Source organism: Hoeflea ulvae (assembly GCF_026619435.1).
GTDB classification, from domain to species: Bacteria; Pseudomonadota; Alphaproteobacteria; order Rhizobiales; family Rhizobiaceae; genus Hoeflea; species Hoeflea ulvae.
Window position 1 is genome coordinate 2,455,454 of sequence record NZ_JAOVZQ010000001.1, and the last position, 460,074, is coordinate 2,915,527.

The 460,074-nt window shown below is 62.0% G+C and carries 418 protein-coding genes, 7 tRNA genes and 11 pseudogenes (2 of these 436 only partly in view); 241 read left to right on the forward strand and 195 right to left on the reverse strand.

Annotated elements, in window-relative coordinates:
* The 8 genes from gatB to OEG82_RS11680 all read left to right on the forward strand — a co-directional run.
* Positions 1-821 carry the 3' portion of an Asp-tRNA(Asn)/Glu-tRNA(Gln) amidotransferase subunit GatB gene (gene gatB / locus OEG82_RS11645; RefSeq protein WP_267612611.1) on the forward strand. The gene continues 682 nt to the left of window position 1, outside the view, so 821 of the gene's 1,503 nt are visible here — the last part of the coding sequence; its start codon lies beyond the left edge, outside the window; its stop codon occupies positions 819-821.
* A gap of 32 nt (positions 822-853) precedes the next feature.
* Complete coding sequence (locus tag OEG82_RS11650) at positions 854-1,492, forward strand: YdcF family protein (RefSeq protein WP_267612612.1); 639 nt, start codon at positions 854-856, stop codon at positions 1,490-1,492.
* Between the two features lie 95 nt (positions 1,493-1,587).
* Entirely contained in the window at positions 1,588-2,085 is a 498-nt protein-coding gene (locus tag OEG82_RS11655) for a GNAT family N-acetyltransferase (RefSeq protein WP_267612613.1), read from the forward strand.
* 176 nt (positions 2,086-2,261) lie between these two features.
* Positions 2,262-2,750: a DM13 domain-containing protein gene (locus OEG82_RS11660; protein ID WP_267612614.1), complete on the forward strand. Its 489-nt coding sequence runs from the start codon at positions 2,262-2,264 to the stop codon at positions 2,748-2,750.
* Positions 2,751-2,754: 4 nt separating this feature from the next.
* A complete protein-coding gene (locus tag OEG82_RS11665) occupies positions 2,755-3,216 on the forward strand; it encodes a GNAT family N-acetyltransferase (protein WP_267612615.1) in 462 nt (153 codons plus the stop codon).
* Positions 3,217-3,320: 104 nt separating this feature from the next.
* Positions 3,321-3,719: an NADH:ubiquinone oxidoreductase subunit NDUFA12 gene (locus tag OEG82_RS11670; protein WP_267612616.1), complete on the forward strand. Its 399-nt coding sequence runs from the start codon at positions 3,321-3,323 to the stop codon at positions 3,717-3,719.
* A gap of 132 nt (positions 3,720-3,851) precedes the next feature.
* Entirely contained in the window at positions 3,852-4,274 is a 423-nt protein-coding gene (locus OEG82_RS11675) for a DUF2155 domain-containing protein (protein ID WP_267612617.1), read from the forward strand.
* Positions 4,275-4,756: 482 nt separating this feature from the next.
* Positions 4,757-7,273, forward strand: coding sequence for an autotransporter outer membrane beta-barrel domain-containing protein (locus OEG82_RS11680; RefSeq protein WP_267612618.1), 2,517 nt, complete (start codon positions 4,757-4,759; stop codon positions 7,271-7,273).
* Positions 7,274-7,474: 201 nt separating this feature from the next.
* On the opposite strand, the gene OEG82_RS11685 is transcribed toward OEG82_RS11680, so the two are convergent.
* The 6 genes from OEG82_RS11685 to OEG82_RS11710 form a co-directional block, all read right to left on the reverse strand.
* Positions 7,475-9,520 carry an OmpA family protein gene (locus OEG82_RS11685; RefSeq protein WP_267612619.1) on the reverse strand — a complete coding sequence of 682 codons (2,046 nt, stop codon included), beginning with the start codon at positions 9,518-9,520 and terminating at the stop codon, positions 7,475-7,477.
* Between the two features lie 95 nt (positions 9,521-9,615).
* Positions 9,616-10,236 (reverse strand): leucyl/phenylalanyl-tRNA--protein transferase, encoded by a 621-nt coding sequence (aat, locus tag OEG82_RS11690; RefSeq protein ID WP_267612620.1) that lies wholly within the window; start codon positions 10,234-10,236, stop codon positions 9,616-9,618.
* Between the two features lie 34 nt (positions 10,237-10,270).
* Complete coding sequence (accC, locus tag OEG82_RS11695) at positions 10,271-11,620, reverse strand: acetyl-CoA carboxylase biotin carboxylase subunit (protein ID WP_267614934.1); 1,350 nt, start codon at positions 11,618-11,620, stop codon at positions 10,271-10,273.
* Positions 11,621-11,632: 12 nt separating this feature from the next.
* Positions 11,633-12,109 carry an acetyl-CoA carboxylase biotin carboxyl carrier protein gene (gene accB, locus OEG82_RS11700; protein WP_267612621.1) on the reverse strand — a complete coding sequence of 159 codons (477 nt, stop codon included), beginning with the start codon at positions 12,107-12,109 and terminating at the stop codon, positions 11,633-11,635.
* A 263-nt stretch (positions 12,110-12,372) separates the two neighbouring features.
* A complete protein-coding gene (locus OEG82_RS11705; protein ID WP_267612622.1) occupies positions 12,373-13,137 on the reverse strand; it encodes a DsbA family protein in 765 nt (254 codons plus the stop codon).
* A gap of 55 nt (positions 13,138-13,192) precedes the next feature.
* Entirely contained in the window at positions 13,193-14,596 is a 1,404-nt protein-coding gene (locus tag OEG82_RS11710) for a M48 family metalloprotease (protein WP_425497584.1), read from the reverse strand.
* A 254-nt stretch (positions 14,597-14,850) separates the two neighbouring features.
* Between OEG82_RS11710 and OEG82_RS11715 the strand changes: the two genes are divergently transcribed.
* Complete coding sequence (locus OEG82_RS11715) at positions 14,851-15,969, forward strand: pyridoxal phosphate-dependent aminotransferase (protein WP_267614935.1); 1,119 nt, start codon at positions 14,851-14,853, stop codon at positions 15,967-15,969.
* Between the two features lie 149 nt (positions 15,970-16,118).
* On the opposite strand, the gene OEG82_RS11720 is transcribed toward OEG82_RS11715, so the two are convergent.
* Complete coding sequence (locus OEG82_RS11720) at positions 16,119-19,082, reverse strand: Rne/Rng family ribonuclease (RefSeq protein WP_267612624.1); 2,964 nt, start codon at positions 19,080-19,082, stop codon at positions 16,119-16,121.
* A gap of 806 nt (positions 19,083-19,888) precedes the next feature.
* Between OEG82_RS11720 and OEG82_RS11725 the strand changes: the two genes are divergently transcribed.
* From OEG82_RS11725 to prfB, 3 genes are all read left to right on the forward strand, one after another.
* The gene (locus OEG82_RS11725; RefSeq protein ID WP_267612625.1) at positions 19,889-21,151 is read left to right on the forward strand and encodes an N-acetylmuramoyl-L-alanine amidase; all 1,263 of its coding nucleotides are present in this window, start codon (positions 19,889-19,891) and stop codon (positions 21,149-21,151) included.
* 207 nt (positions 21,152-21,358) lie between these two features.
* Positions 21,359-23,821 (forward strand): penicillin-binding protein 1A, encoded by a 2,463-nt coding sequence (locus tag OEG82_RS11730; RefSeq protein WP_267612626.1) that lies wholly within the window; start codon positions 21,359-21,361, stop codon positions 23,819-23,821.
* A gap of 113 nt (positions 23,822-23,934) precedes the next feature.
* Positions 23,935-25,063, forward strand: a protein-coding gene (prfB, locus tag OEG82_RS11735; RefSeq protein ID WP_267612627.1) for a peptide chain release factor 2 whose coding sequence is annotated in 2 segments (ribosomal slippage) — positions 23,935-24,003 and positions 24,005-25,063 — 1,128 coding nt in all. Because the reading frame shifts where the segments join, the coding sequence is not laid out codon by codon here.
* Between the two features lie 3 nt (positions 25,064-25,066).
* Here the strand turns inward: prfB and OEG82_RS11740 are convergent.
* From OEG82_RS11740 to OEG82_RS11750, 3 genes are all read right to left on the reverse strand, one after another.
* Positions 25,067-25,747, reverse strand: coding sequence for a hypothetical protein (locus OEG82_RS11740; RefSeq protein ID WP_267612628.1), 681 nt, complete (start codon positions 25,745-25,747; stop codon positions 25,067-25,069).
* Positions 25,713-26,477 carry an NAD kinase gene (locus tag OEG82_RS11745; RefSeq protein WP_267612629.1) on the reverse strand — a complete coding sequence of 255 codons (765 nt, stop codon included), beginning with the start codon at positions 26,475-26,477 and terminating at the stop codon, positions 25,713-25,715. The genes OEG82_RS11740 and OEG82_RS11745 overlap by 35 nt, the downstream gene beginning before the upstream one ends.
* A 113-nt stretch (positions 26,478-26,590) precedes the next feature.
* Entirely contained in the window at positions 26,591-28,426 is a 1,836-nt protein-coding gene (locus tag OEG82_RS11750) for a heavy metal translocating P-type ATPase (protein ID WP_267612630.1), read from the reverse strand.
* Between the two features lie 199 nt (positions 28,427-28,625).
* Here OEG82_RS11750 and OEG82_RS11755 point away from each other — a divergent pair, with 199 nt between their 5' ends.
* The 16 genes from OEG82_RS11755 to OEG82_RS11830 all read left to right on the forward strand — a co-directional run bounded on the left by OEG82_RS11755 (position 28,626) and on the right by OEG82_RS11830 (position 46,431).
* Complete coding sequence (locus OEG82_RS11755) at positions 28,626-30,035, forward strand: 1-acyl-sn-glycerol-3-phosphate acyltransferase (protein ID WP_267612631.1); 1,410 nt, start codon at positions 28,626-28,628, stop codon at positions 30,033-30,035.
* 142 nt (positions 30,036-30,177) lie between these two features.
* Positions 30,178-30,927, forward strand: a complete 750-nt coding sequence (locus OEG82_RS11760; protein WP_267612632.1) for a hypothetical protein — start codon at positions 30,178-30,180, stop codon at positions 30,925-30,927.
* A gap of 478 nt (positions 30,928-31,405) precedes the next feature.
* Positions 31,406-32,728 carry an ABC transporter substrate-binding protein gene (locus OEG82_RS11765; RefSeq protein ID WP_267612633.1) on the forward strand — a complete coding sequence of 441 codons (1,323 nt, stop codon included), beginning with the start codon at positions 31,406-31,408 and terminating at the stop codon, positions 32,726-32,728.
* Between the two features lie 76 nt (positions 32,729-32,804).
* Positions 32,805-33,707, forward strand: coding sequence for a branched-chain amino acid ABC transporter permease (locus tag OEG82_RS11770; protein ID WP_267612634.1), 903 nt, complete (start codon positions 32,805-32,807; stop codon positions 33,705-33,707).
* Positions 33,707-34,645: a branched-chain amino acid ABC transporter permease gene (locus tag OEG82_RS11775; protein WP_267612635.1), complete on the forward strand. Its 939-nt coding sequence runs from the start codon at positions 33,707-33,709 to the stop codon at positions 34,643-34,645. The genes OEG82_RS11770 and OEG82_RS11775 overlap by 1 nt, the downstream gene beginning before the upstream one ends.
* On the forward strand, positions 34,642-35,394 hold the full coding sequence (locus OEG82_RS11780) for an ABC transporter ATP-binding protein (protein ID WP_267612636.1): 753 nt from the start codon (positions 34,642-34,644) through the stop codon (positions 35,392-35,394). The genes OEG82_RS11775 and OEG82_RS11780 overlap by 4 nt, the downstream gene beginning before the upstream one ends.
* On the forward strand, positions 35,391-36,071 hold the full coding sequence (locus OEG82_RS11785) for an ABC transporter ATP-binding protein (protein ID WP_267612637.1): 681 nt from the start codon (positions 35,391-35,393) through the stop codon (positions 36,069-36,071). The genes OEG82_RS11780 and OEG82_RS11785 overlap by 4 nt, the downstream gene beginning before the upstream one ends.
* 71 nt (positions 36,072-36,142) lie before the next feature.
* A complete protein-coding gene (locus OEG82_RS11790) occupies positions 36,143-36,907 on the forward strand; it encodes a FadR/GntR family transcriptional regulator (RefSeq protein WP_267612638.1) in 765 nt (254 codons plus the stop codon).
* 37 nt (positions 36,908-36,944) lie between these two features.
* On the forward strand, positions 36,945-38,537 hold the full coding sequence (locus tag OEG82_RS11795) for a class I adenylate-forming enzyme family protein (RefSeq protein ID WP_267612639.1): 1,593 nt from the start codon (positions 36,945-36,947) through the stop codon (positions 38,535-38,537).
* A gap of 100 nt (positions 38,538-38,637) precedes the next feature.
* Positions 38,638-39,828: an acyl-CoA dehydrogenase family protein gene (locus OEG82_RS11800; protein ID WP_267612640.1), complete on the forward strand. Its 1,191-nt coding sequence runs from the start codon at positions 38,638-38,640 to the stop codon at positions 39,826-39,828.
* The gene (locus OEG82_RS11805; RefSeq protein WP_267612641.1) at positions 39,825-40,898 is read left to right on the forward strand and encodes a phosphotransferase; all 1,074 of its coding nucleotides are present in this window, start codon (positions 39,825-39,827) and stop codon (positions 40,896-40,898) included. Before OEG82_RS11800 ends, OEG82_RS11805 begins: the two co-directional genes overlap by 4 nt.
* Positions 40,895-41,686, forward strand: a complete 792-nt coding sequence (locus OEG82_RS11810) for an enoyl-CoA hydratase/isomerase family protein (protein WP_267612642.1) — start codon at positions 40,895-40,897, stop codon at positions 41,684-41,686. Before OEG82_RS11805 ends, OEG82_RS11810 begins: the two co-directional genes overlap by 4 nt.
* A 112-nt stretch (positions 41,687-41,798) precedes the next feature.
* A complete protein-coding gene (locus tag OEG82_RS11815) occupies positions 41,799-42,914 on the forward strand; it encodes an NADH:flavin oxidoreductase/NADH oxidase (RefSeq protein ID WP_267612643.1) in 1,116 nt (371 codons plus the stop codon).
* Between the two features lie 118 nt (positions 42,915-43,032).
* The gene (locus OEG82_RS11820) at positions 43,033-44,313 is read left to right on the forward strand and encodes a flavin-dependent oxidoreductase (RefSeq protein WP_267612644.1); all 1,281 of its coding nucleotides are present in this window, start codon (positions 43,033-43,035) and stop codon (positions 44,311-44,313) included.
* A gap of 265 nt (positions 44,314-44,578) precedes the next feature.
* On the forward strand, positions 44,579-46,180 hold the full coding sequence (locus tag OEG82_RS11825; RefSeq protein ID WP_267612645.1) for an acyltransferase family protein: 1,602 nt from the start codon (positions 44,579-44,581) through the stop codon (positions 46,178-46,180).
* Entirely contained in the window at positions 46,177-46,431 is a 255-nt protein-coding gene (locus tag OEG82_RS11830; RefSeq protein ID WP_267612646.1) for an SGNH hydrolase domain-containing protein, read from the forward strand. The genes OEG82_RS11825 and OEG82_RS11830 overlap by 4 nt, the downstream gene beginning before the upstream one ends.
* 194 nt (positions 46,432-46,625) lie before the next feature.
* Here the strand turns inward: OEG82_RS11830 and OEG82_RS11835 are convergent.
* A tRNA-Thr gene (locus OEG82_RS11835) sits at positions 46,626-46,701 on the reverse strand.
* 137 nt (positions 46,702-46,838) lie between these two features.
* Complete coding sequence (rlmB, locus tag OEG82_RS11840) at positions 46,839-47,741, reverse strand: 23S rRNA (guanosine(2251)-2'-O)-methyltransferase RlmB (protein WP_267612648.1); 903 nt, start codon at positions 47,739-47,741, stop codon at positions 46,839-46,841.
* Positions 47,742-48,026: 285 nt separating this feature from the next.
* On the opposite strand from rlmB, the gene OEG82_RS11845 reads away from it, so the two are divergent.
* From OEG82_RS11845 to OEG82_RS11855, 3 genes are all read left to right on the forward strand, one after another.
* A tRNA-Tyr gene (locus tag OEG82_RS11845) sits at positions 48,027-48,111 on the forward strand.
* Positions 48,112-48,130: 19 nt separating this feature from the next.
* Positions 48,131-48,204: transfer RNA gene (locus tag OEG82_RS11850), tRNA-Gly, on the forward strand.
* A 413-nt stretch (positions 48,205-48,617) separates the two neighbouring features.
* Positions 48,618-49,118 carry a DUF1643 domain-containing protein gene (locus OEG82_RS11855; RefSeq protein ID WP_267612649.1) on the forward strand — a complete coding sequence of 167 codons (501 nt, stop codon included), beginning with the start codon at positions 48,618-48,620 and terminating at the stop codon, positions 49,116-49,118.
* Here OEG82_RS11855 and OEG82_RS11860 read toward each other — a convergent pair.
* Positions 49,084-49,581 (reverse strand): hypothetical protein, encoded by a 498-nt coding sequence (locus OEG82_RS11860; RefSeq protein WP_267612650.1) that lies wholly within the window; start codon positions 49,579-49,581, stop codon positions 49,084-49,086. The two genes, OEG82_RS11855 and OEG82_RS11860, sit on opposite strands and share 35 nt — an antisense overlap.
* 774 nt (positions 49,582-50,355) lie before the next feature.
* The gene (locus OEG82_RS11865; RefSeq protein WP_267612651.1) at positions 50,356-50,733 is read right to left on the reverse strand and encodes a GNAT family N-acetyltransferase; all 378 of its coding nucleotides are present in this window, start codon (positions 50,731-50,733) and stop codon (positions 50,356-50,358) included.
* Between the two features lie 408 nt (positions 50,734-51,141).
* Here OEG82_RS11865 and tuf (OEG82_RS11870) point away from each other — a divergent pair, with 408 nt between their 5' ends.
* The 10 genes from tuf (OEG82_RS11870) to rpoC all read left to right on the forward strand — a co-directional run bounded on the left by tuf (OEG82_RS11870) (position 51,142) and on the right by rpoC (position 65,793).
* Positions 51,142-52,317, forward strand: a complete 1,176-nt coding sequence (gene tuf, locus OEG82_RS11870; protein ID WP_267612652.1) for an elongation factor Tu — start codon at positions 51,142-51,144, stop codon at positions 52,315-52,317.
* Between the two features lie 1,012 nt (positions 52,318-53,329).
* Positions 53,330-53,405 (forward strand) — tRNA-Trp (locus OEG82_RS11875).
* A gap of 199 nt (positions 53,406-53,604) precedes the next feature.
* Positions 53,605-53,805: a preprotein translocase subunit SecE gene (gene secE, locus OEG82_RS11880; protein ID WP_267612653.1), complete on the forward strand. Its 201-nt coding sequence runs from the start codon at positions 53,605-53,607 to the stop codon at positions 53,803-53,805.
* Positions 53,806-53,818: 13 nt separating this feature from the next.
* Complete coding sequence (nusG, locus tag OEG82_RS11885) at positions 53,819-54,349, forward strand: transcription termination/antitermination protein NusG (protein ID WP_267612654.1); 531 nt, start codon at positions 53,819-53,821, stop codon at positions 54,347-54,349.
* Positions 54,350-54,548: 199 nt separating this feature from the next.
* Complete coding sequence (gene rplK, locus OEG82_RS11890) at positions 54,549-54,977, forward strand: 50S ribosomal protein L11 (protein ID WP_267612655.1); 429 nt, start codon at positions 54,549-54,551, stop codon at positions 54,975-54,977.
* 4 nt (positions 54,978-54,981) lie between these two features.
* Positions 54,982-55,680 (forward strand): 50S ribosomal protein L1, encoded by a 699-nt coding sequence (gene rplA, locus OEG82_RS11895; protein WP_267612656.1) that lies wholly within the window; start codon positions 54,982-54,984, stop codon positions 55,678-55,680.
* A gap of 350 nt (positions 55,681-56,030) precedes the next feature.
* The gene (gene rplJ, locus OEG82_RS11900; protein WP_267612657.1) at positions 56,031-56,549 is read left to right on the forward strand and encodes a 50S ribosomal protein L10; all 519 of its coding nucleotides are present in this window, start codon (positions 56,031-56,033) and stop codon (positions 56,547-56,549) included.
* 57 nt (positions 56,550-56,606) lie between these two features.
* A complete protein-coding gene (gene rplL, locus OEG82_RS11905; RefSeq protein WP_267612658.1) occupies positions 56,607-56,978 on the forward strand; it encodes a 50S ribosomal protein L7/L12 in 372 nt (123 codons plus the stop codon).
* A gap of 258 nt (positions 56,979-57,236) precedes the next feature.
* Positions 57,237-61,409, forward strand: a complete 4,173-nt coding sequence (rpoB, locus tag OEG82_RS11910) for a DNA-directed RNA polymerase subunit beta (RefSeq protein WP_267612659.1) — start codon at positions 57,237-57,239, stop codon at positions 61,407-61,409.
* 178 nt (positions 61,410-61,587) lie between these two features.
* A complete protein-coding gene (gene rpoC, locus OEG82_RS11915; RefSeq protein ID WP_267612660.1) occupies positions 61,588-65,793 on the forward strand; it encodes a DNA-directed RNA polymerase subunit beta' in 4,206 nt (1,401 codons plus the stop codon).
* A gap of 84 nt (positions 65,794-65,877) precedes the next feature.
* Here the strand turns inward: rpoC and OEG82_RS11920 are convergent, their stop codons facing one another.
* Both OEG82_RS11920 and OEG82_RS11925 read right to left on the reverse strand, forming a co-directional pair.
* Entirely contained in the window at positions 65,878-66,345 is a 468-nt protein-coding gene (locus tag OEG82_RS11920) for a DUF302 domain-containing protein (protein WP_267612661.1), read from the reverse strand.
* A 235-nt stretch (positions 66,346-66,580) separates the two neighbouring features.
* On the reverse strand, positions 66,581-66,877 hold the full coding sequence (locus OEG82_RS11925) for a transcriptional regulator (protein ID WP_267612662.1): 297 nt from the start codon (positions 66,875-66,877) through the stop codon (positions 66,581-66,583).
* A 245-nt stretch (positions 66,878-67,122) separates the two neighbouring features.
* Between OEG82_RS11925 and OEG82_RS11930 the strand changes: the two genes are divergently transcribed.
* The 32 genes from OEG82_RS11930 to rplQ all read left to right on the forward strand — a co-directional run bounded on the left by OEG82_RS11930 (position 67,123) and on the right by rplQ (position 86,904).
* On the forward strand, positions 67,123-67,377 hold the full coding sequence (locus OEG82_RS11930; protein ID WP_267612663.1) for a GlsB/YeaQ/YmgE family stress response membrane protein: 255 nt from the start codon (positions 67,123-67,125) through the stop codon (positions 67,375-67,377).
* A gap of 475 nt (positions 67,378-67,852) precedes the next feature.
* Positions 67,853-68,224 (forward strand): 30S ribosomal protein S12, encoded by a 372-nt coding sequence (gene rpsL / locus OEG82_RS11935; RefSeq protein ID WP_047030256.1) that lies wholly within the window; start codon positions 67,853-67,855, stop codon positions 68,222-68,224.
* 71 nt (positions 68,225-68,295) lie between these two features.
* A complete protein-coding gene (rpsG, locus tag OEG82_RS11940) occupies positions 68,296-68,766 on the forward strand; it encodes a 30S ribosomal protein S7 (RefSeq protein ID WP_267612664.1) in 471 nt (156 codons plus the stop codon).
* A 29-nt stretch (positions 68,767-68,795) separates the two neighbouring features.
* Complete coding sequence (gene fusA / locus OEG82_RS11945) at positions 68,796-70,886, forward strand: elongation factor G (RefSeq protein ID WP_267612665.1); 2,091 nt, start codon at positions 68,796-68,798, stop codon at positions 70,884-70,886.
* Positions 70,887-70,987: 101 nt separating this feature from the next.
* Positions 70,988-72,163, forward strand: a complete 1,176-nt coding sequence (gene tuf, locus OEG82_RS11950) for an elongation factor Tu (RefSeq protein ID WP_267612652.1) — start codon at positions 70,988-70,990, stop codon at positions 72,161-72,163.
* A gap of 71 nt (positions 72,164-72,234) precedes the next feature.
* Positions 72,235-72,543: a 30S ribosomal protein S10 gene (rpsJ, locus tag OEG82_RS11955; RefSeq protein ID WP_003547547.1), complete on the forward strand. Its 309-nt coding sequence runs from the start codon at positions 72,235-72,237 to the stop codon at positions 72,541-72,543.
* A 78-nt stretch (positions 72,544-72,621) separates the two neighbouring features.
* Positions 72,622-73,326 carry a 50S ribosomal protein L3 gene (rplC, locus tag OEG82_RS11960; RefSeq protein ID WP_267612666.1) on the forward strand — a complete coding sequence of 235 codons (705 nt, stop codon included), beginning with the start codon at positions 72,622-72,624 and terminating at the stop codon, positions 73,324-73,326.
* Positions 73,326-73,946, forward strand: coding sequence for a 50S ribosomal protein L4 (gene rplD / locus OEG82_RS11965; RefSeq protein ID WP_267612667.1), 621 nt, complete (start codon positions 73,326-73,328; stop codon positions 73,944-73,946). Before rplC ends, rplD begins: the two co-directional genes overlap by 1 nt.
* A complete protein-coding gene (locus OEG82_RS11970) occupies positions 73,943-74,236 on the forward strand; it encodes a 50S ribosomal protein L23 (protein WP_047030250.1) in 294 nt (97 codons plus the stop codon). Before rplD ends, OEG82_RS11970 begins: the two co-directional genes overlap by 4 nt.
* Positions 74,237-74,275: 39 nt before the next feature.
* The gene (gene rplB, locus OEG82_RS11975) at positions 74,276-75,112 is read left to right on the forward strand and encodes a 50S ribosomal protein L2 (RefSeq protein ID WP_267612668.1); all 837 of its coding nucleotides are present in this window, start codon (positions 74,276-74,278) and stop codon (positions 75,110-75,112) included.
* Positions 75,113-75,127: 15 nt separating this feature from the next.
* Positions 75,128-75,406, forward strand: a complete 279-nt coding sequence (gene rpsS / locus OEG82_RS11980; RefSeq protein ID WP_267612669.1) for a 30S ribosomal protein S19 — start codon at positions 75,128-75,130, stop codon at positions 75,404-75,406.
* A gap of 2 nt (positions 75,407-75,408) precedes the next feature.
* The gene (gene rplV, locus OEG82_RS11985; RefSeq protein ID WP_267612670.1) at positions 75,409-75,798 is read left to right on the forward strand and encodes a 50S ribosomal protein L22; all 390 of its coding nucleotides are present in this window, start codon (positions 75,409-75,411) and stop codon (positions 75,796-75,798) included.
* Positions 75,798-76,502 carry a 30S ribosomal protein S3 gene (rpsC, locus tag OEG82_RS11990; RefSeq protein ID WP_267612671.1) on the forward strand — a complete coding sequence of 235 codons (705 nt, stop codon included), beginning with the start codon at positions 75,798-75,800 and terminating at the stop codon, positions 76,500-76,502. Before rplV ends, rpsC begins: the two co-directional genes overlap by 1 nt.
* 36 nt (positions 76,503-76,538) lie before the next feature.
* Positions 76,539-76,952: a 50S ribosomal protein L16 gene (gene rplP / locus OEG82_RS11995; RefSeq protein WP_045648399.1), complete on the forward strand. Its 414-nt coding sequence runs from the start codon at positions 76,539-76,541 to the stop codon at positions 76,950-76,952.
* Positions 76,953-76,963: 11 nt separating this feature from the next.
* Positions 76,964-77,164: a 50S ribosomal protein L29 gene (rpmC, locus tag OEG82_RS12000; RefSeq protein WP_267612672.1), complete on the forward strand. Its 201-nt coding sequence runs from the start codon at positions 76,964-76,966 to the stop codon at positions 77,162-77,164.
* An 11-nt stretch (positions 77,165-77,175) separates the two neighbouring features.
* Positions 77,176-77,415, forward strand: a complete 240-nt coding sequence (gene rpsQ, locus OEG82_RS12005) for a 30S ribosomal protein S17 (RefSeq protein ID WP_047030244.1) — start codon at positions 77,176-77,178, stop codon at positions 77,413-77,415.
* A gap of 236 nt (positions 77,416-77,651) precedes the next feature.
* Positions 77,652-78,020 (forward strand): 50S ribosomal protein L14, encoded by a 369-nt coding sequence (rplN, locus tag OEG82_RS12010; RefSeq protein ID WP_035528307.1) that lies wholly within the window; start codon positions 77,652-77,654, stop codon positions 78,018-78,020.
* 11 nt (positions 78,021-78,031) lie between these two features.
* Positions 78,032-78,343, forward strand: a complete 312-nt coding sequence (gene rplX / locus OEG82_RS12015) for a 50S ribosomal protein L24 (protein ID WP_267612673.1) — start codon at positions 78,032-78,034, stop codon at positions 78,341-78,343.
* Complete coding sequence (gene rplE / locus OEG82_RS12020) at positions 78,336-78,893, forward strand: 50S ribosomal protein L5 (protein ID WP_267612674.1); 558 nt, start codon at positions 78,336-78,338, stop codon at positions 78,891-78,893. The genes rplX and rplE overlap by 8 nt, the downstream gene beginning before the upstream one ends.
* Positions 78,894-78,926: 33 nt before the next feature.
* The gene (gene rpsN / locus OEG82_RS12025; protein WP_267612675.1) at positions 78,927-79,232 is read left to right on the forward strand and encodes a 30S ribosomal protein S14; all 306 of its coding nucleotides are present in this window, start codon (positions 78,927-78,929) and stop codon (positions 79,230-79,232) included.
* Positions 79,233-79,244: 12 nt separating this feature from the next.
* The gene (gene rpsH / locus OEG82_RS12030) at positions 79,245-79,643 is read left to right on the forward strand and encodes a 30S ribosomal protein S8 (RefSeq protein ID WP_045648393.1); all 399 of its coding nucleotides are present in this window, start codon (positions 79,245-79,247) and stop codon (positions 79,641-79,643) included.
* A gap of 38 nt (positions 79,644-79,681) precedes the next feature.
* Complete coding sequence (gene rplF / locus OEG82_RS12035; RefSeq protein ID WP_267612676.1) at positions 79,682-80,215, forward strand: 50S ribosomal protein L6; 534 nt, start codon at positions 79,682-79,684, stop codon at positions 80,213-80,215.
* 12 nt (positions 80,216-80,227) lie between these two features.
* Positions 80,228-80,590, forward strand: coding sequence for a 50S ribosomal protein L18 (gene rplR, locus OEG82_RS12040; protein ID WP_267612677.1), 363 nt, complete (start codon positions 80,228-80,230; stop codon positions 80,588-80,590).
* Between the two features lie 45 nt (positions 80,591-80,635).
* Entirely contained in the window at positions 80,636-81,196 is a 561-nt protein-coding gene (gene rpsE, locus OEG82_RS12045; RefSeq protein ID WP_047030238.1) for a 30S ribosomal protein S5, read from the forward strand.
* Between the two features lie 39 nt (positions 81,197-81,235).
* On the forward strand, positions 81,236-81,436 hold the full coding sequence (gene rpmD, locus OEG82_RS12050) for a 50S ribosomal protein L30 (protein ID WP_267612678.1): 201 nt from the start codon (positions 81,236-81,238) through the stop codon (positions 81,434-81,436).
* Between the two features lie 16 nt (positions 81,437-81,452).
* Positions 81,453-81,944: a 50S ribosomal protein L15 gene (gene rplO / locus OEG82_RS12055; RefSeq protein WP_267612679.1), complete on the forward strand. Its 492-nt coding sequence runs from the start codon at positions 81,453-81,455 to the stop codon at positions 81,942-81,944.
* Positions 81,945-82,145: 201 nt separating this feature from the next.
* Positions 82,146-83,489, forward strand: coding sequence for a preprotein translocase subunit SecY (secY, locus tag OEG82_RS12060; RefSeq protein ID WP_267612680.1), 1,344 nt, complete (start codon positions 82,146-82,148; stop codon positions 83,487-83,489).
* Complete coding sequence (locus OEG82_RS12065; protein ID WP_267612681.1) at positions 83,486-84,070, forward strand: adenylate kinase; 585 nt, start codon at positions 83,486-83,488, stop codon at positions 84,068-84,070. Before secY ends, OEG82_RS12065 begins: the two co-directional genes overlap by 4 nt.
* 338 nt (positions 84,071-84,408) lie before the next feature.
* On the forward strand, positions 84,409-84,777 hold the full coding sequence (gene rpsM, locus OEG82_RS12070; protein ID WP_267612682.1) for a 30S ribosomal protein S13: 369 nt from the start codon (positions 84,409-84,411) through the stop codon (positions 84,775-84,777).
* 145 nt (positions 84,778-84,922) lie between these two features.
* A complete protein-coding gene (gene rpsK / locus OEG82_RS12075) occupies positions 84,923-85,312 on the forward strand; it encodes a 30S ribosomal protein S11 (RefSeq protein WP_047030232.1) in 390 nt (129 codons plus the stop codon).
* A 107-nt stretch (positions 85,313-85,419) separates the two neighbouring features.
* Entirely contained in the window at positions 85,420-86,430 is a 1,011-nt protein-coding gene (locus OEG82_RS12080) for a DNA-directed RNA polymerase subunit alpha (protein ID WP_267612683.1), read from the forward strand.
* Positions 86,431-86,475: 45 nt separating this feature from the next.
* Complete coding sequence (gene rplQ, locus OEG82_RS12085) at positions 86,476-86,904, forward strand: 50S ribosomal protein L17 (protein ID WP_267612684.1); 429 nt, start codon at positions 86,476-86,478, stop codon at positions 86,902-86,904.
* A gap of 127 nt (positions 86,905-87,031) precedes the next feature.
* On the opposite strand, the gene msrQ is transcribed toward rplQ, so the two are convergent.
* Complete coding sequence (gene msrQ / locus OEG82_RS12090; RefSeq protein WP_267612685.1) at positions 87,032-87,691, reverse strand: protein-methionine-sulfoxide reductase heme-binding subunit MsrQ; 660 nt, start codon at positions 87,689-87,691, stop codon at positions 87,032-87,034.
* Positions 87,692-87,693: 2 nt separating this feature from the next.
* Entirely contained in the window at positions 87,694-88,647 is a 954-nt protein-coding gene (gene msrP, locus OEG82_RS12095) for a protein-methionine-sulfoxide reductase catalytic subunit MsrP (protein WP_267612686.1), read from the reverse strand.
* Between the two features lie 258 nt (positions 88,648-88,905).
* On the opposite strand from msrP, the gene OEG82_RS12100 reads away from it, so the two are divergent.
* The 7 genes from OEG82_RS12100 to OEG82_RS12130 all read left to right on the forward strand — a co-directional run bounded on the left by OEG82_RS12100 (position 88,906) and on the right by OEG82_RS12130 (position 95,382).
* Positions 88,906-90,435: a DegQ family serine endoprotease gene (locus OEG82_RS12100; protein ID WP_267612687.1), complete on the forward strand. Its 1,530-nt coding sequence runs from the start codon at positions 88,906-88,908 to the stop codon at positions 90,433-90,435.
* 4 nt (positions 90,436-90,439) lie between these two features.
* Positions 90,440-91,753, forward strand: a complete 1,314-nt coding sequence (locus OEG82_RS12105) for a replication-associated recombination protein A (RefSeq protein ID WP_267612688.1) — start codon at positions 90,440-90,442, stop codon at positions 91,751-91,753.
* A gap of 136 nt (positions 91,754-91,889) precedes the next feature.
* Positions 91,890-92,438: a flavodoxin domain-containing protein gene (locus OEG82_RS12110; RefSeq protein WP_267612689.1), complete on the forward strand. Its 549-nt coding sequence runs from the start codon at positions 91,890-91,892 to the stop codon at positions 92,436-92,438.
* 103 nt (positions 92,439-92,541) lie between these two features.
* A complete protein-coding gene (crcB, locus tag OEG82_RS12115; protein ID WP_267612690.1) occupies positions 92,542-92,916 on the forward strand; it encodes a fluoride efflux transporter CrcB in 375 nt (124 codons plus the stop codon).
* A gap of 26 nt (positions 92,917-92,942) precedes the next feature.
* On the forward strand, positions 92,943-93,932 hold the full coding sequence (locus tag OEG82_RS12120; RefSeq protein ID WP_267612691.1) for an RluA family pseudouridine synthase: 990 nt from the start codon (positions 92,943-92,945) through the stop codon (positions 93,930-93,932).
* On the forward strand, positions 93,929-94,576 hold the full coding sequence (locus tag OEG82_RS12125; protein ID WP_267612692.1) for an HAD-IA family hydrolase: 648 nt from the start codon (positions 93,929-93,931) through the stop codon (positions 94,574-94,576). Before OEG82_RS12120 ends, OEG82_RS12125 begins: the two co-directional genes overlap by 4 nt.
* Positions 94,577-94,593: 17 nt before the next feature.
* On the forward strand, positions 94,594-95,382 hold the full coding sequence (locus tag OEG82_RS12130; protein ID WP_267612693.1) for an ATP12 family chaperone protein: 789 nt from the start codon (positions 94,594-94,596) through the stop codon (positions 95,380-95,382).
* A gap of 57 nt (positions 95,383-95,439) precedes the next feature.
* Here the strand turns inward: OEG82_RS12130 and OEG82_RS12135 are convergent, their stop codons facing one another.
* Positions 95,440-96,036: a TetR/AcrR family transcriptional regulator gene (locus OEG82_RS12135; protein WP_267612694.1), complete on the reverse strand. Its 597-nt coding sequence runs from the start codon at positions 96,034-96,036 to the stop codon at positions 95,440-95,442.
* 113 nt (positions 96,037-96,149) lie between these two features.
* Here OEG82_RS12135 and OEG82_RS12140 point away from each other — a divergent pair, with 113 nt between their 5' ends.
* The 3 genes from OEG82_RS12140 (at position 96,150) to OEG82_RS12150 (ending at position 97,885) form a co-directional block, all read left to right on the forward strand.
* The gene (locus OEG82_RS12140) at positions 96,150-96,467 is read left to right on the forward strand and encodes a hypothetical protein (RefSeq protein ID WP_267612695.1); all 318 of its coding nucleotides are present in this window, start codon (positions 96,150-96,152) and stop codon (positions 96,465-96,467) included.
* A 14-nt stretch (positions 96,468-96,481) separates the two neighbouring features.
* Positions 96,482-96,928 (forward strand): MAPEG family protein, encoded by a 447-nt coding sequence (locus OEG82_RS12145; RefSeq protein ID WP_267612696.1) that lies wholly within the window; start codon positions 96,482-96,484, stop codon positions 96,926-96,928.
* A 102-nt stretch (positions 96,929-97,030) separates the two neighbouring features.
* Entirely contained in the window at positions 97,031-97,885 is an 855-nt protein-coding gene (locus OEG82_RS12150; RefSeq protein ID WP_267612697.1) for a hypothetical protein, read from the forward strand.
* Between the two features lie 48 nt (positions 97,886-97,933).
* On the opposite strand, the gene fghA is transcribed toward OEG82_RS12150, so the two are convergent.
* The 4 genes from fghA to lipB all read right to left on the reverse strand — a co-directional run bounded on the left by fghA (position 97,934) and on the right by lipB (position 101,731).
* Positions 97,934-98,767 carry an S-formylglutathione hydrolase gene (gene fghA / locus OEG82_RS12155; protein WP_267612698.1) on the reverse strand — a complete coding sequence of 278 codons (834 nt, stop codon included), beginning with the start codon at positions 98,765-98,767 and terminating at the stop codon, positions 97,934-97,936.
* Positions 98,768-98,822: 55 nt separating this feature from the next.
* Positions 98,823-99,932: an S-(hydroxymethyl)glutathione dehydrogenase/class III alcohol dehydrogenase gene (locus tag OEG82_RS12160; RefSeq protein WP_267612699.1), complete on the reverse strand. Its 1,110-nt coding sequence runs from the start codon at positions 99,930-99,932 to the stop codon at positions 98,823-98,825.
* Positions 99,933-100,067: 135 nt separating this feature from the next.
* Positions 100,068-100,451: a helix-turn-helix domain-containing protein gene (locus OEG82_RS12165; RefSeq protein WP_267612700.1), complete on the reverse strand. Its 384-nt coding sequence runs from the start codon at positions 100,449-100,451 to the stop codon at positions 100,068-100,070.
* Positions 100,452-100,996: 545 nt separating this feature from the next.
* Entirely contained in the window at positions 100,997-101,731 is a 735-nt protein-coding gene (gene lipB / locus OEG82_RS12170) for a lipoyl(octanoyl) transferase LipB (protein ID WP_267612701.1), read from the reverse strand.
* 268 nt (positions 101,732-101,999) lie between these two features.
* On the opposite strand from lipB, the gene OEG82_RS12175 reads away from it, so the two are divergent.
* Positions 102,000-102,086, forward strand: a tRNA-Leu gene (locus OEG82_RS12175).
* A gap of 140 nt (positions 102,087-102,226) precedes the next feature.
* Here OEG82_RS12175 and OEG82_RS12180 read toward each other — a convergent pair.
* The 12 genes and pseudogenes from OEG82_RS12180 to OEG82_RS12235 all read right to left on the reverse strand — a co-directional run bounded on the left by OEG82_RS12180 (position 102,227) and on the right by OEG82_RS12235 (position 116,077).
* Positions 102,227-103,355 (reverse strand): annotated as a pseudogene (locus OEG82_RS12180) (fumarylacetoacetate hydrolase family protein).
* Positions 103,356-103,372: 17 nt separating this feature from the next.
* A complete protein-coding gene (locus OEG82_RS12185) occupies positions 103,373-105,172 on the reverse strand; it encodes an IlvD/Edd family dehydratase (protein ID WP_267612702.1) in 1,800 nt (599 codons plus the stop codon).
* A 195-nt stretch (positions 105,173-105,367) separates the two neighbouring features.
* Positions 105,368-106,327, reverse strand: coding sequence for an ABC transporter permease (locus OEG82_RS12190; RefSeq protein ID WP_267612703.1), 960 nt, complete (start codon positions 106,325-106,327; stop codon positions 105,368-105,370).
* Positions 106,328-106,338: 11 nt separating this feature from the next.
* Positions 106,339-106,503 (reverse strand): hypothetical protein, encoded by a 165-nt coding sequence (locus tag OEG82_RS12195; RefSeq protein WP_267612704.1) that lies wholly within the window; start codon positions 106,501-106,503, stop codon positions 106,339-106,341.
* On the reverse strand, positions 106,497-107,387 hold the full coding sequence (locus OEG82_RS12200; protein ID WP_267612705.1) for an ABC transporter permease: 891 nt from the start codon (positions 107,385-107,387) through the stop codon (positions 106,497-106,499). Before OEG82_RS12200 ends, OEG82_RS12195 begins: the two co-directional genes overlap by 7 nt.
* Positions 107,380-108,924 (reverse strand): sugar ABC transporter ATP-binding protein, encoded by a 1,545-nt coding sequence (locus tag OEG82_RS12205; protein ID WP_267612706.1) that lies wholly within the window; start codon positions 108,922-108,924, stop codon positions 107,380-107,382. The genes OEG82_RS12200 and OEG82_RS12205 overlap by 8 nt, the downstream gene beginning before the upstream one ends.
* Positions 108,925-109,112: 188 nt before the next feature.
* Complete coding sequence (locus OEG82_RS12210) at positions 109,113-110,249, reverse strand: sugar ABC transporter substrate-binding protein (RefSeq protein ID WP_267612707.1); 1,137 nt, start codon at positions 110,247-110,249, stop codon at positions 109,113-109,115.
* A gap of 440 nt (positions 110,250-110,689) precedes the next feature.
* The gene (locus OEG82_RS12215) at positions 110,690-112,288 is read right to left on the reverse strand and encodes a TRAP transporter large permease (RefSeq protein WP_267612708.1); all 1,599 of its coding nucleotides are present in this window, start codon (positions 112,286-112,288) and stop codon (positions 110,690-110,692) included.
* An 8-nt stretch (positions 112,289-112,296) separates the two neighbouring features.
* Positions 112,297-113,109, reverse strand: coding sequence for a TRAP transporter small permease subunit (locus tag OEG82_RS12220; protein WP_267612709.1), 813 nt, complete (start codon positions 113,107-113,109; stop codon positions 112,297-112,299).
* A gap of 87 nt (positions 113,110-113,196) precedes the next feature.
* The gene (locus tag OEG82_RS12225; protein ID WP_267612710.1) at positions 113,197-114,126 is read right to left on the reverse strand and encodes a TRAP transporter substrate-binding protein; all 930 of its coding nucleotides are present in this window, start codon (positions 114,124-114,126) and stop codon (positions 113,197-113,199) included.
* Positions 114,127-114,311: 185 nt separating this feature from the next.
* Positions 114,312-115,091, reverse strand: a complete 780-nt coding sequence (locus tag OEG82_RS12230) for a FadR/GntR family transcriptional regulator (protein ID WP_267612711.1) — start codon at positions 115,089-115,091, stop codon at positions 114,312-114,314.
* Positions 115,092-115,312: 221 nt separating this feature from the next.
* On the reverse strand, positions 115,313-116,077 hold the full coding sequence (locus OEG82_RS12235; RefSeq protein WP_267612712.1) for a DeoR/GlpR family DNA-binding transcription regulator: 765 nt from the start codon (positions 116,075-116,077) through the stop codon (positions 115,313-115,315).
* A 119-nt stretch (positions 116,078-116,196) separates the two neighbouring features.
* On the opposite strand from OEG82_RS12235, the pseudogene OEG82_RS12240 reads away from it, so the two are divergent.
* Positions 116,197-118,621 (forward strand): annotated as a pseudogene (locus OEG82_RS12240) (GcvT family protein).
* 6 nt (positions 118,622-118,627) lie between these two features.
* Here the strand turns inward: OEG82_RS12240 and OEG82_RS12245 are convergent.
* Positions 118,628-119,497: a LysR substrate-binding domain-containing protein gene (locus tag OEG82_RS12245; protein WP_267612713.1), complete on the reverse strand. Its 870-nt coding sequence runs from the start codon at positions 119,495-119,497 to the stop codon at positions 118,628-118,630.
* 118 nt (positions 119,498-119,615) lie between these two features.
* Between OEG82_RS12245 and OEG82_RS12250 the strand changes: the two genes are divergently transcribed.
* The 9 genes from OEG82_RS12250 (at position 119,616) to OEG82_RS12290 (ending at position 132,373) form a co-directional block, all read left to right on the forward strand.
* Positions 119,616-121,280, forward strand: coding sequence for a Na/Pi cotransporter family protein (locus tag OEG82_RS12250; protein ID WP_267612714.1), 1,665 nt, complete (start codon positions 119,616-119,618; stop codon positions 121,278-121,280).
* 114 nt (positions 121,281-121,394) lie between these two features.
* On the forward strand, positions 121,395-122,585 hold the full coding sequence (locus OEG82_RS12255) for a 2-aminoethylphosphonate--pyruvate transaminase (RefSeq protein WP_267612715.1): 1,191 nt from the start codon (positions 121,395-121,397) through the stop codon (positions 122,583-122,585).
* Between the two features lie 48 nt (positions 122,586-122,633).
* Positions 122,634-123,884, forward strand: coding sequence for a phosphonoacetate hydrolase (phnA, locus tag OEG82_RS12260; RefSeq protein WP_267612716.1), 1,251 nt, complete (start codon positions 122,634-122,636; stop codon positions 123,882-123,884).
* A gap of 12 nt (positions 123,885-123,896) precedes the next feature.
* Positions 123,897-125,378 carry a phosphonoacetaldehyde dehydrogenase gene (gene phnY, locus OEG82_RS12265; protein WP_267612717.1) on the forward strand — a complete coding sequence of 494 codons (1,482 nt, stop codon included), beginning with the start codon at positions 123,897-123,899 and terminating at the stop codon, positions 125,376-125,378.
* Positions 125,379-125,532: 154 nt separating this feature from the next.
* On the forward strand, positions 125,533-126,885 hold the full coding sequence (gene pbfA, locus OEG82_RS12270; protein ID WP_267612718.1) for a (R)-1-hydroxy-2-aminoethylphosphonate ammonia-lyase: 1,353 nt from the start codon (positions 125,533-125,535) through the stop codon (positions 126,883-126,885).
* 3 nt (positions 126,886-126,888) lie between these two features.
* Positions 126,889-127,899 carry a 2-hydroxyacid dehydrogenase gene (locus tag OEG82_RS12275; protein ID WP_267612719.1) on the forward strand — a complete coding sequence of 337 codons (1,011 nt, stop codon included), beginning with the start codon at positions 126,889-126,891 and terminating at the stop codon, positions 127,897-127,899.
* A 246-nt stretch (positions 127,900-128,145) separates the two neighbouring features.
* Positions 128,146-129,159, forward strand: coding sequence for a putative 2-aminoethylphosphonate ABC transporter substrate-binding protein (locus OEG82_RS12280; protein ID WP_425497644.1), 1,014 nt, complete (start codon positions 128,146-128,148; stop codon positions 129,157-129,159).
* An 80-nt stretch (positions 129,160-129,239) separates the two neighbouring features.
* Entirely contained in the window at positions 129,240-130,364 is a 1,125-nt protein-coding gene (locus OEG82_RS12285) for a putative 2-aminoethylphosphonate ABC transporter ATP-binding protein (RefSeq protein WP_267612721.1), read from the forward strand.
* Positions 130,365-130,366: 2 nt separating this feature from the next.
* Positions 130,367-132,373: a putative 2-aminoethylphosphonate ABC transporter permease subunit gene (locus OEG82_RS12290; RefSeq protein WP_267612722.1), complete on the forward strand. Its 2,007-nt coding sequence runs from the start codon at positions 130,367-130,369 to the stop codon at positions 132,371-132,373.
* 169 nt (positions 132,374-132,542) lie between these two features.
* Here the strand turns inward: OEG82_RS12290 and OEG82_RS12295 are convergent, their stop codons facing one another.
* Positions 132,543-134,870 carry a choice-of-anchor F family protein gene (locus tag OEG82_RS12295; RefSeq protein ID WP_324288949.1) on the reverse strand — a complete coding sequence of 776 codons (2,328 nt, stop codon included), beginning with the start codon at positions 134,868-134,870 and terminating at the stop codon, positions 132,543-132,545.
* Positions 134,871-135,446: 576 nt separating this feature from the next.
* On the opposite strand from OEG82_RS12295, the gene mgtE reads away from it, so the two are divergent.
* Together mgtE and OEG82_RS12305 are read left to right on the forward strand one after the other, a co-directional pair.
* Positions 135,447-136,820, forward strand: coding sequence for a magnesium transporter (mgtE, locus tag OEG82_RS12300; RefSeq protein WP_267614937.1), 1,374 nt, complete (start codon positions 135,447-135,449; stop codon positions 136,818-136,820).
* Between the two features lie 87 nt (positions 136,821-136,907).
* Positions 136,908-137,294, forward strand: a complete 387-nt coding sequence (locus OEG82_RS12305) for a MerR family transcriptional regulator (RefSeq protein ID WP_267612723.1) — start codon at positions 136,908-136,910, stop codon at positions 137,292-137,294.
* 142 nt (positions 137,295-137,436) lie between these two features.
* On the opposite strand, the pseudogene OEG82_RS12310 reads toward OEG82_RS12305, so the two are convergent.
* From OEG82_RS12310 to OEG82_RS12330, 4 genes and pseudogenes are all read right to left on the reverse strand, one after another.
* Positions 137,437-138,452: pseudogene (locus tag OEG82_RS12310) on the reverse strand (proline racemase family protein).
* Between the two features lie 31 nt (positions 138,453-138,483).
* The gene (locus tag OEG82_RS12320; protein WP_267612725.1) at positions 138,484-139,764 is read right to left on the reverse strand and encodes a TRAP transporter large permease; all 1,281 of its coding nucleotides are present in this window, start codon (positions 139,762-139,764) and stop codon (positions 138,484-138,486) included.
* Between the two features lie 9 nt (positions 139,765-139,773).
* Positions 139,774-140,277: a TRAP transporter small permease gene (locus OEG82_RS12325; protein ID WP_267612726.1), complete on the reverse strand. Its 504-nt coding sequence runs from the start codon at positions 140,275-140,277 to the stop codon at positions 139,774-139,776.
* 18 nt (positions 140,278-140,295) lie between these two features.
* Complete coding sequence (locus OEG82_RS12330) at positions 140,296-141,282, reverse strand: TRAP transporter substrate-binding protein (protein WP_267612727.1); 987 nt, start codon at positions 141,280-141,282, stop codon at positions 140,296-140,298.
* 121 nt (positions 141,283-141,403) lie between these two features.
* On the opposite strand from OEG82_RS12330, the gene OEG82_RS12335 reads away from it, so the two are divergent.
* The gene (locus tag OEG82_RS12335; RefSeq protein ID WP_267612728.1) at positions 141,404-142,420 is read left to right on the forward strand and encodes a GlxA family transcriptional regulator; all 1,017 of its coding nucleotides are present in this window, start codon (positions 141,404-141,406) and stop codon (positions 142,418-142,420) included.
* Between the two features lie 84 nt (positions 142,421-142,504).
* On the opposite strand, the gene OEG82_RS12340 is transcribed toward OEG82_RS12335, so the two are convergent.
* From OEG82_RS12340 to OEG82_RS12360, 5 genes are all read right to left on the reverse strand, one after another.
* Complete coding sequence (locus OEG82_RS12340) at positions 142,505-142,969, reverse strand: methyltransferase family protein (RefSeq protein ID WP_267612729.1); 465 nt, start codon at positions 142,967-142,969, stop codon at positions 142,505-142,507.
* Positions 142,970-143,015: 46 nt separating this feature from the next.
* Positions 143,016-144,008, reverse strand: coding sequence for a heparan-alpha-glucosaminide N-acetyltransferase (locus tag OEG82_RS12345; protein ID WP_267612730.1), 993 nt, complete (start codon positions 144,006-144,008; stop codon positions 143,016-143,018).
* A gap of 116 nt (positions 144,009-144,124) precedes the next feature.
* Positions 144,125-145,048 carry a DMT family transporter gene (locus tag OEG82_RS12350; RefSeq protein WP_267612732.1) on the reverse strand — a complete coding sequence of 308 codons (924 nt, stop codon included), beginning with the start codon at positions 145,046-145,048 and terminating at the stop codon, positions 144,125-144,127.
* A complete protein-coding gene (locus tag OEG82_RS12355; RefSeq protein WP_267612733.1) occupies positions 145,045-145,353 on the reverse strand; it encodes a DUF3253 domain-containing protein in 309 nt (102 codons plus the stop codon). The genes OEG82_RS12350 and OEG82_RS12355 overlap by 4 nt, the downstream gene beginning before the upstream one ends.
* Positions 145,350-146,045: a DUF599 domain-containing protein gene (locus OEG82_RS12360; protein WP_267614938.1), complete on the reverse strand. Its 696-nt coding sequence runs from the start codon at positions 146,043-146,045 to the stop codon at positions 145,350-145,352. The genes OEG82_RS12355 and OEG82_RS12360 overlap by 4 nt, the downstream gene beginning before the upstream one ends.
* A gap of 601 nt (positions 146,046-146,646) precedes the next feature.
* Between OEG82_RS12360 and OEG82_RS12365 the strand changes: the two are divergent.
* From OEG82_RS12365 to OEG82_RS12375, 3 genes and pseudogenes are all read left to right on the forward strand, one after another.
* Positions 146,647-148,048, forward strand: a pseudogene (locus OEG82_RS12365) (L-serine ammonia-lyase).
* Positions 148,049-148,120: 72 nt separating this feature from the next.
* Positions 148,121-148,552: a DUF1489 family protein gene (locus OEG82_RS12370; protein ID WP_267612734.1), complete on the forward strand. Its 432-nt coding sequence runs from the start codon at positions 148,121-148,123 to the stop codon at positions 148,550-148,552.
* A 132-nt stretch (positions 148,553-148,684) separates the two neighbouring features.
* A complete protein-coding gene (locus OEG82_RS12375) occupies positions 148,685-149,458 on the forward strand; it encodes a VWA domain-containing protein (RefSeq protein WP_267612735.1) in 774 nt (257 codons plus the stop codon).
* A 416-nt stretch (positions 149,459-149,874) separates the two neighbouring features.
* Here OEG82_RS12375 and OEG82_RS12380 read toward each other — a convergent pair whose 3' ends face one another.
* On the reverse strand, positions 149,875-150,078 hold the full coding sequence (locus OEG82_RS12380) for a hypothetical protein (RefSeq protein ID WP_267614939.1): 204 nt from the start codon (positions 150,076-150,078) through the stop codon (positions 149,875-149,877).
* Here OEG82_RS12380 and OEG82_RS12385 point away from each other — a divergent pair.
* On the forward strand, positions 150,034-150,150 hold the full coding sequence (locus OEG82_RS12385) for a J domain-containing protein (RefSeq protein ID WP_245307942.1): 117 nt from the start codon (positions 150,034-150,036) through the stop codon (positions 150,148-150,150). The genes OEG82_RS12380 and OEG82_RS12385 overlap by 45 nt on opposite strands.
* Before the next feature lie 81 nt (positions 150,151-150,231).
* On the opposite strand, the gene OEG82_RS12390 is transcribed toward OEG82_RS12385, so the two are convergent.
* The gene (locus OEG82_RS12390; RefSeq protein WP_267612736.1) at positions 150,232-151,638 is read right to left on the reverse strand and encodes a D-alanyl-D-alanine carboxypeptidase; all 1,407 of its coding nucleotides are present in this window, start codon (positions 151,636-151,638) and stop codon (positions 150,232-150,234) included.
* 301 nt (positions 151,639-151,939) lie between these two features.
* Between OEG82_RS12390 and OEG82_RS12395 the strand changes: the two genes are divergently transcribed.
* From OEG82_RS12395 to OEG82_RS12415, 5 genes are all read left to right on the forward strand, one after another.
* Entirely contained in the window at positions 151,940-152,269 is a 330-nt protein-coding gene (locus OEG82_RS12395; RefSeq protein ID WP_267612737.1) for a phasin family protein, read from the forward strand.
* A gap of 233 nt (positions 152,270-152,502) precedes the next feature.
* Positions 152,503-152,850: an ATP-dependent Clp protease adapter ClpS gene (clpS, locus tag OEG82_RS12400; protein ID WP_425497645.1), complete on the forward strand. Its 348-nt coding sequence runs from the start codon at positions 152,503-152,505 to the stop codon at positions 152,848-152,850.
* A gap of 10 nt (positions 152,851-152,860) precedes the next feature.
* Positions 152,861-155,383: an ATP-dependent Clp protease ATP-binding subunit ClpA gene (gene clpA / locus OEG82_RS12405; RefSeq protein ID WP_267612738.1), complete on the forward strand. Its 2,523-nt coding sequence runs from the start codon at positions 152,861-152,863 to the stop codon at positions 155,381-155,383.
* Positions 155,384-155,531: 148 nt separating this feature from the next.
* A complete protein-coding gene (locus tag OEG82_RS12410) occupies positions 155,532-156,260 on the forward strand; it encodes an AzlC family ABC transporter permease (protein WP_267612739.1) in 729 nt (242 codons plus the stop codon).
* The gene (locus OEG82_RS12415) at positions 156,257-156,610 is read left to right on the forward strand and encodes an AzlD domain-containing protein (RefSeq protein ID WP_267612740.1); all 354 of its coding nucleotides are present in this window, start codon (positions 156,257-156,259) and stop codon (positions 156,608-156,610) included. The genes OEG82_RS12410 and OEG82_RS12415 overlap by 4 nt, the downstream gene beginning before the upstream one ends.
* A 34-nt stretch (positions 156,611-156,644) precedes the next feature.
* Here the strand turns inward: OEG82_RS12415 and OEG82_RS12420 are convergent, their stop codons facing one another.
* Positions 156,645-157,154: a hypothetical protein gene (locus OEG82_RS12420; protein ID WP_267612741.1), complete on the reverse strand. Its 510-nt coding sequence runs from the start codon at positions 157,152-157,154 to the stop codon at positions 156,645-156,647.
* Positions 157,155-157,477: 323 nt separating this feature from the next.
* Here OEG82_RS12420 and OEG82_RS12425 point away from each other — a divergent pair, with 323 nt between their 5' ends.
* Positions 157,478-158,374 carry an SHOCT domain-containing protein gene (locus OEG82_RS12425; protein WP_267612742.1) on the forward strand — a complete coding sequence of 299 codons (897 nt, stop codon included), beginning with the start codon at positions 157,478-157,480 and terminating at the stop codon, positions 158,372-158,374.
* A gap of 35 nt (positions 158,375-158,409) precedes the next feature.
* Here the strand turns inward: OEG82_RS12425 and OEG82_RS12430 are convergent, their stop codons facing one another.
* The 4 genes from OEG82_RS12430 to OEG82_RS12445 form a co-directional block, all read right to left on the reverse strand.
* The gene (locus tag OEG82_RS12430; protein ID WP_267612743.1) at positions 158,410-158,835 is read right to left on the reverse strand and encodes an HIT family protein; all 426 of its coding nucleotides are present in this window, start codon (positions 158,833-158,835) and stop codon (positions 158,410-158,412) included.
* Between the two features lie 85 nt (positions 158,836-158,920).
* Positions 158,921-160,180 (reverse strand): GNAT family N-acetyltransferase, encoded by a 1,260-nt coding sequence (locus OEG82_RS12435; protein WP_267612744.1) that lies wholly within the window; start codon positions 160,178-160,180, stop codon positions 158,921-158,923.
* A 78-nt stretch (positions 160,181-160,258) separates the two neighbouring features.
* Positions 160,259-160,990, reverse strand: a complete 732-nt coding sequence (locus OEG82_RS12440) for a glycerophosphodiester phosphodiesterase (RefSeq protein ID WP_267612745.1) — start codon at positions 160,988-160,990, stop codon at positions 160,259-160,261.
* Positions 160,991-160,995: 5 nt separating this feature from the next.
* Positions 160,996-161,463: a RidA family protein gene (locus OEG82_RS12445; protein ID WP_267612746.1), complete on the reverse strand. Its 468-nt coding sequence runs from the start codon at positions 161,461-161,463 to the stop codon at positions 160,996-160,998.
* A gap of 125 nt (positions 161,464-161,588) precedes the next feature.
* Between OEG82_RS12445 and OEG82_RS12450 the strand changes: the two genes are divergently transcribed.
* On the forward strand, positions 161,589-162,407 hold the full coding sequence (locus tag OEG82_RS12450) for a cell envelope integrity EipB family protein (protein WP_267612747.1): 819 nt from the start codon (positions 161,589-161,591) through the stop codon (positions 162,405-162,407).
* Positions 162,408-162,573: 166 nt separating this feature from the next.
* Here OEG82_RS12450 and OEG82_RS12455 read toward each other — a convergent pair whose 3' ends face one another.
* Positions 162,574-164,001, reverse strand: coding sequence for an NCS1 family nucleobase:cation symporter-1 (locus tag OEG82_RS12455; protein WP_267612748.1), 1,428 nt, complete (start codon positions 163,999-164,001; stop codon positions 162,574-162,576).
* 143 nt (positions 164,002-164,144) lie between these two features.
* Between OEG82_RS12455 and OEG82_RS12460 the strand changes: the two genes are divergently transcribed.
* The 3 genes from OEG82_RS12460 to OEG82_RS12470 all read left to right on the forward strand — a co-directional run bounded on the left by OEG82_RS12460 (position 164,145) and on the right by OEG82_RS12470 (position 168,046).
* Positions 164,145-164,711 carry a recombinase family protein gene (locus OEG82_RS12460; protein WP_267612749.1) on the forward strand — a complete coding sequence of 189 codons (567 nt, stop codon included), beginning with the start codon at positions 164,145-164,147 and terminating at the stop codon, positions 164,709-164,711.
* A gap of 135 nt (positions 164,712-164,846) precedes the next feature.
* Entirely contained in the window at positions 164,847-166,550 is a 1,704-nt protein-coding gene (locus OEG82_RS12465) for a hypothetical protein (protein WP_267612750.1), read from the forward strand.
* 191 nt (positions 166,551-166,741) lie between these two features.
* Positions 166,742-168,046, forward strand: a complete 1,305-nt coding sequence (locus OEG82_RS12470) for an Hsp70 family protein (protein WP_267612751.1) — start codon at positions 166,742-166,744, stop codon at positions 168,044-168,046.
* 177 nt (positions 168,047-168,223) lie between these two features.
* On the opposite strand, the gene OEG82_RS12475 is transcribed toward OEG82_RS12470, so the two are convergent.
* On the reverse strand, positions 168,224-168,901 hold the full coding sequence (locus OEG82_RS12475; protein WP_267612752.1) for a type 1 glutamine amidotransferase domain-containing protein: 678 nt from the start codon (positions 168,899-168,901) through the stop codon (positions 168,224-168,226).
* Positions 168,902-169,282: 381 nt separating this feature from the next.
* Between OEG82_RS12475 and rpsB the strand changes: the two genes are divergently transcribed.
* From rpsB to OEG82_RS12545, 14 genes and pseudogenes are all read left to right on the forward strand, one after another.
* Positions 169,283-170,113 (forward strand): 30S ribosomal protein S2, encoded by an 831-nt coding sequence (gene rpsB / locus OEG82_RS12480; protein WP_267612753.1) that lies wholly within the window; start codon positions 169,283-169,285, stop codon positions 170,111-170,113.
* 153 nt (positions 170,114-170,266) lie between these two features.
* A complete protein-coding gene (gene tsf / locus OEG82_RS12485; RefSeq protein ID WP_267612754.1) occupies positions 170,267-171,190 on the forward strand; it encodes a translation elongation factor Ts in 924 nt (307 codons plus the stop codon).
* A gap of 105 nt (positions 171,191-171,295) precedes the next feature.
* On the forward strand, positions 171,296-172,018 hold the full coding sequence (gene pyrH, locus OEG82_RS12490; RefSeq protein ID WP_267612755.1) for a UMP kinase: 723 nt from the start codon (positions 171,296-171,298) through the stop codon (positions 172,016-172,018).
* Between the two features lie 56 nt (positions 172,019-172,074).
* The gene (frr, locus tag OEG82_RS12495; protein WP_267612756.1) at positions 172,075-172,635 is read left to right on the forward strand and encodes a ribosome recycling factor; all 561 of its coding nucleotides are present in this window, start codon (positions 172,075-172,077) and stop codon (positions 172,633-172,635) included.
* A 26-nt stretch (positions 172,636-172,661) separates the two neighbouring features.
* Complete coding sequence (locus tag OEG82_RS12500) at positions 172,662-173,417, forward strand: isoprenyl transferase (RefSeq protein ID WP_267612757.1); 756 nt, start codon at positions 172,662-172,664, stop codon at positions 173,415-173,417.
* Positions 173,417-174,253, forward strand: coding sequence for a phosphatidate cytidylyltransferase (locus OEG82_RS12505; RefSeq protein ID WP_267612758.1), 837 nt, complete (start codon positions 173,417-173,419; stop codon positions 174,251-174,253). Before OEG82_RS12500 ends, OEG82_RS12505 begins: the two co-directional genes overlap by 1 nt.
* Before the next feature lie 77 nt (positions 174,254-174,330).
* A pseudogene (rseP, locus tag OEG82_RS12510) lies at positions 174,331-175,465 on the forward strand (RIP metalloprotease RseP).
* A gap of 203 nt (positions 175,466-175,668) precedes the next feature.
* Positions 175,669-178,032 carry an outer membrane protein assembly factor BamA gene (bamA, locus tag OEG82_RS12515; protein ID WP_267612759.1) on the forward strand — a complete coding sequence of 788 codons (2,364 nt, stop codon included), beginning with the start codon at positions 175,669-175,671 and terminating at the stop codon, positions 178,030-178,032.
* Between the two features lie 50 nt (positions 178,033-178,082).
* Positions 178,083-179,156, forward strand: coding sequence for a UDP-3-O-(3-hydroxymyristoyl)glucosamine N-acyltransferase (gene lpxD / locus OEG82_RS12520; protein WP_267612760.1), 1,074 nt, complete (start codon positions 178,083-178,085; stop codon positions 179,154-179,156).
* The gene (fabZ, locus tag OEG82_RS12525; RefSeq protein ID WP_267614941.1) at positions 179,156-179,626 is read left to right on the forward strand and encodes a 3-hydroxyacyl-ACP dehydratase FabZ; all 471 of its coding nucleotides are present in this window, start codon (positions 179,156-179,158) and stop codon (positions 179,624-179,626) included. The genes lpxD and fabZ overlap by 1 nt, the downstream gene beginning before the upstream one ends.
* Positions 179,623-180,453, forward strand: coding sequence for an acyl-ACP--UDP-N-acetylglucosamine O-acyltransferase (gene lpxA, locus OEG82_RS12530; RefSeq protein ID WP_267612761.1), 831 nt, complete (start codon positions 179,623-179,625; stop codon positions 180,451-180,453). The genes fabZ and lpxA overlap by 4 nt, the downstream gene beginning before the upstream one ends.
* 5 nt (positions 180,454-180,458) lie before the next feature.
* Positions 180,459-181,340: pseudogene (locus OEG82_RS12535) on the forward strand (LpxI family protein); the annotation flags it as partial.
* Positions 181,339-182,499 (forward strand): lipid-A-disaccharide synthase, encoded by a 1,161-nt coding sequence (gene lpxB / locus OEG82_RS12540; protein ID WP_267612762.1) that lies wholly within the window; start codon positions 181,339-181,341, stop codon positions 182,497-182,499. The pseudogene OEG82_RS12535 and the gene lpxB, both read left to right, overlap by 2 nt.
* Positions 182,500-182,731: 232 nt before the next feature.
* Positions 182,732-183,793 (forward strand): glycoside hydrolase family 18 protein, encoded by a 1,062-nt coding sequence (locus tag OEG82_RS12545; protein ID WP_267612763.1) that lies wholly within the window; start codon positions 182,732-182,734, stop codon positions 183,791-183,793.
* An 88-nt stretch (positions 183,794-183,881) separates the two neighbouring features.
* On the opposite strand, the gene gltA is transcribed toward OEG82_RS12545, so the two are convergent.
* Entirely contained in the window at positions 183,882-185,171 is a 1,290-nt protein-coding gene (gltA, locus tag OEG82_RS12550) for a citrate synthase (protein ID WP_267612764.1), read from the reverse strand.
* A 438-nt stretch (positions 185,172-185,609) separates the two neighbouring features.
* Between gltA and OEG82_RS12555 the strand changes: the two genes are divergently transcribed.
* Both OEG82_RS12555 and OEG82_RS12560 read left to right on the forward strand, forming a co-directional pair.
* Entirely contained in the window at positions 185,610-186,905 is a 1,296-nt protein-coding gene (locus tag OEG82_RS12555; RefSeq protein WP_267612765.1) for a ComEC/Rec2 family competence protein, read from the forward strand.
* On the forward strand, positions 186,893-187,972 hold the full coding sequence (locus tag OEG82_RS12560; protein WP_267612766.1) for a ComEC/Rec2 family competence protein: 1,080 nt from the start codon (positions 186,893-186,895) through the stop codon (positions 187,970-187,972). Before OEG82_RS12555 ends, OEG82_RS12560 begins: the two co-directional genes overlap by 13 nt.
* Before the next feature lie 48 nt (positions 187,973-188,020).
* On the opposite strand, the gene lexA is transcribed toward OEG82_RS12560, so the two are convergent.
* From lexA to OEG82_RS12595, 7 genes are all read right to left on the reverse strand, one after another.
* On the reverse strand, positions 188,021-188,737 hold the full coding sequence (lexA, locus tag OEG82_RS12565; protein WP_267612767.1) for a transcriptional repressor LexA: 717 nt from the start codon (positions 188,735-188,737) through the stop codon (positions 188,021-188,023).
* A gap of 110 nt (positions 188,738-188,847) precedes the next feature.
* Entirely contained in the window at positions 188,848-190,059 is a 1,212-nt protein-coding gene (locus tag OEG82_RS12570) for a molybdopterin molybdotransferase MoeA (RefSeq protein WP_267612768.1), read from the reverse strand.
* A 4-nt stretch (positions 190,060-190,063) separates the two neighbouring features.
* Positions 190,064-190,564 carry a cyclic pyranopterin monophosphate synthase MoaC gene (gene moaC / locus OEG82_RS12575; protein WP_267612769.1) on the reverse strand — a complete coding sequence of 167 codons (501 nt, stop codon included), beginning with the start codon at positions 190,562-190,564 and terminating at the stop codon, positions 190,064-190,066.
* Between the two features lies 1 nt (position 190,565).
* Positions 190,566-191,378: an indole-3-glycerol phosphate synthase TrpC gene (gene trpC, locus OEG82_RS12580; RefSeq protein ID WP_267612770.1), complete on the reverse strand. Its 813-nt coding sequence runs from the start codon at positions 191,376-191,378 to the stop codon at positions 190,566-190,568.
* Positions 191,379-191,382: 4 nt separating this feature from the next.
* Entirely contained in the window at positions 191,383-192,417 is a 1,035-nt protein-coding gene (gene trpD, locus OEG82_RS12585; RefSeq protein ID WP_267612771.1) for an anthranilate phosphoribosyltransferase, read from the reverse strand.
* A 29-nt stretch (positions 192,418-192,446) separates the two neighbouring features.
* Positions 192,447-194,336: a peptidylprolyl isomerase gene (locus OEG82_RS12590; RefSeq protein WP_267612772.1), complete on the reverse strand. Its 1,890-nt coding sequence runs from the start codon at positions 194,334-194,336 to the stop codon at positions 192,447-192,449.
* 261 nt (positions 194,337-194,597) lie between these two features.
* Positions 194,598-195,482 (reverse strand): LysR family transcriptional regulator, encoded by an 885-nt coding sequence (locus OEG82_RS12595; protein ID WP_267612773.1) that lies wholly within the window; start codon positions 195,480-195,482, stop codon positions 194,598-194,600.
* A gap of 90 nt (positions 195,483-195,572) precedes the next feature.
* Between OEG82_RS12595 and OEG82_RS12600 the strand changes: the two genes are divergently transcribed.
* From OEG82_RS12600 to pyrG, 4 genes are all read left to right on the forward strand, one after another.
* A complete protein-coding gene (locus tag OEG82_RS12600) occupies positions 195,573-196,751 on the forward strand; it encodes an MFS transporter (RefSeq protein WP_267612774.1) in 1,179 nt (392 codons plus the stop codon).
* Positions 196,752-196,889: 138 nt separating this feature from the next.
* Positions 196,890-197,660 carry a triose-phosphate isomerase gene (tpiA, locus tag OEG82_RS12605; RefSeq protein WP_267612775.1) on the forward strand — a complete coding sequence of 257 codons (771 nt, stop codon included), beginning with the start codon at positions 196,890-196,892 and terminating at the stop codon, positions 197,658-197,660.
* Positions 197,661-197,790: 130 nt separating this feature from the next.
* A complete protein-coding gene (gene secG / locus OEG82_RS12610) occupies positions 197,791-198,180 on the forward strand; it encodes a preprotein translocase subunit SecG (protein ID WP_267612776.1) in 390 nt (129 codons plus the stop codon).
* Between the two features lie 156 nt (positions 198,181-198,336).
* Positions 198,337-199,974: a CTP synthase gene (gene pyrG / locus OEG82_RS12615; protein ID WP_267612777.1), complete on the forward strand. Its 1,638-nt coding sequence runs from the start codon at positions 198,337-198,339 to the stop codon at positions 199,972-199,974.
* A 180-nt stretch (positions 199,975-200,154) separates the two neighbouring features.
* On the opposite strand, the gene OEG82_RS12620 is transcribed toward pyrG, so the two are convergent.
* Positions 200,155-200,463, reverse strand: coding sequence for a YdeI/OmpD-associated family protein (locus OEG82_RS12620; protein WP_267612778.1), 309 nt, complete (start codon positions 200,461-200,463; stop codon positions 200,155-200,157).
* Between the two features lie 272 nt (positions 200,464-200,735).
* Positions 200,736-201,068: a hypothetical protein gene (locus tag OEG82_RS12625; protein ID WP_267612779.1), complete on the reverse strand. Its 333-nt coding sequence runs from the start codon at positions 201,066-201,068 to the stop codon at positions 200,736-200,738.
* Positions 201,069-201,530: 462 nt separating this feature from the next.
* On the opposite strand from OEG82_RS12625, the gene OEG82_RS12630 reads away from it, so the two are divergent.
* The gene (locus OEG82_RS12630) at positions 201,531-202,340 is read left to right on the forward strand and encodes a hypothetical protein (protein ID WP_267612780.1); all 810 of its coding nucleotides are present in this window, start codon (positions 201,531-201,533) and stop codon (positions 202,338-202,340) included.
* A 49-nt stretch (positions 202,341-202,389) separates the two neighbouring features.
* On the opposite strand, the gene OEG82_RS12635 is transcribed toward OEG82_RS12630, so the two are convergent.
* A complete protein-coding gene (locus tag OEG82_RS12635; protein ID WP_267612781.1) occupies positions 202,390-203,052 on the reverse strand; it encodes a hypothetical protein in 663 nt (220 codons plus the stop codon).
* A 233-nt stretch (positions 203,053-203,285) separates the two neighbouring features.
* On the opposite strand from OEG82_RS12635, the gene OEG82_RS12640 reads away from it, so the two are divergent.
* The gene (locus tag OEG82_RS12640; RefSeq protein ID WP_267612782.1) at positions 203,286-204,797 is read left to right on the forward strand and encodes a mechanosensitive ion channel domain-containing protein; all 1,512 of its coding nucleotides are present in this window, start codon (positions 203,286-203,288) and stop codon (positions 204,795-204,797) included.
* A gap of 1,478 nt (positions 204,798-206,275) precedes the next feature.
* On the opposite strand, the gene OEG82_RS12645 is transcribed toward OEG82_RS12640, so the two are convergent.
* Positions 206,276-207,031 (reverse strand): SDR family oxidoreductase, encoded by a 756-nt coding sequence (locus tag OEG82_RS12645; protein ID WP_267612783.1) that lies wholly within the window; start codon positions 207,029-207,031, stop codon positions 206,276-206,278.
* Between the two features lie 99 nt (positions 207,032-207,130).
* Between OEG82_RS12645 and OEG82_RS12650 the strand changes: the two genes are divergently transcribed.
* Positions 207,131-208,042: an AraC family transcriptional regulator gene (locus OEG82_RS12650; protein ID WP_267612784.1), complete on the forward strand. Its 912-nt coding sequence runs from the start codon at positions 207,131-207,133 to the stop codon at positions 208,040-208,042.
* 22 nt (positions 208,043-208,064) lie between these two features.
* On the opposite strand, the gene greA is transcribed toward OEG82_RS12650, so the two are convergent.
* The 5 genes from greA to OEG82_RS12675 all read right to left on the reverse strand — a co-directional run bounded on the left by greA (position 208,065) and on the right by OEG82_RS12675 (position 212,494).
* Positions 208,065-208,547, reverse strand: coding sequence for a transcription elongation factor GreA (gene greA, locus OEG82_RS12655; protein WP_267612785.1), 483 nt, complete (start codon positions 208,545-208,547; stop codon positions 208,065-208,067).
* A gap of 191 nt (positions 208,548-208,738) precedes the next feature.
* A complete protein-coding gene (locus OEG82_RS12660) occupies positions 208,739-209,173 on the reverse strand; it encodes a DUF4864 domain-containing protein (RefSeq protein ID WP_425497585.1) in 435 nt (144 codons plus the stop codon).
* A gap of 76 nt (positions 209,174-209,249) precedes the next feature.
* Positions 209,250-210,287, reverse strand: a complete 1,038-nt coding sequence (locus OEG82_RS12665) for an alcohol dehydrogenase catalytic domain-containing protein (protein ID WP_267612786.1) — start codon at positions 210,285-210,287, stop codon at positions 209,250-209,252.
* A gap of 10 nt (positions 210,288-210,297) precedes the next feature.
* Entirely contained in the window at positions 210,298-211,263 is a 966-nt protein-coding gene (locus tag OEG82_RS12670) for an NADPH:quinone oxidoreductase family protein (protein WP_267612787.1), read from the reverse strand.
* A gap of 4 nt (positions 211,264-211,267) precedes the next feature.
* On the reverse strand, positions 211,268-212,494 hold the full coding sequence (locus OEG82_RS12675; RefSeq protein ID WP_267614943.1) for an acyl-CoA dehydrogenase family protein: 1,227 nt from the start codon (positions 212,492-212,494) through the stop codon (positions 211,268-211,270).
* A gap of 203 nt (positions 212,495-212,697) precedes the next feature.
* On the opposite strand from OEG82_RS12675, the gene OEG82_RS12680 reads away from it, so the two are divergent.
* The 13 genes from OEG82_RS12680 to maiA all read left to right on the forward strand — a co-directional run bounded on the left by OEG82_RS12680 (position 212,698) and on the right by maiA (position 226,324).
* On the forward strand, positions 212,698-213,516 hold the full coding sequence (locus OEG82_RS12680; protein ID WP_267612788.1) for an SDR family oxidoreductase: 819 nt from the start codon (positions 212,698-212,700) through the stop codon (positions 213,514-213,516).
* Between the two features lies 1 nt (position 213,517).
* Entirely contained in the window at positions 213,518-214,543 is a 1,026-nt protein-coding gene (locus tag OEG82_RS12685) for a phosphotransferase family protein (protein WP_267612789.1), read from the forward strand.
* A 2-nt stretch (positions 214,544-214,545) separates the two neighbouring features.
* The gene (locus tag OEG82_RS12690) at positions 214,546-215,322 is read left to right on the forward strand and encodes an SDR family NAD(P)-dependent oxidoreductase (RefSeq protein ID WP_267612790.1); all 777 of its coding nucleotides are present in this window, start codon (positions 214,546-214,548) and stop codon (positions 215,320-215,322) included.
* A 116-nt stretch (positions 215,323-215,438) separates the two neighbouring features.
* Complete coding sequence (locus tag OEG82_RS12695) at positions 215,439-216,938, forward strand: CoA-acylating methylmalonate-semialdehyde dehydrogenase (RefSeq protein ID WP_267612791.1); 1,500 nt, start codon at positions 215,439-215,441, stop codon at positions 216,936-216,938.
* Between the two features lie 42 nt (positions 216,939-216,980).
* Positions 216,981-218,129 (forward strand): acyl-CoA dehydrogenase family protein, encoded by a 1,149-nt coding sequence (locus OEG82_RS12700; protein ID WP_267612792.1) that lies wholly within the window; start codon positions 216,981-216,983, stop codon positions 218,127-218,129.
* Positions 218,126-219,148, forward strand: a complete 1,023-nt coding sequence (locus tag OEG82_RS12705; protein ID WP_267612793.1) for an enoyl-CoA hydratase/isomerase family protein — start codon at positions 218,126-218,128, stop codon at positions 219,146-219,148. Before OEG82_RS12700 ends, OEG82_RS12705 begins: the two co-directional genes overlap by 4 nt.
* Before the next feature lie 243 nt (positions 219,149-219,391).
* Positions 219,392-220,261 (forward strand): 3-hydroxyisobutyrate dehydrogenase, encoded by an 870-nt coding sequence (gene mmsB, locus OEG82_RS12710; RefSeq protein ID WP_267612794.1) that lies wholly within the window; start codon positions 219,392-219,394, stop codon positions 220,259-220,261.
* A gap of 158 nt (positions 220,262-220,419) precedes the next feature.
* Positions 220,420-221,751, forward strand: a complete 1,332-nt coding sequence (hmgA, locus tag OEG82_RS12715; protein ID WP_267612795.1) for a homogentisate 1,2-dioxygenase — start codon at positions 220,420-220,422, stop codon at positions 221,749-221,751.
* Between the two features lie 100 nt (positions 221,752-221,851).
* Positions 221,852-222,862 carry a fumarylacetoacetate hydrolase family protein gene (locus tag OEG82_RS12720; RefSeq protein WP_267612796.1) on the forward strand — a complete coding sequence of 337 codons (1,011 nt, stop codon included), beginning with the start codon at positions 221,852-221,854 and terminating at the stop codon, positions 222,860-222,862.
* Between the two features lie 9 nt (positions 222,863-222,871).
* The gene (locus OEG82_RS12725) at positions 222,872-223,822 is read left to right on the forward strand and encodes an MBL fold metallo-hydrolase (protein ID WP_267612797.1); all 951 of its coding nucleotides are present in this window, start codon (positions 222,872-222,874) and stop codon (positions 223,820-223,822) included.
* A gap of 50 nt (positions 223,823-223,872) precedes the next feature.
* Positions 223,873-225,480: an FAD-dependent oxidoreductase gene (locus OEG82_RS12730; protein WP_267612798.1), complete on the forward strand. Its 1,608-nt coding sequence runs from the start codon at positions 223,873-223,875 to the stop codon at positions 225,478-225,480.
* A gap of 3 nt (positions 225,481-225,483) precedes the next feature.
* Positions 225,484-225,678 carry a DUF2783 domain-containing protein gene (locus OEG82_RS12735; RefSeq protein ID WP_267612799.1) on the forward strand — a complete coding sequence of 65 codons (195 nt, stop codon included), beginning with the start codon at positions 225,484-225,486 and terminating at the stop codon, positions 225,676-225,678.
* Between the two features lie 10 nt (positions 225,679-225,688).
* Positions 225,689-226,324, forward strand: a complete 636-nt coding sequence (gene maiA / locus OEG82_RS12740) for a maleylacetoacetate isomerase (RefSeq protein ID WP_267612800.1) — start codon at positions 225,689-225,691, stop codon at positions 226,322-226,324.
* A gap of 6 nt (positions 226,325-226,330) precedes the next feature.
* Here maiA and OEG82_RS12745 read toward each other — a convergent pair whose 3' ends face one another.
* From OEG82_RS12745 to OEG82_RS12775, 7 genes are all read right to left on the reverse strand, one after another.
* Positions 226,331-226,918 (reverse strand): NAD(P)H-dependent oxidoreductase, encoded by a 588-nt coding sequence (locus tag OEG82_RS12745; protein ID WP_267612801.1) that lies wholly within the window; start codon positions 226,916-226,918, stop codon positions 226,331-226,333.
* The gene (locus OEG82_RS12750; RefSeq protein WP_267612802.1) at positions 226,918-227,499 is read right to left on the reverse strand and encodes an NAD(P)H-dependent oxidoreductase; all 582 of its coding nucleotides are present in this window, start codon (positions 227,497-227,499) and stop codon (positions 226,918-226,920) included. Before OEG82_RS12750 ends, OEG82_RS12745 begins: the two co-directional genes overlap by 1 nt.
* Positions 227,500-227,509: 10 nt before the next feature.
* On the reverse strand, positions 227,510-228,907 hold the full coding sequence (locus OEG82_RS12755) for an FAD-binding oxidoreductase (protein WP_267612803.1): 1,398 nt from the start codon (positions 228,905-228,907) through the stop codon (positions 227,510-227,512).
* Positions 228,908-228,910: 3 nt separating this feature from the next.
* Positions 228,911-230,233, reverse strand: a complete 1,323-nt coding sequence (locus OEG82_RS12760) for a cytosine deaminase (protein ID WP_267612804.1) — start codon at positions 230,231-230,233, stop codon at positions 228,911-228,913.
* Positions 230,234-231,085: an ABC transporter permease gene (locus tag OEG82_RS12765; protein ID WP_267612805.1), complete on the reverse strand. Its 852-nt coding sequence runs from the start codon at positions 231,083-231,085 to the stop codon at positions 230,234-230,236.
* Positions 231,075-231,857 (reverse strand): ABC transporter ATP-binding protein, encoded by a 783-nt coding sequence (locus OEG82_RS12770; protein WP_267612806.1) that lies wholly within the window; start codon positions 231,855-231,857, stop codon positions 231,075-231,077. Before OEG82_RS12770 ends, OEG82_RS12765 begins: the two co-directional genes overlap by 11 nt.
* A 69-nt stretch (positions 231,858-231,926) precedes the next feature.
* Complete coding sequence (locus OEG82_RS12775) at positions 231,927-232,928, reverse strand: ABC transporter substrate-binding protein (RefSeq protein ID WP_425497586.1); 1,002 nt, start codon at positions 232,926-232,928, stop codon at positions 231,927-231,929.
* On the opposite strand from OEG82_RS12775, the gene OEG82_RS12780 reads away from it, so the two are divergent.
* The 3 genes from OEG82_RS12780 (at position 232,898) to OEG82_RS12790 (ending at position 234,429) form a co-directional block, all read left to right on the forward strand.
* Positions 232,898-233,164, forward strand: a complete 267-nt coding sequence (locus tag OEG82_RS12780; protein ID WP_267612808.1) for a hypothetical protein — start codon at positions 232,898-232,900, stop codon at positions 233,162-233,164. The genes OEG82_RS12775 and OEG82_RS12780 overlap by 31 nt on opposite strands.
* Before the next feature lie 61 nt (positions 233,165-233,225).
* On the forward strand, positions 233,226-233,615 hold the full coding sequence (locus OEG82_RS12785) for a RidA family protein (protein WP_267612809.1): 390 nt from the start codon (positions 233,226-233,228) through the stop codon (positions 233,613-233,615).
* Between the two features lie 19 nt (positions 233,616-233,634).
* The gene (locus OEG82_RS12790; protein ID WP_267612810.1) at positions 233,635-234,429 is read left to right on the forward strand and encodes a creatininase family protein; all 795 of its coding nucleotides are present in this window, start codon (positions 233,635-233,637) and stop codon (positions 234,427-234,429) included.
* Between the two features lie 115 nt (positions 234,430-234,544).
* Here the strand turns inward: OEG82_RS12790 and OEG82_RS12795 are convergent, their stop codons facing one another.
* From OEG82_RS12795 to OEG82_RS12835, 9 genes are all read right to left on the reverse strand, one after another.
* Positions 234,545-234,904, reverse strand: coding sequence for a hypothetical protein (locus OEG82_RS12795; RefSeq protein WP_267612811.1), 360 nt, complete (start codon positions 234,902-234,904; stop codon positions 234,545-234,547).
* Positions 234,905-235,062: 158 nt separating this feature from the next.
* Entirely contained in the window at positions 235,063-236,985 is a 1,923-nt protein-coding gene (locus tag OEG82_RS12800; RefSeq protein ID WP_267612812.1) for a Kelch repeat-containing protein, read from the reverse strand.
* Positions 236,986-236,994: 9 nt separating this feature from the next.
* Complete coding sequence (locus OEG82_RS12805) at positions 236,995-241,794, reverse strand: hypothetical protein (RefSeq protein ID WP_267612813.1); 4,800 nt, start codon at positions 241,792-241,794, stop codon at positions 236,995-236,997.
* A gap of 9 nt (positions 241,795-241,803) precedes the next feature.
* A complete protein-coding gene (locus OEG82_RS12810) occupies positions 241,804-244,422 on the reverse strand; it encodes a hypothetical protein (protein WP_267612814.1) in 2,619 nt (872 codons plus the stop codon).
* A 20-nt stretch (positions 244,423-244,442) separates the two neighbouring features.
* The gene (locus OEG82_RS12815) at positions 244,443-248,243 is read right to left on the reverse strand and encodes a DUF6603 domain-containing protein (protein ID WP_267612815.1); all 3,801 of its coding nucleotides are present in this window, start codon (positions 248,241-248,243) and stop codon (positions 244,443-244,445) included.
* Between the two features lie 27 nt (positions 248,244-248,270).
* A complete protein-coding gene (locus tag OEG82_RS12820) occupies positions 248,271-249,506 on the reverse strand; it encodes a hypothetical protein (RefSeq protein ID WP_267612816.1) in 1,236 nt (411 codons plus the stop codon).
* A 71-nt stretch (positions 249,507-249,577) separates the two neighbouring features.
* The gene (locus tag OEG82_RS12825; RefSeq protein ID WP_267612817.1) at positions 249,578-250,555 is read right to left on the reverse strand and encodes a hypothetical protein; all 978 of its coding nucleotides are present in this window, start codon (positions 250,553-250,555) and stop codon (positions 249,578-249,580) included.
* A gap of 73 nt (positions 250,556-250,628) precedes the next feature.
* Positions 250,629-251,066 carry a hypothetical protein gene (locus OEG82_RS12830; protein WP_267612818.1) on the reverse strand — a complete coding sequence of 146 codons (438 nt, stop codon included), beginning with the start codon at positions 251,064-251,066 and terminating at the stop codon, positions 250,629-250,631.
* A 54-nt stretch (positions 251,067-251,120) separates the two neighbouring features.
* Complete coding sequence (locus tag OEG82_RS12835) at positions 251,121-252,290, reverse strand: hypothetical protein (protein WP_267612819.1); 1,170 nt, start codon at positions 252,288-252,290, stop codon at positions 251,121-251,123.
* A gap of 600 nt (positions 252,291-252,890) precedes the next feature.
* Between OEG82_RS12835 and OEG82_RS12840 the strand changes: the two genes are divergently transcribed.
* From OEG82_RS12840 to OEG82_RS12865, 6 genes are all read left to right on the forward strand, one after another.
* Positions 252,891-253,190 carry a Dabb family protein gene (locus OEG82_RS12840; protein ID WP_267612820.1) on the forward strand — a complete coding sequence of 100 codons (300 nt, stop codon included), beginning with the start codon at positions 252,891-252,893 and terminating at the stop codon, positions 253,188-253,190.
* A gap of 560 nt (positions 253,191-253,750) precedes the next feature.
* The gene (locus OEG82_RS12845) at positions 253,751-254,845 is read left to right on the forward strand and encodes a helix-turn-helix transcriptional regulator (RefSeq protein WP_267612821.1); all 1,095 of its coding nucleotides are present in this window, start codon (positions 253,751-253,753) and stop codon (positions 254,843-254,845) included.
* A gap of 793 nt (positions 254,846-255,638) precedes the next feature.
* On the forward strand, positions 255,639-257,864 hold the full coding sequence (bcsA, locus tag OEG82_RS12850) for a UDP-forming cellulose synthase catalytic subunit (protein ID WP_267612822.1): 2,226 nt from the start codon (positions 255,639-255,641) through the stop codon (positions 257,862-257,864).
* Complete coding sequence (locus OEG82_RS12855) at positions 257,864-260,242, forward strand: cellulose biosynthesis cyclic di-GMP-binding regulatory protein BcsB (RefSeq protein WP_267612823.1); 2,379 nt, start codon at positions 257,864-257,866, stop codon at positions 260,240-260,242. Before bcsA ends, OEG82_RS12855 begins: the two co-directional genes overlap by 1 nt.
* A complete protein-coding gene (locus OEG82_RS12860; RefSeq protein ID WP_267612824.1) occupies positions 260,239-261,339 on the forward strand; it encodes a family 8 glycosyl hydrolase in 1,101 nt (366 codons plus the stop codon). The genes OEG82_RS12855 and OEG82_RS12860 overlap by 4 nt, the downstream gene beginning before the upstream one ends.
* Positions 261,318-263,168 carry a hypothetical protein gene (locus tag OEG82_RS12865; protein WP_267612825.1) on the forward strand — a complete coding sequence of 617 codons (1,851 nt, stop codon included), beginning with the start codon at positions 261,318-261,320 and terminating at the stop codon, positions 263,166-263,168. The genes OEG82_RS12860 and OEG82_RS12865 overlap by 22 nt, the downstream gene beginning before the upstream one ends.
* Positions 263,169-263,621: 453 nt before the next feature.
* Here OEG82_RS12865 and OEG82_RS12870 read toward each other — a convergent pair.
* Positions 263,622-263,697, reverse strand: a tRNA-Lys gene (locus OEG82_RS12870).
* Between the two features lie 319 nt (positions 263,698-264,016).
* Here OEG82_RS12870 and OEG82_RS12875 point away from each other — a divergent pair.
* Positions 264,017-264,760, forward strand: a complete 744-nt coding sequence (locus OEG82_RS12875; protein WP_267612826.1) for a cytochrome c biogenesis CcdA family protein — start codon at positions 264,017-264,019, stop codon at positions 264,758-264,760.
* A 13-nt stretch (positions 264,761-264,773) separates the two neighbouring features.
* Here the strand turns inward: OEG82_RS12875 and OEG82_RS12880 are convergent, their stop codons facing one another.
* A complete protein-coding gene (locus OEG82_RS12880) occupies positions 264,774-265,697 on the reverse strand; it encodes a DMT family transporter (protein WP_267612827.1) in 924 nt (307 codons plus the stop codon).
* A gap of 106 nt (positions 265,698-265,803) precedes the next feature.
* On the opposite strand from OEG82_RS12880, the gene glmU reads away from it, so the two are divergent.
* From glmU to OEG82_RS12895, 3 genes are all read left to right on the forward strand, one after another.
* Positions 265,804-267,174 carry a bifunctional UDP-N-acetylglucosamine diphosphorylase/glucosamine-1-phosphate N-acetyltransferase GlmU gene (gene glmU / locus OEG82_RS12885; protein ID WP_267612828.1) on the forward strand — a complete coding sequence of 457 codons (1,371 nt, stop codon included), beginning with the start codon at positions 265,804-265,806 and terminating at the stop codon, positions 267,172-267,174.
* 120 nt (positions 267,175-267,294) lie between these two features.
* Positions 267,295-269,124: a glutamine--fructose-6-phosphate transaminase (isomerizing) gene (gene glmS, locus OEG82_RS12890; protein WP_267612829.1), complete on the forward strand. Its 1,830-nt coding sequence runs from the start codon at positions 267,295-267,297 to the stop codon at positions 269,122-269,124.
* Positions 269,125-269,242: 118 nt separating this feature from the next.
* Positions 269,243-269,908 (forward strand): DUF502 domain-containing protein, encoded by a 666-nt coding sequence (locus OEG82_RS12895; protein WP_267612830.1) that lies wholly within the window; start codon positions 269,243-269,245, stop codon positions 269,906-269,908.
* Positions 269,909-269,946: 38 nt separating this feature from the next.
* Here OEG82_RS12895 and recG read toward each other — a convergent pair whose 3' ends face one another.
* Positions 269,947-272,064: an ATP-dependent DNA helicase RecG gene (gene recG, locus OEG82_RS12900; protein WP_267612831.1), complete on the reverse strand. Its 2,118-nt coding sequence runs from the start codon at positions 272,062-272,064 to the stop codon at positions 269,947-269,949.
* Between the two features lie 93 nt (positions 272,065-272,157).
* On the opposite strand from recG, the gene OEG82_RS12905 reads away from it, so the two are divergent.
* Both OEG82_RS12905 and mfd read left to right on the forward strand, forming a co-directional pair.
* Positions 272,158-272,481, forward strand: a complete 324-nt coding sequence (locus tag OEG82_RS12905; protein ID WP_267612832.1) for an FAD assembly factor SdhE — start codon at positions 272,158-272,160, stop codon at positions 272,479-272,481.
* A complete protein-coding gene (gene mfd / locus OEG82_RS12910) occupies positions 272,478-275,984 on the forward strand; it encodes a transcription-repair coupling factor (protein ID WP_267612833.1) in 3,507 nt (1,168 codons plus the stop codon). The genes OEG82_RS12905 and mfd overlap by 4 nt, the downstream gene beginning before the upstream one ends.
* A gap of 211 nt (positions 275,985-276,195) precedes the next feature.
* Here the strand turns inward: mfd and OEG82_RS12915 are convergent, their stop codons facing one another.
* The 4 genes from OEG82_RS12915 to OEG82_RS12930 all read right to left on the reverse strand — a co-directional run bounded on the left by OEG82_RS12915 (position 276,196) and on the right by OEG82_RS12930 (position 280,109).
* A complete protein-coding gene (locus OEG82_RS12915; protein WP_267612834.1) occupies positions 276,196-276,495 on the reverse strand; it encodes a hypothetical protein in 300 nt (99 codons plus the stop codon).
* 198 nt (positions 276,496-276,693) lie between these two features.
* Positions 276,694-276,993, reverse strand: coding sequence for a hypothetical protein (locus tag OEG82_RS12920; protein WP_267612835.1), 300 nt, complete (start codon positions 276,991-276,993; stop codon positions 276,694-276,696).
* A gap of 553 nt (positions 276,994-277,546) precedes the next feature.
* Complete coding sequence (locus tag OEG82_RS12925; protein WP_267612836.1) at positions 277,547-278,248, reverse strand: DsbA family oxidoreductase; 702 nt, start codon at positions 278,246-278,248, stop codon at positions 277,547-277,549.
* Between the two features lie 37 nt (positions 278,249-278,285).
* Positions 278,286-280,109 (reverse strand): extracellular solute-binding protein, encoded by a 1,824-nt coding sequence (locus OEG82_RS12930; RefSeq protein WP_267612837.1) that lies wholly within the window; start codon positions 280,107-280,109, stop codon positions 278,286-278,288.
* A 299-nt stretch (positions 280,110-280,408) separates the two neighbouring features.
* Here OEG82_RS12930 and OEG82_RS12935 point away from each other — a divergent pair, with 299 nt between their 5' ends.
* A complete protein-coding gene (locus OEG82_RS12935; RefSeq protein WP_267612838.1) occupies positions 280,409-281,017 on the forward strand; it encodes an invasion associated locus B family protein in 609 nt (202 codons plus the stop codon).
* Positions 281,018-281,098: 81 nt separating this feature from the next.
* Here the strand turns inward: OEG82_RS12935 and hspQ are convergent, their stop codons facing one another.
* The gene (gene hspQ / locus OEG82_RS12940) at positions 281,099-281,428 is read right to left on the reverse strand and encodes a heat shock protein HspQ (protein ID WP_267612839.1); all 330 of its coding nucleotides are present in this window, start codon (positions 281,426-281,428) and stop codon (positions 281,099-281,101) included.
* A 136-nt stretch (positions 281,429-281,564) separates the two neighbouring features.
* Here hspQ and OEG82_RS12945 point away from each other — a divergent pair, with 136 nt between their 5' ends.
* Positions 281,565-282,530 carry an AEC family transporter gene (locus OEG82_RS12945; RefSeq protein WP_267612840.1) on the forward strand — a complete coding sequence of 322 codons (966 nt, stop codon included), beginning with the start codon at positions 281,565-281,567 and terminating at the stop codon, positions 282,528-282,530.
* On the opposite strand, the gene OEG82_RS12950 is transcribed toward OEG82_RS12945, so the two are convergent.
* Positions 282,531-283,718 (reverse strand): UbiH/UbiF family hydroxylase, encoded by a 1,188-nt coding sequence (locus OEG82_RS12950; RefSeq protein WP_267612841.1) that lies wholly within the window; start codon positions 283,716-283,718, stop codon positions 282,531-282,533.
* 92 nt (positions 283,719-283,810) lie between these two features.
* Between OEG82_RS12950 and OEG82_RS12955 the strand changes: the two genes are divergently transcribed.
* The 8 genes from OEG82_RS12955 to OEG82_RS12990 all read left to right on the forward strand — a co-directional run bounded on the left by OEG82_RS12955 (position 283,811) and on the right by OEG82_RS12990 (position 292,180).
* Positions 283,811-284,743, forward strand: a complete 933-nt coding sequence (locus OEG82_RS12955; protein ID WP_267612842.1) for a DUF2182 domain-containing protein — start codon at positions 283,811-283,813, stop codon at positions 284,741-284,743.
* An 18-nt stretch (positions 284,744-284,761) separates the two neighbouring features.
* Complete coding sequence (locus OEG82_RS12960) at positions 284,762-285,379, forward strand: DUF1326 domain-containing protein (RefSeq protein ID WP_267612843.1); 618 nt, start codon at positions 284,762-284,764, stop codon at positions 285,377-285,379.
* 26 nt (positions 285,380-285,405) lie between these two features.
* On the forward strand, positions 285,406-286,143 hold the full coding sequence (gene pcsA / locus OEG82_RS12965; RefSeq protein WP_267612844.1) for a phosphatidylcholine synthase: 738 nt from the start codon (positions 285,406-285,408) through the stop codon (positions 286,141-286,143).
* A 52-nt stretch (positions 286,144-286,195) separates the two neighbouring features.
* Positions 286,196-287,170: a quinone oxidoreductase family protein gene (locus OEG82_RS12970; protein WP_267614944.1), complete on the forward strand. Its 975-nt coding sequence runs from the start codon at positions 286,196-286,198 to the stop codon at positions 287,168-287,170.
* A gap of 295 nt (positions 287,171-287,465) precedes the next feature.
* Positions 287,466-289,055, forward strand: coding sequence for an ABC transporter ATP-binding protein (locus OEG82_RS12975; protein ID WP_267614945.1), 1,590 nt, complete (start codon positions 287,466-287,468; stop codon positions 289,053-289,055).
* Complete coding sequence (locus tag OEG82_RS12980) at positions 289,045-290,130, forward strand: ABC transporter permease (RefSeq protein WP_267612845.1); 1,086 nt, start codon at positions 289,045-289,047, stop codon at positions 290,128-290,130. Before OEG82_RS12975 ends, OEG82_RS12980 begins: the two co-directional genes overlap by 11 nt.
* Entirely contained in the window at positions 290,130-291,050 is a 921-nt protein-coding gene (locus tag OEG82_RS12985; RefSeq protein ID WP_267612846.1) for an ABC transporter permease, read from the forward strand. The genes OEG82_RS12980 and OEG82_RS12985 overlap by 1 nt, the downstream gene beginning before the upstream one ends.
* A gap of 50 nt (positions 291,051-291,100) precedes the next feature.
* Positions 291,101-292,180, forward strand: a complete 1,080-nt coding sequence (locus tag OEG82_RS12990) for a BMP family ABC transporter substrate-binding protein (protein WP_267612847.1) — start codon at positions 291,101-291,103, stop codon at positions 292,178-292,180.
* A gap of 97 nt (positions 292,181-292,277) precedes the next feature.
* On the opposite strand, the gene OEG82_RS12995 is transcribed toward OEG82_RS12990, so the two are convergent.
* A complete protein-coding gene (locus tag OEG82_RS12995; protein WP_267612848.1) occupies positions 292,278-293,408 on the reverse strand; it encodes an acyltransferase family protein in 1,131 nt (376 codons plus the stop codon).
* A gap of 107 nt (positions 293,409-293,515) precedes the next feature.
* Positions 293,516-294,904 carry an aspartate aminotransferase family protein gene (locus tag OEG82_RS13000; protein WP_267612849.1) on the reverse strand — a complete coding sequence of 463 codons (1,389 nt, stop codon included), beginning with the start codon at positions 294,902-294,904 and terminating at the stop codon, positions 293,516-293,518.
* Between the two features lie 243 nt (positions 294,905-295,147).
* Between OEG82_RS13000 and OEG82_RS13005 the strand changes: the two genes are divergently transcribed.
* The gene (locus tag OEG82_RS13005; RefSeq protein WP_267612850.1) at positions 295,148-296,524 is read left to right on the forward strand and encodes a glutamine synthetase family protein; all 1,377 of its coding nucleotides are present in this window, start codon (positions 295,148-295,150) and stop codon (positions 296,522-296,524) included.
* 201 nt (positions 296,525-296,725) lie between these two features.
* Complete coding sequence (hemA, locus tag OEG82_RS13010; RefSeq protein WP_267612851.1) at positions 296,726-297,943, forward strand: 5-aminolevulinate synthase; 1,218 nt, start codon at positions 296,726-296,728, stop codon at positions 297,941-297,943.
* Between the two features lie 112 nt (positions 297,944-298,055).
* Here the strand turns inward: hemA and OEG82_RS13015 are convergent, their stop codons facing one another.
* Complete coding sequence (locus tag OEG82_RS13015; protein ID WP_267612852.1) at positions 298,056-298,427, reverse strand: ArsR/SmtB family transcription factor; 372 nt, start codon at positions 298,425-298,427, stop codon at positions 298,056-298,058.
* A gap of 26 nt (positions 298,428-298,453) precedes the next feature.
* On the reverse strand, positions 298,454-298,675 hold the full coding sequence (locus OEG82_RS13020) for a hypothetical protein (protein WP_267612853.1): 222 nt from the start codon (positions 298,673-298,675) through the stop codon (positions 298,454-298,456).
* Between the two features lie 125 nt (positions 298,676-298,800).
* Here OEG82_RS13020 and OEG82_RS13025 point away from each other — a divergent pair, with 125 nt between their 5' ends.
* Positions 298,801-304,254 carry an alpha-2-macroglobulin family protein gene (locus tag OEG82_RS13025; RefSeq protein WP_267612854.1) on the forward strand — a complete coding sequence of 1,818 codons (5,454 nt, stop codon included), beginning with the start codon at positions 298,801-298,803 and terminating at the stop codon, positions 304,252-304,254.
* A pseudogene (gene pbpC / locus OEG82_RS13030) lies at positions 304,251-306,358 on the forward strand (penicillin-binding protein 1C). The gene OEG82_RS13025 and the pseudogene pbpC overlap by 4 nt, the downstream one beginning before the upstream one ends.
* On the opposite strand, the gene OEG82_RS13035 reads toward pbpC, so the two are convergent.
* A complete protein-coding gene (locus OEG82_RS13035) occupies positions 306,342-307,304 on the reverse strand; it encodes a LysR family transcriptional regulator (protein WP_267612855.1) in 963 nt (320 codons plus the stop codon). The pseudogene pbpC and the gene OEG82_RS13035 overlap by 17 nt on opposite strands.
* A gap of 162 nt (positions 307,305-307,466) precedes the next feature.
* Between OEG82_RS13035 and chvE the strand changes: the two genes are divergently transcribed.
* From chvE to OEG82_RS13070, 7 genes and pseudogenes are all read left to right on the forward strand, one after another.
* Positions 307,467-308,531, forward strand: a complete 1,065-nt coding sequence (chvE, locus tag OEG82_RS13040) for a multiple monosaccharide ABC transporter substrate-binding protein (protein WP_267612856.1) — start codon at positions 307,467-307,469, stop codon at positions 308,529-308,531.
* Between the two features lie 95 nt (positions 308,532-308,626).
* Positions 308,627-310,147, forward strand: a complete 1,521-nt coding sequence (mmsA, locus tag OEG82_RS13045) for a multiple monosaccharide ABC transporter ATP-binding protein (RefSeq protein WP_267612857.1) — start codon at positions 308,627-308,629, stop codon at positions 310,145-310,147.
* A 4-nt stretch (positions 310,148-310,151) separates the two neighbouring features.
* On the forward strand, positions 310,152-311,375 hold the full coding sequence (mmsB, locus tag OEG82_RS13050) for a multiple monosaccharide ABC transporter permease (protein ID WP_267612858.1): 1,224 nt from the start codon (positions 310,152-310,154) through the stop codon (positions 311,373-311,375).
* A gap of 55 nt (positions 311,376-311,430) precedes the next feature.
* A complete protein-coding gene (gene araD, locus OEG82_RS13055; RefSeq protein WP_267612859.1) occupies positions 311,431-313,173 on the forward strand; it encodes an L-arabinonate dehydratase in 1,743 nt (580 codons plus the stop codon).
* Positions 313,170-314,111 (forward strand): Gfo/Idh/MocA family protein, encoded by a 942-nt coding sequence (locus tag OEG82_RS13060; protein ID WP_425497646.1) that lies wholly within the window; start codon positions 313,170-313,172, stop codon positions 314,109-314,111. Before araD ends, OEG82_RS13060 begins: the two co-directional genes overlap by 4 nt.
* A 94-nt stretch (positions 314,112-314,205) precedes the next feature.
* Positions 314,206-315,123 carry a dihydrodipicolinate synthase family protein gene (locus tag OEG82_RS13065; protein ID WP_267612861.1) on the forward strand — a complete coding sequence of 306 codons (918 nt, stop codon included), beginning with the start codon at positions 314,206-314,208 and terminating at the stop codon, positions 315,121-315,123.
* Between the two features lie 51 nt (positions 315,124-315,174).
* Positions 315,175-316,681: pseudogene (locus OEG82_RS13070) on the forward strand (aldehyde dehydrogenase (NADP(+))).
* Between the two features lie 126 nt (positions 316,682-316,807).
* On the opposite strand, the gene hmuQ reads toward OEG82_RS13070, so the two are convergent.
* From hmuQ to OEG82_RS13105, 7 genes are all read right to left on the reverse strand, one after another.
* Positions 316,808-317,122: a heme-degrading protein HmuQ gene (gene hmuQ / locus OEG82_RS13075; protein ID WP_267612862.1), complete on the reverse strand. Its 315-nt coding sequence runs from the start codon at positions 317,120-317,122 to the stop codon at positions 316,808-316,810.
* Between the two features lie 105 nt (positions 317,123-317,227).
* Complete coding sequence (locus tag OEG82_RS13080; RefSeq protein ID WP_267612863.1) at positions 317,228-318,304, reverse strand: energy transducer TonB family protein; 1,077 nt, start codon at positions 318,302-318,304, stop codon at positions 317,228-317,230.
* A complete protein-coding gene (locus tag OEG82_RS13085; RefSeq protein ID WP_267612864.1) occupies positions 318,301-318,708 on the reverse strand; it encodes an ExbD/TolR family protein in 408 nt (135 codons plus the stop codon). The genes OEG82_RS13080 and OEG82_RS13085 overlap by 4 nt, the downstream gene beginning before the upstream one ends.
* Positions 318,709-318,717: 9 nt before the next feature.
* A complete protein-coding gene (locus tag OEG82_RS13090) occupies positions 318,718-319,167 on the reverse strand; it encodes an ExbD/TolR family protein (RefSeq protein ID WP_324288952.1) in 450 nt (149 codons plus the stop codon).
* Positions 319,094-319,810: a MotA/TolQ/ExbB proton channel family protein gene (locus OEG82_RS13095; RefSeq protein ID WP_267612866.1), complete on the reverse strand. Its 717-nt coding sequence runs from the start codon at positions 319,808-319,810 to the stop codon at positions 319,094-319,096. The genes OEG82_RS13090 and OEG82_RS13095 overlap by 74 nt, the downstream gene beginning before the upstream one ends.
* The gene (locus OEG82_RS13100) at positions 319,807-320,247 is read right to left on the reverse strand and encodes a hypothetical protein (RefSeq protein WP_267612867.1); all 441 of its coding nucleotides are present in this window, start codon (positions 320,245-320,247) and stop codon (positions 319,807-319,809) included. The genes OEG82_RS13095 and OEG82_RS13100 overlap by 4 nt, the downstream gene beginning before the upstream one ends.
* Before the next feature lie 15 nt (positions 320,248-320,262).
* The gene (locus tag OEG82_RS13105) at positions 320,263-322,368 is read right to left on the reverse strand and encodes a TonB-dependent receptor domain-containing protein (protein ID WP_267612868.1); all 2,106 of its coding nucleotides are present in this window, start codon (positions 322,366-322,368) and stop codon (positions 320,263-320,265) included.
* A gap of 257 nt (positions 322,369-322,625) precedes the next feature.
* Here OEG82_RS13105 and hemP point away from each other — a divergent pair, with 257 nt between their 5' ends.
* The 5 genes from hemP to OEG82_RS13130 are packed head-to-tail and all read left to right on the forward strand — an operon-like array spanning position 322,626 to position 326,720.
* The gene (gene hemP, locus OEG82_RS13110; protein WP_267612869.1) at positions 322,626-322,805 is read left to right on the forward strand and encodes a hemin uptake protein HemP; all 180 of its coding nucleotides are present in this window, start codon (positions 322,626-322,628) and stop codon (positions 322,803-322,805) included.
* Positions 322,806-322,813: 8 nt separating this feature from the next.
* Positions 322,814-323,896 (forward strand): hemin-degrading factor, encoded by a 1,083-nt coding sequence (locus OEG82_RS13115; protein ID WP_267612870.1) that lies wholly within the window; start codon positions 322,814-322,816, stop codon positions 323,894-323,896.
* Between the two features lie 11 nt (positions 323,897-323,907).
* Positions 323,908-324,813: a heme/hemin ABC transporter substrate-binding protein gene (locus OEG82_RS13120; protein ID WP_267612871.1), complete on the forward strand. Its 906-nt coding sequence runs from the start codon at positions 323,908-323,910 to the stop codon at positions 324,811-324,813.
* Positions 324,803-325,891, forward strand: coding sequence for a FecCD family ABC transporter permease (locus OEG82_RS13125; protein ID WP_267612872.1), 1,089 nt, complete (start codon positions 324,803-324,805; stop codon positions 325,889-325,891). Before OEG82_RS13120 ends, OEG82_RS13125 begins: the two co-directional genes overlap by 11 nt.
* A gap of 1 nt (position 325,892) precedes the next feature.
* Positions 325,893-326,720: a heme ABC transporter ATP-binding protein gene (locus OEG82_RS13130; RefSeq protein WP_267612873.1), complete on the forward strand. Its 828-nt coding sequence runs from the start codon at positions 325,893-325,895 to the stop codon at positions 326,718-326,720.
* A gap of 16 nt (positions 326,721-326,736) precedes the next feature.
* Here the strand turns inward: OEG82_RS13130 and OEG82_RS13135 are convergent, their stop codons facing one another.
* The gene (locus tag OEG82_RS13135; protein WP_267612874.1) at positions 326,737-327,792 is read right to left on the reverse strand and encodes a diaminopropionate ammonia-lyase; all 1,056 of its coding nucleotides are present in this window, start codon (positions 327,790-327,792) and stop codon (positions 326,737-326,739) included.
* 213 nt (positions 327,793-328,005) lie between these two features.
* Here OEG82_RS13135 and OEG82_RS13140 point away from each other — a divergent pair, with 213 nt between their 5' ends.
* Positions 328,006-329,208: a M24 family metallopeptidase gene (locus tag OEG82_RS13140; RefSeq protein WP_267612875.1), complete on the forward strand. Its 1,203-nt coding sequence runs from the start codon at positions 328,006-328,008 to the stop codon at positions 329,206-329,208.
* 22 nt (positions 329,209-329,230) lie between these two features.
* Here the strand turns inward: OEG82_RS13140 and OEG82_RS13145 are convergent, their stop codons facing one another.
* Positions 329,231-329,692: an Lrp/AsnC family transcriptional regulator gene (locus OEG82_RS13145; protein WP_267612876.1), complete on the reverse strand. Its 462-nt coding sequence runs from the start codon at positions 329,690-329,692 to the stop codon at positions 329,231-329,233.
* Between the two features lie 197 nt (positions 329,693-329,889).
* Here OEG82_RS13145 and OEG82_RS13150 point away from each other — a divergent pair, with 197 nt between their 5' ends.
* On the forward strand, positions 329,890-330,678 hold the full coding sequence (locus OEG82_RS13150) for a maleate cis-trans isomerase family protein (protein ID WP_267612877.1): 789 nt from the start codon (positions 329,890-329,892) through the stop codon (positions 330,676-330,678).
* On the opposite strand, the gene OEG82_RS13155 is transcribed toward OEG82_RS13150, so the two are convergent.
* The 9 genes and pseudogenes from OEG82_RS13155 to OEG82_RS13195 all read right to left on the reverse strand — a co-directional run bounded on the left by OEG82_RS13155 (position 330,641) and on the right by OEG82_RS13195 (position 339,954).
* Entirely contained in the window at positions 330,641-331,246 is a 606-nt protein-coding gene (locus OEG82_RS13155; RefSeq protein ID WP_267612878.1) for a nucleotidyltransferase family protein, read from the reverse strand. The genes OEG82_RS13150 and OEG82_RS13155 overlap by 38 nt on opposite strands.
* A gap of 11 nt (positions 331,247-331,257) precedes the next feature.
* Positions 331,258-331,842 carry an SRPBCC family protein gene (locus OEG82_RS13160; RefSeq protein ID WP_267612879.1) on the reverse strand — a complete coding sequence of 195 codons (585 nt, stop codon included), beginning with the start codon at positions 331,840-331,842 and terminating at the stop codon, positions 331,258-331,260.
* 14 nt (positions 331,843-331,856) lie between these two features.
* Positions 331,857-332,675 carry an XdhC family protein gene (locus tag OEG82_RS13165; protein WP_267612880.1) on the reverse strand — a complete coding sequence of 273 codons (819 nt, stop codon included), beginning with the start codon at positions 332,673-332,675 and terminating at the stop codon, positions 331,857-331,859.
* A gap of 2 nt (positions 332,676-332,677) precedes the next feature.
* Positions 332,678-333,865 (reverse strand): vWA domain-containing protein, encoded by a 1,188-nt coding sequence (locus OEG82_RS13170; protein WP_267612881.1) that lies wholly within the window; start codon positions 333,863-333,865, stop codon positions 332,678-332,680.
* Position 333,866: 1 nt separating this feature from the next.
* Positions 333,867-334,736 carry an AAA family ATPase gene (locus tag OEG82_RS13175; protein WP_425497647.1) on the reverse strand — a complete coding sequence of 290 codons (870 nt, stop codon included), beginning with the start codon at positions 334,734-334,736 and terminating at the stop codon, positions 333,867-333,869.
* 22 nt (positions 334,737-334,758) lie between these two features.
* Positions 334,759-337,189, reverse strand: a pseudogene (locus OEG82_RS13180) (aerobic carbon-monoxide dehydrogenase large subunit).
* The gene (locus tag OEG82_RS13185; RefSeq protein ID WP_267612882.1) at positions 337,186-337,686 is read right to left on the reverse strand and encodes a (2Fe-2S)-binding protein; all 501 of its coding nucleotides are present in this window, start codon (positions 337,684-337,686) and stop codon (positions 337,186-337,188) included. The pseudogene OEG82_RS13180 and the gene OEG82_RS13185 overlap by 4 nt, the downstream one beginning before the upstream one ends.
* A gap of 13 nt (positions 337,687-337,699) precedes the next feature.
* On the reverse strand, positions 337,700-338,566 hold the full coding sequence (locus OEG82_RS13190; RefSeq protein WP_267612883.1) for an FAD binding domain-containing protein: 867 nt from the start codon (positions 338,564-338,566) through the stop codon (positions 337,700-337,702).
* A gap of 200 nt (positions 338,567-338,766) precedes the next feature.
* Positions 338,767-339,954, reverse strand: coding sequence for an MHYT domain-containing protein (locus OEG82_RS13195; RefSeq protein ID WP_267612884.1), 1,188 nt, complete (start codon positions 339,952-339,954; stop codon positions 338,767-338,769).
* Between the two features lie 380 nt (positions 339,955-340,334).
* Between OEG82_RS13195 and OEG82_RS13200 the strand changes: the two genes are divergently transcribed.
* The gene (locus OEG82_RS13200; protein WP_267612885.1) at positions 340,335-341,663 is read left to right on the forward strand and encodes a phage tail sheath family protein; all 1,329 of its coding nucleotides are present in this window, start codon (positions 340,335-340,337) and stop codon (positions 341,661-341,663) included.
* A 224-nt stretch (positions 341,664-341,887) separates the two neighbouring features.
* Here the strand turns inward: OEG82_RS13200 and OEG82_RS13205 are convergent.
* Positions 341,888-341,977 (reverse strand) — tRNA-Ser (locus OEG82_RS13205).
* Between the two features lie 397 nt (positions 341,978-342,374).
* Between OEG82_RS13205 and OEG82_RS13210 the strand changes: the two genes are divergently transcribed.
* The 9 genes from OEG82_RS13210 to OEG82_RS13250 all read left to right on the forward strand — a co-directional run bounded on the left by OEG82_RS13210 (position 342,375) and on the right by OEG82_RS13250 (position 352,375).
* The gene (locus OEG82_RS13210; RefSeq protein ID WP_267612886.1) at positions 342,375-342,770 is read left to right on the forward strand and encodes a hypothetical protein; all 396 of its coding nucleotides are present in this window, start codon (positions 342,375-342,377) and stop codon (positions 342,768-342,770) included.
* 197 nt (positions 342,771-342,967) lie between these two features.
* Positions 342,968-343,966, forward strand: a complete 999-nt coding sequence (locus OEG82_RS13215) for a septal ring lytic transglycosylase RlpA family protein (RefSeq protein ID WP_267612887.1) — start codon at positions 342,968-342,970, stop codon at positions 343,964-343,966.
* A 159-nt stretch (positions 343,967-344,125) separates the two neighbouring features.
* Entirely contained in the window at positions 344,126-345,283 is a 1,158-nt protein-coding gene (locus OEG82_RS13220; protein WP_267612888.1) for a D-alanyl-D-alanine carboxypeptidase family protein, read from the forward strand.
* 94 nt (positions 345,284-345,377) lie between these two features.
* The gene (gene tmk, locus OEG82_RS13225; protein WP_267612889.1) at positions 345,378-346,091 is read left to right on the forward strand and encodes a dTMP kinase; all 714 of its coding nucleotides are present in this window, start codon (positions 345,378-345,380) and stop codon (positions 346,089-346,091) included.
* Positions 346,088-347,107, forward strand: a complete 1,020-nt coding sequence (locus OEG82_RS13230; protein ID WP_267612890.1) for a DNA polymerase III subunit delta' — start codon at positions 346,088-346,090, stop codon at positions 347,105-347,107. The genes tmk and OEG82_RS13230 overlap by 4 nt, the downstream gene beginning before the upstream one ends.
* 107 nt (positions 347,108-347,214) lie before the next feature.
* Positions 347,215-348,762 (forward strand): methionine--tRNA ligase, encoded by a 1,548-nt coding sequence (gene metG / locus OEG82_RS13235; protein ID WP_267612891.1) that lies wholly within the window; start codon positions 347,215-347,217, stop codon positions 348,760-348,762.
* Positions 348,763-348,767: 5 nt separating this feature from the next.
* Complete coding sequence (locus OEG82_RS13240) at positions 348,768-349,550, forward strand: TatD family hydrolase (RefSeq protein WP_267614947.1); 783 nt, start codon at positions 348,768-348,770, stop codon at positions 349,548-349,550.
* Positions 349,547-350,371 carry an MBL fold metallo-hydrolase gene (locus OEG82_RS13245; RefSeq protein ID WP_267612892.1) on the forward strand — a complete coding sequence of 275 codons (825 nt, stop codon included), beginning with the start codon at positions 349,547-349,549 and terminating at the stop codon, positions 350,369-350,371. Before OEG82_RS13240 ends, OEG82_RS13245 begins: the two co-directional genes overlap by 4 nt.
* Before the next feature lie 189 nt (positions 350,372-350,560).
* Positions 350,561-352,375, forward strand: coding sequence for a sensor domain-containing phosphodiesterase (locus OEG82_RS13250; RefSeq protein WP_425497587.1), 1,815 nt, complete (start codon positions 350,561-350,563; stop codon positions 352,373-352,375).
* A 119-nt stretch (positions 352,376-352,494) separates the two neighbouring features.
* Here the strand turns inward: OEG82_RS13250 and OEG82_RS13255 are convergent, their stop codons facing one another.
* Positions 352,495-353,583, reverse strand: coding sequence for a CaiB/BaiF CoA transferase family protein (locus tag OEG82_RS13255; protein WP_267612893.1), 1,089 nt, complete (start codon positions 353,581-353,583; stop codon positions 352,495-352,497).
* Positions 353,584-353,956: 373 nt separating this feature from the next.
* Between OEG82_RS13255 and OEG82_RS13260 the strand changes: the two genes are divergently transcribed.
* Positions 353,957-355,441 carry a carboxypeptidase M32 gene (locus tag OEG82_RS13260; RefSeq protein ID WP_267612894.1) on the forward strand — a complete coding sequence of 495 codons (1,485 nt, stop codon included), beginning with the start codon at positions 353,957-353,959 and terminating at the stop codon, positions 355,439-355,441.
* 32 nt (positions 355,442-355,473) lie between these two features.
* Here the strand turns inward: OEG82_RS13260 and OEG82_RS13265 are convergent, their stop codons facing one another.
* Together OEG82_RS13265 and OEG82_RS13270 are read right to left on the reverse strand one after the other, a co-directional pair.
* On the reverse strand, positions 355,474-356,388 hold the full coding sequence (locus tag OEG82_RS13265) for a DMT family transporter (RefSeq protein ID WP_267612895.1): 915 nt from the start codon (positions 356,386-356,388) through the stop codon (positions 355,474-355,476).
* Between the two features lie 111 nt (positions 356,389-356,499).
* Positions 356,500-356,979, reverse strand: a complete 480-nt coding sequence (locus OEG82_RS13270) for a MarR family winged helix-turn-helix transcriptional regulator (RefSeq protein ID WP_267612896.1) — start codon at positions 356,977-356,979, stop codon at positions 356,500-356,502.
* A gap of 239 nt (positions 356,980-357,218) precedes the next feature.
* Between OEG82_RS13270 and OEG82_RS13275 the strand changes: the two genes are divergently transcribed.
* From OEG82_RS13275 to tmpT, 8 genes are all read left to right on the forward strand, one after another.
* The gene (locus OEG82_RS13275) at positions 357,219-357,548 is read left to right on the forward strand and encodes an ArsR/SmtB family transcription factor (protein WP_267614949.1); all 330 of its coding nucleotides are present in this window, start codon (positions 357,219-357,221) and stop codon (positions 357,546-357,548) included.
* A 2-nt stretch (positions 357,549-357,550) separates the two neighbouring features.
* Positions 357,551-358,018, forward strand: coding sequence for an SRPBCC family protein (locus OEG82_RS13280; protein ID WP_267612897.1), 468 nt, complete (start codon positions 357,551-357,553; stop codon positions 358,016-358,018).
* Positions 358,019-358,022: 4 nt separating this feature from the next.
* A complete protein-coding gene (locus OEG82_RS13285; protein WP_267612898.1) occupies positions 358,023-358,784 on the forward strand; it encodes an NADPH-dependent F420 reductase in 762 nt (253 codons plus the stop codon).
* A 92-nt stretch (positions 358,785-358,876) separates the two neighbouring features.
* Entirely contained in the window at positions 358,877-359,290 is a 414-nt protein-coding gene (locus OEG82_RS13290) for a GFA family protein (RefSeq protein ID WP_267612899.1), read from the forward strand.
* 104 nt (positions 359,291-359,394) lie between these two features.
* Positions 359,395-359,832, forward strand: coding sequence for a YqaA family protein (locus OEG82_RS13295; protein WP_267612900.1), 438 nt, complete (start codon positions 359,395-359,397; stop codon positions 359,830-359,832).
* 66 nt (positions 359,833-359,898) lie between these two features.
* Positions 359,899-360,267 carry a CidA/LrgA family protein gene (locus OEG82_RS13300; RefSeq protein WP_267612901.1) on the forward strand — a complete coding sequence of 123 codons (369 nt, stop codon included), beginning with the start codon at positions 359,899-359,901 and terminating at the stop codon, positions 360,265-360,267.
* Positions 360,260-360,976 carry an LrgB family protein gene (locus OEG82_RS13305; RefSeq protein ID WP_267612902.1) on the forward strand — a complete coding sequence of 239 codons (717 nt, stop codon included), beginning with the start codon at positions 360,260-360,262 and terminating at the stop codon, positions 360,974-360,976. The genes OEG82_RS13300 and OEG82_RS13305 overlap by 8 nt, the downstream gene beginning before the upstream one ends.
* 13 nt (positions 360,977-360,989) lie before the next feature.
* Positions 360,990-361,625, forward strand: a complete 636-nt coding sequence (tmpT, locus tag OEG82_RS13310; protein WP_267612903.1) for a thiopurine S-methyltransferase — start codon at positions 360,990-360,992, stop codon at positions 361,623-361,625.
* Positions 361,626-361,777: 152 nt separating this feature from the next.
* Here tmpT and OEG82_RS13315 read toward each other — a convergent pair whose 3' ends face one another.
* Positions 361,778-362,116, reverse strand: coding sequence for an antibiotic biosynthesis monooxygenase family protein (locus OEG82_RS13315; RefSeq protein WP_267612904.1), 339 nt, complete (start codon positions 362,114-362,116; stop codon positions 361,778-361,780).
* Between the two features lie 167 nt (positions 362,117-362,283).
* On the opposite strand from OEG82_RS13315, the gene OEG82_RS13320 reads away from it, so the two are divergent.
* The gene (locus OEG82_RS13320) at positions 362,284-362,739 is read left to right on the forward strand and encodes an Lrp/AsnC family transcriptional regulator (protein ID WP_267612905.1); all 456 of its coding nucleotides are present in this window, start codon (positions 362,284-362,286) and stop codon (positions 362,737-362,739) included.
* 35 nt (positions 362,740-362,774) lie between these two features.
* On the opposite strand, the gene OEG82_RS13325 is transcribed toward OEG82_RS13320, so the two are convergent.
* From OEG82_RS13325 to cysG, 11 genes are all read right to left on the reverse strand, one after another.
* A complete protein-coding gene (locus OEG82_RS13325) occupies positions 362,775-363,008 on the reverse strand; it encodes a formate dehydrogenase subunit delta (RefSeq protein ID WP_267612906.1) in 234 nt (77 codons plus the stop codon).
* Positions 362,998-363,828, reverse strand: a complete 831-nt coding sequence (gene fdhD / locus OEG82_RS13330; RefSeq protein ID WP_267612907.1) for a formate dehydrogenase accessory sulfurtransferase FdhD — start codon at positions 363,826-363,828, stop codon at positions 362,998-363,000. The genes OEG82_RS13325 and fdhD overlap by 11 nt, the downstream gene beginning before the upstream one ends.
* A gap of 29 nt (positions 363,829-363,857) precedes the next feature.
* Positions 363,858-366,743 (reverse strand): formate dehydrogenase subunit alpha, encoded by a 2,886-nt coding sequence (gene fdhF / locus OEG82_RS13335; RefSeq protein WP_267612908.1) that lies wholly within the window; start codon positions 366,741-366,743, stop codon positions 363,858-363,860.
* 5 nt (positions 366,744-366,748) lie between these two features.
* A complete protein-coding gene (locus OEG82_RS13340) occupies positions 366,749-368,320 on the reverse strand; it encodes a formate dehydrogenase beta subunit (RefSeq protein ID WP_267612909.1) in 1,572 nt (523 codons plus the stop codon).
* Positions 368,317-368,796: a formate dehydrogenase subunit gamma gene (locus tag OEG82_RS13345; protein WP_267612910.1), complete on the reverse strand. Its 480-nt coding sequence runs from the start codon at positions 368,794-368,796 to the stop codon at positions 368,317-368,319. Before OEG82_RS13345 ends, OEG82_RS13340 begins: the two co-directional genes overlap by 4 nt.
* 93 nt (positions 368,797-368,889) lie before the next feature.
* Positions 368,890-369,786: a LysR family transcriptional regulator gene (locus tag OEG82_RS13350; protein ID WP_267612911.1), complete on the reverse strand. Its 897-nt coding sequence runs from the start codon at positions 369,784-369,786 to the stop codon at positions 368,890-368,892.
* 88 nt (positions 369,787-369,874) lie between these two features.
* The gene (locus OEG82_RS13355) at positions 369,875-370,210 is read right to left on the reverse strand and encodes a 2Fe-2S iron-sulfur cluster-binding protein (protein WP_267612912.1); all 336 of its coding nucleotides are present in this window, start codon (positions 370,208-370,210) and stop codon (positions 369,875-369,877) included.
* Between the two features lie 14 nt (positions 370,211-370,224).
* The gene (locus OEG82_RS13360) at positions 370,225-370,716 is read right to left on the reverse strand and encodes a DUF934 domain-containing protein (protein ID WP_267612913.1); all 492 of its coding nucleotides are present in this window, start codon (positions 370,714-370,716) and stop codon (positions 370,225-370,227) included.
* Positions 370,717-370,735: 19 nt separating this feature from the next.
* Complete coding sequence (locus OEG82_RS13365) at positions 370,736-372,406, reverse strand: nitrite/sulfite reductase (RefSeq protein WP_267612914.1); 1,671 nt, start codon at positions 372,404-372,406, stop codon at positions 370,736-370,738.
* Between the two features lie 10 nt (positions 372,407-372,416).
* Complete coding sequence (locus tag OEG82_RS13370) at positions 372,417-372,725, reverse strand: DUF2849 domain-containing protein (RefSeq protein ID WP_267612915.1); 309 nt, start codon at positions 372,723-372,725, stop codon at positions 372,417-372,419.
* 11 nt (positions 372,726-372,736) lie between these two features.
* On the reverse strand, positions 372,737-374,197 hold the full coding sequence (gene cysG / locus OEG82_RS13375) for a siroheme synthase CysG (RefSeq protein WP_267612916.1): 1,461 nt from the start codon (positions 374,195-374,197) through the stop codon (positions 372,737-372,739).
* Between the two features lie 178 nt (positions 374,198-374,375).
* On the opposite strand from cysG, the gene OEG82_RS13380 reads away from it, so the two are divergent.
* Both OEG82_RS13380 and mazG read left to right on the forward strand, forming a co-directional pair.
* Positions 374,376-374,978, forward strand: coding sequence for a nucleoside deaminase (locus OEG82_RS13380; protein ID WP_267612917.1), 603 nt, complete (start codon positions 374,376-374,378; stop codon positions 374,976-374,978).
* An 87-nt stretch (positions 374,979-375,065) separates the two neighbouring features.
* A complete protein-coding gene (gene mazG, locus OEG82_RS13385) occupies positions 375,066-375,887 on the forward strand; it encodes a nucleoside triphosphate pyrophosphohydrolase (protein WP_267614950.1) in 822 nt (273 codons plus the stop codon).
* A 27-nt stretch (positions 375,888-375,914) separates the two neighbouring features.
* Here the strand turns inward: mazG and OEG82_RS13390 are convergent, their stop codons facing one another.
* The 11 genes and pseudogenes from OEG82_RS13390 to dusB all read right to left on the reverse strand — a co-directional run bounded on the left by OEG82_RS13390 (position 375,915) and on the right by dusB (position 390,201).
* Positions 375,915-376,583, reverse strand: a complete 669-nt coding sequence (locus OEG82_RS13390) for an NnrU family protein (protein ID WP_267612918.1) — start codon at positions 376,581-376,583, stop codon at positions 375,915-375,917.
* Positions 376,580-377,806, reverse strand: a complete 1,227-nt coding sequence (locus OEG82_RS13395) for an NnrS family protein (RefSeq protein ID WP_267612919.1) — start codon at positions 377,804-377,806, stop codon at positions 376,580-376,582. The genes OEG82_RS13390 and OEG82_RS13395 overlap by 4 nt, the downstream gene beginning before the upstream one ends.
* A gap of 173 nt (positions 377,807-377,979) precedes the next feature.
* Positions 377,980-379,389 (reverse strand): GTPase HflX, encoded by a 1,410-nt coding sequence (hflX, locus tag OEG82_RS13400; protein ID WP_473423434.1) that lies wholly within the window; start codon positions 379,387-379,389, stop codon positions 377,980-377,982.
* Positions 379,364-379,612: an RNA chaperone Hfq gene (hfq, locus tag OEG82_RS13405; RefSeq protein ID WP_047030051.1), complete on the reverse strand. Its 249-nt coding sequence runs from the start codon at positions 379,610-379,612 to the stop codon at positions 379,364-379,366. The genes hflX and hfq overlap by 26 nt, the downstream gene beginning before the upstream one ends.
* Positions 379,613-379,899: 287 nt before the next feature.
* On the reverse strand, positions 379,900-381,318 hold the full coding sequence (locus OEG82_RS13410) for a TrkH family potassium uptake protein (RefSeq protein WP_267612920.1): 1,419 nt from the start codon (positions 381,316-381,318) through the stop codon (positions 379,900-379,902).
* A gap of 55 nt (positions 381,319-381,373) precedes the next feature.
* Positions 381,374-382,750 carry a Trk system potassium transporter TrkA gene (gene trkA / locus OEG82_RS13415; RefSeq protein ID WP_267612921.1) on the reverse strand — a complete coding sequence of 459 codons (1,377 nt, stop codon included), beginning with the start codon at positions 382,748-382,750 and terminating at the stop codon, positions 381,374-381,376.
* A gap of 54 nt (positions 382,751-382,804) precedes the next feature.
* Entirely contained in the window at positions 382,805-384,169 is a 1,365-nt protein-coding gene (gene ntrX / locus OEG82_RS13420; RefSeq protein ID WP_267612922.1) for a nitrogen assimilation response regulator NtrX, read from the reverse strand.
* Positions 384,159-386,456 carry a sensor histidine kinase NtrY-like gene (locus OEG82_RS13425; protein ID WP_267612923.1) on the reverse strand — a complete coding sequence of 766 codons (2,298 nt, stop codon included), beginning with the start codon at positions 386,454-386,456 and terminating at the stop codon, positions 384,159-384,161. The genes ntrX and OEG82_RS13425 overlap by 11 nt, the downstream gene beginning before the upstream one ends.
* Positions 386,457-386,566: 110 nt before the next feature.
* Positions 386,567-388,020: pseudogene (gene ntrC, locus OEG82_RS13430) on the reverse strand (nitrogen regulation protein NR(I)).
* A gap of 4 nt (positions 388,021-388,024) precedes the next feature.
* Positions 388,025-389,134, reverse strand: a complete 1,110-nt coding sequence (locus OEG82_RS13435) for a two-component system sensor histidine kinase NtrB (RefSeq protein WP_267614952.1) — start codon at positions 389,132-389,134, stop codon at positions 388,025-388,027.
* A 50-nt stretch (positions 389,135-389,184) separates the two neighbouring features.
* Positions 389,185-390,201 carry a tRNA dihydrouridine synthase DusB gene (gene dusB, locus OEG82_RS13440; protein WP_267612924.1) on the reverse strand — a complete coding sequence of 339 codons (1,017 nt, stop codon included), beginning with the start codon at positions 390,199-390,201 and terminating at the stop codon, positions 389,185-389,187.
* A 160-nt stretch (positions 390,202-390,361) separates the two neighbouring features.
* On the opposite strand from dusB, the gene OEG82_RS13445 reads away from it, so the two are divergent.
* Positions 390,362-391,564 carry a bifunctional 2-C-methyl-D-erythritol 4-phosphate cytidylyltransferase/2-C-methyl-D-erythritol 2,4-cyclodiphosphate synthase gene (locus OEG82_RS13445; RefSeq protein WP_267612925.1) on the forward strand — a complete coding sequence of 401 codons (1,203 nt, stop codon included), beginning with the start codon at positions 390,362-390,364 and terminating at the stop codon, positions 391,562-391,564.
* The gene (locus tag OEG82_RS13450) at positions 391,561-392,112 is read left to right on the forward strand and encodes a CinA family protein (RefSeq protein ID WP_267612926.1); all 552 of its coding nucleotides are present in this window, start codon (positions 391,561-391,563) and stop codon (positions 392,110-392,112) included. Before OEG82_RS13445 ends, OEG82_RS13450 begins: the two co-directional genes overlap by 4 nt.
* Here OEG82_RS13450 and OEG82_RS13455 read toward each other — a convergent pair.
* Positions 392,088-392,549 carry a type II toxin-antitoxin system RatA family toxin gene (locus OEG82_RS13455; RefSeq protein ID WP_267612927.1) on the reverse strand — a complete coding sequence of 154 codons (462 nt, stop codon included), beginning with the start codon at positions 392,547-392,549 and terminating at the stop codon, positions 392,088-392,090. The genes OEG82_RS13450 and OEG82_RS13455 overlap by 25 nt on opposite strands.
* A 162-nt stretch (positions 392,550-392,711) precedes the next feature.
* On the opposite strand from OEG82_RS13455, the gene OEG82_RS13460 reads away from it, so the two are divergent.
* Entirely contained in the window at positions 392,712-392,948 is a 237-nt protein-coding gene (locus tag OEG82_RS13460; RefSeq protein ID WP_267612928.1) for a type II toxin-antitoxin system ParD family antitoxin, read from the forward strand.
* 5 nt (positions 392,949-392,953) lie between these two features.
* The gene (locus tag OEG82_RS13465) at positions 392,954-393,259 is read left to right on the forward strand and encodes a type II toxin-antitoxin system RelE/ParE family toxin (protein WP_267612929.1); all 306 of its coding nucleotides are present in this window, start codon (positions 392,954-392,956) and stop codon (positions 393,257-393,259) included.
* Between the two features lie 6 nt (positions 393,260-393,265).
* On the opposite strand, the gene lipA is transcribed toward OEG82_RS13465, so the two are convergent.
* From lipA to eno, 14 genes are all read right to left on the reverse strand, one after another.
* Complete coding sequence (gene lipA, locus OEG82_RS13470) at positions 393,266-394,237, reverse strand: lipoyl synthase (RefSeq protein ID WP_267612930.1); 972 nt, start codon at positions 394,235-394,237, stop codon at positions 393,266-393,268.
* A 28-nt stretch (positions 394,238-394,265) separates the two neighbouring features.
* On the reverse strand, positions 394,266-394,544 hold the full coding sequence (locus OEG82_RS13475) for a GlsB/YeaQ/YmgE family stress response membrane protein (protein WP_267612931.1): 279 nt from the start codon (positions 394,542-394,544) through the stop codon (positions 394,266-394,268).
* On the reverse strand, positions 394,541-394,762 hold the full coding sequence (locus tag OEG82_RS13480) for a hypothetical protein (protein WP_267612932.1): 222 nt from the start codon (positions 394,760-394,762) through the stop codon (positions 394,541-394,543). Before OEG82_RS13480 ends, OEG82_RS13475 begins: the two co-directional genes overlap by 4 nt.
* Before the next feature lie 29 nt (positions 394,763-394,791).
* Entirely contained in the window at positions 394,792-396,237 is a 1,446-nt protein-coding gene (lpdA, locus tag OEG82_RS13485; protein ID WP_267612933.1) for a dihydrolipoyl dehydrogenase, read from the reverse strand.
* A 12-nt stretch (positions 396,238-396,249) separates the two neighbouring features.
* Positions 396,250-396,846 carry a GNAT family N-acetyltransferase gene (locus tag OEG82_RS13490; protein WP_267612934.1) on the reverse strand — a complete coding sequence of 199 codons (597 nt, stop codon included), beginning with the start codon at positions 396,844-396,846 and terminating at the stop codon, positions 396,250-396,252.
* A 60-nt stretch (positions 396,847-396,906) separates the two neighbouring features.
* Positions 396,907-397,143, reverse strand: coding sequence for an HP1242/YdcH family protein (locus tag OEG82_RS13495; protein WP_267612935.1), 237 nt, complete (start codon positions 397,141-397,143; stop codon positions 396,907-396,909).
* A gap of 84 nt (positions 397,144-397,227) precedes the next feature.
* Positions 397,228-397,869: an SGNH/GDSL hydrolase family protein gene (locus OEG82_RS13500; protein ID WP_267612936.1), complete on the reverse strand. Its 642-nt coding sequence runs from the start codon at positions 397,867-397,869 to the stop codon at positions 397,228-397,230.
* A 58-nt stretch (positions 397,870-397,927) separates the two neighbouring features.
* Positions 397,928-398,179, reverse strand: a complete 252-nt coding sequence (locus OEG82_RS13505) for a hypothetical protein (protein WP_267612937.1) — start codon at positions 398,177-398,179, stop codon at positions 397,928-397,930.
* A 70-nt stretch (positions 398,180-398,249) separates the two neighbouring features.
* Positions 398,250-398,801, reverse strand: coding sequence for an HdeD family acid-resistance protein (locus tag OEG82_RS13510; protein WP_267612938.1), 552 nt, complete (start codon positions 398,799-398,801; stop codon positions 398,250-398,252).
* A 136-nt stretch (positions 398,802-398,937) separates the two neighbouring features.
* Positions 398,938-400,317, reverse strand: coding sequence for a pyruvate dehydrogenase complex dihydrolipoamide acetyltransferase (locus OEG82_RS13515; protein WP_267612939.1), 1,380 nt, complete (start codon positions 400,315-400,317; stop codon positions 398,938-398,940).
* 14 nt (positions 400,318-400,331) lie between these two features.
* Positions 400,332-401,732: a pyruvate dehydrogenase complex E1 component subunit beta gene (locus OEG82_RS13520; protein ID WP_267612940.1), complete on the reverse strand. Its 1,401-nt coding sequence runs from the start codon at positions 401,730-401,732 to the stop codon at positions 400,332-400,334.
* 14 nt (positions 401,733-401,746) lie between these two features.
* The gene (gene pdhA, locus OEG82_RS13525; protein WP_267612941.1) at positions 401,747-402,784 is read right to left on the reverse strand and encodes a pyruvate dehydrogenase (acetyl-transferring) E1 component subunit alpha; all 1,038 of its coding nucleotides are present in this window, start codon (positions 402,782-402,784) and stop codon (positions 401,747-401,749) included.
* A gap of 139 nt (positions 402,785-402,923) precedes the next feature.
* Complete coding sequence (locus OEG82_RS13530) at positions 402,924-403,241, reverse strand: FtsB family cell division protein (RefSeq protein WP_267612942.1); 318 nt, start codon at positions 403,239-403,241, stop codon at positions 402,924-402,926.
* A 166-nt stretch (positions 403,242-403,407) separates the two neighbouring features.
* Complete coding sequence (gene eno, locus OEG82_RS13535) at positions 403,408-404,682, reverse strand: phosphopyruvate hydratase (protein ID WP_267612943.1); 1,275 nt, start codon at positions 404,680-404,682, stop codon at positions 403,408-403,410.
* Positions 404,683-405,078: 396 nt separating this feature from the next.
* Between eno and OEG82_RS13540 the strand changes: the two genes are divergently transcribed.
* Positions 405,079-407,040 carry a methyl-accepting chemotaxis protein gene (locus tag OEG82_RS13540; protein WP_267612944.1) on the forward strand — a complete coding sequence of 654 codons (1,962 nt, stop codon included), beginning with the start codon at positions 405,079-405,081 and terminating at the stop codon, positions 407,038-407,040.
* A gap of 92 nt (positions 407,041-407,132) precedes the next feature.
* Here the strand turns inward: OEG82_RS13540 and kdsA are convergent, their stop codons facing one another.
* Positions 407,133-407,978 (reverse strand): 3-deoxy-8-phosphooctulonate synthase, encoded by an 846-nt coding sequence (gene kdsA / locus OEG82_RS13545; protein WP_267612945.1) that lies wholly within the window; start codon positions 407,976-407,978, stop codon positions 407,133-407,135.
* Complete coding sequence (locus tag OEG82_RS13550) at positions 407,975-408,868, reverse strand: VOC family protein (protein ID WP_267612946.1); 894 nt, start codon at positions 408,866-408,868, stop codon at positions 407,975-407,977. Before OEG82_RS13550 ends, kdsA begins: the two co-directional genes overlap by 4 nt.
* 149 nt (positions 408,869-409,017) lie before the next feature.
* On the opposite strand from OEG82_RS13550, the gene OEG82_RS13555 reads away from it, so the two are divergent.
* Positions 409,018-409,872, forward strand: coding sequence for a D-alanyl-D-alanine carboxypeptidase family protein (locus tag OEG82_RS13555; RefSeq protein WP_267614953.1), 855 nt, complete (start codon positions 409,018-409,020; stop codon positions 409,870-409,872).
* A 50-nt stretch (positions 409,873-409,922) separates the two neighbouring features.
* Here OEG82_RS13555 and OEG82_RS13560 read toward each other — a convergent pair whose 3' ends face one another.
* Positions 409,923-410,333 carry a hypothetical protein gene (locus OEG82_RS13560; RefSeq protein ID WP_267612947.1) on the reverse strand — a complete coding sequence of 137 codons (411 nt, stop codon included), beginning with the start codon at positions 410,331-410,333 and terminating at the stop codon, positions 409,923-409,925.
* A 2,054-nt stretch (positions 410,334-412,387) separates the two neighbouring features.
* Here OEG82_RS13560 and OEG82_RS13565 point away from each other — a divergent pair.
* Positions 412,388-413,359: an IS110 family RNA-guided transposase gene (locus OEG82_RS13565; protein WP_267610647.1), complete on the forward strand. Its 972-nt coding sequence runs from the start codon at positions 412,388-412,390 to the stop codon at positions 413,357-413,359.
* 175 nt (positions 413,360-413,534) lie between these two features.
* Here the strand turns inward: OEG82_RS13565 and OEG82_RS13570 are convergent, their stop codons facing one another.
* On the reverse strand, positions 413,535-413,726 hold the full coding sequence (locus OEG82_RS13570; RefSeq protein WP_267612948.1) for a hypothetical protein: 192 nt from the start codon (positions 413,724-413,726) through the stop codon (positions 413,535-413,537).
* 243 nt (positions 413,727-413,969) lie between these two features.
* Between OEG82_RS13570 and OEG82_RS13575 the strand changes: the two genes are divergently transcribed.
* On the forward strand, positions 413,970-414,515 hold the full coding sequence (locus OEG82_RS13575) for a GNAT family N-acetyltransferase (RefSeq protein ID WP_267612949.1): 546 nt from the start codon (positions 413,970-413,972) through the stop codon (positions 414,513-414,515).
* Between the two features lie 230 nt (positions 414,516-414,745).
* Complete coding sequence (locus tag OEG82_RS13580; protein WP_267612950.1) at positions 414,746-415,078, forward strand: hypothetical protein; 333 nt, start codon at positions 414,746-414,748, stop codon at positions 415,076-415,078.
* Positions 415,079-415,325: 247 nt separating this feature from the next.
* Here the strand turns inward: OEG82_RS13580 and tgt are convergent, their stop codons facing one another.
* The 10 genes and pseudogenes from tgt to OEG82_RS13630 all read right to left on the reverse strand — a co-directional run bounded on the left by tgt (position 415,326) and on the right by OEG82_RS13630 (position 421,461).
* Positions 415,326-416,480, reverse strand: a complete 1,155-nt coding sequence (gene tgt / locus OEG82_RS13585) for a tRNA guanosine(34) transglycosylase Tgt (protein WP_267612951.1) — start codon at positions 416,478-416,480, stop codon at positions 415,326-415,328.
* Positions 416,477-417,552: pseudogene (gene queA / locus OEG82_RS13590) on the reverse strand (tRNA preQ1(34) S-adenosylmethionine ribosyltransferase-isomerase QueA). The gene tgt and the pseudogene queA overlap by 4 nt, the downstream one beginning before the upstream one ends.
* A 49-nt stretch (positions 417,553-417,601) precedes the next feature.
* A complete protein-coding gene (locus tag OEG82_RS13595; RefSeq protein ID WP_267612952.1) occupies positions 417,602-418,054 on the reverse strand; it encodes a hypothetical protein in 453 nt (150 codons plus the stop codon).
* Positions 418,055-418,414: 360 nt separating this feature from the next.
* A complete protein-coding gene (locus OEG82_RS13600) occupies positions 418,415-418,729 on the reverse strand; it encodes a hypothetical protein (RefSeq protein WP_267612953.1) in 315 nt (104 codons plus the stop codon).
* A 64-nt stretch (positions 418,730-418,793) separates the two neighbouring features.
* Positions 418,794-419,303 carry a peptidylprolyl isomerase gene (locus OEG82_RS13605; protein ID WP_267612954.1) on the reverse strand — a complete coding sequence of 170 codons (510 nt, stop codon included), beginning with the start codon at positions 419,301-419,303 and terminating at the stop codon, positions 418,794-418,796.
* A 40-nt stretch (positions 419,304-419,343) separates the two neighbouring features.
* Positions 419,344-419,910, reverse strand: a complete 567-nt coding sequence (locus OEG82_RS13610; protein WP_267612955.1) for a peptidylprolyl isomerase — start codon at positions 419,908-419,910, stop codon at positions 419,344-419,346.
* A 102-nt stretch (positions 419,911-420,012) separates the two neighbouring features.
* Positions 420,013-420,504, reverse strand: coding sequence for a pantetheine-phosphate adenylyltransferase (coaD, locus tag OEG82_RS13615; protein WP_267612956.1), 492 nt, complete (start codon positions 420,502-420,504; stop codon positions 420,013-420,015).
* A 181-nt stretch (positions 420,505-420,685) separates the two neighbouring features.
* A complete protein-coding gene (locus tag OEG82_RS13620) occupies positions 420,686-420,946 on the reverse strand; it encodes a DUF1488 family protein (RefSeq protein WP_267612957.1) in 261 nt (86 codons plus the stop codon).
* A gap of 34 nt (positions 420,947-420,980) precedes the next feature.
* Entirely contained in the window at positions 420,981-421,121 is a 141-nt protein-coding gene (locus OEG82_RS13625; protein WP_267612958.1) for a hypothetical protein, read from the reverse strand.
* 127 nt (positions 421,122-421,248) lie between these two features.
* A complete protein-coding gene (locus OEG82_RS13630; protein WP_267612959.1) occupies positions 421,249-421,461 on the reverse strand; it encodes a hypothetical protein in 213 nt (70 codons plus the stop codon).
* Between the two features lie 374 nt (positions 421,462-421,835).
* On the opposite strand from OEG82_RS13630, the gene OEG82_RS13635 reads away from it, so the two are divergent.
* Together OEG82_RS13635 and OEG82_RS13640 are read left to right on the forward strand one after the other, a co-directional pair.
* The gene (locus OEG82_RS13635; protein ID WP_267612960.1) at positions 421,836-422,747 is read left to right on the forward strand and encodes a transglutaminase-like domain-containing protein; all 912 of its coding nucleotides are present in this window, start codon (positions 421,836-421,838) and stop codon (positions 422,745-422,747) included.
* 432 nt (positions 422,748-423,179) lie between these two features.
* The gene (locus OEG82_RS13640) at positions 423,180-423,305 is read left to right on the forward strand and encodes a hypothetical protein (protein ID WP_267612961.1); all 126 of its coding nucleotides are present in this window, start codon (positions 423,180-423,182) and stop codon (positions 423,303-423,305) included.
* Positions 423,306-423,396: 91 nt separating this feature from the next.
* Here the strand turns inward: OEG82_RS13640 and OEG82_RS13645 are convergent, their stop codons facing one another.
* Positions 423,397-424,101 carry a helix-turn-helix transcriptional regulator gene (locus OEG82_RS13645; protein WP_267612962.1) on the reverse strand — a complete coding sequence of 235 codons (705 nt, stop codon included), beginning with the start codon at positions 424,099-424,101 and terminating at the stop codon, positions 423,397-423,399.
* Between the two features lie 945 nt (positions 424,102-425,046).
* Here OEG82_RS13645 and OEG82_RS13650 point away from each other — a divergent pair.
* Entirely contained in the window at positions 425,047-425,694 is a 648-nt protein-coding gene (locus OEG82_RS13650) for a hypothetical protein (protein ID WP_267612963.1), read from the forward strand.
* A gap of 278 nt (positions 425,695-425,972) precedes the next feature.
* Here the strand turns inward: OEG82_RS13650 and gyrA are convergent, their stop codons facing one another.
* Positions 425,973-428,813, reverse strand: a complete 2,841-nt coding sequence (gyrA, locus tag OEG82_RS13655) for a DNA gyrase subunit A (RefSeq protein WP_267612964.1) — start codon at positions 428,811-428,813, stop codon at positions 425,973-425,975.
* Positions 428,814-429,007: 194 nt separating this feature from the next.
* Between gyrA and OEG82_RS13660 the strand changes: the two genes are divergently transcribed.
* Both OEG82_RS13660 and OEG82_RS13665 read left to right on the forward strand, forming a co-directional pair.
* Positions 429,008-429,637, forward strand: a complete 630-nt coding sequence (locus OEG82_RS13660; protein ID WP_267612965.1) for a MarC family protein — start codon at positions 429,008-429,010, stop codon at positions 429,635-429,637.
* 12 nt (positions 429,638-429,649) lie between these two features.
* Positions 429,650-429,952, forward strand: coding sequence for a DUF1905 domain-containing protein (locus tag OEG82_RS13665; protein ID WP_267612966.1), 303 nt, complete (start codon positions 429,650-429,652; stop codon positions 429,950-429,952).
* An 80-nt stretch (positions 429,953-430,032) separates the two neighbouring features.
* On the opposite strand, the gene OEG82_RS13670 is transcribed toward OEG82_RS13665, so the two are convergent.
* From OEG82_RS13670 to OEG82_RS13685, 4 genes are all read right to left on the reverse strand, one after another.
* The gene (locus OEG82_RS13670) at positions 430,033-430,419 is read right to left on the reverse strand and encodes a hypothetical protein (RefSeq protein ID WP_267612967.1); all 387 of its coding nucleotides are present in this window, start codon (positions 430,417-430,419) and stop codon (positions 430,033-430,035) included.
* A gap of 128 nt (positions 430,420-430,547) precedes the next feature.
* Complete coding sequence (locus tag OEG82_RS13675; RefSeq protein ID WP_267612968.1) at positions 430,548-430,961, reverse strand: VOC family protein; 414 nt, start codon at positions 430,959-430,961, stop codon at positions 430,548-430,550.
* A 46-nt stretch (positions 430,962-431,007) separates the two neighbouring features.
* Complete coding sequence (locus OEG82_RS13680; protein ID WP_267612969.1) at positions 431,008-431,442, reverse strand: cupin domain-containing protein; 435 nt, start codon at positions 431,440-431,442, stop codon at positions 431,008-431,010.
* A 58-nt stretch (positions 431,443-431,500) separates the two neighbouring features.
* Positions 431,501-432,013 carry a single-stranded DNA-binding protein gene (locus OEG82_RS13685; protein ID WP_324288953.1) on the reverse strand — a complete coding sequence of 171 codons (513 nt, stop codon included), beginning with the start codon at positions 432,011-432,013 and terminating at the stop codon, positions 431,501-431,503.
* 409 nt (positions 432,014-432,422) lie between these two features.
* Here OEG82_RS13685 and uvrA point away from each other — a divergent pair, with 409 nt between their 5' ends.
* From uvrA to OEG82_RS13700, 3 genes are all read left to right on the forward strand, one after another.
* Positions 432,423-435,344: an excinuclease ABC subunit UvrA gene (gene uvrA / locus OEG82_RS13690; RefSeq protein ID WP_267612970.1), complete on the forward strand. Its 2,922-nt coding sequence runs from the start codon at positions 432,423-432,425 to the stop codon at positions 435,342-435,344.
* Between the two features lie 2 nt (positions 435,345-435,346).
* On the forward strand, positions 435,347-435,940 hold the full coding sequence (locus OEG82_RS13695; RefSeq protein ID WP_267612971.1) for a hypothetical protein: 594 nt from the start codon (positions 435,347-435,349) through the stop codon (positions 435,938-435,940).
* A gap of 216 nt (positions 435,941-436,156) precedes the next feature.
* Positions 436,157-436,318, forward strand: coding sequence for a hypothetical protein (locus OEG82_RS13700; RefSeq protein WP_267612972.1), 162 nt, complete (start codon positions 436,157-436,159; stop codon positions 436,316-436,318).
* A 63-nt stretch (positions 436,319-436,381) separates the two neighbouring features.
* Here OEG82_RS13700 and OEG82_RS13705 read toward each other — a convergent pair whose 3' ends face one another.
* Complete coding sequence (locus OEG82_RS13705; RefSeq protein WP_267612973.1) at positions 436,382-436,747, reverse strand: hypothetical protein; 366 nt, start codon at positions 436,745-436,747, stop codon at positions 436,382-436,384.
* 46 nt (positions 436,748-436,793) lie between these two features.
* Positions 436,794-437,300, reverse strand: a complete 507-nt coding sequence (locus OEG82_RS13710; protein ID WP_267612974.1) for a hypothetical protein — start codon at positions 437,298-437,300, stop codon at positions 436,794-436,796.
* 158 nt (positions 437,301-437,458) lie between these two features.
* Between OEG82_RS13710 and OEG82_RS13715 the strand changes: the two genes are divergently transcribed.
* The 3 genes from OEG82_RS13715 to OEG82_RS13725 all read left to right on the forward strand — a co-directional run bounded on the left by OEG82_RS13715 (position 437,459) and on the right by OEG82_RS13725 (position 439,838).
* Entirely contained in the window at positions 437,459-438,259 is an 801-nt protein-coding gene (locus tag OEG82_RS13715) for a DUF72 domain-containing protein (protein ID WP_267612975.1), read from the forward strand.
* Between the two features lie 110 nt (positions 438,260-438,369).
* Positions 438,370-439,140, forward strand: a complete 771-nt coding sequence (locus OEG82_RS13720) for a glucose 1-dehydrogenase (protein WP_267612976.1) — start codon at positions 438,370-438,372, stop codon at positions 439,138-439,140.
* Between the two features lie 212 nt (positions 439,141-439,352).
* A complete protein-coding gene (locus tag OEG82_RS13725) occupies positions 439,353-439,838 on the forward strand; it encodes an Hsp20/alpha crystallin family protein (RefSeq protein ID WP_267612977.1) in 486 nt (161 codons plus the stop codon).
* Between the two features lie 86 nt (positions 439,839-439,924).
* Here OEG82_RS13725 and OEG82_RS13730 read toward each other — a convergent pair whose 3' ends face one another.
* On the reverse strand, positions 439,925-441,166 hold the full coding sequence (locus tag OEG82_RS13730; protein ID WP_425497650.1) for an MFS transporter: 1,242 nt from the start codon (positions 441,164-441,166) through the stop codon (positions 439,925-439,927).
* Between the two features lie 133 nt (positions 441,167-441,299).
* Here OEG82_RS13730 and OEG82_RS13735 point away from each other — a divergent pair, with 133 nt between their 5' ends.
* Positions 441,300-442,133, forward strand: coding sequence for an AraC family transcriptional regulator (locus OEG82_RS13735; RefSeq protein ID WP_267612979.1), 834 nt, complete (start codon positions 441,300-441,302; stop codon positions 442,131-442,133).
* 15 nt (positions 442,134-442,148) lie between these two features.
* Here OEG82_RS13735 and OEG82_RS13740 read toward each other — a convergent pair whose 3' ends face one another.
* Positions 442,149-443,615 carry an NAD(P)H-hydrate dehydratase gene (locus OEG82_RS13740; RefSeq protein ID WP_267612980.1) on the reverse strand — a complete coding sequence of 489 codons (1,467 nt, stop codon included), beginning with the start codon at positions 443,613-443,615 and terminating at the stop codon, positions 442,149-442,151.
* A gap of 24 nt (positions 443,616-443,639) precedes the next feature.
* Here OEG82_RS13740 and OEG82_RS13745 point away from each other — a divergent pair, with 24 nt between their 5' ends.
* The 3 genes from OEG82_RS13745 (at position 443,640) to glnA (ending at position 445,803) form a co-directional block, all read left to right on the forward strand.
* Entirely contained in the window at positions 443,640-443,882 is a 243-nt protein-coding gene (locus OEG82_RS13745) for a hypothetical protein (protein WP_267612981.1), read from the forward strand.
* Positions 443,883-443,994: 112 nt separating this feature from the next.
* Positions 443,995-444,333, forward strand: a complete 339-nt coding sequence (locus OEG82_RS13750) for a P-II family nitrogen regulator (RefSeq protein ID WP_047029994.1) — start codon at positions 443,995-443,997, stop codon at positions 444,331-444,333.
* A 60-nt stretch (positions 444,334-444,393) separates the two neighbouring features.
* Positions 444,394-445,803, forward strand: coding sequence for a type I glutamate--ammonia ligase (gene glnA, locus OEG82_RS13755; RefSeq protein WP_267612982.1), 1,410 nt, complete (start codon positions 444,394-444,396; stop codon positions 445,801-445,803).
* Positions 445,804-446,043: 240 nt separating this feature from the next.
* Here glnA and OEG82_RS13760 read toward each other — a convergent pair whose 3' ends face one another.
* From OEG82_RS13760 to OEG82_RS13775, 4 genes are all read right to left on the reverse strand, one after another.
* Complete coding sequence (locus tag OEG82_RS13760; RefSeq protein WP_267612983.1) at positions 446,044-447,474, reverse strand: aspartate aminotransferase family protein; 1,431 nt, start codon at positions 447,472-447,474, stop codon at positions 446,044-446,046.
* Positions 447,475-447,508: 34 nt separating this feature from the next.
* Entirely contained in the window at positions 447,509-448,552 is a 1,044-nt protein-coding gene (locus OEG82_RS13765) for an NAD-dependent epimerase/dehydratase family protein (RefSeq protein WP_267612984.1), read from the reverse strand.
* Positions 448,549-448,995 carry an EamA family transporter gene (locus tag OEG82_RS13770; RefSeq protein ID WP_267612985.1) on the reverse strand — a complete coding sequence of 149 codons (447 nt, stop codon included), beginning with the start codon at positions 448,993-448,995 and terminating at the stop codon, positions 448,549-448,551. The genes OEG82_RS13765 and OEG82_RS13770 overlap by 4 nt, the downstream gene beginning before the upstream one ends.
* A gap of 135 nt (positions 448,996-449,130) precedes the next feature.
* Positions 449,131-450,003 carry an alpha/beta hydrolase gene (locus OEG82_RS13775; protein ID WP_267612986.1) on the reverse strand — a complete coding sequence of 291 codons (873 nt, stop codon included), beginning with the start codon at positions 450,001-450,003 and terminating at the stop codon, positions 449,131-449,133.
* Between the two features lie 97 nt (positions 450,004-450,100).
* Here OEG82_RS13775 and parE point away from each other — a divergent pair, with 97 nt between their 5' ends.
* Positions 450,101-452,179 carry a DNA topoisomerase IV subunit B gene (parE, locus tag OEG82_RS13780; protein ID WP_267612987.1) on the forward strand — a complete coding sequence of 693 codons (2,079 nt, stop codon included), beginning with the start codon at positions 450,101-450,103 and terminating at the stop codon, positions 452,177-452,179.
* 169 nt (positions 452,180-452,348) lie between these two features.
* Positions 452,349-452,729: a DUF4189 domain-containing protein gene (locus tag OEG82_RS13785; protein ID WP_267612988.1), complete on the forward strand. Its 381-nt coding sequence runs from the start codon at positions 452,349-452,351 to the stop codon at positions 452,727-452,729.
* A 10-nt stretch (positions 452,730-452,739) separates the two neighbouring features.
* On the opposite strand, the gene OEG82_RS13790 is transcribed toward OEG82_RS13785, so the two are convergent.
* Positions 452,740-453,780, reverse strand: a complete 1,041-nt coding sequence (locus OEG82_RS13790; RefSeq protein WP_267612989.1) for a DUF2336 domain-containing protein — start codon at positions 453,778-453,780, stop codon at positions 452,740-452,742.
* 242 nt (positions 453,781-454,022) lie between these two features.
* Here OEG82_RS13790 and OEG82_RS13795 point away from each other — a divergent pair, with 242 nt between their 5' ends.
* Positions 454,023-454,496: a MaoC/PaaZ C-terminal domain-containing protein gene (locus tag OEG82_RS13795; protein WP_473423907.1), complete on the forward strand. Its 474-nt coding sequence runs from the start codon at positions 454,023-454,025 to the stop codon at positions 454,494-454,496.
* Positions 454,496-455,395, forward strand: a complete 900-nt coding sequence (locus OEG82_RS13800; RefSeq protein WP_267614955.1) for an HpcH/HpaI aldolase/citrate lyase family protein — start codon at positions 454,496-454,498, stop codon at positions 455,393-455,395. The genes OEG82_RS13795 and OEG82_RS13800 overlap by 1 nt, the downstream gene beginning before the upstream one ends.
* A 2-nt stretch (positions 455,396-455,397) precedes the next feature.
* On the opposite strand, the gene OEG82_RS13805 is transcribed toward OEG82_RS13800, so the two are convergent.
* Together OEG82_RS13805 and OEG82_RS13810 are read right to left on the reverse strand one after the other, a co-directional pair.
* Positions 455,398-456,009 carry a flavin reductase family protein gene (locus OEG82_RS13805; RefSeq protein WP_267612991.1) on the reverse strand — a complete coding sequence of 204 codons (612 nt, stop codon included), beginning with the start codon at positions 456,007-456,009 and terminating at the stop codon, positions 455,398-455,400.
* Between the two features lie 5 nt (positions 456,010-456,014).
* Positions 456,015-456,593: a nitroreductase family protein gene (locus tag OEG82_RS13810; protein WP_267612992.1), complete on the reverse strand. Its 579-nt coding sequence runs from the start codon at positions 456,591-456,593 to the stop codon at positions 456,015-456,017.
* A 106-nt stretch (positions 456,594-456,699) separates the two neighbouring features.
* Here OEG82_RS13810 and OEG82_RS13815 point away from each other — a divergent pair, with 106 nt between their 5' ends.
* Complete coding sequence (locus tag OEG82_RS13815) at positions 456,700-457,629, forward strand: hypothetical protein (RefSeq protein ID WP_267612993.1); 930 nt, start codon at positions 456,700-456,702, stop codon at positions 457,627-457,629.
* 84 nt (positions 457,630-457,713) lie between these two features.
* Here OEG82_RS13815 and thrS read toward each other — a convergent pair whose 3' ends face one another.
* Both thrS and yidD read right to left on the reverse strand, forming a co-directional pair.
* A complete protein-coding gene (gene thrS, locus OEG82_RS13820) occupies positions 457,714-459,720 on the reverse strand; it encodes a threonine--tRNA ligase (protein ID WP_267612994.1) in 2,007 nt (668 codons plus the stop codon).
* Positions 459,721-459,884: 164 nt separating this feature from the next.
* Positions 459,885-460,074: the 3' portion of a membrane protein insertion efficiency factor YidD gene (gene yidD, locus OEG82_RS13825; RefSeq protein WP_267612995.1), read on the reverse strand. It continues 134 nt past the right edge of the window; the window shows 190 of its 324 coding nt (coding positions 135-324); its start codon lies beyond the right edge, outside the window; it ends in the stop codon at positions 459,885-459,887.

Sequence of the window (460,074 nt, forward strand, 5' to 3'; positions counted from 1 at the left end):
GTGGCGATTTCGGCACCCGCTGCGAGATCAAGAACGTCAATTCGATCCGTTTCATCGGTCAGGCCATCGACTATGAGGCCCGCCGCCAGATCGCCATTATCGAGGATGGCGGCACCATCGACCAGGAGACCCGGCTGTTCGATCCCGGCAAGGGCGAAACCCGCTCGATGCGGTCCAAGGAAGATGCGCATGACTACCGCTATTTCCCCGATCCCGATCTGTTGCCGCTGGAATTCGACGATGCCTATGTCGCCGCGCTGAAGGCGGATCTGCCGGAATTGCCCGACGACAAGAAGGCGCGGCTGGTGCGTGACATGGGACTGTCGGTCTATGACGCCTCAATCCTGGTCTCGGAAAAGGCGATTGCCGATTACTACGAGGAGCTCGCCGCCGGCCGTGACGGCAAGACAGCTGCCAACTGGGTGATCAACGACTTGCTGGGCGCCTTGAACAAAGCCGGCAAAGGTATTGAAGAGACTCCGGTTTCGCCCGCTCAGCTCGGCGGCATCCTTGATCTGATCAAGGACGGCACCATTTCCGGCAAGATCGCCAAGGACCTGTTCGAGATCGTCTTCACCGAAGGCGGCGACCCGGCCGATATCGTCGAAGCCAGGGGCATGAAGCAGGTCACCGACACCGGCGCCATCGAAAAGGCCGTCGATGAAATCATCGCCGCCAATCCCGACCAGGTCGCCAAGGCCGTCGCCAAGCCGGCGCTGGCCGGCTGGTTCGTCGGCCAGGTGATGAAGGCCACCGGCGGCAAGGCCAACCCGAAGGCCGTGCAGGAACTGGTCAAGGCCAAGCTCGGCATCGAAGACTGAGTGCGAGGATGGTCACAGGCGACGCTCAGGTGATGCGAAACGCTCGGATTCTCTGGGACTATCACGACACCGGAACGCCGCTTGCGCCAGCCGACGCGATCATTGGACTGGGTAGCTACGACCTGCGGGTGGCGGACCGCTGCGCCGAACTCTTCCATAGCGGCCTGGCGCCGCGGATCGTGTTTTCCGGCGCTTCGGGCAATTGGACAGGCGGCCTCTATGCCACGTCGGAAGCCCAGGCATTCGCCGACCGCGCCATCGCGCTCGGCGTTGCAGGAAGCGTTATCAGCGTCGAGCCGAACTCCACCAATATCGCCGAGAATATCGGTTTCGTCCGCGCCCTGCTGCCGGAGGCCGGGCGGCTGATCTGGGTGACCAAGCCGCAAACCCGCCGCCGCGTCAGCGCGACGCTGAGGGTGGTCTGGCCCAAGGCCCATTCGATGATCGCAGCCCCCGAGCATGATCTGGCGGCACAGCCGACGGAGCATCATCGGTTCGACGCGCTGGTCTCCGAAATGGTGGGCGATGTCTGGCGCATGGCTGCCTATGCGCGAAAAGGATTTCAGGCCAGCCAGCCGATGCCGCCTGCCGTGCGCACCGCATTCGATGCCCTTGTCGCCGCGGGCTTTACGCACCATCTGCCCGACAACATGCGTTCACTTGACCCCTGATTGCGCTCCATAGGAAACTGGGCTGCTTCGCCGGATCGCTGGCGAAGGTAAGCTCAGCCGCGGCGTCCAGCCGTGACATATTGAGGAAACTGCCGATGTTTTTTGTCCGATCCGCCTCCGCCCGCGACATTGCCACCATCCGTGCTGTGCTGGTCGATACCTGGCGGGCGACCTATGCGCCGTTTTACGGTGCGGCCAAGGTCGAGGAAATCATCGCCGCCTGGCATTCGGAAGCCGCGATCAAGGCCAATCTCGAGCGCCCGGGCGGTGAATTCCTGGTGGCCGATGACGGCAAGCTGATCGGCGGCGTTGCTTTTGCAAGCTACGCACCCGGAACCAAGACCGTGTCGCTGCACCAGCTCTATGTCCGCCCCGAATGCCAGGGGCTGGGCATAGGCCGCGATCTGTTTGCCGAGATCGAGACCTGTTTTCCCGATGCGAAAAGCCTCAGTGTCGAGGTTGATCCCGGCAACGAACCGGCCATCGGCTTTTACAAGGCCCATGGAATGGCCGAAACCGGACGCACCGACAATTGCGGCAAGAACCAGTCCGGCATTCCGGGCCTGATCCTGACCAAGCAACTTACCATGTAGACCCCGCAAGCTTATTGGAGACAGGCTTTCCTGCCACGCGAAAGACCTGCGAGAACCTCAATTATTACATGTTATTTCATGGGGTGGTTATCCACAGGCTTACCTCACGACAGTTGAGGTAAGCCATGTTAGCCTAACCCCTGCAACTAAAAATTGCTGTTGTTCAGGGTGGGTGCATGACACGGTTTTACAGACTTGCAATACCGGTTTTCATCGTCGGATTCATCGCCGGCTGTGTGTTCTGGTACATCTTCTCGCCCTCCTTCATTGACCGCGTCGTCAATGAACAGCTGCCTTCGGGCTTTGCGCTGACCGAAGTGCGCTCGGGCCAGTTCCGCAACGCCGATGGGGCGCACCGCGGATCCGGATCGGCCAAGGTTCTGGTGTCGGAGGGCGGCGGCGCATTGCTGCGGTTCACCGAGTTCGAGGTTACCAACGGGCCCGATCTCGAGGTCTGGCTGGTCAAGGATCCCGATCCGAAGAAATCATCCGATGTGAATGCCAGCGAGTGGCTGTCCCTGGGGCCGCTCAGGGGCAACAAGGGCGATCAGACCTATGTCATTCCCGATGGCACGGATATCAACGCCTGGGGCTCGGCGATCATCTGGTGCGAGCAGTTCAGCGTCCTGTTCTCGGTCGCCACGCTGTCGCAACCGGAAGTCTGATGCCGTGACCGACGTCGAGATCCGGCTGGCAAAGCTGCGTGATGTCTCTGAGATCGCGCTGATCCTGTCGCAGGACACCGTCGGCGGACACAGCGACAGTTCCGACCCTGCCGATCTGCCGCTCTATGTGGCGGCGTTCGAGCGGATTGCGGCAAGTCCTTCGGACGCGCTCTATGTTGCGGTCAGCGAACATCAGGTCGTCGGCACCTTCCAGACCACGCTGACCACGTCAATGAGCGGCAAGGGCGAGGCAAGCCTGACGATCCGGACGGTTCACACCCGCAGCGACATGCGCGGCAAGGGGATCGGCCAGATGATGCTGATCCATGCCATCGGCCAGGCCTGGGCCGACGGCGCGGCCATGGTTCAGCTTATGTCCAACGCCGCACGGCCTGATGCGCACCGCTTCTATGAACGGCTCGGCTTTGTCGCCAGCCATGTAGGTTTCAAGATGAAATTGACCTGAGCGCAGGGCGCCCGGTACTGGACAAGGCGGGCTGCGCGGGTCATAAGGCGAGACAGGACGCGGCGGACCTTTCATCGCCGCTGCGCCACGGACGAGAGGCTTTCATGAAGACGCTACTGCTTCAGATATTCACCTGGTGGAACGGCCAAACCCTGGGAACCCGGTTCCATACCTGGCGGCATGGCAAGCGCGTCGGCGAAGATGCGCTGGGCAATGTCTATTATGAAGGCGGATCGGATTCCGAAGGCCGCACGCGTCGCTGGGTGATCTACAACGGTCCGTCCGAAGCTTCGGCTATTCCTCCCGGCTGGCATGGCTGGATGCATCACCGCACCGATGTGTCGCCTGCGTCTGAAACCTATGCGGCTAAAACATGGGAACAGGCGCATCAGCTCAACCTGACCGGCACCGGCGGCGCCTACCGGCCCAAGGGGTCGATCCTCAATCAGGGCGCGCGTCCGCATGTGACCGGCGATTATGACGCCTGGACCCCGAAATCCTGACAGGTTGCCACGTCTTCGGCGCGTCCTTGCCACAATTGATGGGTAACGCTTCATTGACGGCAGCGGGTTAGTGTTGAGACCTGAGACATGCCGGGAACGGCCCCGGTCGGGGCCTTGTGACAAGTGGTAGTAATGACGTACCAAGCCAATATCCTTGCCAAGGCCGCCGGCGTGCTGCTTGCCGTCATCGGCCTGAATGCTGCGGCTCCGGCCGCAGCGGCCGTGATCGAAAACCCGGTCGCGGTGTTTTCCGGCATCGACAAGATCACCGGACGCATCACCACCTTCGATGTCTATGTCAACGAGACCGTGCAGTTCGGCGCGCTTCAGGTGACGCCGCGCGTCTGCAACAGCCGCGACGAGACCGAAGCGCCCAAGACCACCACATTTGTCGAGGTTGACGAGATTACCCTCGATCGCAAGATCCGGCGCCTGTTCACCGGATGGATGTTTGCCGATTCGCCAGGTCTCAATGCCGTCGATCACGCGGTCTATGATGTCTGGCTGAAGGGCTGCAAGCAGGACTCCGAGGTCCCGGCTCCAACCGGCAACTGACGCGCCCTGCCTATTTTCCAGTCATCGCGGATGCGGTCGCCAGTTCATTGCAGACAGCAAACCACCGCTTGCGTTCAATGATGCGTCAGTCATGGCTCGCAGAGAAATCGTTCCTGCTTGCCACGTCAGGTTGCTTGCGATTGTGCCGCATCACGCGGTGTGCCTGACGGTCGCGCATGTGGATATATTGCCGGTTGACGGACAATCAGCGCTCATACTGGCAGATTTTTTCAATTTCTTTACTGACTATTGCCAAAGGCGTCCCGTTTCTGCGAGATCCCGGATGGCCATGGACTGCTCGGTGTTTTAGTAAGGGTCAAGATTGATTCGGTGACGTTGCGTGGTGCTCCGGGACAGGATCAAAGACCCAGAAACTGATCTCCCAACGCAGGCAGGACCCGATGCTCTCGTCACAGACCGATTTTCCACTGAATTCTTCCGGCTTTTCTCTGACATTGCGGCAACGCCGCGCCGGACTTCTGATGGCAACGGCTCTGACTGGCAGCCTCTTTCTGGTGCAGGCCACCACGTCACCAGCTCTGGCCATACCAGCTCCAGCTCCAGTTGATACCATCGACGGTTCGAGCGAGACGGTCATCGGCAGTGGCACCGGAGCTCCCGGCACGCTGGGCAGCCCATGGGCGAACAGCGGCACGATCACCATTGGCGACGCCGGCGCAGGTACGGTGGCGGTATCGGCCGGCGGCAAGGTCACCAGCGCGGGCGGGTCTCTCGGCAAACAGGCTGGTTCGGAAGGAACGGTCACAATTGACGGAGCCGGATCTGATTGGCTCAACAGCGGCGAGCTCGCCGTTGGCGATTTAGGCACGGGGACGCTGACCATTACCAATGGCGGCACGGCCACGACCGGCCGTGTGGATATTGGTCGCCTCGCCGGATCCAACGGATCGATGACAGTGACCGGAGCGGGGTCGCAACTCGTCATCTCAACGGGCGGTGTCGGCAATGTCGGCTTTTCTGGCACGGGTACATTGTTGATTTCTAACGGAGGCAAGGTCACCGGCCGAGGCATGGACATCGGGTGGGTGGCGGGCAGCGTCGGCACCGTGACCGTCACGGGTCAAGGCTCCGTCTTTGAGTCGGACCAAGCGGACACTTTGGGCGGTTCCGGCTCGGGAACCATGACGCTCTCTGATGGCGGCAAAGCGAGCTTTGGTAGTGGCAGCGGCACGCTGAACATCGCCAGTAGCGCCGGTTCGACAGGCACACTGAACATCGGCGCGGCCTCGGGCAGCACGGCAGCCGCAGCAGGAACGCTCGACGCCGGCAGCGTGGCTTTCGGCAGCGGCACCGGCAAGATCGTGTTCAATCACACGAGCACAGGTTACGCCTTCGATACCGACATCACCGGCAACGGAACCCTTGTCAACGAGGCCGGCACGACAAAGCTCGGCGGGGACATGTCGGGCTTCACCGGGACCACGACGGTCACCGGCGGAACACTTGCGTTCAACAGCACCTTCACCCGGGCAATCACCGTTGCAAGCGGTGGAACCATCGGCGGTACGGGAACTCTGAGCAGCATCACGCTGTCCTCGGGCGCCACCATTGCACCGGGCAATTCCATCGGAACGCTCAATGTTGCAGGAGATGTCAACTTCGTCTCCGGTTCGATCCTCGCGGTCGAGGTCGACAAGGATGGCAATTCCGACAAGCTGGCGGCCACCGGGACTGTGACCATAAACAGCGGCGCCAAGGTCACTGTCGATGCCGAAAACGGAACCGATGATGGCTCGACCTACAATGCCTCGACCAGCTACACGATCCTGACCGCCGGCACGGGCGTGAACGGCACCTTCGGTTCCGTCAGCGAGAATTTCGCCTATCTCGACGCCGAGCTCAGCTATGGCGCCAATGCCGTTACCCTGACGCTCAATCGCAACAGTGTCGATCTGGCCTCCATGGCCAATACGGCAAACCAGCGCGCCACCGCCACAGGTGTGGACAGCCTCGGCGCCGGCAATTCCGTCTATGATGCGGTTGTCGGGCTCAGCGGGGCGGCTGCCCGGGCGGCATTCGACGGATTGTCGGGCGAACTGCATGCCTCCAGCAATACGCTTCTGGTTCAGCAGAGCCGCTTCGGCCGGGATGCCGTCAACAACCGTATCCGCAGCGCGTTCAACGCTGCGGGTGAAGGGTCCGCGGTGTTCGAAGGCGCAGCCGCCTGGGGACAGGGCTATGGCAGCTGGGGCGAGACCGATGGCAACGGCGGCGTGGCCGAGCTGCGCCACGACAGCGGCGGCTTCCTGCTCGGGCTTGACGCGGACGTCTTTGACGGCTGGCGCGCAGGTGTGATGGCTGGTTACGGCATCACCAATTTCGATGCCGCTGCCCGGGCTTCATCGGGAGATGCCGACAGCTATCAGCTGGGCGTCTATGGCGGCCATCGGTCCGGCGCGATCAGTCTCAATCTCGGTGCCGGCTATGCCTGGCATGATGTCTCCACAACCCGGAATGTGAGCGTGGGCGGACTGAGCAACACCTTGAACGCCGATTATGCGGCTTCCACCGCCCAGATCTTCGCCGAGGTCGGCTATATGGTCGACACGTCCTTCGCGCGGGTCGAACCTTTTGCGGGTGTGGCGATTGTTCACCAGCGCAGTGACAGCTTTTCCGAAACCGGCGGAGCCGCCGCGCTGAGTGTGAGTGGTTCCGACAATACCGTGGGAATTACCACCCTGGGACTTCGTGCCGAGTCGGAAGCCTTCTCGGTGGGCAGCATGAGCGCCACACTGCAAGGCTCGCTCGGCTGGCAGCACGTCATCGGCGACGTCGATTCCGGTTCGACCATGCGGTTTACCACCGGCACATCATTCGACATCGCCGGAACGCCGATCGCTCGCGACGCGGCGCTGGTCGGGATCTCCATGGACATGAACCTTGCCGAGGGCACCAGTTTCAACATCGGATACCAGGGTGAACTGGGCTCCGATGCGCAGGAGCACACGGCAACCGCCGGCCTGTCCATCAAGTTCTGATGCATGGCATGCTCCATCGGATGGAATTGAGCGGTACTGACATGCATCGGTTCAAAGCGTTGCAGGGGTGACCAGGTCCGTACATCAGACTTCCGTCTGAAGACATCCGACGACCGACTGCCTTAAAGACAAACGCCGCGCGTTCTTTCAAACGCGCGGTGTATTGGTTTTGTCGTCAGGGCAGGTCGGCCTGCCGACGCATCAGCGTGATGCGACGGGCGTGACCAGCGGCGTGATACGGCGGATGGTCACCCGGCGGTTGAGCCGTTCGGGCGCCTCGGTGCGGACCTTGAGATAGCGTTCGCCATAGCCCTGGGTGACCAGATTTTCCGGCGGAATTCCGAACACGTCGCTCAGCGCCACCGCAATGGTTTCCGCCCGGCGGTCGGACAGAAGCAGGTTGGCCTCATCCTTGCCGACGGCATCGGTATGGCCTTCGATCAGGAAGGTCTCCGCCGGATTGGTCTCGAGGATGCTGCTCATCGCATCGGCCACATCGGAAAGCCGCTGGATCTGGTCTTCGGCAATGGTCGCCTTGCCGAATTCGAAGGTCAGCGAATCGAGGTCGATGCGGCGCACCTTGTCACGCACTCGGGCCGAACGGCGCACCTCTTCCACCGAGTAAAGGCGCTCAACTTGCTCGACCGGCGGCTCCATCAGGAAATCGAGATAGGTTGACGGCTCGGCTTCAGTGGAATCGAGGATATATTCATCGATCGGGATCGAAAGCCGCAAGGGTGGCAGTTCGCGGCCCGGGTCGACAAAGGCTTCGCGGGATCCGTCGCTGTTGGCATTGGCAAAGAACAGCACATATTCGCGTCCGTCCGGCATCACCCGGCTGCGCTGGACCACATCGCCCCAGCGGTTGGTGATGGTGACGAGCTGCACGCCGTTGGGCCGCACGATGACTTCGCGCACCCGTCCGCCGCGAAGCTGCTCGTAATAGACTTCCTCGCTACCGGCACGCAGCCGGTCACGCTCGTCATGCTCGATGATGGTGCGGTTGTCGACTTCGATGATGGTGCGGTTGTCGATCTGGTTGATGATCGTTACATCGGTCTGCGCCTCGCGCGCAGGCTGTTCCCGGAGACGTTCGCCGCGCTCTGACATGGCTTGCGGAGCCGGCGCGCTTCTGGCCTCCGGTGCCTGTGCTTCCTGGTCGCTTGTCGGCGCCGGTGGAGCAGGCTCGCTGGACTGCGGTGCAGCCGAACGCTGCCTGTCGCCTCGTGCAGGCTCTTCCTTGGCACTGTCGAGCACGGGAGCGCCATCCTCGACCGGGAGGTTGAGCACTTCTTCTGCGGCCGGCGCCGGGGCTGCGGCGTCTGGCTGCGATGCTTCGGCCTCGGTCGCTAGGTCGTCAGGGGTGGTCTTCGCAGCCGGAGCTGCCTCGGGTTCAGCCGGTGCAGGTGCGGCTGCTTCGGGCGCAGATTCCGCTTCCGTAGCGGGAGCCTCATCTTGGGTAGCGGGAGCCGCGTCCTGGGTTGTTCCGCCTGCCTCAGGGGTGGGTTCAGTTGCCGGAACCGGTGCGGTCTCGGCAGCAGGCTGCCCTGCATCGGTCGGCGCTGCATCTGCTGCGGGTGCTTCAGCCGGGGCCTCGGGTGCGGCCTCTTCAGCCGGTGCAGGCGCGGGTGGGGCTTCCACGGCTGGCGCGTCGGCGGGCTCTTCCACCGGTGCGGGCTCGGACGGAGTTTCAACGGCTGGTGCCTCGGCTGGCTCTTCCACCGCCGGTGCTTCCTCGACGGCCTCCGGTGCCGGGGCAGCTTCGGCAGCCGGTTCCTGTGCTGGTGCGGGTTCAGGCTCTGGTGCTGGCGCCTCGGTCGCGGCGGGCTCCGCAGGTGCTGCATCTTCTGCAGGAGCAGCTTCTGGCGCCGCCTGCGTTTCGGGTGCAGCGGCTTCAGGCGCAGCCGGTGCTTCGGCTTCCGGGGCCTCGACTTCCGGCTCCGGCGGCGGTGGGGCGGATTCCGCGGCAGCCTGGGCTGCGGCAAGCTCAGCCTGCGCTGCGTCGACTTCGGCCTGCGCCGCGGCGACATCGCCGCCGGCAGCCTCGACCTCGGCCTTTCGGGTCTGCGCAGCCGTCAGGGCAGCGGCTGCGTCACCGACGCTGAGCTGGACCCGGACCAGCGACTGGCTGAGAACCGGTTTCGGGGTGTTGAGAATGCGGGTCTGGCTCAAGGGCGCAGCATGGGAAATGCCGAGACCGCCAAGACTGATGGCGGTGGAGGCAAGCAATAAACGTGTCAATGTCACGGGGGCAACTCCTGTAAGGTCAAATGTCCTTCAACAATTCAACGCGCAGAAGCCGCCAAAGGTTCCACCTGGTGCCGCCTGCGCTGCCCGCGTGATCAGGGCGGCCCGGTAAAGGGCAGATCGGGCCCTTCCAGCGCTTCCGCCAGCATTCCCGCATACTCGTGCCGCGGCACATCGATTGCCCCGAAGCGCTTTAGATGGTCTGTGGTGAACTGGGTGTCGAGCAGCACGAATTTACGCGCCCGCAATCGCTCGACGAGATGCACCAGACATATTTTGGAGGCATCGGTGGCGCGGCTGAACATGCTTTCACCGAAAAAGGCCCGCCGCAGCGAGACACCGTAAAGCCCGCCCACCAGTTTGCCATCGTGCCAGGCTTCAACCGAATGGGCATGGCCGAGCTGATGGAGATTGCTGTAGAGCCCTGAAATCGTTGCATTGATCCAGGTCGACGGCCGGGTTTCGACGCTTTCCGCACAGGCGGCGACAACGGCGTCAAAAGCGGTGTTGAGCCGGATCTCGAAGGGCTGCTGCCGCACCTTCCGCGCCAGCCGCTTGGGAATGTGAAACTGGTCGAGCGGGACCACGCCGCGCAGTTCCGGCTCGACCCAGTAGATCTCCGGGTCATCGGCCGAATCCGCCATCGGAAACAGGCCCGAGGCATAGGCGCGCAGCAACAGGTCAGGCGTGATCTGTGGTTGCGCGCCGCGCCGCATGTCTCAGTCTTCCCGGATGAGGGTCAAAGACAGCCTATTTTCCCGCTTTGGACGCAAGGAACTTTTCCAGCCAATGAATGTCGTAATCGCCATTCGCAATGTCCGGGTTCGCAAGAAGATCGCGAAAGAGCGGGATCGTGGTGTTGATGCCGTCGACCACGAACTCGTCAAGCGCACGCCGCAGCCGCATCATGCATTCCACCCGGGTGCGGCCATGGACGATCAGCTTGCCGATCAGGCTGTCGTAATAGGGCGGAATCTTGTAGCCCTGATAGACGCCGGAATCGACGCGCACGCCAAGCCCGCCGGGCGGGTGGTAGTGGGTGATGGTGCCGGGCGAGGGGACGAAGGTGTTGGGATCTTCCGCATTGATGCGGCATTCAATGGCGTGGCCATGAAAGCGGATATCGTCCTGTGTCATGGAAAGTCCGCCGCCCGAGGCGATGCGGATCTGCTCGTTGACCAGGTCGATGCCGGTGATCGCCTCCGTGATGGTGTGTTCCACCTGCAGGCGGGTGTTCATTTCGATGAAGTAGAACTCGCCATTCTCGTAGAGGAATTCGATGGTGCCGGCGCCGCGATATTTCAGCTTGCGCATCGCCGCCGCGCAGATTTCACCGATTTCCATCCGCTGGTTTTCATTCAGCGACGGGGAGTTGGCCTCTTCCCAGACCTTCTGGTGGCGCCGCTGCAGCGAACAGTCACGCTCGCCCAGATGAACCGCGTTGCCTTCGCCATCGCCCATGACCTGGATCTCGATGTGACGCGGGCGGCCCAGATATTTTTCCATATAGACGGCGTCATTGCCGAAATTGGCCAGTGCTTCCGATCGCGCCGTCGACAGCGCTTCCGACAGCTCCTCGGCATTGTTGGCCACTTTCATGCCCTTGCCGCCGCCGCCGGCTGTCGCCTTGATCAGCACCGGGTAACCGGTTTCCTCGGCCACCTTGATCGCCTGCGGCACGTCGAAGACTTCGCCGTCGGATCCCGGAACGCAAGGAATGCCCAGCGACACCGCGGTTTTCTTGGCGGTGATCTTGTCGCCCATCAGCCGGATATGGTCAGCGGTGGGTCCGATGAAGGTGATGCCGTGAGCATCGAGAATGTCGGCGAACTTGGCGTTCTCGGAGAGAAAGCCATAGCCCGGATGCACGGCATCCGCGCCAGTGATCTCACAGGCGGCGACAATCTGGTGAATGTTGAGATAGCTGTCGCGCGACGGCGGAGGGCCGATGCAGACGCTCTCGTCCGCCAGCCGCACATGCATGGCATCCTGGTCGGCGGTGGAGTGCACCGCGACGGTCTGGATGCCCAGTTCCTTGCATGCCCGCAACACCCGGAGTGCGATCTCGCCACGATTTGCAATGAGGACCTTGGAGAACATAGCCTCGCTCACTTACTCGATCTCAATCATCGGTTCGGCGAATTCCACCGGGTCACCGTCAGCAACCATGATGTTGACGACCTTGCCGGAGCGCGGCGACGGAATCTGGTTCATCGTCTTCATGGCTTCGATGATCAGGATGGTCTGGCCTTCCTTCACGGTCTGGCCGACTTCGACGAAGGGCTTGGAGCCCGGCGCCGGCGACATGTAGACGGTGCCGACCATCGGTGCGGTGATCGTGTTGGCGGTCTTGGTGGCGGCTGCGGCAACGGTTTCCGCAGACGGGGCGGCGGGGGCCTGTTGCGCGACAGGCGCAGGCGCCTGCTGCTGCGCCACCGGCGCATGGATCATCTGAGGCGTGCCGGCACGGCTGACCCTGACCCGCAGGTCATCCTGTTCGATCTCGATCTCGGTGAGGTCGGTTTCATTGAGGATGTTTGCGAGATCCCGGATCAGATCCTGATCAATCGACGGTTTTCGTGATGCCATCGGACTACTGCCTCTGTTATTGTTGGTGCGGGCGACCATTCGTGCCGCCCCATCGGTTGTCCGTCCCTTTACAGCCCCGCACTGCCACCTGACAAGTCTGCGGGGAATACCGGGATGTGAATAGGTCCGCGCCCCGCGATCGGGGAGGGGTGACCTTCAGTCATACACTGCTTGCCAGGCGGCGTGGAAGGCTTTCGCCCGCCCGCACCGATTGTCCACAGCCGATTGGCCCGGTTTGCGGCCATCTGACGCCCGCAGGGCGGTCAGCAAACCGTGCTTTCGCACTGGCGCATATTGGTGATCTTGGAAAGCAGGGTTTCCTCGCCAACAGCGCCGAACACGGCTTCGTCTCCAATGACGAAGGACGGGGTGCCGGAAATGCCCAGTGCATTGGCCAGTTCATAGGTCTGCCGGATCGATTCATCGATTGCCGGATCGTCCATTCCGGCCTTCAACGCCGCGGCGTCGACGCCAAAGCCGGTGGCGACCTCGATCGCATGGGCTTCGGTGGCGCGGACGTCGCCGCTCAGCAGCTTGATGTGGAAGTCCTGGTAATGCTCGGGCGCCAGTGCCCGAAACGACATCGCCACCCGGTGCGCAGCGAGCGAATCAGGTCCGAGGATCGGGAATTCCTTGAGCACGAAACGGACATTCGGGTCCTTTTCGAGAAGGCCCACCATGTCGTTCATGGCCCGCTTGCAGAATCCGCAATTGTAATCATAGAACTCGACCACGGTGACATCGCCATCGGGATTGCCCAGCACGATGTCTTCCGGTGCGCGGAAAATCGCTTCCTGGTTGCTGGCGATCGCAGCCTGGGCCATCAGCCGGCCTTCGGTTTCCTTCTTGATTTCCAGCGCCTGGCTCATCTCCTCGATGATTTCCGGATTGGCCAGCAGATATTCACGGATGAAGGCGCCGAATTCCTCCTTCTGGGTGTCATCCAGGGCTGCGGCAGGAAGCGGCAGGGCGGTCGACATGCCGATAAGAAGGGCGGCCATCAGGCCTTTGCGGGGGTGGAATGTCATATCGATGGATCCTCGTGCCAGTCCTTGCGGGGCGGGTGCAGCTCTGCAGGGTGTTCTATTTTCCGATGGTTAAGATGTCGTTGGCCCGGCGCGCGCCAGGCGAGCCCTTGGGCAGCTTTTGCAGGGCCCGGGCGGCAAACACCTTGGCTTCGCGCGGATTGCCTGCTCTGAAATTGCCCTCGGCCATGATCAGTTCGGCATTGCCGATGTCGCCCGACAGGCCATAGGCCTGGGAGAGATGCCGGTAGGCGTTGAAGTTTTCCGGTTCGCTCTGCAGCGACGCCCGCAATTCATCAATGGCGCGGCCCATATTGGCGGGTTTCCCCGAGGCCACAAGCGCAAAGCCCAGCCTTGCCCGGATCAGCGGAGAGCGGGCGGAATCATATTTGGCGGCCTTGGCAAAGGCGTCGATTGCCGCGTCGCTCTTGCGCAGCTTGATCAGCACTTCGCCGCGGAATTCGTGAAAATAGGGGTTTTTCGGCTGTTCCTTGATCAGCGCATCAAGCTTCTGAAGCGATGCGGCCGAATTGCCCGACAGGTCGGTGGCAATCGCATCGCCATAGCGCGCAGCCAGCGATCCGCGGTCCTTGGAAAACAACCGCGCCACGGCCGCGGCTCCGCCGGAATAGGCGGCGATCTTGGCCCGCATCATCTGGTGCCGGTCATTGAGCTGTTTGGGGTCCTGCGCGTCGAAATACTTGCTCTTGCGGGCCAGTTCCTCCAGCAGCGCGATGCGTTCGCGCGGCAGCGGGTGGCTGACCTGGTACTGGTCCACCTGCACGCCCGACAGAGACAGGCTCTGGGAAAAGCGTTCGAAAGTCGTCAGCATGCCGCGAATGGACTGCTTGGTGGCATTGAGATAGCGCGCGGCCGCCTGGTCGGCATTCATTTCCTCCGAGCGGCGGTAGCTCAGCAGGTTGCGCTGCGCCATGCTCGGCGCGGCGGTGATGATCGCGCCGCCGGCCTGGGAACCGCCGGAACTGCCGGCAATGCTGCCCGCGGCAATCGCGCCGGCGCCGAGCAGGCTGCCGACGATCGTCATGGTGCGGGCGGTGGCGATCTGCTCGCGCAGCCTTTGCTGATGCCCGCCTTCCAGGTGCCCGGCCTCATGTGCGATGACGCCGATGATCTCGTTGGGCACGGTTGCGGCGGTGAGTGCGCCTGTGTTGATGAAGATGCGCTGGCCATCGACAAAGGCATTGAAACTCGGATCATTGACCAGAACGATCTGCACCCGGTTGGCCTTGAACCCGGCCGCCTTGAGCACCGGCGTGGCATAGTCCTTCAGCAGGGTCTCGATTTCCGCGTCGCGAACGACTGCGACGCCTGCGCGGGCACTGGTGGTCATGACCAGCGCGCAACACAGCGTCGCCGCTGTCAGGGTGCCGAGTGTGCGACGGACCACCGCCGCTGTCTGTGCCAGATTTGGGTTCGCCATGGATGCTGTTGTCCTCGTCATCTCGCTGAAAGGTAGAGGCTGGGGCAGGAAAAGCAATTGTCCAGGCCGGACAAGACACTGGAATGCTTGTGAAGGCCACGACAATCGGGCATTTGTGCGGCCAACCGCCGCTGATGCCTGCCGTATCAGTTATGATATCCGGTTTTGAACGGATTTGAAGCCGTGGCCCGCTATCTGGCGCGGCCGCATGGTCTGATTTTTGGAGTTTGGTTTTGACAATTCAGCGCAAGCCGTCAGTGGAGCCGTTCCACGCCATGGATGTACTGGCCGAGGCAACGCGGCTCAAGAGCGAGGGCAAGAACGTCATCTCGATGGCGGTGGGACAGCCGGCCCATCCCGCGCCAGGCGTGGCGAGGGCAGCGGCCGCGCGCGCACTCGAGGCCGGAAAACTGGGATATACCGACGCGCTCGGTCTCAAGAGCCTGCGCCAGGCGATCGCCACGCGCTACCGGCGCCAATACGGCATTGATCTCGATCCGCGCCGCATCGCGGTGACGACCGGATCGTCGGCGGCGTTCAACCTGGCATTCCTGCAGCTCTTCAATCCCGGCGATCTGGTGGTCATCACCCGTCCCGGTTACCCGGCCTACCGCAACATCCTGTCGGCGCTGGGGCTCAGGGTCGTGGAAATCGCGGTGGGGGCGGACACCGGTCACGCGCTGACGCCGGCTGCCATCGAGGCGGCCGAACGCGAAGCCGGCGCCCGCGTCGCCGGTGTGCTGATTGCCAGCCCCGCCAATCCCACCGGTGCGGTTCATTCCAGACAGGCCATCGCCGATCTCGATGCCTGGTGCGCCGAAAGCGGCGTCGCCTTCATTTCCGACGAGATCTATCACGGCCTGACCTGGAGCGGCGAGGAGACAACCGCCCTGTCGGTCTCCGACAACGCCGTGGTGATCAACTCCTTCTCGAAATATTTCTGCATGACCGGCTGGCGCATCGGCTGGATGGTGCTGCCCGAAGATCTGGTGCGGCCGGTCGAATGCCTGGCCCAGAGCCTCTATATCAGCCCGCCGGAACTGTCCCAGATCGCCGCCGAGGCGGCCCTCGATGGCATCGCCGAGATGGACGCGGTGCGCGCCGGATACCAGACCAACCGCGCCTTGCTGGCCCGGCGCCTGCCGGAGCTCGCCTTGCCGTTCGCAGCCCCGATGGACGGCGCCTTTTATGCCTGGGTGGACGTGTCGGGGCACAGCAATGATTCCATGGCCTTCGCCCGCCAGATGCTGGCAGACATTCACGTCGCGGCCACGCCGGGCAGGGATTTCGATCCCGTCGACGGCGCCCGGTTCATGCGGTTTTCCTATGCCGGCAGCCACGCCGACATGACCACGGCGCTTGACCGGATCGAGCATTGGCTCGGCAAGCGTTAAGACACGTCGCGCCCGGGCGGCCATCAATATAATCAGGTGCTTGCAGCCTTTTGCTGCAACATCCGAAAGCCCGCTTAATCAGAATTCGGGACATAAAAAAACCGGCGGTCACCCGCCGGTTTTTCTGTTTCAGCGTGGTTCAGAGGCGATCAGAAGAAGCCGCGCTTCTGCCACCATCCGCCCTTTTTGGGCTTCTTGGCTTCCTCTGGCTCCGACGAAGATGTCACCACCGGCGCCGTGGCGGCAGCCGCGATGTCGACCTTGGCATCCGCCACTTCGGCCTTCTCCGCAGTCTTTGCTTCCTCGGGGGCCGCAGCCTCTTCGGCGACGGCTTTAACCGCTTCGGCTGGCTCTTCAGGGCTTGCGGCCGGTTCGGCAGGTGCCGAAGCAGCTTCGGCCTCCGCAGCCTTGTCAGCAGCGATCTGAGCCTTGGTGCGGCGAGGACGGCGGGCCGGCTTGGCAGGCTTTGCAGCCTCGGGCTCGGCTTCCGGGGCTTCCGCAGCAGGTGCCACCTCTGCCGGAGCGGCAGCGGTTTCGGTTGTCTCGGCCGTTTCAGCCGTCACATCTGCCTGGGGCGCATCGGTTGCAGCTTCTGCGGCGGCAGGCTGGGCAGCGTCGTCACCGGATTCTGACGATTCGGCTGCCGCATCCTCTTCGCGGTTGCGGCGTCCGCCGCGCTTGCCGCGCCGGCGGCGCTTGCCGCGGTGCTGGTCGTCGCTGTCGCCGTCTGCGGCCGGGCTATCCTCGCCGGAAGCGGCGTCCTCGTTGTCGTCGCCGCTGGTGCCGGCGCTGTCATCCGAGGATGCACTCTGCTCGTCGCCATTGGCGTTGTCGCCATCGGACTTGCGTCCGCCGCGTCTGCGGCGCCTGCGGCGCTTCTTGCCCTGGCCATCCTCGCGATCCCCATTGCTCTCGCTCTGGACCGCAGGAGATGTTTCCTCGCCATCGGCGCTGTCTTCAACGGTTTCCTCGACGATTTCCGGATCGTCGTCATCTTCCGGATAGGCCGGGGTGTTGACGGTGATGTGGTCGATATTGACCGGGCTTTCCACTGCCGCGCCGCGATCGATGGCGAAGTGGTTGGCGCCAACGCTCTCGTCGGCCGAGAAACTGATCGAGACACCGAAGCGCTTTTCCAGATCGACGACCGTGTCACGCTTGTGATTGAGCATGTAGAGCGCGGTGTCGGCGGTGGTGCGGACGATGATGTCGTGCGTGGTGTTCTTGAGCAGATGCTCCTCGACGCCGCGCAGCACATGCAGCGCCACGGAAGACTGCGACCGGATATGGCCGTTGCCGCCGCAAGTCGGGCAGATCTGCATGGTGCTTTCCAGCACCGAGGCCCGGATCCGCTGACGCGACATTTCCAGAAGGCCGAAATGCGAGATGCGACCGACCTGGATGCGGGCGCGGTCGTTCTTCAGGCAATCCTTCATCCGCTTTTCAACCGCGCGGTTGTTGCGGTTTTCTTCCATGTCGATGAAGTCGATCACGATCAGACCGGCGAGGTCACGCAGGCGCAGCTGGCGGGCAACTTCCTCGGCTGCTTCCAGATTGGTCTGCAGCGCGGTGTCTTCGATCGAATGCTCGCGGGTCGAACGGCCGGAATTGACGTCGATGGCGACAAGCGCCTCGGTCTGGTTGATGATGATGTAGCCGCCGGATTTCAACGTCACCTGCGGCTGCAGCATCCGGTCGAGCTGGGCTTCGATGCCCGAGCGCGCGAAGATCGGGTGCAGATCGCGGTAAGGCTGAACCACCTTGGCGTGGCTCGGCATCAGCATCTTCATGAAGTCCTTGGCTTCGCGATAGCCTTCCTCGCCCGAGACGACGATTTCCGAGATATCCTTGTTGTAAAGGTCACGGATCGAGCGCTTGATCAGGCTGCCTTCCTCATAGACGAGGCTTGGCGCTGTCGACTTCAGCGTCAGGTTGCGGACGTTTTCCCACAGACGCATCAGATATTCGAAGTCGCGCTTGACCTCGACCTTGGTGCGGTTGGCACCGGCGGTGCGCAGGATGACGCCCATGCCCTTGGGCACTTCCAGTTCGCGGGCGATCTCTTTTAGACGCTTGCGGTCGGGCAGATTGGTGATCTTGCGCGAGATGCCGCCGCCACGGGCGGTGTTCGGCATCAGCACGGAATAGCGTCCGGCAAGCGAAAGGTAGGTCGTCAGCGCAGCACCCTTGTTGCCGCGTTCTTCCTTGACCACCTGAACCAGCAGGATCTGGCGGCGCTTGATGACTTCCTGGATCCGGTACTGCTTGCGCGGCTTGCGCTGCGAGCGGGTCGGAACTTCTTCCATGGCATCTTCGGAGCCGACGGATTCGACCGAATCCTCGTCGCTATCGTCATTGCCGTTGTCGCCGTTACCATTGCTGCTGCTTCTGCGCTTGCGGCGCGGGGCAGGCTCGGAGATTTCATCGGCTTCGACATCGGCCGACATCTGGGTCGGCTTGTCATCGCTGTCGCCGTCGGCGGCGTCGTCGCCGGCTTCCGCGGTTTCACCCTCGCTTGCGACAGGCGCGTCTTCGGTCACGGCCTCTGCAGTGTCGGAACCGGCGTCGGCAGATGCGTGTTCACCGACTGTTTCTTCAACAGCTTCGGCAGCGCTCTCGCTGCTCTCTGCGTCATCGGCCTTGACGTCGTCGGTGGTCTTCTTGCCGCGGCGGCTGCGGCGCGGGCGCGACTTGCTTGCCTTGGCGTCATCGCCGTCACCGGCCTCTGCCTCGGCAGGCTTAGCCTTCTGCTTGGATCTGGACTTGGGTTTGCTTGAACCGTTGTCGGCCTCGTCGGCGCTTTCGAAATCCGGATCATTGGCGGCGTCCTCGGCGTCTGCCTGAAGCAGCGCCTGGCGATCGGCCAGCGGGATCTGGTAGTAGTCCGGGTGGATTTCGGAGAAAGCCAGGAAGCCATGGCGATTGCCGCCATAGTCGACAAAGGCGGCCTGGAGCGACGGCTCCACGCGTGTGACCTTTGCCAGATAGATATTTCCGCGAATCTGTTTCTTGTGTTCTGATTCGAAGTCGAATTCTTCTATGCGGTTTCCGCGAACGACAACGACGCGTGTCTCCTCGGGATGGGAGGCGTCGATAAGCATTTTTTCTGACATTTAGTATGAGCTCCTCGGCGCGCCTTCGACGGTGTGCTCCGCCGCCCCGAAGGGCGGGGCAGGAGCAGGTCGGTTGGAAGTGCGCCGGATGAAAGATATTCCGGGGGTGGGCATGGAGCGGTGCTCAACAGGGACGTCACCGGGGCGTATGACGCCCGGGGCCTGTTCACACTTTGGGAGATCCGCATTTGCACCATGAGAGCCGGCCGGAATTCATTTGCGTATAGTCCTTGCGGACCGATGAAAGCCCCGTATGGGGCGTGCGGCAAATGCGCCGCGGAGGTTGTGGCAGGAATCCTCGCCCGCCGGTTTAATCAATGTCCTGGCCTTGGTCCGGGCGAAGGCTGAGACGCCTTGCCGTATTTTCAGCCATATTGCCTTGCAGGAACAAACAGATTGGGTTCCCGAGATGGAAACTGTGAGCCGTCCGCTCCGGGGAAAGGTGCTTCATAGACGACGGACGATCCGCACTCCTGGCGCCGTAGGCCCGATTCGGGCGGCGGCCGGAAGGGTGACAGTTCTATCCCGTCAATACACTTTCCTAACCAAGCTTCTATGGGGAGAACAGCCATCTGGCAAGCTGAAAACACCTCCGTTACATTTGCCCAACTTGCAAGGCTGGTCAAAAGCGTCGCCGGGCAAGCTTCGGCCCGGATCAACTTGGTAAACGAATGGTTAACCGGATTGGGCGAAGCTGTCACAGGGCATCAAAATCCGAATCAGCTTATGGCGCGAGCTTTCGAGGCGCCTGAATGAGGCACGGTCCGGGTTGGGCCGCCCTGCGCATTTTAGAGATTGGCAGCCGAATGCAGTTTTTGGCAAGGACATGGTCAGGTGAAGCCAGGGCAAGGCGGGTGCATGGCGCGCGCTGCGCGCTGACTGCCGTCTGTGCGCTGGCCGCGATCATCTCAGGCGCCGCGCCGGGGCAGGCCGCTCCAGATGCTGACGACGCCGGCCGCCATATCGCTATTGCCGCGCGTATGGCCGGCGATGAAAACCGGGTCCGTCTGGTTCTCGATTTCGAGCGGCAGCCGGAATTCCGCATACATTACCTGCAGGAGCCCTACCGCGCCGTTCTCGACCTGCCCGAAACCGTCCTGGCCTTTCCCGGCGACGCGCTGAAAAAGCGCGGGCTGGTGTCTGCGGTCCGCTACGGCGTGTCAGGCGAGGACCGGGCGCGGATGGTCTTCGAATTTGCCTCACCGGCGCGGATGTATCTCGTGGAAGCAACCCAGGAGGCGTCCGGCGTCATCCACCGCATGGTGTTTGACATCGTTGCCGTCGACGAGGCCGTGTTTTCCGCCGAGGTCGAAAGCTCGCTCTGGGCTGATGCCGGCGAGGAATCGGGCCCCGATCAGCCTGCCGATACCGGGGATGGCGACCTCAAGATCGTCATTGATGCCGGGCATGGCGGCATCGATGGCGGCGCCGAAGGCCCCGCAGGCTCGTCCGAGAAAAATATCACGCTGGCCTTTGCCGAGGCCTTCAGGGAGGCGCTGGAGGATATCGACGGCGTCCGTGTGGCGATGACGCGCACCGACGACACCTTCCTGTCGCTGTCGGCGCGGGTGCGCAAGGCGCGTGCGGAAGAGGCCGACTTGCTGATTTCGCTGCATGCCGATTCGATTTCCATCCGCTCCTTGCGCGGTGCGACGGTCTATACCTTGTCCGACAAGGCGTCCGATGCGCTGGCGCAATCACTGGCCGACCGGGAAAACCGCGAAGATGTGATCGTCGGCGCCAATCTCGACAATGCCTCCGAGGCGATTGCGGCGATTCTGGTCGATCTGGCGCGAACCGAAACCCGCGTCTTCTCCACTGGTCTCGCCCGGCAGGTGGTCAGTTCCTTCGAAGGCCAGGTCAAGCTGATCAACAATCCGCTGCGCCACGCCGGTTTCCGTGTTCTTCAGGCGCCCGACGTGCCGTCGGTGCTTGTCGAGCTGGGCTATCTCTCCAACAAGGAAGACGAGAAATTGCTGACCGACGAGGAGTGGCGCCGCAACACCGCGCGGCTGCTGGCGCAGTCTGTTGAAAACTACCGCAAGGCAATCCTGGCGAACCGGCAATGACGGCCGGCGCCCCCTTTGCCGGCCCCGATGTGTTGCGGCAGTGTGACAGTCGGACACCTGCTTGTGGATCGAGGGGTTGTGCCGGATCAAATCCGGGACTAGGCCCTATTTTACTCACATTGTCCGGGCTAACCGGGCGCATGGACTGGTTGGCCAAGATTTTGGCGCGCGCCTTCAGCTCAACAAAAAACAAACGGTAACGGACTGATGATACGACTGATTGGATATCTCTTCGGGATTGGAGCCGTGCTGTTTCTGATCGTTGCGGCCGGCGTTGCCTGGTACATTGGAGATGTCTCCAAGGATCTGCCGGACTATGAAGTCCTCAACAGCTACGAACCGCCGGTGACGACGCGCGTGCATGCGGCGTCGGGTGATCTGATGGCCGAATATGCCCGTGAACGCCGTCTGTTCCTGCCGATCCAGGCCATTCCGGACCGGGTCAAGGCCGCGTTCCTGTCGGCCGAGGACAAGAATTTCTATTCGCATCCCGGCGTCGATCCCATCGGCCTGGCCCGCGCCATCGTGACCAATGTTCAGAATCTCGGCTCCGGCCGCCGCCCGGTCGGCGCCTCGACCATCACCCAGCAGGTCGCCAAGAACTTCCTGTTGTCGGCCGACCAGACAATCGACCGCAAGGTCAAGGAAGCAATCCTGTCGTTCCGCATCGAGCAGGCCTATTCCAAGGACCGCATTCTCGAACTCTATCTCAACGAGATCTTCTTCGGCCAGAACGCCTATGGCATCGCCGGCGCCGCGCTGACGTATTTCAACAAGTCGGTCAATGAGATGACAATCGCCGAGACCGCCTATCTGGCGGCTCTTCCCAAGGCGCCGTCGAACTACCATCCGTTCCGCCAGACCGAGCGCGCCATCGAGCGGCGCAACTGGGTGGTCGACCGCATGGTCGAGAATGGATATGTCAGCGCCGCTGACGGTGCCGATGCAAAGCAGCAGCCGCTTGGCGTCACGCCGCGCAAAACCGGGTCCTATCTGTTTGCGTCTGAATATTTTGCCGAGGAGGTTCGCCGCGAGCTGATCGACCGCTATGGCAATGATGCGCTCTACGAGGGCGGACTTTCCGTCCGCACGACGCTGGATCCGAAGCTGCAGGCCCTGGCGCGCAAGGCGTTGCAGAAGGGCCTGACCAGCTATGACGAGCGCCGCGGCTTCCGCGGACCGGTCAAGAATATCGACGTCTCGGGTGACTGGGGCGCGCTTCTTGACGAGATCGACCCCTTGCGCGATGTGCCCGAGTGGCAGCTCGCCGTTGTTTTGTCGGCATCGGACGAGGCGGTCGAGGTCGGCATGCGGCCGGGGCGGGAAGTCTCCGGCAGCGTCGGCTCCGAACGTCTGACCGCCTCGATCCTGGCCGAAGACATGAAGTGGGCGTTCCGTGTCAATCTTCCCGGCGAAAAGGCGAAGAACGTCAAGAAACCGTCGGAAGTGCTCAATCCGGGCGACGTGGTCTATGTCGAGGCTTTCGAGAAGGAAGGCGCCCAGCGCCTGCGCCTGCGCCAGCCGCCAAAGGTTCAGGGCGCCCTGGTGGCGATGGATCCGCATACCGGCCGCGTGCTCGCCATGGTCGGCGGCTTCTCCTATGCACAGTCCGAATTCAACCGCGCCACCCAGGCCGAACGCCAGCCCGGATCGGCCTTCAAGCCCTTCGTCTACGCTGCGGCGCTCGACAATGGCTACACGCCGGCGTCCGTGGTGATGGATGCGCCGATCGAGATCGTCTCGGGCGGCGAAATCTGGAAGCCGAAAAACTATGGCGGCGGCTCGGCCGGCCCGTCGACGCTGCGGCTCGGCATCGAGCGCTCGCGCAACCTGATGACCGTCCGGCTCGCCCGCGACATGGGCATGAACCTGGTGGCCGAATATGCCGAGCGATTTGGTGTCTATGACGACATGCTGCCGGTGCTTGCCATGTCGCTGGGCTCGGGCGAAACCACGGTGATGCGGATGGTTTCGGCCTATTCGGTGCTCGCCAATGGCGGCAAGCAGATCAAGCCGTCGCTGATCGACCGCATCCAGGACCGCTACGGCAAGACCATCTTCAAGCACGAGGAGCGCAGCTGTGACGCCTGCGTGGCCACGGCCTGGCTGTCGCAGCCCGAACCCGAGGTCGTTGACACGCGTGAACAGGTTCTCGACCCGATGACCGCCTACCAGATCACCTCGATGATGGAAGGTGTGGTCACCCGCGGAACGGCCGCCAGCAAGGTCAATCTCGATCGTCCGACGGCGGGCAAGACCGGCACCACCAATGAGGAAAAGGACGCCTGGTTCATGGGCTACACCGCCGATCTGGTGGCAGGCGTGTTCATCGGTTTCGACAACCCGACGCCGATGGGCCGCGGCTCCACCGGCGGTGCGCTGGCAGCCCCCGTGTTCAACGAGTTCATGCTCGGCGCGCTTGAAGGTACAAGGCCGGTGGATTTCCGCGTGCCGCAGGGCATGAAGTTGATTGCCATCAACCGCAAGACCGGGATGCAGGCGTTTCCGGGCGAGGGCGACGTGATCATGGAAGCCTTCAAGCCCGGCACCGGTCCGTCCGACGTCTATTCGGTCATCGGGCTCGAGGACTATGCGACCGGCGAAGCCATCACCACGATCTCGCCCCAGGCCAACCAGGCCGTCGTCAACGGCGCTGGCGGTCTGTACTAGAAACCGTTTGAAAATCACCGCCTCTGACGGCTTTACATCAACCGGGCAGGACCTTATGGTCCGCCCGCTTTGGCAAGAGACTTTGCCCCAAAACCAGCTGGAACCGGACCCTCATGCGCGCAGAAACCCAGGTCGTTGTCGACGAAATCAAGCAGGCCATAAGCCTGCTGAGGAGGCATCTTTGACTGGGAACCTGCCCAGAAACGCCTGCAATGGCTGAACGCCAAGGCTGAAGATCCCTCGATATGGGATGATGCCCAGGAAGCCCAGAAACTGATGCGCGAGCGTCAGCATCTCGATGATGCGATCAACGGTCTCAACCGCCTGGAAACCCAGCTTTCCGACAATCTCGAACTGATCGAGATGGGCGAGGAAGAGGGCGACAGCGGCATTATCAGCGAGGCCGAAGCCGCGCTCAAGGTGCTCCGCACCGAGGTCACACGGCAACAGATCGAATCGCTGCTGTCGGGCGAGGCCGATGGCAATGACACCTATCTGGAAGTGCATTCGGGCGCCGGCGGCACCGAGAGCCAGGACTGGGCCAACATGCTGTTGCGCATGTACACCCGCTGGGCCGAACAGCATGGCATGAAGGTCGAATTGCTGGAAATCCATGATGGCGAGGAAGCCGGCATCAAGTCGGCGACGCTTCTGGTCAAGGGCAACAATGCCTATGGCTGGCTCAAGACCGAATCCGGCGTTCACCGCCTGGTGCGGATTTCGCCCTATGACAGCCAGGCCCGCCGCCACACCTCGTTCTCCAGCATCTGGACCTATCCGGTGATCGACGACACGATTGATGTGGACATCAATGAAAGCGATTGCCGCATCGACACCTACCGCGCTTCCGGCGCCGGCGGTCAGCACGTCAACACCACCGATTCCGCGGTCCGCATCACCCATGTTCCCACCGGGATCGTGGTCCAGTGCCAACAGGAACGCTCGCAGCACAAGAACCGGGCCCAGGCCTGGGACATGCTCAGGGCCCGGATCTACGAGGCGGAACTGAAAAAGCGCGAAGATGCGGCCAATGAGGAAGCAGCTTCGAAGACCGATATCGGCTGGGGTCACCAGATCCGCTCCTATGTCCTGCAGCCCTACCAACTGGTCAAGGACCTGCGCACAGGAACCGAGAGCACCAATCCGCAAGGCGTGCTCGACGGCGATCTCGATCAGTTCATGGAAGCCGCACTGGCCCAGCGCGTTTACGGCGGCGCCAGCGATGTCGAGGACCTGCAATAGTCATTACAGCAACGACACCCTGATCATGCCAGAACCAATCGCGCGAAAACCGCTTCGCGCGATTTTGGTTTGGGCCCGGTCTAGTTGCTTGATTGCTCCACCCGGATATCGCCCAGGTCGTCGACATAGACGACCCACGTGTCGGGCTCGACCACCTTGGGATCGGTCTTGAGATAGACATAGGCTGCAAAGCCCGGCTGACTGGCCGCCCCGGTCGAGATCCTCCGGCCTGATATCGGTGACATAGCCGCCAAGCGTGTTGAGCTCGTCGAGGCCGATGGTCAGGCTGGCTTCCGGCCCCTCCGGCGTAAGCGCGATCTGCTGCAGATAGACCAGTGACCGGTTGTCTTCGCCGCGAATGGCGATCAGGCGGTAATATCCTCGCGCAGGCGGCGCGGCTTGCTCCGCATCAGCCGCTTCGGACGGGGCCTCGCCGGTTTCGGGCGCAGCATCGGCCGCTTCTGGTTCCTCCTGATCCTGCCAGAACCCGCCGCTGGTGACGAACAGGACACGGTCGGGAACCGTTTCCGCCAATGCGGATACATCCTGTGCAAAGCCGGTGGAGACCATCGCCGGAATCAGACCGGCCAGTAGGAACAGCATTTTCGGGGCAGGGTAGGTCATCGGTGCAATTCTCCAGGTTCTATCATCAGGGGAGGAATTGTTCGGCCAGAATGCGTTCATTCCATGAATGGCTTGAATCGGTGAGGATGCGGGTGGTGTCATCGAGGGATTCGGCCACGCGGACCTGGGTCACCGACTTGACCTCATTGTGGTCGGCCACGGCATTGACCGGTCGCTTTTCTGCTTCCAGCACATCGATGGTGACGGTGACCTTGCTCGGCAGCAGGGCGCCGCGCCAGCGCCGCGGCCTGAAGGCGCTGACCGGCGTGAGCGCCAGCAACTGCGCGTCGAGCGGCAGGATCGGGCCGTGCGCCGACAGGTTGTAGGCGGTCGATCCGGCAGGCGTTGCCACCATGACGCCGTCGCAGATCAGTTCCTCGAGCCGCACCTGGCCATCGACGGAGAGCTGCAATTTAGCGGCCTGGTAGCTTTGTCGCAGCAGCGAGACCTCGTTGATCGCCAGCGCCCGGTGGGTCTTGCCATTGGCGTCCGTGGCAATCATTTCGAGCGGGCGAATGATGTTTTCCACCGCCGCATCGACGCGGCCGACCAGGTCCTTGTCGGTATAGACATTCATCAGGAAACCGACAGAGCCGCGGTTCATCCCGTAGACCATGCGGCCGCTGTTCATCTGGTTGTGCAGGGTCTGCAGCATGAAGCCGTCGCCGCCGAGCGCCACGATCACGTCGGAGTCCTCCTCCCGGACATTGCCGTAGAGAGCCGCAAGATGTTTGGCGGCCGCCTGGGCATCCGGCGCGGATGAGGCGATGAAACTGAATTTCCGTGTCATGTGATGAAGTTACTCCCGCTCCACGGCGACAATGGCAATTGAGCAGTCCGGATGCAAGGGGGATGGCGCGGCAGCGGCCCGGCGGGCGACCGCCCATGCCCTCCGGTCCGGTATCAGGCCTTGATCCGCAGCGCCCGCAGCGCGTTGAGTATCACGGCGACGTCGATCACCTCCTGCAGGATGGCGCCCTGCACTGGGGTGATGTAACCGAGTGCGGCCGCGATCATTCCGGCGATCGACAGGCCTATCCCGGCAATGACGCTTTGCAGCGCGATCCGCCGCGATCCGCGCGCCACCTTGAAGCCGGGCAGCAATCGGTCGAGCTGATCGACCAGCAACACCACGTCTGCGGCCTCGGCGGACGCCGCGGCGCCGCGCGCGCCCATGGCCACGCCGATATCGGCTGCGGCAAGGGCAGGGGCATCATTGACGCCGTCACCGACCATCATCACCGGCCCGTTCTTGCGTTCCGTGAGAACCAGCAGGACCTTCTGGTCTGGGGTAAGATCGGCCCGCACTGCATCAAGCCCGAGACCCTCGGTCACGGCTTCGGCCACGGCGCGGCGGTCTCCGGTCGCCAGCAGGATGCGGTCGATGCCTTCGCGGCGGAGACTGGTCAGAAGCCCTGCCATTCCCGACCGCAGTGCATCCGCCATTACCACGCGCCCCGCCGGCTGGCCGTCGACGGCCAGCGCCACGATGACGGCGCCCGGTTCGGCCGGGGCCCCGGAGGCGCCGGACGCGCCGGCCCCGGCGGAGACAAAACCGGTGCCGCCGACAATCACCGCACGGCCGTCAATCGTGCCGCTGACGCCTTCGCCCGCGGTTTCATCGAGATTCTGCGGGACTGGAAGCTGCATGCCGCGCGCCTCTGCCGCGGCAACAAGCGCCTGCGCAATCGGGTGTTTTGACGCCTGATCCAGCGCCGCGGCAAAATACAGGATTTCGTCCTCGCTGTGCGCCCCGTAGGATTGGATTGCGACAATCTGCGGCCGTCCGTCGGTCAGCGTGCCGGTCTTGTCGAGGATCAGGGAGCTGATCTGCGCCATGGCCTCAAGCGGCTTGGCGCCCTTGATCAGAACCCCGAAATGCGCCGCCCGCGACAGCCCCGCCACCAGCGCCACGGGAACCGCGAGAATGAGCGGGCAGGGAGTCGCCACGACCAGGACAGCGACGGCGCGGACCGGGTCTCCGGTAAACCACCAGGCCGCGAAGGCCAGCGCCACGGTGACGGCCAGAAACACCAGAGAATAGCGGTCGGCAAGCCGCGCCATCGGCGCCTTGGATTTCTGCGCGGCCTCCACCAGCCGCACGATCCCCGCATAGGTGCTGTCGCTGGCCGGGTGGGTGGCCATCAGGTCAAAGGCTTCGCCGGCATTGGTGGATCCGCTCATCACCTCGTTGCCGCGCGCAAGCCGCACCGGCATGGATTCGCCGGTCAGTGCCGATTGATCGAGCATCGCCCGGTCGCTGGCGACCGTGCCGTCAACGGGCGCCACATCGCCCTGCCGGATCAGCAGCAGGTCGCCTGGCTCAATGGCGCCGAGGTCGACCTCTTCGAGCGTGCCGTCGCGGTGCAGCGTCGCCGTGCGGGGTACCCGCGACAAAAGATCCCGCATCTCGAACCTGGCCCGGCCCTCGGCAAAGCTTTCCAGCGCGGTGCCGCCCGAATACATCAGCGCAACCACCGATGCTGCCAGGGTTTCGCCGAAGAACAAGGCCGCAGACATCGACAGCGCTGCGACGATATCGAGACCGACTTCGCCGCGTGACAGGCTGCGAACGATCTCGACCACCAGCGCCACCAGAACCGGCACCACGCCGGCCGTCCAGACCAGCTCGGCCGCATCCGGCAACCCGGCAAGGCTGAGGCCGAGTCCGCCGACAAGCCCGGCAAGGGCTATGACCAGCAAACCGGTATTGAGGCGATCTTGAATGAAGAATTGCATTGCCAACCTGTCCCGGGCCGTCGCCGCCAAACCGGGGTTTCAGATAGACGTGGCCCATGCGCGGCAAACAGGACGTCCGTGCACAGTCTATGGCTGATTCCGGTATCGTCCAAGCGGGTTATGGTCGGCTGGCGAGTGAGCACCGTGGCTGGACATGGTTTGGCGAAGCTCTACTGTGATGGCCTGAGGCGGAGGGGGCATGACACAAATCATCGAAGTGCCGCTATGGCTGATCATCATCGCGTCGGTGCTGGCGGTGATTGCCATTGTCGACCGGTTGCTGTCGCCCGCCGTGCGCTGGTTTTTCCGGCGCCGGGTCAACCAGGCGATCGAAGAACTCAACACCCGGCTGCAACTCAAGATCAGGTCCTTCGGCACGACCCGCAGGGACGTGCTGATCGACCGGGTTAGCAATGATCCGCAGGTGGTCGAGGCCGTGGCCGCACTTTCGCGCGAGACCGGAACGCCGATCCAGGTGGTGATTGCCGGGGCGACCCGCTATGCCCGTGAAATCGTGCCGATGTTCAACGCCTATGCCTATTTCCGCATCGGCACCCGGCTGGCCCGATGGCTGGCCACCGCGCTCTACCGGGTGCGGCTGGGCTACACCAACACCGATGCGCTGGCCAAGGTCGCGCCGGACTCCTCGGTGGTGTTTGTCATGAACCACCGGTCCAACATGGATTACGTGCTTGTCACCTATCTCGCTTCGTCCTCGACGGCCCTGTCCTATGCCGTGGGCGAATGGGCGCGGTTGCCGGTGCTGCAAACGCTGATCCGCTTCATGGGCGCCTATTTCATCCGCCGCAATGCCCGCAATCCGCTGTACCGCAAGGTGCTGGCGACCTATGTGCGGATGGCGACCGAGGCCGGCGTCACCCAGGCGGTGTTTCCCGAAGGCGGCCTGTCGCGTGACGGGCTGCTGCGTCCGCCGCGCATTGGCCTCATCTCCTATATCGTGTCGGCACATGACCACGTTGCCCATGACACGGTGTTCATCCCGGTCGGGCTCAATTATGACCGCGTGCTGGAAGACCGTTCGCTGGTGTTTGAAGCGGAGCGCGACGGGGCGCCGTTGTCGACATGGCAAAAAACCGCCAAGACCTCGGCCTTTCTCCTGCGCAATCTGCGGCTGCGGCTGTCGGGCAAATGGCACCGGTTCGGCTATGCCAGCGTGTCCTTTGGCGATCCGGTTTCGGTCGACACCTTCCTGGCCGGTCATGGCGTCGGCAAATGGTCGGCGCTCCCAGAGGCCGAGCGCGATCGTCTGACCGAAACGCTGGCACACCAGTTGATGCAGTCGATCGCGGCACTTATTCCGGTCTTGCCGGTCTCGCTGGTGTCGCTTGCGCTTCTGGAAGCCGGCGACGCGCCGGTGGACCGTCTTGATCTCAAGGCCCGCATCGGCGCCTTGATCGACCGGCTGGTCAGCAACGGCGTGCATGTACATGTGCCCCGGCAGGACCGCGACTATGAGATCACGGTGGGTCTGCGCATGCTGCTGTTGCGCCGGATTGTGCGCGAGACGGCAGAAGGCCGCCTGCTCATCCATGACAAGGACCGTCCGCTGGTGGCCTATTATGCCAATGCAATTCGACACCTGGTCTGAGCGCTTGCCCGGCAGCTTCCTGTGCAGACATCGCCATGCCGTTTGACAGAGGGCTGCCCGGCGGCAACAAGACGTCTGCATGATCGGATGCCGGGATGGGGAGTGACATGATCGACTGCGGCACGCACTGGCAGGGTCTCGCATGAGCTTTGTCGTCCGGCACATCCTCCCGTGGATCAAGGTGGTCCTGTCGCAGGCGCTGGGACTTGGCTGCCTGTTTCTGGCGCGCGACTATCTCGCCGGCAATGCAATTATTTCGCTGCTGCTGGTCGGGGTGACGGCGTCGCTGGCCGGCCGGGTGCTGGGCCTGTCGGTCTACTGGATTCCGATCCAGCTTCTGCTGCCCTTCGCGCTTGTCTATTCGAATGTGATTCCGGCCTGGCTCTATCTGACCGGCTTCGTGCTGTGTGCGCTGGTGTTCTGGAACAGCGCCACGGGGCAGGTGCCGCTCTATCTGACCAACACCAAAACCTGGGCCGCCATTCAGGCTCTGGCCAAAGAGGCCGGTGCCAAAACATTCATCGACCTTGGCAGCGGATCTGGCGGTGGAGTGGTGTTTCTCGCCCGCGCCCTGCCTGATCTGCAGGTCACCGGGGTGGAGACCGCACCGCTGGTCTACCTCATGTCAAAACTCCGGGTGGCAATCTTCGCACCGGCAAATGCCACGATAAGGTATCGCAACATCTGGCAGGAAGATCTCGGCGGTTATGATCTGGTCTACTGCTTCCTCTCGCCCGTGCCGATGCCCGAGATGTACCGCAAGGCGCGCAGCGAAATGCGCCCGGGAACACTGTTTGTCAGCAACAGTTTCACCGTGCCCGGACATCCGCCTGACCGCACCATCGACGTTGCCGACGGCAGAAAGACCAGGCTGCATGTCTGGAAGATGTAGAGCAGCAGCGCTCGCCCGAGCGATCACGGACCGTGCCGCCTCCTGCAATTAGCCGGCGGCCCGCCGCACCGGAAGCTTGCGTCTCGGATCGGGATGACGCGGGTCCTCTCACAACACTATCTCCGTCACCCATCCGCGCAGATGCTCGCATGATCGAACTGCGCATGACGCTGTGCATGGGTCTGATTGACTGAAATCCCCCCGGACAGACAGCCGAAACACCCCCAATCCATCAGCGCCGGACACCGGTGGAGCCGTGCCGGTTCGATCAGGTCCGGTGCCGGAACTCATGCTCGCGTCGGGCGGATTCGGTTGACGGCATCCGAATTTAGCCTTTAGTGTCCAACAATCGGACACTAAAGGCATCAGTCTGGGCTGATGGCAGCATGGGACGCGGCAATCAAGGTGCTTGGAGGAGCACTGTCGCGACACACGGCTTTCATCAAGGGACCCGTCCGGTTCACTCAGGGAGGAGACAATGACAATGATGAAATCCAGGATAGGCGCAGCACTGGCCGCCACGACACTGCTTGCCGGCATGGCCGCACCGGCGGCGGCCGCGGACGATACATTCAAGATCGGCGTGATCACGTTCCTGTCGGGACAGGCGGCGGAAAGCTTCGGCGTTCCGGCCTGGAACGGCGGCAAGCTGCTGGTCGACATGCTCAATGAGGGCGGCAAACTGCCCGCGCCCTACGACAAGATGGGCTTTGGCGGCATGAAGATCGAGGCCGTCATCGTCGACGAGGCCGGTGGCGCCACCAAGCAGGTGCAGGAATTCCGCAACCTTGTGCAGCGTGAGGAAGTCGACGCGGTTGTCGGCTATGTGTCGTCGGGCGACTGCCTGGCTGTGCCGCCTGTCGCCGATGAGCTCAAGGCCTTCACCATCCTGTATGACTGCGGCACGCCGCGGGTCTTCGAGGACGGCAGCTACGACTATGTGTTCCGCACTGCGGCTCATGCGACGATGGATAATCTCAGCCTCGCACGTTACCTGAAATCACGCGATTTCGATGTTCCGAGCTTTGCCGGCCTCAACCAGGATTATGCCTGGGGGCAGGACAGCTGGGCCGACTTTACCGGCGCGATGAAACAGCTTTATCCCGATGCCGAGGTCAAGACTGCGCTGTTTCCGAAATTCGGCGCCGGCCAGTATGGCACCGAGATCTCGGCACTGCTGCGCGAGAAGCCCGCGCTGGTCCACTCTTCCAACTGGGGTGGTGATTTGCAGGGTTTCCTGATTCAGGCCACGGCGCGCGGGTTGCACAAGCGCGCGCAATTGGCCCTGTCTGCGGGCGATCACGTCATTCCGCAGCTTCAGGACAAGATGCCTGACGGCATTTTCCTGGGCGCGCGCGGCGTCAACGGTCTTGCCGCCCAGGCCCGCGGCGGCGAGCTCAAGGAACTGACCGACACGATGTGGAATGCCTATGAGGCGGAATACAACACCTTCCCGGTCCAGGCCCCGTTCCGGATGTGGCAGGCGCTGTTCGGTCTCAAGACCGCGGTTGAAAAGGCCATGGCCGACAATGGCGGCACCAAGCCCAGCAGCGAGGAACTGGCTGCGGCGATGAAGGGTCTGGAATGGGATGCGCCCTCCGGCCGCATCGAAATGGCGCTTGCGGATGGCCATCAGGCGATCCAGCCCAACGCCATCGGCACCACCAAGTGGAACGCCGAAGCCGGCAAGATGGAACTGGTCGACATCGAGTACTATGCCGCCCGTTGCGTCAATCCGCCGGAAGGCGTGAAGTCCCAGGACTGGCTGGCCGACGGCTTCCCCGGCGCTGAGTGCGACTGACAGCTGACATCTGAACAGGCCTGCCGCAGGGATGCGGTGGGCCGACTTCTCCCAAAAGCGTTCGGACCAACGACCCATGGATCTTGCGGCAACCATCCTTGTTGATGGACTTATCTACGCGGGCTGGCTGTTTATCGTCTCCGTCGGCCTGACGCTCGTCTTCGGCGTGCTCAACATTCTCAACATTGCCCATGGCAGTCTTTACGCCATCGGCGCCTATGCCTCCGCTTCGATGGTGGGAGCCTATTTCGCGCTTGGCGGCGAGGCATTTCCCTATGGCAGCTACGTTGCCATGATCCTGGCGGCAGTGTTGGTCGCGCTGGTGCTTGGCCCCTTGCTCGAACGCGGGTTGCTCCGGTTTTTCTATGGCCGCGACGAGGTGCTCAACGTGCTGGTGACCTATGCGGTCTTCCTCATTCTCGAGGACGCGATGAAACTGATCTGGGGGGTCAATCCCTATTTCGTCTACGAACCCTATACGCTGCTCGGCGATGTCGAGATCGGGCCGCTGTTCTATGTCGGCTATGATTTCGCAGTGATCGCGGCGGCCGTCATTGTCGGGCTGGCGGTGTGGCTGACGCTCAACAAGACCCGGGTCGGCAAGGTTGTCCTCGCGGTCATCCACGATTCCGAGATGAGCCAGACCATGGGCGTCAATGTCCAGCGCATCTATCTCGGCGCCTTCATGGCGGGCACGTTCCTGGCAGCGCTCGGCGGCGCGCTGACCGCACCGATGATCTCGGTGACCCCGGGACTGGGCGTCAATGTCATCATCGTGGCCTTCGCCGTCGTCATCATCGGCGGGCTCGGCTCCGTTCCGGGTGCAGCCATCGGGGCGCTGATGGTCGGCATCAGCCGTGCGGCCTCGGTTCACCTTTTTCCCGAGGCCGAGCTGTTCATCATCTATTTCGTCATGGCAATCGTCTTGCTGTTCAGGCCCGAGGGCCTGTTTGCGAAAACCCAGGCGAGGAAAATCTGATGCGGTTCAATCTCATCCTCGCCGCGGTTGCAGCCTTTGTCGTGCTGGCGGCGGGATCGGTGATCCTGCCGGACTGGGCCATGTTCCTCTTTGCCATGGCGCTGGCCAAGGGGCTGGTATGCCTGGGCATTGTCGGCATGATGCGCGGCGGTGTGGTTTCCTTCGGGCAGGGGCTGTTTTATTGCATCGGCGCCTATACCGCGACGCTTGCGGCCAACAATTTCGGCATCTCTGACATCTTCCTGCTGACGCTGTTGAGTGCGTCGGTCTGTCTTCTGGTGGGAATGGCCTTCGGACCGCTGCTGTCAAGCTATCGCGGCATCTTCTTCGCCATGCTGTCGCTGGCCCTGTCGATGGTGCTCTATGGCTCGCTGTCGAAGATGAGCGCCATCGGCGGCACCGACGGCCTGAACATCGCAGCACCGACATTTCTGGGCTGGGCACCGGAGGGAAGGGCGTTGCAGACGGCGCTCTATATCTATGTGGTGGCGGTCGTCGTCATCGCCGGCACGCTGATGCGCTTCTATTTTGACAGCGAGCGCGGGCTGATCACGCTGGCCACACGCGACAATGAACTCAGGGTCGAATATCTCGGCGCCTCGGTGCGCAATGTCATGACCTACAACTACGTCTTCGGGGCGGTGCTGGGCGGAATTGGCGGCACCATCGCCGCACTGGCGCTGGGCCATGTCGATCCGGAATTTGCCTTCTGGACGACCTCCGGCGAATTTGTCTTCGTGGCGATCCTGGCAGGTTTCCTGTCGGTGCCGGCGGTGTTTGTCGCGGCCATCATTCTCGAACTGGTACGGTCGTTCTCCAGTCTCTATTTCCCCAACACCTGGCAATTGGCGCTCGGCATCTTCCTGCTGGTGGTGATCGTGGTGCTGCCCAACGGGCTGGGGTCGCTGGTCAACCGCCGGAAAGGCAAAGCGGCATGAGCAAGAGTGTACTCGAAGTCCGCGACGTGCAGAAAACCTTCGGCGCCGTCACCGCAGCCCAGGATATCTCGGTCACTGTGCCCGAAGGTGCGGTCTATTCGCTGATCGGCTCCAACGGCGCCGGCAAGACTACCTTCGTCAATATGGTGACGGGCTACATCAAGCCCGATTCCGGCACGATCAGATTCGGCGATCGCAACATTGCCGGAATGGCCCCGCGCCAGATCACCCGGCTCGGCATTCACCGCTCGTTCCAGATCGCCCAATTGTGCACCGAACTCACGGTCGAGGAGAACATGCTGGTGGCCGACGCCATCCACAGCCGCTCGGGTCCTTCCTTCCTGCGCCGGGCGCATGATGCGCAGGCACGCGACCGCGCGATGGCGACGCTGGAGCGTTTCCACATCGCCGAGCACCGAGACCGGCTGATTCCGGAACTCTCCGGCGGGGTCAAGAAACTGCTCGACATTGCCATGGCCATGGCCGGCGACACCCAGATAATGCTGCTCGACGAGCCGACATCGGGTGTTGCTTCGGACGAGAAATTTCCGATCATGGATCTGGTGATGGACGCCCTGCGCGCCTCCGGGGTCACCGTCATCTTTGTCGAGCACGACATGGATATCGTCACCCGCTATTCCGAACGGGTTCTGGCATTTTACGATGGACGGATCATTGCCGATGACGCGCCCGACGAGGTTCTTTCCGATCCCGAAGTCCAGCGCTATGTGACGGGGGCGCCGGCATGAGCCTGAAACTCGAAAATGTCGAAGTCAGCATCCAGGCAGCCCCGATCCTGCGCGGCGTCAGCCTCGAGGTCGGAACCGGCGAACGCATGGGACTGGTCGGCCGCAACGGCGCGGGCAAGACCACGGTCATGCGCACCATCACCGGCCTGGCCAGCATGTCGGCGGGCAAGGTGTTCTGGAATGGCGAGGACATCACCGCGATGGCGCCGCGCGACCGGGCGCTGCTTGGTTTTGGCTACATGCCGGAGGATCGCCGCCTGGTGCCCGACCTCACGGTCGAGGAAAACATGCTGCTGCCTGCCTGGGTCAATGATCAGATCGACGGGCCCAAAGGGCTCGAATTCGTCTATGACCTGATGCCGGAACTCACCACCATGGCGCCGCGCAAGGCGCTGCTGCTTTCGGGCGGGCAGCAGAAGATGGTCGCACTTGGCCGGGCCCTGATTGCCGGGCGCAAACTGCTGCTGCTGGATGAGCCGTTCGAGGGCGTGGCGCCCGCGCTTGCCAAGCGGATTTCCGAAGTCATCACCTCGCTCAAGGGCGAGGGGCTGTCGGTGCTGATCGCGCAGTCCGAGCTCAGCCATTCGGTTGATCTCCTGCAGCGCGAAAGCGTCATCGAACGCGGCGAGATCATCAGGGTCAATGTGATTGACGCAAGCCTGGCGGAGGGAGCATGAGCACACACCGCAATGCGGGCCGCCCGCAAGGCCCTGCCGTCAAGACGAGACTGTAACGAGATGCCTCACTGATGCCACTCAAACCCAAACCCCTTCGCGTCCAGCACGCCTATGAGCAGGTCTCGACAGAGATCGAGGCCCAGATCCTCAGCGCAACGCTCAAGCCCGGCGACAGGCTTCCGGGCGAGGTCGAGATGGCCAGCATGTTCAACGTCAACCGCTCCACCGTGCGCGAGGGTATCCGGAGGCTTGAAAGCGAGGGTTTCGTCCGCCGGATTTCGCCGCGCAAGATGGTGGTCTCGATCCCGCGCATGGCGGAGCTGTCCTCGCGCCAGACCCGGGCGCTGAGCATGCTCGACGTTAGCTTCAACGAGCTGTGGAATGTCGCCATCGCCACCGAACCGCTGGCCGCGGAACTGGCGGCGAAAAACGCCGATGCCGAGGACGTGGCCGCACTTGACGAGATTCACCGGGCGCTGGTGGCGGCCGAAGGCCAGGGCCAGGCAACGGTCGAAATCGACACCGCCTTTCATTCCCGCGTCGCCGCCGCCAGCAAGAACCGTGTGCTGCAGCTTGCGCGCGAGCCCATCGGCTTTCTGCTCTACAGCGGCGTCGATCTGCTGATTCCGAAACTGCCGCAGGCCATGCCACGTCAGCTCATTGCCCATCACCACATCATCGAGGCGATCCGTACCAAGGATCCCGAGACCGCGCGGATCTGGATGGCGCGCCATATCGATGATTTCAAACGCGGCTACATTCACGCGGGCCTGTCGCTGGACGAGCCGATCGCCGGCGCCGCCAACCGCCTGGCCGAACTCAGGCAGACCCCATGAGAGCGCTGCGCAGCAAAGCGGGCAGCGGACCCGCGCCATGAATGCGCGGCCGCCCTTGCGCCGGGAGCTGCATTATGGCGACCGGGTCCTTGCCTGCCATGCTGAGCGGCCGCGCAATGTGCATGCGATGCTGGCCAATGCCGTGGCGCGGCATCCGCACAGAGATGTGCTGATCTGCGGCGACATCCGCTGGAGCTATGCCCGGCTCGACGACGAGGTCGCGCGCGTCGCCGCAGGTCTGGCGGCGCTCGGCGTCGGGCAGGGTGACCGGGTGGCGATGCTGCTCGGCAATGGCGTGCCCTTCGTGGTGGTGACCTATGCCGCAGCCCGGCTGGGTGCGGTGACCGTTCCATTGAGCATCCGCGACCAGGTGCCGGGCATTCGCCACGCGCTGGAAAATTCGGAGGCCGTCGCGCTTGTGGCCGAAGCCGAGTTCGTTGGCCGCGTGCCGCATCCGAAAGACACACCGCATCTCAAGGCCCGCATCGTTGTCGGGCAGGCATCGGGATTTGCCGGTTACGACAGCCTGCGCCAGTCGGAGCCGCTGGAACAGCCCGCCGATGTCGGCGAGGACGAGGTCGCGACCATTCTCTACACCTCCGGCACCACCGGACTGCCCAAGGGTGCGATGCTGACCGGTCTTGGAATCGTCCATTCGGCAATCAACTTCGTCACCACGATGGATCTGGACCACAGGGACAAGACCGTCGTCGTGGTGCCGATGAACCACGTCACCGGGCTGGTCGCCGGGATCCATACCCTGGTCTGCGCGGCCGGCAGCATCGCGGTGATGCGGGAATTCAAGGCGGCGCAGTTTCTCGACTGTGCTGCGCGCGAAGCCATGACCTGTTCCCTGATGGTTCCGGCCATGTACAATCTCTGCCTGCACCAGGCCGATTTCGGCGATTATGACCTGTCCGCCTGGCGGGTCGGCGCCTATGGCGGCGCGCCGATGCCCGCAGCAACCATCGAGCGGCTGGCCGAGGCGCTGCCGGGGATGGGGCTGATGAATGCCTATGGAGCGACCGAAACAACTTCTCCTGCGACGATCATGCCTGCGGACCAGACCGCCGCCCGGAGGCTCTCGGTGGGGCAGCCGATGCCCGGGGCCGAGATCTGCATCATGGACGAGGCCGGGCGCGAGGCGGCTGCGGGCGAGGACGGAGAGCTGTGGATCAGGGGCGCGATGGTCGTGCCGGGCTACTGGCGCAATCCCGAGGCCGATGCGCGGGAATTTTCCGCGGGCTTCTGGAAATCCGGCGATGTCGGCGCGATCGATGCGGACGGCTTTGTCCACGTCCATGATCGCAAGAAGGACATGGTCAATCGCGGCGGCCACAAGGTGTTTTCCGCCCAAGTGGAAAGCGCGCTGACCGCCTGTTCCGGCGTCATCGAAGCCGCCGTGATCGCAAAACCCTGTCCGATACTCGGCGAACGCGTCCACGCGGTGCTTTCGGTCAAGCCGGGACAGATCACCGAGGCTGCAGTCATTGCCCATTGCGCCGGCCAGCTTGCCGATTACCAATGCCCCGAAAGCTACACGCTGTGCGAGACACCCTTGCCGCGCAACCCCAATGGCAAGATCCTCAAGCGCCAGCTCAGGCAACAGCTCGGCTTTGCCGATCCATGACGTGTCATGCCGCTCCGCATTGTCGCGGAAGGCATCCCTTGCAAGCCCGGCCCACCGGCAAACCAGGTTGACCGGCCGCCAGAAACAGGACTGATCCGATATGTACAAACTGATGCAGAGAGACGGCGTGTCTGCCCGGGCGCTCGCCATTGCCGACAGGGTTGAAGCATTTGTGCGTGAAACAGTCGCCCCCTATGAGCGGGATCCGCGCTGTGGTGCGCATGGGCCATCCGATGCTCTGGCCGACGAGTTGAAGGACCTGGCGCGCAAGGCCGGGGTCATCACCCCGCACATCCTTGAAGATGGCGGCCATCTGACGCAACGCGAAACCGCGGCGGTGCTGATCCGCTCCGGCCTGTCGCCGCTGGGGCCTCTGGCCTGCCACACCTGCGCTCCCGACGAGGGCAACATGTTCCTTCTCGGCAAGGTCGCCTCGCCGGAGCTCAAGAACCGGTTTCTGACGCGGATGGTGGATGGCAGCATGCGCACCGCCTTCTTCATGACCGAACCGGCCGAGGACGGCGGCGCCGGCTCGGATCCGTCGATGATGCAGACCACCTGCAAGATGGACGGCAATCACTGGGTGGTGAATGGCCGCAAGGCGTTCATCACCGGTGCGGACGGCGCCGGCATGGGCATCATCATGGCCAAATCCGAAGACGGCGCCTGCATGTTCCTCGTCGATCTGCCCGATCCGGCGGTCCGCATCGAACGCGTGCTCGACACCATCGACAGCTCGATGCCCGGCGGCCATGCGGTGATCACCATTGACAATCTGCGCGTTCCGGCAGACCAGATGCTGGGCGAATCCGGCGAGGGTTTCAAATATGCCCAGATCCGTCTTGCGCCGGCGCGGCTGAGCCATTGCATGCGCTGGCTGGGCGCGTGCATCCGCGCCCACGAGATTGCCTCCGACTATGCCAATCGCCGCATGGCCTTCGGCAAGCCGCTGATTGACCATGAGGGCGTCGGCTTCATGCTGGCCGAAAACCTGATGGACCTCAAGCAGGCGGAACTGATGATCTACTGGTGTGCCGATGTGCTCGACAGCGGCGCGCAGGGCGGGGCTGAGAGCTCGATGGCCAAGGTCGCCGTCTCCGAGGCGCTGATGCGCGTGGCAGACCGCTGCGTGCAGTGCATGGGCGGGCAGGGCGTGACGGCCGACACGATTGTCGAGCAGGTGTTCCGCGAAATCCGCGCATTCCGGATCTATGATGGCCCCACCGAGGTCCACAAATGGAGCCTTGCCAAGAAGATCAAGCGCGACTGGAAAGCGGAGAACGCGGCGTGACAACGGCTGCCGCAAGCGCCGCTGCCAATTCCGGCACCACGGCCGTTCGCGAGAGGTTTGGCTTCGACGAGGCGGCATTGGCCCGCTGGATGAGCACGCATGTCGAGGGCTATTCCGGGCCGATGGCGGTGCGCCAGTTCAAAGGCGGGCAGTCCAATCCGACCTATCAGCTTTTAACCCCCGGCAAGACCTATGTGCTGCGGCGAAAACCTCCGGGGCAACTGGCAAGAGGCGCCCATGCGGTCGATCGCGAAGCCCGGGTTCTGACCGCCCTGGCCGGCGCCGACTTCCCGGTGGCCAGGGTCCACGCGGTATGCAGCGATGACAGCGTCATCGGCAGCTGGTTCTATGTCATGGACATGGTCGAGGGCCGGATCTTTTGGAACGCGACTTTTCCCGAGGTACAGCATGAAGAGCGACCGCGCTACTTCGCCGCAATGAACCAGACGCTGGCGCGGCTGCACCGGATCGATCCCGAGGCGGTCGGGCTTGGCGATTATGGCCGCAGCGGCAATTATGTCGAACGCCAGATCAGCCGCTGGAGCCGCTCCTATCTGACTGACGCTGATGCCGGCCGCGATCCCGGCATGGACCGGCTGATCGAATGGCTGCCCACGGCCATTCCCGACACCGACGAGACACGCATCGTTCATGGCGATTTCCGCTGCGACAACCTGATCTTTCACCCGAGGGAACCCCGGGTCATCGCGGTGCTCGACTGGGAACTCTCGACGCTGGGCAGTCCGCTCGGAGATTTCACCTATCACGCCATGATGTATCGCATGCCGCCGGAGATCGTGGCCGGGCTCGGCGATGTCGATCCTGCCAGTCTCAACATCCCGACCGAAGCGGATTATGTCGCGCAATATTGCGCCACAACCGGCCGCGCCTCGATCCCCGATTATGCGTTCTACATGGCCTTCAATTTCTTCCGGATGGCGGCGATCTTTCACGGCATCAAGGGCCGGGTGATCCGCGGATCCGCAGCCTCGCCGCATTCGGTGACGCGTGTGCAGAACTATCCGAAACTGGTCCAGCTGGCGGTGGACGCCGCAAAGGAGTGCCGATGACGCAACTGCCGGTTCTCGTTGATGTGGCAGACGGCGTCGCCCGCATCACCCTCAACCGCCCCGACCGTGGCAACGCGCTCAATCAGGCGATGGCCGATGCGTTGCTGGAGGCGGCGCTGCGCACGGCCAATGACGGCGGGGTCCGCTGCGTGGTTCTGACCGGCGCCGGCAGGATGTTCTGCGTTGGCGGCGACGTGACAGATTTTGCCGGCAACAGCGCCGGCATCGGCGCGTTCTTGCAGCGGCTTGCAGGCACCTTGCATCAGGCAATGACGGTTTTTGCCTCGATGAACAAACCGATGATCTGCCTCGTCAACGGCCCGGCGGCCGGGGCAGGGCTGAGCATGGCGATCAGCGGCGATATCGTTCTCGCAGATCCGTCGGCCCATTTCACCGCGGCCTATCTCGGCATCGGGCTGACGCCGGATGGCGGCATGACCTGGTTGCTGCCGCGTCTGGTCGGCCTGCGCCAGGCCCAGGATATCATCCTGACAAATCGCCGTGTCGAGGCAAACGAGGCCGCGGCGATCGGACTTGTCACAAGAGTGGTGGAGGAGAATGCACTGGCGCGCGAGGGCTCCGAACTGGCCACCAGATTGGCCTCGGGTGCGGTGGCCTCGATGGGGGCCGCGCGCAAACTGCTGCAGGAAAGCTTTGCCTCCGGACTGGCAAGCCAGATGGACCGGGAGCTCACAGCCATTGCCTTTGCCGGCGAAAGCGCCGAAGGCCGTGAAGGCGTCCGTGCCTTTCTGGAGCGCCGGCCCCCGGCATTCCGGAACGATCCGTGAGAATGAGGGTTCAGCCATGGCCGGAAGAAATCGCCGGCCCGGCTGACCGGATGCCGGCACCGCGGTGCCCGGCGCAGAATCTGTATTTGTATGAACATTGGGAACTGACCAGATGAGCCACCTTTTTACCCCCCTGAAACTCGGCACGCTTGAGCTTGAAAACCGCGTCATCATTGCGCCGATGTGCCAGTATTCCGCCATCGATGGCAGCGCCCAGGACTGGCACCTGATCCATTTGGGCAATCTGGCCCTGTCCGGCGCCGGGCTTTTGATCATCGAAGCCACCGCGGTGTCGCCGGTGGGGCGGATATCGCCTGGGGATCTGGGACTCTATTCGGATGCCAACGAAACCGCACTGCGCCGGGTCATGGACGTGCTGGGCGGGCAGTCGACCATGCCGGTGGCGATCCAGCTTGCCCATGCCGGGCGCAAGGGTTCCAGCCAGTCGCCCTGGGACGGCGGCGCGCAGATCCGGCCGGATCAGCCGCATGGATGGAAAGCCGAGGCGCCGTCTGCCGTGCCGCATGGGGAGGGTGAGGACGTCCCCCTAGCCCTCGACGAAGCCGGGCTGGCGCGGGTCTGCAACGATTTTGCCGGCGCGGCGCTGAGAGCGCAGCGCCTTGGCTTCCGCGGCATCGAACTGCACATGGCTCATGGCTACCTCTTGCACCAGTTCCTTTCGCCCTTGGCAAACCGGCGCACCGACGCCTATGGCGGATCGCTTTCAAACCGGATGCGGTTTCCGCTCAGGGTATTTGATGCGGTCGTGGCGGCGGTGTCCGACGACATGCCGGTCTGGGTCCGGGTGTCGGCCACGGACTGGGTGGAAGGCGGATGGGACCTGGACGGCACGCTTGCGCTCTCTGCAGCGCTGAAAGAGCGCGGATGCGCGGCAATCCATGTCTCCACCGGCGGCGTGTCGCCAAAACAGAAGATCCCGGTCGGCCCCGGTTTCCAGGTGCCGTTTGCCAGCAGGGTGAAAGCCGAAACCGGCCTTCCGACCATCGCGGTCGGCCTTATCACCAAACCCGAACAGGCCGAGGCGATCGTGCAGAAAGGGCAGGCCGACGCCGTCGCGCTGGCCCGCGGGATCCTCTACGATCCGCACTGGCCCTGGCATGCCGCAGCCGCCCTCGGCGCCCAGGTCAGCGCGCCCAGGCAATACTGGCGCTCCAAACCGCGCGACTTTCCCGACCTGTTCAAGGCGGCAAGGATCGGGCAGCGCTAACACGGGGCCGGATTGAAGGGCATTGCTGATCGCTCGTCCTGTTCGACATGGCGGCCCGATATGCTAGTGAGACGGCGCACGCGCGTGCAAGAAAAATGAACGAACGGAGCTTTTCGGGATGACGGACAACAGGGTGATCATTGCCGGTGGCGGCATTGGCGGGCTGGCGCTTGCACTGACCTTGCACCAGATCGGCGTCGACTGCGTTGTGCTCGAGGCCGTGAACGATCTCAATCCCCTGGGCGTCGGCATCAATCTTCAGCCCAATGCCGTGCGCGAGCTTTTCGACCTTGGTTTCACGGCGGATGATCTTGACGGTTTCGGGGTGCAGGCCAAGGAATGGGCGCTGGTCGGGATGAACGGCCAGGAGATTTATTCCGAGCCACGCGGCCTGCTGGCCGGCTATGACTGGCCGCAATATGCCGCGCACCGGGGCGAGTTTCACATGGCTCTGTATCGCCGCTTTGTCGAATTGGCCGGTCCAGATGCGGTCCGGCTCGGCTGCCGCGCCACCGGCTACAGGGTCAATCCCGACGGCGGTGTGACGGTGACGATCGAGACGAAATCCGGCGAGGCGCAGGAGACCGGCGCGCTGCTGATCGGGGCGGACGGAATTCACTCCGCCATCAGGGCGCAGATGCACCCGACCCAGCCGCCGATCCACTGGGGCGGTGCCGTGATGTGGCGCGGTACCTCGCGTGTGAAACCGGTGCGCACCGGTTCGTCCTTCATCGGACTGGGCACGCACCGGCACCGGATGGTGATCTACCCGATTTCGCCGCCCGATCCCGACACCGGTCTGGCGCTGGTCAACTGGATCGCCGAAGTCACCTATGATGATCCGTCGGCGCATGAGACCATGGGCTGGTTCCGGCCGGTGGGGATCGACGATTTCATTCACCATTTCGAGGACTGGAGCTTCGACTGGCTGGATGTGCCTGCGCTGATCCGGGGCGCCGATATCGCCTTTGAAAATCCGATGATTGACCGTGATCCGGTCCCGACATGGGTGGACGGGCCGGTCGCGCTGATGGGCGACGCGGCGCATGCGATGTATCCGACCGGTTCCAACGGCGCCAGCCAGGCGGTTGTCGACGCCCGCATCCTGGGGGCGAAATTTCTCGCCCACGGCGTCGGCGCCGAAGCGCTGGCAGCCTATAATGCGGATCTGTGCGCGCCGATTTCGGCGCTCATTCTGCGCAATCGCGGGGCAGGGCCGTTCGGCCTGCTCAACATGGTCAACGACCGCTGCGGCGGCGTCTTCGACGATATCGACGCGGTGATCCCGCAGGCTGAACGCGCCGACTTCATGGCCAGATACAAATCCGCCGCCGGCTTCGCCCGTGACACCCTCAACGCCGCCCCACCCACCATCGCGCCGGGCTCCCGGGTGGTGTGATCTCTGGTGTTGCGACGGCCGTGCCCCAGGGCATGATCCGACAATCGTCTATTCACAAGAGTTGGTCGAGCACCGGGGGCAGAACCAGGTAACGCGTGCGAGTTCGGTGGAGCAAATCTCAATCGTGAGGCCGCGGCGGATCCACCAGGATCAGCGGCGGTTTTGTCCGCGTCTTAGCCCTCAGCGTGTTGGAAAAGCGATGTAAACAGGAACCAATCGAAGAATTGCGGGTTCAAAGCTGTGTCAGTCAACAGTTATGAACCGCATGACCTACAGACCTGATATAGACGGCCTACGTGCAATAGCAGTGGGGCTGGTTGTAGCCTTCCACGCCTCCCCGGCCCTGATGCCCGACGGGTTTATCGGCGTGGACATGTTCTTCGTGATCAGCGGCTATCTGATCACCGGGATCATGTTGAGGGATCTGAAAAAAGGCACCTTCAGCATTGTCGGGTTTTACACCAGGCGCATCCGGCGGATATTCCCCGCCCTGCTGGTTGTCGTCATTGCTACCCTGGGTACCGGCAGCTTCTTGCTGGTGGGCGAAGGTTTTGCGCGCCTGGTCGAAAGTGTTGTCGCAGGCCTCGGCTTTGTGGCAAATTTCCTGTTTTGGTCCCAGGCTGGCTACGGTGACGCTTTGGCTGCGACCAAGCCTCTTCTCCACCTCTGGTCACTGGCGGTTGAAGAACAGTTTTACCTGCTTTGGCCCCTGGTGCTGGCTTTCTCATTCAGGTTTCGCAGCGGTGTCGTTCTTTCAGGAATGCTCATATTTCTCGGCTCATTTGGACTCTGCGTCGTGTGGACGCTTCACGATCCGAACGGAGCCTATTACCTTCCGTTCAACCGGCTATGGGAACCGATGGCCGGAGGATTGCTCGCCATGGTGGGTTACTCTGCTCGTGGCAGCATTGAGAGAAACCTGTGTTCACTTGTTGGCCTCGCACTGGTGGCTGCCAGCTTCCCGATGATTTCGACCCTTGAACATTTTCCGGGCTGGCGTGCCGTATTTCCTGTGGCGGGCACCGTCCTGATCATAGCTGCCGGTCCCGCTTCCCTGATCAATCGTGCTCTGGTGCTGAAGCCTCTGATTGCGCTCGGCTTGATCAGTTACCCGCTTTATCTCTGGCACTGGCCCGCGCTGGTTTACGCCAGGTTCTGGTCATTGGATCGGTTCGGCACCTTTGAGCTTTCAGTTGTGGCTTCGCTGCTTGCCGTCTCGGCAGCTGTGGTGCTGGCATGGCTCACCTATTTGCTGGTCGAACTGCCAATACGGCTGCAGCGGCCTTCGCGCGTAGCCCAAAAGCTCGCCGGAGGCTGGCTGGCACTTCTTGTGGTTTCCGCCGGGCTCTGGTTTTCCTTGCCGCTGCTGGGCTTTGGGGTGGACAAGACCGAAGCACAATACGTCGCTGAATTGGGGCGCCGGGAAGGGACTTGCTTCATGCTCGATGGCAAAAGCAATTTGCCGCCGGAGTGTATCGACAATGACCCCGACCAGACCCGTATTGCATTGGTGGGCGATTCATACGCCGCCGGGTTTAGCAAGGCACTGCGCGAAACTCCGGGACTTTCGGTGATCGAATTCACGTCGAGTTCGTGTCCATTCAACCTGGACTTTGACTTCGCCATTCGTCCGGAACAATGCCGCGCCATAAACGATGAACGTCTGGATCTGATTCTTGCAACACAGCCGGACCTCATTTTCATAGCCTCCTGGTGGCAGATGGGCGCAGAGGATGATGTCAGCCAGTTGCGCAACCTGGCCCAAAGCATTCAGACGCTTCTCGACAGGACAGAGGCGAGGATTGTCCTTTATGGACTTTCCCCCGTTTTGCTTCGGCTGCTCCCGATCTGTTCGCAAGGCAAATGAAGAATTCACAACATTACGCGCCAGTCGAACCTTATCTGACCTATGATGCAGAACGCCGACTTCTGGCCGATATTCTGCCTAAGAATGACCGCCTGCATGTGATAGATCCATTCGCTATCTTCTGCGAAGCGTCAAACTGCCGCTACCGGGATGCGAAAGATCTGTTTTTCTTCGATGCCGGTCACCTCTCCCAGCATGGCGTCGAGGTAGTCCTCGACAGTCTCGATTTAGAACTGGCCACATCGCAATAATGTCTCTTCGGCAGATGCGCGAAGGGGTTTGTGGGCAGTTTCCCCAGGCCAGACTTGTGCGGCACATGCCCAGTCCGACCCGTTCGTGATGGCCTGATACCCACCACTGAAGAATCCAAGGCTGGATCAGCGCGCAGTCAGCCTTGCGGTACTGTCCGAAGGCCCCTCAGGGTATTTGGCGATGGATGAAAAAATGGTGCCCCCGGCAGGATTCGAACCCGCGACCCCCTGATTACAAATCAGGTGCTCTACCAACTGAGCTACAAGGGCAGCGGGGATGCGGATAGCATATTCACCGCGTCTGTAAAGCAAAATCCGCGTGATTGCGGTTCTCATTCCGATTCCGGCCCCGGGATGGGGACGGAGACGGGTGCGCAACCGGCGTTCAAGCCCGGTCTCTGGTCGTTTCAGGCGGCGCCGTCGCGGGCGAGAAACTGCTGTGCGGCATAGAGCGCAATCGCCGTGGCGTTGGAGACATTGAGCGATTTGATCGCGCCGGGCATGTCGAGGCGGACCAGCGTGTCCACCGTCTCGCGGGTTTTCTGCCTCAGCCCCTTGCCCTCGGCGCCCAGCACCAGGGCGATCTTGCCGCCCGACAGGCCGGTTTCGATCGGCGAGGGGCCTTCCGAATCAAGTCCGATGGTGACGAAGCCCTGCGCCCTGATCTCCTCGATCGCGGCCGCAAGGTTGCGCACCTCGATGTGATCGATCATTTCCAGCGCGCCTGATGCGGCCTTGGCCAGTACGCCTGATTCCTGCGGGCTGTGGCGCTGCGTGGTGACAAGCGCGCCGGCGCCGAACGCCACCGCGGAGCGCATGATCGCGCCGACATTGTGCGGATCGGTCACCTGGTCGAGAATCACCAGAAGCCGCGTGTCGCCGAGATCGGCCAATGGCCGCGGCTTGAGCGGGGCTGTTTCGAGCAGCGCGCCCTGGTGCACGGCGTCATCGCCAAGCAACCGGTCGATGTCCTGCGGGGAGACCATTTCCAGCGGAAACGGCAGCACCGCATCCTCGGCAATCTCCAGCCGCATCAGCGCGTTGCGGGTCGCCCTGAACGATGTAATCCGCCGCGCCGGGTTGTCCAGCGCCGCACGCACCGTGTGCAGCCCGTAAAGATAGACCGTGTCGGGCGTCATTTTCTCGCCATACAGCGTGCCCTTGCGGGCCGGCAGGTCGCGCTTGTCGCGGGGCTGGACTGGCGGCAGCCCCTGTTGATCCCGCTTTGCGTCGCGATGGGTGCGGCGCAGCTTGGCGTAATGGGTGTCGCGGTTGGAACCGGTCGTGCCGGCATCATCATCTTTGCTCATGGCGCGCTTTATACCCTTATTGCACCCGGGCGCAACATGGCGCGGCAGGGTGTGAACCGGCTGTGCCCGGGCGGTCGGGCCGCCCCGGCGGCGGCAGCCATGCGGGCCACGCGGGGGAAGCGTGCAGGAAGCGGTTGTTTTTGTGGCAAAGCTTGTTGACACGGGAACCATGCGCCGTCATAACGCCGACCGCGAGCCTGATGTTTCTAACCAATCATCGAGTTTGCAAGGCCCGATGGTTTTCGGGTTTGTCCATCTTGGATGCATGACCCTGACGGTTGGACCGGAGGAATGCCCGAGTGGTTAAAGGGGACGGACTGTAAATCCGTTGGCTTCGCCTACGTTGGTTCAAATCCAACTTCCTCCACCACCGTCGCGGGGTCGTGAATGCGGGTATAGCTCAATGGTAGAGCAGCAGCCTTCCAAGCTGAATACGAGGGTTCGATTCCCTCTACCCGCTCCAGTTGGAATATTATTCCGATTGCAACCAAGAAATCAGGACGAAATTCTCCAAATTTCCTATTTAGTAGGTTTTCATACTAAAATATGACCTATTTTTGGCAAATCTCACCACGCACCATATCCATTAGTCGGCGTTGCTGACGGTATGCGTAGCGCATATCATTCCCGATACCGTCAGACCTGATTTTAACAGCGTCCCCAACTCATTGATTTTGTTGGGCGCTGCTTCGCTGTGCTTGCTAGTTCGATTCCTGAAGGCGACGAGGGTTAGGTTCTGAACACGGGGATCGAACTACTAATCAACATCGTAATGAAAAATAGTTGACGTCGCATATAAAAGAATCGTTGAGTGAGTCTCGCAGTATATATTACAAGTATTCAACATAGTGTTGAGTAGAATTGCAGAAATATTTTATGGCAGATGTATTTACTAAATCGGACGCGACCATTTCTCCATGCGGTTCATACCGTTACTGGCTCGAACGGAGATGGGGGCATGAACCCCCTCAAACCTTCATAATGCTCAACCCGTCAACGGCTGACGCTGCGGTGGACGACCGTACAATTGGCCGCTGCATTGAATTTTCAAAGCGTGAGGGTGCTGGCGGCTTGATTGTAGTCAATCTGTTTGCGCTCCGAGCCACGAACCCCAAGGAACTTGATGGGCACATCGACCCTGTTGGTCCTGACAACGCAAAGAATATAGGGATTGCACTTATCGCTGCGGCAGCACAAAACATCCCTGTCATATGCGGTTGGGGCGGGAATAAGGACGCACCAAAACAAGCGTTGCGACTGAAAGCTCGCGCAAAAGATTTTGGTGTGCGCCTTGTGGCCTTGCATGTGAATCATGACGGCTCCCCCAAACACCCGCTGTACATCAACGGTGAAGCTCCCTTGATCGACTTCTACTAGGTTCAAGCCGAACCAGCATCGCGGGTAGCCGAATATCCTCATAGACCTTGACTGATTTCGCGGAGCGAGGGTGGGGATAGAAGTGGTGCATGTCGCCGTCAGGTAGCGCAATCGTATAGTTGCGCCGATCCAATCCGTGCCAACCGAAGCCTATGAATATCCCCTTGATGGCCAAAGCGAAGACAAACGTGCGCTGATATGCGTCGAGCGACTCGCTATCTGATTTTCTAATTGTGAGTGAGGCGAAGTTTGATTGCGCCCAGAGCACTTTCTGCCCCGGCTCAAATTTCCCGCCGAATACTGTAATGCCTGCTGGTATCACCCGTCCTTGCGACATCCACTGAGGAAAGTCGTCAGGGAGTATGCGTCGATAGTTGGAACTGAGGTGCGCCACGATGCCGGTTTTGATTATCCAAGTTGCTATAGTGGCTCGTTCGGCTTTCGTGAACTGCTTAGGAGTCATGTCGGCCTCCATTCGTGGAAGTAATTCACCGAAACGCGACTCTAGTTGTGACATCCAGCCGTGGTTACATTTTCCGCATACGCTCTTGAGTGTATGGGACGCGCCACTTGCCCGCCGCTCGTCCAACGGTGCCCCGAAGAAGCTTGTCCTTGTTCCTATGAACTGGGACGGCTCGCCGCCTCCCACATAATCTTGCAGCCATGAAGGGATTACGTGCTCGCGGGTTAGCGGAGGCGGTGCTCCGCAGAAGACGCATTTTCGTTTTTGCAATTTAGCCTCCCCCGCCGAAGCAGTAGTTATCAGACCTGCTGAACTCTCGGTAAAGTAGCAATTGATAGCATTCCGTGGATAGCCGTTTACCTCGCGATTTCTGTGACTCCTAAAAAGCGCCAAAACCCACGGCCAGACACGCTCTGCCGTGGCCTAAGTCATTGCAGATAAATAATAATTGTGGATGGCCGTGGAGGGGATTTGCTGTCTCAGCGCGGCTCGTATAGCCTCTCAACAGCGCAAGAATGTGACGGTATCCGAGTACGGTATCGTCTTGAGCGAGCGCACAAATGAACAAAGATTACAAAGACTTAAACTTCTAACTTGATTCCCTCTACCCGCTCCAGATTCTTACCAGAATTTATCTGTCGATGTTCCGCGTGAGCGGGATGGAGACTGCATGTGCCGTTTTCACCATGGCTGCATGGTGCTTGGCCACACACATGGTGAGCGGAAGCCGCCGGCTTGCTGACGATCGGCCGGTCTGCCGAGGCGGTCAGCCGATCAGTTCGACCAGATGCCCGGCCTTTGTCGCCACGGCGATCGAGGCCTGGTTGCCGCGTTTGATCCGGGCTCTTTTTCTCCGAATTCGGCGCGGGCGAGCACCAGCATGGCCGTTGCCACTCCCTTGCCGCGATGGGCCGGCGCCACGGTGTAGCTGATTTCATCGCCATCTATCCGGACCGAGCCCACGGCATCGCCAGTGTCCGCTTCCGCGATATAAAGCCCCGGGGCTGCGCGCTCGAGCCGGGCTGACAGCCAAGCGACATGACCGTCCCAGTCCACGGGGTCCGGCGATACCGACATCTGCCGGGTCACGTCATCGTTGCGCCAGTCAAACAGACGTTGCGCATCATCCGGTGTCGCGGGTCTCAACTGCATGGGTGCGGCTCCATTGCGTATCTATGCGAATGCGGTGACCGGTGGCCCTGTCTGGCATGTCCTGGAACATTGACCGCATCGTGATCAAGTCGCCAGCGCTAATTTGCCTCTGGTTGTCACCCTAGACGGTTCACAGCGCCGTGGCGGTGGTCACAGGCATATCGGTCGATGTATCTCATCGCAACTGCGCTGCGGCCCGAGCGCCCCACTGCATTGTCATTTGCAGCAATTTTCGTGCCGGGGTGGCTGATTCGAGCGGCATTGCTGCAGTTTTCCGGCATTTCGTCCGCTGTGATTTTTACTTGCGAAACCACGGCGAAACCCTTATGTCGCGTTAACTTCTCGCGGGTCCCGGTTCAAACACGTCCGGATCCACAGTCTGCCAACAGAATTACAGGATACAGGACGATGGCAAAGGGTAAGTTCGAGCGCAATAAGCCGCACGTTAACATCGGCACGATTGGTCACGTTGACCACGGCAAGACATCGCTGACAGCTGCGATCACCAAGTATTTTGGTGACTTCAAGGCCTATGACCAGATCGATGCGGCGCCGGAAGAAAAGGCACGCGGCATCACCATCTCGACGGCGCATGTCGAGTATGAGACCGACGCCCGTCACTACGCCCATGTCGACTGCCCCGGCCACGCCGACTACGTCAAGAACATGATCACCGGTGCGGCGCAGATGGACGGCGCGATCCTGGTTGTCTCGGCTGCCGACGGCCCGATGCCCCAGACCCGCGAGCACATCCTGCTTGCCCGTCAGGTTGGCGTGCCTTCGCTGGTCGTCTTCCTCAACAAGGTCGACCAGGTCGACGACGAGGAACTGCTCGAGCTGGTCGAGATGGAAGTCCGCGAACTGCTGTCGTCCTACGATTTCCCGGGCGACGACATTCCGATCGTCAAGGGTTCGGCTCTGGTCGCCCTCAATGATGGCGACAAGGCCCAGGGCGAAGACGCCATCCGCGCGCTGATGGCCGCTGTTGACGAATACATCCCGACGCCGGAACGTCCGATCAACATGCCGTTCCTGATGCCGATCGAAGACGTGTTCTCGATCTCGGGTCGCGGTACGGTTGTCACCGGCCGTGTCGAACGCGGCGTCGTCAAGGTTGGCGAGGAAGTCGAGATCGTCGGCATCCGCGACACCCAGAAGACGGTCTGCACCGGCGTTGAAATGTTCCGCAAGCTGCTCGATCAGGGCCAGGCCGGCGACAACATCGGCGCACTGCTTCGCGGCGTTGGCCGTGAGGACGTCGAGCGTGGCCAGATCCTGTGCAAGCCGGGTTCGGTCAAGCCGCACACCAAGTTCACGGCAGAAGCCTATATTCTGACCAAGGAAGAGGGTGGCCGTCACACGCCGTTCTTCACCAACTACCGTCCGCAGTTCTATTTCCGCACGACCGACGTGACGGGCATTGTGACACTGCCGGAAGGCACCGAAATGGTGATGCCGGGCGACAACATCTCGGCTGAAGTGGCGCTGATCGTGCCGATCGCGATGGAAGAAAAGCTGCGCTTCGCCATCCGCGAAGGCGGCCGCACCGTCGGCGCCGGCATCGTCGCTACGATCATCGAGTGATCGATGATCGGCGGCTGCCGAAAGCTGCCGACGGAACGATATGACAATACAAAACGCGCTTCGGCGCGTTTTGTTTTGGCGGCGCCGGCATCGTCGCCACGATCATCGAGTAATCGATGATCGGATGTTGATGGCGCAAGCTATCGACAGAATGATAGGACAATGCAGAACGCGGGTCTTCGGGCTCGCATTTTTGTTTTGTTGGGACGTCTGACGGCTAAGGGTCAGCGCGCCGTGCCAGCACTACCGCTGACTGTCGCAACCTGGAGAGGGTGTGGCGGGGATGTTCAGGGCACTTGATGCCGGCCGGGGCGAGGGGAGCTGACTGCGGTCAAGGACCGACGGCAGTGTGCACCAAAAAGCCCGCACCTCCCCGTGGCCGCCAGCCATGGCGCGGGATGCGCGGAGCCTTTGCCCTGAAGGAATGCGGCTGCAAGGGCAGTCCCGGCGACAGGATCAACGATAGAGGCAAGTGTACAGGCTTTCATGGCGCCGATGCGACGCCTCGTTAACCCGTGATGCCCGGCCAGCCACCGAATCAATGGTGATGCGGGGCAATGGTGCCGGCAATGGCGTCATCGTCGCGACGTGCAGTGGTGACACGCGAAGTGCCTGACCCCGCGATCATGGCCGGCTATCTCGGCCGAATCATGCGCATGCGGGTTTCGACCGATATCGTCGGGCAGTCGCCGGTGATTGCATGGCGGGCCGGGACATCGACGGATGGCAACGATCTCGCCGCTGTCACCGGTGCCAGCATCGATGTGCTCGAGTGCGCTGTCGGGTGCAATACGGCTTTTTGCCGTGCTCTCGCCACCCCATTGAGAGGACAGAAGAATCGGTTGGCGACCGGAGCCCAGAGGCGACGGGATGCGTCGCGGTGCCGTCCGATCCGGGCGGCCGGGGCGTCAAATCGGGGCCGGATCAAGAAAAACAGGCCATGGGTGCGATTGCCGTCACTTCTTTGTTGCATTCCTCCTGCTTTTGACGCTATCAGAGCCGCCACCGGCCTAGGGGTATAGCTCAGTTGGTAGAGCGACGGTCTCCAAAACCGTAGGTCGCAGGTTCGAGTCCTGCTGCCCCTGCCAGCCGGTGCTGGTTAAGATTGGGATCGGTCAATGCGTGCAGGCCGGGAGCAATCTTCGGGCCAGTTGACCGGTCGATATCGAAAAAAGACCGATTGGCTCTTGTGATTTCAAGAATCGGGCTTTATGTAGGACGTTAACAGACACGCGGTGCGTGGAGCTGGGAGACCGGCTTTACGCGCCGTATAAGCGTGGGCAGACAATGGCATCCAAAACAAATCCGTTTACATTCCTCCAGCAGGTTCGGGCTGAAACTGCGAAAGTGAAGTGGCCGTCGCGCCGCGAGACCTCGATCTCGACGATCATGGTTCTCGTTATGGTGGTTGTGGCCTCCATTTTCTTTTTTACGGCCGACCAGGCCTTGGGGTGGGCGATTTCGCTTATCCTGAACATCGGCGCTTGAGGCGGGGGAAAAGATGACTGCACGTTGGTATATTGTCCACGCCTATTCGAACTTCGAAAAGAAGGTCGCTGAATCGATCGAGGAGCAGGCGCGCCAGAAGGGCCTCTCCCATCTGTTCGAAAAGATTCTGGTGCCTGTCGAGAAGGTTGTCGAAATCCGCCGCGGCCGCAAGGTCGACGCGGAGCGCAAGTTCTTCCCGGGCTATGTGATGGTCCGCGCCGACTTGACCGATGAAGCCTTTCATCTGATCAAGAACACCCCGAAGGTCACCGGCTTTCTGGGCAGCGAAGCCAAGCCGCTGCCGATTCCGGATTCCGAGGCCGAGCGCATCCTCACCCAGGTTCAGGAAGGCGTCGAGCGGCCCAAGCCATCGATCGCCTTCGAGATCGGCGAGCAGGTGCGGGTCTCCGACGGACCGTTTGCCTCGTTCAACGGCACGGTTCAGGAGGTCGACGAAGAGCGGTCACGTCTCAAGGTGGAGGTTTCCATCTTTGGTCGGGCGACACCGGTCGAGCTCGAATACGGTCAGGTCGAGAAGGTCTGATACCAATTGCCCGGCCCGCGTCTTCGCAAGAGGATGCGGACGGGTTTTGCATTGCCGGTCCGCCGGTGATGTAGCCGCGTGGAAGGTGAGGGGGCTGTAGCCGGCCTTTCAATCCGCACCACGCAACCGCAGCCGCCGGACGGTTTGTCCGGCATCAAGGCGACGCCAGTGCGGCGCCATAAAGAGAGGCAGAGAGACTATGGCTAAGAAAGTTGCAGGCCAACTCAAGCTGCAGGTACCGGCCGGTTCGGCGACTCCGTCGCCCCCGATTGGTCCGGCACTTGGTCAGCGTGGCATCAACATCATGGAATTCTGTAAGGGATTCAATGCTGCTACCCAGGAAATGGAAAAGGGGATGCCGATTCCGGTCGTCATCACTTACTACCAGGACAAGTCCTTCAATTTTGCGATGAAGAAGCCTCCTGTGAGCTACTTCCTCAAGAAGGAAGCAAAGCTCAAGTCCGGCGCGAAATTGCCGGGCAAGGAAGTTGCCGGTTCGGTCACACGTGACCAGGTCCGTGCAATCGCCGAAGCCAAGATGAAGGATCTGAACGCTGCCGACATCGAAGGCGCGATGGCTATGGTCGAGGGCTCTGCCCGCTCCATGGGCCTGGAAGTGACGGGATAAGACCATGACCAAGACTGCAAAGCGCATGCAAAAGGTCAATGAAGGTGTTGACCGCAACAAGTACTACCCGCTCGGCGAAGCCGTTTCGATGATCAAGGAACGGGCGATTGCGAAGTTCGACGAGACCATTGAAGTCTCGATGAACCTCGGCGTCGATCCGCGTCACGCTGACCAGATGGTTCGCGGCGTCGTCAACCTGCCGAACGGAACCGGACGGACCGTTCGCGTCGCTGTTTTCGCCCGTGGCGACAAGGCTGACGAAGCCCGTGCAGCCGGTGCCGACATCGTCGGTGCAGAAGAGCTGGTCGACATCGTCCAGTCCGGCACGATCGAATTCGATCGCTGCATTGCCACGCCGGACATGATGCCGCTCGTCGGCCGTCTCGGCAAGGTGCTCGGCCCGCGCGGCATGATGCCCAACCCCAAGGTTGGCACCGTGACCATGGACGTGACCGGTGCTGTCAACGCCTCCAAGGGTGGTGCTGTCGAATTCCGCGTCGAGAAGGCTGGTATCGTCCATGCCGGTATCGGCAAGGCCTCCTTCGGCCCCGAGCAGATCGAAGAAAACATTCGTGCTTTCGCCGATGCCGTGGTCAAGGCCAAGCCGACCGGCGCCAAGGGCAACTACCTCAAGCGCATGGCGATTTCCTCGACCATGGGCCCGGGCGTAAAGATCGATCCGTCGTCGCTCAGCGTCGATTGATCCAGTGAATTAGGGAGACCGGATAAAGATTCGGTTTTCCTCAGTTTTCGGCTTTCGGGCCGAAAAGGTCCGGGGCGCAATCCCCGGGCTCCCTGTCCGAGACTGCAGGTGGTGCGCCCTTATCGGTTCACCTTAATTTCGTCGCCTGCATGAGACGGGTAAGATCCGTTTTCAAGGAGCGCAAGCTCTGACGGTTCGAACCTCGCTTGCCTTGTGCCGCGGCCGCTGGTCGGTTTCGGCGTAAGGGGACAGGATCCTCAAGCGTCGCTTGTGGATTCGATGAGAATCCCTGGCGGCAAAGGCAAACCCGGCAGGTGGTGCATGCATCATCTGCCAACTGGAGAAACGCAGTGGATAGAGCGGAAAAACGCGAATTCGTCGCGGAACTGAACGGCGTTTTCACAAACGCAGGTTCGGTTGTCGTAGCCCACTACGCCGGTCTCACGGTTGCGCAAATGAACGACCTTCGGTCGCGCATGCGCACAGCTGGAGGCACGGTCAAGGTCGCGAAGAACCGCCTTGCCAAAATCGCTCTTCAGGGCACGGAGTCGGAAGGGGTCGCAGATCTCTTCACAGGTCAGACGCTCATCGCATATTGCGATGATCCGGTGACAGCTCCGAAGATTGCCGTCGAGTTCACCAAGGTCAGCGAAAAGCTGGTCATCCTTGGTGGCGCGATGGGGTCGACAGTGCTCGACGCCGACGGAGTCAAGGCTTTGGCCACACTCCCGTCGCTCGACGAGCTGCGCGCAAAGCTGCTTGGCATGATCGCCACGCCGGCAACGCGCATTGCACAGATCGTCAACGCACCGGCGGGTTCCGTCGCGCGTGTCATCGGCGCATATGCCCGCAAGGACGAGGCTGCATAGGCAGACCTTCGCTTAACAACTCAAAACCGGTTCGAACCGAATACAAGGAATATGAAAATGGCTGATCTCGCCAAAATCGTGGAAGAACTTTCCGCCCTGACCGTCATGGAAGCTGCTGAGCTTTCGAAGATGCTCGAAGAAACATGGGGCGTGTCCGCCGCTGCACCGGCTGCTGCCGCTGCCGCTGCTGCTGCTCCTGCCGAAGCTGCTGAAGAACAGACTGAATTTGACGTGATCCTCGCCGAAATCGGCGCCAACAAGATCAACGTCATCAAGGAAGTCCGTTCGATCACCGGTCTCGGCCTCAAGGAAGCCAAGGATCTGGTCGAAGCTGCTCCCAAGGCTGTCAAGGAAGGCATCTCCAAGGGCGAAGCTGAAGACATCAAGAAGAAGCTTGAAGACGCTGGTGCAAAGATCACCGTCAAGTAAGCATTTTTTGCGTCCGGGGGCGGGCCTGGCTTGCCCCCGGATGTTTCTGACGATGAACGGATTACCCAAAAGCCCGCAAAACGGCTTTTGGGTAATGGGTTCTTCAAAAGAATAGTCTTGACCCAGACTGCAAGGCACTCCGGCCGCGCCGCTCTGGGAACTGAGACGAGATTGAACGAATCCATTTATATGACGGAGTCGCTTGGCCAGCGGCGTTCGTCTGTTGCAGGCCCGGATGCAAATTGACAAGGAGCGACGATGGCTCAGACCCTTTCTTTCAACGGTCGTAGGCGCGTACGCAAGATTTTCGGAAAAATTCCGGAAGTGGCGGAGATGCCGAACCTCATCGAGGTTCAAAAAGCTTCTTATGACCAGTTCCTGATGGTGGACGAGCCGCTCGGCGGCCGTTCTGACGAAGGACTGCAGGCGGTTTTCAAATCGGTGTTTCCGATTTCGGACTTTTCCGGCAGTGCGATGCTGGAATTCGTTTCCTACGAATTCGAAAACCCCAAATTTGACGTTGAGGAATGCCGTCAGCGCGATCTGACCTACGCAGCGCCGCTGAAGGTGACGCTGCGCCTGATCGTGTTTGATATCGACGAGGATACGGGCGCCAAGTCGGTCAAGGACATCAAGGAACAGAACGTCTACATGGGCGACATGCCGCTCATGACCAACAACGGCACCTTTGTCGTCAATGGCACCGAGCGCGTCATCGTGTCCCAGATGCACCGGTCGCCCGGCGTGTTCTTCGATCACGACAAGGGCAAGAGCCATTCGTCGGGCAAGCTGCTGTTTGCCGCGCGCGTCATTCCCTATCGCGGTTCCTGGCTCGACATCGAATTCGACGCGAAGGACATTGTCCACGCCCGTATCGACCGTCGCCGCAAGATTCCGGCCTCGTCGCTGCTTCTGGCGCTGGGCATGGATGCCGAGGAAATCCTGTCGACCTTCTACACCCACTCGGTCTATGCCCGTGATGGCGAAGGCTGGAGGATTCCGTTCCAGCCCGAGACCCTCAAGGGTCAAAAGGCCATGGCCGACATGATCGACGCCGACACCGGCGAAGTCGTGGTCGAATCCGGCAAGAAGCTGACACCGCGTCTGCTCAAGCAGCTGACCGAGAAGGGTCTGAAGTCGATCAAGGCGACCGATGAGGACCTGGTCGGAGCCTATCTGGCCGAGGACATCGTCAATCCCGAAACCGGCGAAGTCTATCTCGAAGCCGGTGACGAGCTTGAATTCACCGTCGACGCCAAGTCCGGCGAGCGCAAGGGCAACCTGATCGATCTGATCGAGGCCGGTTACGACGACATCAAGATCCTTGATATCGATCACATCAACATCGGCGCCTATATCCGCAACACGCTGCATGCGGACAAGAACACCAATCGCCAGGAAGCTTTGTTCGACATCTACCGGGTCATGCGTCCGGGTGAGCCGCCGACCATCGATTCCGCCGAAGCCATGTTCAATTCGCTGTTCTTCGATTCCGAGCGCTACGACCTGTCCGCCGTTGGTCGCGTCAAGATGAACATGCGCCTCGACCTCGACGCCGAGGACACCGTCCGCGTTCTGCGCAAGGACGACATTCTCGCCGTGGTCAAGACGCTTGTCTCGCTGCGCGACGGCAAGGGCGAAATCGACGACATCGACAACCTCGGCAACCGCCGGGTGCGTTCGGTCGGCGAGCTGATGGAAAACCAGTACCGTCTCGGTCTGCTGCGCATGGAGCGCGCCATCAAGGAGCGCATGTCGTCCATCGAGATCGACACCGTGATGCCGCAGGATCTGATCAACGCCAAGCCGGCTGCTGCCGCGGTGCGTGAATTCTTCGGTTCCTCGCAGCTGTCGCAGTTCATGGACCAGGTCAATCCGCTGTCCGAGATCACCCACAAGCGCCGTCTGTCGGCGCTTGGACCCGGCGGTCTGACCCGTGAACGCGCAGGCTTCGAAGTCCGCGACGTGCACCCGACCCATTACGGCCGTATCTGCCCGATTGAAACGCCGGAAGGCCCGAACATCGGTCTGATCAACTCGCTCGCCACATTTGCGCGCGTCAACAAGTATGGCTTCATCGAAAGCCCCTATCGCAAGATCAAGGACGGCCTGGTCACCAAGGAAGTGATCTATCTGTCGGCCATGGAAGAAGCGAAGTACTTTGTTGCGCAGGCCAATGCCGACGTCAGCGAAGACGGCCATCTGGTGGATGAATTCGTCGTCTGCCGTCATTCCGGCGACGTGATGATGACACCGCGCGACAATATCGACCTGATGGACGTGTCTCCGCGCCAGCTGGTGTCGGTGGCCGCTGCCTTGATCCCGTTCCTCGAGAACGACGACGCCAACCGTGCGTTGATGGGATCGAACATGCAGCGTCAGGCCGTGCCTCTGGTCCGCGCCGAGGCGCCCTTCGTGGGCACCGGCATGGAGCCGATCGTGGCCCGTGACTCCGGCGCTGCCATCGCGGCCCGTCGTGGCGGCATTGTCGACCAGGTCGATGCGACGCGTATCGTGATCCGCGCTACCGAGGACATCGATGCCGCAAGTTCGGGCGTCGACATCTACCGGCTGCAGAAGTTCCAGCGTTCCAACCAGAACACCTGCATCAACCAGCGTCCGCTGGTCACTGTCGGTGACGTGTTGAACAAGGGCGACATCATCGCCGACGGTCCGTCGACCGATCTCGGTGATCTGGCGCTCGGTCGCAACGTGCTCGTCGCGTTCATGCCCTGGAACGGCTACAACTACGAGGATTCGATCCTTCTTTCCGAGCGCATTGTCTCTGACGACGTGTTCACCTCCATCCACATCGACGAGTTCGAAGTGATGGCGCGCGACACCAAGCTCGGACCGGAAGAGATCACACGCGACATTCCGAACGTTTCGGAAGAAGCGCTGCGCAACCTCGATGAGGCCGGGATTGTCTATATCGGTGCCGAAGTGGCGCCGGGCGACATTCTCGTCGGCAAGATCACGCCAAAGGGCGAAAGCCCGATGACGCCGGAAGAGAAGCTTCTGCGCGCCATCTTTGGTGAAAAGGCGTCCGATGTCCGTGACACTTCCATGCGGATGCCGCCCGGAACCTACGGTACGATCGTCGAAGTTCGCGTTTTCAACCGCCACGGCGTCGAGAAGGACGAACGTGCGATGGCCATCGAACGCGAGGAAATCGAGCGTTTGGCCAAGGACCGCGACGACGAACAGGCAATTCTTGACCGCAACGTCTATGGCCGCCTGTCGGACATGCTTGCGGGCAAGCCTGCCATCGCCGGACCGAAGGGCTTCAAGAAGGGCTCCGAAGTCAACGCCGAATCGATCAGCGAATATCCGCGCTCGCAGTGGTGGACATTCGCCGTCGAGGACGAAAAGGTGCAGGGCGAGATCGAAGCGCTGCGTGGCCAGTACGACGACTCCAAGAAGCTGCTCGAGAGCCGCTTCATGGACAAGGTCGAAAAGGTCCAGCGCGGCGACGAACTTCCGCCAGGCGTCATGAAGATGGTCAAGGTCTTTGTCGCCGTGAAGCGCAAGATCCAGCCAGGCGACAAGATGGCCGGCCGTCATGGCAACAAGGGTGTGGTTTCCCGCATTCTGCCTTGCGAAGACATGCCGTTCCTCGAAGACGGAACCCATGTCGACATCGTGCTCAACCCGTTGGGTGTGCCGTCGCGCATGAACGTCGGACAGATCCTCGAAACCCATCTCGGATGGGCTTGCTCGGGAATGGGCAAGAAGATCGGCGCCATGCTGGATGCCTACAATGCGGGTGGAGAGATCCAACCGTTGCGTGACACCATCGACAGCGTGATCGGAACCGGTCCGAAGGGCGAGCCGATCCAGCAATACGACGATCCGTCGATTGTCCTGCTGGCCGAGCAGACCCGCCGCGGCGTATCGATTGCCACACCGGTGTTTGACGGTGCGGTCGAGGCCGACATCAACGTCATGCTCGAACAGGCAGGTCTCAATGTCTCGGGTCAGTCGACGCTCTATGACGGGCGTACCGGCGACACCTTCGACCGTCCGGTGACCGTGGGCTACATCTACATGCTCAAGCTCAACCACCTGGTCGACGACAAGATCCACGCCAGGTCGATCGGACCTTACTCGCTCGTGACCCAGCAGCCGCTGGGCGGCAAGGCGCAGTTCGGTGGTCAGCGCTTCGGGGAAATGGAGGTCTGGGCTCTGGAAGCCTATGGTGCCGCCTACACCCTGCAGGAAATGCTGACGGTCAAGTCGGACGACGTGGCAGGACGGACCAAGGTCTACGAGGCCATCGTGCGTGGCGACGACACCTTCGAAGCCGGCATTCCGGAGAGCTTCAACGTTCTCATCAAGGAAATGCGGTCCCTCGGACTCAATGTCGAGCTGGAATCGGTCAAGGCCGATGACATCGCGGACCGGGAAGAACTTCCCGACGCGGCCGAATAAAGCCTGGAAGGCGCGAGGGATTTCGTTTCCTCGCGCCATACTCCTTCCCGCCACCGGCGGGTGGGAGATTACGCCCGCGTCTGACGCGGTCTAAACGAATTTCAGGCGATGGCCTGTTGCCGGGTGTCTGCCGGCGCCGTCGCAAGCCAAGGGCGAACAGCCCTAAAAGGAGACAGGCATGAACCATGAGGTCATGAATCTTTTCAACAACGCCGTACCGGCGCAGACGTTCGATTCCATCCGGATTTCGATCGCCAGCCCGGAAAAGATTCTTTCCTGGTCCTTCGGCGAAATCAAAAAGCCGGAGACGATCAACTATCGTACGTTCAAACCCGAACGCGACGGTCTTTTCTGCGCGCGCATCTTTGGTCCGATCAAGGACTATGAATGCCTGTGCGGCAAGTACAAGCGCATGAAGTACAAGGGCGTCATCTGCGAGAAGTGCGGCGTCGAAGTCACGCTGAGCCGCGTGCGCCGCGAGCGCATGGGCCATATCGAGCTGGCAGCACCGGTTGCCCACATCTGGTTCCTGAAGTCGCTTCCGTCGCGCATCGGCACGCTGCTCGACATGACGCTCAAGGATATCGAACGCGTCCTGTATTTCGAGAACTACATCGTCACCGAGCCCGGCCTGACATCGCTCAAGGAGAACTCGCTTCTCTCTGAGGAAGACTACATGGTCGCCGTCGACGAATTCGGCGAAGACAGCTTCACCGCCATGATCGGCGCCGAGGCGATTTTCGAACTGCTTGCCTCGATGGACCTCGAGCGCATTGCCGGCGAACTGCGCACCGAACTGGCCACCACGACGTCGGAACTCAAGTCGAAGAAGCTGATGAAGCGCCTCAAGATCGTTGAGAGCTTCATTGATTCGGGCAACCGTCCGGAATGGATGATCATGAAGATCGTTCCGGTGATCCCGCCCGACCTGCGTCCGCTGGTGCCGCTTGACGGTGGCCGTTTCGCCACTTCCGACCTGAACGATCTCTATCGCCGGGTGATCAACCGCAACAACCGTCTCAAGCGTCTGATCGAACTGCGCGCGCCCGGTATCATCATCCGCAATGAAAAGCGGATGCTGCAGGAAGCCGTCGACGCATTGTTCGACAACGGCCGCCGTGGCCGCACCATCACCGGTGCCAACAAGCGTCCGCTGAAGTCGCTGTCCGACATGCTCAAGGGCAAGCAGGGCCGTTTCCGGCAGAACCTGCTCGGCAAGCGCGTCGACTATTCCGGCCGTTCGGTCATCGTGACCGGCCCGGAACTCAAGCTGCACCAGTGCGGCCTGCCCAAGAAGATGGCGCTCGAGCTGTTCAAGCCGTTCATCTATGCCCGTCTTGACGCCAAGGGCTACTCGTCCACCGTCAAGCAGGCCAAGAAGCTGGTCGAGAAGGAAAAGCCGGAAGTCTGGGATATCCTCGACGAGGTGATCCGCGAGCATCCGGTGCTGCTCAACCGTGCGCCGACGCTTCACCGTCTGGGCATCCAGGCCTTCGAACCCATCCTGGTTGAAGGCAAGGCGATCCAGTTGCACCCGCTCGTCTGCACGGCGTTCAACGCCGACTTCGACGGTGACCAGATGGCGGTTCACGTACCGCTGTCGCTGGAAGCCCAGCTCGAAGCCCGTGTGCTGATGATGTCGACCAACAACATCCTGCACCCTGCCAACGGCGCGCCGATCATCGTGCCGTCGCAGGACATGGTTCTGGGTCTCTACTATCTCTCGATTGTCGCCGAGAACGAGCCGGGCCAGGGCATGGCCTTCTCGGACATGGGTGAGCTGCATCACGCACTCGAAAGCAAGATGGTCACCCTGCACACCAAGATCAGGGGCCGTTTCAAGACCGTGGACGCCGAAGGCAACCCGGTTTCGAAGATCTATGAGACCACACCGGGTCGCATGATCATCAGCGAACTTCTGCCCAAGAACGTCAATGTGCCGTTCGAGATCTGCAACCAGGAAATGACCAAGAAGAACATTTCCCGGATGATCGACACCGTCTACCGCCACTGCGGCCAGAAGGACACGGTCATTTTCTGCGACCGCATCATGCAGCTCGGCTTCGGTCATGCCTGCCGCGCCGGCATTTCGTTCGGCAAGGACGACATGGTCATTCCGGACACCAAGGCCAAGATCGTCGGCGACACCGACACCCTGGTCAAGGAATACGAGCAGCAGTACAATGAAGGCCTCATCACCCAGGGCGAGAAGTACAACAAGGTCGTTGACGCCTGGGGCAAGGCCACCGAGAAGGTGGCTGACGAAATGATGGCGCGCATCAAGTCGGTCGAATTCCATGAAAACGGCCGTCAGAAGCAGATGAACTCGATCTACATGATGAGCCATTCCGGCGCCCGTGGTTCTCCGAGCCAGATGCGTCAGCTGGGCGGCATGCGCGGCCTCATGGCCAAGCCGTCGGGTGAAATCATCGAGACGCCGATCATCTCGAACTTCAAGGAAGGCCTGACCGTGAACGAGTACTTCAACTCGACTCACGGCGCACGTAAGGGCCTTGCCGACACCGCGCTGAAGACGGCGAATTCGGGTTACCTGACCCGTCGTCTGGTTGACGTTGCACAGGATTGCATCGTCACCCATGTCGATTGCGGCACCACCGAAGGCCTGACGATGACAGCCATCGTCGACGCCGGACAGGTTGTGGCCTCGATCGGCCAGCGTATCCTTGGACGCACCACGCTTGATGATATCAATCATCCGCTGACCGGTGAGCTCATGGTCAAGGCCGGTTCGACGATCGATGAAGCGCAAGTGGTCGAGATCGAAGCTGTCGGCATCCAGTCGATCCGCATCCGTTCGCCGCTGACCTGCGAAATCCAGACCGGAATTTGCGGAACCTGCTACGGACGCGACCTTGCACGCGGTACGCCGGTCAACATCGGTGAAGCTGTCGGCGTCATCGCCGCGCAGTCGATCGGTGAGCCGGGCACGCAGCTTACCATGCGCACCTTCCACCTTGGCGGCGCCGCCACCGTGGTCGACCAGTCGTTCCCGGAAGCCTCTTACGAGGGTACGGTTCGCATCAAGAACCGCAACATGCTGCGCAACTCCGATGGCAACCTGATTGCCATGGGCCGCAGCATGGCGGTTCAGATCCTTGACGAAGGCGGCACCGAGCGTTCCTCGCAGCGTGTTGCCTACGGTTCGAAGATCTATGTGGACGACGGCGATGCGGTCAAGCGCGGCCAGCGTCTGGCCGAGTGGGACCCGTACACACGCCCGATGATGACGGAAGTCGAAGGCACCGTGGAATTTGAAGATGTCGTCGACGGCATCTCGGTTCTCGAGGCCACCGACGAGGCAACCGGCATCACCAAGCGTCAGGTCATCGACTGGCGGTCAACCCCGCGCGGTGTCGATCTCAAGCCGTCGATCGTGATCAAGGGCAAGGATGGCGAGATCGCCAAACTGGCTCGCGGTGGCGAAGCCCGCTTCCAGCTGTCGGTTGACGCGATCCTGTCGGTCGAACCCGGCGCCAAGGTCAGCCAGGGCGATGTTCTCGCCCGTGTGCCGCTCGAAAGCGCCAAGACCAAGGACATCACCGGCGGTCTGCCGCGGGTGGCGGAATTGTTCGAAGCTCGCCGTCCGAAGGACCATGCCATCATCGCGGAAGTCGATGGCACGATCCGCTTCGGCCGCGATTACAAGAACAAGCGCCGCATCCTGATCGAGCCGGCTGAAGATGGCATGGAACCGGTCGAGTACCTGATTCCGAAGGGCAAGCCTTTCCACCTTCAGGATGGCGACTACATCGAAAAGGGCGACTACATCCTCGACGGCAATCCTGCGCCGCACGACATCCTTGCGATCAAGGGCGTGGAGGCTCTGGCCTCCTACCTCGTTAACGAGATCCAGGAAGTCTACCGTTTGCAGGGCGTTCTGATCAACGACAAGCACATCGAAGTGATTGTCCGTCAGATGCTGCAGAAGGTTGAAGTCACCGATGCAGGCGATTCCGTCTACATCGTCGGCGACAATGTCGATCAGATCGAGCTCGACAATGCCAATGAGCGTCTCGTCGAAGATGGCAAGAAGCCAGCCTACGGCGTGCCGGTTCTGCTCGGCATCACCAAGGCCTCGCTGCAGACGCCTTCCTTCATCTCGGCGGCGTCCTTCCAGGAAACCACCAAGGTGCTGACCGAAGCGGCTGTTGCAGGCAAGGTCGACACCCTGCAGGGTCTCAAGGAAAACGTCATCGTCGGACGTCTGGTGCCTGCGGGTACCGGTGGCACCATGACCCAGATCCGTCGCATCGCCACGGCGCGCGACGATCTGATCCTGGACGAGCGCCGCAAGACATCCGGTGCGGAATCGGCGGCACCTATGCTGACCAAGATGACATCGGAAGAAGAGCCGGCCGAATAGGCTCGCGCCTTCACTCAATGAAAAAAGGCCGCCCTTCGGGGCGGCCTTTTGCGTTTTGGGGAATATGTGCAGCGCAGCGCAGCGCTATTGCGAAGCGGCGTCGGTCAGTTTGCCGAGCGCGCCGGCCATCACGTCAAAGGCCTGATCGGCTCCCGACACCTTGTGCCGCGCCTTGAGTTTCGCCGGGTCGAGATAGCCGATCCGGGTCTGTCCCGCCTCATCCCAGATCAACACCCGGTTGGGCAGATCAAGCCCGGCCTGCGGTGCGGCCTGCAGGATCGGCGTGCCGATTTTCGGATTGCCGAACATGACCAGGGTCATGTCGGCAAGCTCGGCATCAATGCTCCCGGCGCCGGCCGCATGGTCGACGCGGGCGAATACCTTGGCGCCGGCCTTTTCCACCGCCGCCACCAGCTTGTCGGCGGTTTGCTCCACCGAGGCGCTGCTGGACTTGATGATCCAGCCATCTTCTGCGCGCGTGGACAGGGTTGTCGCCAGCAAAAGGGCTGCTGCTGCGGTTGCCGCGAATTTCAGCTGTCTGTGCAAGGCCATGGTTTCGGTACTCCTCGATTGTCGGATGTGTCCTTGTCAACGTTGCTTGCAATGGCAGGTTCCGTCTCGCGCGTTCGCGCGCAACCGGTCCGTCACGGCATGCTGACATCACAGGCAAACACATCGCTTGCGGGAGGTGAAATCACCTTATCTGCGGTGGGCGCACAAAATCGTGAGAGGCGGCGGCTGCGCCGGGCAGGGGAGACCGCGCTGGTCTCCCGCCCCGCGGGGTTATTCAGTCGAAGGCGATGACGGCGACTTCGCCTTCGAGCGCGCCCTGATAGGCCGAGGCGTGCGGCTCGTCGCCGGGCATGCCGCCCATCACGCCGATCTGGTCAAGGTCGGCCTCGGCATATCCCTTCAGGGACAGCGCATCCAGGCACAGCCGCACGGCAGTGTCCTCGTCGGGCGCTGCCAGCATGACATGGAAGGGCTTCTTCTCCTCGTCCTTCTCTTTGCAGATCTGGCCGATGATGATGAAGATCGCGGGTGCGTCTTCATCGCTGTGGTCGTTGTCATTGTCGGAGATCATCGCGCTGTCCTTTCTGCTCCGGAACCGGAAGGCCTGTCCTCCCATGTTGCATCGCCGAAGGCAACGCATTGACTCGCTGCATCCGCGCAAAAACGGTTCCGGAAGGCAAAGACGTTGCATAACTGCCGCCCGGCAGCGCTGTGAACCGCCCGGAACTTGCCGATGCGACCGCTTCGTGGTTGTCTTGTCTGGCGCGCGGTGTTCTCGCGCCATGTACAATGTGCATGAACCGGGGAGGTGACAAAATGGGCATTCAAGGGCTTCTGATTTTTCTTCTGATTGGCGCCGTGGCCGGCTGGCTTGCCGGCGTGATCATGAAGGGTTTCGGCTTCGGCCTGGTCGGCAATATCATCGTCGGCATTGTCGGGGCATTTGTTGCAGGTCTGGTGCTGCCGATGGTCGGCGTCTCGATCGGCGGCGGCATCGTCGGATCCATCATCCACGCCACCATCGGCGCGGTGATATTGCTGTTCATCATCGGACTTGTCCGAAAACGCTGATTCCTTTCAGACGCTTCGGTGAGTCGCGCGAGGCCGCTGGGTCGGACCGTTTCTGACCGGAAACACAGCTGATTCTCCTGGCGAGGGAGCGAAACGGCAGGTCAGGGCAATTAAACGCCCGAATTGTCCGGCGCGACGCAATATCATGTCGCGCCGGACAGCCGCTTTTGCCGCCAGGCCCGCTGTGGCGCGAATATTTCACCAATGGCCTTGACTGCATGTGGGGAAATCAGTAGTTACCCATCACCGAGACAGATGTGAGGCGCATTTCTTCGGGACGACACGTCCTGAAATTTGCCTCAAACAATGGCTCTGACTGCACAGTGAACTAATAATGCTGCACGCATGACGCGTTTCGTGTCCTCTGCTTTCATGGGCCTTTCCGGCAAAACCGGATCCGGCCCTTGTTTTGCGCATTCGGTTTACGTGCATGGTGCCTGAGAGGGCGAAACATGAGTTCTAAAGGGATGGTTACATGCCAACTGTAAACCAGCTGATCCGCAAGCCGCGCCAGGCGCCGGTCAAGCGCAACAAGGTTCCCGCGCTGGAGCAGAATCCGCAGAAGCGCGGCGTTTGCACCCGTGTGTACACAACGACTCCGAAGAAGCCGAACTCGGCTCTTCGTAAGGTCGCCAAGATCCGTTTGACCAACGGCTTTGAAGTGATCGGTTATATCCCGGGTGAGGGCCATAACCTTCAGGAGCACTCCGTGGTCATGATCCGCGGCGGCCGCGTAAAGGATTTGCCCGGCGTGCGTTATCACGTCATTCGCGGTGTCCTCGACACCCAGGGCGTCAAGAACCGTAAGCAGCGCCGTTCGAAATACGGCGCCAAGCGTCCGAAGTAATAATTGTGTCGGCCGGTCGCATCATCAGGTGCGGCGGGCCGTTTCGACCCATCAGTTGAAAGACGAAAAGCATGTCACGACGTCACAGTGCAGAAAAGCGTGAGATCAACCCGGATCCGAAATTCGGCGATCTGATCATCACCAAATTCATGAACGCCATTATGATGCACGGCAAGAAATCTGTTGCCGAGCAGATCGTCTATGGTGCGCTTGATCAGGTTGAAGCGCGTTCCAAGCAGGAACCCGTTGTTCAGTTTCACACTGCGCTCGACAATGTCGCGCCGCATGTGGAAGTGCGCTCCCGCCGTGTCGGTGGTGCGACCTACCAGGTGCCGGTCGATGTGCGTCCTGAACGCCGTCAGGCTCTCGCCATCCGTTGGTTGATTGCCGCAGCGCGCAAGCGCAACGAGACCACCATGATCGAGCGCCTCTCGGGCGAACTCATGGATGCAGCCAACAATCGTGGCAGCGCGGTCAAGAAGCGGGAAGACACCCACAAGATGGCCGACGCCAACCGTGCATTCTCGCATTACCGCTGGTAATCACGAACTGTTCTCGAAAGGCATTCAAGATGGCCCGCGAATACGCAATTGAAGACTACCGCAACTTCGGAATCATGGCGCATATCGACGCCGGTAAAACCACGACCACCGAACGCGTTCTCTATTACACCGGCAAGTCGCACAAGATCGGCGAAGTGCATGACGGTGCAGCCACCATGGACTGGATGGAGCAGGAGCAGGAGCGTGGTATCACCATCACCTCTGCTGCAACCACCACCTACTGGAAGGGCCGCAGCGGCAAGATGTGCCGTTTCAACATCATCGACACCCCAGGCCACGTCGACTTCACCATTGAAGTCGAGCGTTCGCTGCGTGTGCTCGACGGCGCCATCGCGCTGCTCGACGCAAACGCCGGTGTCGAGCCGCAGACAGAGACTGTCTGGCGTCAGGCCGACAAGTACAATGTCCCGCGCATGATCTTCTGCAACAAGATGGACAAGACCGGAGCCGACTTCTACCGTTCGGTCTCGATGATCAAGTCGCGTCTTGGCGCAACCGCTGTCATCATGCAGCTGCCGATCGGCGCCGAGACCGAATTCAAGGGTGTTGTCGATCTCGTCGAAATGAACGCACTTGTCTGGCGCGACGAGTCGCTCGGCGCCCAGTGGGACATCGTCGAGATCCCGGACGATCTCAAGGAAAAGGCCGCTGAATACCGCGAACTTCTCATCGAGACTGCCGTCGAAGCCGACGAAGCTGCGATGGAACGTTACCTGGAAGGCGAAATGCCTGACAATGACGAGATCCGCGCGCTGGTCCGCAAGGGCACGATCGCCGTTCAGTTCTTTCCGATGTTCTGCGGTTCGGCTTTCAAGAACAAGGGCGTTCAGCCTCTGCTCGACGCGGTTGTCGAATATCTGCCGAGCCCGGCCGACGTTCCTGCCATCGAAGGCATCGACGTCAAGACCGAAGAAGAAACCACACGCGCAGCGTCTGACGATGCGCCGCTGTCGATGCTGGCCTTCAAGGTGATGAACGACCCCTTCGTCGGCTCGCTGACATTCGCCCGCATCTATTCCGGCAAGCTCGAAAAGGGCACCACGGTTCAAAACACCGTCAAGGAAAAGCGCGAGCGCGTCGGCCGCATGCTGCAGATGCACTCGAATTCCCGTGAAGACATCGAAGAAGCCTTTGCCGGCGACATCGTTGCCCTCGCAGGCCTCAAGGAAACCACGACCGGTGACACTCTGTGCGATCCGCTCAAGCCGGTTATCCTCGAGCGCATGGAATTCCCCGAGCCGGTGATCCAGATCGCGATCGAACCGAAGACCAAGGGCGACCAGGAAAAGATGGGCCTCGCGCTCAACCGTCTGGCTGCCGAGGATCCTTCGTTCCGCGTCAAGACCGACGAAGAATCCGGCCAGACGATCATTGCCGGTATGGGCGAGTTGCACCTCGACATTCTGGTCGACCGCATGCGTCGCGAATTCAAGGTCGAAGCCAATGTCGGCGCACCGCAGGTCGCCTACCGGGAATCGATCACGAAGGCTTACGAAGCCGATTACACCCACAAGAAGCAGTCGGGTGGTTCGGGTCAGTTTGCGCGCGTCAAGATCCGGTTCGAGCCGAACGACGAGAATGACGAGTTCATCTTCGACACCAAGGTTGTTGGTGGTTCGGTTCCGAAGGAATACATCCCGGGTGTCCAGAAGGGCATCAACAGCGTGATGAATTCCGGACCGCTCGCCGGCTTCCCGATGCTGGGCATCAAGGCAACGCTGATTGACGGCGCTTACCATGATGTTGACTCCAGCGTCCTCGCCTTCGAAATTGCCGGTCGCGCCTGCTTCCGGGAAAACTCGAAGTTCATGGGTCCTCAGCTGCTCGAGCCGATCATGGCTGTTGAAGTTGTCACCCCTGAGGATTACGTCGGTGACGTGATCGGCGACCTGAACTCCCGTCGCGGGCAGATTCAGGGTCAGGAAATGCGCGGAATTGCCGTGGTGATCGATGCGCACGTTCCGCTGGCCAACATGTTCAAATATGTCGATACGCTGCGTTCGATGTCTCAGGGCCGCGCACAGTACACGATGACTTTTGATCATTACGCACCGGTGCCGTCGAACGTCTCCCAGGAGATCCAGGCGAAATACGCATAATTTGCCGGATTGCCGGGCCCGCGTCCCACGACGCCGGCCCGGACCGGAGACCGAAACTGTAATTTGCCCCTCGCGGGCTGAATGAGAATGGAGAGCCGAAGATGGCAAAGGGTAAGTTCGAGCGCAATAAGCCGCACGTTAACATCGGCACGATTGGTCACGTTGACCACGGCAAGACATCGCTGACAGCTGCGATCACCAAGTATTTTGGTGACTTCAAGGCCTATGACCAGATCGATGCGGCGCCGGAAGAAAAGGCACGCGGCATCACCATCTCGACGGCGCACGTCGAGTATGAGACCGACGCCCGTCACTACGCCCATGTCGACTGCCCCGGCCACGCCGACTACGTCAAGAACATGATCACCGGTGCGGCGCAGATGGACGGCGCGATCCTGGTTGTCTCGGCTGCCGACGGCCCGATGCCCCAGACCCGCGAGCACATCCTGCTTGCCCGTCAGGTTGGCGTGCCTTCGCTGGTCGTCTTCCTCAACAAGGTCGACCAGGTCGACGACGAGGAACTGCTCGAGCTGGTCGAGATGGAAGTCCGCGAACTGCTGTCGTCCTATGATTTCCCGGGCGACGACATTCCGATCGTCAAGGGTTCGGCTCTGGTCGCGCTCAATGACGGCGACAAGGCCCAGGGCGAAGACGCAATCCGCGCGCTGATGGCCGCTGTTGACGAATACATCCCGACGCCGGAGCGTCCGATCAACATGCCGTTCCTGATGCCGATCGAAGACGTGTTCTCGATCTCGGGTCGCGGTACGGTTGTCACCGGCCGTGTCGAACGCGGCGTCGTCAAGGTTGGCGAGGAAGTCGAGATCGTCGGCATCCGCGACACCCAGAAGACGGTCTGCACCGGCGTTGAAATGTTCCGCAAGCTGCTCGATCAGGGCCAGGCCGGCGACAACATCGGCGCACTGCTTCGCGGCGTTGGCCGTGAGGACGTCGAGCGTGGCCAGATCCTGTGCAAGCCGGGTTCGGTCAAGCCGCACACCAAGTTCACGGCAGAAGCCTATATTCTGACCAAGGAAGAGGGTGGCCGTCACACGCCGTTCTTCACCAACTACCGTCCGCAGTTCTATTTCCGCACGACCGACGTGACGGGCATTGTGACACTGCCGGAAGGCACCGAAATGGTGATGCCGGGCGACAACATCTCGGCTGAAGTGGCGCTGATCGTGCCGATCGCGATGGAAGAAAAGCTGCGCTTCGCCATCCGCGAAGGCGGCCGCACCGTCGGCGCCGGCATCGTCGCCACGATCATCGAGTAACAAACTGCGTCAGAGCGCATGGTTCGGTTGAACCGGACCATGCGGTTCTCACACAAGCAAGGACAAGTCGAATGAACGGCCAGAACATCCGCATCCGCCTAAAGGCGTTTGACCACCGGATCCTCGACGCCTCCACGCGTGAAATCGTGTCGACGGCAAAGCGGACCGGAGCAAGCGTACGTGGCCCGGTGCCGCTGCCGACCCGGATCGAAAAATTCACGGTCAACCGGTCGCCACACATCGACAAGAAGAGCCGCGAGCAGTTCGAGATGCGCACACATAAGCGTCTTCTTGATATTGTTGATCCGACACCGCAAACCGTAGATGCGCTGATGAAGCTGGATCTCGCCGCGGGTGTTGATGTGGAAATCAAGCTTTAAGGCCCAAAGCCTTGAAGACAGGGAACGAGGCATGAAGGGGCAGGCCCCCGACAGGCTCATCTCAAGAGGAATGAACCGATGCGTTCAGGTGTGATTGCACAAAAGTTGGGAATGACCCGGGTCTACAATGACGCCGGCGATCATGTGCCCGTAACCGTCTTGCGGTTGGAAAACTGCCAGGTGGTGGCCCAGCGTACGGAAGAGAAGAATGGCTACACTGCCGTTCAGCTCGGTGCCGGCGTTGCCAAGGTCAAGAATACATCCAAGGCTATGCGCGGCAACTTTGCCATCGCTAATGTCGAACCCAAGGCCAAGGTGGTCGAGTTCCGTGTGAGCTCGGACAACTTGATCGATGTCGGGTCTGAGATCACTGCTGGGCATTTCATTGCCGGCCAGCTGGTCGATGTCTCCGGTGTCACCCAGGGTAAGGGCTTTGCCGGCGCCATGAAGCGTCACGGATTTGGCGGTCTTCGCGCCACCCACGGCGTTTCGGTCTCGCACCGTTCGCACGGCTCGACCGGTTCCAACCAGGATCCGGGCAAGGTCTGGAAAGGCAAGAAGATGGCCGGTCACATGGGCAGCACCCGCGTGACGACCCAGAACCTTGAAATCGTCTCGACCGATGTCGATCGTGGACTGATCCTGATCAAGGGCGCGGTTCCGGGCTCCAAGGGCACCTGGATTGTCGTCCGCGACGCAGTCAAGTCCGGCATCCCGGCTGATGCGCCTCTTCCTGCAGCGCTCCGCGCAGCAGCCAACGTATCGAATGAGGGAGCCGAATAATGGATCTCACCGTCACCACACTTGAGGGCAAGGACGCAGGAAAGATTTCGCTTTCCGACGCGATCTTCGGCCTCGACCCGCGCCAGGATCTGATCCAGCGCATGGTGCGCTGGCAGCTTTCCAAGAAGCAGCAGGGCGGTCACAAGACCCTCGGCCGCTCGGAAGTCGCCCGCACAGGCGCCAGGATGTACAAGCAGAAGGGCACCGGTCGCGCCCGTCACCATGCGGCAAGTGCGCCGCAGTTCCGTGGCGGTGGTCGGGCTCATGGCCCGGTTGTTCGCAGCCATGCCCACGATCTGACCAAGAAGGTCCGCGCGCTCGCTCTGCGTCACGCGCTGTCCTCCAAGGCCAAGTCGTCCGACATCATCATCATGGACAGCCTCACGGCTGCCGAGGTCAAGACCAAGGCGCTCACCGGTTCGCTGTCAAAGATGGGCCTGACCAATGTTTTGTTCATCGGCGGTGCCGAGCTTGATCAGAACTTCCGTCTTGCCGCCAAGAACATCCCGAATGTGGATGTGCTTCCGGTGCAGGGCATCAACGTCTACGACATTCTGCGTCGCGGCAAGCTGGTCTTGTCCAAGGATGCTGTCGCTGCTCTGGAGGAGCGCTTCAAATGACGGATATTCGCCATTATGATGTGATCGTCTCTCCGGCGATCACCGAAAAGTCGACCATGGTGTCCGAACAGAACCAGGTTGTCTTCAATGTCGCGCGGCGCGCTTCCAAGCCTGAAATCAAGGCTGCGGTTGAAGCGCTCTTCGGGGTCAAGGTTACTGCGGTCAATACGCTGCTGCGCAAGGGTAAGACCAAGCGCTTCCGCGGAATCGCCGGCCGCCAGTCTGATGTTAAGAAGGCGTATGTGACGCTTGCCGAAGGTCAGTCGATCGACGTCTCCACCGGTCTGTAAGGTCCGCGCGGGAACAAGCCCCCAAAAGGGAACAGGAAAATGGCACTGAAAAGTTACAATCCGACGACCCCGAGCCAGCGTCAGCTGGTCATCGTTGATCGTTCGGGTCTTCATCGCGGGAAGCCGGTCAAGTCCTTGACCCAGGGCCTCCACAGCAAGGGTGGCCGCAACAATGCCGGCCGGGTTACAGCCCAGTCGATCGGTGGTGGTCACAAGCGCACCTACCGCATGGTTGATTTCAAGCGTCGCAAGTTCGACGTTGAAGCCACCGTGGAACGCATGGAATACGATCCGAACCGGACCGCCTTCATCGCGCTCATCACCTATGCGGATGGCGAGAAGTCGTACATCCTGGCGCCGCAGCGTCTGACTGCTGGCGACAAGGTGATCTCGTCCGACAAGGCTGTGGACGTGAAGCCCGGCAACTGCATGCCGCTTCAGTTCATGCCGGTTGGCACGATCATCCACAATATCGAGATGAAGCCGGCCAAGGGCGGTCAGATTGCCCGTTCGGCTGGTGGATATGCCCAGCTGGTCGGTCGCGACCAGGGCATGGCGATCCTCCGTCTCAATTCGGGTGAACAGCGTCTGGTTCAGGGCACTTGCCTTGCCACCGTCGGCGCCGTTTCCAACCCGGACCACGGCAACATCAACGACGGCAAGGCTGGTCGTTCGCGCTGGAAGGGCAAGCGTCCGCATGTCCGCGGCGTTGCGATGAACCCGGTCGACCACCCGCACGGCGGCGGTGAAGGCCGTACCTCGGGCGGCCGTCACCCGGTCAGCCCCTGGGGCAAGCCAACCAAGGGCAAGCGCACACGCTCGAACAAGTCGACCGACAAGTTCATCATGCGCTCGCGCCATCAGCGTAAGAAATAAGAGAGGAAGTCTCCAATGGCTCGTTCAGTATGGAAAGGTCCGTTTGTTGACGGCTATCTTCTCAAGAAGGCTGAGAAGGTTCGCGAAGGCGGCCGCAATGAAGTGATCAAAACCTGGAGCCGCCGCTCCACCATCATGCCGCAGTTCGTCGGCCTGACATTCGGCGTCTACAACGGAAACAAGCACATTCCGGTCAACGTGTCCGAGGACATGGTCGGCCAGAAGCTTGGCGAATATTCTCCGACGCGGACCTATTATGGCCACGGCGCCGACAAGAAAGCTAAGAGGAAGTAACAATGAGCAAGGCAAAAACCGAACGCCGGCTCAAGGACAACGAGGCGCAGGCCGTAGCCCGCACCCTTCGCGTCAGCCCGCAGAAGCTCAATCTGGTTGCGGCCTTGATCCGTGGCAAAAAGGTTGATCGCGCATTGGCGGAACTTGAGTTTTCTCGCAAGCGCATCGCCATGACCGTCAGAAAGACGCTTGAATCCGCGATCGCGAACGCCGAGAACAACCATGATCTCGATGTTGATTCGCTGTTCGTTGCAGAAGCGTTCGTCGGCAAGTCCATCGTCATGAAACGCTTTCATGCTCGCGGTCGTGGTCGTTCGTCGCGGATTGAAAAGCCGTTCGCTCATTTGACCATCGTCGTGCGCGAGATGGAAGCCAAAGGGGAGGCCGCGTAATGGGTCAAAAAATCAATCCAATCGGTTTTCGCCTCGGCATCAACCGCACCTGGGACAGCCGTTGGTTCGCCGACAATGCCGAATATGGCAAGCTGCTGCATGAAGACCTGAAGATCCGCAAATATCTTCTGGCCGAACTCAAGCAGGCCGGCATTTCCAAGGTCGTCATCGAGCGCCCGCACAAGAAGTGCCGCGTCAGCATCCATGCTGCCCGTCCCGGCCTGATCATCGGCAAGAAGGGCGCAGACATCGAAAAGCTGCGTCGCAAGCTGTCGGAAATGACCCAGTCGGAAACGCACCTCAACATCATCGAAGTCCGCAAGCCGGAAGTTGATGCCGTGTTGGTCGCGCAGTCGATCGCCCAGCAGCTCGAACGCCGTATCGCGTTCCGTCGCGCCATGAAGCGTTCGGTCCAGTCCGCCATGCGTCTGGGTGCCGAAGGCATCAAGATCACCTGCGGCGGTCGTCTCGGCGGTGCCGAAATCGCACGTACGGAATGGTACCGCGAGGGCCGGGTTCCGCTTCACACTCTGCGCGCCGATATCGATTACGGCACCGCGGAAGCGAAGACTGCTTATGGAATTTGCGGCGTCAAGGTCTGGATCTTCAAGGGCGAAATTCTTGAGCATGATCCAATGGCGTCTGAACGCCGAGCCACTGAAGGCGACGCTTCTGGCGGCAATCGCCGGCGCGAACACGCCTGATTTTGCCCCAGTGCAGACAATTCGGAGAATTAGACAATGTTGCAGCCAAAGCGTACTAAGTACCGCAAGCAATTCAAGGGCCGCATCAAGGGCGTCGCCAAGGGCGGCTCTGACTTGAATTTCGGGGCCTATGGCTTGAAGGCACAAGAGCCTGATCGCGTCAACGCGCGTCAGATCGAAGCTGCCCGCCGTGCCATCACGCGTCACATGAAGCGTGCAGGCCGTGTGTGGATCCGCATCTTCCCTGACGTGCCGGTCACATCCAAGCCGACGGAAGTCCGCATGGGTAAGGGCAAGGGTTCGGTCGATTACTGGGCTGCAAAGGTCAAGCCCGGCCGTATCATGTTTGAAATTGACGGTGTCAGCGAAGAGCTCGCCCGTGAAGCTCTGCGCCTCGGCGCTGCCAAGCTCTCGGTCAAGACGCGCTTCGTACAGCGCATCGCAGAGTAAGGAGACGCACCATGAAAGCCGCAGATGTTCGCGCCATGAGCGTCGACCAAATCAATGATGAGCTTGCCAAGCTGAAGAAAGAGCAGTTCAACCTGCGTTTCCAGGGCGCCACCGGCCAGCTCGAAAAGACATCGCGCGTTCTTGAAGTCCGCCGCGATATCGCTCGCATCAAGACTATTGCCCGCCAGAAGGCGGCAGTGGCCAAAGCCTAAGGACGAATAAAATGCCAAAACGCATTCTGCAGGGCACTGTTGTCAGTGACAAGAACGAGAAGACCGTGGTTGTCCGGGTGGAACGCCGTTTCGCGCATCCGGTCATGCGGAAGATTGTTCGTCGCACCAAGAATTACAAGGCGCATGACGAGACCAATCAGTACAAGGTAGGGGATGAGGTTGCCATTCAGGAATGCGCGCCGATCTCCAAGGACAAGCGCTGGACGGTTGTTTCAGCGACAGAAGCCTGATTGAACGGCTTTTGCGGCAGGGAGCTCTTGCACCTTGCCGCGAATCCTGTATGACACAGGCATTGGCGCAAGAACGCCCCGGTGACGGGCGTTCTTCTGCTTTCAGCGCACGGAAGGTCCCTTGAGGGAAACCACCCTGACACTATCCTTCTCGCGCAAGATAGAATTGATTCATAAGCTGGTATAGGGGGCCTTTGCGCCCAACCGTGCCGGTAACAACAAGAAGGCGGCCTGATATGATTCAGATGCAAACAAACCTCGACGTCGCGGATAATTCCGGCGCTCGTCGTGTCATGTGCATCAAGGTTCTGGGCGGTTCCAAGCGGAAATATGCTTCCATCGGCGACATCATTGTCGTCTCGATCAAGGAAGCCATTCCGCGCGGCCGCGTCAAGAAGGGTGATGTGATGAAGGCGGTAGTCGTACGCACTGCCAAAGACATTCGCCGCGCCGATGGCAGCGTGATCCGGTTCGACCGGAATGCAGCCGTCCTGATCGACAACAAGAAAGAGCCGATCGGCACCCGTATCTTCGGACCGGTTCCGCGCGAATTGCGCGCCAAGAGCCACATGAAGATTATCTCCCTGGCTCCTGAAGTGCTGTAAGGAACGAACCGATGCAAAAGATCCGCAAAGGCGACAAGGTCGTCGTTCTGACCGGCAAGGACAAGGGCCGTACTGGCGAAGTTCTTGCTGTGATGCCTAAGGAAGACCGGGCAGTAGTCCGTGGTCTGAACGTGGTCAAGCGCCACCAGCGCCAGACCCAGACCCAGGAAGCCGGCATTATCAACAAGGAAGCCTCGCTTCATATCTCCAATCTCGCATTTGCCGATCCCAAGGACGGCAAGCCGACCCGGGTCGGATTTCGCGTAGAAGGCGATAAGAAGGTGCGCGTGGCTAAGCGTTCGGGAGTGGTCATCGATGGCTGAAGCAAAATATGAGCCGCGGCTCAAGACAGACTACAATGATCGCATCCGCCAGGCCATGCAGGAAAAGTTCGCTTACGCGAACGTGATGCAGATCCCGCGTATGGACAAGATCGTGATCAATATGGGCGTTGGCGAAGCCACTGCCGATTCCAAGAAGCCCGCGATTGCGGCTGAGGATCTTGCAGCGATTGCCGGTCAGAAGCCGGTCATCACCCGCGCCCGCAACTCGATCGCCGGCTTCAAGCTGCGTGAACTGATGCCGATTGGCGCCAAGGTCACGCTGCGCGGAGCCCGCATGTATGAGTTCATGGATCGCCTGATCACCATCGCGCTTCCGCGCGTTCGTGACTTTCGCGGCCTGAACCCGAAGAGCTTTGACGGCCGTGGCAATTTCGCCATGGGCATCAAGGAGCACATCGTGTTTCCGGAGGTCAACTACGACAAGGTTGATCAGATCTGGGGCATGGACGTCATCGTTTGCACGACGGCGAAAACGGACGACGAAGCACGGGCTCTCCTGACAGAGTTCAACTTCCCGTTTCCGAAGTAATCGTAACGGCATTCGTGGAAAAGGATATCTGATATGGCGAAAGTCAGCGCAATTGAAAAGAACAAGCGCCGCCGCAAGCTGGTCGAACGCGACGCATCGAAGCGCGCCGCTCTGAAGGCCATCACGCACAACCAGGAGCTTCCGATCGAGGAACGCTTCCGCGCAACCCTGAAGCTGGCCGAAATGCCGCGCAACGGGGCCAAAATTCGCGTTCGCAATCGTTGCGAAGTTACCGGCCGCCCGCGCGCCTATTATCGCAAGCTGGGCATGTCGCGTATCGCATTGCGTGAACTCGGGTCGATGGCCAAGGTGCCCGGCCTGGTCAAGTCGAGCTGGTAAGGAGCGCGCAATATGGCAATGACAGATCCTCTGGGTGATATGCTCACCCGCATTCGTAACGGTATTGCTCGCCGCAAGTCGTCGGTTTCGACTCCTGCCTCGAAGTTGCGCGCTCGCGTGCTCGACGTGCTGGAAGCCGAAGGCTACATCCGCGGATACACCGAAGTGGCATACGACAATGGCAAGGCTGAACTGAGCATCGAGCTCAAGTATCATGAAGGCGCGCCCGTGATCCGTGAGATCGCCCGTGTTTCCAAGCCCGGCCGGCGTGTATACGTCTCCGTTAAGTCCATTCCTCAGGTCGCCAACGGCCTCGGTATCACGATCCTTTCGACTCCGAAGGGCGTTTTGGCCGATCACGTTGCGCGCGAGCACAATGTTGGTGGTGAGGTTCTCTGCTCGATCTTCTGATCGGGCAGGATCTCAAACTCTAACAGACAGGTTGAACAATGTCTCGTATCGGTAAAAAACCCGTCCCGGTTCCGGCCGGTGTCACCGCGACGATTGAAGGCCAGAAAGTGGTCGTCAAGGGTCCCAAAGGTGAATTGTCCTTCGTCGCTAATGACGAAGTCACTGTGAAGCTTGAAGACAACGCTGTTGTCGTCACGCCGGTGGACAATTCCAAGGACGCCCGCTCCAAATGGGGCATGTCGCGCACCATGGTTTCCAACATCCTGACCGGGGTGAAGGACGGCTACGTACGCAAGCTCGAAATCAACGGCGTGGGTTACCGCGCTGCCATGCAGGGCCGTAACCTGCAGCTGGCACTTGGTTTCAGCCATGATGTCGTTTATCACCCGCCGGAAGGCGTCGACATCGCTTGCCCCAAGCCGACGGAAATCGTCATCACCGGCATCAACAAGCAGGTGCTTGGCCAGGTGGCTTCGGAGATCCGCGCGTACCGCAAGCCTGAGCCTTACAAGGGCAAGGGCGTCAAATATGCTGAAGAGCGGATTGTCCGCAAAGAAGGCAAGAAGAAGTAAGGAAGACGCGAAATGGCTAACAGGAAACAATCCCTTACGCGTCGGTCCGATCGTGTCCGTCGCCAGCTCAAAGCGGTGGCCAATGGCCGTCCGCGCCTGTCGGTTCATCGCTCGTCGAAGAACATCTATGCGCAGATCATTGATGACGCCGCAGGCCGCACGCTTGCTGCAGCATCAACGCTTGACACCGGCCTTCGGGGCGATCTCAAGACGGGCGCTGACACATCTGCCGCTGCAGCGGTTGGCAAGCTGATTGCCGAACGTGCAACAGAAGCAGGCGTCAAGGATGTGGTCTTCGACCGCGGTGCCTTCATCTATCACGGCCGTATCAAGGCCCTCGCAGAAGCTGCCCGCGAAGGCGGTCTGAGCTTCTAACTCAACCCAGCCGATTGATTCCGGAAAAGAATAAGGAACAGGACAATGGCCAAGGAAGGTCGCCGCGACAACCGCGGTAGAGACGACGAGCGCGATAGCGAATTCGTCGACAAGCTCGTACACATCAACCGCGTTGCCAAGGTCGTCAAGGGCGGCCGTCGCTTCGGTTTCGCAGCCCTGGTGGTTGTTGGAGATCAGAAGGGCCGAGTTGGCTTCGGACACGGCAAGGCGCGTGAAGTGCCGGAAGCGATCCGCAAGGCGACAGAATCCGCCAAGCGCGATCTGATCTTCGTGCCGTTGCGCTCCGGCCGGACCCTGCACCACGATGTGCATGGCCGTCACGGTGCCGGCAAGGTTCTGCTTCGTGCAGCCAAGCCTGGTACGGGTATCATCGCCGGTGGTCCGATGCGTGCAGTGTTCGAAACGCTCGGCATGCAGGACGTTGTGGCCAAGTCGACGGGTTCATCCAATCCGTACAACATGGTCCGCGCCACTTTTGACGCGCTCAAGAACCAGGTCCACCCAAAGGACATCGCTTCTCAGCGCGGCATGAAGTATTCCACGCTCCAGGAACGCCGTGGTGTAACCACGGGCGCCGAAGAGTAATCGGGCGTCTGCCTTTATTCGTATTAGGGAGCCAACACCATGGCTGACAATAAAAAGGGCAAAACGGTCACCGTCGAACAGACCGGCAGCCCGATTCGCCGCCCGAACGTTCAGCGTCAGACGCTGATCGGCTTGGGCCTCAACAAGATGCACCGCGTCCGGACCCTCGAGGACACACCGTCCGTTCGTGGCATGATCCGCTCGGTCAGCCACCTCGTTCGCGTTGTCGACGAGAAGTGAGTGGGAGTGAACTGTCATGAAACTCAATGAGATCACCGATAATGAAGGTGCCAACAAGAACCGCAAGCGCGTAGGTCGCGGTATCGGTTCGGGTACCGGCAAGACCGGCGGCCGCGGCGTCAAGGGACAGAAGTCCCGTTCCGGCGTTGCCATCAACGGTTTTGAAGGCGGCCAGATGCCAATCTACCGCCGTCTGCCGAAGCGCGGCTTCAACAACATCTTCTCGTCCGACTTCAACACTGTGTCGCTCGGCCGGATCCAGACCGCCATCGATGCGGGCAAGCTCGACGGCAAGAGCCTGATCGACGCCTCCGCCCTGAAGGCTGCCGGCGTGATCCGCCGCATCAAGGATGGCGTCCGCGTCCTCTCTGACGGCGAGCTGAAGGCCAAGGTCAACCTCGAAGTTGCCGGCGTTTCGCGCGCTGCAGCCGAAAAGGTCGAAAAGGCCGGCGGCAAGATCAAGTTGCTCGCACCGGCGCCTGCGCCTGCAGCGGCTGCTGAAGAATAATACGTAAATAATAACCGCCCGGTGCTTCACATCGGGCGGTTTTCGTCCCATATGGGATCGGTCGACGCGCAAGCTTGCGTCGGCAGGGCAGGCGCCAGGCACATTTCAATCCGGCCTGGCCGCATCGTCCGGTGACACCAACACAGACCCTCCGGAGATGATCGGGTTCATCAGCGCCGGATGGGCCGCGCGGAGAACGCAATGGCATCTGCAGCCGAACAACTTGCTTCCAATTTGAATTTTTCGGCTTTTTCCAAGGCGGAAGACCTGAAGAAGCGGATCTGGTTTACCCTTGGCGCACTGCTTGTGTACCGGCTTGGAACCTACATTCCGCTTCCCGGCATCAATCCTGCGGCTTTCGCGCAGGCCTTTGAAGGGCAGGCGGGCGGTATTTTGGGCCTGTTCAACATGTTTGCCGGTGGCGCAGTTGAGCGCATGGCGATCTTTGCACTCGGCATCATGCCCTATATTTCGGCCTCCATTATCATTCAGTTGATGACCTCCGTCGTCCCCACGCTTGAGCAGCTCAAGAAAGAGGGCGAGCAGGGCCGCAAGATCATCAACCAGTACACCCGCTACGGCACGGTGCTGCTCGGCACGGTGCAGGCCTACGGCATCGCCGTCGGCCTCGAATCAGGCAACGGCATCGTCACCGATCCGGGCTGGTTCTTCCGCATCGCCACCGTCATCACGCTGGTCGGCGGCACCATGTTCCTGATGTGGCTCGGCGAGCAGATCACCGCCCGCGGTATCGGCAACGGCATTTCGCTGATCATCTTCTCCGGTATCGTTGCAGCACTGCCCACCGCAGTGGCGGGAACGCTTGAACTTGGCCGCACCGGCGCGCTGTCGACTGGCCTGATCATCGCCGTGATCGTCGTCGCCATCGCAGTGATTGCCTTCATCGTGTTCATCGAACGCGCGCAGCGGCAGTTGCTGATCCAGTATCCGAAGCGCCAGGTCGGCTCGCGCATGTTCCAGGGCGACACCTCGCACCTGCCGCTCAAGCTCAACACTGCCGGCGTGATCCCGCCGATCTTTGCCTCGTCTCTGTTGCTGCTGCCGGCCACGGTCGCCGGATTCGCCAATAGCGGCGGCAATCTGCCAGGCTGGGCCTCGACGCTGCTTGCCTCGCTGGGCCACGGCCAGCCGGCCTATATGGCGCTCTATGCGCTGATGATCGGCTTCTTCGCATTCTTCTACACCGCCATCGTGTTCAATCCGAAGGACACCGCTGACAACCTCAAGCGTCATGGCGGCTTCATCCCGGGTATCCGTCCGGGCGAACGGACGGCGGAATATATCGATTACGTGCTGACGCGAATCACCCTGATTGGCGCCATGTACCTGATTTTTGTTTGTCTCTTACCCGAATTTCTAATCGCGCAGACCGGCGTTCCGTTCTATCTGGGGGGGACATCGCTTTTGATCGTCGTCTCGGTGACGCTCGATACGGTGGCGCAGGTTCAGGGACATCTGATTGCCCAGCAATATGAGGGGTTGATCAAGAAGTCCAAACTTCGGGGAGGCAAGAAGGGCAGATGAGACTTATACTTTTGGGACCACCAGGCGCGGGCAAGGGGACTCAGGCCCAGCGTCTGGTTGAGAAGTATTCCATTCCGCAATTGTCCACGGGCGACATGTTGCGGGCGGCCGTCACAGCGGGCACCGAAGTCGGCAAGCGCGCCAAGGCTGTCATGGATGCCGGAGAGCTGGTGTCCGACGACATCGTCAACGCGATCGTGTCCGACCGCATCGACGAACCGGATTGTGCACGGGGCTTCATCCTTGATGGATATCCGCGCACCCTGGTTCAGGCCGACGCGGTTGAAGCCATGCTTAACAGCAAGGGGCTGAAGCTGGATACGGTGATCGAGCTGGTTGTCGATGACAAGGCGCTTGTCGGGCGTATCATCAAGCGCGCCGAGGAAGCTGCAGCTGCAGGCCAGCCGGTGCGCAAGGACGACAATGCTGAGGTGTTCGAAGAGCGCTTGCGCGAATATTACAAGAAGACCGCGCCATTGACCGGCTATTATTATGCCAAGGGCGCCTTGCGCACGGTTGACGGCATGGCCTCGATCGAAGCGGTGACCGAAGAGATCGATACCGTCCTGGCATCGCTCTGATCGGTTGAAGATTGTCTCTAGGCCGGCTTTCCCTGATGGAAGCCGGCCTTTTGATCGGCAGGCTGCGGAAATAACATCGCGGCAAAGCTTGACGAAAGCCTTGCTGTTCCGCTATGAGCCCTGCAACTCGCCACATGCAAGCGATCGGTGCGATTCCCTTGAAACTGAGGGACTCGGCTCTGGTCGCTTTTAAGTGTGCCGGGACCGAGCTTGAGAATAGGCTCCGATCGGCCGGTTGGCCGGGCGGAGTTGGACTGGACTACCCCGCAAGGGCCGGCCTCCACCGGACGCGGGTCAATGATAACCCGCCGGCGCGACCGGCCCACATGGAGAAGCACATGGCCCGCATAGCAGGCGTAAACATTCCGACAAACAAGCGCGTGATCATCGCGCTGACCTACATTCACGGCATCGGCCAGAAGTTCGCCGCCGAGATCGTTGAAAAGGCCGGCATTCCCCTGGATCGCCGCGTCAACCAGTTGACCGATTCCGAAGTGCTGCAGATCCGCGAAACCATCGACCGCGACTATCAGGTTGAAGGCGATCTGCGCCGCGAGAATTCGATGAACATCAAGCGTCTGATGGACCTGGGCTGCTACCGCGGTCTGCGCCATCGTCGCGGCCTGCCGGTGCGCGGTCAGCGGACCCACACCAATGCACGCACCCGCAAGGGGCCTGCACGGGCGATTGCCGGCAAGAAGAAGTAATTAGTGGAACGAGCCTGACCCGGCGGCGACAGCCTTGCCACGTTCGGTCTGATGACCGGCGTGTCGATGTTTTCGCCTCGGGTCCGGTGAATTCCGGTGGAGCCGCTGGTGCTACGGCGGTGCTGATATCTCGAAAGGATAAACAATGGCCAAGGAAGTCGCACGCGTCAAACGGCGCGAACGCAAGAACATCTCGTCGGGCGTTGCCCATGTCAGCTCGACATTCAACAACACGATGATCACCATCACCGACGCGCAGGGCAACACGATCTCCTGGTCGTCAGCCGGTGCCAAGGGTTTCAAGGGCTCGCGCAAGTCGACCCCGTTCGCAGCCCAGATGGCTGCTGAAGATGCTGCCAAGAAGGCGCAGGATCACGGCATGAAGACGCTGGAAGTTGAAGTTTGCGGTCCCGGTTCGGGTCGTGAATCGGCACTTCGCGCTCTGCAGGCCGCCGGTTTCACCATCACTTCCATCCGTGATGTGACCCCGATCCCGCACAATGGCTGCCGCCCGCGCAAGAAGCGTCGCGTCTAGTACAGGTTCCAAATTTTTCGACGGGTCGGGCTTTGCCTGCGCCCGTCTGATCCTCTTCTCACTTGGCCGTCACGATTGGATGGTGCGGCAACAGGAAGGCAGCAGATATGATTCAGAAAAACTGGCAGGAATTGATCAAGCCGAGCAAGGTCGAGTTCAACATCTCCGGCCGCACCAAGGCGTCCGTCGTTGCTGAACCGCTCGAGCGCGGTTTCGGCCTGACACTGGGCAATGCCCTGCGTCGCGTCCTTCTGTCCTCACTGCGTGGCGCTGCCGTCACCGCAGTGCAGATCGACGGCGTGCTGCATGAATTCTCTTCGATCCCGGGCGTTCGGGAAGATGTCACCGACATCATCCTCAACATCAAGGAAATCGCCATCCGCATGGAAGGCGACGAAGCCAAGCGCATGGTTGTCCGCAAGCAGGGTCCCGGTGTGGTCCGTGCAGGCGACATCCAGACCGTGGGCGACATTGAAATCCTCAACCCGGAGCATGCCTTGTGCACGCTCGATGAGGGCGCTGAAATCCGCATGGAATTCACCGTCAACAACGGCAAGGGCTATGTGCCTGCAGACCGCAATCGTGCAGAAGATGCGCCGATCGGCCTGATTCCGGTCGACAGCCTCTATTCGCCGGTCAAGAAGTGCTCCTACAAGGTGGAAAACACCCGCGAAGGACAGGTTCTCGATTACGACAAGCTGACGCTGAACATCGAAACCGATGGTTCGGTCAGCGGCGAGGATGCTGTTGCCTATGCAGCCCGCATTCTTCAGGACCAGCTCGGTGTGTTCGTCAACTTCGACGAGCCGCAGAAGGAAGTTCACGAGGAAACGGTCGCCGAACTCGCATTCAATCCTTCGCTTCTCAAGAAGGTCGACGAATTGGAGCTTTCGGTCCGCTCGGCAAACTGCCTGAAGAACGACAACATCGTCTATATCGGCGACCTGATTCAGAAGACCGAAGCCGAAATGCTCCGGACTCCGAACTTTGGCCGCAAATCACTCAACGAGATCAAGGAAGTCTTGGCTTCCATGGGCCTGCATCTGGGTATGGAAGTTCCATCCTGGCCGCCGGAAAACATCGAAGATCTCGCCAAGCGTTACGAAGACCAGTATTAAACCGTCAAACGGCAGGCGTGCGCCTGCATGTGAAGGAGACTAGCCATGCGCCACGGAAATTCAGGTCGCAAGCTGAACCGCACTTCTAGCCACCGCAAGGCGATGTTCGCCAACATGGCGGCTTCGCTCATCGAACATGAGCAAATCGTGACAACCTTGCCGAAAGCCAAGGAAATCCGCCCGATCGTTGAAAAGCTTGTCACCCTCGGCAAGCGCGGTGATCTGCATGCCCGCCGCCAGGCGATCTCGCAGATCCGCGACAACGAAGTTGTTCGCAAGCTGTTCGACACGATCGCCACACGTTACGCCACGCGTCACGGCGGCTATATTCGCATCATGAAGGCCGGTTACCGCACCGGCGACAACGCGCCGATGGCTGTTGTTGAATTCGTCGATCGCGATCCGGAAGCAAGGGGTTCCAAGGACCGCGCCCGCGTCGCCCTGGAAGTTGCTGCCGAAGAAGAAGCCGCGTAAGCGCTTCTGATTAGCCAGTTGGCAGAATTTGAAAGGCCGGGTGCTTCATGCGCCCGGCCTTTTGCTGTCGAGACAGCGGGAATGTGCAGGGTCATGGGAGCGCGGCGAATTGCTGCCCTTCAGCCCTTCATTCGGCTTGCGCCTGCGTCCGGGCAAATCCGGTCTTGATCTCTCGCCTTGAGCGCCTCCAGGCCATGTAGCGCGGCCGCACAAGCCGCCAACCGAGCAACAATGTCACCAGCCCGGCATAGATCAGTTGCTCCGGCCCGATCACCTTGACTGCAAGGCAGAAATGCAGCGCGCCGGCAGCCGCAATCGGGTAGATCAGCCGGTGCAGCTTTCCCCATCCGGTTCCCAGTCTGTGGATCGACCAGCGGTTCGATGTCAGCGCCAGCGGAACCAGAGCCACGAATGCCGCCATGCCGATCGTGATGAACCACCGCTTGTAAATGTCCTCGACAATCACACCCAGCGCCAGCCGCTTGTCGAGCACCATATAGGCGAGGAAATGCATCGCCACATAATAGAATGCCAGCAGTCCAAGGGCGCGGCGATAGCGCAGCCAGTTGATGCCCGCGAGATCCCTCAGCGGCGAGATCGCCAGCGTCAGGATCAGGAACCGCAAGGCCCATTCGCCGAGCAGATGCTCGAATATCTTGACCGGATTGCCGATCAGTTGCCCGGTGGCGCCGAGATAGAATGTCCAGACCGCGGGCAGGAGGCCGAGGCCATAGAGCGCCCAGATTGATGCGGCGTGAAACCGTTTTGGCAAGGCGGGCAGGGGCATGGTCAGAAATTGGCTTTCAGATCCATGCCGGCATAGAGGCCGGCGACCTCGTCGCCATAGCCGTTGAACGGCAGCGTCGGTCGGTCATTGGAGCCAAAGAAGCCGCCGCCGCCGATGCGGTTTTCGGTGGCCTGGCTCCAGCGCGGGTGGTCGACGGCCGGATTGACGTTGGCATAAAATCCGTATTCGCCCGGCGCCAGCCGGTTCCAGGTCGAGGCCGGCTGATCTTCGGTCAGCGTGATGCGCACAATCGACTTGATGCCCTTGAAGCCATATTTCCACGGCGTCACCAGCCGCACCGGCGCGCCGTTCTGGTTGGGCAGGGTCTTGCCATACATGCCCATCGACAGGATGGTCAGTGGGTGCCGCGCCTCATCGAGCCGCAGGCCTTCGACATAGGGCCAGTTGAGCGGCTGGAACAGCCCGCGCTGCCCTGGCATCTCGTCAGGCCGGACAATGGTTTCGAAGGCGACATATTTGGCGCTGCCAAGCGGCTCGACCCTGTCGAGCAGGCCGGCGAGGGACACGCCGATCCAGGGGATCACCATCGACCAGGCCTCGACGCAGCGCATCCGGTAGATGCGTTCCTCGAGGCCAAGCGCCATCAGCGCGTCGAGATCGAATTCGGCCGGTTTGTTGACCAGACCGTCGACCATGATGGACCAGGGCCGCGGATTGAAATCTGCGGACTTGGCAGCCGGGTCGGCCTTTCCGGTGCCGAATTCATAAAAATTGTTGTAGCTGGTGGCGTCCGCTTCCGGCGTGATCTCTTCTTCCGGATCGTAACCGCCGGGCGAAAACTGCAGGTCCGCCTGCGTGGCACCCGATGCAAGTGACGGCGCAGCCAGAGTGAGGCCGCCGGCCGCCGCCATGCGCAGCATCTCACGCCTGTTGAAATAGCTGGCTTCCGGCGTGATCTCGGAACCGGCGATGGCAGTTGGACGATAAACCCGCATGGGGTGGCGCTCCCTGGAAGCAATGGACGATGCATGCTTGAATTTTCATCCATGATATACATTTGAACAGCACAGCAAAGCATTTGCCCGACCACGTTTTCGTGTAGACCGGGTGATCGCAGGGTCTCGAGCCCGGCAAACGGACTGCGGTTGCGATTGCCTCCCCCGTGCGCCGGCGCTGCCAGCAAGCGGCCAAACTCATGGTGACTTTACCGGGTCATTAAGGTCATACTGCTCAAATCACTGAGGATTCCCGTCATGATTCCAGATCGTTCGCGCCGACGCGCATTGCCGCTTGTGCTTTTGGCTGTTGTCGCCCTGACCTCGTTCGGTCCGGTCCAGTCCGGGGCCGAGCAGTCCGTGACCGACACGATCGGCAATATCTTCCGCGGCGTCCTTGGAAATGACGGGGACAAGCCGGATGAGGCGACAACCGGCACGGCCGCGCCGGAGCCGGTGATACGCCGCGCGCCGCCACGGTCGCAGGCCGACATGATGCAATCCTTTTCCCCGCTGGTCAAAGCCACCGCACCAGCTGTGGTCAATGTCTATGCCGACCGCCGGGTCCAGCGCAGCGTGTCGCCTTTTGCGGGGGATCCGTTCTTCGAGCGTTTTTTCGGCCAGCAGATGCCCAACCGCACTGAACGGCAGTCCTCGCTCGGTTCGGGCGTCATCATTGAAAGCCGCGGCATTGTCGTTACCAACAACCACGTCATCAAGGATGCCGACGATATCCGGGTGGCACTGACCGACGGCCGCGAATTCAACAGCCGGATCCTGCTCAAGGATGAGCGCTTCGATCTCGCCATCCTGCAGATCGAAGGCGAGGGCCCGTTCCCGGCGATTGAATTCGGCGACACCGACGCCATCGAGGTCGGCGACATCGTGCTCGCCATCGGCAATCCCTTTGGTGTCGGTCAGACGGTAACCAGCGGCATCGTCTCGGCGCTGGCGCGTAACCGGGTCGGCATCTCCGATTTCGGCTTTTTCATTCAGACCGACGCGGCGATCAATCCCGGCAATTCCGGTGGTGCGCTGATCGACATGAATGGAAATCTGATCGGAATCAACACCGCCATCTTCAGCCGGTCCGGCGGCTCCAACGGCATCGGCTTCGCCATTCCCGCAAATCTGGTGCGCGCCGTCGCCCAGACCGCCGAATCCGGCGGCGACGTGTTCGAGCGCCCCTATATCGGCGCCACCTTCGAAAACGTGACGCCCGACATTGCCGAAGCGCTCGGCCTCGAACGCGCCACCGGCGCACTGGTGACTGATGTCGCCGAGGATGGCCCGGCGGGCAAGTCCGGCCTGCGCGCCGGCGATATCATCGTCGGTTTCAACGGCCAACCGATCGAGCATCCCGATGCTCTGGGCTACCGCCTTGCCACCACCGGCGTCGGTGCTGTGGCGGAACTGGACGTGCTCAGCCGCAAGGGGCGCAAGACCGTTGAGATAACGCTGCAGGCCCCGCCGGAAGATGACCCGCGCGACCGCCGCCAGCTGCAGGGCAAGAACCCGTTTTCGGGCGCTATTGTTTCCAACATCACGCCGCGCATTGCCGAACAACTGCGGCTGCCGCCATCGATTGACGGCGTCATTATCACCGAGGTACCGGGCAACTCGCTGGCCGGGCGCTACGGTTTCCGCCCCGGCGATCTGATCGCCGAGATCAATGGCGTAGACATTGCCAATGTCGATATTCTCGAACAGACACTGGATCGCGGCGCCCGGTTCTGGCGGTTTGAAATTGTACGCGGCGGCCAGCGCATCCGTCAGATCATAAGGTGAAGCCATGAGTGATCTGTTCGCCACTCCCGACGCGGCCAATAGCGGGCGCCGTCCGCTTGCCGACCGCCTGCGGCCGGCCACCCTGGCCGAAGTCACCGGCCAGCCGCATCTCACCGGCGAGGATGGCGCGATCACCCGCATGATCGCCTCGGGCAGTCTCGGCTCAATGATCTTCTGGGGGCCTCCGGGCACCGGCAAGACCACCGTGGCGCGCTTGCTGGCCGGCGAGACCGATCTGGCATTCGACCAGATATCGGCAATCTTTTCGGGCGTTGCCGATCTGAAAAAGGTGTTCGAATCCGCCCGCGCGCGGCGCATGGGCGGGCGGCAGACCCTGTTGTTCGTCGACGAGATCCACCGCTTCAACCGGGCCCAGCAGGACAGTTTCCTGCCGGTGATGGAGGACGGCACAATCGTGCTGGTCGGCGCCACCACTGAGAACCCGTCCTTTGAACTCAACGCCGCGCTCTTGTCGCGCGCCCGGGTGCTGACCTTCAAGTCCCATGACGAGGAAAGCCTCGAAAGCTTGCTTGTCCGCGCCGAGGAAGACACCGGCAAACCCTTGCCGCTCGATGAGAATGCCCGGCTGAGCCTGCTCAGGATGGCCGATGGCGATGGCCGTGCGGTGCTGACACTGGCCGAGGAGGTCTGGCGCGGCGCCCGCGACGGCGAGATTTTTGACACCGAGGCGCTGGTCAGGATCGTCCAGCGCCGGGCACCGGTCTATGACAAAGGCCAGGACGGACACTACAACCTGATTTCCGCCCTGCACAAATCGATCCGAGGCTCCGATCCCGACGCGGCACTCTATTACCTCTGCCGCATGCTCGACGCCGGTGAAGATCCGCTGTTCTTGTGCCGCAGACTGGTCCGCATGGCCTCGGAAGAAATCGCCATGGCCGATCCGCAGGCATTGGTGATCGCCAATGCCGCCAAGGAGGCCTATGATTTTCTCGGCTCGCCCGAGGGCGAACTGGCGCTGGCCCAGGCCTGCGTCTATCTCGCCACGGCGCCCAAATCCAATTCGGTCTACACCGCCTACAAGGCGGCCATGCGCGCCGCCAAGGAGGGCGGCTCGCTGCTGCCGCCCAAGCACATCCTCAATGCGCCGACCAAGCTGATGAAGGCCGAGGGCTACAATGAGGGCTACCGCTACGACCACGACCAGCCCGATGCCTTTTCCGGACAGGACTATTTCCCCGAAGCCATGGGCCGCAAGACATTTTACGATCCGGTCGAACGCGGCTTCGAACGCGACATCCGCAAACGGCTGGATTTCTGGTCCCGGCTGAGAAAAGAACGCGGCGGCAAGGGGTAGGGCTCGCACGCCCGCTGTGCCATTGCAGATAGTCCCGACACCCTCAGCTGAAATCCGTCGCGGCTTGACCTTGGTCAATGCGGGCGACACCGTGTGAGAGGCATAGTCGGCTTGAGATGATCAAGGAGGACGTGCGATGACCGTTCTGGTTCTATACGCCACGGTTGAAGGCCAAACCCGCAAGATTGCCGAGCATGCCGCAGCACAGCTCGAGTCGCTGGGGCAGGGCGTGGTGCTGGCCGATATCAGGGAGCCCGGATTTGCAATTCCGGGCCGCTTCGACGGCGTGCTGCTATGTGCACCGATTCACATCGGGCGCTATCCTGACTCGGTTGTGCAGTTCCTGATCGACTGGAAAGCGGCGCTGGCCGATGTCCCGACCGCATTCGTCTCGGTCACGCTCGCCATTTGCAGCAAGGATGCCGACGACAGGGCCGAGGCCGAAGGTTTGCCGGCCAAGCTCGAAAAGAAGACCGGCTTTCACATGAACCGGGTTCATCACGCCGCCGGTGCGCTGAAATTTCTCGAATATGATTTCTTCAAGCGCATGCTGATGCGCCAGATTGCAGCATCTGAGGGCGGCCCGGTCGATACCAGCCGCGATCATGAATTCACCGACTGGGACGCGCTCGACCGCTTCATCGGCGAGTTTGCCGATGATGTGGCGCTTGCGGCAAGAGCCTGAGGCGGCACTGAGCCTGCAAGGCATGAAAGGTGTATCTGCTGAAATCTCCGGTGCGCGGCGCCGAAAGCTTTATTGCGCCTTTGTTTTGAGCTAAGCAGACGCCATGAACGCTCTCGTGCTTGTTTTTCTCGGTGGTGGCCTGGGCGCCGTGTCCCGGCATCTTTCCGGGATGGCGGTGATGCGCCTGTCCGGGCCCGGATTTCCCTGGGGCACGATGGTGGTCAACATCATCGGGTCGCTGGCCATGGGCCTGCTGATTGCCTGGCTCGCTCGCCGATCATCGGGTGACGCGGATTTGCGATTGCTGCTGGCAACCGGTTTTTTGGGTGGTTTTACCACCTTTTCTGCCTTTTCGCTCGATGCAGTGTCGCTTTACGAGCGCGGTGCGTTGACGGCGGCGGCAGCCTATGTGATTGCCAGCGTCACAGTTTCCATCTTGGCGTTGTTTGGCGGGCTTTTGTTGGCGCGCCAGCTGTAATCACGCAAGTTAAAGAGATAATCGATATGGCGGGCGTACAGCTCATACAGGTTGATCCTGAAGAATCGGGCATGCGGCTCGATCGCTGGTTCAAGACACATTTTCCGGGTCTCGGTTTTGCCCAGCTGCAAAAGCTGCTGAGATCCGGACAGATCCGCGTCGACGGTGGCCGGGTCAAGACCGACCGCAGGGTACATGCCGGCGAGACCGTGCGGGTGCCGCCGATGGATGTCGACGAAAAGCCCACCGGTCCGCTGACCGCCAACACCATCAAGAACCGCGCCGACGACGATGTGCTGCGGCAGATGCTGTTGCACGAGGACGACAAGGTGCTGGTGTTCAACAAGCCCGCCGGTCTTGCCGTGCAGGGCGGCTCCGGCGTGACCCGCAATGTGGACGAAATGCTGGAAGCCTGGCGCAACAAGAAGGGCGAGAAGCCGCGGCTGGTGCACCGGCTCGACCGCGATACCGCCGGCGTTCTGGTGGTGGCCCGCAGCCGCAGTGCGGCGCAGTCGCTGACAGCCGCCTTCCGCGAGCGCACCACCAAGAAGACCTACTGGGCGCTGGTCCGCGGCGTGCCGCGCGAGAAGGAAGGCAAGATCTCGACCTGGCTGATCAAGGAAGCCACTGATGATGGCGACCGGATGCGCGTCGCCAAGCATGGTGAGCAGGGCGCTGATCATGCCGTGTCCTACTACAAGATCATCGACAAGGCCGCCCAGAACCTCGCCTGGGTCGAGTTCGAGCCCTATACCGGCCGCACCCACCAGCTGCGCATTCATGCGCTGCATATGGGCCATCCGATCATCGGTGATCCGAAATATTACCAGTTCGATCCCAACTGGGAATTCCCCGGCGGCATCCAGAAGCGCCTGCATCTGCTGGCGCGGCACATTTCGGTGCCGCATCCCGATGGCGGCCGGCTTTCGGTCACCGCGCCATTGCCGCCGCACATGGTGCAGAGCTGGAACCTGCTCGGCTTTGACGAGGCCACCGGCGGGGAGCCTGACGAATGAAGCTCGCCCTGTTTGATTGCGACGGCACCATCGTTGACAGTGCCGCGGTCATCCATGCCTGCATGGAGCGCACATTCGAGGATTTCGGCCAGGTCCGGCCGGGTCTGGATCACACCAAATCGATCATCGGGCTGACGCTCGATATCGCCATTGCGCAGATGCTCAACCGCATCGTCGATCCGGAAATCACCGCGATGACGGCGCGTTACAAGGAGCATTTCATGCTCTACCGGCAAAGCGGCGGTCTGCTCGAGCCTGCCTATGACGGTTTGCTGCCGCTGATTAAGGCGCTGGCCGCGCGCGATGATGTCATTCTCGGCGTGGTCACCGGCAAGTCCCGCCGCGGTCTCGACGCCATCCTGGCCCATCACGATTTGACTCAGTCCTTCTTTGTCACCCGCACCGCCGATGACTGCCCCTCCAAGCCGCATCCGGCGATGGTGCTGGAATGCTGTGCGGCCGCAGGAATTGAACCGGCGCAGACGACGGTGATCGGTGACGCGGTCTATGACATGCAGATGGCGGTCAATGCCGGTGCGCGCGCCATCGGCGTGTCCTGGGGCTATGGTCCCGTGGATGCGCTCACGGCATCGGGCGCCGGACATGTGGTCACCACCGCCGGTGAAATTGCCACCCTTATCTAACGACAGGAGACATGGTCATGTCCGATATTCTGAGTGATCTCGATCTGGGAGACGCCAGCCCCTCCGATCCGGTCCGGGAAATCCAGGCGGGCCTGAAAAAGGTCCTGCCCAAGCGATTTTACAAGCAGGCTTCAGTCATCCCCGCCGCCGACGGCGGTTTTGCCGTGGCGCTCGACGGAAAGCCCGTGCGCACGCCGTCCCGGCAGGAGCTTGCCGTTGCCGATGCCGATCTGGCCGCAGCTCTGGCGGCGGAATGGGAAGCGCAGACCGACAAGATTGACCCGGCAACGATGCCTCTGACCCGGATGATCAATACCGCGATCGATGCGGTTTCGACGGCCCAGGAAGCGGTGTTCGAGGATATCCTGCGCTATGCCGGGTCCGATCTGCTGTGCTACCGCGCCGATGGGCCGGAAGCGCTGGTGGCGCGCGAAGCCGAGCACTGGGACCCGCATCTTGACTGGGCGGCAAGCCAGGGCGCGCGGCTGGTGCTGGCCGAGGGCATCATTCATGTTGAACAGCCGGCCGAAGCCATTCGCGCCATTGCGGTGCTGCTGCGCCGTTATGCGAAGCCGCTGCAGCTCACGGCACTTCACACCATCACCACCATCACCGGCTCGCTGGTGCTGGCTTTGGCGCTTGCCGAGGGCAAGGCCGAGCCGGCCGAGATCTGGGCGGCCGCCCATGTCGACGAGGACTTCAACATCTCCCAATGGGGCGAGGATCACGAAGCCGCCGCGCGTCGCGCCAAGCGGCTGATCGATTTCGAAGCCGCCGCACTCATCCTGTCTGCCTGCAAGACCTGATCCGGCGGGGCGGCAGCCTCGAGCCTGTCCGAATGGCTTAGCCGTTGCATGCGCATGTCAATGTGTCCCGGGCCGGGTCATTTCCGTGGCCGTGGCGTGCGCCGCTGCCCGGATTTCCTCCGCCAGATCCGATTCCGGCAGCGTGCGCGCCAGCACCATGCCGCCCACGCAAAGTGCCGCAAGCGACAAGGCGTCCTGCCGCGTGTTTTCGCCCCGGTCCGCGATGCTGCACTCGAACAACCAGACCATCGCTGTAAGCAGGTCCTGGAAGGCTTTCTGCACCTCTCGGCTCGATCGCGCCACGTCCGAGGGCAGCGCAATCATCGGGCACTGGCCGTCGAGGTCATCGAGATGCTTGTTCGACAGATAGGCATCCACCATCTGCCGCGCCGATTCGACGGTGATATTGGTCGGATCAATGCCGGCGTCCATGCGCCATTGCGCACCCCGGCCCATAAGAAAGCTTGAGACCGCGGCGTTGAACAGGGATTCCTTGGTCTTGAAGTGGTTGTAAAAACCACCCCTGGTCAGGCCCGCCTCGGCCATCACCATGTCGATTGTGACATTCTGGAATCCGTGCCGGTTGAACAGGATACGGGCGGATTCGACGATTCTGCTGCGGGTCTTCTGCTTGTGCTCGGCGCTGTAGGACAAGGGCTCTCTCCACGGGACTTGGCAGCTTGTAGCAAAGGATCAAAATATGTTCTTTATCATATTTAGATCTCGGTCATAAATCCCGGACCACCACATCCAAGGGAGACACGCAGATGAAAAAATTCGCCCTCGTTTATCACGGCAATCCGCAATTTGAGACCGCGGAAGACGGCGCCAGTCACATGGTCGCCTGGAAGCAATGGGTTGAGGGGCTTGGCGACGCCCTGGTTGATCCGGGAATGGCTGTCGGCCCCTCCAGAACCATAAGCGCAGCCGGTGTGGAAGAGGGCGGTGGGTCCAACCCGTTTTCCGGCATAACCATTATCCAGGCCAACACCATGGAAACGGCGATCGATCTCGCCCGCGCCTGCCCGCACATCAATGCTGGCGGCACCATCGAGATCGCCGAAGACATGCAACTGGCCATGTGAGGGAAGGGCAGATCATGACATCGCTTTTTGACGCAGCACCCTATCTGGACGGCTACCGGGTGTCATTCGTGGTTCTGGCGGTGCTGACGGTCATGATTCTGGTTCAGAACCTCATGACCGCGCCGCTGGCGTTTCTCAACAATGAACAGACGCCGGGCATGCCGCTCAGGCATGATCATTCGAAACTGAGCTTTCGCGCCATGCGGACCTATGCCAATTCGACCGAAAGCTTTCCGGCCTTTGCCATGGCGCTGCTGGTGGCAATTGTTGCCGGCGCATCGCCGACACTGGTCAATTGGCTGGCGGTCCTCCACCTCGCCTTCAGGACAGGTTTCTGGGTTGTCTATTACAGCGGCATTGGCAAGGTTGCAGGCGGCTTGCGCACGCAGTGCCATGTAGGCGGGCTGGCTGCCAATCTCGTATTGGCGGGTACCGCGATCCACGCCTTGCTTGCCGGGTGAGGTGTTGCAGCCTCACTCCCGGGTGATCGGGATCGTCCGTTAACGGGGCACTAACCATAAACTGCGATTTTGTTCCGGGTACAACCGTCCGGGAGCAGGATCATGGGGCCAGGCACGCATTTTGCACCATCACTGGTCAGGCTGCTGGTCCTGTTGGGACTGACGGTCCTTCTGGGCGCCTGTGCCGGGCGGCCCAAGCCGCTCGAACCGCTGCGGCCCTATACGGTGGGTGCCGTGCATGTCACCGCGCAAGCCGTCAGTGATGTGGCGTTCGCCAGCCGGTTGCAGCAAAGGCTCGAGGCCACGGCCGGTCATGTCGGTACCGGAGACGGCCAGACCACGACGCTTCGGGTGGCGGTGCTCGACACCGGTGCCGGAATGGGCTTGCTGCACTTCTTTGACAGCTCCCTCAGGTCCGCCAGAATCGAGCTGGTGCTCACGGACACCGATACCGGGCAGGTGCTGCGCACACAGACCCTGCAGTCCACCTCCGTGCATAGCAACGGCCTGCGCGCCGAAACCGCTCTGGTCAACCGTATGGTGAACGATATCAGGGGGCAGCTCGGGCTGTCGGCCTATCCGCCGCATCCCGTTAGCGGCCCCGAACGTGCGATGGTCGCTCCCCAGGCCCGGCTCGACGATTTTCCCGATCTCGATCTGGTCTCGGCCGATCCGTTGCTCAATGGAACCGTCACGCCGACCTCCGCCGGTCTGGATTCCGGCACAGACGACGAAGCCTATCCGGACATCTCCAGGCCGCTGCTGACAGCCGAGCCACGCCCGCAGGAGCCCGAGACGGACAACACCATGCAGGCCATAACCGACATCGTTCCGCCGCTTCGCTACGAGGCGGCTCCGGCAGATGGCGTTCCCGGTGTGCTCCCTCAAGCAGGCGATGAGGATGAGCCCTGCGTCATCACGCTCGAAACCGAATGCGGCGATCCCGGCAACCGGTAAGACTGCGAAGCGCCATAGCGCAAGGTATCCGTGGGCAGAAAGCCTTGATCAGCCCAGCCGTTCGGCATGCCAGGCAAGGTGATCGTCCATGAAGGTCGAGATGAAATGATAGGAGTGGTCATAGCCCTCCTGCATCCTGAGCGTCAGGCCGATATCGGCTTTTTGGCAGGCTTCCTCCAGCAGCCAGGGCCTCAGTCCCGCGTCCAGAAACCCGTCGGCCGTGCCCTGATCCACCAGGAATTCGGGGAACCGAGCGCCGTCCTCGATCAGCAGCGTTGCATCATGGCGCCGCCAGCCGCTCTCATCCGCGCCAAGATATTTTTCCAGCGCTGGCCGCGACCAGTCAGCCGTCGATGGCTGGACGATCGGGGCAAAGGCGGAGCAGCTCTTGAACCGGTCGGGATGCTTGAGCGCGAATGTCAGCGCGCCATGGCCGCCCATCGAATGTCCCATGACGCCCTGACGTCCCATGTCGGCGGCGAAATGCGCCGCCACCAGGGCCGGCAATTCGTCGAGAATGTGGGTTTCCATGCGGTAGTGCCGGGACCAGGGCGCCTGCGTCGCATCGAGGTAGAATCCCGCGCCCTTGCCGAATTGCCAATTGTCCGGCTCGTCTGGCACGTGGTCGCCGCGCGGACTGGTGTCCGGGCAGACGATGATCAGGCCGAGCTCGGCCGCCATGCGCCGGTATTCGCCCTTGTCCATCACATTGGCATGGGTGCAGGTCAGGCCCGACAGGAACCAGACCACCGGACAGAGCTGCTCCTTGGCGACAATCGGCCGGAACACGGCGAAGGTCATGTCGCCGCCGCAGGCCTCCGAGGTGGTCGAATAGACGCCCTGGCAACCGCCATGGGACTTGGCTTCCGAAATGATTTTCATGGATGTGTCGCCCGGTTGGGGCAGGGCCTCCTTGCCGAAGGCCCCTGCCGGAATGTCAGTATACCACGACGCTGCGGATGCTTTCGCCCCGGTGCATCAGGTCGAAGGCCTCGTTGATGCCCTCGAGCCCCATGGTGTGGGTAATCATCGGATCGATCTCGATCTTGCCATCCATGTACCAGTCGACGATTTTTGGCACATCGGTGCGGCCGCGCGCGCCGCCGAATGCGGTGCCGCGCCAGGACCGGCCGGTGACCAGCTGGAACGGCCGTGTCGAGATCTCCGCACCCGCCGGCGCCACGCCGATGATGATGCTCTCGCCCCAGCCCTTGTGGGCGCATTCGAGTGCGGTGCGCATCACACCGACATTGCCGGTGGCGTCAAAGGTGTAATCCGCGCCGCCCTTGGTCAGATCGACCAGATAGGGAACGAGGTCGCCCTCGACTTCCGACGGATTGACGAAATGGGTCATGCCGAAGCGCGTCGCCATCTCGACCTTGGACGGGTTGAGGTCGACGCCGACGATCATGTCGGCGCCTGCGAGCCTGAGGCCCTGCAGCACGTTGAGCCCGATGCCGCCCAGGCCGAAGACGATGGCCTTGGAGCCGATCTCGACCTTGGCAGTGTTGATCACGGCGCCGATGCCGGTCGTCACGCCGCAGCCGATATAGCAGACCTTGTCGAACGGCGCGTCACTGCGGATCTTGGCCAGCGCGATTTCCGGCAGCACGGTGTAATTGGCGAAGGTCGAGGTGCCCATATAGTGAAACACCGGTTTGCCGTTGACCGAAAAACGCGAGGTGCCGTCGGGCATCAGCCCTGCGCCCTGGGTAGAGCGGATCGACTGGCACAGATTGGTTTTCGGATTGAGGCAGTATTCGCATTCGCGGCATTCCGGCGTGTAGAGCGGAATCACGTGATCGCCCTTTTTCAGCGATGTCACGCCGGGGCCGACATCGACGACAACGCCGGCACCCTCATGGCCGAGAATGGCCGGGAAGATACCTTCCGGATCCGCGCCCGAAAGCGTGAATTCGTCGGTATGGCAGATGCCGGTTGCCTTGATTTCGACCAGCACTTCGCCGGCGCGCGGCCCATCCAGCTGGACGGTGGTGATTTCCAGCGGCTTTCCCGCTTCGAAGGCTACGGCTGCGCGAACGTCCATTGACATGCTCCCGGATGGTGTTTGGTGATCACCCTACCTGCCAGAGCAGCAGTCCCGGCTCAACCCTGATTGTGAGCTAATTTCACCGCCGCGGACCGGAAAGATCCGCGGCGACGCAGCTGTTCGAAGCAGCAATCAGTCGTTGGTCGCCTGAATCAGCGTCATCAGGCGGCTTTCCAGCATTTCGACACTCGAGGTGATCTGCGTGGCGAGCTCTCTGAGCCGGTTGATTTCACCCGACATTTCGGCCACCGCAATGGAAATGCCTGCCGGCTGCGGCGCGTCACCGGTGCCGCTGATCAGCCATGCCGGCGAAACGCCAAGCACGCCGGCCAGCGTCATGATCTTGTTGGCGCGGGGTTCGGAGCGATCCGATTCCCATTCGGCCAGTGTATCGACGGTGACGCCGATATTGGATGCGGTGTCCTCGAGGCTCAGCGCGGAGAGATCGCGTGCGCGGGTGATCCTGCCACCAAGCGTGTCGCCGTCGTCATAGATTTCCGCTGTCATTACATTCATCCAGTTCATTCCTTTGATTTGCCGATCACAGGCCCGATTGCGCCATTCGTGCGCGGCGCCCGTCCCGCCAGGGACCAGCCTGGGCCTTGATCGTGTCGTTCATGTGAAACCCGCAGCGCCGCGCTTGAAGGATAAAGCGCAAGGGAGCCTGTGGCGTTCCACCAATCGCCGCAAAATTCTGCCCTCGAACCGGTTTGGACCCAAGGAATTCTGCGGCCGTCATGCATCATGCAGTGCATGCTGCACATTATGACCTTCTGCAGCCACGATTTGAGCGGCGTCCCGGGCAATTTTACCTCGGGAAGAGCAGGACCTGTCGAATCTCGGTCAGCTCCGTGGTCCTGCACCGATACTATCGGTGATTGTACCCACTCAGTCCAGAGTGCCGTCCGCATTGTTAGCGAACCAGGAGTTTGCGCCACGGCTGAACTTTACGACAGGGGGGCGCCCGAAAGCAAGCCGCTGACCGAATCGGTGCATGTTCCGTTCAGCATTTTGCAGAATCTCGGGTCCTGCGGCTGACGTCTTCAGCGCCCGCAGCCGGATTATCCGGAAGTGTTCTCGCTGTCGTCGCGGGTTGCGCCGAATGTTGCCTCGAAGGCCTCGCGCAGCCGGATGTCGGCTTCGTGCATGGGAACCGGCAGGCCGAGGTCAATGAGGCTTGTCACCCCGTGCTGGCGCACGCCGCAGGGCACGATGCCGGAAAAATGCTCGAGATCCGGGTCGACGTTCAAGGCCAGCCCGTGAAAGCTCACCCATTTGCGCAGCCGGATCCCGATGGCGGCGATCTTGTCTTCGGACATGGTGCCGTCGGCGAGCCGCGGCTTGTCGGGACGTCGCACCCAGACGCCGACCCGGTCTTCGCGCCGCTCGCCGGTGACATTCATGCTGGCCAGCGTGGCGATGATCACGGCCTCCATGGCGGTGACAAAGGCGCGTACGTCCTGCCGCCTGCGCTTCAGGTCCAGCATCACATAGGCCACCCGCTGCCCGGGGCCGTGATAGGTGTATTCGCCGCCGCGGCCGGTCTGGTGCACCTCGAACCGGTCCGGCGCCACCAGGTCTTCCGGTTTGGCGCTGGTGCCGGCGGTGTAGAGCGGCGGGTGCTCGACCAGCCAGACCAGCTCGTCGGCTTGACCGGCGGCAATCTTCTCGGCTTCCGATTCCATCAGCGCCACCGCCTTGGCATAGGGCGTCAGCCCCTCCGAGATCCGCCATCTCACCGGCGCACTGCCGTCTTTGGGGAAAAACCGGGTCTCGAGTGTGTCGCGCTGGTTCATCGGATTGGTCTAGAACCGATGCGGTAAAAATGGAAGTCATCCGGCCAGCCAAATTGCATGGCGCCTTGGCATTGTAGCCGTGTCCGCCACGCGCAAAACCGCGCAGCGCGCGCCGCCGGACACCGCAATGGCGAAGCATCTGTTGGGGATTGAAAATTCAGGATTTCCGGCTGTTTTCCCCACACCTCATTTTTGTGACGAATGCGCTTGTGCAGGGCAAGTCCATTTGCTACATGCAGCGCGCCGACAGGTTTCGGCTCTACCACGTGCGGTCGTGGCGGAATTGGTAGACGCGCAGCGTTGAGGTCGCTGTGGGGTTAAACCCGTGGAAGTTCGAGTCTTCTCGACCGCACCATAAAACACCCGCTTCGGCGGGTTTTTTTGTGCCTTGAAACCAGTGTCCGGATGGTAATTGTTGACTAGTCTGCGGCCAAGCGGAATCAGCGCCCCGCGCGTTTGACCGGACGGGGCGCGTCGTCTGAAGTCATGCATGTTTTACAGCAGTCCGCGTCCGGCCAGGTTGCGCATCAGGTGACTGGCGCCAAATGTCCATTCCGGACAAGCGGTCGAGTGCTGGACCACATTCTTCAACACGCCAAGCTGCGCGTTGGAGATCTCCACCGTGTCGCCGAGATGATGGGTAAAGCCCATGCCTTTCTCGCCGCGGTCCTGCACCGGCGCAAACAGGGTCCCCAGAAACAGCATGAAGCCGTCCGGATACTGGTGATGGCGCCCCGTCGTCTGGGCAACCAGGTCGCTGGGGTCGCGGCTGATCTTGCGCATGCTGGAATGGCCCGACAGCACATAGCCGTCGGTTCCGGTCACCGTCAGCTCCAGTTCGGCGGCGCGGACATCGTCGAGATCGAAACTGTCGTCAAACAGCCGGATCATCGGGCCGATGGCGCAGGCGGCATTGTTGTCCTTGGCCTTGCCGAGCAGCAGCGCCGAGAGGCCTTCGAAATCCCGCAGATTGACATCATTACCAAGCGCTGCGCCGACAATCCTGCCGGCTGAACTGACCGTCAGCACGATTTCCGGCTCCGGATTGTTCCAGCGCGATTCGGGATGAATGCCCACCAGCGCGCCGCTGCCCACTGCGGACATCGGCTGGGACTTGGTGAAGACCTCGGCATAGGGCCCGATTCCGACCTCGAGATATTGCGACCACAGGCCTTCGCGAGATCAGCGCCTGCTTGGCCAGCGCCGCTTTTTCCGAGCCCGGCACCACATCGCTGAGGCTGGCGCCGATTTCGGCGCCGATGCGGGCTCGCAATTCGGTCGCCTTGGCCGGATCGCCGGCAGCGCGTTCCTCGATCACCCGCTCGACCATGGATTCGGCAAATGTCACACCGCAGGCCTTGATCGATTGCAGGTCGCACGGTGCAAGCAGCGTGACATCGGCGCCTTTGCCGATGTCGGACACCGGACAGATCACCGAGCCCTGGGCAGACCGGACATGGCCTGCCGGATCCGGCAATTCGCAAATGTCGCGAACCGTCGGCGCGTCCCGGCTGGTGATGTCGACCAGCATGCCGTCACGCAGGGTGACCACCGCCGGGCCGCCAGCGGACTTGAGCCAGACGCGGCCGACATAGAGGCCTTGCTGATCCAGGGTTTCGAGCATCTGCGGATCCTTCCGGTTCAGTGGTTGTCGCGCGGCGAATGTTTTTGCGCAACGCGCTGGAATTCGTCGGCCCCGCGCAGCACCATGCCTTCCGAGAAGGGTTCTGCCAGTTCGCGGAAATATTTCTGCCACGGCGTCTGGCTCTGGGGCGTCGGGTAGCCGCCGGCGGCTGCGAGGTCGCGGGCGCGGCCTTCCCATTCCTCCTGCGGCACCAGCGCGTCAGCGCGGCACTTGCGCAGATCGATGCGGATCCGGTCGCCGTTGCGCAGCAGCGCAAGCCCGCCACCGGCGGCAGCCTCGGGCGAGGCGTTGAGGATTGACGGCGAGGCCGAGGTGCCCGACTGGCGTCCGTCGCCGATGCAGGGAAGGGCGGTCACGCCCTTTTTCAGCAGATAGCTCGGCGGCCGCATATTGACCACTTCGGCGCCGCCGGGATAGCCCAGCGGACCGGTGCCGCGCATCACCAGGATGGAATTGTCATCGATAGCGAGGCTCGGGTCATCGATCATCCTGTTGTAATGCTCGGGACCGTCAAACACGATGGCGCTGCCTTCAAAAGCCTCCATGTCGTCGGGATTGGACAGGTAGCGCGCCCGGAAGTCTTCGGAAATCACCGAGGTTTTCATGATCGCGCTGTCAAACAGGTTGCCCTTCAGGTTCAGGAACCCGGCTTCCTCGATCATCGCATTGCCGATCGGCCGGATCACGTCGGCATTCTCGCTTTCGCGGTCCCTGCAATTGTCACCGATGCTGCGGCCATTGACGGTGAGCGCGCCCGGATGCGGCAGCAGATTGGCGCGCATCAGTTCAGCCACAACCGCGGGGACGCCGCCGGCCCGGTGAAAGTCTTCACCCAGATATTCGCCGGCTGGCTGCAGATTGGTCAGCAGCGGAACCCGGTGCCCGAGCGCCTGCCAGTCGTCATTGGTGACGGAGACGCCGATATGCTTGGCGACGGCGACAACGTGAATCGGCGCATTGGTCGAACCGCCAATGGCGGAGTTGACCACGATGACGTTTTCAAACGCCTCGCGGGTCATGATGTCGGACGGTTTGAGGTCTTCGCGCACCATGTCGACGATGCGCTTGCCGGTGGCATAGGCCATCTGGCCGCGTTCGCGGTAGGGCGCGGGAATCGCTGCCGAGCCCGGCAATTGCATGCCCAGCGCTTCGGCCAGCGAGTTCATGGTCGAGGCGGTGCCCATGGTGTTGCAATAGCCCACCGACGGCGCCGAGGAGGTCACCAGTTCGGCAAACTGCTCGTCATCGATCTTGCCTTCGGCATGGAGTTCGCGCGCCTTCCAGACGATGGTGCCCGATCCGGTGCGCTCGCCGCGGAAATAGCCGTTGAGCATCGGGCCGACCGAAAAGGCGATGGCCGGAATGTTGACCGTCGCCGCAGCCATCAGCAAAGCAGGGGTGGTCTTGTCGCAACCGATGGTCAGCACCACGCCGTCGAGCGGATAGCCGTAGAGCGATTCCACCAGCCCCAGATAGGCCAGGTTGCGATCAAGCATCGCGGTGGGGCGTTTGCCGGTTTCCTGGATCGGGTGCACCGGCACTTCCAGCGGCAGGCCGCCATTGGCAATGATGCCGTCGCGGATGCGCTTGGCAAGTTCGATGTGATGGCGGTTGCATGGCGACAGGTCAGATCCGGTCTGGGCAATGGCGATGATCGGCTTGCCCGACTGCAGCTCTTCGCGCGTCAATCCGTAATTGACATAGCGCTCGACATAGAGCGCCGTCATTTCACGGTTTTCCGGATTGTTAAACCAGAGCTGGGAACGCAGCGTAGCGGGTTTGCCTTTGTCGGACATCTCGGTCTCCAATACCGTTAGATTTGCACATGTCTTTGCCAGAGCCCCTGCAATCGCGCCAGAGGCGATGGTTCGCAGTGCGCGGGAATAATGTTGAGTAATCAACCCAGCATCTTGATATTAGATGAATGGGCAAAAGGCTCGGGTGAGATTTTTCGCCTGCTGCGCCTCCCGCCATCCCGGCGGCAGCCCGGGTCATGAGTGCACCTTGCTGCCGCGGCCATAGACCAGCAGCATGCCGATGATCACCGATCCGTAGATCACCTGGCGTCCGGCCTCCGGCATCTGCATGATCGACAGCACCGAGTTCAGAAGCACGATCAGGATGACGCCGACCAGGGTGCCGATATAGCGGCCCTGACCGCCGAGAATGCGGGTGCCGCCGATCACCACGGCGGCAATGGCCGGCAGCAGGAAGGCATTGCCCATGCCCTGAAACGCCCGGGCCGAATAGCCGGCCAGCATCACGCCGGCCATGGCAGCACAAACACCCGAAACCACGAAAGAGCCGAGGATCACCCTCCGGGTGCGTATGCCGGACAGATAGGAGGCCATTTCGCGGTTTCCGGTCACATAGATCTGCCGTCCGAAGGCCGTCCGCTTCAGCATCACGGCAATGACGATGGAGATGGCCATCCAGACAAAGATCGCGGAGGGAATGCCCAGCACCTTGCTCGACGCCAGCGTACGCATCAAGGGCGTGGCGGAATCCTGCGGCGCAAAGCCGCCGGTATGGGCCACCATCAACCCGCGCAGCACCGAATCCACTCCCAGCGTGAAGATCATCGACGGCACCCGCAAATAGGCCACGCCAAATCCATTGACCAGGCCGACGCCAACGCCAATGGCGATGCCGACCGGAATGGCCAGATCGCCACCGACGGTCGTGGCCATCATGGCTGCGGCTGTCATGGTCCAGGCGACGCTGAGATCGATATGGCCCAAAAGAATGACCACCATCATGCCGGCCGCGACAATTCCCAGGAACGAGCCGGTCTGCAATTGCTGCAACAGGTAGCCTGGCGACAACAGCGGCGCCGAACCCTGCGTGGTCAGCGTATAGGCGGTGCCGACACTCAAAATGGCGAGAATGAAGGCCGAAGCGATGAGGATGGGCTTGTCTTCAGGTTTCAGGCTTGGAATTGCAAGCTTCATGACGTTCCCTCCTATCTGAACAGGTTGAGTTGGTTCTTGACCCGCAGGGTCCGGAATGCGCCCAGGCTGACCGCCAGCAACAGCACCAGCCCCTCGACAAGCGGCTGCAGCAGCGGATCAATCGAGACAATGCGGAAATAAAACGAGATCACCCGCAGGATCAGGGCGCCTACCATCGAACCGATGGCCCCGCCCATGCCTCCGAGCAGCGAGGTGCCACCGACCACGACAGCCGCGATGGAATTGAGCGTATAGGCGCCGGCCTGGGTGATGTCGGCATTGCCCGACGAGGTCTGGATGCACAGATACAATCCGGCGCATCCGGCAAAAAACCGGCGAGCGTGAAGGCGGCGATCTTGGCGCGATCGAGATTGAGGCCGGACATATAGGCAGCACCTTCCGCCGAGCCGATGGCATAGATCGTCCGTCCGGTGACGGTGCGCTTGAACGGCAGCCAGACGCCGAAGGCAATCACGATGACGATCAGCAACGGCACCGGGAACCACGAGATAGGAGCGAACCACGCGGCATCGGCATCAAACCAGCCATAGGTGGCGACCAGTTCGTAAAGATCATTGGTCAGCGCCCAGCCGATGTCATCATCGACATTGCCGCCCGGCGCCGGCCGGATGAACAGCGCCAGCCCGACAGCGATGGCACCGGTGGCCAAAGTGGCGATAATCGGCTGCAGGCGGCCATAGACCACGATCAGCCCGTTCATGAAGCCAAAGGCGGTCCCGGTGGCAAGCGTGATGATCATGCCGAAGATGATCTGCAGCGGCGAGCCGTTGAGCACCACCGAAGCTACGCAATTGGTCAGCGTCATGATCGCGCCGACCGACAGGTCGAGCCCGCCCAGCAGCACCGGCACAGTCTGCGCCATCGCCAGAAACACGATGGCCACCGATTCATTGGAGTTCTGGATCAGCACGGCGGCGGAAAATCCGCGCGGATGCAGGCTGTTATAGACCAGATACAGCACCAGCAGCATGACGATGGCGCCATAAAAGCCGGGGTTCTGGCGGATGGTCGACGCCAGCGATGAACGGTTGTTATGCATGGGGCATTCCTGGCGTGGTCCGGGGCACAGCGTTTCCCATGTTCAGGGAGGCGGCGACGATGGCTTCTTCCGAAATCGCGTCGCCGCTCAGATTGGCGACGATCTCGCCGTCATACATCACCATCACCCGGTCGCAGCAGCCGATCAGCTCGGCATAGTCGGATGAATAAAGCAGGATGGTCTTGCCCTGGTCGGCAAGGTCGCGCATCAGCTTGTAGATCTCCTGCTTGGTGCCGACATCGATGCCGCGGGTCGGGTCGTTGAGCAGGATCACGTCCGGATCCGTCATCAGCCATTTGGCGATCACCACCTTCTGCTGGTTTCCGCCCGACAGCGTCGCCACCACATCCTCGGGACTGCTGACCTTGATCTGCAGCTTGGCAATGCCTTCATCAACTGCCTGTTTTGCCTTCCCCGCATTGATGAACGGTCCGTCGGACACACGTTCATAGGAGGCGGCGAGCAGATTGTCGGCAATCGACATCGCCAGCATCAGCCCTTCGGTCTTGCGGTCCTCCGGCACCAGCGCGATGCGCATGGCGGCATTCTTTGCTTCCGCCGGGGACTTTGGCTGAGATGGTGTGTTGCCGATGCTGACCTTGCCGCGCATGCCGCGCAGCACCCCGAACAGGCCGAGCAGAAGTTCCTTCTGTCCCTGACCGTCGAGACCGCCGAGGCCGACAATCTCGCCCTTGCCGATGGTCAGGTTGATGCCCTTGAGCTGGTTTTCCCAGGCAAGATCGTCGATCTCGAGATAATCGGGCTTGTGGCCGGGTGGCGGTTTCGGCGGATAATGCGCCGTCACCTCGCGGCCGATCATCAGACGGACAATCTCGCCCTCCGAATGCGTGCCCTTGGCAAATGTTTCAATATGCTGGCCATTGCGGAACACCGACAGCGTGTCGCAGAGTTTTTCGATCTCGTGCATGCGATGCGAGATGAACAGGCTGGCGACCCCTTGCGCCTTGAGCTCTCCAAGCAATCCGTAGACGGTTTCGACATCGCGGCTGGTAAGTGCGGAGGTGGCTTCATCGAGAATGAGAACTTTTGGATCCTTGCCCAGCGCCTTGGCGATTTCGACCATCTGCCGGCGTGACAGCGACAATTCGCGCACCAGCGCATTGGGGTCGACATCCTCGCATTTGATCCCGGCAAGCAGCTCTTCGGCGCGGCGGTGCTGGGCGCGCTTGTCGATCAGGCCGAACTTGCGCGGCGGCGCCGACAGCGAGATATTGTCGGCCACCGACAGATCCGGCACCAGCGACAGCTCCTGGAAAATGCAGACAACGCCGGCGTCGACGGCCTGGGTCGGATTGGAAAAGCTGACCACATCGCCATTGACGCGCAACGTGCCCGAATCCTGCTGCAGCACACCTGAAATGATCTTGATCAGCGTCGATTTGCCGGCGCCGTTCTCGCCCAGAATGCCGTGAATGGTTCCGCCGAAACAGGCGAAATCGACACCTTCAAGCGCGCGGGTGCCTGAAAAATGCTTCGTTATGCCGGACATCTGCACAATCGGATGGTCTGCGGTCATTGCGTCCGCTTTCTTGGCTGGCGTGGCGCCTTGCCTCGGACCGGAGGCATACAGAGCGCTCTGCAGTGTGGTTCCCGGGCAGGCCGGCAGGGATCTGTGCTCGCCTGAGCGCAGCCGGCCGGACCGGGTCCGTGGAATGTGAAGAGACGGGGCGCCGGAAATTCCGGCGCCCCGAAATTGCAGTGAGATCAGTTCACGTCGGCTTCGGTCTGCGCCATGATCGACGGGCCCGAGATGTTGACGCCGCAGGGCGGAAACTCGTTGACGGTGAAGAAATTGTCCGGCAGGTCGCTCCAGAAATTCACACCATCCTCGAGCTGGCTGTATTCGGTCACCGGCAGCGGCACCGAAATCAGCTGCGGCATGACATTGCCTTCGAGCGCCGAAACGGCGGCTTTCATCGACACAGCAACCAGACCCGGTGACTGACCGATGGAGATCCCGGTCAAGCCGTCACCGGCATGTTTTGCCAGGAGTTTGCGGAAGCCGTTTTCGGATTCGCCCGCCACCGGAACGAAGGGATGTCCGGCATCGATCATCGCCTGGACCACACCGACGGTGCCGCCCTGGGCGATGATGGCGTCGAATTCGCCATGCACCGCGATGGCGTCCGCCACCACCTTCTGCGCTGTGCCGTCATCCCAGTTGCCGACAACCTGGGTCACATTCCAGTCGCCGGCATCGGCTTCCAGAACCTCGTTGATGCCGATCGAGCGATCGCGGTCGACCGAGTTGCCGGCCAGGCCGCGAACTTCGAGAATGTCGCCTGAGGTGACGCCCTTGGCGGCCAGTTCCTTCAGCGTGAATTCCGCCCAGGTGCGGCCCATCAGCAACTGGTCTTCATTGACCTGCATCACCGCATCGGTGTCGAGCACGTTGTCAAACGGCACCAGCACGACATTGTTCTTGTCGGCCAGCCGGATCACCCGGTCAAAGCCGTCGGGCGCTACCGCGATGGTGACGATGGCGTCATAGCCCTGGTTGATGAAATCCTCGATGGCGCCGAGCTGCGCCGGTGCATCGGTGCCGGTCGAGACCACCTTGAATTCGGCAATCTTGTCCTTCATTGAAGGGTCTTCGGCAAAGGCCTTGGCGGTCTTGATCATCTGGATGCGCCAGCCATTGCCGACGAAGCCATTGACCACGGCGATCTTGTAAGGGCCATCCTTGGCCGGCCATTGCATATAGGTCGTATCCGCGCTCCACGGTGCAAAACACTCAGGATTTGCGCCCGGTCCCGATACGACCTCGGGTCCCGCCAGGGACAGGCTCGTCGAGAGCATAAGCCCCATGATGGTTGTTGAAATGACTCTTCCCAGTTTCATGTGAATTCCTCCTCCTTCGGTGCTTTGGCGCACCCTCCCAGATGCCACGGTGCGTGACGATCATCTTGTCGGCCGTGGCGCCTGTGACGCCGCGGCTGCATGCCGGTGATCTCGTGTCCCTTAATTGCCGGGGAGCATCCCCTGTTCGTCTCCGCCTTGCCTGTCCTCGCATTCCAAATGCTAGGTCACGGCTAGCGCTGGCGCGGTTGCAACCGGCAATTCTATTTGTTGGACAATTGAAAGCTACATGCCGCAAGATACGGTGTCAATTGAGAAAAACACTGATCTGCAGGCTAATTCCATTTCTTTTCATCCTACAAATAGAGCGCAGGCGGAGACGCGCCGATCCCTGGTGTGATCGGGTTCAAGCAGAAGAAAAATGCGGACGAGCCGCAGCTCTGTCTTGTCCAAAAGGCACTGTGTTCCGGTGCCGTGAGCGGTCAGTCGCCCAGAAACACGGTGACGATCTGCGGGAAGGCCAGCAGCACGCCAAGAGCCAGCAATTGCAGTCCGATAAAGGGCAGGAAGCCGCGGAAAATGGCGGTCAGGGTGATATGCGCCGGCGCCACCGATTTGAGATAGAACGCCGCCGGTCCGAAGGGTGGCGAGAGGAATGACACCTGCATGTTCATGCAGAACACCACGCCAAACCAGATCGCCACATATTGCGGCTCGATCGATCCGAGAAAGCCGATTTCCTCCACCGGCAGGCGCATGACGATCGGCAGGAACACCGGCATGATCAACAGCACGATGCCGACCCAGTCCATGAACATGCCCATGACCAGAAAGATCAGCATCATCAGCAGGATCACCGCCATGGTCGGCAGTTCGGCATTGATGATCAGATTGGCCACATAGGTGGGTCCGCCAACCAGCGTATAGGCTGCGGCGAGAGCTGCTGCGCCAACCGTGACCCAGATGATCGTGCCGGTTGATTTCATCGTCCGCATCAGCGAATCCCAGACCACGTCAAAGCTCATTTCGCCACGCATCAGCGTGATCACGAAGACGGCGACCACGCCCATGGCGGCGGCCTCGGTGATGCCGGTGATGCCGCCATAGATCGAGCCGAGCACAACGCCAATGACGATGATCGGGGCGACAAGGCCCTTGCCCATGCTCCAGCCGATCAGCGTCCGCTCGCGGCCGAAACCGAACTGCAGCAGTGCTGCTCCGCCAATCAGAATTCCGAACAGATAGGGTAGGTCAGCCACCATGCCGAGCGGGATCGGATCGACCCCTTCAAGGATGGCATTGCCGCCGGTGACGGTCTGAAACAGCGCCCGGATCAGCAAAAGTGCGGTAAAGCCCATCACCATGATGGTGACGAAAGCGCCGAACTGGGCCGATTTTTCGCCGGTCGGCGGGTCGCTGGGATCGGGTTCGGGCAGCGGCGCCTGCTCAGGATGCATCCGCGTGCGCACGATGATGTAGATGATGAAGAACGAGGCCAGCATGAAGCCGGGCAGGAACGAGGCGGTAAACAGCGCCTTGATCGAGGTTTCGGTGACAAGTCCATAGAAGATCAGCACGATCGAGGGCGGGATCATGGTTCCCAGCGAACCGCTGGCGCAGATGGTGCCGATGGCCAGATCCTGGTTGTAGCCGAGCCGCAGCATCTGGGGCAGTGCGATCAGCCCCAGCAGCACCACTTCGCCGCCGACAATTCCGGACATCGCCGCCATGATCACCGCCATGATCGAGGTGACGATGGCAATGCCGCCGCGGGTGCGCGACAGCCAGACATTGAGCGAGGAATACATGTCCTTGGCAATGCCGGATCGTTCGAGCAATGCTGCCATGAAAATGAACAGCGGGATCGAGATCAGCACGTAATTGGTCATCTGCCGGTAGATCGCCTGACCCAGCACGGCAAAGGGTCCGCGGCCGAAATCCCGAAACAGCAGGTCCGGGCCGAATTTCATCAAAAGCACGGCGCCGGCCAGCGTGGCCGAAGCAAATCCCAGCGGCATGCCCAGCGCCAGAAACACGAAAAGCCCGATCAGCAGCAGCAGCGACAGTGTCCCGATATCCATGGAGCGCTCTAGTCCTTCAGCGTTTTGCGAATGAGGTCGATTTCCGTCTTGTCGATTTCATCCAGGGGCGAGTGATGTTCGGGCATCTTGTGCCAGTCGGCAATCAGGTTGGAGAGCGCCTGGATGGCGACCAGCAGGACTATGAACAGGATGGCGGGCTTGATGGTTGCCGGGATCGGCGGATCCCAGGCGGTGCCAAAAGTTTCCCAACGCAGGATCTTGTCGCGGGATTCATTGTATCCGCCCCAGATCAGCATGAAGGTGAAGGCCCAGATCAGCCATACGGTCAGGACATCGGCAAGTTTTTGCAGCCAGCGCGGGAACAGGTCATAGACCACATAGATGCGAATATGGCTGCGCTGCTGCATGGCGTAGAGCCCGGCAAACAGGAAGATGAAGCCGGCAATCCACAGCGACAGTTCATTGGCCCACAGGGTCGGCTTCAGAAAGACGTAGCGCGAGACCACCTCGTAAAACATCACCAGCACCAGAACCGCGGTGGCGATCATCGCCATCCGCGAGCAGATCAGGCTGACGACATCGAAAAAGCCCTCGGGCTCCTGTTCGATCGTGCCGCGCATGTCGGAGAGATAGATGCTGGCAGACACCAGGGCGATCGATCCGACGATCACCGTCACCAGCACGATGGGTGTTTGGGTTGGTGAGAGAAATTCCTTGAGGGTGATGCCGGTGCCGAAAAACAGCCGTCCCAAGATCAGCCAGGCTGCCAGTGCCGCAAGCGCCAGCGAACTTGCTAGAACCAGTTTGCGCATCGGTTGCCTTATCCGGCCCAGCCAGATGCTGTCAGCTTTGTCGATCATTGCCACCCCTCGCTGCGTCCGTCGTCAGGCCGCTGATGCGGCAAGCCCCGCCGGGGCTTGCCTGTCTCGTGTCGAATGGGCGTGAGCCTATTCGATCTTGCCTGTCTGGCGCAGGAAGGCGCGGTGCGCATCGACCAGAGCCTTGGCTTCCGGCGTCTTGGCGGCCCATCCGTCCCAGGCGCGCTGGGCGCCGGCGCGGAACTCGGCCCGGTCTTCCGGGCTCCAGTCATAAAGCGTCACGCCTTGTGCCTTCAGCTTGGTGGCTGCCTCCTGGTTGGCGATGTCGATGGTCATCGCGGTCTGCAGGGCAAGCGCCTGGGTTGCCGTTTCAAAGATTGCCTTGATGTCGTCCGGGAAACTGTTCCAGACATCGAGATTGAAGGTCACATGATCGACCGGCATCGAATGGAAGCCGGGGAATGTTGCATGCTTGACGATGTCATAGAGGCCGAGGCCGACATTGTTGGCGAGGCTTGATGCATCGGCGCCGTCGATGATGCCGGATTCAAGTGCCGTGAAGACCTCGGTGAAATCCATCACGATCGGCGACGCGCCCAGCTCGGCAAAGATTTCGGTCTCGAGGCCCGGAGGCGAGCGGAACTTCCAGTCCTTCAGGTCGGCGGGTCCGCGCAATGGCTTGGACGACGACATGGCTTCCTGTCCGCCGGTCCACCAGCCCACCAGGTGCATGTTGTACTGCTCGTATAGCGCGTTGGCTGCTTCCTTGCCGCCGCCATTGTAATAGAAGCTGTAAAGCTCCCAGGGGGTGTCGTAGCCGCCCATCGGGTCGCCGACGAACTGGAAGGCAGGGTTCTTGCCGGTCTGATAGGCGCCGCCATGCATCTCGCCGTCGAGAATGCCGGAGGCAGCTGCGTCAAAGCCCTCGACCGTGGCCACCACGGCCGATGACCAGAACATTTCGATCTTGACCCGGCCGCCGGACATTTTCTCGACATTGTCGATAAAGCCCTGGGCCAGTTTGCCCGACACGGTTTCGGCCGCATATTGGGTCTGCATGCGCAAATTGAATTCCTGCGCATACGCCGCGGTTGAAGCTGCAGTCATCAGTGCCGCTGCCGCGACGCCCATGACTGTCGATGAGATTACAGTTCCCAGTTTCATAGTCTGTCCTCCTCCTACGATGCCTGAATGCACCCTCCCAGATGCCACAGAATGTGACGATCATTCCTTTTCCGCGGTTGTTATCCGCGGCTTTGTTCCTGCTGTTTCCTGTCTTCGAAATGGCGAAAGCCTGCATCAAGATGGGTCTTCATCTTGTACTGGTAGGCCGTCCGGTCGCGGGCTTCGAGCGTGTCCAGGATTTCGGAGTGCTCGGCAAAGGTGATGGTCGAGAACGTCTGCAGCGTCTTGGCCTTGATCATGATCTTCAGGATGACCGGCTTCATGATCTTGTAGACGTCGAGAATGGCCTTGTTGCCCATCACCTCGATCAGGCGGGTGTGAAAGCGGAAGTCCACTTCCGAGGCGTCAATGGCCAGTTCCGCAGTCAGAAGTTCGCGGTTGATGCGGTGCAGGTCGGCAATGTCCTCGTCGCGCATCCGTTCAAACAGCAATTCCACCGACGCCACTTCCAGCAGGCTGCGGAAGCCCTGAATGTCGACAAAGGTGTCGCGCGACACTTCCAGCGTGTTGAAGGCGAACAGGTCCAGTGCCCGCGCCATGCGCTCGTCGATGATGACCGCGCCGACCTTGGGACGGACCTTGACGACGCCATAGGTCTTGAGGATGCGCATGGCTTCGCGGACGGTGTTGCGGCCGGCATGGAAGCGCTCGCACAGCTCCTTTTCGGTGGGCAGGCTGTCGCCCACCTTCAACCCGCCTTCCGATATCAAGCCGCGGATATGGTTGACCAAATCGTCCACAGCGGATGAGCGCGACCCGTGAATCTCCGTCTCGTCTGCCGATGCATCGGCTGCGATCTTGTCATTTGGTGGTGTGGGGCGGGCATTTGCTTCGGACAATGTAAATTCCTATTTGTGGGACAATTGATGGTTATCCATCTCCTCATGCGCTGTCAATTGGCAAAATGGCGGCGTGAACCGATAACTCGCAGGGCACTCATCCCACAAATGGGCGGTGCTGCGCGTCTTTACGCGGAGGGGACTTCAAGGCTCTAAGCACAGGCGTGCGGATCGGCGGAGCGGGCCTTTGCGCCGGGGTGCAGGTCTTGGCGTCGCTGAGGTCAGGACGGGTCCGGCACGATCAGCGACAGCCCGTGGGCTTCGAGCTGCTGCGTGATTGAAGCATCTGGCGCCCTGTCGCAGATCACCGCGCGGGCCTGCGCCTGCGGCTTCCAGCGCAACGGCGCGTCGCGGCCGAATTTACGGTGGTCGGCCAGAAAATAGGCTTCTGTTGCTGCGCGAACCATGGATTGGCGAAGCGCCAGGCCGGAACGGTCGAAATCGGTGAGCCCCTGCAGGGCGCTGAGCCCGCCGAGGCTGACAAAGGCCAGGTCGGCGCCATAGCCCTGCATCATCTCGATCGCGTCCGGGCCGCCAAGCGTGCGCTCGGTGGCGTCGAGCTGCCCCCCGAGCAGCGTGACCTCGGCCACCGGCATCAGTTCCAGCGCGATGGCGATGTCATTGGTCCAGATCTTCAGCCCGGAACGGGCCCGCAGCAGCTTGGCGAGCGCGAAGGTGGTCGAGCCCGAATCGAGAATCACCCGGGCCCCGTCCGGCACAAGGCCGGCGGCCAGCGCCGCGATCGCCGCCTTGCCCTGCGGGTTTGCCGACAGCCGGTCCTTGCGTTCAGGCTCGCGCATTCCGGCGGCAACCGCGCCGCCGCGCACCAGCCGCAGCAGGTTGCGCTCAGACAGATGCGCCAGATCGGTGCGGATCGTCTCGCGGGTCACGTTGAGCCGCGTCGCAAGCTCGGTGGTGCGGGCACCTTCATGCTGCGCGAGATAATCGAGAATCAGCGCGTGCCGCCTGATGGGTAGTTCCGACATGGTCCAGATCTTTCCGGCGCACTCCGCCAACAGCAAAACTGATACGCCAATAAATTAAAATATTTTCCAAATTTTGCCAAGTCTGGTTAGCCTTGTCAAAACTTCAGGGAACGGAAATCATGACCAAGACAGATCTGCCCACCCATGCCCGCATTGTCATCGTCGGAGGCGGCGTGATCGGCGCCTCGGTTGCCTATCATCTGACAAAGCTGGGCCTCAGTGATGTGGTGCTGCTTGAACAGGGGCAATTGTCATCAGGCACCACCTGGCATGCGGCGGGGCTGGTTGGGCAGTTGCGCAGCCATTCGGTGATGACCTCGCTGATCCAGTATTCCACCAGGCTTTATGCAGACCTTTCTGCAGAAACCGGGCTCGAGACCGGCTGGAAGCAATGCGGCTCGCTCTCGGTGGCGCGCACGGACGAGCGCATGACCCAGCTCAGGCGCACCGTGGCCTCGGCCCGCTCCCAGTGGCGTGGAGGTTGAACTGCTGAGCGCTGACGAGGCCGGGGCTATGTGGCCGCCAATGGCGATCGACGATCTCAAGGGCGGTATCTGGCTGCCCGGCGACGGCAAGGCCAACCCGACCGATCTCACCCAGTCTCTGGCCAGGGGCGCACGCATGGGCGGCGCCCGTGTGGTGGAAGGTATCCGGGTGACCGGAATCACGACAGACAAGGGGCGCGTCACCGGTGTCGAGACCGACCAGGGCGCAATCACCGCCGAGATCGTCGTCAACTGCGCCGGGCAATGGGCCCGCAAGGTCGGGCTGATGTGCGGCGTCTCGGTGCCGATGCATTCGGCCGAACACATGTATATCGTCACCGGCAAGGTCGAGGGCGTGCACCCCGACCTGCCGGTGATGCGCGATCCCGACGGCTATATCTATTTCAAGGAAGAGGTCGGCGGCCTCGCCATGGGCGGTTTCGAACCCTCGGCGAAACCCTGGGGCATGGATGGCATTCCCGACGATTTTGCCTTTCAGTTGCTTGAGGACGACTGGGACCAGTTTGAAATCCTCATGCAGAACGCGCTCATCCGGGTGCCGGGGCTGGAGCGGGCCGAGGTGAAGAAATTCTACAATGGACCCGAGAGCTTCACCCCGGACAACAATTTCCTGCTCGGCGAAGCGCCGGAGCTGAAAAATTTCTATGTCGGTGCCGGCTTCAACTCGATGGGCATTGCCAGCGCCGGCGGCGCCGGCAAGGCGCTGGCGGAGTGGATCGTCAATGGCGCCCCGACGATGGATCTGTGGCCGGTCGACATCCGTCGTTTTGCCGGTTTCAACAACAATCCGGCCTGGCTGCATGACCGGGTGAAGGAAACCCTCGGTCTGCATTACGCCATGCCCTGGCCCAATCTGGAGCTCGAATCGGCCCGGCCGTTCCGCCGGTCGCCGCTCTATCCGGTGTTTGCCGCCAAGGGTGCTGTCTGGGGCTCGAAGATGGGCTGGGAGCGGGTCAACTATTTTGCGCCCGAAGGCGAGGCCGCCTGCATCGACTATTCCTTCGGCCGCCAGAACTGGTACGAGGCCGTCGCCGCCGAGCATCATGCCGTGCGCAACAATGTCGCCATGTTCGACCTGAGCTCGTTTTCCAAGCTGATGGTCGAGGGGCGTGACGCATTGTCGGTGCTCAACCGCATCTGCGCCGCCGATCTCGACCGCCCGGTGGGATCCTCGGTCTACACCGGATTGCTCAACCCGCGCGGCGGCTATGAAAGCGATCTCACCGTGTTCCGGCTGGCCGAGCAGAGATTCATGCTGGTCACCGGATCCGCCCAGGCCGTTCACGATGCCGACTGGATCCGCAAGAACACGCCGGATGACGCCCATCTGTGGATCTCCGACGTCACCAATGCCTGGTCGGTGCTGGCGGTGATGGGGCCGAATTCACGCAAGCTGCTGCAAAGGCTCAGCCGCGCCGATCTTTCCGAATCGGCCTTTCCCTTCGCTTCGGTGAAGGAGATCGACATCGGCTATGCCACGGTGCTGGCCAATCGGATGAGCTATGTCGGCGAACTCGGCTGGGAGCTGTTCGTGCCGGTCGAATTCACCGTCGGCGTCTACGAGGCGCTGCATGCCACCGATATGGATCTGACCGATGCTGGCTATTACGCGCTCGAGGGCCTGCGCATCGAAAAGGGCTATCGTGCCTGGGGGCGGGAACTCACTCCTGACATCAGCCCGCTTGAGGCCGGTCTCGGCTTCGCCGTGGGCTTCGACAAGCCCGGCGGTTTCATCGGCAAGGAGGCGCTTGTTGCAGCCCGCGCGGGCGGCGGCCTGCATCAGAAGATCGTGCAGGTCGTTCTCGATGACCCGGCGCCGCAATTGTGGGGCGGCGAATTGCTGCTGCGCAATGGCGAGCCGGTCGGCAAGGTCATGTCCGCCGCCCATGGCCACACGCTTGACCGGCCGGTGGCGCTGTGCCGGATCGAGGAGCCGGGCAGGGCGATCGACCGGGCCTATTTAAGCGAAGGCGACTTTGCGATCGATCTGGCCGGAGAGGTTTTTGCAGCCAGGCTTCAGCTCAGGCCCGCGGTCTGATCGGGCTCAGGCCGCAAGGTCCCGGGCAATCTCGAGAAATGCGCTGACCAGCTTGCCGCCGCGCCGTTCGCGCAGGCAGATCAGCGTTTCCTCCATCACCATGTTGTCGTCGTGTTCCAGCGGGATGCGGACCAGCCGCGGATCTTCGCCGAACTCGGCCACCGAGACAAAGCCGACGCCGACGCCCGACGCCACAATCTCGCGCACCGCCTCGCGGCCTTCGGCGACAATCGAGGCGGTATATTCAAATCCCGCCAGTGCGGCCTGTTCCTCGAATTTCTTGCGGGTCTTGGAGCCGCGCTCGCGCATCACCAGGGGAAGCTCGGTCAAGTCCTTGAAGCTGAAAGATTTTCGTGTTGACAACGGGTGGCCGGCGGCGACGAAGGCGGTGATCGGCGTGGCGTTGAGCAGGATCGTTTCGAACTCGCGGCTCTGCGGGATCTCGCCCAGAACGCCGATATCGGCCTCGTAGCTGAACAGGTTTTCGATCACGCTTTCGGAATTGCCGCCTTGAATTGTCACGCCGACACCGGGATATTGCTTTTGGAACTGGGCGACGATCTTGAGAACATGGACGGCGCTGTCGGCAATGATCCGCAAGGTGCCGGCCCGCATCACCCGGCTTTCCGACAACAGTTCCCGCGCCTGGTTTTCATTGTCGAAGAACCGCCGGGTGATGTCCAGCAACCGCTCGCCCGCAGGCGTCAGCGTGACCTGTTTCTTGTGGCGGTTGAACAAAAGGATGTCATATTCTTCTTCCAGCTTGCGAACCTGGTCGGAAATCGCCGGCTGTGTCAGAAACAGCTCCTCCGCCGCACGGGAAAATCCACCGCAGATAGCGACGAAGTGGAAAGCGCGAAGCTGGACGTAGCGCATTGGGAGCCATATATAATAGTTTCAAGTGATATAATTATCAAAACTAACGATTTGTTTTATGGATGGCAAGCGTGCTCAATGGCCGTTTGCCTGCAGCAAAATAACCCATGAGGTCATAATGTTACCAGTCGCGTTCCTGATGCATCTTGCCGGCGCAATCATGCTTTTGTTGTGGGCTGTCCGCATGGTGCGGACCGGTGTCGAGCGGGCGCATGGAACCCGGCTGAAATCGGCATTGCGCGATGCGCGCGGCGGCAATGTGCAGATGGCCATCGCGGGAACGATTCTGGCCATTGTGCTGCAAAGCTCCACCGCAGTGGGGGTTCTGGCCGCCGGGTTTGCCACCAGCGGCATTCTGACTGTCAGCGCCGGCATCGCTGCGCTTCTGGGCGCCGATCTCGGCTCTGCTTTGGTCGTCAAGATCCTGTCCTTCGACCTCTCCGGCCTGATTCCGTTTTTGCTGCTTGTCGGCGCCACGATGTTCTTGAAGTTCGAGGCGCGGACGGTCCGCCAGACCGGGCGCATCGTGCTGGGCATCGCCTTTATCCTGTTGTCGCTGAAGATGGTGGGCGAGGCGACCGAGCCCTTGCGCGACAGTGCCGCCTTGCCCGGCCTCATCGGCTACCTCAAGGGCGATCCGCTGACCGCCTTCGTGGTGGCGGCGGTGATTGCCTGGGTGGTGCATTCCTCGGTGGCCACAGTGCTGCTGTTCGTCACCTTTGCCGCCAGCGATCTGCTGCCGCTCGAGGTGGCCTTGCCGATGGTGCTCGGCGCCAATGTCGGCGGCGGGGTGATCGCCGTCTGGCTGACCCGCGGCATGGAAATTAAGGCGCGGCGCATTCCTCTCGGCAATCTGATCTTCCGCGGCACGGCGGCGCTGATCGGCCTGGCGGCGCTGCAGGTCGTCGATGTGCCGATGCAGTATCTGGGCAGCACCGAAGCCGTGCAGCTCGTCAATTTCCACCTTGCCTTCAACCTGGCGCTGGTGGTGATTGCGATCCCGCTGGTTGGCCCGATGCAGCGGCTCACCGCGCTGCTGTTGCCGATCCCGGTGGTCGAGGTTGACCCGGTGGCGCCCGACGCGATTGCCAGCATGCTGCATCGCGGCCCGGCGCTGCTGCCCAGCGTTGCGCTGGCCAGCGCCAAGCGCGAATTGCTGCGCATGGGCGAGACCGTCTGCGGCATGTACCGGCCGGTGATGGAACTGATGGATGGCGGCAATCTCGACCAGATCGAACGCGTGCGAAAGATCGACGAGCAGGTCAACCGCATGCACACCGACATCAAGCTGTTCGTCGCCGAGGTTCACCGCGGCAAGCTGTCGGATCGCGAAATCCGGCAGGGCATGGAGATCACCGATTTCTCCATCAATCTCGAGCATATCGGCGACATCATCGCCAAGAGCCTGCTGGCGCTGGCCAAGGAGCGGGCCGAGAAGAACCTGCATTTTTCGCCCGAAGGCTGGTCGGAACTGTGCGATATCCACGCCCGGGTGGAGACCAATTTCCAGCTTGCGCTGAATGTGCTGATTTCCGGTGACACCGACAGCGCGCGCGAACTGGTCAAGGAAAAGGAAGCCATGCGGCGACTCGAGCGCGACAGCCACGACCGTCACCTGGCACGGCTGCGCGAGAACCACGAAGACAGCATCAACACCTCCAATATCCACCTTGAAACCGTGCGCGCCTTCAAGGAGATCAATTCGCTGCTGGTCACCGTCGCCTATCCGATCCTGACCGAGAGCGGGCAATTGCTGCAAAGCCGTCTGGCGCAGCCGGCCTGAGCGGCGGAAAATCAAAGAGAAACTTATCAAGGAATACAAAATAACGATTTTACATATATAACTTCGGATGGGAAAACCGGGTCGAGACCGATACTCTGACAACGAGGAAATCCGATGTCGATCGTGCAATCAGACGCCTTCGCCGATCCCGTTATGGGCGAGCCATTCCTGCTCACACCCGGCCCCTTGACCACCGCCTACAGCGTCAAGCAGGCCATGCTGCGCGACTGGGGATCCTGGGATGGCGATTTTCGCGCCATGACCCGCTCGATGTGCGAGCAGCTGGTGGCGCTGGCAGGCGACACCAAGGGCGAATTCACCTGCGTTCCGATGCAGGGTTCGGGCAGTTTCTGCGTCGAGGCGCTGCTGGGAAGTTTCGTGCCGCGCGATGGCAAGGTGTTGGTGCTGGCCAATGGCGCCTATGGTCTGCGCGCCGCCGAAACCATGCGCTATCTCGGCCGCGCCTTCACGCTGATCGACAAGGGCGACTACATGCCGCCGCGCAGTGACGAGGTTGCAGCCGCGCTCGATGCCGATCCGGCCATCACCCATGTCATCGCCATTCATTGCGAAACCTCGTCGGGCATCCTCAATCCGATCGCCGAAATCTCCGAAGCCACCTATGCCCGCGGCCGCAAATTGCTGGTCGATTCGATGAGCGCCTTCGGCGCCATCGATCTCGACGTCAACACCATCCGCTACGAGGCGATGGTGTCTTCGGCCAACAAATGCATCGAAGGCGTGCCCGGTTTCGGCTTTGTCATCGCCCGCACCAGCGAGCTCGAGGCCTGCAAGGGCAACAGCCATTCTCTCGTTCTCGACGTGCATGCGCAATGGGCCAACATGGTCAAGACCGGCCAGTGGCGCTACACCCCGCCGACCCATGTCGTCGCGGCTTTCCTGGAGGCGCTGAGAATCCATGCAGCCGAAGGCGGCGTGGCGGGCAGGGGCGCACGCTATGCCCGCAACCGCGATGTCATGGTTGGCGGCATGCGTGAGCTCGGATTTGAGACATTGCTCAAGGATCGCTGGCTATCCCCGATCATCGTTACGTTTTTCTGCCCGGCACACCCGAATTTTGTCTTCACCGATTTCTATGAACTCATGAAGCAAAAGGGCTTCATTATCTATCCCGGCAAGCTCACCGTTGTGGAAAGTTTCCGGGTTGGCTGCATTGGCCGGATGGATGAACACATCATGCACCGCGTGGTCGATGCTGCCGCACAATCGCTTGCCGAAATGGGCGTCGACACCGCCGCTCCGCCCGCTGCCGCCATTGCCGAACGCGCCCGGCTTGCCGCGTGAACCGGCACCAGCAATCATCTTTACAGACGCCCAGTTGAAGGACCCGAAATGACCAATTCCACCCATGCCCCCGTTGAGGCCAATGACCGCGTTTACCCCTGGCCGAAAGTGACGGCCATTGCGATCTGCCTTGATGGCTGCGAGCCGGAATATCTTACCCAGGCGATCAAGGCCGGCCTGATGCCGACCCTGAAGCGAATGCGCGAGACCGGCACCGACAGGCTGGCCCATTCGGTGATCCCGAGTTTCACCAATCCCAACAATCTCTCCATCGCCACCGGGCGCCCGCCGATCGTGCACGGCATTTGCGGCAATTATCTCTATGAACCCGAAACCGGCGAAGAGGTGATGATGAACGATGTGCGCTTCCTGCGCGCGCCGACGCTGTTTTCGAAATTCTACGAGGCTGGCGCCCGGGTCGCGATCGTCACCGCCAAGGACAAGCTGCGCGCGCTGCTCGGCGCCGGACTGAAATTCGACGAAGACCGGGCCAAATGTTTCTCGGCCGAGAAATCCGCCACATCGACCGCTGCGGAGCATGGCCAGGAAGCCGCCTCGAAATGGCTCGGCATGGCGCAGCCGGAAGTCTATTCGGCCGATCTGTCGGAATTCGTCTTTGCCGCCGGCGTCAAGCTGCTGGCCGAGTGGAAGCCGGATGTGATGTATCTCACCACCACCGACTATGTGCAGCACAAATATGCCCCCGAACAGCCCGAGGCGCAAAGCTTCTACGAGATGTTCGACAAATATCTCGCCGAGCTCGACGCCATGGGGGCTGCCATCGTGGTCACCGCCGACCACGGCATGAAGCCAAAACATCTGGCCGACGGCTCGCCGGCCGTGGTCTATGTCCAGGATCTGCTCGATCAATGGCTCGGCGAGGCCGCGGCGCGGCTGATCCTGCCGATCACCGACCCTTACGTGGTCCATCACGGCGCGCTTGGCTCCTTTGCCACCGCCTATCTGCCGAAGGACGCCGATCAGGCCGATATCATTGCCAAGCTCAAGGCTACAGACGGCATCACCCATGTGCTGACCCGCGACGAGGCGGTGGAGCAATTCGAGCTGCCCGGCGACCGGATCGGCGACATCGTGCTGGTCTCGGGCGAAAACATGACCATCGGCACCTCGGCGCATCGCCATGATCTGGCAGCACTCAACGAACCGCTGCGCAGCCATGGCGGCTTGACCGAACAGGAAGTGCCTTTCATCGTCAACCGCGTCATAGATCTGCCGAGCCAGCCTGTGCTGCGCAATTTCGATGCCTTCTTCTATGCCACCACCGCGGCAGCGCTCTGAAAGGACCACCCCATGAACGCCAGTGCTCCAGTCCATGATCCGCGCAGCCGCAAGCGGGAGATCCGCCATGAAGCCATGCGCATCGGCGGCGAAAAGATCTTCACCGACGCGGTGGTGGAGGTCCGCTACCCCTATACCGACGAGGTGATCGGCACGGTGCCCGCCGGCCAGGCGGAGCATGCGCGGCGTGCCTTCACCATCGCCGCCGCCTACAAGCCGAAGCTGTCACGTTATGAACGGCAGCAGATCCTGTTTCGCGCTGCCGAGCTGATCAGGGAGCGCCGCGAAGAGCTGGCCTATTGGCTGGTGCTGGAACTGGGCATCTGCTGGCAGCATGCGCTGTATGAGACCGGGCGCGCCTATGATGTGTTCACGCTCGCGGGCCAGATGGCGATTCTTGATGATGGCCAGATCTTCTCCTGCGATCTGACGCCCCAGGGCAAGGAGCGCAAGATCTTCACCTTGCGCGAACCGGTCGGGGCGATTTCGGCGATCACGCCGTTCAACCATCCGCTCAACATGGTCAGCCACAAGATCGCCCCGGCGATCGCCACCAACAATTGCGTGGTCTGCAAGCCGACCGAACTGACGCCGCTGACGGCGATTGCGCTGGCCGACATTCTCTATGATGCCGGACTGCCGCACGAGATGTTCCAGGTTGTGACCGGTTGGCCGAAGGATATCGGCGACGAGATGATCACCAATCCCGACATCGACATCATCACCTTCACCGGTGGCGTGCCGGTGGGCAAGATGATCGCCTCCAAGGCCGGCTACAAGCGCTGCGCGCTCGAGCTCGGCGGCAATGACCCGCTCATCATCCTCAATGACCTCTCCGACGAAGATCTTGAAAAGGCGGCAACAATCGCCGTCGCCGGGGCGACGGGAAACTCCGGCCAGCGCTGCACCGCGGTCAAGCGCATCCTGGTGCAGGAAAGCGTTGCCGATCGCTTCGTGCCGATGGTGCTGGAGAAAGCCAAGAAACTGCGTTTCGGCGATCCGATGGATCCCGAGACACAATTGGGTTGCGTGGTTCACGCCAAGGCGGCCGAGACTTTTGAAAACCGGGTCCATGACGCCGAAAGCCAGGGCGCAAAGATCCTCTACCATCCGGGCCGTCAGGGCGCGCTGCTGCCACCCATCGTCATCGACCATGTGCCGCACGGTTCGGAACTGGTGATGGAGGAAACCTTTGGGCCGATCATCCCCATCGTCCGCGTGCCCGACAATGACATCGAGGTGATGGCGATCTCCAACAGCACCCAGTTCGGCCTGTCATCGGGCGTCTGCACCAATGATCTCAACCGGGCGATTGCCTTCGTCAACGGACTTGATGTCGGCACCGTCAATATCTGGGAACAGCCGGGCTATCGCATCGAGATGTCACCCTTCGGCGGCATCAAGGACAGCGGCAACGCGGTCAAGGAAGGCGTGCTGGAGGCGATGAAGTTCTTCACCAACGTCAAAACCTATTCGCTGCCATGGCCGCGCTGAGGCAAGGCCTTGCCGCTGTTCCGGCGGCAGGGTTGCGTTGTAAAAACAATGTGTTGGAGAGCAGAACGGATTCAATCCGGCAGGCGCTTCATGTTGTGGTGCCGACTGTATTGCCGTGGCCTACGGGCTGCAGGTGCCGGCTGAAGGGTATGCGATGAAGATCACCCACACCGAAGGCGAATCCAACACATCGGCAGCCCGGCGGGCCTGGGCCGCCAAGCATCCCGACGCGGCCACCCGCGATCTGTTAAAGCGCGACGCCGACGCCTTCCTGCACCAGAGCTTGTCGAGCCCCTGCGTCTCGACCATCGCCAAGGCCGAAGGCATCTGGATCGAGGATACGGCCGGCCGGCGCTACATGGATTTCCACGGCAATTCGGTGCACCATATCGGCTACGCCCACCCGCGGCTGGTGGCCGCCATCAAGGACCAGCTCGACCAGCTTTCCTTTGCGCCGCGCCGCTTTGCCAATGATCCGGCCGTGACATTGGCCGAAAAGCTCGGGCAGATTGCGCCGGGTGATCTCAACAAGGTGCTGTTCACCACCGGTGGATCCGATGCCAACGAGGTCGCGCTGAAGATCGCCCGCGCTGCCACCGGGCGCTTCAAGACCGTGAGTTTCTGGGATGCGTTTCACGGCGCCGGCATGGGCGCTGCCAGCGTCGGCGGCGAGGCCACCTTTCGCAGCCACATTGCCGGACCGCTGATGGCCGGCACCGAACATGTCGCCCCCTTTGCCTGCTACCGCTGCCCCTACAACCATGCCGGCCCCGAGACCTGCGGGCTGGCCTGCGCGGGAATGGTCGACTATGTGCTCGACCGCGAAGGCGATGTGGCCGCCGTCATTGCCGAACCGATGCGCGCGGTCCCAACCGTTCCGCCGCCGGGGTTCTGGAAACAGGTGCGCGAGGCCTGCAATCGCCACGGCGCGCTTTTGATCATGGATGAAATTCCCACCGGGCTCGGCAAGACCGGGCGCATGTTCGCCTTCGAGCATGACGAGGTCATTCCCGATATCGTAACCTTGGGCAAGGCGCTCGGCGGCGGCATCCTGCCCATCGCTGCCGTTGTCGCGCGGCATGATCTCGATGTCTGCGGCGATTTCGCCATCGGACACTACACCCACGAGAAAAACCCGGTCACAGCCCGTGCAGCACTGACCACGATCCAGATCATCGAGGATGAGGGCCTGGTCGAACGTTCCGCCGAACTTGGTGCCTATGCCTTGAACCGGCTCCGGGCGTTTGCGCCGAAAAGCCCCTTCGTCGGCGATGTCAGGGGCCGGGGCCTGATGTTTGGGGTCGAGATTGTCGACGACCGCGAGACCCGGGCCGAGGGGCGTGACCGCGCCGAGCGGATCTATTACCGCTGTCTCGAAGCAGGGCTGAGTTTCAAGATTAGCGCCGGTTGCGTGCTGACGCTGTCGCCGCCGCTGACAATTGCCCGGCAGGATCTGGACCGGGCGCTGGATATCGTCGAGACGGCCATCCTGGCGGAGACGGCCTAGAAGATGAAGATCATCCGCACCGACAGTGAACTGCAAACCCCGCATGTCGATACCGCCTTGCGTGAACAGGGCCATGATCTCACTCTGCTGCCCGATGGAGTGAGCGAGGCGGAACTGACGGATGCGGTGCGCGACGCTGATCTGATCCTGATGTGCTACACGCCGATCACCCGCCGCATACTGGAGGCCGCACCGCGCCTCAAGGGCATTGTCAAATATGGCGTCGGCATTGACGCGATCGACATCCCGGCCGCCATCGAGCACGGCATCCCTGTGGTCAATATTCCCGAATATGCCGAGGAGACCGTCGCCGAAGGCGCCTTTGCGCTGATGATCGCGCTGGCCAGGAAGATGCAGCCGCTGGGACGCGCCATGCAGCGTGACGGCTGGGCCTGGCCCGAACAGCGCTGGCTGGCCTCCGACATTGCCGGCAAGACCGTCGGCATCGTTGGGCTTGGCAAGATCGGCAAGAGCTTCGCCCGCATGGCGGGAGCCGGGTTCCGGGCCAATGTGATCGCCTACAATCCGGGCATGTCCGACGCGGAATTCGCGGCGGCGGGCGCGGCAAAACGCGAGGACCTGCGGCAATTGCTGTCGGAAAGCGATTTCGTGTCACTGCATTGCACCCTGAACGCGACCACCCGCGGGCTGATCGGCGAGGCGGAGCTCAAGGCCATGAAGCCAAGCGCCTATCTGATCAACACCTCGCGCGGCGCGCTGGTCGACGAAGCGGCGCTGCTCCGGGCGCTGGAAGAGGCATGGATCGCAGGGGCCGGGCTCGATGTCTTTGCCGATGAGCCCTTGAAGCGCTCCGGTCATCCGCTGAGCCAGCTGTTCGCGCTCGAGCAGGTGATCGTCTCGCCGCATCTGACCTTTTACACCGAGGACGCCATGCGCCGGCTCGAGCATGAAACACTCGAGCGCTGCAGCGAAATTCTCTCCGGCAAGCCGACCTTGGTCAAATCCCATGATCCCAGGCTTCGGGCGCAACGCAAAGGGGTGATGTTCGGCTGAAAAAATCCACACAAAAATCATGGTAAAATCGATGCAATTATAAATTAAATAGATTTTACTTATTGATCGCCGGTTCTCACACTCCCCCTCGTACGGGTCCCCAAAAACCTATTCCTGTTTTGCCGCGATGGATTAAACTGGGACATCAACAAGCCATTCCGGGACCTGTCGGAGGAATTTGAAAAGCAAGAAATCTGGAACCAAACAGCGCCAGCAGTCCATAAAAAGGGGAATAAAATGACCATAATGAACCGCTTGTACCTCACCGCCGCAATCTCGGCCCTCTGCACCAGCATGGCCTTCGCCGAAACCGAGCTGACCGTCTACACCGCCGTCGAAGCGGAAGACCTGGCCCGTTACGCCGAGACCTTCAATCAGGATCATCCCGATATCAAGGTCAACTGGGTTCGCGATTCCACTGGAGTTATCACCGCCAAGCTTCTGGCTGAAAAGAACAATCCGCAGGCCGACATGGTCTGGGGCCTGGCCGCCACATCGCTCCTGGTGCTGAAAACCGAAGGCATGCTGGAGCCCTATGCGCCCGCCGGTCTTGACAAGCTTGATCCGAAATTCCGCGATGGCGACAACCCGCCTTCCTGGGTCGGCATGGATGCCTGGGTCGCTTCCGTCTGCTTCAACACGGTTGAGGGCGAAAAGCTCGGGCTGACCGCGCCGACGAGCTGGATGGATCTGACCAAGCCCGAATATGCCGGCCATGTGGTGATGCCGAACCCGGCCTCCTCGGGCACCGGCTTCCTCGACGTCTCCTCCTGGCTGCAGATCTTCGGTGAGGAAAAGGGCTGGGAATTCATGGACGGGCTGCACAACAACATTGCCGCCTACACCCATTCGGGCTCCAAGCCATGCAAGATGGCGGCTTCCGGTGAAACCGTGATCGGCGTGTCGTTTGCCTTCCGCGGCGCCAAGTCCAAGGCCGATGGCGCACCGATCGACATCATCGTGCCGAGCGAAGGCATCGGCTGGGACATGGAAGCCTCGGCGCTGATCGCGGGTACCGCCAATGAAGAGGCGGCCAAGACGCTTCTTGATTGGTCGATCACGCCCAAGGCCATGGAAATGTACAATGTCGGCTACGCCGTTGTTGCCATTCCGGGCATTGCCAAGCCGGTGGAATATTTCCCCGAAGGCATCACCGATGCAATGATCGACAACGACTTTGAATGGGCTGCCAACAACCGCTCCGCCATTCTGGAAGAGTGGACGAACCGCTACGACACCAAGTCCGAACCCAAGGGCTGACCTTTCCGGTTGCCGAGCTCGGGGACGCAGTGCGGTGCGCTGCGCTGCGTCCCTCCACGTTCTCCATCTGGAAGAGTATAATGATCTTGGACAAGACAGGCGGGGCGCAAGCCACTGTTGCTGATCCCGCGCCCTATTTGCAAATCAAGGGTCTCTGGAAGGCCTTTGGAGATTTTCTGGCGCTCAAGGATATCAACCTCGATATCCAGGCGGGCGAATTCATCTGTTTTCTCGGACCCTCGGGCTGCGGCAAGACCACCTTGCTGCGCGCCATTGCCGGGCTCGATCCGCAGACCCGCGGCGAGATCTGCCAGGGTGGCGTCGACATTTCCAGCCTGCCGCCGTCGCGGCGCGATTACGGCATCGTCTTCCAGTCCTATGCGCTGTTTCCCAATCTGACGGTTGCCCGCAACATCGCTTTCGGCCTCGAGAACACCGGGCGTCCGAAAGCCGAAATTGCCGCCCGCGTCAGCGAATTGCTCACCCTTGTCGGTCTGCCCGAACAGGCGGACAAATATCCAGCACAGCTGTCTGGCGGCCAGCAGCAGCGCATCGCGCTGGCCCGCGCCATCGCCATCAATCCCGGCCTGTTGCTGCTTGATGAGCCGCTGTCGGCGCTTGACGCCAAGGTGCGGGTCTATCTGCGCCACGAGATCAAGGACCTGCAGCGCAAGCTCGGCGTCACCACCATCATGGTCACCCATGACCAGGAAGAAGCACTGTCGATGGCCGACCGCATCGTGGTCATGAACCATGGCACGGTCGAGCAGATCGGCACGCCGACCGAGATCTACCGTCACCCGGCAACGCTGTTCGTTGCCGATTTCATCGGCGAAACCAACAAGGTGGCCTCGGTTTTGAAGAACGGCAAGGTGGCGCTGGGCGATCTGGCGCTGTCGACCGAAGCAACCGGCATTGCCGAAGGCGCAAATGTGACCATCGCGGTGCGTCCGGAAGACGTGGTGCCGCACAGCACAGAGGTGATGGGCGAGGGCGGGCTCAACATGTTGCCGGTGACCATCACCGACATGGAGTTTCTGGGATCGTTCTGGCGCAGCCATCTGCGCAGCCCGGTGCTTGGCGATGCGCCCCTGATCGCCAATTTCTCGATCAACGCCGTACGCCGGCTCGACATGAAGCCGGGCATTGATCTGGTGGTCGAACTGCCCGCCGAACGTGTCCTCGTATTCCCCCGGGGGGAATGAACATGACCGATGTCAGTCTGCCTGCCGGTCCCGCGATCAAGCTGAAACTCGATCGCGACGGGGTCATCAAGCGCCTGTTCATGGGCGTGATCGCGCTGTATCTCATCGTCGCGCTTGCCCTGCCGCTCTACACGATGCTGTCGAAAAGCTTCGTCACCTACAGCTTCGAACTCGACCGCTACGAGTTTCAGGTCAGCGACGAGGCCGGTGTCTTCGCCGCGCCTCCGGTCACCGCCGAAGCGCTCAACGCGCAGATGGGTTTGCTGACGGCTGACGATCTGGCGTCCAATTCGGACGGGCGGCTGTCGGTGACGGATTTCTTCCCCGACTTCAGTTTCCGCAGCCCGGTCAAATACCGGCTGCGCGGCACCACTGCCGACGCGCCCTATCTGGTCGGCCTCGATCTGCAGAACACCACCGAATGGCGCGAATATGATTCCAACACCTTCCGCCGGATCAACCTGCGCCCGGTCCAATCCGTCGGTCCGCAGAACTATGTCGAGTATTTCTCCAACCCGGCGCTGTTTTCCTCGATCGAGAATTCGGTGTTCATCGCCATCGTCAGCACCATATTGACCGTGGTCTTCGCCTTTGGCTTTGCCTATGCGCTCAACCGCAGCTGCATGCGGTTCAAGGGCTTTTTCCGGCTTGTCGCGATGATGCCGATCCTGGTGCCGTCGCTCTTGCCCGGCATCGCGCTGATCTATCTGTTCGGCAATCAGGGCATGCTCAAATCGCTGCTGATGGGCCAAAGCATCTATGGTCCTCTCGGCATTGTCATCGGCTCGGTGTTCTTTACCTTCCCGCATGCGATGATCATCATCACCACGGCGCTGTCGATTGCCGACCAGCGCCAGTATGAGGCGGCCGAAAGCCTGCGCGCCAGCCGGTGGCGGACCTTCTGGACCGTCACCATCCCGGGCGCCCGCTACGGCCTGATCTCCGCCGCCTTCGTCACCTTCACTCTGGTGATCACCGATTTCGGCCTGCCCAAGGTGATCGGCGGCCAGTACAACGTGCTGGCCATCGACATCTACAAGCAGGTGATCGGACAGCAGAATTTCGAAATGGGCGCGGTGGTCTCGGTGATCCTGCTGATCCCGGCGGTCCTGGCATTCTATGTCGACCGGCAGGTGCAGAAGAAACAGGTGTCGCTGCTGTCGGCCCGCTCGGTGCCCTACCAGCCCAAGCCCAACCGCAATTTCGAAGCCCTGTGTCTTGTCTGGTGCGGTCTGATGGCGGTCTTCATCGTCGGCATCATCGCCATTTGCCAATATGCCGCGCTGGTCAAGTTCTGGCCCTACAATCTCAGCCTCAGCCTAAACAATTACGCCTTCGACAAGATGGATGGCGGCGGCTGGGCGGCCTATTACAATTCGATCAAGCTCGCCGGGCTGACGGCGGTGTTCGGCACCCTCATCGTCTTCACCGGCGCCTATATGGTCGAAAAGATCGACGGCTTCAAAACCGGGCGCGGGGTGTTCCAGTTTCTCGCCATGCTGCCGATGGCGGTGCCGGGCATGGTGCTGGGACTGGCCTATATCTTCTTCTTCAACAATCCCGACAATCCGCTGAATTTCATCTACGGCACCATGATCATCCTGGTGGTCTCCACGGTCACCCATTTCTACACCGTTGGGCATCTGACCGCGCTGACGGCGCTCAAGCAGATCGATGCGGAATTCGAGCCGGTGGCCAGTTCGCTGCGTCAGCCGTTCTACCGGCTGTTCACCCGGGTCACGGTGCCGGTCTGCATGCCGGCGATCCTGGATATCTCGATCTACATGTTCGTCAACGCCATGACCACGGTGTCGGCGGTGGTGTTCATCTATTCGACCCACACGGCGCTGGCCTCGGTGGCGGTGCTGAACATGGATGACGCTGGCGACATCGCACCGGCTGCGGCAATGGGGATGATGATCTTCTACACCAATGCCGGCGCCCGGCTGCTGCACCTGTTCGCCTCGAAACGCATCCTTGGCCGCACCCAGGCCTGGCGCCTGCGCTGAAAGCCTGCCTGATCCGTGATCAAGGGATCAGTGAAGGCATGGCCGGCGTGGATTTTTGGCGCATGAGCACCGGTCTTTAAATCGAAAAACCCGGCCCTTCCTGGCCGGGTTCATCTCTTTCTCGGTAAGCACCATGCCAGCCGGCCAGGTCCGGCGGCGCATTGCGATCTCAGAATTTGACTTTCGCAAACACCTGAACGCTATTGCTGGTGTCATTGCTTGCCACCGTGCCGCGATAGGACACGCCAAACTGAAGGTTGTCATGCGACACGGGAGAAGCCTTGAAGCCGATGCCAAAATCCACGCTGCTGGAGTCCAGACCGTCAACCGGCAGGCTCATCTGTGGCAATCCGGCAAATTTCGCGGAATTGACCGCGGCGCTGCCGCTTTGTTCCGCATAGGCCACATGGCCGTAGGTGCCGATGTCCCAGGAGCTGGTGACGACGCGATAATTGGCTTTCAGTCCGATCCGCCCGATCGTGACATGGTCGTCCTGGTCGCCGATGGTCATGTTCCAGATGCCGGCGCCGGTTTCGGTGAATTCCTTGGTTGAAAGGTCGTAATATTCCAGCGAAGCAGTTGGTCCCACTTCAAAGGCGCCGAATCTGGTCATCCAGTCCGCCGTGATCGCACCGAACCACAGATCGGCATCGGTCTCGCCCTGAGCAGTGACACCGGCCGGAATCACATTGCGCGAACTGGTAAAGTCCAGATTCTGGTAACCGGCCATCGCCTGGAAATTCAGGTGATCCCAGATATTGTTGCCGCGCGCAAAGACACCCGCGCCGAAGCCGTCGCTGTCGAGTGACCCCCGCCCGGCATCGATGGTCGCATCGGTCTGGAATCCGCCAAACAGGGCACCCAGTGAAAACTCGCTGGACACCTCTGACTCGATACCGGCCCAGAGCGAGCCGCTGGTCAGGTCAAAGCCGATATTGTTGGTTGTCCGGTCGAAGCTGGACACCGTCCCGTTGGCCGAAAGGAAGCCGCTCAGTGTGTCGGTCATCGACCATGTTGACCCCTGGGGCCCGTCGCCGATGCTGCCGAGGGAGTTGAGCGTAGCGACCTGCTCGCGGCCGGTTGCCAGTCCCGTTGCCATGTAGGTGCGAAGGAAGCTGTAGCCCAGCTCCTCGATCGCGTTCTGTTGCTGGGCGCGTGTCGGAAGCGCCATCACCTGGGTGATCATCGCCTGGTGTCCGGGGTCAGCCGCCAGATAAGGAATATTGGCCGCGTCAATCGCGCCGGCCACCGCAAACTGCATCGGCGTCCCGGCCGCTTGAACGATGGGTGCATAGACCGGAACGATCCGGAGCGTGAATCCTTCCCCGACCAGGTCGGACACATCAAGCGAAAAGTTCAAGTTCAGATTCGCCAGATCCTCGATGGTGCCGGCTTCAAACAGCCCGTCCGCCTCCATCAGCGCCACGATATTGGCAGGAACCGCGCCGCCGTCCGAATAGGCCAGATCCGCCTTGGCAACGCCGAGCGCGGCCGCCAGTTGCTCGAGTCGCGCGTCCAGATTTGCCGTGCTCGCAACATTGCCGTAGATCCAGCCACCCGCGGCGGGGCTATTCCAGGCAATCAGCGCCGATTCGTCGGTCGGGTCGTTGTTGTCGTCCCAGAACATGCCGGTCGGGGCCATGTTCAGCGAAAGAAGCCCATTGCCGAAATTGGCTATATGGTAGGTGTTGAACAGTTCGATCCCGTTCACAACCGAGCCATCGGCACTCTGGATCGCGATGAAACCGGCACTCTTGTCATTGAAGAAGGCAATATCGCTTTCCTGACCACCGTCGCCGAACAGTCCGTCGGGAAAGAAAATCCGCTGCGTCGGGTTCTGGCCCACGGTGACGGCGCCATCAACCGTCTTGTAGACCGTGCCATTGGCGTCCGTGAAACCATCATAATTCTGATACGCGGTCAAAATCCCGGCGTCGGTCAGCCACTCGGTTGCCTTGGGCTGCAGGGCCACGAGCTGGTCATAGGAAATCCCTGATGCCGATGTGGCCGTCTGGAAATTCGTGCCCGACCCGGTGCCAAGCACAAGCGACAGATCGAGAATGCGCGCGCCTGTCAGGTTGGTGGTTTTTCCGAAGGCAAAATACTCGGTGGTGCCGCCGGACGGACCGGTGGAGAAGCTCAGGTCAAGCACGCCGGGGCCGGTCAGGCGCGACTTGAAGCGTTTGCCGAGGCCGGGCTCCGCATCGCAAGTAATGGGCGAATTGGCCATCAGGCAGTTGTAATCAAGGACGGTCACGGACCCGCCGCTCGAAGGTGAGAACCCGTTTCCGGACAATCGGTCGTCGTTGTTCGGATTGACCGTGACAGCCTTTATTCCGGGAGGTGAAACATCTTCCGTGACGTCGGAGAAAACAAAGCCGTCTCCGGTCGGGCCATCAAAGTTCAGGATCTCGGCACTTGTTGCCGGAAAAGAAGCTCCAAGAAGTAATGCCAGCTGCGCGACAGTTGCAGTGAAATGGCGCATCGTTTTGTTCATCCTGAATTCCTCCGTGGGGAACAAGGTTCCCTGTATCACATTGCCGGGACTCGATTCCCCAAGCAACCCCTCTATGGTCGCGGTTGTAAGACATGCATTGAGCGGGCTCAACAGGCGCTGCGCCTGAAGCCCCGAATTAAATCGAAACAATTGAATATATGAATCCTTAGTTGCCAATCCGCCACAATACGGGGCACAAACTGCACAATCGGCCTCGCCTGCTTTCAGTCCGGGAGCTGCCAAAAGCGGATGAACGGCCCCGGTCCGCACCTCGCTCCGGAGTCGATGGCGCTTGCGTTCAAGCCGCTTGTCTGCGCTGTGGCATCTCCACTGGCAAATAGGTCTGTTCTTGCCGACAGGCTTGAATTAAACACACTTTCCTGTGCGAATGTGGGTCAGCGACGGTTGGTGTGCATCCGCCATAGCCCCTATGATGCATGACGCCTTCCACACCTTCAACCTGTCGGCCGCCTGCGGCCGACGCGATCCGCCCGCGAGCCATGGCCCATGACAGATCCTGCCGACCGCGACGAAGACCTGACACCGCCGCCCGCATCCTCTGCCACGCCGGAGGCGATGGATCATGACGAGATCTATGGCGAGGATGGCTCGATCCGGCAGGATTATCTGACCGCAATCGGGGCGGCGATTGCCGACCGCGACATCCTGTTCCTGCGCGAACATGTCATGCGCCTGCATGAATCCGAACTCGGCGACCTGCTTGAATCGATCAATGTCCAGCAACGCCACGCATTGGTTGCGCTGCTTGGAAACGATTTCGATTTCGCCTCGCTGACCGAAGTCGACGAGGCCATCCGGCTGCAGATCATCGAGGCGCTGCCCAATGCCGGGATTGCCGAAGCCCTGGGCGAGCTCGATTCCGATGACGCGGTCTATATTCTCGAAGACCTCGATGAGGAGGACCAGAAGGAAATCCTGGCGGCCCTGCCGTTCACTGAACGGGTGCGGCTGCGGCGCTCGCTGGATTACCCCGAAGACACTGCCGGGCGGCGGATGCAGACCGAATTCGTGGCCGTGCCGCCGTTCTGGACGGTCGGCCAGACCATCGACTACATGCGCGACGAGGAGGACCTGCCGGAAAGCTTCAGCCAGATCTTCGTCATCGATCCGACCTTCAAGCTGCTCGGCTCGGTCGATCTCGACCGCATCCTGCGCACCAAGCGCCAGGTCCGCATCGAGGATGTGATGGAGGAGGCGCGCTATCGCATCGACGCCGAAATGGACCAGGAAGAAGCAGCCCAGCTGTTCGAGCAGTACGACCTTCTGTCGGCCGCGGTGGTGGACGAGAACGAACGCCTCGTCGGCGTGCTGACCATCGATGACGTGGTCGACGTGATCCACCAGGAGGCCGATGAGGACATCAAGCGCCTGGGCGGTGTTGGCGACGAGGAGCTCTCCGACTCGATCCTGTCGACGGTGCGCTCGCGTTTCAGCTGGCTGCTGATCAATCTGGGCACCGCGATTCTGGCCTCCGGCGTCATCAGCCTGTTTGACGCGACCATCGAGCAGATGGTGGCGCTCGCCGTGCTGATGCCGATCGTGGCCTCGATGGGCGGCAATGCCGGCACCCAGACCATGACCGTGACCGTGCGCGCGCTGGCGACGCGGGATCTCGACATCTACAATGCCGGCCGCATCATCCGGCGCGAGGCCGCAGTCGGCCTGATCAACGGGATCCTGTTTGCGGTGATCATCGGCGTGGTTGCCGGCGGCTGGTTTGCAAGTCCCGGACTGGGCGGCATCATTGCCGCGGCGATGGTGGTCAACATGCTGGCCGCGGCGCTGGCCGGTATCCTGCTGCCGCTGTTTCTGGACAAGGTCGGCGCCGACCCCGCCATTGCCTCGGCCGTGTTCGTCACCACCGTCACCGATGTGGTCGGCTTTTTCGCATTCCTGGGACTGGCCGGGTGGTGGCTGTCGATGGCCTGATTTCTCCATCCTTGCCGGTAGTCATGACGCAAATATTGACCTATACGTAAGCGTAATAGTCATGGCAATTTTCAGGAATGATCCGCATTGGACAAGTACTACACCATCACCGAATTGACCCGCGAGTTCGGCATTTCGACCCGGACCCTGCGGTACTATGAGGACGAGGGTCTGGTCCAGCCTGAGCGCCGCGGCAGGACCCGGCTGTTCCGCTCCGCCGACCGCCGCCTGATCCAGGAAATCCTGCGCGGGCGCCGTATCGGCTTCACCATCGCCGAGATCCGCGAGATCATACAGGTCTACAAGGACCCGCCCGGCGAGGCAGGGCAATTGCGGCTGCTGATGCGCAAGATCGAGGAAAAGCGCGAGGATCTGCGCCAGAAGCGCAAGGATATCGAGGAAACCCTGCTGGAACTCGACAATATCGAGGAATCCTGCCTGACTCGTCTCGCCGAAATCGGTGTCAACACCTGACAACACTTCGTCTGGTATCGCCGGATCTCACGAATGTCCCGCCCGGATGAAACCATCTGGGCGGGACAGGCAGTCGGGATCTGCGATGACAGCCCGCAAGCGGGCATTGCCCGGCCTGCGGCCTGTCGACAGACGCGTCAGGTCACCTGACCACGAACCCGCGGCCGATGGGGTCGGTGTCGTCGAGCAGCCATTTTGCGTAGCCTGTCACCTTGGCGGTGCCCTTGACTGTCGGTATCACGGCCCGCTGGCTGCCGAGCATCGTTTCGCCGATCAGTTCGCCTTCGAAGCGGCCGATGCCGAGCAGTCCCTCGGACCGGATTTTCTGGTTCAGCCCGATCTTGCCGCGCGCCTCGAACACGGCCATCATCATGGATGTACCGGTGCCGCCGGGCGAACGGTCAAGCTTGCCGTCGCTGAAGACGTGCACATTGCGGTACAGACTGTCGGCGTGGTCCGGCTCCTGCCAGAATGTGGTGAAGTTCAATCCGCGGATATGTGGTTTCGTCGGATGCTGAACGTCCATTTTCGCATTGATCTGATCCTTCACCATCACGCCCAGGTCAGACAGCATCCGGCCATTGTCGGGGCCGATTGGCTTGTCCGCATAGGGCCATTTGACGACGGCAAAAAAGTTGCCGCCGAATGCGATGTCTGCCACGACGCCCTCGACTCCGGGCAGCTCCACCGGCACGTCCTGCGCCAGCACGAAGGCCGGCACGTTCTGGAACCGGGTCCAGGCGACCTGGCCATTCTCACGGCCCACTTCCGATGTCACCGGACCGGCCGGTGTTTCAAACCGGATCTTGACCACATCGCCGCCGTCGTCATGAACCATGCCGTGCGAAACCATCGCCATCGACAGCGCGATGGTGCCATGACCGCACATTTCCATGAAGTCGTCGCCGTCGCACCACAGCATCCCGGCGTCGAATTCAGGGCTCGAGGGGGCGTCACGAACACGCCGACCATGTCATGATGGCCTCTTGGCTCCCGGAGCAGTCCTGTGCGCACCGTGTCGTAATGCTGACGAATAAAATCGCGTTTCTCAACGATGCCGAGACCGTGAGGATAGGGAATGGCACCCGGAATGATGCATGTCTCTTCACCGTCGGTATGGGTGTAAATGACATCGATGAAACGGTTGGGGGTCATCATGGACGATAGCCTTCTTTCATAAGTTTCGGTTTTAGAGGCCCAGGGCGCGCGGCAGCCAGAGCACGAGCGCGTCGGGAAACAGGATGACTGCGAGCAGAACAAGCACCATCACGGCGATGAAGGGGAGGTTGGCGCGCGTCAGCGACAGCATGTCCACCTTGGCGATGACACTCGTTATGAACAGCGCCGCGCCGACCGGCGGGGTCTGCTGACCGATTCCCCAGCAGAGCACGACGACCATGCCGAAATGCACCGGATCTATGCCCAGCAGGTTGATGGCCGGGAAGAACAGCGGAACGATGATGAAAATCATTGCGATCCCGTCGAGAAACGTTCCGGCCACGATCATCACGGCGCTGAGCAGGATCAGGAACATCACCGGCGACAGGTCCATTTCCGCAAGCGGGCTGAGGATGCTCTGGGCCAGCTGCTCATAGGTGAAGGCGTAGCCCATCACATGTGCAGCCGCAGTGACCAGCATCACCGCTCCGCTGAGGACCGCTGCCTCGCACAGGGTCTGGTAGAGCATTCTCGGCGTCAGGGTCCTGTAGTAGAAGACACCGACCGCCGTGCCGTAGACCACCGCCACGGCGGATGCCTCGGTGGCTGTGAACACGCCGCCAAGAATGCCGCCGAGAATGATCGCCGGCATCAGCAGGGCCGGAAGGGCATGGGCAAAGGCCGCAACGGCGCGCCTTGCCGAAAACGGCGCCTCGACCGGATAGCCTTCGCGGATCGAGATCAGCCATGCCACCAGGATCAATGCCAGTCCCAGCAGCACGCCCGAGATCAGGCCTGCCGCAAACAGCGCACCGGTGGAAATGCCGAGATAGGCTCCCAGGATCACCATGGGGACGCTCGGCGGGATGATGATGCCGATGGTGGACGAGGCCGCGGTCACCGCGCCGGTGAAGGCACGGCTGTATCCGCGCTTGACCATCGGATCGATCAGCATGCCGCCCACGGCAGCGGTGTCCGACATCGAGGTGCCGCTCATGCCGGCAAAGAACATCGAGGTGACCACATTGACGGCAGCCAGGCCGCCGCGCATCTGGCCGACAAGCGTTTTGGCAAATTCGACCAGGTGTCCGGAAATTCCGCTGCGGGTCATGATCTGACCGGCAAGGATGAACAGCGGCACGGCCAGAAGCGGGAAGCTTTGAACGCCGCGATAGAGCCTTTGCGCCACGATCAGCTGATCAACATCGGCCAACCAGAAGATGCCGATGGCAATGGAGACGAGGGCGAAGGCGATCGGAACGCCAAGCCCGATGAGGCCGAGAAGAACACACAGTGTCAGGAGTAGGGTCATGGCCGCGCCTCAGATTTCTGCTGACAGAGAGTCGGGTGAGGGGTCGACCGGTTCCTGTCCGCGCGCCAGCCGCAGCAGGCCGCGAACGGCATTCCACAGCGCGTCAAGGCAAATCAGACCGCCCGCGATCGGGATGGCGATGTAGTACCAGGCCGTGGAGATCTCCAGCACGTTCGTGGTCTGGTCGACAAAACGAAGCACCTGCCGTCCTCCATGCCACGCCATGATCCAGCCGATTGTTGCGATCACGGCCTGGTTGAAAAGGAACAAGGCTCCTCGTGCCCAGAAGGGCAGGCGACGGACCAGCATGTCGACCTTGAGATGGGCGTTCCGGCGCAATGCCAGATAGCCGCCCAGGAAGGTGATGTAGGTCAGCAGAGCCAGCGAGACTTCGAAACTCCAGCTCAGGGCGGAGTCTAGGACGTAGCGGTAGATGACCGCGATGAAGGCAACCCCGACCGCGGCGACGAGAAGCGCCGCGATCAAGGCTTCAAGAATCTTGTTGATGATCACGGCGCTTCCTCCGGTTTCTTAAGGCCGAGCGGCGGTGATGAGGTCGATCAGTTCCTGCGCATCCGCAGGCTGTTCCGACGCCCACTCGGTCCAGATCGATGCCGAGGCCTGGGTGAAGGCCGGGATGTCGGCCTCGTTCACATTCATGCCCTTGTCCTTGAGAAAGGTGACGATCTCGGCATCGGCGGTGGTGCCCAGTTCGACCGAATAGGCCTCGGCCGCATCGCCTGCCTGCATCACCGCTTCCTGTTGCTCGGCAGACAGGGCCTGGAACTTGTCCTCGCTGATCAGCAGATAGGTGATGGTGTAGAGATGGTTGGTCAGCGACAGATAGTCCTGCACTTCATAAAAGCGCTGGGATTTCACCCAGATCACCGGGTTTTCCTGTCCGTCAAACACGCCGGTCTGCAGCGCCGAGTACAGCTCGCTGAACGGCAGGGGCGAGGCATTGGCGCCGTAATGGTTGAAAATCTTGATGCGCAGCGCACTGCCCGGAGTGCGCATCTTGACGCCCTTCAGGTCGTCCGGGGTCACGATCGGGCGGACGCTGTTGGTGATCTGACGAAAGCCGCCTTCGAGGAAGCCGACAACGCGAAGACCCTTGGCGAGCAGCATCTCTTCGATCTTCTTGCCCGCTTCGCCGTCGATGGCGGCCTTGACATGATCACGGCCGGAAAAGATGTAGGGCAGCGCGGTGGCCCCGAGTTCCGGCAGGATATTGGTGATGGGTGTTTCCACCGTGGCCATATCCAGCAGGCCGGTCTGCATGGCTTCCAGGGAGCTTTCCTGGTCTCCCAGCGCGCTGTTGGCAAAGATCTGGACCTCGACGCTGGAATCGGTCTGTTGGGCGAGGACTTCGCGGAAGCGCTCGACCGACTGATAGGCAATCGATTCCTCGTTGCCGGGGATGCTGACCTTGAAGGAATGTTCCTGGGCCGAAACAGGCAAGCTGATGGCCATGGATCCGGCAACCAGGGTGGCGATGGAAAGTGCACGTAGAGTCATTTTTTAAACCTCTCAGTTTGGTGTTCCCTTGGGAGAAGGTAGACAGAGACGGACGAGAGAAATAGGATGATTTGGTCGCGGAATTGTACATTTCGGACATTTGCGATCAGGATCATATGAGATGGAACGAAGCGTAGGACTTGGCGGGCGTGCCAGAAGCGGTGACCGGCAAAAATTCCGGGTCGCACTCCTCCCGCTCAACAATTTCACCCTGAACGCCTTTTCGGGCTTTGTGGACGCGCTTCGGCTGGCGGCAGACGCCGGCGGGCGCAGCCGGCAGATCGAATGCGGCTGGTCGATCGTCGGCCATGACGCGGTCCGTGCCAGCTGCGGATTGGCGGTCACCCCGGACCAGCTGCCGCCTGATCCCGCAACGGTTGACTATATCGCCGTCTGCGGCGGCAATGATTACCGCCTGCGTCAGCAACCCGAATGGCTCGATACCTATCTGCGCGCGGCTGCCGATGCCGGAACCACGCTGATCGGCCTGTGCACAGGCACCTTCAACATAGCCCGCGCCGGTCTGATGGAAGGCCGGACAGCCTGCGTGCACTGGAATGTGCATGAGGAGTTTCGGGACCAGTTTCCGGGTATACGGACCGTGTCGGATCGCATTTTCCTCGACAATGGAAACCGCATTTCCTGCGCGGGCTCGACAGGCGCATCGGATCTGGCGCTCTATCTGGTCTCGCGCCATTGCGGGGCAGAGCTTGCCCAGCAAAGCCTTCGGCACATGATCCTGAACCGTCAGCGCGACGCCAATTTCCCGCAGCCGCAGTTTGTCAACGACACGCAGGACATCCTCGACGGAGTGGTGCGGCGGTGCATCAACCTGATGGAGCAGACCCTGAACGTGCCGATCTCGATGGCGGAACTGGCACAGAAGTCGGGCATGAGCGAACGCCAGCTTGCCCGGCGGTTTCGCGCCAGCCTGGGCCAGCCGCCATCGCGCTACTATCGGTTCGTGCGTCTGAGATATGGCGCCTGGCGGCTGATCCACACCACCGACAGCGTCACCCAGATCGCCCTGGATTCAGGCTTTTCAGACGGATCGCATTTCCATCGCGAATTCTGCAAGGAGTTCGGTGCCTCGCCCAACCGGTATCGCAAGACAACCGCCGGAGAGCGCTTCCTGTGACCGGACTTAGCCTGCCGCAAATGTGTGTCGGCAAGTGAAGTTCAAACCACCTGGAAACTGCAAGCGTGGAGACTGCGGCGCGCGTCAGATCCAGCGCCGCACCTTGCGGCAATAGGTTTCGTACTGGAATCCGAAATTGGCGAGCAGATGGTTTTCCTCGCGTCTGACCGCGAGAAAGTGGGTCAGCAGCGCGTCCACCGGCGCCAGCAGCACGAACCAGCCATTTGATGACACAAGGCCCATGCCGATGATCAGCAGGAGATTGGCGACATAGATCGGGTTGCGGCTGAAGCGGAACGGGCCCTGGGTGACCAGGTGGCTCGAGCGGCGGTTGGGCAGGATGGTGGTATGGGCTTCATGCAGCGTGCGCATCGCCCACAGATCGATGCCCAGTGCCAGGCAGATCAACAACAGCCCGGCAGGCCGGGCGCCGATGAATTGCAGCGCGACAGGCGAGATCAGGTGCAACAGGATCGCGCTCAAGGTCAGTCCGACAAGCAGCAATGGCGGCCAGGGAATGAAATTGGGTCTCGCCCGGTAGGCGTTCATGCGATCGCGTCCTTGTTGTCCGCGGGGCAGCGCCCGCTATGTGCTGTCACTCCGGCGCGGCCATCTGGCTGGCTGCCGTGCATTGCTCGGCAACCGCCGGAATGCGGGCATCCGACTCCGGCGTGATCTCGCCTGCCATGAAGCCGTCGAACATCCCTTGCGAGATCAGTTCATCGGTCACGCACAGGCAGAACCGCGAACAGAATTCCGCGCTATTGCCATCCGCACATCCGGCTTCGCATTCGGCAACAAAGCCGGGAAGGGGATCGACCGGCCTTGGCGGCGCCAACTGGGATGTGGTCCAGACCAGGGTCAGGAGCACTGGTTGGTGCAGCAGATAAAAGGCCAGACTATGGCGGCCGAAATAGCGGGTGATGCCGGCCAGGCGGTTATCCCCGGTTTTCACATTGGCCAGGCGTTCGGTGAACTTTGTGGCGATGGAAAGCTTTGCCGCGCCCATGCCGATCAGGAATGGTCCGAGCCACGGCATCAGCGGCACATAGTCGTTCGAGCGCGGCGGGACGGTCGACAGCCCGACCCAGTGCAGCCAGACCGGATTGAACATGTCGGCCCGGAAGACGAGCGGCAGGACGATGCAGCCGATGCCGGCCAGCACCGTCACCACCGCCGGGAGCCGCAGAAACGCCAACCCGATCACGCTCGACGCCGCAATCGCATGCAGAATGCCGAAATAGATGAAGGTGTCCGGCGTGGCGAAGAAGGTGACAAGGGTGATCAGCGCGGCGGCGCCGGCGACCATGCCGAGCCGCTTGAGGAACGGCTGCAACCTGATGCCGGTGCTGTGGGCCAGCATCAGGCTCACGCCCGCCAGGAACAGAAAGCCGCCGGCAATCGACCTTGCATAGACCTTGAACAGGCCATGGGTGGTGGTGCCGTGGTCGAGATAGCCGAATTGTTCGATATCCCAGGAAAAATGGTAGCTGGCCATGGCCAGCAATGCCAGTCCGCGCGCCAGGTCCAGGACCTCGATCCGTCGTCCCGGGATTTGCGGCGAAGCCGTGTTGGCCGTGTCGGTCAAGCGTGTCTCTCCAATTGCGGGCGTTGGGCCATGCCGCCCACTCACCACCCAATGCCAGCAAAACCATGGCGCGCAACCGAACCCGCGGCCAAAGGGCTGCGGTCAACCGGATCCGCCTATGGTTCCACCTTGATAGGCGCCGCCGACGGCTTGTTGCCGCTGCTGGCGACGAACAGTCCGGCCAGCACCAGCACCAGCGCGCCGACCAGCGACAGCGACAGCGGCTCGCCCAGGATGATCACCCCCAGCGCCACGCCGAACACCGGCACCATGTTGACCGATAGCGAAAACCGCGAATAGCCGATCGCCCGGATCAGCGTGAAGCGCATGATATAGGCGATGCCGGTGGGAAACACGCCAAGATAGATCAGCGATGCCAGCGCCTGTCCGGACAGTCCCGATACGAGCAGCGGGCCGTCGACGACGAGTGCCAGCGGCAGAAGTGCTGCGGTGCCGATCCCCAGCGCCAGGCAGGCCAGGCGCACCGGCGGCATGGCAATGCGGCGGATCAGCAGCCCGGCCGTCACATAGCACAGCGAGGCGCCGACGGCGGCCAGGATGCCCAGCACCGGACCGCCGCTCAGCCCGGAGACGATGCTCGGTCCGACCAGCACCAGAATGCCGGAAAATCCCAGCAGCACCGCCAGCACCTTGCGCGTCGACAGGCGGTCGTCGTCGGTCATGAAATGGCTGCCGATCAGCGCCATGAACGGCCCCGTGCCCATCAGCAGCGCCAGCACGCCTGCGCCGACGGTCTTGCCGGCCCAGGCAACCAGCACGAACGGAATCACCACATTGAGCAGCGCCATGCCGATGATCAGCGCCCACTGATTGCGGCTTTGCGGCCAGACCATGCCGCGCCAGATGGCATAGGGCAAAAGCACCAGAAAGCCGATGCCGACCCGGATCGCCGCCAGCCACACCGGTCCGGTTTCAGGCACTGCCACCCGGATGGCGATGAAGCCCGAGGCCCAGATCAGCGCGGTCACGGTCATCAGCGCCAGATCCAGCCGGGTCGGCGCGCGCAGGGCTTGGCTCATTCGCTGTCCGGAAGTTTCGTTGCGGGCAGGGAGAGCCGGTAGACGCCGCGGAAGCTGGCGGGGTCGACGGCCTTGCCCTTGCGCCGGATCTCGATTTCGCCGGCCTTGGCCATGTCGACCGCCACCGACCGCATCGGCTTCATCAGGCGGCTCCATTTCTGCTCGTCGGAGCCGACCAGCGCGCGGGCGGCGTCAAAGGGGCTGATGGTCTTGCCCGGCTCCATCGCGTTGAGCAGGTCAAGAATGGCGGTGCGCAGTGCGGCGGGGCCATGAGAGGCGGGGGCGTGGGAAGATCTGGATGTCACGGGAGAGGGGTGCCTTTGAGGATCGCGGCGCGCGCGTTTGAAAAGAATTGCCGCCTGAGCAGCACCAGTATCACCAGGGTGGTCGATCCGATCAGAACCCATGGGCCCGCAAACCAGCCGAGATAGCCGATGGACAGGAAGATTGCCCGCAGGCCCGCATTGAAATGCTTGCCGCCGAGGATGTTGAGCGAGGCCGCCCGGTTGGCGGCGGCGTCGAGTTCCATCCTGTCGTCGGGCAGGTCGTCCTTCATCGGGATCGCGCCGAACAGGATCGAGGAATAGTTGAACAGCCGGTAGGACCAACCGAACTTGAAAAAGGCATAGGCGAAGATCCCGATCAACCCGAACACCTTGAGTTCGAACAATGCCCGGTCCGCCACCAGCGGGATCGGCAGGTCGTCGGCGACCCTGAGCACTTCCTCGGTGGCGCCCAGCAGCGCGAAACATCCACCGATGGCGAGAATCGTGGTCGAGGCAAAAAACGCCGTGCCGTTTTGCAGGCCCGCCATGATCGCGGTGTCGATCATTCTGAGATCCCGCCGCGCCGCCACATGCATCCAGCGCTTGCGGTGCTGGTTCATGGCCGTCGTCAGGCTCACCCGCCCGATGGGCATGTGATTGTTCGAGGCGAAGGAGAATCCTATCCACCCCAATGCGAACCAGGCAATCGCCACGTAATCGAAGTTTGTCATGACATGGTTTTGGCACGATGCGCCGCGCTTGGCAAAGCCCATGTTGAGCCCGTCCACGGTAACCAATCTTTCATTCCTGTGGTCGAACTGTGAATGATCCGGAATGGCTGTTTTTGACGATAAACCCGTAAGTTGTTGATATTTCGATCAGCCATGCAAAAACGACATGACTGGCCTGTGGAATTGGCCACGGAAATGCCTTTTTTGCAGTTGCGAAAAGAATTTAAATCGTTAAACCGCCCCTCCTGCGCTGAGCGAGATCCAAAATGGATGACGCGGCCCGAAATTGGCACTTCAACCGGAGCCCTCATGGAAGATACCGTACACAAGTCCTGCTGGGGCATCACTGCCCGTGCAGTCATCGGCTTTTCTGGAATTCTCGCACTGGCCTATCTTTTCGGCGGCATCTGAGCCCAAGCCTCGACGACCCTCAAGCAGCGCCTGACCAAAGCGGTCGGCGCTGCTTTTTCATGTCCGCCGTCGGGTTTTCCCAACTCCGCGCTGCCGCTGTCGCTCAAGCGGCACCGGACGTCGGTGGATTGACGGTCCGGCTCATGCCGCGCATGTAATGTGGCTGTGATCACCGGAGCAGCCGCGAGCCATGTTTTTATCTGTCTTTGATGTCTTCAAGATCGGCGTCGGTCCGTCGAGCTCCCACACCATGGGGCCGATGTCGGCTGCCGTGCGCTTTCTCGACGAGATCGCAGGTCCCGACTGGCCCCGCCCGGTTGGCGCGAAGGTCGAGAGTATAAAGGTCAGCCTGCACGGCTCGCTGGCCTTCACCGGCATCGGCCACGGCACGGGCAGGGCGGTGGTGCTCGGCCTCACCGGCGAGTTGCCCGATCAGGTCGATCCCGACCGCATGGACGACATCATTTCAGGCGTCGAGAAAAGCCGGCAGATCAGCCCGCCCGGTCATCCGACCTATCATTTCGATCCGGCCACCGATCTGGTCTTCGACAAGAAGCAGCCCTTGCCCGGCCACGCCAACGGCATGGCGTTCACCGCCTTTGACCGCGATGGCGCGATGCTTTTGCGCCGGGTCTATTATTCCGTCGGCGGCGGCTTCGTCGTCACCGACACCGAACTCGAAGCCCTCAAGAGCACCAGCAAGGCGCCGGTCGACAAGACCGTGCCCTATCCCTTCGGCAACGCCAAGCAAATGCTCGAAATGGCGGCAAGCTCGGGCCTCTCGATTGCCCAGATGAAGCGCGCCAATGAGGAAAGCCATATCAGCCGCGAGGAGCTCGATGCCGGGCTCGACCGGATCTGGAGCGCCATGAACGGCTGCATCGACCGCGGGCTGGCGGGCGAGGGCATCATGCCGGGCGGGCTCAAGGTGCGCCGCCGCGCCCGCGTCATTCATGACAAGTTGCAGGAAGAGTGGCGGCAGAACCGGCGCAACCCGCTGCTGGCCAATGACTGGCTCAGCGTCTTTGCCATGGCGGTCAACGAGGAAAACGCTTCCGGCGGCCGTGTGGTCACCGCGCCCACCAATGGCGCGGCCGGGGTGATTCCCGCCACCATCCGCTACGTGCTGAAATTCCACGACGGCGCCGACCAGGAATCGGTTCGTGACTATCTGCTGACGGCCGCTGCGGTTGGCGGCATCATCAAGCACAATGCGTCGATCTCCGGCGCCGAGGTCGGGTGCCAGTGGCGAGGTCGGTTCGGCTGCGGCCATGTCGGCGGCAGGGCTTGCCGCAGTCATGGGCGGCACGCCCGAGCAGATCGAGAATGCCGCCGAAATCGCGCTCGAGCATCATCTCGGCATGACCTGCGATCCCGTCGGCGGGCTGGTCCAGGTGCCCTGCATCGAGCGCAATGCGCTGGGCGCGGTCAAGGCGGTCACCGCGGCCTCGCTTGCGATGAAGGGCGACGGCCAGCATTTCGTGCCGCTCGACGCCTGCATCGAGACCATGCGGCAGACCGGTCTCGACATGAACGAGCGCTACAAGGAGACCTCCACCGGCGGCCTCGCGGTCAATGTGGTGGAGTGCTGAGCCTGTGGACGCCTGCGGCTTTCGCGCATCGGCGGGTTGACCCCGGCAGGCTCAGGCCCAATGTAACCGGCCATGGCTCTTCATATGCTCAAACTCTGCGTCGGCGTCGAAAGCGTCGAAGATCAACGCGATTCGGTCCAGCGCCGTCTGGCGATGATGGCTGCGGCCGGTCACAAGCCGGAACAGGTCCACACCACCCGGATGGTGCCCAAGCGGGCGGCCGAACTCATTGATGGCGGCTCGCTCTATTGGGTGATCAAGGGCAATATCCAGGCCCGGCAGCGTTTTGTCGATGTCCGTCCCTTTGTCGATGTCGACGGGATTTCGCGCTGTCACCTGGTTCTCGAACCGGTTCTGCACGAAACAACATGGGCGCCGCGCCGTCCTTTCCAGGGCTGGCGCTATCTTGATCCCGATGATGCGCCGCCGGATCTGGGCAGTGCCGGCGCCGACGACATGCCGGCCGAACTGCGCCGCGAACTCGCCGGTCTCGGCCTGTTGTAGCCCGGTGCGGCAGCACACGCCCTTGTGTTCGCTGGATAAAGCGCCACATTGTTGAATTATGTTCAAGGCCCGGACCCTGTTGCTTCACCCATGTGAGGGCGGTGGCCCGGCAAATGGTGAAACACTGCAGCAATGGCCAAAGACAAGACCGGATCCGACAAGCAGATAACCAGACCCGGCGCGGCGCTGCCCGAAGGCACGCCGGTGTCATCGCGGTCGCAGATCGCGGAGTTCCTCACGGCCGCCAAGTCGATCGTGCCCGGCAGCGCCGGTTCGGGACGGCTGGCCTTTGCGCTCGACGCCACCATGAGCCGCCAGCCGACCTGGGACAGCGCCTGCAAGCTGCAGGCTGAAATGTTCGATGCCGTCGGCAAGACCGGCGGTCTCACGGTGCAATTGGTCTATTTCCGGGGGCTTGGCGAATGCCGCGCCTCGCGCTGGGTTGATGACACGCGTCAACTGGCGGATCTGATGACCCGCATCGATTGCCGGGGCGGCCAGACCCAGATCGGCAGGGTCCTGCGCCATGTCGCCGACGAGGCGACCAGGAAGCCGGTGAGCGCGCTGGTCTTCATCGGTGACGCCATGGAGGAAGACATCGACAAGCTCGCTGTCGTCGCCGGCGAGCTGGCGCTGCGCAAGGTGCCCTGTTTCATGTTTCACGAAGGCAATGACCCGGCCGCGGCAATCGGGTTTCGCGAGATCGCCCGCGTCACCGGCGGCGCCTATGTCCGCTTTGACCAGAATGCCGCATCCGAGCTTGCGGCGCTGCTGCGCGCGGTGGCCGCCTATGCCACCGGCGGGCGGATGGCCCTTGAAAAATCCGGAGCGCCGGCGGCGCGGCTGCTGCTCGAGCAGATGGGCCCGCCCAAGGGCAAACCACAGGGAGGGGCCAAGCGCTCATGAGTCCGATCGCAGTTTTCTTCGGTGGAATACTGATCCTGCTGGCGCTGCTTGCCGGCCTGCTCAGCGTCAAGCCTGCCGCACTTGCCACAACATTGCGCTACGCGCTTCCGGTGGCGACCGCCGGCCTGGGCGTTGTCATGACACTTGTCGGCCGCGCCAGCCTCGGTGTGCCGCTGCTGGCCTTTGCCGCCGCCATGTTTGCCCGGGCCCGCAGTGCCGCGCGCGCCACCCGCCAGCCCGGGGGGCAGTCCTATGTCCGCTCCGCAGCCCTGGAAATGGAGCTCGATCTCGACACCGGAGAAATGAATGGCCTGGTTCTGGCGGGGTCCTACGAGGGACGCGAGCTCAACGCCCTGGATGAGGCGGACCTCATGCAGTTGCATGCCGAGCTCGCCGGCGATCCGGAAAGCCTGTCGCTACTGGAGGCGTATCTTGACCGCCGAACGCCCGACTGGCGTGCCGGCTTTGACATGAATGAAGGTCCGGGGCTGGGCGCTGCGCCAAGCCCGGGCGCCATGACACATCAGGAGGCCTACGAGGTCCTTGGTCTTGCTCCGGGGGCGAGTGAAGCCGAGATCCGCGAGGCGCATCGCCGCCTCATGAAGCGGATGCATCCCGATGCGGGCGGTTCGGCCTTTCTTGCTGGCCGGATTAGTGAAGCCAAAGCTGTCCTCTTGAATCGACATGACTGAATTTCCCCGTATACGCAGTACAAAAACGTGGATTGATCCGGGCTCGATGGCCCGGCCGCAGCATTGAACAAATGCTGCGGATTACTTGGCTGTTGCCCAGCAGGCAAACCCCTTGTTCTCAAGTGCCTTGCAGGCTCTGGTGGCCGATGTCTGGCCGTCAAAGCCGCCGAAGCGGGCGCGGTAAAGCTGCTGGTTGCCCTTGGCATAGGCCATGGTGAACGGTTCTGCCGATGACAGTGCCGATCCGCCCAGGCCCTTGGCGCGGTTGAGCAGGTCGACGGCTGCATTCTTGTCCGGCATGGCGCCGATCTGGATCATCCAGCCGTCCCGTGGCGCCGTCGACGCGGTGGTGACCGGGTCAACCGTGTCGGTCGAGGCCTGTTCCACCGGCATCGGCGGAATATAGGCCGGAGCCGGCACCGGAATGGCGACCTTCTGTGCCCGCAGTGACTTGGCCAGCGCGTCGCGTCCGACAACCTGGGCCGGCGTTGAACTGGCATAGGCCATGGCCAGGCGCTGGTCGGCTTCGTGACGGCGTTCGGGAACCGGTCCGACCTTGGGCAGCTCGAGCGACGCCACGGCGGCGGCGATGCCGCTGGTGGAGGAGGCGCCCACGGCAATCAGCTGGCCGGAGCCCGATGTCGAGGCCTTGAGCAGATAGCGCGAGATCAGGTCCGTCATCTGGGCGTTGCGGCTGGCGCCGGTGCGTCCGCCCATCACCACGGCGACGATCGAACGGTCGCGGTCGACAACCGAGGAGACCAGGTTGAAACCCGAGGCGCGGGTGTAGCCGGTCTTGATGCCGTCAACGCCGCGCACGGCGCCGAGCAGGCGGTTGTGGTTGCCGAAACGCTGCTTGCCGAACTTGAACGAGCGTGTGGAGAAATATTTGTAGTGCCGCGGAAAATGTTCGCGCAGAGCAATGCCGAGCCGCGCCATGTCGCGGGCGGTGGTCACCTGCTTGGAGTCGGGAAGTCCGTGGGCATTGCGGAAGGTGGTCTTCGACATGCCCAGCGACCGCGCCTTGGCGGTCATCATCGAGGCGAATTTCGATTCCGAGCCACCCAGATGCTCGCCGATTGCGGTTGAGGCGTCATTGGCCGATTTGGTGACCAGCGCATAGATGACCTGTTCGACCGTGATCGAATTGCCGGCGCCGACGCCAAGCTTGGTCGGCGGCTCCTTGGCGGCATTGGCCGAAAACTTGATCCGGGTATTGAGCTTGAGAGTGCCGCGATCAAGGGCCTCGAAGACCAGGTAAAGCGTCATCATCTTGGTCAGCGACGCCGGATAGCGCAGTTCGTCGGCATCATTGGCGTAGAGCGTCTTGCCGGTCTTGGCGTCAATGACGATGCCGGCATATTTGGAATTTGCGGACGCAGGCGTTGCTGCGACAGCCACGGCAAGGCCGATCACGGCCAGCAGGCTGAGAATTCTGGAGGCAAGCGGGGCAAACCGGCCGGGGGTATTGGAGTTACTCTGGGACACGACAACTCACTCTTGAACAGACGGGTGTAGGGGTTTCTGACTGTCGCCCTCCCTGATCAGCCATTGTGTCCAATCTTAGCCAGACGTTCTTACCAATCCGTTTATGATGAATGATTCCTTTCTGAATATCGGCCGCCAACCTGTCCCGTTTTGGTCAAAACCGTTCTGTTCCGGGGCATTGGGGCCAATTCATTGTTTTGCTGCCGTTGCGAGTATTTGGTGCGTTGCACAATCTTCTTGACAAAATGGTGCAGTGCACATAAATAGAGATCATCATTCTCCCAACGACAGGAACCGCGACATGATGAACTTTGATGCCACCTCGAAAATGAACAAGGAAGCAATGGACAGCATGCTGACTGCGGCTTCGTCGATGACCAAGGGTTTCCAGCAGATCGCTGCCGAAGCCACCGATTATTCCAAGAAGTCCTACGAGGACAGCGCAGCCGTCGTCGAGAAGCTGGTTTCGGCCAAGAGCCTCGACAAGGCCATCGAAATCCAGACCGACTACGCAAAGTCGTCCTACGAGTCCTTTGTCGCCCAGGCCACCAAGATGAGCGAAATCTATGCGGATCTCGCCAAGCAGGCCTACAAGCCTTTCGAAGCTGCAGCCGCCAAGGTCAGCGCCTGAACATAATTCTGCCTCTGCCCGAACAGGCGGATGCGTGAAATGATGAAGACCCGGTTGCAGAATATGCGGCCGGGTTTTTTGATGTTTGCGGCCCAGATCGGAAATCTGTTTCATCGCGCCACAAGGGGGCTTAAAATCTGCTCAGGAAAGACTAAGTTAAGGCAATGTCTGGCGGCTTGATTTGAATCTGCGCCGGTTGGAACTGACAGGAAGTTGGCTAAGTGAAAGACAGCATGAACCGGACCCGCATGCAGGCGGACAAGAAAACCGGGAACGGAGGCCCTGACCGGGGCATCTCCGTCATCACCCGGACGAAACCGCAAGTGAAAAAACCTAACCTCTACCGGGTCTTGCTGCTCAATGACGATTACACCCCCATGGAGTTCGTGATCTATGTGCTTGAACGTTTTTTCCAGAAGGATCGCGAACAGGCCACACGAATCATGTTGCATGTTCACAATCACGGAGTCGGCGAGTGCGGCGTGTTCACCTACGAGGTGGCCGAAACCAAGGTGAGCCATGTCATGGATTGCGCCCGCGAAAATAATCATCCGCTGCAATGCGTGATGGAAAAGAAATGAGGACCTGAAATTGCCTAGCTTTTCAAACAGTCTCGAAAAGGCGATCCATCAGGCGCTGACCTATGCCAATGAGCGGCATCACGAATATGCCACGCTTGAGCATTTGTTGATGGCCTTGATCGAGGACCCCGATGCCGCAGCCGTCATGGGCGCCTGCAATGTTGACCTCGACCAGCTGCGTCGCACGGTCAGCGATTATGTCGACAAGGAACTCGGCAACCTGATCACGGGCTATGACGAGGATTCCAAGCCGACATCCGGATTTCAGCGCGTCATCCAGCGCGCTGTGATCCATGTCCAGTCTTCCGGCCGCGAGGAAGTCACCGGCGCCAATGTGCTGGTGGCGATTTTCGCCGAGCGCGAAAGCCATGCCGCCTATTTCCTTCAGGAGCAGGAAATGACCCGCTACGATGCGGTCAATTTCATCTCCCACGGCATCGCCAAGCGTCCCGGCGCCGAAGAAGCGCGCCCGGTGCGTGGTGCGGACGAGCCCGAACCCGATTCGATCAAGCCGGAGACCGGCGGCGAAGAGGGTGCCAAGAAGAAGGGCCAGGACGCCCTGACCGCCTATTGCGTCAATCTCAACGAAAAGGCCAAGACCGGGCGCATCGACCCGTTGATCGGCCGCATCGAGGAGGTCAACCGCACCATCCAGATCCTGTGCCGCCGTTCCAAGAACAATCCGCTCTATGTCGGAGATCCCGGCGTCGGCAAGACGGCAATCGCCGAAGGCCTGGCCAAGCGCATCGTCGAGGGCGATGTGCCGGACGTGCTTGCTGACGCGGTGATCTACTCGCTCGACATGGGTTCGCTGCTCGCCGGAACCCGCTATCGCGGTGATTTCGAGGAGCGTCTCAAGCAGGTGGTCAAGGAGCTCGAGGACATGCCGGATGCGGTGCTGTTCATCGACGAAATCCACACCGTGATCGGCGCCGGCGCCACGTCCGGCGGGGCAATGGATGCGTCCAACCTGCTCAAGCCGGCCCTGTCGTCCGGCGCAATCCGCTGCATCGGTTCGACCACCTACAAGGAATATCGCCAGTTCTTCGAAAAGGACCGCGCCCTGGTGCGCCGGTTCCAGAAGATCGACGTCAACGAGCCGACGATTCCCGACACGATCGAGATCCTCAAGGGCCTCAAGCCCTATTTCGAGGACTATCACAAGGTCGCCTACACCGACGAGGCGATCAAGGCCGCCGTCGAGCTGTCGGCACGCTACATCACCGACCGCAAGCTGCCCGACAAGGCGATCGACGTGATCGACGAGTCCGGTGCGGCGCAGATGCTGCTGCCTGAAAAGAGCCGCAAGAAGACCCTGACCGACGCCGAGATCGAAATCACCATCGCCACCATGGCCCGGATCCCGGCCAAGACGGTGTCCAAGGATGACGAGACGGTGCTGGCCAATCTCGACAAGGAACTGCGTTCGGTGGTCTATGGCCAGGATGCGGCGATCGATGCGCTCACGGCGGCGATCCGCCTGGCCCGCGCCGGTCTGCGCGAACCCGACAAGCCGATCGGCTCCTATCTGTTCTCCGGTCCCACCGGCGTCGGCAAGACCGAGGTCGCCAAGCAACTGGCCTCGTCCCTGGGCGTGGAGCTTCTGCGCTTCGACATGTCGGAATATATGGAGCGGCACACGGTCTCGCGTCTCATCGGCGCGCCTCCGGGCTATGTCGGCTTCGACCAGGGCGGGCTTTTGACCGATGGCGTCGACCAGCATCCTTACTGCGTGCTGCTGCTCGACGAGATCGAAAAGGCCCATCCCGACCTGTTCAACATCCTGTTGCAGGTCATGGATCACGGCTCGCTGACCGATCACAACGGCAAGAAGATCGATTTCCGCAATGTCATCCTGATCATGACCACGAATGCGGGTGCTGCGGATGCGGCCAAGTCGGCCATCGGCTTTGGCTCCTCGAAGCGCGAAGGCGACGACATGGAAGCGATCAACCGGCTGTTCACGCCGGAGTTCCGCAACCGTCTCGACTCGATCATCGCCTTCGGCGCGTTGCCGGCCAAGGTCGTGCACATGGTGGTGCAGAAATTCGTCATGCAGCTTGAGGCCCAGCTGGCCGAACGCAATGTCACCTTCGATCTCGGGGAGGACGCAATCGGCTGGCTCGCGGACAAGGGCTATGATGAACGCATGGGCGCGCGGCCGCTTGGCCGGGTGATCCAGGAGCACATCAAGAAGGAGCTCGCCAATGAACTGCTGTTCGGCAAGCTCAAGCATGGCGGAACGGTCAAGGTCACCGTCGGCGAGAAAGCCGATGGCTCCAACGGGCTGATCCTCGAGGCGATTCCGGCGGAAGTGCCGGTCAAGCCGAAGAAGGAGAAGGTGCCCGCCAAGAAGCGCGCGCCGGCCAAGGCAAAGACAGCGGCAAAGACCGCCCGCAAGCCGGCCGCAGGCAAGGACCCAAAGCCGCAGCCGGAAGCAGCGTCCGCGTCCGAAGCCAAGGCCGACCTGGCGGAGAAGCCGGCGCCGAAAAAGCCGTCAAGCGCCGTGCCCAAGGTGCCGCGCAAGAAATAGGCGTTACACGCCTCGCCGAAACAACAGACACCCCGGTTTGCGCCGGGGTGTCTTGCGTTTGCACCCTGGATAGCACCGTGCCGCATGCGCCGGCTGTGGCCGCTGAAAAACCGGTTGCAGCGCCGCATAAAATCTCTAACACAGTGGCATGAGCACTTCGTCCGGCCCGCGCGGCGTCCATTGGTTTTTGAAAGGCGCGCGCGGCATTGTCTCGCTGCCGGCGATCATCCTGATGAGCGCCTTTGTCGGGTTTTGCGGCTTCGCCGTCGAGGCCGGGCTTCCCTTCGGCCAGACCGTGTTCATGACCGGCATGATCTGGGCGCTGCCGGCCAATGTGCTTCTCGTCGGCTCGATTCTGGCCGGTGCATCGCTGCCCGCCGCCTTCATCACCGTCTCGCTGTCCTCGATCCGGCTGATGCCGATGGTCGCGGCGCTGATTCCGGAAATCCGCACCGAGAAAACCCCGACCTGGCTGCTGCTGCTGTTGTCGCATTTCATTGCGATCACGGCCTATGTCTTCACCATGGAGCGGATCCGCGACGTGCCGCGCGAGCATCGCGTGGCGTTTTTCGCGGGCTTCGGCATCACCGTCACCAGCGCCAATATCATCCTGGTGGCGGTGATCTATTCCACGGTCTCGAACCTGCCGCCGATGCTGGCCGGCGCATTGTTCTTTCTCACGCCGGTCTATTTCCTGACCTCGATCTGGGCCTCGACCAGGGACCGGGCAGGGCACATCGCCATGATCTTCGGTCTGGTGCTCGGCGCGGTGTTTCACCAGGTCGCGCCGGAATTCGACATTCTCTATGCCGGTGTCGTCGGCGGCACGCTTGCCTTTGTCGTTGATCGCTTCTGGAAGCGCGGGGCGGACGCATGAGCGGTTACGCGGCCTTTGACGCCTGGTGGTGGCCCTATGTCTTCATCGCCGTGGCCGGCTGGCTGGCGACTGACATCTGGCGCTGGCTCGGCGTTCTGATCGGCAATCGGCTGAAGCAGGATTCGGCTCTGCTGACCTGGGTGCGCGCGGTGGCCACGGCACTGCTCGCCGCCGTCATCGCCAAGCTGATCCTCTATCCGACCGGAGAGCTCAACAATGTCCCGATGGCATTGCGGCTGCTGGCGGTCTCGGTCGGCTTTGCCGCCTTTCTGCTGAGCGGCAAGAGGATCTGGATCGGCATCGCCGTGGCGCTCGGCCTGTTGATCGGCGGGCAACTGCTGCTCGGCTGAGCGGTCTCGGCCGCCGGCAGCCGCTCTGCAATGCCTAGTCGTCGAAACGCCGCGCCACCCAGGAATAGCTGTCGGTGACCACATGCACAGGCCCGGTCACCAGCGCCTTGATGTTCTTGGCCTCGGGCAGCACATCCTTGAACCTTTGCAGGGCCCGGGTGGCCAGTCCCGCATCCGGCACCATCTCGGCTTCCGCAATCCGCGGCTGATCCTCCGCCGGGGCGACCGGCAGCGCAGCGCCGGCTGCCGGCATCGGTATGTCGGCCCCGGGCACCATGCTGTCGGGGATCGTCGGGCCGATGCTGGCTGCCTCGTTCGTCGGCGGCTCGCTCGTCACCTCGGCCAGTCCGGCGTCGTGCGGCGTCTGGCACACCGCGACCACCACCGGATAGGACAGGTTGGAGAAGCCCCTGAGCTTGTCTTCCGACACTTCATCGCAGGCCTGGATCGTCGCCCAGCGCTCGTCGAGCATCCGGATGTGGTGGCACTGGGTCGCGGTATCGTCGCATCCAAGGATCGACATGATGATGAAAGCGGTCTGCATGAAAACCTCGCAAATTCTGCAATGCACCGCTCATGCCGTCACAATGCCGCAAAACCAAGGCAATGAAGCAAGATCACCGGATCGCCATCTCGGCCCCACGCCGCTTCGCGCTTAGCGCAGATGATGCGGGGAATCTTGCAACGCCCTGAAGGGATTCTATGTTTGGTCATCCGGCTTGCCGGAGCGCCGTTGCCTGCGCGCCGGAAAGCCAGCCGCAGGCTGCAACGCTTCGGCGCTGGACATCACAGCACCTGCGCTGTCTTATGCTGGCATGCGGCCCGCAGGACTGATACCTGCAGGAGACACCAGACAGGAGAGATCGCGTGGCAGACTTGACCCCAGAGACACGCCAGGCGTTAGCCGGGATCGCCAGCCGCCACGGTGTCAGTCCGGAGGCCGTCGAGCATCTGCTGATGGCGCTGATTGCCGGGCAGGGTAGCCAGGCCCAGTTCAACCATCCCGATCTGGGCGGCATGGGGCAATGGTCGCAGGGCGGCATGACCATGGTCGGCGACATGTTCAACACCGCGCTCAAGGCGAGGGTCGACGCGCTGTGCAACGAGGTGGCGCAGGTGATGCGTGAGGCTGCACCGGTGCAACTGCCGTCAAGCGCGTCTTCGCAAACACAATCGCAAGGCTCTGATCGCGTCGGCGTCAGCCTGTTTGTCTCCGGCTTCCCCGCCGGTCATTGGTGGCCCGAAGAACTCGGCCAGGCCGCTTCCACCGGGGCGCAGAACCAGATGCGCTATGCCTGGTTTCCCGACGCTGCGCGGCTTGCCATCGATGCGGGCGACGGCAAGGTCAGGGTCTATGACACCGGCGATCATCGCATTGCCGGTTTTTCGCAACAGCAATCGGGCGACCAGTCGCTGAGCTTCACCTCGCAACATGGTCTTGTCAGTCTCTCCGAATTGCGCCAGGTCAATGCCGGCCGCCGTGACGAGGCCAACCCGACGCCGACGCTGTCCGAAGCGCTTCTTGGCACATCCGCAGACACTCCGACCGCCGAGGCCACACCCGGTGAAGCCCCGTCCGCGCCGCCGGAATCGCGCCGGCCGGAAACAGCTCCGGTCCAGCCCTCGGCCGCTGCCGCGCCTGAAGCCAATGACGAGACCGATATCTTCGCCAAGATCGAACGGCTGGCTGCACTTCATGCAAAAGGCATTCTCACCGATGCCGAATACCAGTCCAAGAAGGCCGAGCTGCTGGCCCGCATCTGATGCACGGAGGTTAAGCCTGTTCTGGTCGGTTCCGGTCAGAGTGCGGCGCGGATCTTTTCGGCATTGGCCTTGATCACGCCCATGTCTTCCATGGTGCCGGTATGCGGTTTCAGCGCCACGCCGTCAAAGCGGGGGATCACATGCACATGCAGGTGAAACACCACCTGGCCGCCGGCACTTTCGTTGAACTGCTGGATGGTCACGCCATCGGCGCTAAAGGCCTTGATCACCGCCCGCGCCATCTTCTGCGTCGTCGCCATCACCGCTGACAGACTGTCGGGCTCGACATCGAGAATGTTGCGCGCGGGCGCCTTCGGGATCACCAGGCAATGGCCGTCGCCGCGTGGCATGATGTCCATGATCACCAGTGTGTGTTCGTCTTCATAAAGCCGTTCGGCGGGCAACTCGCCGCGCAGGATCTTGGCAAACACATTGCTGTCGTCATAGCTGGGCGCGGTCATCGGGCAGTCTCCGGTTGTTCGTCTCACATGGTTGTATCCGGCGCAGGGCCGGGGTCAAGCACAAGGGGCAAGCGCCAGTCCGTCTTCAATCCTGGCCAGCATCCGGCTCCGTGCCGCCCTTGCGGAACGGCCCGTGCTCGCTCAGCACCTGGCCGATATGTTCGACATCGCGGCGTTCGCGCTCGAGATAGTCGGCGACGGCGCGCCTGAGGCCGGGATGGTCGATGTAATGCGCCGAATGGGTGGTGGCCGGCAGATAGCCGCGCGCCAGCTTGTGCTCGCCCTGCGCCCCGGCCTCGACCCGCGCCAGACCCCTGGCGATGGCGAAATCGATCGCCTGGTGATAGCAGACCTCGAAATGCAGGAACGGGTGATCCTCGACGCAGCCCCAGTGGCGGCCATAGATGCAATCGTCTCCGAGGAAATTGATCGCACCTGCGATGAACCGGCCTTCGCGTCGCGCCATTACCAGCAGCACATCCTCGGCCATGCGCTCGCCGATCAGCGAGAAGAACTCCCGCGTCAGATAGGGCCGCCCCCATTTGCGCCCGCCGGTATCGATGTAGAATTCATAAAATGTATCCCAGACACTTTCGGTCAGGTCGCTGCCGGTCAGCCATTCGATCTCGATGCCGTTTTCCAGCGCCGCCTTGCGCTCTTTCCTCAGCTGCTTGCGCTTGCGCGAGGCCAGCGTGTCGAGAAAATCCTCGTAGCTGTCATAGCCGGGATTGCGGAAATGAAACTGCTGGTCGGTGCGGTGCAGATAGCCCTCGGCCTCGAATGCCGGGATCTCGGCTTCGGGCACAAAAGTGGCATGCACTGACGACAGCCCCAGTTGCGTGCACAGCGAGCGTCCACCCGCGGCCAGCGCTCGTCTGCGCGCCTCGCTGCCCGGACCCTGTCGCACCATCAGCCGCGGCCCGGTGGCCGGCGTGAACGGTGCTGAACATTGCAGCTTTGGATAATAACGCCCGCCGGCGCGCTCGAACGCATCGGCCCAGGCGTGATCAAACACATATTCGCCCATCGAATGGCTCTTGATATAGGCGGGCATTGCGCCTTCCAGCCCTCCGTCCGGGCCGCGCAAGACGATGTGGCGCGGCAGCCAGCCGACCTCGGCCGACACCGAACCGGAGTCTTCGAGAGATGATAAAAAAGCGTGGCTGACAAAGGGGTTATAGGCAATTCCGGATTCAGTCTCGGAGCTGCTTGATTCCGTTTGCGAACTGCCTGATGGAGATCGTGAGCGCCGCGCCGCGCCACCCAGCCGGCTCCACTCCTCCGCGGTGACCGCCGACATGTCCTCGATGGTCGACAGCGTGTGATCTGGGGTCTCAGTGCTCATGCAACTCCGTTCCGGACAGGGCCGATACCCGTGTCCGGCCTGTCTTCCAACGTAAGTTGCCTACCCCGTTTGACAAGGTCAGGCGTCCACCGTCGTGTCCGGATCAAAGCCCTCGAAGGTCATCTGGTCGCCATGCGCCCTGGTCAGCGCCCGCGCCGCGGCATCGCGCACGGTCCAGGTGATCACCGGAACGCCCTGCTTGCGCAGTCCCTCGACATAGCTGTTGGGCAGGTGGTGCACGCAGTAGGAGATGAAATCCAGCCCCAGCTGCATCGCCTCGTCATGCTTGAAGAATGTCTCCGGCTTGACCCCCTCGGCGGTCAGTCCCAGCGGGCAGGTGGCGCCGCAGGCCTTGAGGTCGCGCAGCAGGGCATGGTCGAAACTCATCAGCGCCACCGGCCCGTCATATTTCTCCAGGCACTCGACCACCGCATCGGCAAAGCCGTCATCATCACCGGGCCGGCCCTTGAGCTCGATGATCAGCGGCACCTGTCCAGCAACCAGCCTGAACAGTTTTGGCAGCGACATCACCCCGTCCGCAGTTCCGCCGACCCGCAACTGCGCCAGTTCCTGCGAAGTGCGCTCCCGCACATCGCCCGACAACCCGCAGAGCCGTTCCAGATCATCATCGTGAAACACCACCGGCACGCCGTCGGTGGCGATGTGAATGTCGCACTCGATCGCGTAACCGGATGCAATCGCACGGGAAAAGGCCGTTGCGGTGTTTTCCCAGATGCTCCGGTTCATGTCGTGATAGCCGCGATGGGCGATCGGCCGCGCGGTCAGCCAGCCAAGGTCTTTCTGTGCCATGGGACTTACCGGATCTCGATCACGGCATCGACTTCAACCGCTGCATTAAGCGGCAGGCTGGCGGTGCCGACGGCGGCGCGCGCATGTTTGCCGGCGTCACCCAGGATCTCGGCAATCAGGTTCGAGGCGCCGTTGATCACCAGATGCTGTTCGGTAAACGTCGGCTCGGAGGCGACGAAGCCGCCCAGCTTGACCACCCGGACGATCCGCTCGAGATCGCCGCCCAGTGCCGCCTTGGCCTGGGCCAGGATGTTGATCGCACAGAGTTCGGCTGCGCGCTGGCCTTTGGCGACGTCGACATCGCGGCCGAGCAGTCCCGTGGCGTAAAGTGCGCCGTTTTCCATCGGCAACTGGCCGGAGATGAACAGAAGCGAGCCGCTGATGACATAGGGCAGGTAATTGGCAGCCGGTGCTGCCGCTTCGGGAAGCACGATGTCGCGGGCGGCCAGGCGGGATTCAACACTATCGGTCATGAGGGGCTCCATCTTCGTCTCTGTTAAGGCTGCGCCGGCGTTTTGTCGGAACTTGCAAGTTCCGCCTCGCTTTTGCCGTGTCTGCTCATATAACATCGGCTCAGGATTCGACAGGAGAAAACCTGATGCGCATGTTAGTTATCGCGTCGCTTGCCATTGTGGCGGCCACGCCGGCGATCACCCAGGCCCAGGCCGGGCCGGGAGGCCTTGCCACCCACCGCGCGGTCTATGACCTTTCGCTCAAGGAGGCGTCCGAACGTTCGGGCATTTCCGGCATGGTCGGCCGCATGGTCTATGAATTTGGCGGCTCGGCCTGCAGCGGCTACACCGTCAGCTTCCGCTTTGTTACCGAGATCGCCACCGGCGACTCCTCGCGCATCACCGATCAGCAGACCACCACATTCGAAGACATCCGCAACCAGACCTTCCGCTTCGTCACCCGCTCCTTTGTCGATCAGCAACTCGACCACGAGGTCCGCGGCTCGGCCGAGGTTGACGGCGACGGTCTGGCGGTCACGCTCGAGCAGCCCGACAAACTGGCGCTCGACATCGGCACGGCGCGCTTTCCCACCGAGCACATGATCGAAATGATCGACAAGGCCCGCGACGGCGAGCGGTTTTACGAATCGCGCATCTATGACGGGTCCGACGAAGGCGACCGGGCGATGCTGACCACCACCATTGTCGGTGAAAAGCAGCCGGTCGAGAGCGGCGATACCGAAGCCAAGCTGGCGGGCGAACTCGGCAACGAGGCCTACTGGCCGGTGTCGATGGCCTATTTCGAGGAAAATTCCGGCGGTGACGAACTGCCGGTCTATTCCATCGCATTCAAGCTCTATGAGAACGGCGTCACCCGCGACCTGACCATGGACTATGGCGACTTCGTGCTCGAAGGCCAGCTGGCGCAGCTCGACATGTATGAACCGGAGCCCTGCAAGGAGTAGGGCGAGATACTACAGTGGCCGCTGCAGCGATGCCACCCGTGCCGTGCTGCGCAACAGCCGATTCTCGGGCTGGGGCATTTGTCCCTCGCACCTCGCGCCGGCAGACCGCATGTAAACGGGGCGCCACTGATGACGCCCCGCGCAGATACGAACCGGATGTCGAAGTCTATTTCTTGGTCACCACATAATAGACGACGCCGCCCAGTGCCGCGCCGATGACCCAGGAGAAGCCCGACAGGAAGGCCAGCGCCGGCAGCCAGACGGTGGCCACCGAAAACACCGAGGTCAGCGCGAAGGCGATCAGCGCCCGCTTGTTCCAGCCATTGTCGTAGAAATATTCGCCATTCGGATCGGTCGAGAACAGCTTCTGGATGTCGAGCTTGCCGTTCTTGATCATGTAATAGTCCACAATCATGATCCCGTAGATCGGCGCCAGCACCGCGCCCAGCGTGTTGACGAAGTTGAAAATGCCGATCTGGCTGATGACCGAGACCCACAACCCGCCGATGATCAGCGCGAAGCCCGAGGTGATCAGCCCGCCGATGCGGAAATTGATCTTGCTCGGATAGAGATTGGCAAGGTCATAGGCCGGTGGAATGAAGTTCGCCACCAGGTTGATGCCGACTGTTGCCGCAAAGAACATCAGTGCTGCGATGAAGGTCAGTGGCAGCGAATCCACCCGCGCGATGATGTCAGTCGGATTGGTCAGCGCCTCGCCCCAGATCGCCACCGTACCCGCTGTCACGATCAGTGCGATCAGCGAGAAGAAGGCGATGTTGAGCGGCAGTCCGGTGAGATTGCCCTTCTTCATCTCGCTCTGGCTTTTGACGAAGCGGGAAAAATCGCCGTAATTGATCACCACGGCGGCAAAATAGGCGATCATGGTGCCGACAATGGCAAGAAACGCCGAGAACGAGCTGCCTTGATAGGTTCCGGTGCCCTTGAAGATCGTGCCCAGTTCCGAAAACAACCCGCTGCCGGCTTTCCACCAGATCACGCCGGCGAGGATGATCATCACCGCATAGACGAAAGGACCGGCAAAGTTGAGGAACTTGGTGATCCACTCGATGCCGTTCCAGAACAGCCAGATCTGAAAACACCAGACCATCAGGAAGGCGATCCAGTCGATGCCGGTCATGCCCAGGAACACCGGTTCGCCGGAGGCGCCGAACAGCGCATTGAGCAGCAGCGCCACCGCCGTCGAGGCGAAATAGGTCTGCGCCCCGTACCAGAAGATCGCCACGATGGCGCGCAGCACGGCCGGCAGGTTGGCGCCGCGGATGCCCATCGAAGACCGCGCCATCACCGGAAACGGAATGCCGTATTTGACGCTTGGCTCGCCCATCAGATTGACCAGCCACATGACGAAGACACCGGCCAGCAGGATCGCCGCGAACACGGTCCAGCCATTCAGGCCGAAAGTCAGGAACAGCGACGCCGCCAGCGTGTAGCCGAACAGGCTCTGAACATCATTGGCCCAGACATTGAAGATCTCGAACCAGCCCCAGCTTCGGTCCTTGACCGGGATCGGCTTCAAATCCTCATTATACAGGCTTGGATCGTGGTTCTTGATTTGCAGGTCTTCATTCATCATGTATCCCCCCAATGGATGAACAGTGTGATTGGTCTCGCACCATCTGCATGGCGCCACGCTTTACAGTCGTGCATTATGCCGTGCATAATAACGTCCGTAATGGCGTGCAAAATGTCAACAGAAATTCTCTGACGGGAGACAGTGTGAAGATCGGTTACGCTCGGGTTTCAACCAAATGGTATCAAAGCGAAGTCCAGCTGGCTCAGCTTGAAGGGCAGGGCTGCGACAAGGTCTGGAACAATGACCAGGTCGGCAAGGAAGGCTCGGAGCAGGATTTCGAACGGTTCCTGGCCGAGGTCTCGGCGGGCGACACCATTGTCACCACCCGCCTGACCGCGGTTGCCGAATCTGCCGCCGATCTGCTGCGTCTGCTTGAAAGGATCCAAAGGAAAGGCGCCTTCTTCCGCTCGCTGGCCGAGCCCTGGGCCGACACCGGGGCCGAAGGCGGCGCCCGCGTCATCGAGACCATCCGCGGCCTGATCGAGTTCGAGATCGCCGTCGCCGACGTCAAGAGCCGGGTCGATCAGGACCGTCCCAAGACCTTTGGCCTCTCCGCCGGCCGTCCGCAAAAACTTTCCGACCAGCAAAAGCACAAGGCGCTGTCGCTGCTGCGGGTGGGCAAATCCGCCGCCGCGATCAGCCGTCTGCTCGGCGTCAGCCGCAGCACCATCTCGCGGCTTAAAAACGATCCTCCGCCCGAAAGCAAGTAGGCCCTCCCCGCCGCGCTCCGCTGGCTTGAACCGGCCCGGCACCTGAACCCGTTCATTTTTAATGAAAATGAAACCAATGCCCAGCAATTTGACCGCTTGTTTGGTGCAAACGGGCAGTGCAGGGGGTGTCAAAGTATGATGGAGGGTACTTCGAAGCGTCCGGAGAAGTTTGTATTTGCCACGCTTGCAACTGTTGTTGTGCTGATCGCACTGTGCCTGAGCTTTCCTCTCGAATTGCCTCTGGGCGAGAGCTTTTGGGACACCTATATCTATATTGACGGGGCCTACCGCCTGTCCGTCGGCCAGGAGATCTACACCGATTTCCACGCGCCGGTCGGGCCGCTCAACTACATCCTGTTTGACCTTCTGAGCAGCCTGTTTCCGCATGGCAATGTGGCGCTGATCATCCAGTGGTGCATGATGCTGATCACGGTCCCGATCATCGCGGTGATCTGCTGGTTTGCGCTTGAGCGCGGTGCCTTTGCTGGCTTTGCCCTGCTCATGCCCTATCTGCTGTTTTCAATCCTGCCGTTCAACATCATGTCCTGGAACGCCTTTCCCGGCGTCGACGGATTTGCCTATTACAACCGTCACAGCGCGGTGCTGCTCTATCTGCTTGTCGCAACTTTGTTTTTCGTCCGCTCGCAGCCGGCGCTGATCGGGCTGATCTCGGCGCTGTTGCTGGCCCTGGCCTTCATCAAGATAAACGGCTTCGCGGTGGCCGGACTGATCCTGGCCATGGCCGTCGTCACCCGCAGGCTCGCCATTGCCACATCGCTGATTGTGGCCGCCATCTGCCTCGGGCTGGTGGCATGCCTCGAACTGCTGACCGGCAGTGTGTCGGCCTATCTGCATTCTGTCTTCCGGCTGCTTGACAACAACGAGACGGTGCTGCTGTCCAATCTGGTCACCACCGTCAGCGCCCGCTTCGACGTCATCTTCGCCGCTGCGCTGCTGGCGGCCTATCTGTTTGCCAGCCGCTTCTGGGGCGGACGCAACCTGCTGGCCGCCTTTGACAGCGATCATCCCCGCGAGCCCGCGCCCAACCGGCTCGACCAGGACTGGCTCTGGTTGCTGGCGCTGATCATCGCCGACGTGCTGTTTGAATCGCAGAATTTCGGCGGCGCCGCCTTTGTCTCGGTCTGGCCGTTCCTGCTGGTGCTGTTTCTCGCCACCGCGCCGCAAAGGCGGGCGCAGCTCTCGCCGCTGATCGTGCTGATCGCGCTGGTGTCCTTGCCCACGGTCACCAAGATGCTGCATTCGACCGCGCGGGCCGCGGCCACCTCGATCAGGGACATGTCGATCGAGACCGAGAACCTGCCGCCAAGCATGAGCTTCAGCGCCAAGGTTCTCACGGTGGAGGCGGCAGACCGGGCGCGTCCGGTCATGGCCGGCGGTCGCGACACCTATGAGGGCTATGCCCGCTCCAACATTCTGCCGACCTACTGGCTCTATTTCGACCACCGCTTCCAGGTCACCGTGCTCAAGACCATGGACGAGGTCATCGAGGCCATCCGCCAGCGTGAAACCCGCCTCGGCCGCCATTACGAGGTGATCGACCTGCGCGATTTCGCCAATCCGATTGCCGCCGTGATGGGCCGCACCCCTGCCGGGGGCGTGTCGATCGGCGGCGATCCCTACCGTACGGTGCTGCCGCTCACCGATGCGGAAGCACAAGCCCTGTCGCAAACCGACATCGTGCTGCTGCCGACCTGTCCGGTGACTGCCGCGCGCAAGAAGCTGCTCGATGATTACCAGCGCGCCTATGCCGGTTTTTCGCGGATCACGCTCACCGACTGTTTCGAGGCGCTGGAAAACCCGCGCTACGCTGCGCAATAGCAAAGCTCCAGCCGGTGCCGGACGCGGCGCGTTGACCGGTCCGGACCGCGCCAGGATTGCGCAAACGGCACAAAGCGGCCGGCTGCGGGTGGACGGCGCAGCCCGAGTGTGGCATCAGGCCCGCTCTTCAGCGGCAGGCGCCCCCGGTGTGCCGTTTCATCTCAACTGCAAGACATGACGGAGCCGCTGCCATGGCCAATGCGCTCGGGCTGGATTTCGGCACGACCAACACCGTGCTCGCCCAACAGGACCAGGGCATGGAGACCGCGTCGGTCCGCTTCCACTCGGCTGCCGGTGAGAGCGACACCATGCGCACGGCGCTGTCCTTCATCAAGGATGCCAGGCTCGGCGCCAGCGCGCTGCAGGTCGAAGCCGGCCAGGCCGCCATCCGCGCCTTCATCGACAATCCGGGCGAGTGCCGGTTCCTGCAGTCGATCAAGACCTTTGCCGCCTCGGCGCTGTTTCAGGGCACCATGGTGCACGGCCGCCGCTTCCAGTTCGAGGACCTGATGGAGGTCTTCCTCAAGCGCCTCGAAAGCTATGCCGGCGACGGCTGGCCATCGCCGGTCCAGCGTGTCGTCACCGGCCGGCCGGTGCATTTCGCCGGTTCCCGGCCCGACGCCGATCTCGCCATGCGGCGTTACGACGAGGCACTCACCCGGCTCGGTTTCCCGGAATTGCATTATGTCTACGAGCCGGTCGCCGCGGCTTTCTATTTCGCCCAGAACCTGACCCGTGACGCCACCGTTCTGGTCGCTGACTTTGGTGGCGGCACCAGCGACTTTTCGCTGATCCGCTTCGAGACCCGGGCAGGGCGCATCAGCGCCATCCCCATCGGTCATTCCGGTGTTGGCGTGGCCGGCGACCAGTTCGACGCGCGGATGATCGATCATCTGATCGCTCCCGAGATCGGCAAGGGCAGCCAGTTCACAAGCTTCGGCAAGAAGCTCGATGTGCCCGGCAGCTATTATTCGAGTTTCTCGCGCTGGAACCAGCTCTCGATCTTCAAGACCACAAAGGAATATGCCGATCTAAAGAACCTGGTGCGCCAGGCGGTGGAGCCCGACAAGCTGGAGCTGTTCATCGACCTGATCGAGCATGACGAGGGCTACGCGCTCAACCAGGCGATTTCCGCAACCAAGATGGCCTTGTCCAGCCAGGACGAGGCGGAGTTCCGTTTCGCGCCGCTCGGAAAGGCCGGAGAGAAATCGGTCAGGCGCAGCGATTTCGAAAACTGGATCGAGGGCGATCTCGGCCGCATCACCGCAGCCCTTGACGATGTGCTGGAAAAGACCAGCACCGCGCCCGGCGCTGTCGACAAGGTCTTTCTCACCGGCGGCACCTCTTTCGTGCCGGCCGTGCGCCGCATCTTCACCGAGCGCTTCGCCGCCGACCGGATCGAGACCGGCGGCGAGCTGATCTCGATTGCCCATGGCCTGGCGCTGATCGGCGAGCGCGACGACATCGAGCAGTGGACCGTGCCTGTTTCGGGGTGACGGGCAGGGCCAACGATTGGTGGTGATATTCCTGTCCCGCCCCGGAAATGTCGGAGATCCGTCGAGGCTCGCCATGCTCCGGGCCAGAGCCGGCGCCGCGCATCGCTGCAAGGGCCGGACCGGGAATGCCGGTAAGCGATATGGGGCAGAACCCCATATCGCGTTGGTACCCGAAGCCTATTTCAGCAGCGCCAGCAGTGCCTTGGCGGCTTCTTCCGATGAGGCCGGGTTCTGGCCGGTCACAAGCTTGCCGTCGATCAGCACGAACGAGGCCCAGTCGTCACCCTTCTCGTAATGCCCGCCATTCTGCTTGAGCATGTCTTCCACCAGGAACGGAACCACTTCGGTCAGGCCGACAGCCTCTTCCTCGGTATTGGTGAAGCCGGTCACCCGCTTGCCCGACACCAGCGGCTTGCCGTCCACACCCATGGTCGATTGAAACACCGCCGGCGCATGGCACACAGCGCCGACAGGCCTGTCCGAGCCCGCGAAAGCCTCGATCAGCCGCTTGCTGTCGGCATCCGTGGCCAGGTCCCAGAGCGGGCCGTGACCGCCGGGATAGAAGATCGCGTCAAAGCCATCGGCGACCACTTCGGACAGCTTCCTGGTCTGCGCCAGCGCCTGCTGCGCATCCGGGTCGCCCTTGAACCGCCTGGTGGCGTCGGTCTGGGCGTCGTCCGTGTCGCTCTTCGGATCGATCGGCGGCTGGCCGCCCTTGGGTGACGCCAGAACGACATCGGCGCCGGCGTCCTTGAGCACGTAATAGGGTGCTGCGAATTCCTCGAGCCAAAAACCGGTTTTCTCGCCGGTGTCGCCAAGCTGGTCGTGGGAAGTAAGTACCATCAGGATTTTCATCGATAGGGGTCCAGTGTATGTTTGAGGGGAAAGACAGGCGGTCCGCGATCACGCGAACCCTTCGCCATGTCCCGGTGCAACGCGACTGCGCCACCCCGGTTCCATGCGGGAAGCCTGTATCTGGTCCCGCACCGGCTTTTTCCAAGGCCCTGGCAGATCAACTGTTTCGTGATCGGTGAGGTCGGCCCGGTATGACAGACATGCCGGCAGGATTCCGGCTTTTTGGGGCCTGCGCACTTGCAAATCCCGGCGTCTGCCTGTAAGCGACGCCTATTCCACACGTGGGGCATGGGTTGATCCGGGAGAAATCCGGATTGGTCCGCCGGTGGCGCTTAGCGCTCACGCCCTGCGGAGGTTCAACCGGAAACAGGAGTACTAGGCATGGCATTGCCGGAATTTTCCATGCGCCAGCTGCTTGAAGCAGGCGTCCACTTCGGCCACCAGACTCACCGCTGGAACCCGAAGATGAAGCCGTACATTTTTGGTGCGCGCAACAACCTTCACATTCTCGATCTCGGCCAGACCGTTCCGATGCTCAACGTGGCATTGAAGCTGGTTTCCGACACCGTGTCCAAGGGCGGCCGCGTGCTGTTCGTCGGCACCAAGCGTCAGGCCTCCGAAATCGTTGCCGATGCTGCCGCCCGTTCGGCGCAGTATTATGTCAACGCCCGTTGGCTCGGCGGCATGCTGACCAACTGGAAGACGATTTCGCATTCGATCCAGCGCCTGCGCAAGCTCGACGAGATCCTTGCTTCCGAAGCCACCGGCTTCACCAAGAAGGAACGCCTCAACCTCGAGCGCGAGCGTGAAAAGCTCAACCGCGCACTTGGCGGTATCCGTGACATGGGCGGCACCCCCGACCTGATGTTCGTCGTCGACACCAACAAGGAAGGCATTGCCATCCAGGAAGCCAAGCGTCTTGGCATTCCGGTCGTTGCGATCATCGATTCCAACTGCGATCCCGACGTTGTCGATTACCCGATCCCGGGCAATGATGACGCCAGCCGCGCCATCTCGCTCTATTGCGATCTGATCAGCCGCGCCTGCATCGACGGCATCGCCCGTCAGCAGGGCTCGTCCGGTGTCGATCTCGGCGCCATGGAAGCTCCTGTCGAGCCTGCGCTCGAAGCAGCTCCTGAAGTTGCCGAAGCTGCACCGGCTGAAGCCGCGGCCGTTGAAGCTGCGCCTGCGGAAGAAGCCGCAAAGGCTTAAATTCCGGGTTTCGGACAAAACCGGCCCGGCCAAGCCATCGTGCTTTGCCGGGCTGTCACATTTCAATGGCATGGTTGATATGCCGCCAGGCGATTTCCGGGTCTGAACTGCCCTCAAGGCCGGACCGGACGCCCAAAGAATAAAGAGGCTGTTATGAGCATTACCGCTGCAATGGTGAAAGAGCTGCGCGACAAGACCGGCGCCGGCATGATGGACTGCAAGAAGGCGCTGGCCGAAAACGGCGGCGACATGGAAGCTGCAGTTGACTGGCTGCGTGCCAAGGGCATCGCCAAGGCCGACAAGAAGTCGGGCCGTACCGCTGCCGAAGGCCTGGTTGCCGTGGCGTCCGAAGGCAAGTCCGCCGTCGTCGTCGAAGTCAATTCCGAGACCGATTTCGTCGCCCGCAATGACGGCTTCCAGGATCTGGCCCGCTCGATCGCATCCGTCGCCCTGACCACAGATGGGTCCGACGCTGCCGTCAGCGCCGCCACCGTGCCGTCGACCGGCAAGACCGTCACCGACACCGTCAAGGACGCCATCGCCCATATCGGCGAGAACATGAGCTTCCGCCGTTCGGCCAAGCTGTCCGTCGATGATGGCGTGGTTGCGACCTATGTGCACAACGCGGTTGCCGACGGCCTCGGCAAGCTCGGCGTGATCGTTGCGGTCAAGTCGACCGGCAATGCCGAAGCCCTGCAGGCCATCGGCCGCCAGGTCGCCATGCACATCGCCGCCACCAACCCGCTGGCACTGACCTCCGACGACGTCGATCCGGTCATCGCCGACCGCGAGCGCAACGTGTTCATCGAGCAGGCCCGCGAATCGGGCAAGCCGGAAGCCATCATCGAGAAGATGGTCGAAGGCCGCATGCGCAAGTTCTACGAGGAAGTCGCGCTTCTTTCGCAGGCTTTCGTGATGAACCCCGACCTGACCGTCGGCGCAGCCGTCAAGGCTGTCGAAGCCGAAGCCGGTGCGCCGGTTGAAATCGCCGGTTTCGTCCGCTTCCAGCTCGGTGAAGGCATCGAGAAGGATGAGAGCGACTTCGCCGCTGAAGTGGCAGCCGCTGTAAAGGGCTGACATTGAGCGCTTGCGAGCGCTTTGTCGAAAAAACCGCAGGGGCATCGCGTGACAACGCGGTGCCCTTCGTGTATCCGGGCCTGACACAGAAATCCGGACCATTCCATGACATCCAAGCCCCTCTTTAAGCGCGTTCTTCTCAAAGCCTCGGGCGAAGCCCTGATGGGCAGCCAGGGTTTCGGCATCGACGTGGCCGTGGTTGACCGTATCGCCGCCGATATCGCTGCGGTTCGCGCCATGGATGTCGAAGTCGGTGTCGTGGTGGGCGGCGGAAACATCTTCCGCGGCGTTGCCGTGGCCTCCAAGGGCGGCGACCGGGTGACCGGCGACCACATGGGCATGCTGGCCACCGTCATCAACGCGCTGGCGCTGGCCACCTCGCTGCGCAAGCTCGGCGTGGACACCGAAGTGCTCTCGGCCGTGTCGATGCCCGATATCTGCCAGAGCTTTTCCCAGCGCGCCGCGCTCAACCATCTCAAGCGGGGCAGGGTGGTGATCTTTGCCGGCGGCACCGGCAACCCGTTCTTCACCACCGATTCCGCCGCCGCCCTGCGCGCCGCCGAAATGGGTGCCGAAGCCATTCTCAAGGGCACCCAGGTCGACGGCATCTATTCCGCCGATCCCAAGAAGGTTCCCGACGCCACCCGCTATGACACGCTCACCCATGACGAGGTGCTCAACAAGGGGCTTGCCGTCATGGATGTTGCAGCCGTAGCCTTGGCGCGCGAGAATTCTATTCCGATCATCGTTTTCTCCATCCATGAGGAGGGCGAATTTGCCAAGATCATGGTTGGAGAAGGCCGCGCGACCATTGTTCGCGATCACTGAGGCGCGGGCGACCCGCCACGTAAGAGAAGCAGGGATTCCTGCAAGGAGGACTTGGGATGAGTGAAGGTGCTGACTTGAAAGAACTCAAACGTCGCATGGAAGGCGCTATCACCGCTTTCAAGAGCGATCTTGCCTCCTTGAGGACCGGACGCGCAACGCCCAACGTGCTCGACCCGGTGATGGTCGAGGCCTATGGCTCCCGCGTGCCGCTCAACCAGGTGGCCAATGTCACCGTGCCGGAGCCGCGCATGCTTGGCGTCTCGGTCTGGGACAAGCAGATGGTCGGCGCCGTCGACCGCGGCATTCGCGAAGCCAATCTGGGTCTCAACCCTATTGTCGACGGCCAGAATCTGCGCATTCCGCTGCCCGAGCTCAACGAGGAGCGCCGCAAGCAGCTCGTCAAGGTCTCGCACACCTATGCCGAAAATGCCCGCATCGCCGTCCGCAATGTCCGTCGCGACGGCATGGACGCGCTCAAGAAGGCGGAAAAGGACGGCGATATCAGCCAGGATGACAGCCGCCGCGAGTCTGACCAGGTCCAGAAGATGACCGACGAGAAGATCGGCGAGATCGATCACTTGCTCGTCGAAAAGGAAAAGGAAATCATGCAGGTTTAGGCGCGACTCACGCTACTAGTCGGGAAATGGCCAAAACAATGCGATCCACAGCCCCCCTCAATGCGCCTCGCCATGTCGCCATCATCATGGACGGCAATGGCCGCTGGGCCAATGCGCGCGGCATGCCGCGCACAGCCGGCCATCGCGCCGGTGTCGAGCGGGTGCGCGAGGCGGTGCGGACTGCTGCCGAGGCCGGGATCCAGTACCTGACCCTGTTTGCCTTTTCCTCCGAGAACTGGAACCGGCCGAAGGAAGAGGTCTCCGACCTGATGGGCATCCTGCGGTTCTTCATCCGCAGGGACCTGGCCGAACTGCACAGCGAGAATGTCCGCGTCAAGGTTCTCGGCTGCCGCCAGAACATCGAGCCCGATATCAGCGCCCTGCTGATGGAGGCCGAGGACCGGACCCGTGACAACACCGGCGTGACCTTGATGATCGCCTTCAATTACGGCGCCCGCGACGAACTCGTGCGCGCCACCCGTTCGATTGTCGCAGCCGTGACGGCCGGGCATCTCGACGCCGCCGCGATCGACGAGGCCACCTTGTCGGCCCATGTCGACACCGCCGGAATCCCCGATCCCGACCTGGTGATCCGCACCAGCGGCGAGCAGCGGCTGTCCAATTTCCTGCTGTGGCAGGCGGCCTATTCGGAATTCGTCTTCATGCCCTGCCTGTGGCCGGATTTCGACCGGGCCGCCTTTCATGATGCGCTGGCCGAATTCAGCCGCAGGGATCGCCGTTTCGGCGCGGTGCCGACGCCCAATCTGGCGGTGGGATCCTGATGTCGCGCGAGCTGCGGCTGCGGATCGTCTCGGGCATCGTCCTTGGTATCATCGTGCTGGCGGCAACCTGGGTCGGCGGCATCTGGTTCACCGGTCTTGCCGTGCTGATCATGGTGCTGATGCATTACGAGTTTTCCACAATGTCCGGCGCGCCGGCAAAGGCGCCGCTGGCCAATGCGATCGGCTGGCTAGCCGTTCTCGCCACCGCGCTCTTCGTGCTCACTTCCCTGCCGGTGATGGCGCTGGCCGCCATCTTCATCGGCGCGGCCGGTGCCGGCTTTGCCGGTTACAAGCGCGGTGCCGGGCCCTGGTCGGCAATCGCGGTGCTCTATGCCGGCTTTTCCGGGCTGGCACTGGCGGAAATCCGCGGCGAGGGCCTGTTCGGCCTGTTTGCCATGCTGTTTGTCTTCGCTATCGTCTGGTCCACCGATATTCTCGCCTATTTCTGCGGACGGGCGCTGGGCGGGCCGAAGCTGGCGCCGCGCATATCACCCGGCAAGACCTGGTCCGGCGCGATTTTCGGCGCCGCCGCAGGCGTGGGGGCGGGTGTCGGCGTGGCGCTTGCCATCCGTCACGGCGGCGGCTGGATGATCCCCATGGTGGCTCTGGTTCTCGCCGTTGCCTCCGAGATCGGCGACCTGTTCGAATCCTGGATCAAGCGCCGTTTCGGCGCCAAGGATTCCAGCCATCTCATTCCCGGCCATGGCGGCGTCATGGATCGGGTCGATGGTCTTGTCTTTGCCGCATTTGCGGCCTTCTTGTTGGGCAATCTGCTGCCGCTGTCCGACCATGCCGGCGTGGCAGACGAGCTTGCCGCAAGGTTGCTCGGGTTATAGCGGCACAGCCCGGCGGCCGGTGCCGCTTCGAACGAAGCTGACGCGGCTGCGCCTGCGTCATGAAAGGACGTCACTCCATGGAATTTTTGACAACCTCGGTTGGAAACGTTCTCAGCGCATTGCCACCGTTTCTGCTGGTGTTGACCATTGTCGTCTTCTTTCATGAACTGGGTCACTACCTGGTCGGCCGCTGGTGCGGCATCAAGGCCCAGGTCTTTTCCGTCGGCTTCGGGCCGGAGCTGATCGGCCGCAACGACCGCCACGGCACCCGCTGGAAGCTGTCGCTGATTCCGCTCGGCGGCTATGTCAAGTTTCTGGGCGACGAGAATGCCGCCAGCATGCCCTCGGGCGCCGAGGCGCAGGCCTCGGCCCAGGCGCTGCCGGAAGGCTCGTTTCCCGGAGCCTCGCTGTGGCGCCGTGCCGCCACCGTCGCCGCCGGGCCGATCGCCAATTTCATCCTCGCCATTGCCATCTTCGCAGTGATGTTTGGCACCAATGGCCGCATGATCGCCGATCCCGTCGTTGCCCAGTGTTCAGCCCGCAAGCGCTGCCGAGGCAGCCGGCGTCCTGCCCGGTGACCGCTTCGTCGCCATCGACGGCGAGCCGATCGAGATTTTTGACGATGTCCAGCGCTATGTCAGCGTCCGCCCGGAAGTGCCGATCACCATCACCATGGATCGCCAGGGTGACATGGTCGACCTGACCCTGACCCCGGCGCGGGTCGAGATCTCCGATCCCTTCGGCAACAAGATGGAAGTCGGCCGCATCGGCGTGGTCACCAACAATGATGCCGGTAATTTCCGTCTGCGCGAATACGGGCCGCTCGAGGCCGTAGGCGAGGGCGTGGCGCAGAGCTGGTACATCGTCACCCGCACCGTCGATTATATCGGCAACATCATCACCGGCCGGGAAAAGGCCGATCAGCTCGGCGGACCGATCCGGGTCGCGAAATATTCCAAGGACATGTCGACGCTCGGCCTGGCCGCGCTGATTCAGCTCGCCGCCGTTTTGTCGGTGTCGATCGGCCTGCTCAACCTGATGCCGATCCCGATGCTCGACGGCGGTCACCTGGTGTTTTACGCGATCGAGGCCGTGCGTGGCCGGCCTCCGGGAGAGGTGGCTCAGGAATGGGCCTACCGGGTCGGGTTGACTCTGGTGCTGGCCCTCATGCTATTTGCCACCTGGAACGATGTGACCATGCTGATCGGTTGATATCTCCGCCGCGGACGTGCTAACCGTCTGTTAACCCTGAATTTGCTCAGACGTGGCGAAATCGCCACTGTTGCGAAGGAAGTAAACAGAATTTAACTCCGTACCTTGCTTGTGTTGTAAAAGCGGGTAAAACGGGCACAAGTCATGACTCACGATGCGTGCTTCCGTCTGGGGCATTCGAGTAAAAAAAGGTAACAAGATCAATGAAGGCCGGTTCAAACCTTTTGAACGCAGTGTCGGCGGTAGCGCTGACCGCGGGGATCGTCGTGACAGGAGCGGGCGTTGCGACGCTTGCCGGAGTTACAATCGCAGAGGCGGCTGTCGTCAGCCGGGTTGATGTGCGGGGCAATTCCCGTGTTGATGCGTCCACCGTTCGCGGCAATCTGACCATCTCTCCAGGTTCCAGTTTCGACAACAATGACATCGACGAGTCGGTGAAGCGCCTGTTCGCCACCGGATTGTTTTCCGATGTGCAGATCAGCGTCTCCGGTTCGACCCTCATTGTCACCGTTTCCGAAAACCAGATCATCAATCAGGTCGTGTTCAACGGCAACAAGAAGATCAAGGACACCGCGCTTTCGCAGGTCGTCCAGAGCCGCCAGCTTGGCGCCTACAATGATCTTTTGCTGCAGGCCGACATTCAGGCGATCAAGGATGCCTATTCGGCAATCGGCCGCAGCGATGCCGTGGTGACCACCCGTCTGGTCCCGGTCGATGGCGGACGCGTCAACATCGCGTTTGAAATCAACGAAGGTGACCGCACCAAGATTTCGGCGATCAATTTTGTCGGCAACCAGGCCTTTGGCGATGGTCGTCTGGCCGATGTCATCACCACCAAGCGTTCGGGCATGCTGTCGTTCCTCACCCGCAAGGACGTCTATGACGAGGACAAGCTGCGCGCCGACGAAGAGCTGCTGCGCCGCTTCTACTACAACCGCGGCTATGCCGATTTCCGCGTGATCTCGTCCTTTGCCGAGCTGGATGAAGCCAACAACGAATATGTCGTCTCCATCACCGTGGAAGAGGGCGAGCGCTACGTGTTCGGCGATGTCAGCATCGAAAGCACCGTGCCTGGCATCGATTCCGACGCGCTCAAGGGCCTGCTCGAAACCCGCACCGGTGCGGTTTACAGCGCCAAGGATGTCGAAGACACGATCATGGCGATCTCCGACCGTGTCGCCACCCAGGGCTATCCCTTCGCCCAGATCACTCCGCGCGGCGACCGCGATTTCAACAATCGCACGATCTCCGTGGTCTATCTGGTTGATGAAGGCACACGCGCCTATGTCGAGCGGATCGAAATCCGCGGCAATACCCGCACCCGCGACTATGTCATCCGCCGCGAGTTCGACCTGTCCGAAGGCGATGCCTTCAACCAGGTTCTGGTTCGCCGCGCCAAGAAGCGTCTCGAAGATCTCAAGTTCTTCTCCTCGGTCGATATCTCCACCCAGCCGGGCTCGCAGCCTGACCGCGTGGTTCTGATTGTCGACGTCAAGGATCAGGCCACCGGCGAATTCGGTGTTGGCGGCGGTTATTCCAACTCCGACGGCTTCACTGCGACGGTCGACATCACCGAGCGCAACTTCCTCGGTCGTGGCCAGTATATCCGCGCCTCCGTCGGTGGCGGCACCGACACGCGCGAATACAGCATGTCCTTTACCGAGCCCTATTTCCTCGGCTATCGTCTGGCTGCCGGTTTCGACGTCTTCAAGAAGACCGATTCCAGCTACACCGGCTTTGACGATGATACCCAGGGCATCAATCTGCGCATCGGCGCGCCGATCACGGAAAACCTGTATTTCCAGACCGCGTTCAAGTTCACGCAGACCGAGTACAGCGATCTTGCCACCATTGCGTCCAACCCGGAATCGAACGCGATTTCGCGCACGATTGCCAATGGCGGTCATGACGTTGCCTCGCTGTCCTACACGCTGGCCTACAGCACGCTGGATGACCGGACCCTGCCACGCGAAGGCATTTCCGCACGTGTGACGCAGGAATTTGCCGGTCTCGGCTTTGACGCCGACTACATCAAGACCACCGCCAAGGCGAGCTACTTCCACATGCTGTCCGAATCGGCAGACATGGTCGGCCAGTTCACCGCCGGCGCCGGCAATGTGGTCTCGACCAGCGGCAATCTGCGCGTCTTCGATCACCTGTTCCTCGGACAGGAAACCATCCGTGGTTTCGACACCCGTGGCATCGGCCCGCGCGTGTTTGACGGCTCCAGCTATGTCGGCGCGGCCGGCGGCACCACCTATTTCAACGGCAGCGTTGAAGTATCGGCCCCGATGCCGATGCTCTCCCGCGACCTCGGCCTGCGTTTCAACGTCTTTGCCGATGCGGCGACGCTGTATGGCAACGACATCGCCGCGAGCGATTTCGTCTCCGGCAGCTCGGTCCAGACCCTCGTCGGAAACGACATGGAATGGCGCGCTTCGGTCGGTGCGGGCATCACCTGGGCTTCGCCTTTCGGTCCTCTGCGGGTCTATTACGCCGAGCCGGTCGTCAAGCAGGACTATGACGACGTCAAGAAATTCGGCTTTGGCGCCTCGACGCGCTTCTGATTTGACACGGGTGGCGGTTTCGCCACCCGGTCTCTCTTTCTGGTTTCCTTATGGACACAATTCGTTTTTTTCCTCCGCATGAAGGCATGTCGCTTTCAGACCTCTCGGGTCTTTGCGGAGCCGAATTGGTCAATCCCGATTTCGGCGACCGCCAGGTCACCGGCATCGCCCCGCTGTCGCGCGCCGGCGCGGGCGAAGTGGCCTTTGCGAGTTCCCGCGTCGCCCTTCCTGATCTGAAGAAATCCCGCGCCGCAGCCGTGTTTGTCACCTCCAGGCTGGCGGCCGATGTTCCCGATGGCGTCGCCGCGCTGATTGCCGCTGCACCGCAACTGGCCTTTGCCCTGGCCGGCGCGGCACTGGTGCCCGCTTCGGTGCAGCCATTGCGGCTGACCGGTGCCGCCGGGATCAGCGAAAGCGCCTCGGTCGATCCCTCCGCCAGGCTCGAAGACGGTGTCACCGTCGAAGCCGGTGCGGTGATCGGCGCCGGCGCCGAGATCGGTGCAGGCTCGGTCATTTCCGCCTCCGCCGCCATCGGTCCTGGCACCCGCATCGGCCGCAATTGTCATGTCGGCCATGGCGTCACCATCCAGCATGCGCTGATCGGCAACAATGTGATCATTCATCCCGGCGCGCGCATCGGACAGGATGGTTTCGGCTATGCGCCGGGACCGCGCGGCCTGGTCAAGATCCCGCAGATCGGCCGTGTGATCATCCAGGATCACGTCGAAATCGGCGCCAACACGACCATCGATCGCGGCGCGCTTGACGATACCGAGATCGGCGAAGGCACGAAAATCGACAATCTGGTCCAGATCGCGCACAATGTTCGGATCGGACGGCACAGTGTCATCGTCTCCCAGGTCGGAATCGCCGGCAGCGCCACCATCGGCAACGGCGTGATGATCGGCGGCGCATCCGCCATCAACGGACATATCAGTATCGGTGATGGCGCACAGATTGCGGCCTTCAGCGGCGTGGCGGGCGATGTGCCTGCCGGTGTCCGCTGGGGCGGCGTACCGGCCCGCCCGATGCTCGGCTTCCTGCGCGACGCCGCGGCTGCCAATGAGCGGGCCTTCGGCAAGGCCGGCAAGACAGACAAAGACAAACGCGGAGGCGGGCAATGATGGACACCGTAGCAACGACACTGGAAACCGCGGGCATTCGCGAAATCATGCGCCTGCTGCCGCATCGTTATCCGTTTCTGCTGGTCGACCAGATCATCAATATCGATGCCGACAATTCGGCCATCGGCATCAAGAATGTCACCGCCAACGAGCCGCATTTCACCGGACATTTTCCCGAAAATCCGATCATGCCCGGCGTGCTCATTGTCGAAGGCATGGCCCAGACGGCCGGCGCGATCTGCGCCAAGGCGGTGGGCGGCAACGACAAGATCGTCTATTTCATGACCATCGACAACGCCAAGTTCCGCAAGCCGGTCATTCCCGGCGACCGGCTTGAATATCATGTGACCAAGATCAAGCAGCGCGGCAATATCTGGCGCTTCCATTGCGAGGCAATGGTTGACGGCTCCAAGGTTGCCGAAGCTGACATCGGAGCGATGCTCGCTTCGGCAGAAAGCGAGTCCGAATGACAGTCACCGCGCATGCCGCCCAGCAGCCGGCCCGCATCCATCCTGCCGCCATCGTCGAGGAAGGCGCCGTCATCGGCGCCAATGTCGAGATCGGTCCGTTCTGCCATGTCGGCCCCAAGGTCAGGCTCGCCGACAATGTGCGGCTGATGAGCCATGTTGTCGTTGATGGCAATACCAGCATTGGCGAAGGAACCGTCGTGTTCCCCAATGCCGTGCTCGGTTGTGCCCCGCAGAACATCAACTACAAGGGCGAAGACACCCAGCTGATCATCGGCCGGTGCTGCACGATCCGCGAAGGCGTGACCATGCATCCGGGCATGGCCAGCTTTGGCGGCAAGACCACGGTCGGCAACAATTCGATGTTTCTGGCCTATTCCCATGTCGCCCATGACTGCCATGTTGGCGACAATGTCATCCTGTCGAACAATGTCATGCTTGCCGGTCACGTCAGCATCGGCGACCGGGTGATCATGGGTGGCGGTGCGGCGGTGCACCAGTTCACCCGCATCGGCCATCATGCCTTCATCGGCGGGCTTGCGGCTGTCAGCAATGACGTCATTCCCTATGGCATGCTCAACGGCAATCCCGGCGTGCTGATGGGGCTCAACATCATCGGCATGCAGCGCTCCGGCTTCGACCGGCCGGCCATTCACGCCGTCCGCCGCGCGTTCAAGACGATATTCAATCCCTCGACGCCGATCCGCGAGAACATTGCCCGGGTGCGCGATCAGACCGACAACAACGCAGCCATTCTCGACATCATCGCCTTCATCGATGCCGAAAGCGAGCGTGCGCTGTCCTCCCCGGCGCGGGGCCAGCGAGGCTGACGCCGGTGACCGCTGCACAGGCCGCGCCAGACATCACCGGCCGGCTGGCGATCCTGGCCGGCAAGGGCCGGTTTCCGGTCCAGGTCGCCCTGGCGGCGCGGCAATCGGGGCATGATCCCTATATTTTCGGCATCAAGGGCGAGTCCGACCAGGACTGGTCGGGCTTTGACCATTTCCAGATCAGCATTGCCGATCTCTCCGGCTTCTCCAGGCTTGTGCGGCGCGAGGCGATCGGGTCGATCGTGCTCGCCGGCGGCATTGGCCGTCGTCCCAGCCTGTCGGATGTGCGGCCCACCTGGCGCTCGCTGCTGGCCTCGCCGTCATCGCTGCGTCTGCTGTCCTCGGGCGGCGACGACAAGCTGCTGCGCTTTGCCATCAAGGTTCTGGAAAATGAAGGCGTCCGGGTCATCGGCGCCCAGCAGGTGGCCCCGGGGCTGCTCGGCCAGGCGGGGCCCTCGGGCAAGGTGCGGCCCGACAAGTCCGACCTGAAGAACATTGCCGCCGCATCCGAAGCCGCTTTGGCGCTTGGCCGGCTCGATGTCGGGCAGGGCGCTGTCGCCGTCGGCGGCCGTGTGGTGGCGCTGGAGGGGCTTGAGGGCACCGATGCCATGCTGGCGCGGGTTGCAGGCCTGCGCGCCGACAAACGGCTCTCCGGCGGGCGCGGTGGCGTCCTGGTCAAGCTGTGCAAGCCCGGTCAGGATGAACGCGCCGACCTGCCGTCCATCGGCCCGGCCACCGTGACCGGCGCCCATGCCGCCGGACTTGCAGGCATCGCCGTGGAAGCCGGCCGCTCGCTGGTGCTCGAACGCGACATGGTGATTGCCGAAGCCGACCGCCTGGGCCTGTTCGTCACCGGCATCGAGCCACGCGAAGAGGGACAGGCTGATGTCAGCGCTCAAGCTCGCCGTGGTGGCCGGCGAACCCTCCGGCGACATTCTCGGCGCCGACCTGGTCAGGGCGCTTGCCGGCGAGACCGGCGAGCAGCCGCAGCTGGTCGGCGTCGGCGGCGACAAGCTGATTGCCGAAGGCCTCGATTCCCTGTTTGATTACAGCGAATTGTCGATCATCGGTTTTTCCGCGGTGATTGCAAAACTGCCGAAGCTGATCATGCGGATCCGCCAGACTGCCGATGCGATCATTGCTGCGCGTCCCGATTGCCTGGTGATCATCGACAGCCCGGATTTCTCCCACCGGGTGGCGCGCAGGGTCCGCCAGGCGCTGCCCGGTCTCAAGATCATAAATTATGTCTGCCCCACCGTCTGGGCCTGGAAGCCCGAAAGGGCGCCAGCCATGACCGCCTATATCGATCACGTGCTGTCGATCTTCCCCTTCGAGCCGGAAATCGTGGCCCGGCTTGGTGGCCCGCCGCTGACCTATGTCGGCCACCGGCTGATGGATGATCCGGGCCTGGTTGCCGCCCATGCGGCGCAGACGGCCCGGCGGCGGCGCGGTCGCGTCGGCGAGCCGCCCATGTGCCTGATTCTGCCGGGCTCGCGCCGCGGCGAGGTCAGCCGCCTCGCACCGGTCTTTGGCGAGGCCGCAAGGCTGCTGGCCGCGATCAATCCCGAGATGAGCTTCGTGCTTCCGGCCGGCGCCCATGTCGAGCGTGCGGTGCGTGACGAGGTTCTGGGCTGGGATGTCCCCTGCAGGATCGTCACCGGCGACGACGCCAAGTGGCAGGCCTTCGGCCAGGCCGATGTGGCCATCGCCGCTTCCGGCACGGTGCTGCTCGAACTGGCGCTGGCCGGCGTGCCGCACATGTCGTGCTACAAGCTCGATCCGATCGCCAAGCTGCTGTTTGCCAAGATCACCACATGGACCGCAGCGCTGCCCAACCTGATCGCCGATCACGTGGTCATCACCGAGCAGTATGACGGCCAGGTGCGCCCCGCGCGTCTGGCCCGTCTTGCCGATCAGCTGGCCCGCGACACGCTCTATCGTGCTGCGACGCTGGAAGATTTCGATCTGGTCTGGTCGCGCATGCAGACCGGCCACCCGGCCTCCGAAACCGCCGCCAGAACCGTGCTCTCCGTCATCGGCCGCTGACCCCGCCGGCATCCTGCGCTCTCATGCTTGCACAGATCGTTCAGCGACGACTGATGGCCTGTCTGTGCCATGTTCCGTCCATGCCCGCCAGTCCCGGAATTTCAGCGCTGAAAATTGACAGGTTCGGCGCGAGGTGCAAGTATTAATGCTTAAAAAATGGTTTTATGCTTGCCTAAGCGGGAGGTTTGGCATGAGAAATCGCAGTATTTACACGAGAAATATTGGGGTTTATTTGGGCGTTTTCCTGGTTGTCACGACGGCCCTGGCGCTACTCGTCCAGCCTGCGGCCGCGCAAAAAGTCAATCTGGCCTATCTCGAGGATGCGCCTTATCCGATCGGCAGTGTCACCAAGGAGCAGATCGAGGCTCTGGCAGACTCCGATTTCACACATGTCATCTTTGCCTTCGTCAATTTCTGCACACCAGACAGCAAAAGCGCGCGCGGGTTTGAGTGCCCTGGCGATGATGCCGTTCCGGTCTGGAACATCAAGGCTGTCTATGATGCCAATGGCGATCCGTTCAGGGAGGCCCAGGCGGCGATGGAGCTGCTTTCCGCTGCGGGCAAGACCGTCTTTTTGTCTCTTGGCGGCTGGGACAATCCCGAGACCTGGGACTATTTTGCCTCAAGCCCCGCTGCAGCGGCTTCCGGCGCCGATCGCCTTTTGAAATTCATGGATGACTACAGCATCGGCGGTGTCGACTATGACATGGAAGCCGGCAGCACCTTGCCGGACACCGATGGTTTTGGCGCGGTGGTCGCGGCTCTGACGGCCAAGGACAAGACAATCCCCATGTCGATCGCGCCCTACAGCAGTGACAGCACCGCCGCGGACTTCACATCGGTGCAATGGCAATATTGCCAGATGGCAAGGGCCGGCAAGACCCCGGTGCTGATCAACCGGCAATATTACTCCGGCGGGTTTTCCACTGACATCGTGGGGCAGATGGCTGCCGACATGCAGGCATTCCCCTGTCCGGGCGCGGCGTCTGGTGCCGCAGATCTGTCAATTCCGGTTGAGCAGATGAATCCCGGTCTTGGCATCGGGCTCACCCAGTTGCCCCCCAACCAGCAGCCCGCATCGCCATATAATTGCGAAAATGACGACCAGGCGGGTGAGGTTTTCGCGCAATGCGCCGGCATCGCCAGAGAGATTGTCACGGCCTATCCGGATGTCGCCGGGCTGTCGCTATGGGACTATAACGGTCTTCTGCAGTCATGCGAGGCATCTTATCCTGCGGCCTATCCCTGTGAAATCGGCAATGCACTCAACGGCACCAGCAACAGCTGCAAGTGATGCCGCAAGGCCGTTTTTGAGAGCCACGACACGGCAGACACAAAAAAAGCGCCCGAAGGCGCCTTTTTCAGTTTGATACCCGCAGGCTTCAGCGTTTGGACACCGGCACGTAATCGCGCGAGGCCTCGCCGATATAGAGCTGGCGCGGACGGCCGATGCGCTGGCCCGGATCCTCGATCATTTCGCTCCACTGGGCGATCCAGCCGACGGTGCGGGCAAGAGCGAACAGCACGGTGAACATGGTGGTCGGGAAGCCCAGCGCCTTCAGCGTGATGCCCGAATAGAAGTCGATATTCGGATAGAGCTTCTTTTCGATGAAGTAGGGATCGGTCAGCGCGATGCGCTCGAGCTCCATGGCCACTTCCAGCAGCGGATCGTCCTTGATGCCGAGCTCGCCCAGCACTTCATGACAGGTCTTCTGCATGATCTTGGCGCGCGGATCGTAGTTCTTGTAGACCCGGTGGCCGAAGCCCATCAGACGGAACGGATCGTTCTTGTCCTTGGCGCGTTCGACAAATTCCGGAATCTTGTCGACCGATCCGATTTCCGCCAGCATGTTGAGCGCGGCTTCATTGGCGCCGCCATGGGCAGGGCCCCACAGGCAGGCAATGCCGGCTGCGATGCAGGCGAACGGATTGGCGCCCGAGGAACCGGCAAGACGCACGGTCGAGGTCGAGGCGTTCTGCTCGTGATCGGCATGCAGAATGAAGATGCGGTCCATGGCCCGCGCCAACACCGGATTGACCTCGTAATCTTCGCACGGCACGGCAAAGCACATGCGCAGGAAGTTCGAGGCATAATCGAGATTGTTGGTCGGGTACACGAAGGGCTGGCCGATGTGGTATTTATAGGCCATCGCCGCAATCGTCGGCATCTTGGCGATCATCCGCATCGATGCCACCATCCGCTGATGCGGATCGGTGATGTCGGTTGAATCGTGGTAGAACGCCGACAGCGCGCCGACGCAGCCGCACATCACCGCCATCGGGTGGGCGTCGCGACGGAATCCGGTGAAGAACCGGCTCATCTGCTCATGCACCATCGTGTGGCGGGTTACCCGGTAGTCGAAATCCACCTTCTGTGTTGCTGTCGGCAGTTCGCCATAAAGCAGCAGGTAGCAGACCTCGAGAAAGTCGCCATGTTCGGCCAGCTGGTCGATCGGATAGCCGCGGTGCAGCAGAACGCCTTCATCGCCGTCGATATAGGTGATCTTGGATTCGCAGGATGCGGTGGAGGTGAAGCCAGGATCATAGGTGAACGCCCCGGTCGTCTTGTAAAGTGAGGCGATGTCGACAACGTCGGGACCGATTGTTCCGGTCTTGATCGGTAGGTCAACCTCGTTGCCGTCCATAATGATTTTTGCTTGTCTGTCTGCCATGGCATGTCCTTCCACAAATGCAGGTGCACGGCCTTTAGCCGCCACCTTGGATGACCGTCATGGGTTAGCTATATGATTTCCCGCACCCTGCCAAGCTATGCGGATGGCTAATTTCCACATCACGGAATTGAAATATGATGCCCGGGCTCGGCTTTTCGCGGGTAACGATAACATGTTGGAAATGCGCGAAAATTACTCCGGAAATTGGTTACATTCCGCATTGCAGCGACAAGGCGTGCGCGCTCATCGCTGCCATTCAGGGTGGTGTTGCCCCAAATTCCGGGTGTAGTCTGCCAGTCTTCAGGCGAGGCGTGCATGAAGCAGGCAACACGCATGGCGATGAAACCGCAAATGGCCGCGGCGGAGGGTCGATTCGACCTCGCGCCGGCACGGTCTGATGTCGTCCCTGCGCAGGTTCCCCGTCCGGATTCCCGCCGTGTGACAGACCCGCAAACCGGCAAGGGCAGGGCGCTGCCGCAGCGCTTGCACACCGCCATGTCGCAGGCTGTCGGCCGCGAGCGCGAATGCGGTCTGGGTTTTCTGTTCCTGCCGGTGGCCATGGGCGCCGGCGCCGGGCTGTTTTACAGCGCGTCCCGCGATCCGGGCCTGCTCCTGCCGGGATTGGGATTGCTGGTTGCAGCGTTCATAGCAATGCTCACCCGCGAGGCTCATCTTGGCGCTTCGCGCGCCGCGGCACTGGCCGCAGCCCTGTGCGCCGGTGCCTGTGCCGCAGGCTTCGAGCAGCAGCGCGGCGCCATCCTGCTTGATTCGGACGTGATCACGCAGATCACCGGACAGGTCGAAGCCCGTGAATTCGGCCCGGCCGGCAGGGTCTGGTATCTCATCGATCTCTTGTCGACGGCCGGGCCGGAGATCCGCCGGCCGCCCGCGCGGGTCCGGCTCGTCGCGCGTGCGCCGCACCCGCCGGTGCCGGTGGGGGCGGTGATCTCCGGCCGGGCGCGGCTGTCCGCGCCCTCCGGTCCGGTGCTGCCTGGCGGTTTCGATTTTGCCTTCAAGGCCTTTGTCGACGGCATCGGCGCCCATGGCTTCTTCTACAGCGCGCCCGAGGCTTCCGCGCCGTCGCTGCGCCGGACCGGGCTGCTTCAGCCCTTCAGGCTGCACCTCAGGCGCATCCGCGAACAGATATCGACGCGGATCCGCACCGTGCTGCCGGGGGATCCGGGCGGGGTCGCCGCCGCACTCGCGGTCTCGGACCGGCGGGGCATCTCCACGGCCACGCAGGACGCTCTCCGGGCCACGGGTCTCGCCCATATTCTGGCGATCTCCGGGCTGCACATGGCGCTTGCCGCCGGCACGCTCTATATCGGCCTGCGGAAGTTGCTGGCGCTGTTTCCGCCGCTGGTCGAAGCCTTCCCGGTCAGAAAGATTGCCGCCGTCGGCGCGCTGATGGTCGCCACAGCCTATCTGCTGATTTCCGGCGGCAGCGTGGCCACCCAGCGCGCCTGGGTGATGCTCGCCATCATGCTGGGGGCCGTGCTTGCCGATCGCAGCGCGCTGACCATGCGCAATGTCGCGCTCGCCGCCCTCGTTATCATCATCATCACCCCGTCGGCCGTGGTCGGTCCGGGCTTCCAGATGTCCTTTGCCGCCACCGCCGCGCTGATTTCGGCCTATGCCGCTCTGGCCGCACGCAGCCGCGACTCAGCGGCCGCCACGCCCGGCCTGTGGGGGGCGCCTGGCCGGTCCGCTGGCTCGTCGTGTTGGCCAAGCTGATGCTCGGCCTGGCCATTACCTCGCTGGTTGCGGGACTGGCCACCGGGCTGTTTTCCGCGCATCATTTTCACCGCGTCGCCGGTCACGGGCTGCTCGCCAATCTGCTGGCGATGCCGCTGGTGACGCTGGTGGTGATGCCTGCCGGACTGGCTGCCATGCTGCTGATGCCTCTCGGCCTTGATGCCGTGCCGCTGCAGGTGATGGGGCAGGGGCTCGAAGCCGTTATCGCCGTTGCCCATCATGTCGACGGTCTCGGCGGCAATCTCAGCGTCGGCCAGATCCCGCTCGCGGCCACCGCCACGGCAGGCGCCGGGCTTGTCGTTCTCGTGTATCTGAGAAGCTGGCTGCGGCTGACGGGCGCGGTGCTGATTGGTCTGGGCGCCGCATTTGCACTTCCGCCGCTGGCAAGCCCGATGCCCGATGTCCTGATCAGCGAAGACGGCAAGCTGGTGGCCCTGGCAGGGTCTGACGGGCTTGCCAGCAATGCCGCGCGTCCCTCGGCCTTCGTGTTCCGGCAGTGGCAGGCTGCGCTGCGGGCGCCGCCGCATCGGCCGCCGGTCTCCCATGCACAGGCCGCAGCGGCCAATGCCGGCCAGCCCGAAAGCCTCGATCTCTTGCTGCGCGCTGCGGCGGAAGCGCCGTCGCGGTTTCACTGCGCCGGGCGCGGTATCTGCGCCGCCATTCATCATCGGGTCCGGGTGATTGCGGTTGATAAGGCGCCGCTGATCGGGGCTGCCTGCGACCGGGCCGACCTCGTGGTGGTGGCGATCCCGGTCTACATGCAGAGTTGTTGGTCCGGCGCGACACTTGTCACCGCGCGCAGCCTGCGCCGCAGCGGCGCCATGACGGTCACCCTGGCAAACAAGCCCGCAGCCGCCCTTGCGGACCAGCCTGTTGAGAAACTGGCAGATCAGTCAGGCGGCAGCCATGTCCGGCAGGCAGGGGGCGCCCCGGGATCGCAGCGGCCGGACTTGCGGATCAGATCGGCCCCGGAAGGCGTCGTCCGGCCCTGGACGGTGCAGCGTTATTACGACTGGCGCAGCCGAAGCTATGATCTGCCCGGTTGAGCAGGCCGCCCGGCCCGGACGGTCTCCCCATCGGTCACAAGGACCTAGTCAGTGGTAGCGGCGGATCAGGCCGACAAGCTTGCCCTGCACCTTGATCCGGTCGGGTCCGAAAATGCGGGTCTCATAGGCCGGGTTGGCGGCCTCCAGCGCGATCGAGGCGCCCTTGCGGCGGAACCGCTTCAGCGTGGCTTCCTCGTCATCGACCAGTGCGACGACGATGTCGCCGGGGCTGGCGCTCGAGACATTGCGGATCACAACGGTGTCGCCATCGAAGATCCCGGCATCGATCATCGAATCGCCCTTGACCTCGAGCGCGTAGTGATCACCGGGCCCGATCATCTCCACCGGCACGGTGATGGTGTGGGTGATGTTCTGGATCGCCGAGATCGGCACACCGGCGGCGATGCGGCCCATCATCGGCACTTCGGCCACCTGCGAGGCCTCGTCATTGGCGGCCGTGGCCCGCCGGACCGGTTCCGGTGTCTTGCCGAGGCTGCCCTCGATGACGCTGGGCGAGAAGCCGCGCCGCGGCTGCAGATTGGCCTGGTAGCTGTCAGGCAGCTTGATCACCTCGAGGGCGCGGGCCCGGTTTGGCAGGCGGCGGATGAAGCCGCGTTCTTCCAGCGCCGTGATCAGCCGGTGGATGCCGGATTTGGACGCCAGGTTGAGCGCATCCTTCATCTCGTCGAAAGAGGGCGGGATGCCGCTTTCTTTCATGCGTTCGTGAATGAAGAGAAGAAGTTCGTGCTGTTTGCGCGTCAACATTGTCGATTTACCCCGGTGGCCGGCCCGATGGTCGGAATGAAACAAAACCAGAACTCAGCTAACATGCTCCATCTGTGTTCCGCAAGGGGTAAAGAAACAATGAAAGAACATCAGGGGCGCAAAACGAGCACGCTGCAAGTAGATCCGGGTTTTGCTGGTAAAGCGAAAGGTGGCCTGACGATCAGGCAGCGGGCGTCGGCAAAGACCTTCATCAGCGACGAATCCTGGCGGTCAAAGGGGGTCGCGCTCAGCGTGCCGTCGGGGCCGGTGGCAAGGTCGGCGCGGATATAGTCCTGACGCAGGTCGTTTTCCGGCATGTCCTTGGTCAATATGGCTTTTTTCATCCTGTCGGGGTCCGGACGTCCGCCCAGCCGGGTCACCAGTGGCTCGAGAAACAGATGCGCGCAGACGAGACTCGAGGCCGGATTTCCCGGCAGTCCCAGCACCCGCATTCCGCCCAGCCGTCCCGACATCAGCGGCTTGCCAGGACGCATGGCGATTCGCCAGAAATCCAGCGCCATTCCACGGCCTGTGAGCGCCTTTTGCACCAGGTCATGATCGCCCACGGAAGCCCCGCCGATGGTCACCAGCACGTCCGCGCCCTGCGCCAGAGCCGAATCAATCGCCGAATCAAGAGCCTCCATCCGGTCGGCGGCAATGCCCAGATCGATGATCTCGGCGCCGGCTTCGCGCGCCAGCGCGGCCACGCCGAAGGTGTTGGAGGCGATGATCTGACCCGGTCCGAGTTCTTCGCCAGGCAGCCGCAACTCGTCGCCGGTGGCGAGAATCGCGACCCGGGGCTTTCGCACCACCGGCAGCGTCGCGTGGTTCATCGCGGCGGCGAAGGTGATGGCGCCGGCATCGAGCAGCCGTCCGGCCTCGAGCCCGACCTTGCCGGTCTCAAAATCAATGCCCGCATCGCGGATATAGCGGCCGGGCACCGGGGCTTCGTTGATCCGGACGGAACCATCATCGAGTTTGTCGGTATTTTCCTGAATGACGATGGCATCTGCGCCTTCGGGCACCGGCGCGCCGGTGAAGATCCGGATCGCCGATTTCGGCGCCAAAGCACCGTCATGGCCGTGTCCGGCGGCAGATTCGCCCTGAAGTGTCAGTATGGCGCCGGCACTGGCTTCTCCGGCGCGCACCGCATAGCCGTCCATGGCCGAGGCCGCAAAGGGAGGGTGGGTGCGCAGCGCCTTGATATCCCGGGCCAGCACCCGGCCGGATGTCCGTGCCAGCGGCAGCATTTCCGGCTCTTGGGGCGCCGCCGCATCCTCCAGGATCCGCCTGAGCGCTTCGTCAACCGGCATCAATGCCATCGGATCATCCCTTCGCCTGCACAACCCAGTCGCCGGATTTGCCGCCGGACTTGGCCAGCACCCGGATACCGCCGATCTCCATGCCCCGGTCCACCGCCTTGGCCATGTCGTAAATCGTCAGGCAGGTCACCGACACCGCAGTCAGCGCTTCCATCTCCACGCCGGTCTTGCCGGTGAGCTTGGCCAGCGCCGAAACCCGCAAGCCGGGCAGGGCCTCGTCGGGCTCGATCTCGACGCCGACCTTGGTCAGCGCCAGCGGATGGCACAGCGGAATGAGGTTTGCGGTCTGCTTGGCGGCCATGATGCCGGCAATCCGCGCGGCCCCGATGACATCGCCCTTCTTCATGTCCCCGGCCAGGATCAGCGCCAGCGTCTCGGGCTTCATCAGCACGAAACCCTCGGCTTCGGCGACGCGCACCGTATCGGCCTTGTCGCCGACATCGACCATGCTCGCCGACCCGTCTTCTGCCAGATGTGTCAGCCGTGCGCCGGTGTCATCGGCCATCTCAGCGCACCGCTTCCGCGGTCTGCCCGGTCAGCAACGCCCTGGTCGCCGCTGCCACATCCGGCTGGCGCATCAGGCTTTCGCCGACCAGGAATGTTTTGATCCCGCTGGTTGCCAGCCGTTCGCAATCGGCAAAGGAGCCGATGCCGCTTTCGCCGACCAGAATGCGGTCGTCCGGCACCAGGGCCGCCAGCCGCTCGGAGACCGTCAGCGACACGTCGAAGGTGCGCAGATTGCGATTGTTGACGCCGAGCAGGCGGCTTTCGAGCCGGAGCGCGCGTTCGGTCTCGGCCTCGTCATGCACCTCGATCAGCGCCGCCATACCCAGGTCTTGGGCCTCGTCTTCCAGCCGCTTTGCGTCGTCATCGGTCAGGCAGGCCATGATGATCAGGATCGCGTCAGCGCCCCAGGCGCGCGCCTCGTGCACCTGGTAGCGGTCGAACATGAAATCCTTGCGAAGCGCGGGCAGGGCGCAGGCCGCGCGTGCGGCGGTCAGAAACTCCGGCGCGCCCTGGAATGACGGCGCGTCGGTGAGCACCGACAGGCAGGCTGCACCGCCAGCTTCATAGGCGCGCGCCAGCGACGGTGGGTCGAAATCGGCGCGGATCAGGCCCTTTGACGGGCTCGCCTTCTTGATTTCGGCAATCAGCGCGTAATCCCCGGCGCCGTGCCTGGCCTCAAGCGCTGCGATGAAGCCGCGCGGGGCCCCCTGGTCGCGCGCGCGCGCCTTGAGCTCGGCCAGCGGAGTGGCGGTTTTCGCCGCGGTAATCTCGTCGCGCTTGTAGGCTTCGATGCGGGTCAGGATATCGCTCATCGCCTCAGCCCGCCTTCGGTGCAGGCGCATGGGCCTGGGACACGCTGACCAGCGCGTCAAGTGCTGCCAGTGCCGCGCCGCTGTCGATCGAGTTGACCGCCATGCCGATGGCTTCGGGCATGGTCTCGGCCTTGCCCGCCACCACCAGCGCGCCTGCGGCATTGAGCACCGAGATGTCGCGATAGGCGCTGGCCTCGCCTTCGAGCAGCCGCTTGAGCGCTGCCGCATTGTGCGCGCCATCGCCACCCTTGAGCAGGTCCAGCGGCACCCGGGCAAAGCCCAGATCCTCCGGCGTCATCTCGAAATTGCGAATCTCGCCATTTTCCAGCGCCACCACCTGGGTCACGCCGGTCGTGGTCATCTCGTCAAGCCCGTCGCCATGCACCACCCAGACCGTTTCCGATCCGAGATCGCGCAACACCTGCGCCATCGGCTCGAGCCAGTAGGGCGAGAACACGCCGAGCAATTGCTTCTTGACCCCGGCCGGATTGGACAGCGGCCCCAAAAGGTTGAAGATCGTCCGCGTGCCCAGTTCCACCCGGCTCGGTCCGACATGGCGCATCGCCGAATGATGCGCCGGCGCGAACATGAAGCCGACACCGGCCTGGTCGATACAGGCCGAAATCCCCTTCGGGTCCAGCTCCAGCGAGATTCCCAGCGCCGACAGCGCATCCGCCGTGCCTGATTTCGACGACAGCGCCCGGTTGCCATGCTTGGCCACCTTGACGCCGGCGCCGGCCGTGATGAAGGCGGCGGTGGTCGAGACATTGTAGGTGCCCGATGCATCGCCGCCGGTGCCGACAATGTCGATCGCATCGGCGGGCGCCTCGACCGGCAGCATCTTGGCGCGCATCACGCTGACGGCGCCATAGAGCTCGTCGACGCTTTCGCCGCGCACCCTGAGCGCCATCAGGAAGCCGCCGATCTGCGACGGCGTGGCGTCACCCGACATCATCACGCCAAAGGCGGCGCGCGCCTCGTCCCGGTTCAGCGGTTCGGCATTGGCCACTTTGGCGATGAATGACTTGAGATCAGCCATGGTGATCGCTTCCCCTGCTTTTCAGACCCCTAGAACGCCAGCGCGCGCTCGGCCAATGGCCGGTTGATCGCCACGCCATATTCGGCCTGCAGCCGCGCCACCATCTGGTCGAGAATGTCATCGGCCATCTGCTGCGCCACCTGGGTCCGCTGCTCTTCCGGCACCGAAGCGGCAGTTGTCGACGCGGCGTCATTGACCGATGTCACCTTGAGCAGGATCTGGTTTTCCCCGGAGGCGTCGCTGGCCACTTCGACCAGGCCCGACGGTCCGGAAAAGGCCGAAGACACGGCGGCTGCGCCAAACACCGCATCGGCGCCGCGCCGGGTGAGGCCGTATTTGGTCTCCACCGCCACCGACATCTCTTCGGCAATGGCCGACAGCTCGGCGCCCTTGGCGACGCGGTCTTTCAGTTCCGTGGCCTTGGCGCCAAGCGCCTCGATGGTCTTTTCCGCCGTCCAGTCGGCCACCACCTGGTCGCGGACTTCGTCCAGCGTGCGGTCGCGGGCCGGGGTGACGTCTGCCACCTCGAACCAGACAAAGCCTTCGGCGCCGATATTGATCGGCGGGGTTTCCACCTCGACCCCGGCCTCGAACGCCGCCTGCAGCAACGCATTGGATTCAGGGATATCGCCGAGCACCTCGCCATCGGGTGTCTTGCCGGTGCGGTCCACCGCCTCGATCGTAACCGGGGTGAGTTTTTGCTGCGTGGCCGCCTCTGTCAGCGTCATGCCGCCGGCGCGGGCGTCCTCATAGGCGTCATGCACGTCAAGCAGCACCTGTCCGGCCTCGGCCAGCGCCAGCTGTTCGCGAATTTCGGCCTCGACCTCTTCGAAGCTTTTCGAGGATTCCGGCGTGATCTCGGCAACCCGGATTATCACCGGGCCGAACTGGCCGTCGACCACCGGCGTGGTGCCGCCGGCCTCGGCCACGGCAAACACGGCGTCGGCCATCGACTGGTCGGGCAGGCCGGTCTTGGAGAACGAGCCGATGCGCACATCCGCAGCACTTCGGTTTTGCGCCGCCACCAGCTCGTCAAAGCTCTTGCCCGAGGCCAGGTCCGCCGCCGCCGCATCCGCGGCCGCACGGTCGGCAAAGACCAGCTGGTCGATGGTGCGGGTTTCGGCCGTGGTGTAGCGGTCCTTGCGGGCCTCGTAATCGGCCCGGGCCGCCTCGGCGGTGATGGCCGCCGGGTCGGAAATGTCCTCGCTCAACAGCCGCACATAATTGATCTTGCGGTATTCGGGTGCGGCATATTTGGCCTTGTTCTCGTCGAACCAGCTTGCCAGCTCCGCATCCTCGGGAGCGGCGATCGGGTCGATATTGGCCTTGGTCAGCAGCAGATAATCCACATCGCGGCTTTCGGTCTCGTATTGCGCCAGCGCCTTGATCAGGGCGTCGGGCGCCTTGAAGCCGTCGGACACGGCTTCGACGATCTGGGTCCGCACCGCCACCTGGCTGCGGTTCTTCAGATAGTCCTCTTCGCTCATGCCCACCGAACGCAGCACGCTCTGGAAATTGTTGCGGTCGAAGCGGCCGTTGAAATCGTGAAATGCCGGGTCGTCGGCGATCACCGCGGCCAGCCGGTCATCCGACAGCCCCAGATTCATCTCGCGTGCCTGCTCGTCGAGCAGCGCGCCGGCGATCAGCTGCGAATAGACCTGGTTCTCGACGCCGAAGGCGCGGGCCTGCTCGGTTGTCAGCCTCTGGCCGATCTGGCGTCCGACCACGCTGACCTGGCGGTCATAGGCGAGCCGGAACTCGGTCGGGCTCACCACCGTGTCGCCGACCGTGATCACCGCATCATTGCCGGCATTCAGGATCGACCCGGAAATGCCCCACACGCCAAACGACGCGACCAGCAAAATCAGAAGAAATTTGGCAACCCAGCCCTGGGCGCCCTTGCGCAATATATCAAGCATCAAAGCTCCCGCAGCATTGTCATGACGGCCCGCGAAGCGGCCAAACGCCAACCCCGCAAACCTCTTGCGAACCCCTTTAGACCAAAGCTGCGGCGAAATGAAGAGTAGGCGACGTGAATAGGTGAGGCGATGGCGCCGCCGTGCAGGCCTCCTGCAATGAGCTTCTGCGCCATCCTGCGCTCAACCGGGCGCAAGTCCGGCTGTTTCGTCCCGACGGAAAGCATGTAAGCCCGCACGTCTGTTCCGAAGGCAGCCGGAAGCTCATGGCATATTCTCCAGCCAGTCAAGAAAGACCGACAGGCGGCGCAGGCCCGAGGCGCGTGTCAGATAGAGCGCGGTGATGTCGAGCGGACGAATGTCGAGCCTGCCTTGAAAGAGTTCGACGACACGGCCTTCCGCGATATCCCGGTCAATCATGTAACCGGAAAATCGTGCGATCCCCATACCGTTCAACACCAGATGCCGGACGGCTTCGCCATTGGTTGCCACCACAGCGGCGCGGGGTTCAACCGGAGCCTCAAGGCCGTGAAATTTCAATATATTGATGTGGGCAGGTGCAGAAAAAAGCACCTGTTCCATCGAGGCCAGTTCGGTTGGGACCGAAGGATAGCCGACCCGGTCCAGATAGGATGGAGCTGCCACGAGCCGCCATTCCGCCTTGCCCAATGGGCGCTGCAGCAGGTCGCTGTCGGGCAGGGCGCCAAAGCGAATCACCACGTCCGCCTGGGATTCGATCAGATCCACCACGCGATCCGTCATGTCGATGGTCAGGTCGATCTCGGGATAGCGCGCATGAAATTCCGCAATCCGGGGTGCGATGACATGCAGGACATAAGGCACCGGCGCGTTGACGCGCAGCGGACCTCGCGGCGCGCGGCTGCCAGCGGCCATATCCGCCAGTGCCTCGGTCCGCTCCACGATCTCCCGCGCTGCCTGTAACAGATCGCGGCCCTCCGGCGTGATCTCGATCCCGCGTGTCGAGCGCCGAAGTATTGTCACGCCAAGCTGCCGCTCCAGCCGCGTCACCGTCCGGCTCAGGGTAGAAGGTGCCGCACCTAGCCTGCGTGCCGCCTCTGCAAATCCGCCGCACTCAATGACGGTGATGAAGACCGCAAGATCCGTGGTTTGCGGCAGTTCGTGCGTCATGCGCAAAGGCCCTTTCCAGTTCAGCCCGTTCACGCAACAGTTAGGCCATGCCATCTCGTGGGTCCAGTCCTTCCCTACAGGAGTTTACCCATGCCTCTCGCACTTTGGGCGCTGACAATCAGCGCTTTCGCCGTCGGTACCACGGAGTTCGTGATCGTCGGCCTGCTTCCCACCATCGCCGGCAGTCTCGGCGTTTCTCTTCCCTCAGCTGGCCTTCTGGTCAGTCTTTACGCTCTTGGCGTCACCATCGGTGCGCCGGTTCTCACGGCTTTGACCGGCAAGCTGCCGCGCAAGACCCTGCTCCTGGCGCTTCTGGCGCTCTTTATTGTCGGCAACATCTTCGCCGCCTTTGCCCCCGGCTATGGCAGCCTTGTCGTTGCCCGTTTCATCACCGGCTTGGCCCACGGCGTTTTCTTCGCCATCGCCTCGACCATCGCAACCAGCTTGGTGCCGAGGGAAAAGGAGAGTTCCGCCATCGCCATGGTGTTCATGGGTCTGACCGTGGCCCTTGTCACCGGCGTGCCGCTGGGGACCTGGGTCGGCCAGACATTCGGTTGGCAGTCCACATTTCTCGGCGTTGTCGGACTTGGTGTCATCGGTCTAGTTGCCAGCGCGGTTCTGGTTCCTTCCAACCTGCCGCAATCCGCGCCGCCCAGCCTGCGCGCTCAGGCAGGGGTTCTTACCTCTCCGCGCTTGCTGCTGGTCTACCTGATCACCGCGGTCGGCTATGGCGGCAATTTTGTCGCCTTCACCTTCCTCGCGCCGATGCTGACCGGCGTAACCGGACTGTCGGCCGGGGCGGTCAGCCTTGTCATACTGCTTTATGGAGCTTCGGTGGCAGCGGGCAACATTCTGGGCGGCAAGCTTTCCGACCGTGTCGGCCCCGTGCCCGCGCTGACCCTGATTTTCGTCGGACTTGCGCTGATGCTGGTGGCGTTGGGGCTGGCTCTGTCCCACCCTGTGGCGGCAATCGCGGTCGTCGCACTCTGGGGCGGCTTTGCCTTTGCCAATGTTCCGCCTCTGCAGACCTATGTCGTGCAGATCGCCCGCGAGGTCAGCCCGGGTGCTGTCGATGTTGCCTCCGGCCTCAACATCGGCGCCTTCAATCTCGGCATTGCGTTCGGAGCCTGGTCCGGTGGGCTGGTCGTCGAACATCTGGGCCTCGCAGCCACGCCGTTCGTCGGCGCCGTGGCTGTCATCGCCGGCATCGGCCTGACCCGCTTGTCTGGCCGGCTTGATGGCACCTCACGCCTCGTTCCGGCAGTCTGACACTGGCTTGCCGGGAACTTTGCCCGGCATGCCGCTCTTTCGAGAGCGGGGCCGGGCAGGGGGTTGCCTTTACCCATCATTTGCAAATCCCCTCCGGTCTGCTAAGCCCGGTTCAACACAATTGACCGGAGATTTCTGATGACACCTGGCATCCGCCCGCTTGTGGCCGGCAACTGGAAGATGAACGGAACCCGCGAAAATCTGGACCAGATCAAGGCGATCGCCGATGGTCTGGGCCCGGACCTCTCCGGCCAGATCGACGCGCTGATCTGCCCGCCCGCGACACTGCTTTATGTCGCCACCGCGATTGCCGACGAGACGCCGCTGATGATCGGCGCCCAGGATTGCCACACCGAACAGAGCGGCGCCTTCACCGGCGATGTCTCGGCTCAGATGATCGCGGATTGCCTGGCCTCGCATGTGCTGGTCGGCCATTCCGAGCGCCGCACCCTGCATGGCGAGAGCAACGACACCGTCCGCGCCAAGGCCGAAGCCGCCAAATCCGCGGGCCTTGTCCGAATCATCTGCATCGGCGAGACCGAAGCCCAGCGCAAATCCGGCGAAACACTCAAGGTGTTGGGCGATCAGCTTGCCGGCTCCGTCCCCGATGGCGCCACCGCGCAAGACACCGTCATTGCCTATGAGCCGGTCTGGGCCATCGGCACCGGTCTCACCCCGACAGTGGCCGACATCGCCGAGGCGCATGGTTTCATCCGCGCGGAGATGAAAACCCGCTTTGGCGGCGAGGGGGCTGCGATGCGGCTGCTCTATGGCGGTTCGGTCAAGCCTTCCAACGCCGCCGAGCTGCTTGCCATCGCCGATGTCGACGGCGCGCTGATTGGCGGCGCCAGCTTGAAAGCGGTCGACTTCCTCGCCATCTGTAAGGCCTGCCGCGGCCTGATCGGCTAGGCAGATACCGATTTTGACCGCCTCGCGGTCGCTGTTCCGCCCAGACGGGACTTGGAAAGCTGGCTGCCCTCGTGTAAAGAGCCGCCAAACGCTCAGAAGATTGCGCCCTTGACGGGCAGGAAAGAACACGATGCAAACCGTATTGATTGTCATTCATCTCATGATCGTGCTGGCGCTTGTCGGCATCGTGCTGATTCAGCGCTCGGAAGGCGGAGGCCTCGGCATCGGCGGCGGTTCCGGGCTGATGTCGGCGCGTGGTGCTGCCAATGCGCTGACGCGCACTACCGGCATTCTGGCTGCGGCCTTCTTCGTCACCTCGCTGGCGCTGGGTATCCTGGCCCGCTATGGCGACAACCCCACCGACATTCTCGACCGCATCCCGACCCAGACCGACGGTTCGGGTTCCGGCGTGCTCGACCAGCTTGGCGGCGCGGCAACGCCGGCGCCGGCCCCCTCGGCGGGCGCCGACATCCCGGCAGCCCCCGCGGTTCCCGGCTCCGACGTTCCTTCCGGCCAGTAAGGCCGAAAGACAGCTTGACCGGCGGATGGCGAAAAGCGCCTCCGCCGGTTTTTTCATGTGGTTTTTGGGGCCGTCGGGCCGTTATGCACCACTAATATGCGCCACCGGAATTTTAGGGTGGCGGAATCAGTGTTCTAAAGGTATCGGTTCAACCCCATGGCGCGATATGTTTTCATAACCGGCGGCGTGGTCTCCTCGCTTGGCAAGGGCATTGCCTCAGCCGCCCTAGGTGCAGTCCTGCAGGCCCGTGGTTACCGGGTGCGGTTGCGCAAGCTCGACCCCTATCTCAATGTCGATCCGGGCACCATGAGCCCGACCCAGCACGGCGAGGTCTTCGTCACCGACGACGGCGCCGAGACCGATCTCGATCTCGGCCATTACGAGCGCTTCACCGGCCGCTCGGCGGTCCAGTCCGACAACATCACCACCGGCCGCATCTACAAGGACATCATCGACAAGGAACGCCGCGGCGACTATCTCGGCGCCACCGTCCAGGTCATTCCGCATGTCACCAATGAAATCAAGAACTTCGTGCTCGAGGGCAACGAGGATTATGATTTCGTGCTTTGCGAGATCGGCGGCACCGTCGGCGATATCGAGGCGATGCCCTTCATCGAGGCGATCCGCCAGCTTGGCAACGATCTGCCGCGCGGCAATGCTGTCTATGTGCACCTGACGCTGATGCCGTGGATTGCTGCCGCCGGAGAGCTCAAGACCAAGCCGACCCAGCATTCGGTCAAGGAACTGCAGGCCATGGGCATCGCGCCCGACATCCTGCTGGTCCGTGCCGACCGCGAGATCCCGCCGGAAGAGCGCCGCAAGCTGTCGCAGTTCTGCAATGTGCGGCCCTCCGCCGTCATCCAGGCGCTCGACGTGCCCTCGATCTATGATGTGCCGATCGCCTATCACAAGGAAGGCCTCGACACCGAGGTTCTGGCCGCCTTCGGCATCGACCCGGCGCCGGCGCCGCGCATGGGCGCCTGGGAAACCGTGTCCGAACGCATCCACAATCCCGAGGGCGAAGTCACCATCGCCATCGTCGGCAAATATACCGGCCTCAAGGACGCCTACAAATCGCTGATCGAGGCGCTCTATCACGGCGGCATCGCCAACCGGGTCAAGGTCAAGCTCGAATGGATCGAGAGCGAGATCTTCGAAAAGGAAGACCCGTCGCCCTGGCTCGAAAAGGTCAATGGCATCCTGGTGCCCGGCGGCTTTGGCGAACGCGGCGCCGAAGGCAAGATCGCCGCCGCCCGCTTTGCCCGCGAGCGCAAGGTCCCCTATTTCGGCATCTGCTACGGCATGCAGATGGCGGTGCTTGATGCGGCGCGCAACCTGGCCGGCATCGAGGACGCGATGTCGTCGGAGTTCGACCGCAAGAGCGGCACCCATGTCGTCGGCATCATGACCGAATGGCTCAAGGGCAACCAGCTTGAAAAGCGCGCCGCCAATGGCGATCTGGGCGGCACCATGCGGCTCGGCGCCTATCCGCACCCGCTGAAATCCGGCTCGCTGATTGCCGGCATCTACGGTTCCAACGAGGTCTCCGAGCGCCATCGTCACCGCTACGAGGTCAATATCGCCTTCCGGGAGCAGCTCGAGGCCGCCGGCCTGGTCTTCTCCGGCATCTCGCCCGACGGCTTGCTGCCCGAAACCATCGAATATCCCCAGGATGTCCATCCCTGGTTCATCGGCGTGCAGTATCACCCCGAGCTCAAGTCGAGGCCTCTGGAGCCGCATCCGCTGTTTGCAAGCTTCATCGAGGCTGCATTGGAGCAGTCGCGGCTGGTTTAGAACCGGCCTGACAGGCTGATCGGAGCCGGCAAAAGGCTGCGTGGTCCAGTTTCCGGCCTTTTGCGGGTGAAATACGTCGAAAACGCTTCAAATCCCGGGCAGATGGGAAATGGGCATTGGCAATCCAGTGTCGCTTCCGCGGCATCTGGAACGCCTGCCTGCTGATGGCGTTTTTGGGTTTTATGTGCTGGATTTCTTGTCGATCAACACGGCTTGCTGCCACTTGCCGGGTTTCTTGTCGGTGCGATGAATGCAGCCTGCCCAACAGCATGGACGTTTTTGACCTTCGAGAAGCTCTTCCACAGTACGTTTGATCCGCCGTATCCGGGTCTTGTCCTGTTTTGCGTCCTCCACCCAGCAGATGAATTCGTTCCGGGCTATTGGTGTCAGGTTTTCCCAGCGATTTATAACTTCTGTCGAGTCCGTCAGTGCATCAACCAGATCGTTGGGCAACTCGTGGACAAGACCACCTGACAACTTCCTTTTCATCCATCTGCCTATCGGAGTTTTATGAGTGCGGAATGTCGACCTGTTTCGAGAGCCAGGATAGCAGGCAAAAGCGCATTTTTGAAGTATGGGGTTCTGGGTGTGCCGGGACAGGTTTCGACGGTGCGCAACACGCAAGGCGGGCGCCGGTGCATCGGCCGTCACCGGGATTGCACCGGATAAAGTTATATCCAGTCTTCGCGCCGTGTCTAACCCGGCGTCTCGCAAGGAAGGCGGGTGCGCGCCAGGATCTGTCGGACCCGGCGCGCAATCAGTCAGGCCGGCCGGCCAAGCCCGTTCTTGAACACCGTGTACAAAAACACCAGCATCGAGGCGGCTGTCAGCATTGATCCCGTCGCCGCAACCGCCTCGCCACCGCCCTTGAGCACGATGGCGATGCCCGGAACCATCACCACCACGCCGGCGATTGCCAGTCCCAGATGGATTTTCGCCAGCAGCGTCGCCCCGGCCGATGGTGTCAGGGTGTAGTACAGGCCGAACAGCGCCAGGGTGGCCCAGCCGACCAGGTTGAGATGGGCATGCGCCGGGGCCAGCATGTGATCACCCGAGATCGCCATCTCGATCCCCCAGATCATCCCGAGCGTCACGCACAGCACGCCGAAGAGAAAAAGTAAAATCCGGTTCCACGCATTTCAGATCCCTCTTTTGAGTTTGACTTGCGCGGCAATGGCCCCAACGGAGGTTTGACGCGCACAACTGCATATCTGCTCCGGATTTCGTGCGTTGCAAAGTATATCCTCAAGATATCCGCTGTTTTATTTTCGCTCGCGCGGGTATTGGCGCGGCTTGCGCGTCGGACGGGTTTTGGACGGCGCCGCGTCCAGCGTACCGTGTTTCGCCGCAAAACCGGCCTTGCACCGCCATGCCGGCCCCGACGTCGACACAAATCACTTGAGCTGGTGCGAAATTGGCTCGAAACCTGCTGGTCGCGTGGTGGCGGGTAATCGTGAAGCAGGTCCGGGCGCCGGTCTGTCTAAGTATAAAATCCGCAATAGTTGCCAAGCGTTGCTTTGGGTATATGATAAAACTCTGGATTTTGGAGGGAACTCATGGCGCTCGACAATGACAATGACCCCGCTGCAAACCCCTCCGAGACGGTGGATTGGGGATTCATCAAGAAGATGCGGGATCAAAATCCGTATCTCTATGGCGCGGTCATCATTGTTCTTGGCCTGGCCAGTGCCTTTGCGATTTACCAGAATGTTTTCAAAAGTCCGCGATATTCGGAATTGTTGGCCTTTGCCGGTTTCTGTGTGTTTCTTTACGCCGTCGGGGTCGTCGTCGCCTATCTGTTCCGGGAAACCCGATTCAAGGTGGTGCTGTCGGCAATCATCGTCATCGGCGGCCTGTTTGTCTATGGCGGCGAGGGACTGAACAAGACCCTGTCCGACACCAGCCAGCAGTTCTACCCTACCATCCTGTGCTGGATTTCTGCATCGCGCTGCACCCCGCCACCGAAGGTCGAAGCCGAAGACAGCCAGGTCGAGGTTGACCCGTCGGCTGCCGGCGCGGACGCGGATGACACACCTATGGTGACTTCGCCCGTCGCCGGCAGCCCGCAGCGGGTTTACCTGCAATTTGCCGGCGCGCTTGATCGGAATGCAGAAATCGTCCCCTTCGTCAGTCGTCTGGCAGCGCTGGGCTGGACGATGCAGGACACCGAACGCATCGCCGCCGCTGCAGGGCTCTACGAAGTCCGGTATTTTCACGAGGAGGACCGGGAAAATGCCGAGCGGCTTGTGGCGGCGATCACCGCCAGTGACCCGCCGGTGCTTGCCGGAAACCTACCGAAACTGCGCTATTTCTCCAATTTCTCCAATGTCTCGCTGGGCAATCTGGAAATCTGGATGAGCAAATAGGCAAGAACCGGCGCTTGGTGCCGGCCGCTTTACCGCATCGTTCGATGCATTACCCGCCAAGCCAGCTTGCCCCCACCACCACCAGCGGCACCGGAGACACGGCGAGACAGACGCCGAGCAGGAATTGCGGCCATGACATCAGCTTGCTCAGCCCGGTGACCAGCGCAATGCCGCCGCCGCCGCCCAGAAGCGTGTTGCCCGGCAGGTTGATCAGCACGACAAGGGTGATCATCCGGTGCTCGACCAGCAACGGCCTGAGCCAGCGCGGTGCGTGCTGGGTCAGATACTGGTCACGGCCTGCGGGCCCGAGCTGGTGGAAGGTTTCGATCAGCCCGGCAGCGCGGTCGAACCCGTGACGCCCGAGCCATCCCGCCAGCCGCTGCTCCGGCACCAGCCGCCCCACGGCAAAGGCCAGCGTCAGCGCCATGACCGTCGACAGATAGACCACCACCGCCAGCCTTGCGCCAAACACCATCAGCAGCGCCACGCCGATCTCGGTGCCGGGCACGAACGGAATCGCCGTCAGCACCACATAGGCGAGCAGGATGCCGGCGACTGCGCCGAGATAGGGCAGGCCGGCCGAGGCAAGGCCTGGCACCTGCAGCCGCTCCTCGATCGCCAGCCCCAGCCAGCGCCCGCCGGCAATCAGGCAGCCGTAAAACACGACGAGCCCCGCCAGTCGGATGATTTTCCGGGTTTTGCTGCTTGCCATTGTGGTGTGCGCATCCTTTGTGCCGCTGTCGCCCGCACGGGTTCCGCGCGCCCCTGCCTTGGCGCTCTGTGTAAAAGCTTTGCCCGGCTGTGTCACAAACCATCTCGCAGCTGTTTGGGTTCCGCCGGTGGCATCCCTGCAGCACAGGCCTTGGCTGTCGCGGGTGGATCGGGTTAGGTAGGGCCTCATTGTCCGGTCCGCACCCGGGCTGCCATCAGCTCAGGAAATTTGCCATGCGCCGCATCCTCTCCATTCCCCGCGCCCTCTGGCTGATGCTGGCGCTTGCGCTTGCCGCCCCGACCGCCGCGCAGGACACCGCCGAGCCCGCCGGGCCGGTGATCGAGACCGGCACATCGGTCACCGCCGACGCGCAGATCCGCAGCCGCATCCAGACCATTTTCCGCGAGATCGACGGCCTGGGTCACCTCGGCGTCTCGGTCACAGCCGGGGTGGTCAGGCTCACCGGCCAGGTCGAGCAGGCCGCACTGGCGCAAAAGGCCGAGGACCTGGTCAGCCGTGTGTCGGGCGTCGTTGCCATCGAAAACCGGCTCACCGAACAGACCGCCGTCACCGAACGGCTCAAGCCGGTGATCGGCCGGTTCGAGACCCGGCTGCAGCAGACGCTCGACTATCTGCCGCTGGTGCTGGTGGCGGGCCTGGTCTGGCTGCTGATCGGCCTGCTCGGCTGGTTCGTCACCACCCGCACCCAGCCCTGGGGCTGGCTCACCCCCAATGCCTTCATCGCCGATCTGTTGCGCCAGACCGTCTGGCTTGCCTTCCTGATGCTCGGCGCGGTCACCGCGCTCGACATTCTCGGCGCCACCGCCGTGCTCGGCACCATTCTGGGCGCCGTCGGCATCATCGGTCTTGCCATCGGATTCGCGGTCAAGGACACGGTGGAAAACTACATCGCCTCGATCCTGCTTTCGATCCGCCAGCCGTTCCAGCCGCGCGATTTCATCGCGCTCGAGGGCATGCAGGGTTTTGTCATCCGGCTCACCTCGCGCGCCACCATCCTGATGGACATTGACGGCAACCATATCCGCATCCCCAACGCCACCGTGTTCAAGGCCAAGATCGTCAACTACACCCGCAATCCCGAGCGCCGCTTCTCCTTCGAGCTCGGCGTCGACGCCGACAGCGCCTTGCACGCAGCCCTTGCCGTCTGCCACCAGACCTTGCAAGGCCTTGATTTCGTGCTGAAAAACCCCGAGCCCGGCGCCTGGATCGAGCAGGTCGGCGATTCCAACGTGCTGATCGGCCTGTCGGGCTGGATCAACCAGACCGAGACCGATTTCATCAAGGCCCGTTCCGAGGCGATCCGCACCGTCAAGACCGCGCTCGAAACCGCCGGCTTCGCACTGCCCGAACCGATCTACCGGCTCCGTTTCGACACCGGCGCCCCGGTCCCCACCACCAGCCAGCCGGCCGCCGCATCCGCCCCGGAGCCTGCTCCGGGCAAGTCCGCCGCGTCCACCACACCGCCCCCCGAACCAGCCACGCCTCCATCGGCCGAGCCCCGCCTCGGGGATCAGAGCGAGGTTCAGGCCCGCGTTCAGTCGGAAGACCGGGCCACCAGAACGGCCGCTGAAAAAGTCAGCGACGAAGCCGCCGACAAGGTCACCGACACCGGCGTCGACGAGGCGGTGCTGAAAAAGGTCGACGACGAACGCCAGCAACAATCCGGCTCCGACCTGCTCTCCACCGACGCCGAGGACGAACTCGGCGCACGCCCGGTGGTGTGAGGGCAGGGTGCTGCCAGACCGGATAGGTGGTTTACAACACTCGCCGCAAGCACCCAATCTCCCCCTTGCGGGGGAGATGTCACCGCTGTCCGGACCGGATAGATCGTTTACACACCGGACCGGATCGGTGGTTTACAGCTTTTGCCGCAAGCACCCGATCTCCCCCTTGCGGGGGAGATGTCACCGTAGGTGACAGAGGGGGGTAATGTCACAGCAATCACTGTGCTGTCGGTATCAAACGCAACATACCCCCTCTGCCCTGTCGGGGCTGCTGGCGCGAGCCACGGGTCTCGCCCCGTCCTCCGGACCCCACCGCAAGGGGGGATTGGGCGCTGCAATTGCTGAATTGACGGGGAAAAACCCGCAAGATCGAACGCCGCTCCCTCGCTTCGTCATCCCGGCCCCCGAGCCGGGATCCAGCTGCGTCCGCTTCTGCGGACGCGGGAGAGCGTCTTGCCAAAAACCATGATGCCGCAGGAGTTTACCGGCTCGCGGACGCTCGCCCGTTGGATGCCGGATGGGGGTCCGGCATGACGACAATCTGGAACAGCGCCCCGTCCATCCCTGAGATTTTTCAATGGTTTAAAGATGACGCGCGAAGCTCCTTCTCTACCCTTGTGGGAGAGAAAGCGATTTCAGCGCCTTGGCTTCAGCCAAGTGCTAGAAATCGCAAGTGAGGGGGACAATTTTGGGCACTGAAACCAACCCCCTCTCTTGCAAAATCTATGACTTAGCTGAAGCTAAGGTCATGATTTTGCTTTCTCCCCACCGGGGTGGAGAGTGTGCGCGCGGCACCATCGCGCAAAAATCTGCGCCCATTTTTTCCACACCCCGCAGCCCCGTGCCATCATCAGCGTGCTCCCGCTGCCGGATGGAACGTGAACGTGCTGGACCAGGTGGGAGGAAGGCCTTTCGGGAAGTGCCGGAACGTGCGGCAGATCGCGGAAGGAGGCGGTGACCATCGTGGCTCCGCTGGCAGCCGGTTGAAAATATCGGCCAAGCCAGCCACCGGGCCGGGCTTGCAGTCATGCTGCCTTCGGGCAGTTCCTGCCTCACGGCAGATCCCGTCCTCGGGCGGGATAGACTGCAGCGCCGGAACGGGCCTGTGGCGGATTTTCCCCATCGGAAAAGACGTGCCGGACCACGAAAACCATCTCCCGCGATCTGTCCTGATCGCGGCCGGAGCAATCCGGGCGGGCGTAAAACCCCGAGGATGCGAGGAACCGCCTGTCGGATGCGGACATCATCCGGCGACACTCGGGCCGCGCGCGTGCTGCGCCACCCATATTCTAACTTCCTGAGGCAAAGCCCGCGTGCGGTCCTCCGGATTTGCAAAACAATCCCCCGGCGAAAATCTTCGCGCGGCACTGCTTCTGCATGTCTCGCCCAAAACCAGAAACGCAGTGTCCATCGGCGCGGCAGCCTCCATGCCCGCCGCGCCCGGAATTGTCGATCAGGGAGCTTGCCGTACCCCTCGTTCAGGCCGCCTGCGCGGTGGCAACAGCGTCGGCGCCGGCCGGCAGCAGCAGCGGACAGGCGGGGTCGGTGGCCGCACGCCAGATCGCCTCGGCCACATCGGCCGGATGGGTCACTTCGCCGGGTGATTGTTCTTGGCGCTCGGCAACCACGCTTTGCACCAGGCCGGCATAGGCCTCGGGAAAGCCGCCGGCGGCGGTGTTGAGCGCCATGGCGCTTTCGCCGAACCGCGTATCCGGCGAGCGGCCCGGCAACACCACATGGGCGCGAATGCCGAACGGCTCCAGTTCCAGCGCCAGCACCTGGGTAAAGGCGTTCACCGCGGCCTTGCTGGCGGTATAGGCCGACAGCAGATGCAGCGGCTTCAGCGTGACGCTGGAGGAGACATTGATGATCACGCCAGCCCGACGCTGGCGAAACTGCGGCAGCACCGCCTGGCTCATGGCCATGGTGCCGAGCGTGTTGGTTTCAAAAATGCCGCGCGCCAGCTCCATCGGCGTGCCTTCCAGCGCATTGAACCAGCCGATGCCGGCATTGTTGACCAGCACGTCGACCGGCCCGGCGGCTCGGGTCGCATCACGGATGCTGGCAGCATCGGTGACATCGAGCGTGACAAGCCGCAGGCGGTCATGCTGCGGCAGCACATCGTCGCGCAGCGTGCGCATGGTGGCGACAACGTTCCAGCCGCGATCGAGGAAGTAAAGCGCGGTGTCGCGGCCAAAGCCGGATGAGCATCCGGTGATCAAGATGGTTTTCATGGCAGATCCTTCAGTTCCAGTGTGGAGCCATAGCCTAGCGCCGGAAAACCGGACGGTGTATAGCTCAAAGTCCGCATCACATGAGCGAGCGTCCTGATCATGACCGATCCACTGGCCGAAATGGTCACCCTGCTGCAGCCCGGCGCCTTGCTGTCGAAAGTCGCAAGCGGCGCCGGCGCCTGGCGGGTCGAGCGTCCGGCAACCGGCCAGCCATTCTATTGCGTGGTGATGGAAGGCTCGGTGCGGCTTGAAACTGACGGGCAGGCACCGATCGATCTGGAGCAGGGAGATTTCGTGCTGATCCCCTCGGTGGTTGGCTTTTCGATGTCCAACACCGGGCAGGAAACCGCGACGGTCGATCCGCTGACGGTGACCATGCGCGTGGACGAAATCCGGCATGGCGATCCGCTGGCACCGGCCAATGCCCGGGTGCTGATCGGCCATTTCGCCTTTGGCTCCGACGATGCCGGGCTGCTGGTCTCGCTGTTGCCACAACTCATCCATGTGCGCGGCGAAGCCCGTCTGTCGCAGATTGTCGGGCTGGTACGCGACGAAGCCCGGGACCAGCGTCCTGCGCGCAACGTCATTCTGGGCCATCTGCTGGAAGTGATGCTGATCGAGGCGCTGCGCTCATCGGCGGGCACGGCGGCCTCGCCGGGACTGCTGCGCGGTCTCGCCGATGTTCGGCTGGCAGCGGCCATCCGCAAGATCCACGAGAGCCCGGAAAGGGCCTGGACCATCGCGGCTCTGGCGCATGAAGCATCGCTGTCGCGCTCGGCCTTCTTCGATCGCTTCAGCCGCGCCATGGGGATGACGCCGATGGAATATCTGCTGTCCTGGCGCATGGCGCTGGCAAAAAGGCTTCTTCGCCGCAGGGAAGGAACCATCGAGGCGATAGCCGGGCAGGTGGGCTATGGCTCGGCCAGCACATTCAGCATTGCCTTCACCCGCTCGGTCGGGATGCCGCCAACCCGCTATGCGCGCGCTGACACAGAGCCGAATCGGCGGTGAAACGCCACTTGAATCGTGAAGTTTAAGAAATTGAAATCACTTCGAGTTCCTGCTCGCCGACCTCGACGACATCGCCAACGGACTTGCCCATCAGCGCGCGCGCCACCGGCGAGGCGAACGAGATCGTGCCGGATTTCGGGTCGGCCTCGTCCTCGCCGACAATGCGGTAGGTCTGCGGCGGGCGGTCGTCGCGGCTATAGGTGACGGTGGAGCCGAAGGCGATCACCTCATGGTTGACCGGATCGGGCATCACCTGCGCGCTGCGCACCCGCTCGGCGTAATAGCGCACGTCGCGCAACGGGCTGGCCTGCTGCCGGCGCTTCTCGTTGACGTCCTCAATGCCGTTGGCCGCTTCGAAATCGGCGCGCGCCGCCTCGAGCTGGGTCTGCATCAGCTTCAGCCCGCTCAGTGTCACCAGATTGGGATGCGGCGAGACCGGCCGGTCGGGCAGCAAGGTTTCGGCGGCTGTTTCGGAACTCTCTTCCTTGGTGAAGGCGACACTCACGGCAATTCTCCCTTCATCTGCTCGCCGCGCCGGGCAAGGCGCGGGGGAGCTGCTTGAACCATCATAGGTTGAAACCCGCGCGACTGGCAATGTCGCGCCGGTTCCGCGTCAACGCCGGTCGGTGTGCATGGTTCCATGCCTGTGGTGCATGGCTCTCGCCCCGGCGGTCACCGGCTCGGAGCGCGCCGCGCTCAGGTCTGCGGCGCCGCGGCCTTGATCATCTGCACACCGTTGATCTTGAAACTGCCGTCGGGCTGGCGCTCGAGCGAATAGAGCGCGGTCCAGTCCTGGCCGTCCGGCCCCTGGATGATCACCTCCTGGACGATGCGCGCACCGTCATCACCGGCCTTGGAGCGGCCGAAGGCAAAATTGCCCGGCCGGTAGACCGGCTGATAGCCGCGCTTGACCATGTCGAAGAAGCGGGCCTCGTCGGGATAGATCTCCTTGATCGCCGGCGCGGCAAAGGAATAGGCGGCCGCGGCATCATCACTCAGAAAGGCCTCGATCTGGCTTTCGATGACGTTGCGGGCATCGGCTTGTGCATCGGCGCGGGCCGCGCCCGGCATCAACGTCAAAAGAGCCAGGAGCGCGGCCAGCGGCAACACGGCGGGGAAAGGATTGGTCATGATCAGCCTCCATCTATCATCAAGATAGGACGGAGCAGGCAGAAGGAAAGTTTCAAAATAGCTGATGCGCCATGGATCAGGGCACGATCATCACCTTGCCGTCTCCAAGCCTCAGCGCTCCGGGCAGTTCCGTCATGGCGTCGGCCAGTTTCACCCTTGCCGCGACCTCGGTCTTCCAGGCGCCGGTGATGAACCGGTTCTGCACCGCGCGAACGGTCCTGAATTTCTCGATCATCGAGGCCTCCCTGAACCATTTCGCCAGCCAGAAGCCTTCGATGTGCTTGTCCATGAAGATGAACTGGCCCGGCTCGGTGATTTTTGGCGCATCGGCGCCAAGCCGGCCATAGATGATCCAGCGGGCGCGGGCGGGCATGGCGGCAAAGATGTCCGCGGCCGATTGATCGGCCACCGCATCGAGCAGGATCCGCGGCTTGTCGGATTTGCACAGTTCCGCCAGCTTGGCGGCAAAATCCGGATCCGACTGCACCAGCACATCGCTGGCGCCGAGCGCGGTCAGATGCGCGGCCTGGCTCTGTTTGCGGATCACGGCGATCATCTTGATGCCATTGTCGCGCGACAATCCCGCCATCAGCTTGCCCAGCTGGCTGAAGGCGGCGGTGAAGATGAAGCTCCCGGTGCCGGATTTCTTGACGATGTCGAACATTGTCCAGGCCGTGACCGGATTGACCACATGGCCGGCCGCGTCCTCGTCGCGCATTGCCGGCTTGACCACCACGCAGGTGGAGGCCGGCACGACGATATAGTCCGCCCAGGCGCCCGATCCGCCGACCCCACCGACAAAGGCCACCCGCTTGCCCTTGAGATAGCGCGCATAAAGCCCCTGGCCATCAACCACATCGCCGACGCCCTCGAAACCCGCCGCCGCTCCCTTGACCCGTGGCTGGCCATATTCGCCCTTGATGAAATAAAGATCCGACGGATTGACCGAGGCCATGCGGATCTTGACCAGCACCTGACCCGGTCCGGGCTTGGGAACGGGCAGGGTGCCATGGTCGAGATAGGGCTCGAGCGACTCGATGTCCGACCCGGTGCGGCTGCCGGAAAAGCCGTCATTCTTCAGGATCAGGGCATTCATCTGCGTGGGCAAGGTCATGGTTCGGTCCTTACGGGATCAGGATTGTCTTGCCGATGGCGCCGCGATCAAGAATCCGCTGCAGCGCGGTTGCCGCCTTCGCCAAAGGCTGGCGTTCGTCGATCCGCGGCTTGATCAGCCCGGTCGAATGCCAGGCAAAGAGCTCGCGGTTGTTGGCGGCATAGACGGCCGGTTCCTTGGCCACAAACGAGCCCCAGAACACGCCGATCACCGAATATTCCTTGAGCAGCACCAGATTGACCGGAAGTTTCGGAATCTCGCCCGAGGCAAAGCCGACCACCAGCAGCCGGCCATTGCGGGCCATGGCGCGGGCGGCGACATCAAAGCCTGCGCCGCCGACCGGATCGAAGGCAACATCGACACCACGGCCGGGATAGGATTTCAGTGCCTCGCGCAAGCCCTCATAGGGCAGCGCCACATCGGCGCCGGCTTCCAGGCAGGCGGTCTGCTTTTCCGCCGTCGAGGCCACGGCAATGACATGGGCGCCGATCGCCTTGCCGATGGAAACCGCCGCAAGCCCGGTCGATCCGGCGGCGCCAAGCACCAGCAGCGTCTCGCCGGCCTTCAGATTGGCCCGTTGCCGCAAGCCGTGATGCGCGGTTCCCCAGGCGCACATCAGCGCGCAGGCGTCCTCGCAGCTCATCGTGTCGGGCAGCGCATAGACCCGTGACGCCGGCGCCAGCACCTTCTCGGCATAACTGCCGTGATCAAGCAGGGTGACGACCCGGTCGCCGGGCTTGACGTGAATGACATTGCGGCCGATCGACTCGACCACGCCGGCGGCCTCCATGCCGGGAACGAACGGCGTCTCCGGCTTTGCCTGGTAAAGCCCCTGGACCAGCAACCCGTCGGGATAATTGACGCCGATGGCTTCCGACTTGATCACCACATGGTCCGGGCCGGGCTCGGGGTCGGGCAGGTCGCGATAGTCGAGATTGGAAACAGGTCCGTAGTCGGGGCAGACAATGGCTTTCATCGGATCAGACCTTTTCCTGGGTATATTGCTTGAGTTCATGCCGCGCCACCTGGCGCCGGTGCACCGCATCCGGGCCGTCGGCCATTCGCAGCGTGCGCAGATGCGTCCACATCCGCGCCAGCGGCGTGTCCTGGGAAATGCCCTGGCCGCCGAACATCTGCACCGCCTCATCGGTGACTTTCAACGCCACCCGCGGGGCAACCACCTTGATCTGGCTGATCCAGGGGGCTGCGGCGCGGCCGTCGCCCTGGTCCATCATCCAGGCTGCCTTGAGGCACAGAAGCCGTGCCTGTTCGATTTCCATCCGGCATTCCGCGATGATGTCGAAATTGGCGCCGAGCTGGGCGATCTTCTTGCCGAAGGCTTCGCGCTCGAGCGCCCGCTTGCACATCAGTTCCAGCGCCATTTCGGCCTGGCCGATGGCGCGCATGCAATGGTGGATCCGTCCCGGTCCGAGCCGGCCCTGGGCGATTTCAAACCCCTTGCCTTCGCCGACCAGCAAATTGCTCGCCGGCACCCGGACATTGGTGAAGCGGAGATGGAAATGGCCATGTGGCGCGTCGTCCTGGCCATAGACCTGCATCGGCCGCAATTTCTCGATTCCGGCGGTGTCGGCGGGCACCAGGATCATCGAATGCCGGGCATGTTTGGGCGTTTCGTCCCCACCGGTGCGGACCATGACAATATAGATCCTGCAGCGCGGATCGCCGGCGCCCGAGGCCCACCATTTTTCGCCATTGAGCAGGTAATGATCGCCATCACGAACGCAGGACATCGAGACATTGGTGGCGTCCGAGGAGGCCACATCGGGCTCGGTCATCAGATAGGCGGAGCGGATTTCGCCATTGAGCAGCGGTTCGAGCCACTGCTGCTTGTGCGCTGGTGTGGAATAGCGGTCGAGCACTTCCATGTTTCCGGTGTCCGGCGCCGAACAGTTGAAGGTCTCGGCGCCCAGATGCGCCTTGCCCATTTCCTCGGCGAGATAGGCATATTCGACGGTTGTCAGCCCCTTCTCGGATCTGGCGCGCCACAGGTTCCACAACCCGCGCGCCTTGGCCTTGGCCTTCAGCCCCTCGAGGATCTCGGTCTGCCGGGCGGTGTAGCTCCAGCGGTCGCCCTGGCTGCCGACTTCGGCGAGGAATTCATCGTCAAGCGGCATGATCTCGTTGCGCACCATGTCGCGCACCGCTTCGAGAATGGGCTGCAGATGCTGCGTGACACCCAGGTCCATTTTGCTTGCGTGGGTCAATGCTCTCTCCCGCTTGCATGCGTCGCGCGGATTCGCAGCTTTCTCCGAATCTTCCCTTTACGCACACGTCAATTGTTTGCCATGCTAGCGGTCACTGGTTCGGGCGGCAATTGTCTGGGAGCAATTCATCCGGGATTGAGGTGCAGGCGGATGTGCTGGATCATCAGCGGGCGGAGGGAACACCAATGAGCTATGTCGAAGATCTGTTTTCGGTAAACGGCAGGATCGCGCTGGTGACCGGCGGCGCCACCGGGATCGGCCGGATGATCGCCACCGGGCTGGTACAGGCCGGCGCACGGGTGATGATCGCCTCGCGCAAGGGCGAGGATTGCGTCCGGGTGGCCGAAGAGCTCAACAGCCTCGGCGCCTCCGGATCGGCGGAGGGCTTTGCCGGCGATGTCGGCACCGCCGAGGGCGTGGCCGACCTGGTCGAGGCGGTCAGCGCGCGCACCGACAAGCTGAATATTCTTATCAACAATGCCGGCGTGTCCTGGGGCGCACCCTATGCCGATTTCCCGCATGCAGCTTGGGCCAAGGTGATGTCGGTCAATGTCGCGGGCCTGTTCACGCTGACCCGCGATCTGACGCCCTTGTTGCTCAAAGCTGCCAGCGACGCCGACCCGGCGCGGGTGATCAATCTCGGCTCGGTCATGGGCACCCAGCCTGCCGCCGACGGCGCCTATTCCTATTCGGCGTCCAAGGCGGCAGTGCATCATCTGACCAGGATTCTGGCCGAAGAGCTCTCCGCCGAGCGCATCACCGTCAATGCCTTTGCCCCCGGACCGTTTCAGAGCCGGATGACCGCCTTTGCCACGTCGCGCGAGGACCAGGTCGACCGGGTCGGGGCAGGGGTGCCGCTGGGCCGCATCGGCGGGCCCGACGATGTGGCGGGTGCCACGATCTATCTGTGCAGCCGCGCCGGATCCTATATCACCGGCGCGATCCTTCCCATCGATGGCGGATTGTCGGTGCAACACGCCATCCGCCTGTTCAAGGATGCCTGAGATGGAAGAACCCGCCTTTGACATGGAAGCCCTGGCCGATGAACTGCACGAGCTGGTGCCCGGTTTTTCAGGTCTCCATGCGATCGAGAAATTCAACACCGGCCAGTCCAATCCGACCTACCGCGTGGAAGCCGACAGCGGCAAATATGTGCTGCGCGCCAAGCCGCCGGGAACGCTTCTGAAATCGGCCCACCAGGTCGACCGCGAATACCGGGTGATGCAGGCGCTGGCCGACAACAATGTTCCCGTGCCGAAAGTCCACGGCCTGTCGGGCGAACACAGCGCCATCGGCCGGATGTATTTCGTCATGGAACTGGTCGAGGGCCGGATCTTCTGGGATCCGGCGCTGCCAGGCATGACGGCTGAGGAACGCGCCGCAATCTATGACGGCATGAATGATGTGCTGGCGCGGCTGCACAGGGTCGATCCCGAAGCCGCGGGGCTGGCCGATTTCGGCCGGTCGGGCAATTACTTCGCCCGGCAGATCCGCCGCTGGAGCGAGCAATATCTGGCCACCAAAACCGATGATCTGCCGGACATGGACCGGCTGATGGACTGGCTCTGGGAGCATCTGCCCGATGATGACGGACGGGTCTCGATCGTCCATGGCGACTTCCGGCTCGACAACATGATCTTCTCGGCCCATGGCGAAACCGTGCTGGCGCTGATCGACTGGGAACTCTCCACCCTGGGCCATCCGCTGGCGGACCTGTCCTACCAGTGCATGCAGTGGCGGCTGCCGCATGCCAGCGGCTTCAGAGGACTGGGCGGGCTCGATCTGACTGAACTCGGAATCCCCAGCGAAGAGGACTATGTCGCCCGCTATTCCGAGCGCAGCGGCATTGCGGTCGACAATTGGCCGTTTTGCCTGGCTTTCTCGTTCTTCAAGCTGGCCGCGATCCTGCAAGGCGTCTACAAGCGGTCCCTCGACGGCAACGCGTCCAATCCGGAACGCGCCAACGAGATTGGCAAGGCGGTGCCGCTGCTGGCGTCGATGGCCAGTGAGGTCATTTCGGGAAAGGCGTGAGCATGGCGAATTTCGAGGGCCGGGTGGTCATTCTCACCGGCGCGACCGGCGGCTTCGGCCGGGCTGCCGCACAATTCTTCGCCGGGGCCGGCGCCAGCCTGGTGCTCAGCGATCTTGCAGCGGACGCACTTGATGATCTGGCGCGGGGGCTGGGCGGCCAAACCATTGCCGTGGCCGGCGACATCACCGATCCGGAGCTATCGGAGCAATTGGTCGAAACGGCTCTGTCGCGCTTCGGGAGACTGGATGTGGCAGTCAACAATGCCGGCATCGCCCATGACATGGCGCCCTTGCCGAAAACCCCGCTCAATGTCGCGCGGCAGATCATAGACGTCGACCTGATGGGCGTGTTCTATGCCATGCGGGCGCAGCTGCCGGCGCTGGAACAGCGTTTCCGCGACACCGGAGAGCAGGGCGCCATAGTCAATGTCGCATCGGTGGCCGGCGTCGTCGCCGCGCCGATGCTGTCGATGTATGCCGCGGCCAAGCATGGCGTGGTCGGGCTGACCAAATCCGCGGCGATCGAATATGCGCGGCGCGGCGTGCGGGTCAACGCCCTGTGCCCGTCCTTCGCGCGCACGCCGATGGTCACCGGCTTTCTCGCCCAGTCCGGCGGCAGCCATGACGAGGCCGAAACCGCGCTGGTGCGGGCAATCCCGATGGGACGTCTGGCCGAAGTCGACGAAGTGATTGCCGGCCTGGCCTTTCTGGCCGATCCTGCATCGAGTTTCGTCACCGGCCAGACGCTGCAGATCGATGGCGGCCTGTCGGCGGCGTGATCGACGCACAGGCTGGCGCTACAGTTTTCGCACATCGGTTGAGCGATTTGGCCGATTGAACTTCAAGATCAGTAGGCGCACAGTTGCGACATCAAAATCAGCCCGGAGGCAGGACCATGCAAGAACTCACACATTTTATCGGCGGCCAGCACGTCAAGGGCACATCAGGCCGGTTTGCCGATGTGATGAACCCGGCCACCGGCGAAGTGCAGTCGCGGGTGCCGCTGGCCTCGAACGAGGAAATGGATCAGGCGGTTGCCATCGCTGCCAAGGCGCAGATCGGCTGGGCTGCAACCAACCCGCAAAAGCGCGCCCGGGTGCTGATGAAATTCGTCCAGCTTCTCCATCGCGACATGGACAAGCTCGCCGAAGCGCTGTCGCGCGAACACGGCAAGACAATTCCCGACGCCAAGGGCGACGTCATCCGCGGCCTCGAAGTGGCCGAATTCTGCTTTGGCGCGCCGCATCTTCTGAAGGGTGAATTCACCGAAGGCGCCGGACCCGGCATCGACATGTATTCGCTGCGCCAGCCGCTGGGGGTGGTGGCCGGCATCACCCCGTTCAACTTCCCGGCAATGATCCCGATGTGGAAATTCTGCCCGGCGATTGCCGCCGGCAATGCCTTCATCCTCAAGCCTTCCGAGCGCGATCCGTCTGTGCCGCTGATGCTGGCCGAACTGATGAGCGAAGCCGGTGCGCCGGACGGCATCCTCAATGTCGTCAATGGCGACAAGGAAGCGGTTGACGCGATCCTCGACCATCCGGAAATCATGGCCATCGGCTTTGTCGGCTCGACCCCGATCGCACAATATATCTATGCCCGCGGTTGCGCCAACGGCAAGCGCGTCCAGTGCTTCGGCGGCGCCAAGAACCACATGATCATCATGCCTGATGCCGACATGGACCAGGCCGTCGACGCGCTGATCGGCGCCGGTTACGGTGCTGCCGGCGAACGCTGCATGGCGATTTCCGTTGCGGTTCCCGTGGGCCAGGAGACGGCAGACCGGCTGATCGAAAAGCTGACCCCGCGCGTCGAGGCGCTGAAGATCGGACCCTATACCGACGGCGATGACGTTGATTTCGGACCGCTGGTCACGCGGGAGGCCCGCGACCGGGTGCTGGGACTGGTCAATTCCGGCGTGGAGCAGGGCGCCAAGCTGGTGGTCGATGGCCGCAATTTCTCGATGCAGGGCTATGAGAACGGCTATTTCGTCGGCGGCTGCCTGTTCGACAATGTCACCCGCGACATGGACATCTACACCCAGGAGATCTTCGGACCGGTGCTCTCCGTGGTCCGCGCGCCCAACTATGCCGAAGCGCTGCGCTACCCGATGGAACATGAATATGGCAACGGCACCGCGATCTACACCCGCGACGGCGACACCGCGCGCGATTTCGTCAGCCGCATCAATATCGGCATGGTCGGCGTCAATGTGCCGATCCCGGTGCCGCTGGCCTATCACACCTTCGGCGGCTGGAAGAAATCCGGCTTCGGCGACCTCAACCAGCACGGCCCGGATTCCTTCCGCTTCTACACGCGCACCAAGACGGTGACCGCGCGCTGGCCTTCCGGTATCAAGGAAGGTGCGGAGTTCTCCATCCCCACCATGGGGTGATCGGACTTAAGGTCAATTGCGGGCGAGGAGGCGCAAATTGCCATGGATTTTGAGCTGAACGAAGAGCAACAGGCAATCTTTGACATGGCGCGCGAATTCGGCGCCGAGAAGATCGCCCCCTTCGCCGCCAAGTGGGAAAAGGACGGCGCGATCCCTCGCGCCGTTCTCGAAGATGCCGCAGCGCTGGGGCTGGCATCGATCTATGTGCCGGAAGGCGATGGCGGCTCGGGCCTCACCCGGCTTGATGCCACGCTGGTGTTCGAGGCGCTGTCGATGGCCTGTCCGTCGGTGGCCTCGTTCCTGTCGATCCACAACATGTGCAGCTGGATGATTTCGGCCTATGGCTCGGATCAGATGAAAGCGCGCCTGCTGCCCGATCTCGTCACCATGAAAACGATCGCCTCCTATTGCCTGACCGAGCCGGGATCCGGGTCCGACGCCTCGGCGCTCAGAACCCGCGCCGACCGGACCAATGAGGGTTACAGGCTCAATGGCACCAAGGCCTTCATCTCCGGCGGCGGATTCTCCGATCTCTATCTGGTGATGACCCGCACCGGCGCCGACGGCCCGAAAGGCATCTCCGCCGTCGTTGTCGAGAACGGCACGCCGGGACTTTCCTTCGGCGCGCCGGAAGACAAGATGGGCTGGCGCTCGCAGCCGACATCGGAAGTGCAGTTTGATGATTGCGCCATTCCGGCGGACAACCTGCTTGGCGAAGAAGGCGCGGGCTTCCGCTATGCCATGAGCGGGCTTGATGGCGGGCGGCTCAACATTGCCGCCTCCGCGCTTGGCGGGGCGCAGTCTGCGCTCGACAAGACGCTGATCTATATGGGCGAACGCACGGCCTTCGGCAAATCCATCGACCAGTTCCAGGCGCTGCAGTTCCGGCTGGCCGACATGGAGACCCAGATGCAGGCGGCGCGGATTTTTCTGCGCCAGGCCGCAAGCAAGCTTGACCGGAAGGCGCCAGATGCCACCAAATATTGCGCCATGGCCAAGCGTTTTGTCACCGACACTGCCTTCAACGTCGCCAATGACGCGCTGCAACTGCATGGCGGTTACGGCTATCTGGCCGACTACGGGGTTGAAAAGATCGTCCGTGATCTCCGCGTGCATCAGATCCTCGAAGGCACCAACGAAATCATGCGGGTGATCATATCCCGGGCCTTGCTGGCGGAGCGGACCGCATGAGCATCCGTATCCGCAAGATCGGCCGCATCGGCCAGATCACGCTGCAGCGGCCCGAAGCGCTCAATGCCGTGAGCCACGAGATGGTGCTGGCGATCGAAGCAGCCCTTGATGGCTGGCGCGATGATGACCGCGTGGCCTGCGTGCTGATCGATGCCGAAGGCCACAAGGCCTTCTCTGCCGGTGGCGATCTGCAATTCATGCATGAGACGGCCTCGAAAGGTGATTTCGAGCCGGGCAGGCGCTTCTGGCGCGACGAATACCGGCTCAATGCCAAGATCGCGGCCTATCCCAAACCCTATATCGCGCTCTGCCAGGGCTTTACCATGGGCGGCGGCGTCGGCGTCTCGCTGCATGGCTCGCATCGGGTGGTCGGCGAGAGTTCGAAGATCGCCATGCCCGAATGCGCGGTCGGGCTGGTGCCCGATGTCGGCGGCACGCTGCTCTTGGCGCGCGCGCCCGGACATCTGGGCGAATATCTCGGCGTCACCGGCTACCGCATGAACGCGTCCGACGCGATTTTGGCGGGCTTTGCCGACTATTTTGTCCCCGAGGCCGACTGGACGGGGCTGACGGAAACGCTGATCGAGACCGGAGACTGGTCTGCGGTGGCAGCTCTTGCACGCGATCCTGAAGACGGTCCGCTGATGGCTGTCCGGACATTGATCGACACGCATTTTGGCGCGGAGAGCCTCAGTGACATTCTGGCCTCCCTGCCGAATGACGACTGGGGTGCCGCGACCGCCAAGGCCATTCGGACCGGCTCGCCGCTGTCGGCAAGCTGCACCATCGAGCTGGTGCGGCGCGCGCGTCAGAGCAATGAGATCCGGGCTGCGCTGCAACAGGAATACCGCTTCACCTCGCGCAGCGCCTCGGAAGGCGATTTCATCGAGGGCATCCGCGCCGCGATCATCGACAAGGACCGGAACCCGCGCTGGCGCCATGCCAGTGTCGAGGACGTCACGCCCGAGACGGTGGCGGCCATGCTGTCGGAACCTCCGGGCGGCGATATTGAGTTTTGAAAGCCGGGCGGTCGGGTGTCCGGGAGGCCGGAGAAGCGAGCGACAGCGAAGCTGATCCGGGTGGGGGTAGGGAGTTTCGGCGGATACTGAACCTGCTGTCGGCTCAGACCACGCCCAACCCCTTCCCGCAAGGGGAGGGGCTGAGAAGGTCGGGCTGCGGCCACTGTTTCGGCAGGCGGTTTTCTGGGGCCGCGACATCACCCCAGCGCCGCATGGGGCTGGGCCAACCACGAGGAGGACGTCATGAAAATCGGATTTATCGGACTGGGAAACATGGGCGCGCCGATGGCGGCGAACCTGATCAAGGCCGGGCATGAGGTGACAGGCTTCGATGTCGCCGGCGTCACCATTGAGGGCGCCGCCACAGCCAAATCAGCGGCAGAAGCCGCAACCGGCATGGATGCGGTGATCACCATGCTGCCCAATGGCGAGATCCTGCGCTCGGTCTATGCCGAAATCGTGCCGGCGGGCGCCGGGGGCTCGGTGTTCATCGATTGCTCGACGGTGGATGTCGACAGCGCTCGCGCAGCACATGAGCTCGCTTCCGCCAATGGTCTGCTGTCGGTTGATGCCCCGGTGTCGGGCGGCGTCGGCGGGGCGGCCGCGGGCACGCTGACCTTCATGGCCGGCGGCAGCGACGAGGCTTTTGCCCGGGCTGCACCCCTGTTCGAGATCATGGGCCAGAAGGCCGTGCATTGCGGGGCCGCGGGTGCAGGCCAATCGGCCAAGATCTGCAACAACATGCTGCTTGGCATTTCGATGATCGGCACCTGCGAGGCCTTTGCGCTGGCCGAGAAGCTGGGCTTGTCGGCACAGAGCCTGTTCGATGTGGTCTCGACCTCGTCCGGCTCCTGCTGGTCGGTCAACACCTATTGCCCGGTGCCCGGCGTCGGACCGCAGAGCCCGGCGGACAATGGTTACAAGCCGGGATTTGCAGCAGACCTGATGCTCAAGGATCTCAAACTGTCGCAACAGGCCGCAGGGAGTGTGTCTGCACAAACGCCGATGGGCGCGCGGGCGACGGAAATCTATGCAGACTTCGTGGCAGGCGAGGGCAAGGGCATGGATTTTTCCGCTCTGCTGCCACTTCTGATGAGCAAGGACCGGGGCTGAGGCGAGGCAATTCAGGCGGCCCGGGATGCGATCCGGCGGCTCGGATGCCTTCACTCCGGTTGCCGTTCCAATCCGTGCATCGCGGCAGCCATGCCTTGATAGTTACATTTACAACTGATTTCATGCGGCGAGATTAAAACAGCAATTGGAGTGCTCCAATGTCGCTTGCCTATATGCCGGGATTTGGAAACGACTTTGAAACCGAGAGCCTGCCGGGCGCGCTGCCGCAGGGTCAGAACTCACCGCAGCGCTGCGCTTACGGGCTCTATGCCGAGCAACTCTCCGGCTCGCCCTTTACCGCGCCGCGCGGCACCAATGAGCGCTCCTGGCTCTACCGGATCCGGCCCAGCGTGCGCCACACCACCGATTTCCGGGTGATTGACCGGCCGACCTGGAAATCGGCCCCGCATCACGTCTCCGATATCCTTTCGCTCGGCCAGCGGCGCTGGGACCCGACGCCCTACCCGGAAGGGCCGGTGCATTTTCTCGATTCGGTCCACACCATCACCACGGCCGGCGACGCCGTCGGGCAGGCGGGAATGGCCACCCATTTCTATGCGCTGACCGCCGACATGGAGGACGACTATTTCTTCAATGCCGATGCCGAACTGATGATCGTGCCGCAGGAAGGCGCACTGTCGATTTTCACCGAGATGGGCATCATCGAGGTTGGCCCGCTGGAAATCGCCGTGCTGCCGCGCGGCATGATGTTCAAGGTGAAGCGGGCCGAAGGCGTCGAGCGGGCGCGCGGCTATGTCTGTGAAAACTACGGCGCCAAGTTCACCCTGCCGGAACGCGGCCCGATCGGCGCCAATTGCCTGGCCAATCCGCGCGACTTCAAGACCCCGGTCGCAGCGTTCGAGGACAAGGAGACCACCTGTCTGGTCCATATCAAATGGTGCGGCGCGTTTCATGTCACGGCCATCGGCCATTCGCCGCTCGACGTGGTGGCCTGGCACGGCAATTACGCGCCCTATAAATATGACCTGCGGACATTCTCGCCGGTCGGCGCGATCATGTTCGACCATCCCGATCCGTCGATCTTCACGGTGCTGACATCGCCCTCGGGTGAGGCGGGAACCGCCAATATCGATTTCGTCATCTTCCCGCCGCGCTGGCTGGTGGCCGAGCACTCGTTCCGCCCACCCTGGTACCACCGCAATATCATGAGCGAATTCATGGGCTTGATCCAGGGTCAGTATGACGCCAAGGAAGAGGGATTCCTGCCCGGCGGCATGAGCCTGCACAACATGATGATGCCGCACGGCCCCGATCACGATGCCTTTGAAAAAGCCTCGACGGTGGAGCTGAAACCGGTCAAACTGACCGACACGATGGCCTTCATGTTCGAAACCCGTTTCCCACAAATGGTGACCCGCTACGCCGCGGAGCTCGAAACCTTGCAGACCGGCTATGTCAATTGCTGGGAAGGCATCGAGCGGAAATTTGACGGCACGCCGGAAGCCGGTGGCTGGTCGGGGGCCAAGTGAGCCATCCTCAGGTCATGACAGGCTGCAATCGTCCGCTCAAAACGGGCAGGGATCGGCCGGACTTGCCCCTGCCACGCACCAAACCACAAAGGAAAACCGCATGAAACTTGCCACACTCCGTGATGGAAGCCGTGATGGCCGTCTGGTCGTCGTCTCGCGCGATCTGACCCGCGCCTCCGGCGTGCCGCACATTGCGCGCACGCTTCAGGCAGCACTTGATGACTGGAAACATGTCGCGCCGCGGCTTCAGGATGTGGCCGATATGCTGGAAACCGGGGCGGAGCCGACCGAGCGGTTCCATGAGCGGGACGCGCTGTCGCCCCTGCCGCGGGCCTATCAGTGGGCGGACGGCTCGGCCTATGTCAATCACGTCGAACTGGTGCGCAAGGCGCGTGGCGCCGAAATGCCGGAAAGTTTCTGGGAGATCCCGCTGATGTATCAGGGCGGTTCCGACACCTTCCTGGCGCCGCGCGGGCCGATCCGGATGGCGGACGAGGCCTGGGGCATCGATTGCGAGGGCGAAGTGGCCGTCATCGTCGGCGACGTGCCGATGGGCGCCGACATCGATACCTGCCGCGAAGCGATCGAACTGGTAATGCTGGTCAATGATGTGAGCCTGCGCGGCTTGATCCCGGCGGAACTGGCCAAGGGGTTCGGTTTCTTCCAGTCCAAGCCATCCACGGCATTCTCGCCAGTGGCGGTGACACCCGAGGACCTGGGCGAAGCCTGGGATGGCGGCAAGCTGCATCTGACCCTTGATGTCGACCTCAATGGCGAAGCCTTCGGGCGCGCCAATGCCGGTGTCGACATGACCTTCGATTTCCCGCAACTGATCGCGCATGCGGCAAAGACCCGGGCGCTCTGCGCCGGTACCATCATCGGCTCGGGCACAGTGTCCAACAAGGGGCCGGATGGGGATCCGGGCAAGCCGGTGGGCGAAGGTGGCGCGGGCTATTCCTGCATCGCCGAGATCCGCACGATCGAGACCATTGCCTCGGGCAAACCAGTCACCCCCTTCATGAAATTTGGCGATACCGTTCGCATCGACATGAAGAATGCCGATGGCCATTCGATCTTTGGCGCCATCGAGCAAACCGTTGAAAAATATTAGGAACCACTGATGAGCAAGAAATTCGCATCCGCCGGCGACATGGCGGAAAAACAGATCTCGTTCACCGAGATCGGGCGTGACCTGTGGGCATTCACCGCCGAGGGCGACCCCAATTCCGGCGTCATCATCGGCGATGACAGCGTCATGGTGATCGAGGCGCAGGCAACACCGCGGTTGGCAAACAAGGTGATCGAAAAGATCCGCTCGGTCACCGACAAGCCGATCACCCATCTGGTGCTGACCCATTACCACGCGGTCCGGGTGCTGGGCGCGTCTGCCTACAAGGCGCCCACGGTGATCATGGGCGATGTCGCCGCCGCCATGGTTGCCGAGCGCGGACAGGAAGACTGGGACAGCGAATTCCAGCGCTTCCCGCGGCTGTTTCAGGGCCATGAAAGCATTCCCGGCCTGACCTGGCCGACCACCACGTTCTCCGAACGCATGACCGTCTATCTCGGCAAGCGCCGGGTTGACCTGATGCATCTGGGCCGCGCCCACACCGCCGGCGACATCGTTGCCTGGGTGCCAGACGAAGAAGTCATGTTCACCGGCGATATCGTCGAATATCACTCGGCCTGCTATTGCGGCGACGGCCACTATGAGGACTGGGGCGATACGCTGGATCTGATCCAGGCGCATGAACCGCAGGCGATCGGTCCGGGCCGCGGCGATGCGCTGATTGGACGGGACATGGTGGAAGCGGCCATCGACAGCACCCGCGATTTCGTTGACTCGACCTACCGGCCGGTGGCCAAGGTGGTGGCCCGTGGCGGCACGCTGAAGGAAGCCTGGGATGCGGTGCGCGCCGCCTGCGACGACAAGTTCAAGGATTACGCGATCTATGAACATTGCCTGCCGTTCAATGTCGCCCGCGCCTATGACGAGGCCCGCGGCATCGACACGCCACGGATCTGGACGGCCGAACGCGACGCCGAAATGTGGGCACAGCTGCAAGGCTGAGTGCATATCGGGGGCGGTTGTTGCCGCCCCTCTGAAGCCCGGGAGGGGTGATGAGCAAGGTTTTTGAGGTTCCGCTGTATCCCTATCGGCGGTCAGCCGATCAGGATGCCGCGACACCTGTCCGTCATCCGGTGGTGGTGGTCGGCGCCGGGCCTGTGGGGCTGGCGCTGGCGATCGATCTGGCGCTGCAGGATGTGCCGGTCGTGGTGCTCGACGAGAATGACAAGGTCAGCTGGGGCTCGCGGGCGATCTGCTTTGCCAAGCGGCCGCTCGAGATCCTCGACCGGCTCGGCTGCGGCGACCCGATGGTCGACAAGGGCGTGGTCTGGAATCTCGGCAAGGTCTATTTTGACGAACGTCAGGTGTTCGGCTTCAACCTGCTGCCCGAGCAGGGCCACAAGCGGCCGGCCTTCATCAATCTGCAGCAATATTACCTGGAGCAGTTCCTGGTCGAGCGGGTCCGGCAATTGCAGGCCGAGGGCAAGCCGGTCGAGCTGCGCGGCGGCAACAAGGTGCTCGATGTCAAGCAGGACGCGGCCGGCGCGGAACTGACCGTCGGCACGCCGGAGGGTCCGTACCAGCTTGAGGCCGACTGGGTGGTCGCCTGCGATGGTGCGGCGTCGCCGATCCGCACCCTGCTGGGACTGGATTTCACCGGCCGGGTGTTCGAGGACAATTTTCTGATCGCCGATGTGGTGATGGAAGCCAAATTTCCGACGGAGAGGTGGTTCTGGTTCGATCCGCCGTTCAACCGCGGCCAGTCGGCGCTGTTGCACAAGCAGCCCGACAATGTCTGGCGCATCGACTTCCAGCTTGGCTGGGACATTGACCGCGACGCGGAACTCAAGCCGGAAAACATTGACCGGCGCCTGAGGGCGATGCTCGGCGACGAGATCAGCTACGAGCTGGAATGGAGTTCGATCTACACCTTCCAGTGCCGCCGCATGGACCGGTTCCGCGAGGGCCGGGTGGTGTTTGCCGGCGACTCTGCGCATCAGGTGTCGCCATTTGGCGCCCGCGGCGCCAATTCCGGCCTGCAGGACACCGACAATCTGGCCTGGAAACTCAAGCTGATCCTTGACGGTAAGTCACCAGTTACATTTATCGACAGCTATGATCTCGAACGTGTCCATGGTGCGGACGAGAACATTCTCAATTCCTCGCGCTCGACCGATTTCATAACGCCGAAATCGGAGATCAGCCGGATCTTTCGCGATGCGGTGCTGGATCTCTCCGAGCGCTATGAGGCGACACGGCCAATGGTCAATTCGGGGCGATTGTCGGTGCCTTGCACCTATGATGGCTCGCCGCTTAACGGCCCGGATTGTGACCGGATGCCTCAGCGCACCCGTCCGGGCTCGCCGATGGTGGATGCACCGGTCCCGGGCGGCTGGCTGCTCGATCAACTGGGAAGCCGGTTTTATCTGCTGACCATCGATCAGGATGCGCCGGACAGGATCAAGGTCGAAGGTGTGACGGCGAAGCGGCTGGCGCTGTCGCTTGTCGATGATGCCGATAGCTATCTCGCACAACGTTATCTCGGCGAAGCCGGTTCTGCGGTCTATCTGGTGCGGCCGGACCAGCATGTGGCCGCGCGCTGGGACCATTTTGACGAGACGGCTGTGAAAATGGCGCTGCTCACAGCGATCGGGAGATAATCCATGGCAGAGCTGAATACCAAGGCCAATATCCAGGCGCCGGATGATTTCTATGCCGAATTGCTGGCAACCCATGAGGGTCTCAGCAAGGCCGAAAGCGATGCGCTCAATGCGCGGCTGGTTCTCTTGCTGGCCAATCACATCGGCGACCGCGAAGTGCTGTCGCAGGCCCTGCGCGCCGCCGCACTGAAAGAATAAGGACGATCTGATGGACAAGCCGGTGCTCTATGACTATTGGCGCTCGTCGGCGAGCTACCGGGTGCGGATCGCGCTCAATCTGGCGGGCATCGACTACACTCAGGTCGTCGTCAATCTGCTCAAGGGCGAGCACAAGGCCGCTGACAATCTCGAACGCAACCCGCAAGGGCTGGTGCCGACGCTGGAGATTGACGGCTTGATGCTGACCCAGTCGCTGGCGATCATCGAATATCTGGTGGAGACCCGCGGCGTGTCACTGTTGCCGGACGACTCTGCCGGCCGGGCCCGGGTGAGGGCGCTGGCGCATGCCATCGCCATGGATATCCACCCGGTCTGCAATCTGTCGGTGGTCGGGCACGTACTTGAGCTGGCCGGCGGCGATGACGCCATGCGGGTAGTCTGGATGCAAAAATTCATCAGCCAGGGACTGGCCGCCTTCGAGGCGCTGCTCGACCATCCGGCAACGGGGTATTTCTGCCATGGTGATGCGCCGGGGCTTGCCGATATTTGCCTGATTCCGCAGATCTACAATGCCGAGCGCTGGGGCGCGGATCTCTCTGCGTTCAAACGCATTCAGGCAATTCGAGCGGCCTGCGATCAGGTGCCCGGCTTTGCCCGCGCGCATCCGGACAACAACAATTATTGATCGGTTTCAGATCTTTGCGAGCCGTTTTTCAACTGACGCGAGATAGCGCGCGCGGCTCTCCGGCGTGGATTTGTCCATCATGTAATGCGCCATGAACAGCCGCCGGCAGTGTTTGCCGCACAGCGCGCGCATGCCGCGCAGGATCGTGCGTTTGCCGGGATGGCCGACCACATAGGACCACCAGCGCGGCGCGCCGCAGGTGGTGATCACGCCGAGCAGGTTGATATGCGTCATCAGCGGCTCGATCGGGCCGGGCCCGTCAGGAATGCGGAAGGTGAGATCCGGCGTCCAGACCCGGTCGAGCCAGCCCTTGAGCATGGCCGGCAATCCGTACCACCAGGTTGGATAGACAAACAGCAGTCCTTCCGCCGCCTGCAACCGTTCGGCGTGATCGGGGAACGGATGGTCGGCGAGCTTCATTTCGTTGTAATGGCGTCGTTCGTCCGCCGCCATCACCGGGTCAAAGCCTTCGGCATAGAGGTCGAGCAGATCCACTTCGTGGCCGGCCTTTTCTAGAGTGCTGACCGCCGCGTCACGAATTGCCGCGCAAAAACTTTCGGGCACCGGGTGGCAATAGATCAGAAGAATGCGCATCAGATTTTGTCCAAAGCTCTTTCCACCCTGGACATGAAAAATTGCCGTGTCTGGTCGGTTGAAAGGTTCATGTCGTAGTGGGCGAGGTAGGTGACAGGCGCACCCGGTCTGACGGTTGCGCGCAGCATCCGGTTGGCGATCTTGCGCGGCGGATCGCCCATCAGCCAGGAGCGGAAACGCGAACCGCCATAGGAGGTCACGACCAGGATTCTGCCGATATTGTGCAGTGAGGGCTGGACCTTGCCGCCCACCAGACCGAAGGACACGCCGGGCAGGAACACGCGGTCGAACCAGCCCTTGAGAATGGCCGGAAAGCCGTAATTCCACACCGGATAAACCAGCACCAGGGCTTCGGCGGCAAGCAATCGCTCGACATAGGCTTCAACCGGTTGGCGGTTGACCTGCAGATCGTGATAATTGAGCCGCTCCGTCTCGCTCATCACCGGATCGAACCCGTCCTCATAGAGATCGATGGCATCGACCTCATGGCCATTGGCGGCAAGCCGGTTGATGGTCAGGCGATACAGGCTGGCATTGAAGCTTGCTGCGACCGGATGGGCATGGACCACGAGAACACGCATTGTTTCTGCCTCAACTTGCCTGTTTCAAGCCCTTGAACAACCAGACCTTTCCGGACTGGAAATCATAATCCGGATCGTCCCAGGCGATCATCTTGCCCGGATTGAGCAGGCCTTTCGGATCGGCCTGGCGCTTGAAGGCGAGCTGGATCTCGTCGGTCTGCTTCATGCCGCCTTCCTCAAGCGTGAAGCGGTGCGGATTGAACACCGGGCAGCCATGGGCATTGTGCAGATCGATGATCTCGTCGAGCCGTTCTTCGTTGGAATAACGGATCAGCGGCAGGCCGAAACAGGTGATGTCGCCATCGAATCGGACGAATTCGAGATGCGAAATCAGCTCGCCGGGAAACATCCTGTCCATTTTCGAGGTGAGCTCAAGCTGGTTGGGAAACGGGTACAGCGTCTGCAGATAGGTCCAGGCCGGATCGACCCGCAATGCACGCAAGGTGGTGTGGTTCCAGGCCAGTTCGAACATCGGCGGCAGACCCTTCAGATCGCCTGCGGTGGTGGCGTCGAAGACGATCTCGCCGCTGTGCCGGGCGGTGAACGCCTTGAAGGCGTCATGGCTGTGCGGCGCCACCATGACCAGAACCACGCTCTGGCCTTCTGTAAGGAATTTCTGGTGGCGCTTGAAATAGTCGAACGGGCAGGGGGCCGCGACCACCGAGATCAGCTTTGTGAGAATGCCGTCCTGGCGGGCCAGCGCATTGGCATAGACGGTAGCTTCGTCGAAGCTGTCAAAGCCGACAATGGAGTCGACCCAGTCATAGGCCGGCGCCAGCGGCATTTCGACTTCGGTGATGATGCCGTTGGTGCCATAGGCGTGCGTCACCTTGTGCAAATCCTCGCCGGTCAGCTCCAGCACCTGTGGCTCGGCTTCCATGGTGACGACGCGCAACCGGATGATGTTGCCGAAATCGCGCAAGCCGCCCCAGGAGATCGAGCCGACTCCGCCCGAGCCGCCGGCAATGAAACCGCCGATGGTCGCGGTGTGCGCCGTGGAGGGATGCATGCGCAGTTCCTGCCCGGACGCTTCGCGCGCGGCCTTGTCGAGATCGGAGCAGATCACGCCGGGACCGCAGATCACCCGGCCGGGCGAAATCTGCCTGATCTCGTTGAGATCGGCCAGGCTCAGCACCACGCCGCCCGACAGCGGCATGGCCTGGCCGTAATTGCCCGTCCCGGTGCCGCGCGGAGTGACGGGGACATTGCGGGCGTAACAGGCCTTGAGGACGTGGATCAGCTCGGCTTCTGTCCTGGGCGACACCACCAGATCGGCGGTGACATGGTCGAGCTGGCGCTTGAGCACCGGCGAATACCAGTAGAAATCCCGGCTCTTCTGCTGAATGATCTTGTCGTTTTCCTCGATGCGGATGCCATCGAGATCGGCGATCAGTGCAGTCATGTCCATGGCTCAGGGCTCCATCAGATCGTCGAGGTCACTATAGTCGGGCAGGCGGGCATCAATCGCTTGTCCATCGCGGATCACCGTCCTGCCGCTTTCGGGGCGGGAGAGAAGCTCGGTCAGGCTGCGGCCGCGAAACGCCACCAGATCAGCCTTGCCGCCCACGGTCAGCGTGCCGGTATCGGAAAGCCCCATGGCGCGTGCGGGGTTGGCAGTCACAGTCGCGGGCCAGGCGCCGACCGGATGGTCGAAATGCAGGATGCGGGTGGATTCGCGATAGACCTCCAGCACGTCGAGGTCGCCATAGGCATAGAACGGATCGCGGGTGTTGTCGGACGCGACGCAGACATTGATGCCGCGCGCCGCCATTTCATGCAGCAGCGTGACGCCGCGCCAGCGCGGGGTCGTCGCGTCGCTGCGCCGGTCCTGCAGATACATGTTGCACATCGGCAGCGACACGATGGAGAGGCCGGCGCGGGCAACCTTGTCGAGTGTTGCCTTCACCTGCTCATCCGGCTGGCGCGCCAGCGAGCAGCAATGGCCGACAAGGATCCTGCCTTCAAAGCCGTGACGCAGGGCGGCGTCGGCAATCCGGTCAAGCGACACAGCATCGGTGTCGTCGGTCTCGTCGACGTGAAAATCCAGATCCAGCCCCAGATCGATGGCTTTGACAAACATCCGGTCGAGCAGGTGATCAAGATCCGGCACCATATAGGTGACCGCGCCCAACACGCCGCGATGGCGCGCGACGATATCAGCCAGGCGATTGAACCAGCTCTCGTTTCGAGCTTCGTCAATGCCGAACAGACAGGCTGCCTGCAGCGCGATCCGGTCTTTCCAGCGCTCCCGCACCGTGGCGAAGACCTCCCAGGAGATGTCTTCCTGCGGTGGCACGGAATCAAGATGGGTGCGCAGCGAGCCCGTGCCGTGGGCATAGGCGCAGGCCAGCGAAAACTCCATCCGCCGCTCGACATCGTCCGCCGTCCAACGGGCTTTCCGGTCTTCGCCAACGGCAGTCAGCGCGCCGGGGAAACTTCCGTCGGGGTTGGGCTTGCGACCCCAGATGTGGCCCTTGTCGATATGGGTGTGGCAATCGACGAAAGCCGGGAACACGATGCCGCCGCGGCAATCGATGGCATTGCCGCTTGCGGGCTGCGGGCCTGCAGAGCTTATGCCGGTGATCAAACCGCCGGCAATGTCGATCTCGGCCAATGCAAAGCCGTCGGTGTCGAAGGCAAGCGCTTCGGCTTGCCGCACATGGGACCGGTGCAGCCGCAGATTGGCGAGCGTAAAGGCCCCGGAGGCGGGCAGGGTGATGGAACGCGGGGTCACCTATTGCTCCTGTTTGAGCGCGCTCTCGTGCCAGCGATGCAGCACGAGGTGGGAAATCCAGGACAGGGCCAGGAAGATGATGATGCCGGTGAGCGAGATCAGGATCAGCGCGGCAAACAGCCGGGGTGCATTGAGGCGATAGCCGGCCTCGATGATCCGCGAGGCCAGGCCGGAGGACTGCCCGGCGGTGCCGGCAACGAATTCCGCCACCACGGCGCCGATCAGCGCCAGGCCGCCGGCGATCTTCAATCCGCCGAGGAAATAGGGCATCGCCGCCGGTAGCCGGAGGTGCCACAGCGTCTGCCAGCGGGTGGCGCCATTGAGCTTGAAATAGTCGATCAGGTTGCGGTCAACCGAATTGAGGCCCAGCGTGGTGTTGGACAGGATCGGGAAGAAGGCGACGATCCAGGCGCAGAGCAGCAATTTGGTGGTCTGGTCATCGACATAGATGTTGATCAGCGGAAAGATCGCCACGATCGGCGTGACCTGCAAGACGATGGCAAAGGGAAACAGGCTCATCTCGATCCAGCGCGACTGGGTGAACAGCACCGACAGCCCGACCCCGCCAAACACCGCCAGCGCCAGCGACAAGAGCGTGATCCGCAGCGTGACCAGCAGCGAAGAAAACAACAGGCCCGCATCCTCGATCAGCGTGTCGAGCACCACGCCCGGGCGCGGCAGGATATATTTCGGGATCTCGTTCCAGACGCAGATCCGGTCCCAGAAGATGATGGCGGCTGCCATGATGATCAGCGGCAACAGCCAGCGTCCGGTGCGTTCCATCCGCCGGTTGCGTTCGCGGCGGGCTTCGTCGGCGTCGATCACCACCGGATGTGCGGTTTCAATGGACATCGGCTGCCTCCAGCCCCATGGCGCGCGACAGCGTGTCGGATGTGTTGCGGCACAGTTGCGCGTAATGGGGCGATGTCCGGAAGGCCGCATCGCGCGGATAGGGCGCATCGATGCTGAGTTCCTCGAACACCCGGCCCGGGTGCGCCGCCATGACGGTGATGCGATTGGACAAAAACACGCTTTCAAACACCGAATGGGTGACGAACAGCACCGTGAAGCGGCGCTCCTGCCACAGTTCCAGCAGGTCGTTGTTGAGCCGGAACCGGGTGATCTCGTCGAGAGCGGCGAAGGGCTCATCCATCAGCAGCATGCGTGGCCTGGTCACCAGTCCGCGGGCGATGGAGACGCGCATCTTCATGCCGCCGGAGAGTTCCCTCGGCACGGCGGTCTCAAAGCCGGTCAGATGCACCCGTTCCAGCACTTCCGCGATCTGCGGCTCGGCCTGCTTGCGGGAGACGCCGCGCAGCCGCAGCGGCAGCCAGACATTGTCATAGACACTGGCCCAGGGCAGTAGGGTCGGTTCCTGAAAGACAAAGCCGATGTCGTTTTGCTCAAGCTGTGGCCCGCGCCAGTCGACCACGCCGGAGGTCGGCGACGACAACCCGGCAATGATCCTGAGCGCTGTCGACTTGCCGCAGCCCGACGGGCCGAGCAGGCTCATGAAGTCGCCTTCGTTGATCGTCAGATTGACATTGTCCAGAGCGGTGACACCGGATGCGAAAGTCTTGCCAATGGATTGCAGGATCAGGAAGGGATTTGTCCGGTCGGGCATGGGTGTCCAGATGCTAGGCGGCAGGATCAGGGACCCGCCCGGATGTGATTCAGCCGGGCGGGTGATGCATCATTTCTTCAGGTCGAGCCCGATGCCCTGGTTGACATAGTCCAGCGTGTAGGAGGCCTTGATGTCGATGCCGTCCTTGGCCACGCCGGATTTGACCATCTTGTCGTAAAAGCTTGCCATCCGTTCGTCGGTCATGGCGCCGATGCCCATGGTCTCGGTGTCGCCGGAATCGACGATGCCATATTCCTTGAGCTTGTCGATCGAGAACGCGATCTGCTCGTCGGTCATGTCCGGATTGTCTTTCTGGATCAGCGCATTGGCGGCTGAGTTGTCGCCATAGAGATAATTGTACCAGCCCTTGATCGAGCCCTCGACAAAGCATTTCACCACTTCAGGCTTTTCGTCGATGGTCGCCTGCATAGTCTCGATGGTGGTCGAATAGGTGTCGAAGCCATGATCGGCAACCAGGAACAGGTTCGGCTTGAAGCCGCCCTCACGTTCGACCGCGAAGGGCTCGGAGGTGATGTAGCCCTGCTGCGCCGATTTCGGGTTGGCGATGAAAGGTGCGGGGTTGAAGGTGTAGGGCACGCGCTTGGAGGCATCGAACCCGTATTCGGTGATCATGTATTGGTAATAGCTCTGGAAGCCGGCATCGCCGAGAATGAACTGCTCGGCATTCTTGAGGTCTTCCCAGGTGTCGAGGCCCTGACCCGGATGGGTCATGAGAACCTGCGGCTCCTTCTGGAAGGAGGCTGCGACAACCCTGACCGGGATCTCCTGCTCGACCGCCGAGAAGGCTTCGAGCATGTTGCCGCCCATGTGGAACTCGATCTTGCCGGCCAGCAGCAATGCGCGGTTGTTCACCTGAGGTCCGCCCTGGGCAATGGTCACATCGAGACCGCAGGCGGCATAGGTGCCGTCGGCCACGGATTGATAGAACCCGCCATGTTCGGGCTGCGCCAGCCAGTTGGTGCCGAAGGTGACGGACTCAGCCGCAGAGGCCTGTGTGCCGAAAGCCAGGACAGCCGCCAATGCGACTGATGAGCGAAGAAGAAGCGTCATGTACACCATCCCTTGATTTTGCGCGGGCTTTCGAATTGAACCCGGTGATTATGCCAACAGCCAATTCAAGCAAGCCGCATGCCACCATGGACAGCGCCGGACCCGGTCAGGTCGCTCGGATGAAGCTGCGTGGTCACGCCGAGAAAAATGCACCTTGTCTGACCAGACTGCTCAAGTTTTCGCCTGCAATTGACGACATGCGTCAGATTGAACCATTCCCGGCCGGTTTGGAATAGACTTGCAAAACTTTGTGGGTTTAATGGTCCGCTATCGAAGGCTTGAACCGGGGCAACCGCGATGAAACACCATACGCCAGACACCATCCGCGCGCCCTTTGCCCGCTACAGCCATGGCGTGGAAGTCCCGCCCGGAAACCGCCTGATGTTCTGCTCCGGGCAGTTGTCGATCACCATCGATGACGAGATTCCCGAAAGCGCCGAAGCCCAGACCGAGCTGTGTTTTGCCAATATTTCCGAAATTCTTCGCTCAGCCGGAATGCAGCTCTCGGATATCGTGCGGATCAACGCCTTTGTCACCGATCGGGCACATTTGCCCGGTTACATGAAGGTCCGCGACCGCCTGTTTGGCGATCCGGCCCCGGCGTCGACACTGATGATCGTCTCGGGCTTTGCCCGCGAGGTGTTCAAGGTCGAGATCGAGGTTATCGCTGCGGCCGCGCAGGGGTAAGACATTTGGGAGATGACCAATGACGCGGAAAATCTGGTGGGGCGATTTCACCACACGGGAATTTGACGGGCTGGATCCGGAAGCGACCATCGCGGTGCTGCCGATTGCCGCGATCGAACAGCACGGGCCGCATCTTCCGGTCTCCACCGACACATCGATCATGCAGGGCATGCTCGACACCGTGATTGCACAGGTGCCCGACGATCTCGATATTCGCATCCTGCCGATCCAGTGTGTCGGCAAATCCAACGAGCACCAGCATGCGCCGGGCACGCTGACCATTCCGGCGACGACTCTGATCGAGCATTGGGTCGAACTGGGCCATTCCATCGTCCGCGCCGGCATCCGCAAGGTGGTGATGGTCAATTCCCATGGCGGCAATGAAGAGGTCATGGGCATTGTCGCGCGCGAGCTTCGGGTTCGCGCCCGCATGCTGGCGGTCAAGACCTCCTGGATGCGGTTCGGCCTTCCGGCTCAGATGTACAGCGAGATCGAGACATCCTACGGCATCCATGGCGGCGATGTCGAAACCTCGCTGATGCTGCATTTCCGGCCCGAGCTGGTGGCCATGGACAAGGCCGAAAACTTCGTGTCGGCCGTCACCCGTGCGCAGAATGATTTCGATCTGCTGCGCCATACCGGACCACATGCCTTCGCCTGGATTGCCAGCGATCTCAATGCCTCGGGTGCCGTCGGCGAGGCGGCGCTGGCGACCGCGGCCAAGGGCGAGGCCACGGCACGGCATCAGGCCGAAGGTTTCATCAACTTGATGCGTGATGTCCGAGCCGCCAGGCTTGATGACTGGCTGGCATAAGGCCTCCGGCCAGGTCGTTTGGCGACGTTCATCTCACAAGCACGGCTGTCGCTGCTCGCACCGCCAGATCACCAGATCGCAGCGCCGAGACTGATTGCATTCCGAGGAAAATCGCTCAGGACTTCACGATGGTCTTGATGCGCGCCACCTTGTCGACGATGTCGGCCGGCAGCAGCGTGGAGAATTTGAAGTTGAGCGTGAACTTGCCCTGGCTCTTGACCGTTGCATGCACCTTCGAGGCAAAGCCCGGAATGATGATATAGGCATCGAGAACCTTGTAGGGGATATGGTCCGAGGTGATCAGGCAGCCGTCCTCGCAGATATTGACCAGCCACGAGGGCACGGCGATGCGATCGCCGCCATTGCGCTTGCCGACATGCACGATCACCGGACAATTGGTATCGCGGCGCAGATATACCCGCCGCGTGGCCCCCGGGCTGCCCAACTGGGTAAGCGCATGTCTTTTCGGCTGCATGTATGAATGGTCCTGACAAAGCCGTGGATTACATGGCCCAGTGTTCACACAGTCGAGCTAACGAACTGTTTATATCATCACTGCATTCTTACCGGTCATGACATGGGGTCGGACCCGACAGGCAGCCTCTACCAGAGGCGGAGATCGGCCCGTGAGATCTATTCGGCATAGACCCATACGCCCTTGCCGAAATCGGTGCCGACCGAACCGCCCATCAGCCAGTTGCCGCCATTATACTGGGTTGCCGCGAAATTCGCCGCGCCGGCCGGCACTGACGGTCCGTTGGTGTGCACCCAGTTGCTGGAGCTGTCCCAGAACCAGCAATCGTTGAGAGCCCCGCCTGCACCGGTGCCGCCATACAGCATCAACTTGCTGCTCAGCCCGTACAGAACGGCATTGCTTCGCGCCGCAGGGGATTCATCGCCGAAGGGCGGAATGGAGATTTCGGTCCAGCTGATCGCGTCGGTGCTGGTCCAGAGATCGTTGAGCAGGCCGCTGTCGCCATTGCCGCCGAACAGATAGAGCTTGCCCCCCATCTCGACCAGGGAGAAATCGCTGCGGGCGGGCCATGCGGCAGCCGCAGTCGCTTGCGTCCAGGTATTGCCATCGGGGGAAGACCAGACATCGTTGCGGTTGGCGCTGTCCTTTCCTCCCATCAGCCAGTATTTGCTGCTGCGATAGATCGCCTGGGCACCGCTGCGCGCCGACCATGCCGCGCTGGAGGTGATCTGGTCCCAGGTCACGCCGTTCGTGGTTGCCCATACGTCCTGTGCGGCACTGCCGCCTGCGGGAATGCCGCCCATCACCAGCACCGAGCTTCCGCTGTTGGCCAGGGCCGCGCCGGTGCGGTGCGACAGGTCGGTGTTCGGGTTGACGAGCAGCCAGTTCTTGCCGTCGGGCGAGCTGTAGGCCGGGTTGTCGGTGCTGCCCGGCTGGCCGGGATACAGATACAGGATGTCGTCGAGCGCAAACAGCATGGGGACCTGGTTGACCGCCCAGGGCGCCTTGCTTGTCTGTGTGGTCCAGCCCGGTGTCATCGGGAACAGCACCACGCTCTGGCTGACATTGAGCCCCTGGCCCGAGGCGGTGAGCCGGTACCGGGTGAAGTCCAGCGGAAACACCGTTTTGTTTCCCGTCAGCGTGGTTTCGGTGTGCAGTCCATCCAGCGGCGGCGAGATGGTGACCAATTCCGCAGCCACGGTGGCCCAGCTCAGCGTCACCGCGTCTCCCACCGCCAACCCGGTGGCAGGGGTCGCGGTGAAACTGTCGATCGTCGGCGCAGGAACATTGACGGTGAACTGGTCCTGGGCCTGTATGACGTCTCCGCCCGAGGTGAAGACTACCTGCAGGGTGAAGGTGGTGGAACCGTTGATCCGCAGCTTGCTGCTGTCACCCTTGCCGGGATTGGGATAGGTATCGGTCGCCGAAAGCGGGGTTCCGTTGCCGTGCTGGGTGATGGTTTCGACCTGTCCCTGGTAGGTGCGGATCAGCGAGAAGCTGGAATTGGCGATGGTTGTTGCAACCCAGGCCAGTTGTGTCGCACCACCGGGGGCCACGGCTGCGGGACTGGCCGAAAAGGACTGGATGCTGAACTCGGCGGGAAACTTGCCCAGCCCGTCTATCTGGGTGCGCATTTCCCTGGGCTGCGGCGGGTAGAAGGTGGGGGGCGTGCCGCCCGGGCTTGAGGCCGTTTCGTTGACCGTGGCATCGACCGTGCCGGTGGCGCCATTGATCGCGATGCCGGAGAAGGAAAATTCCAGTCCGTCGCTGGGGAATATCCGGTTGCCATTGTTGGCGGTGGGAGGCTTGAAGGTGAACTGCAATCCGGTGACGTCGACACTCCAGCCGTCGGGCGCGGCATGGGTGATGCCGCTCGGATCGCTGGTCAGCGCCGACCCGCCCGTTCCCGGCGCGCCGAAACTGATCACGATCGAGGTGACTTCGACATAATTGGTCGAGGCGTCATTGGAATAGATGCCGGGATTGGAGGCCACGACGGTGATCCCGGCTCCGGTGGCGTTGATCTGCAGCGGAACCGGGGTGGTGGTATAGGCATAGTTGAGCAGCGGAGGAGTGGTCATGTCATGGTCTCAGTCCGTGTTGAAATCGTGGTCGGTCAGCTTCATCCAGCCATCGCGCAGCTCCTGCGGCATGCGCGGCAGGCGCGCCTGTTTGGATGAGGGGGTGATCGGGTCCTCCTGCCATGCGTCGGTCCCGTTGCCGGTGCTGTTCTTCTGCACCCAGGACCAGGTGCCCGACTGCTCCGACGGGCGCGGCATCCGCACCGCGGAGGTATCCACGATCACCGGCCCGGCGCGGAAGCTCAGCTCCAGCCGCGCCAGCGGACCTTCGTAAAACACCGGCGGCAGGGTCAGGGTCTGTGTCGGCAGGATTCCGGTGCTGGCATGCACGCTGGCGCGCGGATCGACCAGCATGGTGACGAATTCCGATCCCGGTTCGGGCACCGGTGCCGGATCGCTGGCGGGCGGCGGGCAGCCCCGCTCGGAAAAGGGGCTGAGGCTGAGGTAATTGCCTTTGCCGACCGGATCGAGATAACCCGCATCGGGGATGCCGGACGGCATGTGGATATTGTTGAACCTTGCGTAATCTTCATGGGCGAAATAGCCGATCAGGCCGTCATCAAACAGATCGGCGCGGCCGAGCCGCAGGGTGAAGGGCGTGGTGGTCAGCGTTCCGCTGGCGGGACGCATGACGGCATTGCCGGTGGTGATGCTGGCAGGCAGCGGCTCGAGCAGGGACAGCGTGATCGTGTCGCCTGCATAGCTCGCAGCCGCGATGGTGTAGGCCCCGTCGGCGCCGCCGCTGCCGCGGATGTTAAGGGTGATGCCGCGGGCGAAGATGCCGAGATCGGCGTAATATTGCACCGAGGCGTCGGTGCTGGTCAGGGCAATCGTGTTGCTGACCGGGTCGCCGGCACTGATCGGCAGCATGGTCGGCAGGACATATTGTGTGCTTTCGTCGACAGGCGCCAGGCCATGAACCATCAGCTTGAGACGCGCCCGCACCAGACCCAGCGGCCGGCCGACCAGCACCGACAGGTTCTGGTCCGAACGTCCGCCCAGCGGGTCGATGGCCCAGAGCGTCGAGTCGATTGCGGTCAGGAAATTGGCAAAGGCCTGGCCGCGGGTGGCGTCGGGCTGGTTCAGGATGCCTGCCACGAAGGCGCGCATATACTGGTTGGGAATACCGGTGTCGGGATCGGTCGGGTCGATGATCGGATTTGCGGCCTCCGGAGTGGGGAACCAGACAACCTCGAGCACGCCCCCGGCACGATGACTGAGCGCCAGCTCGCCAAGCGAGTCTCCATTGGCGTTGTAGATCAGCAGCCCCTGGTCGAGGTGGTTGGGCAGGACCCAGCCGCAGACCGGGTTCGCGCCTCCGACCAGATCTATGTCGACACAATCCGGCGATGGTCCGTTTGCCTTGTCGGGCGCGGACACCAGGACAAAATCGAGCCGTTCGCCCGCAGCACTGCGCGGCGGCAGCCGCAACAGGCGTTGCGGGTTCGAGACCTTGGTGTCGGGTGACGTCGCCAGCCAGCGGCTGCGCAGCGGACTGAAGGTCTCCCACAGCTTGTCGGGATTGGCGAACTGTCCGTTGTTGTTGGCATACATCAGGTTGATCTTCTGGCCGAAGCGATCGACCAGTTCGAGCGCGGTCAGCGCAAAGAACCCGCCACGGATCGGAAAGAAATAGGGTGCGGGCGTGCCGCCGGCCGGGAGCACCGAGTCGCCCATGGTCAATTCCGGCACCTCCTGCGAAACATCCCCCACCAGCGCGTCATAGCTGCTGGCGGCCGCATCTCCCGCGCCCACCGGCCCCTGGGCCATGGCATTGGGTTCGATGCTGCGCATGATCAGCTGATCGGTCAGGCCCGACACGGATTGCGACAGCAGGTCCCATTCGGTCGGCGTCGGCACCAGGACCCCGTCAATGCCGGCGTCGGTGACCGGCTCGACAACCACCACGACAAAATTCTCGCTGTCCTCGTCGAAACTGGTCGACACGACGGTATAGCTGCCGTCATTGGCCTTGGCCTCGGCGACATTGCAGGTGGATCCCGCAGCAAACAGGTGCCCGAGATCGATGCTGCTGAGAATGGTGAAGGAGCGGTTGGCTGCGCTCGCCGCCTGGATGTCATAGCGGGCCCCGCCGATGATATCGAGCAGATGGACGGCATTGTCGAGCGCCGGGGTCTGGTGGCCGGCCTGATGCTGGGTCTGGATGAACTGTTCCAGCCGGTTGCGGAAATTATAGGTCGCCTGCGGCGTGAGGAAAGTGCGCCCGCCATAGGTGATCTGCGCCCCGGACAGCACCTTCGGCGTGGCCGTGCCGGTACCGCCATTGTCCGCCACCGGTTCGTTGGTCGTGATAATGAAATCATTGCCGCTGGTGGCAATGCTGGCCACCGTGTAATTGCCGTTGAGCGCGCCCGACCCGGAAACCGTGAACTGCGATCCGTCGACGAAGCGGAAGCTCAGATCGCCGGCATTTCCCAGTGTGATGGTCTTGTTGGCCGAACCGGAGGCCGTTATCGCATGGCCGCTTGCGGCCGGGCCCACGAACGGATTGGTGACATCGCCACCGGTCCAGACGTAATCGATGCCGTTGAAACTCCAGTTGGCGCGGTCAAAACTCCATTGCGGCCCGTTGCCGGCCTCGATCACCGGCGCGGTGACGGTGGGATAGTATTTGATCTTCCATTCCATATAGAGCGGCGACCAGGCCTGCAGCCAGGCCACTGCCGACCAGTCCACCGGAGCCTGCCCGGTGTAATCGGTGCCCGCGCGGATCGCGGCCGTGATCTCGCCGGCGCTGGCCGTGGCAACCGTGGCGATCAGGTCGCCATTGTCGGGATCGAGCAACAGCGCCTCGGCCCCCAGCACGGTGGCGCCGTTTTCCACCCCGGCGGGCAGCGCGGTGCTGCCGGGCGGCGTGGTCAGAGCCGCGACGCTGTCGAGCGTGATGGTGTCGGGATCCGTGGCGGTGGTCACCGTCAGCGCGGAAATGTGATCGGCGCCCAGCCGGCAGCGCGCCACTGTCTGGCCGCTCTGGTCCGGGCCGTTCTGCGCATGGCTGGCTCCAAGTCCGCTGATCAGCAGCACCGGGTCGTTGGGTTTGAAAAACCGGTCCATCCGCGAGGCCTTGAGTTCCAGAGCCTTCGCCGGCACGGGATTTTGCGGGGTCTGGATAGCGATGGTGACGCCATCCTGGACATAGCTCGGGGGTGCGGCGAGCAGTGCGGAAATCCGGGCTGCCCAGCTGTCGACAATGGCCTGCTGCGCCTGCACCTCGGCCGCCTCCTCGGGCAGGGCCTGGGTGATTGTCGGCTCAATGCGCGACCAGATCTGGCTGAGATTGGGCGGCACATAGCCGCTGTTGATGCGCTGTACGCGCCACCAGTCCATATAGAGCCGTTCCTGCATGGTGATCAGGATGCGGGTTTCGCGGTCATGACCCTGCTGGAAATAATTCAGATCGGCGAGCCAGGTTTGCTGTGCGGCATTGGCCGTGGCCTGGGGATTGACCGCGGAATTGGCGGTCAGCGACCAGAACACGCCGCCATCCTCCTGGGCAAACCACTGGTCGCGCAGCTTGATGTTGAGTTGCGCATCTCCGTCGGGACTGTTCAAGGTTGCCAGCATGTTGGTCTGGAAGGCCTCCAGCGCACGGGCCTTGGCGGCAGCCTGCGCCGGGGTGGCGCCTTCCTCCGATATGGCTTCGGCCACGATCATCGCAGCAAGAGCGTCGGTCGAACTGTTGCCCACCGCCAGCTTGACGTTCCGGGCGATCTCCTGCGGCGAGGAATTGGGCCGCTCGGGCATGGTGTCGTTCTGCCAGGCCAGATTGTAGATCAGGCCATGGGTGAGTGTTGTGGTGGGCCAGACAATGGCCGGGCCGGGCGGCAGGATATAGCCATCGGCGGTGGCGGACGCCATCGCCTTGTCCACCGGGATCGTCAGGTGGTCATAGCTCGGGTCGTAGACCGGATCATCGGCGATCACATAGCTGCCGTCATTGTCGGAAGACCCTGTCACCGTCAGCGACTGGCCTTTTGGAAACTGCCCCGACACATCGCCATAGCCCTTGAGCGCAAAGGCCTTTTGTGGCGGTGATGCGCCTGCGGTGGCAAAGGGAAACGGGGTGGTGATCCACTCCATCGCACTCATCTGAGCTGCCCAGTCGGCCGCACTGGTGAGCCCATGCAGCGGGTCGTGGGTTGGATCGGAAAACCATCCGACCACGAGGTAGCTCAACATCACGGTCTGGTTGGGGCCGGTCAGCAGCGGGTTGCCGTCATTGTCGGTGGCGTCATCGGTCAACGAAAAGACGTTTTCGACATTTGGGCGGTAGGCCGAGAATTCGGTGTTGCCCGGTGCAATGGCCTGCAGGAATAGCGCGTTGTCGGGTTCGTGGAAATCGCCCAGCGAGACAACCTTGCCCAGCCGGGTGGGCTGGCCCTGCTGGGCGCCCGATGGCTGGACATAGGAATTGCTGCCGTCGTCGCCGAGATGATCGCTGAGCAGCACCCAGGCCTTGACCTGCCGTCTCGCGGTGCTGTGCCCGGGCCAGTAGCGCAACACCAGCCAGCGATTGGGCACCAGCGGATATTCCGGCTGGGATTTATCATCGGCCTGCGTGCCGTGGCGAAAGGCGGCGGGAAGTTCCCAGTGCAGGTGCACGCCCTTGGCCGGCGGGCTGCCGGTGTCGTTGAACGGTGTCGGCGCCGGGCTCAGATAGTCGGTGAGATTGTTGTAATTATAGGCGCCGTCGGTGAAGGCGACGCCGGCCAGGACCGGATCATTGACCACCGCCGCCTGAATGTTCATCGGCACCAGAAGGCTTTCAGAGATGTCGGGAAGAGCCATTGTCCATCCTCAGCTTTGGGCCTGAAAAATCATGCGTTCGGGCAACTTGACCATCTGCAATGCGAAATCACCCGGGCTCAGCGTGCCCTTGGAATAGGTTTTCAGCGGCAATTCTCCGGCCAGGCCGGGATTGGCGGCGAGCAGGCTGCGCATCTGCAGCAGGTCGATCGTTCCATTGCTCGCATTGATCGCCGGGCTGGCGTCCACCGCATCCGTGGCAGGGTCGGTGCCAAACTGCCCGCCGACATTGTTGCCGATCAGGTGCCGCACCCAGACCGGCGCCTTGTTCGCCCCGGCGCCATCCTCGATGCCGAAGGCCAGTCCCTCCTTGGGCTCGGCGATCTGCACCCAGGCGGGGATCTCGGGGAAAAGAACCAGCAGGATGTCCTTGTTCAGATGCGCCATTCGCAGCAGCGGGATCTGGCCCTTGCCCTCCGGCATGTCGCCGCTCGTGTCGACCGTGCGAAATCCCTTGACCTCGAGCCCCGGCCAGCCCGAAACGGCTGCCGAGCGCAACAGGAAGCCCGAGATCGGCTGGTCAAGCCGGCTGGGCGGCGTCACCATCTTGCCCATCACCTTTTGCCGCACCTGGTGCAGGATCGAATAGACCGCGTCGCGGATCACGTCGCGCATGATCGAGAAATAAAGCGTGTCGCGCGAGCTCTGGCCGGCGACCGACATGGCGCCGTCAATCAGCGCATGGATGATGTTGCGGTCGATGTAGAAAAAGCGGATCGATCCGGCCGGCAGCATTGATGCGGTGGGCACGAGGTTGTTGAACGGCATGTTTTCCAGCAGCGCCAGTTCGGCAAGCCATTCACAGATGTTCTGGAAACGGGTGTCGGTGAAGCTGCGGCTGTTGCGGTCCCAGCCGCCGAGATCCTGCAGCAGATGCTGCATGTCGGGATTTGTCAGCGATCCCTGCAATTCGGCGATCACGTCATCCGGATCGGAAACCTTGTCGGCGGTGAAGCCGGCCCAGAGGTCATCGGGCGGCGGGCTGGAAGCTGCCAGTCTGGGGGCAACCTTGCTGGCAAGGTCGCCCACCAGCCAAGCCATCAGCCCGTCGCTGACGACATCGGCTTCCAGCACGGCGCGGGCCTTGACCGCCACACCGCTCCTGTCCTGCATCAGCGCGTTCACGGCGGACGGCGTCAGCCGGTTGACCAGGATATTGGTCATCTGGTGGCCCTCGCGGCGCCATTGCAGCAGGTTGGAGCCGAAGGTGCGGTTGGACAGCGCCATCAGGCGCCCGGTCTGGAATGCGACGGCATAGGACTGGTCGAAAAGGCCCCAGTCGGGATTGTAGATCACCGAGGCCGAAGGCGAGTTCAGCGGCGGGGTGTCGTCGAACACCGGAGGCACCACCGGGCTCAGCGGTCCCCGGTAGAAGGCGAAGCTGTGTTCTCCCTGCCGGGTCTGGTAGGGCATCGGCAGATAGCCCAGCTCCAGCGTTTCCTGCGCTTTCGCGGCGGTGCCGTCGAGTGTCGCGCCGGGCTGCCTGTAGCGCGGGCGCAGCAGGTACTCGGTATTGTCCTCGGTGGTCATCAGGTCGCGCATCAATTCGGCAAAGGTTTCGCCGATGGCCGGCAGGCAGGTAAAGGTCCAGCTCACCAGCGAATTCAGCCGCACCATCTGTGCGCCGCCCCAGTCGGGCGAACCGGTCATCTTGTCGGCAAAGCCCTCGAAGCTCACCAGATGCGCAATCAGCCGGTTGGGCACGCGTCCCGGCGCCTGCGGAAAACGTTTTGCGATCAGCACAGAAAACCAGCCATTGGCCGGTTTCATGCCCTGCGGGGACTTGTCGCCGGTATCGACCTGGCGGACATGGGCGGAAAACTGCAATTCGTCGGTGCCGTTGGCGGGATCATAGACCGGCGTCACCATGGAAAAGACCGAGGTCGGAATGTCGATGATCTGGCACAAATCGGTGGTCTTGTCGAAATCGGGATTCAGCTCCAGCCCGGTATGTGCGATCGGCGTGCCGGAAGAATCATTGCCGGGATCAAGCAGATCGCCGACGGTGGCCGTCACCGCATTGGTGGTGGTGCCGATCTTGACGGTGGGTTCTGAGGTGTAGCCGCTTCCGGGCGCGGTGACGGTGATGCCGACAACCGCACCGCTGCTGTCGACGGTGGCCATGGCGCGCGCGCCCGTTCCGCCGCCGCCCTGAAAGCTGATATTGGGAGCGATCTCGTAGCCGGCGCCGGGACTGGTCAGCGTCACCGCGGAAACGCCGCCGCCCGACAGGCTCGCCGTGGCCGCCGCGCCGGTGCCGGCGCTGAGCAGGATGACCCCCATCCAGGGCGCGTTGGGATCGTCGGGATTGAGGAAGCGTTCCCAGGGCAGGGCGGGCTTCTTCAGCACGATATGGGGCAGTTGCTCCTCGAAACGGCCGGTATGGGTGGATGGCGGAAACTGGGCCTGCACCAGATTGCCGTCGATGCTGAAGCGCGGTCCGTTGACGTCGAATTTCTGGTTGGCGCTGTAGGTGTCATTGGTGGCGCCGGTCACTGTCTGCGACACGGTGATCGTGAAAGAGCCGTCATGCAGGCGCGGAACCAGATTGTCATAGAACTGGATTTGCCCGGGTTCGAGCGTTCCGGCTGTGACTTTGGGGCTTGTCATGGCGCTGTCTCTTTCTCCGGTCAGGCGGCCAGCGGGCTGCCGAGCATGGGTTCGTCGCGATAGGCCTGGTACGGATCAGCTGCCATTTCGGACATGTCGCCATTGCTGCCGGCAAAAACGCCGAGCTGGTCAAAGGCTGCGAAGAAATCGGCCCGTGCGGCTGCCGCCGGATCGCTGTTGATCTGCGCCAGGCTGGCAAAGGCATTGCCCGGAGCAGGGACCGCGCCCCGGGTCTGCGGCGTCTGGCTGAGCGGCAGCGTCGGGTAGGGCACCGGCACCACCGGCACATCGGTGAAGGCAGTGGCGATCTCGATGGTGGGCGGGCCTTCGGGCACATGCGGTTCGGGGACGATGTCGTTGAGCCCGACCACGCGTCCGGGCAACAGCGTTGCGCTGGCGGTGGGGGTGGCGCCAGGCGCCAGCGGTCTGCCCCAGATCGCCTCCGGAACATCCTGCTTGTCGATCACGCCTTCCCAGTCGGCGTCATGATCGCCGGTGATGGTGATGGTCAGCCCGGTGTCGAGATTGTCGACCCCCATCGGACGCGCCGCAACGAAATAGTCGTTCGCCACATCAAGCTCGACAGTGCCGTCATTCACCTTCACCGCCGTTGCCGGGATGGTGGTGGAGACCGAGAAGGCAAATTCCGACGGATTTACCACCCAGGTCTTGGTCTTGTCGGCCTCCTCGATGGTCGAGATGATGCCGGAATTGGAGAAGATCTGGCAAACCACCGCGCCGCTGGCCGGTGCCGCGTCGAGTGCGGCATGCATGTTCGACTGCACCGGAGCAGGGGCGCTGGAGGTGCTGTCGCCGCCGGGCAGCATCTGCTGGAAACCCTGCCAGTCGGTGACCGTCTTGACGGCGCCGTGATCGTCGCCGAAGCCGATGGTGAAGGAGCACACCCACAAATGAACGCGAACCTTGCCGCCGGTGGGCGGTCCCCACAGCGACAGGTCGGCGCCGACCTCGACCTTGATGGTGCCGTGGATGAACAGCAGGTGCACCGTCACCGAACAGCCGATTGACACGCCGATCGAGGCCTGGAAATAGAACGGCTTCCACGAGATCAGCATATCCGCATAGGCCGTGAACCAGGCCTTGATCGGGCCGGTGTGGAACAGCACCTGCAGGTCGCCGCCGGCCATCACGCAGGACGGGGTCAGGGCAAAATAGGCGCCGCCGCTGATCGACAGCACGTCCGAGACATTCCAGTTGAAGCCGACGCGCGGCACGTCGGGATACCAGTCCGGCTTGTCGAAGGCGGGATGATAGCCGCCGACGGTGACGACGAAATCGCCCGCATGGTCGGAAGGGTGGAACCAGGCGAAAAAGGCAAAGCCGCCGGTGAGCTTGCAGGCCGGGTCGATGACGAAGCTGGCGGGCGTCAGCATCGCCGAGGCCTTGAAGATCCCTTCGCTGGGCGCAAACAGGACCTCGAGCGCCAGCTGGACCTCGGCATAGGTGGGGCCGATCTGCGGCAGCTTGGCGGTCGACAGGCCGAGAATGAGGATCTCGAACTCGTTGCCGAATTCCACCGCCACCAGCGCGCTCGACTTGAGGATCTCGTAGGTGGTGAAGTTCACCCCGGCGGCCAGCCAGTAGCTGCCGCGCGAGGGGGGAACCGACGTCTTGATGGTGCCCAGCACCGTATCGAGATCGGGCGTCTGGCCCGGCTTGATGCCAAGCGCTGCCGGGTCGGACATCGCCTTGACCAGCGGAAAATCCTGCACCTGGTCCATCGGCGGCGGGATCAATTGCCGGTTATAGCCAAATCCGGCGGCAAGCCCGGTGACAAAGAAGGAAGGCAGCCCGCCCAGCGGGGCGTCAAGGAAGGCGAAGATGAACAGGCTGGTGCCGCCGCCGGGCAGGGTGGCGTAGCTGCCCAGTGCGCCAAGGCCGAACTTGCCGAATTTGAGCACCGCCTCGCCATCATACTCCAGCGTGTCGCCGCTGCCCGATTTGAGCAGGCCGCCGGCGATTTCAACACCGCCGCCCTCATAGGAGACGAGCAGTCCCTTGAGGTCGAGCGCATAATCGGACAGCGTGGTGGGATGGGCCAGCGGAATGCCGACCGACAATTCGTCGAGCACCACGGCCAGCCCGGCCAGCGCCACGCCGCCGTCGAACACCACGTCGAGCATGACGTCCTTCTGGTTCCAGCCCAGCCCGATCTTCTCGCAATCGAGCGGTCCGAGCTGCTTGTTGACCGGGAACCACACGATGTCGCCCGACTGGCCGTCCGGTGGCAGCAATTCGACGAACCAGCTTTCATCGGCCACCGCACCGCTGACATAGGCGCCTTCGAGCGAGAAATTGGGATTGATCGCGTCGGTCTTGCCAGTGGCCGCATCGCCGCCGGGCTGGCCCTCGTCGGTGGACCCCGAGGCCAGCAGGTTGGACGCCACATCATTGCCGTCCACCTGCGAGACGCTGCCGAAATTCGTGCCCAGCGGAATGGCCACGTCGTCGACGCGCGCGCCGAAACCGAACTGCCAGTCGGCGGGCTGGTTGAGATACATCCGCATTTCCGCCGCACCCAGCGACACGCCCTTGGTCTCGAACAACGGCGCATTGGCCGCACCTGTCAGATCGAAGCCGAGCGAGACCAGTTCGAAACTGGGGGCGAAACTGGCATTGGTGCCGTCATAATGCAGCGCAAACACCGACATGCCCGGCTTGAGCGGGCTTGCGCCGCCGATGATCTTGTTGACCCAGCCGTCGGCATCGCTGCCCTCGCCGGTAAACCAGGTCCCCATGCGCAGATGCAGTGTCGGCGACGTCGGGCCGCTGCCCAGCGCAATGGCGATGTCGGGAATCATCAGCCGCAGGCCGTAATCGCCTTCGGTGGTCGGATCCGTCGCCCCGTCGGGAGCGAGATAGGCCGCCCAGATGCCGCCTCCCTTCAGCGGCACCAGCGGCTTTTCATCATCCGCCAACGCGCCCAGCAGGGCAAAGGTGATGTTTTCGGCGGCCTGCAGCGGATTGGTGCTGATCAGTTTGAGCGCATCGGGATCGTAGTGGTAATATTTCTGCCCGGTGTCGCTGGTCGACAGGCCCATCATGTTGGCGGCCACCATCACATCGCCAATGGTGCGCGGCGATGATCCGATATATTTCGACAGCCAATAGGCCGCGCCCTGCACCAGCATTTCGCCGATGCGGTCGCCGGTGGTGGCCGCGTTCACGAAATCGGTGACAGTGTGATACGTGTTCAGCACGGTCTGGTCGTCGGAGAATTCGATCTTCAGCGAGAACAGGTCGTTGCCGCCGCCCAGGCAGAAATCCCCCTCGACGACGAAATTGGTAAACGGCACATCGCCGTCGGCCTGAAGCGGGGCGGACGAACTGATGTCGATGCCGACCTTGGCCGATTTGGCATTGTCGCCGAAAAGGGTGAATTTCGGCGTGCCGCCGTTGATCAGCTCGAACAGCGGGATATAGGCATAGAAATTGATCGTCAGATTGCCGATGGCGAACTGGTGCTCGTAGCCTGCGCCCAGGTTGCCGTCCTGCGGTTGCGCGGGCGGAAGTACCGCGTAAAAGCCGGTTTCGCCGCCGCTGGAGGAGGGGTTGGGGATGGCATACCACTCCGCGCCGGCAAACACCGGTTCGTTGACATCGGCCTTCGGCCCGAGAACGTAATGCAGCGTTTCGACCAGTGCCTCGACCCGCCCAGGTGCGGCCTCGAGCGCTGCGGCGGGGTTTTCGAACCACTCGATCTGCAGCGCTCCGGAAGCGTCGAGCAGACCGATCAGCTGCGCGATGGTGAAGGCCTCGGCGCCGATTTCCTCCTGGGTGATGGTGATCGTGTCGCTCATCGGGTGCTCCCCGCTGCCCTGGCTGGCTCAGACATTCTGGAACCTCAGATCAAAGAGTTTGTCGTAATACAGGCCCAGCGAGGTGACGACATTGTTGTCGAAATCCCACATGCCGGCGGCTTCGGATCGCTTTGTGGACACTGCCGAGCCGGTGGTGACACCGATCAGACAGGCACGGGTCGAAGGCGCGGTTGGCGCTTTGGGAAAGACGAACACGCCGCCGCCGCTGTCGCCCGAATTGGTGGAGTTGTTGCCGCCGTCACACTCGAGGATGAAACCATGTGTGTTCGGCAGGATCAGGTTGCCCGAGCCGCCGGGCACCTCGGAATAATAGGTGTCCACCTCCATCTGGCCGGTGGGGACACTCAGCTTGTATTGCAGTCTTTCATATTGGGCGCCGGCCTTTTCTCCTGTGGGCAGGGTGATTTTGTCACCGCTTGTGGCACTCTTGGGAAGCAGCTGCTCGGTCACCTTGCCGAACCCGGTCTGGGTGATCTGCATGTGTTCGCGATTGAGCGCCGGCACCAGACCCTGCCAGCGGGTGCGTGCGGAATATTGCGCAGTGAGAAGCTTCGTCAGCTGGTCCCGGGTGGCGCCTGCCTGGTAATCGCAATTGCCGGCGGTGCTGGCAAAGGTGTAAAGCGTGGGATCCTTGGACAGCAGGATCATCACGTCATAGGTCCAGGCAGTAGCCTCGTCGCTGGGCGATATTCCGCCGGTTCCCTTGACGATGCCGCTGCCGTCGGCGGTGGTCGTGCCGGTCAGATTGACCAGTTGAAACGCCGTGCCATCGGAGCTGGCGCTGTCCGGGATCTGGATCATCTTGGTGGCGACACCGATATTTTCCTCGAAGATCGGCACCACATGGTCGATCGCGGCGGACTGGGTCAGGTTGCTGCCAAAGGCATTCGTGCCGCTATTGGAATAAAAGATATTGATGGCCTTGAAACCGGCCACCAGGTCCTGCTCCCATTTGGCGGCGCCGTCCGCGACGGGAATCGTGCCGCCATTGCCTTGGACATAGAGCGAATGTTTGCTGGTCATGATCACGGTGAACTGGGTCGTGGTCGGCGTCCATTTGCCGCCGCTGTAACGGACCTCGATTCCTGTGCCCAGAATCGCGGCCGAGCCGGTAAATGTCGCCTGTCCGGCGGCGCCTCTGAGCATGACCGAGGCGTTCAGCGTCTTCTGTCCGACGGCGGTGATGTTCGGTCCCGTCAGAAAGCCGCGGGCTGCGGTGTAGTGATCACTGGTCAGTAGCATGTCATCTCCCGGCCGGGCGGCGGACCAAAAAACAACCGCGCCCAGGGCAGGTGCCCTGGGCGCGGTCCGGATCAGCTTGGGGTCTGGGTGGTCATGACATATTGCGCGACGACCACCAGCTTGTCATTGCCGCCGCCGGGGCCGAACGGATCATCGCCGCCGCCGCCGGAACTGACAATCTTGCCGACCTGCAAGGTCAGGGTCGGATGCGGCGGGGCGGTGGTGTCTGCGGCCGAATATTCGAAGGTCGCATGGGCCGTGAACCCGGTATCCACCGTCGCCTGGAACCCGACTTCCATATCGGACTGGGTGATCTGCGTGCTGCCGATACCCATCGGGTTGCCGCTGGCATCGTTCTGGTCGAACGAACAGGAAATGTGGTCGCCCACAACCCCGTCATTGATCATCAGCGTGAAGTTGAGCTTCTGCTCGGCGCCGTTGTCGAGAACCATCAGGCCGGTAAAGCTGTAGGTCGGCTTGGTCTCGGGCGGAGTCGGCACCGCCATCTGCAGCGCGGCAACACCGCCCTGCTCGGATTGCCACTGGTCAAATGGCTGCGGATGGATCGACTGCATGTAGTCGGCCACCGGATCGGGATTGTTCGGGTCAGACACCACGGCGATCAGGATATAGGGATTGCCGGACGATGGCGTGATCGGCGCCCAGACAAACGGGGTGCCGGTCACGGCGACGCCGTCCTCGTCCGCCGCCAGCGGTGACGAATTGGCGCCGCTGTCGGTGACCAGCTGCTGCCAGCTGGACGGATCCGAAAGCTTGGTCTTGTAGGCCCAGTACAAGGTGGCGCTGCCCACCACCTGGCGGCTGGCATAGTTCTTTCCGCGCACGTAGATGTGGTTGGTCTTGCCGTAGTTGAGATCCTCGCCAACATATTTGGTGTAGCTCTGGCCGAAGGCGACTTGCGGGTTCTTGGCTTCGGTCAGGCCCGAATTGATGATGTCGGGCGAACTGGTGTCGTCAACCTCGCTGCGGGGCAGGGTGTTGATCTGATCCAGCTGATCACGAAGGAAAATGCCTAGATACGGTGTCATTTGGGGTATCCCTTTCGACATGAATTTGATGGAGTCCGGGCCGGTGGCGCGCCCGATGGTTCAGCGCGGGCGGCTATGATTCTCCCGATGCAACAAAAACCGCCTGCATGGTGATACTCATCCCGGGAAGGGCCGGATAACCGTTGGACCGATACTGGTAGATGACTTCCGAATCGTAGTTCGCGTTCACCCTGGTCGTCAGCCCGGCAGTAAACTGAGGGACCATGTCGCCGTTCTTTCCGCCCGCAGGTGGCGGCAATTTGGTCCAGGGCAAAACGATGGGGTTCACGAACCCCGACCCGCCCGTGTTGGGTTCGGTGAACTGAAAGGCGACCTCGGAGCCTGCAGGCAGATCGCCGCAGAGCAGACTGAATTGCATTGTCGCGACCGTGTCGGCTCCCACGAATTTGGTCTTGGCCGTATAGGTGTCGGGAGCATCGCTGCCGGCCAGGGCGTCGGCGTCTATCGCGCCCGGCATCGTAAGGTTTGGTAAGCCAGCTTTGCCTGTCATTTGGGTTGTCCCTTTCGACGTGAAATTGATGGAGACCGGGGCATCTGCGCGCCGTCAGTCGTGATCAGGCAATTGGGTGGTGTGGCTGCCGATGATCGCCGCTGTGACATTGCCGTTGTCGGGCGGATCGAATGGGTCGCCCCCGTCAACATCGGCGTAGAATTTCAGTCCCTGGGACAGCCTGTTTTCACGCGGGCGGAAAATCATCGTGCTTTCGGGAACGTAGCTGGCGAGGGTCAAAGGATGGGCGGCCAGCGCATCCTTGCCGTTGGAGACGACCAGGGCCTGCATGGTGATGTTGAAGCCCGGCGGCGTCTTGTAGCCGTTGGACCTGTACTGGTAGTAGAAACCGGAGGTGTAATTGGCGATCACCTGAGTCTGCATGCCCGCGGAAAAGGACGCGACCGTATCGCCGTCCTTGCCGCCTGCAGGCGGCGGGACCTTGGTCCAGGGCAGGGCGATGGGGTCGAACCCGGCGCCACCATCATTGGGCGCGGCGCAGCTGAAGGCGACTTCGGAGCCGGCGGGCAGGTTGGTGCAAAGCAGGGTGAAATGCACCTTCGTGACCGGGCCGGCATTTGTGTAGTTGGTCATGGTCGAGAAATCGGGGGAACCGGTGGTGACGGTTGCGACGTTGCGCCAGCCGGTGCCGCCATTGGCGGCAATCCAGGCCCCCAGCCCGTCGGAGCTGACAATCGACATTGCGCTGTCGCGCATGGTGACGATCTCCGAGTTCGTGCCGGTCATGGTGATCAGGCAATAATGCGTACCCGAAGCGGGCGGCTGCGGATTGAGCCAGATGAAGGGGTCGGGGGTGACGCAGATCGCGCCGGTCGCAGCGCTCATCGGGACATAGTTGGTTCCGACCGATGCCTTGTCGGGGGTGATCATGTATTGATTGGTCATCCACTGCTGCGGCCACAGGATCAGGTTTGACGGCGAATACCACAGATAGGTCTGGGCGCCGTCGACCGCGGCGGTGCCGGTGTTCTTGCCGCGCACATAGATATAGTTGACACTGTTGGCCTGAATATTCTGACCGGGGTCCTTGTTGTAGCTGGTGGCGCTGCCCGAAGCGGATCCGAAGGTGCTTTGCGGGTCCTGAACCGATGTCTGGCCCCAAGGGATGATGTCCGGACAACCGCTGAACGGTCCGCCGCGCGGTATCGAGCCTGTGTCGGAACCATTGGCTCGGATGAGAATGCCATTATAGGTATCGGCCATGCGAAGTCTCCCTCAATGCGTGTTGAAAGCGTCACTCAAAGGGGGTTGTTCACACATGTGTTCAGCGGGCGAACTTCAAAATCCTACAATAAATGTTCAGCTGGTATGAAACCCCATGGATCTTATTATTTGTGTCCCCAACCTGCCAAGTAATCGTCGAAAAATCAAGAGGACAAAATTTGAATTAATTTATATGTTATGAACAAACAAAATTCGGAATCCTTTAATGGGAAGCTTAGTTGCGAAACCTGTTGATTCTTTATTGGATTGAGGGTGATGCTTAGATATCTATTGATTGTGGCTCCGGTAAACGGTGACACGAGGTCGAGCCCCTGTCGCAACGGGGCGCGCTGCGGCGGATCGCACCGCTCGCCGATTCCGCATATATCCCGCCGCAGAAATTACGCCCGGCATGGTGAAAACCGGCGCAAATTGGCGCCTGGCGCCCCGGCGCTGTTGCCGAACGCGCCGCGAGGTGCATTGATCGCTGCCGGGCGGCAACGTCCTAATGCCCTGCGCACCGAAAGGGGCACGAGGGACGCAACGTCACGCAGTTACCGGACCGGGGCATTTGCCGCTCCATTCCGAGGGGGAACCATCATGATCAGGCACACAGTGGCATTCCGGCTCAAGCACCCGGCAGGATCGGAGCTCGAACGCCTGTTCCTCGCCGATGGCCGGCGCATCCTCGGCGCAATTGCCGGCGTGCGGAACTTCGAAGCCCTTCAGCAGGTCTCCGCCAAGAACGATTTCGGCTACGGATTTTCGATGGAGTTTGACGGGCAGGCCGAATACCAGGCCTATAACGACCATCCCGAGCATGTTGCCTTCGTCCGCGATCGCTGGATCCCCGAGGTCGAGGATTTTTTGGAAATCGATTACGTGCCCTTGCCGGATTGATTGCCCGGCGCGCTTCGTCCCGAACAAAGCCAAAGTTTGGCGACGTGCGGTCACCACCCGGCGGCAGCGGCGTCTGGTTGCCGGATATAGCCTTCCTGCCAGCCAGGTGACGGCGCGAGGGCTATGGAGTGCTTGTGCACGTTCACCGCGCCAATAGATGGTTACTGCAAGACGATATGTTTGGCCGGAGCAAACGGGGCAGGACGAAACTGTCGCGATGCTGTCATAGAGTTTGAACGATACTGTACCGAGGATGCTGCAGGGGACGGGTAGCGCAGTCGCATGGTGCATTGTTTTGTGATTGCACGATAGCGGGTTCATTCACTGAACAGGCCCGCAATCCGATGGCGATGTGGCATGAGGATTGCTTCGATCAGGCAGCACAGGAGCCTGATTGGCCTGATGCCGCCGGAAATGCTAAGCAGTCCAGGGAAAGACTGGTGCCTGGTCACGGTAAGTAACAGATGGGGACTTTTAGCAAAGCAGGTGAGCGCCAATTTATTGTTCTCCTGCCACACGAATATTCGATCTATTTGAGGACGAGTTGATAGGGACTTGCAATGATTGATATCGGGGATCTTTCTGATGCCCTTGCTGCGGCCGCCGGGGACGCGACGTCATGGACTGGCGTCTGCGAGGCGGCCAGCGACCTGCTTGGCGGCAACGGTTCCATCTTCCTGCCCGCCGGTCATATGAAAACCTCCCAACGACTGGTCTGTTCGACAAATCTTGAGGGCTTTCGCGACGACTGGCTCTCTCTGGAGGACCCGAGAAAGCATCTCGCCGACGAAATTCACTACACCACGCGCGACCCCGATCCCGAGATATCGTTTCGTCTCGTCGCAAGGTCCCACTCAGGCAGCTCGGACACAGCCGTCGAAAGCCTGTTCGGTGCGCATGATTTTACGCACCAGCTTATGGTTCGGTTTCGCTTCCAGGAGGAAGAGTGGTGTCTTCTGGTGCGATTGCTCCCCGAACGCATGGACAGCATCAGGGAAAATGAAGCCCTGCTGCAGGCGATGAGGCTGGCGATCCAGGATGGGGCCGACAGGGCGGTCAAGGCTCATGACGATCAAATTGCCGTCTGGAGAACACTTGTCCGTGCCAACAACGCGATCATGCTGCCGGTTACGCTGGACGGCAGTTGCCAAATCCTCGATCAGGATGATGCCGGCTTCATCGAGGATCTCGGCTTGCTGGACGAGGACACATTCGCTCTTCCCCTGGAAAGGGACAGGATGCGTCTGATCCGCCGGGTCGGGGCGATGATGAGCGATGACACTCTTTCTCCCCTGGCGATCCTGTCGAAGACGGGAAAGGGCGATCTGGTTGCCACCGATGTTGTCCGCTTTCCGCTGTCATGCCGGCATTTCTTTTCCGCACCCTTCGGCGCGGTTGTTGTGCGCAAATGCAGCATTGACGAGTCGGCGGTGCCGCGGACGCTGGCGCAGGAATACAATCTGTCTCCATCCGAAATCCGCATCGCTCTGGGAATTGAAGCCGGGTTGTCACCGACCATGATCGCGGACCGCAACGACATTGCTCCCAGTACGGCACGTCAGCAGCTCAAGTCGATATACCGCAAGACCGGGACGGGCAGCCAAATATCCCTGGTTGCACTCATGAAGAAGATCGAAGCCGAATACGGCGAATAGAAACCATATCCCGGGCAGTCAGGCGCGTGTCCGGCCGATTTGACCCCGGGTTGCTGCGCGACCCGGTGCCGACCGGTGGGTCGGTGAGGCAATGGAAGTGTGCCGTTCTGACCATCTGCACATAAATTGTCAACAAGATGCTGCATTTTTACTAAAATACAGGGCGGCTGGCTGGCTAATAATTTCGCATTTGCATGTTTATAATTCACCCAAAAAGCCCAATTAAGCACCATTCATTTTTCGTTATACCAAATGGTAGATCCGCGCGGATACCAAATGGTACAATGTTTTGTTTTTTTTGTTGTTTTTTCCTTAACAATTCATTTTCCTCTTGATTCGGTTGTCCTCGTTCGATTTGATTTGATCAACACCTTAGATGACAGTGTCGGGTCTTCATGCAGCCATGTAGAGCTTGACGTTTTACTGAGGGAAGACTGTGCGCAATGTCGGCATGATTTAAAGCTGTGTTTTTGTGTAAATGCCGTCGGCCCGGGTTCCGGGTTTCAGATCGGCGACGGGGTATGGGGTGAAGCGATGAGATTGAACCAGGTCAAACCGAAGCGGTAAATCAGGCCAATGGGGCCGGTCCGCTCAAAGCAACGGCAGGTTGCCGGATAGCCCAGGCAGCAGCCGGGCTTGCTGCAGGCGGCCAGGGCGCAAGCCAACCATAAAACAAAAAGTCGAAATGCAACAATGACGGCAACGCGGTTGCCGTCACGGAGAAAAGCTGTGCCCGCTGCAAGCAGCCGGCACTGGACGTGAATGACTATAACAGTTCAGTAGGGATGGCATCATGTACAGACTCGTAATTCGCACCCTGTGGCTATTATTCGCGCTGATCGGTGTCTTTCTGATCGTACAGCCGACAGGGACCGTTGGACAGCTTATCATCGCCCTGTCCGTCATAACCATGCTGGCCTTGATCTCCGTGGCACGGCTTGACGGAGGATGGAGACATATCTTCCTCGCCTTCGCTTCCATCATCGTGTTGCGCTACGCCTATTGGCGCACCACCAACACGCTGCCGCCATTCGACGATCTGTATTCGATCGTGCCGGCGCTCATCCTTTATGCAGCGGAAATGTATTGCATCATCATGCTCGGCCTGAGCCTGTTCGTCTTTTCCGATCCGATCAATCGCAAGACCGCGCCTTTGCCGGCTGAAAATGATCTGCCGACGGTCGATGTATTCGTTCCGTCCTACAATGAGGACGTCGATATCCTGGCGCTGACATTGTCCGCCGCCAAGGCCATGGAGTATCCCGAGGACAAGCTGCAGGTATATCTGCTCGACGATGGCGGGACCGAGGAAAAGAGAACCTCCTCAGATCCGGAAACCGCTGCGGCGGCTATCGCCCGCGGCAGGAAACTGAGCAAGCTGTGCGACGATCTCGGTGTCATCTATCATGCCCGCGCAGCCAATATTGATGCAAAGGCAGGCAACCTCAACGGCGGGCTTTCGGTCTCCAGCGGAGAGCTGATTGTCGTTTTCGACGCCGACCATGCTCCGGAGAAATGTTTTCTCGCCGAAACGATCGGGTACTTCCACGAGGATCCGAAACTGTTTCTGGTTCAGACCCCGCATTTCTTCGCCAATGCCGATCCGATCGAACGCAACCTCGATACCTTCTCGGCCATGCCTTCCGAAAACGAGATGTTCTACGCCCGGATCCAGAAGGGGCTTGATCGGTGGAACGCGTCCTTCTTCTGCGGCTCTGCCGCGGTTCTGCGCCGCAACGCGCTCGAGCAGGTCGGCGGCTTTGCCGGCGTGACCATCACCGAGGATTGCGAAACCGCGCTGGAACTGCACGGCCGGGGCTGGAACAGCATCTATGTCGACAAGCCGATGATCTACGGCCTGCAGCCCGAAACGCTGAGCAGTTTCATCGGTCAGCGGTCGCGTTGGTGCCAGGGCATGATCCAGATCCTCCTGCTCAAGAACCCGCTGACGCGGCCCGGGCTCAACTTTGCCCAGCGGCTTTGCTATCTGTCGAGCAACCTGTTCTGGATGTTCCCCTTTATCCGGCTGGTGTTCCTGGCCGCGCCGATCCTGTTCATCATCTTCGACATGAAGATCTACATCGCGTCGATCGGCGAGTTCTTCGCCTACACCATGACCTATCTGGTCGTCGGCGAGATGATCCGGACCTATCTCTATGGCACGGTCCGCTGGCCCTGGGTGTCCGAACTCTACGAATATATCCAGACGATATATCTGTTGCGGGCAATCGTGAGCGTTCTGCTCGCGCCGACCCGGCCGACCTTCAACGTCACCGCAAAGGGCGACGCGGTCAACGAGGAACGGCTGTCGGAACTCGCGACACCCTATCTTGCCATCTTCGTGGTCCTGATCCTGTCCCTGGGCATTGCCGGCTATCGCTACCAGACAGAGCCGGAAATTGCCGGTCTGCTTCTTGTGGTGGGCGCGTGGAACCTGTTGAACCTCATCATCGCCGGTGCGGCGCTCGGCGTGGTGGTCGAGCGCAAGTCCGAGGAAGGCGCGCAAAGAACCAAGACCGAAGTCCTCTGTGACCTGGTGGTCGGCACGGACAGGATTCCTGTCGTCCTGTCGGAATTGTCCACCTCGGCCGCAAAGCTTCGGCTCCGGTCGACTGATCAGCAATCATTGTTGCGCAGCGGCGCCGAGGCCTTCATCAGTCTGCCCCGGCAGCGTGCGGATGCCCCGGCGTCGACGCTTCGGGTGAGCTTCAAGCGAGGCGACTATGACGGGTTGAAAACCCTCAAGGTCGCACTCAGCCCCGATGCCGAAGACTACGCCAACATCAGTGCTCTGATCCTTGGCGATCTGGGCAAGATCCGCCAGGAACGCGAAGAACGCCGGCGCCGTCGCAGCGTCGTGTTTGCGAGCCTGAAACTGATCGCCTGGGCTCTCGTGTCGCCACCAAAGGCTTTCTGGATGGCCCTGTTCAAGAGCAACAGCAATGGCGAGGAGGCTGTGGCCAACAGCTCGGCTCACTCTGTTGCCCCCCAATTAACCCCCAAAGCGGAGGTGGCGTGATGACCTTTTCCATCAAATCCAAACACCTGCTCAAGGCTGCCCTGGGTGCCGGCGTGCTGCTGTCGTCCTTCAATGTGAACCCGGCCTTTTCGCAAGCCGCATTCAATCTGGCTTCCCAGCCGAGTGCACGGACGCCGGTGTCGGCGGCGCTCAAGCCGTTCTCCGCCGATACGCGGGATCTGTTCTTCAGCGGAGAAAGCAATTTCCGCGAGTTCACCTTCTACGCATTGCCGGAGGAAACCGCAGGCGAGAACAAGCTGATCCTGACCTTGCAGAGCGCGATATCGAACACGCCGGACCAGTCGCGCATGGCGGTCTATGTCAATGATGTCGAAATCGGAACGGTGCCCCTGGCGGGCGAGAAACGCACCATCGCGCTGCCGGTCAATCCCGGCCTCATCCAGCCCGGCTTCAACTCCGTCACATTGCTGGTTGACCAGTTTCACCGGGTCGACTGCTCGGTGGCGGCAACCTATGAGCTGTGGACCCAGATCGATCCCCAGATGAGCGGGTTCTCCTTTTCCTCCAGGCCCAAAAGCATGGGCGGGATTGCCGATCTCGCGTCGATCGCCGGGACCGACAACGGCAAGACCCAGATCACCGCGCTCTATCCGGCCGGATCGTCGATGAAGACTGCCGACATGCTGGTGGAAACCATCAACGCGATGTCGATCGCTGCCCATTTCGACCACCCCGATGTCAGCTTCAATACGGTCCCCGGCAAGGGACCCGGCATCGATGTTGCCATCGGCACGCCGCAGATGGTGCGGTCCCTGTTCGGCGACGATCCTGCGCTGTCGGCTGCCGGCCCCGGAATCTACGTCACCGGCTCCGAAGAGGGCGAGCGCATGCGCCTGGTGATAGCGGGCCGGTCAACCGAAGAGATCGGCGCCCATATTGCCGCCTTCCGCGCCCAGTTGAGCCAGGGCCGGGACGTCGGCACGCCGCAGGGCCTGCGCGCGCTCAGAAAGCTCGAAGGGCTGGAACTGCAACCCAGCAGCAATGTGAGTTTTTCCGATCTGGGAATCGATCTGCGCTCCTTCACCGGCCGCTATTTCCAGCAATCGGTGAACTTCAGAATGCCGAATGATTTCTATCCGGGAGACTACGGCAAGGCCCAGGTCCGCCTCAATGCGCTTTATGCAGCGGGACTGTCCAAGGGCGCGGAGCTCCTGATCAAGCTCAATGACTTCACCGTTTCCAGAATCTCGCTGGGCGCGAGCCGCAACGGCCTCATTTCCGAGCAGCAGTTGCCCATTCCGTTCAGCGCCTTCCGGCCCGGCGAGAACACGTTCTCGATCGAAGCCCGGCTTCCGGCCCCCGTTGATGACAATTGCGATCCGACGCGGGTCGGCGGTGGGGCCGGGCGGTTGCGCATCATGGGTGATTCCTATCTGGGTCTGCCGGATTTTGCCCGAATTGGCCGCTATCCCGACCTTGCGGCAGTCAATTCGCAGTTCAGCCAGTTCGTCAGCCGTCCGGACGCCGCCCCGCTGGCGGTGCTGGTTCCGCGCTCCGACCTTTCGGCCATGAGCGCGGCGGCGAGCTTCTTCGCCAAGCTGGCCTATGCGTCGAAGTCGGTTTTCCCGACCCGGTTCGTCACTGACATTCCGCAGGACGCGGATGCGGCACTCGCTGCATTTGGCTCCTATGACACGCTTCCCTTTGATTTTCTTCGTCAGATGAACGTCGACTTCTCGCTTTCGCAAACGGTGGCCAGCGTATCCTCTCCACTCAGTGTCGAGCCGCTTGCGCCCTTTGCCAGTGACGACATCTCTCTGGGGCTCAACACCACCTATTCCCCGCTCGCATCGGGGACCAGGGAAATTGCCGTCCTGGAAAAGGCAAAGGGAGTTGCAAGCGACTATTACGGCCGCTTCGTCGCCTCTGGCGCCGAATATTTCGAGATGGGGCGGAACACCACCTACAAGGTGATCAACAAGCTGCGCGGCAATGTCGAGCTGTTGACGTCGCCGGTCAAGCAGGAGCCTGTCTTCTCGCCGTCGCCAGACGCCGTCATGGTGATTGCCCAGCGCAAGAACCCGTCGGGCGAGGCGGCATGGACACTGTTTGCGTCCAAGCGGGGCGAGGAACTCCACGATTCGCTTCTGACCATGACGCATCGCTCTGTGTGGAGCCGGCTGGGCGGTACCGTGCAGTCGATCACCGAAAACGGCGAATTCGTGGACAAGGTCGAGACCACGGACGCGTCGTTCTTCATGACCCAGCCACCCGAGGTGTCCAATCTCCGGCTGATCGTGGCGGCGTGGCTGTCCACCAACACCGACAAATATGTCTTCGCGGTCATGGGCACCTTCGGATTTCTCGGCGTGTTCACCCATCTGACGCTGCGCCAGGCGCGGAGGCGGCGGCGATGATGAAGCTGTTGCCGCCAACGCTTCTGGCGATCTTTGCCGCACCGATCCTCTGCGTCCTTGCATTGAGCACGCAGGCCGCAGCATCCGAGCGTGACGTGCTGCCGTCCGATTATGTCAGCGGGGCATGGCATTACTACATCACCAAATTCGTCGAGCCGTCCGGCCGGGTGATCGACAATGTCAACGGCAATGTCAGCCACAGCGAAAGCCAGGGCTATGGCATGCTCCTCTCGGTGGCAGCCGATGACCGGGTCAGTTTCGACCGGATCTGGTCATGGACGCAATCCAACCTGCTGATCCGGACTGACGGGCTTGCCGCCTGGCGTTGGGATCCGCAAGGCGATCCCCATGTCAAGGATCTCAACAACGCCACCGATGGGGATCTCCTGATCGCATGGGCTCTGCTCAGGGCCTCGCGCAAATGGGGAGACATGTCGCATCAGGCGGCTGCAGCCAGGATCGTGGCGGCCGTCAACCGGTCGCTGGTGGTCGACAGCAGTTTCGGTCCGGTGCTGCTGCCCGGGATCGAGGGATTTGACGGGGCGTCCGGCGCGGCAGGCCCGGTCGTCAATCTCTCCTATTGGGTTTTCCCCGCGATCGATGAACTCGGTGTCGCCTTTCAGGACTTCCCGTCACGCGATCTCATCGCATCGGGCATCAAGCTGATCGAGGCGGCGCAGTTCGGTCCGTCGAAGCTTCCGGCAAACTGGATTTCCGTGGCTTCGGACGGGCAGATCGAACCTGCGCCGGGCTTCGAATTGCTGTTCGGCTACGATGCCGTGCGCATCCCGCTTTATCTGGGCTGGTACACCAAAAGCCCATCCGCTCTGCTCGTCCCGTTTGAAGATGCCTGGGTGTCGGGCAAGGGAACGTCCATCAAGGTGATCGACCTTGAGAGCGGCAATCCCGTCGGGGCGATGACCGATCCCGGCTACCAGGCGATCGTCGACCTGGTCCAGTGCAGCCGTGGCGCGCTTCCTGCCGTTGCGCGGAAAAGGGGGTTCGACCCCATCGACTACTATCCGTCCACACTTCAACTCCTAAGTGTCCTTGCCATTTCCGAGAGGTATCCCAAATGTCTAATCAGTCAGTCTTGAGGATATTGATCCTGTCCGGCACAGCCTTGACAGTGTCTCTGGCCACAGCGCAGTCACTCTATACGCCGACAGTCTATCCATCCTCCGCCGTTTCGTATGAACCGATCGCCCCCATTGCAGCCCCGCAGTGGCAGGCCCCGGGTGGCCAGGCTCTGGCCCTGGCCGATCAGGGCAATCCTGCGGTACTGCCTGCAGGCAATGGCTGGGCAGCCGCGCCCGGCCAGCCGGCCACGGTTCCGGTCCTGCTGCCCGGCGCCCATGCGCAGCAACCGGTACAGCCCACGATCCAGCCGGTGCAAATGCAGGTCACGGCGCTGGCCAAGGCGGGTGCGCCGGTCTTCAGTCCTGGTGTCCAGCCATCTGCCCAGGCCCTGGCGGGTGTCGAGCCGGCACAAGCCAATCCGTTTGCTGCAAGCCCGTTTGGGGACCCTGCGGGACAGGCGCCGCAGACCACCGACAACCCTTTCGTATCGGCTTCGCTGCCGCCCGAACAGGCCGCCCCTCCCAGGCCCAATGCGGCTCCCTTCCTGCTCAACCAGTCCGACCGTGCCGCCCTGCAGCAGGAGGCCGGGGAGGCAGCCGCCCATGAGGAAGTCGACATCGGGGCATTGCGCTATTATGCCAGCAAGCGCGACCTTCCGAGAGTGGGCGCGGAAATGCGCCGGTTGAAACTCTCCCACCCCGGATGGGAGCCGCCGTCGGACCTGTTCTCGCCGCAGAACAATGTCGATGAGCAGCCGCTATGGGACCGGTTTGCCCTGGGCGATTATTCCGGCGTCCGCGCACGGATTGCCAATTACAAGAGCGTCAACCCTGAATGGAACCCGTCGGAGGAGCTGAGCTCCAAATTGCTCACTGCCGAGGCGCGGCTGAGCCTTGAGCGCGCCTTTGCATCCGGCAACGGGGCCGAGGTGATCAGCATCGCCAGCTCCCGCCCCGAGCTTCTGGTCTGCAACCAGATGCAGACATTGTGGAATGTGGGTGAAACGCTGGCGCGCATGCAGGAATATGCCCGCGCGTTCGAGCTGTACAAATACATTCTGACAAATTGCGACAATCCCTCCGAGCGGCTGGCGACGGTTCAGAAACTGAGCCTCGTGCTCCCTGAACCGGGTATCAGCGCGCTGATCGCAATGGGCAGGATCCTTCCGGACGGGACATCGGAATTCGAGGATGTCAGTTTCAACCCGCTCCGGAGCGCCATGGGCAAGGTCAGTGCTGGTGATGACCTTCTGGCGCCGCCGATTTCCGAAGCCGAGTTGCGGCGGTTCGCGGCCTTTGTTCAGCGTCATCAAAAGGCCGAGGATGCCGGCCTGTTTGGCTGGTACTATTTCAGCAAGCAGCAATATGACGCGTCCCACGCATGGTTTTCCGCAGCCAGCTACATCAAGAAGGATCCGAAGCTTCTCGAAGGTGTGATCCTGTCGCTTCGCAGACTGGACAGGACCAAGGAGGCGTTCGACTTCGCCCGCAAGACCCGCGACCTGTCACCGGATCTGTCAGTCCAATATGTGCAGATCATTGCCGAGGCCCTGACCAAGGAGGACTCCGACCTGAAGCTCAGCGACGAGGAATTCTCCGAGTATCAGGAGATCGTCTCCAAAACTGAATCCGCACTCGGCGCCCAGGCCATCGGCTGGAGCCTGGTGGCGAAAAAGGATTACCGCGACGCGCGGGAATGGTTTGGCAATTCGGTGGATTGGGAAATCAGCAAGGGTGGCGTCATCGGGCTGGCAGTTGTTGCCTCGCGTTTGCGTCACTACAAGACGCTTGCATCGATACGCAGGAAATATGGCGACCAGTACGACGAACTGTCGAGAATCCGCTAGACCAGGCGAACTCCGCCGTCAAAACCAGTCACGGGTTGCATTCAGGCTGAGCCTGCTTGTGACCCGTGACTGTGTTGCGGACAAGCCCGGCGCGCCAGAGCGGACAGCCGGTCCTGGATCGGCTCTATGTGACGCGGGCGGGCAGGGCACCTTGTCCTGTTGTCCTAATCGCGGGAAGCGGCAACGACCTCCACGGTCCGTCACGGGTGGCTGTGAACCGGCATTGCGACCCGACCACGGAGCATGACCGGCCGGAGTGGGCTGGCAGCACATTCCCACGCACCAGGCTTGCCTGGTCATCCTGTGGCGCAAGACGTCACGTCGCTGTCCGCGCGGAGATAGGCGCTGCCGGGTGCTTTTGCTGCAGAAAAACCCAAACTAGCATGAACGCGCTCTGGGATGCCGAGTTTCAAATCCGAAAGGTCGCTGAGGCGACAAGTCTCTGGCTTTTGGTGGTGAGCGCGCGGGGGTTCGAACCCCGGACCTACTGATTAAAAGTCAGTTGCTCTACCAGCTGAGCTACGCGCTCCCATGCCTTGATCGACGCATTTGCGTGACAGGGCCGAGTGGCGCGGAACATAGGGAGGCATCTGCCCATGGTCAACCGCAAAACCATCGGGATCCTTCGGTTTTTTCCGCGCACTTTGCGGTTGCAGAAAAACCGCTGTGCAAGCCTCTTCCGGAGAGCGTGAGGCGCCAGCCTGCGACTAATGCCGGCCGGTCGGATCACGTTTTGCACTCCAAATCGTGACTGGCGCTGCAGCATTCGGGCGGCTAGACAGACAATCAAAGCCGCGGCGACCGGTTCGGGTCATGCGCATTTCTGACATCAGAGGATTCCCGGTTTCGTGATGATTGCCGACATACCGCTTCTCACCGTCTTGCTGGCGGGCGCCCTGTCGTTCCTGTCGCCCTGCGTGCTGCCGCTGGTGCCGCCTTATCTGTGCTACATGGCGGGCGTCTCGGTGGAGGATTTCCGCGGCGGGGCGGCCAGGGCATCCGACACGCGGCGCGCGGTGTTTGTCGCCTCGCTGTTCTTCACCCTCGGCTTTGCCACGGTGTTCGTGGCCCTTGGCGCCGGCGCGTCGAGCATTGGCGGCGTGCTGCGCCAGCATATGGACCTGCTGGCCAAGCTCGGCGGTGTGGTCATCATCCTGATGGGGCTGCATTTTCTGGGCCTGTTCCGGATCGGCCTGCTGGCGCGCGAAGCCCGCTTTGCCGGCGGCGGCAAGCCTGCCACGCTGTCAGGCGCCTATCTGATGGGCCTGGCCTTCGCCTTTGGCTGGACGCCCTGCATCGGACCGGTGCTCGGCGCCGTGCTCGGCGTGGCTGCAGCGCGCGAGACTGTCAGCTCCGGCGCCATGCTGCTGGCGGCCTATTCGCTCGGCCTGGCGGTGCCGTTTTGGATTGCCGCGCTGTTTTCCGAACGCTTCATGCGCTTCACCCAGAAATTCCGCCAGCATCTGGGCACGGTCGAAAAGCTGACCGGCGCGCTGCTGGTGCTGACCGGGATCCTGTTCCTGACCGGCGGCATGGCGACGATGGCCTATTGGCTGCTCGAAACTTTCCCGGCGCTGGGCAGCATCGGCTGATCCCCCGGGGTGGTCAGCGCCGACGTCTGGCTGCCAGCAACAGGCCTGCGAGAACGGTGACGATGCCGATGGCGTGGTGCCGTTCGAATGGCTCGCCGAGCACCAGCACAGCCAGGCCGACGCCATAGGGCGGCAGCAGATACATGAACACGCTGGCTGTCGAGGCGCCAAGCCGGGCCACGCCATACTGGAAACCCGAAAACGCCAGCAGCGATGAAAACAGCACGATGCCGGCAATGCCGCCCCAGGCCGACCAGCTTTGCGGCATCAGACCACCCGATAGAAATTCCCACAGCGCAAAGGGCGCCAGCAGTATGGCGCCGGCAAGCGTGACCACCGCAAACAGCGCAGGCCCTGGAATGGCGGCGGTGCGCGGGCCCTTGAGCAGAACCGAATAACCGGCCCAGGACAGGGCGGCAAAGATGAAGATGAGGTCCCCGCGATTGAACGCGGAATGGATGATGGTGCCCAGATCACCCTTGAGCACGATAATGGCGACGCCGAGAAAGCCGAGCACAATGCCGGCGATCTCGCGCCAGCTCGTCGGACGGCCGAAAAACAGTCTTTCGAGAATGATCACGATCAGCGGCGAGGTGGTGTAGATCAGCGTGCCGTTGGTGGCGGTGGTGAACTGCAGCGCGTAATAGACACCGGCGCCGCAGATCCACATGCCCAGAAATCCCAGCACCAGCCAGTGCACCGGCGAGGTGGTGACATAGCTGCGCACCTTGGGGCGCGCCATCCATAAAAACGGAAACAGCACCAGCGCGGCCGCCGTCCAGCGCAGGAAGGCAAGTGTGAACGGCGCCACTTCGGAAATGGTGTATCGCCCGAAAATCAGGTTCGAGGCAAAGAACAACGGTGTCAGCAGCATCACCGTGATTGGCACGAAGCGAGCCAATCCGGTCTGGCTGGGGGATGAAGTGTCTGGGGTCACGGGGCTTCCAAATCATGGCCGGATGTGCATCAAAGGGCCATAGGCCGGATCAGGTGCTATAGGGTCCGGCAACGGTAAACAAGCGATTCGACAAAGAGGTGATGGAATGGCGCGAACATGTCTGGCAGTCGTGCTTGCAGCGGGTGATGCAACACGGATGAAATCCTCCAAATCCAAAGTGTTGCACACGGTCGGAAACCTTCCGCTGATCGCGCACGTGACCCGGGCGGCCGCTGCGGCCGGCGTGGGCAAGGTTGCGCTGGTGGTCGGCCGCGATGCCGAGCTTGTCACCGACGCTGCCGGGGCCGGGCTTGATGTTCCGGTCACCCCTGTGGAGCAGACCGAGCGTAAGGGCACGGGCCATGCGGTGCTGATGGCGCGGGACGTGATCAGCGAAGGCTTTGACGACGTCGTGGTGCTGTATGGCGACGCGCCGCTGATCAGCCCCGACAGCCTCACGGCCGCGATTGATCAACGCGCACAGGGCGCCGACGTGGTGGTGCTGGGCTTTCGCGCCGCCGATCCCACCGGCTATGGCCGGTTGATCGAAAAAGACGGCGAGCTTGTCGCCATCCGCGAGCACAAGGAAGCCAGCGAAGATGAACGCGCCATCGATTTCTGCAATGGCGGCGTGATCACCTTTTCGGGGCCCGAAGCCGTGAGCCTGCTCGAAGCCATCGGCAATGCCAACGCCAAGGGCGAATATTACCTCACCGACATTGTCGAGATTGCCCGCGTCCGTGGCCTCAAATGCGTGGCCATCGAGGCGCCGGAAGAAGACATGATGGGCTGCAACACCCGCGCCGAACTGGCCGAGATCGAGCAGGTCTGGCAGGCGCGCGCCCGCCACGCCGCCATGCTGTCGGGCGTGAGCATGATCGATCCGGCGAGCGTGTTTTTGTCCTTCGACACGCAACTGGGCAATGACGTGCTGATCGAGCCCAATGTCTGGTTCGGGCCCGGCGTCCGCGTCGGCGCCGGTGCCGTCATCCACGCCTTCTGCCACCTCGAAGGCGCTGATGTCGGACCATCGGCGGTGATCGGACCCTTTGCGCGGCTGCGTCCGGGCACCGAACTTGGCGAAAAGGCCAAGGTCGGAAATTTCTGCGAAACCAAGAAGGCAAAAATCGGCGACGGCGCCAAGGTCAATCACCTAAGCTATGTCGGTGACGCCGTGATCGGCAAGGCCGCCAATATCGGCGCGGGCACCATCACCTGCAATTATGACGGCCAGAACAAGCATCTGACCGAAATCGGGGCAGGGGCCTTCATCGGGTCGAATTCCTCCCTGGTGGCGCCGGTCCGGATCGGCGACGGCGCCTTTGTCGGATCGGGCAGCGTTGTCACCATGGATGTTCCTGACGACGCGCTGGCGATTGCTCGTGCGCGGCAGGAGACCAAGCCGGGCCGGGCTGCACGGCTGAGGGAGAAGATCGCCGCCATCAAGGCGCTAAAATCGGCGTCGCGTCATCAATAGGGCGGAACAGGCCGGTTACGCGGTGTCACCAAAATTGAGCGGGCCTGCAGCAACAGGGCACTGGCCTAACCAGGCGTTGCTGCGTATGAGCTTTGCCAACACTTTAAGCAGGAGAAGTCCATGTGCGGCATAGTCGGGATTGTTGGCAGACAGCGTCAGGTGGCGCCACTGCTTGTGGACGCGCTCAAGCGGCTCGAATATCGCGGCTATGATTCCGCCGGTGTTGCCACCATTCATGACGGTCATCTCGAACGCCGCCGCGCCGAGGGCAAGCTCGCCAATCTCGACCGCAGGCTCGGCGAGGAGCCGCTGGCCGGGCTGATCGGCATCGGCCACACCCGCTGGGCAACCCATGGCGCACCGACGGAAAGCAATGCGCATCCGCATTTCTGCGAAGGCGTCGCCGTGGTCCACAATGGCATCATCGAGAATTTTGCGCCCTTGCGCAGCGAACTGCTTGCAAACGGCGCGGAATTTCACAGCCAGACCGACACCGAGGTGGTGGCGCAATTGCTCTCGTCCTACCGCAGGCAGGGCATGACACCGCGCGACGCCATGCAGAAGGCCTTGTCGCTGCTCGAGGGCGCCTATGCGCTGGCGGTACTGTTTGAGGATCATCCTGACATGATTCTGGGCGCCCGCTCCGGACCGCCACTGGCCGTGGGACACGGGTCGGACGAGATGTTCCTCGGCTCCGACGCAATCGCGCTGGCGCCGTTCACCGACGAGATCACCTATCTCAATGATGGCGACTGGGTGGTGATCACCCATGACGATCTCGAAATCTATGACGTATCCGGAGAGCGCGTCGAGCGCCCGAGCCAGATCTCGCGCGGCACCGCCTATGTGGTCGACAAGGGCAATCACCGGCATTTCATGGAGAAGGAAATCTATGAGCAGCCGGAAGTGGTCTCGCATACGCTGAGCCACTACATCGATTTCGCCGAAGGCCGGGTCAAGCTGGATGCCGCCCAGATCGATTTCGCCAATCTCGACCGCCTGGCCATGTCGGCCTGCGGCACCGCCTTTTACGCCGGGCTGGTCGGCAAATACTGGTTCGAGCGCTATGCGCGTCTGCCGGTGGAAATCGATGTCGCCTCGGAATTCCGTTACCGGGAAATGCCGCTGCCGGGCAAAATGGCTGCCCTTTTCATCACCCAGTCGGGCGAAACCGCCGACACGCTTGCGTCCTTGCGCTATTGCAAGGACAACGCGCTGACCATCGGCGCGATCGTCAATGTGCGTGAATCGACGATCGCGCGCGAATCCGATGCGGTTTTCCCGACGCTGGCCGGTCCCGAAATCGGCGTGGCCTCGACCAAGGCGTTTACCTGCCAGCTGTCGGTGCTGGCAGCGCTGGCAATGATCGCCGGACGGGCGCGCGGCACGCTGACACTGGAAGACGAGACCGGGATGGTGCAGGCGCTGGTCGAGGCGCCACGGCTGTTCAACGATGTGCTCAAATCGGTCCAGCCGCAGATCGAGACGCTGTCGCGCGAGCTGTCGCGGTTCAAGGATGTGCTTTATCTCGGACGCGGCACCAGCTTTCCGCTGGCGCTCGAAGGCGCGCTCAAGCTCAAGGAAATTTCCTATATCCACGCCGAAGGCTATGCCGCGGGTGAGCTCAAGCATGGTCCGATTGCGCTGATTGACGAGAACATGCCGGTGATCGTGATCGCGCCGCATGACCGGCATTTCGAAAAGACCGTCTCCAACATGCAGGAAGTGGCCGCCCGCGGCGGTCAGATCATCCTGATCACCGACGAAAAGGGTGCGGCGGCGACCACGCTCGAGACGATGTCCACCATTGTCCTGCCTGTGGTCGACGATATTGTCGCGCCGCTGCTCTATGCGCTGCCGGTGCAGCTGATTGCCTATCACACAGCCGTTTTCATGGGCACCGATGTCGATCAGCCGCGCAATCTGGCCAAATCCGTCACGGTTGAATAGGGCGCTTGCAGCCCCGAAACGGCTATCGTGCACAAGGCGCTTGTTTTGCCGGGTGGACGATATCTATATAGGGGTGCAGTGCAACACCGTGCGTGATCAGCCAGAGGCAAGATGAACGATGACTGAGAAGCAAAAACGGCCAGCCGCGCGATTGCGGCTGCGAAACTATTTTCTGACCGGCCTGATCATCGTGGCGCCGATCGCCATTACCGCCTATCTCACCTGGTCGTTCATCCTCTGGGTCGATGGCTGGGTCAAACCCTATATTCCGCAGGCCTATAATCCTGATCACTATCTGCCCTTCGCGGTGCCGGGCTTCGGCTTGCTGACGGCCCTGTTCGTGATCACCATGATCGGCTTCCTGACTGCCAACCTGGTCGGACGCACCATCGTCTCCTTCGGGGAGTCGCTGCTCGACCGGATGCCGCTGGTGCGCAGCCTCTACAAGGGGTTGAAGCAGATTTTCCAGACGGTGCTGGCCGAACAGAGCAGCTCGTTCAAGCAGGCCGGCCTGATCCAGTATCCGCGGCTGGGACTGTGGTCGATTGTCTTTATTGCCACCGACACCAAGGGCGAAGTCGATCATCGTCTTCCCGGTGAGGATTCGATATCGGTGTTCCTGCCGACAACGCCCAATCCGACCTCGGGATTTTTGCTGTTCGTGCCGCGCAAGGACATCATCATTCTCGACATGAGCGTCGAGGAAGCTGCCAAGATGGTCATTTCTGCCGGACTGGTGTCACCGAATTTTCCGAAAACACTGCCGGTCAAGTCCAAAGGCTGAAACGGCCCTCCGGGCCCTGGCCTCAGCATGGGACGGCCTCAACCGGCCCGAAGGAAGCGGATCGCCTCATCGCGCCGCATCAGGTAGAGCAGCATCCGCAAGGCCGCGCCGCGCGGTTGTGACAGTGCCGGATCGGTCTCCAGCACGTTGCGTGCATCGGTCCGGGCAATTTCCAGCAGGTCGCCATGGACTGCCAGATCAGCCAGCCGGAAGCCCGGCAGGCCCGACTGTCGGGTGCCCAGAACTTCGCCTTCACCGCGCAGCTTGAGATCTTCCTCGGCAATCCGGAACCCGTCCTCGGTTTCGCGCAGCACCGAGAGCCGCGCACCCGCGGTTTCGCCGAGCGGGCCGTGATAAAGCAGGATGCAGCTTGACGCACCGTCGCCCCGGCCAACCCGGCCGCGCAACTGGTGCAATTGCGCCAGACCGAAGCGTTCGGCATGTTCGATCACCATGATGGTGGCGTCCGGCACGTCGACGCCGACCTCGATCACGGTGGTGGCCACCAGCAGCCGGGTCTGTCCGCTCTTGAAGGCGGTCATGGCCTGGTCCTTCTCGTCCGACGTCATCCGGCCATGGACCAGCGATACGAACGGCGCCAGCGCGGGCCCGAAGGCCTTGGAGAGGATGGCATGGCGGCTTTCCACCGACATCAGGTCGCTTTCTTCCGAATCCTCGACCAGTGGGCAGATCCAGTAGGCCTTTTTGCCCTCGCTGACCGCGGACTTCAGCCGGTCGATGATGTCGCCCAGCCGATCGTCGGGAATGGTGACTGTCGCGATCGGCTGCCGGCCGGCGGGTTTTTCGGTGAGCTTGGAGACATCCATGTCGCCAAAGGCGGCCAGCACCAGCGTGCGCGGTATCGGCGTCGCCGTCATCACCAGCATGTGCGGCGCGGTGCCCTTGGCGGTCAGCCGCAGCCGCTGATGAACGCCGAAGCGATGCTGCTCGTCAACCACGGCCAGGGTCAGGTTGGAATAGATCACGGTCTCCTGAAACAGCGCATGGGTGCCGATGACGATCTGCGCCGCGCCGGATTCGATCCGTTCCAGCAGCTCCGCTCGCTCGCGGCCCTTGGCGCGCGAGGTCAGCACCACGACCTCGATGCCGGCGGCTTCGGCCATCTTGCTGATGGTGGCGTAATGCTGCCGGGCCAGGATTTCCGTCGGCGCCATCAGCACGGCCTGACCACCGGCCTCGACCGCATCGGCCATGGCCAGCATTGCCACGGCGGTCTTGCCCGAGCCGACATCGCCCTGCAGCAGGCGCAGCATGCGGTCGGATCCGGCCATGTCGCCGAGTATCTCGGACACCGATCTCTGCTGGCTTTCGGTCAGCGAAAACGGCAGTGCCTGCAGGATCGCCTGCCGCAATTTGCCTTCGGCGAGCACCGGCTGGCCCGGAAGCTTGCGCAGGGTCTGGCGCACCAGCGCCAGCGACAATTGACCCGCCAGCAGCTCGTCATAGGCCAGGCGGCGGCGCACCGGCGTCTGCGGCTCGATATCATGGGGCGAGTCGGGGTGATGCAATTGCCGCACCGCATCGGCGAAGGATGGAAAACTGTCCCTTGTCACCAGATGCGGATCGGCCCATTCGGGGAGGTCCGGCAGGAGTTCAAGCGCGGCCTCGATCGACCGGCGCAGGATCTTGGGCGACAGGCCCGCGGTCAGCGGATAGACCGGCTCAATCAGCGGAAAGCCGGGGATATCGGCTTCGGCGATAATGTGGTCCGGATGAACCATCGACGGCCGCCCATTGAACCATTCGACCTTGCCGCTGATCAGCACCGTGTCGCCGACGGGCAGCAGCTTTTCGAGCCAGGCCTGCTTGGAATGAAAGAAGGTGAGCGCCATTTCACCAGTTTCATCATGCACATAGACCCGGTAGGGCGCGGATTTGCGGCCCGGCGGCGATGGCTGGTGGCGATCGATCCGGACCTTCAGCGTGGCGATGACGCCTTCGGCGGCGAACGCGATCTCGGATTTGGCGGAGCGGTCGATCAACCCATGCGGCGGCAGCAGCACAAGATCAAGCGCGCGGGTGTCCTCCGGCGATTCCCGTTCGGTGACGCGCGCCAGCGCCTCGGCCAGCTTGGGGCCGATTCCAGGCAGGCTTTCGACGGTTTTGAACAGGGGATCGAGCTCGAGCGGACGCATCGTTCCAGATGAACTGCAAAATTGCCTGAAACGCAAGGCTGACATTTGCCCGGCGACAGGATATGGAAACCATCCAACCGATAAAGGCTCATCATGACCGGAACAACTCGTTCAAGCGCTGACCTTGATCCGCGCCGCCGCCGCATTCTTGTCCGGGCGTGGCGCCGTGGCATCCGCGAGATGGACCTGGTGATCGGCGGCTTTGCCGATGCGGAAATCGGAACACTTGACGAAGCCGAACTCGACCAGCTGGAACAGCTGATGGCCGAGGAAGACGCCGATATCTTTCGCTGGGTGACGGGCGAGGCGGAAACACCGGACCGGTTCCGCACCGCGATGTTTGACCGGATAAGGGCCTATGTGCCCGATTTCGAACCATCGGCGGCGGACCCGGAAAGCCAGGCCGGCCAGTCATGAAGCCAGTGATTCCGGTCGCATTGATTGCGGAGGCGCGCACGCCGGTCACCCTGTCGGGCGTGCCGCACGGCATGGAAGCCCTGGCGCTGGCCGAGCTGGCGCGGTCGGCCGGGCCGCTGGCCTATATCATTTCCGACGGCCAGCGCATGGCTGATCTGGAGCAGAACCTGGGGTTCTTCGCGCCCGACATCCCGGTGATGAGCCTGCCGGGCTGGGACTGCCTTCCCTATGACCGCGTCTCGCCGGGTGCCGACATTTCGGCGCGGCGGCTCGCCGCCTTGTCGGCGCTGGCGCAGTTTCCGGACAACCCGCATCCGGCCATCGTGCTGGTGACCGTCAACGCCATCCTGCAGCGCGTTCCTCCCAAGTCGGTGGTCTCGGCGCTGGGGTTCTCGGCCAAGGCCGGCAACCGGTTGAAGATGGAGGATCTGGCAGGCCGGCTCGCCCAGCACGGGTTCGAACGGGTGGATACGGTTCGCGAAGTCGGTGAGTTCGCGGTGCGCGGCGGTATTCTCGACGTCTTCGTGCCGGGTGCCGATGAACCCGTGCGGCTGGATTTCTTCGGCGATACGCTCGAAAGCGTGCGCCATTTCGATCCTGCCTCGCAGCGCACCACATCGCAGGCCAAGGAATTGTCGCTCAACGCCATGAGCGAAGTCACGCTTGCGCCGGAAACGATCAGCCGGTTCCGCACCAATTATCTCGCCCGCTTCGGCGCCGCGACACGCGACGACGCGCTCTATGTGGCGATCAGCGAGGGCCGCCGCTATCCCGGCATGGAACACTGGCTGCCGCTGTTTCACGACGAGATGGAAACGGTATTCGACTATCTGACCGGCTTCCGCATCGCCGGCGACCACATGCTGACCGAGGCCGCCAGCGAGCGCCGGGCGCAGATCGTCGATCACCATGGCGCGCGGATCGCGGCGCAATCGATCGACAAGGGCAAGAGCGTCCACGCCACGCCCTACAAGGCGATCGATCCGGACCTGCTCTATCTCGACATGGCCGAATTGCGGGCCGAGCTGGAAGCGCGAAACGCCATCCGGGTGACGCCGTTTCATGAGCCCGAAAACGCCGCGCGCCGGGTGATCGAGCTCGACACCGCCACCGGACCGCGCTGGGCGGCGGACGCCGAGGCCGACAAATCCGCCGAGAGCGGCCGCGTCAACCTGTTCGAAAAGCTGGTCGCCCATGTCGGGGCCAAGCGAAGCCAGGGCCGCAAGGTCCTGATCACCGCCTGGACCGAAGGCTCGCTCGACCGGCTGCTGCAGGTTACCGGTGAGCACGGACTCGAGCGAGTCGTGCGGGTCAATCACCATGCCGACCTCGACAAGTTGAAGCCGGGTGAGGCGGCAGCGGCGGTGCTCGCCATTGAAGGCGGCTTCGAGATCGACGATCTCGTCGTGATCGGCGAGCAGGATGTGCTGGGCGACCGGCTGGTCCGCCGATCCAAACGCAAGCGCCGCGGCGCGGACTATATCTCCGAGGTGTCCGGCCTCGACGAGGGCAGCTATGTCGTCCACGCCGAACACGGCATCGGCCAGTTCATCGGCTTGCGCACCATCGAAGCCGCCGGCGCGCCGCATGCCTGCCTGGAACTGCATTATGCCGGCGATGCCAAGCTGTTCCTGCCGGTTGAAAACATCGAGCTGCTGACCCGCTACGGGTCTGACAGTGCCGAAGTGCAGCTTGACCGGCTTGGCGGCGTCGCCTGGCAGTCGCGCAAGGCCAAGCTGAAGAAACGGCTGCTCGACATGGCCGAGGGGCTCATTCGCATTGCCGCGGAACGGCACATGCGCAAGGCCTCGGTACTGGACGCGCCGGAGGGGCTGTATGACGAGTTTGCCGCCCGCTTCCCCTATGACGAGACCGAAGACCAGATGGCGGCGATCGACAAGGTGCGCGAAGATCTTGCCGCCGGGCAGCCGATGGACCGCCTGATCTGCGGCGATGTCGGCTTCGGCAAGACCGAAGTGGCGCTCAGGGCCGCCTTCATTGCCGGCATGAACGGCGTGCAGGTGGCCGTAGTGGTGCCGACGACGCTGCTGGCCCGGCAGCATTTCAAGACATTCACCGAACGCCTGCGCGGCTATCCGGTGCGGATCGCACAGGCCTCGCGTCTGGTCGGCGCCAAGGAACTGGCCCAGACCAAGGCGGAGCTCGCCTCCGGCAAGACCGACATCGTCATAGGCACGCACGCATTGCTGGGTTCCTCGATCCAGTTCGCCAATCTCGGGCTGCTGATCATCGACGAGGAGCAGCATTTCGGCGTCAAGCACAAGGAGCGTCTCAAGGAGCTCAAGAGCGACGTGCATGTGCTCACCCTGTCGGCAACCCCGATCCCGCGCACGCTGCAGCTTGCCATGACCGGGGTGCGCGAATTGTCGCTGATCACCACGGCGCCGGCCGACCGGATGGCGGTGCGTACCTTCATTTCGCCGTTCGACCCGGTGACCATCCGCGAGACCCTGATGCGCGAGCATTATCGCGGCGGCCAGAGTTTTTATGTCTGTCCGCGCGTTTCCGATCTCGAGGATATCGCGGCATTCCTGCGCACGGACGTGCCGGAACTGAAATTCGCCGTCGCCCACGGGCAGATGAGCCCGGGCGTGCTCGATGACATCATGAACGCATTCTATGACGGCCAGTATGATGTGCTATTGTCGACGACCATCGTCGAATCCGGTCTCGATGTGCCGACCGCCAACACGCTGATCGTCCACCGCGCCGACATGTTCGGCCTGGCCCAGCTCTACCAGCTCCGCGGCCGGGTCGGACGGTCCAAGGTCCGCGCCTTCGCGCTGTTCACGCTGCCGGTCAACAAGACCCTGACGGCAACGGCCGACAAGCGGCTCAAGGTGCTGCAATCGCTCGATACGCTCGGCGCCGGCTTCCAGCTGGCAAGCCATGATCTCGACATTCGCGGCGCCGGCAATCTGCTGGGCGAGGAACAGTCCGGCCATATCAAGGAGGTCGGCTTCGAGCTCTATCAGAACATGCTCGAAGAGGCCGTCGCCGAGGTGCGCGGCGAGGACGAGGTGGTCGACACCGGCTGGTCGCCGCAGATCACCGTCGGCACCCCGGTGATGATCCCCGAAAACTATGTGCCCGACCTGCATTTGCGACTTGGCCTGTACCGCCGGCTCGGCGACATCACCGATGTGGCCGATATCGACGGATTTGGTGCAGAACTGATCGACCGCTTCGGTCCGCTGCCGATCGAGGTTCAGCATCTTCTGAAGATCGTGTTCATCAAGGCGCTGTGCCGCAAGGCCAATGTCGAAAAACTCGATGCCGGGCCGAAGGGCGTTGTGGTGCAGTTCCGCAACAAGGAATTCGCCAATCCGGCTGCCCTGGTGGGCCACATCTCCAAGCAGGGATCGCTGGCCAAGATCCGCCCCGACCAGAGCATCGTCTTCATCCGCGACCTGCCAACCCCCGAGAAGCGCCTCACCGGGGCGGCAGTGGTGATGACGCAGCTTGCAGAGCTTGCGGGCTAATCCCGTCCCTTGAACGCGAAAAGCCCCGACCTTGCGGACGGGGCTTTTGCGCGACTGCCTGGCGCCCGACGGAGTGTCAGCGCCGATGGCTATCGCGGGGGGCCTTGAAGCTCTGGGCCAGCGGGGGGAGCTGACCTGGCCTTAAGACCTTGGGATCGACCAGAGCGAGGGGCCGGGTGGAGGGGAGCCGGCACCCATCGCATCTCTGGTCTTATTTGTAGTGCGGCGAACCGTCGTTGTTGGCACGGTCATAGATGACCTGCTCGTTCGAAGTGTCGCCGACCGAAGCCGTGGCTGTGTAGTCGATGCCGCCCTGCTGCGGGGCTTCGAAGCTCGGCGAACCGTCGTTGTTGGCACGGTCATAGGTGACCAGGTCGTTGGACGTGCCGACAGCGTAATTGGCGCTGCCCTGTGCGGCAGGGAAATCATATGCATCGAGTGCGGTCGAGTCGGCAAATGCGCCGGTGGAGGCAGCAACGGTCAGGCCGAGTGCGATAAGAAACTTGTTCATTGTATAGTCCTTTCAGTTTTCATTTCCGCGTCTTGGGAGGACAGCGTCAGTCTGTTTCGTTCGTGGTTCGGGGTGACAATGGCCGGGCCTCGATAAGGTTCCTGAGCCATTTCATTCCCGCCATCACGGATGTGTGATCAGCAGAAAAGGAGGGCAGGACCGGACAGGAGGGAAAACCGGCCCTGCAATCTCTTGTGCTTAGCGGGCGAAGCTTGGCGAACCGTCATTGCCGGCCCGGTTGTAGATGACCTGCTCGTTCGAGCTGTCGCCGACCGAAGCGGTGGCCGTGTAGTCGACGCCACCCTGCGGGGCCTGGAAGCTCGGCGAACCGTCATTGTTGGCGCGGTCATAGCTGACCAGGTCGTTGGAAACGCCGACGGCGTAGTGCGCGGAACCCTGCGCGGCAGGAACGTTGTAGGCGTCGAGGGCCGAGGAAGCGGCAAAAGCGCCGGTGGAAGCTGCGAGGGTCAGGCCGAGTGCGATGATGAGCTTGTTCATGGTCGTTGTCCTTGTGTGTGTTTGCGTTGTCTTCAATCTTGGTGGGAAGTGTGCGGTCCGTTGTGTTGTCCGGGCCGCGCCGTTCCGATGACCTAGAAATGGGCCTGTCGCCGATGACATGCGAACCACATGGACGTGATCGCGGCGTGCGAGATATGTGACCGTAAAAGACCGGAAATCCGGTCAATTCTAGAATACCCCGCAATTTCAATAACCTAGATCGATATTGAGGCGCCAAGGCCGCGCCATTGTCAACGTCACATAACCGCAGCGTTCACTGACGGCTAACCATCAGATTTTCAAAAGCCCGGAATGCGGGCCTTTGCAATTTTGAATTTTCTTTCGGGAAATTCTCACCATGCTGCGCTGCGTGATGGATATGGGGCCGGATCTCACGCCCGATCACGCAATGCGTGATCGCCGCTTACCGGAAGTGATGAAAATGCGAGCCATATCTGGGCTTTCCACGCGCATCCGGCCATGAAAAACCCCGGCATCGGGGAATGCCGGGGCGCTTATCCGTCAAATGCGCGTCAGGTCGGGAGCCGGACACTCAATTCGGCATGTCGGACCCGTCGGGCGCGGCGTCGGGCTGCTGCTTGCTCTTTTCAAGCACCACCTTGCGCATGGCGTCTGCCAGGGCCGGGCCGGATTGCGCCCCGACCAGCGCATATTGCATGTCGATGATGAAGCACGGCACTCCGGTGACACCCATCTGCCGCGCCTGGTCAATCTCGGCGGTGATGGTGTCGCGGTCGGCGTCGCCTGCCAGCAACCTTTCGACGACTGGCCTTTCCAGCCCGACCTGCTCGCCTGCTTCGGCCAGCACTGCATCGTCGCCGATGTTCTTTCCCTCTTCGAAATAGGCCTTGAACAGCACCTCGACCATTCTGTCCTGCGCATCAAGACCGAGCGAGCTGGCCCATCGGATCAGCCGGTGGGCGTCGAGCGTGTTGGCCGAGACCGGGATCTTGTCGAAGGCAAAGGGGATGTTTTCGTCCGCGCCGGCTGCGCGCACGGCGGCATAGGCCTGTGTCGCGCCCTCGGCACCGCCGAACTTGTCCTCAAGATATTGCTGCCGGTCCTTGCCTTGTTTCGGCAGGGTCGCATCAAGCTGATAGGGACGCCAGCGGATTTCGACATCGATCTCGCCGGCCACTTCTTCCAGCGCGGCTTCGAGCCGGCGCTTGCCGATATAGCACCAGGGGCACATGACGTCGGATACGACGTCGATGGTCAGGGAGGGAGTGGTCATGGAGATTGCCTCTTTATGTCTTGCAGCGTTTTGCAGCTCAGGGTTTGGCCGATGTATCCCACCAGGCCGGCAGATAGTAGCCGTAAAGCGGCGGGTCACCTTCCGGCGCGGCAATGCGGCTGCGGTGCGCCACCCGGGCCGTGCCCAGGTGAAACGCCGGGATCACATAATGCCCGGACATCAGCACCCGGTCGAAGGCGCGCACCGAGGATCGGAAGTCATCGGCTGTGCGGGCATTGAGCATGGCGTCGATGGCCGCGTCGACGGCCGGGCTGGCAACGCCGGCGAAGTTGAAAGAGCCCTCGCGGTCACGCGATGCCGATCCCCAGCGCGTCAGTTGCTCGGCACCGGGGGACAACGACGAGGTGAAGGACTTCATGATCATGTCGTAGTCGAAGGTCTGGGAGCGCTGCTGGTATTGCGCGTCATCGACGGTGCGGATCGACATGGCGATGCCAAGTGCAGCCAGCGACCGCTGAAAGGCCACTGCCAGTTTTTCCTGGCCTTCATTCTGCGTCATCAGGTCGAAGGCAAAGGGCTGGCCGTCCGCCCCCAGAAGCTTGCCGCCCTTGATCTGGAACCCGGCTTCCTGCAGCAGCGTCAGCGCCGCGCGCTGCACCTTGCGGTCGCTGGCGGAGCCGTCGGTCACCGGCAGGGTCCAGGTGCCGTCAAGAATGTCGGCGGAAACGGCATCGGGGAAGGGGGCAAGGATCTCGCGTTCGCGCTGATCGGCGGGCTTGCCGTAGCTCGACAGCTCCGAACCGTCCCAGAACGAGTGGGTGCGGGTGTAGCTGTTGTTGTAGAGACTGCGATTGGCCCATTCGAAATCAAACAGCAGCGTCAGGGCGCGGCGCACGCGCACATCCTGGAACAATGGACGCCGGGTGTTGAAGACGAAGCCATACATGCCCGACGGCGTCTTGCTGACATATTCCTTGCGGATGACCTCGCCATTGGTGACCGCGGGAAAATCATAGGCGCGCGTCCAGTTGGTGGCGCTGCCGTCGGGGTAGATGTCGAAGACCCCCTTCTTGAAGGCTTCGAACTGCGCCGTCTCGGAGAGGAAATACTCGACGACGATCTCGTCATAATTGTCGATCCCGCGCTTGAGCGGCAGATCCTTCGCCCAGTAGTCGTCGCGGCGGGAGAAGCTGATGCGCTCTCCCGGCTTGATTTCGCTGATCAGATAGGGACCCGAGCCGATGCCGGGCTCAAGGGTCGACTGGTCGAAGGTTTCGGGATCGGTGGCATGTTCGGGCAGCACCGGCGAAAGCGACAGGATCAGCGGGAATTCCCGGTTGGATTCCTCGTTGAAGGTGAACCGCACCGACAGCTCGCTGATCTTTTCCATCCTGCTCACCCGGTTGAGACGGGTGCTGTAGGGCGGGCGGCCCTTTTCCTTGAGCAGTTCCATGGTGAAGATGACGTCATCGGCGGTCACCGGCTCGCCATCGGACCAGCGCGCGGCGGGATTGATGTTGTACTGGATGAAGCTGCGGTCCTCGTCCCATTCCACCGTCTCGGCCAGCAATCCGTACAATGTGAAGGGCTCGTCCTGGGACCGCTGCATCAGCGTCTCGTAGATCAGGTTGCCGAATTCCGGATCGACCACGCCGCGGGCATGAGTGCGCATGCTCCGGACAATGAACGGCCGGACGCTGTCGAAGGTGCCGACGACGCCATAGGTCACCTTGCCGCCCTTGGGGGCATCGGGATTGACATAGGGCAGGTGGCTGAAATCGGCCGGCAGCGCCGGCTCGCCATGCATGGCGATGCCGTGGACCGGCTCGGCCTGCGCGGGCGGCATCGTGCCCGCCAGCGCGCCAGCCAAGACCACAACAGTTGCCAGCACTCTATTCATAGTCGATCCTCCACAGGATGATGCGGGGTCTTCCGCCGGACCAATGCGGCCGATTCCCTGCCAGAAGATATACGCGGCCCGTCAGCCAAACCACCTTTCGGCATCAACAAGCCGGTTTTTTTGACCACAAGACGGCCGCCGGGCTGGAAATTGGCGTCTTCACGCGCTAACAGGGACACGACCAAGCCTTGCTGTCGCCGCATTTTCAACCGAGAAGGCGCGGCATACACTTGAGGGCGCGTAAACCGCGCGACAAGAACGCCGCCCCGGGGGCCGCAATTCAGGAGAGTCGGACGCAAATGAACGCCACCACAAAGACCGTTTTCGCAGCCATCATGTCGGCCGGCATCGCCGCCGCAGCCATGCCGGCAACCGCATTTGCGCAGGGCGCAAATCAGGGCTGGTACAAGACCTGCACCAAGCAGGAAGACAATGATGTGTGTGTCGTGCAGAACATCGTCACCGCGCCCACAGGCCAGCTGCTCACGGCCATCGGCCTGATCGAGGTGACCGGCAAGGTCAACCGCAAGATCCTTCAGGTCACGGTTCCGACCGCGCGGCTGATCCAGCCCGGCGTTGCCCTGCAGGTTGATGGCGGACAGGCCCAGCGCGTCGAATACGCGATCTGCATGCCCGAAACCTGCGTTGCGGAAATCCTGCTGACCGACGCCATGGTCAACTCCTACAAGAAGGGTGGCGAACTGGTTCTGACATCGGTCAATTATCAGCGCACGCCGAACCCGCTGAAGATCTCGCTCGAAGGCTTCACCCAGGTCTGGGACGGCGCGCCGATCGCCCAGTCGGAACTGCAGGAGCGCCAGCGCCTGCTGCAGGAAGAAATGACCAAGAAGGCCGATGAGGCCCGCAAGAAGCTCGAAGACGCACAGGCTGCAGCCAAGAAGAACTGATTGCGCCGAATGGACGACGAAAAAGCCCGGATGCAGCGATGCATCCGGGCTTTTTCGGTTCTGACGGGCGCAGCCTTCAAATCAGTGGCTGACGCGTTCCCGCGGCCGGTAGATGCCGTCGACATTGGCGTCGAAGAACTCGGCCACCTGGGGATGGCGCACCGGGACCTCGCTGTCATCGACCAGCAGGTTCTGCTCCGAGACATAGGCCACATATTCGGTGTCCTCGCTTTCGGCCAGCAGATGGTAAAACGGCTGGTCCTTGCGCGGGCGCACGTTCTCGGGAATGGCGTTCCACCATTCCTCGGTGTTGGCGAAGACCGGGTCGACATCGAAAATAACGCCCCGGAACGGGAAAATCCGGTGCTTGACGACCTGGCCAATGCGGAATTTGGCGTGTTTGAGTGTCATGTCTTGCTTCCTTTGACTTGATAAGATGGGAAGTTTGACGAAAAAATCAACTGTTTGTCCTTGACGCCAAAGCGCCGGGACCATACGCCCATCACAGGCTGAAGCGCGTTATTAACAGCTAGTACAGGCGTAAACCATGGCTGAAATCACCGGACTTGTGCTTCCATTTTTCGGCCTCATCCTGCTCGGTTACATCGCTGCACGGATCACCAAGCAGCCCCAGGAAGCGATGGGGTGGCTCAACACCTTCATCATCTATGTTTCCCTGCCGGCGCTGTTTTTCAAGCTGCTGTCGCGCACGCCGATCGAACAGCTGGCGCGCTGGGATTATGTTCTGACCAGCATGACGATAACATATATGGTGTTTGCGCTGGTCTTTGCCGGCGGCATCCTTATCCGCCGCGCGACGATCGGCGAGGCCACGGTTCAGGGCCTGGCGGGCGCCTATGGCAATATCGGCTATATGGGGCCGGGCATCGCCATTCTGGCCTTCGGCGAGCCCGCGGCGGTGCCGGTGGCGCTGATCTTCTGTTTTGAGAACATCATGCATTTCACCATCGCGCCGATGATGATGGCGTTGTCGGGCGGCGACCGCCGCACGCCGGGCGCGCTGGCGCTGGAAGTGCTGCGCAAGATCGCCTTTCACCCGTTCATCCTGGCCACCGCGGTCGGTGTCGGCGCGGCCTGGCTGGAATTCGTGCCGCCGCTGCCCGTGGGCAGGCTGATCGATTACCTGGCGCAGGCCGCGGCACCCTGCGCGCTGTTTGCCATGGGCGTCACGCTGGCGCTGAGACCGCTCAGGCGGGTGCCGGTCGAGCTCGGCTACATCGTGCCGATGAAGCTGGTCCTTCATCCGGTGCTGATGTATCTCGGGCTGAGCCTGGTCGGGGATTTCGAGCCGGTCTGGGTCTACACCGCCGTGCTGCTGGCCTCATTGCCGACCGCCACCAATGTGTTCGTCATCGCCCAGCAATATTCGGTCTGGGTCGAGCGCGCCTCGGCCACGGTGCTGATCACCACGGTCAGCAGTGTCGGCACCGTCTCGGTGCTGCTCTGGCTGATCACCAGCGGAACCTTGCCGCCTGACCTGTTTCCGAGCTGATCAGTCTTTTGCGGCGGCCCGGTCCTTGCGCCAGCCAGGCGTCATGCCTTCGCGCATTGCCAATAGCCTCAAGGGCGGAAACGCCGAGAGTGCTGCAAGCCCGCCGGTGCGCAGCACCTGCAGCGGCAGCAGGGAGCTCAGCAAGGTGCGGTTGAGCAGGTCGACACCGACGGTGCGGCTGGTCACGTCGATGCGGCGCTGACGGTTGAACGCCGATACCGCCTTTGGCGCGTGTTCCGGTCCGCCGGCCTGCGTCAGTTGCTCGATGGCCTGCATGATGTCGCGCAGACCGAGATTGAGCCCCTGTGCCCCGATCGGCGGAAAGGCATGGCCGGTTTCACCGACCAGCATGGTCCGGCCGGCGCCGAAGCGATCGGCAATCAGGCTCGACAACGGCCAGGCCTGCACCTCGCCCTCGACGTCGACTGCGCCGAGAATGGAGTGCATCCGGCGCTCGACCTCGCGGTTGAGGTCGGCGCGGGGCAGGGCGAGGATCGCGTCCACATCCCCGGGTTTGACCGCCCAGACCAGGCTCGACCGGTTGCCCGGCAGCGGCACCTGGGTAAACGGGCCCTGTTCGGTGTGAAACTCGGTCGAGGTGTCGCCATGCGCGATGCTGTGGGAAAAGTTCAGCACGAGTGCTGTCTGCGGATAGGACCAGGTCTTGACGCTGATGCCGATGGCCTCGCGCAGTTTCGAGCCGCGGCCGTCGGCGGCCAGCGCCGCCAGCGCCGTGATCCGGGTGCCGTCTGCCAGTGTGAGCTCGACATGCGCATCGGTCTGGACGGCCGAAACGAACGGGCTTTCAAAGCGCACGACAAGGTCCTTGCCGGCGCTTGCCGCCAAAAGCGCGTCAAACAGCGGCTGGTTGGGAATGTTGTAGCCAAAGGCATCAAGATCGAGTTCGCTCGAGCGGAAGGACACCGGCGGCGCGCGCAACAGCCGGGCGGTGCCGTCGAGAATGCGCATGGTGCGCAACGGCGCAGACACCGGGCGCACCGTGTCCCAGAGGCCGAGCCGGATCAGCAAATCGATCGATTCCGACAGCAATGCCGTGGTCCGCCCGTCCTGGCGCGGCGGTGGCGGCGCGATGAAGGCCACGCGCCAGCCTTCAGCCGCCGCAGCCAGAGCGGCCACCGACCCGGCAAGGCCGCCACCGACGACTGCGACATCATAGAGCTTGTGCATTTGTTTGACCTTTCAGTCAGTTGCCGATTGCCTAGCGGGCTTTTCATCCTTTACATCGGCAGACCGACGAACTCCATGGGATCAATTGGCGCATGTTCACGCCCCGCGGCAACAAGGATCCGCTCGACGGCCGGTTTGACCGGCTGGACCGGTCGGGCCGCCTGATTGCCGGCCTGGCGCGAAAGCCGGTATGGCCGGTGCTGGCCATGGTGCTCGTCACCGCTGCACTGGCCTGGTGGTTCCTCTTGTCGATGGCCGGCGCCATCGTGCGCTTCGAAGGCTCGCCGCAGCCGCTGGGCCCGGGCATGTCGCTCATTGCGAGGTTCCTGCCGGTGGATCCGGGTTCATTTGCCGCAAGAATTGCCGATCTCTGCCTCTCGGGCGATTCGGGGGCCTTGCTTGCCAGCGGCTCGATGCTCTCGGTTTCAGCCGGCCTGTTCGTGATGTGGCTGGCAATGGCGGCGGCAATGATGCTGCCCACGGCCGCACCAATGATCCGCACCTATGCCGAGATTGCCGACACCGCGGCCGCACGCGGCGAAGCGGTGGTGCACCCTGCGGTGCTGACCGGCGGCTATCTGCTGGTCTGGGCGCTGGCGGCGGTTGTATTCACGCTCGTGCAGATGCTCGTCAGCGCCCTGAGCGGCGCGGCAGCCACCGGGCCGGTCGGCGGCGTGATCGCCGGGCTGATCCTGATCGGCGCCGGCGCCTACCAGTTCACCGCGCTCAAGCAGGCCTGCCTCACCAAATGCCGCAATCCGTTCACCACCTTGTTTGCGCGGTGGAAAACCAGCGTCTCCGGCGTGTTCCGGCTAGGCATGGAACAGGGTGTGTGGTGTCTGGGATGTTGTTGGGCATTGATGCTGATCATGCTTGCGGTCGGCAGCATGAATGTGGTCTGGATGGCCGCGCTCACGGTGTTTACATTTGTGGAAAAAACCGGGGTGGGCCGGGTGACAACCCGCATCGGCGGCGCGATAGTGATCCTGTGGGGAGCGGCGCTCGTTTGGGGAGCGTTGATTTGATTTCGGGAGAACATCTGCATGGCTGACGTTGAATGGGCTTTGAAGGGCGAACTGGTGCTGTCGTGCAACTGCACTGTGTTCTGCCCCTGCGTGCTTTCGCTCGGCCAGCACCCACCGACCGAGGGCTATTGCCAGACCTGGGCCGGTTTCCGGATCGACAACGGCTATCATGGCGACACCGATCTGTCTGGTCTCAATCTGGGGCTGATCATGGAGATCCCGGGCTATATGAGCCGCGGCAACTGGACCGCCGGCCTGTTCGTCGACAAGCGCGCCTCGATCTACGCCACAAAGGCCTTCACCAGGATTTTCACCGGCAAGGCCGGCGGCACCACCTCGCTGCTGTCGATTCTTGTCGGCAATTTTCTCGGCGTCCAGCAGCAGCCGATCAGCTATGAGGTCGAGGGCAAGAAACGCATCGTCAAGATTCCCAAGATCATCGATGGCGTCATCTCGCCGATTCCGGGCAAGAAGCATGACGAGGACACGGTGATTTCCAATTCCGAATACTGGATCGCACCGGAAATCATTGTCGCCAAATCGGAAAAGTCCAAGCTGCGGGCCTTTGGCCGGAACTGGAACTTCGCCGGCCGATCGGCCGAAATCTGCAAACTGGACTGGAGCGGTCCCAACTGAGTGACCCCGGAAAGGGAGTTGGCGGCATGAAGCTTCCATTCAAATACCGCCGTGTTCCCTATGCGGAAATCCGGGCGTTTTCTGTGCATATCCTCACAGCCAGCGGCTCGTTCATGGCCTTCCTGGCGCTGGTGGCAGCCGCCGAGGAACGCTTTGTCGATCTGTGGTGGTGGCTGGCCGTCGCCATGCTGATCGACGGCATTGACGGTCCGATCGCGCGCAAGCTCAATGTCAAGGAAGTGCTGCCGAACTGGTCCGGGGTGATGCTCGACAATGTGATCGACTACGTCACCTATGTGCTGATTCCGGCCTTCGCGCTCTACCAGAGCGGCATGATCGGCGAGCCCTTGTCCTTTGTCGCCGCGGGCCTGATCGTGGTGTCGAGCGCCATCTATTATGCAGACATGGGCATGAAGACCGATGAGAATTTCTTTTCCGGTTTTCCCGTGGCCTGGAACATGCTGGTTTTCACGCTGTTCGTCATTGATGCCTCCGAAACCGTGGCCTTCCTGATCGTGCTGGCAGCCGTGGTGATGACATTCCTGCCGATCAATTTCCTGCATCCGGTGCGTGTTGCGCGGCTTAGGCCGATCAATCTGACCATGTTCGGGATCTGGTCGGTGCTCTCTGCCTGTGCGCTGCTTCTGCATTTCGAAAGCCCGGACTGGCTGATGTGGGCGGTGATGCTGACCGGCGGCTATCTGTTCGTCATCGGCGGCGTCATGCAGATGTTTCCGAACCTGGGGAAGCCGAAAACCGGCTGACCCCTTGCGCCAGGCATGCGGTCCTGTGCCGCTTTGACCGGAGATCATGAAGATGAAAGCAATCCTTGTTTCACAGCACGGCGGTCCGGAGGTCCTGGAATGGCGCGACCACGAGATCGGCAATCCCGGTCCGGGCGAGGTGCGTATCCGCCATGAAGCTGTCGGGCTGAACTTCATCGATGTCTATTTCCGCACCGGGCTCTATCCGGCGCCCAACGGTCTGCCGCTGGTGCCGGGCAATGAGGGGGCGGGCGTTGTCACCGCCACCGGCGAAGGCGTCAGCGGCTTCAAGGAGGGGGACCGCGTCGCCTATGCCGGGCCGATCGGCGCCTATGCGCAGGATCGCATCATTGCAGCGGAGAAGATTGTCAGATTGCCCGACAACATAGACATGGATGTTGCGGCCGGAATGATGCTCAAGGGCATGACCGCCGAATATCTGCTTCGGCGCACCCATGCCGTCCAGCCCGGCGACACCATTCTCTATCATGCCGCAGCCGGCGGCGTCGGGCTTCTCGTCGGGCAATGGGCCAAGTCACTCGGCGCCACCGTGATCGGCACCGTCGGATCTTCCGAAAAGGCTGAACTGGCCGCCGCCCACGGCTATGACCATGTGATCAATTACCGGACCGAGGATTTTGTCTCCCGGGTCAGGGACATCACCGGCGGCAAGGGTGTCGACGTGGTCTATGATTCGGTCGGCAAGGACACCTTTCCCGGATCGCTGGATTGTTTGCGGCCGCGCGGGCTCTGGGCCAGCTTTGGCCAGTCATCGGGCCCGATCGAGCCGTTCAACATCGGCATCCTGGCGCAAAAGGGCTCCTTGTTTGCCACCCGGCCGACGCTTTTCACCTATATCGCCAGCCGCGATGATCTGGTTGCGTCCGCGAATGCGCTGTTTGACGTCGTCTCGCGCGGCGTCGTCAAAATCGGCATCAACCAGCGTTACCCGCTGGCCGAAGCCGCGCGCGCCCATGCGGATCTCGAAGCTCGACAGACCACCGGCACGACTGTGCTGACGCCCTGAGCGGCATGGTGACCTGAATCTGGCCCGCGCTGGCGGAAACACTATCAAGCTAAATTTGAAAAACAGCGGCGGCTTTCGTCTTTGCAGGAAGATGAAAAGCCGCCTGATTATGAAATTACTTGTTATTTTCAGTCCCTGTCCCCTTGTGCAGCGCACAAATATTGCGTTTCATGCAGCCTGAGACCGAGCTGTTCGAGCCAATCGGGTCCCTTGAATTTCAGGGCCAGATAGTGAAGCTTGTGTCGGGTGCTTTCGGGAGTAACGCTTTTCAAAAAGGCGGCTCGCGAAATCGCGGATATCAGGGGGTGACGTGCCAGACCAACACAGCGAAACGCCGCTATTGGAAACAAGAGGGCTGACCAAGATCTTCGGAAGCTTGCGGGCATGCGACGGCATCGACCTGGCCATCGCTCCGGGGGAAGTCCACGCATTGCTCGGCGAAAACGGCGCCGGCAAGTCAACATTGGTCAAGATGTTGTTCGGGGTGCTCGATCCAAGCGAAGGCGAGATCCTGTGGAAGGGCAAGCCGGTCAAGATCGGCAGCCCGGCCGAAGCCCGCGCCACCGGCGTCGGAATGGTGTTCCAGCATTTTTCCCTGTTCGAAGCCCTCACCGTGGCCGAGAATATTGCCCTGGCGCTCGACGGCAATGTCCCGATCGACAGGATTTCCGAAGAGGCGCGGCGGCTGTCGCTGGAATATGGCCTGCCGCTCGATCCGTCAGCCCATGTGGCCGATCTCTCGGTCGGCGAACGCCAGCGCATCGAGATCGTCCGCGCGCTGCTGCAAAATCCCGAGCTGATCATTCTTGACGAACCGACCTCGGTTCTGACCCCGCAGGAAGCCGACAAGCTGTTTGAAACACTGGCCAAGCTGAAGGCCGAAGGCCGGTCGGTGCTTTATATCAGCCACCGTCTCGAAGAGGTTCAGCGCATCTGTGACCGCGCCACGGTGCTGCGCCACGGCAAGATCACCGGGGCCTGCGATCCGCGCCAGGAAACCCCATCCTCGCTGGCGCAGATGATGGTTGGCGGCGAAGTCGCCCGGATTTCCGGCGCCGGACTGGGCGAGCCGGGCGAGTTGCTCATTGAAATCAGCAAGCTGAGTGCGCCGTCGCGGTCGCCCTTTGCCGTCGCCCTGCGCGACATAGACCTCTCGGTCCATGCAGGCGAAGTGGTGGCGATCGCCGGTGTGGCCGGCAATGGCCAGAGCGAATTGTTCGACGTGCTGTCGGGCGAGGATACGGTCAGGGACGCCGTATCGATCCGCATCCGCGGCAAGGCGGTCGGACGGATGGGAATCACCGCACGGCGTTTGCTGGGATGCGGCTTTGTGCCCGAGGAACGGCATGGTCACGCCGCCGTCACCGACATGCCGCTGACCTCGAACCTGGTGTTGTCGCGCCATGCGTCGGACAGTTCGGCGTTTTTGTCGGGCGGTCTGCTGGGCCTGATCAACACCGGCGCAGTGGCCAATGCCGCCAAGCGGATTTCGAAGATCATGGATGTGCGCAAATCCGGCCCCGACCCGCTGGCGGGCTCGCTGTCGGGCGGCAATCTGCAGAAATTCATCGTCGGGCGCGAACTTGACCGCCAGCCGGTGGTGCTGGTCGTCAACCAGCCGACCTGGGGTGTTGACGCAGGCGCAGCAAGCCGCATCCGCCAGGCCCTGATCGATCTTGCCAAGAGCGGATCGGCCGTGGTGGTGATCAGCCAGGACCTGGACGAGGTCTTTGAAATCGCCAGCCGGATCGCGGTCATCAACGAGGGCCATCTCTCCGTTCCCGAGCCGGCGGCAACAATGACCCGTGAACGCATCGGCCTGCTGATGGGCGGTTTTCACGATGGAACCGGCCAGGCCCATGCGGAGGCTCTCGATGCGCATTGAACTGAAAAAACGTGACGGCATCTCATCGCTGTTTTCGATCCTGTCGCCGTTCATCGCTTTCGGCCTGACGCTGATTGCCGGGGTGATCCTGTTTCTGGCTCTCGGCAAGGATCCGGTGCAGGCGCTCTACAGCTTCTTCATCGAGCCGCTGACCGAGACCTGGTCGCTGCACGAACTGGCGATCAAGGCGGCACCGCTGATCCTGATCGCGGTCGGCCTGTCGATCTGCTACCGCTCCAACAACTGGAACATCGGCGCTGAAGGCCAGTTCATCATCGGGGCGATGGCCGGCTCCATTCTGCCGGTGGTGTTTCACGGATGGCACTCGCCGCTGGTGCTGCCTTTGATGATGATCATGGGCATGATCGGTGGCGCCGCCTATGCGGCGATCCCGGCCTTCCTCAAGGCCCGGCTCAACACCAACGAGATTCTGACCAGCCTGATGCTGGTCTATGTGGCGCAGCTGCTGCTCGACTGGACCGTGCGCGGGCCGTGGCGCAACCCGGAAGGCTTCAACTTCCCCGAAACCCGCAATTTCGATGCGTCCGCGGTGCTGCCGCGCATCATCGAATCGGGCAAGACCCATTGGGGCTTCGGCTTTGCGCTGATCGCCGCTGTGGTGCTGTGGTACGTCATGCGCCGCACGCTCAAGGGGTTTGAAATCACCGTGCTGGGTCAGTCGGCGCGGGCAGGGCGGTTCGCCGGATTCTCCGACAGGAAGATGGTCTATTTCGCCTTTCTGCTGTCGGGCGCATTGGCAGGACTTGCCGGGATTTCCGAGGTCTCCGGCGCCATCGGGCAATTGCGGCCGGTGATTTCGCCCGGCTACGGCTTCACCGCCATCATCGTGGCCTTTTTGGGCCGGCTCAATCCGCTCGGCATCGTCGCGGCCGGCCTGGTGCTGGCCTTGACCTATCTCGGCGGCGAGGCAGCGCAGATCTCCATCGGCATCACCGACAAGGTCACCCGGCTGTTTCAGGGGCTGTTGCTGTTCTTCGTGCTGGGCTGCGACACGCTGATCCATTACCGCATCCGGCTGGTGCTCGGCGCGGCACAGAAAGGGAGTGCCGCCTGATGGACATGACCCAGGCTATCATCTTGACGATCATGACGGCGGCCACCCCGTTGCTGCTGGCGGCCATCGGCGAACTGGTTGTCGAGCGCTCCGGCGTTCTCAATCTCGGCGTTGAAGGCATGATGATCATGGGCGCGGTGGCAGCCTTCGCCATCGCCCAGATCACCGGCTCCGCCGGGCTGGGCGCGCTCGGCGGTCTGATCGCGGGCATGCTGTTTTCAGTGCTGTTCGGCTTTCTGACGCTGACGCTTGTTGCCAACCAGGTCGCCACGGGACTGGCCCTGACAATCCTCGGGCTGGGCCTGTCCGGCATGATCGGCGAATCCTTCATCGGGCTTCCCGGTTTGAAACTGGAATCCATCGCCATTCCGCTTCTCTCCGACATTCCCTTCATCGGCCGGTTGCTGTTTGATCAGGATCCGATCTTCTACATCTCGATCATCGCCGTGGTCGGCGTGAACTGGTTTTTGTTCCGCAGCCGGGCTGGCCTGAGGCTGCGCGCCATCGGCGACAATCACGCCTCCGCCCATGCGCTGGGCGTCAAGGTGGTGCGCACCCGCTACCTTGCGGTGATGTTCGGCGGCGCCTGCGCCGGTCTTGCCGGTGCGCATCTGTCGATCGTCTACACGCCGCAATGGGTGGAGAACATGACCGCCGGGCGCGGCTGGATTGCGCTGGCACTGGTGGTGTTTGCCTCCTGGCGGCCAAGCCGGGTGCTGGCCGGCGCCTATCTGTTCGGCGCGGTCTCGATCGGCCAGCTCCATGCCCAGGCCCTGGGCATTGGCGTGCCATCACAATTCCTATCGGCTCTTCCCTACCTCGCCACGATTGCGGTACTGGTTATCATATCGCTGAATCGGAGGATGACGCTGATCAACACGCCGGCATCGCTCGGCAAACCCTTTGTGCCGGAACGATAGAGACAGATCGCCGGCCCGATACCAACAACCAACCAGACAGGGTGAACCCAATGAAAAAGACGTTTTTTCTCCTTGCCGCGGCCACTGCGCTCGCCGGCTTCTCGGCTTCGGCAAATGCCGCAGCCATGGACAAGGTCAAGGCCTGCTTTATCTATGTCGGACCCGTGGGCGATTTCGGCTGGTCCTATCAGCATGACCAGGGCCGCCAATATGTCGAGGAGAAGCTCGGCGACAAGGTCGAGACGGCCTATCTCGAAAGCGTGCCTGAAGGCGCGGACGCCGAACGCGCCATCGAACGTTTCGCCCGCTCGGGCTGCAACATCATCTTCACCACGTCATTCGGCTACATGGACCAGACCAACAAGGTCGCCAAGGACTTTCCGGACATCAAGTTCGAGCATGCCACCGGCTACAAGACCGATCACCCGAATGTGTCGACCTATGATTCGAAGTTCTTCCAGGGCCGTTATGTGATCGGCCAGATTGCTGCCAAGATGTCGGAATCGGGCACTGCGGGCTACATCGCCTCGTTCCCGATCCCCGAAGTGGTGCAGGGCATCAACTCCTTCATGCTCGGCGCGCAGTCGGTCGATCCCGATTTCAAGCTCAAGGTCGTGTGGGTCAACACCTGGTTCGACCCGGGCAAGGAAGCCGATGCCGCCAAGGCGCTGCTCGATCAGGGTGCGGACGTCCTGACCCAGCACACCGATTCCACGGCCCCGATGCAGGTTGCCGCAGAACGTGGCGCCTATGCATTCGGTCAGGCATCCGACATGTATGCCTTCGGCAAGGAAACCCAGCTGACGGCGATCGTCGACGAGTGGGGTCCCTATTATCTCGAGCGGATTTCCGCCGTGCTGGACGGCACCTGGGAACAGTCGCGGACCTGGGGCGGAATGGCCGAAGGCCACGTCGTGATGGCGCCTTACACCAACATGCCTGACGACGTGAAGGCCATGGCCGAGGAAACCCAGGCCAAGATCACGTCCGGCGAGTTCCATCCCTTCACCGGCCCGATCACCAAGCAGGACGGCACCGAATGGCTGGCTGACGGCGTTGTTGCCGAAGATGGCGAGCTCTCCGGCCTGAACTTCTACGTCAAGGGCATTGACGACCAGCTGGCCAAGTAAGCCGGTTCGGAACACTGAATGAAAAAACGGGGGCGGCTGCATGGGCCGCCCCTTCTTGTTTGCCCCGTCTTCTTGCAGCCGGTACAGCGGTTCGAGGTCAGATGGAGCCGCTTTGTTCGGCCGGCGCGGGGTATGGCGCGATGGTGCGGGGCAGGAAACGGGCGACGGGCACGCACAGGGTCCGGATGATCCGCCGGCCCGCCGGCTCGACATGGCGGTAGATCCACCAGCTCACTGTGAGTGACAACGCGACGGCGAGCGCGAAGGCGGCCCATTTGCCCACAGCCGGCGCCGTCAGATTGATCAGGATGTACCCGGCGTTCTGATGCACCAGATAGAGCGGATAGCTGATGCCGCCCAGCGCCAGCGTCCAGGGGCCGGCCCTGACATGCCGTCCCAGCGTTGCCGCGAGCAGGAAGACCATCACAATGCCGGCATTGGCCAGCGCCACGGTCAGGGCCGAGGCGGCCGCGCCAAGCCGGGCAATGACATCAAGCCGCTGCACCTCGGCGGTGTGGAAGGTCATGAGCAGCGCCAGCGCCGCAAGTCCCAGACGCAGCCGGCTGCCGCCAAGCGACGAGATCCGCCAGACCATGGCGCCGAAAGCGAAATAGGCGCCATATTCGGTCAAAAACAACAATTCCACCGGGCGCGATCCGATGAGTATGTTGTTGACAATGATCAACACCAGCCAGAGCGCCACCGCCAGGTCGGTGTGGCGCGGCAGCGCGCCGGAAAACAGGCCGATGACCACCCAGGCGTAAAAGATCAGCTCGATGACGATCGACCAATAGGCGCCATCCATGAACGACGCCCCGAACAGCGGCGCCACCATGGTCAGGTTGGCGGCCCATTCGGCCAGGCTGGTGGCAAAGGGCTCTTCGGCCCACCACATCATCATCACGAAAGTGATCGTCATCGCCACCAGATGGGCCGGGTAGAGCCGCGCCAGCCGGCTGATTGAGAAACCGTACCAGTCACGGCCGCTGGCCGACCAGATGATGACGAAGCCGGAGATCATGAAGAACGTGTTGACGCCGAGATAGCCCAGCGCGAGCGACTCGCCTGCCGCGCCATAGCCGTGATCGAGATAGCCGCCTTCGCGGGCGCCGCGATAGAGGAAATGATAGACCACCACCATCATGGCGGCGCCAAAGCGCAACAGGTCGAGCAGGCCGTTGCGCGGGTTGCGGTCGATCCGGGAACTGTCTGGGGCTGAGCTGTGCACGATCATCTCCTTCGCAGAGGAGGCAATTATAGCGCAAACACCAACGCCGGGCTTGATAACCCGGCGTTAAGCTTAAGCGTAAAGGTTAAATCCGGCGCTGCCGGGGATCAGGCGAGACCCTGCTTGCGGATGTCGTCCCAGGCCACATCCAGCGTCTTTCTGGCCGTGGCGATCAGGTGATCGACCTCTTCTTCTGTGATCGTCAGCGGCGGCGAGATGATCAGCGAATCGGCCACCGCGCGCATCACCAGCCCATTGGCGAAGGAATGGTCGCGGGTGATGGTGCCGACCTTGCCGACATTGTCGAAACGCTTGCTCAGATCGTTTTCATCGGGAACCAGTTCCAGCGCGCCGAACATGCCGACCATGCGGGCCTGGCCCACAAGCGGATGGTCTTCCAGCGTCATCCAGCGTGACTTGAAATAGGGGCCGATATGGTCGCGAACCCGCTCGACCAGGCCTTCGCGTTTCATGATGTTGATATTGGCAATGGCCGCAGCGCAGCAGGCCGGATGGCCGGCATAGGTATAGCCGTGAAAGAACTCGACACCTTCGCGGTGCAGCACTTCGGCGATCTGGTCCGACACCAGCACGCCGCCCATCGGCAGATAGCCCGATGTCAGCCCCTTGGCGATAGCCATCAAATCGGGCTTGAGTTCGTAATAGGTGGATCCGAACCATTCGCCGGTGCGGCCGAAGCCGCAGATGACTTCGTCGGCGATGAACAGGATGTCGCGGCTTTCGAGAATGCGCTTGACCTCGGGCCAGTAGGTGGCGGGCGGGACGATGACGCCGCCGGCGCCCTGGATCGGCTCGGCGATGAAGGCTGCGACATTTTCTTCGCCGATTTCCTCGATGGCGCGCTCGAGTTCACGTGCCGCCCAGAGGCCGAACTCGTCCTCGCTCATGTCGGTCTTCATGCCTTCGCCGAACCAGTAGGGCTGGGCGATATGGTGGATGTCGGGGATCGGCAGCCCGCCCTGGCTGTGCATGGCGCCCATGCCGCCGAGCGAGGCGCCGGCCATGGTCGAGCCGTGATAGGCGTTCTTGCGGCTGATCACCACTTTCTTGGATGGCTGGCCCTGCAGCGCCCAATAGGTCCGCACCAGCCGCAGGATCGTGTCATTGGCCTCCGAGCCCGAGCCTGTGTACATCACCATGTTGATGTTGTCGGGCGCGATGCCGGCCAGCATTTCCGACAGTTCGATCACCGGCGGATGCGTGGTCTTGAAGAAGGTGTTGTAATAGGACAATTCGCTCATCTGGGCGCGAACGGCATCCACCACTTCCTGGCGGCCATGGCCGACATTGACGCACCACAATCCTGCCATGCCATCGAGCATGCGATTGCCGTCGGTGTCCCACAGCCAGACGCCATCCGCGCGCGAAATCACCCGCCGTTCGTCAATGCCCAGGGCTCCGTGATCGGTGAAGGGATGCAGATGGTGTTTGTGATCGGATGCCTTGAGATCATGAGATGACACATTGACGCGCATAGTTTTCTTCCTGATTGGATTATGAGACAGATCGGTAGGAATTCAGTTTGACCTTTATTTGAGTGTGTGCACAAAATTCCAGCGCGGACAAGCGCCGCACCATCCGGCTTTGGAATGGATTGAGTTGTGCGGCAACCTACAATGCAATACCTCGAAGTGGTACAGCGTATGTTGTGCGTTTGATCCCACGGGGCTCGCGCAACAGTACGGCAATTTAAAGTCCTGAAGGGGCATGGTGACATTATGCGCGAGAGCGCCAGTTCGGAAAACACACCCGCAAATCTTCCCAGCAATGATGAGGCGGAGAAATTTCTCGCCGAAAACCCCGACATCGAATCGGTGGATTTCCTGATCCCCGACATCAATGGCGTCATGCGCGGCAAGTGGGGCCCCACCGAGGCGCTGGGCAAGGCCGGCAATCCGGGCATCAACATGCCGCTGTCGATCTTCGGTCTGGATGTCTGGGGCAGGGAGGTCGAATCCACCGGCATCCACATCGAGACCGGCGATATCGACGGCTATTGCCGTGCCATTCCCGGCCGCATCAACCGCGCGCCCTGGGCGCCGCGGCCCTCGGCGCAGGTGCTGATGTCGATGTACACCGAAACCGGCGAGCCATGTGCCTATGATCCGCGCCATGTGCTGCAGCGTGTCGTCGACCGGTTCACCGCGCTTGGACTCAAGCCGGTGACGGCGTTCGAACTGGAATTCTACTTGGTGGATCCGGCCGTGTTCCAGCGCTCGGGCCGCATGGGCAAGGATCTCGGACCCGGTCCGGAACAGCAGCAGATGTATTCGCTGTCCGAACTGCGCGGCCAGAGCGACCTGTTTGCCGAAATCCGCGCCGCTGCGGTGGCGCAGGGTCTGCCGATCGACACCATCATCAAGGAAGCAGCGCCTGGCCAGTTCGAGGTCAATCTCAAGCATCGCGACGATGCCATGGCGGCCGCCGACGATACCGTGCTCCTGCGCCGGGTGATCACCGAATGCGCCCACAAGTTCGGCCTGCGCGCCACCTTCATGGCCAAGCCGTTTCTCGAATGGCCCGGCAACGGCATGCATGTCCATGCCAGCGTTGTGGATGAAAACGGCAAGAACATCTTTGCCGGAGAAGACGGCGACATACGGTTGCAGCATGCCGCGGCCGGTCTGCTGAAAACGCTCAAGGACACGCTGCTTCTCTATATACCGGGCTTCAACGGCTATCGCCGGCTGCAGCCGGGCTCCTATGCGCCGACGCGAATTGCCTGGGGCCGCAACAACCGCTCTGTCGTGGTCCGCGTTCCCGCTTCCGACGACAAGGCGCGCCGTCTCGAACACCGCATGTCCGGGGCTGACGCCAATCCCTATTTCGTGCTCGCCGGCGTGCTGGGCGGAATGCTCGAAGGCATCGAGAACGCGATCATGCCGCCGCCGGCCGTGGAGGGCAACGCCTATACGGTCGCGCTGCCGCAACTCTCCGACGACATGGATGACGCCATCGAGGATTTCGAGAATTCCGAATTCATTGCGCGCCTTTTCGGGACCGAATTGCGCATGATCTTTGCCGAAATCAAGCGGGAGGAGCTCAAAGCGTTCGACAATGAGATCACGCCATTGGAACGTTCGACCTATCTCTGAATTCAACTGAGCAGGCGTTCGCGCCTGTTGACGGCTCGATCTGCGGAACGGTGCGACAACTCCGTTTCAACGATTTGACATAGGACAAGGCGCTTGTCCGCCAAGTCGTGCGACTTTATGCCCGGTCTCGTGAATCTGTTTTTTGGGTTGACGGACGGGGTGATGTTTCGCATGTTGAGAGTGACACATAGGACGAATGCAATGGATTTTGAAGCATTTTTCGAAGAAAAGCTGGGTGGCCTTCGGGAAGCAGGCAATTACCGGGTTTTTGCCGATATCGAGCGTCATTCCGGTGAATTTCCGCGGGCCACGCGCTATCGCGCCGACGGATCGACACAGGATGTGACGGTCTGGTGTTCCAATGATTATCTCGGCATGGGCCAGAATCAGTTGGTCACCGGCGCAATGCAGGAAGCCATTGCGCGCTGTGGCGCGGGCGCCGGCGGCACGCGCAACATCTCCGGCACCAATCATTACCACGTGCTTCTCGAAAACGAGCTTGCCGATCTGCATGGCAAGGAAGACGCGTTGATCTTCACCTCGGGCTACGTGTCCAACTGGGCAGCGCTTGGCACCCTTGCCGGCAAGATCCCCGGCATCATCGTCTATTCCGATGCGCTCAATCACGCCTCGATGATTGAGGGCATTCGCCACTCGCGCTGCGAAAAGCGGGTCTTCAAGCACAATGATCCCGAAGATCTGCGCCGCTTGATGGCGCTCGATGATCCGGCGGCCCCAAAACTGGTCGCATTTGAAAGCGTCTATTCGATGGATGGCGATATTGCGCCGATTGCAGCGCTTTGCGACGTCGCCGATGAATTCGGCGCCATGACCTATCTCGACGAGGTCCATGCCGTCGGCATGTACGGACCACGCGGCGGCGGCATTGCCGAGCGCGAGGGCATCATGGATCGCCTCACGGTGATCGAGGGCACGCTGGGCAAGGCATTCGGCGTCATGGGTGGCTACATCACCGGAACCCGCGCCCTGTGCGACTTCATCCGCAGCTTCGCCTCGGGCTTCATCTTCACCACCGCGCTGCCGCCGTCACTCGCCGCCGGTGCGGCAGCCTCGATCCGCCACCTCAAGGCAAGCCAGCTTGAGCGCCGCCGGCATCAGGACACAGTCGCCAAGGTGCGCAAGGCACTGGATGTGCACGGCATTCCGCACATGCCCAATCCCAGCCACATCGTTCCGGTGCTGGTCGGCAATGCATCGAAATGCAAGTGGATTTCCGACGTGCTGATGGACCAGCACGGGATCTATGTGCAGCCGATCAATTATCCGACCGTGCCGGTCAAGACCGAGCGCCTGCGGATTACGCCGACGCCGATGCATACCGACGCCGACATCCGGCATCTGGCCGGTGCGCTCAGCGAGTTGTGGTCGCAATGCGCTCTGGCGCGGGCCGTCGCCTGATCCCGGACACGTGATTTCAAATGAAAAAGACCCTGATCTGGACAGCCGGATCAGGGTCTTTGCTTTTTGTGAACTGCTCTCTTTCAAGACCTCATGTGAGACCTGACGCGCTCTAACCGGCCTTTTTCTCGGTGGTCTCGGCGTCATCGCGCACCGGCGCGCAAAACAGCGTGTAGAGCGTCCCGATCACCGAGGAAACCTCGTGATTGAGGATCGAATAATAGATCATGCGTCCTTCGCGCCGGGTGTTGACCAGACCGTCGAGACGCAGCCGCGCCAATTGCTGCGACACCGCCGCCTGCGGCATGGCCAGGATCTCTTCGAGTTCCGAGACGGATTTTTCGCCTTCGGCCAGAATGCACAGGATCATCAACCGGGTTTCATGGCTCAGCGATTTGAGCAGGTCGCTCGCCTTGCGGGCCTGGACCATCAGCACACTGAGTTCTTCCGGCGCCATTCCGGTCTTGATATGGGGTAGTGTCATTTGTTTTACTCGATGACCATTGTTTCTTAGATGGTAGCGGGAACATCAGAAACAAGGACTGTTCCGCGACCATTAAAAGGCCCCGCCGACAGCTGCGTCAGGACGATTCGCAACAGGTTAGGGATCAGTGTTGCTGGCAAACCTACCTGATTTTTGTCAGGCCCCGCAATATGCCGGGCCATTTTTCTGACCGCCGGGTCCTTTGTTCCTGCTGTCCGGGCGCTCCCGAGCCGAAATTTCTTGCCCATGGCCGCACTCCGGCCCTAGTCTGCGGGTGAAATTCAGTCACCTGCAAGTCCGTGCCACCCAGAAGCGCGACCAGGACCGGGACGAATTGACATTGCCCGCCAGCTTGCGGGCCGGGGAGGTCTTCATGTCTGCCATCCATCGCATTGTGCCGCTGATCATCGCCTTGCTGCTGCCGGTGCCGGCAATGGCGCAGGAAGGCTCCCGCCGTATCGAAACCACTCCGAATGCCGATTATTTCGGCTTCGACCTGCGCACAGTGCAGGGCATTGTGCTCAAGGAATGCGAGACCATCTGCCTGGGCGACAGCCAGTGCAAGGCCTTCACCTATAACGTCAATGCCGGCTGGTGCTTCCTCAAATCCGATTATGACACGCTCAATCCCTTCACCGGTGCCGTGGCGGGCCGGGTTGTCAGCGATGCGGCCGAGCCCGACCTGGGTGCCGCCCCCGATCTGGCTTTCGTGCCTGCGTCGCTGCTTGATGCCGCGCGGACATACCGGGAGCGGATTATTGCGCGCGACGGCGCCTCCCGACGGGACCCGGTCACGCTGCTGCGCCTTGCCGAAGCCTCCATTGCTGCCGGCGACATGGAGGGCGCGGTGCGCAATTATGCCGTCGCCGTGGCGGCCGATCCGGAGCGAAGCCCGGCATGGACCGAGCTTTCGCGTGCAGCCTCTTCCTATGCGCCGCAGGATGCGCAGCTGACCCGGAGCCTGCGCTCGGTCGCGGTATCTGCAGCAATCAATGGCTACTGGACATCGAGGACCGTTTCGACGCGCGCCGATGCCCTGGCCGCACTGGGGGAAGCGCTCGAGGGTGTGCAGAACTGGCGGCCGGCGATCTCGGCCTACCTGGCCAGCCTTGAGCTGCGCGAAGTGCCCGCCTTGCGCAGCACCTATGCGGATTTGCGCAACCGGTACGGATTCCGGGTGGTGGACAACACCGTCGACGCCGACAGCGAGACGCCGCGGGTTTGCGTCCAGTTCTCGGAGAACCTGGTAAAAGGCGAGGATTACTCGCGGTTTGTCGCCCTCAACGGCGCCAGCGACATCGCCATTGAAACCGATGACCGGCAGATCTGTGTCAACGGGCTTGAGCACGGCCAGCGCTACCGGCTGGTCCTGCGCCAGGGGCTGCCCTCGGCGGTGGACGAGGTCCTGGAGGCGCCGGTGGAATTGTCACTCTATGTGCGCGACCGTGCGCCTGCTGCCCGGTTCACCGGCTCGAACTTTGTGCTGCCGGCCAAATCGCGGCTGGGCATTCCGCTTGTCACCATCAATGCGCCGTCTGCCGATCTGAAACTGTTTCGCGTCGGCGACCGGGCGCTGTCGCGCATCATCAGCAGCTCGGATTTTCTCAACCAGCTGGACAGCTACTCGATCGACAATATTTTGCAGGATGTCGGTTCCGCGGTCTGGGAAGGCGCTGTCGATGTTGACAGCGTGCCCAATCGCGAAGTCATCACCAGCATCCCGGTCGACACCTTGCTGTCCGAGCGCGAGCCGGGTGTCTATGTGCTGACCGCTGTGCCGCTGGGCGACAAGAGCGAGAACTGGGATGCCCGCGCCACCCAGTGGTTTGTCATTTCCGATATCGGGGTGACGACCTTTGCAGGCGACGACGGACTGTCGGTGTTCCTGCGGTCGCTGGATTCGGCCGAACCGCTGGGCGAGGTCAAGCTGACGCTGCTTGCCCGTAACAACGAGGTGCTGGGCGAGGCTGTCACCGATGCCGATGGCCGCGCCACTTTCCAGCCCGGCCTGATCCGCGGTCAATCCGGCCTGGCGCCGGCTGCCCTTCTGGCCAAGGGACCGGACGGCGATTTCGTCTTTCTCGATCTGACCCGGGGCGGTTTTGATCTTTCCGACCGCGGCGTGGCCGGACGGGCTTCGCCCGGTGGCGTCGATGTCATGGCCTGGACCGAACGCGGCATCTACCGTGCCGGCGAGACCGTTCATCTGGCAGCCCTGGCCGGGGATGGCACGACCGAGGCGCTGGCGGACCTGCCGCTGACCATCATCGTGCAACGGCCCGATGGGGTCGAGGATCGCCGGGTGATCTCCGATGGCGCAGCCCTTGGCGGCCATGCGGTGGCAATCGATCTTCCCGACAATGCCATGCAGGGCGGCTGGCGGGCCGCCTTGCACACCGACCCGAAGCGTCCGGCGATTGCCGAAGTGTCGTTTCTGGTCGAGGATTTTCAGCCTGACCGGATCGAGATCGAACTTGATGCGGGCGACGCTGTCGTGAGCCCGGAGGCTCCTGCCGAAATTGCCGTCACCGGCCGTTACCTCTACGGCGCGCCGGCAGGCGGTTTGGCCACGTCAGGCGAGATCGTGCTGAGCCGTACCCGCACGCTTGCGGCCTATCCGGGCTATGAGTTCGGGCTTGCAGACGAGGAATTCGAAAATTCGCGCATTCAACTCGACACGCTGTCGCCGCTTGATGAGGCGGGCAAGGCACTTGTCGACATCGATCTGGGGCAATTGCCGGTCACAACGCAGTTTTTGAAGGCAGATGTGACCATCCGCGCGGCTGAAGGCGGTGGCCGGGCTGTGGAACGCACAGTCGAACTCAAGGTTGCGAGCGACGGCCCGCGGATCGGCATCAATCCGCAATTTGATGACGGACAGGTGGCGGAAAACAGCGAGGCGGCCTTCCGGCTGATCGCCATTGACGCCGAAGGCGGGCGCATTGCCATGCCCGGCGCGACATGGTCGCTCGTCCGCATCGAGCGGAATTACCAGTGGTACCGTCAGGGCAATTCGTGGAACTACGAAGTGGTGGATTTCACCACCGAAGTCGCCGATGGCACCATCGACATTGCGGCGGATGCCGCGGCGAGCGTTGCTGCCAATGTCGACTGGGGCCGCTACCGGCTCGACGTCGCCAGCGCGGAAGGCACCGAAGCCAGCGTGTTGTTTGATGCCGGTTGGCATGTCGAAGCCAAGTCCACCGAAACACCCGACGGCCTCGAGATTGCACTCGACAAGGACCGCTACAGCGTTGGCGAAACCGCCCAATTGCGGATTTCACCGCGCTTTGCCGGCCAGGCATTGGTCACTGTCGGCTCGGAACGGCTGATTGCGACAGTTACCGCAACTGTGGGCGAAGATGGCGCCACCATCGCTTTGCCGGTCACCGAGGACTGGGGCGCGGGCGCCTATGTGACCGCGACACTCTACCGGCCCGGCGACGCAGAATCGCGCCTGCCGATGCGCGCCATCGGGGTCAAATGGCTCAGTGTCGATCCGGCGGACCGGCAACTGGCGGTCTCCCTGGACCTGCCGGAACAGACCAAACCGCGCACGCCATTCACGGTTCCGGTCACGCTCGCCGGTCTTCAGGCCGGTGACACGGCTTTTGTCACGGTCTCGGCCGTCGATGTCGGCATTTTGAATCTGACCCGGCATCAGGTTGCCGACCCAGAAGACTGGTATTTTGGCCAGCGCGCGCTGGGACTCGAGATCCGCGACCTCTATGGCCGCCTGATCGACGGCTCCGCCGGCGTGACCGGCCGCATCCGCTCGGGCGGTGACGGACCGATGATGCGTTCGGAAGGCAGTCCGTCGCGCGAAAAGCTGGTGGCGTTCTTCGAAGGACCGGTCGAGGTCGACGCCGATGGCAATGCCAGCGTGACATTCGACATGCCGCAATTCAACGGCACCGTGCGGGTCAATGTGGTGGCCTGGAGCAGCCGTGGCGTCGGGCATGCCACCAGGGACGTGATTGTCCGCGATCCGGTGGTCATCACCGCCAGCCTGCCGCAGTTCCTGGCGCCGGGTGACCGGTCGCAGATCTTGGTCGAACTGGCCAACACCGACGGTCCTGCCGGCAATTACGGGCTCGAGCTGTTCACGACTTCCGGACGGGTCAGCAGTGGCGATGGAATGCGTCAGACTTTCACACTGGAAAGCGGCGCCCGCAGCAGCCTGATCATGCCGCTCGACGGGCTGGCAAGCGGATCGGACACCATCACGATTGCGCTGAACGGACCCGACGGGTTGTCGCTTGACCGCGAAGAGATCGTTCTGGTCCGGCCGGCGGCCATGCCGTTGACCACCAAACGGGTGATCAGCCTTGCCGGCAATGGCGGAACGCTGCGGATCGATGGCGAATTGCTGGCCGACAGTCTGCTCGACGGCGCTTCCGTGACCGTTGGCGTCACCCGCAACGCAGCCTTCGACGTGGCGTCGCTGTTGATGGCGCTTGACCGCTATCCCTATGGCTGCGCCGAGCAGACCACCAGCCGGGCCTTGCCGCTGTTGTATCTGAGCGATCTTGGCGGAATTGGCGGCGGTGACGATGCCGATGCCATCCGCAAGCGGATTGACGGCGCGATCACCCGGCTTGTGGCCTATCAGTCGGCCTCGGGCAGTTTCGGTCTCTGGGGGCCGGGCTCGGGCGATCTGTGGCTTGACGCCTATGTCACCGACTTCCTGACCCGCGCCACCGAGAAGGGCTTTTCGGTTCCGCCGGTGGCGAGCCGTCTGGCACTCGACAATCTGCAAAACACGCTGGCCTACACCACCAATGTCGGCGCAGACGGCAGTTCCATTGCCTATGCGCTCTATGTGCTGGCGCGCAACCGCAAGGCCGCCGTCACCGATCTGCGCTATTACTCCGATGCCCAGATCGATGAATTCGCCCAGCCGCTGGCCCGCGCCCAGATCGGCGCTGCGCTGTCGCTCTATGGCGATCCGCAGCGCGCAGAGCAAAGCTTCCGCTCGGCCTTTGCCCATGCCCGGTCGACGGCCACCCTGGTCGGCGGACGCAATGATTATGGCTCGGCGCTGCGTGACGGTGCGGCGATGCTGGCGCTGGCGGCGGAATCCACACCCACGCCGGGCGTGGTGCCGGAGCTGATCCGCTTTGTCAGCGATGCCAAATCGGTGCGGACATCGACCTCCACCCAGGAAGACGCCTGGATGGTTCTGGCGGCCCGCGCCATTGCCGAAGGCAACCGGTCGATATCGGTCAATGTCAACGGCCGGGTTTACGCCGGCGCCTATGAGAGCCGGATGAGCGGCGAGGAGATCGGCGCCAATCCCCTGACCATTGTCAATCAGGGGCCTGATCCGGTCGATGCGGTGGTGACCACCATCGCGGCCCCGGCACAGCCCTTAAGCGCCGGAGGCAACGGCTTTTCGATCAACCGCAGCTATTACACGCTGGACGGCCAACCGGCGACGATCTCCTCGGTCAGTCAGAACCAGCGCTTCCTGGTGGTGCTGCAGATGCGCGAGATAAATGCCTGGCCATCACGGGTGATCGTCACCGATCTGCTGCCGGCCGGATTTGCCATCGACAATCCGCGTCTTGTCGGCAGCGCCGAGCTCGGCAACTTCCCCTGGCTGGGTGAGACATCGGCAAGCCATGCGGAATTCCGCACCGACCGTTTCATGGCAGCCTTCGACCGGACCGGATCTTCCGACCGTGACTTTACCGCAGCTTACGTGGTGCGGGCCACAACGCCCGGCATCTATGCGCAGCCGGCAGCGGTGGTCGAGGACATGTACCGTCCCGAGCTGGCCGCCCGCACCGCCACCGGCATTCTGGAGGTGCTTGGTCAGCCATGAGCAGGTTGCGCCGCCTCGGCCCCTGGCGGCTCGTCGCAGCCGCTGGCCTGACCTTGGCCGTGGTCAGCGGATTGACGCTGTTTGCCCTTGACCAGGCTGACCACGCCTATCCGCCGCCGCTCGAGGTTGCCGGGCAATTGTCGCGCGAGGTGCTCGACCGCGACGAGGATCTGCTGCGCGCCTATACCTCGGACAACGGCATCTGGCGCCTGCCGGTGGCGCTCGATCAGGTCGATCCCGACTATATCAGAATGCTGATTGCCTATGAGGATCGCCGCTTCCGCAGCCATCGGGGCGTCGATCCGGTGGCGCTGGGGCGCGCCGCGCTGCAATTGGTCAGCAATGGCCGCATTGTTTCGGGCGGCTCGACCATCACCATGCAACTGGCGCGGCTGATCGAGCCGCGGGCCGAGCGCTCGCTTCAGGCCAAGCTCAGGCAGATGGTCCGGGCGCTGCAGATCGAGCGGCGGATGAGCAAGGACGAGATCCTCGCTCTCTATCTGACGCTGGCGCCCTATGGCGGCAACCTCGAAGGCGTGCGGGCTGCAAGCCTCGCCTGGTTCGGCCGCGAGCCGAAAAACTCACTCTGGCGCAATCGGCGCTGCTCGTGGCGCTGCCGCAGTCGCCCGAATCGCGGCGGCCGGACCGGCAGCACGAGCAGGCAAGGCTGGCGCGCGACCGGGTGCTCGCCCGCATGCGCCATGCGGGCCTGATTCCCGCCAGTGAAATCGACCGGGCGTCAGCGGCAATGGTCCCGTCACGACGGCTGGCGATGCCGGATCTGGCAGCGCACACCGCCGATCTGGCTCTGCGCACACAACCCGATGCGCGCATGATCCGGCTCACCCTCGATGCAGGCATCCAGAGCCGGCTCGAGCAATTGGCAACAGAATCGGCGGCCCGGCTTGGGCCAAAGCAGTCGCTGGCCATGGTGCTGGCTGACGGCAGAACCGGCGAGGTGCTGGCCTCGATCGGATCGACCGGCCATCTTGATGCGGCTCGATCCGGCGGCATCGACATGACCCGCGCGGTCAGATCTCCCGGATCCACGCTCAAGCCCTTCATCTATGGCCTTGCCTTCGAGGATGCGATGATTGCGCCCGAAACCATGATCGACGACACGCCGGCGGATTTTGCCGGCTATCGGCCGCGCAATTTCGACCGCGACTATATGGGCGAGGTCAGTATCCGCCAGGCGCTGCAGTTCTCGCTCAACGTGCCGGCGGTGCGGCTTCTCGAGGCTGTCGGACCGCAACGGCTGCTGGCGAGGTTCAGGCGCGGCGGCACCGAGCTGCAATTGCCGCCCGGTGGCGCGCCGGGGCTGGCGATCGGTCTTGGTGGGGCAGGGGTGAGCCTGCGTGATCTGGTTCAGCTTTACACGGCCTTCGTCAACAACGGCACTGCGCGGCTGTTGCGTGACGGCTCCGAAATCGCGCTCGAGACCGCGTTCGAGCATCCGGTGATCGAGCCGCAGGCTGCCTGGCGCGTCTCCGACATATTGGCGGGAGTAGCAGCCCCGCAGGGCGCGCCGCGCATCGCCATCGCCTACAAGACCGGCACCTCCTACGGCTATCGTGACGCCTGGGCGGTGGGATATGACGGCCGCTACGTGCTCGGCGTCTGGGTCGGGCGCGCCGATGCGTCACCGGTTCCCGGCCTGTCGGGCATAGCCAGTGCTGCGCCGCTGCTGTTCGAGGCCTTTGCCCGCAGCGGGCGTGATCCGGTCCGGTTCCCCGCCGCCCCTGCCGGATTGATCGCCCGGACCCATGCCGAATTGCCGTTTGCGCTGAAAAAATACAAGGCGCGGGATCAGGCTGTCAGCTCGGTTGCTGACGGATCGCTGCCGCCGCGCATCGTCTATCCGCCGCAGGGTGCGCGTGTGGCGCTGGGATCGACCAGTGCCGGTGCCATGAGACCCCTGGTGATCAAGCTGCAGGGCGGCGCGGCCCCCTACAGGTTGATTGCCAATGGCGCGCCCCTGCCGAAGCCGACGCGCCGGCGCGTGCTTAACTGGTTGCCCGACAGCGCCGGCGCCTCGACACTGACGGTGATGGATGCCGAGGGACGCGCCGCCAGCGTCAGCGTGTTCATTGATCCGCAGTGAACTCGCCGACCGGTTCGGGCGCCGCATTCATGGCGGCAAGCACCAGATCGCGCAAACGCGCCGCCACCGCGCTGATGATCACATTGCGGCGTGAAATCAGGAAATAGGGGCTGACCAGGATCCTGTTTTCCGGGTTCACCGTGCTCAGGCCACCTGCCACATGATGCGCGACGAACAGATCGGCCACCTGGCGCGGAATTGGTGCCACCGCGTCCGATGAGGCCAGATAGGCGATCATCACCAGCATCGAGGTGGTGTTGACCATGTCGCCCGGCAGTTCCACCCCGGCTTCGACAAACACCGCCTCCACCGCCTGGCGCAAGGGTGTGTGCGGTGCCTGGATCACCCATTCATAGGCGGCAATCCGTTCAAGCGGCGCTGAAGCCGCACCAGCCAGCGGATGGTCCGCGCGCATCATGAAGCAGATGTCCTCATGGCGGCCGCGGCGCACATCGAGCAGGCGCTTGTCGTAGTTCGGCGGAATCCGTGACAGCACGAAATCATACTCGCCGCGAAACAGACCCTCGACCAGCACGTCGCTGGGGGCGACATCGACATGGATGTCGGCGCCGGTGGCGGTCTTTTTCAGCTCTTGAATCGCGGGCACGACGAAGGCCACCGATCCGTCGGTGACGGAACCGACCCGCGTGGTCCCGGCCAGGCCCTTGCTGACCGACGAGATCTCGCGCAGCGTCTGATCCAGCCCGTTGAGCAGATTGTGGCCGTTGCGGACCAGTGTCTCGCCCACTGGCGTCGGCGTCATGCCCTTGGGATGGCGCAGGAAGATCGCCCCGCCGACAATCCGTTCGATGCTCGAGAGCATCCGCGATGCGGCGGGCTGGGACATGGCAAGCTGTTCGGCGGCAAGGCCCAGCTGCCCGGTCTCGTGGATTGCCTGGATCAGCCGAAAATCCTTGAGCTGCAGACTGCGTGAGGTAATGACCATGAATGCTTATCAAATTTGGTATGTTGATTGTCAATCTATTCATTTGAAATGCATGCTGAAAACCTCGTAACTTGTGGCGGGTTCGTTTGGATCCTTATGGCCAGCAGGGCCCGCCTCCCAGGAGGGGCGAGGGCCTGCATGGCGCTGTCTTGGGAGGACTTGATGAAAAAGCTTACTTCAATTTTGGCGACAGTTGCGTTCGGCATCGGACTGGTTTCGGCACCGGTGCTGGCGCAGGACAAGGGAACGGTCGGCATCGCCATGCCGACAAAGTCATCCGCACGCTGGATTTCCGATGGAAATTCAATGGTCGAGCAGTTCACTGCAGCCGGATACGACACGGATCTGCAATATGCCGAGGATGACATCCCCAACCAGCTCGCGCAGATCGAGAACATGATCACCAAGGGCGTGGATGTTCTGGTGATCGCAGCGATTGACGGCACCACGCTGTCGAACGCGCTGGAAAATGCCGCAGCAGCCGGCATCAAGGTCATCGCCTATGACCGTCTGATCCGCGAAAGCGGCAATGTCGACTATTACGCAACCTTCGACAACTTCAAGGTCGGCGTGCAGCAGGCAACCTCGCTCGTCGGTGGCCTCAAGGAGCGCTTTGGCGACGGACCCTACAATGTCGAACTCTTCGGCGGTTCGCCGGACGACAACAATGCCTTCTTCTTCTACAACGGTGCGATGAGCGTGCTTCAGCCGCTGATCGACTCCGGTGAAGTGGTCATCGTTTCCGGACAGATGGGCATGGACAAGGTCGGCACACTGCGCTGGGACGGCGCGGTTGCGCAGGCCCGCATGGACAACCTTTTGTCGGCGCATTACACCGACAAGCAGGTCCATGGCGTTCTGTCGCCCTATGACGGCCTGTCGATCGGTATTCTTTCGTCGCTCAAGGGCGTCGGCTACGGCTCGGGCGATCTGAAAATGCCGATCGTTTCGGGTCAGGACGCGGAAGTGCAGTCGGTCAAGTCGATCCTGGCAGACGAGCAGTACTCCACGGTGTTCAAGGACACCCGCGAACTCGCACGCGTCACCGTCGGCATGGTGGAAGCGCTGCTGCAGGGCGGTACACCGGAAATCAATGACACGAGCACCTATGACAATGGCGTCAAGGTGGTCGAATCCTATCTGCTTGAGCCGGTTTCGGTCGACAAGTCGAACTGGGAAGAGATCGTCATCGGTTCCGGCTACTACACGATGGACCAGATCAAGTAATCTGATCCACGTCGCCAACAGGTGATCCTGCTCGCGCTTTTCATATGCGCGGGCAGGGGCCTGTTCCGCACCCTCGCAGATATCGAGATGCAGCCATGAAGCCGCTATTGGAGATGCGCTCCATAACCAAGACATTTCCCGGCGTGAAAGCACTCAACGCGGTGAACCTCACCGTGATGGAAGGCGAAATCCACGCGCTTGTCGGGGAAAATGGCGCCGGCAAATCGACCTTGATGAAGGTGCTGTCCGGGGTTTACCCCGCCGGCACCTATGAAGGCGAAATCCATTACGACGGCGCGCTCGCGGAATTTTCCGGCATTCGCCAAAGCGAAAATGTCGGCATCATCATCATCCATCAGGAACTGGCCCTGGTGCCGCTGCTGTCGATCGCCGAGAACCTGTTCATCGGCAATGAATGCGCCAGCAATGGAATCGTCGACTGGCACGAAACCTTCCAGCGCACCGAAGCGCTGTTGAAGAAGGTCGGCCTGTCGGAAGCCCCCGGCACGCTTGTCGACCGGATCGGCGTCGGCAAGCAACAGCTCGTCGAGATCGCCAAGGCCCTGTCCAAGGATGTGCGGCTGCTGATCCTGGACGAGCCGACCTCCGCGCTGTCAGAGAAGGACAGCCAGGCGCTGCTCGATTTGCTGCTGGAGCTCAAGGCCCAGGGCGTGACCTCGATCATCATCAGCCACAAGCTCAACGAGGTGCGCAGCATTGCCGACCGGGTCACGGTGATCCGCGACGGCGCGACGATTTCGACGCTCGATGCGCGCAGTGACGAAATCACCGAAGACCGGATCATCCACGACATGGTTGGCCGCGATATGGCGCAGCGCTTCCCCGAGCGCGAAAGCCATCCCGGCGACGTGCTGATGGAAGTGCGCAACTGGAATGTCTGGCACCCCGAACACACCGAACGCCAGGTCATCCGCGATGCCTGCCTGAATGTGCGCGCCGGCGAAGTCGTCGGCATTGCCGGCCTGATGGGCGCCGGGCGGACCGAGCTCGCCATGAGCATTTTCGGCAAGAGCTATGGACGCAGGATTTCTGGCGAAGTGCTGATCGACGGCAAGCCGGTCGATGTCTCGACCGTCGACCGCTCGATTTCCGCGGGCCTTGCCTATGTCACCGAGGACCGCAAGAATCTCGGCCTGGTTCTGGATGAAACCATCCAGCGCAACATCACGCTGGCCAATCTGGAGGAGGTGTCCTCCTATGGCGTGATATCGGAAGCCCAGGAGATCAATGTCGCCGAAGGGTTCCGCAAGGCCATCAACATCCGCACGCCGGGTGTGTTCCAGAAGGTGGTCAACCTATCGGGCGGCAACCAGCAAAAGGTCGTGCTGTCGAAATGGCTGTTTGCCGATCCGAAAGTGCTGATCCTGGATGAACCGACCCGCGGCATCGATGTCGGAGCGAAATACGAAATCTACGGCATCATCAACAAGCTCGTCGCCGACGGCAAGGGCGTATTGATGATCTCGTCGGAACTGCCGGAACTATTGGGCATGTGTGACAGAATCTATGTGATGAATGAAGGTGCCCTTGTGGGCGAGCTGACCGCCGCGGAAGCGAGCCAGGAACGCATTATGTCCTTCATCGTGAGGAGCTAAGACAATGGCGACGGACACCGTTGAAACCACCACCGGCAACCAGGGCCGCACTGTCGGTCAGTACCTTGCCGAACATCTGCGCGATTACGGCATGGTGCTCGCGCTGATCGCCATCATGGCGTTCTTTCAGGTGATGACCGACGGCACCCTGCTGCGGCCGGTCAACATCACCAATCTGTTCCTGCAAAACAGCTACATCATCATCATGGCACTCGGCATGCTGCTGGTCATTGTCGCCGGGCATATCGATCTGTCGGTCGGCTCCGTGGTCGGCTTTGTCGGCGCGCTGGCGGCGGTGATGATGGTCAACTGGGACTGGTCGATCTACCTCACCATTCCCTGTTGCCTGTTTGTCGGCATTCTCATTGGCGCAGCCCAGGGCTACTGGATCGCCTATTGGAAAATACCCTCCTTCATTGTCACGCTTGCCGGCATGCTGGTGTTCCGCGGCGCCTCGCTGTGGCTGCTTGAAGGCCAGTCTGTGGGCCCGTTCCCGCGCCAGTTCCAGGCGCTGTCGACCGGCTTCATTCCGGACCTGCTGCCCTTCGTCAAGGATCTGCTCGGGCTTGAGCGGATGAACGGCTTTGCGGTCGTCACCGGCATCGTGATTGCCGCGCTGATCATCTGGATGGGGTTGCGCGCGCGTGCCCGCAACCGCACCTATGGCATGATGGGCGAGCCCATGAGCTTCTTCATCGGACGCAATTTGCTGGTGGCCGGCGCGATCGTCTTCGTCTCCTACAAGCTCTCGACCTTCCGCGGTCTGCCCAATGTGCTGATCACCATGGGTTTTCTGACCATCATCTATGCCTTCCTGACGGAATCAACCACGCTGGGACGCCGCATCTATGCGCTGGGTGGCAATGAGAAGGCTGCGAAACTGTCGGGCATTGCCACCGAGCGGCTGACATTCCTGACCTTCGTCAATATGGGCATGCTGGCCGCCCTGGCCGGGCTGATTTTTGCCGCACGGCTCAACACCGCCACGCCGAAAGCCGGCGTCTCCTTCGAACTTGACGTGATTGCCGCGGTCTTCATCGGCGGTGCATCGATGTCGGGTGGCGTCGGCAAGATCATCGGCGCGGTGGTCGGCGCCTTCATCATGGGCGTGATGAACAATGGCATGTCGATCATGGGCATCGGCATTGATTACCAGCAGGTGATCAAGGGCCTGGTGCTGCTCGCGGCCGTCATCTTCGATGTCTACAACAAGAACAAACAAAGCTGATCCAACTGAGGAAAGCGGTTTCCCTGCACACAGGGACAACGGCTTCGGAGTCAAAATGACATTCACACCAGCAAAATGGCCGCGCAAGCTGCGCTCTCAAGAATGGTTCGGCGGAACCGGCCGGGACCAGATCTATCATCGCGGATGGATGAAGAACCAGGGCTTTCCGCACGACATGTTCGACGGCAGGCCGGTGATCGGCATTCTCAATACCTGGTCGGAACTGACCCCGTGCAACGCGCATCTGCGCGACCTGGCCGAGCGGGTCAAGAACGGCGTGCTCGAAGCCGGTGGCATGCCGGTCGAAGTCCCGGTGTTTTCGGCATCGGAAAGCTCGTTCCGGCCGACGGCGATGATGTTTCGCAATCTGGCGGCGATGGCGGTCGAGGAAGCCATGCGCGGCCAGCCGATGGACGGCGCCGTGCTTCTGGTGGGATGCGACAAGACCACGCCGAGCCTGCTGATGGGCGCGGCTTCGACCGACATGCCGTCGATTGTCGTCACCGGCGGGCCGATGCTCAACGGCTATTTCCGCGGCGAGCGGGTCGGATCCGGCACGCATCTGTGGAAATTCTCCGAAGCGGTGAAGGCCGGCGAGATGTCACAGGAGGATTTTCTCGAAGCCGAAGCCTCGATGTCGCGGTCTGCCGGTTCGTGCAACACCATGGGCACGGCCTCGACCATGGCCTCGATGGCCGAAGCGTTGGGCATGGCGCTCTCCGGCAATGCCGCGATACCGGCCGTCGACAGCCGCCGCCGGGTGATGGCGCAGATGTCGGGCCGCCGCATCGTCGACATGGTCAAGGACGACCTCAAGCCGTCCGACGTGTTGACCAAGCACGCCTTTGAAAACGCCATCCGCACCAATGGCGCCATTGGCGGCTCCACCAATGCGGTCATCCATTTGCTGGCCATTGCCGGCCGGGTCGGCATTGATCTGACACTGGATGACTGGGACCGCTGTGGCCGCGAAGTCGCGACCATCGTCAATCTGATGCCGTCGGGCAAATATCTGATGGAAGAGTTCTTCTATGCCGGCGGTCTGCCGGTGGTGCTCAAGCGGCTTGGTGAAGCCGGCCTGTTGCACAAGGATGCACTGACGGTCAGCGGCACTGCGATCTGGGACGAGGTCAAGGATGCCGTCAACACCAATGAGGACGTGATCCGCCCGGTCGACAAGGCGTTGACCGACGAGGGCGGCATTGCCGTGCTGAAGGGCAATCTTGCGCCAAGGGGCGCGGTGATCAAGCCGTCGGCGGCGTCAGCCCACCTGCTCAAGCACCGCGGTCGGGCCGTCGTGTTCGAGGACATCGACGACTACAAGGCCAAGATCAATGACGAGGCGCTCGACATTGACGAGAGCTGCGTCATGGTTCTGAAGAATTGCGGCCCGAAAGGCTATCCCGGCATGGCCGAGGTCGGCAATATGGGGCTGCCGCCAAAAGTGCTGCGCAAGGGCATCACCGACATGGTGCGGATCTCGGACGCCCGCATGTCGGGAACCGCCTATGGCACCGTCATCCTGCACACCGCACCCGAAGCGGCCGAGGGCGGACCGCTGGCCGTAGTCCGCGACGGCGACATGATCGAACTCGACGTCGCCGCCCGCAGCATCCGTCTCGATATATCGGACGCGGAGCTGGCGGCGCGGCTTGCCGAGTGGAAGCCGAACACTGAAAAGGCGCCGTCGGGCTATGCCTGGCTGCATCAAACCCACACCCAAGGCGCAGACACCGGGGCTGATCTGGATTTCCTGATCGGCTGCCGTGGCTCCCCGGTTGGAAAGGACTCGCACTGATGGCAACCAGGATCGCTCTTGCCGGCATCGGCAAAATTGCCCGAGACCAGCATGTGCCCGCGCTTGCCGCGTCGACAGACTGGGAACTGGCGGCAACCGTTTCGCGTCACGGCACGGTCGACGGCATCGAAGCCTATGATGACTTTGCCGCCATGCTCGAAGCGCGGCCCGATATCGGCGTGGTGTCGCTGTGCATGCCGCCGGTGCCGCGCTTTGACTATGCCAGGGCCGCAATTGCCGCCGGACGCCATGTGATGCTGGAAAAGCCGCCCGGCACGACGCTGTCGGAGTGCCATGCACTGGAAGCCATGGCCCGCGACGCCGGGGTTTCAATCTATGCGACCTGGCATTCGCGCGAGGCCGCCATGGTCGCCACCGCCAAATCCTGGCTTGCCGGCAAGACCCTGCGCAAGCTCGAGGTGATCTGGAAAGAGGATGTGCGCAAATGGCATCCGGGCCAGACCTGGATCTGGCAGGCCGGCGGTCTCGGCGTCTTCGATCCGGGCATCAATGCGCTGTCGATCGTCACGGAGATCCTCGCCGATCCGATCCATGTGACGTCGTCGGAGCTGCTGATTCCCGAAAACTGCGAGACACCGATCGCCGCCAATATGACATTCGCGCATCCTCACGGGGCCGAGGTCAGCGCCGTGTTCGATTTCCGCAAGGAGGGCGACCAGTTCTGGAACATCGAGATCGAGACCGACCAGGGCAGGCTGGTGTTGTCGGAAGGCGGCGCCACCTTGACGATTGACGGCCGCAGGCAAAGCGCTGCGACGGACGCCAATCCGCTGACCGGAGAATATCCACGGCTTTACGCCAATATGGCCAGGCTGGTGCGCGATAACGCCATCGATATGGATCTGGCGCCGATGACCCATGTTGCCGACGCATTTCTGATGGGCACGCGGGTGACGGTCGAACCGTTCATCGAGTGATCTTTCTGGCCACCGCGCCACGCCGACACTTTGCCGGGTACGCCGTTTGGTCACGGTTGCAGATGCTCGGAGACATTCCTGAAAGGACGATAAGATGAAACAACCGCTCGCCAATATACTGCCGGTGGCTCCGACTCCGTTTCACGCCGATGGCCGGGTCGATGAAGACGGCATGCGCCGGGTGATCGATTGCATGATCGACCAGGGCGTCGACGCCATCTGCATCCTCGCCAATTATTCCGAACAGTTTCTGCTTTCGGACGAGGAACGCCTGTTGCTGATGCGCCTGAGCCTCGAACACACGGCGGGCCGGGTGCCTGTGATTGTCACCACCAGTCATTTCTCCACTGAAATCGCCACCCAGCGCGCCTTGGCGGCGCAGTCGATGGGCGCCGCGATGGTCATGATGATGCCGCCTTATCACGGCTCCGGCCTGTTCCCGGCGCCGCAGGGAATTTTCGAGCATTTTGAAGCCGTCAGCAACGCGATCTCGATCCCGATCATGGTGCAGGATGCGCCGCTGTCGGGCGTGACGATGACGGTGGAGCTGCTGGCCCGCCTGGCCAAAGAGCTCGAAAATGTCTCCTATTTCAAGATCGAATGCCCCTTTGCCGCCGACAAGCTGGCAGCCCTGATCGAAGCCGCCGGCGACCATATCGCCGGACCGTTTGACGGCGAGGAGGCGGTGACGCTGCTGGCTGATCTCGATGCGGGCGCCACCGGAACCATGACATCGGCACTGTTTCCCGAACTCATCCGGCCGATCGTCACCGAGTTTCGCGCCGGCAACAAGGACGCGGCGCTGGCGCAGTGGCAGAAATGTCTGCCTTTGATCAATCATGAGAACCGGCAGTGTGGACTTCGCGCTGCAAAAGTGGTTTTCAGGGAGGGAGGGGTGATCGGCAGCGATTATGTGCGTCACCCGCTAAAGCCGATGTCGGATCGAACCAGAAGCCGCCTGTTGCAGCTTGCGGGCGATCTTGATGTCCTTGCCCTGAGATGGGGCAAATAGGCAGCTCGGCTGAACCGTCCGAAACCAGATTACCAAATGGGAATACCAAATATGATCACCGGAAAACATCTGATCGCCGGCAACTGGGTTGATGGAGACGCCAAATTCAGCTCCGAGCCCGCCCATGGCGACGTCCATGAGTTCTCCGTCGGCACGCCGGCCCATGTCGATGCAGCGGCGACGGCTGCGGAAGAGGCGTTCTGGAGTTTTGGCTATTCGACCCGCGCCGAGCGGGCCGCCTTGCTCAATGCGATTGCCGACGAGATCGAGATCCGCGGCGCGGAAATCACCGTCATCGGCACCTCCGAGTCGGGACTGCCCGAAGCCCGTCTGAATGGCGAACGCGGCCGCACCACCGGCCAGCTTCGGCTGTTTGCCAGCCACATCGAAAAGGGCGATTATCTCGATCGCCGCCATGATGAAGCGCTTCCCGACCGCGCACCGTTGCCGCGTCCCGACCTGCGCATGATCGAACGCCCGATCGGCCCGGTTGCCGTGTTCGGCGCCTCGAATTTCCCGCTCGCCTTTTCGACCGCCGGCGGCGACACCGCAGCGGCGCTGGCTGCAGGCTGCCCGGTTGTGGTCAAGGGTCATTCCGCCCATCCCGGCACCGGCGAAATCGTGGCCCAGGCCGTGGATGCGGCAATCAAGAAGCTCGGCATGCACCCGGGCATCTTCTCGCTGATCCAGGGCGGCACCCGCGAAACCGGCCAGAGCCTGGTCCAGCATCCGCTGATCAAGGCCGTCGGCTTCACCGGTTCGCTGGGTGGCGGCCGCGCGCTGTTCGATCTCTGCGCCCAGCGCCCGGATCCGATCCCGTTCTTTGGCGAACTGGGTTCGGTCAATCCGATGTTCCTGCTGCCGCAGGCGGTCAAGGCGCGCGGCGAGGCCATCGGCACCGGCTGGGCCGGGTCGCTGACCATGGGGGCAGGGCAGTTCTGCACCAATCCGGGCATCGCTGTTGTCATCGACGGCCCCGAAGCCGACGCCTTTGTCGAGGCTTCCACGGCAGCGCTTGGAGCCGTCGGCGCGCAAACCATGCTGACTGACGGCATTGCTGCCGCCTACCGCTCCGGCCGCGATCGCGTCGCCGGAACCGCCGGCGTGCAGGAACTGCTGACCTCCACCTGCGACATGCGCAATGCCACGCCCTATCTGTTTGCCACCACCGGCAAGGACTGGCTCGACAATGAGGTGCTCGGCGAGGAAGTCTTCGGACCGCTCGGACTGGTCGTGCGCGTTGCCGATTTCGACGAGATGCTTGCGGTGGCCAAGAGCCTGTCAGGCCAGCTCACCTGCACGCTGCACATGGATGATGGCGACACTGACCATGGCCGGGCCCTGATGCCGATCCTCGAGCGCAAGGCCGGCCGGGTTCTGGCCAACGGGTTCCCAACCGGCGTCGAGGTTGCCGATCTCGATGGTGCATGGCGGACCTTATCCGGCGTCGACCAATTTCGGCGCGACCTCGGTCGGCACATTGTCGATCCGCCGCTTCCTGCGTCCGGTCTGCTATCAGAACCTGCCTGAAGCCCTGTTGCCTGCCGATCTGCGATAGCGCAAACAAAAAGGCCCGCCACAGCGATTTGGGTCGCCGTGGCGGGCTTTTCTATGGCCGTTACCTCACATCGATGAGGCTTCGATCGTTGTGCCAGCCAGGTCTGCTGACACCGGCAAGCGGGTATTATGCGTCGAGCACGGACACGAAACCCTCGAAATTGGGATGCCCGGCATACATGCCCTTGTTCGAACCCGCATTCTTGTGCGCGTCGCGGAAATTCTGCGACTTGGTCCAGTCGACAAAATGCTGTTCCGACTGCCAGACCGTGTGCGAGGCGTAGAGTGTCTGCCTGGTCTCGGGGTCCTGCTTGCCCTTGAGCAGATGGAAGGTCTCGAAACCGGGCATGTCCTTGAGACTGGAATCGCGATTGCGCCAGACGTCTTCAAATGCGGTCTCGTGGCCTTCATTGATGATGAAGCGGTTCATGGCGATATACATGCGATGTCTCCTGTAAGTGTCTTTTGAGTGTATTCGAGGATGGTCGACGTCCTCCAATTCCGTGCCGGCCTGGTTCCGGCAAAGTTCGATTGTTGCCCTAACGGTCTATCTCCTGAATTCGACCGGTATGACAAAACGTGTCTGTGCGCCCGCCGGTGGCCTGGGGAAGGGGGAGGCGCGCTTGACATGGGCAACCGCGGCGCGGTCGATCCTTGAATTGCCGGAACTTCGCGACACCGCTATGCCCGTGGCCTTGCCGTTGGAGGCTATCTTGAAGCTTATATGGGCAACACCGCGGCCACCGGCATTTTTCTGCCGGGTTCGGGCGATTTTCGAATAGATCTTGCCCGGATAGTTCGATGCAGCGGCATTGCCGGTGGCGCTGGACCGCGATTTCGACTTGTTCCGGCCGCTCGGCGCCGCCGTCTTCGCCTCCCTGCCTTGCTGGGATCCGGCCTTTGCACTGGTGTTCGAATTCGCGACCTTCTGGCCGGACGCAGGCTTTTTCTTGGCCGGCTTCTTCTTCGGCTTTTTGACCTGTTCGGGTTTGGGTATCGGCTTGGGGATATTCTCGAGTACCGGCTCCTCGATTGCCTCGATGGTTTCGCTTGGCTTCACCGGAGACGTTTCGGCTGCTTTTTTCGTAACCTCTACCGGATCAACCGGCGCCGGCTCCGGGGTGACGGTTTCGGTCCTAACCGGCTGCGTCAGCGCCGGCTGCGGGCTTTCGGGGTCATGCGTAACCTGGACGGGCGCGGCAAATGCGGACAGGTAGGGCGAGGGGGCAAGGGCCTCCACCGGTACGGGGTTTGCGCTGACTGATGCCGGTTCGACTGCGGTCTTTGCGGGATCGACAGGCTGCAGTGTCTTGGGTGACGGCTGCGCCGTCAACGGCTTTGCCTCAACCGGAGCGGCTTCACTGTCCGCCGTGACGGGCTGCACCGGATCGTCCTGTACCGCGGAATCGGTCACATCATCCGGCGTTGCCGGCTCGATATTGTCGCCCTGCTTGACCAGATCGGCAAAGCTGCTGCCCAGTGCGGCCATTTCGGTGGCCTGGCCGCCTTCGATCAGCACCTCCGTCTCGCTGGAAGGCGCCAGCGCCATCGCCGCGACATGCAGCACTGCCGACCCCGACAAGGCAAGGATCGCCGCAAGGCGCAATTTCGACAGGCTGGTCATTTCGGCTCCAGGCCCTTCTCGGTCACCAGCATGATCTTGCGGGCGCCGAGGCCTTTCAGCTCCGCACTGATCTCGATCAGCTTCGCCGCACGCAGGTCGCGGTCCGGCACCAGCCGGATGATGTCGAGATCTCCGGGGTTTGATTCCTGCTTGATCGTCACATAATGCGCCGGGGTGACCGAGGCGCCGCGATATTTCATCAATCCGTCCGGCAGCACCACCAGCGCATCCGGCGGTTCGCGGTTATCGAGTTCCGCCGTCTTGATCAGCTTCAGGCCGCTTTCGAGCGGCGGTGCGATCTGGGCGGCCACGAGAAAGAAGATCAACATCAGGAAGACGATGTTGATCAGCGCGATGGTGGGTTCGGGCTTGGCCCGGTAAGCACGTTTGGAGGTCAGTCGCATGAAACAGGCCTATTGAACGATTTGCAGGCTGAGGCCCGGCAATTTCCGGGCGATCAACAGGACATCGACCAGTTGCTGCGAACTTGCAGTCTCGTCAACAGACAGGATCAGCTGATTGATTCCGTTTGCCGATTGCTGGCGGGCAAGCTCCGCGCCCAGCGCCTCGACCGGCAGGGCGGATCCATTGAGCGAGAGCCGTCCGTCCGACAATTTGACAAAGGCCGGCGTAGCGTCACTCGCAGCCGCAGCACTGCCGCCACCGGTCCCCAGTTCCACATCGGCAAAGCGCGAGAATGTCGATGACAGCATGAAGAACAGCAAGAGCAGAAAGATGACGTCGATCAGCGACGTCATCGAAATCTGCCGTCTCGGGCTGGTTGCCGGCTCAAACCGCATTGGCGGACACCAATGGCGAGCCACCCGTTTCGGCACGCTGGCGCGGATCGTTGATCGCATCATAGGTCGACGGGTTGAGCACCCGCGCCACCGCCGTCTCGATCGCCAGCTTGTGGGTTTCGACGCGGCTTTCGAAATAGGTCAGCGCAATGCTGGTCGGCATCGCCACACCCAGCCCGACGGCGGTGGTCAGCAGCGCCACCCAGATGCCGCCGGCAAGGATCGAGGGATCGACGCTGTTGCCCGATTGCTGCAGCGCCTGGAACGCCGTGATCATCCCGAGCACCGTGCCGAACAGGCCGATCAGCGGCGCGGTCTGGGCAATCGATTCGAGAATCCGGAAGCCGGACTGGATGGAGTTGATCTGGGTCGAGGCCGACAGCATCAGCCGGTCTTCCAGCGCCTCATGAGTAATCCGGTTCTCGTCCCTGAGGTGTTTGAGCCGCATTGCCAGTTCGACGATGTCGCGCAAGCCCGCGGGCATCCGTTCGAGCCGCTGCCGGTCACCACGGCCCATATTGCCGCTCAGGCTGACCGGCGTGTCAAGAGATGCGCCGGCGCCGACCTTGAGCGCACTGAATTGCCAGAACTTGAACAGGATGGTTGCCACCGAGATGACCGACAGGCCGAGCAGCAGCACCACGACCGGTCCGCCGATGCTGATGAATTCCTGTATCCGCAGGATCGGGTTTTCGAAAAAGGTCATCCTGCGATCTCCGTGCTGGTCGAGCTCTTGACGTCAAGCTGATCGATGCATTCGGTGCCGTTCAGGCTTTCGCCCGTGCACGAGGCCGCGCCATTGATCAGGATCCGGCTGACTGCCGTGCATTGCGTGTCGGGCAGGTCGAACTGGCGAACCCGGGTCTTGCCCTCCGGCAAGTCCTTGAAGTCAAAAAGTGTGAACCGGGTGACCTTGCCGCCCCCGTCAAAAAGCACCGTTTCCAGCGTCATTTCCCCGATGGATTTGCCGGTGGCGTTGGATGCGACGAACACCAGCCGGCAGGCCTGGTCAATCTGTTCGACGGCGTTGAGATCGAGCGAGAGCCTCGCCTGCGCGCTGTCTTCAGAGCGCGCAGGCGAGGCGACAATCGCAAGACCCAAGACGATGGCCCGGAATGCGAACCTGGAACCGACAATTGTCATTTTCATCTCCTCGGATTACCAGCCGAACTGCTTGGCCAGTGTGAGCTTGAAGGTGCGGCCCTTGCCGTTGTCGTTGGACAGGAAGTCGCGATATTTCGTGTCGAACACGTTCTCGACACGGAACGAGGCTTCCCAGCCCTTGAACTGGCTGTCCCGGTCGGGGCGCCAGTTGACGTAGAGGTCATGGGTGCTGAACGAATCCCGGCGCAGGGCTTCGGCAACGAGATCGGTCGTGGCAGTGGTCGGCACCGGAACCTTGGTTTCGGAAAACACGAAGCGGCCTTCCCAGCCGAAGGTCACGCCCTTTTCGGGCATCCGGTAACCGGCTCCGATGTTGAACTCCGGCGGGGCGACGGAGGTCAGGCCGGTATTGGTTGACAGGTCGGTGCCGACTGTCAGGCCAAGCCCGGCATCCGCGAAGAAGTTGCGGTTGTTGTAGCCCGCCTCGAATTCGACCCCGTAGATTTCGGCGAGGCCGACATTGATATATTGCGGATACATGTTGCGCTGGCGAACGATCAGATCATCGATCTTGTTGTAAAATCCGGTGGTCTTGAAGTCGAAACTGTCACCGTCCTCGATCAGGTCACCCGTGGTGACGACAAACCCGGCTTCGAAATTGTCGGATTTTTCCTTTTTCAAACCGAGGCTGTAATTCGGCGTCACACCGGCGGAATAATCATTGGAATAGATCTCGTCGAGCGAAGGGAACCGCTCGGTATGGGCATAGGAGCCGAAGATCGAGAAAGTGTCGTTGAACTTGTAGAGCGCTGCGAGCTTGGGTGAAAACGCCGTGTCGGTCTTGTCGGCAGGAACCGCGGTGCCGGCCAGCGCACCCACCGTGCTGTTGCCGCTGAGCTTCTGATAGTCGATCCGCACGCCGGGAATCAGGGTCAGTCTCTCGTTCCAGATGAACTCGTTCTGGACGAAGAACCCGGCCTGGAAATCGGTGCCCTCAGGATGGTGGCCGAGGGGATCGGCCGTTGCCGTGGTGCGTTCCTGCTGGATAAGCTGTCCGCCGACGGTGAGGTAGTTCTCGAAAGTGTCACCGCTCCACTCGAAGGTGTTCTGACCCAGGAACTGGTAGCTCTCATAGCCATAGGTCGAATCCTGGCCGATGCTGCTGAAGGCGCCGAGCGAGGCGTTGGACTGCTCATTGGTGATGTTGTTGTAGGACAGCGTCAGCTTGAGATCGAGCCAGGGATTGTCGGTTGCCGCATCCTCATAGGAAATCTGGGCCTGTTTGTTGTTGAGAACACGGTCGACCGTGCCGAACACACCGGTTGGCTGCAGCTGCGAATAGGCCTGGTCCTTCTGGTCGCTGTTGAACTGGCTGTAGCTGAGCTGCAGTTTGCGCTCCTTGTTCTCGTCCAGATAGAAGGTGCCCTTGGCCAGACCGTTGGGCGTGGTGAATTCCGAGCCCTCGATGGCCATGCCGTCGCCGTCGGTGAATTCGTCGGCCGTGCGGTAATTGCCCGACACCAGGAACTCGGCATAATTGCTCAGGCGCATGGCAAGGATGCCGCTGGCCAGATACCCGTTCGAATTTGTATCGTAGCTGCTCTTCAGCTTGAGCGCGCCGGTCTCGCCCTCGGCGATGAAATCGGAAGCTTCCTTGGTGGTGAAGTTGATCACGCCGCCCAGCGCGCCGGCGCCGTAGAGAGTCGACGATGCCGGTCCGCGCAGCACTTCGACACGCTTGAACAGTTCCGGATCGTTGAAGAAGCCGCCCATGCGGTATTGTTCGAAGAACTGCGGAACGCCATCGACATTGACGACGATGCGGCCTTCCTCGCTGGCCGATTCCCCAGCGCCGATGCCGCGAATGTTGAATGTCTGACCCAGCGCCCGATTGGCGCCGCCAACGACGCTGACATTGGGAACATCTTTCAGCAGGTCGGTCATCGTCGAGGCCTGCCTGTCGTCGATGTCTTCCTGCTCCAGCGCAGTCACGGCCTGCGGCGTGTCGGTGGCAACCTTGGCCTGTCCTGCGCCCAGAATCAGCCGTTGCAGGAGCGTGAAGCCTTGGGGTGTTTCCGCCGCATCCTGTGCATGGGCTGCCGGCATCGCCGTCAAGGCGGTTGTTGCGCACAGTGCCAAAGTCACCGTGGTGCGAGTCATCTTAGAATGTAGAGAAGCCATAACGCCCTTACCTGGTCCATTTTTCTTTATGGGCTGGCTGGCGGAGCGCTTGCTGGCCGTGTTGGTGGCGACATCAATTTGACACAAATATCAAACTTGACAATTTCGCTCACCTTATGCGAGACATCGTTTACTAAAACTTGAACTCTCCAGTCAAGTTAAAATCGCGCCAAATCGCAATGCAGTTCATGCCAAGCCAGCGTCTCGCAAGCCAGGCCAACAAACGGATGTTGTCCATGGAAAATTCCCAAGCCTTAAGCGGCGATGCGCCTGCTCTCGAACGCCTGTCAGACACGGACCGGGTGATCTCCTCCCACGCCTTGTTCGGAGACCGCAAGGAAGTGATCATCGAGCATGATGGCGCTGCCTACCGGCTCAAAATCACCAAGCAAGGCAAGTTGATCCTCAACAAGTGAGCAGGCAGATGAATCATTATTCGGCGATTGACGCCGCGACCATTCGCAGTGCGCGCAGGGACAATCCCAAGATGCGCGAACGCGACCTCGCCACCCACATCGGCGTCTCCGAAGCCGCTTTCCTGGAAGCCTGGATCGGCGACTATGTCGAGCGAATCGAACCCGACCTCGACGTCTTCTTTCCCATGCTCGAACAGGCTGGAGAAGTCATGGCGCTGTCACGCAATGAAAGCGCCGTGCACGAGAAGACCGGTGTCTATGGCGGCTACAAGTCCGGCGAGCACGCCTCGATCGTTTTGGGCACGGATATCGACCTGCGGATTTTCCCGCGCCACTGGCGGCACGGCTTTCACGTCGCCAAGCCGCTGGAGGACGGATCGGTCCAGCACAGTTTCCAATTCTTCGACGCGCATGGCGACGCTGTTCACAAGGTCTTTGCACGGCAAAACACCGACATGGACAAGTGGCGGGCAATCCGCGACCGGCTGTCGATCCGCCACACGGTTTCCGAGTTTCCCTTACGCAGCGCCGGCACCGCCAAGCAGCCTCCTTCCGCCCAAGCGATCTCCGCATTGCGCGCGGCGTGGTCGGCCATGAGAGACACGCACCAGTTCCAGTCGATCCTGCGCAAATCGAAAATGTCGCGTCTCACGGCAATCTCGGTGATCGGCGACGAATATGCCTGGCAACTGTCTGCCGGTGCCGGCGCGGAACTGCTGCAACAGCTTAGCCGCGACCAGGTTCCGGTCATGGTGTTTGTTCGAAATCCCGGCATGTTGCAGATCCATTCCGGCCCGGTGCACACCATCAAGCAGGTCGGCCCTTGGCTCAATGTGATGGATATCGGCTTTCACCTGCACCTGCGCACGGATCGCTTCAGCGCCATCTGGCTGGTGCGCAAGCCGACCCGCAATGGCGACATCTATTCCCTTGAGATCTTCGATCCCGAGGGCGAACAGATCATCATGTTCAATGGCTACCGGCGTGAGGGCGAGAACACAGAGGTGGTGGCGCAGTGGGACGAAATCGTCCAGGCGCTGCCGCGGGCAGATGCCGCACAAGCCGACACCAACGACGCGACCGTGGAGTAAGAAAATTGACAATGCCTATTCAACTGATTGGCCGGGACAACCCGAGCCGCAACACCATGGCGTCCTTCCTGGTATTTGCCGTCACATGCCTGTCGGCGCTGACATCGGCAACGGCCGCGGAGCAGGGGCCGCAACGGGTTCTCGCCATCGGCGGCGCCGTCACCGAAATCGTCTACGCGCTTGGCGAACAGGACCGCTTGGTCGGTCGCGATTCGACCTCCACCTTTCCGCCTGAAGCCAACGGCCTTCCCGATGTCGGCTATATCCGTGCGCTCTCGCCCGAGGGTGTGTTGTCGGTCAAGCCGGATCTGATCCTGGCGCGCGAGAACAATGGCCCGCCGGAAGCGGTCGAAGTGCTCAAGAGCACCGGCGTGCGCTGGGTGGATGTTCCGGACGAGTTCACCCTTTCAGGCATTGACGAGAACATCACCATCATCGCCGCCGAACTGGGTGTGGTCGACAAGGGGGAGGCGCTGAAGAAGAAGGTCGCAGCCGACATTGCCAGATCCCGTGCACGTCAGGCAGCCCAGGGCGAGGCGCCGAGAGTGATGTTCGTGCTTGCCTTGACCGATGACAAGATCAGAACCTCGGGGAGGAACACCGCGGCTGACAACATCATTGCGCTGGCCGGCGGCGAAAACGTCATCACTGCCTTCGATGGCTACAAGGAGATCAGCAATGAGGCGGTCATCGATGCGGCCCCCGACATCATCCTGATGATGAACGGGCGCGGAGAATCCGCCGATCACGAAGCCGTCAACGCGCTGATCGAGGCGCACCCGGCACTGTCCACCACGCCGGCGGTCAGGAATGGCCGGATCATTCGCATGGACGGGTTGTTGATGCTTGGCTTTGGTCCACGCACCGGCGAGGCGATTGCGCAACTGTCAGACGCGCTTGCCGGCCATGAGCACTAGTCTCGACGCCACGATGAACCGGCTGCGCGAACCCGAGGGAGACCGCACGGCTCTTGCCCGCAGGATGATGGTGTGCCTGCTCCTCATCCTGCTTGTCACGGCGGTTTTGAGCCTCGGCTCCGGAGCCACCGATACCTCGGCGTCCTCCGTGGCCTGGGCGCTGGTGTCGGGCCAGGACCATCTGATCAGTGCCGTCGAACGCGTGATCATCATGGACATCCGCATGCCCCGCATATTGCTCGGCATGATGGTCGGCGCCTGTCTCGCCGTGTCCGGTGCGGTGATGCAGGGTCTGTTTCGCAACCCGCTTGCCGACCCCGGAATTGTTGGCGTCTCTGCCGGGGCAAGCCTGGGCGCGGTGAGCTTCATCGTGCTTGGCACCGGGGTTCTGGCACCGGTCGCGGCCCTGTTCGGGATATATCACGTCCCGTTCGCGGCATTCCTGGGCGGCCTGATGTTCACCTTCGCGCTCTACCGGATTTCGACCCGCAGCGGCAGCACCTCGGTGGCAACCATGTTGCTGGCCGGAATCGCACTCGGCGCGCTGGCAAATGCCTTCACCGGCATGCTGATCTTCCGGGCCGATGACGAGCAGTTGCGCGACCTGACCTTCTGGGGCCTGGGCTCGATTGCCGGCGCAACATGGCCCAAGGTTTTCGCCGTGGCGCCGATCATCGTGCCGATCCTGATCCTGGCGCCATTCATGGCGCGCGGGCTCAATGCGATGACGCTGGGCGAGGCCACCGCGCATCATCTCGGCGTCAATGTCCAGATCTTCAAGCGGTTGGCGATCGTTCTGGTCGCGGCCGCGACCGGGGCTGCGGTCGCAGTCTCCGGCGGCATCGGTTTTGTCGGCATCGTCGTGCCGCATCTGTTGCGCCTGATGATCGGTCCGGATCACCGCTTCCTGCTGCCGGCCTGCGGATTGCTCGGCGCGATCATGCTGCTGCTTGCCGATGCGATCGCGCGGCAGATCGTGGCGCCGGCCGAATTGCCGATCGGAATTGTCACGGCTGCCATCGGCGCACCGTTCTTTCTCTGGATCCTGTTGCGCAGGCGTGGACTGATGGATATCTGAGATGCTGGAAGCACGAAACATTCATGTCCGTCTTGGCAAGGCAGCCATTCTGCATGGCGTCGACCTGTCGGCGGCAAAGTCCCAGTTTACCGTGATTATCGGGCCAAACGGCTCGGGCAAGACCACTCTGCTCAAGGCGCTCACCGGTGAAATCGGGTTCACCGGCACTGTCAGTCTCAACGACATCGACATTTCAAGCGCCCGGCCGATGCAGCTGGCCAGCATGCGTGGCGTGCTGCCGCAGGCGGCCAACCTGTCCTTTCCCTTCACCGTGCACGAGGTGGTCAGGCTGGGACTGACCATGGGGATACAGACCCAGGTCGATGTTCCGGCGCGGATCCGGCAGGCGCTGGCCGCGGTCGACATGGAGGGGTTTGGCGGGCGATTGTACCAGGAATTGTCCGGCGGCGAACAGCAGCGGGTGCAACTGGCCCGCGTGTTGGCCCAGGTCTGGGAGCCGGTGTTTGAGGGTGAGCCCCGCTGCCTGTTTCTCGACGAACCGATTTCCAGTCTCGACATCAAGCATCAGTTGCAGATCATGCAGATCGCCCGGCGATATGCCGATGGCGGCGGTGGCGTGGTCGCGATCCTGCATGACCTCAATCTGACCGGGCACTATGCCGATCATGTCGTGCTGATGAACAGGGGCAGGGTCTATGCCTCGGGCGCACCGCGGCAGGTTCTTACTGCGGCCAATCTCGAAACGGTCTATGGCTGCCCGATGGCCGTTGGCGACATACCGCCGGGCATGGATTTCTTCGTGCTGCCACGCATAGGGGCTGCGGTTCAGGCCTCGGGCCCATTGGCTGCAGTCGGAGTGCGGGATTGACGGCAAAAGACCCGGATCAGGCCGTTTCCGGCCCTTCGGTGGCGAACAACAGGCAGCGCGTATCGGTCCCGGCGGCAAACTGCTTCAGTGCTGCAAGCGGCGCCGCGCCGCTGGGTGTGGTCTCGATCCCGTGGCTGGCATATTCACGCGCCGCTGCTGCTGCCTCCTCATTCGTGACCGTGACAAAGACGTCTGCATCGTGGCGCAGCGCCTCGAAGGCAATCAGCGAGGCATCCTTGCAGTCAAGCCGGCCCATGTTGGATTCCGGCCCCTCGGCACGCGTGAGCCTGCCGGCCTTGACGCTCTGCAGCAGGCAGGGAGCTGCGTCCGGCTCGACGACAATGATCTGCGGCTTTGTCCGCCAATGCGTGCGGATATGGGCGGCCATTGCCGCAGCCAGTCCGCCGACACCGGCCTGCACGAACACGTGTGTCGGCCAGTTTCCGCTTGTCTCAAACGCGCGCCGGCACTCTTCCGCTATCACGGTATAGCCTTCCATGATCAGGGCAGGGCGCTCGATATATCCCTCCCGGGAACCGTCGGCGAGGAGCAGCCAGCCATTCCGTTCGGCTGCGGCAATCGCATGGTCGACGCTGTCCTCATAGGATCCGTCGACGCGGATGACGTCGGATCCGGTCTTGCGAATGCGCTCGGCAAAGCCTTCGGGAACTGCGCTCGACAGCACGATGACGCCGCGTGCCCCGAATATCCGCGCGCCGGCTGCGACCGACAGGCCGTGATTGCCGGCACTGGCGGTGATGAAGGTCATGGTTGCCGCCGTGGTGCGGGCCTGTTCGCTGTCGAGATCGGGACTGCCCGAGGCGTCGGCAATCATCTGCGCCACAGCAAAGCCGCCGCCAAGCGCCTTGAAGCTGCCAAGCCCCATCCGCCGGGTTTCATCCTTGACCATCAGTGCGCCAATGCCGAGTTCAGCGGCAAGATCCGCCATGCTGTGCAAGGGCGTGGGCCGATAGGCCGGGCACTGCTGCAACATCGCCAGCGGACGATCCGGCTCGGTGCGGAACAGGCGTTTGACGCCCGGCGGGTTCGATCTGGTGTTTTCAAGTCTCATGGCCGCAGGATAGGCCAGCCCTTCGACCGCAAACCATCAAAATTTCGGTCGCTATGAGAAAATGCGGCACATAGCGTCAGCGTACTGATGCTTCCCGGTCAGGCGAAACCAGCATACTCTGTCCGATAGTCCCGTGCCGCAAAGCCGCCAAGTCTGGTAGAGAAGCGGCGCGCGGACGCATGAAACCAGGACTCCGGCCTGAATGCGAGTGTCATGAGCGAGAATTACGATCCTGCACCTGCCGACGATCATGTTCCCGCCCGCGGCTTTCCTCCGGCGGAATTCGAAGCGCGCCTGAGCCGCGCACAGACGGCGATGGCGGCGGCGGGGCTCGACGGGCTGTTGCTGACCACCGAAGCGGAATTTCGCTATTTCACCGGTTTCCTGTCCCGCTTCTGGCTGAGCCCGACGCGGCCCTGGTTCCTGCTGGTGCCGGCATCCGGCAATCCCGTCGCGGTGGTGCCATCGATCGGCCGCGCCTGTCTGCAGGCCACCTGGCTCGATGATGTGCGCTGCTGGGAGTCACCGCAGCCGCAGGATGAAGGCGTCTCGGCTCTGGCGGATGCACTGCGCGAGCTCTTCGGGCCGAACGCCCGCATCGGCATGCCGGAAGGGCCGGAAACGCATCTGCGCATGCCGCTGGGCGATTACCGCCGCCTGCAGGCGCAGCTGCCCGGCATCGCGTTTGCCGATGCAACTGGCGTGATCAAGAGCCTGCGGATGATCAAGTCGCCGGCCGAAGTGGAAAAAATCGCCCGTGCCTGCACAATCGTCTCCGATGTATTCGAGGCCTTGCCGGAGATGCTGGTGGCGGGAATGAGCGAGATCGAGATCTTTCGCCGTTTCAAGATCGCCTGCCTGGAGCGCGGCATTGACGATGTCGACTATCTGGTGGGCGGCGCGGGGCCGGGCGGTTACACGGATATCATCTCGCCGCCATCGCCGCGCCCTGTGCGCGCCGGCGATATCCTGATGCTTGATACCGGCGCGGTCTTCGACGGCTATTTCTGTGATTTTGACCGCAATTTCGCCTTTGGCCATGTGCCCGAGCATGCCGGCAAAGCCTATCGCGTGCTGCTGGATGCCGCCGAGGCCGGGCTGCAGGCCGCGCGACCGGATGCAACCTGCGCCGAGCTTCACCGCGCTATGCAGGGCGTCATCGACGCGGAGTTTGCCGGCGGCAGCGGCGTCGGCCGGATGGGCCATGGCCTCGGCATGCAACTGACCGAATGGCCGTCAATCACACCCGATGACCACACCGTGCTGCAACCCGGCATGGTGCTGACACTTGAGCCGTCGCTCGATCTCGCAGCCGGCCGGATGATGGTGCATGAAGAAAACCTGGTGGTGACTGCCGATGGCGCAAAGCTATTGACCCGGCCCGCGCCGCAATCCATGCCCGTCATCCCCGCCTGAATGCGGCGAGCCCCGCCACCGCTCAGTCCAGCGGCACATCCAGGCCAACCTTGGTGCGGTCCATGACCACCGATGTGCGGAAGCGCTTGACGTTGGAATCCTGGAAGAACAGCCGGTGGGTCAGCTGCTCGTAATCCTCCATGTCCCTCGCCAGTGCGATCAGCGCGAAATCGGCTTCACCGGTGACATAATAGCATTGCTGCACCTGCGGCTCGGCTCTGGCCTTGCGGCGGAACGCGTCGATCTGGTCGATGCGTTCATGCTCGAGCTCGACAAGGATCAGGAAGGTCATCGCATAGCCGACCGACTTCGGATTGATCAACGCGCACTCCGCCATGATCGTGCCGTCCGATTTCATGGTGCGAATGCGGCGCTGCACGGTGGCAACCGACAGGCCGGTTTCCACCGCGATGGTTTCCAGCCTTTCGCGCGAATTGGCCTGCAACATGCGCAGGATCGTCTGATCCGATTTCGGGATTTTCATGCTGCCTTCACTCGGTCAACCTGGCCGCGGTGATGATGGAAATTCTCACATCACCCGGGCATTTCGGGAATATCCGTCACTGTTCTTTGCTAGCATGATATTCAGCATTACGCGGCAAGGAATTGTCAAAGGCCAATTGCCTTGTTCCCGGTGTGACAGCTCCGGCTTGGATTTCGGGTCTTGAGAGGTAGCCGACAATGGCAATGGCATTTGAAACCGAGCGCCGCGACGAGGCCCGTCTGGGACTGGTTGTTCTGCAGGCCGACGAAACAATCGAGACCGAGTTTCGCCGGATCATGCCACAGGCGGCGACACTGCATGTCTCACGGGTGCCGAGCGGCCGGGAGGTGACGACCGAAAGCCTGGCTGCCATGGCCGATCATATCGGACAGAGCGCGAAGCTGTTTCCCGCGTCTGTCAGCTTTGACGCCGTCGGCTATGGCTGCACCTCCGGAACCTCGGTGATCGGCATCGACCGCGTCGGCGAACTTGTCCGTTCTGGCACCACCGCCAGAGCGGTGACCGAGCCGATTTCGGCGCTGATGGCCGCCTGCCGGCATTTCGGCCTGGCGCGCCTGGCGTTTCTGTCGCCCTATGTCGAGGAGGTCTCAACCGGCATGCGCGCGGTGCTGGCGCAAAACGGCATCCGGACGCCGGTCTTCGGCTCGTTCGAAACCGGCGAGGAAGCGGTGGTCGCCCGGATTGCCCCGGCGTCCATCCTTGAGGCCGCCGTGCAACTCGGAAGTGACCCGGATGCGGAAGCGGTCTTCATCTCCTGTACCAATCTACGTACGCTCGACGTACTTTCCGCAACTGAAGAGAGGCTGGGAAAGCCGGTTTTGTCCAGCAACCAGGTGCTGGCCTGGCACATGTGCCGGCTTTCAGGCATTGCGCCAGCTCAGACCGGGTTCGGCAAGCTTTTGTCGGGCTGCAGTCAAGGAGATGCAGTCACTTCGGCCGCGACGGATCCGCTTCAAACCGCCTGAGGTCGTCCAGAGTGTCGAGATCGGTGAAAAAGGCAGGGCTATCAAAGCTCACCGGATTGACCTTGTCGGGATTGTCGCGGGTGAATTTGCGGCAGCCGGGATTTGCCCTGTCCGCCATCAGCGCAGCTTTCAACAGATGCGGGATGACCAGCGGATTGCCGCGATCGGTGCCATGGACCGGTATCGTGATGCGGCTGCGGTCGCTGGCCCGGTGCGCCTTGAGAAGCAATGTCAGTGCCTGGGCGTCCAGCAAGGGTTGATCGCCCAGAACAATCAAGGTCGTCTCTGCCTGCGGGGCGGCTTTCAGTCCCGCCACCACCGAGCCTGCCTGTCCGGCAGCGTAATCCGGATTGTGGATGAACCTGACATTCAGGCCGGCAAGCGCCTGCACGATCATGGCTGCCTGGTGACCGGTCACGACGGTCACCGGCGCATCGCAGACCGCCGCACAGGCCGAGACCGTGGCGCGGATCATCGCGGTGCCGTTGATCTCGATCAGCAGCTTGTTGACGTCTCCCATCCGGCGCGACAGGCCAGCCGCCAGAACGATCGCCGCCGTGTCATGCATCGCATCGCTCCTCATATCTCCGGTCGCGGCCGCCCCGCCGGGCTGGCCGCGCCGACCGGGGCTTCGTCAGCTCTCAGAGCGAGATCGCGCAAGCGGCCAACCCAGCCCTTCTTCTCCGCGACCTCTTCCGGCTCCGCTGCTTCAGCGGGTTGTTGCGGGCCGACAATCTCGCTGAATTTTTCGAAGAAATCGCCGGCCAGTTTCTTGGCCGTGCCGTCAATCAGCCGGCTGCCGAGCTGGGCTATCTTGCCGCCGATCTGGGCTTGGACGTCATAATTGAGTATGGTGGCGTCGTCGCCATCGGCAACCAGATCGACCTTCGCACCGCCCTTGGCAAAACCGGCCATGCCGCCAGAACCTTCGCCGCTGATGGTGTAGCCGTTTGGCGGATCGAGATCCGACAGCGTTACCTTGCCGGCAAAGCTGGCTTTCACCGGGCCGACGCGCAAGGTCACCTTGGCGTTCATCTCGGTGTCCGAGGTCTTCTCGATGGACTGGCAACCGGGAATGCATTGCCGCAGGACGTCGACATCGTTGAGTGCGGCATAAACCACTTCGCGAGAAGCTTCGATGCGCTGTGATCCGTTCATTTCCATCTGATCTGTCCTTGTCAGAGTGTGCGTTGGCCGCGGCGGCGGATTTCGATCATTTCCGCCACGATCGAGAACGCGATTTCGTCAGGCGTGATGGCACCGATATCGATGCCCGCCGGCGCATGAATGGTTTCAAGCTGTGATGATGATACACCGGATTTGGCCAGTTCGGTTTTCAGGGCGGCAGCCTTTTTGCGCGACCCGACAAAGGCCAGATATTTGGACGGCACCTCCACCGCGGCCTTGAGTGCAGCGCTGTCGCCGCGCCCCTGGGTGGCGATCACCACATAGTCGCGCTCGCTGCCATCGGCCGGAATCGCGTAACCGTCGATCAGGCGGTCGGTCTCGCCGAAACCGGTGTGATCGGCCGCAGGCGCACACACGGTGATGAAGAACCCCATGCGCCGGGCCAGATCGGCCAGCGCAATGGCAACCGGCGAGGCGCCGCAGATCAGCAGGTTCGGCCGCGGCAGCACCGGCTCGACAAACACATCCATGGTTCCCTGGCTCGGGCACATGTTCTTGGCGTAGACGACCCCATCACGGGTTTCGCCGGATTTGACCTGATGCTCGCTCAGTCGCTCGTCGGGCTGGATGCTGACAAGCCGCGACTGGCCGTCGACAAGCGCCTCGCGTGCGGCCCTGAGCACGGCGCCGCGGGCGCATCCGCCGCCGATCCAGCCCTCCGTGATGGTTCCGTCGGCGCGGATCACCGCCTTGGCGCCGGCCTTGGCCGCCGTCACCGACACCGTACGCACCACGGTTGCCAGCGCAAACGGTTCGCCCTTCGATTTGTAATCGCTGATCAGATCGAGAATGTCGGATTGCCGCGGCATGGTCATATCCTTGCCAGATAGGGTTCAAGGGCTTCGAGACTGTCGAGATTGTGGGCCGGGGCGAACAGGTCGATATGGGGCAGGGCCGCTTTCATGCCGGCAGCCTCCGGCGCATAGCCCTGCCAGCCGATCATCGGATTGAGCCAGGCAATGCGGCGGCAGCGGCGGCGCAATGCCTGCATCTCGACACCGAGATTTTCAGCCGGACCGGTGTCGTAGCCGTCCGAGACGATCATCACGCAGGTGCGCGAATGAATGCAGCGCTTGGCGTGCCAGCGGTTGAAGGTGGCGAGGCTTTCGCCGATGCGGGTTCCGCCGCCGGTGCCTTGAGCCAGCAACGACATGCGTTCCATGGCGCGCTGCGGATTGCGTTCTTTCAGCGCTGGCGAGATGTGGATCAGGCGGGTGTGGAAGACGAAGGCTTCGGCTTCGCGAAAACTGTCGAGCACGCCGTGCATGAAACGCAGGAAGACAGCCGAATAGAGGTTCATCGAGCCCGATGCATCAAGCAGCACGACGAGGCGCAGCGGCTTGTCCTTGCGCTTGCGCCGCACCAGCTCCAGCGGCGTGCCGCCATGGGCGATGCTCTTGTGGATGGTCCGGCGTAGATCCAGCCGTTGACCGGAGCGCCGTGCATGCATCCTGCGCGTCAGCCGCGCACGCATGCTCCTGGCCAGGCGTTCGGCAAGCTGATGTGCCGCCTCCAGATCCTCGGGCTGGGTGAGGTGGCGGAAATCGGTTTTCGACAACAGCTCCGTGCGGGACGCGCCTTCGCGCTTGGACTGGCCGGTTTCGGACACTTCGCTGCCTTCGCCGCGCTCGACATGGTCGGCCTGGTCGCTTTCGCCAAAGCCGCGCTGGCCCGCTGCCTGGGTCTGCAGACCGGGCGGCGATGTCTGCGGTGCGCCGGAGATGCGGGTTGCCGACTTCATTCCGCGTTGGAGCCAGTACGCGTCGAACAGCTCGTCGAATTTCTGCCAGTCGGATTGCCGGCTGCAGAACAGGGCTCTCAAGGCCGGCCGCAAGCGCGAGGGGCGTGCGGCATCCGGGCTTGCCAGTACCGTCAGCGCATCCCGGGTTTCGGCCAGGCCAACAACGAAACCGTTATCGCGCAGAACATGGACGAAGCCATTGAGCTTTGTCCTCGCACCTGCTCCAATCGGGTTTTCCATTTCCAGGGCGGCGCTCATCTCAGGCCACCTTGCCAAGCAGCCGGTCGGAGACTTCGCGGGTCATGCGCGCTGTGTCCTCGGCGGTCTTGATCAGGCACATCAGCGTCTCGTGTACGGTTTCCGGATCGTCGCGCAGGTGGCGGATCTCCAGCCCGGCAAGGGTCGCCGCCCAGTCCAGCGTTTCGGCGACACCAGGAGACTTGCGCAGATCTTCCTTGCGGATCAGGCTGACCATATTGGCGATCTGCAGCGCCAGATCGGTGTCGATGCCGGGAAGGCGCGACAGGATGATCCGGGCTTCGCGATCGACATCGGGATAGTCGACATAATGATAGAGACAGCGCCGGCGGAGCGCATCACTGAGCTCGCGGGTGCCGTTCGACGTCAGGATGACGCGGGGAATGGTGGTCGCCGTGATGGTCCCGAGTTCGGGGATGGAAACCTGAAAATCCGACAGCAGTTCGAGCAGAAAGGCCTCGAATTCCTCATCCGCCCGGTCGACCTCGTCGATCAGCAGCACGGCGGGCTTGTCCTGCCGGATCGCGGCCAGCAACGGCCGTTCCAGCAGATAGGTCTCGCTGAAAATGTGTTCTTCCACAGCCGAGGCATCACTGCCTTCGCGCGCCTTGATGGCGAGCAACTGCCGCTGGTAGTTCCACTCATAAAGGGCTGCGCTCTGGTCGAGCCCTTCATAGCATTGCAGCCGGATCAGCCTGGTGTCGTGGGCATGCGCCAGAGCGCGCGCCACTTCGGTCTTGCCGACGCCTGCCTCGCCCTCGAGCAGCAGCGGCCGCTTGAGGCTTTCCATCAGCCACAAAGCCATCGCCAGGTCGCGATCGGGAATGTACCCGACCGCGGCCAGTTGTGTGGCGACCTGTTCCTGCGGGATCCTCACCGGAATTTCCTCGACACTATGCGTGCAGACCGAGTTTCTCGCCGACGGTCCACAGCCGCCAGGCATCATGCGGCATCTGGATGTGACCGGCGCCGAGGAAGGCATAGGCATCGTTTACGGCGTTGGAGAAGCAGGGCACACCGCCGACATGGGGGCTTTCACCCACGCCCTTGGCGCCGATCGGATGGTGCGGCGAAGGTGTGACGGTGTGGTCGGTTTCCCAGTGCGGCGTCTCGACGGCGGTTGGCAGGAAGAAATCCATGAACGACGCGCCCATGACATTGCCCTGCTCGTCGTAGCGGATTTCCTGGCCCATGGCGCAGGCAAAGGCCTCGGTCAGACCGCCATGCACCTGGCCCTCGATGATCATCGGGTTGATGCGGGTGCCGCAATCATCAAGCGCATAGAAACGCCGCGTCTTGGCAACGCCGGTGTCCACATCGATGTCCATGACGCAGAAGTAGGCGCCGAACGGATAGGTCATGTTCGGCGGTTCGTAGTAATTGACCGCCTCCAGACCTGGCTCCATGTTTGGCGGCGGGCTGTTGTAGGCAGCCCAGGCGATTTCCTTCATGGTCTTGAACTTCTCCGGCAATCCCTTGACCCGGAACCGGTCCACATCCCATTCGAGATCGCCCTCATGCACTTCCATCATGTGGGCGGCGATCATCTGGGCTTTTGCCTTGATCTTGCGGGCAGCCACCGCCGTCGCCGCGCCGGCAACAGGAGTCGAACGCGAGCCGTAGGTGCCAAGACCATAGGGTGCTGTGTCGGTGTTGCCTTCCTCGATCATGATGTCGTCGGCGGGGATGCCAATTTCGGTGGCGATGATCTGGGCGTAGGTGGTTTCGTGGCCCTGACCCTGGCTCTTGGTGCCCATGCGGGCAATCACCGATCCGGTCGGGTGAATGCGGATTTCGGCCGAATCAAACATGGCGATGCCGAGAATGTCGCAGTTCTTGGCAGGTCCTGCTCCCACGATCTCGGTGAAGAACGAGATGCCGATCCCCATCAGTTCGCGGGTTTCGCCGCGCTTGAACGCCTCGCGTTTTTCCGCTTGTTCTTCGCGCAACTCCTTGTAGCCGATGGTGTCCATCGCCTTCTTCATGGCGGTGTGATAGTCGCCGCTGTCATATTCCCAGCCGAGAGCCGACTGGTAGGGGAACTGCTCTGGCTTGATGAAGTTCTTGATGCGCAGTTCAGCCGCATCCATGCCGAGCTTCTGCGCCAGCAATTCCACCGCGCGCTCGATGGCGAACACCGCTTCGGTGACGCGGAACGAGCAGCGATAGGCAACTCCGCCCGAGGCCTTGTTGGTGTAGACACCGTCGACCGCCAGATGTGCCGTCGGGATGTCATAGGACCCGGTGCAGATGTTCATGAAGCCTGCCGGCCATTTCGAAGGGTCGGCGCAGGCGTCAAAAGCGCCGTGATCGGCCAGCACATGCACGCGCATGGCCTGGATCTTGCCGTCCCTGGTGGCGGCGAGTTCGGTGGTCATGTGATAGTCGCGGGCAAAGGATGTTGTGGAGAGGTTCTCCATCCGGTCCTCGACCCATTTGACCGGCACGCCGAGCACGATGGAGCCGACAACCGAGCAGACATAGCCGGCATAAGCACCGACCTTGTTGCCAAAGCCGCCGCCGATATCGGGCGCGATGACGTGGATCTTGTGTTCGGGCAGGCCCGAAATCAGCGACACCACGGTGCGTATCACGTGCGGCGCACTGGAACGTGCCCCACAATGTCAGCTCACCCTTGACCTTGTCGAAGGACGCCACCGACTGGCAGGTTTCCAGCGGCGAGGGATGGGTGCGGTGATCGACCAGCATTTCCTTGATGGTCACATCGGCATTGGCGAAGACCGCGTCTGTCTCTTCCTTGTCGCCGATCTTCCATTCGAAAATGTGGTTGGGATGTTTGCGCGGGCCGTGCGCACCTTCCATCTTGTCCTGGATGTCTTCGCGTAGGATCGGCGCATCCTCGTCCATCGACCTGAACGGATCGACAATGCAGGGCAGCGCCTCGTAATCGACATCGACCAGTTCGGTGGCGTCGGAGGCGATATAGCGGTCTTCGGCAATGACGAAGGCCACTTCCTGGTTCTGGAACAGCACCTTATCCTCGGCCAGAACCGCCTGCACGTCACCGGCCAGTGTCGGCATGTAATGCAGGCCCAGCGGCTTGAGATCGGCGGCAGTTAGCACGGCCACGACACCCCGCAAGGCCTTGGCGCGGCTGGTGTCGATGCTCTTGATCCGTGCATGGGCGTGCGGCGAGCGAACAAAATCGCCAAACAGCATGCCGGGCAATTTCAGGTCATCGACATAGCTGCCCTTGCCTTGCGTGAAGCGAACGTCTTCGACCCGCTTGCGCTTGCAGCCCATGCCCTGGAGTTTTTCGGTGCGCTCGGCGCGGTCCTGATCAATCTTGGTCTGGTCGTTCATTCTGCAGCCTCCTGGAACGGGGTGCCGTTGATTTTCGCGGCGGCATACTGGATCGATTTGACGATGTTGACGTAGCCGGTGCAGCGGCAGAGATTGCCGGAAATGCCGTGGCGGATTTCGTCCTCGGTCGGCGCCGGATTTTCCTGCAGCAACCGGTGCGCCCGCAGGATCATTCCCGGCGTGCAGAAACCGCATTGCAGCCCGTGCATCATGCGAAAACCTTCCTGCAGCGCGCTCAGCGTCCCGTCGGAATTGGCCACGCCCTCGATGGTGGTGATGTCGGTGCCATTGGCCTGCACCGCAAATGTCATGCAGCTTTTCACCGACATGTCATCCATGTCGACCGTGCACGCGCCGCAGTGGCCGGTGTCGCAGCCGATATGGGCGCCGGTCAGGTTCTGCTGTTCGCGCAGAAAGTGGATCAGCAAGGTGCGCGGTTCGACCAGCGCCTCGACCTTCTTGCCGTTGATGGTCAGTTCGATATGCGATTTTGTCATTGCAATTTCCCCCTCAAGCTCTGGCGCGGGACTGGGCCCGCTCGACTGCGCGCCGCAGCATGACGCCTGCCATCTTGGTGCGATACTCCGCCGGCCCGCGCATGTCGGATGCCGGATTGGTGATCGCTTCGGCAGCGGCCACGGCGGCGTCCACCGATGACTTGTCGAGGCTGGTGCCGATGAGAAGCTCTGCAGCATCGGAGGCCCAGAGCGGGGTTTCGGAGACATTGGTCAGGCCGATGGAAACGCTGGCGCACGTGTTGCCCGCCATGGTGAGCACCACGGCTGCCGCGGCGGTGGCGTAGTCGCCGACCTTGCGCTTGAGTTTCTCATAGGCATAGCCATGGCCCGGGGGAGGAATGGGAATGCGCACCGCGGTCAGGATCTCGCCCGGCTCCAGCAAGGTGTAATAGGCGCCCTGGTAGAAGTCGCGGGCGGCGATGTCGCGGCTGCCATCGGGGCCGGAGACCGCATAGCTGGCGCCCAGGCACATCATCAGCGCCGGCATGTCGTTGCCCGGATCACCATTGGCGACATTGCCGCCGAAGGTGCCCTTGTAGCGGATCTGCGGATCGGCGATCAGCCGCGAGGTTTCGGCGATGATCGGAATGTGGCGCGAGAGCGTGTCCGAGGTGATCAGCTCGAACTGCGTGGTCATGGCGCCGATGATGATGTCGTCGCCCTCGACCGTGATGCCCTTGAGAGTGCCGATGCCGGACAGGTCGACAAGATGTTCCGGCGAAGCCAGCCGGGTCTTCATCAAGGGGATCAGGCTGTGACCGCCGGCCAGAATGCTGGCTTCCTCGCCCAGCTTCGCAAGCAGCCCCACAGCATCCTCGATCGTTGCGGGTCGGTGATAGTCAAATGCGCCAGGTATCATTCCAGCTCCTCCCAAAGCTTGGCAGATCAAAACCCGATCACCCAACAAGCCCCAAAGCCCGTGTTGCGATCCGTCTGCTCCAATTCCTACATGAGAGGCTATTGGCGTCATGGGAAACAGCCGGCCGTGCATGAAAAGCCCGGATTTTCACGAATTGCCGTCTGTTCGCACGAACTGCGTCAATAATATTGACCTAAATATCATGCAACGCCGGAATGTCTGCGCGCCTGGTGGGCGGCCAGTTCCTGCCGCAGCTCGGCCACGCGCGCGCGGCTGATCGGCACCGACCGGCGGACCGGCGAATCCAGTTCCGCAACCGCCGCATCGCCGGATTTCCTGACCTGGCCGACATGCGCCAGATTGACGATATAGCTGCGATGGGTGCGGTAGAAGGCCGGTTTCGGTAGGCGCTCGAAGATCTCGGAGATCGAAAGCGTGCAGAAAAGATCGTCGCGGCCATTGAAAACATAGGTGTAATGGGCGTTGGCATGGACCGAGACCACATCGCTGGCGGCGATGTGGAACCGGTTCCCGTTCTTTTCGATCGGCAGCAGTTTGACAGAATCACTCGGCGGTTCAGCGCCGGCCGCAGCATCCGCCGCTGGCGCCGGTTCCGAGAACCCGGTGTCAGTAAAATCGTCAAAGTTGCCGTCAGCGTCCTTCGGGCCGGCGCTGTCGCGGTCGGAATGTTTTCGCTTCGGCACCAGCGTCAGCATGAAGATGCCGGAGATCGCAAAGGCCACGACGCTGACGATCACCGCAAGGGTGTCGCTGGAAATGAACGAGGTTGCAGCGCTTGATCCCGACAGCGAAAAGTCGAATCGCGTGCCGGCCATCGCGGTGTAGTGCATCCCCGACACCGCACAGCCCAGAAAGCTTGCGCACAGGAACAGCGGCGGCCGCCGCGCTGCCGAAAAGGCCAGCCACAGGGCCAGGCCGGAGGCGGTCACGGCGATGAGGAAGCTGCCCGTGACATAGGCCGGATCATAGCTGATCCGGGCGCTGGCATTGAGCGCGATCATGCCGACATAATGCATGGTCGCAATGCCGAGCCCCATCACGCCGGCTGCGACGGCCAGCAGATGGTTTGACCGCAGGCTCGCCAGATAGACGGCGATGCCGACCACCAGCACGCACAACAGCAGCGACACCAGGGTCGGCAGCACCAGATAGTCGACCTGGGCGGCCATGCCCATCGACAGCATGCCGATGAAATGCATGCTCCAGATGCCGACCGACAGCGTGATTGCCGAGGCCGCGATCAGAAAGCGGCGGTGCAGCGCAAAGGCGCCGGAGATGCGCAGCGCAAGATACAGGCCGACATAGCTGGCCTGGATGGCCACGATCACCGACAGCGCAACAAGATAATGATTGTGACCCGATGGCATCACGGGGCTGCCTCGTCAGTCTGGCGGGTCGATTCCTGGCTCATCGCGGTAGGCTAGCATAATAGTTTCGCGCATTTCCATCGGGTCGGTTGGGCAGAGGCACAGGACCGCGGCCAGATGCCGGCCTGAGGACAATGCGGTTGTAACATGGGCAAAACAGGATCAACATCGGGGATCGAAACGGGGCGCGGCCACACACGCCAGCGATGGAGAGCGGGATGGAACAGCATAAGACGCCAGGCGTTTATATCACCGAGGAGAATGCATTTCCCAATTCCGTGGTGGAAGTGCCGACCGCTGTGCCGGCTTTCATCGGCTATACCGAAACAACCAAATGCGGCGGCGCGGATCTTGTCAATGTGCCCACGCGCGTGTCCTCGATGGCGGAGTTCGAGCAGATATTCGGCGGGCAGCCGAAGCTGCTGTTCCTGCCCGGATCGGAGGAGGGCGGCGCGGACTGGCAATTGGTGGCGCACAGTCATTTCCTGCTGTATTATTCCATGCGCCTGTTCTTCTACAATGGCGGCGGCCCCTGCTGGATCGTCTCGGTGGGCGATTATGGCAGCGCTGATGCGCCCGTCATCAAGAGCGCTCGCCATTTCGAGGCGGCATGGCCGGCATTGTCGAGGCAGGTAGAGCCGACCATCGTGGTTGTGCCCGACGCGGTTCTGTTGCCTCTCGACGACCATGCCGCTGTCTCCAATGCCGCCTTGCAGCATTGCGCTGATCTGCGTGACCGGATCGCCATCCTTGATGTGTACAACGGCGATCGCAGGCGCACGCGTGACGCGGAGGACGTGATTTCCGGCAGCAACGGGTTCCGTCAACAGATCCGGAGCGAGCAGCCGAGCTTCGGGGCCGCCTATTATCCCTGGCTCAAGACCAGTGTGGTCGGGCTGGACGAACTGAATTACACCAATCTGACTGCCGATGGCCGCGCGCGATTGCTCGACATGATCAAAGCCGCGTCGATTGCGGAACCGGGCAACCGGGAGAGTGCGCCGCAAATGATTTTTGATCTTGTGTCGAATTTGAAAGACGAAAAAGCTTTGTCATTGGCCCAAACGCACCAGGCACTGCTGCAAGCAAGCCGCGTTTATCAAAAGGTCGTCACTGACATGCTTGAGATTGTGAATGTCATGCCGCCCAGCGCAGCAATGGCGGGCATATTGGCTTCCATCGACAATACACAGGGTGTGTTTTGTGCTCCGGCCAACACCGGCATCGTCTCGGCGTCGCCAGTGGTACCGATTTCGGACGCGGATCAGGAGGATCTGAACACCCCGCTCGACGGCAAGTCGGTCAACGCCATTCGCACATTTTTCGGGCGCGGCGTTCTGGTGTGGGGTGCACGAACGCTCGATGGCAACAGCCAGGATTGGCGCTACATCAATGTGCGCCGCACGATGATCATGCTGGAGCAGTCGATCAGGCTTGCCACCGAGGCCTATGCCTTTCAAAGCAATGATGCCGGCACGTGGAGATCAGTCAAAACCATGATCGAGAATTTTCTGTCCGGTCAGTGGAAGCGAGGCGCGCTGGCAGGCGCAACCCCCGCAGATGCCTTCCAGGTCAGTGTAGGCCTCGACCCGGACATGACCGCCACCGACAGTTCCGGCGGCTTCATGCAGGTGACGGTGAAACTGGCAATCGTGCGCCCAGCAGAGTTCATCATCCTGAGCTTCCAGCAGAAAATGCTGACTTCCTGACAGGGGCATGTCTGCGACAGGCAGCAAGTGCGGCCGCAGCAGGGCAGGGCAATGCCCTCCGCTGCAGCTCCCTGCCAGCCTGTGGTACACCGGCCCGGCCCGGCCCGGGATCTCGCTGTGGCAACCCAAAAGCTCGACACCCGCCGGTGCGCGCGACATGTCCCCGACGCGCCTGCCGATGGATGCGTATTCGCAAAGCCAGATAGGTGTGCAAATCGGTGAAATGGCGGAGGGGGTGGGATTCGAACCCACGGTACGGTCTCCCGCACGCCGGTTTTCAAGACCGGTGCCTTAAACCGCTCGGCCACCCCTCCGGGGATCGGGACCAGTGTCATCCGGCAACGCCTGGTCTGGCGTCGCGGCGGTTGTTGGCCCCATTGCGGTTGGCGGCTTTTATCTCTGCATCGCGCGCGGCGTCAACTGGTTTCGTCATCAGGTCCCGCCATGCCTGCCTGTCGAGTTGATCGCCAAGCGGCGGATCAAAACGGCACAGGCCACGCCGCATCGCTCTCGGCGGGGCGGGCGGACAGGGGGAAGGCGGCAGCGACAGGCAGCCCTCCTTCGACGCGCTGGCACTGGTGCGGCGTCCGGGCGGCGCGGCGGAACCTGTTGCCGGCCGAATGCCGGTTCCGCCACGAAATCCTGTCCGTGATGAAACCAAAGCGGTTCTGCATGCGTATTGCTGTCAATGCATCGAGATGGAGACATGGCATGTTGAAGAAAATCACCGCGTTCGGCCTTGGCGCAGCTCTCTGTGTGGCCATGGCGCCGGCGGCCCTGGGCGCCGACTGGCTGGCAGGCGCCGAGCTCAAGGGCTTTGTCAATGGCAAGCGGGTCTATCTCGCCACCCCGTTCGGCGGAGAATTCCCGCTCAACTACCAGCCCTCCGGCGTGGTCAGCGGCGACGGCACCTCGCTCGGGCTCGGCAAGTTCCTGGCGCCCAAGGAGAACGGCCGCTGGTGGGTGAAGGGCGAGAACCTGTGCCAGCAATGGCCGACCTGGTATGACGGCAAGGCCACCTGCTTCCGAATCGAGAAGACCGGTGACCAGTCGCTGAACTGGGTCCGCGACGACGGCCGCCGCGGCAAGGCCCGAATTGACGGCTAGAATTCAGTCTTTGTTTACCATAAGGCTGGCTATGACGGGCTCAGAATGACCCGTAACGCAATTTTGCCATTTTGCCGGGCGATCTAAACCTTCGATTAGGACATCGGACGCATGGATTGAAGGGGACGGCTTTGCAGGGGACTTACTGCCAGGCCACAGTGGCGACAGCCGGATCGAGTAGCGGTGTGGGACACAAATTGATCTACCAAGCCGGAACAGGGCTGCGCGTTGCTGCCCGCATCACTGTGCTCGCGGTTCTGGCGCTGGGGCTCGCCGGCTGCGGTTCGACCTCCAAGACCAAGTCGAAATCCCAGCCCTCGCATATCAACACGAAGACGAAATTCTCGGTCTCCGAATATGGCGTGGCTGCAAGCCCGCGCATCACCACCGCCAAACGCCCGAAAAAGGGCGGCGGGCGCGCCTTTGTCGGCAAGCCCTACCGGGTGCGCGGCAAATGGTACAAGCCCCAGGAAGATCCGGATTATGACAAGGCGGGTCTGGCATCCTGGTACGGTCCGAATTTTCATGGCCGGCTCACCGCCAATGGCGAGATTTACGACCAGTTCCATCTGTCCGCCGCGCACCCGACCTTTCCGCTGCCAAGCTATGCACGGGTGACCAACAAGAAGAACGGCAATTCGGTCATTGTCCGCGTCAATGACCGCGGGCCTTACGCACATGGCCGGATCATCGACGTCTCCAATCAGGCGGCCGCATTGCTGGACATGAAGACCGAAGGCGTTGCCGCGGTCCGGGTCGAATATGTCGGCCGCGCTCCGGTCGAGGGTGACGACACCCGCTATCTGATGGCGAGCTACCGACCCGGCGGTTCCGGCGCGCCCGCCGAGGGCGTCATTGCCACCGGGGTGATGATGGCCATGAACGCGGTGGATTCGGCCTTGCCCGGCGTCGCCGGCATCGGCTCGGGACTTGTGCCGCCAGCCGGCGTCGCCTCGGCCCCGCAGCCGGCTCTGGCCAGCGCGGCATTTGCCTCGGTCACCGGTTTGCCGCCCGGTTTCGCTCTGCCCTCCATCGGCCCGGTTCTGCTCGACCGGCCGTCCTTCGGCACGCCGATGGCGGCGCTCGAAGATACTGATGGCCTGCGCGATGTCGGCATGGCGTTCTGGGGCGGACGCGTGGTTGCGCCGCAGCGGGCGTTTGACGTGGTGCTCGGGGGCCGCGCCGCAGAGCGCTGAATCTGCCGCTGGCAGCATTGCCCGCAGGCAGGGTCGCGGGGCCGGGCGAGAGCCGCCGGCGTGGCCGCCATTGTTCAATTGCATCAAGGCATTGATCCAGACCGGCTTGATTGCTAGGTTCGCCGCCTGGATGACTTTCTCCGTTGATGGATGGCCACGATGTTCCGGTTGGTCCTAGCCCGCCTGTTGTTTGCCCTGGTGCCGCTGGTCTGTGCAGCAGGCGCGCCGGTGCATGCGCAGCTTTTTGAAACGCGGGCACAGCAGGCCTATCTGGTCGACGCAGACACCGGCACGGTGCTGTTTGCCAAGAACGAGAACGATCTGGTGCCGCCGGCTTCTCTGGCCAAGCTGATGACCATGGAAGTGGTGTTCAACGCGATCAAGACCGGCCGGCTGACGCTCGAGGACACTTTCCAGGTTTCCGAAAACGCCTGGCGGACCGGCGGGGCGGCGTCGCGCACCTCGACCATGTTTGCCGAGCTCAAATCCTCCATTCCTCTGGTCGACCTGATCCAGGGCGTGATCGTGCAATCGGCCAATGACGGCTGCATCATCATTGCCGAAGGCATGGCAGGGTCGGAGGACAATTTTGCCCGTCTGATGACCGAGCGCGCCCGTGACATCGGCCTGACCCGCTCGGTGTTCGGCAATTCCAGCGGCTTGCCGCACCCTGATTCCAAGGTCTCGATGAAGGACCTGGTCACGCTGGCCCGCCACGTCCAGACCACCTATCCGGAATTCTACCGCTATTATTCGCAAAGGGATTTCACCTGGAACAATATCCTGCAGCGCAACCGCAATCCGCTGCTCGGGCTCGATATCGGGGTGGACGGTCTCAAGACCGGTTACACCGAGGAATCGGGCTATGCCATCGTGGCATCGATCAACCGCGAGGGCCGGCGGCTGTTTCTGGCCATGGGCGGCATGAGCAGCGAACGCGAACGCGCCGAGGAATCGCGCAAGATGCTGGAATGGGGCATCCGCGCCTTCGAACGCAAGAGCCTGTTTGCCAAGGATGAAACCATCGGCGAACTCAGTGTCTATGGCGGGGCGGGGCAGGCCATCGTCAAGGCCCGCGACAATATCGACATTTTCCTGCCGATCACCAATCCGGACCGGCTGTCGGCCCGAATCACCTATCGCTGGCCATTGCGCGCGCCGCTTGATGCGGGCACCCAGGTGGGCGTGCTCAAGGTCTATATCGGTGACACGCTGTCCCAAGAAACGCCGCTTTATGTCACGGAAACCGTCGACAAGGGGCCGCTGCACACCCAGGCTCTCGACGCCCTGCTCGAACTTGCGCAATTCTGGCTATAACTCGGCTTGCAGCGTTCATTTCCAGACCGAAATGCTTTAGACACGAACGACCCGGTTCCGCCGGGGAGTTCAATCAACAGGGTCACCGGGTGCGATGCGCCCTGCCTGGCCGGGAAAGCAGAGCGTGACGAAAAGCACAGGGCGCTTCATAACCTTTGAAGGCGGGGAGGGGGTCGGCAAGTCGACCCAGATCCACCGGCTGGCCGATGTGCTGCGCCGCCGCGGCCATGATGTGCTGGTCACGCGCGAGCCCGGCGGCTCGCCCGGGGCGGAAGCCGTGCGCCATGTTCTGCTGTCGGGCGCTGCCGAAGAGTTCGGCGTCCGCATGGAAGCCATCCTGTTCGCCGCCGCGCGCAGCGATCATGTGGAGGAGGTGATCCGACCGGCGGTGGACCAGGGCACCATTGTGCTGTGCGACCGCTTCATGGATTCAAGCCGCGTCTACCAAGGCGTGACCGGCAATCTGGAACCGCAATTCATCCGCAATCTCGAGCGCATTGCCATTCACGGCATGGTGCCGGATCTGACGCTGGTGCTGGATCTGCCGGCCGAATCCGGATTGCGCCGCGCCAAGGCGCGCGAGAGCAAGGATGCGACGCCCGACCGTTTTGAGAAAGAGGAACTGTCGACGCATGAAATGCGCCGAGAGGCGTTCATCGAACTGACCCAGAAGGAGCCGGACCGCTGCAAGCTGATTGACGCCAGCCGCTCACAGGACGGCGTGGCGCTGGCGATCCTGTCGGCTGTCGAACCTCTGCTGCAGCAGACCGGCGAGACCAGCGCACCGGCACAGGACCAGAAATCATGAAGGAGGCGCAACCGGGATTGCTGGAAGGTGCCATTCCGCCCGAAAGCAACACGGCGCTTTTCGGCCATGACGCTGCCCAGTCCTTTCTGGCCAGCGCCTACCGCTCAGGCCGGATGCATCACGCCATCCTGATCGAAGGCGCTGAAGGCATCGGCAAGGCGACCCTGGCCTACCGCTTCGCCCATCATGTGCTGACCCATCCCGATCCGCTCGCAGCACCCGACCGCATCGCCGATCCGGATCCCGACGACATGGTCGGCCGCCAGATCGCCAGCGGCGCCTCGCACAATGTGCTGCATCTGGCGCGCCCGGTGGACGAGAAGACCGGCAAGGTCAAATCCGTCATCACCGTTGACGAAGTGCGCCGCTCGGCAAAATTCTTCGGCCAGACCTCGGGCACCGGAAACTGGCGGATCGCCATCATCGACCCGGCCGACGATCTCAACCGCAACGCCGCCAATGCCTTGCTCAAGATCCTCGAGGAACCGCCGAAGCGGGCGCTTTTCCTGGTGTTGTCGCACACGCCGGGGCGGCTGTTGCCGACCATCCGCTCGCGCTGCCTGTCGCTGCGCCTGCAGCCGCTGTCACCACCGGACCTGGACCGTGCCCTCGGCCATCTGGGCGCAGCACCGGGCGAGATCGACTCGATCATCAAGTTGAGCGAAGGCAGCGTTGCGCGGGCGCTGATGCTGCGCAATTACGGCGGCGTCGACATCGCCGAGGCCTTTGTCGACATTCTCGAACGCGGCAGCCTCGATAACCGCGAGCCGATCTACAAGCTGGCCGAAACCCTGGCTGCGCGCGACCGTGACGTGGCCTACCAGTTCTTCACCGAACTGGCCGTCGACCGGGTACGGGCCATGGCAGGCGAAGCGGGGACTGCCGGCGATCTGGCCGAAGCCGACCGGCTGGCCAGGCTGTCGACCGCGCTGGTCGAGCATTTTGCCACGGCGGCGGCCTACAATCTCGATCGCAAGCAGACGGTGCTGCACGTGTTTTCTCTGTTTTTCGGGTAGAGGACGGGGCAGTTGGGCATGGCATCAACCGGCTTTATCGCTTATGACGACGACAAACGGGGATCTGCATCGGGATCCTCGCCAGGACATTGCATCTGAAGGCGATCATGAGCAGCGAACGTTTCTACATCACCACACCGATCTTCTACCCCAACGGGGTGCCGCATATCGGCCACGCCTACACGGCGATCGCGACCGACGTGCTGGCCCGGTTCCAGCGGCTTGACGGCAAGGATGTGTTCTTCCTGTCCGGCACTGACGAGCACGGCCAGAAGATGCAGCAGACGGCCGAGAAAGAGGGCATCAAGCCGATCGAGCTCGCCGACAAGAATTCGGCCGTGTTCCGCGACATGCTGGTTCAGCTCAATTGCTCCAATGATGACTTCATCCGCACCACCGAAGAGCGCCACAAGATCTCCGTGCAGGAATTGTGGAGGCGGATGGAAGCCAATGGCGACATCTATCTGGGCAATTACGGCGGCTGGTATTCGGTGCGCCAGGAAGCCTATTTCGACGAGGCGGAAACGACCCTCGGCGAAGATGGCATCCGCCGCGAACCTTTGGGCTCGCCGGTGGAATGGGTGGAGGAGGAAAGCTATTATTTCAGGCTTTCCGCCTATGGCGACAAGCTGCTGGAACTGTTTGACAAGAACCCGGATTTCGTCGCTCCCGCCGAGCGCCGCAATGAAGTCGCGAGCTTCGTCAAATCCGGCCTCAGGGACCTGTCGATTTCGCGCACCACATTCGACTGGGGCGTGCCTGTGCCGGGCAACGACAAGCATGTCATGTATGTCTGGGTCGACGCGCTGACCAACTACATCACCGCCGCCGGCTTTCCCGACGAGGCTTCGGACAAGTGGAACTACTGGCCTGCCGTGCACATGATCGGCAAGGACATTGTCCGCTTCCACGCGGTCTACTGGCCGGCCTTCCTGATGTCGGCCGGGCTGGCGCTGCCGGCAAAGGTGTTTGCCCATGGCTTCTTGCTGGTCAAGGGCGAGAAGATGTCGAAATCGATCGGCAATGTGGTCGATCCCTTTGCGCTGATTGACGCCTATGGTCTTGATCAGGTGCGCTATTTTTTCATGCGCGAAGTACCCTTCGGCCAGGACGGCAGCTACAGCCCTGAAACCATTGCCACCCGGATCAATTCCGATCTCGCCAATGGCATCGGCAATCTCGCCAGCCGTTCACTGTCGATGATCAACAAGAACTGCGATGGCAAGATGCCGGATTGCGGTGAGCTGACCGATGCGGACAAGGCGCTGTTGACAACCATCGACACGGTGATCGGGAACGTGCGCGCGGACATGGCCGATTTTCAGATCCACAAGGCGCTGGCCTCGATCATCGACGTGGTGGCTGACAGCGACCGCTATTTTGCCGGCCAGGAGCCCTGGGCGCTGAAAAAGACCGATCCGGCGCGGATGGAAACCGTGCTTTACGTGACGGCCGAGACCGTGCGCCAGATCTCGATCCTTTTGCTGCCGTTCATGCCGGAATCGGCTGGAAAACTGCTCGATCTGGTGCGCGCGCCGGCTGACAAGCGCGATTTCGCAGCGCTTGGCGAGGCCGGGCGCCTGCAGGCCGGGACAGCGATCGACAAGCCGGAGCCGATCTTCCCGCGTTACGTTGCGCCGGAAGAAGCCGGATGAGGCCGATGTTGATCGACAGCCATTGCCATCTCGATTTTGCCGATTTCGACGCCGAGCGCGACGAACTGGTCGAGCGCGCCCATGCCTCGGGCGTCAAGCAGATGGTGACCATCTCGACCCGTGTCAGGAATCTCGACAGGCTGCTGGTGCTGACCGAGCGCTATCCGAGCGTGTTCTGCTCGGTCGGCACTCATCCCAACAATGCCGGCGAAGAGCTGGATGTGACGGCTGACGAGCTTGTGGCGCTGGCCGAGGCCCATGACAAGATTGTGGCCATCGGCGAGGCCGGGCTCGACTATTTCTACGACACACAGAAACCCGAGGACCAGAAAACCGGTCTGAGACGCCACATCGAGGCCGCGCGGCGCACGCAATTGCCGCTGGTCATTCACAGCCGCAGCGCCGACGAAGACATGGCGGCCATCCTGACCGAGGAAACAGGGAAGGGGGCCTTCCCCTTCATTCTGCACTGCTTTTCCTCCGGCCAGGCGCTGGCCGACACGGGTGTTAAGCTGGGCGGCTATGTCTCTTTCTCAGGGATCCTGACCTTCCCGAAATCGACGGAATTGCGCGACATCGCCAAAACCGTGCCGATGGACCGGCTGCTGGTGGAAACCGACGCGCCCTATCTGGCACCCAAGCGCTGGCGCGGCAAACGCAACGAGCCGTCCTATGTGGTCAACACTGCCGAATTTCTGGCCGAGGTGAAAGGTGTTTCCTACGAGGAGATCGCCCGGATCACCACCGAAAACGCCTTCCGCTGTTTCACGAAGATGCCGCAGCTGTGACAGGGACCGTTCGACGCCAGTTCACGATTCTGGGGTGCTCCTCCTCGCCGGGGGTGCCGCGGGTCAATGGCGACTGGGGCAATTGTGACCCGGAAAATCCGAAGAACCGACGCAGCCGCGCTGCGTTGCTGATCCGCCAGATCGGCGCCGATGGCGGCGAAACCACAATCGTGGTCGACACAGGCCCCGACTTCCGCGAGCAGATGATCGCCAACAAGGTGAAAAGCATTGATGCGGTGCTTTACACCCATTCCCATGCCGATCATGTCCATGGCATCGATGATCTGCGCGGCTATGCGCTGTCGCAACGCACGCGGATCCCGATCCATGCCGATCCCGAAACCATGGCCCGCATCCGCGCCGGTTTCGGCTATTGCCTGGAAACCCCGCCCGGCAGCGAATATCCGCCGATCACCAGACCGACCCTGATCACCTCGCTGGATGCACCGATCACCATCACCGGCGCGGGCGGCTGCATCGAGGTGCAGCCGCTGGATCAGGTGCATGGCTCGATCCGCTCCCTGGGTTTCCGCATCGGCAATCTGGCCTATTGCTGCGATGTCAGCGATTTTCCGCGCCCGACCGTAGAACGGCTGCAGGATCTTGATGTGCTGATCATCGACTCGCTGCAATACAAGCCGCATCCGAGCCACCTGTCGATCGACCAGGCGCTGTGGTGGATCGAGAAACTTGATCCGAAACGGGCGATTCTCACCCACATGCATGTGCCGCTTGATTACCAGACCGTGCTGGACGAAACGCCGGACCGGGTCGAACCCGCCTTTGACGGCCTGACAATCGAAACAGTGCTGGTCGAGTGAGCGCGGACTCTACGAGCCTGTTCCAGGCCCTGAAAACGCTGGCAATTGGCATCACGACCGGACAGTAAAACCAATTATTACCAGTTATTTTTTCGGCCCCTAAAACGTTGTTTTTAGCCGGTCACGGCCTCTCTTTAAGTAGATTTCAACATAGACTGGCCTAAATGCGTCGTTCTCACGGAGGTCTGCATGCTGGTCGGGTTGCAAAACAGCATTCTAAAAATGGTCGCGCAAGGCGACGACCTGGTCATGATGCTGACGCGTCTATGCCGTGATGTCGAGCAGATGCTGCCGGGCAGCTATGCCTCGATCCTGACCCTTGATGACGACGGCCGGCTGCATCCCTGCGCCGGCCCAAGCCTTCCCAAGGACTATTCGGCAGCACTCGACAACCTTCCCATCGGTCCGCTGGTCGGGTCCTGCGGTACCGCGGCCTACCTGCAGGAAAATGTCGATGTCACCGATATCGAACATGATCCGCGCTGGGCCGCCTACAAGGACCTCGCACTGTCCTACGGACTCAAGGCCTGTTGTTCCAGCCCGATTTTTGGCAGCAAGGGCACGGTGCTGGGCACATTGGCGCTGTATTTTCGCGAACCGCGGTCAACGACGCCGTTCGAGCAGAGTGTCGTCGTCGGGTGCCTGCCGCTGTGCATGATTGCGCTCGAGTGTCATGAACGCTTGCAGGAGCACCGGCGGCTGGCCTTTACCGACGCGATGACAGGTCTGCCAAACCGCGGCAAATTCGGCGAGGTGGTCAAGATGATCCAGCCTGCCGATGACTGGTCGCTGCTGCTGCTCGATGTCGACAATCTCAAGGCCGTCAACGACACATTCGGGCATGCGACAGGCGACGGCCTGATCTCGACGATCGCCTCGCGATTGCTTGAAGCCGTCAGCCCCTTGCCGGCCTATCGCCTCGGAGGCGACGAGTTCGCGATCATCCTCGATCAATCCTCCACCAGCCATGTCGAGAAAATCGTCAGCCAGGTCCTTGCCGTGATCAGCGCGCCCGCTGTCTGCGGCGGGCACACAGTGCTTCCGACCGCCACCATCGGCATCGCCCGCTCTGGCAATGGCTGTTCCGTCACCGATATCCACCATCACGCCGATATCGCGCTCTACCATGCCAAGGAGATGAGCCGCGGCGGCTTTGCCATCTATGATGCAACGATCGCGTCGGCGATTTCCAAGCGCTCCGCAGCCATCAAGTCCGTCGCCGCGGCGTTGAAGGAAGACCGGATCGAAGCCTGGTACCAGCCCATCGTCCGCATCGACACCGGCGACGTCGTCGGTGTGGAAGCGCTGGCGCGTATGCGGCTCGCTGACGGCACCATCGTGCCTGCGGCGCAGTTCCACGAAGCCACCAAGGATGCCCAGGTCGCGGCAAACCTGACCCGGCAGATGATCAAATGCGTGAGCCGGGACATCGGCCACTGGCTGCGGATCGGCATTCCGTTCCAGCATGTCGGCATCAACCTGTCCGCGGCCGATTTCCGGGGCACGGATCTGCAGGAAATCTTCGAGACCGCCTTCGCCAAGGAAAATGTTCCGCTTCAGCACGTCATCCTCGAAGTCACCGAGTCGGTCTATCTCGGCGAACGAGACCAGGGGGTTTCGACCAGCATCGGCGAACTTCGCAAAGCGGGCTTCAAGGTCGCGCTTGACGATTTCGGAACCGGATTTGCATCGCTGACCCATCTGATCACCGTTCCCGTCGACATCATCAAGATCGACAAGTCCTTTATCGACCGGCTCGGCCCGGAAGATGTCGGCACCGGCATTGTCGAAGGCATCTTGCACATTGCCGAGCGGATGGGCATCCGTGTGATCGCTGAAGGTATTGAAACCCTTGCGCAGGCCAGGTTGCTGCTGGAACGCGGCTGCACGCTCGGGCAAGGCTATCTCTATTCCAAGGCGCTGCCGGCCGATGAAATGACCGTTCTGCTGCAGCGGCGGGGTCAAAAGCCCGACAATTCGACCAGGGCCAAGCGCCAGGCCTGACGGCCGTGCGTCAAGGGCAGGGGCGTCGCTGCCCCGTCACGCACCGCCTGCCCCGATTTGCGGCGGGATCGGGCCCGTATGCCGGTCAACTCCACGCCTGCCCTTGACGTCCTCCGGTTTCATTCCGATTGCAGCCAGTCCAGAACAGCGGCCGTATCCGCACCGCGCGCCGGAATGTCGCGCGGCGTGAGGTGCGGCTTGGTCGAGAAGCGTGGCGCCGGTGCGGCCTGAAGCACACCGTCGACAACCCGCCAGATGCCGCGTGAGGCCATGTGCGGCTCGGCAGCGGATTCGACCGGATCGAGAGTAGGGGCCACGCAGGCATCCGACCCTGCAAAAACCGCTTCCCAATGCGCGCGTGGATGTTTTGCCACAATCCCGGCAATCAGCGCCGTCTGGCGCGGCCATTGGGCAGCATCATATTGCGACGCAAAAACAGGGTCATCGGTCAGCCCAAGCCGCGCTAAAAATTCGGCGTAGAATTTCGGCTCCAGGCATTGCACAGAGATATAGCCGCCATCCGCACAGGCGTAACAGCGGCTCCAGTGCGGACCGTCGAGCAGGCTCCGGCCACGCGCCATCGACAAGCCTCCGGTCTGCGCCAGCGCCATCAGCAGGTTCATCATATGCGCCGAGCCGTCGACGATCGCCGCATCGACCACCGTGCCGCCACGCCCGGCACGCGCCGCCATCACGCCGGCCAGAATGCCGGTGACCAGATAGAGCGCGCCACCGCCGATATCGCCGACCAGCGTCGGTGGCGTGAACGGCGCTTCACCGCAATTGCTGGCATACCAGGCAGCACCCGAGACCGAGACATAGTTGAGATCATGACCGGCGGTCTGCGCGCGCGGTCCGGTCTGGCCCCAGCCGGTCATGCGGCCATAGACCAGATCCGGATTGACGCTTGCAAGATCATCGGGCCCCAGGCCAAGCCGCTCCATGACGCCGGGCCGGAATCCTTCGACCAGCGCTTCCGAGCGGCTGACGAGTTTCTTCAGCACAGCCACATCATCGGCGGATTTCAGATCCAGTTCGATCGAGCGTTTGCCGCGATCAATCAGCGAGCGCTCGGGCATGCCAGGCGCCGGCTGTCCATGCTTGCGGTGAACCACGATCACGTCGGCGCCGAGATCGGCCAGCAGCATGCAGGCAAATGGCGCCGGGCCCAATCCTTCGATTTCTATGATCCGCAATCCTTCGAGCATGAAGTCCTCATCTGTCGCGCGCCAATCTCTGGCTGCCATCCGCCGTGTCGAGCGCGACTAAATCACATTCCGCTGCCGCTTTCACTTGTCAGATCCGGATCCGGCCGACATTCTCGCGCACGGAGTTGAGAAATGTATGCATGCGCATGATTTTCCTCAGCTTCTCAAGCGCTGGCCAAAGCCACGCACCACAACGGCATCATACGAGCTAGTTCCATAATCCATCTTATGCGATCTTTATTTCGCTGCGGAGGGCACGCCTGATCCTGTGGCTGCGTGTCTGCTTTGATCGCCGCGGCTGCTTTGCCCTTGCGGGCATTGAACGGTTGTCCTATCTCCCCGAGACCCGTCCCCAACTCCCCGGAGCCTCTGCATGTCCTTTGCCAAGCTTGACGATCATTGCCGCGGTCTGAGCGCGCTCGATCACGCGCTGTCCATTCTCGGAACCGACGAAGCAGTCAACATGGCGCCCGGCGGTGGCGAGAGCCGCGCCGAGGCGATGGCGACCCTGTCGGGCATGTATCACCGCCAGGCCACCGATCCGAAGGTGCGCGACTGGCTGGAGGCCGCCAAGGCCGAGGATCTCGACCCTGAGCAAGAGATCGCGATCGGCGAGCTCGAACGCAGCTATGTCAACATGACCTGCCTGCCCTCCGATTTCGTCGAGCGCAAGATGCGGACCAGCATGAAGTCGGAGCAATTGTGGCGCAAGGCGCGGCCCAAGGGCGACTGGACATCGTTCCAGCCGGCGCTGGAAGAGGTCGTGACAATGATGCGCGAGGAAGCCGCAATGCGCGCCGAGGTGCTGGGGCTTGCGCCTTACGACGCGCTGATGGAGCAATTCGATCCGGGCAACCGGACCGCCAGCATCAATCCGGTCTTCGCCGAGCTGAAAGCCTTTCTGGTCGATTTCGTGCCCGAGGCGCTGGCGGTGCAGGAAGAAAATCTCTCCAGGCGTCCGCTCAAGCCCTTGTCGGGCGATTATCCGGTGGAGCGACAAAAGGCGCTGGGCCTGGCGATGATGCAGGCCGTCGGCTTTGACATGAACCATGGCAGTCTCTCGGTGTCCGATCACCCGTTCTGCGGCGGCGTGCCCAGCGATGTGCGAATGACCACGCGCTACCGCACCGACGAATTCCTGCCGGCGCTGATGGGCATTCTGCATGAAACCGGCCACGGGCTTTACGAGCAGAACCTGCCAAAAGACTGGGCGCATTGGCCATCCGGCAAGGCACGCGGCATGTCGATCCATGAAAGCCAGAGCCTGTTTGTCGAAAAGCAGATCGGCCGCAACCCGACCTTCTGGCGCTTCGCCCTGCCCCTGGTCGATGACCATCTGAAGGAAGCCTGGACCATGGAGGACCTGCTGCCGCATGTGCACCAGGTCAAGCGCGGCAAGATCCGGGTCGATGCCGACGAGGTGACCTACCCGCTGCATGTGATCCTGCGCTACGAACTGGAGCAGGAATTGCTGTCAGGCGCCATCGAGACCAAGGATCTGCCCGAAGCCTGGGATGCCAAGATGCAGGAATCCCTGGGCATTTCCACGCTTGACGATCCGCAGAACGGTCCGATGCAGGACGTGCACTGGCCGTCGGGCGCGTTCGGCTATTTCCCGTCCTACACGCTCGGCGCATTGATGGCGGCACAGCAATGGGCAACCATTCTGAAGACCAATCCCGATGTCGACGCGCAGATCGGCTCCGGTGATTTCGATCAGGTCAATGCCTGGCGGCGCGACAATATCTGGTCAAAGGCGTCAACTGCCTCGACGCCGGACATCTTGCGCAACGCCACCGGCGAAGCGCTCAACCCGGCCTGGTTCATCGCTCATCTCAAGGCTCGCTACGGCAAGTAAAAGGCGTGTTGCACGCCGGTCGAGCCCTGCCCTTAGAGCAAGGCTTCGCCCGGTGCCGCAGCCGACACCCTGGCCTCCGCGGCGGCCTCGCGGCGGCGCTTTCGTTCGCGCATGATCGTGTAGATCCCGGTGGCGATGATGATGCAGGCGCCGGCAAGCGTGTAGCCATCGGGGAATTCGGCAAACACCAGCATGCCGATCATGGTGGAAAACACCAGTCGCACATAGCGGAACGGTGTCACCACGCCGATTTCACCAGTGCGGGTGGCCTCGGTCAGCGCCCAATAGGCCCCCACCCCGATCAGCAGCGCTCCGGCCAGATAGCCGCCTTCGGCCGGGCTCGGGATCTCGGCGCCGCCGGTGAAAGCCAGCAGCACAGCGCCCGAAAGCCCGACGGCAAAGAAGCCCCAGGCCGCCAGTTGCAGCGATGATATCGACTTGGGCACCTTGCGGCTGGCGAGATCCCGGATTGCCAGGCCGACCACGCCAAGAACCGCCCAGAACACATTGGTGTCAAACCCCTCGAAACCGGGCCTGATGACCAGCAACACGCCGCAAAACCCGACCAGGATCGCAGTCCAGCGGCGCCAGCCGACTGCCTCGCCCAGCACCAGCGCCGCCCCCATGGTCACCAGCAGCGGTGTCGCCTGCAGGATGGTGGTGAGCGTCGCCAGCGGGATCAGCGTCAAGGCGGTGACAAAGCAGAGCCCGCCCAGCATCTCGCAGAGATTTCGGATCATCACCGCGGGATGGAAGAAGCCCGAGGAAAACACGCTGGTGCCGTTGAGGCGGGCATAGACCGCAAAGGTCAGGGCGCCAAAAATTCCGAGGAAACCCAGGATCTGGCCCACCGGCAGCCCTCCGGCGGCCAGTTTGATGAACATGTCCTCCAGCGCAAATCCGGCCATGCCGAGAACCATCAGGATGATGCCGCGCATATTGTCCATGATGACTGTTCCTGCTCGGTTGGTGGTGAATCTGTGCGCCACAACCGGCGCCCAGCGTGCCTACTCCGATTAGACCGCTTGCGAAACCCTTTCATGACAGAAGAGACGCAATTACGGTCGCGATTGGCCGTCATGGGTTTTCGGGCTGGCCGGCCACGCATTTTCGGCACGCATGCCGCCGACCATGCGTGCCAGCATGCTCAGGAACAGTTCCCGCTCCGCCGCCGGCAGACAGTTCAGCACTGTCTCGTTGACCTCTCCCGCCGCAGCGGTTGCCGATGCCTCAAGCGCGCGCGCGGCATCGGTCAGCATCACCAGTTGCGAGCGCCGGTCATCGGGATGCGGTTTTCGCGCCACCAGATTGTCGCGCTCCATGCGAGCCAGCGTGTTGGCCATGGTCGCCTGCTCCACCCCGATCCGCAGGGTCAGCGCCCGCTGGGTCAGGCCGTCCTCTGTCCACAATTCGCTCAGAACCAGAAACTGTGCCGCCGACAGCCCCAGTGGCGCCAGCCGGCGCTGCAACTCGGCGCTGTAAAGCCGCGCCAGTTCACTGGCCAGAACGCCGGCAGATCGGTTTTTATCAAAGGTCATGCCTTTTTCTAGCATTATATAGCACGCTATTCAATAGTGTATAGTGCGCTATATAAATGACGATATTGCTCGCCGCCCTTCCCTTTCAAAGGTCTGAATTTATTGCTGAATTCACTCTATCCTCGTTGGTCTCGACAGGCCGGAAAACCCATGGAATGACCCGGATCAATCCTATCTTTGGCTTCCTGGCCTTCCCGTCACTTGACATGCAGGTAATTGCCTGCATATTAATCTTCATGATGACAAAACCGAACGATGACGCAGACAAGGTGTTCAAGGCGCTGGGTGATCCGACCCGCAGGCTGCTGCTTGATCTTCTCTGCGAGCATAATGGGCAGACGCTGAGCGAGCTGTGCGAAGGCCTTGACATGGCCCGGCAGTCGGCCACCCAGCATCTGGGGATCCTGGAGGATGCCAACCTCGTCAGCACGGTCAGGCGTGGCCGCGAGAAGCTGCATTTCATCAATCCCGTGCCGCTGCACGAGGTCTATGAGCGCTGGGTTCGCAAATTCGAAACACAGCGGTTGAGCCTGCTGCACGATCTCAAACAGGAACTTGAAGGAGAGTGACCATGAGCAAACAGAAGACCAGCTTCGTCTATGTGACCTATATCCGCTCGACGCCTGAAAAGGTGTTTGAGGCGATCACAAAGCCGGACATCGCCCGCCGCTATTGGGGCCACGAGAATGTGTCCGACTGGCAACCCGGATCGAAATGGGAACATGTCCGCGCCAATGACGAGCGCACGGTCGAACTCGTCGGCGAAGTCATTGAAACCGCGCCGCCATCGCGCCTCGTCATCAGCTGGGCCAATGCGTCCGAGGCTTCCGATCCGGAGGCTCACAGCCGGGTGACCTTCGATATCGTCGAATATGAATCCATGGTCCGCCTGACCGTCAGCCATGACGAGCTCGAAGCCGGCAGCGGCATGGCCAACGGAATCTCAAAGGGCTGGCCGGCGGTGCTGTCGAGCCTCAAATCCTACCTGGAAACCGGCACGCCCATCGACGTCTTCGCCAGGCCGAAAAACGAGGGCTGAAGCCATGAAGATCGGGATCATCGGCATCGGTGAGATCGGCGGAACCCTGGCGGCCAGATGGAGCCGCAACGGACACAGCCTCCGGGTCGCCAATTCGCGCGGACCCGAGGCAGCCAGGGCATTTGCGGACGGGATAGGAGCCACCGCCACCGATGTTGTCGGCGCGGTGGAGGAGGCGGAGGTCGTGCTTCTCTCCATGCCCTTCCCCGCCGTGACAAGCCTGCCCAAAGGCCTCTTCGACCGGGCGGAGCGGGATGTGGTGATCATCGACACCGCCAATTATTACCCCGACATACGCGATCCACGCATCGCGGAGATCGATGCCGGCATTCCGGAAAGCGTCTGGGTCTCACGTCAACTCGGGCGTACGATCTTCAAGGCGTTCAACAGCATCATGTTTCACGCTCTTTCCAACCTGGGAAGCCCCCAAGGTGCCCCGGACCGGCTGGCTCTCCCCGTTGCAGGCGATGACGCCCGCGGCAAGCAGGTCGTCATGGATCTGGTCAATGAGACCGGGTTTGATCCTGTTGATGGCGGCAGGCTGGAAGACTCCTGGCGTCAACAACCGTCAACGCCGGCCTATTGTTGCGACTATGATGCGGCGAGGACGCGCCAGGGACTGGAAGCTGCGGTCAAAGGCAGGGCCGAGACCGTCCGCGACACGCTATGGCGGGAAAGATACATGGCGCTGTTTGCCGACAAGCCTGCCTATGCCGACGTGCATCCCAGAGTGATTGCCCTGAACCGTTCACTCAATCCGCTCTGAGCCACGGATCCGGCCACGCCCCCTGCCCGGTCTTGGCATCGCGCCACGTTCCCCGGGTTCAGATTTTCAACACCGTCCAAGGGAGACTGATCATGAGCAAGACCTATAGCGGCGGGTGCGCCTGCGGCGCGATCCGCTATCAAACCAGTAGTGAGCCGATCTTTCAGAACCACTGCCAATGCCGCGATTGCCAGAAGCGGAGCGGCACCGGGCATGGCTCCTACCTCACCTTTCCCAGCCGCGCCGATGTGACGGTGACGGGAGAGGCCAGCACCTGGCGGATCGCAGGTGACAGCGGCAACGAGAAGATCCACGCCTTCTGCCCGACCTGCGGGACGCCGGTCTATCTGACCTTTGTCGCCATGCCAGAGCTGTTTTCGGTGACGGCAACGAGCCTGGACGACCCCGGCCAGTTCCAGCCGCAGGCGCTGACCTACGCCGTTCGCGGCCATGCATGGGACGTGATTGATCCCGCCTTGAGCGCATTCGAGCGCATGCCCGGATAGAGCTGCCGGGACCCCGTGCCGGCACTCGGGTTCCCTTCGTCAGTACGGCGCTGTAGTCAGGACCGCAAAGCCGTCCCGAAGCCGTCAGACCAAGGCCCGCCGACATGATTGATCTTGCCGCCTATGGCAGCCTGTTCCTTGCGGCACTTCTCGCCGCCACGCTGATCCCGGCGCAATCGGAAAGCGTGCTGACCGGGCTGATCCTTGCCGGCGGCCAGCCGGTGTGGATGCTGGTGGCCGTGGCAAGCCTTGGCAATATTCTGGGCTCTGTTCTCAACTGGCTGATCGGTCGCGGTGTCGAGCGGTTTCGCGACCGGCGCTGGTTTCCGGCCTCGGAGGCACAATTGGCGCGGGCGCAGGCCCGTTACCAGCGCTTCGGTTACTGGTCGCTGCTTCTGGCCTGGGTCCCGATCATCGGCGATCCGCTGACGCTTGCTGCCGGCATCATGCGCGAACCGTTGTGGCGGTTTGTTGTTCTGGTCTCGATCGGCAAGATCGGCCGCTATCTGGTGCTGGCTGCAGGCATCGACGCGCTGTCGTAAAACCATTGGGGTGCGGCAGGGGAATCTGACATGATCCCCCTGCCCGCATCCAGACAGGTTTTGCCCATGCTGTCCGCCCTCACCCTCATTCTCACCTGCCAGTTGACCGGCGAACTGATCACCCGGTTTCTGGGCCTGCCGATCCCCGGTCCGGTGGCTGGCATGGTGATCCTGTTTGCGCTTCTGGTGCTCAAGGGCTCGGTGCCGAAGGAACTTGGCGCCGTCGCCGACAGTCTGCTCAAACATCTGGCGCTGCTGTTCGTGCCCGCCGGTGTCGGGGTGATGGCGCATATGGGCCTGCTGGGTGAGGACTGGCTGCCGATCTCGGTGGCCCTGGTCGGCTCGACGCTGGCCACCATCGCGGTCACCGCCCTTGTCATGAACCGGCTCGCCCGGCCTGGTACTGCCGATGACGGAGACGCAGGCAATGCGTGATATCACCGAAGTCTGGGTCTATCTCAGCGCCAGCCCGCTTCTGTTCCTCACACTCACACTGGCAGCGTTTCAGGCCGGAACATGGCTCTATGACCGCTCCGGCCACAAACCCTTCCTCAACCCGGTGCTGACCGCCGTGATCGTTGTTGTCGGCCTGCTGACGCTCAGCGGCACGACCTACGAGACCTATTTCGAAGGTGCGCAATTCGTCCATTTCCTGCTTGGCCCAGCCACCGTGGCGCTGGCAATCCCGCTCTACCGGCAATTCGACCGGGTGCGGCGTTCGGCGCTGGCCCTGATCACCAGCCTGCTCTGCGGCTCGCTGACGGCCATCGGCACCGCTGTCGGCCTGGGCTGGCTGCTGGGCGCCAGCCGCGAAACGCTGCTGTCGCTGGCGCCGAAATCCGTCACCGCCCCGGTCGCCATGGGCATCACCGAGCAACTGGGCGGCTTGCCGTCGCTGACCGCCGTGCTGGTGATCCTCACCGGAATCCTCGGCGCCGTGCTCGGCCCGCCACTGCTTTCCCTGATCGGCGTGAAGGACTGGCGCGCCCGCGGCCTGGCGCTCGGCACCGCCAGCCACGGCATCGGCACCGCACGGGCGTTGCAGTCCAACGAACTCGCCGGCGCCTTCTCCGGCCTGGCCATGGGGCTGAACGCGCTGGCCACGGCAATCCTGCTGCCGATCCTGTGGCGGCTGTTTTTCTAAAAGAGAGACCTTAATGGAACACGACTTCTGGCACGACCGCTGGAACAGCAATCGTATCGGCTTTCACGAAAGCGAACCCAATCCGCTGCTGGTCACGCATTTCCCGGCTCTGTGCGTGCCGGACAACGGGCGTGTCTTTGTTCCGCTGTGCGGCAAGACACTCGATATCGGCTGGCTGCTTTCCCTGGGCCATCAGGTGGCCGGGGCGGAGCTCAGTGAACTCGCAATCCGGCAATTGTTTGAAGAGCTTGGCGTTGAACCGACGATAACGGATCTGGGTGAGCTGAAGCGTTACAGCGCCGACGGCATCGACATATTCGTCGGCGATATTTTCAAACTTAACGCCGATCTGCTCGGAGCTGTGGATGCGGTCTTTGACCGGGCGGCTTTCGTGGCTCTGCCGGAAGATATGCGGACAAGCTACGCCCCCCATGTCACCGATATCTCCGGCAACGCGCCGCAGCTGCTCGTCACGTTCGAATACGACCCGACACTAATCGACGGCCCGCCGTTTTCGATCCCGGCTGACGAGGTGAGCCGGCACTTTGCAGAGCGTTATACCGTTTCAACCCTGAGCATCGGTGACGTGTCCGGCGGCTTCAAGGGCATTGATGCAAAGGAACGTGTCTGGCTGCTCAAACCGCTGTAATGCCCTTGCGCGCGGTCAAATCTGGTCTGCCGCGTCCACGGCAACTGAGGCTCTCGGGCGCTTCAGATCAACGAACTGGCTGGCGCCTTTTCGGGGCTGGCCATGGATGGGCTTCCACGCGCTGGCGACAGTTATTCGAACAGGAAGACATTTCAGCCCTCGCTCACATGACGATCAGCACGATCGGTCAGGCGAACTTCATAATGCTGCGAGCGGACATCAAACCGCGCCAGCACGTCTCTCGCGTTTTGAGGCACATGAGCAATCTCATATTCTTCTCCGACAAACCTCTTCACCGCATCGAGATCATCGAACCACATCACAGTTATGAATTCGACTTCCCGGTCGGTTGGACGCCTGAAGAGTTCAATTCTCTCAAAGCCCGGAATCCGCATAGCCATGATTCCCGGAATAACTTCTTTGGTCACGACCGCTTCATAAAGATCGGCATTCTCTGGTGTCGTGTACCCATGCCACAGTCTGCTAATCATGCTCCAGTCTCCCGAGAATTGGCCCTCCCTTGAATGTTCGGGAGCAGGCGGATTAGTTGTATTTAGCAGGCAACGCCTCTGCATGTCCTGCCAAAGATGGTTCGTTGCCGCTCTGGTTTTGGCACGATCAGATTGCATAGGTGTACAAAATGGCATAATGTGCCATTATGGATAGCATAGATAAGAAAATCATTGCGGCACTTCAAAAGGACGGCCGTCTCAGCAATGTGGATCTGGCGGATGAGGTCGGGCTATCTCCCTCGCCTTGCCTCAGACGCGTCAAGATGCTTGAAGAACAAGGCGTCATCACCGGATATAGTGCGAATATCGACCGTGAGGCATTTGGTCTGCCTCTGACCGTCTTCGTCGAGTTGACAGTCACTCGCCATTCCCTTGAAAATGCGGACGCAGTCGAGGCGAGACTTGCGGCCATTCCCGGCCTTGTGTCATGCCACATGGTATCTGGAGACGCCGATTTTCTGGTGGAGTTGGCCGTTCCCGGCCTCAAAGCCTACGAACGGCTGCTAAGCGAGCATATCCTCAAGATCGAGTGTGTATCGCAGGTCAGGTCAAATTTCTCTCTGCGGTCCATAAGCACATGCAGACCGCTGACACCGGCATAATGCAAGACGGTTTTCAGCCGCACGCGCTTTCAGGTTCAATTGTTGGGCCCCACCGTCTCCGGGCGTCTGACCTTCTCCAGGGCCGCCACCACCATCGGCTTGAAGCCTTCCGTGCTCTCATCGGTGATCTCGAACAGTTGCGTACGCATCCGCGGATCCCAGAATTTGTTGATGTGATCGGCGACGCCTTCGATCTGTTCGGCTTCCGGCTGGGAAGCGAAGAAGGTGGCGATCTGGTTGGCCTGGTAGCGCAGTTTGTCAGGCGACATCGCTTGTGCGTCCTTGTGCTATCCGGTTGATCCGGGTGAATATTTCGAAATCCGCGCCGCGGGCGATGCCGACCAGCGTCAGCCCGGCGGCCTCCGCCGTGCGCACCGCCAGTGCCGTCGGCGCGGAGACCGCGATCAGCAGGCCAGTGCCGGCGATCACCGATTTCTGCACCATGTCGACCGAGACCCGGCTGGTGATGACAATGGCGCCGTCAGCGGCATTGATTCCGGCGCGGGCCACGGCGCCGATCAGCTTGTCGAGCGCATTGTGGCGGCCGACATCCTCGCGCACGCAGATCATGCCTTTATCGGGATGATAGAACCCGGCGGCATGCACAGCGCCGGTTTCGGCCCTCAGCTTCTGGTGGATTGCCAGCGACCGCACCGCCTCGCGCACATCGTCGGGGCTGAAGCTCAGCTCCACCGCCTTGCGGTCGGGCAGGGTTCTGAGCGCCTCTTCGATCGATTCAATGCCGCACAGGCCGCAGCCCACCGGACCGGCCATCTTGCGGCGGCGTGCCGAAAGTGTCGACTGGATCTCGCCTGAAAGCTGCATCTGGACATCAAAGCCTTGATCGGCCTCGACAATATCCAGCGAGAGGATGTCGTCAGGCGATCCGACAATGGCTTCCGACAGCGCAAAACCGAAACCGAAATCATGCAGATCGGCCGGCGTGGCCATCATCACCGCCTGGGTCGAGCCGCCAAAGGACAGCGCCACCGGCACCTCCTCGGGCAGCGCCCGGCTTCCCGGCGTGGCAATGCCGGCCCGGACCGCGATCCGGGAGGCTGTTGCCGTGCTCGATGAGGCATTGACCATCGCAGTTCCTCTTGCCGCCCGCGCTCGGCCTATTCGGCCGGCTCGAGCGCCTCTTCGGTGACGATCCGGCGCGATTGCTCGGCATGCGCCTGATAGTCCTGCTGCCACAGTGTCGGACCGTTGGAGGGCATCACCTGCACCGCCGTCACCTTGTATTCCGGGCATCCCGTGGCCCAGTCGGTGTAATCGGTGGTGATCACATTGGCCTGGGTGCCGGGATGGTGGAAGGTGGTGTAGACGACGCCGGGCGCCACCCGTTCGGTGATGGTGGCGCGAAGTGCTGTCTCGCCCGAACGGCTGGCCAGCTTGACGAAATCGAGCTCGCGGATGCCGCGCTGTTCGGCGTCGTGCGGGTGGATTTCAAGCATGTCCTCGGCGTGCCAGGCGACATTGTCGGTCCGCCGGGTCTGGGCGCCGACATTGTACTGGCTCAAAATCCGGCCGGTGGTCAGAAGCAGCGGGAAACGCGGTCCGGAGCGCTCGTCCGTCGCCACATATTCGGTGCGGATGAACTTGCCCTTGCCGCGCACGAAACCGTCGATGTGCATCACCGGCGTGCCTTCCGGATTGGCGTCATTGCAGGGCCACTGCACCGAGCCTTTTTCATCCAGAAGCTGATAGGTCACATTGGCGAAGCTCGGCGTGGTGGCGGCAATTTCATCCATGATCTCAGATGGATGGCTGTAGCTCCAGTCCAGCCCCATGGCCTGGGCCAGGTGCAGTGTGACTTCCCAGTCGGCCATTCCGTTCTTCGGCGTCATCACCTTGCGCACCCGGTTGATGCGGCGCTCGGCATTGGTGAAGGTGCCGTCCTTTTCAAGGAAGGTCGAGCCCGGCAGGAACACATGGGCGTAATTGGCAGTCTCATTGAGGAACAGGTCATGCACGACCACGCATTCCATCGCCGCCAGCCCGGCCTGGACGTGTTTTGTGTCGGGATCGGACTGCAGAATGTCCTCGCCCTGGATATAGATGCCCTTGAAGGTGCCGTGCACGGCGGCATCCAGCATGTTGGGAATCCTCAGGCCCGGTTCGGCGTCGAGCTCCACGCCCCAGAGCTTTTCGAACACGTCGCGCACTTCGCCGCCCGAAATGTGCCGGTAGCCGGGAAGCTCATGCGGGAACGAGCCCATGTCGCAGGCGCCCTGCACATTGTTCTGGCCCCGCAACGGGTTCACGCCGACGCCGGGACGGCCGATATTGCCGGTCGCCATGGCCAGATTGGCAATCGCCATCACCGTGGTCGAGCCCTGGCTGTGTTCGGTAACGCCGAGACCGTAATAGATCGCGCCATTGCCGCCGCGGGCAAACAGCCGTGCTGCGCCGCGCAGCGCCTCCGCCGGCACGCCGGTATAGGCTTCGGTGGATTCGGGCGAATTGGCCGGATCGGCGACAAAATCGGCCCAGTCCTCGAATTCCGACCAGTCGCAGCGTTCGCGGATGAAGGCTTCGTCAAACAGCCCCTCGGTGACGATGACATGCGCCATGGCCGTCAGTACGGCGACATTGGTGCCGGGCTTGAGCGGCAGATGGTGGCTGGCCTCGACATGGGCCGAGCGCACCAGGTCGATGCGACGCGGATCGATGACAATCAGCTTGGCCCCTGCCCTGAGCCGCTTCTTCAGCCGCGAGGCAAACACCGGGTGGCCATCGGTCGGGTTGGCGCCAATGACGATGACCACATCGGTGTGTTCGACCGAGTCGAAATCCTGGGTGCCGGCCGAAGTTCCGAAAGCCTTGCCGAGGCCATAGCCGGTCGGCGAATGGCAGACCCGGGCGCAGGTGTCGACATTGTTGTTGCCGAAGCCGGCGCGCACCAGTTTCTGCACCAGGAAGGTTTCCTCATTGGTGCAGCGCGACGAGGTGATGCCGCCTATGGCGCCACGGCCATACTGGAACTGGATGCGGCGCATTTCCTTGGCGACATGGGCAAAGGCCTCCTCCCAGCTGACTTCACGCCATGGGTCTGTGATCTTCTCGCGCACCATCGGGTTGAGAATGCGGTCCTGGTGGGTGGCATAGCCCCAGGCAAAACGGCCCTTGACGCAGGAATGGCCGCGATTGGCCTTGCCGTCTTTCCACGGCACCATGCGGACCACTTCCTCGCCCCGCATCTCGGCCTTGAACGAGCAGCCGACGCCGCAATAGGCGCATGTCGTGACCACCGAATGTTCCGGCTGGCCGATCTCGATCACGGATTTTTCCTGCAGCGTCGCCGTCGGGCAGGCCTGCACGCAGGCGCCGCAGGACACGCATTCGGAATTCATGAAGCTCTCATGCATGCCCGGCGAGACGCGGCTTTCAAAGCCCCGGCCCTCGATGGTCAGTGCGAAGGTGCCCTGCACCTCCTCGCAGGCCCGCACGCAGCGCGAACAGACGATGCATTTGGCCGGATCATAGGTGAAATAGGGGTTGCTCTCGTCCTTGGCCATGTAGCGCGGATTGGCTTCGCCATTCTGCCGCGCACGCACGTGGTTTTCGCCCTCATAGCCGTAGCGCACATCGCGCAGGCCCACGGCGCCGGCCATGTCCTGCAACTCGCAATCGCCATTGGCCGCACAGGTGAGGCAATCAAGCGGATGGTCGGAGATGTAGAGCTCCATCACGCCACGGCGGATATCTTTCAGCCGTCCGGTCTGGGTGTGGACCACCATGCCTTCGCTGACCGGCGTGGTGCAGGAGGCAGGCGTGCCGTTGCGGCCTTCGATCTCGACCAGGCAGAGCCGGCAGGAGCCGAAGGCGTCAACCATGTCGGTGGCGCAGAGCTTTGGCACCTTGATGCCCGCTTCCGTCGAGGCGCGCATCACCGAGGTGCCTTCGGGCACTTCGATGGTATTGCCGTCAATGACGAGGCGGACAGATTTCTCAGCCCTGGAGGCCGGTGTTCCGTAGTCGATTTCCTGGATCAGCGTCATAACATTCACTCCGCAGCCTGGGACATCGGTCCCGTCATTTTGGGTGCCGGACGAAAGTCCTCCGGGAAATGCGTCAGCGCGCTCATCACCGGGTACGGCGTGAAGCCGCCCAGGGCGCAGAGCGAGCCGAATTTCATGGTATTGCACAAATCTGTCATCAAATTGATCTGGCTCTCGGTCTCGATGCCGGCGCGGATGCTGTCGACAACCTCGACGCCGCGGGTCGAGCCGATGCGGCAGGGCGTGCACTTGCCGCAGCTTTCGATGGCGCAGAATTCAAAGGCAAAGCGCGCCTGCTTGAGCATGTCGGCGCTGTCATCGAACACCACGATGCCGGCATGGCCGATCAGCCCGTCCTTTCCGGCAAAGGCTTCGTAGTCAAACGGCGTGTCGAAGAGAGCGCGCGGGAAATAGGCCCCCAATGGCCCGCCCACCTGCACCGCCTTGACCGGGCGCCCGCTGGCGGTGCCGCCGGCGATGTCGTCGACCAGTTCGCCCAGCGTCATGCCGAAGGCGGCTTCGAACAATCCGCCATGTTTGACGTTGCCGGCAATCTGGATCGGGATCGTGCCGCGCGACCGGCCCATGCCGAAATCGCGATAGTAGGCGGCACCCTTGTCCATGATGATCGGCACCGAGGCGAGCGAGATCACATTGTTGACCACCGTCGGCCGCGCCAGGAAGCCCTTGTGGGCGGGCAGCGGCGGCTTGGCACGGACCACGCCGCGGCGGCCCTCAAGGCTTTCAAGCAGCGCTGTTTCCTCGCCGCAGACATAGGCGCCGGCGCCGACCCGGATTTCCATGTCAAACGCGTGGCTGGAGCCGAGCACGGAGATGCCCAGCACACCGGCCTGGCGCAGGATCTCGACGGCGCGGTTCATCACCCGGATCGCATGCGGATATTCGGAGCGGAGATAGACATAGCCCTTGGTGGCGCCCGTGGCGATGCCGGCAATGATCATGCCTTCGATCAGCACGAAGGGATCGCCCTCCATGATCATGCGGTCGGCGAATGTGCCGGAATCGCCCTCGTCCGCATTGCAGATGATGTATTTCTGCGGCCCTTGCGCCTCCAGCACGGTCTTCCACTTGATTCCGGTCGGAAATCCCGCGCCGCCGCGTCCGCGCAGGCCGGACTCGGTCACCTGGGCGACGATGGCTTCGGGCGCCAGGACGACGGCATTGGTCAGGCCGACGAGACCGCCATTTGCGCGGTAATCCTCAAGCGACAGCGGATCGGTAATGCCGCAACGGGCAAAGGTAAGCCGGGTCTGACGTTTGAGATACGGAATGTTTTCGGTTGCGCCCAGGCACAGCGGATGATCGCCGCCCTCAAGCAGGCCCGCGTCAAGAAGGCTGTTGAGGTCCGAAGGCTTGACCGGGCCATAGGCCACCCTGCCCTGGCTGGTCTCGATTTCGACCATCGGTTCGAGCCAGTACATCCCGCGCGAGCCGTTGCGAATGACCACGGCATCGAGATCCCGCGCCTTGATGGTTTCGGCCATGCGCAGCGCCAGCCGGTCGGCGCCGACGGCAACCGCACCGGAATCACCGGGAATGTAGATTTTCACGCTCATGCCATCACCGCCTTTGCCAGAGCCTTGACTGCGTCCTCGTCCAGCCTGCCAACCACGTCGCCATCGACCATCGCCGCCGGCGCACAGGCGCACAGGCCGAGGCAATAGACAGGCTCTATGGTGACTGATCCATTGGCGCTGGTCTCGTGCCAGTCGAGACCCAAGAGCCAGAGCAGCCGTTCGGCGAGCTCGTCACCGCCCATCGACTGGCAGGCTTCGGCCCGGCACAGCTTGATCACATGCCGCCCGGCCGGGGTTTCGCGGTAATCATGGTAAAAGCTGACAACGCCATGGACTTCGGCGCGCGACAGGTTGAGACCTTCCGCGATGACCGGCAATGCCGCCTTCGGCACATAGCCGAATTCGTCCTGGATTCCGTGCAGGATCGGCAGCAGCGGGCCCTCAAGCGGCTTGAGCTGTCCGACGATCGCCTTGGTGCGCGACGCAATTTTCGCATCCATGTTCCGTGATTCCATGCGAAGCTCCTCCAGCGGCATGACAGCAGTTCCAATTGTCAGGCAACAAGCCCTTGAATCAATGCCGTATATCCGTTGTTCGATAGAGGTTATCTATCGATGTGAGAGCGCGGTGGCCAGGACCCGCGCCTCATGCAGCAGCGCCGAGACAATCGGCGTATGCGGCTCGCGCGGTGCCGCGATCATCCCGACGGTGTGATGGGCGTCCGGCTCGACGATCGGGATCGATCTGATATTGCCGCCGAAGCCGAGCGTCTGGGCCAGGTTGACCGGCATGATCGAGGCCCAGTTGCCGGTGCGGATATGCGAAAACAGCACGATCATCGAGTTCGACTCCAGCGTCGGCTTGACGGTTGCGCCGGCCTCGGTGAGGTGCTGGTTGATGATGCGGCGGTTCTGCATGTCCGGCGTCAGCAGGCACAGCGGCAAGGTGGCGACTTCCGCCCAGGTCACCTTCTCGCGTTCGGCGAATTTCTGCCCCACCGAGGTGATCAGCTGATAGCGTTCGGCATAAAGCGGCACTGTGGCGACGCGGCCGGTGGGTTCGTTCTCGATATAGCTGATGCCGACATCGATTTCGAAATTCTCAAGCTGCGACAGCACCTGGTAGCTGGTGCAGGAGGTCACCGACAGCGTCACCGCCGGGTGTTTCCGGGTAAATTGCAGCGTGAGATCGGTGACCATATAGGTCGCGGTCGGAATCACGGCGATGCGGGCATGTCCTGACAGGCCCTTGCGCGCCGCCTTCATCTCCTCGCGCATGGTGCGGGCGTCGCCGACGATGCGCCGGGCCCATTCCAGCACCCGCTGGCCTTCGGGGGTCAGCCCCTGGTAGCGCGACCCGCGCAGCACCAGGGTGACGCCGAGCTGTTCCTCGAGTTGCTTCAACGAGGCCGACAGGGTCGGCTGGGTCACGCCGCATTCCTGCGCGGCGCGGCCGAAATGGCGCTCCCGGGCGAGCACGATGAAGAATTCGAGTTTGTCGATCATGACTGCCAAAGTCGCATGCTGCGTGCCTAAAGTGCAAGCAGATCAACGACGTCGGCATGTCGGAATCGCGATGGCGGATGCGCCGGCCTCAGGCTGCGGCGCGGTCTCCGCTTTCCGTCCCCGGCGCCAGCGTCACCTCGAGACCGTCGAGTTCCTCGCTCATCAGCAACTGGCAGGACAGCCGGGAATTGTCGCGGACATCGAAAGCCTGGTCGAGCATGTCCTCTTCCTCGGCCTCGATCGGATAGAGCTTGTCGGTCCAGTCATCCGCCACATGGACATGGCAGGTGGCGCAGGCACAGGCGCCGCCGCATTCTGCCTTGATGTCGAGACCCCAGTCGCGAATGATCTCCATCACCCGAAACCCTTCCAATGCTTCCAGCGTATGGCGGGTGCCGCTCTGATCGGTGACGTGAATTTGCATGGCCTTCTCCCCGTTCAGCCGTTCAATATGGCCGTGCGGCGCCAGCTGTAGTCTGGTCCGGCGGCGGTCCGGTCCGCTGACGGCTGATAATGCAGATCGATCCCCGGAAGCCGCTTTTCGATAAGCCGCTGAATTGTCGGCGCATGGCTGACTTCGAAACTGTCAAAACCCGTGCGCAGCATCAACGGCACCTGGTCGAGCAGCACGGTGCCCGCAGCGCGCAATTCGCCGGTATAGCCCAGCCGCTCCCGGAGCAGCACGGCCTGGGAAAATGCCCTGCCATCGGCGAATGCCGGAAATGTCAGGGCGACGATTGCCAGGCGGTCGAGAATCGGCGCCAGCGCGCGCACGTCATCGGCCGGCTGCAACACCACGCCGAAGGGCGCATTGTCCTGGGCGTGTTCCAGCGCCTCGGCCAGCGGCAGCAGCTTTGGCGCCTCTTCCGCGTCCGTGGCTATCCAGGGATCGTCCTCGACAATCCCGTTCCGTGTCCAAATGACAGTCATCTCGGTCTCCGGTCCTGTCTCAAGCCGCCTGGGCTTCGCCGCCATACAGCGCGGCTTTGAAGGGAGCTGCACCAATGCGGCGGTAGCAATCGATAAAGGCTTCATCGGTGGTTGCGCGGTGGGCCAGATAGGTGTCGACAATGGTCTCGATCGCGTCGGTGACCTGTTCGGGTTCAAAGCCACGCCCGGTGATCTGACCGATCGATGCATGCTCATCCGCCGATCCGCCCAGCGAGATCTGGTAGAGCTCGGCGCCCTTTTTCTCGACGCCGAGAATGCCGATATGACCGACATGATGGTGGCCGCAGGCATTGATGCAGCCCGAGATCTTGATCTTCAGCTCACCGATTTCAGCCTGCCGCACCGGATCGGCGAAGCGGTTGGAAATCTCCTGCGCCACCGGAATCGAGCGGGCATTGGCCAGCGCGCAGTAATCCAGCCCCGGGCAGGCGATGATATCGGTGATCAGACCGGCATTGGCCGTTGCCAGCCCTTCGGCCAGCAGCGCCCGGTACAGGGGTTCAAGGTCGGCCAGCGCCACATGCGGCAGCACCAGGTTCTGCTCGTGGGTGACACGGATCTCGTCATGGGCAAAATCCCGCGCCAGATTGGCCACGGCATCCATCTGGTCGGCCGTGGCATCACCGGGAATGCCGCCGATCGGCTTGAGTGAAATCGTCACCATGGCATAGTCGGGATGCCGGTGCGGCGCGACATTGCGGCCGACCCAGTCGGCAAAGCCGGGATCGGATTTCTTCCACGCGGCCAGTTCGCCCCAGCCTTCGGCCCGCGACGCCAGCTTGGGCGGCGCAAAATAGGCGTTGATCGCAGCGATATCGGCTTCGGGCAGTTTCAGCACACCCTCCTTGAGGTGCGCCCACTCCGCATCGATCTCGGCTTTGAGCTCTTCGACGCCGGTTTCATGCACAAGGATCTTGATCCGCGCCTTGTACTTGTTGTCGCGGCGGCCGTGCAGATTGTAGACCCGCATGATCGCAGTGGTGTAGCTCAGCAGATCGGCTTCGGGCAGGAAGTCCTTGACCTTTTTGGCCAGAAGCGGCGTACGCCCCTGCCCGCCACCGATCCAGACAGCAAAGCCCAGTTGGCCCTGATCGTCCTTCTTCAGCTGCAGACCGATGTCATGCACCTGGATCGCGGCGCGGTCGCGCTCGGATGCGGTCACCGCAATCTTGAACTTGCGCGGCAGGAACGAGAATTCCGGATGCACCGACGACCATTGCCGCAGGATTTCGGCATAGGGCCGCGGGTCGGCAACCTCGTCGGCGGCAGCACCGGCAAAATGGTCGGCGGTGACATTGCGGATGCAATTGCCCGAGGTCTGGATGGCATGCATCTCCACACCGGCCAGTTCCTCGAGAATGGCCGGAATGTCCTTCAGCGCCGGCCAGTTGTACTGGATGTTCTGCCGGGTGGTAAAATGGCCATAGCCGCGGTCATAGGTGCGGGCGATATGGGCGAGCTTGTGCATCTGCTGCGAATTCAGCGTGCCATAGGGAACGGCCACGCGCAGCATATAGGCATGCAGCTGCAGATAGACGCCGTTCATCAGCCGCAGCGGCTTGAACGCATCCTCGGAAATCTCGCCCGACATCCGCCGCTCGACCTGATCGCGGAACTGGTTGACGCGTGCGGCCACGAAGGCGTGGTCGAATTCATCGTAACGGTACATGACTTGATCCTTAAGCGGCGACTGCGGCGCGCGCGGCCGAAGCCGGGGCATAATCGATGGTCGGTCCGTCGGCGCGGATGCGTTCACGCAGCCTGAACGGGCGCGGTCCGCTTGGCGTTTCCTCGACCTCGATGACATTGACATCGACAACGCGATTGTCGGCCAGCGCCTGGTCTCCTGCCGCGGTGATGGCGACCACGGCTTCCTCATGGCGGGCCAGGAAGGCGTCTTTCAGCGAAAATACCCATTCGCCATTGGCGCCGAGCCAGACTGAAATGCCGTCGGTCAGGCGGTTTGCGGTGAGAACCTTGGTTTTCATGGGTATTTTCCTCAGGCGGCTTGGGAGCGAGTGGATCGGGTCGGGGCAGCAGCAGTCGCAATCGGCTGACCGGCTGCAATCGGTGTGGAATGCTCGAAACTGGCGCCGGCGACGGCATCGCCGATCACCACCATCACCGGGCCGGCAAGCTCGGTGCGGCCCTCCAGGGCGGGCAGATCGGCAAGCGTGCCGTGAAACAGGCGACGGTCGCCGCGTGAGGCGTTTTCGACGATGGCCACGGTCATGTCGGCGGGCAGCCCGGCATCGATCAGCCGCGCGGCAACGCTGGCAGCAACCGTGCGGCCCATATAGACGCAGAGCGTGGCCCCGGAGACGGCGAGCCGGGCCCAGTCGGGCAGTGCAGCGCCGGTCAGGTCATGGCCGGTGGTAAACACCAGCGACGAGGCGACGCCACGCAGGGTCAGCGGCAATTCGAAATCGGCGGCCGCGGCAAAGGCCGAGGTGATGCCCGGAACGATCTCAAAGGAGACATCCGCATCGCGCAAAGCCGCCATTTCTTCGCCGGCCCGGCCGAAAATCAGCGGATCGCCGGATTTGAGCCGCACCACGCGCTTGCCTTCGCGGCCGAGACGAACCAGCAGGTCATTGATCTCGTTCTGGCTTTTGGAATGGCAGCCCTTGCGCTTGCCCACTGCGAAGCGCTCGGCATCACGGCGGCCAAGTGCTACCACCGTTTCCGGCACAAGCGCGTCATAGACAATCGCATCGGCTTCCATCATGGCGCGCTGGGCGCGCAGCGTCAGCAGATCTTCGGCGCCAGGCCCGGCGCCCACCAGCCAGATATGGCCCGGCACCGGCTCACGACCGCGCAGCATGCGGGTGGCGGCGCGCCGCGCCAGTGAAATTTCCCCGTTGTCGACATGGGTGGCGACATCGGCTTCGAAAAACCGCCGCCAGAACACGCGCCGTGCCACGCCGCGCGGCAGCAGCCGGTCGACAGCGACCCGGTAGTCGCTCGCAAGCCGCGCCAGCGTTCCCAGCGAAGGCGACAGCATCTGGTCGATGCGGGCGCGGATCATCTGCGCCAGCACCGGCCCTGCCCCTTCCGTGCCGATGGCAATCGACACCGGGGCACGGTTGACCAGAGCCGGTGTCAGGAAATCGCAATAGTCCGGTTGATCGACTGCATTGGCCGGAATTCGCCGCTCACGCGCGGCCATCACGATGGCGCGATCCTGCGCGGCATCGCCGGTGGCGGCAAACACAAGTGTGGAACCATCCATCTGTGCGGCGTCATAGGCCTGACGGATCGGCGCGATTGCCAGCCGCGACAGGCTGTCGATCAGCTCGGCGTCGGGCGCATCGGCATAGACGGAAATGTCAGCCGAGGTGTTGGCCAGCAGCCGCGCCTTGGCGGCGGCTTCCGCGCCATTGCCGAAAATCGCCACCTTGCGGGCGTCGACCCGCATGAAGGCGGGAAATGTCGTCAATTGCGCCGATTGCGTCGCCATAAGTGTCAAACTCCTGAGTTGGAGCCATTTTCAGGATATCGGCGAAACAAATGAAGGAACAAACATGTGCCGTTTGGCGGAACTGGATATTCTTTTACCCCGGAAAGCCAGATATGGAGAATGGGTAACCGCGACGCTTCAGGCTCATGCGGTCGGACGACAGAAACGGACGCTTATTATGGAGATCACCGAGAACGCGGAACTGGTGGGCAGATTGCTCGATGTGATGGAACACGACATCCTGCCGATGACCGAGCAGGGCGTGGCCAGGGGCAACAAGATTTTCGGCGGCGCGCTGCTGCGCAAATCGGATCTTTCGCTGGTCATGGCGCAGACCAACAACGAGACCGAGAACCCGCTGTGGCACGGCGAAGTTCATCTTTTGAAATGCTTTTACGAGAGCCCGCTGTCGAAGCAGGAACCGACCAGGGACATGATTTTCCTGTCGACCCATGAGCCCTGCACCATGTGCATGTCGGCGATCGCCTGGGCCGGCTTCGACAATTTCTTCTATTTCTTCAGCCATCAGGATTCGCGCGACAGTTTTGCCATTCCGCATGATCTCAAGATGCTCAAGGAAGTTTTCGGACTGGAGCCGGGCGGCTATAATCACGACAACGCCTTTTGGCACGGCCGCGGCATCTTCGGCATCATCGCCGCCCTGCCCGACGATCAGGCCCAGCCGCTGCTCGATCAGGCGCAACGCATCCGCGCTCGCTATGCCGATCTGTCGAGCGCCTACCAGTCGAGCAAGGACGACAACGCCATTCCTTTGAACTGAGTGGCGCGCCGTGACTGAGTTGTGGACAATACCGGCGCCCGGGGCTGAACAGTCGCGGGCGCAGCACAGCTCGGGTATCATCACGTGATGAAACCATCACGCGATATTTCCGGCCTCATCGAGATCATGGCGGCACTCAGGCATCCCGAAACCGGTTGCCCCTGGGACGTCAAGCAGGATTTCTCCACGATCAAGCCCTACACGATCGAGGAGGCCTATGAGGTCGCCGACGCGATCGAGCGGAACGATCCCGAGGACCTCTGCGACGAGCTTGGCGACCTGCTGCTGCAGGTGGTGTTTCACGCCCGCATGGCCGAGGAAGAGAAGCTGTTTTCCTTTGAAGACGTGGTCGAGGCCATCACCCGCAAGATGATCCGGCGACATCCGCATGTGTTTGAGCGATCCGAGGCCGACACGCCGGACAAGGTCAAGACGCAATGGGCCGAGATCAAGGCCGAGGAAAAGCGAGAGAGGCGCGAACGCCGCGCCGCCCGTGGACTGCCCGAGGCCGAGACGCCCGGACAACTGACCACCGTGCCGCGCGCCCTGCCCGCGCTGATGGAAGCGCTGAAGCTGCAACAGGCAGCGTCGCAGGTCGGTTTCGACTGGGGCGAAGCAGGCCCGGTGCTCGACAAGATCGAGGAAGAGATTGCCGAACTGCGCGCCGAGATCGCCAGCGGTCATACCGGCAAGGCGACCGAGGAACTCGGCGACGTGATCTTCGCCGTCGCCAATCTGGCGCGGCATCTGAAAACCGATCCGGAAGACGCTTTGCGCGCCACCAACACAAAGTTCCGCACCCGCTTTGCCTTTGTCGAAGCCGGTCTGGCCAAACTCGGCAAGACCCCGGACGACGCGACGCTCGACGAGATGGAAGCGCTGTGGCAGGCGGCGAAAGCGTCGGACTGATACGGATCGGCTTCGGCCGGCTGCCGCTTACCAGCTCACAGCCTCAAGCCCGATCACCAGCGGATGCAGGCTGATGAGCACTGCCAGCAGCGCCAGCGCCGCGACCAGCCGGACGATCGTGCCGGCACCCGGCATCAGGCTGCGTCCGGATTTGGTTGCCTGCAGCAACCCAAGCCACTGTGCCGGTCCCATCTCGCGTTTGCGGCGCCGGTCGATCAGCCGCATGCCCATAAGCGCAAACAGCGTAAAGCCGCCAAACAGCAATATATGGGCAAGGTCTCCATTGGGCACCACATGGCCTGCGGCCCACAGAGCCAGCGCCGCGAGATACGGGTGACGCAACCAGCCGGCGATCCCGGGATATGCCGGATCGAAGCGGGCATTGCGCCAGCCGCCAAAGGAGAATGGATTGGGCCGGAACGCAGCCATGGCAACGATCAGGCACACTGCCGCCATCGCCGTCAAAGTCACATGGTCTTGCCACGGCAGCCGTGGCCACAGCTCGACATAGGGCGCCCGGCCCGCGGCGATGATCAGCCAGGCCAGCACCGCAAGCGAAAGTGCCGAATAGAGCAAGGCGAAGCCGGCCTTGCCAATCCGCGCCACGATCATCGGCTTGACCGGCGGTCGGACCGGCAGCGAATGCGACAGCAGAAACACGCTATAGGCGCTGATCAATTCGCCCCAGCCGTTCATTTCGGCGCATCCGCAGCCGGTCCGCCGGAAAGTTTGCGCTTGGCGGCTTTCGGCCTTGTCAAAATCGGGAAATAGACCACGGCGAAGCCGCCAAAGGCGACCACCCAGCCACCGGCGGCCAGATGCAGCAACCAGTCCTCTTCCGGCATGGCGCCGGCCAGGAACCGGGCGCCGACAGAGATGATCATTGCCAGATACAGCGCGGTGATTGCCGGTGTCGCATGCAGCGGCCGGCCGGCATGGCCGAGGCTTGCCCGGGTCATCACCGCAAGCGTCATCAAGCCGATGGCGCCGGCCATCCAGACATGCTGCGTCGCCGCCGTGCCGACCGGCAACAAGCTGTGTCCGGCAATGGCGAAAAACCCAAGCGGTACGAAGGCGTAGGCCATGTGCAGCACCCAGACCAGGGCCTCGCTGCCGGTCTGCCAGCCTTGCCAGCGGATCAGGCGCCAACTCTGGGCCAGCCCGGCGACCAGGCACAGGATGGCGGTGGTCGCCTGGTCGGGCGCAATCACCCATGCAGCGAGCGCGAGCGCGGTCACCAGCACGATGACCGTGTCGGTGCGGCCAAAGGGAGCCGGCAGGCGTGTCGCGTGCCGCGCAGCCAGCCAGTTGCGGGTAAATGACGGCACGATCCGCCCGCCAATCAGGGTGATCAGCAGGATCGCCGCCGCAAGCCCCAGCCGCAGGCCGGTTCCCGAAGCCGGCAGCCCGTCCGCCAGCGCCTGCTGGTGAAATGCCGCATTGGCGAGCGTCCAGAAGCCGAGCAAGGCCAGAACCGGAAGGTTTTTCCAGTTCTTGCCGGTGATGATTTCGCGCGCCAAAAAGCCTGCCAGGGCAATCGGAAATGCGAGATCCACCGCCATGGCGAGATAGGGCGGCATCAGCGTTGAGACCGCCACCGCGACGCGGCCTGCGAGCCACAGCGCCACAAGTCCGGCCAGCGGCCATCCGGTCACCGGCAGGCTGCCGGTCCAGTTGGGCACGGCGGTCAGCAGAAATCCGGCAATCACCGCGCCGAGATAGCCAAACAGCAATTCATGGGCGTGCCAGGCGACCGGATCGAACGCGCTGCGCAACGGGTCATGGCCCGACAGCATCATCACCCACAGCATCATCGCCAGGCCGGCCCAGGCGGCGCCGAACAGGAAGAACGGCCGGAAGCCGAAACTCAGGATCGCCGGGCCGCGCCAGTCCCGCATGCGTGCGGCAGTTGTGCTCATCACTCTTTCCCCGAAGCGGTTCGCGACGGATGCGAACCAGGCCTTGGCCCCAACCGGCAATCCGGCCTGAGGCTGCCCGTTCGAATAGACCCAGAAACAGGTACTGTAAATACCTGTTTCTGGGTGAAGGTCAGAAAGCCTCGGAATTGAGCGGAAATTTGCGTCAGGAACGTCTAGAAATCGGCGTCCGGTTTCGGCCCGTTGCCCATGCGGCGATCAAGCTCGTCGGAATCAGATCCGGTGAATTCAGCCTCGATCAGCACCGAGCCGTCTTCCATGTCCTCGCGCTTGCTGACCCGGCCGCGCTGGTAGATCCATGGCACCAGGGTCATCTGATCCGGTGCAATGGTGACCGTGCGCGACACCAGCTTGCCGGAAATCACCGATTCGATGCGCGCCAGCAATTCGTCGATCCCCTCGCCGGTGACCGACGAGACGGCAATGGCGTTCTCGGAATTTTCGGCCCTGACCTTGAGATCGGCGGCGGCTTCCTCGGGCAAAAGGTCGATCTTGTTCCAGACCTCGACCAGCTTCTGCTCGGCCCCCTCGCCGACGCCAAGGCTCTTCAGAATCGCCTCGACATCCTTGGCCTGTGCGGCGCGGTCCGGATCGGCCATGTCGCGCACATGCAGGATCAGGTCGGCTTCGATGACTTCCTCGAGCGTGGCGCGGAAAGCTGCGACCAGATGGGTCGGAAGGCTGGAGATGAAGCCCACCGTGTCGGACAGGATGACCATCTTGCCATGCGGCAGTTTCATCCGTCTCAGCGTCGGATCCAGCGTTGCAAACAACATGTCCTCGGCCAGCACCTCGGCGCCGGTGAGCCGGTTGAACAGCGTCGACTTGCCGGCATTGGTATAGCCGACAAGCGCCACGATCGGGTGCGGCACCTTCTTGCGCTTGGCGCGGTGCAATTGCCTTGTGCGGCGGACCTGATCGAGCTCGCGTTCGAGCTTGATGATGCGTTCCTGCAATTGCCGCCGGTCGGCCTCGATCTGGGTTTCACCCGGACCGCCCATGAACCCGCCGCCGCCGCGCTGGCGTTCAAGGTGGGTCCAGCTGCGCACCAGTCGGCCCTTCTGATAATTCAGATGGGCAAGCTCGACCTGCAGCACGCCTTCCTTGGTGGAGGCGCGGCGGCCAAAGATTTCCAGAATCAGGCCGGTGCGGTCAATCACCTTGACCAGCCACTGCTCTTCGAGATTGCGCTGCTGCACCGGGGTGAGCGGGTGGTCGACAATCACCAGATCGGCGCCGGACGACTCGATCAGCGCCTTGATCTCGAGCATCTTGCCCTTGCCGAACAGCGTTGAGGGCCGCGGTGACGAGATCGGGATGATCAGTGACTCGGCCACCTCAAGGTCGATCGCACCGGCCAGGCCGATCGCCTCTTCCATGCGGTGGGTGTCGGGGCGTTTGACCACTTCGCCACTGCCGGGCGCCGCATTGCGCGTGCGCAAGGTCGGAATGATCACAATTGCGCTGGTGACGCCGGACTTGCTGTCCGCGTCGGTGAAATTTCCGGTGCTATCTACAGTTTCTATGTGCGTTGTCCTGTCAGGCGCCGGTTGCGGCGTCCTCATTTTCAAACATCTGAACCGGTTGGCTCGGCATGATCGTGGAAATCGCATGCTTGTAGACAAGCTGCGAATGACCATCGCGCCTCAGCAGGACGCAGAAATTGTCAAATGAGGTGACCACTCCGGTCAACTTCACTCCGTTGATCAAGAAGATCGTCAGCGAGATTTTCTGTTTCCGAACCGTATTGAGAAAAAGGTCCTGCAGATTTTGTGAACGTTCCGCCATTGCGCCTATTCATCCGTCTTTTTATTGCCTGCACAATTGCAGGACGTTACCTCATTCATTCGGAGCTGACGAAACCCGCTTCCATGCAGGGCCGAGAAAGTCCTCGACCCCATAGCCTTCCGTAACGTCAACTTCCGAACACCCCAAAACCGTCTGACAGGCAGATTTGTTAGATTTGACCGCTGACGGAAATTCGCTCGCCCGAACAAAGCGCAGAAAATCATTGTTATGGTGTTTTGTAAACACTTGTTTTGACGCGCCAGACAATCAGGCCCGGCGGCCCGTGTCTATCGGCTCATCCAGTAACGAATGTTCAAAACCGCAAACACCACCATCACTTCAAGCCGTCCCAAAGTCATGGTCGCGATCGCCGCGAGCTTGGCCATGACCGGCAATGCCGCGATTTGCGGCCAGACCTGATTTCCCGGATCGGTGGCATAAGACGGCGGCACCAGGGCGTCATAGACCGGGCCGGCATTGGCGAAAAAGGCCACCGCCATGGTGATTCCGCCCTCGAAATTGGTCGCCGTCAGCGTCAGCGCCATCGCCGCCGCGGAGATGACCAGCAGCGACAGCGCGAAATAGGTCCAGATCGCCCGCATGCTCGGCTCGTCGATGATCTGGGACCCGAAGCGCAGATTGATGACGCTGCTGGGATAGATCAGCTGGTTGAGCTCGCGCCAGGAATGCGCCGCCATCGCGCCGATCCGGTAGATCTTGAAGCCGCCGGTGGTCGAATAGATGCCGCCGCCGACCACGACCACCACCAGCACGATGAGGTCGGGCCACAGCGCAATCACGCCGGGCCGGCTCTCGATGCCGCTGGTGGCAATCAGCGAGCTTGCGGCAAGCAGGCTTTCGGCGACGATCGGCCCGAGCGCGGCACCGCCGGAAATCGCCGACAGCCGTGCGGCAAAAAGCGTGGCGATGATGATGACGGCGGCACTGATGATGACGACTTCCGGATTGCCGAGCAGAAAATGTTTCGGCGAACGCAGCAGGCGGCGGCGCCAGAACACGCTGACCGTGCCCAGCAGCAAGCCGGCGGTCAGCACCAGTTGCGCCATCGGCCCGGCATGGTTTTCCAGCGCGCCGTCGAAGGGAAGGAATCCGCCGGTGGCAATCGCCATCATCGACAGCATCATGGCATAGGGTCCGGTCACACCGGTCAGCGCCAGCGCCACGAAGACGATGAAGGTCATCAGCATGTATTGCGCCAGCACCTGGCGGAAATCGCCGAGATCCACCGTCATCTCGCTGGACTGGCTGGTGATGATGCGGCGATCGCCCGCCGGAAGTCCGCCGAAGCCGCCGGGCGCCAGCACGTGAATGATCGACACCAGCGTCAGAAACCCGCCATACCACTCGATCGAGGCGCGCCAGAACAGCATGGCGCGCGGCGTGGTTTCGCGGATCATCATCGATGACCCGGAGGTGGTGAAGGCTGCCACGGCCTCGAACCAGGAATCGACCCAGCCCAGGCCGGTGAGTGTCTTGAACGAGACGGCGGCAATAACCGGAAGCAGCACCCAGACGGCGACAAGCCCGAGATAGCCGGTCGCCCGGCCCAGCCTGCGTTCAAAGCCTGACACCGCGCCGAGCACCATCAGTGCCGCAAACACGCCCAGCGCCCCGACCAGCAGCATCGACAGCGCCAGGTCGCGCATGCCGTCGGCAATGGCAAACAGCACGGCCGGAACGATCATCGCGAACAATCCCGCAACGGAAACGGCCAGGATGTGCAGCACGCCTAGCATGGGCTTAGAAGAACTCCAGGCTTACCCGGAACATCTGCTCGACATGGCGCACCGATTCCAGCGCTGCAAACATCACCACGCGGTCCTTGGCCTTGATCTTGAGCGATCCGTCGGGCCGCAGGACCTGCTTGTCGCGATAGATCGCACCGATCCGCACGCCGTCGGGCAGATCCAGATTGCGCAGCGGCTTGCCGACCAGCGGCGAAGTCTCCAGCGCTTCGGCCTCGATGACTTCGGCCGAGCCCTTCTGCACCGAATAGACCGCGCGGATGCGGCCGCGGCGGACATGCTGCAAAATGCGCGAAATCGTCACCGCGCGGGGGTTGATATGGGCGTCGATGCCGAGCGTCTTGGTGAACGACTGGTAGGACGGGTTGTTGATCAGCGCCAGATTGGCCTTGCAGCCCAGCCGCTTGGCCATCACCGACGACAGGATGTTGACCTGGTCGTCATTTGTCAGCGCCACCATCAGGTCGGCATTCTGGATGTCGGCCTCGATCAGGATGTTCTGGTCCAGCGAGGAGCCGTTGAGCACCACGGTCCGAGACAGCGAATCGGCTATCACCACGGCGCGGTCGCGATCGGCCTCGATGATCTTCACCTTGGTCTTGGGCTGCCGTTCCTCGATCGCCGCGGCGACGTAATAGCCGATATTGCCGCCGCCGGAGATGACGATGCGGCCAGCCTCCTGCTCCTCGTGACCGAACAGACCCAGCGTGCGGCGGACATGGTCCTTGTCGCACACGACATAGGCCAGATCTCCGGTTTCGAGCTGGTCGGTGGAATGCGGCACGAACAGCTTGTCATGACGCCAGACGCCGACCACGGTGGCAAGCAGGTCGGGAAACAGTTCGCTCAGCTGCAACAGCGGCGTGTTGACCACCGGGCAGTCCTCGAGACATTCGATGGCAACCATCGCCACCTTGTCGTCGGCAAAGCGCACGGCGTCGGTGGCGCCGGGCAGCGCAATGCGCCGCAGCACCATCTGGCCGACCTCGACCTCGGGCGAGATGATCACGTCAATGGGCATGTGGTCGCGCGAAAACAGATCCGCCCAGTGCGGCTTGAGATAGGACTGGGCGCGGATGCGGGCGATCTTGGTCGGCACGTTGAAGATCGAGTGCGCGACCTGGCACGCCACCATGTTGATTTCATCATAGAGCGTGACGGCAATGATCATGTCGGCCTGGTCGGCGCCGGCCTGGGCCAGCACGTCGGGATGGGCGCCATGGCCGACATAGCTGCGCACGTCCAGCGTATCCCGGATCGCCTGCACAAGCGTGGCCGACGTATCGATGACCGACACATCATTGTCTTCCGCAGCGAGCCGCTCGGCAATGCCGTAGCCTACCCGTCCCGCACCGCAAATGATGACCTTCATTGCCGACCTCTCAAGAGCCTGTTCAAAGCCGCGACCGTGGCGGCTTGGCGGTGCTTATACGCCAAGCGATTTCAATTTGCGATGCAGTGCGGACCGCTCCATCCCCACAAATTCCGCGGTTCTGGAAATATTTCCGCCGAAGCGGTTGATCTGGGCGATCAGATAATCGCGCTCGAACATTTCCCGCGCCTCGCGCAGCGGCAGGGTCATGATGTGGTTGGAACCTGCGGCAGAGGTCTTGGGCAGCATGTCGGACACATCATCGGGCAGCATGTCGGCGCTGATCACCGTTTCCGGCCCGTCCGAGCGGGCCAGAATCATCAGCCGTTCCATGTAGTTGCGCAATTGTCTTATATTGCCGGGCCAGGTGTGGGCCTGGATCACCGCGAGCGCGTCATCGCCGATGCGGCGGTTCCTGATACCTGCCTGCTCGGAGACCATCCGCATGAAGGTGTCGACCAGGAACGGGATGTCCTCGCGCCGTTCGCTCAATGAGGGAACCTTGACCGGAACCACCGCCAGCCGGTGATAGAGGTCCTCGCGGAATTCTCCGGCGGCGATGAGTTCCTCGAGATTGCGCGCCGTCGACGAGATGATCCGCACATCGACCTTGACCCGCTTGGTGCCGCCGACCCGTTCGAACTGCTGGTCGACCAGCACCCGCAGGATCTTGCTCTGGGTGCCGCGCGGCATGTCGGCGACCTCGTCGAGATAGAGAATGCCGCCATGGGCTTCCTCGAGCGCGCCGACCTTGCGTTCATGGCTGGCCGCAGCCTCGGTGCCGAACAGCGCCACCTCCATGCGTTCGGGCGTGATCGCGGCGGCGTTGAGCACCACGAAGGGTCCGCCCGAGCGGGTGGATTTGCGGTGAATGAGCCGCGCCACCAGTTCCTTGCCCGAACCCGATGGCCCGAGAATCATCACCCGGGAATTGGTCGGCGCGATCTTGTCGATGCTCTGCTTGAGCTGCGAGACGGCAATCGAGGTGCCGATCAGTTCCACCGGATCGCCCGAGCGTTTCTTGAGTTCGGTGACTTCGCGCTTGAGCTTGGAGGTCTCGATCGCGCGTTCGGCAACCAGCAGCAGCCGGTCGGCCTTGAACGGTTTTTCGATGAAATCATAGGCGCCGCGGCGGATCGCTGAAACCGCGGTCTCGATGTTGCCGTGGCCCGAAATCATCACCACCGGCAGTTCGGGATAGCGCGCCTTGATCTCGTCAAGCAGGGCCAGCCCGTCAAGGCGGCTGCCCTGCAGCCAGATATCGAGAAAGATCAGCCGCGGCACCCGGTCATTGATGGCCGCAAGAGCGGAATCGCTGTCGCCTGCGGTGCGGGTTTCGTGGCCTTCATCATCCAGAATGCCGGCAACGATCTCGCGAATGTCGGCCTCGTCGTCAACGACCAGAATATCAGACGCCATCTGCCGGTTCCTTTGCTGTGTCATCTTCTGTGGTGGTCTGCTCGGGCCCCTCCACCGGGAGGCGGACGGTGATCATCGCGCCGCGGCCACCATCAATGTCTGCAGGCGCATCGCGCAACTGAATCGCGCCGCCATGATCATCGATGATCTTCTTGACGATGGCGAGACCAAGGCCGGTGCCCTTGTCGCGCATCGTCATATAGGGCTCGAGCAGCCGGTGACGGTTTTCCGCCGGCAGGCCGCGGCCATTGTCGATGATGTCGACGACATAATCGCGGCCATCCTCGGAGCGGTTGGCCCGCACGATGATGGTCTTGCCGTCGCGCTCGGCGTCGGGCGGAACGGAATCAATGGCTTCCGTGGCGTTCTTGATCAGATTGGCGAATGCCTGTCCGAGCATGCGCGCATCGAACTCGCCCTCCATCGGGGTCTCGGGGAACTCGTTGATGAACTGGATGTCGTTGCGGCTCACCTCGCGCAGGAACGCCGCGTCCTTGAGAATGTCGCGCAGGTCGCCGCGCGCCTTGGACGGCTTCGGCATGCGGGCGAAGGAGGAAAACTCGTCGACCATGCGGCCGATGTCCTCGACCTGGCGGATGATGGTGTCGGTGCACTGGTCGAAGATAGCCCGGTCGTCATCGGGTATCTGCCTTCCATAGCGGCGGCGAATGCGCTCGGCCGAAAGCTGGATCGGGGTCAGCGGATTCTTGATCTCGTGGGCAATGCGGCGGGCCACATCGGCCCAGGCGGTGGAGCGCTGGGCGATCACCAGGTCGGTGATGTCGTCGAGCGTGACGACGAAGGATTCCAGCCGGTCATGGGTCTGTTCCCTCGTGACCTTGACGTTGAGGGTGCGTTCCTTGCCGTTGCGGTTGATGGTGACCTGGCCGGTGGCATCGATCCATGGCCGCATGCCGGCTTCGGCCATCACGGTTTCGAATTCCGGCGCGATCTCGGCAAAGTTGCGGTCGATCAGATCATCCTCGCCATTGCCCAGAATCTCGCGGGCCGAGCGGTTGGCGATGGTCACCGCCCCCTGGTGGTCGACGCCGACAACGCCGGCCGACACACCCGAAAGCACGGCCTCGGTGAAGCGGCGGCGGTTGTCGATCTGGTCCTTGGCCGAGAGGATTTCATCGCGCTGGGTGCGGATCTGCACGATCATGTTGTTGAAGGTCTGCGCCAGCGAACCGACATCGCCGTCGGACGCATGCACAGGCACCACCACGTCGAGATTGCCGCTGGCGACATCGTCGGAGGCGCCGATCAGCACCCGGATCGGCCGCACCAGCCGGTCGGCCACGGCAATCGCGGTCCAGATCGCCGCCAGCAGCACGATCAGCGCGAAGCCGAGATAGAGAATGCCGAACGCCAGTTGCAGGGACGCCCGCCCCTGCTCCAGGGTCTGGTATTCCTTGGTGGCTTCCTCCATCAGCCGCATCGAGCGCATGACTTCGGGGTCGACCACGCGGACGGTGTAGAGCAGCGTTCCGCCGATCTGCTGCAGCGGCATCAGCGCGCCGACCAGATTGGTGACGCCGGGCGGAATCAGCGTCGGCTGGCCCTTGACCGCATCCTTGAGCGCCTGCTCGGGCACTGCCGGCAAGGGCCGCTCGGTTTCGATGTCGGCCTGCAGGATGGTGCTGCCATCCTCGCGCACCAGGAACGCGCCGAGAAGCCCGCGGCCGATTGCCTGCCGGGTCATGAACTGCTCGAAACCGACGCGGTCGAGGCTGTAGAGCGTGCGCGCATTGTCCAGATCATTGGCCATCGACACCGTCTGGCCTTGCAAAAACCGTGCGTTTTCCAGCACATAGGCCTGCGCCACCGACAGGGACGAGTTGACGATTGACTTGGTTCGAATGGAAAACCAGCGATCAAGACCGACATCAAGCGTGATCGAGGCGACGATGGCGACCAGGATGGCGGGCACGATCGCGACGATCGAGAACAGCGCGACGATTCGGATGTGAAGCTTGGCCGCTGCCTTGCCCCGGCGCCGGGCCTTGAACAGCGAGTAGATCTCGACAACCACCAGCGTCACCAGCCCGATGACGAAGAACAGGTTGACCACCACGGCGCCGTAGACGACCTGGTCGACCGGCTCGATCGGCGTCAGTCCGAGCAGGATCGAAAACGAGATCAGGGCGCTCAAAAACGCCGAAATGACCAAGGCGATGCCCGGCAGCGTGAACAGGTTGCGCCGCTGCGTGGCCTCCTGCCCGGCATCCGCCACTGGTGCTTTCGCCGGCAGATCCGGTGCTGCGTTGATGGCCGTCTGTTCCATGCCGCTCCATTGTCGCCGGGACGCTATCGTTGCGAACATGCAACATATTGTGGCGAAAATGCAACTTTCGGCCAAGATGTGTCAAGCGTGATGACGGGCCTGGAGTTTTCTCAGGCGAGACGTGGCGAGCGGTAGACCGTGACTCCCAGTTCGCGGATTTTCTTGCGCAGCGTGTTGCGGTTCAATCCGAGCAGATCGGCGGCCTTGATCTGGTTGCCGCGCGTTGCCGTCAGCGCTGCGAGAATCAGCGGATATTCCACCTCTTCAAGCACCCGCTGGTACAGTCCCGGCGGCGGCAGGTCTTCTCCAAAATCGGCGAAATAGCGGCGCATGTTCTCCTCGACCGATTGCGCGATGGTCGCCGCTCCGGTCGAGGGCGAGCCCTGTGGCGAAGCCGGTTCGGGCGATTCGATGCGGAGTTCATTGTCGACGATTTCGCGGGTAATGACGTCCTGCGGATAGAGCGCCATCACGCGGCGGACGACATTTTCGAGCTCGCGGACATTGCCCGGCCATGGATAGGCCTTGAGCAGGTCGAGCGCCTCGCCGTCAAAGCGTTTTGCGTCGAGACCTTCGCCGACGGCATAGCGGACGAAATGGCGTACCAGATCCGGCACGTCCTCGGCGCGGTCCCTGAGCGCCGGCAGCCGCAACGGCACGACATTGAGACGGTAATACAGATCCTCGCGGAACAGGCCCTGATTGATAAGGATCTTGAGGTCCTTGTTGGTGGCGGCGACGATCCGGACATCGGTCTTGATCGGCGTGCGGCCGCCCACCGTGGTGTATTCGCCCTGCTGCAGCACCCGCAACAGCCGGGTCTGGGCGTCCATCGGCATGTCGCCGATCTCGTCGAGGAACAGGGTGCCGCCCTCGGCCTGTTCGAAACGCCCGGTCGACTTGTTCTGCGCGCCGGTAAAGGCGCCCTTCTCATGGCCAAAGAGTTCGGATTCGATCAGGTCGCGCGGGATCGCCGCCATGTTGATGGCGACAAAGGGGCCGTTGCGGCGCTTGCCGTAATCATGCAGCGCGCGGGCGACCAGTTCCTTGCCGGTTCCCGATTCGCCGGTGATCATCAGCGTCAGGTCGGTCTGCATCAGCCGCGCCAGCACCCGGTAGATCTCCTGCATCGCGGTCGAGCGTCCGACCAACGGCATGCCTTCGGTGAGATTCCTCGGGCTGGGAGGACAGCTTGCGCGGCTCCGACAGGGCCCGGCCGATGATGTTGATCATCTCGGTCAGGTCAAAGGGTTTGGGCAGATAGTCATAGGCGCCGCCCTCCGACGCCTTGATTGCCGTCATGAAGGTGTTCTGGGCGCTCATCACCAGCACCGGCAGGTCCGGACGCGAGCGTCTGATCCGCGGCAGCATGTCGAAGGCGTTCTCATCCGGCATGACCACATCGGTGATCACCAGATCGCCATCGCCCGCCGAGATCCAGCGCCATAGAGTGGCGGCATTGGAGGTGATGCGGACATCATAGCCGGCCCTGGTCAGGGCCTGGTTGAGCACGGTGCGAGATCGCCGCGTCATCATCGGCGACAAGTATGGTGGCTTTGCCCATCGGTTCAGTCCTTTTGGCCGGTCGCGCTGTCACTGGTTGACGGCAGCGGCTTGATTGGCCGGCCGTCGGGCGAGACCGGCATCAGAATTCGGAAAGTGGTTTTGCGGCTTTGGCTGTCACATTCAACGATACCGCCATGGCCGCCGACGATCTTGGCGACCAGAGCCAGTCCCAGGCCGGAGCCGTTGGTCTTGGTGGTGATGAAGGGATCGAACAGATGCGGCACCAGATCGGCGGGCACGCCCGGTCCGTTGTCCTGCACGCAGAATTCCAGCGGCAGCGAGACCTTTTCGCGGGTGCCGGCGACCGACAGCTTGATGCCGGGCCGGTAGGCGGTGGTCAGAACGATTTCGCCATTGGGATCGTCACCGATTGATTCGGCCGCGTTCTTGACCAGGTTCAAAAACACCTGAACAAGCTGGTCGCGGTTGGCGTAGACCGAAGGCAGCGACGGATCATAGAGCTCTGAAAACTTGATCCGGCGGGCAAATCCGGCCTTGGCGATCGCCTTGACGTGGTCGAGCACGGAATGGATGTTGACCGGCACCCGGTCCACCGGACGCTCGTCGGAAAAGATCTCCATGCGGTCGACCAGCGACACGATCCGGTCGGTCTCGTCGCGGATCAGCCGGGTCAGGGCGCGGTCGTCGTCGCCCACCGACATTTCCAGCAATTGCGCCGCACCGCGGATGCCCGACAGCGGGTTCTTGATTTCATGGGCCAGCATCGAGGCCAGACCGGTGACCGAGCGGGCTGCGGCGCGATGGGTCAACTGGCGGTCGATCTTGTCGGCCATCGAGCGTTCCTGGAACACGACGACGACATTGCCCGGCAAGCCGGAGACCGGCGCCACATAGAGGTCGACCAGCTTGTCGCTGCCCAGCCGCGGCGAACTCAGGTCGACGCGGTATTCATTGACCCCGGCGCGGCGCTCGCGGACCTGGTCGATCAGCTCGAGCAGCGGGCTGCCGAACGGTATGAACGTGTCGATCTTGTGCCGGGCGAGATGCGATGCGCTGGCAGCAAAGAACGCTTCCGCCTCCCAGTTTGCAAAGCAGACGACGCTGTCGCCATCGACCATGATCACCGGATGCTGGATGGCGTTGAGCACCATGATGGCGGTGTCCGCATCCGCGCCACCGATCTGGCTGGCCAGTATGTCACTCACGCTGCACTCTCCAGTACCGATGCGGCCTGGGCGCCGCCGTCCAATGCTTCGGAAAACCAGGTCCAGACCTGATCGGCGCTGCGCGAGGTCATCATCGCCGTTTTCAGCGCAGCCGGCGTGTCGGGTGCCAGCGTCTCGAGATACCAGCCGATATGCTTGCGGGCGTGACGGACGCCGACATCCTCGCCGTAATGCTCTACCATCATCCGGTAATGCTCCAGCGCCACGGCGTTGCGCGCCTCTCCGGATACAGGCACCAGATCGGAGCCGGCCAGTTCACCGCAGATCCAGGGCTGGCCGCGCGAGGCGCGACCGACCATCACCGCATCGGCGCCGGAGCGGCGCAGGCAGTCCGCAATATCGGCGCGGGTCTCGACATCGCCATTGGCAATCAGCGGCACAGAGATCGCCTCGCGGACGCGGGCGATGGCATCCCAGTTGGCAACGCCTTCGTAAAACTGCATGCGGGTACGGCCATGCACGGTGATCATCTGTACGCCTGCGGCCTCGGCCCGGGCGGCGATCAGCGCTGCATTGTGGTTCTGGTCATCCCAGCCAAGCCGCATCTTCAACGTCACCGGCACGTTCACGGCCTTCACCGCCGCCTCGATCAGGCTAAGCGCATGATCGGGATCACGCATCAACGCGGAGCCGGAATAGCCGCCGGTGACCTTTTTCGCCGGGCAGCCCATATTGATGTCGATCATCGCCGCACCTTCGGCCTCGGCGATCCGGGCCGCCTCGCCCATCCACCAGGCTTCGCGCCCGGCAAGCTGGACCACATGCGGATCGATGCCGTCGCCGCGCAGCCGCACCTGTGATTCGCGCCGTTCGGTAACCAGTTCGCGGCTTGCCACCATCTCGGTGAACACCAGCCCGGCGCCGTGCTTCCAGGCCAGTTGCCGGAAGGGCAGATCGGAAATGCCCGACAGCGGCGCCAGGAACACCCGGTTTCGCGCTGTGACCGGTCCGATCACAAGCGGCTCGCTCAAAATGGCTTCAATGTTTTGCATGCGTATCGTGCAACTCTCTTTGTTGCCCTTTTTTTAGACAATCATGGCCGGATTGCCAAGTCGTATTCGCGCGCGGCCCGAGAAAAATGCAAAAGAGCTTTTTTCCCGTTAACGCAACCTCTAAACACTCAGGCAATCGGATTTCGGGAATTGAATTTACATGAACGACGGACATGAATTTGCTCTGGTGGTCGTCGCAGCGGGTCGAGGCGAGCGCGCCGGCTCGCCCGCCAACGGACCAAAGCAGTACCGCCTGATCGGTGGATGGCCGGTGATCGCCAGAACCCTGGTGACATTTCTCGACCATCCCGGTTGCGGCGATATCGTCGTGGTCATTCATCCCGATGATGAGGCGCTCTATGCCAAGGCCGTCGGCGGGCTCAAGGGGCTCGACCGGGTTCGCACGGTGTTTGGCGGCGCCACCCGGCAGGCCTCGGTCCGCGCCGGCCTGCAGGCGCTTTCGGCCACCTCCCTGCAGCATGTGCTGATCCACGATGCGGTGCGGCCCTTTGTCAGCCACGCCATCATCGACGACGTGCTCGAGGCGCTGAAGGCGGGCCACAGCGCCGCCCTGCCCGCTGTCGCGGTCGCCGATACGCTCAAGCGCGGCGATGCCTCCGGCTGCATTGCCGGAACCGTGCCGCGCGACGGTGTGTTCGGCGCGCAGACGCCGCAAGGGTTCGGCTATGCCGAGATCGCGGCGGCCCATGCCCGCGCCGAAGCCGAAACCGAGACGGCTTTCACCGATGACTGCGCCATCGCCGAATGGGCGGGGCTCAATGTGCGGCTGACGCCGGGACATGCATCAAACGTCAAACTCACCACTTCCGGGGATATTGCCATGGCCGACGAGAAACTTGCACCCGCGCGCTTGCCGGATGTGCGCACCGGAAACGGCTATGATGTGCACCGGCTGGTTCCCGGCAGCTTTGTCACCCTGTGCGGGGTGGAAATCCCGCATGATCAGCGGCTGGACGGGCATTCCGACGCCGATGTCGGCCTGCATGCGCTGACCGACGCGCTGCTGGCCACCTGTGCCGCCGGCGATATCGGCGATCATTTCCCGCCCTCCGACCCGCAATGGCGCGGGGCGGCGTCACACATCTTTCTCACCCATGCAGCGGGCATTGTCCGCAAGGCCGGCGGGGTGATCATGAACGCCGACGTGACCCTGATCGCCGAAGCGCCGAAGATCGGGCCGCACCGGCAGGAAATGCGCGAGTCGCTGGCCAGTATTCTCGATATTTCCGTCGACCGCTGCTCGGTCAAGGCGACAACCAACGAAACCATCGGCTTTGCCGGCCGCCGCGAGGGCATCGCCGCAATCGCCACCGCAACGGTGGTGTTTGGAGATTACGCATGACCCGGGTCACCACAGTGAGCGAGATGCAGGCCGACTGCCGGGCGCTGGCCCAGGAGCTGATCGAACGGTTTTCAGCTGCTGGCGCCATGACCGCAACAGCCGAATCCTGCACCGGCGGGCTGATCGCCGGCGCGATCACCGACATTGCCGGATCCTCGGCGGTGTTTGACCGCGGCTTTGTCACCTATTCCAACGAGGCCAAGCAGGACATGCTCGGTGTCAAACCCGCCACGCTCGAGGCTTTCGGCGCGGTGTCACCACAAGTGGCCACAGAGATGGTGCTCGGTGCACGCAGGCGTTCCCGCGCCGATTTCGCCGTGTCCGTCACCGGAGTCGCCGGGCCGGGCGGCGGCACCCAACACAAGCCCGTGGGGCTTGTCTGGATGGGGCTGTCGGGACCGGGCGACCTGACCAGCGTGGTCGAACTGCGCTGGGATCCGGCCTGGAGCCGCGACCTGATCCGCGCGGCCACCGTGCGGGCGGCGCTCGAAGCGCTGATCGGCCGGCTGCCCCTGCTGCAGGCTCAGACGCCGCCGGCGTCGCCGTAAATCTCGCGGGCGCGTTTTTCAAAAGCTTCGGCAAACATCCGGAAGGCGCGATCGAACATCGCGCCCATCACCACGCCAAGCATGCGGCTCTTGAACTCGTAGTCGATGAAGAACCGCACCTCGCAGCCGCCGGTCTCACCGGGCTCGAACGACCAGCGGTTGTCGAGATATTTGAACGGTCCATCGAGATATTTGACGTCGATGGCGAGATCATCGGGCTTGAGCAGGACTTGGCTTGTAAAGGTCTCTCGGATGGCCTTGTAGCCCACCGTCATGTCGGCAATCAGCAAGGTCTTGCCGTCGCGCTCCTTGCGCGAGCGCACGGTCAGCGCCTCGCACAGCGGCAGAAACTCCGGATAGCTCTCGACATCGGCGACCAGATCGAACATCTGGCGCGGCGAATGCGGAACGTGGCGTGTGGTTTCATAGGTTGGCATGAAAGGCAATTAATCGGGCCAGACAGGAATATCAAGCAAATGACGTGGGATGGCACCATATGAATGAGGACGATCTGCTCCCAAGTGACGTACACAGACCCGGTTTTGCGCTTTTGACAGCCGCTTCGCGCAATGCGAAAATCAACGGAAAGGAGACGGCAAATGGCAACCCTGAATATTTCCGTGACCGACGCCATGAAGCAATGGGTGGAAGAGCAGGCTCAATCAGGCCATTACGTGGATGCTGACGATTATATCCGGGATATCATCCGCAAGGACCAGCAGCACAAGGCCCGCATTGCCGAGTTGCAGCGCCTGGTCGATGAGGGTCTGCACAGTGGAACAAGCGACGAAACCATGGACGATATCCTCGCTTCGATGCACCGTGCAGCCGTGTAACGCGAATGCCGTACCGGCTTACACGGCGCGCGGTCAGTGATGTGCGTGGCATCTACAGATACGGCAGGCAGCAATTCGGTCAGAACAAGGCGGACTTGTATCACCGGAACCTGAAGAACATTTTCGAACTGCTGGCTGCCAATCCGGGGCTGGCTCGCGAATGTCGCGAGACCGATCCTCCGGTTCGGGTGCACCCTTTCGGATCTCACATGATCATCTTAGTCGAAATTGCCGACGGATCGATCACGATCATCCGCGTGCGGCATCAACGCGAAGACTGGACAGCGCTGACCACCGCCGGTTCGCTTTGACGATCCCTACCCTACAGCAGCCCTCATCTTCGCGTCCCGGTTGGCCTTGAGCCGGGCGAAATCATCGCCGGCGTGGTGCGAGGAGCGGGTCAGCGGACTTGAGGACACCATCAGGAAGCCCTTTGTGTAGGCGATCTTCTCATAGCTCTTGAACTCGTCGGGCGTGACGTAACTCATCACCTCGTGGTGCTTGCGGGTCGGCTGCAGATATTGCCCGATGGTCATGAAATCGACATCGGCCGAGCGCAGGTCATCCATCAGCTGCAGCACTTCGTTTCGTTCCTCGCCCAGGCCCACCATGATGCCCGACTTGGTGAACATGGTCGGATCCAGTTCCTTGACCCGCTGCAACAGCCTCAGCGAGTGGAAATAGCGCGCGCCGGGGCGGACGGTGAGATAATTGCCCGGCACGGTTTCGAGATTGTGGTTGAAGACATCGGGCTTGGCCGCGACCACGCGCTCCAGCGCGCCGGGCTTGCGCAGGAAATCCGGCGTCAGGATCTCGATCGTGGTGCCCGGTGAGGAGGCGCGGATCGAACGGATCACCTTCTCGAAATGCTCGGCGCCGCCATCGTCGAGATCATCACGGTCGACAGAGGTGATGACCACATGCTGCAGCCCCATCTGCTTGACCGCCTTGGCGACATTGTAGGGCTCGTGCATGTCCAGCGCATTGGGCTTGCCGGTGATGACATTGCAGAAGGCGCAGGCGCGGGTGCAGATCTCGCCCATGATCATGAAGGTGGCGTGCTTCTTGTCCCAGCATTCGCCGATATTGGGGCAGCCGGCCTCCTCGCAGACCGTGACGAGATTGTTCTCCTTCACGATCGAACGGGTTTCCTGGTAGCCCTTGGAGGTAGGCGCGCGCACGCGGATCCATTCCGGCTTGCGCTTGACCTCGGTGTCAGGACGGGCCTGCTTTTCCGGGTGCCTTACGCGCTTTGCGACAGGGGCGGTGGCGTCGAGAATGGTGACCATCGGAAGGTCCCTTTACTTGCGTTGCGGTTCAGCCGCGCTTGGAGCGGCCGAAGACCCAGAGGATCAGGACGGCGCCGGCGATGGCGACGACCAGATTTCCGGCAAATCCGTAATAGTTGATATTCAGCACGCCGGCCAGCGCGCTGCCGACGAAGGAGCCGGCAATGCCGACCAGCATGTTGGTGAGCAGGCCGTGCTCCCGGTTCATGGCGCGTTCGGCGACATAGCCGGCGATCAGGCCGACCAGCAGCAGGCCGAAGAAACCCAGTCCCGGCATGGCCATGAAACCCATATGGACGTCTATCATCGCCGTTTGTCTCCCTTTGCCGCGTCACCGAGCGCGCGCATGATCAACCAGAATGTAAGACCGAGCAGCAGTCCCATCAATGCCAGGATGGCCGACAGGCTGATGATGCCGGTCATGCCTTCAAGCCGGACGGCGCCGAACTCGACCGCGCCGCGGCCGCGAATGGCTGCCAGACCGGCGAGAGCGCCCAAGACGGCCCCGCCCATTGTCGGCAGCATGACCGCTTTCGGCACGCGAAAAGCGCCGATCACGCGTTGAGCGCCCGTCCATAGGCGTCGAGCACGCTTTCCTTCAGCGTTTCCGAGATCGTCGGATGCGGGAAGATGGTGTGCATCAGGTCTTCCTCGGTGGTCTCCAGATTCATCGCCACGACAAAGCCCTGGATCAGTTCGGTGACTTCGGCACCGACCAGATGCGCGCCCAGAAGCTCGCCGGTCTTCTTGTCGAAGATGGTCTTGACCATGCCCTGGTCTTCACCCAGAGCAATCGCCTTGCCATTGGCGACGAAGGGGAAGCGGCCGACACGGATGTCGAGGCCCTGCTCCTTGGCCTTTGCTTCGGTGAGGCCGACAGATGCCACTTGTGGATTGCAATAGGTGCAGCCCGGGATCTTGAGCTTGTCCATCGGGTGGACATTGGGCAGGCCGGCGATCTTTTCGACGCAGATGACAGCCTCGTGTTCGGCCTTGTGGGCCAGCATCGGCGGGCCGGCGACATCGCCGATGGCATAGAGGCCCGGCACATTGGTCTTGCCATAGCCGTCGATGACGATGCAGCCGCGATCGGTCTTCACACCGAGCGCTTCAAGCCCGATATTCTCGATATTGCCCTGCACGCCGACAGCCGAGATCATCCGGTCGGCGGTGATCTTCTCAATCTTGCCGTCCTTGAGCTCGACATGGGCGGTGACCGAGTCTGCGCCCTTTTCGACCTTGGTGACCTTGGCTTCGAGCAGGATCTTCATGCCCTGCTTGTCGAACTGCTTCTTGGCGAAGGCGGAAATCTCGGCATCTTCGACCGGCATCACGGTTTTCATCACTTCGACCACGGTCACATCCACGCCCATGCTGCGGTAGAAGGAGGCGAATTCGATGCCGATGGCGCCCGAGCCCATGACCAGCAGCGATTTCGGCATTTTCGCAGGCTTCATCGCCTCGAAATAGGTCCAGATCAGCTTGCCATCGGGCTCGATGCCCGGCAGCGCACGCGGCCGTGCGCCGGTGGCGATGATGATGTGCTTGGCGGTGTAGGTGCCCTCGCCCAGCGTGTTTTTGGGGATCGGGCCCTGAGGTTCGACGATCTTCTTAGTGGTCTTGGAGACCACGATCTCGCCGGGCTTGGTCAGTTTCGCCTCGCCCCAGATCACGTCGACCTTGTTCTTCTTCATCAGGAAGCCGACGCCGCCGTTCATCCGCTCGGCGATGCCGCGCGAGCGCTTGACGATGGCGTCGAGATCCGGCGTCACCGTGCCTTCGAGCTTGAGGCCGTAATTCTTGGCGTGTTCGCTCAGATGCAGCACTTCCGCCGAGCGCAGCAGCGCCTTGGTCGGAATGCAGCCCCAGTTGGAGCAGATGCCTGCCAGATGCTCGCGTTCGACCACGGCGGTCTTGAGGCCCAGCTGGGCGGCCCGGATGGCCGCAATATAGCCGCCGGGGCCGGAACCGATGATGATCACGTCGTAATTATTGGCCATGGAACAATCTCCTCATTGGGCGGATGCCGGTGCGCCGTGCGCGTTTGCTGCAGGGCGCGTCAGAAGCACCCATTGCGTGGCGGTGTGGGTGTCGGAAAAGGCGATGATGGGTGCGCGGCCCTGCTCTTCAAAGCCGAAGCTTTGGTACAGCGACAAGGCACGGGAATTGGCATCATCGGTGATGATCGAGGATGGGCCGGCGGCGCGGTCAAGTTCGGCCCTTAGCAGCGCCCGGCCAATGCCCTGGCCGCGAAAGCGGGTATAGACGGCGACACTGTCGATGAAACGGCTTCCGATTGCGCGGGACTTGAGCGTTTCGAGCGGCTCAAGCACCGGATCGGGCAGCCCCTGATCGCCGGGGCCGCCGGTCAGCTCGAACGACAGCGACATGCCGGCGACGCCGTCACCGGTTTCGGCAATCAGCACGTTCTTCCAGGAGAATGGCCCGTCGATGAAGGCATAGCCATCGCGGCCGAATTCCAGCGGCCGGTCATAGCAGCCCTCGCGGACACCTGCTTCCAGCACACGCGTCGCCAGCCCGGATGACGCAATGTCATCGAGAATGACGATGTCGGCGCTGTCAGCACGTGTGGCTGGGCGGATATGCAAGGCCTGCTCCTGTCATCTCCGGTTTTGAACCGGTGTGGCGGGAGCAGGCGTGATGGGGTGTTAACCCGCCAGCATCCCGTAGATTTCGTCCTTGAGCTTCAGACGTTCTTTCCGCATTGCCTCCATGTGGAAATCATCTGTCGGCTCAACGTCGGTTTCAGCACGGTGGATGGCCCGGTTGACGTCGTGATAGGCATCAAAGAGCTTGGCGAAATGGGCATCGCCCTGTTTCAGCTCATGCATTTTCTCGACGTGTTCGGGAAATTCCTCCGCCAGTTCGTTGGGCGTATGTGACATCAATCATCTCCTTGAGGGCTTGTGATGATTGCAGTCTATCCGTCCGTTGGTTGTTCTCCTTGACCCTGGTCAATTGCTCGAAATTCAGTGCCCCAGCAGCAGTCGTGCCACCGGCGCTATTCCGCGGCCAATGGCGCGGGTGTTCTTGGCATCGAGATGCACGCCGTCGATCGACGAACACTGCGCCACCGAGCCTGCATCGAAGAAGCCCGCACCGGTCTCGTCAGCCAGATCGGCATAGAACGAGGCCAGCATTGCCGATTCATCGACCGCGCCCTCAAACATCGCGGCGAAATCCGGATCGGCGGTTTCCACCAGCGGCGGCGGCGAGACCACCAGGACCTGCGGCGGCTCCTGGTCCGCTGTCGGCCAGGCATGCAGACGCACCAGTTCCAGCAGCCGGCGCATGCCCTTTGAGGCCGCATGGGCGGATCCGGCAATGACCGGCTTCATGTCGTTAGAGCCGAGCATGATGATCACCAGATCGAGCGGCGCATGCGCATGAAGCACGGTCGGCAGGGTGCGCGCGCCGTTGCGGTCGCAATCACCGGTGTGATCGTCAAACACCGTGGTGCGGCCATTGAGCCCGTCGGCCACCACATGCACGCCCTCGCCCAGCGACGCCGCCAGCACCGTTGACCAGCGGTCTTCAAGCGCATGCCGGTCCCGGGTTTCAGGGTTGTAGCCCCAGGTCAGTGAGTCGCCGTAGCAGAGGACTGTTTTCATGGCTCTACAACGCCATTTGGAGCGTGAGATAATTGAGAGCGGGGACTGCCAAGCATTTTCACGTCCCCTTGATCAATTGGTCGACCTTCTTCTCCAGCGCGCCAATGCGCTCTTCGAAATCGCCGGTTACAAATCTGCTCATCATGGTGTCGGCTGTCAGCGCGTTGTTGAAGCTTTTCTGCCGACCTTCAATGGTGTCGAGACGCCTTTTGACGTCGGCAAAACCATCTTTCATCTCGGTCCTGACTTCGCGGGCTTCAGCGCGCATTTCCTTCAGCATCGGAATGATCATGTCTTTCGGTTCGGTCATGATATCCTCCTTGAGACCAAAGCTACGGCTTCAATATGGTGCGCGGGCCAGGCAAAGTCACCTGCCCGCCTCAGACATGGTCGAGCTTGCGCAGGCCCAGCGCCACGAACAGGAACAGCACGCCGTTGGAGACCAGCTCGATGCCCAGGAGCAGGCCCAGAATGGTGGTTGCGCTGGCCGGAAGGCCGGCAAGGATCATGACGCCGAGCACCACCGACACAAGGCCCGAAACCAGCACCCAGACCCAGCCGCTGGCGGGCTTCAATGCCAGCGCGAACATGGTCTTGGCCACACCGGTCATCAAAAACAGCACCGCCACCAGGAATGTCAGCGACACCGAACCGGCCAGCGGATCGGCAACCAGCACGAAGCCGACGATGAGCGAGAGCACACCGATGCCGAGCGACCAGATGAAGCCGGGCCAGTCGCGGATGCGGAAGGCATGCACCACCTGGACGACGCCCTGAAGCAGGAAGATCCAGCCGGCCAGAACGACGGCCAGAATGGTCGCGCCGAAGGGATTGAGCAGCGCCAGAAAGCCGCCGACGATGCAGATCACCGCCAGCACCGCCATCCAGGTCCATGTCCTGCCGAAGCTTTCGTTCAAACCCTTGTCAGCCATACGCATTCTCCAGAGTTGACTGTTGCGGGGCCATCAGCGCTGCCGAACAGGCCGGGTGCGCCCGCACCGCTGCAACGCGTTTGCCTTGCTGCGGCAGGCTGAGCGGTCGAATGATGCCATCCGACCGCCTTGTGCATCAGACCAGCATGCCCATCGGGTTCTGGATATAGCCCTTGAAGGCCGCCAGCAATTCGGCGCCGAGCGCACCGTCGACGGCACGGTGATCGGTCGACAGAGTGACGCTCATCACCGTGGCGATTGCCAGCTCGCCATCCTTGACCACCGGCCGCTGTTCGCCGGCGCCGACGGCCAGAATGGTCGCATGCGGCGGATTGACGACGGCGGCAAAATCCTTGACGCCCATCATGCCCATGTTCGACACGGCGGTGGTGCCGCCCTGGTATTCCTCGGGCTTGAGCTTCTTTTCCTTGGCGCGCTTGCCCATGTCCTTCATCTCGTTGGAGATGGCAGACAGCGTCTTGAGCTCGGCGGAGCGGATGATCGGGGTGATCAGTCCACCAGGAATCGACACGGCGACGCCGACATCGGCATGCTTGTGCTTGACCATGTTCTCGTCGGTCCAGGACACATTGGCGTCCGGCACATCGCGCAGCGCCAGCGCCAGCGCCTTGATCACCATGTCATTGACCGAGAGCTTGTAGACCGGCTTGTCGTCCTTGAGCGGTGCTGCCTTGTTGAGCTGGCCGCGCAAGGCCAGCAGCGCATCGAGTTCGCAATCCACGGTGACGTAGAAATGCGGGATGGTTTGCTTGGATTCCTGCAGGCGGCGGGCAATGGTCTTGCGCATGCCGTCATGCTTGACCAGCTCGTAGGAGCCTTCGGCGAAGTTCTTGAGAATGGCATCCTGCGACATGCCTTTTGGCGCGGCAGCAGGGGCGGCCGAGGCTGCAGCCTGGGGGGCGGCTGCGGCAGCCTTGCCGGTGCCCGACGCGATTGCAGCTTCCACATCCTTCTTGACGACGCGGCCATGCGGACCGGAGCCTGTGATCTGCGCCACGTCCACGCCCGCATCCTTGGCAATGCGGCGGGCCAGCGGCGAGGAGAACACGCGCTCGCCCGATTGGGTGGTCGGCGCCGGTGACGGTGCGGCCGGGTTTTGATCGCGGATCGGCTTGTCAAGACTGGCAGCAGGATCGGACGTGGTTGCCGGCTTTTCGGCTTGCTCTTTCGGTGCGTCCGTCTTGGGGCTTTCAGCGGCAGCAGGAGCCGGCGCAGCGTCGTCGCCGCCCTTGGCCGCGTCCTCGACGCTTTCGCCCTCACCGGCCAGAATGGCGATCAGCGCATTGACCTTGACGCCTTCGGTGCCCGCGGGCACGACGATTTTCGCCACGGTGCCTTCATCGACGGCTTCGACCTCCATCGTTGCCTTGTCGGTCTCGATCTCGGCAATGATGTCGCCGGGGCCGACCTTGTCACCTTCCTTGACCAGCCATTTGGCGAGGTTGCCCTCTTCCATGGTTGGCGACAGGGCCGGCATTGTGATGTTGATGGGCATCCGACTGTCCTCCCTCAGGCAGTGTATGTGACGGCTTTGACGGCCGCGATGACTTCTCCGACATTCGGCAGCGCCAGTTTTTCAAGATTGGCGGCGTAGGGCATCGGAACGTCCTTGCCGGCAATGGTGATGATCGGCGCGTCGAGATAATCAAACGCCTGCTGCTGCACCCGAGTGGCGATTTCGGTGCCGATCGAGCTCTGCGGGTAGCCTTCCTCGACGGTGACCAGACGGCCGGTCTTCTTCACGCTTTCGATGACGGTCGGCAGATCCATCGGCCGGATGGTGCGCAGATCGATCAGTTCGACATCGATGCCCAGCTTGGACAGTTCCTCGACCGCCTTGACCGCATAGGTCATGCCGATGCCGAAGGAGACGATGGTGGCGTCCTTGCCGGTCTTGTGAATGCGGGCCTTGCCGATCGGCAGCACGAAATCATCCATTTTCGGCACGTCGAAGCTCTGGCCGTAAAGGATCTCGTTTTCGAGGAAGATGATCGGGTTCGGGTCGCGGATGGCGGCCTTGAGCAGGCCTTTGGCGTCGGCTGCCGAATAGGGCATGATCACCTTGAGGCCGGGAATGGCGCTGTACCAGGCGCCATAGCACTGCGAGTGCTGGGCGCCGACGCGCGACGCCGCACCATTGGGGCCGCGGAAGACAATCGGCGCCCCCATCTGGCCGCCGGACATGTAGAGCGTCTTGGCCGCCGAGTTGATGATCTGGTCGATCGCCTGCATGGCGAAGTTGAAGGTCATGAACTCGACGATCGGGCGCAGGCCGGCCATGGCGGCACCGACGCCGATTCCGGCAAAGCCGTGCTCGGTGATCGGCGTGTCGACAACCCGGCGGTCGCCGAATTCGGCCAGCAACCCTTGCGTGATCTTGTAGGCGCCCTGGTATTCGGCCACTTCCTCGCCCATGACGAAGACTTTCTCGTCGGCGCGCATTTCCTCGGCCATGGCGTCGCGCAAGGCTTCGCGCACGGTGGTCTGCACCATTTCGGTGCCTTCCGGGATCGACGGATCGGAGGCTGCGGTGTTGGCGACGGGCGCCTTGGGCTCGGCCGGCACCGGGGCTGGCTCGGATTTGGCTTCGGCCTCGGGCGCCTTGGCTTCCTCGGCGGCGGGCGCGGCTTCCGCCGATTTGGCGGATCCGATGTCGGAGGCGCTTTCGCCCTCTTCCAGGATCACGGCTATGACGGCGTTGACCTTGACGTTCTCGGTTCCGGCCGGAACGACGATCTTGCCGAGCACGCCCTCGTCGATGGCTTCCACTTCCATGGTTGCCTTGTCGGTTTCAATTTCGGCCAGCACATCGCCGGAAGCGACCTTGTCGCCTTCGTTTTTCAGCCATTTGGACAGCGTGCCTTCTTCCATGGTCGGGGAAAGCGCGGGCATCAGGATATCAATCGGCATGGTGTTCCCTCCCCTTAAAGCAGAATGTCGGTGTAGAGCTCGGACGGATCCGGCTCCGGACTGTTCTGGGCGAAGTCTGCTGCATCCGCCACCACGTCGCGCACCTTCTTGTCGATCGACTTGAGATCGTCCTCGCTGGCGTGCTTGAGTTCGAGAATGCGCGCCTTGACCTGTTCGATCGGGTCATGCTCGGAGCGCATCTTCTGGACTTCGTCCTTGGTGCGGTACTTGGCCGGATCCGACATCGAGTGGCCGCGATAGCGATAGGTCAGCATTTCGAGAATGATCGGGCCCTTGCCCGAGCGGCAATGGGCGACCGCCTCGATGGCTGCGGCGTGCACGGCGCGCACATCCATGCCATCGACCTGGTGGCCGGGAATGCCGAAGGAATTGCCGCGCAGCGAAAAATTCGACTGGGCCGACGAACGCGCCGTCGAGGTGCCCATGGCGTAGCGGTTGTTCTCGACAATGTAGATCACCGGCAGCTTCCACAAAGCCGCCATGTTGAAGCTCTCGTAGACCTGGCCCTGGTTGGCGGCGCCGTCGCCGAAATAGGCGAGGCTGACATTGTCGTTGCCGCGGTAGCGGTTGGCGAAGGCCAGACCGGTGCCGAGCGACACCTGGCCGCCGACGATTCCGTGGCCGCCATAGAAATTCTTCTCCTTGGAGAACATGTGCATGGAGCCGCCCTTGCCATGCGAATAGCCGTCGCGGCGTCCGGTCAGCTCGGCCATCACGCCGCGGGCTTCCATGCCGCAGGCCAGCATGTGGCCGTGATCGCGGTAGCCGGTGATGACCTGGTCGCCATCCTTGAGCGCCATCTGCATGCCGACGACGACAGCTTCCTGTCCGATATAGAGATGGCAGAAGCCGCCGATGAAGCCCATGCCGTAGAGCTGGCCGGCCTTCTCTTCGAAGCGGCGGATCATCAGCATGTCGCTATAGGCCTTGATTTCGGCCTCTTTGTCGAAATCGGTAATTCCGCCGTTCAGCCCGCTTTTCTCGGCAGGCTTCTTGCGGGATGCGGCTGTGGCAGTTTTACGGGGTGCCATGTCATCCTCCCAGTGGTCATGTTGAACTGACCTTAGGGAAAATGACAGCGGTCAGCAAGCGCATAAACGCATGGCTGTCATGTTTGGCTAGAGGGTTGTAATCGTGGAATATTTTGCCAATTAACCGAATTTCGGTTAATTAATGAAGCTGGTGGAAATACACGACTTCATCTTCGCGCGCCACGTTCAACAGCAGCCGCGCCCGCTCATCGAGCATGTCGGCCTCGACCGCGCCATCGCTCAACAACATCACCTTGCGTTCGAGATGTTGCCTGCGTTCGGTCAGGCTTGCAAGCTGTTCGGTCAGTTCGATGCGCCGGATTTCCAGCGCTTCGGCTGATTCGAGCCCGAAGGCGCCGTGCCAGGAGTGGAACCCGAAATAGGAAAAACACCCGATGGAAAGCGCTGGAATGATCCAGCGGATCCACGATCTCTTCTTTTTGAACTGTGTCCGCATTCGAAAAACGCCTTACCCGTGCGAGGTGCCAAACATGGCAGCTCATACTTAATATAGCGTTAGCCTGGCGGCGGAATGCTGCGCCGCACATGAAAAAGCCCGCGCCGGAAGCGCGGGCCTGATGCAGGTAGGCGGGACCTGCCGCCGTGACCGATGACGGGGCTGTCTAGCCGCGCAGTACCGAAGTGCCGGCATAGGCTGCCTCGACGCCGAGCTCTTCCTCGATGCGGATGAGCTGGTTGTACTTGGCCAGCCGGTCCGAGCGCGACAGCGACCCGGTCTTGATCTGTCCGCAATTGGTGGCGACGGCGAGATCGGCGATGGTCGAATCCTCGGTTTCGCCGGAACGGTGGCTCATCACCGCGGTGTAACGCGCCTTGTGCGCGGTTTCGACGGCGTCGAGCGTCTCCGACAGAGTGCCGATCTGGTTGACCTTGACCAGGATCGAATTGGCTACGCCCATCTTGATGCCGTCGCGCAGACGCGCCGAATTGGTGACGAACAGATCGTCTCCGACCAGCTGGCACTTGTCGCCGATCATGTCGGTCAGGGTCTTCCAGCCTTCCCAGTCATCCTCGGCCATGCCGTCCTCGATCGAGATGATCGGGTATTTGGCGGCGAGTTCGGCATAGTAAGCTGCCATTTCGGCGCTTTCGAGAATGCGCCCCTCGCCTGCCAGATCGTATTTGCCGTCCTTGAAGAACTCGGTCGAGGCCGGGTCGAGCGCGATATAGATGTCTTCGCCAGGACGGTAGCCGGCCTTCTCGATCGACTTCACGACGAAATCCAGCGCTTCCGGGGCACTCTTGAGATCGGGTGCGAAACCGCCTTCGTCGCCGACATTGGTATTGTATCCGCCGGCGGCAAGTTCCTTGCGCAGGGTGTGGAAAACCTCAGAACCCATGCGCACGGCTTCGCTCAGCGTGTCAGCGCCGACCGGCATGATCATGAATTCCTGGAAATCGATCGGATTGTCGGCATGCGCGCCGCCATTGATGATGTTCATCATCGGCACCGGCAGCAGCCGCGCATTGGCGCCGCCGACATAGCGGTAGAGCGGCAGGCCGCTGGCCTGCGCCGAGGCGCGCGCGGCTGCAAGCGACACGCCCAAAATGGCGTTGGCGCCGAGCTTGCTCTTGTTGGCGGTGCCGTCGAGCGCGATCATCGCCTTGTCGAGCGCGATCTGGCCTTCCGCATCCATTCCGCAGATATTGTCGCGCAGCGTGCCATTGACCGCGGCGACGGCCTTCTGCACACCCTTGCCGAGATAGCGGCTGCCGCCATCGCGCAATTCGACGGCTTCATGGGCGCCGGTCGAGGCGCCCGATGGCACCATGGCGCGGCCCATCGAGCCGTCTTCAAGATGGACGTCAACCTCCACCGTCGGGTTTCCGCGGCTGTCGAGGATTTCCCGTCCGACAATATCGATAATGGCGGTCATGGTCTGGTTCCTTGTGATTGTGGCGATGGCTCAAGTGGCGCTGCGCCGTCTTACCGCACTCCGGCGAAAAATCAATTGCAAGCCGACATCGCCGCAGCCGGCCGGGCGGCGACGGGCGTCATGATCGGCCCTGCCCGCCGCTGTTTGAGGCCAAGGACACAGATTGCGCTCGCGTCACCAAGCGCCGGCGCGCTGCCGCTCCCGCAGGCAGACCGGCGTCGGTAAGCTGCTTTAATGACAGTCTTATCGACACTGCCGATTTCATAGATCGGTAACCGCTGAGCCTTATATTGCAGTGCATTATCGGAGCGCGCAGCCTGTGGTGCGTCTCGGGATGCAAGTTATTATAGGAAATTATTCTCCGACCTTTCAAATCTGACACATCGGGAACCTCTCATGAACCTGAATATCGGTCGCAGTCTCATCGCGTTCGGCGTGGTAATCACGGTCTTCCTCACCGCTCTGGTCACGATCAACACCTATACCCTGTCCGAGCTCAAGGTCTCGGGGCAGAGCCATCAGCAGATTGCCCGCAGAAAAGCGCTGATCGCCGACACGCTGTCGCCACCGCTCTATCTCGTCGAAGCCTATATGCTGGTCAACGAGATGACCGTGCATCCCGCCACCCTGGAGACCAATACCGGCAAGCTCGAAGCGCTTCGGGCGCAGTTTGACGAGCGCAAGGCCTATTGGCAGCAATCCGGTCTCGACCAGACGCTCAGCACCTGGCTGCAGGACGATATCCTGAGCAAGGGCGACGCCTTCTGGGCCATAGTCGATGACAAGGTCCTGCCCGCACGTCTCGCCGGTGACCCGGCGGCAACCGGCCAAGCGCTGGACGAACTGCAGACAGCCTTTCATGCACATGCCACCGCGGTGGAGACCTTCGAACAGCTCACCTCCGTGGCGCTTGATGCGGCCGAAGCCAGCGCCCAGGCAACGGAGGAGCTGTTTTTCAATCTGACGCTGCTCGCCGGCGGAGTGACGCTCCTGATTTTCGTCGGAGGCCTTGCCGTGTTTCGCAAGCGCGCCATCGTGCCGCTCACCGACATGAAGAACTACATGCGGATTCTCGCAGGCGGCGATTACTCCGTCGAGGTCCCGCATGCCGACCGCAAGGACGAGATCGGCGAAATGGCCCAGTCGGTGGCCTCATTCCGCGAAGCCGCGATTGAGCGGATCTCGGCCAAGGAGCACGCCGAACAGCAACAGGCGGAACGGCGGCGGCTGGAAGATCACGCCGCGCGCTCCAAGGCTGCGGCCGACCAGGACCGGGTGCGGGTGATCGAGACCCTGACCACCGGGCTGGAGCACCTTTCCGCCGGAAACCTGAATTTCCGCATCGAGGATGCGCTGGCCGCCGATTACGAAGAGCTGCGGACGGTGTTCAACCTCTCGATCGCGTCGCTGGGCGAAACCATCCGGGAAATTTCCACGACAACCGATTCTGTCCGTCTTGCCTCTTCCGAAATCGGTGCCGCCGCCGACAATCTTTCGCAGCGCACCGAGCAACAGGCCGCCTCGCTCGAGGAGACCGCGGCAGCACTCGACGAGATCACCTCGGCGGTGAAGAGCTCGGCCCGCCGCGCCGAGGAAGCCAGCGACATGGTCGGTCACGCCAAGTCCCGGGCCGAGGAGTCCGGCAAGGTGATGGAGACCGCGATTTCGGCGATGGAGACCATCGCCGATTCGTCCAGACAGATCAGCCAGATCATCTCGGTGATCGACGACATCGCATTCCAGACCAATCTGCTGGCGCTCAATGCCGGTGTGGAGGCCGCCCGCGCCGGCGATGCCGGCCGCGGCTTTGCCGTGGTGGCCCAGGAAGTGCGCGAGCTGGCGCAGCGCTCGGCCAATGCCGCCAAGGAGATCAAGACCCTGATCCGCACCTCCTCCGACCAGGTCGGAACCGGCGTGGCGCTGGTCAATGAAACCGGCACGGCGCTGTGCAAGATCGAGACCCAGGTGCTGCAGATCAACGACCTGATCTGCTCGATCGTCACCGGCGCGCGCGAACAATCCGCCTCGCTGGCGGAGATCAATGCCGCGATCAACCAGATGGACCAGGTCACCCAGCAAAACGCCGCAATGGTTGAACAGACCAATGCCGCCACCCAGGCGCTGTCGGGCGAGGCGGTCAGGCTCGACAGCCTGGTGGCGCGCTTTGCAACCGGCGCTTCGGCGGGCCGAGCGGCCCCACGGGCCATCCCGCAGCACCCAAAGGCGCCCGTTGCAGCAACGCCCCTGTCGCGGCCGGCGCAATCCCCCGCGCGTGCGCTGGGCGCCAAGGTGGCCTCGGCCTTCGGCCTGGGCACGGCGACAAAGGATCCCCGGGACGACCAGTGGGACGGGTTCTGACACCAGCCTGCAGTCTAATGCCGAAATGGCCGCCGGGGACAAACCGGCGGCCATTTTTTTAATCTCGGCAGTCGACGGCAGATCAGTGCTGCTCAGCCGGCGTCGCGCTTGGCCACGGCGTCGAAGGCCAGCAGGGTCTCGAGCAGCCGGGGCAGGTCCTTGAGCGGGATCATGTTGGGACCGTCCGACGAGGTGGAATTGTCCGGGTCCTCGTGGGTTTCTATGAACACGCCGGCGACACCGACGGCAACGGCGGCGCGGGCGAGCGTTTCGACGAAGCGGCGTTCGCCGCCCGAGCTTGCCCCCTGCCCGCCGGGCTGCTGCACCGAATGGGTGGCGTCGAAGATCACCGGTGCGCCGGTGTCGGCCATGATCGGCAATGCGCGCATGTCGGAGACCAGCGTGTTGTAGCCAAACGACGCGCCGCGCTCGGTCAGGAGCACATTCGGATTGCCCGAGCCGGTGATTTTGGCGAGCACATTCTTCATGTCCCAGGGCGCCAGGAACTGGCCCTTCTTGACATTGATGACCTTGCCGGTGTTGGCGGCGGCGACAAGCAGGTCGGTCTGGCGCGACAGGAAGGCCGGGATCTGCAGCACGTCGACATGCGGTGCGACGATGGCGCATTGTTCTTCGGAATGGATGTCGGTGAGCACCGGCAGGCCGAGCTGGTTGCGCAGGTCGTCAAACACCGGCAGCGCGGCATCCATGCCGGCGCCGCGGGTGCTCGTCAGCGAGGTGCGGTTGGCCTTGTCATAGCTCGACTTGTAGACCAGGCCGAGCCCGAGCGTGCCGCACAATTCCTTCAGCGCACTGGCCATGTCGAAGGCATGACCGCGGGATTCGAACTGGCAGGGACCGGCGATCAGGGTCAGCGGCAGGGTGTTGCCGAAGACGGCATTGCCGACGGAGACGGTCGAATTGGGCGCGGTGCTCATCTGGTTTCCTCGAAGCAGTAATAGGCGCCCTGGCCGGGCGCGGGATTGACGATCAGGCGGGAGCCGAATTCGCGCGCTGCGACGCCATTGTCGTGCAGCAGTTCGGTGAGCGCGACCAGATCTGTAACCCGGAAGACCACGGCGCGGCCCAGCAGCCCGCGTTCGGCGGAGCCGTCGAGGACGCCGAAATGGGCTTCCATGCCCGCCTTGTTGAACACGGTGATTGTGGCGCCGTCGAGCTCGATCGACATGCCGAAGGAATTGGCCTCGACCTCGCGGTTGCAGGCAAGCTCCTGGATGAAATACTGGAAATCGGTCGGATTGGGCTCGGACAGGATGATTTCGCTGATCCCGGTGACGCCATTGGCATGCGCCGTCAGCGCCGATCGGTCGGCGGCGGGAACATTGACGCGCTCGACGGCGAAGCCGAACAGGTCCGGCGACCGCAGATCGGCGGCGAAGGCCAGCTTGAAACTCGCATCCCTTGTTGTCCCGTCGGGAAAGGTCATGGCGCGGGAGAATTCGAGCAGCTCGCCGCCCGACATGCCGAGTGTGCGGAAGCGGTCATGATCGGCCACGGCGTCGGACGAGCCGACCACGAAGGCGCTGAAGCCGTTGTCGCTGCGCCGGAACCGGTAGGCCTGGTCGCGGGCGACGAAGACATTGCCGCCGCGCGCGGCCTCTTCGCAGTCTTCGCGCGAGGCAATGCCCAGCGGCTCGAGATAGGTGCCGTCGTCAAGGAAGACGCAGGCGTTCTCGGTGCCGAAGGGATGGCGCGCCTCGGCCGCGACGATGAAGCCGAGCGCTGCATGACGGGCGCGCGCAGTCTCGAGATCCTCGACCGGCAGCACAAGATGATCGAGAGGGCGGCGGGTGCGCGGTGATGGCATCGTCGGGTTACTCCATTTGTCTTCCCCTTATCAGCAAGCTTGGACCCGGTGCAACTGCCCGTACCCGCGCCGGCGGCGCTACCCTTGCGGGAATCGCGGCCAAACGCTAATTGGAGGGCCTGGTTCAAAGGGAGTTGGTCTTGACGCAGATGTTTGCCGCCGCGCTGAAGCGCTGTCAGGTCGCGCTGTCACTTATGCTGGTGGCGCTGACGCTGACGGCCTGTGCCTCTTCGGGGTCGACCGAGGCGGTGCTGACCTCGGTGGCGCCGCTGACGGACAAATATGCGGCGATCGTCGTCGACGCCAAGAGCGGCAAGATGCTCTATGGCGCCAATGTCAACGAGCTGCGCTACCCGGCGTCGCTGACCAAGATGATGACCCTCTACCTGATGTTTGAAGCCATTGACGAAGGCCGCGTCAGCCGTACCGACCTGATCCCGATCTCCAGGAATGCCGCGCGGCGCCCGCCTTCCAAGCTCGGCCTGAAGGCCGGCGAGACCATTCCCGTCGACACCGCGATCAGGGTGCTGGTGGTCAAGTCGGCCAATGACGTGGCCACCGCCGTGGCCGAATTTCTAGGCGGCTCGGAAGCCCGCTTTGCCGAGATGATGACGGCGAAGGCGCGGGCGCTGGGCATGAACCGGACCGTGTTCAAGAACGCCTCCGGCCTGCCCGATCCCGACCAGGTGACGACCGCCACCGACATGGCGCGGCTGTCGATCGCGTTGAGGCGGGCATTCCCGCATCATTACGGCTATTTCGGCCATCGCGAGGTGACCGTGGCCGGACGCACCATCAAGGGCCACAACAAGGCGCTGGACATGATTCCGGGCGCCGACGGGCTCAAGACCGGCTATACCCGCGCCTCGGGCTTCAATCTCGCCACCTCGGTCACCCGCGGCGGCAAGTCTGTGGTTGGCGTGGTGATGGGCGAGAACACCTCGAAAATCCGCAATGCGCGGATGGCGCAGCTGATGTCGACCTATGTCAAGAAGGCCAGATAGGCCTTCATTTTCAAATTCTTGCGCGTTGTTTCATGTCGGCCTGTCCCGGCTCAAGGGCCTTCGCAGGTGATGCCGACTGGCGGGTCTTCCTCGATCTGGATGAAGCCGATGCGGATCGGCATCGACTCGTGATCGGCATAAAGCAGCCGGATCGCCGCCACCCGACGGGTCGCCTGCTGGTCCATCAGATCGATGCGAAACAGCTCGCCATCATCAAAATCCTGCGCCTTGGAGACCACCTCTCCGGGGAAAGCCGCTTCGGTGGTCAGTTCCTGGTCGCCCATTGCGACCCGCACCGACAGCACATTGGGCACCGGGCCTGCGCCGAGCACGATCTCGATGCTGGAATCGAATTTCAGGTCGGTGCAGGTGATCGACACGGTGGCCCGCGCCGGGGTCGCCAGCGTTGCGGCCAGCGCGGCGGCGGTGAAAGACGCCAGCAGGGCAGTTTGCTTGCGCATGATCTGGTCCTCCTCAGGCGCCGGTCATCCGGTCACAGCCGGTGGCAATCGCCCGGGCCGCCGGAGCGCCACACCGGGCAAGTGTCTCAAAATTACCGCTTCGCGGCAAGGATGAAGCATCCTGGCCGCGTCGTCATGCGGTTGAACGCATATGCAGGAGCGCGCCCGCGCGAAGATTTTCGCCGGGGTGTGAAGGAAACTGTCCGGAGGGCCGCACGCGGGCTTTGCCTCTGGAAAGGGGTTGTATTGGGTGGCGCAGCGCGCGCGCGGCCCGAGTATTGCCGGATGATGTCCGCATCCGACAGGCGGTTCCTTCCATCCTCGGGGTTTTACGCCCGCCCGGATTGCTCCGGCCACAGCCTGGACCGGCCGCGGGAGATGGTTTTCGTGGTCCGGCACGTCTTTTTCGGTCAAGACCGGAAAATCCGCCACAGGCCCGTTCCGGTCTCATTCAAAGTCCCGCCCGAGGACGGGATCTGCCCGAAGGCAGAACATGAATGCGAGCCGGCCCGGTGGCTGGCTTGACCGGTATTTTCACCCGGCTGCCAGCGGAGCCACGATGGTCACCGCCTCCTTCCGCGATCTGCCGCACGTTCCGGCACACCCCGAAAGGCCTTCCACCCACCTGGTCGAGCACGTTCACGTTCCATCCGGCAGCGGGAGCACGCTGATGATCGCACGGGGGTGCGGGATGTGGATGAAATGGGCGCAGATTTTTGCGCGATGGTGCCGCGCGCACACTCTCCACCCCGGTGGGGAGAAAGCAAAATCATGACCTTAGCTTCAGCTAAGTCATAGATTTTGCAAGAGAGGGGTTGGTTTCAGTGCCCGAAATTGTCCCCCTCACTTGCGATTTCTAGCACTTGGGTGAAGCCAAGGCGCTGAAATCGCTTTCTCTCCCACAAGGGTAGAGAAGGAGCTTCGCGCCTTGTCTTTAAATCATTGAAAAATATCAGGGATGGACGGGCGCGCTGTACCAGATTGTCGTCATGCCGGACCCCGATCCGGCATCCAGCGGGCGAGGGTCCGCGAGCCGGTAAACTCCTGCGGCATCAAGGTTTTTTGCGAGACGCTCTCCCGCGTCCGCAGAAGCGGACGCAGCTGGATCCCGGCTCGGAGGCCGGGATGACGGCGGGGAGACAGTGGCTTTTGATCATAGCTCTTTTCCCCGTCAATTCAGCAATTGCAGCGCCCGATCTCCACCCTTGCGGGGGAGATGTCGGTGAAACCGACAGTTTGTACCCACTGCGCAGTGTTCGTTGAGGCGCAGATTTTTGCGCGATGGTGCCGCGCGCACCCTCTCCACCTGGTGGGGGAGAAAGCAAAATCATGACCTTAGCTTCAGCTAAGTCATTGATTTTGCAAGAGAGGGGGTTGGTTTTAGTGCCCGAAATTGCCCCTCACTTGCGATTTCTAGCACTTGGCTGAAGCCAAGGCGCTGAAATCGCTTTCTCTCCCACAAGGGGAGAGAAGGAACTTCGCACCTCATCTGTAAGCCATTGAAAAATCTAAGGTATGGACAGGGCGCTGTGCCAGATTGTCGTCATGCCGGACCCCGTTCCGGCATCCAGCGGGCGAGCGTCCGCGAGCCGGTAAACTCCTGCGGCATCATGGTTTTTGGCGGGAATCTCTTCCGCGTCCGCAGAAGCGGACGCAGCTGGATCCCGGCTCGGGGGCCGGGATGACGGCGGGGAGACAGTGGCTTTTGATCACACTTTTTATCCCCGGCAATTCGGCGTTTTCGCGAGCGCGATCTCCCCCTTGCGGTGGGGTCCGGAGGACGGGGCGAGACCCGTGGCTCGCGCCAGCAGCCCCGACAGGGCATAGGAGGCATGCATCGCTTTATGCCGACAGCGCAGTGCTGTCCGAGACTTTTACCCCCTTGTATGTTCGACCCGCGCCTTGATGGTATTGTTTTGGCGTGATCCCCCGGAGGTGGCCACCTCCGGGGGATCTGGCGGGCGGGACCGTTCCCCCTTGGTTTGAACCGAGACAGAGCTTGGTCCGTCCGTCTTCACGTTTGTCCTGAACAGATGATGGGGAGCAAGTCCCGCATGCAAGGCAAGGTATCGTTCGAACAAGACGCGACGTCCGCAGTTTATGTCGGTGTGGACGTCTGTAAAGAGTGGCTCGACATTCATGTCCTTCCGCAGGCTGAAAGCCGGCGGTTCGGCAACGACAAGGCTGGCATCCGCCAGTTCAAGCGGATGCTGACCAGACTGCGGCCCGATCGCATCATCATGGAGGCGACCGGCAAGTTCCATCGTCCCGCTCACCGCTCGCTCAGTGGAGATGGTTTTGCTGTGGCGATCGTCGATCCGTGGCGCGCCCGGCAGTTTGCAGGCTGCTACGGCTATCTGGCCAAGACCGATCGGCTCGATGCCCGCATGCTGGCGCTGCTGGCTGCCGCACTTCGGCCGCAGCCGAGTGCGCCTCCAAGCCCGGACATCGAGGCCCTGCGGGAGCTGGTCAATGCAAGGTCGGGCGCCCAAGGCGAGCTCACGGCGCTGAAGAACCGTTGCAAGGCGGCCGATGTCGCCTTTCTGCGGGCAGAGCTTTGCCGGCTCATCGGGGTGCTGGAGCGGCATGTCGAACGGCTGGATTCCGAAATCGAACGCCGTATCGCCGCCCAGCCGGATCTTTGCCGCAAGGCCGAGATCCTGACCTCTGTTCCCGGCATCGGCCGCATCACCGCCAGCGCCCTGATCGCCGGAATGGACGAACTCGGCTCCTGCACCGGCAAGCAGGCGGCGATGCTGGCGGGCGTTGCCCCGATCGCCGACGACAGCGGCGAAAGGCATGGCCGGCGCTCCATTCGAGCGGGAAGGCCCGCCCCGCGGCGCGCGCTCTACATGGCCGCCCTGTCGGCACGGCGCTACAATCCGGCGCTTGCCGCCTTTGCCAAGACGCTCCAGGCTGCAGGCAAACCACCCAAGGTCATCCTTGTCGCCATCATGCGCAAGCTCGTCGTCCTGGCCAATTGCCTGCTCGCCCAGAACCGACTCTGGACACCAACTCCGCCTTGACAGCAAACACAGATGCTCTGTCACCTGCGGTGACATCTCCCCCGCAAGGGGGAGATTGGGTGCTTGCGGCGAGGGTTGTAAACTACCTATCCGGTCCGGTGTGTAAACGACCTATCGGCTGGACATTCGGGCGGAGATTGGAGCAGGCGGCAAAATTCGCGGGCCAGTCCGGGCCCTATCGTCTGGCGAAATAATAGAGCACCGCGGCAACCAGCAGCAGGGCGACGGAGGCGATGCCGGCGAAGAAGGGGATCATGCCGGCCATCTCGTCGAAATGCCGCCGGCCCGCCACCGTCTCGATGCCCCACCAGCCGAACATCAAGCCTGCAATGCTGACCAGCGCCAGGATTATTGCAAATGTTTTCATGGCTCTACCGCCTCCTCCGCGGCCGGTCTGCCTGGGCTGCAGTGCCCCTTGTGCTGTGGTTGGCAGGCTCAGGGCCCGGCCCGCGGCATATCCTCAAAAATGCACAATAGGCGCTGTTGTTGCGGATGCAAATTACGCTAGGCTGGGCGCCGTCATGCCGGGCCGAAGCTTTGCCATGACGAGGGCCGCGATTGACGCCGGGATGGCGTGTGTCGCGCCGCTGCCGCCTGGAAAGGACGTGAGATGCCGACAGACACATCGCCTCCGGCAGGCCGGGACAAGGCCATGCTGCGCACCGAGCGCCTGATCCTGCGGCCCGCGCGGCAGGCGGATGTCGCCACCCTGTTCGGCTTTCTCGGCGATGCCGAGGCGATGAAGTTCACCCATGTCGATAGCACGCTGCGGGATTGCCGGCGCAGGGTGATGGTGCATGAATGGCGCAGGCGCCACGATGGCTGTGCGCCCTGGGTCGTCACGGCGCGGGAAGAGGACCGGATTGTCGGATGGGGCGGATTGTACCAGGACCCTTTCGAACCGGGCTGGGGATTCGAGGTCGGCTATTATTTTCATCCTGATGTCTGGGGGCGCGGCTATGCCTCGGAGCTTGTCGGCGCCGCATTGCGGCTTGCGGACCGTAAGCTTGTGCTCGCCGAAGTCTGGGCGATGGCGCATCCGGAAAATCCGGGCTCGCGGCGCGTGCTGGAGAAGCAGGGATTCAGGCAGGTGAGATATCTTCCCGACAGGACGCGGTTCCTGTTCCGCCGCCCGCGCGATACCGGCGGGGACTGACCCTGGCATGCGCATCCGCGACCGGCGAAATGCTTCTGGCCGCTCGATCCAGGACCTTCGCACGTAGCAAGCCCCCTCGCCCGCAATGAATGGGCTCCCGCGCATAACCGCCGGCATTTGCCGGGCCCGCCACGGAGGATTTCCCCGGGGCCGAGAATCCGCTATGACGGGCCCGGCGGCTGCTTTGAGTTGCCGCATTCCAACACGCGAAGTTTTAGGAACTGTCGACCATGAAATTCCGGCTTGCACTTCTGGCGGTGGCTGCCGCCGGCCTCACCGCCTGCACCTCCGCCTCGATACCGTCCAACCCGCTGGAGGCGCGCTGGAACGGCAAGTCGGCCGGGGTGTTCTTTGCCGCTTTCGGTCCGCCTGTGTCGGACCGGGCCGGCGCCGGCGGCACGACATTTTACAACTGGCGCGGCGGCTTTGGCCGCGGCAGGCCCTGCACGGTCGAGCTGACGGTGAGCAAGGCCTATACCATCACCGCCATCCGCGCCGTCTCCGACCGGATCGACCCCAAGGGCGGCCCGACCCATTGCGAAAAAACGCTGGATGCGGATTGAGGCTGGGTGGCATCCGAAAGGCTTTGAACTGGTTTTCGATTGGAAGACGGCACCAGGATTTCCGTCATGCCGGACTAGATCCGGTATCCAGCGACCCGGCGACTGCCGGGTCAAGAAAGTCTTTCAGCCCAAGGACTTGGGCTGACTGGATCCCGGCTCGGAGGCCGGGATGACGGAGTTCGTAGAGGCGCTTTCCCAGAATTTGCATTTGTGGAGCGTCATTTGCCAAGACATGCAGCGGGCACCCTCACTTAAGCGGCGCGATATCGCCCCTGGCCCAGCGTTCTTGCGTCTCCGTTGAAAACGCGGCGAAGCGCTGCGCCTCGATCGCGCCGCGAATGCCGGCCATCAGGTCCTGGTAATAGCTCAGATTGTTCCAGGTGATCAGCATCATGCCCAGAATCTCGTTGGAGCGGACCAGGTGGTGCAGATAGGCGCGGGAATAGTCGCGCGCAGCCGGGCATGAGCTTTCCTCGTCCAGCGGACGGTGGTCCTCGGCGTGGCGCGCATTCTTGATGTTGATCTTGCCGTGGCGGGTAAAGGCGAGACCATGGCGGCCGGCACGGGTCGGCATCACGCAATCGAACATGTCGATGCCGCGGCCGACGGATTTGAGCATGTCGTCGGGCGTGCCGACACCCATCAGGTAGCGGGGCTTGTCCGAAGGCAGCAGCGGACAGGTGACATCGAGCATGTCGAGCATCACCTCCTGCGGCTCGCCGACGGCGAGACCGCCGACGGCATAGCCTTTGAGGTCCAGCCCTGACAGGCCTTGCGCCGAGCGTTCGCGCAGTTTCGGGATATCACCACCCTGGACGATGCCGAACATCGCCTTGCCGGGCTGGTCGCCAAAGGCCACCTTGCAGCGGTCGGCCCAGCGCAGCGACATTTCCATGGCGCGTTCGATCTCGGTCTCGCTGGCCGGCAGCCGCACGCATTCATCGAGCTGCATCTGGATGTCGGAATCAAGCAGCCCCTGGATTTCGATCGAGCGTTCCGGGCTCATCTCGTGGCGCGAACCGTCGATATGGGACTGGAAGGTGACGCCCTGCTCGTTGATCTTTCTGAGTGCGGACAGCGACATCACCTGAAACCCGCCGGAATCGGTCAGGATCGGCTTTTGCCAGCGGGCGAAGTCGTGCAGACCCCCGAGCTTCGCCACCCGTTCCGCACCCGGGCGCAGCATCAAATGATAGGTGTTGCCCAGAATGATATCGGCGCCCAGATCGCTGACCTGGTCCATATACATGGCCTTGACCGTGCCGGCGGTGCCCACCGGCATGAAGGCAGGCGTGCGGATGGCGCCGCGCGGCATGGTGATTTCGCCGCGCCGGGCCTTGCCATCGGTGGCCTTGAGCTTGAACTGGAAGGTGTCAGCTTTTGTGGGAGTTTCGGGGGTCACAAGTCACTCCGGAACAGCAGGCTGGAATCGCCATAGGAATAGAAACGGTAATTGTTATCAATGGCATGGCGGTAGGCCGCGTGCATTGTGTCAAAGCCGGAAAACGCCGATACCAGCATGAACAGGGTCGAGCGCGGCAGATGGAAATTGGTCATCAGGATGTCGACGGCGGGAAAAGAGTAGCCCGGCGTGATGAAGATGTCGGTCGGTCCGGACCAGGCTTTGATGGTGCCGTCCTCGCCGGTGGCGCTTTCGAGCAGCCTGAGCGAAGTGGTGCCGACGGAGACGATGCGGCCCCCCTGCCATGCACGGCGTTGAGTGCGGCGGCAGTCTCGGCGCTGACATGGCCGATTTCGGAATGCATCAGATGCTCGGCGGTGTCATCGACCTTGACCGGCAAAAACGTGCCGGCGCCGACATGCAGGGTGACGAAATGCCGGGAGATACCGCGCGCGTCGAGCTTGGCAAACAGCGCATCGGTGAAATGCAGCCCCGCCGTGGGGGCTGCGACGGCGCCATCCTCGCGGGCATAGATGGTCTGGTAGTCCTTGCGGTCCTGATCGTCCTCGCCCCGCTTTGACGCAATGTAAGGTGGCAGCGGAATGTGGCCGGTGGCCATGATCGCCTCGTCCAGCGCCGGGCCCGAGAGATCAAAGATCAGTTCAAGCTCACCGCCCTCGCCGCGGTCGCCCGCCGTGGCGTCAAGCACGCCGGTGAGACAGGTTTCACCATCGCCGCCAAATGACAGCCGGTCGCCCTGCTTGATGCGCTTTCCCGGCCGGACAAAGGCTTTCCAGCGGTCCGGGCCCGAGCGCATGTGCAGCGTGGCGGAGATGCGCTGGCGATTGTCGCCGCGGATGCGAAAGCCTTCGAGCTGCGCCGGGATCACCTTGGTGTCGTTGAACACCAGCGCGTCGCCGGGTTCAAGCTGGTCGGCCAGGTCACCGACGCTGAGATCGGTCAGCGCGCCGTCGGCTGCGACATGCAGCATCCGGGCGCTGTCGCGCGGGTTTGCCGGGCGAAGCGCGATGCACGCCTCGGGCAGGTCAAAATCGAAAAGGTCTACGCGCAAGAAAAATCACCGCATTGCTGGGAATCAGAACCGGTCAGGTATCAGGAAATCACGCGCCGCGCAAAAACCGGTCGAGTTGCTCGGCAAGCGGCTCGCTGGCAAACAGTTTCTTGGAGTAAAGCCAGTTCCTGTGGCTGGGGCCGAAATGCACCAGCCCGGATTTCGAGCTGACCGGGGATTGTTCGTCGAGCGAAATCTCGAGCAGCAGATCATCATTGTGGACGATCTCGGACATGGCCATCGACCAGTTGATGTGGGCTGTCGGCTTGCGGCGGTCATCGAGAATGCAATAGAGCCGCCGCTCGGTCCGGACCAGCCAGGTCTGCTGGACACTGGTCTGGAACAGCAGCAGGGCCCGCGCCCGTGCCGGATCGGTGCCGTCATGGGAGGGGTAATTGACCGACTGGGTGATGACGTTGCGGATCTGGTCCGGCGTCAGGAACGGCCGCGCAGCCCGGTCCCGCGATCGTTTCATCAACACGTCAGAAAGAAGTACCGCCATTTCCACTCACCTGTATTTCTGTCCCAATGTCTGAGCTTGTCGTCATGGCCAGACCGCTGCGGATTGTTGCGCGACAGGCAGGTGCCTGCCGAAGGACCAACCGGATTGATCCCAATATAGAACTCCGGCGGCTATTCCGCCACCTCTTCGGTCGCCGCCTGCATGTCTTCGGGATCGGGCAAGGGGGCGGTCTTGCGCCGCTGGCGCCCTGCCCGCCTTCCTCCTTGACGGTGGTGCCGAAGCGGGCGAGCAACTGCGCATAGGTCACCTGCCAGAGCACGCCGGTGGCGACAGCGGTGTGCGGCGCCATCTGCAGGAAATCGATCACGGCGGCGAAAAACGCCACCAGCCAGGCGGCAATCATGCCGAAGACGATGACGCCCAGGGCCTGAACGAGGTAATCACCACGCCGCCCTGGTCACCCATGCCGAATTCGCCGGCGTCATCTGCGGCAAATCCGAAATGGCGGACGATGGCGACGAGAAGATCGATGACGACAAATGCCGCAAAGGCAAGCGATGCGAGAGTGGCAAAGGCCAGGACGCCATTGGCATCGGTGCATCGCGGAAGTGTGTCGTGGGCGTCGAACAGCAGCCGCATGAAGGCTTCGTAGACCCCGGAACAGGCTGTTCCTGCGGTCTCATCCTGTGCCATGGCTGAGCTTACAAACCCCATGTCCACCCCCGATTGCGGCCAGTTTAGCTGCAATCGGGAGCTGGATCAATTCAGAGGTCAGGGGTCAGGCGTCGGCTGCGACCTTGACCGAGACGATCTTGTCGGGGTCGGCCACGGGCTCGCCGCGCTTGATCTTGTCGACATTTTCCATGCCGGAGGTGACCTGGCCCCAGACCGTGTACTGGCGGTTGAGGAAGCCGGCATCGTCAAAGCAGATGAAGAACTGCGAATTGGCCGAATTCGGATCCTGCGAACGCGCCATCGAGCAGGTGCCGCGGGCGTGGTTCATGTTGGAGAACTCTGCCTTCAGGTCAGGCTTGTCGGAGCCGCCCATGCCGGCGCGGCGGGGATCGAAGGAGGCGCCGTCGGACTTGCCGAACTTGACGTCGCCGGTCTGCGCCATGAAGCCGTCGATGACGCGGTGAAACACCACACCGTCATAGGCGCCTTCGCGGGCCAGTTCCTTGATCCGGGCCACGTGGCCGGGCGCCAGATCAGGCAGCAATTCGATGGTCACCTGGCCCTTGGTGGTCTCCATGATGAGGGTGTTTTCGGGATCCTTGATCTCCGCCATGGGTCGTCTCCTTGGTTTTTGTTGTGGTCGTTGGTGGGTCTCAGCCGCCGGAGCGGACCTTGATCATGCGGTCGGGATCGCTCACCGAGCCGTTGTTGTTGGCATCGCCGAGCTTGATCTGGTCGACATGCTCCATGCCTTCGACCACCTTGCCGACGACGGTGTATTCACCGTTTAGGAAGGTGCCGGGCGCGAGCATGATGAAGAACTGCGAATTGGCCGAATTCGGGTTTTGCGAGCGCGCCATGCCGACAATGCCGCGGTCGAACGAGACATCGGAGAACTCGGCCTTGAGATCGGGCTTGGACGAGCCGCCGGTGCCGGCGCGCTGCGGCACGAAGCCGTCTTCCATGTCGCCGAACTCGACATCGCCGGTCTGGGCCATGAAGCCGTCGATCACCCGGTGAAAGGCGACATTGTCATATTCGCCGGCGTCGGCGAGTTCCTTGAGGCGGGCCGAATGCTGGGGTGCGACATCTTCGGCAAGCTCGATCACCACATTGCCGGTCTTGAGCTGGATGGTCAGCATCTCGGCTGCGGCGGCAAGGGATGTCGAAGCCAGGCCGAGGGCCAGGGTCGCGGCGATAAGTAGACGTGAAGAACGCATGAGAGCTCCAGAAAAGTGCAGCGGCCGGGGCTTGCAAGCCCGGCGGCAATCGTTTGACACACCGCCGCAGGCTTGGCAACGCCACGACGAAGCGAGTTTGGCTTACGAAATCCGGGCTGCGAGCGCCTTTTGCACGACAGCCGGTACAAACGGCGAGACATCGCCGCCCATCCTGGCGATTTGGCGCACAAGCGTGGCGGTGATGTGGCGGGAGCCGGGATAGGCCGGCGCGAACACGGTGGTGACATCGGGCGCCATGGCCCGGTTCATCCCCGCCATCTGCATTTCATAGTCGAGATCGGTGCCGTCGCGCAGGCCGCGCACGAGGATGGTGGCGTCGGCTGTGCGCGCCGCCTCGACCACCAGGCCCTGGAAGGAGACGACGCTGACGGTTTCGGCGCGGTCGGGAAATTGTTCCCTCACGACATGATCGATGATGCTGACGCGCTCGTCGAAGGAGAACATCGGGGTCTTGCCCGGATGCACGCCGATGCCGATCACCAGCGCGTCACACAGCGCCAGCGACTGCTCGAGCACGTCGAGATGGCCGTTGGTCATGGGGTCGAAGGACCCGGGATAAAATGCGATGCGCATCGGAAACTTCCCTTTATCAAGCCGTCAGCAGGCCTTTGTCTGCTGAACGCCTTTTGTCATGCCGATGCGAGCACATCAAGGCAGGATCGGGAGGCTGGCAAGGGACGCGCGCAGACGCCACCGGCAAAGGGCTGCCGGAAGCGTGCTGGTGCAGGGTGCGGAACGGGTGCGCGGGAAGCTGTCAGAAATCCGCGATGGAGAGCCGGATGACCGGCTTCTTGCTGCGCTTGTAGGCCCGTATTGCGGCAGCATCGATCTGCTCGCGGTGGCGGTCGAAGGCGCCGAGATAATCGGTGTCGGGCGACCGCTCCAGTTTCGCAATCCGCTCGAGCGCCGGGGCTTCGAGCAGGAACCGGACTTCCATCACGCCGTCATAGCCGGAAAACCGCACGGTGCCGGCATCCTCGTCGAAGCTGCGCATCGAATTGGGAAAGCCGATCATCGCATGGTCCGCGGCCCTGGGGCGAAGGATGGGGTCACTTCTTGGTTTTCTTCTGGAACGGGCTGGTTTCCAGCTGCTTGACCGCAGAGCCCGGCGCGGCTGCGGATGTCGCGGCAGCCTTGTCCTTCTTGGGTTTGCGGATTTCCTTGCTTGATCTCATTTGACCCTTGGCCATGACATTTCCTGTTCTGGCGCGAGATCCCCAGAACCGGAATCGGTTCAAGCAAGGGACCAGGCGCAAATCGATCGTCTCCAGCGCGCGCTGCGCTGCCTGCCGGCCCGTGTTTCCGGTCGGGACCGTGTTATTCGCTCGGGGCGGTCCCGATCAGTTCCAGATTGCTGCCCTGTTCGACACGCTCGTGGCCCTGTTCCTCGTTGCGGATCCGGTATTGCGGCTTGCCACCATTGTCGGGCAGCCGCATCAGAACCGTGAATTCGGTCGGCGTGCGCGGCGACAGACCGACGCGTGATTGCAGCGAGACCTGCTGTCCCTTGCTGAAGATGTTCTTTGCCATTCATGTATTCCAATACTGTCAGCGCGCGGCGCGGCGCTGGCGCGCGCAGTGCGGAACCGGCGATGGGATCGCGCGGTGGTCCGGTCGGGATGCAAGCGAGGTGTTGAGCAGGCAGGGACCCGCCCAGGTTAGGCCTGACTTAACATGGGCTGACCATACTCCCCTATTGCCGCAAATCATAGGTGAAACTTCACGCCCGACGCCTGCGCGGCCCGTGGCGGACAAAATTTTGTGCAGCGCAGAAAAAGAGCAGGGCAAAGTCTCCACCCCGTGTCATAGTAGCCGCAGCCGCCGTGATCGCAGCAATCTTGGCAACGGCTTGGGAACCAAGTGACTGTGAACCCGTTTCAGAGTTCTTTACATAAGGTGTCGACATGCTCATCAGGTTCGGTTTCGAGATTATGGTTGATTGTCCGGCGCCTGTGCCGATGTTGCTGGCGCTGTCGACCCACACCGAATTCAACGGGCGGCTGATCGGCGCCGATTATGTCCGGACCACCAGCATGACCCCGATCGCGGTCTATGTGGACCAGTATGGCAACCGTATCTCCCGTGCCATCGCCGACACCGGCCGCACCACCTTCTGGTCCGATTGCGTCGCCGAGGTCAGCGGCGTGCCGGACATCTTCCCGACATTCGCCATCCAGCACCGGATCGAGGATCTGCCCAGCGACACGCTCGATTTCCTCGGCGCCAGCCGCTATTGCGATTCCGACAGCCTGGGCAATTTTGCCTGGGCCAATTTCGGCAATACCCAGGAAGGCTGGCCGCGGGTGCAGGCGATCTGCGACTTCGTCCACAACCACGTCACCTTCGGCTACAAGTTCGGCCGCCCCGACAAGACCGCGCGCGACGTGCTGGAGGAAAAATCCGGCGTCTGCCGCGATTTTGCCCATCTCGGGGTCAGCCTGTGCCGGGCGATGAACATTCCTGCGCGCTACGCCAGCGGCTATCTCGGCGATATCGGCGTGCCCGATTCCGGCTTTGACGATTTCTGCGCCTGGTTCGAGGTGTTTCTGGGCGGAAGCTGGCACACGGTCGACGCGCGCTACAATGTGCCCCGCATCGGCCGCATCCTGATGGTGCGCGGCTCGGATGCCTCGGATGTGGCGATGATCACCTCCTTCGGCTCCTATCAACTGAGCTCGTTCCGGGTCTGGACGACGCAGCTCGAGGACGGCACCAGCGACCAGCAGGTGCATGCCATGCTGGAGACCCTGCCCCCGCCGCGTCCCGGCGGCCCGGATTTCGGCCTGGCGGTTCCGGGCGCTGTTCACCTGTTCTGAGCGGGCGGCGCGCCTTCAGTCGGAGAACTTTCCTGGTTTGGGCATGCCCCGAGCCTGGTCAAGGGCATCGATCATATCCTGGATTGATTTGAGGCCGCCGGATCCTCGCCACGGCGTCCGGGGCAGACAGAACCTGGCTTCGGATCTCGCCGCACGGCTTCCTCGGGCCTGTCCCGAGGATCTGGAGGACCATCGGTTTTCCCATGGCTCGGGTTGTCCGGGGCGGGTGTCACCAGATCCTCGGCATGACGCCCGATGACGACAGGGAGCCCGGAAACAGCCTTTCATCCTCCCCGGCAGGTCCGCGGCAGGCGCGTGAATCACCGGTCGATTTTGCTAACCGCTCATTAGCCATGATTTCATTCAGCTTGAGTTCATTCAGGCTTTGTCATGGTGTCCACATCAAACTGAGATGTGAAGGAGGACACCGTGATGACCCTGGCTCTGGCCCTGCTTGCCCTGATGGTCGTGGTGCTTTTCAGCGGCCTGGTTCTTGGCGCGCTCCGCAAGGAGCTGCCGCACAAGGCCAATGATCCGATCTGGGATCCGCAGCGCTGACTGACGCACCACTGATCCCGCCATCCGGCCCGGCCCCTGGACAGTTCCACGGGCCGGGCCGCTTTCGTTCGAACCTCTGATACGGTTCGGGTCAGTCACCCGGCCGGGTGCGCAGGTGAGCACCCTCCCTGGCCTGCCATTGTTTCATCAGCACCGCGCGGCGTTGCGGATAGGCCGCGGTCTGCACCGTAAGGCCGATGATCCGGTCGGCGCGGAAATGCCGGAAATCATTGCGCAATTCACACCAGGACACCACCACCCGGGCGCGGTCGAAAAACGCCAGCGCGATCGGCCAGATGGTGCGCTCGCTGCAGGCGCCATTGACGTCGGCATAGGAGATGGAGAGCTTGCGCTGGCGCCGGATGGCGTCGCGGATGCGCGGCAATTCGCTCTCGCCGGCGGCCAGCGGCGGGCCGGGAACCACCAGCAGGGTGGATTCGTCGAGCCCCGCCTTGAGATCGTCGGGCAGCACGGCGGCGATCTTGGTAAGCGCATTGCGCGCCGCAGCCCCCAGCGGCTGGTCCGCCTGTTCCGCCACCCAGCGCGAGCCGAGCACCAGCGCCTCGATCTCGTCCTCGGTGAACATCAAGGGCGGCAGCATGAAGCCGGGCTTGAGCACAAAGCCGACGCCGGCCTCGCCGTCAATCGCCGCCCCTTGCGATTTCAGCGTCTCGATGTCGCGATAGATGGTTCTGAGCGACACCCCGAGCTCTTCAGCCAGCGACGCCCCACTGACCGGCCGCTTGTAGCGCCGGAAGACCTGCAACAGATCAAGAAGACGAGCGGCGCGGGACAATTTTGGGCTCCGGGGTGGGATGGCGACGGCGGAGTGTAGCAGATCATGCTGCCAGAATGTGGCAGGAAGGATCGGGGCGTATTCAGGTGCTGTGGCTGGTGGGCTTTGCGCAGAATATGGAAGTGCGTTGCGGCAGGATTGAGGAAGAACTATGTGGCAACTGTCGGCCCAGAGCGGTCCTTGTTGACCGGCGCTATGAAGGTCTGATTCGAGCCCTTTTTTGCCAAATGCTGTGAATTATGCAAATGTCAACTTTCACTATTTATCCAAGAACCTTGAAAAATTGTTTCGGTTTTGAAGGGGGTGGAAGCGCGAAGAATTGCCTTTTTTGCTCGTGCCAAAAATAGAGTTGTTGGGATAGTCATGATCGCTAGCAGGCAAATATCGAAAGCCGCCATTCTGACTTATCACCCGTGTTTTCCAAAATTTGAAACGGTGGCCTAACTTGCTGCTGTTCGGCCAAGCTTAGTACGTTGTAAATTCTTTCATTTCATCATGCTGAAAATCATAGACGACAGTAAGATATCCAGTCAAAGTGCGCCTCAACCGCCTCGTTGACTGAATAGTCGCCAGCTTTACAGACCCAAAACGGCCCTCTAAGGCGTCCCTTATTAATCCAGATATCGTGGATGTAGAAATTGAGCTGTGTTTACAGACAAGAATCGTAAGATCTGTAAATCCTATGTCTTGATCCGCCAATGGATTTTGCTCTTCTAGGTCAGTTATAATAGTGAATTCATCTATGTCGCCATTCTTGGCCAGAGAAGCAAAGGCAGAATTCTCGCCGATCTACAAGACTCGAACCGCGTACTCGCCGATTAAAGATGCAAATATTGCGCCCATAATAAATTATCCCGCCCAAAACATTTTTTTCATGAATATTCCTTCTTTGTATGGTATTTTTGAACTTATTTTCGTTTAAAAAAATATTTTGGGGAGGGTATAATGTCAAATTACCGTTTTATAATTTTGTTCTCTGTCGCTTCTGGAGTGCTTGCTGCGTGTCAGAATATCGGTGCTTCGGATAGTCGTGAAGATCATATTATTGTTTCTACAAAAATGCTTTGGTTAGATGCTAACCCTGAAAGCTCGCCTTGGGAAAAATTTGCTACAGAGGCGATGAAACAGCATGGAGGCGCGTTGCTGAATTCGACACCAAAAGATATAAGCAACTGGTGTCCCGCCTATGATCGCCAATCTTCTGAACAAAGGCAAGCATTTTGGGCGTTTCTCATGTCATCATTGATGAAATACGAGAGTAACTATGATCCCTCAGTAACATACACTGAGCCCTTTGAGGACGCGTCGGGAAACAAAGTCGTAAGCCGTGGCCTCCTTCAGCTTTCTATCGAAAGCTCAAATGGATACGGGTGTGGTATTGCTGATGCTAAAGAATTGCATGACCCACAAATCAATCTTTCTTGCTCTATACGCATTATGGACAGATGGATTGAAAGAGACGGGGTGATCGCGGCCAGAACTACGGCCGGAAAATGGCGTGGTATGGCAAGATACTGGTCTCCTTTCCGCCGATCCCAACAAAGGAGCGCGATGCAAGCTCAAGTTAGCGCATCCAGCTATTGTCAAACTTAGTATAAGATCAACGTATGAGCGCTAATTCATAGCCTGCTCCAGAAACGACCGTTTGTTGAACAGCGCGCCAAAGCGGCTTTTGATCGCGCAAAATCATTGTCTGCTAAGTCCGCTTTTCAGACTTTGGTGCGTCCTGCAGCGAAAGCCCGCTTCCCGCCCATATCTACCTTGTAGCGCATTGCAGCAAACGCCCGTTCCTGATTACCCCGCCTCCTGCCCCCCACAAAAAGAAACCGGAAATCACTCCCCGGTTTCTTTTATCCAGCCTTGAAGACCTATCAGGCTTCAGGCGGTGTTTCGTCAGTGTCAGGCGCCTGAGTATCACCGGCTTCCGGTGCCGTATCACCAGCCTCTGGCGCTACAGCTTCGCCTTCGACACCCTCGACGCCCTCTTCCAGCAGTTCTTCTTCCGTTTCCGGCTCGCTGATGCGGTCGACGGAGACGACGCGTTCGTCCTTGGCGGTGGAGAAGATGGTGACGCCCTTGGTGGCGCGGCCGGCCAGGCGGATGCCGCCGACAGGAACCCGGATCACCTGGCCGCCATCCGAGACCATCATGATCTGGTCGCCCTGCTCCACCGGGAAGGCGGCGATCAGCGGACCGATCTCGCCGGTCTTGGAGGTGTCGGTGGCGCGGATGCCCTTGCCGCCGCGGCCCGAGATGCGGAACTCATAGGTCGAGGAACGCTTGCCGTAGCCCTTCTCGCTGACGGTCAGGATGAACTGCTCGCGGGCCTTGAGCTCCTCGTAGCGCTCATTGGAGAGTTCGCCGATTTCCTCGGCTTCCTCGCCGACCAGAACCACATCCTCGGCCTCGTCGCCGAGTTCGGCCCGGCGTTCGGCCATGGCGCGCTTAAGGAAGGCTGCGCGTTCGGCGGCCTCGGCATCGACATGATGCACGATGGTCATCGAGATGATGTGATCGTCGGGCCCGAGGCTCATGCCGCGCACGCCGATCGAATTGCGGCCGGCAAAGACGCGGACATCATCGACCCGGAAGCGGATGCACTGGCCAAGTGCGGTGGTCAGCAGCACGTCGTCGAACTCGTTGCAGGTCTCGACATTGAGGATCGAGTCGGTTTCGTCGTCGAGCTTCATGGCGATCTTGCCATTGCGGTTGACCTGGACGAAGTCACTGAGCTTGTTGCGCCGCACGGTACCGCGCGTGGTCGAGAACATCACGTCGAGATTGGCCCAGCTCGATTCGTCCTCGGGCAATGGCATGATCGAGGTGATCCGCTCGCCCTTTTCCAGCGGCAGCATGTTGATCAGCGCCTTGCCCTTGGATGTCGGCGTGCCGATCGGCAGACGCCAGACCTTTTCCTTGTAGACAATGCCGCGCGAGGAGAAGAACAGCACCGGCGTATGGGTGTTGGCGACAAACAGCCGTGTGACGAAATCCTCGTCGCGCGTCGACATGCCGGAACGGCCCTTGCCGCCGCGGCGCTGTGCCCGGTAGGTGGCCAGCGGCACCCGCTTGATATAGCCGGCATGGCTGACGGTGACGACCATGTCCTCGCGGGCAATCAGGTCCTCGTCGTCCATGTCCGGACCACCTTCGGTGATCACGGTGCGGCGCGGAATGCCGAATTCGTCGCGTACGGCAATCAACTCGTCCTTGACGATCTGCTGGACGCGGACGCGGGAGGCGAGGATTTCGAGGAAATCCTTGATTTCCTCGCCGATCTTGCTCAGCTCGTCGCCGATTTCATCGCGCCCGAGCGCGGTCAGCCGGGCCAGGCGCAATTCGAGAATGGCGCGCGCCTGTTCCTCGGAGAGATTGTAGGTGCCGTCCTCGTTGATGCGGTGGCGCGGATCGTCGATCAGCCGGATCAGCGTCTCGACATCCATCGCCGGCCAGCGCCGGGTCATCAACTGTTCGCGCGCGGTCGCCGGATCGGGCGCCTTGCGGATCAGCGCGATGACTTCATCGATATTGGCAACCGCAATGGCGAGGCCGACCAGGACATGCGCCCGCTCGCGCGCCTTGCGCAGCAGATATTTGGTCCGCCGGGTGATCACATCCTCGCGGAAGGCGACAAAGGCCTTGAGCATGTCGATGAGGTTCATCAGCTCCGGCTTGCCGCCATTGAGCGCCACCATGTTGACCCCGAAGGAGGTCTGCAGCGGCGTGTAGCGGTAGAGCTGGTTGATGATCACATCGGCCACGACATCGCGCTTGAGCTCGATGACGACCCGGTAGCCCTGGCGGTCGGATTCGTCGCGCAGGTCGGAAATGCCCTCTATGCGCTTGTCACGCACCAGTTCGGCCATCTTCTCGATCATCGTCGCCTTGTTCACCTGATAGGGAACTTCGGTGATGATGATGGCTTCGCGGTCATTGCGCATCGGTTCGACATGAACCTTGCCGCGCATCATCACCGAGCCGCGGCCGGTCTCGAATGCCTGGCGGATGCCGGCCTGGCCCAGGATGATGCCCGAGGTCGGGAAATCCGGGCCGGGAATGATGCTCATCAGCTCGATGAGATCGATCGCCGGGTTGTCCATGATGGCCATGCAGCCATTGATCACTTCGACCAGATTGTGCGGCGGGATGTTGGTGGCCATGCCGACGGCAATGCCGCCTGCGCCATTGACCAAGAGATTGGGGAAGCGTGCCGGCACCACCTTCGGCTCGGAGCCCGACGCGTCATAGGTGTCCTGGAAATCGACGGTGTCCTTGTCGATATCCTCGAGCAATTCGTGCGACAGCTTGGCCAGCCGGGATTCGGTGTAGCGCATCGCGGCAGGCGGATCGCCGTCGATGGAGCCGAAATTGCCCTGACCGTCGACCAGCATGGCGCTCATCGACCAGTGCTGCGCCATGCGCACCATGGCGTCGTAGATCGACTGGTCGCCATGCGGGTGATATTTACCCATGACGTCACCGACGATGCGGGACGATTTCACATATTTGCGGTTCCAGTGATAGCCGCCCTCATGCATGGCATAGAGGATTCGGCGATGCACGGGCTTGAGCCCGTCGCGCACATCGGGCAAGGCCCGGCTGACGATCACGCTCATGGCGTAATCGAGATAAGAGCGCTGCATTTCCTCGACAATCGAAACCGGCTGAATGCCTGGCGTAATCGGTCCGGCGGGTGTTTTCTGGTCTGTCAAAGCGGTCCACGGAGCTTGGATGGAATCATTTGTGCGTTATAGCCGAAAGCCACCGTTGTCGCCAATTTTCCAGCCCGGTTTGGCGGTTTAGGTGACTTTCTCCACCGTTGCTGTTGCTCACAGGGGTTCCGAAGCGGTCCGTGGTGTCGTAAGTCCTTGGATACGGCCTTCCAACGGGCTTGCGGGGATGTGTCATGACTGCCGATCTGATCATAAATGCCTTCGTCACCATCATCGTGATGTTCGACCCGCCCGGCCTGGCGGCGATCTTTCTCGGCCTGACCACCGGCATGACGCGCAGCCAGCGCATGCAGGTGGCCATGCGCGGCACGGTGACGGCGGCGGCAATCCTGGCGGTTTTCGCCATTGCCGGGGCCGGCATTCTCAGCGTTCTGGGCATATCGCTGGGCGCCTTCCGCATTGCCGGCGGGCTGCTGCTGTTCTGGATCTCCTTCGAGATGATCTTCGAAAAGCGCCACGAGCGCCAGGAAAAGAGCGCCGAACGGGCGATCACCAAGGACCATATCTCCAATGTGGCAGTGTTTCCGCTGGCAATTCCGCTGATTGCCGGCCCGGGTGCGATTTCTGCGGTCATCCTGCTTGCCGGCTCCTTCTATGCGCCGGTGGAGCGCGCCGGCCTGATCGGCGTCATCATCGCCGCCTCGCTGGTGCTGTTCGCATTTCTGGTGATTGCCGAGCGCATCGACCGCTTCCTCGGCGACACCGGCCGCACCATCCTCACCCGGCTTCTCGGCGTGGTGCTGGCAGCGCTTTCGGTGCAGTTCGTCGTCGACGGCATCAAGCAGGCATTTCTGGGCGCGTAGCGGAGGCGTCACATGCAGCCGGAGCAAAGCTACAGCTTCGAGGCCGAGCTGCGGCTGGTGCAATCGGCCAAGGCCGCCTGGCATTTCGTCACCGTACCGCAGGAACATTCGCACCGGATCCGGTTTTATGCCGGCCGGACCAATGGCTTCGGCTCCATCCGGGTGCGCGCCGCAATCGGCGACAGCGGCTGGTCGACCTCGCTGTTTCCCGACAAGGCATCGGGCTGCTATCTGCTGCCGGTCAAGGCGGCCATCCGCAGTGCGCAATCCATTGCCCAGGGCGACCGGATCCGGGTGAATCTTGTGATCGGCTGAGCGCCGGAGCGCTGCCACTGCTGAAGCGCGTTGCCTTCATTCCCTTTTCGAATACCGGTTCCGACCTTTCGGAACACGCCCTAGTCGGACAGCTCGACGATCACTTCCTTCCCGCCCCAGCCGTGCAGCCTGTCATGGGCGCGGACCGTGACCCGGGCCGTGCCCGGCGGAATGACAATGCCGGACTGGCTGCGGGTGAATGGCTGTTCGGTGTCATGCGGATGCAGCAGCACGCGCTCGCCCAGGACCGCGCCGTCCGCACCGGTCACCTGCCATTTGTCGGCATAATGCTCCCAGCCATCGTCGGCATGGCGCACGGTGACATCGAAACGGTAGGTGCCGTCGGAGGCCCTTGCATGGCTGACGGAAACCACATCGGCCTCCCCGGCACGGGCAGGCGTAAGCGCCAAAAGGCTGCAGGTCAGGGCCAGAAGGGCAAGGGTGACGGAGGCGGGTCGGGTCATCATCGCGCAAGTGTCGCCCGGAACCCGGCGGCAGACCAATCACAATTGCGTGGCTGCGGGCCCCATCGGGCGCGGCCCTTACACATCCGCCGGCACTCAAAGGGGCTCCGACTGCCGTGGGCGGCGGAGCCTCAATTGGCCGCCGGATGGCCGTCGCGCAATTGCAGCAGGTCCCACAGATTGCCGTAGATGTCGCGAAACACCGCCACGGTGCCGTAATCATAGGTCTGCGGGTCACGCACGAATTCGACCCCGGCCGCTTTCAGGCGCTGATGGTCGCGGGCAAAATCATCGGTGTTAAGAAACAGAAAGACCCGGCCGCCGGTCTGGTTGCCGATGAACGGCTCCTGTTCCGGCCTGGAGGCGCGGGCCAGCACCAGCGCGGCGCCCTGCCCGCCCTTGGGCCGGACCACCACCCAGCGCTTGTCCTGCTCGGGCTGGTAAGTGTCTTCCAGCAGGTCGAACCCGAGCACGCCGCAGTAAAAACCGATGGCCTCGTCATAATCGCGCACGACCAGGGCGATATGGGTGATGGATTGACGCATGGCAGTCTCCCGTGCCCGGCCGGGCGCTGTCAGAACCGGCAGGCGGTCACGTGCCCGCAGCCGGCGGCGAACCGGCAAAGCCCTGAGGATTGTCCTCGAACCATTTGACGATATCCGGCATCGCCTGTTCGAAACCGCCGGGCATGAACATGTTGAGCAGCCCGACCGGCGCATCGCTGCGGTTTTCGAAATCATGCAGGATCCCGGCGGGGATGCGCAGGAAGCTGCCCTTCGGCAGGTCTTTCCAGGTGTCACCGACCAGAAAGGAGGCCGTGCCCTCGAGCACGTAGAACACTTCCTCATTGGCCTCGTGCAGATGCGCTCCCGGGCCGGAGCAATGCGGCTCCAGCCACCATTCGGAGATCGCATAGCGGTCGCCGCTTTCGCCGTGGTCGGCCTTGAACACCGCCCGCATGCGGCCGAGGGAATAGGCGCGCCCTTCCCCCGGGCCAAGTTCGAGTACATCCGCTTGAGATGTCATGCCACCACTCCCGATGGTGCGGCAGCGGCTGACAGCCTGCTGCCGTCTGCCAATAGGCTCAGAACGGGATATCGTCGTCGAGATCCCGGGACGACCCGCCGCCGCCGGTGTTGCCGCCGCCGCTGAAACCGCCGCGATCGCCGCCGGACGAGGAGCCGCCGCCATAATCGCCACCGCCGCCACCACGGCTGACGCTGGAACCGCCGCCGCCGCCTTCATTGCGGCCGTCGAGCATGGTCAGGTTGCCGTTGAAGCCCTGCAGCACCACTTCGGTGGAATATTTGTCCTGTCCCGACTGGTCGGTCCATTTGCGGGTCTGCAACTGGCCCTCGACATAGATCTTCGAACCCTTCTTCAGGTAGTTCTCGGCAATCTTGCACAGGCCTTCATTGAAGATCACCACGCGGTGCCATTCGGTCTTTTCCCGGCGCTCGCCGGTGTTCTTGTCGCGCCAGCTTTCCGAGGTGGCGACCGAGAGATTGGCGATCGGCCGGCCGTCCTGGGTCCGCTTGATGTCCGGATCCGCGCCCAGATTGCCAATGAGAATGACTTTGTTGACGCTGCCCGCCATGATGATTCACCTTCCAACACTTCAGGCGGCTCTCAGCCGCCCCTCTTGATTTGACTGCACCTTACAGGATCGCCCGCCCGCCCGTCAGCGCGGCGTCGACAATCCACAGGCCTTTTTTAATGTTCTTTATTTGTTCTATTATCTGTGTCAGTTTCTGTCAAGAGATTCGGCCGCGGCAGCGGCAACCGGCGGCACGGCATCTCGACATTGCAGATGAGGTGCTTATGTATGGGTCTGGTTTGTCCCGGGAACCATCTCCTTGATGTGGAGTTGCTGTGGGGCAATGTTGAGTGCGGGTATGATCGGACACCCTCCGGGGCTATCGACCCTGCGAGGCTTATGGAGATGAGAGCATGCCGGCGCGTTCAGCAGGACGCCGCGGGATGCTCCACGGCAAATCGGCGGCATCATGACGGAACTGAAATCAATCACCATTCGCGGCGCGCGCGAGCACAATCTCAAGAATGTCGATCTCGATCTGCCGCGCAACAGCCTGATCGTGATGACCGGGCTGTCGGGATCGGGCAAGTCCTCGCTCGCCTTCGACACCATCTATGCCGAGGGCCAGCGCCGCTATGTCGAGAGCCTGTCGGCCTATGCGCGGCAGTTCCTCGAAATGATGCAGAAACCCGATGTCGACCAGATCGACGGGCTGTCGCCGGCGATTTCCATCGAACAGAAGACCACCAGCCGCAATCCGCGCTCCACTGTCGGCACCGTCACCGAGATCTATGACTATATGCGGCTGCTGTTTGCCCGCGTCGGCGTGCCCTATTCGCCGGCCACCGGCCTGCCGATCGAAAGCCAGACCATCAGCCAGATGGTCGACCGGGTGCTGGAGATGGAAGAAGGCACGCGGCTCTACATTCTCGCGCCGGTGGTGCGCGGCCGCAAGGGCGAATACCGCAAGGAACTGGCCGACTTCATGAAGAAGGGCTTTCAACGGGTCAAGATCGACGGCCAGTATTACGAGATCGCCGAGGCGCCGGTGCTCGACAAGAAATACAAGCACGACATCGACATCGTCGTCGACCGCATCGTGGTCCGGCCGGACATTTCCGCGCGCCTGGCCGACAGCCTGGAAACCTGCCTGCGGCTCGCCGACGGGCTGGCCATTGCCGAATTTGCCGACAAGCCGCTGCCCGACGCCGAGACATCGGCCGGCGGCTCGGCCAACAAGTCGCTCAACGAAACCCATGAGCGCATGCTGTTTTCGGAGAAATTTGCCTGCCCGGTGTCCGGTTTCACCATTTCCGAGATCGAGCCGCGGCTGTTTTCCTTCAACAACCCGCATGGCGCCTGCCCGACCTGCGACGGGCTCGGCACCCAGAAGAAGATCGACGATGCGCTGATCGTGCCGGAACCGAACCTGACCCTGCGCGGCGGCGCAATCGCGCCCTGGGCCAAGTCGAGCTCTCCCTATTACACACAGACGCTGGAGGCGCTGGGCAAGCATTTCGGCTTCAAGCTCTCCGACCGCTGGCAGGATCTGCCGGCCGCCGGCCAGAAGGCGATCCTGCGCGGCACCGCCGACAAGATCTCGTTCAAATATGATGACGGGCTGCGCTCCTACACCACCTCGAAGAATTTCGAAGGCATCATTCCCAATCTGGAGCGGCGCTGGAAGGAAACCGACAGCGCCTGGGCGCGCGAGGAAATCGAGCGCTACATGTCCAACGCCCCCTGCCCGGCCTGCGACGGCTATCGGCTCAAGCCCGAGGCGCGCGCGGTCAAGATCGACGGCTGCCATATCGGCCAGGTTACCGAATTGTCGATCCGGGTCGCCGGCGACTGGTTTGCCGAGCTGCCGGCGCGGCTCAACGAGCAGCAGAACCACATCGCGGTGCGGATTCTCAAGGAAATCCGCGACCGGCTGAAATTTTTGAACGATGTCGGGCTTGACTATCTGACGCTGTCGCGCAATTCCGGCTCGCTGTCGGGCGGCGAAAGCCAGCGCATCCGGCTGGCCTCGCAGATCGGCTCGGGACTGACCGGCGTGCTCTATGTGCTCGACGAGCCGTCGATCGGCCTGCACCAGCGCGACAATGCCCGGCTGCTGGAGACGCTCAAGCATCTGCGCGACATCGGCAACACGGTGATCGTGGTCGAGCATGACGAGGACGCGATCCTGACCGCCGATTACGTGGTCGATATCGGACCCCATGCAGGCATTCACGGCGGCGAGATCATCGCCCAGGGCTCGCCCGGCGACATCATGGCCAATCCGCGCTCGATCACCGGAAAATATCTCTCGGGCGAGCTCGAGGTGATGGTGCCGAGCCAGCGCCGCAAGGCCAAGAAGAAAAAGGAGCTGACGGTCGTCGGCGCCCGCGGCAACAATCTCAAGAACGTCACCGCCTCGATCCCGCTGGGCGTGTTCACCGCCGTGACCGGCGTATCGGGCGGCGGCAAGTCGACCTTCCTGATCGAGACCCTCTACCGCGCCGCGGCGCGGCGGGTGATGGGCGCGCGCGAAAACCCGGCCGATCATGACCGCATCGACGGGTTCGAGCACATCGACAAGGTGATCGACATCGACCAGTCCCCGATCGGCCGCACGCCGCGCTCCAATCCGGCCACCTATACCGGCGCCTTCACGCCGATCCGCGAGTGGTTTGCCGGCCTGCCCGAAGCCAAGGCGCGCGGCTACCAGCCGGGCCGCTTCTCGTTCAACGTCAAGGGCGGGCGCTGCGAGGCCTGCCAGGGCGACGGCGTCATCAAGATCGAGATGCATTTCCTGCCCGACGTCTATGTCACCTGCGACGTCTGCCACGGCAAGCGCTACAACCGCGAGACGCTCGACGTCACCTTCAAGCAGAAATCGATCGCCGATGTGCTCGACATGACAGTGGAGGAAGGCGTCGAGTTCTTCGCCGCCGTGCCTGCCGTGCGCGACAAGCTCAAATCGCTCGAAGGAGTCGGCCTGGGCTATATCAAGGTCGGCCAGCAGGCCAACACGCTGTCGGGCGGCGAGGCGCAGCGGGTCAAGCTGGCCAAGGAGCTGTCAAAGCGCTCGACAGGCCGCACGCTCTATATTCTCGACGAGCCGACGACCGGTCTGCATTTCCACGATGTCGCCAAGCTCCTGGAAGTGCTGCACGAACTGGTCGATCAGGGCAATTCGGTGGTGGTCATCGAGCACAATCTCGAAGTCATCAAGACCGCCGACTGGGTCATCGACCTCGGCCCCGAGGGCGGCGACGGCGGCGGCGAGATCGTCGCCGAGGGCACGCCAGAGGACATCGTCAAGGTGGACCGCAGCTATACCGGCCAGTTCCTGCGGGACCTGCTCGAACGCAAGCCGGGACGACGGGTGGAGGCGGCGGAGTAGACATGGACTCAATGGCAGAGTTTGAGACTTATCTACGAACGGCCGCTCCCGCCAATAGTGGGCTTCGACCGTTCGTCTGCTCAGGGTCGCCCCTGGAATGCTCCATTGCCTTGGTCGGTTATAATCCAGCGACCAATCTTGAGGCCGATTTCTGGAACTTTTGGAATTCTGCGCGCGGATTCGATAAAGCTAATTGGTTCGAAACGTACAAAGTGGAAAGACAAAACCGACCATTGAAACCCGGGAAGACACGGCGAAATGCGGTAAGTCCAACGAGGAAGCGGATTGAATTGTTCATTGAAGGTGTCGGCGATTATAAATGTTTGGAAACCAATTTGTATTGGGACGCAAGCGAAGACATTGCCTCCCATGTCCAGGGCAGCCGTCCATTGGTTGCATCGCTGCTCAAACAATTGCCTCTCCTTAAATTGATCGTCTGTCACCACGAGGCCGCATTCCGATTCTTAAAACCACAGTTCCCGGATATACAAATTGAACATGTTGACCATTTCGCCAATCGCAAACGTGGCTGGTCTGATTCTGCCGCACTTGAGTTAGGACAGCGCATGGGAGCCTTGCTCGCCAAATCTGTATAAGGGGATCAACGGCTGTCGAAATTAAACCGGTTGGAAGCAGCGGGATCCGTGCACAGTTTCTGTTGGAGTATGATCGACGAAAATGCAGTTCATGCCGTCCATGTGATGTTCTATCGGCCTGACAAGGAGACATGGGATGACGAGTTCACAATCCGACGCTAGGCATGAGCAGGTAACCCGGCCGGTTGAAGAAGGCGTTATGTCCCCAAAGTTTCCGTGACGCTGATCTACGAGCCCGACGATCCGACCAATTGGGGTCCCTATCTTTCCGCCGGGGACGTGCTGAAGCTCGACGAGGTGCGCCGCGCGCTGAGGCGTCGCGATATCCCTGCAGCAGCAAGCTACGGAGAGATTTTCGAGTTGACCAAGGTGGCATGAATGGCGGCGGCGAGATCGTTGCCGAAGGGGTGCCGCGAGGGAGCTTCGGAGTAGCAGACGGTTCTATTTCTCGAGGATAAACGTCTTGGAATTCATAATGCTGTCTGTCGACAACTGGATATCGCTTGCAATAACGGGTCTTGTCTCACTTCCTATAAATCTGTCGAAGAAGCTCGCCTCTTTAACGCTGAACTCCGCCACAGTCGTTGAGCTGTGTTCGTTGAGCTCAGCTATAGGCTTTACAGAGTATTGACCAGCAGGCAGGTTGTAGAGTGACCATTTGCCTTCATCGTCGGTGTAGACAACAGATACGCCTTCAGGACCCTGGACCTTTAACGGGAAGCCAACAGCAGGGGTCTCAACGCTGGTTGTGTTATCTGTGGGCTTGATTGTTACAGCCCCCGTGGCGACCGTTAGTTGCTCAGCCATGGAGGGAGTACTCCACAAAATTAGAGGGGTTATTAGGTACCAGAATTTAGTTTCCATCTTTCATCAACCTGATCTCGAACTTGGGATTATCTTTGCTAAGACCCCGAACCGTTGGACGTGTTTGAGCACTGCCATGAACAAAGGCATATCCGGTATAGCTCCGCCAAGTGTCCGGCACGGGGATTTTCATTCTGATTTCACCGTTGACTGAGTCCGGCGTCGAGGTTTGGCTCCACGGTGAAGTAGTAATACCAACAACAACCGAGTGGACATCGCTAATTAGCTCGGGATCAACTACGACGGAAGCGTCAAATTCCACGGTGTCCACTTGCGCCGGCGGCTGTAGCTGAAAGCCAAAAAAACCGAAACTTAGTCCCACCAAAAGGGTAAGAAACGGCAGACTACCAGATTTAACCTTTCCAACTGGCGAACTCCATTCCGTGATGTTGCCTTGAGGATCGTACTTGGCAGTTACCATTGCTATGACTGCGGTCACAATGCAAAGCGCTGCCAGCCCTAACAAGCAAAGCGATATCAATGTGCCACTATTCATAGCTGCAACTCTCTTTCCAAGTGAAGATATAATAACCCAATTGCGCCCGACTACAAAATCGGATTCGCTATTTTGAAATTAGTTTTGCAGAGCATGAACTTGTCAGCGCGTCTTGTAGTTCGCACGTAATAAAGAAAGCACTTAACGAGGAAATACGTATGGACAAAATTTCAACAATCCGCACCGGCATCGGCGGCTGGGTGTTTGATGCCTGGAACGAGAGTTTCTATCCGCCGAAACTGGCAAAGACCAAGCATCTTCACTATGCGGGGTCCCAACTGCGGGCGATCGAGGTCAACGGCACCTATTATGGCAGTCAGAAACCGGCGACATTTGCCAAATGGGCGGCCGATGTGCCCGACGGGTTCGTGTTTTCACTGAAGGCCAGCCGCTATTGCACCAATCGCAAGGTGCTGGCCGAGGCCGAGCCGTCGATCAGCAAATTCGTGACCCAGGGCATCACCGAGCTTGGCGACCGGCTCGGGCCGATCCTCTGGCAGTTCATGCCGACGAAGAAATTCGAGCCGGATGATTTTGCGGCCTTTCTGGCGCTGTTGCCCGAAAAGCAGGACGGAATCGCGCTGCGCCATGTCGTCGAGGCGCGGCACGAGAGCTTTTGCACGCCGGACTTCATCGAACTGCTGGCCGGGCACAATGTCGCGGCGGTCTGCGCGGATCATGAAACCTATCCGATGGTTGCCGATGTCACCTCGGACTTCGTCTATGCCCGGCTGCAACGCGGCTCTGACGACATTCCTACCTGCTACCCGCCCGAGGACATCGATCTCTGGGCCGAGCGGTTCAAGACCTACGCCAAAGGCGGCGTGCCGGATGATCTGGATCTGATCGCCGCTGACCGCAGCGTCAAGAAACAGCCGCGCGACGTCTTTGCCTTCTTCATCACCGGTGGCAAGGTCAATGCGCCTGCTGGCGCCATGGCACTGCAGCAGCGGGTTTAACCGGTGCGACCGGCCGATACGCCCTGCTGGGTTGATTGGCATCAAGGCGGTGCCGCGCAATAGCGGCTAATGTTTCTCCCGTAGTCTTCACACACTCAAGGGAGAGAGAAATGGGATTATTTTCAGGCAAGACCGCCCTTGTCACCGGATCCGGAGCCGGCATCGGCCGCGCCACGGCGCTGAAATTTGCGGCCGACGGCGCCAATGTGGTGGTCTCCGACATCCATGTTGACGGCGGCGAGGAAACCGTCTCGATGATCCACCAGGCCGGCGGAAGCGCCATGTTCCAGCGCGCCGATGTGTCCAAGGCTGCCGATGTGGCGGCACTCGTGGCCGGTGTCGTCGACCAGTATGGCCGGCTTGACTGTGCGGTCAACAATGCCGGCATCGAGGGCACCATCGCCCCCTTCGCTGACCAGGCCGAAGCCAATTACGACGCCATCATGGGCATCAATGCCAAGGGCACCTATCTCTGCATGCAGGCGGAGATCCGGCACATGCTTGCGGCCGGCGGCGGGACCATCGTCAATCTCGCTTCGATTGCCGGCTTGATCGGCTTTCCCGGCCTGTCGCCCTATGTCGCTTCCAAACATGCAGTGATCGGCATGACCAAGAACGCGGCGCTGGAATATGGCAAGTCCGGGATCCGGGCCAATGCGGTCTGTCCCGGTGGCATCGACACGCGAATGCTCGATTCGCTGGCCGATCAGGCAACCTCAGGCGCTCAGAGCAGCGCCCAGATGATGGATCCGCTGCACCCTCTCGGCCGCATCGGCACGCCGCAGGAAGTGGCCAACCTGATCGTCTGGCTGTCCTCGCCCGAAGCCTCTTTCATGCTCGGCGCCATCATTCCGGTCGATGGCGGCTACGTCGCCCAATAATGTCTTGCAAGCCCTGACGCAGCAGCAAAGCGCCACGAGTGATCACGGCCCGCCGACCCCGAGAGGTTTGCCGGGCCGTCGCCTGTCTTGCGCAGATGGTCTTGAGACTTTCCTGGCCTTTTGATTTTTTGTTGACCTGCGTCAAAGGGTATTTCGAGGTTGCAGTCATATTTCCATTCACCCGGGCGATCCGGTGTGAAAAGGAGACCATCATGGCAGATACACAGCAACATCTTCCCGCTTCACGTCCATCCGGACTGTTCGATGATTTTCGCGCAGAGATGGACAAGATGATGGAGCGCTTTTTTGGTGACACTGCAACCGCTGCGGCGAAAACCGGCTTTCCCTCGCTGACGACAGTGGGCGCGGTTCGCCCGGCCATCGACATCACCGAGAACGACAAGGCCATCACCCTGACGGCGGAACTTCCCGGCATGTCGGAGGACGAGGTCGACCTCACCGTTTCCGACGGCGTGCTGACGCTGAAGGGCGAAAAGACGGTGTCGCACGAGTCCAAGCAGGACCACAGCGTCGTCATCGAGCGCAATTACGGCTCGTTCTACCGTTCGTTTCCGCTTCCCGACCGGGTCGACCAGGAGGCGATCGATGCCAGTTTTGAAAAAGGTGTTCTCAAGGTGACCATGCCCAAGAAGCCCGGGCAGGACAACGGCGAACGCAAGATCAAGATCGGCACGTGATCATCACGTCCGCGGGCAGACTGTGACGTTTCGCGGCACTGGCCGGCCGGATGGCAGCAATCCTTGCATTCCGGTCGGCCTGTTTGTCAGGCCCGCGTGTCCTTGGGCAGAAACACGGTCAGCAGTCCGAGAAACGGCAGGAAGGCGCAGATCTGGTAGACATAGATGATGCCCTTGATGTCGGCCACCTGCCCCAGCACGGCGGCTGAAATGCCGCCCATGCCGAAGGCGAAGCCGAAGAACACGCCGGCAATCAGTCCGACCCGGCCCGGCACCAGCTCCTGCGCAAACACCACGATGGCCGGGAAGGCCGAGGCCAGCACCACGCCGATGATCACGGTCAGCACTGACGTCCAGAACAGATCGGCATGCGGCAGCATCAGCGTGAACGGCAGAATGCCAAGGATCGACACCCAGATCACCGCCCTCGCCCCGATCCGGTCGCCGATCGGCCCGCCGATCAGCGTGCCGGCGGCCATGGCGCCCAGAAACAGAAACAGCAGCAATTGCGCGTCCTGCACGGACACGTCGAAGCGTTCGATCGTGTAGAAGGTGTAGAAGCTGGAGAAACTGGCAACATAGATGTTCTTGGTGAACACCAGCAGCGCCAGCACCACCAGGGCTGCGACCACCCGCCTGCGGCTGTGCAGCAAGGTTCTGGATGCCGCGGGACGCCCCGCCGCGGCGCGGCGAAAGGCGCCATACCAGCGGCTGACCCAGGTCAGGATCACCATGGCGCCCAATGCGGCAAGGCCGAACCAGGCAACCGAGGCCTGACCGTTGGGCACGATGATGAAGGCGGCCAGCAGCGGTCCGCTGGCGGTGCCGATATTGCCGCCGACCTGAAACACCGATTGCGCCGTGCCGTGGCGTCCGCCCGAGGCCAGCCGGGCTATCCGCGAGGATTCGGGATGGAACACCGCCGAGCCGAAACCGACCAGGGCGGCCGCCGCCAGCAACAGGGCGTAGAATCCGGCTGACGACAACAGCAGCAGGCCGAGCAGCGAAAAGCCCATGCCCACCGGCAGCGCGTAGCCGAGCGGGCGCTTGTCGGTGAATGCGCCGATAGCCGGCTGCAGCAGCGACGCGGTGACCTGGAAGGCAAAGGTCAGCAGGCCGATCTGGGCGAAGCTCAGCGCGTAATTGGCCTTGAGGATGGGGTAGATCGCGGCCAGCACCGATTGCATCGTGTCATTGAGAAAGTGACAGACACTGAGCGCCACGACGATGGAGAAGGTTGCCGTTGTTGCAGCAGGCGTTGTTACAGGCGCGACGGGTGCCGCGTTGAGATCCGCAGGAGTCTGGGCCGTAGCGGCCGGTTTGGGCATTCCATCCATCTCTGTGTCCTCCCGCCGGACTGTTGCGAGCCTCGCGCTCAGGCCGGCAGAGCCAGTGATACACCGCTTGAAAGCGTCCCGCTTTCGTGCTGTGGTCTTTGTCTTACGAGAATGGGCCAGTGCGATGACCTTCGACCCGATTGACAGGACCGGCGCCGAGCGTCCGGTTGAAACCGCGGATCACCGCGCGCTGCGGCTGGCCGCGGTCGAGGCAGCGGTCGAGCCGGCTGTGGCCTATTCGCATTTCTATGATGATGACGAGCATGTGGCCGAACACGAGCATGGCCGGGCGCAATTGCTGCATCCCAGTGTCGGCGTCGTCACCGTCACCACCCGGGCCGGCCGCTGGATGGTGCCGCCCGGTCACGCCCTGTGGATTCCCGCCGGCGTGCGCCATGCGGTCGACACCATCGGCCGCGTCGACATGCACTCGGTCTATGTGCTGCCCGACGCCATTTCCGGTCTGCCGGCGCATCTGCATGTCACCGGCCTCACCCCTTTAATGCGCAGCCTGATCGCCGAAGCTGTCCGGCTGCGCCCCGAGGCGGCCACCCCGCGTGCCGGCTATATTCTGGGCGCCCTGTTGCATGAAATCCTGCACCTTCCTCAACGCCCGCTGGGCCTGCCGTTTCCGTCGCAGCGGCGGCTGGCGCAATTGTGCCGCGAATTCCTGGTGCAGCCGACCGCGCATCTCAAGATCGATCACTGGGCCGATGCGGCGGGCATGAGCCGGCGCAGTTTCACCCGGCTGTTTCGCAGCGAGACCGGATTGAGCCTGACCGCCTGGCGGCAGCAGGCCTGCCTGATGGCGGCCCTGCCGCGGCTCGCCGCCGGCGAAACGGTAACCGCGGTGGCGCTGGACCTGGGCTATGACAGCGTGCCGGCTTTCACCACCATGTTCTGCCGGGTGATGGGTGCGCCGCCCAAGACCTATCTGCGCGCCCAGGCGACTGCTTAAAGTGTTACATGAAGTTCAGGCCGGCTTGCCGATTTCCATCACCAGGTCCTCAGCGGTCATGTTGGCGCCCGCCCGCGTCCCGGCCTCGCCATGCTGCGCCACGCCGGCACAGGCCGCCTCGAAGGGCGGCATGCCCTGGGCCAGCAATCCGCCGATCAGACCGCCGAGCACATCGCCGGACCCGGCCGTGGCCAGCCAGGGCGGCGCATCGGCATTGACGGCACAGCGCCCGTCGGGTGCGGCAATCACCGTGTCGGCGCCCTTGTAGACAATCACGGCATTGAGCTGTTTAGCCGCCATGCGGGCGCGGTCGATTTTCGACAGGGTTTCGTCATCCGCAAGGTCGGGAAACAGGCGCCGGAACTCGCCCTCATGCGGTGTCAGAACAAGACGCAGCTTGTCATTGAATAAATTAGATAATTTCTCACTGCAAGAGGCGAAGGCCGTGATCGCGTCCGCGTCCAGCACCACCGGGCACCCGGTATCGGCCAGCAGCCGGATGAAGCTGCGCGCCTTGCCGAGATCGCCAAAGCCGGGGCCGATGACGAAGCTCGAAATCCGCTTGTCATTGAGCCAGTCCGTCAGGTCGGCATCATCCTTGATCGCCCGTTGCATGATCGCGGTCAGATGCGTGGCCTGCAGCAGCACCGCAATTGGCGGGGTTGCAAGGGTGACCAGTCCGGCACCCGACCTGAGCCCGGCCATTGCCGACAGCCGTGCAGCGCCTCCGGAGATCAGCGGGCCGGAAAACACCACCAGATGCCCGCGGCTGTATTTGTGCTGGGCCGATGATGCAGCGGGCAGCGCCTCACGGTAGAGCCCGGGATGATTGCGCCAGACGGGATCGTCGCTGCAGATCAGCCGCGCGGGCATGCCGATGTCGCACAGATGGGTCTGGCCGCACAGCGCCCTGCCCGGCATCAGCAGATGGCCGGGCTTGAGCGCGGCGAAGGTGACGGTGTGGCGCGCCGTGAAACAGGCGCCGGTCGGCACGCCGGTGCGGCCTGACAGCCCGGATGGCAGATCGACGGCAATCACCGGCGTGCCGGATTCTTCGGCCCGCTCGATCACGCCTGCAATCTCCTGGCTGACCGGCCGGTCGAGCCCGGCGCCGAACAGCGCATCGATGATCACGTCACCGGCCTGCGGCTGCCAGTCAGCCAGCGGGTGAAGCGGTCCCGGACAGATATCAAAGGCCCGCGCGGCATCGCCGCCGGGTCCGGGCTGACGGCCGTAGCGGACCACATGGACGCCGGATTGGCCGAGCAGCCGGGCGGCCACATGGCCGTCGCCGCCATTGTTGCCCGGTCCGCACATCACCACGGCACGCCGCATTTCGGGAAACTGCGACACCGCCACCGCCGCCACATGCGCCCCGGCGGACTGCATCAGCGCAAAGCCGTCCAGCCCGCTGTCGACGGCTGCCCTGTCGATGCGGGTCATGGCGGCCGGGGTCACCAGCAAGGTCTCGTTGATAGCCATGCCCTGTTCGTGGCACGGGCCTCGATGGCGGTCAAGATCGCGGCGCAGCGCGCGGTTCATCCGCAGTGGATGCAAGTCAATGCCTCGCAATTGTGCAAGATGCCTATTTATCGAGCACGTGCTGGCGCACAAAAAATCATCACCGGGATTGGCCGGTTTTTGCAAGGGAAGGAAATGGCTTCAAAACTGGCGGAAAGACGCTCCGGCGCTGATTTTCCCTCGGATTTTCTCCGCTTTCCCGCCCGCGTGGCAATTATTTTGGTCTGAAGCGACAATTTTCGAATAAAGTGGCACGGTGTGTGCTTTGATATCGGCGAGTGGGTTTCTGGCGTTTGCCTTGATGCCTGCTTTCACAGGACAGAGCGGAGAATTGGTTTTCATGAAAAAGATCGAAGCGATCATCAAGCCGTTCAAGCTTGATGAAGTGAAGGAAGCTCTTCAAGAAGTTGGTCTCCAGGGCATCACCGTCACCGAAGCCAAGGGGTTCGGCCGCCAGAAGGGCCATACCGAGCTCTATCGCGGAGCGGAGTATGTTGTTGATTTTCTGCCCAAGGTCAAAGTCGAGATCGTGCTGGCGGACGAGACCGCAGAAGCAGCAATCGACGCAATCCGCAATGCGGCCCAGACCGGCCGTATCGGCGATGGCAAGATCTTCGTTTCCAACGTCGAGGAAGTCATCCGCATTCGTACCGGTGAAACAGGCAATGACGCCATCTGACCACTGTGTTCGGCGGACCGCCGCGCACCCATCGTCTTTATTTAACAGGGAATATCGCACATGACGACTGCCACAGAACTCCTCAAGCAAATCAAGGATAACGACGTCAAGTTTGTCGACCTGCGCTTTACCGACCCGAAGGGCAAGATGCAGCATGTGACAATGGACGTCTCCTGTGTTGACGAAGACATGTTCGCCGATGGCGTCATGTTCGACGGCTCCTCGATTGCCGGTTGGAAGGCCATCAACGAATCCGACATGGTGCTGATGCCAGATTGCGGCACCGCCCATATGGACCCGTTCTTCGCCCAGTCGACCATGGCCGTGTTCTGCGACGTTCTCGACCCGATCACCGGTGAAGCCTACAGCCGCGACCCGCGCACCACCGCCAAGAAGGCCGAAGCCTATCTGCAGGCCTCCGGCCTCGGCGACACCGTCTATATCGGCCCCGAGCCCGAATTCTTCGTCTTCGACGACGTCAAGTACAAGGCTGATCCCTACAACACCGGTTTCAAGCTCGACTCGACCGAACTGCCGTCCAACGACGATACCGATTACGAGACCGGCAATATGGGCCACCGCCCGCGCACCAAGGGCGGCTACTTCCCGCTGCCTCCGATCGACAGCTGCCAGGACATGCGTTCCGAAATGCTGACGGTTCTGGCCGAGATGGGCCTGGTTGTCGAAAAGCATCACCACGAAGTGGCCTCGGCCCAGCACGAATTGTGCATGGTCTTCGACACGCTGACCCGCATGGCCGACAAGACCCAGATCTACAAATACGGCGTCCACCAGGTTGCCCATGCCTATGGCAAGACCGCGACCTTCATGCCGAAGCCGGTCTTCGGGGACAACGGCTCGGGCATGCATGTGCACCAGTCGATCTGGAAGGGCGGCAAGCCGACCTTCGCCGGCGACGAATATGCCGGTCTGTCGGAAAACTGCCTCTACTACATCGGCGGCATCATCAAGCACGCCAAGGCCATCAACGCCTTCTCCAACCCGTCGACCAACTCCTACAAGCGTCTGGTCCCGGGCTACGAAGCGCCTGTGCTGCTGGCCTACTCGGCCCGCAACCGTTCGGCCTCCTGCCGCATTCCATTCGGCTCGTCGCCGAAGTCCAAGCGCGTTGAAGTCCGCTTCAGCGATCCGACAGCCAATCCGTATCTCTGCTTCGCAGCGATGCTGATGGCCGGCATCGACGGCATCAAGAACAAGATCCATCCCGGCAAGGCCATGGACAAGGACCTCTATGACCTTCCTGCCAAGGAACTCAAGAAGATCCCGACCGTCTGCGGCTCGCTGCGCGAAGCGCTCGAAAGCCTCGACAAGGATCGCAAGTTCCTCACTGCCGGCGGCGTCTTCGACGACGATCAGATCGACTCCTTCATCGAGCTGAAGATGATCGAAGTGATGCGCTATGAAATGACACCGCATCCTGTCGAATTCGACATGTACTACTCGTCCTAAGTGATCATGGCCGGGCCGCCCAGGCGGTCCAGTGTCGGCACAAGAAAACCGGCGTAACCTGATTGGTTTCGCCGGTTTTTCTTTTGTATTCAATTGGATGGGATCAGGATCTCAGATCGTGTTTGAAGATGGCCGGTGTCGACCAGCCCGCCCATGATCCCGGATCCACATGAAAACGGGGCGGATCAGCGATCCACCCCGTCAGATATCCGGCGACAGGCCCGTGGGCCGGCAAAAAACCTATTTCTTGGTCTGGCTGCCGATGAAATCGCGGACGATGCGGACGATGCCGCGGCCGAGCACTGCGTCGAGTGCGGTGATGAAGGCATCGACATGTTCGCGGCCGCAGATCAGCGGCGGCTCGAGCCGGATGACATTGCGATTGTATTCGGTGAACGCCACCAGCACATCGTGATCGCGCAGCAATTCGGCGCCGACGAAGCCCGACAGCGAGCCTTTCAGCTTGTCGTCCAGCAGCCCGACCATCGGCCGCAGCAGGGCCGGAAGCGTCTGGCTGAAATCCTGGAATTCGAGACCGACCATGAAGCCGCGGCCGCGCACATCCTTGATGATCTGCGGGTATTTCTCCTTGAGCTCGTTGAGCCGTCGGATCAGATAGCCCCCGACCTCCTCGGTATTGCCGAGCAGATCCTCGTCATACATGACATTGAGGCCCTCGATGGCGGTGACACAGGCCTCGCCAATGCCGCCGAAGGTGGCCTGGGCGTGGATCATCGCGGTTTTCGGCGTACCATAGGCCTTCATATAGACCTTGCGCGACGCAATCATCGCCGCCATCGCGGTCTTGCCGGCGCCGAGCGACTTGGCCAGCGCCGTCACATCCGGCTGCACGCCGGTGTGTTCGAAAGCAAAGAAGCAGCCCGAGCGGCCCATGCCGCACTGCACCTCGTCAGCGACCCACAACACGCCATGCTCGTCGCACAGCAGCCGCAGCTCCTGCCAGAACTCGACCGGCGCCTCGATGATACCGCCGCCGCCCTGGATGGTCTCGAGCACGATGACGCCGATTTCGGGATCGGATTCAAATGCCAGGCGGATCGCCTCGATGTCGCCGAACGGCACCTTGATGGTGTTGCCGGTGAGCTGGAACTCGCCCCGATAGAGTTCCGAGTCGGTGAGCGAGAGCACGCCCTTGGTCTTGCCGTGGAAAGAGTTCTCGGCATAGACGATCTTGGGACGCTTCGGCCCGGCGGCGCGTTCGGCCACCTTGATCGCCGCTTCCATGGCTTCCGAGCCGGACGAGCCGAGGAACACCATGTCGAGATCGCCCGGCGCGATCGCCGCCAGGTTCTTGGCCAGAGCCGAGGCATACTGGCTCATGAAGGCGATGGCGATTTCATGCCGATCCTCATCCTGAAAGGCCTTTCGGGCAGCAAGGATGCGCGGGTGGTTGTGGCCGAATGCCAGCGATCCGAAACCGCCGAAGAAATCCAGGATCTTGCGGCCGTTCTGATCGGTGTAATACATGCCCGAGGCACTCTCGATCTTGACCTTGTGGAAGCCCAGAAGCTTCATGAAATGCAGCTGTCCGGGATTGATGTGGTCCTTGAACAGATTGGTCATCTCGGCCAGCGACATCGCCTTGGCGTCGGCAACGCTGAGCAGATCCGGACGCGCGGTCGGGCCCGATTCTGGTGCGGTGGTGGTCATGGGCGGTGCTTCCACTGTAACGCGTGTCGGTGTATCAAGCATGGTTCTGGCTCCCCTGGAACGGTTTATTCGGCCGGTGCGACCTGTGCGGTGGCAGGTGATCCGCCCCGCACTTTTTGGCGCGATATTCGTCATAAGCGGCGATCAGCATGTCCTCGTCGCGATATTGCGGCACCCAGCCGAGTTGGCGCTCGCCCTTGGAAACGTCGAGCACGCAGTTCTCGTCGGCGATCAGATATTGTTCCGGATCCATGATTGGCATGTTGATCAGGTCGAACAGGTCGAGCGTGCGCTTGACCGCCCAGCCCGGCGTCGGGATCAGGAAGGACTTCGACCCGGCGTGCTTGACCAGATCGCCGAGCAGCTTGCGCACCGGCGGCGGGTTGATCGAGCCGAGATTATAGGCCTCGTTCGGCACACCGGCCTTCCAGGCCAGACGGGCAGCCTCGGCGCAATCGAATACCGAGATGAACTGGTAGGGATTCCTGCCCGAGCCGATCATCGGCACCGGCAGGTTGGCATCGATCAGCTTGAACAGCTTTTCCAGGATGCCAAGCCGGCCCGGTCCGATGATCAGGCGTGGCCGGAACAGCGAGATCGACATGCCGCGGGCGCGCCAGTCAGCGGCCAGAACCTCGGTGTCGAGCTTGGACTGGCCATACTCGCCCAATGGCGCCACCGGATGGTCCTCGGTCATCGGGAACGTCATCGTGTGACCGTAGATCATGTCGGTGGTGAAATGCACCAGCTTGCTGGCGCCGGCCTTGTCCATGGCTTCGATGATGTGCCGGGTGCCGTCATAATTGACCGGGTAGAAGAAATCATGACGCTTGGCGCGCACCTGCAGCGGCGAGAGCATCTTGGCCGACAGGTTGTAGACCATGTCATCGGCCGCAATCGGAACCCGGGCCACCGCGTCCGGATCGGTGACATCGCAGGTGACGAGCGTCGCGTCCTGGTAGAAGGAGCGGTTGTCGTTGACGATATCTGCGACCACCACGTCCTCGCCTTGGGCGAGCAGGGTCTGGGCGAGATGGCGACCGACAAAACCGTCGCCTCCAAAAATGACGTGTTTCATCCCGAAATCTCTCTTGCTGCTACATTTATCTGGGTGGACTGGGCTGTGTCCTGCGCGTCGACCGCGTGGCCGTCGCGGCCCGACTGGGCGATCAGGACGGTGCCGATGCAGATGAAGGCGATGCCGGCGATGCGCCAGCTGTTGAGGTCTTCCTTGAACAGCACATAGGCGAATATCGCCACGGCCACATAGGCCAGGCTCAGGAAGGGATAGGCAAAGGAAAGTTCGACCTTGGACAGCACGTAAAGATGCGAGGCCATGGAAATGACGAAAGTCGCCAATCCGGCAAAAACCCAGGGGTTGAACAAGATCTGGAAGATCCGCGCAATCATCGTGTCTGCGGTGAAGCTGACAGGGCCGAGTGACAGCATGCCTTGCTTGAGCATCAACTGCGCCGCAGCATTGGTTGCCACGGTGAAGAGAATGAAGACGATGTATTTCATGTCCGGCTCCGTATTGGGATCGGACCTTTTCTAGTCTTATTTCCCAAACAACCGGTTCATTCACGCAGTCAATTTTTTATTAAATTGCAACTATTCCCGTTTCGGCACGGGATCGGCACCTGCCGACCGCACCCATCAGCGGCTCAGCAGGAACTCGAGCGACTGTTTCCAGTCGGTCATCCGCATCGGGGTGCCGTGAGAGCCGGTCTCAAACAGCACGAACCGCGCCGGATAGTCCGCTGCGGTCTTGCGCACGGCATCAAACACCGCCTTCTGGTCTTCCCAGTCATAGACCGTATCGAGACTGCCATGGGTGAAGACGATCGGCAATCCGGATTTGACGGCCCGGCTTCCGGCAAACGCCATGTCGGGGGCGCCGCCCAGCAGGGCCATGCCGGCAAGCCTGTCCACCACGGCCGGATCATTGGCGAGGCTTGAGCAGATGAACGCCCCCATCGAGGCGCAGGCCAGCACCACCGGCGCCTTGCCGGCCATGATGATCGCCTTGACGTCGCTTGCCCCCTGCGCGTCGAAGCTCTTCACCGTCGGCGTCATATAGGCGCCGCCATTGAGCACCATCAGGTTCTTGAGCCGGTTGAAATTGCCGCCGAAGGTATAGTCGTTCATGCCGAGCCGCTGGTCGCCGCCACGGCCATGGACAAAGATCACCGCAAACCGCGCCTTGGAATAATCACCCGTCACCCCGGTCTCGATCTCCCTGCCCCCGACGGCATGCAAGGCCGGCCGGGTCTGCCGCTTGACCCCGGCGGAGACGTAATTCGAGCGGACCCGCCGTTCCGGTTCGACATCGCGGCTGTGGATATCGCGCTGCTTGTCATAGTCGACCACCATGAAGGCGCCGTCCTTCGAGATCGACAGGATGCCGGGATAGGCGAAGAGCTTGTCCTTGTGACCGCGGAGCTCGAGAGAAATGGCCGGTGAGATTGCACAGATCAGCACCGCCCCGGCGAGAACAAACGCACTGAGCCGGGGATGAAGGCCGCGCAAAGCCGCAAACCAAATGATACACAGTCGCTTGAACGGACGGATTCTGGCACACTCCGGGTGATTCGTTTCCCCAATTTACATCAGGCATCACGGCAATATGGACGATTCCAACGATCTTTTTTCGACAATGGCCTCACCCGTTGCAGGACCGGCGCCAAAAGCGGAAAACGCGCCACCCAGACAGGCTGCTGCAGCCGCCGCCAAACCGGCGCGTGCGCCGGCTTCCGGCAAGGGCGCGCCAGCCAGCGGCGATGACTATGACGCCTCGACAATCGAGGTGCTTGAAGGTCTGGAGCCGGTGCGGCGCAGGCCCGGCATGTATATCGGCGGCACCGACGAGCGCGCCCTGCACCACCTGTTTGCCGAAGTCATCGACAACTCGATGGACGAAGCCGTGGCCGGCCATGCCACATTCATCGAGGTCGAGCTCGATGCCGACGGCTATCTGTCGGTCACCGACAATGGCCGCGGCATTCCGGTCGAAAACCATCCGAAATTTCCCGGCAAGTCGACGCTCGAAGTCATCCTGACCGTGCTCCATGCTGGCGGCAAGTTCGACAGCAAGGTCTATGAAACCTCCGGCGGCCTGCACGGCGTCGGGGTCTCGGTGGTCAATGCGCTGTCGGATGATCTGGTGGTCGAGATCGCCCGCAACAAGAAGCTCTACCGCCAGCGTTTTTCGCGCGGCATCCCGCAGGGCGGGCTCGAGGATCTGGGCGACATCCACAACCGGCGCGGCACCAAGGTCCGGTTTCATCCCGATCCCGATATTTTCGGCGCCGGCGCGCGGTTCGATCCGGGCCGGCTGTGCCGCATGGCGCGCTCGAAGGCCTATCTGTTCGGCGGTGTCGAGATCCGCTGGTCCTGTGCGCCGTCGCTGGTCGAGGGAACCGAGACGCCCGACAAGGCGGTGTTTCATTTCCCCGGCGGCCTGAAGGACTATCTCGAGGCGTCGCTGGGCAAGGACTACCGGGTTACCCGCGACATCTTTGCCGGCAAGACCGAGCGGACTGGCGGTCACGGATCGCTGGAATGGGCGGTGACCTGGTATGGCGGCGATTCCTCGATCAGCTCCTACTGCAACACCATCCCTACCCCGGACGGCGGCACCCACGAGGCCGGGCTCAGGATTGCCCTGACCAAGGGCCTCAAGGCCTATGCCGAGCTGACCGGCAACAAGCGCGCATCGGCCATCACCACAGACGACGTGATGATCTCCTCGATCGGCATGCTGTCGGTGTTTGTCCGCGAGCCGGAATTCGTCGGCCAGACCAAGGACAAGCTCGCCTCCGCCGAAGCCCAGCGGATCGTCGAGAACGCGCTGCGCGACCCCTTTGACCATTTCCTCGCCGATTCGCCCGCCGAGGCCGACAAATTGCTCGAATGGGTGATTGACCGCGCGGACGAGCGGGTGCGGCGGCGCAAGGAGAAGGAAGTCAACCGCAAGACGGCCGTGCGCAAGCTGCGGCTTCCGGGCAAATTGTCCGATTGCAGCCAGACCACGGCGGCGGGCGCCGAGCTGTTCATCGTCGAGGGTGATTCCGCCGGCGGCTCGGCCAAGCAGGCGCGCAACCGGACCAACCAGGCGATCCTGCCGCTGCGCGGCAAGATTCTCAATGTCGCCAGCGCGGGCCGCGAGAAACTGGGCGCCAACCAGCAGATCGCCGATCTGGTGCAGGCGCTGGGAAGCGGAACCCGGTCAAAATATCGCGACGAGGACCTGCGCTACGAACGCATCATCATCATGACCGATGCCGATGTCGACGGCGCGCATATTGCCTCGCTGCTGATCACCTTCTTCTACCAGGAGATGCCGGAGCTGATCCGCAATGGCCATCTCTATTTGGCGGTGCCGCCACTCTACAAGCTGACCCAGGGCGCAAAGTCACTCTATGCCCGCGATGACGCCCACCGCGTCGAATTGCTGGAAACCGAGTTTACCGGCCGCGGCAAGGTGGAGATCAACCGGTTCAAGGGACTTGGCGAAATGATGGCCTCGCAGCTCAAGGAGACCACCATGGATCCCTCCAAGCGGACCCTGCTAAAGGTGGCAATTGATTCCAGCGATCCCGAATCCACACAGGAAGCGGTCGACAATCTGATGGGAACCAAGGCGGATGCCCGCTTCCGCTTCATCCAGGAACACGCGGCATTTGCCGACAATCTGGATATCTGAGCAGCGGTCGCGTTGCGGCTGATTGTTCGGACAAGGCATTCATAGGGCTATGATTTTGCAACAAGTGTGTCAGGTTGTCAGCGTCACGGGTGCTGCCTCTGATTGCTCCACTGTGTCCGTGTGCGGTTTTTTGAACGTCAGACAGGGAGCGCAACCGAAAGCAGGTCACATGAGACAGCAAGCCGCCAGCGTCACCAAACGCCTTATGATCGTTTCCGCCGTCATTTTCATGACGTCCGCTGCCTCCCATGCCGACAATTTCGGCGCCATTGCCTTTTCGCAATCCAGCGGCGCCTACGGTACGTCCTATGACTACAGCTCACGTCGCGACGCGGAAAACCGGGCCATGACGGAATGCCGGACGCGGAGCCGCGGCTGCAAGGTCGCCATCTGGTTCAGGAATGCCTGTGGCGCGGTCGCCACCGGAGCGAATGGCTGGGGCAGTGCCTGGGCCGGAAACCGGCAGCAGGCGGAACGGGCAGCGAAACAAAACTGCTCCAAACACACCAATGGTTGCCGCACGCTGGCCTGGAGCTGCACGTCACGATAGCTTGACCTGATCAGGCTGCCTCGGCTGCCAGGGCATGGGCGTAATCGCGCGAGGCCTGGCGGCGCCAGTTCATCTGCAGGGTTTCAACCAGGCGCAACAGCTCGGCCACGGCCGGATTGCGGGCGGCATCGGCTGCGTGGCGCTGCATCAGTTCCGACGTCACCCGGCCGGTGTCGATGCTCGACTGGTTTTTCGATGCGGCACGCCAGATCAGCGTTGCGGTGACAAACACCGGCGCCAGGTCGCCTGCCAGTCCGATTGATCGGTAAAGCGCCCGCATCGACGCCTCGCGCCCGTCAATTAATATGCCGCGCACCCGGCCATCATTCATTCCCGACAGCGAAACCACGGCTGCGGCGAAGAAATCGACATTGCCGGTGCACAGCGCATGGATCAGAAAAGCCGGGGTCAGCCGGCCTGACATCCGCAAATGTTCAACCAGTGCCGGGATTTCGTCGGAGATGACGGTTTCGGCAAGCCGCAGCGTGGCGCTGATGCAGGCTTCTTCGGTGATTTTCCGGCCACGGCTGCCGCCAATGGCTGAGCGGACGAACGCCGAACCGGCCAGCGCGATGCCGAGCCGTTCCACCAGAGCCTGGCGAACATCGCAGGGCAGATCGGCACGATCAAACAGACGTCCGCGAATTTCGGCTTCGTCGCCAAAGCGCTCGGCAATGCGGCGCAGCGATATGCGGGCAATCGACACATGCGGATTGTCGAGCATGTCGGCAACGGCCTCGGTCTCGCCAACCTCGGCCAGGGCCGCAGCGACGGACACCGACAGGGATCGCCGGAAGGCGACGAATTGTTGCAGTGAGGAGCGGCCACTGGCGACGATTTCGATCAGGTCATTGTCAGCCAGCACCGGCGACAGGGCGATGATTCGGCCTGCAACCTCGATCTGGTCGCCAGCCAGCGCCAGAATAACGCCGCGCGGCGCATGATCGACACCGGCCAGGCCCTCGGCAAGTGCGAGTCGGACTTTTGGAGAAGGGTCTTCCAGCAACAGCGACAGCGCCGCTTCGGCAGCCTGGCGTTCGGATAAATCCATAGCACCCTGCGCATAAGCGCGGGTCAAAGCCGATGTGGCGCGACACCGTTCGCTTGTGTTCGCCGTTTCCGACCACTTCAAAAAGGACTTTACAATCATCTGTACGCAGACCCCACTCGATACCAATGAGGAGAAGCTAGGGCAAAAAGGTTTACGTTCGGTTCACCATGCTTGTTAACGTCTTCGAGCCCGGTGCGGCGGTCTTGCGTCGCAGCGGCGAACACGGCATCTATGCAGCCTGACTGCGTGGGGAGGACCAAATGCACGGCATGTATCTCGAGGAATTCGAACCCGGAGTGGTGATCAGCCACAGCCTCAGGCGCACCGTCACCGAGATGGACAACATGTTGTTTTCCAACATGACGCTCAATCCGCAGCCGCTGCATATCGACTACGAGTTCTGCAAGACCACCGAATTCGGACAACCGCTGGTCAATTCGCTGTTCACGCTGGGACTGATGATCGGCATTTCCGTCAACGACACCACAATCGGCACCACCATCGCCAATCTCGGCATGACCGATGTGACATTTCCCAATCCTTTGTTTCATGGCGACACCGTGCGGGTGGAGACACGGATCGTCTCCGTTCGCGAATCAAGATCCAAACCTGATCGCGGTATTGTCGAGATGGAGCACCAGGCCTTCAACCAGCATGACAAGCTGGTTGCCCGTTGCGTCCGCCAGGCGATGATGCGCAAGAGGCCCACACCATGATGCGCTCGATGCTGTTCGTGCCCGGCGATTCGGACCGCAAGATGCGCAAGGCCAGCGCATGCGGCGCCGATGCGCTGATTCTTGATCTCGAGGATTCGGTGGCCTTGCCGAAAAAGCCCGAGGCCCGGCAGATCGTGGCGCGATTTCTGGCCGAGGCCCCCAGGGGCGCGGGTGCGCCGAAACTGATCGTTCGGATCAATGCGCTCGACACCGGCCTGACCGGTGACGATCTGGCCGCAGTCATGACCGGCGCGCCGGATGCAATCCTGCTGCCCAAGGCCGGTTCCGGCGCCGAAATTCAGGAACTCGACGCCCGCATCGGTGTCGAGGAAGCAGATGCTGATCTGCCGGCCGGACATACGAGAATTCACGCCCTGATGACCGAAACCGCGGCCGGCCTGCTCGCGGCCGGGTCCTTTTCCGGCAAATCCGGACGCCTGTCGGCGCTCGCCTGGGGGGCGGAGGATCTGGCCGCCGATATCGGCGCCTCCTCCAACCGGAACGAGAACGGCCACTACACCGATGTCTTCCGTCTGGCCCGCAGCATGACCATTCTGGCCGCGGCCAATGCCGGGGTGGATGCGATCGACACCGTGTTTACGGATTTCCGCGACATGGAAGGCCTTGATGACGAATGCCGGGCGGCGGTGCGCGACGGGTTTTCCGGCAAGATGGCAATCCATCCGGATCAGGTCAGCGTCATCAATGCCGCCTTCACGCCGGCACCCGAGGATGTCGACCGCGCTGTCCGCATCCTGACCCTGTTTTCTGCCGCGGGGCCGGATGCCGGAGTCCTCTCACTGGACGGCAAGATGATCGACAGGCCGCATGTGCGCCAGGCCGAGCGGGTGGCGCGCCGCGCCGGGCTCGATCCCGACGCCCTGCCCGGCTCCGGTTAGGTTCAGGCCTTGCTCCAGGCCGGACGCTTCATCGTGAATGTCCGGGATGCATCGGCATAATCCATATAGCCCAGCCGGCCGACAGGGGCGGCGATCGACATGTCGAGCATGCCGTCGACCAGCGCCGCTTCGTCGATATGGATGCCCATCACCTGGCCGATGACGACGAAATTGCCGCTGGCCACGCCGCCGAGTCCCTTGGCTTCAAAGATCTCCGTGACCTGGCATTCCAGCGCCGCATAGGATTCGGCCACATAAGGCGCATTGACCATCCGTCCCTCGGCCATTGCCAGGGCGGCGAATGCAAATTCGCTTTCGCCATAGGGGGCGTCGGCGGAGGACAGGTTCATCTTTTCAGCCAGGTTGCGGCTGACCATGCTTGCGGTGAAGACCCCGGTTTCCTCGACATTGCGCAAGGTGTCCTTGCGCCCGGAGGAAGAAAACATCACCATTTTCGGACGATCGGAAATGGCGTTGAAATAGGAATACGGCGCCAGATTGACCGAGCCGTCGCTGCCCCTGCTGCCGATCCATCCTATCGGGCGCGGGCTGACGATCGCCTTGAACGGGTCATGCGGCAGCCCGTGCTGATTGTCCTGTGTCGTGTAGAACAACGGGTTCACTCCCCTGCAAAAGTGACAATGTCGGCCAGATCCGGCCGGGGGCGTTCGCCGGGATGCATTTTCGGCGTGCCGATATGGATGAAACCGGCCACCCGTTCGCCGGCAGCAACCCCGAGCAGCGGATGCACGCTCTCGTCAAAGGCGAACCATTCCGACAGCCAGTTGGCCGCATAGCCCAGCGCATTGGCCGCCATCAGCAGATTGAGGCAGACGGCGCCGGCGCTGAGCACCTGTTCCCATTCGGGGATTTTGACATGCGGGGCTGCGCGCGAAATCACCGCGATCACCACCGGGGCGCGGGTCAGCCGGGAATGCTCGACCGCGATCATCTCGTCATCCATGTCCGGCTTGTTAGCCATCGCAACCTTGGCCAGCTCCTGCGATATCCGCTCACGTTCGGCGCCGGCATAGACAATGAAGCGCCAGGGCGCCAGCTTGCCGTGATCGGGAACCCGGCTGGCAAGCCTGAGCATCTCCTCGATCTCGGGACGCGACGGACCCGGCTCGCTCATCTGGAACGCCGGAATCGACCGGCGGGTTTCGAGATAGGTCTTCAGGGCGGCATTGACCGGCATGTCTTCCTCGTGCATTCAGGTTAAACAGGGTTTGGCCATGAATTTGCCATGGCGTTGGGGTCCAAGTGGCCCACTCGCATCCCGGAAGTCAACCGGACCGGACCGTATGAACAGACTGTCACCATCCCTCCTTGCCTTGCTTGCAATCGCACATGCGTCGGGGCCCGCCCAGGCGCAGGAAGCGTTTGGCGACGGCGCCCAGCCGAAGATCAACATGCCGGGCCTGAGCCAGTATGCACCGGCCGATGCGGCAGGCGCCGGCGCAGTCAACGGCCGCACCGTCCGGGTCGAAGCAGCACTGACCGAAGCCGGGGCACCGCTCAAATACGGCCTGACCTGGCGGATCTTTCATCCGATTCCGGGACCTGACGGCAAATTGCCGCTGCTGGCTTCGGCCGAGGGAGGCTCGGCGCAGTTCGAATTCGAACCCGGAGACTATTTCATCCATGTCGCATTCGGCCGCGCCGGCGTGACCAAGAAGCTGACGGTGCCGAGAGACGGCCCGCTGGAAACCCAGCGCATGGTGCTTGAGGCAGGCGGGCTGGTGCTCAATGCCGTCTCCGGCATCGATGCCCGCATTCCGGTGAGCCAGTTGCGCTTCAATATCTACAAGGCCGATGAGAGCATCGACGGCGAACAGCAGCTTGTGGTCGAGGACGTCAAGCCCGACACCATTGTCCGGCTCAATGCCGGAACCTATCATATCGTCTCCGAATATGGCGCCGTCAACGCGGTGATCCGCTCCGACATCCGTGTCGAGGCCGGCAAGCTGACTGAGGCCATCATCCAGCACCGCGCCGCGCAATTGACGCTCAAGCTGGTCGCGGAAGAAGGTGGAGAGGCAATTGCCGATACCGCCTGGTCGATCCTGACCTCGGGCGGCGACGTGGTGTCGGAAAGCGTCGGCGCCTTCCCGACGATCGTGCTGGCCGAAGGCGAATACACCGCGATTGCCCGCAACAAGACCAAGGTGTTCCAACGCGAATTCACCGTGGTTGCGGGGCAGAATTCCGATGTGGAAGTGCTGCTCAACTAGGGCGCTGCGGCGTGCCTTGATTTTTTTCACCACTGCACGAATGGAAAACGGCGCGACGTAGGAAATACGCCGCGCCGCAGATCGTCAGGCTGAGCGTGCAGCCTTTTCCGCTTCCTTGCGAACCAGGTCCGGCGGCGTTGCCTCCTGCACCAGCTGCGAAATCGCCTCATCCAGCGTCATCGACACCTGATCGCGGCTGCCGAGCCGGCGCATGTTGACCGCCTGTTCTTCCGCCTCGCGCATGCCGCAGACGAGGATCACCGGAACCTTGGCCAGCGAATGTTCGCGGACCTTGTAGTTGATCTTCTCGTTGCGGAAGTCAGTGTCGACCTGCAGGCCGGCATCGCGCAGTTTCTGCGCCACGGAAGCACCGTAATCATCGGCTTCCGAGGTGATCGTGGCCACGACAACCTGCAGCGGCGCAAACCACAGCGGCATGTGACCGGCATGGCTTTCGATCAAGATGCCGAGGAAGCGTTCCAGCGAACCGCAGATTGCCCGGTGCACCATCACCGGCTGCTTCTTTTCCGAATCCGAGCTGATATAGAAGGCGCCGAAGCGTTCGGGCAGATTGAAATCCACCTGGGTGGTGCCGCACTGCCATTCTCGGCCGATGGCGTCGCGCAAGGTGTATTCGAACTTGGGCCCGTAAAACGTGCCCTCGCCTTCATTGATGCCGGTCTTGATACGCCCGCCCGATTCGGCGGCCATCTTTTCGAGCACCTTCTTGAGAATGTCCTCGGCGTGATCCCACATCGCATCGGTGCCGACGCGCTTTTCCGGACGGGTGGCGAGCTTGACCACCACTTCCTCGAAGCCGAAATCGCGATAGACCGACATCATCAGATCATTGATCTTCAGGCATTCGGCCTCAAGCTGTTCCTCGGTGCAGAAAATATGCGCGTCGTCCTGCGTGAAGGCGCGCACCCGCATCAGCCCGTGCAGGGCGCCCGAAGGCTCATAGCGATGCACATTGCCGAATTCCGCCAGCCTGATCGGCAGGTCGCGGTAGGATTTGAGACCATGCTTGAAGATCTGCACATGGCCGGGACAATTCATCGGCTTGAGCGCAAAGATCCGGTTGTCGGCGGTATCGTCTTCGGGATGGGTGAAGGCATGGGCGGATTTCACCGCAAACATGTTTTCCTGGTACCAGCCCCAGTGGCCGGAGGTTTCCCACAGGCTCTTGTCGAGGATCTGCGGTGCGTTGACCTCTTCATATTCGCGGTCGAGCCGCCGCCGCATATAGGAAAGCAGGTTCTGGAACATGCGCCAGCCCTTGGAATGCCAGAAGACGACGCCCGGGCCCTCTTCCTGGAAATGGAACAGGTCCATTTCGCGGCCGAGCCGGCGGTGGTCGCGTTTCTCGGCTTCCTCGATCATGTGCAGATAGGCATCGAGTTCAGCCTGGTCCGCCCAGGCCGTGCCATAGATGCGGGTCAGCATCGGGTTGTTGGAATCGCCACGCCAATAGGCGCCGGCCACCTTCATCAGCTTGAAGGCGGTGCCGATCTGGCCGGTGGAAGCCATATGCGGGCCGCGGCACATGTCGAACCAGTCGCCCTGACGATAGATTTTCAGATCCTCGTCCGACTTGATCGATTCGATAAGCTCGACCTTGTAGCCCTCGCCCTTTTCCGCAAACACGCGCCTGGCCTCATCGCGCGACCAGACCTCCTTGGTGAAAGGCTTGTTGCGGGCGATGATCTCCTTCATCTTTTTCTCGATCACCGGCAGGTCTTCCGGCGTGAACGGCGCATTGCGGGCAAAGTCGTAATAGAAGCCGTTCTCGATCACCGGGCCGATGGTGACCTGGGTGCCGGGAAACAGTTCCTGCACGGCCTCGGCCATCACATGGGCCGCGTCATGCCGGATCAGCTCCAGCGCACGCGGATCGGTGCGGGTGACGATTTCAAGCCGGCCTTCGCGGACCGGATCGCTCAGATCGGTGAGTTCACCGTCAAGCGCAATCGCCACAGCTTTCTTGGCCAGCGATTTGGAGATCGATTCGGCGACTTCGCGGCCGGTCGTGCCGGCCGGATATTCGCGCTTGGAGCCATCGGGAAAAGTAAGGGATACGGCGGATGCCATGGCAGTCTCTCCTTGTTCCAGTCCCGCCAACGAACGCGGGTGGTTGAGTCATGATGTGTGTGTCGCGGCGTTTACGCGATTTGCCGGTGTGCATCAAGTACGAGCCCTTGCCTGATCCAGCCTGGGCTGGCAAGCCAATGCCTTATCCTTAGATATGACTGTTTTCAGCCGCCACACCGGTGTCCGACCGAGGCAAAGCGCCACGGCGCCCACCAGGTGAGCCGCGCGTCAAGCTCAACCGGCACATTGTCGATGCCGTGGGTTCCGCCCGGGCCGCAGCGCCCTACCCGGAACAGCGCCAGCCAGCCGCCCTTCCACAATCCGTGCCGGGCAATCGCCTCATAGCCATATTCG

Bases quoted from the DNA above. Each gene is read 5' to 3' on its own strand.
- OEG82_RS11650 (WP_267612612.1), top strand. From the start codon at position 854: ATGCGAAACGCTCGGATTCTCTGGGACTATCACGACACCGGAACGCCG.
- OEG82_RS11655 (WP_267612613.1), top strand. From the start codon at position 1,588: ATGTTTTTTGTCCGATCCGCCTCCGCCCGCGACATTGCCACCATCCGT.
- OEG82_RS11660 (WP_267612614.1), top strand. From the start codon at position 2,262: ATGACACGGTTTTACAGACTTGCAATACCGGTTTTCATCGTCGGATTC.
- OEG82_RS11670 (WP_267612616.1), top strand. From the start codon at position 3,321: ATGAAGACGCTACTGCTTCAGATATTCACCTGGTGGAACGGCCAAACC.
- OEG82_RS11675 (WP_267612617.1), top strand. From the start codon at position 3,852: ATGACGTACCAAGCCAATATCCTTGCCAAGGCCGCCGGCGTGCTGCTT.
- OEG82_RS11680 (WP_267612618.1), top strand. From the start codon at position 4,757: ATGGCAACGGCTCTGACTGGCAGCCTCTTTCTGGTGCAGGCCACCACG.
- aat (WP_267612620.1), bottom strand. From the start codon at position 10,236: ATGCGGCGCGGCGCGCAACCACAGATCACGCCTGACCTGTTGCTGCGC.
- accC (WP_267614934.1), bottom strand. From the start codon at position 11,620: ATGTTCTCCAAGGTCCTCATTGCAAATCGTGGCGAGATCGCACTCCGG.
- accB (WP_267612621.1), bottom strand. From the start codon at position 12,109: ATGGCATCACGAAAACCGTCGATTGATCAGGATCTGATCCGGGATCTC.
- OEG82_RS11705 (WP_267612622.1), bottom strand. From the start codon at position 13,137: ATGACATTCCACCCCCGCAAAGGCCTGATGGCCGCCCTTCTTATCGGC.
- OEG82_RS11710 (WP_425497584.1), bottom strand. From the start codon at position 14,596: ATGACGAGGACAACAGCATCCATGGCGAACCCAAATCTGGCACAGACA.
- OEG82_RS11715 (WP_267614935.1), top strand. From the start codon at position 14,851: ATGGATGTACTGGCCGAGGCAACGCGGCTCAAGAGCGAGGGCAAGAAC.
- OEG82_RS11720 (WP_267612624.1), bottom strand. From the start codon at position 19,082: ATGTCAGAAAAAATGCTTATCGACGCCTCCCATCCCGAGGAGACACGC.
- OEG82_RS11725 (WP_267612625.1), top strand. From the start codon at position 19,889: ATGCAGTTTTTGGCAAGGACATGGTCAGGTGAAGCCAGGGCAAGGCGG.
- OEG82_RS11730 (WP_267612626.1), top strand. From the start codon at position 21,359: ATGATACGACTGATTGGATATCTCTTCGGGATTGGAGCCGTGCTGTTT.
- OEG82_RS11740 (WP_267612628.1), bottom strand. From the start codon at position 25,747: ATGAACGCATTCTGGCCGAACAATTCCTCCCCTGATGATAGAACCTGG.
- OEG82_RS11745 (WP_267612629.1), bottom strand. From the start codon at position 26,477: ATGACACGGAAATTCAGTTTCATCGCCTCATCCGCGCCGGATGCCCAG.
- OEG82_RS11750 (WP_267612630.1), bottom strand. From the start codon at position 28,426: ATGCAATTCTTCATTCAAGATCGCCTCAATACCGGTTTGCTGGTCATA.
- OEG82_RS11755 (WP_267612631.1), top strand. From the start codon at position 28,626: ATGACACAAATCATCGAAGTGCCGCTATGGCTGATCATCATCGCGTCG.
- OEG82_RS11760 (WP_267612632.1), top strand. From the start codon at position 30,178: ATGAGCTTTGTCGTCCGGCACATCCTCCCGTGGATCAAGGTGGTCCTG.
- OEG82_RS11765 (WP_267612633.1), top strand. From the start codon at position 31,406: ATGACAATGATGAAATCCAGGATAGGCGCAGCACTGGCCGCCACGACA.
- OEG82_RS11770 (WP_267612634.1), top strand. From the start codon at position 32,805: ATGGATCTTGCGGCAACCATCCTTGTTGATGGACTTATCTACGCGGGC.
- OEG82_RS11775 (WP_267612635.1), top strand. From the start codon at position 33,707: ATGCGGTTCAATCTCATCCTCGCCGCGGTTGCAGCCTTTGTCGTGCTG.
- OEG82_RS11780 (WP_267612636.1), top strand. From the start codon at position 34,642: ATGAGCAAGAGTGTACTCGAAGTCCGCGACGTGCAGAAAACCTTCGGC.
- OEG82_RS11785 (WP_267612637.1), top strand. From the start codon at position 35,391: ATGAGCCTGAAACTCGAAAATGTCGAAGTCAGCATCCAGGCAGCCCCG.
- OEG82_RS11790 (WP_267612638.1), top strand. From the start codon at position 36,143: ATGCCACTCAAACCCAAACCCCTTCGCGTCCAGCACGCCTATGAGCAG.
- OEG82_RS11795 (WP_267612639.1), top strand. From the start codon at position 36,945: ATGAATGCGCGGCCGCCCTTGCGCCGGGAGCTGCATTATGGCGACCGG.
- OEG82_RS11800 (WP_267612640.1), top strand. From the start codon at position 38,638: ATGTACAAACTGATGCAGAGAGACGGCGTGTCTGCCCGGGCGCTCGCC.
- OEG82_RS11810 (WP_267612642.1), top strand. From the start codon at position 40,895: ATGACGCAACTGCCGGTTCTCGTTGATGTGGCAGACGGCGTCGCCCGC.
- OEG82_RS11815 (WP_267612643.1), top strand. From the start codon at position 41,799: ATGAGCCACCTTTTTACCCCCCTGAAACTCGGCACGCTTGAGCTTGAA.
- OEG82_RS11820 (WP_267612644.1), top strand. From the start codon at position 43,033: ATGACGGACAACAGGGTGATCATTGCCGGTGGCGGCATTGGCGGGCTG.
- OEG82_RS11825 (WP_267612645.1), top strand. From the start codon at position 44,579: ATGACCTACAGACCTGATATAGACGGCCTACGTGCAATAGCAGTGGGG.
- OEG82_RS11830 (WP_267612646.1), top strand. From the start codon at position 46,177: ATGAAGAATTCACAACATTACGCGCCAGTCGAACCTTATCTGACCTAT.
- rlmB (WP_267612648.1), bottom strand. From the start codon at position 47,741: ATGAGCAAAGATGATGATGCCGGCACGACCGGTTCCAACCGCGACACC.
- OEG82_RS11855 (WP_267612649.1), top strand. From the start codon at position 48,618: ATGGCAGATGTATTTACTAAATCGGACGCGACCATTTCTCCATGCGGT.
- OEG82_RS11860 (WP_267612650.1), bottom strand. From the start codon at position 49,581: ATGACTCCTAAGCAGTTCACGAAAGCCGAACGAGCCACTATAGCAACT.
- OEG82_RS11865 (WP_267612651.1), bottom strand. From the start codon at position 50,733: ATGCAGTTGAGACCCGCGACACCGGATGATGCGCAACGTCTGTTTGAC.
- tuf (WP_267612652.1), top strand. From the start codon at position 51,142: ATGGCAAAGGGTAAGTTCGAGCGCAATAAGCCGCACGTTAACATCGGC.
- secE (WP_267612653.1), top strand. From the start codon at position 53,605: ATGGCATCCAAAACAAATCCGTTTACATTCCTCCAGCAGGTTCGGGCT.
- nusG (WP_267612654.1), top strand. From the start codon at position 53,819: ATGACTGCACGTTGGTATATTGTCCACGCCTATTCGAACTTCGAAAAG.
- rplK (WP_267612655.1), top strand. From the start codon at position 54,549: ATGGCTAAGAAAGTTGCAGGCCAACTCAAGCTGCAGGTACCGGCCGGT.
- rplA (WP_267612656.1), top strand. From the start codon at position 54,982: ATGACCAAGACTGCAAAGCGCATGCAAAAGGTCAATGAAGGTGTTGAC.
- rplL (WP_267612658.1), top strand. From the start codon at position 56,607: ATGGCTGATCTCGCCAAAATCGTGGAAGAACTTTCCGCCCTGACCGTC.
- rpoB (WP_267612659.1), top strand. From the start codon at position 57,237: ATGGCTCAGACCCTTTCTTTCAACGGTCGTAGGCGCGTACGCAAGATT.
- rpoC (WP_267612660.1), top strand. From the start codon at position 61,588: ATGAACCATGAGGTCATGAATCTTTTCAACAACGCCGTACCGGCGCAG.
- OEG82_RS11920 (WP_267612661.1), bottom strand. From the start codon at position 66,345: ATGGCCTTGCACAGACAGCTGAAATTCGCGGCAACCGCAGCAGCAGCC.
- OEG82_RS11925 (WP_267612662.1), bottom strand. From the start codon at position 66,877: ATGATCTCCGACAATGACAACGACCACAGCGATGAAGACGCACCCGCG.
- OEG82_RS11930 (WP_267612663.1), top strand. From the start codon at position 67,123: ATGGGCATTCAAGGGCTTCTGATTTTTCTTCTGATTGGCGCCGTGGCC.
- rpsL (WP_047030256.1), top strand. From the start codon at position 67,853: ATGCCAACTGTAAACCAGCTGATCCGCAAGCCGCGCCAGGCGCCGGTC.
- rpsG (WP_267612664.1), top strand. From the start codon at position 68,296: ATGTCACGACGTCACAGTGCAGAAAAGCGTGAGATCAACCCGGATCCG.
- fusA (WP_267612665.1), top strand. From the start codon at position 68,796: ATGGCCCGCGAATACGCAATTGAAGACTACCGCAACTTCGGAATCATG.
- tuf (WP_267612652.1), top strand. From the start codon at position 70,988: ATGGCAAAGGGTAAGTTCGAGCGCAATAAGCCGCACGTTAACATCGGC.
- rpsJ (WP_003547547.1), top strand. From the start codon at position 72,235: ATGAACGGCCAGAACATCCGCATCCGCCTAAAGGCGTTTGACCACCGG.
- rplC (WP_267612666.1), top strand. From the start codon at position 72,622: ATGCGTTCAGGTGTGATTGCACAAAAGTTGGGAATGACCCGGGTCTAC.
- rplD (WP_267612667.1), top strand. From the start codon at position 73,326: ATGGATCTCACCGTCACCACACTTGAGGGCAAGGACGCAGGAAAGATT.
- OEG82_RS11970 (WP_047030250.1), top strand. From the start codon at position 73,943: ATGACGGATATTCGCCATTATGATGTGATCGTCTCTCCGGCGATCACC.
- rplB (WP_267612668.1), top strand. From the start codon at position 74,276: ATGGCACTGAAAAGTTACAATCCGACGACCCCGAGCCAGCGTCAGCTG.
- rpsS (WP_267612669.1), top strand. From the start codon at position 75,128: ATGGCTCGTTCAGTATGGAAAGGTCCGTTTGTTGACGGCTATCTTCTC.
- rplV (WP_267612670.1), top strand. From the start codon at position 75,409: ATGAGCAAGGCAAAAACCGAACGCCGGCTCAAGGACAACGAGGCGCAG.
- rpsC (WP_267612671.1), top strand. From the start codon at position 75,798: ATGGGTCAAAAAATCAATCCAATCGGTTTTCGCCTCGGCATCAACCGC.
- rplP (WP_045648399.1), top strand. From the start codon at position 76,539: ATGTTGCAGCCAAAGCGTACTAAGTACCGCAAGCAATTCAAGGGCCGC.
- rpmC (WP_267612672.1), top strand. From the start codon at position 76,964: ATGAAAGCCGCAGATGTTCGCGCCATGAGCGTCGACCAAATCAATGAT.
- rpsQ (WP_047030244.1), top strand. From the start codon at position 77,176: ATGCCAAAACGCATTCTGCAGGGCACTGTTGTCAGTGACAAGAACGAG.
- rplN (WP_035528307.1), top strand. From the start codon at position 77,652: ATGATTCAGATGCAAACAAACCTCGACGTCGCGGATAATTCCGGCGCT.
- rplX (WP_267612673.1), top strand. From the start codon at position 78,032: ATGCAAAAGATCCGCAAAGGCGACAAGGTCGTCGTTCTGACCGGCAAG.
- rplE (WP_267612674.1), top strand. From the start codon at position 78,336: ATGGCTGAAGCAAAATATGAGCCGCGGCTCAAGACAGACTACAATGAT.
- rpsN (WP_267612675.1), top strand. From the start codon at position 78,927: ATGGCGAAAGTCAGCGCAATTGAAAAGAACAAGCGCCGCCGCAAGCTG.
- rpsH (WP_045648393.1), top strand. From the start codon at position 79,245: ATGGCAATGACAGATCCTCTGGGTGATATGCTCACCCGCATTCGTAAC.
- rplF (WP_267612676.1), top strand. From the start codon at position 79,682: ATGTCTCGTATCGGTAAAAAACCCGTCCCGGTTCCGGCCGGTGTCACC.
- rplR (WP_267612677.1), top strand. From the start codon at position 80,228: ATGGCTAACAGGAAACAATCCCTTACGCGTCGGTCCGATCGTGTCCGT.
- rpsE (WP_047030238.1), top strand. From the start codon at position 80,636: ATGGCCAAGGAAGGTCGCCGCGACAACCGCGGTAGAGACGACGAGCGC.
- rpmD (WP_267612678.1), top strand. From the start codon at position 81,236: ATGGCTGACAATAAAAAGGGCAAAACGGTCACCGTCGAACAGACCGGC.
- rplO (WP_267612679.1), top strand. From the start codon at position 81,453: ATGAAACTCAATGAGATCACCGATAATGAAGGTGCCAACAAGAACCGC.
- secY (WP_267612680.1), top strand. From the start codon at position 82,146: ATGGCATCTGCAGCCGAACAACTTGCTTCCAATTTGAATTTTTCGGCT.
- OEG82_RS12065 (WP_267612681.1), top strand. From the start codon at position 83,486: ATGAGACTTATACTTTTGGGACCACCAGGCGCGGGCAAGGGGACTCAG.
- rpsM (WP_267612682.1), top strand. From the start codon at position 84,409: ATGGCCCGCATAGCAGGCGTAAACATTCCGACAAACAAGCGCGTGATC.
- rpsK (WP_047030232.1), top strand. From the start codon at position 84,923: ATGGCCAAGGAAGTCGCACGCGTCAAACGGCGCGAACGCAAGAACATC.
- OEG82_RS12080 (WP_267612683.1), top strand. From the start codon at position 85,420: ATGATTCAGAAAAACTGGCAGGAATTGATCAAGCCGAGCAAGGTCGAG.
- rplQ (WP_267612684.1), top strand. From the start codon at position 86,476: ATGCGCCACGGAAATTCAGGTCGCAAGCTGAACCGCACTTCTAGCCAC.
- msrQ (WP_267612685.1), bottom strand. From the start codon at position 87,691: ATGCCCCTGCCCGCCTTGCCAAAACGGTTTCACGCCGCATCAATCTGG.
- msrP (WP_267612686.1), bottom strand. From the start codon at position 88,647: ATGCGGGTTTATCGTCCAACTGCCATCGCCGGTTCCGAGATCACGCCG.
- OEG82_RS12100 (WP_267612687.1), top strand. From the start codon at position 88,906: ATGATTCCAGATCGTTCGCGCCGACGCGCATTGCCGCTTGTGCTTTTG.
- OEG82_RS12105 (WP_267612688.1), top strand. From the start codon at position 90,440: ATGAGTGATCTGTTCGCCACTCCCGACGCGGCCAATAGCGGGCGCCGT.
- OEG82_RS12110 (WP_267612689.1), top strand. From the start codon at position 91,890: ATGACCGTTCTGGTTCTATACGCCACGGTTGAAGGCCAAACCCGCAAG.
- crcB (WP_267612690.1), top strand. From the start codon at position 92,542: ATGAACGCTCTCGTGCTTGTTTTTCTCGGTGGTGGCCTGGGCGCCGTG.
- OEG82_RS12120 (WP_267612691.1), top strand. From the start codon at position 92,943: ATGGCGGGCGTACAGCTCATACAGGTTGATCCTGAAGAATCGGGCATG.
- OEG82_RS12125 (WP_267612692.1), top strand. From the start codon at position 93,929: ATGAAGCTCGCCCTGTTTGATTGCGACGGCACCATCGTTGACAGTGCC.
- OEG82_RS12130 (WP_267612693.1), top strand. From the start codon at position 94,594: ATGTCCGATATTCTGAGTGATCTCGATCTGGGAGACGCCAGCCCCTCC.
- OEG82_RS12140 (WP_267612695.1), top strand. From the start codon at position 96,150: ATGAAAAAATTCGCCCTCGTTTATCACGGCAATCCGCAATTTGAGACC.
- OEG82_RS12145 (WP_267612696.1), top strand. From the start codon at position 96,482: ATGACATCGCTTTTTGACGCAGCACCCTATCTGGACGGCTACCGGGTG.
- OEG82_RS12150 (WP_267612697.1), top strand. From the start codon at position 97,031: ATGGGGCCAGGCACGCATTTTGCACCATCACTGGTCAGGCTGCTGGTC.
- fghA (WP_267612698.1), bottom strand. From the start codon at position 98,767: ATGAAAATCATTTCGGAAGCCAAGTCCCATGGCGGTTGCCAGGGCGTC.
- OEG82_RS12160 (WP_267612699.1), bottom strand. From the start codon at position 99,932: ATGGACGTTCGCGCAGCCGTAGCCTTCGAAGCGGGAAAGCCGCTGGAA.
- OEG82_RS12165 (WP_267612700.1), bottom strand. From the start codon at position 100,451: ATGAATGTAATGACAGCGGAAATCTATGACGACGGCGACACGCTTGGT.
- lipB (WP_267612701.1), bottom strand. From the start codon at position 101,731: ATGAACCAGCGCGACACACTCGAGACCCGGTTTTTCCCCAAAGACGGC.
- OEG82_RS12185 (WP_267612702.1), bottom strand. From the start codon at position 105,172: ATGTCCGACAAAGGCAAACCCGCTACGCTGCGTTCCCAGCTCTGGTTT.
- OEG82_RS12190 (WP_267612703.1), bottom strand. From the start codon at position 106,327: ATGAAGCTTGCAATTCCAAGCCTGAAACCTGAAGACAAGCCCATCCTC.
- OEG82_RS12195 (WP_267612704.1), bottom strand. From the start codon at position 106,503: ATGGTAGGCGCCCTGATCCTGCGGGTGATCTCGTTTTATTTCCGCATT.
- OEG82_RS12200 (WP_267612705.1), bottom strand. From the start codon at position 107,387: ATGCATAACAACCGTTCATCGCTGGCGTCGACCATCCGCCAGAACCCC.
- OEG82_RS12205 (WP_267612706.1), bottom strand. From the start codon at position 108,924: ATGACCGCAGACCATCCGATTGTGCAGATGTCCGGCATAACGAAGCAT.
- OEG82_RS12210 (WP_267612707.1), bottom strand. From the start codon at position 110,249: ATGAAACTGGGAAGAGTCATTTCAACAACCATCATGGGGCTTATGCTC.
- OEG82_RS12215 (WP_267612708.1), bottom strand. From the start codon at position 112,288: ATGGATATCGGGACACTGTCGCTGCTGCTGCTGATCGGGCTTTTCGTG.
- OEG82_RS12220 (WP_267612709.1), bottom strand. From the start codon at position 113,109: ATGATCGACAAAGCTGACAGCATCTGGCTGGGCCGGATAAGGCAACCG.
- OEG82_RS12225 (WP_267612710.1), bottom strand. From the start codon at position 114,126: ATGCAGACCCAATATGCGGCCGAAACCGTGTCGGGCAAACTGGCCCAG.
- OEG82_RS12235 (WP_267612712.1), bottom strand. From the start codon at position 116,077: ATGTCGGAACTACCCATCAGGCGGCACGCGCTGATTCTCGATTATCTC.
- OEG82_RS12245 (WP_267612713.1), bottom strand. From the start codon at position 119,497: ATGCGCTACGTCCAGCTTCGCGCTTTCCACTTCGTCGCTATCTGCGGT.
- OEG82_RS12250 (WP_267612714.1), top strand. From the start codon at position 119,616: ATGTTACCAGTCGCGTTCCTGATGCATCTTGCCGGCGCAATCATGCTT.
- OEG82_RS12255 (WP_267612715.1), top strand. From the start codon at position 121,395: ATGTCGATCGTGCAATCAGACGCCTTCGCCGATCCCGTTATGGGCGAG.
- phnA (WP_267612716.1), top strand. From the start codon at position 122,634: ATGACCAATTCCACCCATGCCCCCGTTGAGGCCAATGACCGCGTTTAC.
- phnY (WP_267612717.1), top strand. From the start codon at position 123,897: ATGAACGCCAGTGCTCCAGTCCATGATCCGCGCAGCCGCAAGCGGGAG.
- pbfA (WP_267612718.1), top strand. From the start codon at position 125,533: ATGAAGATCACCCACACCGAAGGCGAATCCAACACATCGGCAGCCCGG.
- OEG82_RS12275 (WP_267612719.1), top strand. From the start codon at position 126,889: ATGAAGATCATCCGCACCGACAGTGAACTGCAAACCCCGCATGTCGAT.
- OEG82_RS12280 (WP_425497644.1), top strand. From the start codon at position 128,146: ATGAACCGCTTGTACCTCACCGCCGCAATCTCGGCCCTCTGCACCAGC.
- OEG82_RS12285 (WP_267612721.1), top strand. From the start codon at position 129,240: ATGATCTTGGACAAGACAGGCGGGGCGCAAGCCACTGTTGCTGATCCC.
- OEG82_RS12290 (WP_267612722.1), top strand. From the start codon at position 130,367: ATGACCGATGTCAGTCTGCCTGCCGGTCCCGCGATCAAGCTGAAACTC.
- OEG82_RS12295 (WP_324288949.1), bottom strand. From the start codon at position 134,870: ATGAACAAAACGATGCGCCATTTCACTGCAACTGTCGCGCAGCTGGCA.
- mgtE (WP_267614937.1), top strand. From the start codon at position 135,447: ATGGATCATGACGAGATCTATGGCGAGGATGGCTCGATCCGGCAGGAT.
- OEG82_RS12320 (WP_267612725.1), bottom strand. From the start codon at position 139,764: ATGACCCTACTCCTGACACTGTGTGTTCTTCTCGGCCTCATCGGGCTT.
- OEG82_RS12330 (WP_267612727.1), bottom strand. From the start codon at position 141,282: ATGACTCTACGTGCACTTTCCATCGCCACCCTGGTTGCCGGATCCATG.
- OEG82_RS12335 (WP_267612728.1), top strand. From the start codon at position 141,404: ATGGAACGAAGCGTAGGACTTGGCGGGCGTGCCAGAAGCGGTGACCGG.
- OEG82_RS12340 (WP_267612729.1), bottom strand. From the start codon at position 142,969: ATGAACGCCTACCGGGCGAGACCCAATTTCATTCCCTGGCCGCCATTG.
- OEG82_RS12350 (WP_267612732.1), bottom strand. From the start codon at position 145,048: ATGAGCCAAGCCCTGCGCGCGCCGACCCGGCTGGATCTGGCGCTGATG.
- OEG82_RS12360 (WP_267614938.1), bottom strand. From the start codon at position 146,045: ATGACAAACTTCGATTACGTGGCGATTGCCTGGTTCGCATTGGGGTGG.
- OEG82_RS12370 (WP_267612734.1), top strand. From the start codon at position 148,121: ATGGCTCTTCATATGCTCAAACTCTGCGTCGGCGTCGAAAGCGTCGAA.
- OEG82_RS12375 (WP_267612735.1), top strand. From the start codon at position 148,685: ATGGCCAAAGACAAGACCGGATCCGACAAGCAGATAACCAGACCCGGC.
- OEG82_RS12395 (WP_267612737.1), top strand. From the start codon at position 151,940: ATGATGAACTTTGATGCCACCTCGAAAATGAACAAGGAAGCAATGGAC.
- clpS (WP_425497645.1), top strand. From the start codon at position 152,503: ATGAACCGGACCCGCATGCAGGCGGACAAGAAAACCGGGAACGGAGGC.
- OEG82_RS12410 (WP_267612739.1), top strand. From the start codon at position 155,532: ATGAGCACTTCGTCCGGCCCGCGCGGCGTCCATTGGTTTTTGAAAGGC.
- OEG82_RS12415 (WP_267612740.1), top strand. From the start codon at position 156,257: ATGAGCGGTTACGCGGCCTTTGACGCCTGGTGGTGGCCCTATGTCTTC.
- OEG82_RS12420 (WP_267612741.1), bottom strand. From the start codon at position 157,154: ATGCAGACCGCTTTCATCATCATGTCGATCCTTGGATGCGACGATACC.
- OEG82_RS12430 (WP_267612743.1), bottom strand. From the start codon at position 158,835: ATGACCGCGCCCAGCTATGACGACAGCAATGTGTTTGCCAAGATCCTG.
- OEG82_RS12435 (WP_267612744.1), bottom strand. From the start codon at position 160,180: ATGAGCACTGAGACCCCAGATCACACGCTGTCGACCATCGAGGACATG.
- OEG82_RS12440 (WP_267612745.1), bottom strand. From the start codon at position 160,990: ATGGCACAGAAAGACCTTGGCTGGCTGACCGCGCGGCCGATCGCCCAT.
- OEG82_RS12445 (WP_267612746.1), bottom strand. From the start codon at position 161,463: ATGACCGATAGTGTTGAATCCCGCCTGGCCGCCCGCGACATCGTGCTT.
- OEG82_RS12450 (WP_267612747.1), top strand. From the start codon at position 161,589: ATGCGCATGTTAGTTATCGCGTCGCTTGCCATTGTGGCGGCCACGCCG.
- OEG82_RS12455 (WP_267612748.1), bottom strand. From the start codon at position 164,001: ATGATGAATGAAGACCTGCAAATCAAGAACCACGATCCAAGCCTGTAT.
- OEG82_RS12465 (WP_267612750.1), top strand. From the start codon at position 164,847: ATGATGGAGGGTACTTCGAAGCGTCCGGAGAAGTTTGTATTTGCCACG.
- OEG82_RS12470 (WP_267612751.1), top strand. From the start codon at position 166,742: ATGGCCAATGCGCTCGGGCTGGATTTCGGCACGACCAACACCGTGCTC.
- OEG82_RS12475 (WP_267612752.1), bottom strand. From the start codon at position 168,901: ATGAAAATCCTGATGGTACTTACTTCCCACGACCAGCTTGGCGACACC.
- rpsB (WP_267612753.1), top strand. From the start codon at position 169,283: ATGGCATTGCCGGAATTTTCCATGCGCCAGCTGCTTGAAGCAGGCGTC.
- tsf (WP_267612754.1), top strand. From the start codon at position 170,267: ATGAGCATTACCGCTGCAATGGTGAAAGAGCTGCGCGACAAGACCGGC.
- pyrH (WP_267612755.1), top strand. From the start codon at position 171,296: ATGACATCCAAGCCCCTCTTTAAGCGCGTTCTTCTCAAAGCCTCGGGC.
- frr (WP_267612756.1), top strand. From the start codon at position 172,075: ATGAGTGAAGGTGCTGACTTGAAAGAACTCAAACGTCGCATGGAAGGC.
- OEG82_RS12500 (WP_267612757.1), top strand. From the start codon at position 172,662: ATGGCCAAAACAATGCGATCCACAGCCCCCCTCAATGCGCCTCGCCAT.
- OEG82_RS12505 (WP_267612758.1), top strand. From the start codon at position 173,417: ATGTCGCGCGAGCTGCGGCTGCGGATCGTCTCGGGCATCGTCCTTGGT.
- bamA (WP_267612759.1), top strand. From the start codon at position 175,669: ATGAAGGCCGGTTCAAACCTTTTGAACGCAGTGTCGGCGGTAGCGCTG.
- lpxD (WP_267612760.1), top strand. From the start codon at position 178,083: ATGGACACAATTCGTTTTTTTCCTCCGCATGAAGGCATGTCGCTTTCA.
- fabZ (WP_267614941.1), top strand. From the start codon at position 179,156: ATGGACACCGTAGCAACGACACTGGAAACCGCGGGCATTCGCGAAATC.
- lpxA (WP_267612761.1), top strand. From the start codon at position 179,623: ATGACAGTCACCGCGCATGCCGCCCAGCAGCCGGCCCGCATCCATCCT.
- lpxB (WP_267612762.1), top strand. From the start codon at position 181,339: ATGTCAGCGCTCAAGCTCGCCGTGGTGGCCGGCGAACCCTCCGGCGAC.
- gltA (WP_267612764.1), bottom strand. From the start codon at position 185,171: ATGGCAGACAGACAAGCAAAAATCATTATGGACGGCAACGAGGTTGAC.
- lexA (WP_267612767.1), bottom strand. From the start codon at position 188,737: ATGTTGACGCGCAAACAGCACGAACTTCTTCTCTTCATTCACGAACGC.
- OEG82_RS12570 (WP_267612768.1), bottom strand. From the start codon at position 190,059: ATGGCATTGATGCCGGTTGACGAAGCGCTCAGGCGGATCCTGGAGGAT.
- moaC (WP_267612769.1), bottom strand. From the start codon at position 190,564: ATGGCCGATGACACCGGCGCACGGCTGACACATCTGGCAGAAGACGGG.
- trpC (WP_267612770.1), bottom strand. From the start codon at position 191,378: ATGAGCGATATCCTGACCCGCATCGAAGCCTACAAGCGCGACGAGATT.
- trpD (WP_267612771.1), bottom strand. From the start codon at position 192,417: ATGGCTGATCTCAAGTCATTCATCGCCAAAGTGGCCAATGCCGAACCG.
- OEG82_RS12590 (WP_267612772.1), bottom strand. From the start codon at position 194,336: ATGCTTGATATATTGCGCAAGGGCGCCCAGGGCTGGGTTGCCAAATTT.
- OEG82_RS12595 (WP_267612773.1), bottom strand. From the start codon at position 195,482: ATGACGCACGAACTGCCGCAAACCACGGATCTTGCGGTCTTCATCACC.
- OEG82_RS12600 (WP_267612774.1), top strand. From the start codon at position 195,573: ATGCCTCTCGCACTTTGGGCGCTGACAATCAGCGCTTTCGCCGTCGGT.
- tpiA (WP_267612775.1), top strand. From the start codon at position 196,890: ATGACACCTGGCATCCGCCCGCTTGTGGCCGGCAACTGGAAGATGAAC.
- secG (WP_267612776.1), top strand. From the start codon at position 197,791: ATGCAAACCGTATTGATTGTCATTCATCTCATGATCGTGCTGGCGCTT.
- pyrG (WP_267612777.1), top strand. From the start codon at position 198,337: ATGGCGCGATATGTTTTCATAACCGGCGGCGTGGTCTCCTCGCTTGGC.
- OEG82_RS12620 (WP_267612778.1), bottom strand. From the start codon at position 200,463: ATGAAAAGGAAGTTGTCAGGTGGTCTTGTCCACGAGTTGCCCAACGAT.
- OEG82_RS12630 (WP_267612780.1), top strand. From the start codon at position 201,531: ATGGCGCTCGACAATGACAATGACCCCGCTGCAAACCCCTCCGAGACG.
- OEG82_RS12635 (WP_267612781.1), bottom strand. From the start codon at position 203,052: ATGGCAAGCAGCAAAACCCGGAAAATCATCCGACTGGCGGGGCTCGTC.
- OEG82_RS12640 (WP_267612782.1), top strand. From the start codon at position 203,286: ATGCGCCGCATCCTCTCCATTCCCCGCGCCCTCTGGCTGATGCTGGCG.
- OEG82_RS12645 (WP_267612783.1), bottom strand. From the start codon at position 207,031: ATGAAAACCATCTTGATCACCGGATGCTCATCCGGCTTTGGCCGCGAC.
- OEG82_RS12650 (WP_267612784.1), top strand. From the start codon at position 207,131: ATGACCGATCCACTGGCCGAAATGGTCACCCTGCTGCAGCCCGGCGCC.
- OEG82_RS12660 (WP_425497585.1), bottom strand. From the start codon at position 209,173: ATGACCAATCCTTTCCCCGCCGTGTTGCCGCTGGCCGCGCTCCTGGCT.
- OEG82_RS12665 (WP_267612786.1), bottom strand. From the start codon at position 210,287: ATGACCTTGCCCACGCAGATGAATGCCCTGATCCTGAAGAATGACGGC.
- OEG82_RS12670 (WP_267612787.1), bottom strand. From the start codon at position 211,263: ATGAAAGCCATTGTCTGCCCCGACTACGGACCTGTTTCCAATCTCGAC.
- OEG82_RS12675 (WP_267614943.1), bottom strand. From the start codon at position 212,494: ATGGACCTGGGTGTCACGCAGCATCTGCAGCCCATTCTCGAAGCGGTG.
- OEG82_RS12680 (WP_267612788.1), top strand. From the start codon at position 212,698: ATGAGCTATGTCGAAGATCTGTTTTCGGTAAACGGCAGGATCGCGCTG.
- OEG82_RS12685 (WP_267612789.1), top strand. From the start codon at position 213,518: ATGGAAGAACCCGCCTTTGACATGGAAGCCCTGGCCGATGAACTGCAC.
- OEG82_RS12690 (WP_267612790.1), top strand. From the start codon at position 214,546: ATGGCGAATTTCGAGGGCCGGGTGGTCATTCTCACCGGCGCGACCGGC.
- OEG82_RS12695 (WP_267612791.1), top strand. From the start codon at position 215,439: ATGCAAGAACTCACACATTTTATCGGCGGCCAGCACGTCAAGGGCACA.
- OEG82_RS12700 (WP_267612792.1), top strand. From the start codon at position 216,981: ATGGATTTTGAGCTGAACGAAGAGCAACAGGCAATCTTTGACATGGCG.
- OEG82_RS12705 (WP_267612793.1), top strand. From the start codon at position 218,126: ATGAGCATCCGTATCCGCAAGATCGGCCGCATCGGCCAGATCACGCTG.
- mmsB (WP_267612794.1), top strand. From the start codon at position 219,392: ATGAAAATCGGATTTATCGGACTGGGAAACATGGGCGCGCCGATGGCG.
- hmgA (WP_267612795.1), top strand. From the start codon at position 220,420: ATGTCGCTTGCCTATATGCCGGGATTTGGAAACGACTTTGAAACCGAG.
- OEG82_RS12720 (WP_267612796.1), top strand. From the start codon at position 221,852: ATGAAACTTGCCACACTCCGTGATGGAAGCCGTGATGGCCGTCTGGTC.
- OEG82_RS12725 (WP_267612797.1), top strand. From the start codon at position 222,872: ATGAGCAAGAAATTCGCATCCGCCGGCGACATGGCGGAAAAACAGATC.
- OEG82_RS12730 (WP_267612798.1), top strand. From the start codon at position 223,873: ATGAGCAAGGTTTTTGAGGTTCCGCTGTATCCCTATCGGCGGTCAGCC.
- OEG82_RS12735 (WP_267612799.1), top strand. From the start codon at position 225,484: ATGGCAGAGCTGAATACCAAGGCCAATATCCAGGCGCCGGATGATTTC.
- maiA (WP_267612800.1), top strand. From the start codon at position 225,689: ATGGACAAGCCGGTGCTCTATGACTATTGGCGCTCGTCGGCGAGCTAC.
- OEG82_RS12745 (WP_267612801.1), bottom strand. From the start codon at position 226,918: ATGCGCATTCTTCTGATCTATTGCCACCCGGTGCCCGAAAGTTTTTGC.
- OEG82_RS12750 (WP_267612802.1), bottom strand. From the start codon at position 227,499: ATGCGTGTTCTCGTGGTCCATGCCCATCCGGTCGCAGCAAGCTTCAAT.
- OEG82_RS12755 (WP_267612803.1), bottom strand. From the start codon at position 228,907: ATGGACATGACTGCACTGATCGCCGATCTCGATGGCATCCGCATCGAG.
- OEG82_RS12765 (WP_267612805.1), bottom strand. From the start codon at position 231,085: ATGTCCATTGAAACCGCACATCCGGTGGTGATCGACGCCGACGAAGCC.
- OEG82_RS12770 (WP_267612806.1), bottom strand. From the start codon at position 231,857: ATGCCCGACCGGACAAATCCCTTCCTGATCCTGCAATCCATTGGCAAG.
- OEG82_RS12780 (WP_267612808.1), top strand. From the start codon at position 232,898: ATGCGACTGATGAGCGAAGAAGAAGCGTCATGTACACCATCCCTTGAT.
- OEG82_RS12775 (WP_425497586.1), bottom strand. From the start codon at position 232,928: ATGACGCTTCTTCTTCGCTCATCAGTCGCATTGGCGGCTGTCCTGGCT.
- OEG82_RS12785 (WP_267612809.1), top strand. From the start codon at position 233,226: ATGAAACACCATACGCCAGACACCATCCGCGCGCCCTTTGCCCGCTAC.
- OEG82_RS12790 (WP_267612810.1), top strand. From the start codon at position 233,635: ATGACGCGGAAAATCTGGTGGGGCGATTTCACCACACGGGAATTTGAC.
- OEG82_RS12795 (WP_267612811.1), bottom strand. From the start codon at position 234,904: ATGCAGCCGAAAAGACATGCGCTTACCCAGTTGGGCAGCCCGGGGGCC.
- OEG82_RS12800 (WP_267612812.1), bottom strand. From the start codon at position 236,985: ATGACCACTCCTCCGCTGCTCAACTATGCCTATACCACCACCCCGGTT.
- OEG82_RS12805 (WP_267612813.1), bottom strand. From the start codon at position 241,794: ATGGCTCTTCCCGACATCTCTGAAAGCCTTCTGGTGCCGATGAACATT.
- OEG82_RS12810 (WP_267612814.1), bottom strand. From the start codon at position 244,422: ATGACAAGCCCCAAAGTCACAGCCGGAACGCTCGAACCCGGGCAAATC.
- OEG82_RS12815 (WP_267612815.1), bottom strand. From the start codon at position 248,243: ATGAGCGACACGATCACCATCACCCAGGAGGAAATCGGCGCCGAGGCC.
- OEG82_RS12820 (WP_267612816.1), bottom strand. From the start codon at position 249,506: ATGCTACTGACCAGTGATCACTACACCGCAGCCCGCGGCTTTCTGACG.
- OEG82_RS12825 (WP_267612817.1), bottom strand. From the start codon at position 250,555: ATGACACCGTATCTAGGCATTTTCCTTCGTGATCAGCTGGATCAGATC.
- OEG82_RS12830 (WP_267612818.1), bottom strand. From the start codon at position 251,066: ATGACAGGCAAAGCTGGCTTACCAAACCTTACGATGCCGGGCGCGATA.
- OEG82_RS12835 (WP_267612819.1), bottom strand. From the start codon at position 252,290: ATGGCCGATACCTATAATGGCATTCTCATCCGAGCCAATGGTTCCGAC.
- OEG82_RS12840 (WP_267612820.1), top strand. From the start codon at position 252,891: ATGATCAGGCACACAGTGGCATTCCGGCTCAAGCACCCGGCAGGATCG.
- OEG82_RS12845 (WP_267612821.1), top strand. From the start codon at position 253,751: ATGATTGATATCGGGGATCTTTCTGATGCCCTTGCTGCGGCCGCCGGG.
- bcsA (WP_267612822.1), top strand. From the start codon at position 255,639: ATGTACAGACTCGTAATTCGCACCCTGTGGCTATTATTCGCGCTGATC.
- OEG82_RS12855 (WP_267612823.1), top strand. From the start codon at position 257,864: ATGACCTTTTCCATCAAATCCAAACACCTGCTCAAGGCTGCCCTGGGT.
- OEG82_RS12860 (WP_267612824.1), top strand. From the start codon at position 260,239: ATGATGAAGCTGTTGCCGCCAACGCTTCTGGCGATCTTTGCCGCACCG.
- OEG82_RS12865 (WP_267612825.1), top strand. From the start codon at position 261,318: ATGTCTAATCAGTCAGTCTTGAGGATATTGATCCTGTCCGGCACAGCC.
- glmU (WP_267612828.1), top strand. From the start codon at position 265,804: ATGGCGCGAACATGTCTGGCAGTCGTGCTTGCAGCGGGTGATGCAACA.
- glmS (WP_267612829.1), top strand. From the start codon at position 267,295: ATGTGCGGCATAGTCGGGATTGTTGGCAGACAGCGTCAGGTGGCGCCA.
- OEG82_RS12895 (WP_267612830.1), top strand. From the start codon at position 269,243: ATGACTGAGAAGCAAAAACGGCCAGCCGCGCGATTGCGGCTGCGAAAC.
- recG (WP_267612831.1), bottom strand. From the start codon at position 272,064: ATGCGTCCGCTCGAGCTCGATCCCCTGTTCAAAACCGTCGAAAGCCTG.
- OEG82_RS12905 (WP_267612832.1), top strand. From the start codon at position 272,158: ATGACCGGAACAACTCGTTCAAGCGCTGACCTTGATCCGCGCCGCCGC.
- mfd (WP_267612833.1), top strand. From the start codon at position 272,478: ATGAAGCCAGTGATTCCGGTCGCATTGATTGCGGAGGCGCGCACGCCG.
- OEG82_RS12915 (WP_267612834.1), bottom strand. From the start codon at position 276,495: ATGAACAAGTTTCTTATCGCACTCGGCCTGACCGTTGCTGCCTCCACC.
- OEG82_RS12920 (WP_267612835.1), bottom strand. From the start codon at position 276,993: ATGAACAAGCTCATCATCGCACTCGGCCTGACCCTCGCAGCTTCCACC.
- OEG82_RS12925 (WP_267612836.1), bottom strand. From the start codon at position 278,248: ATGACCACTCCCTCCCTGACCATCGACGTCGTATCCGACGTCATGTGC.
- OEG82_RS12930 (WP_267612837.1), bottom strand. From the start codon at position 280,109: ATGAATAGAGTGCTGGCAACTGTTGTGGTCTTGGCTGGCGCGCTGGCG.
- OEG82_RS12935 (WP_267612838.1), top strand. From the start codon at position 280,409: ATGAACGCCACCACAAAGACCGTTTTCGCAGCCATCATGTCGGCCGGC.
- hspQ (WP_267612839.1), bottom strand. From the start codon at position 281,428: ATGACACTCAAACACGCCAAATTCCGCATTGGCCAGGTCGTCAAGCAC.
- OEG82_RS12945 (WP_267612840.1), top strand. From the start codon at position 281,565: ATGGCTGAAATCACCGGACTTGTGCTTCCATTTTTCGGCCTCATCCTG.
- OEG82_RS12950 (WP_267612841.1), bottom strand. From the start codon at position 283,718: ATGCACAAGCTCTATGATGTCGCAGTCGTCGGTGGCGGCCTTGCCGGG.
- OEG82_RS12955 (WP_267612842.1), top strand. From the start codon at position 283,811: ATGTTCACGCCCCGCGGCAACAAGGATCCGCTCGACGGCCGGTTTGAC.
- OEG82_RS12960 (WP_267612843.1), top strand. From the start codon at position 284,762: ATGGCTGACGTTGAATGGGCTTTGAAGGGCGAACTGGTGCTGTCGTGC.
- pcsA (WP_267612844.1), top strand. From the start codon at position 285,406: ATGAAGCTTCCATTCAAATACCGCCGTGTTCCCTATGCGGAAATCCGG.
- OEG82_RS12970 (WP_267614944.1), top strand. From the start codon at position 286,196: ATGAAAGCAATCCTTGTTTCACAGCACGGCGGTCCGGAGGTCCTGGAA.
- OEG82_RS12980 (WP_267612845.1), top strand. From the start codon at position 289,045: ATGCGCATTGAACTGAAAAAACGTGACGGCATCTCATCGCTGTTTTCG.
- OEG82_RS12985 (WP_267612846.1), top strand. From the start codon at position 290,130: ATGGACATGACCCAGGCTATCATCTTGACGATCATGACGGCGGCCACC.
- OEG82_RS12990 (WP_267612847.1), top strand. From the start codon at position 291,101: ATGAAAAAGACGTTTTTTCTCCTTGCCGCGGCCACTGCGCTCGCCGGC.
- OEG82_RS13000 (WP_267612849.1), bottom strand. From the start codon at position 294,904: ATGCGCGTCAATGTGTCATCTCATGATCTCAAGGCATCCGATCACAAA.
- OEG82_RS13005 (WP_267612850.1), top strand. From the start codon at position 295,148: ATGCGCGAGAGCGCCAGTTCGGAAAACACACCCGCAAATCTTCCCAGC.
- hemA (WP_267612851.1), top strand. From the start codon at position 296,726: ATGGATTTTGAAGCATTTTTCGAAGAAAAGCTGGGTGGCCTTCGGGAA.
- OEG82_RS13015 (WP_267612852.1), bottom strand. From the start codon at position 298,427: ATGACACTACCCCATATCAAGACCGGAATGGCGCCGGAAGAACTCAGT.
- OEG82_RS13020 (WP_267612853.1), bottom strand. From the start codon at position 298,675: ATGGGCAAGAAATTTCGGCTCGGGAGCGCCCGGACAGCAGGAACAAAG.
- OEG82_RS13025 (WP_267612854.1), top strand. From the start codon at position 298,801: ATGTCTGCCATCCATCGCATTGTGCCGCTGATCATCGCCTTGCTGCTG.
- OEG82_RS13035 (WP_267612855.1), bottom strand. From the start codon at position 307,304: ATGGTCATTACCTCACGCAGTCTGCAGCTCAAGGATTTTCGGCTGATC.
- chvE (WP_267612856.1), top strand. From the start codon at position 307,467: ATGAAAAAGCTTACTTCAATTTTGGCGACAGTTGCGTTCGGCATCGGA.
- mmsA (WP_267612857.1), top strand. From the start codon at position 308,627: ATGAAGCCGCTATTGGAGATGCGCTCCATAACCAAGACATTTCCCGGC.
- mmsB (WP_267612858.1), top strand. From the start codon at position 310,152: ATGGCGACGGACACCGTTGAAACCACCACCGGCAACCAGGGCCGCACT.
- araD (WP_267612859.1), top strand. From the start codon at position 311,431: ATGACATTCACACCAGCAAAATGGCCGCGCAAGCTGCGCTCTCAAGAA.
- OEG82_RS13065 (WP_267612861.1), top strand. From the start codon at position 314,206: ATGAAACAACCGCTCGCCAATATACTGCCGGTGGCTCCGACTCCGTTT.
- hmuQ (WP_267612862.1), bottom strand. From the start codon at position 317,122: ATGTATATCGCCATGAACCGCTTCATCATCAATGAAGGCCACGAGACC.
- OEG82_RS13080 (WP_267612863.1), bottom strand. From the start codon at position 318,304: ATGACCAGCCTGTCGAAATTGCGCCTTGCGGCGATCCTTGCCTTGTCG.
- OEG82_RS13085 (WP_267612864.1), bottom strand. From the start codon at position 318,708: ATGCGACTGACCTCCAAACGTGCTTACCGGGCCAAGCCCGAACCCACC.
- OEG82_RS13090 (WP_324288952.1), bottom strand. From the start codon at position 319,167: ATGATGCGATCAACGATCCGCGCCAGCGTGCCGAAACGGGTGGCTCGC.
- OEG82_RS13095 (WP_267612866.1), bottom strand. From the start codon at position 319,810: ATGACCTTTTTCGAAAACCCGATCCTGCGGATACAGGAATTCATCAGC.
- OEG82_RS13100 (WP_267612867.1), bottom strand. From the start codon at position 320,247: ATGACAATTGTCGGTTCCAGGTTCGCATTCCGGGCCATCGTCTTGGGT.
- OEG82_RS13105 (WP_267612868.1), bottom strand. From the start codon at position 322,368: ATGACTCGCACCACGGTGACTTTGGCACTGTGCGCAACAACCGCCTTG.
- hemP (WP_267612869.1), top strand. From the start codon at position 322,626: ATGGAAAATTCCCAAGCCTTAAGCGGCGATGCGCCTGCTCTCGAACGC.
- OEG82_RS13115 (WP_267612870.1), top strand. From the start codon at position 322,814: ATGAATCATTATTCGGCGATTGACGCCGCGACCATTCGCAGTGCGCGC.
- OEG82_RS13120 (WP_267612871.1), top strand. From the start codon at position 323,908: ATGCCTATTCAACTGATTGGCCGGGACAACCCGAGCCGCAACACCATG.
- OEG82_RS13125 (WP_267612872.1), top strand. From the start codon at position 324,803: ATGAGCACTAGTCTCGACGCCACGATGAACCGGCTGCGCGAACCCGAG.
- OEG82_RS13130 (WP_267612873.1), top strand. From the start codon at position 325,893: ATGCTGGAAGCACGAAACATTCATGTCCGTCTTGGCAAGGCAGCCATT.
- OEG82_RS13135 (WP_267612874.1), bottom strand. From the start codon at position 327,792: ATGAGACTTGAAAACACCAGATCGAACCCGCCGGGCGTCAAACGCCTG.
- OEG82_RS13140 (WP_267612875.1), top strand. From the start codon at position 328,006: ATGAGCGAGAATTACGATCCTGCACCTGCCGACGATCATGTTCCCGCC.
- OEG82_RS13145 (WP_267612876.1), bottom strand. From the start codon at position 329,692: ATGAAAATCCCGAAATCGGATCAGACGATCCTGCGCATGTTGCAGGCC.
- OEG82_RS13150 (WP_267612877.1), top strand. From the start codon at position 329,890: ATGGCAATGGCATTTGAAACCGAGCGCCGCGACGAGGCCCGTCTGGGA.
- OEG82_RS13155 (WP_267612878.1), bottom strand. From the start codon at position 331,246: ATGCATGACACGGCGGCGATCGTTCTGGCGGCTGGCCTGTCGCGCCGG.
- OEG82_RS13160 (WP_267612879.1), bottom strand. From the start codon at position 331,842: ATGGAAATGAACGGATCACAGCGCATCGAAGCTTCTCGCGAAGTGGTT.
- OEG82_RS13165 (WP_267612880.1), bottom strand. From the start codon at position 332,675: ATGCCGCGGCAATCCGACATTCTCGATCTGATCAGCGATTACAAATCG.
- OEG82_RS13170 (WP_267612881.1), bottom strand. From the start codon at position 333,865: ATGAGCGCCGCCCTGGAAATGGAAAACCCGATTGGAGCAGGTGCGAGG.
- OEG82_RS13185 (WP_267612882.1), bottom strand. From the start codon at position 337,686: ATGACAAAATCGCATATCGAACTGACCATCAACGGCAAGAAGGTCGAG.
- OEG82_RS13190 (WP_267612883.1), bottom strand. From the start codon at position 338,566: ATGATACCTGGCGCATTTGACTATCACCGACCCGCAACGATCGAGGAT.
- OEG82_RS13195 (WP_267612884.1), bottom strand. From the start codon at position 339,954: ATGCCATCGGGTCACAATCATTATCTTGTTGCGCTGTCGGTGATCGTG.
- OEG82_RS13200 (WP_267612885.1), top strand. From the start codon at position 340,335: ATGGCGGAGTTCGAGCAGATATTCGGCGGGCAGCCGAAGCTGCTGTTC.
- OEG82_RS13210 (WP_267612886.1), top strand. From the start codon at position 342,375: ATGTTGAAGAAAATCACCGCGTTCGGCCTTGGCGCAGCTCTCTGTGTG.
- OEG82_RS13220 (WP_267612888.1), top strand. From the start codon at position 344,126: ATGTTCCGGTTGGTCCTAGCCCGCCTGTTGTTTGCCCTGGTGCCGCTG.
- tmk (WP_267612889.1), top strand. From the start codon at position 345,378: ATGCGCCCTGCCTGGCCGGGAAAGCAGAGCGTGACGAAAAGCACAGGG.
- OEG82_RS13230 (WP_267612890.1), top strand. From the start codon at position 346,088: ATGAAGGAGGCGCAACCGGGATTGCTGGAAGGTGCCATTCCGCCCGAA.
- metG (WP_267612891.1), top strand. From the start codon at position 347,215: ATGAGCAGCGAACGTTTCTACATCACCACACCGATCTTCTACCCCAAC.
- OEG82_RS13240 (WP_267614947.1), top strand. From the start codon at position 348,768: ATGTTGATCGACAGCCATTGCCATCTCGATTTTGCCGATTTCGACGCC.
- OEG82_RS13250 (WP_425497587.1), top strand. From the start codon at position 350,561: ATGCTGGTCGGGTTGCAAAACAGCATTCTAAAAATGGTCGCGCAAGGC.
- OEG82_RS13255 (WP_267612893.1), bottom strand. From the start codon at position 353,583: ATGCTCGAAGGATTGCGGATCATAGAAATCGAAGGATTGGGCCCGGCG.
- OEG82_RS13260 (WP_267612894.1), top strand. From the start codon at position 353,957: ATGTCCTTTGCCAAGCTTGACGATCATTGCCGCGGTCTGAGCGCGCTC.
- OEG82_RS13265 (WP_267612895.1), bottom strand. From the start codon at position 356,388: ATGGACAATATGCGCGGCATCATCCTGATGGTTCTCGGCATGGCCGGA.
- OEG82_RS13270 (WP_267612896.1), bottom strand. From the start codon at position 356,979: ATGACCTTTGATAAAAACCGATCTGCCGGCGTTCTGGCCAGTGAACTG.
- OEG82_RS13275 (WP_267614949.1), top strand. From the start codon at position 357,219: ATGACAAAACCGAACGATGACGCAGACAAGGTGTTCAAGGCGCTGGGT.
- OEG82_RS13280 (WP_267612897.1), top strand. From the start codon at position 357,551: ATGAGCAAACAGAAGACCAGCTTCGTCTATGTGACCTATATCCGCTCG.
- OEG82_RS13285 (WP_267612898.1), top strand. From the start codon at position 358,023: ATGAAGATCGGGATCATCGGCATCGGTGAGATCGGCGGAACCCTGGCG.
- OEG82_RS13290 (WP_267612899.1), top strand. From the start codon at position 358,877: ATGAGCAAGACCTATAGCGGCGGGTGCGCCTGCGGCGCGATCCGCTAT.
- OEG82_RS13295 (WP_267612900.1), top strand. From the start codon at position 359,395: ATGATTGATCTTGCCGCCTATGGCAGCCTGTTCCTTGCGGCACTTCTC.
- OEG82_RS13300 (WP_267612901.1), top strand. From the start codon at position 359,899: ATGCTGTCCGCCCTCACCCTCATTCTCACCTGCCAGTTGACCGGCGAA.
- OEG82_RS13305 (WP_267612902.1), top strand. From the start codon at position 360,260: ATGCGTGATATCACCGAAGTCTGGGTCTATCTCAGCGCCAGCCCGCTT.
- tmpT (WP_267612903.1), top strand. From the start codon at position 360,990: ATGGAACACGACTTCTGGCACGACCGCTGGAACAGCAATCGTATCGGC.
- OEG82_RS13315 (WP_267612904.1), bottom strand. From the start codon at position 362,116: ATGATTAGCAGACTGTGGCATGGGTACACGACACCAGAGAATGCCGAT.
- OEG82_RS13320 (WP_267612905.1), top strand. From the start codon at position 362,284: ATGGATAGCATAGATAAGAAAATCATTGCGGCACTTCAAAAGGACGGC.
- OEG82_RS13325 (WP_267612906.1), bottom strand. From the start codon at position 363,008: ATGTCGCCTGACAAACTGCGCTACCAGGCCAACCAGATCGCCACCTTC.
- fdhD (WP_267612907.1), bottom strand. From the start codon at position 363,828: ATGGTCAATGCCTCATCGAGCACGGCAACAGCCTCCCGGATCGCGGTC.
- fdhF (WP_267612908.1), bottom strand. From the start codon at position 366,743: ATGACGCTGATCCAGGAAATCGACTACGGAACACCGGCCTCCAGGGCT.
- OEG82_RS13340 (WP_267612909.1), bottom strand. From the start codon at position 368,320: ATGAGCGTGAAAATCTACATTCCCGGTGATTCCGGTGCGGTTGCCGTC.
- OEG82_RS13345 (WP_267612910.1), bottom strand. From the start codon at position 368,796: ATGGAATCACGGAACATGGATGCGAAAATTGCGTCGCGCACCAAGGCG.
- OEG82_RS13350 (WP_267612911.1), bottom strand. From the start codon at position 369,786: ATGATCGACAAACTCGAATTCTTCATCGTGCTCGCCCGGGAGCGCCAT.
- OEG82_RS13355 (WP_267612912.1), bottom strand. From the start codon at position 370,210: ATGCAAATTCACGTCACCGATCAGAGCGGCACCCGCCATACGCTGGAA.
- OEG82_RS13360 (WP_267612913.1), bottom strand. From the start codon at position 370,716: ATGACTGTCATTTGGACACGGAACGGGATTGTCGAGGACGATCCCTGG.
- OEG82_RS13365 (WP_267612914.1), bottom strand. From the start codon at position 372,406: ATGTACCGTTACGATGAATTCGACCACGCCTTCGTGGCCGCACGCGTC.
- OEG82_RS13370 (WP_267612915.1), bottom strand. From the start codon at position 372,725: ATGAAAACCAAGGTTCTCACCGCAAACCGCCTGACCGACGGCATTTCA.
- cysG (WP_267612916.1), bottom strand. From the start codon at position 374,197: ATGGCGACGCAATCGGCGCAATTGACGACATTTCCCGCCTTCATGCGG.
- OEG82_RS13380 (WP_267612917.1), top strand. From the start codon at position 374,376: ATGGAGATCACCGAGAACGCGGAACTGGTGGGCAGATTGCTCGATGTG.
- mazG (WP_267614950.1), top strand. From the start codon at position 375,066: ATGAAACCATCACGCGATATTTCCGGCCTCATCGAGATCATGGCGGCA.
- OEG82_RS13390 (WP_267612918.1), bottom strand. From the start codon at position 376,583: ATGAACGGCTGGGGCGAATTGATCAGCGCCTATAGCGTGTTTCTGCTG.
- OEG82_RS13395 (WP_267612919.1), bottom strand. From the start codon at position 377,806: ATGAGCACAACTGCCGCACGCATGCGGGACTGGCGCGGCCCGGCGATC.
- hflX (WP_473423434.1), bottom strand. From the start codon at position 379,389: ATGAGGACGCCGCAACCGGCGCCTGACAGGACAACGCACATAGAAACT.
- hfq (WP_047030051.1), bottom strand. From the start codon at position 379,612: ATGGCGGAACGTTCACAAAATCTGCAGGACCTTTTTCTCAATACGGTT.
- OEG82_RS13410 (WP_267612920.1), bottom strand. From the start codon at position 381,318: ATGATCGTTCCGGCCGTGCTGTTTGCCATTGCCGACGGCATGCGCGAC.
- trkA (WP_267612921.1), bottom strand. From the start codon at position 382,750: ATGAAGGTCATCATTTGCGGTGCGGGACGGGTAGGCTACGGCATTGCC.
- ntrX (WP_267612922.1), bottom strand. From the start codon at position 384,169: ATGGCGTCTGATATTCTGGTCGTTGACGACGAGGCCGACATTCGCGAG.
- OEG82_RS13425 (WP_267612923.1), bottom strand. From the start codon at position 386,456: ATGGAACAGACGGCCATCAACGCAGCACCGGATCTGCCGGCGAAAGCA.
- OEG82_RS13435 (WP_267614952.1), bottom strand. From the start codon at position 389,134: ATGGTGCTCAACGCCATCCAGCATCCGGTGATCATGGTCGATGGCGAC.
- dusB (WP_267612924.1), bottom strand. From the start codon at position 390,201: ATGCAAAACATTGAAGCCATTTTGAGCGAGCCGCTTGTGATCGGACCG.
- OEG82_RS13445 (WP_267612925.1), top strand. From the start codon at position 390,362: ATGAACGACGGACATGAATTTGCTCTGGTGGTCGTCGCAGCGGGTCGA.
- OEG82_RS13450 (WP_267612926.1), top strand. From the start codon at position 391,561: ATGACCCGGGTCACCACAGTGAGCGAGATGCAGGCCGACTGCCGGGCG.
- OEG82_RS13455 (WP_267612927.1), bottom strand. From the start codon at position 392,549: ATGCCAACCTATGAAACCACACGCCACGTTCCGCATTCGCCGCGCCAG.
- OEG82_RS13460 (WP_267612928.1), top strand. From the start codon at position 392,712: ATGGCAACCCTGAATATTTCCGTGACCGACGCCATGAAGCAATGGGTG.
- OEG82_RS13465 (WP_267612929.1), top strand. From the start codon at position 392,954: ATGCCGTACCGGCTTACACGGCGCGCGGTCAGTGATGTGCGTGGCATC.
- lipA (WP_267612930.1), bottom strand. From the start codon at position 394,237: ATGGTCACCATTCTCGACGCCACCGCCCCTGTCGCAAAGCGCGTAAGG.
- OEG82_RS13475 (WP_267612931.1), bottom strand. From the start codon at position 394,544: ATGATAGACGTCCATATGGGTTTCATGGCCATGCCGGGACTGGGTTTC.
- OEG82_RS13480 (WP_267612932.1), bottom strand. From the start codon at position 394,762: ATGCTGCCGACAATGGGCGGGGCCGTCTTGGGCGCTCTCGCCGGTCTG.
- lpdA (WP_267612933.1), bottom strand. From the start codon at position 396,237: ATGGCCAATAATTACGACGTGATCATCATCGGTTCCGGCCCCGGCGGC.
- OEG82_RS13495 (WP_267612935.1), bottom strand. From the start codon at position 397,143: ATGTCACATACGCCCAACGAACTGGCGGAGGAATTTCCCGAACACGTC.
- OEG82_RS13500 (WP_267612936.1), bottom strand. From the start codon at position 397,869: ATGAAAACAGTCCTCTGCTACGGCGACTCACTGACCTGGGGCTACAAC.
- OEG82_RS13505 (WP_267612937.1), bottom strand. From the start codon at position 398,179: ATGACCGAACCGAAAGACATGATCATTCCGATGCTGAAGGAAATGCGC.
- OEG82_RS13510 (WP_267612938.1), bottom strand. From the start codon at position 398,801: ATGGCTGACAAGGGTTTGAACGAAAGCTTCGGCAGGACATGGACCTGG.
- OEG82_RS13515 (WP_267612939.1), bottom strand. From the start codon at position 400,317: ATGCCCATCAACATCACAATGCCGGCCCTGTCGCCAACCATGGAAGAG.
- OEG82_RS13520 (WP_267612940.1), bottom strand. From the start codon at position 401,732: ATGCCGATTGATATCCTGATGCCCGCGCTTTCCCCGACCATGGAAGAA.
- pdhA (WP_267612941.1), bottom strand. From the start codon at position 402,784: ATGGCACCCCGTAAAACTGCCACAGCCGCATCCCGCAAGAAGCCTGCC.
- OEG82_RS13530 (WP_267612942.1), bottom strand. From the start codon at position 403,241: ATGCGGACACAGTTCAAAAAGAAGAGATCGTGGATCCGCTGGATCATT.
- eno (WP_267612943.1), bottom strand. From the start codon at position 404,682: ATGACCGCCATTATCGATATTGTCGGACGGGAAATCCTCGACAGCCGC.
- OEG82_RS13540 (WP_267612944.1), top strand. From the start codon at position 405,079: ATGAACCTGAATATCGGTCGCAGTCTCATCGCGTTCGGCGTGGTAATC.
- kdsA (WP_267612945.1), bottom strand. From the start codon at position 407,978: ATGAGCACCGCGCCCAATTCGACCGTCTCCGTCGGCAATGCCGTCTTC.
- OEG82_RS13550 (WP_267612946.1), bottom strand. From the start codon at position 408,868: ATGCCATCACCGCGCACCCGCCGCCCTCTCGATCATCTTGTGCTGCCG.
- OEG82_RS13555 (WP_267614953.1), top strand. From the start codon at position 409,018: ATGTTTGCCGCCGCGCTGAAGCGCTGTCAGGTCGCGCTGTCACTTATG.
- OEG82_RS13560 (WP_267612947.1), bottom strand. From the start codon at position 410,333: ATGCGCAAGCAAACTGCCCTGCTGGCGTCTTTCACCGCCGCCGCGCTG.
- OEG82_RS13565 (WP_267610647.1), top strand. From the start codon at position 412,388: ATGCAAGGCAAGGTATCGTTCGAACAAGACGCGACGTCCGCAGTTTAT.
- OEG82_RS13570 (WP_267612948.1), bottom strand. From the start codon at position 413,726: ATGAAAACATTTGCAATAATCCTGGCGCTGGTCAGCATTGCAGGCTTG.
- OEG82_RS13575 (WP_267612949.1), top strand. From the start codon at position 413,970: ATGCCGACAGACACATCGCCTCCGGCAGGCCGGGACAAGGCCATGCTG.
- OEG82_RS13580 (WP_267612950.1), top strand. From the start codon at position 414,746: ATGAAATTCCGGCTTGCACTTCTGGCGGTGGCTGCCGCCGGCCTCACC.
- OEG82_RS13595 (WP_267612952.1), bottom strand. From the start codon at position 418,054: ATGGCGGTACTTCTTTCTGACGTGTTGATGAAACGATCGCGGGACCGG.
- OEG82_RS13600 (WP_267612953.1), bottom strand. From the start codon at position 418,729: ATGGGGTTTGTAAGCTCAGCCATGGCACAGGATGAGACCGCAGGAACA.
- OEG82_RS13605 (WP_267612954.1), bottom strand. From the start codon at position 419,303: ATGGCGGAGATCAAGGATCCCGAAAACACCCTCATCATGGAGACCACC.
- OEG82_RS13610 (WP_267612955.1), bottom strand. From the start codon at position 419,910: ATGCGTTCTTCACGTCTACTTATCGCCGCGACCCTGGCCCTCGGCCTG.
- coaD (WP_267612956.1), bottom strand. From the start codon at position 420,504: ATGCGCATCGCATTTTATCCCGGGTCCTTCGACCCCATGACCAACGGC.
- OEG82_RS13620 (WP_267612957.1), bottom strand. From the start codon at position 420,946: ATGATCGGCTTTCCCAATTCGATGCGCAGCTTCGACGAGGATGCCGGC.
- OEG82_RS13625 (WP_267612958.1), bottom strand. From the start codon at position 421,121: ATGGCCAAGGGTCAAATGAGATCAAGCAAGGAAATCCGCAAACCCAAG.
- OEG82_RS13630 (WP_267612959.1), bottom strand. From the start codon at position 421,461: ATGGCAAAGAACATCTTCAGCAAGGGACAGCAGGTCTCGCTGCAATCA.
- OEG82_RS13635 (WP_267612960.1), top strand. From the start codon at position 421,836: ATGCTCATCAGGTTCGGTTTCGAGATTATGGTTGATTGTCCGGCGCCT.
- OEG82_RS13640 (WP_267612961.1), top strand. From the start codon at position 423,180: ATGACCCTGGCTCTGGCCCTGCTTGCCCTGATGGTCGTGGTGCTTTTC.
- OEG82_RS13650 (WP_267612963.1), top strand. From the start codon at position 425,047: ATGTCAAATTACCGTTTTATAATTTTGTTCTCTGTCGCTTCTGGAGTG.
- OEG82_RS13660 (WP_267612965.1), top strand. From the start codon at position 429,008: ATGACTGCCGATCTGATCATAAATGCCTTCGTCACCATCATCGTGATG.
- OEG82_RS13665 (WP_267612966.1), top strand. From the start codon at position 429,650: ATGCAGCCGGAGCAAAGCTACAGCTTCGAGGCCGAGCTGCGGCTGGTG.
- OEG82_RS13670 (WP_267612967.1), bottom strand. From the start codon at position 430,419: ATGATGACCCGACCCGCCTCCGTCACCCTTGCCCTTCTGGCCCTGACC.
- OEG82_RS13675 (WP_267612968.1), bottom strand. From the start codon at position 430,961: ATGCGTCAATCCATCACCCATATCGCCCTGGTCGTGCGCGATTATGAC.
- OEG82_RS13680 (WP_267612969.1), bottom strand. From the start codon at position 431,442: ATGACATCTCAAGCGGATGTACTCGAACTTGGCCCGGGGGAAGGGCGC.
- OEG82_RS13685 (WP_324288953.1), bottom strand. From the start codon at position 432,013: ATGGCGGGCAGCGTCAACAAAGTCATTCTCATTGGCAATCTGGGCGCG.
- uvrA (WP_267612970.1), top strand. From the start codon at position 432,423: ATGACGGAACTGAAATCAATCACCATTCGCGGCGCGCGCGAGCACAAT.
- OEG82_RS13695 (WP_267612971.1), top strand. From the start codon at position 435,347: ATGGACTCAATGGCAGAGTTTGAGACTTATCTACGAACGGCCGCTCCC.
- OEG82_RS13705 (WP_267612973.1), bottom strand. From the start codon at position 436,747: ATGGCTGAGCAACTAACGGTCGCCACGGGGGCTGTAACAATCAAGCCC.
- OEG82_RS13710 (WP_267612974.1), bottom strand. From the start codon at position 437,300: ATGAATAGTGGCACATTGATATCGCTTTGCTTGTTAGGGCTGGCAGCG.
- OEG82_RS13715 (WP_267612975.1), top strand. From the start codon at position 437,459: ATGGACAAAATTTCAACAATCCGCACCGGCATCGGCGGCTGGGTGTTT.
- OEG82_RS13720 (WP_267612976.1), top strand. From the start codon at position 438,370: ATGGGATTATTTTCAGGCAAGACCGCCCTTGTCACCGGATCCGGAGCC.
- OEG82_RS13725 (WP_267612977.1), top strand. From the start codon at position 439,353: ATGGCAGATACACAGCAACATCTTCCCGCTTCACGTCCATCCGGACTG.
- OEG82_RS13730 (WP_425497650.1), bottom strand. From the start codon at position 441,166: ATGCCCAAACCGGCCGCTACGGCCCAGACTCCTGCGGATCTCAACGCG.
- OEG82_RS13735 (WP_267612979.1), top strand. From the start codon at position 441,300: ATGACCTTCGACCCGATTGACAGGACCGGCGCCGAGCGTCCGGTTGAA.
- OEG82_RS13740 (WP_267612980.1), bottom strand. From the start codon at position 443,615: ATGGCTATCAACGAGACCTTGCTGGTGACCCCGGCCGCCATGACCCGC.
- OEG82_RS13745 (WP_267612981.1), top strand. From the start codon at position 443,640: ATGGCGGTCAAGATCGCGGCGCAGCGCGCGGTTCATCCGCAGTGGATG.
- OEG82_RS13750 (WP_047029994.1), top strand. From the start codon at position 443,995: ATGAAAAAGATCGAAGCGATCATCAAGCCGTTCAAGCTTGATGAAGTG.
- glnA (WP_267612982.1), top strand. From the start codon at position 444,394: ATGACGACTGCCACAGAACTCCTCAAGCAAATCAAGGATAACGACGTC.
- OEG82_RS13760 (WP_267612983.1), bottom strand. From the start codon at position 447,474: ATGACCACCACCGCACCAGAATCGGGCCCGACCGCGCGTCCGGATCTG.
- OEG82_RS13765 (WP_267612984.1), bottom strand. From the start codon at position 448,552: ATGAAACACGTCATTTTTGGAGGCGACGGTTTTGTCGGTCGCCATCTC.
- OEG82_RS13770 (WP_267612985.1), bottom strand. From the start codon at position 448,995: ATGAAATACATCGTCTTCATTCTCTTCACCGTGGCAACCAATGCTGCG.
- parE (WP_267612987.1), top strand. From the start codon at position 450,101: ATGGACGATTCCAACGATCTTTTTTCGACAATGGCCTCACCCGTTGCA.
- OEG82_RS13785 (WP_267612988.1), top strand. From the start codon at position 452,349: ATGAGACAGCAAGCCGCCAGCGTCACCAAACGCCTTATGATCGTTTCC.
- OEG82_RS13790 (WP_267612989.1), bottom strand. From the start codon at position 453,780: ATGGATTTATCCGAACGCCAGGCTGCCGAAGCGGCGCTGTCGCTGTTG.
- OEG82_RS13800 (WP_267614955.1), top strand. From the start codon at position 454,496: ATGCGCTCGATGCTGTTCGTGCCCGGCGATTCGGACCGCAAGATGCGC.
- OEG82_RS13810 (WP_267612992.1), bottom strand. From the start codon at position 456,593: ATGCCGGTCAATGCCGCCCTGAAGACCTATCTCGAAACCCGCCGGTCG.
- OEG82_RS13815 (WP_267612993.1), top strand. From the start codon at position 456,700: ATGAACAGACTGTCACCATCCCTCCTTGCCTTGCTTGCAATCGCACAT.
- thrS (WP_267612994.1), bottom strand. From the start codon at position 459,720: ATGGCATCCGCCGTATCCCTTACTTTTCCCGATGGCTCCAAGCGCGAA.